Origin of the sequence: Niastella soli, assembly GCF_017742245.1 — a bacterium.
Taxonomy (GTDB): domain Bacteria; phylum Bacteroidota; class Bacteroidia; order Chitinophagales; family Chitinophagaceae; genus Niastella; species Niastella soli.
Genome location: NZ_JAGHKO010000001.1, coordinates 1,097,446 through 1,558,818, shown reverse-complemented (window position 1 = coordinate 1,558,818; position 461,373 = coordinate 1,097,446). Strand labels below are relative to the sequence as shown.

The window sequence follows — 461,373 nt, the reverse complement described above, 5'->3', positions numbered from 1 at the left end:
ATGTTGAAATATCAGTAGTTGAATTTAATCAACCTACTAGAACAGATAAAAACAAGTGAATACGAATACCCATACCAGGTCAACGAAGTGCCAGTACAAACCAGCTTTTTCGATCATCAGGTAGTGGCCTCTTCTGTCGAATACACCTCTCCAGGTCATGATGAACATGATAATGTTGATCACAACACCAGACAATACGTGGAAGCCGTGGAAACCAGTGATGGTGAAGAAGAAGTTGGTAAAGTTGGTAGAAGCCTGAGTGCCGTCTACATTAAGGAATGGGTTATGACCCCACCAGGCGCCTTCGTGATACAGATGTGTCCACTCCCAGGCCTGGCAGCTTAAGAAAGCGATACCACCCACGATAGTCCAGCCTAACCATTTCAATACTTCTTTTCTGTTCATTTCATGACCAGCGCCTACGGCCAGTACCATGGTTACAGAACTCATGATCAGGATGAAAGTCATCAAGCTCACGAACGCCAGCGGAATATGCATTTCGCCATAGATCGGAAAAGACCTGAACACGTGATTGGGGTCGGGCCATGAGTTAGTTGAAAACCGGATGGTTCCGTACGAAATCAAGAATGCGCCAAAAGTAAAAGCATCACTCATTAAGAAATACCACATCATTAACTTGCCATACTCCACTTTAAATGGGCTCTTTCCTCCTGACCACATGCCTTGATTAGCCGTTGCTACTTGTGCCATGTTACTATTTTAATATTAGTAGTTCTGCAATTATGATTTAAACAAAAAGAACACAAACAAATAAACCCATAACAGGTCTACAAAATGCCAGTAGGTGCTCATCACCTCTACCGGTACTGAATTATAATTCCTGATGCGCGCGCTGAATGCTTTAATAAACATCACTATCAATGCAATGATGCCACCTAACACGTGCACCGCGTGCAATCCGAATATAACGTATAAGAACTGTCCTGCGCCTGATGTACCCTTCAGCTGGGTGCCTGCTTTCCACAAATGCGAAAAGCCGGTGATCTGCATTACAATGAAGGTGATACCCAGTATCATGGTAACCGTTAATAAGCGGCGATATTGTTGCATACCGCGCTCTTTAAACGATTTCAGCGCCCATTGCATGGTAAAACTGCTGATCAACATCACTGCAGTTGAATAATAAAAGATCTGTGGCAAGGTTACCGAGCTAAAACCCGGCAGGCTGCCTTTTACAATATAGGCACTGGTTAAGCCGGCAAACATCATAATGATGCTGCCTATGCCTATCCACAAGGTGAACTTGTGGGGATGTATTTTTTTTCTTTGCGTACTCACTGCTTCTGCCATCACGGTTTTAAAGTTTTTATCTTTTATAATTTATCGGCCAGTAGAGCCAATAATACTATAGGCAAATAAATATAGCTGGTGAACATTACCCGTCGCGCTGCTTTCTTTTCCATTTCACGATAGAGCCTTACACTTTGCCACAGCATAAACAGGTTTGCCAGCAATACGATCCAGAAACTCGTCATGCCACTCATCCCAACCAGGTACGGCAATGTACCTACGGGAATCAAAACCAATGAGTAAATGATCGATTGTATCGCTGAATACTTGGTTGGTCCTTCCACGGAAGGCATCAACTTAAACCCGGCATTGGAATAGTCCTTGTGCGCTATCCAGGCAATGGCCCAGAAATGTGGGAATTGCCAGAAAAACTGGATTGCGAAAAGCACCCAACCGCCAACGCTTAATTCATCCTGACCTGCTGCCCAGCCAATTAAGCAGGGCAATGCTCCCGGTACGGCACCTAACAGTACCGATACGGCGCTTACTTTTTTTAATGGAGTGTACATGTAAGCATATACAAACCAGCTGAACAGGGCCAGCCCGGCTGATAACCAGTTAAAGAAGTACCCCAGGATGAATAAACCTGCCGTTACGGCAATGATGGCAAATGTCCATGCCTCTGCCGGCTGCATTCTTCCGGAAGCTACCGGCCGTTTGGCAGTACGGGCCATCATGGCGTCTGTATCCTTTTCCACTATCTGGTTTACAGTATTGGCACTGCCGGTCACCAGCAAGCCACCTATAAACAACAGGATAATGTGAAGCCAGTCGTATTCAACAACCTTTGGCGCCAGCAGGTAACTGATAACAGCACTAAACACAACCATGAAGCTGAGGCTGAACTTAATCAGCATCATATAATCCCTGACCTTACCGGCGATATTTAAAGAACTCTGTTGCTTCACGGTTACTTGCTCCATCAGTTTAAGAAATATTTTTTAAACGTGGTTGCCCACTTCATACACTCAATTAGTGTTTAGATTCATTCGCACCGATTGGCTCAGTTTGAGGAATGAAATCATGCCCATCCTTGCTGTAATCATAAGCCCAGCGATGAACTTCAGGAATTTCACCATCCCAGTTACCATGGCCTGGATTGATAGGTGTAGTCCATTCCAGGGTAGTTGCGCCCCATGGGTTCAGTGTAGTTACTTTTCTACCTTTAAATATAGAGTAGAAGAAGTTGAACACGAACAAAAGCTGTGTAGCGAATACAATGATAGCTACAGTTGAGATGAACTTGTTCAGGTCACCGAACTGGTTGAATGATGACCAGTTGCTGTAATCCAGGTAACGGCGGGGCATACCAGCCAAACCTTCGTAGTGCATTGGCCAGAAGATGAGGTAAGCGCCAACCAGGGTTACCCAGAAGTGAATGTAAGCCAGTGTATTGTTCATATAACGGCCATACATTTTGGGGAACCAGTGGTAAATACCGGCGAACATACCAAAGAAAGCAGACACACCCATTACAATGTGGAAGTGCGCAATTACGAAATAAGTATCATGCAGGTGAATATCCAGTGTAGAGTTACCCAGGAAGATACCAGTTAAACCACCAGAGATGAACAGGCTCACAAAACCTAAGGCGAACACCATACCGGGAGTAAATTTGATATTTGCTTTCCAAATGGTAGTTAACCAGTTGAACACTTTGATGGCCGAAGGAACGGCGATCAACAGGGTTAACAGTACGAATACTGAACCTAAGAACGGGTTCAAACCAGTTACGAACATGTGGTGCGCCCAAACCAGGAAGGCGAGGATGGTGATTGCGAACAGCGATCCCACCATGGCCATATAACCAAAGATTGGTTTGCGTGAATTAACTGAGAGGATCTCAGACGCCATACCCATCGCAGGCAACAGAATGATGTATACCTCGGGGTGACCCAGGAACCAGAACAAGTGCTGGTACAGGATAGCGCTACCACCCTCGTTTGGCAATGCTGATTTTCCAGCAATAAAAATATCTGACAGGTAGAAGCTGGTGCCGCCGTGACGATCGAACAGCAACAGGATGAAACCTGATAATAATACAGGGAAAGATAAGATACCTAATACCGCGGTGAAGAACAGGGCCCAGATGGTCAAAGGCAAACGGGTCATGCTCATACCTTTGGTACGCAGGTTCAATACAGTAGATACGTAGTTCAAACCACCTAATAAAGACGATACTACGAACATGGCCATAGCCGTGATCCACAGGTCCATACCGGTTTTAGAACCAGGCGACGCATCACCCAGGGCACTCAATGGTGGGTAAGCTGTCCAGCCACCGCTGAAAGGACCAGTTTGAATGAACAGAGAAGATAACATCACAATGCTACCGCCAAAGAAGAACCAGTATGACAACATGTTCATCATTGGAGAAGCCATATCGCGTGCCCCAACCTGTAAAGGAATGAGGAAGTTGGCGAAAGTTCCACTTAAACCACCGGTTAACACGAAGAATACCAGAATGGTACCGTGCATGGTTACCAATGCATAATAGTTCTCAGGGGTAATTTTACCGCCTTTTGCCCAATTACCCAGAATATCTTCCAACCAGGGGAAAGTTTGATCGGGGTAACCTAACTGCAAGCGGAACAACACTGACATCAAACCACCAATAATGGCCCATATCATACCAGTGATCAGGAATTGCTTCGCAATGATCTTGTGATCCTGGCTGAATACGTATTTTGATATAAACGACTGTTGGTGATGATGCGCGCCATGCTCATCGTGATGCACTTCATGCGATGTTAAAACTTCTGCGTGACCGTGGCTCATTGTATCTTGTTTTGAGGTCGTAATAATTCTGTTTAAAGTCTCTGGTTTTATTTAGCAGCCAATACCGTATTTGGTGTACCAGCAGCAGCAGTTTTTGCTGTGTCAGCTACCGGTGCGGGTGACGCAGCAGGCGCAGCTTCAGCAGGCTTGTAAGAAGGCTTTTGCTGTGCTAACCAGAATTTATATTCCTGTTCAGTTACCACTTTAATAAGTCCTTTCATTGAATAGTGACTGTTACCGCACATTTGGTCACAGGAAATCTCATATTCAAAATTGGGATTATTAGTGATCTTCTTCATCTCTTCAGTAGTGTACTTTGGCGTAAACCACATAGTAGTGGGTGTGCCAGGCACAGCATCCATTTTCATGCGGAAGTGTGGTAAACCAACGTCGTGAATAACATCACGGGAGTTGATGATCAACTTTACTGGTTTATCTTTTACCAGGTACATTGCCGTTGTTTCAATGATATCATCATAGCCGGTAGGATCAGCCTTCAGACTCTGAACACCATTTGGTGTTTTCATGGTAGAATCTTTCCAGAGCATACCAAGCATGTTGCCATTTTCATCATCGATCATGCGGAAATATTTCTTTCCGAAGGTATTGTCTTTACCTGGGTAGCGATAGATCCAGTTGAACTGACGGCCAGTGATCTCGATCCTCATAGAATTTTCGGGTGCTTCACCGGTAATTTTAAACCAGTAATACAAACCGAAACCAACCAGCAAACACAAAGTGATGGCGGGAACAGTTGTCCACAAAACTTCGAGTTTGTTGTTATGAGGATAATAGAATGCTCTTCTTTTGTCGTTGTACTGGTATTTATAGGCAAACCAGAATAATAAGATCTGGGTAATGAAAAACACAATGCCCGTAATAAGCAAGGTGATCTTCAACATGGTATCAATGTTCTCACCATGGTCAGAAGCTGATGGGTGAACCATCAACGTTTTGGGATATAATGCCTCATTGCAGAAATACACGCCTACAAGTCCCAAAACAAGGAACACTACCATCAGGAATCCGTTGATCCTGTTATTTTGCTCGAAAGACTTTTTTTCTCCCTTTAAAACGGATACATACTCACTCGCCTTGGCTATCTGAAATGTTATCAGAAACCCAAGCGCCAGGATGGCTAACAAAAATAATCCGGTAGTTGTCATGATCTTTCAATAATTTTTATACTATCGAAACAAAGTTCGCTGATTTATTAAGTATCACACCTGAATGAACACTATTAGGTATGATGGATAATACTTTCTTTTATTAACGGATGGTTTTTCGCAAGCAGTGGGTACTTCGCCATTGCTCTGCCGGTTGAATACATGATCAAACCAACAAATCCGGCTGCCACACCAAAATCAAACAGGTTCAGTTCTACATGCTCTGGGAACTTGCTCGCAAATACCATTTGATTGAAATCCAGCCAGTGACCGAAAATGATCACAATTGCCATAAATGTAACCGTGGTATAATTCCTTTTGGAACCGCGGCGCATTAATATCAAGATTGGTGCAATGAAGTTGATACAGAACATAAACCAGTACAGACCAGTGTATGCACCTTTACTATGATTGGTAGTTACACGTGATTTGAAATAAATAGTTTCTTCAGGAATGTTTGCATACCAGATCAGCATGTATTGTGCAAACCATAAGTATGTCCAGAAGATAGAGAAGGCAAACATGAACTTACCCAGGTCATGAATGTGCTCTTCGCTGGTGTACTCCAGGTAGCCCTGGTTTTTCATATACACCACAAAAATAGTGATGAGCGCCAGGCCGGCAACGAATGTACTGGCGAAAGTGTACCAGCTATACATGGTGCTGAACCAGTGTGCATCCAAACTCATCAACCACAACCATGGAGTAACTGACATGGCAGTTAAACCAAACCAAACGATGAAGATAGAAGCCCAAACAGAGTTTTTGAAGATATACTTACGACCGGCTTCTACATCAGGTAATGGGTTATTATCCAGCTCATGTGATAACTTACGCATTTTAGCACCCAGAACGATCCACAGACCAATGGTCAGGATGGTCCAGATGATATAAAATCCGCTGTTCAGGAACCCTTTTTTACCAAGCAGGAGCTTATCATTACCAGGATGTAACCATTCGTACATTTCCGGATCAACTACACAAAGGGCTATTAAAACGACAAGCGCAATGATACCTAAAGGAATTACAGCAACAGAAATGGCTTCTGATACACGGCGGAACGCCATCTGAAAACCTCCCATGGCCAGGGTAGTGGCGCAGACGAAAAACATTGCTGCGTTGGCGATCAGCAAAAAATAAGTACTGTTCTGCAACATGGTAGCCCAAAATCTTTTGCCATGTTCTTCACCGGTTCCATATAATATAAAACCGACGATAACAGATAAAACGCCGACTCCCATCAATGCCATTGACCATTTCTTGTACCGTGCGGGGATGTCGAAAAATTCTTTAATAGCCATTATCAGTAATTTATATGTTCTGTGTTCGTGTCAGTTATTTTTTCTTAGCTGTTGTATCAGCAGCTGGTTTTTTGGCTGCAGTAGCTGCGCCAGCGGCGGCTGGTTTTGCTGCTGCTGAATCAGTTGCAGGAGCTACTGCTGCTGCTTGTTTGCCACCACCCTGCTTGGATTTGATGTAATGAATCACCATCCAGCGTTGTGTAGTGCTCAACTGAGAAGCATAGCTACCCATTTGACCTTTACCGTAGGTAACAGAATAAAACATCTGTCCATCAGGCATGGTTACATATTTAGGCCCGGTTGCCAAATTTGCAGGTGCTGCAGAGAATGGACCTTCACCACCTTTATACAAAGGGCCATTGCCATCCAGCGCAGTACCATGGCAAATACCACAGTTTACGAGATACAGGCGTTCTGCCTCTTTCATTTGCACCGCATCTAATGCAGGCAACGGATTTGCTATATGGGTTGACTGCACATAATTGGCAGTATCACCAGTTTTATCTTTTGCCAGGGGGAAAGGCAGTAATTCACCGCGTTTAATAGTTCCGGCAACCGGCAGGCGGTTATAGTGAATACCCTGTTTTGCGAGTGTATCAATGGGTGCATATGTTTCAATTGCACGGCTATAAGCCATATCAGGCATATATACGTGACCAGGAGTTCTACGTACGTCTTCGTTGCAACTCCATGCTACCACAGCCAGCACTAAAACAGAAACAATTGATAATTTTTTCATCTTAAAGTATTCAGATATTATGCGGATACAGTTTCGCTTTGACCTTCAAACAATTTTTGCTCTTTATCATATCTACCTAACCACCAGCCGGTTTCGGCAACCTGAACATTTATTCCAGTAGCACCAACGCCACCCAGGAATGAACTTAATTCAGCTTCATTTGTCTTAGAAGTACACTCAATAACCATCGTAAACTGATCATCAGTTGAACGCAGGTTAAAGTGGTGTTTCTTTACAAAAGGTGCCAACTGACACAGGTAGCAAAAGGTTAATACCATGCCCACGCATGCACACAATACAGTGAACTCGAAGGTGATAGGTATCCAGGCTGGTAATGCAAAGTGCGGTTTACCACCAATGTTCCATGGCCAATCTGTAGTTAAACACCAGGTCATGAAAGACAACATGCTGGTTGTACCAAATATAGCATACAAAAATCCGGCTGTATGTATGCTGGTATCACGCAAACCCATGGCTTGATCTAAGCCGTGAATAGGCATGGGAGTGTATACCTCATGCAGTTTATAACCTGCTTTACGTACTTTCTTAACGGCTTCAAACAACGGTTCCTCCTCAGTAAAAACCCCAACAACAAATTTTTTAACAGCCATATAATGATTTTAAAAATTCTGACTTTTTATTCGTTCGTGTTTTGTTCCTGCCACTATTGATTAGTGGTGATTTGCATGTGTTTCGTGATAAAACTCATCCACACTAGTTTTCTCAATACGGTACATGTTCTTCTTATAATTATCACCTGATCTTTTCAGGATGTGCTTGATCTCAGCCACCGCAATTACAGGGAAGAATTTAGAGAACAGGAAGTAGCAGGTAAAGAACAAACCGAATGTTCCCAGGTAGAACCCAACCTCCCAGATAGAAGGACGATAGTAAGTAGCCCAGCTACTTGGTACATAGTCGCGGTAGATTGAGGTAACGATGATCACAAAACGCTCGAACCACATACCGATGTTTACGATAACCGACATGAAGAAGGTCACCACCAGGTTACGACGCAGTTTGCGGAACCAGAAGATCTGTGGAGAGATCACGTTACAGCCCATCATCAGCCAGTAGCTCCAACCATAAGGGCTGAACAGGTTCACACGGTTTTGTGCAAATGCCCATCCTTCGTTCGGGTTCTGACCATACCATGATATAAACAACTCGGTTAAGTAGGCGATACCTACAATTGAACCGGTCAATACAATTACCTTGTTCATTACCTCAATGTGCTCGAGGGTAATATAATCTTCCAGTTTCAGCACTTTACGGCTGATCAGCAACAGTGTTTGCACCATCGCAAAACCGGAGAAGATGGCACCCGCAACGAAGTATGGCGGGAAGATGGTAGTATGCCATCCGGGAATTACTGAGGTAGCGAAGTCAAAAGATACCACCGTGTGTACTGATAATACCAGCGGAGTACTCATACCGGCCAATACCAGTGATAAGCTTTCGTGGCGTTGCCAGTGTTTGGTAGAACCGGTCCAACCGAATGACAGCAAACCATACATATATTTACGCCATTTCAATTTAGCGCGGTCACGTACAGTAGCCAGGTCAGGTAACAAACCAGAGTACCAGAACAATAATGATACAGTGAAGTATGTAGAGATCGCGAATACGTCCCATAACAGTGGTGAGTTAAAGTTCACCCATAAAGGACCGCGGGTATTTGCATAAGGCAATACGAAGAAGGCCATCCAAACACGACCCATGTGCCAGATCGGGAACTGACCCGCGCAAATTACCGCAAAGATGGTCATCGCTTCTGCGGCGCGGTTTACCCCTGTTCTCCATCCCTGGCGGAACAGCAACAGGATCGCTGAGATCAGTGTACCGGCGTGACCGATACCCACCCACCATACGAAGTTGGTGATGTCCCAACCCCAACCGATAGTTTTACTCAGGTTCCATTGACCAATACCATAGGTCACCTCGCGGTATATGGAGTAAACACCAAAACACAACAACGCAACCGAGATCAGGAAGCCAGTCCACCAAAGGCGGCTGGGTGCAGCTTCAATAGGCCGCACAATATCTTCCGTAACCTGATGATAATCCTTGTTGTTATCTACCAGCGGAGGTCTTACTTGCGATTCGTATCTAATTAATGACATGTTATATACTTTTAGCTATTCATCCCGATGCCTCGGGAAAACGGTAGCTGGAAAATTTTTAATTACCTATTCAACTTATCCTTTGTGTTCTTCATGAGCAGCTGCTGCTGGTGCTTCTTCTGAATGACCACCGATGATGGTACCCAGTACACCTTCGTTGCTGATCTCGGCTGTATTTCTCACTTTAGCCAGGTAACTTACGTTAGGCATAGTGTGAATTTCTTCCAGTGAATGGTACAAACGAGAGTTGAATTGTTTACGCACCTGGCTCACTAAGCTGTTCTTATCGTGTGCATTACCAAACACGATGGCATCTGCCGAACAAGCCTGCTGACAAGCTGTTTTCACATCATCGTCTGCTAACAGACGGTTTTGTTTTTTAGCTTCCAGTTTACCAGCCTGCGTTCTTTGAACACAGAATGAACATTTTTCCATTACACCACGGCTACGTACTGTAACATCTGGGTTCAGTACCATGCGGGTAAGGTCATCATTCATCATCAGAATAACATCGTCCAGGTTACCCTCATCAACAAGCGGCTGCTGGTTGTTGGGGAAGCTGTCTGCGCCAGTATAATCGGCCCAGTTGAAACGACGTACTTTATAAGGACAGTTGTTAGCGCAATAACGGGTTCCAATACAACGGTTATAAGCCATCATATTTATACCTTCCTGGCTGTGGTGTGTTGCGGCAACCGGACAAACGTTTTCGCAAGGCGCGTTGTCGCAATGTTGACACAGCATTGGCTGGAACACGGTTTGGATGCTTTCTGCATCATTGGGGTTACCACTGAAGTAACGGTCGATACGCAACCAGTGCATATCATGGTAACGCGCTACCTCGTGTTTACCAACGATAGGAACGTTGTTCTCGATGTGACAGGCAACCACACAGGCGCCGCAACCAAAACAACTGTTCAGATCGATACTCATACCCCATTTGATACCAGGCTGGTCTTCACCAGGAAAATCAGGATATAATGTACCTTCTTTAGCGAAATCTTTAATGTCACCTTCCTTACCGTCTTTCTCAACGAAATGCTTAAGCTCATGCTTTCTTTCGTTGAAAATTGTGTTAGGCTCTTTCTTATATTCTTCAAAAGTTATTTCACGGATAACACCTTCACGGCCTTCGTAGCTGTTGTGTGTTTGTCCCTGAGCAATCTTGTAAAGCTTATCAGTTTTTTCCATTTCAGCCTTTCCATTCCACTCAATGGTAGAACCATTGAAGCTTAAGAATGGATAAGCATTTTTACCTAACACTCCACCATCTGAAGCACCAACTGAACGGCCAACAGCTTTATCGCGACCATAACCTACAGCTATGGCGATGGTGTTTTCCTGTGTACCAGGTATTACTATGATTGGAAGTTCAACTTCTTTACCGTGAACTTTTACTTTAATAACAGGCTTCATTACCTCTACCTCGTACCTATCGGCAGATCTTCTATCGTTCAGGTCGATGTCGAATTTCTTGGCCAGTGCGGGAGAAATAACGGCGTAGTTATCCCAGCTTACGCGGGTGATAGGATCGGGCAGCTCGAGCAACCAGGGGTTGTTCGCTTGTTTACCGCTACCTACCCCTACTTTTTGGTAGATCACTACTTCGTATTCACCACCACCTTGCTGCTTCATGGCATTAGCAGCAGCAGTTGCCTGGCCCACAGGAGCGGCGTTAAAGGCAGCAGCAACTTCAGCAGCAGGTGATTCAATTACACCATCCTGCAATGCTTTATCAAAAGTAGCCTGGCTGCCTAATTTGGCGATCCAGTAATTTTTGAGGTAAACATCCCATGCAGTAGCATTACCAGACCATCTCAGTAATGATTCTTCGAAAGGTCTTGTATTGAAGAGTGGGTTGATAGTAGGTTGGATCAGACTCACAAAACCTGCTTTAGGTTCTGCATCACCCCAGCTTTCGAGGAAGTGAGGAGCTGGCACAACGTATTTACACAATTGGGTTGTTTCATCTTTTCTGTCGTTGAAAGAAACAGATAGTTTTATTGATTTCAACCCTTTATTGAAACGCTCAGCGTCGAAATATTCGTAAGAAGGATTGGCGCCGTAGATCATCAGGGCTCCTACGCGGCCAGCTTCCATATCCTGAACCAGGGAAACCATTTCGCTATCAACACCCTGGTGCATCAGAATGGGGTTAGCCCAGCTGATGGTAGAACCGTAAGCACCGATGGCATCGTTGATGGCGTTTACAATGATCTGCACCTGTGCATTGTTGCTACCGCTAACAACCAGGGCTTTGCCTTTATTGGCAACCAGTTCTTTAGCAGCTTGTTCAATGCCGGTTTTTAATTTACCAGATACGCCTGTAGCACCCTGGCCATTTACAGCGCTTAATAACGCAGCTGCTACGATACCAGCTTCAGATGGGCGGTGAACAAAACGCTCGTCGGCAGAAGCACCGGTGGTGCTCATCATGCTTTCAAACTGGAAGTGTTTACTCATCTGAACATTCCCTTCATGCACTTTACGGTTTTTGCTGTAGCCATGTTGAAACTCAACAGGGCTTAACCAGGTACACAGGAAGTCAGCACCAAGGCTCACGATGGTTTGAGCATTGTTGAAATTGTATGAAGGGATAGCACGTTTTCCGAAAGTAGCTTCGTTGGCCAGTAACATGCCGGTGTAAGAAATGGCATCGAACTGTACGTGCTTGCTGTTGGGATATTTAGCTAAGAATTCTGCGATAACCTGTTTTGCAGAAGGCGATATAATGGTAGAAGTTAATAATACCAGTTGACCAGCGCCCAAACCTGCTAATGCACCTTTGATATCGCGATCAATTACATCGTAGCTGGCACCGTTACCATTAGCCATTGGCTGACGTAAACGGGCAGTATCATATAAATCAAGAACCGATGCCTGCATCCGGGCAGAAGAACCGCCTTTAGTGAATGTAGACAGGGTGTTACCTTCTAATTTAATGGGGCGTCCATCGCGTACTTTGGCTACAACCGGTATTGCTTCACCACCACTTACATAAGTAGTAGCATAGTAATCAGCAACACCAGGCACCATATCCTGTGGTTTGTTCACATATGGGATCGCCTTTCTAACTTTAGTTTCGCAACTGGCCGCAACGATTGCCGCTGCTGTACTAAAACCAAGATATTTCAAAAAGTCTCTACGGGAGGCAGGACTGACATCCAATCCTTTTTTATCTACACTTTCAAACGGTAACTCTTCTTTGAATTCGTTTGAAATCGACTTTTCATAGGCCTCACTGTTATTGAGCTCTCCGAAACTCTGCCAGTACTTTTTATTAGCCATTTATCTATTGATTTGAGAATTTGAGAATTTGAACACCTGCTTTTCGCAGGCGGATTTAGGATTCATTTGGCCCGCCTATGCTAAAGCTTCGACGGGGCAAAACACTAGTTCTAGTAGTGACACTTTTGGCACTCCAAACCACCAATATCAGCTACAGTTATACTGTCTCTTAAAGGTGCTACGATTACCGAATCTCCACCTAATGCACCTGGTGCTTTCTTATGAGATTTCAGGTCATCATGGAATTTCTCGTAAATGCTATAGAACTTGTTGCCTTCTTCGCCGCTTTTGCCACCAAAGTTAACTTTAGTAGTACGGTGACAGTTAATACACCAGCCCATGCTTAAGTCAGCAAATTGGTATACTTCATCCATTTTGGTGATTTCACCATGGCAGGTTTGACATTGTACTTTACCGGCATTCACGTGTTGAGCGTGGCTAAAGAATACGTGATCCGGCAGGTTGTGAATTTTAGTCCACTGAATTTCCTTGGTTTCACCTGTGTATGCTTTTTTAGTAGCATCCCAACCGGCAGCTGCATAGATCTTTTTGATCTCAGCAGTACCATCTACCTGTGTACCGTCTTCACGATACAGTTTGCCTGCAGACTCAGTGTACTCGTTGATGGTCATGTGACAGTTCATACAAATATTCACTGAAGGAATATTAGCTGCTTTGCCTTCCATTGCACCACCATGGCAGTACAAACAGTTGATCTGGTTTACACCAGCGTGTACTTTATGGGAGTAGAAAATAGGTTGCTCTGGTTGATAGTTCTGGCTGCGGCCTAAACCGATAGCACCTTTCACTATATAGAAACCGCCAATTACGAAAAGAACCAGGGTCAATAAAGTGATGTAAGATTTGTTGCGATAGAATGGGATGGTCTCATAAGCAGGAAGGCCATCTTTATCATCGGCCAGTTTTTTAAGGTTACTGTTCACCTGCAGCATAATAAAGGCTACTACTGCAAGGATCAGAGTCAACACACCATATAAAATGGAATTGTCTTTCTCATCAAGAACCTGTGCGCCACCAGCACCTGGTGTGCCTTGGCCAGGACCCGGTGTTGCAGGGCCTGCTTTAGCTGTTTTCTCTACGTAGTCGATGACGGCATCGATCTCTTTCTCTGATAAATTTTCAAAAGGACTCATCACAACGCCACCAAACTTTGCTTTCAGACCTTGAGTATACGGATCTGAAGCCATAAACTTGGCAGGATTATGAACCCACTCATACAATTTTTTATGGTCGGTCCAGGGGCCACGTGATGTTACACCTCCTAATGCAGGGCCGGTCAGGTCTTTGAATACAGAGTGACAGGAGGCACAATTATTTTGGAATATGGCCTTCCCATCCTGAGCTGATAACTTGTTTCCAACCGACAATAACAAAAAGAACAATGCACTAATGAGGATTCGCTTAACTGTTGCTCTATGATCAATCATATTGCTGGATATGATGAAATTATGTGGAAAAATTTCCCGAATTGGGTGCAAAAATAAGTCAGGAATTTAACAAAATCACAACCTGTTTAAAATTTTTTTAATGTAGGCTGGGCGTGGGTTTCAGCCGATTTTACCCCCTTCGCTAAAATGGTTCAGTCAGAAATGTCATGCTTTTGTCAAGTTGACAACTAAAGTTTCGCATCTCGTAACCTGATGATAAAATTGACTTTTCTTCACCCCAAAATTTTCCTGCACTTTTGCGTTCATGTTTCAACAATTGAAACTAGAATGACATGTCAATGCCACCCAGTTATTTTCAAACTGCGTGTCTTTACATTACCGGCAATGTTTGCAATGAATGAAACTGAACGGTAACAGATCGAAGGATTTTGTTAACTCTTAACCAAGTACCAAGAACTTAAACGTAGATATTAATATATGCAGACTATTAACGTTGCCATCTTTGCATCGGGGGCTGGGTCGAATGCGCAAAAGCTGATCGATCATTTCCGGAAGCATTCCCAAATTAAAATAGCTTTAATCGTTTGCAATAAACCAGGTGCTGGCGTATTAACTATTGCCCAAAATGAAAAAATTCCTTCTATATTAATAGAGAAAGAACAATTCTTTAGAGGCAATGCCTACGTCGAGGAACTTAAACAACATAATGTTGATTTTATTGTATTGGCGGGATTTTTATGGAAAGTTCCTGTTCAGTTAATTAAAGCATTTCCACAACGCATCATTAATATACATCCGGCACTGTTGCCAAATTATGGCGGAAAAGGTATGTATGGCAATTTTGTGCATGAAGCTGTAATAGCCGCCAAAGAAACCGAAAGCGGCATCAGCATCCACTATGTTGATGAATTATATGACCATGGCCAACTGATCTTTCAGGCCAGCTGTACTATTGAAGCCGGTGACACTCCCGATTCACTGGCACAAAAAATTCATGCATTAGAACACGAACACTACCCCCTCATTGTAGAAAAAGTGGCTGGCGAACTGCAAAATCGTGTTAAATAAACTGCCAGAATACATTTTTATCGTTTTCTTGCATAATATCACAATCTTAAACCCAGAAACTTGACTTTAAAGCGGTACATAATTTTATTCTTACTGGTTTTCGGATCCCTGACAGGCTTTAGCCAGCTGCAGGTTCAGGTTAAAGGTAAAGTGTTCGACATGACCCAACAGGTGCCCCTGGTTTCAGTAAGTGTAATTAGTACTGGCGGAACCGGTACCATGACCGACTCCCTGGGCCGATATACCATATATGTTAAGGAATCCGATTCTATCTCTTTTTCCTATTTGGGAAAAGGGACCCCTAAATATCCCGTTAGCGCCATTCCTAACCAACAGAACTTTGAGATCTCCCTCCACGTAAATGTTACGGAGTTAAAGCCTATTATGGTAAAACAACGTAATTACCATCTTGATTCTATCGCCAACCGGCAAGAATATGCCAAGGCTTTCAATTATAAAAAACCCGGGCTTGGCATCGTTCATCCCAATACACAAAATGCGGCAGTTGGTGTAGACCTCGATCAGCTTGTTGATGTTTTCAACTTCAAAAAAAACCGGCGAATGGCAGCTTTCCGCGACCGGTTAGTGGAAGAAGAAAAAGAGAAATATATTGATCATCGCTTTAGTCGTGCACTGGTTATCCGGCTCACCCAACTCCGGGGCGCCGAACTCGACACCTTTATGGTACGTTACAGACCTGATCTCGTACTTGTTGAAACCGCTACCGACTACGAATTGCAATCCTACATTAAGCAGTGTTATGAAAAATATATGAAATGGAAGGAAGTAATGGGGGAATTGCGGAAGCAGGACAATTGAGGTCGTGACTCGGCAATCGTGAATCGGCAGTATTGCCCTCGCCAAATTCGGATCGTACCCTCTATTAACTCTGTCAACCTGCCATTGGTTACCGACAATACTTCACTTTAATACCTGGTCAACTGGTTAACTGGTCAACTTTATGCAGTAACTTACTGCGTAAATATTCCACGCCTACCATGAAACAGATCGTTAGTGCACTCAGCCTGTTCCTGCTTGTTGCTACCGTTACTTTTTCCCAGAACGCCCATCCGGTACTTAGTATGGCGGCTACGCCTGAGGCTGGCGGTTTCTCAGCAAAACGGTTAACCCGTATCGATACCGTATTGAAAGAATATGTGGAGAAAGGTCGCATGAACGGGGCCGTAGCCATGATCATTCATGACGGCAAGATCGTATATTATAAAAATTTCGGTTATAACGATCTCGATACCAAAGCCCCCCTTCAAAAAGACGCCATCTTTCGCATAGCCTCCCAAACAAAAGCCATTACCAGCGTAGGTATAATGATGTTATACGAAGAAGGCAAATTCATGCTCGATGATCCCATCTCCAACTATATTCCCGAGTTCAAAAACCCTAAAGTGTTGGATAAGTATAATAAAGCAGATACTACTTATGCCACCATTCCGGCTAAAAGAGAGATCACCATTCGCGATCTGCTCACCCATACCAGTGGATTAGGATATGCACAAATTGGCTCCCCTGAGGCAAAAAACATTTATTATAAAGCAGGCGTTGTTGGTGGCATAGGCATACCTGAATTTAAACTGGCCGATAAGATGAAGATCCTCGGCGGGTTACCCCTGTTTCACCAGCCCGGTGAAAGATGGACATACGGCCTGAACGACGATGTACTAGGTTACCTGATTGAATTGGTATCGGGCATGAGCTTGAAAGATTTCTTTCAAAAACGCATTTTTGACCCTCTGGGCATGAAGGATACTTATTTTTATCTGCCCGATAATAAAAAGAACAGACTGGCCATGTTATTCACTGAAGACTCTTCTACCAAACTGCCGGTGAAAATGCCAGAGAAATTAAGTTTATATGGAGATATGTACCGCGATTATCCTAAAATGAATGGGACCTATTATTCAGGCGGGGCCGGTCTTTCTTCAACCATTTTTGATTATGCCATCTTCTTACAAATGTTGCTAAATGGCGGCGAATATAATGGCAAACGCCTGCTGAGCCATAACAGTGTGCGCATGATGACGATGAACCAGATCGGTGATCTCAGCCGTGGACCCAATAAATTCGGTCTGGGTTTTGGCATTACCACCGAAAAAGGCAGCGCCGTATTACCTACCCAGGAAGGTACCTTTGAATGGGGCGGCATGTTCAACACCACCTATTGGGTTGACCCCAAAGAAAAACTGATCGGATTAATATATCGCAATATCTGGCCCACCAGCTGGGGGAATCTGGGCAACCTGTACAAAATACTGGTTTACCAGGCCATGAATTATTAATTCACTGATCTTTATCCTTAACCAAAACTAACAAAGTCACATGAACCCACTGCACAACGAGTTGAAAAAGGAATTTCAACTCGAAAGAATGATCCTTTTTAGCGATGCCGTATTTGCTATCGCTATTACCTTATTAGCTATTGAATTAAAGGTACCGGTTTTAGTAACCGATGTTACGGACCATAAACTGGCAGAAAGCCTCAATGAAATGATCCCGAAATTCATTGGCTTTCTTATCAGCTTTTTGATCATTGGCCAGTACTGGACCACCCATCACCGCCTGTTTGGTTTTGTGGTGAATTACAACCTGCGATTAATGTGGTTGAACCTCTTCTTTCTGCTGGCAGTTATACTAATGCCATTTACCAGTGCCTTTTACAGCGAATACATTTCGTACTTCCTCATAACACCAGTAATATTATATATTTTAAACATTTGCTTTCTGGGCATTATGAACTTTTTGATGTGGCGTTATGTCGGCAATCCCAAACATGCTTTAAATGAAGGATTGGCAAGACCTGTTGCTAACTATTATTCCGTGCGGGCTATTACAGTACCCATTATCTTTTTATTGATGGTGCTGGTGTATATGATCTTTCCACATATTGCCATCTGGATGCCGGCGATCATTCCACTGGCAATAATGATGCTGAGCAGGATCTATAAAAAGAGAATAAATCTTTCTGTAAAAAAGTAATCCTTTGAAAAAATACCTTTCCTTTCTCACGGGCTGTTTATTCATTATTACAAACATGTACGCCCAGAGAACACCTGCGTTTATAACAGATAGCCTGGACATTTATGTTGAACGCGCATTAAAGGAATGGCAAATTCCCGGGATAGCCGTGTGTGTGGTAAAAGATGGGAAAGTAGTGGTGATGAAAGGGTATGGGGTTAAAGAAATGGGCGCCACCGACAGGATCGATGAGAATACACTGTTCATGATCGGTTCCAATACGAAAGCATTTACAGCAACCGCACTGGCCATGCTGGCTGTTGACAAAAAATTGTCGCTGGACGATGCCGTTATAAAATGGTTGCCCGATTTTAAAATGTATGATCCCTGGGTTACCAAAGAGGCCAATATCCGCGACCTGCTTAGCCACCGGCTGGGATTTGCAACCTTCCAGGGTGATTTCATGTATTGGGATTCAGACCTCACTCCGGCCGAAGTACGCGAGAAGTTTGGCCGGGTTAAACCATTGTACAGCTATCGCAGCCGTTGGGGTTATTCCAATGCAGCGTACCTGACTGCTGGTGAAATCATTCCCAAAGTAACCGGAAAATCCTGGGCAGCCTTTCTTAAAGACAGCTTGTTCATACCACTGGGAATGAACAATTCGCTGACCTTATCAAAAGACATAACCACCGCACCCAATAAAGCCATGGGCCATACTGTAGAACTGGGCATATTGAAAAAAACCCATTACGGCAGATTGGATAACCTGGCGCCGGCAACAAGCCTGTCTTCCAGCATACAGGACATGAGCCATTGGGTTATGGCCCAGTTGAATGATGGGAAATATAACGGCAAACAGGTAATACCTACAGAAGCAAGAATACAAACCTGGTCGTCTAATTCAATAATCAGCAATGTCAGCGCCCGGTTCAACAAAGCGCATTTTTTAACTTATGGACTTGGCTGGTTTTTGCACGATTACAATAGTAGAAAAATTGTATGGCATACCGGTGGCGCAAATGGTTTTGTATCCAGTGTAACTTTAGTGCCCGAAGAGAACCTGGGCATTATTGTATTGACGAATACCGACGCCAACAACTTTTATGAAAATTTAAGGGACGAGATCGTAGATGCCTACCTGGACCAGCCTTACCATAATTACAGCCAGGAAGGATCAACCACTTCTATAAATGATCAGAAAGAGGAGTTGCTTTGGTTGAAAGAAAAACGGGACACCATTGCGATGAAACTGCCTACCACTTTACCTATCGACTCCTATACAGGCAATTATAAGGATGATGTATATGGTAAAATGACCATTACATTGGAAAATGGGAAATTGACCGCCCGTTTTGAACATCACCAGGGTCGTTATGTAACCCTTGAACCATTGGGCGGAAATCGCTTTCTGGCCTTATTTAGCGAGCCGATGTATGGAATGAAGGTATGGCCATTTACCACTTCCAAAGGGAAGGTAAGTTCCGTAACCATGTCGGCTGATTATGTGGAGTACACGTCCTATGAATTCTATAAAAAATAGACCTTTCGTCTACATCCGATCAATTTTCAAACACGATTTGTAAATTGCAATATGGATCAACTCAATCTCGGCGTCGGCACACGTTTACAACACCGGCAACACGGCCCCGGTGTAATAGTAGGTATCAGGTACGCAACCTACCTGATCTCTTTTATACATCATGGCATTAAAGAGATAGACAAAAACGACAGCAGCCTCGAAGAGATCATTCCCGAAAATGTTACTGAAGAAATAGAAACAAATAGTGAAGTGGAAAGCTCACTGTTAAAAATACTGCGTCTGTGGGGTGGCTTTCAGGAGATTGTTCCCCTTGGCGACCGCTGGAAAAACGGACTTATGATCTTACAACCAGCCGATAAAACCCAGAAAGGGAAAGAAGTACCCATCGATGTGTTCTTTCACAAGATAGTGATGTTGAGAGATCGGCTGCGCGTATTGGAACAGCAGATCAATGCACACAAAACGTTGAGCGACGAAGACAAAGTGAACCTGCAGCAATACATTACCCGCATCTATGGTTCATTGACCACCTTCAATGTATTGTTCAGGAATAAAGAACAATGGTTTATAGGCGAAAAAGGTGCTACTACTGATTGATAGTGGTTAGACCTGTAAGGCTCGCCATAGCGTGTTGAACAATCAGTGAGTTAAAGCGATCCTGACAGGTCGTTAGTCTTATGGAAAATATTTTTTTAATGCTTCAGCTACTCCATCTTCATCATTGGAGCTGGTAACATCAAAGGCAATCTTTTTGATCTCCTGCTCTGCATTACCCATGGCAATACCATAGCCCACTGTTTGGATCATTTCCTTATCTCCTTCGCTATCACCAATTGCCATCATGTTTTCCAGCGGAATATTAAAATGTTGAGACATAAACTTTACTGACACTGCCTTTGAACATGAATTGTCAAATATTTCCAGGGTAGTATCTCTTGTTTTGAAAACATTTACCTCACCATGTGCTCTTAATTTCTCATCAATCACACTGATCTTTTCAGGCGTATCGCGCAACATGATCTTATGAATATTTCCCGGAGTATAATCCTTTATACTCATTCTGTCAGGTTCAACCTTTGTTCCCAGGATCTCTCTTTGTGTCCAGTAATTATCACTATTCACATACCAGCTGTCATAAGAGTAAAGTCCTACATATTCAATGTCGGCATCAGTTACTTCCTTTATAATCCTTGAACTTATGTCTGGTGTAATGTGAGATTCCCTTATAATTTTAGTGTCATCCATAATCAGCGCCCCGGTATAGGCTATCACAAGCTCATCCAATTTCAGTTGATTACCCACTGTGTTGATCCCCTGGGGCATACGGGCTGAAATGTAATACATGGGCGTTTTATAAACCTGCTGAACTCGCTGTATTTCAGTAATTACATTTTTGGATATTACTTTTTGTGTGGTGATCAGGGTTCCATCAATATCAAAAAAAATAGCCTTTATTGTCTGTTTCAAACTTTCCCTTTTTTTGGCAAAAATAAGCACATCGGGCAATAGATCAAATGCTGGCACAGGTTTTTAACTGATGTTCTCAAACAGTGTATTATGGATAAATTAGAAATTAAAGGCAACTGGAATAAGTGGAAAGGGAAGATCAAGCAGGCCTTTGGTGATTTAACTGACGATGACATAAAATATGAAGAAGGAAAAGATGACGAATGGATGGGCAGGATGCAGGAAAAAACAGGTAAAACCCGTGATGACCTGGTTAAATGGCTGAAGTCGCTTGGCTAAGACTTATTTCTATAAAAAAGAAGGGGCGTTACAATAGCTCCTTCTTTTTATACAGATCCTAAACCAACTATGAAGAAAATCCACTCATTAAAGAATTACTGTTGGTCGTATCAATATCCGGGTCTGTTTTGCGTATCCTTAGGTGTACTTGAATCTTTTACCCGGCTGCTATCCTGATTGCTGCCTGTTACCGGAGGCTGCGGATAGGCATTGGCGGGATCAACATGATTTACTGCATTCATGGAATCATTCTTATTTGAATCATATCCCTCCTGCCCCTTGTTTTCACCACCATTTCCACAATACACACATCCACAAAGTGCCACCCCTATTAGCAGCTGGTAGAAAATATTATTCTTTTCCATAAGAATATCATTTCTGATAACGTCTAAAATAATCATTCCAGCCTTACTCCTGTTGTGGAAATTTGGCAACAGCCCGCATAAAAACGCAGCCCAAAATGTAAAAAGGGTTCGTTAATTTTAAAACACTATGAGAAAATTTTTGACTGCCTCTATACTACTGGCCAGTGCAACCTGCCTTGCCCAAAACTCCTGCGATGTACTTATTAAAAATGGCCGTATTATCGATGGGGCCGGTAATTCCTGGTTTTATGGCGATGTAGCAGTGAAAGATGGGAAGATATTAGCCATAGGAAAACTTGCGGATTATGCCGCCCCACAGATCATCGATGCCCATAAAATGATCGTTGCCCCCGGATTTATTGATGTGCACGGACATGTAGAAGGCGCCATCTTTCAATGGCCTACCGCCGATAATTATATTTATGATGGAGTAACCACCGTTATAACCGGCAATTGTGGCGGCTCTTCCTCCAGCCTGAAAAACTTTTTCCATCGCCTTGATAGTTTACACCCTTCTATTAACATAGCTTCACTCGTAGGTCATAATACCGTTCGCGAACAGGTTATGCACCGGGATAACCGGCTGCCTACCCCAGCGGAACAACAACAAATGGAATCCCTGGTAGAAGAAGCCATGAAAGATGGTGCAGTTGGCATCAGCACCGGTCTTATATACATTCCCGGCACCTTTGCCAATACGGAAGAAGTGGTAGGCCTGGCAAAAATGGCATCCCGCTACAACGGTATATACGCCTCGCATATCCGAAATGAAGAAAGCAAGGCAATAGAAGCCATTACTGAAGCGATCGATATTGGAAAGGCAGCCAATATTCCGGTTGAGATCTCACACTTTAAAATAGGCGGCAAAGCCAATTGGGGCACCAGCAACATCACGTTGGGATTAGTACAACAAGCCCGACAGGAAGGTTGGGACGTAACCATTGACCAGTACCCTTACACCGCCAGCAGTACCAATTTGGGCGTTCGAATGCCCGACTGGGCTTTTGCCGGCGGTAACGATTCCTTAAAAATGCGTTTGCACGACCCGGCAATACGGTCACAGATCAAAAAAGAAATGCTGCAACAATTACAGAAATACAAATTCAAAAATTACAGTTATTGCGTGGTAGCCAGTTATGCAACGGATAGCAGTTTTAACGGAAAAAGCATTACCGACATCAATAAACTGCTGGGGCGCAAATCAAAAGCCACTGAAGAAGCAGAAACCATAATGGATATGGTAGAGAAAGGCGGCGCGCAGATGGTATACCACAGCATGAATGAGGACGACGTGAAATATATTATGAAATATCCCTTTTGCATGAGCGGTGCCGATGCCGGCGTTCCGGTACCAGGCAAAGGCATGCCGCATCCCCGCGGATATGGTACCAATGCACGGGTGTTAGGCAAATATGTGCGGGAAGAAAAAGTGATCACATTGGAAGAAGCCATTCGCCGAATGACCTCCCTTGCTGCGCAAAAGTTCCAGCTAAAAGACCGCGGATTACTCAAGGAAGGCATGGCTGCCGACATAGTAATTTTTGACGATAAAACCGTAAGCGATCATGCCACGTTTGAACAACCACACCAATACTCAACCGGTTTTTACTATGTCTTAGTGAATGGACAACTGGTGGTGAACAATGGTAAGCACACAGGAGTGCGTAGTGGTGTGTCTTTGTACGGACCGGCGAAGGTCAAGATGTAAGGGGTTATCCAATAAGTCAAAGAACTGCCGTATACGAATACAAAAATACCACATACTTGCATCCGATAACGCCATCATGTGACGGGCTTCGGAAAACGGTGGGACGATCTTCGAAAAACGGTGGGACGAATGGCAATTTCTCCTCGGAAATGTCCTTTTTTGTGTGACGGCGTAAGGATAATGGTGTGACGAAGGGTCGAAAACCGATGATGAATGTTATTTTCTCCTCATTGCCTCCTCTGGCCCCCCTCGATTCACCCACGGTTAACCTCGAATTCCGAGGACCCAAAGAGGACCCATTGAGGTACCATTGAGGTACCATTGAGGAGGACGATCGATTGAAGGGTTGATAGGTTAACCGGATGATCAGTTGACAAGTTAAAGGCCGCGAATAGGCTGAAGTGAGGCGTTTTCGAATGTAGCCAACCCTGTATTTGCTTGCAGCTTGAAGCTGTTTTAATAACTTTATACTATGAAACTCATCCTACTCTTCTTACTCCCATTGTCGTTAACCGCCCAAACCTTTACTAAGGAGGAAATTAACCGGTGGGAGCAACAGGCAAAACAGGTAACTATCATCCGCGATAATTGGGGCATCCCACATATCTATGGAAAAACAGATGCCGACTGCGTATTTGGGTTACTGTATGCCCAGTGTGAAGATGATTTCAAAAGAGTGGAAGCTAACTATATTGACATTTTAGGCAGAAGTGCGGAAATATCTGGTGAAAAAAACCTGTATAATGATTTGTATACACGTTTGCTGATAGACTCAGCCGGCGCCAAAAGCGACTATATAAACAGTGCTGCCTGGTTAAAAAAGCTACTGAATGCTTTTGCCGATGGCGTTAATTATTATCTCTACAAACACCCATCAGTAAAACCGGCATTGCTCACCCGTTTTGAACCCTGGTTCCAGCTTATGTGGACAGACGGCAGCATTGCCGCTATACAAAGCGGCGGGTTAACTATAGATGAATTAAAAAGATTTTATACCAACGATCCCACCACAACGGTCCGGGTTAAAAGAATAGAAGAAGAAGTGGCAACCGGTTCCAATGGATTTGCGCTGGCCCCTTCCCGTACAGCATCCGGCAATGCTATACTGTATATCAATCCGCATGTAACATTTTATTTCAGACCCGAAGTACATGTGATCAGCGAAGAGGGATTGAATGCCTATGGCGCCGTAACCTGGGGACAACTTTTCGTTTACCAGGGTTTCAATGAACATTGCGGGTGGATGCATACATCCGGTTATTCAGATGTTGCGGACCTGTATGCAGAAAAGATCAGCAAACAAGGGAGCCAATGGTTTTACCAGTACGAAAAAGAACAATTGCCTGTGAAGCAACGGCCCATTACGTTGAGTTACAAAGATGGCAACGAAATAAAAACAAAAACCATCAATACCTGGTATACGCACCATGGGCCGGTTATGGGCAGCAGGAATGGGAATTGGCTGAGTGTAAAAGCAAATAACCGCTCTATGACCTCTTTGATGCAATCATGGCAACGCACAAAGGCAAATGGATTCGATGCCTTCAAAAAAACGATGGAGTTATTATCAAACGCCTCTAACAACACCGTGTTTGCTGATGATAAGGGAAACATAGCTTACTGGCATGGCAATTATATCCCCCGCCGGGATACCGCTTATGAATGGAATCAGCCCGTTGATGGTACTACACGAGCTACTGAGTGGAAAGGCCAGCATACTTTGAATGAAACCATTCACTTATATAACCCGGCAAGCGGTTTTATCCAGAATTGCAATTCTACCCCGTTTACTGCATCGGGCAGCAGCAGTCCGAAAAAAGAACAGTATCCGGCTTATATGTCAACCGAGCCAGAGAATTTTCGTGGCATTACTGCAGCCCGCCTGATGGCGAAGGCGCAAAAATTCACTATCGATTCCATGATCGCAAACGGCTATAACACTACACTTTCTGCCTTTCAGGAGTTAATACCAGCTTTGATCAATAGGTATGAAATAGAGCTTTCAAAAAGCGATTCTGTCTACACAAAACTGGCCGAACCCATCAGTGTGTTAAAGAACTGGGACCTGAAGACCGGCGTTTCTTCCATTGCCACTACATTGGCTATTGAATGGATCCAGCGATTAGTGCCGCTGATGCCCCAGGTTCGAATAAATGGATTAGAGGTGGACCTGGTTACGCGGGTGCATACCTATGCCCAAACCGCCTCAGCTGACCAATTAGCCGGCACTTTGCTTACCGTTGTAAATGACTTAACCGGCAGATACGGCTCCTGGAAAACGCCCTGGGGAGATATAAACCGCTATCAACGACTGACCGGCAATTTGCAGGAAACGTATGACGATAACAAACCGAGCCTTCCGGTTGGCATGGCAGCCAGTACCTGGGGTTGCTTACCCTCATTTGTAAGCAGATATCAAAATGGCTCGATGAAAAGATATGGATACAATGGCAACAGTTTTATTTGCGCCGTGGAGTTTGGCAAAAAAGTAAAAGCAAAATCCTTACTGGCCGGCGGCGAAAGCGGTGACCCCAGTTCCAAATACTTCGGCGATCAGGCCGAGATGTATACCAAAGGAATATTTAAGGAGGTGCTGTTTTATAAGGAAGATGTGTTGAAACATGCCGAACGGACTTACCGGCCGGGGCAGTAAAACCTGAATTAAGAACCAGGAAGTAGGAGGTAAGAAATTTATAAGCTGCTTACCTCCTATTTTTTATTTACTATTTTCAGTCCACTTTAATTTATAGGTATCACAGTCCAGGTTGTTTAAAAGCGTACATAATATAATACCCCTGTCATATAATAAAAAAACACAACATCGATTAGAAAGAAGTTGATCTGGATTATGAATTTTGGGGAGTAATAAAATGTGTTGAAATAAAAGACCATCCGTCATAGACAGATGGTCAATGTTTTAAAATACTAATGGTGGTTACCCTATAATTACAGAAGAGTTTTTTTTTACTTGCTTTATCTTCATCTGCGCAATATATGGATGATCAGGATGGACAATTAATTCCTGTCGTTGAGGATGGATCAATACATCCATATCTTCCAGCGGAATAGCTCCAAGCAGCGGTTCAGTATCGTCTGGTAGAACCATAGCTCTACAAGTAGTTTGCCGGTTTTTAAATCGTATTTCAACAGGAGATACCACATCATATTCCACAATATGACCATTTGCCAATTGGGCTTTTCTTTTTTCAACTACTTGTAACTGTAATTGCGCCTGAATATTTTCATTGATACAAAGCATTATTGCACCGGTATCTACAAGTATATTAACGTGAATACGTTTTACCTCATCAATATCCAATAAGTTGCGACGTGCCATCTCCAAATCACCGCCATTAATTATTTCAACATCAGCGTATATAAGACCCATACTTTTCTATTTTATTATAAATTTAATTAAATTATCGGTTGTACATATTATTAATTAAACAATATTTTAATAGTACATAATTACACTCCTTCCAGTTAAACTGTATACTCTTCTTTAAACAAAAAAGCCCATAAGGCAATTCACCTTACAGGCTCTTTCAAACCAATTCTACTATTTACCCTTTATAATACGGCATATTTGCATCAGCAAATTTCTTCTGCGCAGCCTCCCAGGTAGTAATGGCTTGGGTGCGCTCTTTATTCACCGTATTGTTTGTTTTGTTGAAGTTATTAACAGCCTCGTTGTATTCACTCACCATTTTATTAAAAGCATCCACCTCTTCTTTGGTGCGACTGTTGGCAGATTTTGCATCAAATGCCTTCTTTGTTTTTGTGAAGTTCTCTTCCTTCAAATAAAAATCAGTGAGCTTGGGCACATCGGTCTCTGCCATTTTCTTATAGTACTTTAATACCTCCCGACAGGCATTGGCCAATGAGGGGTCACCGTTAAAGCTTTTCAGTGTGTCCAAACCTTTCATTCCATCAGTTGCAAAGCGCAATAAAGAGTTGCGTGATTGCTCCACATCATTCACCTTTTTGTTGTTCATGGCAGTCACGATCGTCATATCCTGCCAGTTGCATTTGAAGAAAATAAGAAATACCGTATTGGTATATTCATTCAGTTTACCAGCAAGGTCCAGTTTGTATTCTAATGGATCCCTTGAGCTATCTAATTTTACATTGTATTTGGCCGCAAAGTCCATAGTTGTTTTGTGCAGTTGGGCAGAGGCATCATTCAGTTTTTCATTTACTTTTTCCTGTAATAACAAATAGGCCGACATAGCATCAAATGATTGTTCGGCCAGTTCTTCCATGTCAACTATCTTTTTATAATCTTCATTAAAAACCCGGTAACAAAGGGTAATGTAATCAATAGTTCCCTGGCGAAGGGTGTTATCGCCCTTGTATTTCGGCAGATCAGTTGTTTTGTATTTGCTTTGATTGATCGTCTCCAGTACATCAGCGCGCAACTTTTCTACTTTACGGGCTCTGCGGCCATGTGCAGCTGCACTCAGGTATTGCATATACTTGGCATCCATGCCAAGGCGGGCATTATTAACGGCGGTCATGTATTCACCAGGATTTTCAATGGCCTGGCCCTGCGTTGACACTGCAATGCTTATGCACGCAACAAATAGTGCGATAAGGTTGAGTAGATTCTTTTTCATAGCAATTAGTTTGGCTATTATAAGGGTTGTTGATTACTGTTTCATGGTGCCTAATACGCGATAAGCGATCTTAACATACGCATCAGTTAACAGATTCTCCTTCCATTCTTCATCCATTTCAGTATCCTGCTCGCGTTGTTTTTGTGTGGATGGTTTTACTACTTTAAATATGGCCTTTTCCTCCTTCGGTTCTTTGATCGATTCTACCTGTTGTTCTTTTGCCTTCTTTCTTTGCCAGGCTTCTTCAATCAATAACGAAATGTCTTTCCTCACATTTGCTTGTTTAGCATACTCGATGTACCGTTGTACATAATTAAAGTAAGCCGATGCTGCCATTTCTTTTTTCGCCACTGTATCGGCTGCTGCTACTGGTAGTTGGGCCAACGGCTTATAATATTTATTAGGTTCAATGGTAGTTGCGGGCAATGCATATTTTTCATTCACTTCCCGTCCGGGAACAGCATCGGTTAGATCGGGCAAATTGATATCGGGTTGAACACCATGAGCCTGTGCGGTGGTGCCATTGATCCGGAACAACCTTGAAGTAGTTAATTTTATATAACTGGAAGCAACCGTTTTTCCGTTGTAGGTTTCCAGGTTAATGGTGGTATCCATTGGCAAAACAACCTGCGCAGTAGCCTTACCATATGTGGGTGAACCTACAATCAATGCGCGGTGATAATCCTGCATTACTGCCGCCACCATTTCTGAAGCAGAAGCACTGAATCCATTCACCAGTAATAACAAGGGACCATCGTAAATGGTGCCGCGCACAGCATCTTTCAATGTTTCTGGCTTGGGCGTCTCTTTATATTTTAGTTGTGCCACCGGACCGGCATCAATAAATATCCCCGATAATTCAATGGCTTCTTTCAAAGAACCACCACCGTTATAACGCAGATCGATCATCAGGCCTTCGATATTCTCCTTCTTCATTTTGATGATCTCTTTGGCAACATCATTGGCACAACCATTTATGCCCAGCGTACCCTCCCAATCTGAATAAAAAGCAGGTAATGAAATATATCCCACTTTACGATCACCCTGCAGAATAAAGCTCTTAACTTTATCCTCATCCTCCTCTTCCTGCTCCTCAATCCGTTCTTTATGTAGTGCTACCTGCCGCGTAGTACCATCGGCTTTTTTCACTGTGATATTAACAGTGTTTCCACCTGATGCGGCCAGCGTTCTTTCAATTTCCTCCACATCGGCATCGGCCACATCAATAGGTTCTTTCTTTTCCCATTGAATGGATTGCACCTTGTCACCTTTGTTTAACCGCCCGCTTTGATAAGCCGAGCTACCAGGTTTCAGGTAATCTATTTGCGCATGCCCATCTTCGTCTTTACTGAAGGTTAATCCATATTCCAGTGGCTTTTTTCCCAAATGGCTTTCAAAATCTTCTTTGGCGTCTGATGAAAAATACGCCGTGTGCGGGTCATAAGTTATAGCCAGCGCCTGGCAGTAGATATTACCAATGATGAATTCAATACCCTGCGGACTTTGCAGCATCCTTTTAACCGACCGCTTAAAGGTTACATTGGCTTTTTTCCTTAATGTAGGTTCCAGACTGTCTACAATCCTTTTTGTGGGCGATCTTGAAGGATAAGCAAGGTCATTATATTCCAATATACCTGCCATTACCGTTAACTTCAGCAGCTTGTACATTTTTGTGTGCATGGCTGTTATAGTTGCCGGATAGATGGTGTCTTCTGCTACCGTATATTTTTCTTTCAACAGGAAATTAAAAGGTGTTTTACATATATTGTCCAGCATGGTATCTGCCTGCAGCAGCCGCTGTTTGTAAGAAGAGATCAGTAGTTGAAGGAAGTCTGATTTTTTTCCCTTGATCTGGTCATCGAGTTGTAAGCGATAGGCCGACAGCTTTTTTACATCGTCCTGCGAAAAGAATATGCGCTGCTCATCTAACTGCTGCATCAACTCATTGAAGATGGCTGCTGATCGTTCATCGTCTAATGGGCGGGGTTGAATGTGGAACTTCTCTACCATGCGGCTCACCACATAGGCATCAGTAACGGCCTTTTGAATTGATTGGGCATCAGCTACGTTCCAGCCTGTTACAATAAGGATCAGAAATAGAAATATGCGCATATTGCTACCAAGGTTATTGTTTTCAGCACGTGTATAAAGATACACATTCAGCTTAGCGCATACAACCCCCTTGATATTAATATTTTAGCAACTTTACCACCGTTTCATGCAACCGGGATTTGGCCAGGAAGTTATTTTCCAACTCGGTATTAAACGGTACCGGTGTATCGAGGGAGGCGCACCGTAATACCGGTGCATCGAGTAATTCAAAACAATGCTCGCCTATCCAGGCGGCCACTTCACCTCCAATACCACCGGTCATGGTATCCTCGTGCAATACCAGCACCCGGCCGGTCCTTCTCACTGCTGCCTTAATAGCCTCATAATCGAGCGGCAAAAGGGTACGCAGGTCAAGAATATCGATCGAAACTTCCGGATGGTGTGCGGCATAGTCTTCAGCCCAAATAACGCCCTGCCCATAAGTTATAATACTAAGGTCCTCACCTGAACAAACGTGACGGGCCTTCCCGATCTCGGTTTCGTAATAGGCAATTGGCACCTGGCCATGTACGCTCCGGTACAGGGCCTTATGCTCAAAAAACAACACCGGATTCGGGTCATTGATCGCGGCAATAAGCAGTCCTTTTGCATCGGCTGGCGTACTGGGGTACACTACTTTCAGCCCGGGAGTATGCACAAACCACGCTTCATTGGTTTGGGAATGAAAAGGCCCGGCCCCTACCCCGGCGCCGCACGGCATGCGTATGACCACATTGGCCGATTGTCCCCAACGGTAATGGATCTTGGCCAGGTTGTTTACGATCTGCGTAAAACCCATGGTCACAAAATCGGCAAACTGCATTTCTATCATTGACCGGTAGCCCTGCAGGCTTAATCCCAGGGATGCACCCAGAATGGCGCTTTCGCACAGCGGGGTGTTCCGCACACGGTCTTTTCCAAATTCTTCAACAAATCCTTCTGTTATTTTAAATACACCACCATACTCGGCAATGTCCTGCCCCATTAATATAAGGTCAGCATGTTGCTGCATGCTCTGGTGCAATCCGTCTTTAATAGCGTCAATAAAACGTTGTTCTTTTATATCCTCCGCCAATGCACTTCCTGCTTCGTAATTCATGCCTATCACTTCCAGTTTCCTTTCTGCATAAACTTCCTGTAATTCCCGGTTTGTATCTACATGCATGGGCTTGGCATTAAAACCAATGCTGCATTCCACATCTATATATTCTTTCAGGTCAAGGTGAATGGCATTTACCTCTTCTTTTGAAAGGATCTGTTTTGACAGCAGGAACTGCTCAAAATTCTTAATGGGATCTTTCATTTCCCATACTTCAAATAAATAGGGGGGAACGTATTTGGTGCCGCTGGCCTCTTCATGGCCACGCATGCGAAAAGTAGCACATTCAACCAGATAGGGGCGTTGGTATTCGAGGCAATATTTCTTTACACCTTTGATGGTATCGTACACATTGAGGATATTATTCCCGTCTATTTTTACCCCATCAATGCCATAACCGCGGGCTTTTTCAACCAGCGCTTCACAGCGGTATTGCTCATGCACCGGGGTGCTCAGGGCATAGCCATTGTTCTCTATTACAAAGATCACAGGCAGGTCCCACACGGCGGCCACATTCACGGCTTCATGAAAATCGCCTTCGCTGGTACCGCCTTCGCCGGTAAATACCACCACTACCTTATCTTCTTTGCGAAGTTTATGGGCCAGGGCAATTCCATCTGCAATGCCTAGCTGTGGGCCTAAATGCGAGATCATACCACAAATATGGTGCTGGGCATTCCCGAAGTGAAAACTGCGTTCTCGCCCTTTACTATATCCACTCTGATTTCCCTGCCATTGCATCAACAATTTATGCAGCGGCATATGCCGGCCCGTAAACACACCCAGGTTCCTGTGCAGGGGCAAGATCCATTCGTCTTCCTCCAGGGCCTGGGTAACCCCAACGGCAATTGCTTCCTGCCCAATTCCACTAAACCACTTTGAGATTTTTCCCTGCCTTAACAACACCAACATTTTCTCTTCGATCATACGGGGCAATAACAGGTTCTTGTATAAATGAACCAGTTGGTCATAGGTTAAATCTTTGCTATCGAAGTGCATACAATAATAAAATAGTGTACCATGAAGTTAGGGCAAATCAAATATTCGTAGCAGTGGCGGCTATTCTTTTTCGTCGCTTTTTTCTTTATATAATACCGAAGTAACAATTGACAGTAATAAACTAAACAACAACGCCCACCAGAAGCCGTCTACCGCAAAGCCTTTTATGAAGTTGTCGGCCAGTATAATGATGAGGGCGTTGATCACAAATAAAAAAAGCCCTAATGTTACAATGGTTATGGGGAAGGTGATCAAAATAAGAATGGGTTTTACAATGGCATTTAATACTGCCAGTACAATGGCCAACACAATGGCTGTTGTGAACGTATTTATATGTACCCCACTTAAGATATACGATAAACCAAAGGCAATGATGGAGGTTACAATGATACGCATGATAAAGTTCATAACGATGTGGTTTTGATTATATATGTAGGTAAAACCCGGAAAAAGTAACAAGCCCGTACCGATATTGGAACGGGCCTGTTGTATATCGTGAAACGGCAGACGGCAGACGGCAGACGGCAGACGGTTCGCGACTATTGAGACTAATAACTCTCTTGCGCCGCCGATTGCCTCGCCCGCCGAATCCGCCGCAACGGAGTAGGCGGGCCGATCTAAATCACCACTAACTCATAGAACTCATCGGGAACAAGGTATTTCTTCGCCAGCTCCTGCAGCTCTTCGGCCGTTATGGTTTTAATGGTCTGCACACTTCGATCAAAATAATTTTCGTCTACATTGTTCAGGATCATGCTTTTCCAGCGACCTATAACCTGAAACGGACCATCCAGGTCGCCCAGGATGCTTCCGATCATGGAATTGCGCGTCATACTCAATTCTTCTTCATCGATCGGTTCATCGCGCATCTGCTCCATTTCATAATAAATTTCCTTAATCGTTTCGGCTGTAACATCGCGCCCTGCCTCGGTACTTACCATCCAGCCGCTGGTGCTGGTAAAGTTCAACAGGTAACTATAAATACCATACGTATAGCCTTTGTCTTCCCGGATGTTGCCCATTAAGCGCGAACCAAAAAAGCCGCCGAACACATTGTTCAACACCATCACCTTCTGAAAATCGGGGTGGTGCCGGTTGGGAAAGGGCCGGGCAATACGAATGGCCGACTGTACCCCATTGGGGTCATTCAGTATTTCGTACTTCTTTTGTGCGGCCGGTTGCAGCGGATGCTGAATAACTTCTGCGCCACCCATCCGTGGTTTTAAAGGCAGTTGACCAAAATACTTTTCCAGCGTGTCAATAATATCCGCAGGTAATTTCCCCGCTACAAAGATCACACAGCGGCCCTCTTTATAATATTCATTGTAAAAATTAACTACGTCTTCGCGTTTCAGAGCCGCATAATCTGCCAATTCATTGTATGTTCCATACGGGTGATTCTCGCCAAACAAATACGCATCGATCAACCGGCCGGCAACAAATTCCCCTTTTTGCAGATTTACTTTTAATCGTTGCTGCGAATTTTGAATATAAATATCCAGCTCTTCCTGGGGAAACACAGACTCCTGCACCAGCTCTGCCACCACGGGCAACAACTCATTGATGTGCTTGCTTAAAGTGTGCAGCGTTATGTCCGCAGTTTCGTTGTAACAGGCGCGGTTAAGGTAAGAACCATAGTACTCAAAATGTTCGTTTATATCAAACGCATTGCGTTTGCCGGTGCCATTCTTTAATAAAAAATTGGTGGCGGCGGCAACGCTTTTTTTATTTTCGAACCAGTTACCAGCCGAAAAAACCCAGTTCACCATTAAGGTATCTTCACTACCCATATCAAGCGCAAACACTTCAATACCGTTGGCCAATATATATTTTTTACAGGCCGGCAATTTTATCTCAAATTGAACCGGATCTATTATTTTAGGAGCAACTGTTCTGTTTAGCATATCTTCTTTTTAGTCGTCTTTTATTCTTAATTCTCACTATAGTATTTAAGCGTACTGCAATTATTCGGATTGAATATTTTCTGGCTGAATTGCAGAATATCGTCACCGGTTACGGAGAAATATTTATCCCTGTCGTGGTTAAACAGGTTTACATCGCCCAGCAATTCATAAAAGGCCAGGTTATTAGCCCGCGTAAGTACACTCATATCCTCAAATGCCAGGGTAGCTTCCGTTTTGTTCTTTATTTTGGTAAGCTCTTTTTCGCTGATGCCACCTTGTTTCAGTTTTTCCAGCTCTTCATTGATGGCCGCTTCGGCATCTTCCATTTTTACCCCTTTTACCAGTTTGCCTTCAATGGCCAGCAACCCCTTATCAACAGTTCCAAAATGATAACATTCTATCTGGCTGAATAATTTTTTCTCTTTTACCAGTTGTTGATATAAGCGGGAGGAACCGCCGCCGCCCAGCACTTCGGTAATAAGATCGGCCACATAATAGCCATGATCAAGGCGATTATCCATGTGAAATACTTTGTAAATAGCATCCAGTGGTACTTTGGCCTTAACTTCCATGGAGCGGGGTTCGGTTTGTGCTGGTTCAGCGGGGATCTGGCGAATGTATTTTTCACCGGCAGCGATATCCCCAAACCATTTTTCAGTCAGCTGGCGTACCTGTTCCACACTTACATTTCCGGCCACCACCAATATAGCATTCATGGGGGTGTAATGTTTGTAGAAGAAATTTTTAACATCCTGCAGGCTGGCATTTTCAATATGCGATAATTCCTTACCAATGGTCATCCACCGGTAGGGGTGTTTTTTGTAGGCCATTTCACGCAGCTTGAACCATACATCGCCATAGGGTTTGTTAATGTAATGCTCCTTAAATTCTTCAATAACCACTTTCCGTTGTACCTCCAGGCTTTTCTCGCTGAATGCCAGAGAAAGCATCCGGTCACTTTCGAGCCAGAATGCTGTTTCCAGGTTTTCGGCCGGTAACGTTATATAATAATTGGTTACATCGTTACTGGTATAGGCATTGTTTTCACCTCCGGCCATTTGTAGCGGGGTCTCAAAATCTTCAATATTGCGGGAACCGCCAAACATCAGGTGCTCAAACAGGTGAGCGAACCCGGTTTTATTGGGGTCCTCATCCCTGGCGCCCACATCGTACATCACATTCAATACCGCCATGGGGGTGGAATGATCTTCATGAACTATAACCCGTAAGCCATTCGAAAGCGTGAATTTTTCAAATTGTATCATATGCCGTTATTACTTTTAAATTAGCAGGTTTCCTTCTTTACGTGCAGAACACGTACCACAATCCTGCCTTGCCCATCGACGCCGAGGCTTTGCGGAGGCAGCAAGCCTTACTGCCGCTGTCCCTCCTTCCCTAAGGTTCCGAAGGGTAAAGCAAAGCTATGGCAGTCAAAGGGCAAAGATGGGGCGTAGAAGGAAGTAGCTACAAATTAACGACAAGTTGAGGTATTTGGTTGAAAGTGATTGATAAAAGACGTTTTAACGCCCGGTTAGGATATTTTTCACCTTCAAGGTAAGCACGTAAGGTCCCTCTTTTCGCAGCACTAAAACTTTGAGCCTTTCGCCCGGGGTTTGCATCAGATTTTTATAGGTTTGAATATTATTACTGAAATTATTCGCCACGGCCATGATTATATCACCCGGTTTAAAACCTGCCTGTTCGGCGGGTGATTCAGGCATAATATCCACCACCTGAATTTCCCCATCCACCACATACATGCCCAGCCCGGTATAAGAGTAATCGAACTGTTCTTTGTAATGGGAATTGGGGATCATATAAATGTCCTTACGCTCATAGTTTATGATGAGGTTGAAGCGGCGAAGCAGGTCATTCCCAATTAATCCGGCTAAAGCGGGATACTGGGTAACATTGTATTCATCATCGAAAATATAGGTAGGTACATTTTTAAATTTATACGGCCCAAGCTGTAACTGTTTTATAACCCCTTGTTTCATAGGGGCTTTTCCACCCAAACCCTCCGCCTGGGTAGCATACCATTTGCGCTTGGGTTTTACAAAATTGCTGTCGCTTACAAAATCGGCCGACAATAATAAACACATGCCGGCGCCAGTATCAAAATAAAACCGGGAGCTCAGCGGCCGGTTGTCTCTGATATTGGCATGCAAAACCGGAATGGTTTGTATGAGTGGTTTCAACAAAAATCCGCCACGGGGGTATTTGATAGAGCCTTTTGTAAAAACCGAAATGGTCAGGCTATCATAATCAACCTTTAATATATAGCGCGATAAAAAGCTTAAACCTATGATCCCATCTATCTTTTCCCCATACGCGCTGGTCAAAACATCATAATCATTAATATGAAAATCCAGGTTTTCAACCGGCAGATCGGGCAGGTGAAGGGTTTGTCCGTAGCTGAAATATACCTTGCGTATCCCGGCAATACCTCGGATGGTGCGGTCGCTCAGTTGGGTAGGTAGTTTTAACAAACTGGCCGTGGTTGAATCCAGCGAAATCCCGCCGCTGCCTGTATCAAGCACAAAATTGAGGGTATCAGGGTAATTGCCAAGCCGGGCTTTTACTGTAATAATGCCACCGGTAAGTAATTTGAATGGAAAACGCGTAATCTGTTTGGCAGGCGGGGGAATAAATTCTTCCTGTGCCTGTACATATGTTACAGAGAAAAGTACCAAAAGCATGGGTATGGTCAACAATCGCATGGGAGGAGGTTTAAATAGGTAGCTGGCCCAGGATATTAATAAGTAAGATAAAATATTTATCTGAAAATGCTAAACCATTGGTATAAAAACAACTAAATGACCGTTTATGGCACCTGAAATGCAGAAAATGGCGTACCAATTACCTATGTATTTCTATATATACGATTCGTTCTGAACCGTTCGTTTAGTACTTTTGTTGCTACAATAAATTTTTTATGCACTTGGATGAGCTATATGCGAAAGCCCTAAATTTTGATATGCTGACCATTGAGGAAGGAATGGCACTGTTTGAACAAGCCCCATTGACAGAACTTATGTTTGTAGCCAATGAGTTGCGTAAAAAACAGGTCCCGCATGGTAAAGTTACCTGGCAAATAGACCGGAATGTTAATACCACCAATGTATGTATTGCCAATTGTAAGTTTTGTAACTTCTTCCGCATACCGGGCCATGCCGATGCTTACATAACAGATATAGCTACCTATAAAAAGAAAATTGATGAAACCATCCGCTGGGGTGGCGATCAATTATTGCTGCAGGGTGGCCACCACCCCGAACTGGGATTACAGTTCTATGTTGACCTCTTCAAACAGTTGAAACAGCTGTACCCCACTATTAAATTGCACACCCTGGGGCCCCCTGAAATTGCGCACATCACCAAACTGGAAAAATCGACCCACCGGGAAGTATTGACCGCCCTGAAAGAGGCCGGTATGGACAGCCTCCCTGGCGCCGGTGCCGAAATTCTGGTAGATCGCGTTCGCCGCCTCATTTCAAAGGGTAAATGCGGCTCTCAGGAGTGGCTCGATATTATGCACGAAGCGCATAAACTGAACATTACCACCTCCGGCACTATGATGTTCGGCCATGTGGAAACCGTTCGCGAACGTTTTGAACACCTGGTGAAGATCAGGGAAGTACAAAGCAGAAAACCAGCCGAAGCCAAGGGCTTCCTCGCCTTTATTCCCTGGACCTTCCAGGATGTAGATACCTTATTGACGAAGATCCGCGGGGTGCATAACCTCACCACGCCCGATGAATATATTCGCATGATCGCCATCAGCCGCATCATGCTGCCCAATGTGAAGAACATCCAGGCTTCCTGGCTTACTGTAGGTAAGCAAACCGCCCAAATTTGCCTGAACGCCGGAGCGAACGATTTTGGCAGTATTATGCTGGAAGAAAACGTGGTTAGTGCCGCCGGTGCGCCGCACCGCTTTACGTATAAAAGTATTCAACAGGCCATTAAGGAGGCCGGCTTTGAACCGCAATTGCGTAACCAGCAGTACGAATGGCGCCAAATGCCACAAGTAATTGAAGAGCAGGTGATAGATTATTAGCTATAACGATAGGTGGGTCATCAGCCAGCTGGCGGATGGCTCACCTTTTGTCTTTGACAACTCACCACTCACCGCTCCGTATTCCCCTCTATGTTGTGATTTCCCACCGGATCCCTAAAAAACTGATGGAATACCCTTACTTATCATAAAAAAACAAGGGTCAATATTCAATACAAATGATGTATAATAAGTTATATATTGGGTAAGTATTGTATCCTGAAAAATAATGAACAGTCCCTTTCGTAAACTGGTAAGAATTGGTGTAGTACTGCTTGCGGCTGTGCTTTTATTCAACTTTTTCGGCTATTACATGATCCATCTGTCCAGCAAACAGAATGAGGAAATGGTAAAGCTGGTGAATATAAGCGGGCAGCAACAAACGCTGTGTCAGGTCATTACCAAGGACGTAATGTTGCTTACCAAGGGAAATCTGCCCGAAACCGAAACACAGGCCATCCGGGAGCAATTACACAACGCTACCGATTCTTTTATTACCGGCAACCAGTTTTTGCGCGACAAAATAAAGATCGTAAAGGACGAACCGGTTACCAATGACCTGCTTGAGATCACCCGCGATCTTACCAATGCACAAACCCACATTAAAGCCATTATTGCCGTTGCCCAGGAGGTATTCCAGGCCGATAGTCAGTTGCTGGCCATCAACGGCGCTTTATACAAACAACAGATCCTGTATAGCGAAAAAAAGTTCTATCCTCTTATGAATGAGGTGGTCCAACGGTATACTGGTGTGGTAACCGATAGAATGGAGGAATCTTCCAACATCAATACCGGCAAATTCATTTCGCTGATCATTGCCCTTATCTGTCTTATTTTCCTGGTTATAGATCCCCTGTTACGCACCAATAAACAGAACTACCGCGATCTGCAAAACAGTGAACAAAAGTTCCGTCTGTTGGCCGAACATGCGGAGGATATCATTTCGGTAAGCAGCCCCGATGGGGTTTTTCAGTATGTATCGCCCTCGGTAGAAAAAGCGCTGGGGTATTTGCGCGAAGAAATGGAAGGTCATTCCATCACTGAATTCGTTCACCCCGACGATGTACCTTTTTTTACCCTTCACCATAACAGCACTGTTTTAGGTAGAATTGATAACCTCACCCTGCGTTATCGCATCAGAACAAACAGGAATGAGTATATCTGGCTGGAAAGTATTTTAAAGCCGGTAAAAGAATATAACCAGGTGGTTAAGATCATTTCCACCACACGTAACATCACCGAACAAAAGAAAGCAGAGGTGGAACGGGAACAACTGCTGGTTGAAGTAAAGCAATCGGAAGAGCTGCTGCGTACCATTATTAACTCAACTCCCGACTGGATATTTATAAAAGATCCTTCCCACCGGTTCCTGCTTATCAACCAGGCCTGTGCCGATTCACTCCGCAAATCGCCTGGGGAGATCATTGGTAAAGACGACCTGGAAGTAGGCTTTCAGGCCGAATATGTTACTGGCGATCCTAGCCGCGGCATCCGTGGATTTTGGGCCGATGACGATGAAGTAGTGAAAACAGGTAATGTTATATATATACCCGAGGAGCCGAATTTTGCCAACGGTAAGTTACATACCATGAGTACGGTAAAAGTACCGTTGAAAGATCCGGAAGGCAATGTTTGGGGTGTTCTGGGCTTTGTGCATAACATTACTCCACTAAAAAAAGTGGAAGAAAACCTGCGTCGTAAGGACCAGTTACTACAGGCAGTATCCGAAGCGACCCACCTGTTGATCAGTAATAACAACCTTGACCAGGCCATTGGTGAAGCTATTCAATTGCTGGGCATGAAATTGCAGGTTGATAACCTGAATGTATACAAAAATGAATTTGTACTGGCCGAAGATAAATGGTACACCAGCCGGTTGTGGCAATGGGATAGTGCCAGCGATGATTTGCTCTATCGCCCCGCCGGCTGTCAGAATAACGAACTGAACAGTAAGTCTGCTCTTTTCCAAACCCTAATTAGGGAAGAGATCTTCTGCAGCCATGTTAAGAACATAAAGGACCCTGAATTGCGGGAATTTTATGCCGATCGTGGCATTAAAACTACTGCGGTCCTGCCCGTTTTTACCATGAACTATTTCTGGGGATTTGTAAGCTTTGGCGACAAAACACAGGAACGCGACTGGACCATCACCGAATTCAGCATTCTGCAATCCTTTGCTGCCACCCTGGCTGCCGCCATCGAGCGGAAACAAATGGAACAGGAGCTGGTGCAGGCAAAAGATATGGCCGAATCGGCCAACCAGGCAAAAAGTGAATTCATGGCCAATATGAGCCATGAATTACGTACGCCCATGAATGGCATCATTGGTTTTACCGATCTGGTGCTTACTACTAACTTACAGCACTCTCAGCGCGATTACCTGGAAAATGTAAAGAAATCGGCGTATGGGTTGCTGGATATTATCAACGATATTCTCGACTTTTCAAAACTGGAAGCAGGCAAACTGCAGATCGATAATACTTCTTTCAGGATCGATGAGCTGGTGGAAGAAGCCATAGATATTCTTTCAGTAAAAGCTTTTGAAAAAAAGCTGGAAATGGTTTGCCATATTGATCCGCTGCTACCTTCCCGGGTAAGCGGCGACCCGGTTCGTATACGCCAGGTATTTGTAAACCTGTTGGGCAATGCCATCAAGTTTACCCAAAAGGGTGAAATATTCGTGTCGCTGAAAAAGTCGGGCAATATGTATGCTAAAGAAGGTAAGAAGTGTATCGACATAGAACTGTCCGTGCGGGATACCGGTATTGGCATTGTTAAGGAAAAACTGATCAAAATATTTGACAGCTTTACCCAGGCTGACTCTTCCACTACACGCAAATACGGCGGTACAGGCCTGGGGCTCACCATATCAAAAAGCCTGGCCGAATTAATGGATGGCAGCTTACAGGTAGAAAGCGAAGCCGGTAGGGGCAGCACCTTTACCTTAAAGCTGCCGCTTGAAATTGTAAACATCGAACCGCAAATAACCGGCGTGTACCGGCCGCCATTACAAAAAGTACTGGTAGTCGACGACAATGCCAGCAACCGCTGGCTGATGCAGGAAATATTCCGCTATTTCAACATTCCCTGCGAAACTGCCCACAATGGCCGGGAAGCCCTGGCTATTTTACACAAAGCACATCATAACGGTGAATCGCTCGATCTCATTTTAACCGATCACCATATGCCCGAGATGGATGGCATGCAACTGGTGCAGGAAATGCGCAGGTCGTCACCCGGCTATCCGCAACCGGTTATTATGATGTTGTCATCGCTGGAAAAAAATATGTTCCAGCGACAGGCAGAAAAACTGGGCATCCACGGGTTTCTTTCCAAACCGATAAAATTGTACGAGCTGTACGCTACACTTTCAGCCATGTTCACTACCGGCAAACGGCAACCGGAGAAGGAAAATATCCCCGTAATTGAAAAGATCACCGATGCGGCTACCATTATGGTGGTGGAAGATGAGCCTATCAATATGCTGTTGATAACGGAAGTATTGAGCAAAATGGGGTTTGCAGTTATAAAAGCGACCAATGGTAAACAAGCCCTTGAATTGTTGCAACAACAAGACCCGCAGCTGATCTTTATGGATGTGAATATGCCTGAAATGGATGGGTTCACCACTACCCGCCTCATTCGCCAATTGCCAGAGCCTTACAGCCTCATTCCGGTAATTGCACTCACCGCCGATGCCATGCAGGGCGACAAGGAAAAATGTATAGAAGCCGGCATGAACGATTATATTTCAAAACCCTTTAAATTAGAAGAAATTGAAGCGGTGCTGAAAAAGAGGATGTTATTGGTGTAGCAACGTCGTTGGCTAAAATTTAACACCCCCGCTGTAATTTTTTGACAACTACTCCGACCTATTATTTGTCTTAAAAGAAGTAAATTCAGAAAATGATCAAACAGCAATCTTCGACCTCTTTGATATTTTGTATAGCCATGGACCTCATCGGTTATGCAACATACGCCATCCCCGGTTTCGGTGAGTTTGGCGATATCATTTGGGCGCCCATTTCTGCGCTCATTTTCTTTGTAACATTTGGTGGCTGGAAGGGTGCCCTGGGTGGCGCGTTCAACTTTGTAGAAGAAATTCTGCCCGGTACCGACTTTATTCCCAGCTTCACCATCATGTGGTTCCTTAAAAGATTGGGAAAGACGCAAAAACAAGAACCAATCAGAACAATTAAGATCGGTTAGATCATCCTGCAACAAAGCGGTATCCCACGCCTTTGATGGTAATTATTTCCAGCAGATCGTCTTCTTTTATATAACTCCGCAATTTGGTGATGTATACATCCAGGTTGCGGGAGTTAAAAAATGAATCATTGCCCCACAGCAGGTTTAGTATGTCTTTACGGTCTATGATCTTATCCCGGTTTTCGTACAACAATTTCAACAGCTCACTTTCCCGGAAGGATAGTTTTCTTTCTTCATTGTAACCCGTCAGCAATTGACGGGCAACATTGAAGTTGTATTTTCCAATTTGCAGGGTATCTATTCCATTGAGGGGTTTGGAACCCTGTTCTTTAAAACGCAATGCATTTTCAATACGCACAATCAATTCTTCCATGCTGAAGGGTTTGCGAATATAATCGTTACCACCCACTGAAAATCCCTTTACCAGATCGGTTGTTTGGGTTTTGGCCGTAAGGAATATGATGGGCACGCGGCTGTTTATTTCGCGTATTTCGCTGGCAAGGGTAAACCCATCTTTATTGGGTAACATAACATCGAGTACACAAACATCGGGTTGTGTATCTCTGAAAACAGACAACACATTAGTGCCGTCGCTTACCATCACCACTTCAAAATGGCGGCTTTCCAGGCTTTCCTTTACAATTTTGCCCAGGAACAATTCATCTTCTACGTATAGTATTTTGGTTTTGCTCATGAAATTGCAGGAAGTTTTATAATAAACCGGCTACCAATGCCTGGCTGGCTCTCTACTTCAATGGAACCATCGTGCCGCTGTATCACATAGGCCACATAGCTCAAGCCCAGGCCATACCCTTTTACATTATGGGTATCGCCTGAAGGCACCCGGAAAAATTTATCGAAGATCTTTTTATGGTATTCAGGGGCAATGCCTATCCCGTTATCAGTCACTAATAAGAAAATTTGTTCGGTCTCCTCTTTTAGTTCAACATGAATGGAAGGATTTTCCTTACTATACTTCAATGCATTATCCAGTAAATTAAACAACACACTGGTTATATGCAACCTGTCGGCGGAAATGGCAAACTGGTAACCCTGTAACTGCACATTTACCTTCGCCCGGTATTTTTCAAATTGCAATTTCATGGAGTTTACTACCTCCTTTACCAGTACGGCCAGGTCAACAGCTTCTTCTTTTAGTTCAACCTGGTGTTTTTCAAACATCGACAATTTCAACACTTTATCAACCAGGAACGATAACCGTTGCAATTCGTTACTGGAAATGGCCAGGTATTCCTTTGTTTTCTCCGGATCTTGCAGGGCATCAAAATTCCGTAAAGCTTCAATAGCTACACTAACCGTTGCTATAGGGGTTTTCAATTCATGGGTAATATTGCTTATGAAGTCGTTCTTGATCTTTGTTAGTTTACGTTGTTGAATCAAACTGCGAAACAACAATACAAACGAAAAGGCCGTAAGCCCTACCAATACCAGTGATAACAAAAACTGCGGCCACATTTTCTGCAACACAAAGGGGTTGGTGTTTGATATGGTAAGCCGGTAGGTCACCGGATGGTTAAAGCCGATGATCACTTCGTTCTCTTTCTCAAATGGAGGCGGCAGCAGTCCATCCTCCCTAAAAACAGTTTTTTGGCTGGTAATTGAAAAAGAAACAGCAACTTTTTGTTGCTTCAACATTTGAGCATATTTAACCGAAAGTTCCTGAATACTGATACTATCCTGCAGGGAGTCTACAGAACTCAATACCCTTACAATACCGGGACCCGGCCCTTCTTTAATAATATGAATTTCACCAGGTGAATCTGCCGGGATGTCTTCACGCAGATAAGCTACATCTTTCTGCGTTACAAATACGCGTAGCTTTTTATCACGATCCAGGGTATCCTGCACTCTTTTGTGAATGGCGTCTATCATACCCACTGCGCCATAACGGGCAGTCCTTAAATGAATATCAGGTTTAAAATTAGTATCCAGCTTTAATTTCTCTATCCGCAGGTGTTGTATAGCTTCTCTGAAAATTACATTGGTGCGAAAGGTGAGTTCATGTTTTTCTTCCCGGTAATTCTTTACAAGCCAGTAAACCTGAAAAGTTGCTATAGCTATTATTGCCAGCAACATTAAAATAACCGGTAAATACAAGCGGCGGCCGTTCATAACCTTACAAATGTAGCCGAATAATGGCGGCCAACTAATGTCATTAACCTTAATTAACATTAATCAAAGGTGCTTTAACCTGATACCGTTGGCCCCTGTCCTAGTTTTGAAACAAATAACAATGAATATGAAAACGATATACTTTATTGCCAGTTTGTTTGTAACCCTGCAGGCGTATACTCAACAGCAAAGCGGCCGGGTAGTATATGAGTTCACCCGGCAAATGATGGTCAGAACATCGGTTGCCGGCGAAGGCATGGAAGGACCGCCGCCGCCGCCACGTAAGTATATAATAAAACAGGAAGTGCTTTTCGGTAACAACCAAATGCTGCGTCGGATGCTGGAAGATGTGGTAAATGAAATTCCTGACAATGATAATGGAAACCAATTCCATTTTGCAATGGGTGACGATGACATAACCTGGTTCAATTTTGCCGATGGACGCAAAGTTGAACAAAGAGAGTTTGCCACCAAACAGTATTTGATTACCGATAGTGCTCACAAACTGAACTGGAAGCTTACCGGCGAAACCAGCAAGATACTGGGGTATACATGTCAGCAGGCTGTTGCTACCCGGCCCGGCAAACGCAGTATGATGTCGATTGAAAACGGTGAAATGACCCGTAAAGATATCCCCGATACCAGTCATATTACGGCCTGGTTTACCCCCGTCATACCTGTTCCGGCTGGCCCAGACCTGGAAGGGCAGTTACCAGGTTTAATTCTGCAGATCGATATAAACGGTAACACCATGTATAAAGCTCTTGAAGTATCCCAACAAGTAGACCTGGCTGCTATAAAAGAACCAAAGAAAGGAAAAAAGGTAACGGCTGAGGAATTTTCTAAAGAAAGAGATAAAACAATGGAGGATATTCAACGTAATGGCGGCAGAAGAGTAATGCGTATAAATAACTGATGCTATTCCCTTTTCGCATATAGTAATGCTTATAAAAAGCATTGCCACAATCATCAAAATAGGGTGATGGCCGTCATCAAAAAATGATACAATTCATTCTATTTTCATTGCAGGTTTTTCATAGGATATTGGATTAACACGGGCCCCGATTCTTCGGGGCCTTTTACTTTTTATACCCTGATCAGTCCAGTATGTTTTCGCTGCACTACCATAAAAAAATTAGCACTAATCAATAAATAAATAAACTTCTGCTTTCGATGATGATGGTCATAGTTTATGTGCTTTTTTGATATTAATTTCCTATCGGTTTTTCATAGGATATTGGATTAATACGGGGCTGGATGTCTATCCGGCCCTCTTTATTTTAGTCCCGTGAAAGGATCAATGCATTATAAGACCCCAGGTTTATGGAGATGCTATACTCCTGGCCATCCTGTTTGCTTTCAAACGTTTCAGCATCAAAAACCGGGGTATCAGTAAACGATTCATCATAGCCTTTCCAATCGCTGTTAAAACGCACCTTCCAAACCCCTTCTTCCGGTACTCCTATTACATACTCTTTATGTTCTTTATTGGTAAAGTTTAAAATAACAATAGTGCTGTCTTTTGGGCCGCCGTCCTGCCAGCGGTGAAAGGCAATTACTTTGTCATTATTATTTACATGAAAAATGCGGGTATGCTGTCCCGACAGCCCTTTGGTTAACCCGTCCATGTTACGACGCAGTCGAATACAATCGCGGTACAACCGGGCAATGCCTTTAAAGTCGGAGAACTTTGACCAGTCGAGCGGTGTAGTATCATCAAACCAACCACCTTCCACAAACTCCTGCCCCTGAAATATCATAGGTATGCCGGCAGCTGTAAAAATCAATACAGCGCCCAGCACCGATCTTTTCTTTGCAAACCAGCCCTGGGCATCGCCGGGCGCTATTTCTTCCGGCACCCGGGTTTTACCATTGGCTACATCGTCGTGCGATTCAGTATAGATCACCCGTTGAAAAGCATCGCCATTGAAATTATGCGTAAGGGCAAATTGTATTTTTTCCAGATCGCGGTGCTCATCTTCCGGCACCTTCAAAACATCCCTAACGCTAAAGGTGAAAGCCGGGTCCCACTGGGTATTAAATCCCTGCCCATTCTCGTCTGCTTTTTTGGTGATCCATGCATTGTCTTGCAGGTCTTCGGCAATCATGATCTTCCAGGGATAGCGTTTTTTCACTTCTTCATTTATCCATTTCATCATCGTCCAGCCTTCAGGCAGATCGGCTTCGGGCAGGTTTTTACCAAGCACATTCCTCACAAATAACAAGGCATCTGTACGCAGTCCATCCACATGGTAATCTTCCAGCCACATCAGCGCATTGTCCCGAAGGTATTGCCTGACTTCCGGACGCCCGTAATCGGGCCGGGTATGTCCCCACGGTGTTTCTGCCCGCCAGTCCTGGTAAAAATAAATGCCGCCGGCGCCATTCTCGCTCCAGCCATCAAATTGCCACAGGTCAAGGTCAGAAGGCCCGAAATGGTTATACACCACATCGAGGATCACCGCAATGCCCAATTCATGTGCTGCATTAATAAGCTCCTTAAACCCCAGTACACCCCCATAATCCGATTCAATGGCAAACGGGTGCGATAAGTTATACCCCCATGAAAAACCACCCGGGAATTCCGTGGCTGGCATTATTTCAATGGCATTCACTCCCAGCGCTTTTAAATACCCCAGCCGTTGCCGGGCTGTCTCAAAAGTTCCGGGCTTCCCATCTTCTTTTACATTGAACGTTCCTATGTGCATTTCATAGATCACCAGTTCATTCCAGGAGGGAGTTTGAAAATCATGGTCCGTCCACTCAAAATGCGGATCGGTAATAAGCGAATTACCAGCCGAATTGGTCAATTCTCTTGCATAGGGATCATTGCGGTACAACAAACCCATATCTGTTTGTAAAATGTATTTGTATTGATTGCCGACTGCCGCCTCAGGAATATTCACTCCCCAATACCCATTGCCTTCATGTGTCATCGGGTGTTTATTCTTTGACCACTCATTAAATTCCCCGGTAACAAATACCTTTTTTGCATGGGGGGCCCAAACTCTAAAGTATATACCATTATCATGGGGAATTGAACCCATGCCTTCTATGTGGGTTACAGGGGCTGCAACCGTTGTGCTTTTTCTTGACATGATAGTACTGTTTGTAGATTTCATTTCCTACAATGCAATTTTGCTACCATGGCTTATCCCTATAAATGCTATCTATTAATGATATGTACGCCATTGACAGCGCCTGGTGCGCTTAACCCGGTTTTAGTAAGGCTGTAGGTAAAGCTCAACAGAAAAAAACGTTGCAGGTTCTTTACCCGCTTGTCTTCAATATAATTCTGACTGGTATTACGGCTCACCCCTATGTTTTGTTTCAACAGGTCAAAAGCCGATAACTTTATTTCACCGCGGTTAAAGCGTAAGACCTGTTTACTGATAAATGCATTCCATAACGGCACTTTGGAGTTGAACCCGCTGGCCCGCTGGCTGTTGATAGCATAGGTAAACTCCGTATTAAAATAAATGCGGCTGGGCAACTGCCAGTTTATCTCCGTACTGTACTGCTGGTTTAAATACTCCGTATTTAAAGATTGCTGTAACCCATATCGCGTTTTGTAGTAATTAATACCTGCGGCTATCGACAGGTCCAGTTTGTCACTTGCATTTATTTCAACCCGTACATCCGGACCAACATTCAGGGAACTGATCATATTCTCCGCTCCATTTATGAACGTTCTGTTTTTTGTATAGGAACCATTGGCGCTGAAGTTTATGGTGCCTTTCCACAGGCGAACGGGTAACCCTACATTCACCGAACCTGAAATATCATAAGCGCCATTCACATTTACCGGACGGGTTATTTTTACACCTACCGAATCAATGGTATCGGCGTCAACGATCTTGTTATCCGTTCTGCGCACGTTAAAAAAGGCAAACAGGTTCTTGTTCATAAAGGGGTTCACTGAAAAGTAGTTCAGTTGTATGGCATGGGTCAATTCCTGCTTCAGGTCGGCATTGCCTGCCTTAATATTCAACGGGTCGCTGTTATCGGGCACTGGTTGTAATTGAGTAACTGTAGGTTGTTTGGTAGTGGTTGTATAATTCAATCTCAGATTACGGAATTTAGTAATATTGTATTGCAGCCGGGCATTGGGCAGCCAGTTATAAAAAGTTTTATTAAGGAGGGAATCTTTGCCCAAGACCATCGTTTTACCCTCCAATTCCGCCTGTTGCCAGTTCACACCAGCCCATGCATTGAATTTTCTCAATTGCAAACGCCAGCGTAACCCCGCAGTATTATACCCATAACTATTTTCATAATCGTTAGAATAGAGGTCGTTCAGTTTGTCGAATTTACCGCTGAGCATATTGTAGTCGTAGGTAGTTTTTTTCGCAGTACTCTTACTGTTGCTATTGGCCACACTGAATTCAAGCAGTGATCTTTTAAACAGCGGTTCGGTATATACCAGCCGCGCCGTATAACTGATTAAATCGTTGCTGTTATTATTGAGTTGTTTTATGGAATCTTCTTTTGTGACTACCCCCGTGGTATTACGATAGGTATTGTTGGAGTTAAGATTGCCATCCCCATCGCTTGCATTCCAGTTATTTTGCAAGCTTAATGACAAGGTGCGGCCAACCCGGTGAAATTTCTTCCGGAACAGGAGGTCGTTGCGGAAATTATAACCCTGGTTATTCACACTGTTTAAACTACGGCCACTGGTACCCGGCGTTTGCAGTAGTGACCGGGTGTTATAATCGCTTAAGGTAGTAGTGCTTGTTTGCTGATAGCCTAATGAAGGTGATATTTTTATAGAATGGAATGAATCTAGCTGAATATCCGCACTCCCGTTAAACTGATGACTGTTATTCACATTCTTTACAAATGAATTCTGGCTGTAGTAATACGAGGAATCAGGTAGAAAGTATTGCCGTTGTATATGGCTTTCTGTATTGGGATTATAGTGGTTATAAAAATAATTGCTGGTGAACTGGGTTTTGTTGCCAATAAGGTCGTTGTAATTAAAACCACCACCCCAGATATTCTTTATCCCATTACCGTTATCAGTTTGGTTAATGCCCCCCACCCCTTTAATGTCTATCTGAATACCACCACCGCCCCCTTGCATGCTGTTCATGTTGTTGTTAAAATTCAACATATCCATAAAGGAAAAGCCTTCTGCGTTCGTATTGTTTCCCATGCCTATTACAGAGAACTGGCGGCCTCCTTTAAAGGAGTTCAGGTTAAACCGGCCCTCATACCGATCGTTGGTGCCGCCACCTGCCATCACTTTCCCAAACATCCCTTTCTTTTTGTCTTTCTTTAGTTTCAGGTTGATGGTCTTTTCACTGTTGCCATCATCAAAACCGGTTAATTGTGCCTGATCGCTCATTTTATCATATACCTGTACTTTATCAACGGCATCGGCCGGAAGGTTGCGCGTGGCGATCTTGGGGTCCTTACCAAAAAACTCCTTGCCATCAACCAGGAATTTCTTTACTTCCTGGCCTTGTGCCTTAACAGTACCATCCTTTTCTATCTTAATGCCCGGCATCTTCTTAAGCAGTTGTTCAACAGTGGCATTGGGGATGGTCTTAAAAGAACCGGCATTATATTGTACCGTATCATCTATGAGGGTTACCGGCGGGGCTTCGGCAGTAACCACTACTTCACCCAGCATCCGGGTAACATCGTTCATAATGATATTACCCAGGTTCACCTGTTTATGTGTATCATCAATATAAAAAGGGGTGCTGGCACTATGGTAATTCACATGGGTTGTCAACAACCGGTATTCACCGTTGGGCAAACCGCTCATTTCAAACTGACCTTTACTATCTGTCATGGTAAACGATACCTGCGAAGAGTCTTTTTTATGTAACAGGGTAATAGTGGCCGATACTACCGGCTGCTTTAACAGGGTATCTACAGCAATGCCTTTCACCATTCCGCCCTTTTGTGCCCTGGTAATGGAAGATAAAAAACAGCAAACGATCAGCGGGTAAAGCTTTTTCATACCGGTAATATTTTCGTGTTTTTAAAGCCATCACGAAAATATCCTTACACGCCGGCAATGAAGGTTAAGCAGGGTTGGTTTATTGTTAATGAAGGTTAATGTTTAGGCCATCGTTTGCATATTACTTCTGGCAGCAGGAGCTTCGTCAAATACCTGCAGCATAATTTTCCAGGTGCCACCTTCTGATCTCAATTGAAGCTCTACATGCAGCTTTTGAATAAGGCCGGTATTGGGCAGAAAATGAAAATGAATAGTGGTTTGTTTTCTATTCTTATCCGGATCTTCATACTGGCCATTGAGAATGGAAGGTTTTTCCCCTGCCAGTTTTATGATAGTGTTATGTATTTCTTTATATAAACTACTGAACCGCTCTTTTGCGTTTTGAAAATCAGTTGTTGAGAACAGTTCACTTTTCCAGCTGTAAACAGCATTTGTTTTGGATTCAGTTAACATACAGTTTACCGAACCGGGGATAATGACCTTAGATTTATAGTTTATAGCAGGTTCAGGAGTGGCAATGGGATCGCCTTTTATATTGCTGAAGTGATTAGGATAGTCTTCGATCACCATTTTCAGGGCAGTGTTTGTTTCATTAACAAAAACGCCTTGTGCGCCAGCGCTAAGGCTTAATAATAAAGCCAGTAGCATGGGTGTTACTTTGCACATGTTAACAGGGTTTGGATTGGAAAAGTAAGGAAAACCAATTTGCTTTTTGGCAGGTTAATATTAAATTACTGAAAACACAATAAAAAAGTCACTTTAGCCGTTATAATAGACGGCTCCTTCTTATTATTTATAATCAATGCAATACCAATGAAAAAGAATACAATGTATTATGATGTGAACCGGGCAAAAATTCATAAGACCATCTACCGTCCATCTTCCAACGTAGTTCGATTTGTTAAAGCTTTGTTAGCGGTAGTTATGCTGGGCGACTCTCCTATCAGCACGCCATCAATTGCAAGAAAAAAATTCCACTAATAGACACCAAATAATTATAAAGAATAGCACTTACCTCTGAAACCACAATAGTATGTGCTAACCTCCCGACCCTGTCGGGAGGATTTTTATTTTATAAGGGTACCTAAAAAGAAAAGCCCCCTCCTTGCCTCCTTCGCCAGCAGGCGAAGAGGGTGGAGGGGGGCTTCATTATTGATTAACAATTATTGGTTGCGGTCCTGTGCAGGAGCAGGCACACCGGTTGCACCACCACCATTTATCTGACGCTCCATTTGGCGTTCTATGTTACGGGGCATACCAGGCGCACCACGGCGCTGTTGCTGAGCACCTGCTCTGTTAAGGTTATAAGTAAAGGTGAGCAAAAAGTAACGGCGCAACACATTTGCACGGGTATCTGTAATGGTACCATCGCTAATGGTACGGGAAATACTCTGGTTCTGATTCATGATGTCATTCACCGAAAACTTCAGTTCGCCATTCTTCTTTTTAAATAACTGATAAGCCAGGCTGCCGTTCCACAAAGGAATACTTTGGTTGAACCCACTGGCACGACCCGTATTTACGTAGTAATCAAAATCTGTGGACAACACAAACCTTTTCAGGAATTGATAGCTAACATCTGCTGAATAGGTTTGGGTATAATATTCATTGTTAAGGATCGATTGTTGTGAATACGATGCCTTGTTATAAGCCACGCTGCCATTCAAGCCAACGATCAACGCGTCTTTCACATTCACATTAATGCCAGCTGATTGGGTAACTATAAAAGTATTGGTTACGTTATTCTTTTGATACAGCGTATTGATATCCCGATTATAGGTAATGGAGTTGTTAAAGTTCAGGCTGCTTCCTTTCAGCTTTCCCTGTAAAGGAATACCATAGGTTACAAACGAAGAGGCGGTGTATGCCCCATTTACGTTTATCGGAATTGTATAAGTGGCGCCATGTGGAATAGTATTAGCGTCCAGTTTGTATTTATCCCTGATCTCAGTCACCAGGGTATCTACGCTGTTCACGATCTTGTTGTGCGTATTGCTTACATTGATGTTAATCGACAGGTATTTAAAGGTCTCGGCATTGAATGTGTTATAATTGATATTCAGGTTATGGGCAAACTCCTGTTTCAAAGAAGGATTACCGTTTGAAACTGCTAATACATTCGAGGCATCGGGCACCTCCTGCAACTGGCTAACCGACGGCTGGTTGGTCCTTCCCCGGTAAAAGAACCGCAGGGTCTTTGAGCGACTGGGTTGGTAGGTAAAGTTCGCTGTAGGGAACAGGTTGGTGTATGATTGTTTGATGGTGGTATCACCATACAATGCCCGTGAGTTAAAATTATTCAGTTCAGAATGTTCAACTGCGCCGCCAATTTGCCAGCTATACGTTTTGTTTTGAACGCGAAAATTGACGCCGGCCCGTTGGGCAATGAAGTCATTTTCCAGATAGTTGGTCTGGCTCTTGTAAACCGAATCATATTTTAATGAAACAGAATCATAAAAATAGGCATCCCGGTCACTGGTAGAATGCCGGTTGGTATACGCGTAATTAAACTCCAGGATCTTGTTGAGGCCAATTGGTTCAGTATAAGAAGCACTGAGCACGTTGTTCATCGACTTTGTCTTTTGTGTCGATCTAAAATCCTGGTTAATTACACCTGTCAGGTTTTCTAAAAAATCATACGTACGCAAAGGCGCGAATGTGAGGCCATTCCCATCACTATTATTGATGCTATTGTTCAACCCAATCGTTAAGGTACGGCCCAGTTTATGAAACTTGCGACGGTACAATAAGTTATTGTTCAGGTTAACACCATCGCGGGTGTTATTATTAATATTCTGACCCTGGTTGGCTAAAAACTCCGGATATTTTGCAGAGTGGGACCGGGTAAACAAAGTATCATACGAGTTGGTCTCAGAATGTTGTATTACCAGGTTGGGGGTATACAACAATGAGTTCATGGAGTCGATATAATATTCAAACCGCAGGTTGAACCGGTGATTCTGGTTCCTGTTGTTTGAATTCATGTTTTCAGTTTGTAAAGAGATAGAGTCTTCCACCGTACGCTGGGTAAGGCTTTCCTGTTCCTTGCGATTTTCAGAGTTGGAAAAGAAATAGCTCCCGGTCACATCGATCTTGCTGCCCCATTTATCGGTATAGTTAATCCCAACATTGGTAGCTTTTGTAATACCGGTATTGCTGCTTCCAAAATTGCTGAAACTCACATTTCCACCACCGCCGCCATTACCACGGCCACTGCCACCGCTACCACCGCTGAAGCCGCCACTACCTCCGCTGCCGCCACTGCGACCACCGCCACCACCTCCGCCGCCACCACGTGAACCAAAACCACCCATGGTGCTAACGATATCGTTAAAGGAAAAGCTCGATTTATTCAGGTTATTTGACCCGCCCAATACCGATATCCGGCGATCGTTATCGAAGCGGTTGAACATGCCGCTTACCGTGTAACGGTCATTATCGCCTATACCCGCCGCAAACCGGCCAAAATAGCCTTTGCGCTTATCTTTCTTCAGTTTAATGTTTATAGTTTTAGAACGGCTGCCGTCATCAATACGGGTGAACTTGGCCTGATCGCTCATATCATCAAACACCTGCACCGATTCAATCATATCGGCTGTGATATTCTTGGTAGCCATTTTAGGATCGGTGCCAAAAAACTCCTTTCCATCAACGTATACTTTTTGTACATCCTCGCCCTGTGCTTTTACATTCCCATCCTTATCTACCTGCACCCCAGGTAATTTTTTCAACAGGTCTTCGGCTGTAGAGTTGGGTTTTGTTTTAAAGGCATCTGCCCTGAATTCAACCGTATCTTTCTTTACACTGATGGGCGGCGCCTCTACAATCACTTCCTGCAGCATATTGTCCTTCTTGCTCATGTAAACAGTACCCAGCTGAATATTGGAAGAATCGGCTTTAATGGTGAATTTAATGTACTTGGGAGTATAACCCTGATAGCTAATCATTAAACGATAACTACCGGCGGCAATGTTTTTGATCTTGAATTCCCCCTTGGCATCGGCCAGGGTATAAGAGATAACACTTGTATCGGTTGCATGGAGAACGGTAACAGTAGCGTCTACCAGGTTATCAACAAAAAGACTATCGTACAACTTTCCCTGAATAGTGCCCGAAACAGTTTGGGCATATCCGGTGGCTGTCAATACGATCATTAAAAAGAACAGGGTAAAAAGCTTTTTCATGTATCGGTTTACTATTACTTAGATAAAGGTTTTGACGTCACTTTGCCGGCAAACTTGTGTGAACAAAGCTGGGGGCAAAAAGTTTTAGTCGTCTGGATAAGTACCTGGCGTATAAACGCAAAAAAAAATGCCACGATAACGCACTTCCATGTGTATATCGCGGCATTTTTTTATAATTCCGAAGAAAAATTGTCAAAACTACCTCATGAAAACCAGCTCTTTATTAACTGAACAGGTATTCCACATCTTCGCGGGTAAGCGATTTAACAAACCCTTCATCGTCTGTGATCAGGTCCTTGGCTAACATGCGTTTTTTATCCTGTAATTGCAGGATCTTATCCTCAATAGTGTCCTTACAGATCATGCGATAGGCAAAGATGTTTTTTGTTTGACCGATACGATGCGTACGGTCAATGGCTTGTTGTTCAACCGCCGGATTCCACCAGGGGTCAACTATGTATACATAGTCGGCAGCGGTAAGGTTCAAACCCACGCCACCTGCTTTCAACGAAATCAGGAACACGCGGCAGTTCTCATCGTTCTGGAAACGCTGAATAGCCCGTTCCCTGTCAATTGCCGACGTGCTACCGTCGAAATATTCAAAATCAACTTCCAGTTCTTTCAATTTTTCTTTAATAAGCGCCAGCATACCCAGGAACTGCGAAAACACCAGTGCTTTGTGATTACTTACACCTTCCGTGATCTCACGGCCTAACTCTTCCAGCTTTATGGAATGATTGGGGAATTTCTCCGCTTCATTCAAAATGGCTGGCGAGTCACAGATCTGCCGCAACTTCATCAGGCCCTGCAAGATGGTCAATTGTGACCTTTGTATACCCTGTTGTTCAATGGTTCCCATGATCTTATCGCGGAAATCGTTGCGATAAGCATCATAGATGGCCTGTTGCTCACTTTCCATTTCGCAAAACAGGATTGTCTCTATCTTGTCGGGCAGGTCTTTGGCCACCTGCTCTTTGGTACGACGTAAAATAAATGGATATAATAATTTACGTAAGTGGTCTTTCCGGTCGGCTTCGCCAAATTTGTCAATTGGAATAGCAAACTCCTGTCTGAAGAATTCCACACTTCCAAGCATACCCGGATTCAGGAAGTTCATCTGGGCAAAAATGTCGAACGTATTATTCTGCAAGGGCGTACCACTTAAACAGATCCTGTTTTTCGATTGTAACAAGCAGGCCGCTTTGGTAACCTTACTGCTTGGGTTCTTGATTGCCTGTGACTCATCGAGCACCACATAATCGAACGGAATTTCCACCAACAGTTTTATATCACTGCGCAAAGTACCATAGGTGGTAATGATGATCTCTGCACTCAGGAATTGATCTTTACCCCTTGTTCTTTCACCACCATGGTGAATATAATAAGTTAAGCTAGGCGTAAACTTCTTGATCTCATTCTCCCAGTTAAACATCAGCGTGGTTGGACAAACCACCAGCGCACGTAACTTACCCTGACTGGTGCGATAATAGTTCAGGTATGATAAAGCCTGTACGGTCTTACCCAAACCCATGTCGTCGGCCAAAATGCCACCCCAGCCTATTTCACTGAGATAATGTAACCAGTGATACCCGTGTTCCTGATAAGGACGCAGTATGCTCTTTAAATGTTCAGGAAGCGGTATCTCTTTTATTTTGTTGAAACCCTTTAATTGCTCGTATTTCTCTTCCAGGCGTAATACCAGTTCTTCCTCGCTGCGATTGTCGTACAGTTCGTCAATCACGCTCATATGGTATTTCGACAGGCGCAACTGGTTTTGTTTGCCTTCTCCAACCCGGAACAACAGGGAGTATTTCTTGATCCACTCTTCTGGTAAAATACCCAGCGTACCGTCGTTCAGCTGTACAAACTGCTGGCGGTTGGCCAGTGCCTTCTTCACATCGGCAATGGTTACCTTTTGGTCGCCAAATACAATGTCAACCCGGGCATCAAACCAATCGGTATTGCTGCTGATATGGATCTTTGTTTGCGGGCGCGCGGTATTGAAGCGGAAATTTTTAAGCGCATCAAAACCAAATACAGGGATCTTTAAATCCTTCATGGCATCTACAAACAGGAAGAACCAGTTGTTCTTCAGTACATCGCTGCCTTTCAATGCCAGCTGCTGACCGCCTTCAGGTCTTATAAAGCCCGAGTGAAGGGCTTCCAGCTTTTTTATAAACTGTTGTTCTTTTTCTTTGTTCCGGTGAACGATCACCACCCTTTCCGAATCGGGTATTACCAGTTCATCCTTACCACCGGGTTTTGTTTCAAATCCTTTGTATGAGAACAATGGTTGAAATACGAGGTAATCGCCTTTTTCCTGCAGCACCACTCTTTTTTCGGGATCGCCGTCTTTTACTTCACTCACCAGGCTGCCATCAAAATCAACATGGTACTCTTTGGTAAGGGGCAATACCATCTTCCGCAACTGCTCGGGCCAGTCGGCTTTTGAATACACCAGTTTTCCTTTTCCATGGAACTGGGTCACCAAACCCACATCTTCCGGTTTATCCCACAAAAACAAATTGTCGTTATAGAAGAAAAGCAAACTGCTGTCGATTCCATTCTCACTGATGTTCACCTGCTGTCCGTTCAGTTTTACCCAGCATTCAATTTCATAATTGTTTTTACCGGCAATTACTTTAAAGAATGGAGTAATAAAATCTGTAACTATACCCGCGGTATGCAGGTTTTCGGTTTTGAAAGGCTTTTTACCATTCAGAAAAAATACAAATGGGTTGGCTGCTACATCGGCAAACAGTTTTTTCAGTTTGGGATGCAGGTATTCCACCATCAGGGCCTTTGTTTCCTCGGGCAGGTCATCTTCTTCATGGTGAATAATGTTTTCCCAAATGCCGCTGAAAGGTGAGTTACGGTTAAGGTATTTGGTTACCTCAGCTTCCTGCATTTTGCGCAGCTGGGGCATCATTTGCCTGTCGTTCTCACTGTACACCTCCAGGTTAACAAATTTGGTGAGGTCCAGCTTTTCAACCTTGCCGGTAAATTGTGTGGCCGCTTCATTCATTTCACCGCTGATGGCGTCGATGGTGAATCCCGGATAGCTTTCGTGGTTAAAATTAAACACCACGCCTATACGATGTGTATACTGGGGCCCTTTTTCCGGTACATCCACTGTTACCGATTCATCTGGATCAGGTGCCACTGCCTCTACCGGCTTTGGTTTGCTGCGCGAAGCATCCTGTGGTGAAATACGTTTTATGGATGAATCCAGTACACGTAAAAAAGGTTTGCCGTCTTTATAGGTAAATTCAAACTTGCCTTCAAGGTTATCGCTTAACGTATAACCATAGGCTTCCAGCAATTTATTTTTTTCTTTATCCCAGTTGCGAATGGAGTCGAAATAGTAAGGACCATATGCATTCAGCAATTGAAGAAAAACGATCACCTTGGGTAAACAGAGGGGATGCAGGGCATCTTCATAATTACAACTGGTATCAAAATTTCTTTCTTCATTCTTTCTGATCACCACTTTCCAGGGCGTCCCGTCGATGGTCACCGTGGCTTTCACCACTTCATCCTGGGCGTACTCTATATCCGCACGCTGGGTACGCAGGTATTTTTCAGCTTCCGTATAGGCTTCAGGCGAACAAAGCAACCGTAGTGTTTTGAGATCGATGAATTTCATCTTCAAAACGGTATGCTTCTGATCGTAATCAACCTTTTCGGTCTTCAACATATTTTTATCCAGCATCTCCTGAAGCTGGATAAGGGCGGCCGCTTCGTGCCGGCAGATATCGCCTAAATTATAGGGACATGCACAACGTACCGAAAGGGTACGCGCATCCTTAAACTTCTGTATGTTAACTTTATAATAGGTGGAATAACTGTCGTCTTTCACCCTGAAGGTTACAGAATCAAGTAATTCATCATAGTCCACCAGTTCAACATATCCAATAGCGTGTATCTTCTTTCCCCTCCGGATCACTTCATCAGTTCCATTGGTATACACATACTTAATAAGATGAGGTAGTGCCATGCTTAAATTTAAATTTCCGTTGCCGCTGTACAAATCTTTTTTTCACCCCAATCAGGGGAACAACTCAAAAAAGGGCAATCTGCAAAAGTAAAGGAAAAAAGGTGAGCTTATAAAGAAAAAAACGATGTTAAACAAAATTAATATAGCAGTTTTGCAGTCGTTAATTTCCGAAATAACCGGTTAACAGCTATTTATAAACAGATAATAAAGTAATTTGTTTGCGTTTTATTTTGCAGCCGGTTAATCCCACCCTCCGAAATCCGTTAAAATAGTATTATTTCTAACATCCCGCTTGAGATTTGTGTTCACCAGAACGTTTTACAAGTGAGGAATTTTTGACAAACAATTATTGGTACAGGCTTTGTCTAATGTTAACTTTATTTGCACCTAAGCCTGAAAAATAAGTACAAATGAACGGGTACATGCGTTTACTTATCATTTTGTTGCTCTCCTCTTTTACTTCGGTTGGCCAGAAGTTAAAAAAAGCCGATAAAGTTATGATTACCAACCTGCAGGCACATATTATGTACCTGGCAGACGATAAGCTGGAAGGCAGAAGGGCCGGTACTAACGGAGAAAAACTGGCGTATGAATATATAAGGGGTCAATTTCAAAAAGCCGGTCTTGAACCCAAAGGAGAACAGGGCTGGTTACAGCCATTCGAAATAAATGATGGCAAACAGGTCAATGCGGCTACATTGTTGTTTATAAATGACCACGAGCTGAAATTGAACGATGAATATTTCCCTTTTGTATTTTGTCCCACTGCAAGCCTTGATGCGGCTGTATCGCCTGCAGTGAAAGAAAAAGGCGTTCCCTGGTTCGATGACCTGAAAGACATTATTGAAGACAACAAGGAGAACCCGCACTTCGATCTTTCCAATGCCATTAAGATCATTGCCCAAAAAGCCGCTGAAAAAGGCGCCACCGCCTTGTTTGTATATAACACCTCTGGCATAGCCGATAACCTGAAATTCGAAGGTAAAGACAATAGCAACCCATCGCCTCTTCCGGTTGTGTATTTAACAGCAAAAGCCTGCAAAGAATACCTGGCAGATGAATCTGCCACATTAGACATCCGGTTAAAAACGGTGATCAGCGATAAAAAAAGGACCGGTAACAATGTGATCGGTATCATTAATAACGGCGCTCCCAATACGATCATTTTTGGGGCGCATTACGATCACCTGGGTTATGGTGAAGATGGGAACTCAATGCTACGCACAGGCGAAAGACAGATACACAATGGCGCTGATGACAATGCCAGCGGAACTGCCGCTCTTATAGAACTGGCCCGTTCTCTAAAAGGATCTAAAGACAAGAATAACAATTATGTATTCATTGCTTTTTCAGGAGAAGAGCTGGGTCTGTTTGGTTCAAAATATTTTACCGAACACCCCACCATCGATCTGACCTCGGTAAACTTTATGGTGAATATGGATATGGTTGGCCGCCTCAACGATTCCAGCAAAACCATAACTGTAGGCGGTTACGGCACTTCGCCCACCTGGGGGCCCGTATTTACCTCCTTAAGCAAACAAAAGTATTTTACTATCAAATACGATAGCAGCGGCATTGGTCCCAGCGATCATACTTCATTTTATTTAAAGAACATTCCCGTATTGTTCTTTTTCACCGGTTTACACAGCGATTATCATAAACCCACTGATGATTATAACAAGATCAATTTCACCGGTGAGGCTTTTATAGTAAAATACATTGAAAGCCTCGTAGACCTTATCAATAGCAAGGGTAAACTGGCCTTTCAAAAAACACGTGAGCCGGCTATTGGCACCACCGCCCGTTTTAATGTTACCCTTGGCATAATGCCCGATTATACTTTTTCGGGCAGCGGTGTCCGGGTTGATGGTGTAACTGATGGACGGCCAGCCCAAAAAGCAGGTATTCAAACCGGGGATATAATTATACAATTGGGCAGCTTTAACACCAACTCGCTGGAAACATACATGCAGGCGCTTTCAAAGTTCAATAAAGGCGATAAAACCACGGTAAGGTATAAAAGAGGGGAAGAAATGAAAGAAGGCCCTGTTGAATTTTAAGTTTTATACCTTTATGCCAATATTATGGCATGAAACTTAAGCTCGACCTGGATGATCTGGCCAATGATTTTTTTGAAGACACCCGTTTGGCCGGTATTGTAGCACCCCTGAAAAGTTACCAGTTTTGCTGGAACCTTAATCATTTACTGCATTTTGACTTTCGCATAAACAACGATATTGAAATTCAACTTCAGAAAAAACAGCGTAGTTATTATTTCTCTGTTTTTGAATACCGCGAACCCGTAGGCAGTCTGGTACACTATTTATACAATAATCAGTACGATGGTGAATACCTGTTACCCGAATTCAGACATCTTGATTTTTTATGGCTGATGAAAGGTGATACCGTGCCCGATGCGTTCTTTCAGCAAATAATTGATTCTGTAAAAACCATCAATGGCGTTCAGTTAGTGATGGAGTTAACCAACGAGAAGATCAAGAATAAAGGGCATTTGATTTTTTAGCATTAAACTTAATCATATGTGGCAAGAACAAGACAACAAGCTCTATCAGAAGTTTGAGTTCAAGAACTTTTCAGAAGCATTTGCCTTTATGACACGGGTGGCACTGGAGGCCGAAAAAATGAATCACCATCCCTTGTGGACCAATGTATGGAATCAGGTAGAGGTTTGGTTAAGCACCCACGATGCGGGTAATGTTGTTACAGATAAGGACCGCCAACTGGCGAAAAAGATCGATGCTATTGTAAAGTAAGCGTCCCTGTTTCAGCTTCGTGCGAAGCTGCTATGGGCATGCTACGCAACCGAGTGCCGCTAACTTTAGCGGCAGGCCCGCCTGCCCCGTCAGCCGGCGGAAACGGGCTTCACGGAAAGTCTTGTTGTCGTTGTCTCTCCTTCGCTCTTCGACCGTTGTATCCGTCAGCTGGCGGAGACGGCGGCTAGGTTTCGGAGGGCAGAGCAAGACTATGGAAACCAAAGGGCGCAGGCAGGTTTAACCCTCCGAATCTTTGGCGTAGGCGGCCGAAGCCCCCTTCGCTAAGGCTTCCGCGGTCAAAGAAGGTTAAAGGCACCATATAAAAAAAGCCACCCGGTTTTAGCGGTGTGGCTTTTTGTTATGATGTGAGGCCGATGGTGTTCAGCCGTTCATGCTTGCTAAGAACTCGTGGTTGTCTTTTGTACCACGCATACGCTTCAGCAATTCGCTCATTGCTTCTTCCGTATTCATATCTGTAAGATATACACGTAACAGGTTCATCCGTTGCAATACATCGCGTTCCAACAACAGGTCATCACGACGGGTAGATGAAGCTACCAGGTCAATGGCCGGGAATACACGTCTGTTGGCCAGGCGGCGATCGAGCTGCAATTCCATGTTACCGGTACCTTTGAATTCTTCAAAGATCACCTCATCCATTTTAGAACCGGTATCTATCAGGGCTGTAGCCAATATAGTTAATGAACCGCCATTCTCAATTTTACGGGCGGCGCCAAAGAATTGTTTGGGTTTTTGCATGGCGTTTGCTTCCACACCCCCTGATAACACTTTACCAGATGCAGGCGCCACCGTGTTATGGGCACGGGCCAAACGGGTAATAGAGTCTAACAGGATCACCACATCATGACCGCACTCTACCAGGCGTTTCGCTTTTTGCAGGGCAATGGTAGATACTTTTACGTGCTTTTCAGCTGGTTCATCGAAAGTTGACGCTATTACTTCGGCACGTACACTGCGTTCCATATCGGTAACCTCCTCAGGACGCTCATCAACCAGTACTACCATCAGGTAACACTCTGGGTGATTGGCGGCAATGGCGTTGGCCACTTCTTTCAGCAGCACGGTTTTACCGGTTTTTGGCTGCGCCACGATCAATCCACGTTGTCCCTTACCAATGGGCGTAAATAGGTCCATGATACGGGTGCTGTATTGATTAGGAACAGTGAACAGGTTTAACTTTTCGAATGGGAACAGTGGTGTCAGGTAATCGAAAGGAACCCGGTCACGTACATCTTCCGGTTGTTTGCCATTGATGGTTTCTACTTTCAACAACGCAAAGTATTTCTCACCTTCTTTTGGCGGACGAACAGCACCGAAGATGGTGTCACCTGTTTTTAAGCCGAATAATTTTATTTGAGAAGGAGAAACATAAATATCGTCGGGAGAAGAAAGGTAGTTGTAATCTGAAGAGCGTAAGAAGCCATATCCATCGGGCATCATTTCCAAAACACCCTCTGCCATAATAACGCCGTCAAATTCAATGTTAAAGGCAGATTCGCGACGGTGAGGATATGATTTTTGTTGCTGTTCAACTGAGTGTTGTGGCTCTGCGATGCGTTCATTTTCCTGGGCAATCATGGTGCCGGTCTCTTCTTCATCACCTTCTTCATCTTCATCATCATGTGAAGGAATTTCATGCATTTCATCTTCCTCATGATCATCATCCATCAGTACCGGTAAAATGGGGGTTGCTTCTTCTTCTTCTTCTTCTGGCTCTGGTTTCTTGCGTCCCTTTTTTACAGGAGGTGCTGGTTTTTCAATCACTTTCTTCTTGGGTGGTTCCTTCTTCATTTCCTTACGCACTGGTTTATCATCACCACTTACCACATCAGCTTCTTCCGTAGCATTTGCAGTAGTAGTTTTTACTACTCTTTTACGTTTACCTTTATCATCGGCTGAACCATTCTTTACTGCACTAGCCATTACAGCCTGCTTATCAAGGATTTTATATACTAGTTCCTGTTTGTCTAATTTTTTTGCGTTGGGTATTTTTAACTGTTCAGCAATATCTAACAGTTCTGGAACGAGCATGTCGTTCAATTGCAAAATGTCATACATAAAATAACTTGTGAGTTAACACCTAATCAGACGAGCAAACTTTGTTCGTTGAAAATTCTGTTGAAAAAAAAAATTGAAATGAGTTTATATGCGTGGAAAAGAATAACTGATGAGCTTTGTGAGTATCGGGTATGACTTATCAGCCCTATTCCAAACACAATAATACGCCAAATTTACAAAAAGCAAAAATTTTTGGGTCCGATCCCGCTTTTCTGTCACTTTTTGGCCCCTATAGCGTACATTCAGGGCAAATGGGCTTCTTTTTCTGACGGCTCAGGTTCTGCTATTTTTCACATCTCTTTCGCTGCGGCACCTAATAATGAAATGATCTACAACCAGGCATTATGAAGAATATGCAAATTCAATTCCACCCCTAATCTGATTTGCAGCACAAATATTATAAAAAAATACTTACATATCGCCGGGTAAGCTGCTTTTAACTGCATTTTTTTATTAAAACGGGCATTATGTGTATAATTTAATGTCTAAAAACAATGAAGGTGGCCTATTTGTAAGGTGTTACTCTTACCTGCGGGCCCAATTTATACACAACGAAGTACAAAAATGCCTGTTTTTACCAAACCCTTACCAGAAGCCGGCTTTGTACGCAATTCGAATAACCCACATGGTTACGCTAAACCATTCCTCATCACCAAACAGGTATATACAGCCGCACTATTTTACCAGATAAGAATGTATCAATGCAGGAGTGTTATAAAAGAAGAATCCCTGTGCAAATAACGCACAGGGATTTGAAATAGTTTATTAAAGGAAAGCTAAAAATGCGTTGGTTTAATACTGGTCATTGTGTACCACCAGTTTGCCATCTTCATAAAACGGCAGCACATTAGCTAAATCGGGCGTAAGGCAATAGCGGATATCCTTTTCCAGTCCGAAATTGGTGAGCCGCTGAAAGTGAGTGGCATGTTTATCTTTAATAAACCCGTACATATCGCTTTTAGCATTGAGGTACAGGGTTTCTGCAATTCCTGAGCTGTCGCAATTGATATTGAAATGGTCTTTCACCTTATTTATTACGGCCCCGGCAAATAACATATCTTCCATATTCACCCGGTCTTTCCAGGCGGCACAACCCAGTAATACAGGCTGTTGTTGTTGAATGAGATAATCACATATCGCCGACAGGTTAGGGAATGAACCTGTTATGATATGACCTGCTCCCCGGTCCAATGCCATATGCAATAACTTGGTACCATTGGTGGTTGTAAGCACCAGCGTTTTACCACTGATAAATTCTTTTGAATATTCAAAAGGCGAATTGCCATACTCCAGGCCTTCGGCTATTTTACCATCGCGTTCACCGGCTGTAATAGCTTCAATTTTCTTACCCAGTTCAATACATTTGGCTACACTGTCAACCGGAATAATGCATTTTGCGCCATTGTACAATGCAGTAGCAATGGTTGATGTGGCGCGAAACACATCAATGATCACAACAATGGTATTATTAATATCGTATAAATCAAGTAACGCCGGAGATGGGGATGTGTATAGAGTCGGTTTGTTGTTTGACATAATTCTTATAAACCGCAAAAGTAGGTAAATCAGTTGGCAATCTTTCGACTTCACTTAAGCACAATGGGCCAAAAAATGCAAGTCTTACGCGCCCTGTTTATTGTCTAAAACATGTTTCCATTTATTGCCTTCCGCATATTCTTTTATCAGATCGTTGCGCTGTTCCAACAGTTTTTCCAGATAACCCGAAAGGTATAAGCTGCTGAAAAATCTTCCTAATCCACCAAAGGGCGCTTCAAATTTGAAAACATCTATCATCAGTGTTCCATTTTCAATTGCTTTGAAATGGTGCTCATGTTTCATGCTTTTAAAATCGCCCTTTTTCATTTCGTCGGTAAAAGAGAATGGTCTCTGCATGGCTGTGATCTGCACCTGCAATACCCGGGTTTTCATCAGGTGTTTGGCTTTCCAGGTAACTGACTCATTCAGGTTTATCAAGCCCATTACCGTTCCGGCTACGGCCTCTTCGCGGTAATCGGTCATTGACTTTTTGTGCAGGTCAATACTACGACTTAGATCAAAAACCCTTTCAATAGGCGCGGCAATAAAGGTAGTCAGGTGGATGGTGGGCATACAGGATTTTTTACATGCGTTGCCTTTGTAGCAATAAATAAGCCAAAGGCATTTGAAAAATCAGCGCTCAAGGTAAAGAAAAACAATGCAAAGGGTTCATATTTAATGCTTAGTAATATTAGACGCCTATATGCATAACTTTTTTAGGTACAAAAAAAACAAAGCACAAGGCTTCTATTTGAGGTGGCCTGTTACCAGCCTGATCAAAATTGAATCCTTGTGCCTTGACTCTTATTTCTTAAGCCTACAATTTAGCCGCTTATACAAACGGGAATTTGACAACCTTTGCCTTTAACAATTTGTCGCGTACGCCGATATAAATTTCAGCATCCAGCGCAGAATGGTCCATATTCACATAGCCAATGCCTATGGCCTTTTGCAAACTGGGCGCCTGGGTGCCCGATGTAACAAATCCTATTTTATTTCCAGCCGCATCTTTTATCTCGTAGTGGTGACGGGGAATACCTTTGTCAATCATTTCAAACCCAATCAGTTTACGGGTTACGCCGGTAGCTTTTTGCTTTTCCAATATGGGGCGGGCGGTAAAGTCTTTTGTGAATTTGGTGATCCAGCCCAGACCTGCTTCCAAGGGTGAAGTAGTATCGTCAATGTCATTTCCATACAGGCAGAAACCCATCTCCAACCGCAGGGTATCGCGGGCACCCAAACCAATTGGTTTCAGTCCTTGTGGAGCACCCAGGTTAAAAATGGCATCCCATACTTTTTCGCCGCTGCCATCTTTATCTTCAAAATATATTTCAATTCCGCCGGCGCCGGTATAACCAGTCGCGCTGATCACTACATTATCAACCCCGGCAAATTTGCCTTTGGCGAAGGTGTAATATTTTAAATTAAGAATATCTATATCGGTCAGGGGTTGCAACATTTTGGTGGCATTGGGCCCCTGAATGGCCAGTAGACAGGTTTTGTCGGAGATATTGTGCATCTCCACATTGTTGGTATTGAACTTTGAGATCCAGTTCCAGTCTTTTTCAATGTTTGAAGCATTTACCACCAGCATATATACTTTGTTCTCCTCGATACAATAAACCAGCAGGTCATCGACAATTCCGCCTTCCATATTGGGCAGACAGCTGTACTGGGCTTTACCAGCGGTTAATTTTGAAGCATCGTTCGAGGTGACCCGTTGAATAAGGTCAAGCGCATGCTCGCCTTTCAGAATAAACTCGCCCATGTGACTTACATCAAATACCCCGGCATTGGATCTCACAGCGGCGTGTTCGTCATTAATACCGCTATAGGAAATGGGCATATTATACCCGGCAAATTCCGCCATTTTGGCCCCCAGGGCAATATGTTTTTGTGTGAAAGGCGTGTTCTTCATACAGTATGTGTAGTTTTTGTTGCCGCAAAAATAAAGTTTTGCCGCAAAGACCACCAATTTTAAAAGTCGGCAATCGGTTATCAAGAATCGGCAGTCGGCAATCGGCAATTTTGGCCTCGCGAAATTTTAGACTCATGAAATCGTGAAACGTGAAAGGTGAAATCCCGACGAGTCGGGACAGGCTGTGAAATAAAACCAGGGCATCTCACTGCGTTCGATGCAACTGAGCCTTCGCTTCGCGACACGCGCAGCGTGGAGTATCCAATTGTATTCCATTGTTTGCTGTCTGCCGTCTGCCGTCTGCCGTCTGCCGTCTGCCATCTGCCGTCTGCCGTCTGCCGTCTTGTATTTCCCCATTGCCTATTGCCCATTGCCGATTACCCTTCACGAAAAAAGGGCCCTCAAAAGGGCCCCTGTTGTTCCAACTTCAACCCCGCCTGCTTCCGACACACGGTTAAGCAAAGCGGCGGGGAGGGATCAATCAAAACGTTTCATGCGGCTGTTAACTATTTACACTGGCAAACCTTACAGGAAAAAAGCTGATCGGTTGCTCTTCATTGTTATCATTTACACTGGCAGATGAAGTGTTCGCTTTTGCCGGTAATGTATCCGTTTTCTTTACCGGTGTTTGTTTATGGTAACGATAGCCACTGGTAGTATCTTTTTGTGCAGGCTCATCATTTTTGCGGTCCTGTTTGTTTTTGTGCTCCTCATTTTCATTGTCATCAGCCCGCTCCTTATATTCTCCTTTTCTTAATGCTACCGGATCAAGGTCCTTTACTTTTTTAGGCCCATCGGGTGTCATAATATATTCCTTATCTGTATCAACCCAGTAGGTATGCTCCCAGGTATCATCTATCTGAAAACCACCATGACGGTTATACCGCACATCGAACCAACTGTAGTTTGAAATAGACCTGTCTAAAAAGAACCTTTTACCTACAGGCACCTGTAATATCAATAAAACCTGCTGGCTACGGAACCGTTCATTTTTGCTGATCGAAAATCCCTTGGGCAGGTACAGTACACTATCTACCTGGTATGTTTGAAAATTGATCTTTTCGGCCAGGTTGCGTGCATGTAACGGATCAGACCCGCGACTAAACATCCGTTTGGTTACATGAAAAGCGCTGTCGGGACTTTTAACCACATCTATACGCACGGTATTGAGCATAAAAGAGTCGAGGTTTGCGCCAAACAAAGGCCAGTCTTCAGACCAATTGAACCAGTCATTGCTGAAGTAATGATAGTTGACATTACGGGTTGTTACATCCAGATACAGTTTGCCTTGGTTAGGATGAGCGACAGCAACATTTTCTTCTACAAAGGCCCCTGCTCTAAAACTGCGAAAGATAGATCCGGTAAGCAATGATGCGCATACGATACCAATAAACCATAAAGTACCAAATACGTAACCGAGATAATGGTTTTTAGAACGCACACCCATAATACGGCGGATCAACCAGGTGATCATGGCAATGACAGGAACACCCAGGAACAGAAACACGGTTGCCCAGGCCAGGAAACTCTGCCAGAAACCTTCCAGCAAAAACTCTTTGAACGTCATGACCGGCACACCGCCAAAAAGTAGGCCCATCAATGTGGCAAACAAGGCCAGCGCAATCATGCCTACAATAAACAGGAAGAAAGCCTTGAACAATACGCCAATGATGTGGGCAATGCCACTGCCGGCGCTGCGGGCAGTAGTAGTAGCTTCGTTCGTAAAGGTTTTCACCCGTTCGCTTTGACTGAACTGTTTGGCGCGGTCGCCAAATTGCTGCGCTGATTGTTTTACTTCATTTCCCCAGTTCTGTGCTTTAGATCTGAAACTCTCCAGGTCTTCCTTTACCGTATCGCGAATAGAGTTCAGATCAACGCGCTCCCCCCGCATTTCCAGTTTTTCAGCTGCGGTAACGGCAATGGGCACCGCAATCCACAAAACAATATAAGTTACAAACAGGGTGCTGCTTAAAGAACCAGTTACCACCCTGGGGCCGAACCAGAAATCCATATCATCAGTCCACCACCAGTTAAAAATTCCTGATAATAACGCGATGATCAATGGCAAAGCAAAAATGAGGCGGGGTACCCAGTTGTTGATGTTGAAATAGGCAGCCAAACCACCACAAACCCCTGCTATTACTTTATCTTCTGAACTGCGGTACAATCTTTTGGTGATATTCGATTGAACTGATTGCAATGGTACTGCTACCCATAAAATGACATAAACCAGAAACCCTGAACCACCGGTGAACAACAATACCGCAAATATTATTCGCATGATCACCGGATCAATGTGGAAGTAGTTGGCCAAACCACTACATACACCGGCAATAATTTTATCATCGGCATTGCGATACAACCGGCCACGGCCTACACCCGGACTGGTATATGAACCTGCGCCAGCACCGGTTGATTGTGACTGTTGTTGTGAAGAGGAGCTTTGTTGCTGACTGGCGCCTGCCCCGGCACTTGCTGCGTGGGTACCGCCATTTTCGTTGAGGACAGCCTCTGCTTCAAAATCTTCAGGGCGGCCCATACTGGCCATTACGGCCTGTACATCTGCATCAGTGATACAGGTAGCCCCCTTCTTTAATGTTTCAGAGAACAGTTCGGCAATACGGCTTTCGATGTCGTTGATGATCTCATCGCGGCCTTCTTCGTTTGCAAAATACCTTCGCAAACTCTCGATGTATTGCTTCAAAATTTCAAAAGCAGTTTCCTCTATAGGTATCACCCTGCCCTGAAAATTTATGTTGATTACCTTTTTCATGGTGAATAATATTTGTTGGTTGGTTGAAGTGTTAGTTGTTGGGTTGGGTTGTTTCGCTAGGATACGATGTATTGTCTGTTGAACTTGAATTGGCTGATGAAACCAGCGATTCGCGCTTGCTGGCCAGGGTATTCACTGCATTGGCCAGCTCGTTCCAGGTAGTTTCCAGCTCTTTAAAAAACTCTTCGCCCCTGGGTGTAAGCGAAAAGTACTTGCGGGGAGGGCCCGAGTTACTTTCAACCCATCTGTAGGTTAGCATTTCCGCATTCTTCAACCGGGTTAATAAGGGGTAAAGGGTACCCTCCAGGATCTGGAGATTTGCGCCTCTCATTTCATCCACAATATCACTGGGGTAAGCTTCCCCGCGGCGGATGATCGACAGAATGCAAAACTCCAGTATCCCTTTCCGCATCTGACTTTGGGTGTTCTCGATATTCATGGCTATTCTTTTGGTGACAGGGCAATTGCCTGTTTTATGTTGCTGTTAATAGAATTATTTATGGCAGTCATCGGTTCGTCTTTTATGATCTTATATAAACCTGAACACTGAAATATATTATCAAAAAATGCTGACTCCTGTTGTCCCTGGATAGTTATCGTATGGTCTTGTTGTTCGGGCGCCATCACTACTAAGGTGCGACTATCTTTTTTATTAACCCAGTTAACCTGTTTTCCTCCTATGATCACTACTTCGTCCGGGTTGCCCGCTTTTTTGTTTTTCATTGCTGCCCCCAGGGTAAACAGGGCTATTAACATGGCTATACTTATTGGGATTGGCATGACTTCTTGTGAGGCGGGGGTTTTATTCCCTTTCACAACACAAATATAGGGTGGATTTTAGTACTATGCAACACATAGTACCATTCTTTTTATGGTAATATTCAATAAACGCTAACTAGCTTAACCGATAAATATTGATTGTCAATAAGATGTGAACAATTGGTCCCTTAAGGAGCTTTTCCAGATTGTATGAATGGTTAAAAAACAGGACTGAACGGCGACATGCCGATTTTCTGTCATTTCTGGGGTTTTACAGGGATTAGGGTGGGTTTCAGCCGGACCTCACAAGGACCTCACAAGGACATAACAGGGACCTCACAGGGACCTGAAAGGGATATGGTCCCTGTGAGGTCCGGGCGAGCTCCCTGTAAGTTGTTGGTTATTCCATACCAAAAAAATAAGCGGATAAGCTTTTTTGAGGAAGCTTATCCGCCTATTTAATGGATTCCGATGACCTCTACCGTAGGGTACAAACATTCTGGACCTGCAAGCGGCCATTGCCTTCTACGGTGAGGCTAATGGGTTTGCTTTGCTGGTTTTGCCCTGTGAAGCTTATTTGTATGGTATTGGTACCCTGTTGAAGGGGTATGCGTGTATATAATATTGTATGTGGTAAACTCTGCCAGTTGCGGGTATCGGCCTTTTCAGTAACAAAGCTAAACACCTGGATGGCGGCGGCTATTGCCTCTTTTTCATCCTTGTTTTTATCGTTGCTTTTGGGCCGGGCAGCCATTTCAGCCAGTTTTTTAAATGCCAGTCGGCTCAGGGTTTTGGCCATATCCTTTAAGAACCGTTCTTTCAACGTAGCAAAGGCCAGGTCGTTGATGTTTTCGGCGCCTTCAAAATTGTACTTTGCATTGTTTGCAGAAACGGTGGCCTGGGTATAAAAAACAGGTTGTTCCTGGTATTTGGGAAACGCCACCCGCAGCGAACGAATATCTGCAGCTTTTAAACTATCCTTATTGATGAATTTATCGTCGAAAATAAAGGGTACGTTTACGGTACCTGTGGCATCGGTAAAAGTAAAATTGCCGAGGCCATCTTTGGTAAGTGCAAAAATGAAATTCTGCTCCTGTTTTACCGGCGCCAATCCATTTTCCCAAAATAGTACCAGTTCCCCGCCTGGTGTTTTGGAAGCAGGTTGTAACGTAGTGTTCAGTAATTCGGAGTAATGCCGCACTTCTTCAGCAAACCCATTGGCCGCGGCAGTGCGTAATACATCCTGCTTCAATTGTTCGGGCAGGCTAACACCATACCACCGGTTATTATTCTTTAAGAAAATATCCGCTGCATTTCTGTAAGAGATGAATGCATTGTTGATATCGCCGCTTTGTTCATAAATAATACCCTGCATCATTAGGGAAAAAGCATCATCAGAATATCGATGGTCTTTATTGCCGGTTTTGTCCTGTTGTGTATAACTGGTCAATGAAATACGGCGGGCTTCCACCATTGCTTCCTCACTTTGACCCAGGCTCAGGTAGTTCAGGGCCTTGTAATAATGCACCATGAACTTTTCAAAATCTTCGCCTTTGTAAGTTTCCATCATGGGGTTCAGCATGGTACCAAGCGCTATATCCCTTGCCGAAGTGCGGGTATCTTCAATGAACAGATCGGCCTCGTTAAAGTAAATATTGCTGCTATCGTATTGCTTCAGCAAATGGGCCATCTTTCCTTTTTCAAAAAGGTATAGTAGCCTGTTGCGTCTGCGCTGCAACAGTTTATTATGATCTATGGCCAGGTACGCCTTATCGAACTGGTTATTTACTACCTGTTCGTAATAACCACCAATGCGATTGTTGTACGTGGCGCAGGAGAATAACAAGAGCATCGGGCATGCAAACGCCAATGCTCTTGTCATATGTTTAAGAGGTAAAGCCATTCCTGTAAAATTGCAGTTAACCTGCTGGTGAGAATTCTTAGTTTTTCACGTATTTGGCAATCTTCTTGTCACCCAACCATACCACTTCATTGCTTTGAATGTTGGTTAACTCCAGGTTGATCTGGTAGTACACCACTTTTCTGCGTTTTTGAGAATCAACGATGGAGTTTATAGAACCTTGCAGAATATAGTCAGCGCCCTGCTCGAGGCCAAACTTTTTCATGCTGGAGGCAGAGGCGTTGGTTTGCTGATCGGCCTTTTCGGCACGCAGCTCATCTCTTTTTTTACCACCCTGAACCAGGCGAACTCTACCTGATCTTATAAAGGATTGCTCAACATCAGTAACAAAGGTTTCGGCTTCAATATGCTCATGGCTTTTATTGGTAACAAACCCAACGATCACCACGGGTCTTTGACCACCGTGTGCTTCCTGGTGTTCGCCTACCCATCTTTCTTTTAAAACCTGATCAATCAATTGTTCTGCTACGAGACGCGAGTCGGTGTTATTCCAACGGCCACTAAGGTCAACCTGCTCTTGCGGATCTATGCGGGTTACCTTATGCGAACAAGAGATACTAGTACCAGCTACAACCAGGGCCATAACAGCCAGATATACTTTTTTCATTTGCTTTATTTTGAAAGGGAATACAGTAAACATTTTGCCTGTTCCGGCCAGTATTGTCATCAACAACTGGTAAAACAGCAGCTATTTTTTCTTTTAGCGGGTCAACAAATAACCGATAGTGGCTGCGGTAGCTGCCAGCGGAACCAGGTCCCAGGCATTGTGGCGCCAATGGTAATTATTGCGGTAGTAATAATTCCGGGGGCGGTAATAATTGTGATAGGGATAATAATTGTAGTAATAATTACCGGAATAAGAGGGGTAATAATAACTGGGCGAGTAATAACTGTAGTCATTATAATACCAGCCATATTTAGCTCTTTCCAATCGCAATTCGCGGCGGAACGCACGGCGTGCGTCACGTCTTTCCTGTCTTTGCTCCATCCAGTCAATAGCCTTGTAAGTTTCCTGAGGAGTAGTACCGTGCAGGGCATTCAGGGAATCGGCCATTCCCAGGTATTTTACCTGGCTGATCATGTAATCAGGATTCTGGTCTTCTACCAGGGCTTGTGACATGCCCCCGACAGCTATCAGCATAGCCATGGGTAACAGTAACAGGGTATAGCGTACATTTCTTTTCATTTGATCCGGGTTTTACTTTTAAAAAGGTGCATTACAACTAACGATAAAACTTGTTCATTAATTATTCACGGCGCCAGTTGAATAACTAATTTTTTTGATAAGTCTAAATTAGTAAGCAATTCGTTAGCTAGGTGTTAAAAGAAAAAGTCCTGGCGTTACCGTCAGGACTTTTATTAATAATCAATGCTTTATTTCTTTAGACCGATCTCGCGTAACCGTTCATCGAGGTACTCACCGGCGGTTGCGTCAGGATATGCCTTGGGGTGACTGGCGTCTATGCAGCTTTGCAAACATGCTAAACTCATTTCTCCTTTTGGATGCAGGAAGAATGGGATCGAATAACGCGAAGTGCCCCACATCTCCCTTGGTGGATTTACTACCCGGTGCGTCGTAGATTTCAGTTTGTTATTTGTAAGACGTTGTAACATATCGCCTACGTTCACCACAATTTGTTCGGGCAAAGATGTAACCGGCACCCATTCGTTCTGTTTCGTCAGGATCTGTAATCCATCTGCCGATGCGCCAACTAACAGGGTGATCAGGTTGATATCCTCATGTTGTTCGGCTCGAATGGCTGATTTCGGTTCCTGCGAAATGGGCGGATAGTGAATAGCACGTAAAATAGAATTTCCATTGTGAATGTGCTCATCGAAATAATGTTCATCCAAACCCAGGTATAAAGCAATAGCCTGTAACAATGCCCGGCCCGACTTTTCAAACGCCCGGTATGCTTTTGTAAAGGTAGTATTAAATGAAGGCACATCATTTACCTGTACATTATCGGGGTATTCGCTTTTAATGGGATCGTTATCCTCAACGGTTTGTCCAAACTGGAAGAATTCTTTCAGGTCAGGGGCCTCGCTTCCTTTGGCATGTTCTTTACCGAAAGAAGTATAACCGCGCTGACCCGCCAAATCAGGTATTTCGAATTTTTCTTTTACATCCCGCGGCAATGCAAAAAACTGTTGTACGTACTTATACAGATCGGCTATGAGCTCATCGGGAATTCCGTGGTTCTTTACAGCAACAAACCCAACGTCTTCATACGCTTTACCCAGATGATTTACGAATGCTTGCTTCAGCTGCGGATCGCCAGATAAAAAATCGGCGAGATTAACTACCGGTATTGCCATAAAATTATTTTAAATCGGTTTATACATGTATTACCCGGACCTTTGTGGGGTATACAATTTACAAAACTATTGTAACGCCGACAAAATTTAAAAGCAATTTCCGGTAATTGGGCAACCGTTAGTAAATAACCCGGTTACTGTGCGGTTACACTTTTAGCAGCGGCCACATTCTTTTCTTCAGGTGTAATATCCAAAATAGCATATCGCTTTACATCATTGATCAGGGCTTCGTCCAGTGCATTTACCACGCTCTCGTAATTTGATTCGGGCGATGGTTTTATCATTAACATCAGCTCTTTTCTTTTACCAGGGCCCATTTTATCAAGCGCCGCCTGTTTATTCCTAACAATTTTGCCCAGGCCATCGCGCTCTGAAAAGGTGGTAATACCGCAGGATTTTGATTGTAATGCATCATTCAATTCGCCGTGATAATAAAATATTTTATTGTCGGCAAGCGGGATCACGGTCAATGCGGTGCTTTGGGCTACTGTCATGTCAATCTTGGGATTTGAATCATCAGGCATAAACAGTTTCATTGCCTTGGACTCTGACATGGTTGTGGTAAATATGAAAAAGGTAATTAACAAAAAGCCAAGGTCAACCATTGGGGTTAAGTCAACTTTTGTGCTTAACTTTTTACTTCTGCGGCCACCGGCTTTACCACCGGCTACATGGGAGGTATTAATTTCAGCCATAACTTATTGGTTTGATTATAAGATGCGGTGGCACAATTTTTCCATATACAATTTATCAGTCGTTCTGCTGACTGACATCATTTTAATTGCCAGATAACAGGCTTACTTTTATTCATCAAAAAATTATAAACATGAAAACACTGGTAGTTCCTACGGATTTCTCGTCTGTATCGGTCAATGCGATCAATTATGCCGTTGACATGGCGCAGGCAATTAATGCCGGTTTAATGTTACTGCACGTGTACAATGTACCGGTATCCTTTACGGAAGCCCCTGTTGCTCCTGTAACTACTATCTCTCTTGAAGAAGTGAAACGGTCGAGTGAAGAACGATTGGAGGAATTGAAGAAAAATCTGGTGATCCTCACATCAGGTAAAATACAAATTTATAGTGAATCGCGACTGGGCGACCCCATAGAGGAGCTTGAGCAAATTTGCAAATCGCTCGACCCAATGGCCGTAATTATGGGCAGCCATGGCACAACTGGTTTTGAACGAATGATCATGGGGAGTACCACCCTGACCGCCATCAAACACATAAAATGCCCGGTTATTGTAATTCCACCTGGTACTACTTATCATGGCATTAAAAAAATTGGACTGGCGTGTGATTTTAAAAATGTAGTACAGTCGACCCCGGTAGAATATATCAAAAACATAGTAAAGGAATTTGGCGCCGATCTGTATGTTTTAAATGTGCAGGATAAGGAGGATGCTGAAACGGATTGGGAAGAAACCCCAACAATGGACACCGTTTATCTGGACTCGATGCTGGAAGAGGTTAGACCTAATTATGTACAGTTAACCGGCAAAAATGTAGTGGATAGCATTACCAGTTTTGCTGAAAAAAATAACCTTGACCTGGTAATGATGATCCCCAAAAAACACCGGTTTATCGATAGCCTTTTCCACAAAAGTCAGAGCCGCGAGTTAATAACCCATGCACATATACCGATTGTTTCTATCCATGAATAGGAATTAAAAGCAAAAGGGTGGTCCCGGAATATTCCAGGACCACCCTTTTTTTATAGATGCCAAGGAAGTTAGAATTCTGCGTTCTTGGGCGTTCTTGGGAAGGCGATCACATCGCGAATGTTGGTCATGCCGGTTACAAACAACACCATACGTTCAAAACCCAGTCCAAAGCCGGCGTGCGGTACGGTACCATAACGACGGGTATCGAGGTACCACCACAATTCTTCAGCAGGGATGTGCATTTCCTTCATACGCTCGGTCAATTTATCCAGGCGTTCTTCCCTTTGTGAACCACCTACAATTTCACCAATACCGGGGGCCAGAATGTCCATAGCGGCAACGGTTTTACCATCATCGTTCTGGCGCATGTAAAACGCCTTGATCTCTTTGGGGTAACCGGTAACAATAACCGGCTTTTTGAAATGCTTTTCAACCAGGTAGCGCTCATGCTCACTTTGCATATCGATCCCCCATTTCACTTCGTACTGGAATTTCTTTTTCTTGTACGCGGGTGATTGCAACAGGATGTCGATCGCTTCGGTATAGGTAATACGTTCGAAATCGTTGTTGATCACAAACTCCAGTTTCTCAATAAGACCCATTTCGCTGCGCTTGTCCTGTGGCAGTTGTTTTTCTTCTTCCGCCAGGCGTTGCGAAAGGAACTCCAGGTCTTCGCGGTTATGCTCCATTACATGGCGAATGAGGTATTTGATAAACTCTTCAGCCAGGTTCTGGTTGTCTTCAATATCACAAAACGCCATTTCCGGCTCAATCATCCAGAACTCAGCCAGGTGACGGGCGGTGTTGGAGTTTTCAGCCCTGAAAGTAGGACCGAAAGTATAGATCTCGCTAAAAGCGGTGGCTGCGAGCTCACCTTCCAGCTGACCGCTCACCGTTAAGTTGGTACTGCGGCCAAAGAAATCTTCTTTAAAGTTGATGGTTCCATCCTCATTACGGGGCGGGTTATCGAAAGGCAGGGTTGTTACACGGAACATTTCACCGGCGCCTTCGGCATCGCTGGCTGTAACGATGGGCGTATGCATGTACACAAAACCTTTTTCATTAAAGAATTTGTGAACAGCAAATGCCAGTGCATGGCGTACCCGGAATACCGAACCAAAAGTGTTGGTACGGAAACGGAGGTGGGCAATTTCACGTAAAAACTCAAGGCTATGTTTTTTGGGTTGCAACGGGAATTTCTCCGCATCGCTGTCACCCAGTATTTCTAATGACGTAGCATTAATATCCATTTTTTGGCCCTTACCCAAAGAAGGAACGGCTTTACCGGTTACTTTCAACGAGGCGCCGGTGGTAATACGTTTAAGGGTATTTTCATCGAGCATCCCAAGTTCAACTACTATCTGCAGATTATTATTAGTGCTGCCATCGTTCAGCGCTATAAACTGGTTGTTACGAAAAGTACGCACCCAACCCATTACTGTTACTTCCTGACCGGTAGGCTCACTGGCCAGCAGATCTTTAACTTTTACCCGTTTGTTGAACATATCCAATAGATTTTTAAGATTTTCCGCTCCCAAAAGAACGAAAGGACGGCAAAGATAAGATTTGGTAGAAGTTTGGCAGGTGAAATAAAACACATAAAATATTTTTGTCAGCTAATGAATGTTAGCTAGTTTTGGCATGGTATGGTTATTTTCAGGGAATAACCCATCAATCATTAATTACCCATTCTAATTAATGATCATTTTTACTAGCTATTAGATAAAATGATTCTAGTAACCTGAATGGGGGGCTATTAACATTTTATTCTAATAAAATGAAAGGCAAGCTATTTACACTGGAGAAACCTCCATTTCTCACCATTGCATCCACCTCATTTTCATTAACCTTCAAGTATTTTGAAGACCTGCGCAAGGCGCTTCCCGGGAGCGAAGAATATAGTCATGCCTTTACCTTATTTATCATTTTCCTGGTAATAGGAACACTCGCTATTGGTTTGTATCTCGGTTTTACGGTTTCAGAAAAGAACGTGGCGAGAAATATGGAAAAGAATAAAAGGCCCAGGGCGAGGAAGCCAAAGTAAGTCTGCAACTGGCATTTCAAGGCTAACTTGCTTTACCAACAACCTCATCTTTCCGGTACATTTGTTACCATGAAAATCGCCTTCTTTTCTACCCAATCATACGATAAGGAATATTTCACCCGCTACAATACCCGGCATGAACTGGTATTTTTTGAAGCGCCCCTGAATGAAACAACGGTGGCCCTGGCTACCGGTTGTAACGCTGTTTGTGCTTTTGTGAATGACAAATTGAATGCAACCGTCATACAACAGCTGGCCGGTTTAGGCATTCAACTGATTGCCTTGCGTTGTGCCGGTTATAATAATGTAGACCTAAATGCGGCCCAAACGTATCAAATAAAAGTAGCACGGGTGCCGGCCTATTCCCCGCATGCCGTGGCCGAACATGCCGTGGCCCTTATTCTTGCTTTAAACCGCAAAACGCATAAAGCGTATAACCGGGTGCGCGAAGGTAATTTTTCACTGGATAAACTTATTGGCTTTGATCTGTATGGGAAAACCGTGGGTGTTATTGGTACCGGCAAAATAGGGGAAGTGTTTTGCGATATTATGAAGGGATTCGGTTGCCGGGTGCTGGCTTTTGACCTGGTGGCCAATAAACACCTGGAAGCAAAAGGAGTGGAATACCTGCCCTTGGTTACACTGCTGCCGCAGTGTGATATTATTTCCCTGCACTGCCCCCTTACCGAACAAACCAGGCATCTCATCAATACCGATACGATCAATTTAATGAAACAGGGTGTAATGCTCATAAACACCAGCCGGGGCGCCCTGATAGATACCAAGGCCACCATTCATGCTTTAAAGACCGGACAAATAGGCTACCTCGGTATAGATGTGTATGAACAGGAAGAGAAATTGTTTTTTTATAATCTGTCAGAAGAGATCATTCCTGACGATGATATTATGCGGTTAATGAGTTTTCCTAATGTACTGGTCACCAGCCACCAGGGTTTTTTTACTGATGAAGCGCTTACACAGATAGCTCAAACAACCCTGCTGAACATTGACGATTTTGAAAGTGGCAAACCATTGGTGAATAAAGTTATATAATAGGTGAAGCCTCCAATAAAATAATAATGTCAATAGAACATTTATTATTTTCCTTATTTTCGATCTGCTGAATAACCATTGTACACACTAACGTATTTGCCACATGAAAAAATTGGTTGCCTTGTGCATTACCATGCTGCTTGTATGCATTTCCTCTTTCGCCCAGTCTTCAGACGTTACTATTTTCAGTCCTGATAGATCAATACAGGTTACCTGTCACCTCGATTCGGAAGGTAAACCCTCCTACTCGGTTCAATATAAAAACAGTACAGTATTAGAAACTTCCCAGCTGGGGCTTGTTTTCCGCGATGGCGATTTTTCAAAAGGGCTTACGAAAACCATGGTTACGCCTGTTACTGTTGTAAAAGACAAATACAAACTGGTGACCGGTAAGCGCCAGAATAATATATATACAGCTAACCACCAGGTTATTCAATATAAAAATGCCACCGGCAGTTTACTTGACATTATCTGGCAGGTATCGAATGATGGGGTGGCCTTTCGCTATCATTTTACCGGTCCCTCCACAACAAGGCCCCAAACGATAAATACGGAAATTACTTCCTTTCATTTGCCCGCCACTACAAAAGCATGGCTGCAACCCATGAGTGTGGCTAAAACGGGCTGGGAACAAGTGAACCCTTGTTACGAAGAGTATTACGAAAAAGGTATTGCTGCCGGCACCCCTTCGCCATTAAAAGCTGGTTGGGTATACCCCGCCCTGTTTCAGACGGCCGGCCACTGGCTGTTGATCACCGAAGCCAATATGGACGGGCATTATTGTGGTACCAGGCTGGATAATGATTCTGCCAATACCAATTACCATATTGCTTTTCCAGATGCCCGGGAAATAATGCCCGGTGGTGGAGTAAACCCACTGCGTGTCTTTTCTTCCCCCTGGCGCATAATAACTATTGGCAGCCTGGCTACTATTATTGAGTCATCACTGGGCACAGATCTGGCCCAAAATGCGAACCCAGCTGTGGATTTTTCCTTTGCCAAAGCAGGCAAATCGGCCTGGAGCTGGGCGCTGTTGAAAGATGACTCCATTGTATATGATGTTCAAAAACGCTTCATTGATTATGCTGCCGATATGCACTGGCAATACAGTTTAATTGATGTGAACTGGGATACCAGGATCGGGTACGACAGCATGCAATTGCTGATCAATTATGCCAAACAAAAAAAGGTAGGCGTATGGTTATGGTATAATTCAGCCGGAAGCTGGAATACGACGCCCTATCACCCCCGCAATAAATTGCTTACCCATGAAGACCGGGTGAAGGAATTCAGGCGGTTGAAGAAAATGGGCGTGGCCGGTATCAAGATCGACTTTTTTGGAGGCGATGGCCAGTCGATGATCCAGTATTATATCGACATTTTAAACGATGCGGCGGAGCATCATTTAATGGTGAATTTTCATGGCGCCACCCTGCCCCGTGGTTGGCAGCGCACCTGGCCCAATTTAATGAGCGCAGAAGCTATAAAAGGTTTTGAATACATCACCTTTGGTCAGTCCGCAGCTGATGAAGAACCTGCCCATGCGGCCATGTTGCCTTTTACCCGTAATGCTTTTGACCCCATGGATTTTACCCCCATGTGTTTGTATAAGATTCCCAGGATCAACCGGCAAACCACCGCCGCCTTTGAGCTGGCGTTGTCGGTTTTGTTTTTATCGGGGGCCCAGCATTTTGCGGAAACACCGGTGGGTATGGCCCATATGCCAGGCTATGTAAAGGAATTTCTGCAGCAACTGCCCACTGCCTGGGACGATGTACGGTTTATTGATGGTTTTCCCGGTGAATTTGTGGTGCTGGCCCGTAAATCGGGCAACAAGTGGTATATCGCCGGCATAAACGGTTCTACCCAGGAAAAGACGGTATCGCTTGACCTGGCCGCTTACAAGGCCAAAAAGGCTGAATTGCTTTTAAACAGCAAGGGCGACAGGTATATTGACCAGCAGGCTGTTACCCTTCAAGCCAATAAAAAAGAAAATATAACCCTGGGCGCGCACGACGGGTTTGTGATGGTGCTGGAGCAGTAAGCTAACTTTCACGTTAATATTTACTTAGTTTTTACTTATCTCGTAAAGCCAGCCGTTGTTAAAGTGGTACTTTTGCAATCTTATTTCAACCCTTTTGCTTAGGTGAAAGGGTATTTTAGTAATGGCGAAGACGATACATATTGCATTAGTAGGAAATCCAAACAGCGGCAAGAGTTCCCTGTTCAATGTTTTAACCGGCCTGAATCAGCAAGTGGGCAACTTTCCGGGCGTTACGGTAGATAAAAAGGTAGGCACCTGTCAGTTGGCTGACGGGTTAAGCGCCTCCATTGTCGATCTGCCCGGAACTTATAGTTTGTACCCACGACGCGAAGATGAATGGGTGGCTTACCGCGTGTTAATGCGGCAGGACAAAGACGTGGAAGAGCCTGAAATGGTGGTGTTGATTGCCGATGCCAGCAATCTGAAACGCAATTTGCTTTTCGCTTCCCAGATCATTGACCTGAAAATTCCGGTTGTGGTGGGTTTGACCATGATGGACATTGCCCGCCATAAAGGCATTCAGATAGATGTGCCTGAGTTGGAAAGAGAACTCGGGGTGCCGGTAATTCCCATCAACCCCCGTAAAAACAAGGGCATTCAACCTTTAAAAAAGGCCATTGAGCAAACTGCCCTGGAATTATACAAAGCGCCTGTACGCGACTTTATTAATAATGAAGCCCTGGCCCCTGCTGCCATCGGCAGTGTTAAGGAGCTGTTCCCCGAACTGAGCGATTACAAAGCCATTCATTACCTCATCAATCACGAATCTTTTGCCCTCAACAACACGTTGCAGGATAAAATAGAATCGATTGAACGGGAGAATCATTTCAACCATACAAAAACGCAGGCGGAAGAGATCCTGCAGCGGTACCAACGCATTGGCGCCATTTTAAAACAATCGGTAACCGAGCCGTCGCCGCTGAAAAAAACCTTGTTTACCGAAAAGCTGGATAATATTTTCCTGCACAGGCGTTGGGGATACTTTATTCTGCTTTCTGTTTTGTTCCTGCTTTTTCAAAGCGTGTTCTGGCTGGCGGAGTACCCGATGAATTTGATTGACTGGAGTTTTACCGCGATCAGCAGCTGGCTGAGCAATGTATTGCCTGGTGGCTGGTTAACAGATCTGTTCATAAACGGTATTATGGCCGGGTTGGGGGGCATTCTGGTATTTGTGCCGCAGATCATGATCCTGTTTGGACTGGTGACCATCCTGGAAGATACCGGTTATATGGCCCGCATTAGTTTTTTAACCGATAAGCTGATGCGTAAAGTGGGCTTAAACGGGAAAAGCGTGATGCCTATGATCAGTGGGTTTGCCTGCGCAGTGCCCGCCATCATGAGTGCCCGTAATATCGAAAATAAAAAGGAAAGATTACTCACCATACTGGTTACTCCTTTAATGAGTTGCAGCGCCCGGCTGCCGGTATACACCATTCTGATAGGATTGGTTATTCCGAAAAAAATGTTCGTTGGCTTTCTGGGTTTGCAAGGGTTAGTGATGATGGGTTTGTACTTACTGGGCCCCATTATGTCGATGGCCGTTTCGTACGTCGCCCGCTTTTTTATTGATATCAAAGAGAAAAGCTTTTTCATACTGGAATTACCGGTTTACCGGGCACCACGTTGGAAGAACGTAATTGTAACCATGATCAACAAGGCAAAGATCTTTGTATTTGATGCCGGTAGGGTTATCATGGTCATCAGTCTTATTTTGTGGGCATTGAGCTCCTATGGTCCCAGTGAACGAATGAATGGGGTAAAGGCGCATTATGAGCAGCAACTGAAACTGCATCCGGAACAGGAAGCAGAACTGACCCGTATAAAAAACACCGAACTGTTACAAAATTCCTATGCCGGTTTGTTGGGTCATAGCATTGAACCCGTTATTAAACCGCTGGGATACGATTGGAAAATAGGCATTGCCCTGATCACATCGTTTGCAGCCCGTGAAGTATTTGTAGGCACCATGGCCACATTATACAGTGTTGAAGGGGGGGCTGATGCAGATGAAAGCACCCTGATGGAAAAAATGAATGCAGCGGTAAGACGGGACGGGACTAAAGTATATACACTGGCAACCGGTATTTCCCTCATGATATTTTATGCGTTCGCCATGCAATGTATGAGCACGCTGGCTATTGTTAAACGCGAAACCCGTAGCTGGAAGTGGCCGCTTATTCAATTGGTATATATGACCGGGCTGGCCTATCTCATGAGTTTAATAGCTTATCAATTGTTGAAATAATCCATCGGTCTTTCGACTCGCGCTCAGGACGATCTGTATTTCTATAAAAAAGAAAAGGGCTCGCGAAAAAGCCCCTTTGTGTTTTTGTCCAATCCATGAAAAATAAACCGTCCTATAATATCGTGCTGCTATATAAGCAATGACATTTATCGTTTGTAAGAGAATATACGTTCGGCTATCAAGCTGAGTTTGCTCCAAGACCTCCCTATTAACCAACTGCTAACAAACCAGGTTAATCAGCCCAAATGTATACTCGTATATATGACGCCTTTTGAAATAAAAGGTTTGTTATAGAAGGGTTAAAGCTTTTAATTCTTTAGAGTGGCCAAAGAGATGCGGGCTGCAGATAGATATGCGATGCAGATAAAGATATTTTTTCTCCCTTTAATGGGATTTTAATTTTTCAGCGCTTTCCTGTTTTATTGTCCTACGAATTTACTTCGCCTTTCAAGCATAACTGTTGTTCGCCATATTCCCTCGAGTTGGGCAATACGTTCGCGATAACCAATAAAACGAAAACCACATTGTTCATGCAAATGGATACTGGCCCTGTTCTCTTCATGTATCACGCTTAATAAAGACCATATGCCGTTTTGCTCACTGGCCTTGATAAGCGCTTCCAGCAAAGTTCTGCCAATACCTTTTCGTTGATGTTGCTGATGTACGTATACACTTACTTCAGCCACGCCATGGTAACAATCTCTTGCTGAAACAGGGGAAAGGGCAGCCCAGCCAACCGGTTCATTATCCTGGATGGCTATTATTCTTGAGTGTGGAAGATATTTTAGGTTGAAAGTATCCCAGTCAGGCACCTTTGTTTCGAAGGTGGACATACCCGACGCAATGCCATGGCCATATATTTCCAGTATGGCATTGGCATATTCCTGTTGCATTTGTATCAACGAGATCATACAGCTAATATAAAACACCAGCCGCTATTTTAAAAGAAGTTTCGGCCCTTTCGTCTCCCCACCTTCGCCAAGGCTTCGGTGGGCAATGCAGGTCCTTTTGGCCTTGTTTTTATACCCGGGCCAACCGCTCGGCAGCCAGGGCCAGGGTTTCTTCTTTTTTGCCAAAACAAAACCGGACCACTTTATTATCGGTACCGTCCTGGTAGAAGGCAGATACCGGTATAGCGGCCACCCCAAATTCTTTTGTAATGCGGATGGCAAAGTCCTTATCGCTTTCATCGCTGATACGATCGTACTGCGCACAAATAAAATAACTGCCCTTGCTATCCAGCATGGAGAACCGGGTGTTTTTCATGAGCTGCAGAAAGTAATCACGTTTTTGTTGCAGAAAGGAACTCAGTGTTAAATAAGAATCTCTATTACGAAGGAAAGTAGCCAATGCTACCTGTGAAGGTGTATGACAACTGAAGCAATTGAACTGGTGCACTTTGCGGAATTCGCGTGTAAATGCGTCCGGCGCTATGGCGTAACCCAGCTTCCAGCCAGTGCAATGATACACTTTGCCAAAGGAAAAACATACAAAGCTCCGTGCCGCCAGATCGGGATATCGTAAGATGGATTGATGTTTTACATTATCAAAAACAATATGCTCATATACTTCATCAGAAACAATAATGATATTGGTATCCTGTACCAGGCTACGCAGCTGTTGTATATCTTCCTCACGCAACACAGCGCCTGTGGGGTTGTGTGGTGAGTTCAGCATGATCATTCTTGTTTTTGGGGTAATGCGCAGGCGTACTTCAGCCCAGTTGATCTTATACTCGGGAAACTGCAGATCAATGCGCACTGGTATGGCGCCATTCACAATAATGTTGGGAATATAACTATCGTACCCGGGTTCAAAAACAATCACTTCATCGCCAGGTTGTAGTACGGTGGTCAATGCCGTATAAATAGCGTAGGTGCCACCGGGCGTAATAGTGACCTGTGTATCGGGATTGATCGTTGTATTATAAAGATATTCGACCTTTTCAGCAATGGCTTCACGCAATGGCATGTAACCAGGCATGGGCGCATATTGGTTATACCCGTTTTGCATGGCCTCCGTAACCAGCCCTGAGAGTTCTGCACTCATGGGGAAATCAGGAAATCCCTGTCCCAGGTTAACCGCTTTGTGTTCAGTAGCCAGGGCGCTCATTACCGTGAATATGGTTGTACCTACCTGGGGTAATTTGGATTGGATCTGTATATGGCTCAAGTTGAAAATTTGAAATCGGTGAAGAACAGCATTACTTTTTTCCTTTCAGCAACTCCCGCGCTTTTGCAGGCAGGCTTGCCACAATGAGGTTGTAGGAATCATTGATCCATTCATTCAATAGCCCATTGTTAACACTACCATCGACAACGATGGTATTCCAGTGTTTTTTGTTCATATGGTAACCGGGTTGCACACAGTCGTACCGCTCACGCAGCTCAATGGCTTTTTCGGGATCGCATTTAACGTTAAACTGGAATGAATCGGAATCTAAAGAGCAGATCAAAAATATTTTACCGCCCACTTTATACACCAGGGTATCGGGCCCAAAAGGGAAGGTCTCTTCAACCGCCGGTTTCGATAAGCAATAGTCGCGTAATGATTCAATATCCATACAACTCAACTTTATTGTTTGATCTCGATACTATCTGCATCTAACAATTCTTCACCCGTCATTCGCAAATATACCTGGGCTGCGGTTATCACATCTTTCTGGCAATAACAAACAATGCGTTCCAGGTCCCTGTCCTTCCAATATACTTCCCAAACCATACTGCCATCGATATCATCTTTTGGCGTAGGGATACCCAGGGTAGTGGCCAGCAGGTTCAATGAAGTAAAGTTTTTATAATCACCAAAACGCCAGAGTTCCATGGTATCGAGGTGGGTTATTTCCCAGGGTTTTTTACCCCGGGTATTAAGTATGCCAGGCAATGGAATATTATGGATGATCATTCGACGACAGAGAAAAGGAAAGTCGAACTCTTTTCCGTTATGAGCGCACAGGCATTTGTTGGCATCGGTTGCCCAGCGCTTCAACATGTCGGCAAACTGTAACAACACTTCTCTTTCATCATCGCCACAAAATGATTTTAACACAAGCTTTTTGGAAGGATGATATCCCTGAATTATTCCGCAGGTAATACATACCACTTTACCAAACTCAGCATATATACCAGCCCGGTTATAAATGGTTGCGGTGGTCTCTTCTTCCTTATTGCGAATTAAATAAGCCGCTTTCAGGTCCCAGAGGGCCTTCCATTCCGGCGACATTTTTTCGTAGCTATCGTGTTGCGGTACAGTTTCAATATCAAGAAATAGAATATTGTTGAGTGTGACCATACCTAAAGGTACTTATCTCCCTTATTTCTTTTTATTTCGGCAACGTATTCTTTAATATCCTGTTCTTTTTCTCTTTTGCAAATGAGCAGCACATCGTTGGTATCAACTACAATATAGTCTTCCATACCCTGTAATACAACGAGTTTGTCATTGGGGGTTTGTATCATGCACCGATGTGTGTCGAATACGATAACATTGCCGCCGCCGGAAGCATTGTGCATGTAATCTTTTTCCAGATTTTCCCAGGCACTGTTCCAGCTACCGAGGTCGCTCCAGCCAAAAGAAGAGGGGATCACGTACACATTATCGGCTTTTTCCATGATACCGAAATCGATGGAGATATTTGTACAAAGGGGATAAATTCGTTGTAATGCCGGCCATTCTTCGGTGGTATTGAAATGCGATTTTTCGGCTTCAAACACATCGTACATCTCGGGCAGGTATTTCTCAAATGCGGAGATCACGTTTTTAACCTGCCAAACAAATATCCCGGCGTTCCATAAAAATTCACCGGTAGCTATAAACATTTTGGCCTGTTCCAGGTTAGGCTTTTCAGTAAATGTTTTTACTTTATACACATTATCGCTTACCGTTTGTTGTTCATATTGTATATAACCATAACCGGTATTGGGGTAAGAGGGTTTTATCCCAAGCGTTATCAGCGCATTGTGTTCGCGAACAAAACCGAGCGCTTCCAAACACACTTTATTAAACGCAACCGGGTCCAGGATCAGGTGATCGGAAGGGGCAATGATCAGAGAAGCCTGGGGATCGAGCTGATACAGTTTGTAGGAGATGTAGGCAATACAGGGGGCCGTATTCTTACGTGAAGGCTCGCCCAGAATATTTTGCAATGGCAGTTGCGGCAATTGCTTTTTTACGATGTTTATATATTCGTTGGAGGTAACTACAAATATATTCTCAGCAGGGATAAATGCCGCAAACCGGTCGTAAGTAGCCTGTATAAGCGTCTTACCGGTATTTAAAATATCCAGGAATTGTTTGGGGTAATTAGTACGACTTGCAGGCCAGAACCGACTGCCAATTCCACCGGCCATAATTGCTACGTAAGTTTGTTTGTTCATTTTTTGTAAAGTTGTCCTACGGCTAAGCCAAAAATATTAATTGAGTTTATCATTAATGTGTAACTCCCTTCTAAACGAAAGATTGACAACATTATTAATAAAGTTACAATCTTGTTGAATTATAAACTTCACTAAATAAGCCCTTCCCTGATCAGATCGTGCAAGTGTATGAAACCAAGGTAAGTACCATCGCCCGAAACAACCACCAACTGGTTGATATCGAACTTTCGCAAACGATCAAGTGCTTCAACCGCCAGTGCATCGGCTGTAATGGTTTTCGGGTTCAGGGTCATGATCTCTTTTGCAATCACACTATCTAAAGGAATATTCTTTTCAAGCATCCGGCGCAGGTCACCATCGGTAATAATACCCAGCAATTGATTGTTTCCATCGGTAACAGCCGTTGTTCCCAGCCGTTTTTTTGAGATCTCAACAATCACTTCTTTTAAGGAAGACGTATCAGATACCCTGGGCTTTTCATTATTTATATACAGGTCAGTTACACGCAGGTATAACTTTTTACCCAACGTACCTCCGGGGTGGAACCGGGCAAAGTCTTCAGAAGTAAATCCTCGCAACTCCATCAGGCTTACCGCAATGGCATCACCCATCACCAGTTGGGCCGTAGTACTGGATGTAGGCGCCAGGTTGTTTGGGCAAGCCTCCTGTGACACAGTGGTGTTTAAAATGATGTTCGATTGCCTGGCCAGAAAGGAACTGGTATTGCCAACCATTCCAATTAAGGTATTGCCAAAGTTTTTAACCAACGGCACCAATACCTTTATTTCTGGGCTTTCGCCGCTTTTACTGATGATCATCACCACATCCTCCTGCTGGATCATGCCCAGATCGCCATGAATGGCATCGGCAGCATGTAAAAAGATCGCAGGGGAGCCGGTGGAATTTAAGGTAGCTACCAGCTTCTGGGCAATCAATGCACTCTTTCCAATACCACTTATAACCAGGCGGCCCTTTGTTTCATAAACAGCTTTTACAGCACGTTCAAAATCATCGTTCACCATGGCTTGTAACGATGCAATAGCCTCAGCTTCCAACCCTATGGTTCGAAGCGCAACAGATTTAATATCAATGGCAGACAAAGTTGACATATTAAGGCGCAAACTACTTGAAAATGTTAATTACAAAAAGTTTTATACCTGTCTTGTGGGTAACCAGGTGTTTTCAGAACAATACAGCAATAACAACCCTTCTCCTATTAAGTTAAAGAGTTTAACAGTATTCTGGCTATAGTATTGTATAAAACAATGTTTACTGCCTAAAAATCACTTAAGTAGGTTTTTAAATATGATTTATTGGGGATTAAAAGATTGGCATAACAACAAAAATGAATTAAATTCGCATCCCTTTACAAGATGCCTGTTACATCTTTATCCTAATGGCCTGATTTAAACCCATTCAAACTGAACTGACGATTTGCTAACTAAAGGGCAACTTTTATCATTTATTGTCGTTATAACACCCGGCAATAAACAGGCACGTAAATAAATATTGTCTGAAACAATCTGTGCGAAGGAAACAATTTGAGCAATGTCAACCACATCAAAAAAAACGCCGTCAAAAACGGCAAAACTTCAGAAAGACACTACAGTAGCAAAGAAAACAGCGTCAAACTCTTCTACTACTATTTCCAGCGCTTCTTTACATCAAGCACTCCAGGAACAATTTGGATTCGACTCATTTAAGGGCAACCAGGAAGCCATTATAAAAACTTTATTAGCAGGGAAAGATACGTTTGTAATTAAGCCAACCGGTGGTGGAAAAAGCTTGTGTTATCAGTTGCCGGCAATTATAAGCGAAGGCGTTGCTATAATCATTAGCCCGCTGATTGCGCTGATGAAAAACCAGGTTGACCTGGTTCGTAGTTATAGCAGCAAAGATGATGTAGCGCATTTTCTTAACTCCACTTTAACAAAGAAGGAAATACGCGAAGTGCATGATGACCTGCTTAGCGGTCGCACCAAAATGTTGTATGTAGCGCCTGAAACGCTGACCAAACAAGAAAACCTGGAATTCTTCTCTGATCTGAAACTTTCTTTTTTTGCAGTAGATGAAGCACACTGTATCTCTGAATGGGGACATGATTTCCGTCCTGAGTACAGAAGGCTGCGTGAAATGATGACGCAGATCAATCCCGACATTCCGGTTATTGCATTAACTGCCACTGCTACACCTAAAGTACAAAGCGATATTATAAAGAACCTGGGTTTGAAAGAACCAGACATCTTTATATCTTCTTTCAACCGCCCCAACCTGTATTACGAAATACAGCCCAAGATCAAGAAAGATCAAACGATCAAAAATATTGTGCGTTTCATTGTATCAATGAAAGGCAAGAGCGGTATCATTTATACTTTAAATCGTAAAACAACCGAAGAGCTGGCCGATATGCTGATGGCCAATGGCATTAAAGCCGTTGCCTACCATGCGGGTCTCGACAGCAAGCTGCGTGCAGAACGCCAGGACCTTTTCTTAAATGAAGATGTTCAGGTGATCGTTGCCACTATTGCCTTTGGTATGGGTATCGACAAACCGGATATCCGTTTTGTAATACACTACAATATTCCCAAGAGTATTGAAAACTACTACCAGGAAACAGGCCGTGCCGGTCGTGATGGACTGGAAGGAAAATGTATTCTGTATTATTCGCATAAAGATGTATCAAAGCTGGAGCATTTGATGCGTGACAAACCGCTGAGTGAACGTGAAGTGGGTGCTCAATTGATCAGTGAAACAGTAGCTTATTCTGAAAGTGGTGTATGCCGCCGTAAGATCCTGATGAGCTACTTTGGAGAAGAGTATACTGAGAAGAATTGCGGACAATGCGATAACTGTTTACATCCAAAAGAGCAGGTTGAAGCAAAAGATAATGTAGTGAAGGTGTTGAAAGCCATCAAAGCATTGGATGAACGCTTTGCATCTGACTACACAGTAAACATTATTATTGGGCGGTTAACCCCCAATATAACCATGTACCGCCACGAAGGTCTTGCCGAGTTCGGTATTGGTAACGATCATCCAGATCATTACTGGAACTCGCTGATAAGACAAATGTTGCTGGAAGGTTTGTTAAGCAAGGATATTGAAGATTATGGCGTATTGAAGATCACCAAGAATGGGGAAGCTTTCGCGAAAAAGCCAAAATCATTCAAGATCGTTCTGAACAACCTGTACGAAGAAGCCAATGCCGATGATGATGAAGGAGCAGAAGCTGCTACCGGCGCAGCAGCTGATGAAAAGCTGTTTGAAATGCTGAAGGAGCTTCGTCAGAAAGAAGCCAAGAGAAAATCACTGCCCCCGTTTGTGATCTTCCTTGAAACTTCATTGCAGGATATGGCTACCCTTTACCCCACTACCCTGGAAGAGCTGGAAAAATGCTCAGGCGTAAGTAAGGGTAAGGCCATCCGTTATGGCAAGCCATTTATTGAACTGGTAGCTCGTTATGTTGAAGAAAACAATATTGTTCGCCCCGATGATTTTGTAATGAAAAGCGTGGTGAACAAGAGTGGTAATAAAGTTTACATCATTCAACAGACAGATAAAAAGATACCCCTTGAGGTAATTGCCAAGAACAAAGGCTGGCGTATGGATGAAATGCTGGAAGAAATGGAAACCATTGCTGCCAGTGGCACCAAACTTAACCTCGATTACGCCATTGCCGAAATGCTGGATGATAATGAACAGGAAGAGATTATAGAATATTTTAAAGGGTGCGAAACATCTTCACTGCAGGTGGCCCTGGATGAATTGTCTGAATTTAACTTCAACTGGGAACAGCTAAAGATCATGCGTATCAAGTTCCTGGCGCTTTACGGCATGTAACTACTATACATAAATTACTCAACATGGAATGTATGCCCCGCTCGTCGGTGGCATACATTTTTTATTATATGCCAATCATGATTTGACCGGCATTCATCGAACAATAGAGACCTTTAATCGAAATAAGAGGCATATTTAGTTCCGGGTTAATACTTTAGATTTCATAATCCCGTTTAAGAGTAAGTAATAACTCCTAAACGCTAAAATTAAGATCCTAATGAAAACCATTGTATTGATGGGCGTTTCATGCCTTATTCTGGCAGGGGTATATGGCTTAATGAATAAGGAGAGCGAAGTCAGCAAGCTCTTATCTTTTAACCAGGCCAATGGCGCGGCATCGCCCATTGATAATGGCGATAAGGATAGAACAAACAACGGATTAACCACTGAGAATTCTGATAATAAAACAGCTGCTTCAAAAACCCTGGATGACAGTCATTGGATCGATGACCCGCTTTTTGAAAAAGCGGCCGGTCCTGAGCTGATCACAGATAAAGAAGTAGACGTTCCCACCATACCATCAGATCCGGAAACCATTAAACAGGGGGCTCCCCATCAGGAGACAACCACTTCACCCAAACCTGAAATAAAACAACTTATACTGGAATTGGATGCCGATACTGTTGGCCAAAAGAAGATTCCGGTAGAAGCGATCTAATAGCGACAATTTGATAGCATTTATATAAAGAAACTGCAATAAGGGCATGAATAATGAATAAGCCAATGAGCACCCCGAGCCGGGTGCTTTTTTATTAAAATTATTTGTAGATAATTATAATTCTTTTGAAACATTTTGCTTGTTTATTCAGAATAACTCCTATTTTTGCTGCCCGATTTAGCACGGTAGGTGAGAAATCGGGAAACTTGGCGGACAAAGCCAGATGGTGCGGTAGCTCAGTCGGTAGAGCAAAGGACTGAAAATCCTTGTGTCGGCGGTTCGATCCCGCCCCACACCACGAAAGGCCTCTGATACATATCAGAGGCCTTTTTATTTTATATCGCTCAGAGGCATTCATAGTGCGGTATCCGCCGCGGCGGAAAAGGACTGAGAATCCTTGTGTCGTCCCGATTTTAATCGGGGCCCACACCACAAATTTGTGCAACGTTTACTCTCAAAAACTAATCAACTCTTTTACAACCTTTATTATGAAAGCTTCCTTTATATTTATTCTTAGCCTGTCTCTACTCTTAAGTCTTTCCTGCAAGAAAGATCATCCCGGGAATGAAACTCCTGACGAACCAGAAATTGAAACTGGTTATTCGAAGCTTAAAAAGATCACAAGTACCAGTAGTTACAGGGGCAATGTAGGCTCCATTTCCTATGAAATAACTTCCGATTCCATTAACAATAAGATAATGATCAAATCCGCTTCAGCTGCTGATTCTGTATCCCGCACTTATAGTTATAATAGTAATAATCAATTGGTATTGTATGAAGTAAAAAGAAGTTCTAAAGATGTAGGAGTTTACTTAAGCCGGATGGAATTAAATCGCAATACCGAGGGTCAACTAACAAAGGTTTTATCTGAGTATACTGATGGGGGAAAAAGCGAAGGGGTTTGTCAATATGAAAAAAACCGGGACACCACCTTCATTACCTTCATTGATACAGCCAATAAAAGTAAATACTGGCAATATGAAAGATATACCGTCGGTTTGGTAAAAAATAGAATTGTTTCAACCATAGATTATGATAACTCTTTCAATGGCGTTGTTACCACTATTAAACAACATTTTACTTATGACGGCTCCAATAATCTTATCCAAATAACAAGTCAATATAACGACAACCCGACAGGAACTCAAACTTATGTAAGGGGAAATCAATCTGCTAAGGAATTACAAAAATTCTTTAATCGCCTGGGTGGTGATATTATGTGGTTCAAAAGATACAGCGACTACAGGTTTATGAATTTCCTGACTACAATAGCTGACGATTATTTTTTAATGGGAAATGTAGTGGAACAGGCAGGAAATTATATATATACTAATGAATTTGACAGCGTGGGCAATTTGAAGAAAATTTCTTTCAACGAATACTATAGGACAACCTATGAATTTGAATATTGGCCATAAAACAACCAGTAAAGGATTAAAATCTTTGTTGTGTCAATCGCACCTCCAACAGAAAGCCTCTGATGTACGTCAGAGGCTTTTTAATATCCTTTAATTCAGAGATAAAGCATACTCCCCCCTCCTACATCAACTCTTCAAACCCATACCTGGCCATGCTCCAAAAGGCATCCAGCGCAATGAGGCGCATTTTCAGGAACGAGATCATTGCCGGCCAATCTTCTTTGCGGTGAATATTTACTCCTGTTAATTCCTTTCTTACAGCACTAACCGTTTTTCCCCATTTATCAGTTACCTGCTGCTGCCATTGCCAGACCTCACCTCCCAATTCATTTTCTAACATGCCTTTTAATGCTGATAGTTTTTCGTAATGGCCGGAACGCAATACGTCATCTTTATGTGACAATACAACGGCTATACTCACCTGTTTATGATCTGCCTCCATTTTAAACTGAACACCGGGGATACCGGTTTTATAGTTCAACCAACCAACCGCCGTTCCTTCCGTGGACAATACCGGCTGCATATATTTGCCGAATGTTGTCCAAAATGCCTGCTTCTGACGCGAAACCTCCTCTTTTGTGTACATGGCATAAAGCTATGTCAAAGAACTAATGTACCGTACTGATAGCTCAAAGGTAAAGGAGGGTAATTTCTCCCCGGAAATTTCAATTTGGGGGTGACGATTTGGGGAAAAAGGTGTGATGGATGCCTGGATACCCGGATCCTTCTCTTTGGGTCCCCGGCGCCCAAAGAGGCCCCATTGCGAAGGAAGTGAGGTGTCATTCTGATACCAACTCCGTTTCAATGGTTGAACGCCAGCCAACTTTAGCCCATTCACGATAAACCAGTAAAAGCAGGCAAACTTAATTTGGAATCCGGTATGAAGAGGTCTAACTTAGTTTTAACCTGAGCTCTCCGTATTGCCACACTCACCCATCCATGCGCGTTTAGCTACGTAAAAAACCAATTGCATATCAACAACATCGTTAAACAGTAACAGATACGTTTACATTCAAGAAAAACCTGTTTATCCTATACAGTACTTACGTTGATTGACTCCTCAACCCACCGCATTCGTATCCATTCGGCCCGCACTCTATTTATTTAACTTCTACTTATTTATTCATCATAAAAATGAAGGATTATGTCATTCAACTTATTTGATTCCGTAAAAGGACTTCTGGGCAATGATGTCATTGACAATGCCAGTAATGTTTTAGGGGAGAATGAAAGTAATGTGCAGAAAGCAATGTCGGGAGCAATCCCTGCAGTGCTAACCGGCATTATGGACAAAGCAGGATCTGGAGACGCAGGAAACCTTTTAAGGATGGCAAAGGACACGTTTAACAGTGGCATGCTTTCCAATTTAGGCCGTATTTTCACCGATAATAGCTTACTTACAAGGGGGGCAGATATGCTGAAGTCAATCTTTGGCGAACGACTGAACAGTGTCACCAACACACTTGCCAGTTTTGCGGGCATCAGGCCTAATTCGGCAACAACCTTATTGAGTGCAGCAGCTCCCGCTGCCCTGGGCGTTATAGGCAGACAAGCCAATACAAACAATATGAATACGGCAGATTTCCTGACGTTTCTTAACAATCAAAAAGAGTCCATTCTCAGTGCCGTTCCTTCGGGCCTGCCGCTTGCCGGAGCATTGGGATTGAGCGGCCTGGGAAGTATCGGAAACAGGTTAAATAGTGCATTATCGGGCGTTGGCAGCTCTGTTAAAAATACTGCAGCCAGTTTGCAAAACACCAGGAAAAGAACTAACTGGTTTGTACCCGCCATATTGGCCATCGCCCTTATTGCGCTTATCTGGATGTTTAGCAATAAAAAAACAAACCGGACTGAAAACATGCCAAGTATTAATATGGGTCCCGATTCAGCAATTGCTTCCATTCCTCCGCCACCTGAAACTCGCCCCGACATTCCGGCATCAATAAAAGTTCAATTACCAAATGGTACAGAGATCAATGCTTATAAAGGTGGCATAGAAGATCGACTGGTTAAATTCTTAAACGACCCTTCACAAAAGGTTGATAAGACTACCTGGTTTGACTTTGACAATGTGAATTTTGAAACCGGCAGCGCCAATATAATGCCCGAAAGTATGACGCAATTACAAAACGTTGCTGCTATCATGAAAGCATTTCCTCATGCAGCAATAAAGATCGGTGGATATACCGATAAAACGGGGAATGAAAATGCCAATATGAAACTATCACAAGCAAGGGCAGAAGCCGTATCATCGGCCTTGAAAAATGAAGGAGTACCAGCCTCTCAACTGACCGGGGCCGAAGGCTATGGTTCACAATTTGCAAGGGTTGCAGCTACTGCACCTGATGAAGAAAGAAAAAAAGACAGAAGGATGGCAGTGAATGTGCGGCATAAATAATTAGTTAGTAATGGGCACTACCATTGGCAACATAGTTTGTTTAAAGAATAATTTACCTGTATGAGAAAAAAAAGTCGTCTTGCAGTTATGCATTTGCTTATCATCATTATTTCTCTTTCCATTTCCTCCTGCGGTCCAAAGGATAGCAATATTCAGGAAGCAGTAAATACCACTATCAGCAACAATCCAGCTACACCTGGTATAACCGCCAGTGTGCAGGATGGCGTTGTTACACTTTCGGGTGAATGTAAAGATGAAGCCAGTAAATCGGCAATTGAATCAGAAGTAGCTAAAGTAAAAGGGGTAAAGAAGGTAGTTAATAATTGTACAGTAACTCCGCCGCCAGCTCAGGCTGCACCCGTAACCATTAACCCCGATGAGACGTTGACCAATAGCGTAAACGATGCTATAAAGGATTATCCGGGTGTAAGCGCGACTGTTAAAGATGGCGTTATTACACTTACGGGAAATATCAAGCGCCCAGACCTTCAAAAACTGATGATGAGCCTGCATACACTTAAACCTAAAAAGATCGATAATAAGCTTACCATTAAGTAAAAGGAGGAACTATTTATGGCATTACAAGATAAATACCAGGAATTGCTGAGTACGGCAAAAACAGTTGGTGTTGCCAACTTACAGGTCCGCGAACAGGACAATGTTCTTTATATTGACGGAGAGGCCCCTACCGGTGCGGCAAAAGATAGCTTATGGAATGTTTATGGAAAATTGGATCCCGATTTTCGATCGGCTGATGTAGTGATGAATATAAATGTTACTTCAATGGCCCCAGGGGCCAAAGCAAAAGTAACAACCGAACAGTCGAACCTGAATATCAGAAAGGGGCCAGGCACCGATCAGCCGATCGTAGGAAAAGCCGCACACCATGAAATTGTTACGTTGGTTAGTAAAACAAATGATCAATGGTGGCTTATCAGAACGGATAAGGGCGAGGAAGGGTATGCTTCCGCACAATATTTATCACCACAGGGTTGAAGATTTCATATTTAGTTATAGCAAGAGGCTCGACCTTAGAAAGAAAAATGACAAATAGCTTAGAAAAACAATGCTGTCCGACGAATATCTTCTCACCTGAAAATCTTTCAAATAAAAAAGCCTTCAAATCAAACGACTTGAAGGCTTTTTTAATTTAAGTGGGGTGTGAGGGATTGCCTTCGGCGATCCCAGAGGGGGAGCGTCAAAACAAAACAAGTGCCGGCGCTAACGCGCCTGTCATTTTTCATTTGTCCGCATTGCCGAGCAAGCTCGGTATGCTTCCAAATGAAAAATGCCCCTTCGGGGCACTTGTTTTGTCTTGCGGGGCGTGAGGGATTCGAACCCCCTGCGTTTCTAATGTACCAGATTTACAGTCTGGTGTAACTCCTCCATCGTTACCGACGCCCCGGAAGTTATTCTTTCTAAAGTATCTACCCACCTTCTTCGCCCACTGACGGATACGGCGGGCGAAACTCGCCTTTGCCAAGACTTCGGCGAGCAAACCCGCCTTCGCCAAGGCTACGGCGGGCAATGGCGGAGAGCAAAGGAATCGAACCTTCATCCCGTGATTAAACGAGAAACATCTTAGCAGGATGTCACAGCAAACCAGTATCTGACTACTCTCCAGTTTATTTTCATATCAGGCGGACTTCGTCCGCCGAAGCTCGCCGTATTATGTGTGAAGCTTGTCTTCGCTAAAGTTCAACATAATAAGGATGAAACTCGCCTTCGCTAAGGCTACGGCGAGCGAACCCGCCTTCGCCAAGGCTACGGCGGGCAATGGCGGAAGGTACAGGACTCGAACCTGTAAACGCTGTTACACGTACGGCAGTTTTCAAGACTGCTGCATTACCAATTATGCTAACCTTCCAAAATAAAATGAGAGCAGGATGGGAATTAAACCCATATTGAATTGGTTTTGCAGACCAATCTCCATATCAGTATTGAGTACCTGCTCTTATGTAACCGCACCGGGATTCGAACCCGGACTGGACAGGGTTTAAGGCTGTTGTCTCCTTCCTGTTGGACTATGCGGTTATACATGACGGTGGCCCCTGTGAGATTCGAACTCACACTGTACTGTTCCTAAGACAGCAGCCTCTCCCGTTGGGCTAAGGGGCCAAAAACAAAAAACCCTCCAAGTGCTTGACCTGAAGGGTTTTAATGCATTTATAAAGTTTTATTTTAGCTCTCGACTTTATTCGCTTGCATATAACTGCCCTTCAGCTCGTTGCTATAACAACTGAGCGATAAAGACAGTAAATATGAATTAGTGCGAATCATGCTACAAAGCTAATGAAAGATTCTAAATAACAAAACAAGAATGGCAAATTATTTCTTATTGAATGCGCACCAACTGAAAATGCGTATGTACATCACCTACATAATCCCATTGCTTTATCAATGCGCCATTGCTTTGACTGGCCCCGGCCACATACATACAAAGCCCACTATGCCGGGCAATGATCTTATAATAACTACCACCCACAGGAATAAGCGCAAACTCATCATTATAAATACTGTCAGCCCCATAATTGTATTGTTTTACCAGCCCACCTACTGCCGTTGAAACACCCTGCACGTTCATTCCTAATCCACTATGTACATTGATGAACTTATAATAACCGGAAGTTCCAATTTGTGTCAGGTTCCATTCATCGTTAGGCAAGTTACCGGTACCAGAAGTATAATCCCATTGTACAATATCAGCACCTGCAGCAGTTGAAGCATTATACACGGTTAATACTTTTCCGCTGTGGCGGGCCACGATCTTGTACCTGCCATCAGGCACCTGTGCAGTAGGAGCTGGTCCAAACAACGGCTTGGTAAACTGGCTGCTCACATCTGTTTCATAACCGGTATTATTCCAGGGTGAAAATGTTTTTACCGTTACATCGTCATTGGTTACTGAAAATTTCATGACGCGTAAACGACCTGCTCCGCCTGTGGTAGCACGTCCCTGATAATCGCTAATGTAGGTCCGAATGGTTTGACCATTGTATGTATCTTCCCTGTATGCTTCGCCTTTTTGCAAATCAGGCAACGCAGCGTCGCCTGTAACATGCCCGCCGAGTATCATGAATACATTTCCACAACCTTTGAGCCTGTTCCAAATACGATACCCTTGCGTTCCCCATGCGCCAGTGGGTGCCTGCGCGGCATAATGCGTTACAATGATCGCCTTCCGCGAAGCATAAGTTGTACACAGGTTATACGCCCAGTCATTTAATAAGGTGCTTTGCTCGTTCAGGTGATCGTACTCCAGGTAAATAACTATAAAGTCAACCCCGCCAGCCGAGAAGAGATCATAATGGCTGTTGTTATTATTGCTGGCTGAACCGGCCAGGTTGCCGCCATAATAAGGCTTTGCAGTAAAGTGGTTCCGGCCAAAGTACTGATTGTATTTGGTGGTGGTAGCCGTAAGAATGGAGGAATTCACCGGCGTTTGTTCATGGTTGCCTACCCCCAATCCATAAGGTATGCCATCAGGCTCCAGCCGATAATACCCATTGGTTGCGGCTTCCGTCCATTCGCTGGCATAAGCAGGATCATCGCCATGTTCTACAATGTCTCCCACTCCTATTACATACGCAATGTTCATGGCTGTTCTATTGGCTTTGATCCAATCAATTTGCGCAGTGAACATGGGATAGGTAGCACCAAAATAACCCGACATATAATTCTGGGTATCCGGCATAACTATTATGGTGAAATCACCGGCAGCAAGGGCTTCCGTTTTGGCTTTTGATCCAGTAACGTCTGTTCCTTTTTCAGGCAGCGATTGGGTACTGCAGGAAAGGCCGAAACATAAGCCGGCTGTTATACCCAGTTTGTTAACTTTTTTCATAGTAAGCGTTTGGTTTTTGTATTTGATTAATCAATTAGTAAATGGCAATAGGATACCTTTCTTCCTTTCGAAAGAGTTAAATGGGGCCATAAATAGTCATGACAAAGAAATACCAGGTATTGATTACCCGGTATCTTGCAGTATTCAATTATTGGTAGCCTGGATTGTTGGGCGCCAAATTGGGGTTCTTTTGTATTTCAACTGCTGCAATCGGGTACAGGTTATGAAAGGGCTGAATATTCCCTGCTACATACGGGTCTTCCGTAGCAGCGGCCGTTTTTACCGCGCTGGTTAATTTTCCCCACCTGATAAGATCGAGGCGGCGCTGGCCTTCTCCATAAAATTCCACAGCACGCTCTTTGAATAAATAGCTGGTCATATCATCTTTTGAAAGCGCAGCGCTAAATACGCCAGTTGCGCCAAATGACCTTTTCCGTATTTCATTTACAGCCAACAAGGCAGTAGCAGGATCATTGTTTTCATTGGCAGCCTCTGCCAACATCAGCCATACATCTGCATAGCGGAATACATACATATCGAGGCCACCATCGGCATCAGCTGTTTGAGCCAATCGCCAGAATTTAGGGCCCGACCAGGCAGTGATCTGCTCAACTGGATCAACTTTGAAAGGTTGATTATTATAGCTGGTGGCTATAATAGAAGCCTTACGTTTATCATTAGCCTCTATATAATTCAGAAAAGCCGTATAAGGTATATACGTACCATACCAGCTGCGACCCGAAAAAGGAGAAACGCCTACCTGTTTCTCAGGCTCATACCAGGCCTGATGGTCCTGACCATTCAAGAGCGGTTCAAAATCTACTTCAAAGATTATTTCAGTACCTATCAGTTCATTGGCTTCGGTAAAAATATCAGCATAGTTTGCCTGCAGGGTATAGGTCTTTGAATTAATTATTTCCTGGGCTTTCTTTTGAGCATTATCCCACTGCTTAAGCCACATGTATGTTTTTACCAGCAGGGTTTGCGCAGCGCCCTTGGTGGCACGGCCTATATCGGCGCCAGTATATTTAGCCGGCAGGTATTGTTCCGCCTCTTTAAGGCTTTCCACCATTTTACTTCGAATTTCATCGGCGCCAATGCGTGGAAGCACCATCGTTTCTGCCAGTCCATAATTAGTTTCATCATAATAAACAGCATTTCCAAATAAACCGGTGAGGTAATAATAGTATAGCGACCGTAAAAATTTTGATTCGGCCACCACCCTGCTTTTGGTAGCATCACTAACACCAGCAGCTTTATTTACTTTATCTATTACCAGATTGGCATTGCTAATGCCTTTATACAGGTTGGTCCAGATGGCCAAAGTATAACCAGGACTGAATGAGGACATGGTATAATTTGGTTCAGGATCGGTGGGTCTTTTGCGCACCCTGATAACATCCGTTCCTTCATCAAGGGCACGCCACAGACTGCTTTTAAAACCACCGGAGGTACCCAGCCAGGAATAAACACCATTTACCCCAAGGATCGCTTCATTATCGCTGGCATAAAAATTATCTGTTGTGATCCTGTTTCGTGGACTTTCCTGCAGTTGTTTATCACATGCTGTAAACAAGGTGGCCAGGAGGATTATAAAGAATATCTTTTTCATCAGTATTTCGTGCTGATAGATTAATGAATGTTATAAGTCGATCTTCACACCGCCCACATAGGCGCGGTTTTGCGGATAGTTGGTAGCATCAAAGCCACGTACTGTGGCATCTTTACCGTATGCATTGCTTTCAGGGTCGTAGTACGGATAACTGGTGATCACAAACAGGTTCGATGCTGATACATACAGGTTAATGTTCTGGATCCATTTGGCCTTAAGCACCCGGCCTGGCAGGTTGTAGCCCAACGTCAATGATTTCATCCGCATGTAAGAACCGTCGTACACCCATCGCGTGTTTGGAATGTAACCATCCCTTGAGAAACGGGGTATTTCAGACGTAGGATTATCCGGCGACCATCGATTTACCATTGTCTTATATTGGTTCGACAACAGATCGCCTGAATTATAAAATGCATCGGCAATGTTCATGATCTGATTGCCACAGGAAAATGACATATAAAAATCGAAACTGAATCGGCCATAGGTAAATGAGTTGGAAAAACCGCCAAAGAAATCCGGGTTCGAATTCCCGATCACCCCATAATCATCCACGCTTAATACGCCGTCTTCTTTGCTATCAACATACAGCGCCTCGCCCAATTTTGGCGTGGCACTCACACCCACCGCCCCTTTTACCGGATCGAGGGTTTTGCGGGTGCCATAATAGGTAGCGCCCCAAAATGTTCCTACAGGACCGCCCAGTGTTAACCGGCTTACGTTACCGGCATAGCTGATATTCTTGGTAAGAATATAATCAACCCCACCCAGGTCAACCACTTTGTTCTTGTTGGCAGCAATGTTGAAAGAAGAACTCCACGAAAACCGTTTGTTCTTAATGTTCACTGAATTTACCAACAACTCAATCCCTTTGTTGCTAACGGCCCCAATATTGGTCAGCAGGCTTGAATAACCTGTTTGTTCTGGTAACTGTTGGTTGTTAAGCAGGTTATCGGTACGTTTTGAATAGATGTCTATTTCAAAATTCAACCGGTTCTTGAATAAGCCAATCTCAATACCCAGATCGTATTGTGAAGTAGTTTCCCATTTCAGATTGGGATTTTCATAATTGCCCTGAATATAACCAAGCGTATTATTATTGTTGGTACCGAGAATGTAACGCGACGTATTCAGCGTAGGCAACGACCCGTATGAAGGAATGGCCTGATTACCTACTTTACCATAACTGGCCCTTACTTTTAAATTGGAAAGAACAGTTATATTCCTGAGCCAGGGCTCTTCAATGGCCCGCCAGGCAAAGGCTACTGCCGGAAAGAAGGCATATTTGTTATTAACTGCAAAACGGGATGAACCGTCTACACGGCCTGTAACAGTAACCAGGTACTTGCTTTTAAAACCATAATTCATACGACCCAGGTACGATACAATGGAATATTCGGTATAATCAGACCCAATGGCATAAGTAGTTTGATCGGTAGCACTCAGGTTGTTGTAACTCATGCCATCCGTTGGATATTTAGATCCACTGGCATTCACTGCCTCTTTATAACCGTGCTGATAGGTCATACCTGCCAGCGCATTCAGGCTGTGTTCGCCCTTTTGTTTATTGTAAGACACCGTATTCTCCAATAAATACATTATTTCCTGACTGGAAGAGACCCTAGCTACCCCACCGTTATTATTGGCTTTAGCAACAGGCATTTGCCCGGATTCATACCGATTGTTTTTGATAAAATCTAACTGACTGCCAAATGAAGATTTTATGGTAAGACCAGCAACAGGTTTGAAGTTGAGGGTAATATTACCCAACACATTATTCCTTTTAATAGGGTTGGTTATATAAGTAGCCTGCGCAAGCGGGTGGTTGAGGTTTCCTGAACTATACTCTCTTTTCAAAAAAAAGGTGCCATCTGGCTTGTAAACGGGCATGCTGGGCGCTACGCCTAAGGCTGAAGAATAATAATCCAATCCACCCAATGATACGGGGTTATTGTCGGTACGCGAACTGGCCACATTCAGGGTTGAGCTTACTTCCAGCATTCGGTTAATAGTACGCGTAACGTTGCTGCGGAACTGGTATCTTTTATAACCGGAGTTCATGATGATCCCTTCCTGATCGCTGATGTTCGCCGAGAGAAGGTATGTAGACTTTTGATCGCCACCGGAAATTTGCGCCGACAAATTAGATTGACGGGCCTTTTTGGTGATCTCTTTTTGCCAATCGGTATTGGCTACCGTATCTAAATTGGTATAGAAAATGGCTTTCCCCTGCGAGATCAACTGGTCATTCACCAATTGGGCATACTCACGCCCATTCATCATTTCTATAAACCTGGGCAATTCCTGGTAACCGGTATAGGCATTCAGGGAGATCCTGTCTTTACCGCTTTTACCTCTTTTGGTGGTGATGAGTATTACCCCATTTGATCCGCGTGCACCGTAGATGGCTGTAGAGGATGCATCTTTCAGGATGTCGATGCTCAATACGTCTTCCGGGTTCAGGAGGTTGGGATTGAAATCGTCGCCGGCAATAATTCCATCTACTACATACAGCGGTTCATTACTGGCGCTGAGTGAATTGCCACCTCTGATGCGAATGGTGGTACCATCGCCAGGCTGGCCGCTGATGCTGCTTACCTGCAAACCCGGTGCTTTGCCCTGCAGCATTTGGTCAATGGTTACAATGGGTACATTTTCAAGCGCCTCTGATTTTATGGTTGATACGGAACCGGTAAGGTCCTTTTTGGCCACCTCGCCATAACCAACGATCACCACTTCGTTCATCGACTTGTCTTCAGTCGCCAGTTGCACATTGAGGGTTGCCTGGTTAGTAACAGGTATGGCTTGTGTAACAAAACCGATGTAGGAAAATTCCAGCACGCCGCTCCCATTGGGCACACCTATACTGAAGGTACCATCCGCTGCGGTAGTGGTAGCTGTGAGAGAACCTCTTACCCTTACCGTTACAGCTGTTAACGGATCGCCCTTTTTGTCTGTTACCTTTCCCTTAATTGTGCTGTCAGCCACCGCAGGTGCAGTAACCTCTTTTTCTGGCTTATTGTCTGGCTGCTTTTGCCTGATGATAACCGTTTTATCGGTAACCACATAGGTATATGGCTGATCTTTTAAAATAAGCGACAACACCTGATCAATAGAGGCCTTACTTACCGTGGCAGTAACTCTGATATTATTGATGGCATTTCCTTTATAAAAGAAATCAAAGCCGCTTTGTTGTTTTATGATATTGAACACCTTATTCAAAGGGGCGTTCTTTTCTGAAAAACTGATCTCCTGGGCATAGGCGCCGGCCGTTGCCAGCAAACCAGCTAATAGCAGCAGGAATTTTACGCTTCCAAACCTTTGTTGAAAGGGTATTTTCATTCCATAGCTTAAATACATACTTTTGCGAAGTTTAGGTGATGAGAGATAATTTGGTTAACGCTTTATTTTCTGATTGCCTAATTGCCGGGAGTGTTGGAGCACTTCCGGTTTTTATTTATGGCATGTAATCATGTTATCATGCAATCCTCCCTTGTTTTGGTTGTTAATATTATGTCTGGTCAATAACAGTTATTGCATAACTATCAGCTTGCGGCCGTTCTGTTTGAAATGGACTCCGCCCAGCTCCAGTATATGCAACAGTTTGGTGAGGTCTGCCGTTCGGCTAATGGACCCGAATACTACATCATCTTTTACCCCGGGTTCATATACAACCTCTATATCATACCAGCGGCTGATCTGCCGCATCAATGTGCGCAGATCAATACCATTGAATTTGAATAAGCCATTTTTCCAGGCTGTAACAATGGTTACATCTACCAGCTCATGTGTAAATGCCGATTTAGCGATATAGCCTTGCTGACCTGGTTCTAACAATAGGGAACCTACCGGTGCGGTGAGTTTTACAGATCCTTCCAACAGGGTAGTTCTGATGGTGTTCTCATCTTTATAGGCCATTATGTTGAAATGAGTACCCAACACCTCTACCTGTTGTCCGTTTACCGCTACTTTGAATGGACTGTTCTTATTATGCGCCACTTCAAAATAGGCTTCCCCATCCAGGTAAACGATGCGTTCGGTGGCAGAAAATTTGGTAGGAAAGCGCAATGATGTAGCAGCATTCAGCCAAACCTTTGTACCATCGGGCAAAGCCACCTGATACTGACCACCTCGCGGGGTTTCAATAGTATTGAACGTGATGGTCTCATTGGCACCACTTTCAGAAATAGTATAAAATAACTGTCCGTCGGCCTTTTTGGTAACGGTAATTCCTGCCTGGTCTGCAATGTGACCATTAGCGGCATCGGTAAGACTGATCCTGCGGCCATCGTTCAAAGTAAGAATGGCTTTATTGCTGCCAGGCATAATGGTATTGTCCGTTACGGGCTGGGTACCGGCAGAATGGGCTACAGGCTTGTTTATATATAAATAAAGTACAGTGGCGAACGTTATCAACAATACCGCTGCGGCTGCCAGTTGCAACCAGGGCATCCGACGGACCTTATTTTCATGTACGGGCAATGATTGCCATACCTCATTAAGGTGTTCATCCCGAATGTGAGGTGGTATTTCGGGAAAGTCACCTGCTTCATAAGTCTGGTACCAGCGTTCCAGCAATGCCTTTTCTGCTTCCGTGCAGGTGCCTTCTCTGTATTTCTTTAATAATTCCTGAATGTCTTTTGGATGCATATATGGTTTAATGAGTTATTTCTATATGCTAAGACAGGTGAGTAACAGGCCAACAGGTAGGCGATGGGAAAAAATAATTTTAACGCAACATAAGAAGGAGGAAAAATAAGGAACCGAGGCGTACGCGCAGGATGCGAAGTGCATTGGTTACCTGTTTCGCAACCGTTTGTTCTGAGATAGAGAGCTGACCGGCGATCTCCTGATGGGAGAGATTTTCTTTTCTACTTAACAGGAATACTTCCCGCATTTTAGGTGGCAGCTGGTCAATTTCTTTTTGTATAAGGTCAGCCAGTTCCTTTTCCCTGATAGCGAGGTCAGTGCTGTAATCTTCTTCCTGTGTAAACCGTTGAATAGAAGTGAGGTATTTATTTTCTACTTCTTTATGAGAAAGCAAATTCAGCACCCGGTTCCTGATGCCTGCATACAGATAGCCCGATAAATTCATGGCAACAGGTATATCGGTGCGCTTATTCCACAGGTTAGTGAACAGTTCCTGCAGCACATCTTTTACTTCTTCGGGATCGCCCAGCTTTTTGTATGCGTGGTTATACAATAGAACCTTATAGCGGTCATAAATTACCGTGTACGCGTCCTTATCACCCTGCTTTAGCAGCGTGAGCAAAGTTTGGTCGGTAAAACTTTGATAAGCGCGCATGTGGGACAAATATAAAAGAAATTGCAATTCTCCCTTTTATCTTAACCAAATGGTAATGTTATGTCATGATATACAAATACATAAAAATAAAACAAGGCCTCCCTATATGTTGGGAAGCCTTGCCTGACTGTGCTCCATAACCTGAAACTGTTCAACGTTAACCCTACATTATATAATAGAAAGCCCCCTGGCGTTTTTCTTCTGGTTCATCCTGATCGTGCAACAGTTGCCGCAGATCTTTTTCAATAGTATTGGCGATCGCAGTCATGGGCGTATCGGTTGGTTTGTTCTCAAATGGGTCCTGTAAATGAATGGCCATTTTTTCTATCAGCAAGAAACAAGCGCTGATGAATACTACTAATGGTACTTCCAAAAACCCAAAGTGTTCTATTACGCCAAATGGCAGCATACTTATAAACAATAACAGGGAGAAATGAATATATAAACTGTAAGTACTTGGGAATACCGTATTCTTGATGCGTTCACATTTACCCATAGCATCGCATAAGCGGGTAAGGGTTCGGTCCAGCTCCATTTGCTGATACCTGTTTATATAGCCTTCTTCCAGTGCGCGTTTTAAATCACGTGCCTGCTGATCTAGCATACCCACGGGCACGTTGTTAAAACGGGCCAGGCTTTCCAGCTCCCGGCGGCTGACGTATTTTTCAAGACCACCAACAGGGTTTAACCGGCGCAAGCTTTGCCCCAAGGCATAACACCAGCCAATTTGCCGGCGAACCATTCGTTGCCGCAATTGCGTTACTTCATCTTCTTCATACTGGCTCTCGGTAAAATTGATCACCTGTCTGGCCAGTGTACGCGAGTCGTTCACAATGGCACCCCACACCTGTCGCGCTTCCCACCAACGATCATAGGCCTGGTTACTCCTGAACCCTAACAGTAATGAGATCACTGTTCCCAATATGGTGGGTATCGACAATGGAATACTTATAGGCACCTCCAGAAAAAACTGATGGATCACTGCAATGGTTAAACTATACAGTAATATTATCAACAGTTCATACTTTACTTTTCCAAACACATAGCCAATGGGAATATTCTTTTTTAGTAGCATCGAGGTATTGTTTAACGTTCTGAAATGATCACCACAGCACTTAACTTTGTGCATTCAACAGCTTCAACAGTGCTACGGCTTCTTCTTCCACTGCTTTTATTTCCGGAATGGTCACTACCCGGCGTTTTGTTTTGAACTGACGTAATAAAGGGACCCGGCTTTTTTTGAACATACTGTCGGGGTTCACACTATCGGAGTGCACGGGAATAAATTCATATTGCTCGGGATAAACGATAAGGTCAATATCATTGGCATCAACAAAATGGCGGAATACGGCGGGTGTATTTCCATATAAATGGCGAAATACAATACTGTTCACCTGTTTAGGGAACAGTTGTTTTATTTGTTTGCAGTTATTTCTAAATCCATCTGTTAATAAGTCGTGGTAGGGCTGCCGCTGATTCCTGATGAGGTCGCTCACAAAAAATGGGATTTGAAAAGCGTGGAACAAAGTTATATTCACTACCTGCTCGCCCATTGTTTGTATGGCTTTTTCAACCAGGTCGAAAGAAGCTGTAGAAAAATCGGTGGGTATTAATACATTGCGCATACTGTAATCATTAAATTAATAAGGATGTTTACAGTAGCAAAGCTGGTATAATGGTATTAGAAGCCCTTAAGAGGCATTTAAGAATGTATTAAAAAAGAAATAAGAATGGGATTAGAAAATTAATGTTGGCCATTTAAAATGATCTCTACAGCGGTACCTCTCCCTTCTTCTGATCTTATCAACAATTCACCATTGTGCAGGCGGATAATATTTCGTGCCAGGGGTAATCCTACTCCATGCCCTTCAAATCTATCCGTATTGGAGGCGCGGTAAAACGGTTCAAACACATATTTAAGCTCTGGGGCCGGAATACCAATACCCTCGTCAACAATGCCGATCCTGATCTTTTGTTTTTCCACCTGCAGCGACAATTGCACCGGCCGGTCGTTGCTGTATTTGCAGGCATTCATTACAATATTGGTCAACGCCAGCTTTAATAAATGATAATTTCCTTCCAGGGTTAATTGTTGATCGTCAGGTGGCAGTTCGCCAAAATACAACTGCACTTTATTGGTGGGATGCAGTTCATCAACCGCATGTTTTACCTCCCACAACAATTCATCAATTCTAACCAGGCTGCGGCGTTGCTTCTTACCATCGAAACCACTTTGTGCCAGGGCCAACAGGCTGCTGGTTAAATGGTCCAACTTCACTGCTTCGTTTAATATTACCTGCAGGCTTTGGCGGTACTCTTCGTTGGTGCGGGCTTTTTTAAGGGCAATATCGGCTTCCCCCATAATGGTAGTAAGCGGTGTGCGCAGTTCATGGGAGGCATTGCTTACAAAATTATTCTGGGTTTCAAAAGCGGTTTGCAGCCGATCCAGCATCGTATTGAAGGTATGCGCCAATTCCGTCATTTCATCCTTACCTTTCTTGGGTTCCAGACGAAGGTGCAGATTATGCGCACTGATGTCCTGTACCTTGCTGATGAGCTGTCGTAATGGTTGAAAGGTTTTTCGGCTAAAGAATATACCCGCGGTGAATACCAATACCACGCCTACAATAAATATGATGACCTTTATGCGGAACAACGTACTTAACAATCGGTTCCCGTATTCATTGACGGCCGATTTTATGACAAGATAATTCTTCGCCTCATCCCGGTACAATATACCTGCATAGTGTACTTTGTCCTTTTCAATAAACACCGTTTTTCCTTCCCCGGCTATTATTTCGCGGTAATATGATTGGGGCAGGTTCGTTGCTACCTGGGGATGAATAACGTTGGTAAGAGAATCCCACGTAAGCAGGTATTCCTGCTCTTTGGGAAGTATTTCCAGGTATTGCCGGCGTAACTCCTGATAAGTGGCGGTGGATACTTTGTTCTGTTCAAAACGAAGTTTGGCAGCCACCCTTACACGTAATTCAAGGCGTTTCAAAAAATCGTTCGACGCAAACCGGGTTACCAGGTAATAGGTAGTAAAACTGATGAACAGGATCAGTAATGCTGTTAGCACGGTAAATAATAACGCGGTTTGTGTCTGGATCTTCAATGGTATTAGCTTTTTTTGTCTTCTTTCAGGATGTAGCCCATCCCAATCATGGTATGAATGAGTTTCTGGGTGGGGTTTGTATCCACCTTTTTTCGAAGGTAATTCACATATACATCCACCACATTGGTGCTCATGTTGAAATCAATTCCCCATACATTTTCCAACAGTTCCATGCGGCTCAACACGCGGCCGCGGTTATGCATCATGAATTCAAGCAGACGGTATTCCGTGGCGGTAAGGGTAATTGGTTCTCCATTCAAACTGGCTGCCCGTGTGCTGGTATTCAGGGTAAGGCCACCTATTTGCAACACTTCGGGTTGATTGTTATTTCCCGCCGATTTGCGCCGGGCCAGGGTCCTAAGGCGGGCTTCCAGTTCGGCAAAATGAAAGGGTTTAACCAGGTAATCATCGGCGCCGCTATCCAGTCCGGCCACAATATTTTCCGTGGTGCCGAGTGCTGTCAGCATCAGGATGGGCGTATCTATTTGTTGGCGGCGTAGCTGTTTACATAATTGAATACCATTCAGGCCCGGCAGCATTATATCCAGGATCATTACATCGAACTGGTTTTTTATAGCCATTTCATGACCAATAAGGCCATCGGGGGCTACTGTAACCTCGTACCCTGCCTCTTTCAGCCCCTTGTTCAGCATACTGGCCAGTGCTGCCTCGTCTTCCACTAAAAGGATCTTCATTGCTGAATGTGTTTAAGCAAAAATAACCACTAAAAAACAAATCCCCCTCCAATAGTGGAAGGGGAGTGCTTTTTGTTTGTCGGCTTATACTTAGTTACTAAATGCTGAGTTACTGGTACTCGTATTTCAATTGTGTTTCTCCATCGTCGGAGGTTAAAGGAAATCCGTTTCCATCATATGTATACTTAGTAGTAATGGTGTTATCGAGCTGCGTTCCGGGAAAATCATAAAAAGCGGTCAATACTTCGTTTTTCGCATAGAACTGCAGGGTGTACCCCAGGTCAAGCACCCATTTTGATACGGTTGGATAGCCTGGCTTTTTGGAGCCATAAGTAAACGCTACAGAAAATTCCTCATCGCCTTCTGCTGTTACTTTTTCCAGATTACCATTGCTGTTGTAGGTAAGTTTATACGTTTGTTCAATGTCGTACAGCTTCATGGTTTGTTTAATGCCGGTTACCCGGTTGTTTTCCACAGTATAGGAAATAACATCATCCTGGGTTGTTTCATCGGGTTCACCGGCAGTTTTATGTATTACCTTAACCATGCCAGTAACCGGAACACCATTGCTATATGCATATGTATAGGTGCTGTAATCGTTATGGTCCCGCACTTCCATTTTTACAATATTGCCAGAACCATCAAGTGTAACCGCGGTTGATTCCAGGTTATCGGTACTGGCGAATGAAGTGAATTTGTTCCCATCGTAACTCAGGTTATACACAGTAGTAATACCGTTCTCTGTCTTTGTTAATTTCTTTAACTGCTTTGAACTTCCTCCACCATTGTTATTCCCATCATTGTTGTTGGAGTCTTTGTCTTTCTTACATGATGTTATTACCAGCATGGCCAGTACACCAGCTAACAGAAAAATCTTTTTCATAACTGTAATTGTAGGTTGTTTGAATTATGGTTTTGCTTCACCGGTTCATGCGTTGGCTATACGTGGCTGCGGTAAAGCAGGACACAATATTAGCACGGGAACAGCCTGCCCGCTTCCAGGAGTAGTTTGAAATGTAGAATAGACAACATGAACTGTATAAATGGGAGAACTTATCAACATCAAAACAGGCATATCGTTAAATAATATCAACCAGTTTTACTTGTATGGTGAATGATTTTTAACGAATCTTCCACGATCATTTACATATTCAATTTTTGTATTAATGCTTGTTTAAGAAGGGACTATCCTTGCATTTAACAGTAACTTTGTATTTACAAATATTGCATATGGCTATTCGAATTTTCACTACGGGCGGCACTTTTGATAAGGAATATAACGAGCTGAATGGTGAGTTGTATTTTAAGGATACCCATATGGATGAACTGCTTACAGAGGGAAGAAGTCGACTGAAGGTGTATATCAAAACGCTCATGATGATCGATAGCCTTGAAATGACACCCGACCACCGCAACCTGATAGCAGTGGAATGCCAGCAATGTGAAGAAGAAAGAATAGTTATTACACATGGTACTGATACCATGGCAGAAACCGCCCGGGTACTGGCCAAGAGGGTTACCGGCAAAACTATTGTATTGACCGGCGCCATGATCCCCATAAAATTTGGTAGCTCCGATGGATTGTTCAACCTGGGTAGTGCACTTGCTTTTGTACAATCACTGCCTCCGGGTGTTTATGTAGCTATGAATGGCCGTTATTTCAATTGGGACAATGTGCGGAAAAACAGACAGACGGGTATTTTTGAAGAGTTACCGGTATCTGCGAGCGCAAAATAAAAAAGCTGATTTCTCAGCTTTATGGTTTCTTGGGAGGAAGACTAAAGGCTACGGCTTCATGTTCAAAGTGGCCTTTATGCGAACCATCACAAAATGGTTTGTTGTTCGACATTCCACAACGGCAAATTGAAATTACCTCACGACCACCCAAATCGTATACATTGCCATTTTTATCTACAATTTCAAAATCACCTTCTACGCGTAATGAGCCATTGCTGTTAACTGTAATCTTTGTTGTTGCCATTTTAATAAATTAGGGGCGCAAGATACAGGAAAGCGCTCCAAATAATAGCGGAACGCATCCTTAATAAATGGCTTCAATCACTGTTTCTTTTCCATTAAAAACAAATGATTCGCCCTTTTTTTTATTCTGTACCAATTTTGCCAGGGGCGCCTGTGGCGAAAGGTATATGATCAGTTTACCAGCTATTGTTTGTTTTCCCAGTCCCGCTGCAATAAAAAAGGTCCCGGCCGCACATTCAATGCAGGCGCCCATGGTAGCCACGTGGTAAACAATATCAGCTTTTACTTCGTGCAACAACGCCAGTTCTCTTATTTGCTGCGCCAGCTGCTTGGCGTGCATTTCTGTTTCCAGCTGGCCCATCGCCCGCGCCGTTTCATACTTATCCCCCACTGAACTCTTTTCTTCGCTGTTAGCCGCTTCCTGAGCATTATCGATCAAGGTTTTAGCAGCGGCAATCCGTTGCTCAATAAGCTGCTGGGCAGCCTGCTTCAGCTTGTTTTTGAAAGCTATTTTTTCTGTTTCTGTCACAGCCGCTAAAATACAATATCCGGCTTGCCCAGCCGTCATTCATAGAAATAGGTATTTTTTTATTTTAAAAGGAAACAACATGCACTACAACAAGTCATGCGCCGCAAAAGGCGAACAGTACGGAGGCAGTCACCGGCACCTGTCTTACCGGAGTATGCAACGGGCAGCCGTTAATGTGTACAAAACAACAACCAGTTATGAAATGCTGGTGTTTGCGCCGGGTCGGATCAAAGAGCATTTTTCTATCGACGTCAGCGGCAAGGAGCTCACTATTTCTTACACCCCACCCACTGATTTTCCCCGCTTTGAATGGGTTCAACGGGAATACAGCCGCGGTGGCTTTGTGAGAACTTTTTTACTGAATGAAAGCATGGACACTACCCGTATTACCGCCAAATATGTTGATGGCGTACTACAGGTCAGTTTGCCGCTGATTGAAGAAGAAAACATTCAAAAACAGGAAATTCCCATTAGCTGAGTTTTAAAGAACAGGTAAATACAAGGTGACGGTAAATACCCGTCACCTTTTTTGTTGCCATTTGTTAAAATACTCTAAAAGCGGGTTCTTATTAGGTATAACATTTATGTAATCAAAATCAGGGATGCATCCTATTACAAACAAAATTGTATGAACACCCTGTATAAACTACTTACCAGCTTTCTGCTTATAATGGGCGCAACCACCCTTATATATTCAAAGAAACCACCTGTTTCACAAAATACGCCTGGTCCTAATCGCCAAAAGAAAGTCCAGATTGCCGTGTTGCTGGATGTCAGCAATAGTATGGATGGCCTTATTGGCCAGGCCAAAGCCCAGCTTTGGAATATGGTAAGTGTTTTGGGCAAGGCCACCTGTAACGATGTAGCACCTTCTGTTGAAATTGCATTGTATGAATATGGCCGGCCTACCAATGGCGCCAGTGCTGGTTATGTAAAACAGATCAATTATTTCACCCGCGATCTGGATGAAGTGTCCCGCAACCTTTTCAGGCTCTCTACCAATGGAGGCGATGAATATTGCGGTCATGTTATTTACACTTCATTGACCAGTCTGGAATGGGATGCCAATCCTGATAATTATAAAGTGATTTTTATTGCCGGTAATGAAGATTTCTTACAGGGCGATATTTCTTACACGCAAGCCTGTGCTGAAGCCAAGAAAAAAGGCGTGACCATTAATACCATTTATTGTGGCGACAGAAACCAGGGCATTCGCGAACACTGGAACCTGGGCAGCGAATGCGGTTCCGGCAGCTTTACCAACATCAATCAAAATGCCCAGGTAATAGATATCCCCACTCCATATGACACCGTTTTGTTTCAACTGAATATTCAATTAAACGGTACTTATATTGGTTATGGAAGAGCGGGACAGGCAGCCATGTCGAAACAGGATGAGGTGGATAAAATGAATTACAGCATGAATAAAGCGGCGGCGGCGCAACGGGTATCGGTAAAAGGAAAGAAACAATTGTATAATAATTCAACATGGGACCTGGTTGATGCCAGCCAGGATGATGCTACTGTTTTAGACAAAGTAGACATGAACACCCTCCCCGATAATTTAAAAAATAAAAGCCGCAGCGAGTTAAAGCAAATAGTAACCACGAAAAGTACCCAACGCACTGCCATACAAAAAGAGATCTCAGCAGTATCGGTAAAAAGAGAAACTTACATTAATCAGGAAAAAGCCCGCCGTGCCAATAGAGGCAGTGAGCAAACCCTGGAAACGGAGATTGAAAAAATAATCAGACAACAGGCAAAGAAGTACAACCTGGTTATTCAATAACAGCCTGAGACGGTCCTATATATAAAAAAGCGGCGAGCGTTTATGGAACGTTCGCCGCTAATCTTTTAAAAAGCTTTTTGCTTAGAATGGGAGATCATCATCACCAGCTGCTGATGCTTCAAAACTGCCAGGCATGGTATTGAAGTTAGCATTATTGGCCGCTGGCGCACCAGCACCTCCGCCACCATTTTTGGGAACCATTTTCCAGGCTTTCACATCTGTGTACCAACGACCGTTGTATTCTCTGCTTTCCACATCAAAAGAAACATCCACAAGGTCGCCGGTTTTGAAACTGCCCATATCAATTTTATCGCCCCAAACAGCGATGCATACTTTTTTAGGATAGTTGTCGCCTGTTTCAAGAATAAATTCCTGCTTTTTCCAGGTACCGTTTTTTCCCTGGCCAGACTGAACCTGTAAGAACTGAATAATTTTTCCGCTGATATCCATAGTTAGTAGTTTCTTTTACCTCGTCAAAGGTATGTTTACCGTTCACATTTCGGGAAAATTGATCTCACAATTTTTTAACAGCCCTAAAAAGAAATCTTATCGGGGGTCAACATCCTCCAGGTCGTCATCATATTGATCTTTAAGGCCCAACTCTTTACAGGTACACCATTCATCAAACGGACAGGATGGCGGGTCATAGCTGCAGAATTCAATGGTTTCAAAACCATTTTCCACAATAGCCACTTTTTTTTCAAGAACACTGATCAGCAGGGTGTATTTCCTGGAAACAGGTAATTGCTCTGGCATTTCCACACCAATGTTCCAGGTAAATAACAATTTCTCAAATGCAAGGCTTACAGCTTCCATTTGTTCACTGGTTAATTGTTCCGGCGGTGGAAACTGTTCTATTTGTAATCCACTGTAATAACTAAAATCATATTCCGGTTCATTCTCCAACCAACGTTCTACCTCTTCAAAATATCGTTCTATGGCTTCCAGATCATTTTCTCCGGCAGCAGCAGAATAGGCTTCAGATGGTTGTTCCCGGCAGGCTTCGGCAATATCCGCAAGCAGGTGGTTAATATAGGACTGCATACAATAAACTTCAATTATGCAAGCATAATCGTATTTTATTATTATGAAATAACAACCGTTTTGGGGCGAAGGGTTTAATTTTTCGAATAAGCCTGGTAGCTTTACTGAATGGGTATTGTACAATAACCCATACCGTTATATACTGGCTTTATATATTACGCGGAAAGTTAATTAATTCTTACAATAAAAAAAGCACCGATTTGCAATCGATGCTTCATTTATAAGATTTACAAAAAAATGTATGATTAGGCTGCCATTCGGTGAGTTAACTGGTCGCCAATTGCTTCAGCAACATTGGGTGGTATATTACTCACGGCAGAACCTCTGTCGATGGCGGTTATTCGTTGTAATGCCGGGTGCCATCCAAAAATATAAACAGGACTTCCATTCACACTTACCCGGTATTGCGTTTCCATAGTGTAGGTTTGAAATGCGGTGGCTTTAACAAAAATTGGAGTATTATTAACCACCAGTTCAAACTCCTCTGTTCTCGTTGTATTCTTTCTGGTACTCATAAAAGAAACCTCCCTTTTAAAATTATATGAATACAGTAGTTTTTCAACAACTATGCCGGAAAAGCCCTACTGCGCCAGTTCCCTGAACTGTAATTCTTCACATATAGAGAGGAGATTCTACTATAAGCAGTTATGCATTTAAATGCACAACGATTGAGTAAATAAAACAACAATTTGTGGAAACAATTCTATTATGAACCACGCTGTGCACGTCCGGCTACCCGGGTTGATTTGGCGGCACCTTTCGTATTACTTTTTCCTTTAGTTGGAATAGGAGCTTTATTGCCCGTTGCAATGTTGCCTTTCTTCTTGTCTTTATTCTTGCCAGTATTAAACAGTGACATATATTCTTATTTAATGGGTAAAGTTACAAAAGCCTGTCAAAATAGAATGAGGCTAAAACAAGGGTTCAATATAACGAATAACTCATTACAAACGTATACCTCCTTGCCCGGCAGGCATAATTTGGGAAACTTTTATAATCGCAATTCATCTCCTGATTACACCATTTTTCCCTGTAATTGGCCCCTGCTAACCGGTAACTATAAAAAAAGCCACCCTGCAACAGATGACTTTTACTTTTTTCATGGCCAAACCCGTTACTGACACTTAAAACTTCAAAACCGAATACTTCAGCGGGTTGATCTTAACCTGTACTATACTTACTAACACCCGTTATTCTATAATCATTTGTAATTCAAACAATAACAACCCGTAGCCGACAAATATTCGGTAACACACTACAAATTTACAATAAATTTCTTAAAATATTCTTGTTGTCAGAATATTATTCAGAAATATCCTAATTTTACAGAAAATTCATCGGAATGGATGTTGTTTTAGACAATACTGATCTGCAAATCCTGGAGCGCATGCAGGCCAATGCCCGCATCTCAAATGCCGACCTGGCCCGCGAATTAAATATGGCGCCTTCGGCAGTACTGGAACGGGTAAAAAAGCTGGAACAGAAAAAAGTGATCCAGGGTTATTCTACCCAGATCAATCCGGCCTCGATACAACAAAAATTACTGGCGTTCATATTTATCCGCTCGTCTGAAGGTTTTACATGCAGCAGTAGCACCGCCCAGGCATTAGCGGCTATCCCTGAAGTGCAGGAAGTGCATCACATTGCCGGTGAAGATTGTTATCTTATAAAAATACGCACAACCGACTCATCAACACTGATGCAGTTAATGCGTAGTCAGCTGCAAAAGATCCCTAACATCGCAAGCACGAAAACAACCATCGTTCTGGAAACCGTGAAAGAACAACAACAATTGGTGATTCCTAAAATTTAACTGTATGAGTGATGTAAAAAAAAGCGCCTCTCCTTTAATGGTCGTAATTGCCTTTGCAACGGTGTACCTGGTGTGGGGCTCAACGTATTTTTTTATACAACGCGCTGTTGAGCATATTCCGCCATTTATATTAGGCGCTATCCGTTTTTTAATTGCTGGTAGCTTATTACTTGGCTGGTGTGCTATTAAGGGTGAAAAATTATTTAACTGGGATCATATTAAACCAGCGTTGGTGAGTGGTTTGCTGATGTTGTTTGTTGGGAACGGCGCTGTTATCTGGGCCGAACAATCTCTGGCCAGTTCGCTGGTAGCCGTACTGGTTTCATCGGCACCCATCTGGTTTGTGGTATTGGATAAACCCAAATGGAAAGATAACCTTACCAGTCGCCCCACTATAGCAGGATTGATCGTTGGATTCATTGGTGTAATTCTGCTGTTCAGCGAACAAACATCCAAAGCATTGGGTGCGGGCAATGGTTACCAGGTAATAGGATTGATCGTATTGATCATTGGCGCCATGAGCTGGGCCGGTGGTTCCTTATATTCCAAATACAATTCAAAATCTACTTCGGCAACAGTGAACACGGCCTGGCAAATGCTGGCCGCCGGTGTTGCTTTTGTACCTGGTAGTTTTATTAATAATGAATGGAGCAGTTTTCAGGTGGCCTCAGTAACAACCGGATCCTGGTTGTCGCTGTTCTACCTCATAACAATGGGTTCACTGGCAGGTTTCAGCGCTTATGTATGGTTGCTGCAGGTTCGGCCGGCCACACAGGTAAGCACCTATGCTTATGTAAACCCAGTAGTAGCCGTTCTGTTAGGGGTCCTTTTTGCTGGTGAACATATGACGGCCCTGCAAATAACCGGACTGGCAGTGATCCTGTTGAGTGTGCTGTTGATAAACCTCGCAAAATATCGCAACGAAAAAAAGTCGATTGCCAATGATTCGGCATCCTCGTCCATAAACGACAACATTGTAATTACGCCCAGGCAAAAGGCAGCAATTTAATATTGAATAAGTAATTGGGTTTTTAGGTTAAATAAGCCGGCCAGTGATGGCCGGTTTTATTTTTTCCGCCGCCCTGCCCTGATATTTTAAGATTTGTGTTAATTCCGGGCTCTAGCTTTCTGTTAATAATGGTTTATTGTACCTTGTGCCCGCCCCCTCCAAAAACTTAGAACAAAAAACTAAGAACTTTTGCTCCCTACCGTTGAAAATAATAGGGCTTATGCCTATTTTTATCGCTGTTCCAAATATTAGCTTTTTTAACATTCATCCAGTATTGTACCTATAATCTCTGATCTATGAAAAAGGGAATAAAAATCTTCTGGTGGCTTTTTTTTATCGGTATTACCTGCGGAGTACTGCTAATTGTTTCTGCCAGTATTGGTTTATTGGGCAAAATGCCATCCATTACAGAATTATCGAACCCAACGGCGCTCATCGCCAGCCAGGTGTATGCCGAAGATGGCAGCCTGATGGGTAAATACCTAATTGAAGACCGTATTGATGTAGAGTTTAAAGACATCAGCCCTCAGGTAATAAATGCCCTGGTTGCAACTGAAGACGAACGCTTTTATTCCCACAACGGCATCGACGGCCGTTCGCTAATGCGCTCCCTTTCGTCTTTTGGGACCAGTGGCGGCGCCAGCACCATTACCATGCAAACAGCCAAAAACCTGTTTACCGATGATTGGGCTACCAGCAGCCTTCCGGCGCGGCTTATTCAGAAAATAAAAGAAGCCATTATTGCTGTAAGGCTGGAACGTAATTTTTCAAAAGAAGAGATCATCACCCTTTATTTAAATACTGTTGCTTTTAGCGACAACGTATATGGGATCAGAAATGCCTCCAGTACCTTTTTTCAGAAAGAACCTTCAGAACTGAGCACTTCTGAGGCTGCCGTATTGGTAGGTATGTTAAAGGGGAACCAGCTGTATAACCCACGCAGATTTCCCGAAAGAGCCAAAGACAGAAGAAATGTGGTATTACATCAAATGGTTAGAAGTGGTTTTATTACTGAACCCCAGGCAACTGCTTTGGGTAAGGAACCAATAAAACTGAATTATAGAAAACTGAATGAGAATACAGGTCTTGCGCCTTACTTCCGAGCAGTATTGGGCGAAGAATTAAAAAAATGGTGTAAAGAGCATGAAAACCCCGCTACTGGCAAGCCATATAATATCTATAAAGATGGATTGAGGATCTATACTACCATCAACCCTGTATTACAGATGTATGCAGAGCAGGCAGTAGCCCGCCACATGCCCAACATGCAAAAAATACTGAATGGGCAAAAGAATATCAAAAACGGCGCAGTATGGAAAGAACATGAGAATATCCTCGAAAATGCCATGAAACAAAGCGATCGCTGGAAGAACATGAAGAAGGATGGCAAAAGCGAAGATGAGATCCGCAAAAGCTTCAAGGAAAAAACCAAAATGACGGTTTTTGCGTGGAACGATAAGCGGGAAATTGATACCCTGATGTCGCCATACGACAGTATCAAATATTGCCGTCAAATGTTACAGGCCGGCTTTATGGCCATGGACCCACAAACCGGCGCCATAAAAGCCTGGGTTGGAGGCGTTGATTTTAAAACATTCAAATTCGACCATGCCAATATTGGTACCAAACGGCAGGTAGGTAGTACCATTAAACCGTTGCTGTATGGACTGGCCATTAATGATGGTGGTTTTACCCCCGCCACACCAGTGGAAGATGTACAGCAAAATTTTGAAGGTTTTGGTCCTGTGCCCGCTACTAATGCTTCCTGCTCAAACCAAACTATGCCAATGGCCGAAGCGCTGGCTCAATCACGTAACTGCGCTACAGCCTATATAATGAAGAATATGGGTAACAAAGGCAATGATGCTGCCGTGCGGTTTGTTAAATTCTTAAAAACCTGTGGTGTAACAACTGATATTGACCCCGTACCCGCTATTTGCCTGGGTAGCGGTGAAATTTCATTATATGAAATGCTGCAAGCCTATAGTATGTTCCCCGCCGGCGGCTTCTCCGTTAAACCCATGTACATCACCCGTATTGAAGATAAAAATGGCAATCCTTTACAGGTATATACTTCAGAACGTAAAGAGGTGATCAGTGCATCAACCGCCTATAATGTTATTACTATGATGCAGGGCGTTATCAATCACGGTACCGGGGTACGAACTGCCAGCTATGGCATCAACATTGCTAACGTGGCTGGTAAAACCGGTACAACCAACGATAACAGTGATGCCTGGTTTATGGGTTATACCCCGCAATTATTGTGCGGCGTTTGGACGGGTTGCGACGATCGCTTTATCCGGTTCAGCAGTACTTCTGTTGGTCAGGGCGCTTCACTGGCCTTGCCGGTATGGGCATATTTTTATGCAAACTGTTTAAAAGACAAAAGCACCGGGCTGGATGCCAAACACCTTTTTGTAAAACCGCAGGGGATGGTGGCAGACACACTTCAAGACTGGTCTAAAAGACCTTCGGTTGGCAGTGGAGAAGATAATGGGGCAGTCCCGGTAGACAGCTCTACGAATAGTGGATATTAAAGTTTAAAATATTAAGTTATTAAGGGCCGACTAAAAGTTTTTAGTCGGCCCTTTTTCTTTTATATTGCTGATCGTTACATCAGAAAAACAATTACTCCTGCATGCGCCATTTATTATTGTCATTCACGCTTGTTTTATCTATCTCAGATTTTGCACAATCCCAATCGCTGTATGATCCGGCAGAAACATTTGCGCCGGGGTTTTATGCCAATAAAAGCAGCAGCATCCGATCGGCTAATGGCGCACCCGGTTTGGCATACTGGCAAAACCGGGCTGATTATACCTTGCAGGCTACTATCGATACTGCAAAACAACTGTTGACCGGTTATGCTGTTATCCATTACACCAATAACAGCCCCGATCCACTATCATCATTATGGTTGCAGCTCGATCAAAACACCTATCAAAAGGGTGCGCGCAGTAACTATTTAACTGATCAGCAACCGCAGGAGTTTACAACAGGCTATTCAATAGATGACGTTCAAATTCAGCAGAACGAAAAGATCACCCGTGCTAATTATATCATAACCGATACGCGCATGCAGGTAAGGTTGGGCAAAGCCCTGCCGGCAAAAAGCGGTACCATCACCATTCGTATAAAATACCATTACACTATTCCGGGTGCGTTTGGCGGCCGTACAGATTATGTAAAAACAAAGAACGGCACCATTTATGAAATCGCTCAATGGTATCCGCGCATGTGCGTATATGATGACCTCATTGGTTGGAACACCCAGCCCTTTTTAGGCAGCGGCGAATTTTATTGCGAATATGGCAATTTCGATTATAGTGTAACTGTGCCCTGGAATATGATCGTAGCAGGTGCCGGTGAATTACAAAATCCCACAGAAGTACTTACGCAAAAACAAATAGAACGGTTGACGGCGGCCCGCAACAGCGACAAAACGGTTATCATCAGGTCTGCCGCAGAAATTACCGACCCGCACAGCCGGCCGGTACAAAAGGGCAACCTGACCTGGCGTTTTAAGATGAACAATACCCGCGATGTGGCTTTTGGCGCTTCTGCTGCTTTTATTTGGGATGCGGCCCGGGTTAATTTACCCAGTGGTAAAAAATGCATGGCCATGTCCGTATTCCCGGTTGAAAGCGATGGTAATGACGCCTGGGGCCGTTCAACAGAATATTTGAAAGCATCTATTGAGCATTTTTCTGAGACCTGGTTTGAGTATCCTTACCCTACTGCAATTAATGAAGCCGGTATTGCAGGTGGCATGGAATACCCCGGCATTTTATTCGATGGAATCAATGATAAAGGGAAAGAATTATACTGGGTTACTGCCCATGAAATAGGCCACAACTGGTTCCCAATGATCGTTGGTTCTAACGAACGCAGCCATGCGTGGATGGATGAAGGCTTTAATACATTTATTGACCTGTATGCTTCAGACGCTTTTAACAAGGGGGAATATGCGCCCAAACGCGACAGTGAATATGCACCCGGTGGTGGTAACCCCGCCGATGAAATATTGCCTTATTTAAATGATCCCAAAGCACCTTCTATGATGATGGCTGCCGATGCCATTCCGGAAACCTATCGCCACCCCATCTCTTATTTTAAACCCGCTTTTGGTTTATACCTGTTGCGGGAATACATTCTGGGAAAAGACCGTTTTGACTATGCCTTTAAACGGTATGTTCACAACTGGGCATTCAAACACCCTTCGCCCGAAGACTTCTTCCATGCTATGGATAATGAAAGCGGTGAAGACCTTACCTGGTTTTGGCGCGAATGGTTTTGCAACAACTGGTCACTCGACCAGGCCATACAACAGGTAACCGTATCCGGTAATACGGCCAGGATCACTATAGCCAACCTTAATAAAATGGTTATGCCGGTAGCTATACAACTAACATTCAGCAATAGTACCACCCAACGCCTGCAATTGCCGGTTGAAACCTGGTTCCAGCACACAACTTATACACTTTTGGTACCAGTTACAACTACCTTAACCAATGTTACCATTGATCCTGACCAGCTATTACCCGATGCCAACCGCCAAAACAATGTGTGGAAAGCTCAATAAATTACCTTTGTATAAACATCATGAAGCATGACCCTGACAGAAAAGATACTGTTCCTTGCCTTTGGGTTTTTGATCATCATTTTTATTTCAGTGGGTTATCTGAATAAGACTGATGCACTAAAGCTCCTGAAAGATAAGTATGAAGCGGCCCTGGGCGGGAACGACAGGGAAGCCGCCATTGCTGCGGGTCAGGCTTATTACCGCTCCTTACGGGGTGGTGGCGAATTGTCTATTGAAGACGAACGGGCTATTCTTAGAGATGTAGCACATTTGCCAGAAATAGAAAACTCAGAAGAAGTGTAGCATTTGAATTGCTGATTTTGAGGTGTCGGGATGGAGAGATTTCATGTATGTTCGGACTGTTGATCTATTTTCAAATCCTGAAATCACTCAGGTAGTCCATTCAATTTTACGCCACACCCCATATAAGTAATTCCATTATACCTGGCTTCTACCTTGTATTCATACCAGTTATCGCTCATACCATCGCTGCAAAACTGAGGGGTGATAATTATTTGTATCCCACATGTAGTAGTGTCTGTATTATAAATGTACTGGCCGTTCTGTTGTATAGCTGCCACATAGGGAAATACAGTGGGGTGACTGCTATCTACCTGTAAAAAACTGATCTGTTTATCTTTATCTATTTCAATTAGCCAGAACGGTTCATTACCCAGGCCAAAAAAATCAATGCCAGCAGCTTTCTTTTCCATCCAGGCAATATTATCGGCGCCTATTATTTTACGACTTAGATAGGAATTTGAGTAAAGCGCATCAGGCGCGCCTGTTAAACTTACTTCTTTTAAGCCTTTATTAGAAACTGCAAAACGTTTGGTAAGGGTGTTGTTCACCAGTAATTGCAATTGGTCGTTAGTGGTTAACCACCGGCCTTCCGTTTCCTGCGGTGGCAGTTCCCTTCCGTTAAATTCATCTTTCAGGTGAAAGGTATGGTCGGATAATAATAAAACTTTTCTGGTGATATTGCTGCAATCAGTGCAGGGAATAATGCCAGTATAATAACCCGGCATAAAGGTAGTAGGCGTATCTGACTCCTCTGTGTCAAGATTACGTAGGGGAAATAGCGTATCAATTATAGTAGAATCCGATGGGGATGGTACAGGTACGGGTGAAGGATCATTGCAGGCTATAATAACCAGCATAAACAGGCCAAAACAGGATTTCATGTTTAATTATTTTCCAAAGGGATTTTTACCGGAAAGTAGAGGTTACCGTACAAAGAATGGGCCGTTATTAATTTAAGTGAAGAAAAAGAGGGTACGGATGTTGGTAATTTGCCCTTCAGTAAAGAGGACCCATCCTTAGCTTGCTTTGCCTTTGTGTTCCCAAAATTCTTTAACGATCCTGCCATCTGCCATTTGGCGAAGCCGTCGCGTAAAGCGTTCGCCTTTAATTTGTCCGGTGTTATCCTTGCGGCCCAGGACCAACACTATGGCATCACCTTCCCTATCGGTTTTAAATGACAGATCGTAGTGATTGCAATGCGTTTCGATACAAGAAGATGGTTGGTACTTCTTACGTAAGATTTTTAAAACAGGTTCTTCCAGCTCCATAGTTCTAAATTTTAAACATGACCAAATGTGTTTTTCATTTTCATAGTTAGTGAGGCCTTCTTTCATAACCATTAATGTTGTCAGCCCTATATAGGTTCAGACGGTAGAGGGGAGAATCGCTTATCTGTATTTAATTTAAGGAATGCTTGCCGGCCAGGTAATGCAACAGTAAAATAGACACGCAGTTTTCGTTTTTCTGATTGTTAAGCAATCGGTATAAAAAACTGAAATAATGATGCCAATATCCGTACCCCTATATGTGCAGGCTTTTTTAACCGCACATATACAAAAGCGTGGCATATGTTGTACAATTCAGGGTGGATTTGAATGAATAAGGTGGGTAAAATAATTAACAGGCACACGTTGCCTAAAATGAACTTTAAACATGGGGAGCACGGAAGGAAAGCTTTAAAAATTATAGCAGGTATACGTGAATTGGTAAAATTTTCAGGAAGGCACCATCTGTATTAGATGGCAATGATCATTCAGCTTTTTAAAGTTACAACTTTACAGTCTAAAAAAAACACTGGTATAGTAAGATTGGCCATAGCAGGCAACATTTTTCTATAAAATCGATTGGGTATTTGATAAGGGATTATTTACCAATACTATAATAAGCCAAATAGTCGTTCGTTATTTTCATTTTTTTAGTGCATACACATTAAAAATACGTACTTTAATAACTCATGGACTATCTAAAGAAGTATAAGAGCTTTTTATACAGTTATTACCTTAGCTCAGGCGTACGTATTACAGCAGGAGTGGTTTTACCCGCACTTATTTTTAGTTATTTCGACATGCTGTCACAAGGGGTGGCCGTATCGCTGGGCGCCATGTGTGTAAGCGGTACAGATAATCCTGGCCCTATTCACCACAGGCGCAACGGTATGCTTATCTGCCTGTTGTTTTTAGTGGTAGTAGCCTCCTTTACCAGCCTTTCAGCTGCCTATCCGGTGTTGCTGGGTATTCTCATCACCGTTTTTTGTTTTGTTTTATCCATGATTGGTGTGTATGGCGCCCGTGCCATTGCTATTGGGGTTAATGCTTTACTTATCATGGTTTTACAAATGTCGCACCCAAGCCAGGGAAATGAAGTGCTCATACAGGCCGCGTATATTTTACTGGGCGGTCTATGGTATACCGGTTTAAGTTTATTGCTTCATAAGTTTGCCCCCTACCGGTTAGGTCAGCAGGCATTAGGTGAATGTATGGCCGCCACTGCCAATTATATTCGTATTCGCGCTCAGTTTTATGATGTACATGCCGACTTCGATAAGATCTATCGCCAGATGATAGAACAACAGGCAATCGTTCACACAGAACAGGAACTGGTTCGGGAACTGTTTTATAAAAGTCGCGACATTGTAAAAGAAACAACCAATACCGGCCGCACCCTGTTGATGCTTTTCAGAAGCCTGGTTGATCTGTTTGAGCAGATCATGACTTCGTACCACGATGACTACAAAGACCTGCATGCTGCTTTTGAAGGTACCGAGCTTATGAACCGATACCGACAACTGATCATGCAACTGGCAGCCGAACTGGATGACATTAGCATAGCTGTAAAAAGCGGTCGCCGGTCGCGGGAAACCACTGCCCTGGCCAATGCCATTCAAGAAACCCGACGTTATTACATCGAACTACGGAATACGAAAAGGACCCCCGAAACGCTGGAGTACTATATTACCATGCGGAATATATTGAGCAATATTGAAGATATTGCCAACCGCATGCATACCCTGCATTTATACACCAGCTATCAACAGAATGTTGCCAATATTAACACCCCCGACGACTATGAAAAATTTGTGAACCGGCAGGATTTCAGCTTTAAAGTGTTGATCGATAACCTCAGCATGCAATCCAACTATTTCAGACATGCGTTACGGGTAAGTTTGGCCACGCTGGTTGGTTATATAGCCTCCCTGTTCCTGAATGTGGGACATAGTTACTGGATATTACTCACCATTATTGTAATATTAAAACCCCAGTACAGCCTTACAAAAAAACGGAATTTCGAAAGACTGTTTGGAACTATTGCAGGCGCCATCATTGGTTTGGGTATTCTGTATTTTATAAAGGACAGGACCGTTTTGTTCGGGATCATGCTGGTATTAATGCTGGGCACATACAGCCTGCTGCGTACTAATTATATGTTCGCCGTTATTTTTATGACGCCGTATGTTTTATTGATCTTTCAATTGCTTTACGATATCCCCTTAAAAAATGTACTTACAGACCGACTTATAGATACCACTATAGGCTCTATCATTGCCTTTATTGCTAATCTGCTGATCGTTCCGCTTTGGGAACGTGCACAGATCTCGAGCCTTATTGCTACGGCTATTGAAAAGAACACCGCCTGGTTTAAAACTGCCGTCACCAATTTTATGGGTAAACCGGTTACCCCCATCGAATACCGCATAAGCCGTAAAGAAGCCTTTGTTGCCCTGGGCAACTTATCCGATGCTTTTACCCGCATGCTAGGGGACCCTAAATGGCAGCAAAAAAATATCAATCTTATTCATCAGTTTGTGGTATATAACCACCTGCTTACCTCTCACATCGCCACGCTCTCTAATTTCGGACAGCAATTTGCGGTGGCTAACGTAACCAAAGATTTTATTCCGGTAACCAATTATATTGAAACTGAGCTTTGTGCGGCTACAGCTATTCTTAAGGGTGCACCAACCCAGGCCGAATCGGCCCGAACACCTCAATGGCAAATGATTGATAAACGGGTTACCAATTTAATGATGAACCGGCAAAAAGAACTGCATCAGGGTTTAACAGATACCGACACGCGCAAATTATTGCTGGAAGTAAAATCTGTAACCGATGAATTCAGGATCATTCATGATGTTACGACTGATATAAAGAAAACGAGTCTGCAACTGGCAGCAGCAGGTTGATTTAGCGGTTTTGGATCAGCCATCAATTCACGCACTCAATTTGTCATTTCACACATCTTATCCATCTGGGTGCTTATATAGCATGGTAGCTTTAGTATAAAAGCATATTACCATGAAAAATTTTGCAGTGGCTGCACTGTTTGCCACATTTCCATTTGTTGGCTCCGCCCAGCTGGGCGGACTTGTTAATAAAGTTAAAAACAAAGTAAACCAACGGATTGATCAAAAGGTTGATGCTGCCATTGATAAAGGGTTGGATAAGGCAGAAGGAAAATCCACCACAAAAACGGCATCTCCTGCCACAACGTCTTCGAGTAATACAACCGTAGCGGATGAACCGGTTTTAAAAAGCACCTCGAAATTTGATTTCATTGCCGGATCTACCATCTTCTATTACGAAAACTTCGAGCAGGAAGCCATGGGCGAACTGCCTACCGGTTGGAACACCAATGGCACCGGCGAAATAACCAGCCTTGATAAGTATCCCGGCAAATGGCTTCGCGTTCATCACCCTTTCACCTATCTTACCGCTAACAAAACAGCCTTCAGTGAAAACTATACTATCGAATTCGATATCATTCTGCAATTAAAAAACAATGGCTGGATGTATCCACAGGTTTCTTTTGGTCTTTTTTCATCAGGCACCGAAGCCACTACGGCAAATGACTTTTTAAAGGACTACGACAAATACGGTGCGGTAACTGCTTTGTTTACCCCGGGTGAGTTTAAAAGTTCAAAGGTTGTGCTGAAATCGTACGTGGATGGAAAAGGCTTTTTTACCGGTGAACCCAAAAGCATTCCTGAGCTGGAACAATGGTACGGCCGTCCCGTACACATTGCCATTCAGGTGCAGAAAGAACGGTACCGCATGTGGGCAAATGAGGTAAAAATATTTGATATCCCCAAAGGAGTACCGCTGAACTATGTAATGAATCAGCTGCAGATAAGGATTCACCACACTAATTATAACGACAGCCAGTACGGAATATATCTCAGCAATATAAAAATGGCCAAGGGTTTGCCCGACACCCGGCATAAACTAATTGATGAAGGAAAATTCAGCACCACTTCTATTTTATTTGATGTAAATGCCGCTACGCTTAAACCGGAATCGTATGGTACTATAAAAGAAATAGCAGGCATTTTAAATGACTATAAAGAAGTGCGGATAAAAATAACCGGTCATACCGATAGTGATGGCAACGATAAAGACAATCTGCTTTTATCGCAAAAACGCGCAGAAGCAGTAAAAACAGCCCTGGTAAATGAATATGGAATTGATGGTTCCAGACTTGAAACTGAAGGAAAAGGCGAAGCAGAACCGGTGGCAGATAATAAATTAAAAGAAGGGAAAGCAGCCAACAGAAGAATTGACATGAAGGTGATAAAATAAGTAAACAATAAACCCCGACTGTAACGTCGGGGTTCCCCTTTTCTCACATGTGACTGATAACTATCTTATATAACCACCAGTTGACTAGCCGATTTGTTGTTAGTCGGTTCATGCGAAGACGCCATAAATAATTATGACCCTGTAAATTTGATATAAAGAATGGCCCGTAGGTAGTAAAGCCTGTATGAGTTGCTATTGATTTTGTTTGAAATGTCGAAACTGGTTAAGCGCTCTTACAATCCATTCCGGTTTTTCTCCGGTTCAACCATCTTATCAACAATTCATCAGGCTAAATCCACATTTTACTTTGTCAAAAGTTTATATTTGATGATTCATTACCAATTGTGCAACGATCATTCTTATTTGTTCTCGCTTGTATTTACTCCCTGGTTTGCCTGTCGCAGGATGAAAGGCAATATGCCTTTGCCCATTACGGTACCGATAAAGGACTGGCAGGATACGATGTAAGGGCCGTTGTTCAGGATGAGGCTGGTTATATGTGGTTAGGGACCTCCACCGGCCTGCAGCGTTTCGATGGCACCCGATTCATTAGCTTTTATTATCGAAAGAACGATTCCACCAGCATTCCGGAAAACAGCATCCACCAGCTTTTCCGTTGTAAAAAGAATAAACTCTGGTTACTCACAGGCTCCGGGCAGGTAGGGGTTTTCGATACCAAATACTTCCGGTATACGCCCGTAGCTATTCAGCCCGTTAAAAAAAGCTCCCTGTTAGCCGATAAAAAGATCTTTACCGACAGCCATGGTAAGATCTATTTACTTTGCTTCAAGAGTGAGTTGTTGGTTTATAATGAAAAAGACAACCAGTTTGTTTCCGCAGCGAACCTGATGCCGCTTCCTCCCAAATGGGCGATCATTTCTTTTTGTGAAGATGTGACAACAGGTAAATATTATATTGGCACCGATTCTGGCATGGTGGTGTACAACCCACAAACGCACAAACAGAGTTATGCAGGTCACAATGTGGAAAACGAGTTGTTGATAACGCAATATGGACGCATTCCGTTTGTTGCACCTATGTTGCTGGATTCAAAACATCGGTTATGGTTTTTAACTTGGCCTCCTACCATTGGCGGACCTTACTTCTTTTGTTTTAACCTGCAAACCAGGACAACCATCTTAAAACAGTATAGCTTTTTCCCACTGGTAAAAGAGTACAACGAGCCGAATGCCATGATGGAACAAAAGAATGGTACGGTTTGGATAAAAGGGCTGAATATATTCGCCCGTTACCATGAGAAAGAGAATAAATTCCAGCTGGTACACAACGGGTATACCAACGATCAAAGCATTGCCTTTGAAAAAGTTTGCGACCTGCGCGAAGACCGGGAAGAAAACCTGTGGGTGGCAACAAATAACAATGGTCTATTCCGGTTCAACCCATCGAAAGAATATTTCCTAAATGTGCATCATTTTAACCGGGTAAAAAATGCACCTGGTGAAGGGTCTGCACTCAGCTTTATTGAAGATAATGGCACCGTTTTAATGGGCGCCTGGGGCAATGGTATTTACCGGTATGATTCTTCTTTTAACAACATACCGGTGGGCATAAAAGGTATCAGTGAAAATAATTCGGCGGTTGTGTGGCACATGTTGCAAGGGAATGACGGCCGAACTATCTGGATGGGTACCCAACCAGGTGGTCTATATAAATACGATCGCAAAACAAGGGCTGCCAAATATTTTGAAGTACCCGCTGTGGAAGGTTCTACCATTTGCCAGCTTGCAGAAGACAGGAATGGTAATTTATGGCTCGGCACCTATGCACGCGGGTTGTATAAATATACCAGAACAGGGCATGGAGATGATTTTACACAGCACGTTGAAAAAATAACCGCCGTAGAGGCAAACACTATCAATGCGCTTGGTATTGATAAAAGCGGTAACCTGATGGTGGCCACCAATACCAACGGCGTATATATACTTGATGTAAACAACAATCAGGTGCTGCATCATTTTTCAACGGAAGGGCCGGCTAATCAACAGCTTCCTGGTATAAATGCCACCGCTATATGTAATTATGACGATTCCACCATTTTCATTGGCTGCGGAGGTATTAATATTTACAATCCCATAAAGCAAACCATTCAACCCATTCGCCTGGGTAATACCAGACCCAATGATGTGGCTGCTATTCAAAAAGACAGGAACGGGTATATATGGGTCACCCAAAGTACCGGTCTGTTACGGATCAGCCTTTACAAAAAAAATATTGCCATTGTATTCGATAGAATAGATGGGATTATCAATGATCACTTTATGGTGGGGGCTTCTGCCTGCCTGTCTGATGGACGGCTATTATTTGGCAGCAGCAATCAGTTCATTGTATTCGATCCCAAGCATATTGACCTGGTTGATTCATTGCCCGATGTTACCATTTCCGGCTTCAAAGTGCAAAACAATTCGCTGTTAGTTGATTCATTGCGAAATTTGAAATTAATAGAACTGGAGCCCTATCAAAATAACATTACTATTGAGCTGTCATCGCTCATGTATAATTCCACTTCCATAATAAAATATAAACTTGATAAAATTGATAAAGACTGGATACGGGCCGATATCTCTAACCAGGCTGTATATCCTTTCCTGCCTCCAGGCACCTATACCTTTACTGCAGTAACAGAAGACAGCGAAGGAAAACCAGGAAGAAATACTACCACTCTTATCATAAAAGTAAAACCGATCTACTGGCAAACCTGGTGGTTTGTTGGGGTCATCCTTTTTGTTTGCCTTGGAATTTTCTTGTGGTTTGATAAATTAAGGATGCAAAAAATAAAGGCTACGGAAAGTGTGCGTAATCGTATTGCAACCAGTCTTACCGAAGACATGGGTAATTCCCTAAGCAGCATCAATATCACCAGCGAGCTGGCTAAGACCAAAATTGATACCGATACTGAACGCACCAAGGAGTATATAATTCAGATCAGCGACAGCAGCAACCGGATGGTACAGGCCATGTATGATATGGTGTGGAGCATTAACCCGGAAAACGATACGCTGCAACATACGTTAGACAGAATGAGAGATTACGCGGCTGAAATGGAGAGCATGTATACGCCATCCATTATTTTCCAGGTTGATGAGCAGGCAAAAGAGGTTCGCTTACGTATGGAAACCCGCTATGAAATGCTGAGCATCTTTAAAGAAGCGGTAAACAATGCCGCCCGTCATTCACAAGCCAAATTTATTGAGGTAAACCTGCGCTACAAAAGCCCATCCCTTATTTTATGTATACAGGATGATGGCAAAGGGTTCGATGTTGAATTGGTGGAATTGTCAAGAGGTCTTAGCGAAATGCGCCGCCGCGCTGCCACCATTAATGCTAAACTCACATTGAAGTCAGAGATCAATACCGGCACCGCAGTGAAACTGGTTATGAGTAGATAATTTTCGTGAATCGGCAGTCGGTAATCGGCAGTCGGCAATAGGTTCTAGAAGTTCGGGCCTCATGTAGTCGTGAAACGTCAAACGTGTAACGTGAAATAAACCAGCGCATCTCACCGCGTTCGCTGCAGTAGCGCCTTCGCTGCGCTCAGGCATAAGGTCAGACGATTGAGATTGATAACTATCTTGCACCGCCGACGCCGGCCATTGCCTCCCCTTACATGGCGCTCTGACGTGTCGGAGTGCCTTATAGTTAACTGGTCAACTTGCCACCTACTTCCCCATCCATTTCTTAAAATCGGTGACCTTTTCACGGCTTACAATGGCCTCTTTATCAACGGCGGGTTTTAGGTTAAGTAATAAGCGGTTGCCAAAATAATCATGAATTTGATCAATGCAGTTTACCGCTACATAAAACGCGCGGCTGATACGAAAGAATTGAATGGGATCCAGCATTTCTTCCAGATCATCCATCGTGTAATCAACTACAAACTTGCGGTTGTCGGTTGTTTTGAAAAAGTTCAACCGGCCATCGCTGTAGAAATAAGCGATCTCTTCTATATCAACGCTTACTAATTTCTGGGCATGTTTAACCAAAAAGCGTTTGCGGTATTCTTTAGGTTGTAGTTTTTGTTGCAGCTCTTTTACCAGGCTGTCTACATTGAGCGAGGGAGTGCTGGTGCTGTTTCCATAGAGTGATTTCAACCCTTTCAGTTTTTCCAGCGCAGCATGCAGGTCTTCTTTTTGAATGGGTTTTAACAGGTAATCCACACTGTTCACCTTAAATGCTTTTAAGGCATATTCGTCGTATGAGGTAGTGAAAATAACAGTGCTTTTCACTTCTACTTTATCGAAGATCTCGAAGCTTTGTCCATCGGCCAGTTCAATATCCATCAGAATGAGGTCGGGCGAAGGGTTTTGTTGTAACCAGCTAACTGAACTCCTGATACTATCGGCTACACCCACAACCTCTGCGGTTGCATCAACGCTAGCTAATGTTTTTTGCAGTTTTCTAACTGCCAGTTCTTCGTCTTCAATAATAAGTACTTTCATGTCCGTGGATTTTGTGGTATACCTGCAAATTACAAATAGCCAACTGCATTACCGGCGAGCCGGGCATGAATTGCCGAAACCGCGGATGAATTGTGTTTTTAAGGGCTGGAATGCCAGATCAGGGGTGAATAAGCGGAATGATCACGGCAAATTCCTTCCCATCGTCGCGAACGGTGATCTCTTCCTGCTTCATTAACCGGTACTTTTTAACAATGTTGCTCAACCCCACTTTGTTGGAAGTGACCATTCTGTCTTTGCGCTGCAGGTTATTACTTACTATTAGCCGGCCGCTGTTGGTGGTCAGGATCATGATCTGTAACGGCTTGTCTTTCAATATCATGTTATGCTTAACCGCATTTTCAACCAGCATTTGCAAGGTAAGTGATGGCAACTGCCAGGTGAGATAGCGCTCCTCTATAGTGATTTTCATATTAAGACCATCGCCATATCGGGTTTTGAGCAAATGGAAATACGAATAAATAAAATCCATTTCCGCTTGCAGGGTAGCTAAGCCGTCTTCGTTGGTACGCAACAGGTAACGGTAAACCTTGCTCATTTCATCAAGGAATTTCTCGGCCTTTTCAGGCTCATCACTGATGAGGGAAGAAAGCGAATTGAGACTATTGAACAGGAAGTGGGGATTTACCTGTCCTTTCAATCCCTCGAGCTGGCTTTGCAGGTTTTCTTTTTTTAACTGTTCTGCCTCATCAACCACTTCGCGCCAACGTTCAAAAAAAGCAGCCCCTTCATTCAGGCTGGTAGCCATGATATTACAAAAAGCGCCCACGATTATCGTCCAGATGTATTTATTCAGGTTTATCTGGTAGCCCATGAAGCCAATATAATCGTAGCCCCAGAAAATGATGCTTAGGGCTGCAATCATGATGGTGATGTAAATGCCCAGGCCAATGGCTATGCGCTTAAACGATTGACTGTATTTGGGAAAGCGGTTGCGTAACATGGTAGCCACCATGCCACAGCACACATAAACCAGGGTTATAACAGCCAGCGTTATTCCTGTTGGTACCAGAAAATTCCGGAGTGAGGAAAAATACAGGGTACCAAATAATACAAAGTTCAGTAAAACGGCAAAGGGTGGCATTAAGACCACTGCTATCACCCATTCCTTCCTAGAGTACGACAATGGTTTTATATCGTCGGCATATGCCTCCATTCCCATCAGTTTACAATTAAATTACAACTGTTTTATACCTGGTTTTTTGTTGTTTGGATCAATTGCCGGTTTTACCGATGAATTGTTCCAATGACCGGGCCAGCTGTGGATTGGCGGTACAAATTACTGAAGAAAAGGCAACAAGGGATCAAGGCAGAAAAAAGTTCAGGAGCTATAAAATCCCCGTGGGAACTTAATAACTCCTGAGCTGGTAGCTGATATTTGGCCAATGTTGATAACTCTCTAAATCACGAAAACTCAAAGTCACTCAATCTTTTCTACTCCTTCATTTTGCCCGATTTTTTCAGGTATCGAACAAACAAATAGACAAATCCCAGGAACGGTAAAATAATTGCCAGCAATAGGTTACGCAAACTGGTATCGTACTGAGTAAGTTCAGCATATTTGAAGAGCAAAATAAGGGTAATACCACTGAGCCAGATGTATTGGGTATTGTATTCTTTCAGTACCCAGCGCTTCCATTTGAACCGCATGCTATGGAAAGTTGCGGATATACCCTTCAGGCTGGGCACCCACCGGTTTACAGTGGCCGTATAGCCATTGTATTTATCACCGAATTTGTTGCGTAAAAAATTCTCTTCGGCCAGCACGATGGCCTGGTATACAAAAAGAAAGAATGGGATAAATATTGCTACGTACAACAGGGAATTCGATAATACCCCAACTCCGCACAACATTAAAATATTACCCACATACAATGGGTTACGGCAGTGATTAAAAATGCCACTGGTCACCAGTTCTTCGGCATACACTTTTCCTTCTTTACCGCCTCGAATAATATAAGCCAGGCCAATAGTAGCACCCCTTATCAATTGACCGCTAACAGTAATGATCAATCCAATAATAACGGGTAATAAATAATAGTTCGGACCAAAGTAGGGGGTCTGATTTCTTGGTTTCTTAATGATTTATAGTTGGACGGCAATCATAGCCGGGAATTGCTATTTTGTCAGAAATAATTATACCAGAAAAAAACGCTTCAAAACAGACATTAATGCAAATCGCCCTTTGTGGGGAATATCAATTTCCTCAATAACGGCTACATACCCTAATATAAAGGCCTTGCCTATCCCGGAAATAGACAAAATGGCAATTTGTGTAGATGAAACAAGATATTACAATGTGTAATTTGATAACCTTTGTTTGCAGATATTAATCACATTTTAAGATGAACTCACGGTTAAAGGCCCTCTTTTTTAGCGCTTATGCGCAGGGATCACTGTTAGTAAAGTAAGTGTTCTAAGAGTTTGCCACTAAACCAAAATAAGTTTAATACAAAGGCGGGCCAATTAATTAGTCAAATAGTTTGAAATAGCTTGTGGGCGTAGCATCTTTGTGTCGTTAACCGTTAACAGTATCCAATTTCCAGAAAAAACCTGATCGTATCCTATCTAAGTCCAATATGTGAAAAAACCGCTTTGTCCAGTCCTGTGAAGTCCATCCAATCCTGAAAGACCAATTGTTTACCAAGGATCCCTTTAAATTAATTAATTATCCTCCCGATGTCTTGTCGGGAGGTTTTTTTTGCTCACGCTACTACTATAGAACAGTCGGGATCAAGTTAAAATCCTGGGGGTGTTGGTAGTGCAGTCCGTTTTGGCCATCATTGAAAAATTTAGTATGTTAGATGACTACGGCTCATGTGCATATCCGCAAGAGGTGTTTCAAAAAAACTCTTCAAAAACGCTCTTTTACTGCCCCCTTATAGCGACCTTATAGCAATATGGTACCGCGCTATGCCTCCTCGTTGATACCTCTTTTCCTCCTCTGCGTTCGATGCATCGGCACCTTCGCTACGCTCAGGAATGGGCTCCCGACTGGTGAGATCAATAATTATCTTGCATCTTTGAATTCTTCCCTACTTCCTATATTTCTCGCGTGTCACCTCATCAACAGGTCAGCCGGTCAACTTCCTACATCTTACCTCTTACATCCTACTTCCTGTATTCCCCCTCGTCAATTGGTCAACTTTCCTTCAACCTTTCAATCGCCCCCCTTATCAATTCCGGCTCAAAGCCCTTTTGGAGCAGATAATCGGTTGTTTTTGACATTTTCACAAAACCATTCACGCCCTCGCCTTTTATAGTGCCCCATTTTTGTTCTGCCAGCTTGTGTAATGTTTTCTCATAGTCCTCGGCATCCAGCTCCTTCATGGCCCTGTTAATGCAATAGGTGCTTACCTGTTTCTGTTTCAGGGCGTGTTTTATTTTTACCCTTCCCCATTGTTTCATGCGGAATTTACCGCCGGCAAACTGAATGGCAAAACGTTCCTCATTCAGGTAATCTTCTTCGATCAACTGAGCAATTGATTCTTCCACCATTTGTTTGCGTAAGCCAAAAGAATAGAGTTTTTCTTTTACCTCCGCATGACAGCGTTCCTGGTAAGCACAATAATGCCGTAGCTTTTGTAACGCCTGTTCTTTACTGAGCTGCTGTTTTCTTTGAAACATGGTTACTCCTCAATTCTATCCAAACAACCAAATTCATTCTTCAACAGGTCGTCGTAATAGTCAGCCTTTTTAAACAGGTTGTCGAAAGTTTTTACACCGCCGTCTTGGGTGATATCCAGATCATACATGATACACGATAAAACAATGTTCTGGTTCTGGCAACTTAATACCAGGCTGTTGGTGCGGTAGTTTTCCTGTAGTAAGAATTGATACAGCGGTTTTATTTTCAGGGCATCTTGTGGCATCTGGCACAGGTACGCATCGCCAACCACAAAGTAGTTTTCGGCATTGTAAGTGATCTTTATTTTAGCGCTTCCTTCCCGTACTTCCCAACGGTTCACCCCATCGCGGGAGAGCTTGATGTCTTTACCCAGTTCTTTTAAAATATCTTCTATTATTTTGGCAACACCGGTAGGAACTGCTTCCTGTTCGGGCATTTTAGGCAGTTTTACTTCGGTGCCGCAGGCAGGACAATATTTTTCTGAATCTATGTTTTCAGGCAGCACCAGGTAATCGCAACTATGGCAACGGGTACTTGTAACGCCTTTATGCGGCGCATATAACTGGAGGGCCTGGCGCAGGTAATTTACCGGTAAGGCAAAACCCATATTATCGCCACCCTGTATCTTGAACGAATTCACGCCAATCACTTCTCCATTGGTATTCACCAGGGGGCCGCCGCTGTTGCCAGGATTGATGGCCGCATCGATCTGAATGAATTTTAAACCATCGCGAACGCGGTCAACTTTTGAAATAACGCCCTGGGTGGCAGAATAATTAAACCCGAAGGGGTGACCAATGGCCAATACCTCATCGCCATCTTTCAGTACATCGTACTGGCCCAGGCGAATTTCAGGGATCTCAATATTGGCGGGGCCCTGCAGAAACGCCAGATCGTGTTTGCGATCGGTATACCAAACGCGGGATAATGTTTTTTCAAAAGTTTTACCGGCAATTGTAACCTCTGCATTGTCATGGACCACATGATCATTGGTTACAATTAAATCAAATTCTTTTACATAAAAGCCCGTACCGGTTCCGGTTTGGGTGGCTATTTGTATGATGGCGGATTGAAACTGACCTATTATATCCTGAACCATTGATTGAATATTTTGCACCGACCAGGTGTTCACCGTAGCGGCAGACACCCGTTTGTTTAAAAAATTAGTTTGCGTCGAAATTTAAGGTAGTGATCTCTGTACAAAAGCTGCTGTTGAAGGCTACCAGATTTTGGAACTGCAGGCTTTCCACCTTAAACAGCAATTTGGGATACTTCGGTTGCCAGGCAGCTGTTATCTGGTTGATCCGTGCAATAATGAGCTCCTGGTCAAACTGACCTGATTGCGCGTCATAAAATGGGACCGTAAATCCCAGCGCCTCAAAATACGGACGATAATTTATCTGCATATACAACAGTACCAGATCACTGAGCGGTTTGGGTAAACTGTAAGAATACTGGCTGAACGTAAGTGCGTATTCCATTACGTTATTGGCAATAAGCGGGTAGCTGTTATCGCGGTACCATATTACATTTTGCGCCGCTGCATTAATGGCGTCCGCCACGGTTTGGTGATGTTGCGGCATCACAATAGCGAATGTATGTTTTGAGCGGAACAGGTAGGGGTATACTTCTTCTTTTGTTTTACCCAGCAGTTTTCTGTAGCCTTCTATCATACCCTGGTTGCGTTCTACCGTGTTCTTTTCGTCTTTACGGTAATAGATCTCCACAACCTTTTCCAGCTCGTTCAGCAGTTTACCATCGGGGCAGATCAGGAAATCGATGCGGAAGGCCAGCGCCAGCAGCAAATAGGCAATTCCACCCGCAAATTTATCAGAGTCCAGGGAAGCTGCATAGTCAAGCGTTTCCCCGATCCAGGTAAGCATGAAATTGTATTTCACGGCTTTTTCTGCTTCGGGAATACCAATGATATGTTCCGTATCTACGGTTTGCAGGGCGGCAAATTCCTGTACCAGCAGGTCGTCAAGTTTATCGGCTTTTATGGCCAGTTCTTTTAACCCGTAGTACAATTTGTTGGGATTGGCGGCCCTTATATCACTATCGAACCGCATGCACAGGCGATCATTATCCAGGGCATAACGGCTGTAATAGAGGTTGAAATTCATTTCAAGCAGGCGGCGCATAACGGGCACGCTGGCCTGTGGCATTTTAGCCAGGGTAATTTCGGCCTTCAGGCTTTCTTTGTCAAATTCGCCCCGCACGATCTTTGAACCCTGGTATAGCTGAAAGGTGCCGCTTTCGTTGTTTTGGTTCAGGATAACATTACCGGCTTTATCATCAGCCAGGTAATCAAAAAATGCTGCAATGCTGTCGAAATAGGATTGTTGTTTGAAAAGATTGTCGGCATCGGTCCAACGGCGCACTTTTTCAACTGTTTTATTATTATCGGAATAGCGGCCAAAAGGGATGTCGGGTTGAACCGCCTGAAGCGCCTGATCCGGGTTCTTTTTACCACGTCCGAAAAATTTGTCAAACATATAAGGTTATATTGTTTTTAAATGCAAGATCGGGATCCTATATAAACAGGATATGACTAATAAAATTGCTGTTTATGCTATTTTTAATCAACGGTTTTGAAAAATACCCAATACCGCTTACAGCTTAACGCTCAATGCATAACACCAAAATTTACGTTCAGCGAATGCTGCCCGTTAACGAAAACCCGCCTTATGATTTAATGTGGGAAAGCCCCCTTAACCAGGCCGGCCGTTTACCTCTTGAATGGCCCGTTTTGCAGTAAAACGGGGTAACGGCCTTCCGATCGTCGCTACGGTTTGGAATGTATTGAAATCGGCAGCCAGGACACATTTCAGGTGCCGGTTTTTCAATACCGCTGGCTGGCAAGTTAGCATATTTGTGGATTTCGTGTTTTAAAAAAAGCGGGTAAATTGTTCAGTCAGAACCCTATATTTGCTCAAATCTTAATCAGTTATATGAAGTTTATCGTTTCATCTTCGGCTTTATTGAAACAATTACAACAGATTAGCGGGGTGATAAATGCCAATACGGTATTGCCGATCCTGGAAGATTTTTTGTTTGACGTACAAAAGAATCAACTATCGGTGGTGGCAACCGATCTTGAAACGGTAATGAAAATACAGCTTGAGGTAGAAGCGAAAGATACAGGTCGCGTATGTATCCCGGCTAAGATCCTGATGGATTCTTTAAAGAACATTCCTGAGCAACCGCTTACATTTAATATCGACAAAAATTACGCGGTTGAAATAACCAGCGATAATGGTAAGTATAAAGTGATGGGTGAAAACCCCGATAACTTTCCCAAGGACCCCGTTGCCGATGAAACCAACTCTTTTACGGTTACCTCAGCGGCCCTGGTCACTGCCATTAACAAAACATTGTTCGCTGTTAGTAACGATGATCTGCGTCCGGCCATGACAGGGGTTTTCTTTGAAATGGATACAAAAGGATTGCAATTCGTTGCTACCGACGCACACCGCCTGGTTCGCTACAAACGCACAGATGTTAGCTGTCCTAAAACTGATTCCCTCATCGTTCCTAAAAAACCGCTTACGCTGTTAAAATCAGCTATGCCGTTGAATGAAGATGAGCTCACTGTCAGCTATAACAGCAACCACCTGTTTGTAACGCATGGTACTACGCAGTTAAGCTGCCGCCTCATTGACGCCCGTTTCCCCGATTATAAAGTGGTGATCCCTTCAGATAACCCTTATAAATTGACGGTAAACCGCACCGATTTCCAGGGCGCTTTACGTCGCGTTGGTATCTTCAGTAATAAAAGCACTAACCAGGTTGTTTTAAGCATTAGCGGCAGCCAGTTGCAATTAACAGCACAGGATATCGATTTCTCGTTCGAAGGTAATGAGCGCATGAAATGTCAGTACAATGGGGAAGACCTGCAAATTGCTTTCAACGCCAAATTCCTGATTGAAATGCTGGGCGCTACCGATACCGAAGATGTAACGGTGGAGTTATCAACATCAACCAAGGCTGGTATCATTCGCCCCGGCGACCAGGATGAAAATGAAGAACTGATGATGCTGGTAATGCCATTGATGTTGAACACATAATCGCTATTTAAATATCTTGCTATATAAACCTCCCGCTATACCGGGAGGTTTTTTTATTGTAAATTACTGCTACAAACGATTTGCTCCATGGATGCTTTTATGAACTTTTGGGAGAATATTGCCTCCTGGCAACGGATGGCCATTTTATTGGGAGGAATGGTCTTTTTCTGGCTGATAGAAGGCTATTATCCGCTTTTTACATTCTCCTGGAAACGGTATAAACACGCCGGTATAAACTTGATTTTCCTGACCACTACTGTTATCCTGAATATCCTGTTAGGGTCAATTACTATCCTCGCCTGTAAATGGGTCACGGATAATCATTTTGGCTTACTATATGTACTGAACCTGCCGCTATGGGCCAATATCATTATCGGTTTACTATTTATGGATTTCTTTGCACAGTATGCCCCGCATTATCTGATGCACAAAGTAAAGTTCATGTGGAAGTTCCATATGATCCATCACAGCGATACCAAAGTTGATGTTACTACCGGTACCCGGCACCACCCCGGTGAATGGATCTTCAGGGAATGTTTCACCATTATAGGAGTATATGTAATGGGGCTTTCCATTGGTATGTATTTCCTGTATCGGAGTGTGTCGGCTATTTTTACCCACTTCAATCATGCCAACATCCGCGTTCCCCTTTGGCTCGATAAACCCATTAGCTGGGTCTTCGTTTCTCCCAATATGCACAAAGTACATCATCATTATAAACGCCCCTTCACCGATACCAACTACGCCAACATCTTTTCTTTGTGGGACCGGCTTTTTGGCACTTTTGCCTATACCGATCCCAAACAATTACAATACGGACTGGATGTACTGGATGGACAAACAGATGAGAGTCTTTCTTATCAATTGAAGCTTCCGTTTAATAAAAATATCAAAACTGATTATTGAGTTTGAGGTTTGTTGTTCTCTTATTGCTGTTGCTGTATCATCTCCAGGTATCGTCTGTAAGAGTTTTCATCGCTCTTTTGTAGCCCGTTTGTATTCGGCTGTGCCGTTAATACCGTAGCATGATCGTCCTGCACATGGCCATCTTCATAACTTACCGATACGCCCACTTCCAGGCTGTGGTTGGAGGTGCCTTTGTATGTTCCCTTTACGGGTGAACAATCGCTGAAGCTGCGGCCTACTGCCAGGCGAACATGAAGGTCTTTTACAAAACAATTATTAGTGGGATCTAAACCCAGCCACCCATAATTGGGGATATAGGCCTCTACCCAGGCATGTGTGGCGCCTTCACCCCGCATACCGTTGTGGTTCGGACATATATATCCGCTTACATAGCGGGCTGGAATGCCTGTCATGCGTAGCATAACCAATAAAATATGGGCAAAATCCTGACAAACACCGGCTTTCAGCTTCCATATTTCATCTGGGGTAGTTTCTACGCTGGTAACCCCTTTTATATATTGAAATTCCTGGTAAACATACTCATTCAGTTTTTGGGCAGCTGTCAGCGGCGTAACCTTTAAGTATTGCCCCACCTGAGTATCCCGTTTTATTTCATCCACCACATCACAGGATTCCTGTTTCAAAAAATCTATAAACGGTACTTGGGACCTGATAGCCTGTAAACTATTCCATTGTTCTTCTTTTGGGACTGAATCGGTAGGCAATGGCCGCGGTTGGGTAACTACTTCAATTTTTGAGTCAATCTTCAGTTCGGTATGTGCATCGGCAAACATAAAGGAGCCCACTTCGTTACCATAATAATCTTTATATATATCCACGGCCGGCTCGCCGGTAATAGTAAGGTCCTGTTTAAGTACTGTCTGAAACTCATCTTTTACTGGGAATAAAATGATCTGGTTGGCACTATCGCGAACCGGAACCTCGTACGTATACCTTGTAACATGATGAATTTTGAATTGTGGCATGGTTGGTTAAAAATACAAAATCTGTACTTGATTTAAGAATATGCAAAACAGCATTGGTTCATTGCATTGGCAATGGCGTACAGATCATTTTTAATGTCAATTAAATACTGGTGAAGGTTTTGACTAATGATGGTTTCTGCTGTTGAATACCGCACCTTGCTCAACAGTTTTCCAATCATAAAATCGAGTTGTTGGTAGTTATTCACCTGACCTTCCTGCTTTAGGCGATCGAAATATCGTTGTAACCGGGTAATTGAATAAATAATTGATCGGGGAAAATGATTGTTCAACACAACCTGTTCAACCACATTACGGGCATCAAAACCGGAGCGATAGGTTTTCAGGTATAATTCGAACCCTGCTATGGATAATAATAAATACTTCCAGTATGGTGCATCGGCCACCGTATCGATATCATACTTGTTATCTATGAACCGCACGTTCAACAGATCAACCGATAGAATAGCACGTTCCAGAAACTTACCAATATTCATAAATGAATAACCCTCGCCGCGCGACATGGTAATATCGGCCGTACCATAGTACAATAATCCCTGTTTTATTAATACGTCTAGAATAGTAATGGGATCGTCTTTCTGTAACCACTTGGGTAACCAGTCTTCTTTGGTGGTATGATAATAATCATTCAAACATTGCCATAGTTCTTTGGTAATGTGGTCTTGCACACTGCGTGCATTTTCACGGGCACGGGTCACAATATTTACAATAGCGTTTGGGTTGCTCTTGTCGGTTACAATGAATTTCAAAATGGCGCGTGGGTTTGTTTCCAGCTGTTTGGTTTCCGGTTCCTCCAAATACGTGAACAGGCGCAACACCGGTTTCCAGGAAAATTCATTGACGCTATCCTGCGAATACATATAATTGACCTTTAGCATTCGCAAAATACCATCGCTACGTTCAATATAGCGGCTCATCCAGTATAAACTATCGGCTACTCTACTTAGCATCGATCTTGGTTTACATCCAGCCCACTTTTATAGCGCGGAATCCGGATTTATTATTTTAGTTACAAGTTGAAGGGTTCAGCGTTCCATTTATCTGTTTTCCAGCGCGATGAGGCACCTCTGCACAGGGCAATTCACCATTCACGCAGACAGCACCCATGTATCTTTACTTCCTCCACCTTGAGATGAATTCACAACCAGCGAGCCTTCACGCAAAGCCACCCGGGTTAAACCGCCCGGAACTATTTCGATACCATCAGGCCCGCATAATGCATATGGTCGTAAATCAACCCGGCGTGGTTGTAATTTTCCCTGCATATAGCAGGGTGCCGATGACAAACTGATAATAGGCTGAGCAATAAACTGGCGCGGATCTTTTTTTATAGCTGCACAGTATTCCCGTATTTCCTCATCACTGGTATTATTGCCCATTAACATTCCATAGCCGCCACTTTCATTGGTTTTCTTTACCACCATATTGGTAATGTTGTTGAAAACATATTCCCGGTGTTCGGGGTTATCTAACCTATAGGTGGGTACATTTTTTAATATTGGTTCTTCGTTAAGGTAATAACGGATCATATCAGGCACGTAACAATAAATAGCCTTGTCATCGGCCACCCCGTTTCCTACCGCATTTACGATAGCTACATTCCCCTTACGGTAGGCATTCATTATTCCTGAAACGCCAAGTACACTGTTGGGATTAAAAGTCAGCGGGTCAAGAAATTCATCATCGACCCGGCGGTAAATAACATCAACTTGTTGCAGCCCGAACGTGGTTTTCATATACACCCGGTGGTTATCCACAACCAGGTCGCGGCCTTCTACCAGTTCAACTCCCATTAACCGCGCCAAAGTAGTATGTTCAAAATAGGCAGAATTATAAATACCTGGCGTTAGTAATACAATGGTAGGATTGGCAATTTGACGGGGTGAAAGGGAAACCAGATTCTTATGTAAAATATTAGGATATTCTATTACACTTCGTACGTTGTTCTGTGGCAGCAGATCGGGGAAAATGCGCTTGGTGATCTCCCTGTTTTCCAGCATATAACTTACGCCGCTTGGCGTTCTCAGGTTATCTTCCAGAATGTAAAACGACCCGTCGTTATTGCGAATGAGATCGATGCCGGCAATATGCACATACAAATCGTAGGGGACCGGCAGGTTATACATTTCCCGCAAATAATGCGGACAACTGTATATCATTTCAATAGGCACTACCCCATCTTTTAATATAAACTGATTGTGATATACGTCTTTTAAAAAAAGGTTTAGGGCGCTGAGTCGTTGTTTGATGCCCTTTTCAATATGGTCCCATTCTGTAGCGGTAATAATGCGGGGAATAATATCAAATGGAAAGATCTTTTCTATACCCTCACCGCTGCTGTAAACGGTGAATGTAATCCCCTGGCTCATGAACAGTCGCTTGGCGAGTTCTTCTTTTTTATTCAGCTCTTCCAGATCGAGTTGCTGCATAAAAGCCACCACCCGCTGATATTGCTCTCGCACGGAAGAATCCCTGTACATTTCATCCCATGTATTGGTATCCACATAGTAATTCCTTAGCAATTCGGTAGCTTGCATACAGATTAGTTTTGGTATTCTTAAATGTTGGCAGGCAAATCGCTGAAGGGGAAAAACGGGATCTATCCAAATATAATGAAATGACAGCGTTTATCCCACATTCAAGGCGGCATTTCTTATCTTTATCCCGATGAAAAAAATTGCAATGATCCCGGCCCGCTATGCGGCAACCCGGTTTCCTGCCAAATTGATGCAGCTACTGGGAACCAAAACTGTTATTCGACATACCTATGATAATACCGTAGCCACAGGTTTATTTGACGAAGTATGGGTGGTAACAGATAGTGATATTATTTATAATGAGATCGTATCTAATGGCGGCAAAGCCTGTATGAGCCGTCAACAACATGAAAGTGGCAGCGACCGCATTGCCGAGGCGGTGGCCGATATAGAAACCGATATTGTAGTAAATGTACAGGGTGATGAACCCTTTGTGAAAAAAGAACCGTTACAGAAATTATTGCAGGTTTTTGAAGGTCAGGCCGGTGAAAAAGTGCAGGTAGCCTCCCTGATGCAGGTGTTGAAAGAGCCACAATTTATCACTGACCCTAATTATGTGAAAGTAGCGGTTGATAAAAATATGAACTCGCTCTTCTTTAGCAGAAGCATTATTCCCTATCCCCGCAATAACGAGGCGAAGATCACCTATTATGAACATATTGGTGTATATGCCTTTCGCAAAGACGCCCTCATGAGCTTTACCACCTGGCCTATGACCCCATTGGAAGCAGCTGAAAAAATTGAATGTCTCCGTTATCTCGAGAACGGCGTACCATTAAAAATGGTAGTAACGGAATACATGGGTGTTGAAATTGACACTCCGGAAGACCTGGAAAGAGCAGCCCGGCTTTTATAACGATCGCTTAAAACAACCATTACCATGACGCAACCACTCTGGGGTATCGATCTGGGAGGAACCAAAATAGAAGGTGTCATTGTGCCTTCATTAGATAATCCTCAACCTATTCTAAGAACGCGTATAGACACGGAAGGCTATAAAGGCTACGAACACATCATTGGCCAGATAGATAACCTGGTGCAACAGATGAAAAAGCAATCGGGCATGCAACCCACCCGCATTGGGCTGGGTACCCCCGGCGTGCTTGACCCCATATTGCAAACCATGAAAAATTGCAATAGCACGGCCCTGAATGGCCAGCCGTTGAAAAAAGACCTGGAAGAAAAACTGGGTATTCCCTGTGTACTGGCCAACGATGCCAACTGTTTTGCATTAGCTGAAACCCATTGGGGTGTGGTAAAAGAAAAAGCACCCAATGCGCAGGTAGTATTCGGGATAATTATGGGTACCGGTGTTGGCGGTGGTATTGTGATAAATGGTCATGTGTGGAATGGCAAACACGGCATTGCCGGCGAATGGGGCCATAATTTCCTCGATGAATCAGGTGGCTCCTGCTATTGTGGACAAACTGGTTGTGTGGAAACCGTTTTATCGGGACCCGGTTTGCAACGGTATTATAAAAGTATTACCGGCTCCATGCTTTCTTTAAAAGACATTCTGGCCCATGCCCTGCAGGGTAACGATCCCGCAGCCATTAAAACTATCGATCGGCTGAATCATTTCTTTGGAAAAGCCGTTTCCGTAATTACTAATCTCCTCGATCCCGATGTGATTGTGGTAGGTGGTGGCGTAGGCAATATCGACAGCATTTATACAGCCGGTATGGAATCACTGCACAAATTCATTTTTAATAACCGGGTTGATGTACAAATACTAAAACCCAGTCTGGGCGACAGTGCCGGCGTATTTGGCGCCGCAGCATTAGTTGCTTAGAACGAAAAATGCGAAAGGTGAGTCTAGCCTATTGGCGGAGGTTCACCTTTCACGTTTCACGTTTACCGTTTCACGATTATGCTAATACCGTTATTAACGACTTAATTATCGCTCCCAGTTTTACTCCTTCCAGGATGCGGCTTTCGCTGCCCCCATGTTGTAAAATGGATTGCTCGTGCGAGGTAATGCACATTTCACAACCATTGATCGATGAAATAACCAGACTCACCAGTTCAAAAAATTCTTTACCTAATACGGGGTTCATCATAATACTCATTTTTATACCGGCGGGCGTGTTGGTATAAAAATCTTTTTTCACATAATGACGGAACCGGTAAAAGATATTGTTCGCGTTCATCAGGGAAGTGCACGAAACTATTTCAGCCAGTTCGGCATCGGTAGCACCTGCTTCCTGCAATTGCTTATAGAAAGTATCTTTCAACAGATCGAACTTTTCATTCACCGCTACCGCATAGGCTAGTAACAACGCTTCCTTTTTATTCAGGTATTGCGTATTGTTCAGCACATTGCCCACATTGATCTTAAGATCTTTTATATATCTCGATTCTACCTGTATTAACTGTTGAGCGGTAGTAGAAGGTGTATAGTCAGGTATTTGCAGATCATTCAACATATTGTTGAATGTCTCATTTTGTATCAAAGTTCCCTGGCTCATGTTGTTTCATTTAGCTTTTAAAAAAACAGGACCGGCTTTGCCGGCCCTGAATAGTTATTCCAAAGAGTGAAAATTAATTCATGTTCAGTTGCTCAGTCAGAGTTTCCTGACCCTTTTGCCAGTTGCAAGGACACAGTTCGTCTGTTTGCAAGGCATCCAGTACGCGAACAACTTCCTGTACATTACGGCCAACATTCAGGTCGTATACACTTACCCAGCGAACAATACCCTGAGGGTCGATGATGAAAGTAGCCCGGAGAGCCACTTTTTCCTCCTGGTCCAGAATGCCCAGTTCCTCTGCCAGTGACTTGGAAGTGTCGGCCAGCATAGGGAATTTCAGATCGCGCAAATCGCTGTGATCTCTTCTCCAGGCCGCATGTACAAACTCTGAATCTGTTGAAGCACCGATCAATACGGCATCTCTATCAGTGAAATCACTGTGCTTTTTATTGAATTCTGCAATTTCTGTTGGACATACAAAGGTGAAATCTTTTGGCCACCAAAACATCACTGTCCATTTGCCTTTGGCAGCAGCGTAATCATTCGTGATTTCCATAAATTCCTTTCCTTTCTCGATAGATACAACTGCTTTCTTCTTAAACGCCGGGAACTGACTTCCAATAGACAAAACTCTATAACTCATATTTGGGTTTGATTTTTTACAAATTATGTCACGCAAAAAACAGCTTACACTACGCTACGATCACAAGGGTGATAGGCACTAGTGTTACGCATAAAGCGCTTAATGTTCATATATGGCAGGAAAACAATCGAAGTCCGCCAGCTTGCGGATGGCTTTGTTAGATGCACGCAAAGATGCTAAAAATCGATATAGATTTTTATAGGATTATTCTATAAAAGGATAGATTTTATCTATGAGAAAAGTGTTTACTTACTTTGGAGCTTTTTTATTACTTTTTCTATACGTACGCGTTTGGTTTCTTTTTCTATCTCCGGAAGCCGCGCCGTTAATGTCTTTATAAAAAGGACTTTGTTTTTGTTATTGATTACCGGAAGGGCACTTTCTGCATACATCGGTAACTGATTGGTAGAACTTATTTTCAACCGTTCAATCAACAGATCAAATGCATCTTCTGTAAACTTTTTAATCCCCGCCAGTTTTATTAAAATTCCCACACAGTGGTCATTGGTGATTACAGAACCTTTATCGGCCACCATAATTATGGTTGGGAGGGCCTTATATACTGCTTCGGGTTGTTCTGTAGTAATAGCATTCAATGCAGTCATGGCGCCCCACTGCAGCCGGTTGTTTTTACTACTCAGCAGTTCTATAAAACTGTTTATATGTATGGAAATCAGGGCAGGCTTGTCGGTGCCAATCTCGTATAAAACTTTTATGCAATCGCTTTGAATGTCTTTATTCTTGTTGCTGAGATTGTCAATCAGTTCGGCAATCGCCTTTTTATCGTTCTTACCCGCAATTTCGGCTGCCAGTTCCTTATTAGGGGCTTCATCTCTTCTGTTTAATGAGGACGCCAGTTTGCTGATAACACTCATAATTATTGTATTTGAGATCCGAAAAGCACATCGTATCGGCTAAAATAAGTAGATTTAGTTACCCTGGTCCATTCTGTATTCCAAAAAAACGATTGTTATGAAAGCGACGATGGTGCTATTAACAGGCCTGTTGCCTGTGTGCCTTTTTGCACAAACCAAACCAGCCTACAAAGAACCCTACCGTCCCCAATATCACTTCTCACCCCATCACAACTGGACAAACGATCCCAACGGTCTGGTATATTATAAAGGCGAGTACCATTTATTTTACCAATACAACCCTATGGGCAATACCTGGGGACACATGAGCTGGGCGCATGCCATTAGTAAAGACCTGGTACATTGGCAATCCCTGCCGCTGGCTATTCCGGAAGATGAAAAAAACATGATCTTCAGCGGTAGCTGTGTGGTTGATAAAAACAACAGCAGTGGCTTTGCCCAAAAACCGGGGCAAATACCCTTGGTGGCCGTTTATACGGCACACATTATTCCCGATAAATCAAAACCAGATGACTACCTGCAAAACCAGCATATTGCTTATAGCCTGGATGATGGGCGCACCTGGACAAAATATAGCGGAAACCCCGTGCTCGATCTGCATAAAAAAGATTTTCGCGACCCTAAAGTGTTCTGGTATGAACCCGGTAAAAAATGGATCATGGTTACCGTGTTACCAAATGAGCACATCGTGCAGTTTCATGGTTCAGCTGATTTGAAAACCTGGTCGCACCTCAGCGATTTTGGTCCGGCTGGTGATACCAATGGCATTTGGGAATGTCCCGATCTGTTGCAAGTACCTGTCATTGGCCAGGCGGGCAAAAACAAATGGGTACTCCTCAATTCCCAACAATTCACCATGCAATATTTTGTAGGAGAGTTTGACGGCACCGTTTTCCACAATGAAACCCCCAGCGATACCGTTTTGCGGCCTGACTACGGACCCGATTTTTATGCCGGCATTACTTATAACAACCTACCGTTCGGTCATGATCCGGTGCTGCTGGGCTGGGCAAATAACTGGAAATATGCGCAAAACATTCCTACCTCGCCCTGGCGAAGCGCCATGTCGCTGCCCCGTTCCCTGCGGTTGAAAAAAGACGGCAATACCTGGACACTATTGCAACAGCCAGTGAAATCGTTGCAAACGCTAAGAGGCGGCGCTCCAATAGTCTGGACAAACAAAACCATCACCGGCAGTCAGGATTTTCCTGCCAAAGGCCAGGTGATCGAGTTGGAGACAGCACTCTTTCCCGCAAAAGACGGGGTTTGCGGTATCAGGCTGGCAGCCGGTAAAGAACAGGCTATAATTATCAGCTACGATGCAGCCAGTCAAAAATTAACCGTTGACCGTTCAAAAGCAGGTAGTAATAGTTTCGATAACCAATTTGCCAATTTTTCGTCAGCAGCTGTACGGGTGCCATTACAGAACACCAAACTGCGGCTGCATGTATTTTTGGATAAAAGCATCCTGGAAGTATATGCCAATGATGGTGCAGTGGTTTTAACGACCCAGCTTTTCCCGGATGCCGGCCTCGATGGGATTGTATTTTTTAGCGAAAAAGGCGCCATGCGTATTTTATCGGCTACAGTATGGACCCTGCGGTCAGTGTGGTAAAAGGGTCTTGAGGGGTTGGAGGCTTTGGGGTTATTGGGTTCTTACGTTCGCAGCGTAAAATGTAACTTAAAAACCAACAAACTAAATAACTAACTAACTTATAAACAGCTCCTTTGGTCTCGTAAAATTCCGGGTTTCGATTTTAGCCGCTTCGGACATTTCTAGTACCTTCGCACCGCTAAATCACAGTATCTGTAAAAAATCATTTAGCGTAAGCATATGAAGTTCAGAAACTTTAAAATGGTCGATTATGTTGTATACGGCCACGGCAGTTTTAACCAGCTCGATGAAATTATAGCTCCACATAGAAAAGGCGATGCGCCTATGATCTTTCTTCTAGATCACTTTTTTGAAAACGGTGCCGTAACAGGCGATGGCAAGGCGCTTGTAAACCGCGTTCCTCTGCGTGGTAAAGACAAAGTGATCTTTGCCGATGTTACTTTCGAACCAAAAACTACCCAGGTCGATAAATTGGCCAAACAATTAAAAGATGAGTTTGGTACTGTAAGTGGAATTATAGGCATAGGCGGCGGTTCAACCCTCGACCTGGCCAAAGCGGTTTCTTTAATGATGACCAACCCTGGCTCTTCAGCTGATTACCAGGGCTGGGACCTGGTAAAAGTGCCCGGCGTTTACAAAGTGGGTATCCCTACGTTGAGCGGTACCGGAGCTGAAGTTTCCCGTACTACCGTTCTTACCGGTCCAACCCGCAAACTGGGTATGAATTCTGACTTCACCCCTTTCAGCCAGATCGTACTCGACCCCGAATTAATAGCCAACGCTCCCGTTAACCAGCGTTTTTATACTGGCATGGATTGCTATATCCATTGCATTGAAAGCCTTCAGGGTACTTACCTGAATGAGTTCAGTAAATCGTATGGTGAAAAAGCGTTACAATTATGCCAGCAGATCTTCCTGGAAAAAGACAGCTGGGATGCTGAGTGCGACGAAAAACTAATGATGGCATCTTTTGCCGGTGGTATGAGTATCGCTTATTCGCAGGTGGGTGTTGCCCATGCGGTGAGCTATGGCCTAAGCTATTTGCTGGGCACCAAACATGGTATTGGTAATTGTATTGTAATGAACCACCTGGAACCCTACTATCCGGCAGGCGTTGCTGAGTTTAAAAGAATGGTGGAAAAGAATAACATCGATATTCCTGTAGGCATTTGCAAAGGATTGACCGATGAGCAATTTGATACCATGATCAATGTATCACTGGGTATGAAACCACTGTGGGAAAACGCACTGGGCAAAGACTGGGAAAAAATCATGACCCGCGAAAAACTGCGGGCCCTATACGAAAAGTTGTAATATAACAATTATATAATCAGACCAGTAATGGTATTATAAAACGGAGTTGCAAATTGCAACTCCATTTTTGTTTTTTATAACCTTCGCCCAGGTATAAACGAGTAGCCTGCCAGCTGGCTGGTTTAAAGTTAAGCGCTCCCTGTTTTTTCCGTAAATTCACAAAAACCTGTTTTATATGAAAAAACTTATACTGGCAGCATGCCTGTTCGTTACAGTATCTTCTTTCGCTCAGGATAAATATTCACCTGCCATTAAACAAGGCACCAGGCTCAATTTTTCTGCCATGGTGAATGGGCAAACCTTCCCCTGCGTATTTTCCTTAGATTCATTGACCGCAGGCTATGTGAAAGTAGGCTGGACGGTTGAAGGTTTTGGCAGCGGCGGCTGGGTAATGAAAAGCAAATCGCTTGAAAGCGGCAACCGCGGCTTCTGGAACCAGCCCAACCCCGGCACCGTAGAAGATATGGCCGATGACCAGGTGGTAATGTTGTTCTCAAAAGCCCAGTGGGACATGCTTCAAAAGGACAACAAGATCAACTTCGATCAACAAACCTATACCGTTAAAACGCCCACAGAGCAACAACAACTAAAAATTTCTGGCAAGACTGTTGATGCATATTACCTGGAAAGCTCAAATGGGTCAACCCATATTTGGATCCTTAACAATGCCACTACCCCTATATTGTTGAAAATTGAAGGGAACACCCTGGGCGCCGACCTTACCTTAAATTCTGTAGAATAGGAATAGTGACCTCCTTTTGGCGGTTTTTTATTCTATGTGCTTATTAACCAGGCATTATCTAACTGCAGGAATTCATTTTCAGATTTTTTAGCCATTTTTGTTATATGAGTATGAGCCCTCAGAAATACCTGCGTTATTTAATGTTGCCGTCTTTGTTCGGGACTGCCCGAACCAAGGAAATATTGCAGGTTAATCCTACCATTCTGCCGCAACGCGAGGAAGCGAAGGAGGTAAAGATCTTCGTATATGAATACGATGCCCAATCCGTGCATGAATATGGGGCGGAAAGCGTGTCGGATTGCCTGCACTGCAAGGAAGGTAAATACATCAGCTGGATCAATATAGATGGGCTTCGCAAACACGACGTGGAAACCATATGTAGCGATTATGGTATTCACCCGCTGGTTATTGAAGACATTCTCAGCATTAACCAACGCCCCAAGTTCGATGAGGTAGAGGGCATTTTATTTTGCCTGCTGAACATGTTGTACTTCAACGAGCAGAAAAAATCCGTAGAAACCGAACAGATCAGTATAGTACTAGGCCCCAAATACGTGCTTTCTTTCCAGGAAGATTCCGAACGGGATGTATTCAACCCAATTAGAAACAGGCTCAAGATCAACAATGCCAAGATCAGGCAGCGTGGCGCCGATTACCTGTGTTACTCCCTGCTGGATATGATCGTTGATAATTACTTTATCGTAATGGAAAAAGTAAGCGAGCAGATAGAGATAGTAGAAGAAGAAGTGATCCGTAATGCCAATACCCGCTCACTGGCCCGCATTAACCAGCTGCGTAAAGAACTGATCGTGTTAAAACGGAACTTTGCCCCGGTACGCGATCTGCTGAACAATATTATTCGCAGCGAAAGTGACTTGCTCGAGGAGTCTACTACCAAGTATTTTAAGGACGTATATGACCACATTATACAGGCTTATGATCTCAGCGAAAACTACCGCGATATCATCAGCAGTATGCAGGACCTCTATTTAAATAATGTGAACCTGCGAATGAACGAAGTAATGAAGGTAATGGCTATAGTTACCTGCTTACTGGCCCCTGCAACCGTTATTGGTGGCATCTTTGGAATGAACTTCGAAGTAATTCCCTATCTCCATAACCGTTGGGGATTTTTTCTGGCCGTAGGTGCCATGCTGCTTATCCCGCTTTGGATGTTGCGGGTTTTTAGAAAAAAAGGGTGGTTTTGATCCGAAGGGAACATTCGGGCGGGCTGATGGTTGGTTAGTGCTAATTCCCGAACTTTATAAGGAACGATTGAATCAACTAACTAATCAACAAAACTTTTATTGCCATGCCCTCAAATCGCCGTCATTTTTTAAGACAACTGGGTGGATTGGCTGCCGGTTTTGGCGCTGTTTCCACTGGTTTAGCCTTTACCTCTCCTTCCCATTCAGCCATTCCAACAAATGCTGATCCGGCTGAAACAGATAGTACGTCCTCGTCTATGTTCTTTACCATTTCCCTGGCCCAATGGTCGCTGCATAAAAAGCTATTTGCAAAGGAAATGGATAACCTCGATTTTCCTGGCATAGCCAAAAACACCTATGGTATTAGCGTAGTAGAATATGTGAACCAGTTTTTCAAAGACAAGGCAAAGGACGAAAAATACCTTTCCGAGCTGTTGAAACGCTGTAAGGATAATGGGGTTAAAAATCACCTGATCATGATCGATGGTGAGGGCGACATGGGTTCACCGGACGCCAATGTAAGAAACCAGGCGGTGGACAATCACTATAAATGGGTAGATGCCGCCAAATACCTGGGATGCGCGACTATTAGAGTAAACGCCTTTGGACAGGGCAGTGCGGAAGAAGTGGCAAAAGCAGCTGCTGAGTCGCTGAGTAAACTGGGCGAATATGCCGCCAAAACCGGCATTAATGTAATAGTAGAGAACCACGGTGGTTATACTTCCAATGGCGAATGGCTTGCTGGTGTTATGAAAAAGGTAGGTCGAAAGAATGTGGGTACCTTACCCGACTTTGGAAATTTCTGCATTAAACGCGAAGGTGGCGCACTATGGGGCGCCAAGTGTATCGAAGAATACGATCGGTATAAAGGAGTAGCTGAAATGATGCCTTTTGCCAAAGGTGTAAGCGCCAAAACCCATGATTTTGACGAGCAGGGCAATTGCATTGAGACCGATTATTTGAAAATGCTAAAGGTGGTAAAAGCTGCCGGATTCAAAGGATATATGGGTATCGAATACGAAGGCGACAAATTAAGTGAAGAGGAAGGCATCAAAAAAACAAAGGCCCTGCTGGAACGCGTAGGTGCAATGATCAAATAATTTAATGATTTGCGATTGCGTGATGTTGAGATTTGAAATATAGCCGGGCCAGGCCGAATAAAAGAAATTTCAACATCACGCAATCCCTAAATCAGCAATTCTCTCTAATAACTTGTTTCATCCAGTTTTACTTTTCCTTTAAAAGTCCAGAACACGAAAGAAGTGTACGTGGCTACCAATGGCGTTCCTATTAATGCAATGATCAATAATATCTTCATGGTTTTGGGCGATGCGGCCGCGTTATGCACAGTGATACTATTGGCAGGATTACCCTTTGAATACAATAAATAAGGAAACACTTCCAACGCCACCATTATTAACAATAAAGCAATTGTTGCAGAGGAAAAAATAAACGCATACCGGTATTTACCCATTTTCAGTAACCGGGGAATATTGGCAATGGCCAGTACCATTAATATGGGAACAATAAAGGAAGAAGGATGTTCTCTAAAAAAATCACTGAGGTGTGGTACATATAATAAGGTGTATAACGTAGTGATCACAAAACTCATCACAAAAAAGATGATGAACTGGCGGGCAAGTAAATACAGTTTGGTGTATAAGCGGCTTTCAGTTTTCATAGTGAGGTAAATGGCACCATGCATCATAAATAAAGCAAGGGTAGTGATGGCTACCATAATTGAAAAGAAATTAAAGAACGATAACCAGTCGCCATCAAATTCCTTTCGCTCATTTAATGAAATGCCATAGGCTACATTTCCCAACATTAACCCGAGTGATAAAGAGATAATGATGGAAGCCACGCAATACACAATGTCCCAGGTTTTGCGCCATAATTTGCCGGGTTCTTTACTACGGAATTCTATAGCAACGCCTCTAAAGATCAATCCAACCAGGAACACCATAAACGGAACATAAAAAGCAGAAAAGATGGCCGCATAAGCCACCGGGAATCCGGCAAACAGGGCGCCGCCGCCAATAACCAGCCATACTTCATTTCCATCCCAAACGGGGCCGATCGCGTTGAGGGCAATTCGCCGGCTTTGTTCTTTTGTTAAAAACAGGTGCAAGGAGCCTGCGCCCAAATCAAATCCATCCAATATCGCATACCCACTGATCACAGCCCCAAAAACTAAAAACCACCAAAGATTATAATCAAGTCCTAAGAAAGTTTCCATTGTTTTACTAATTGTAGTGAGTAGTATGGTTAGTGTGCTGCAATTGGGGCTTGTCCGGTATGGTCCAATATCGGGTTATCACGTTTACTGCCCTCTTCAATATCTCCCTTGGTACCATAATCAACCGGGCCGTGTACAATTTTCTTATTCAACAAATACAGGAACAGTACCAATAACAACAGGTATACAACGGTGAACATAACTAATGAAAACACCACCTGGTTGGCCGTTACTGTTTTCGACAACGCATCAGAAGTTTTTAACAAACCATATACCACCCAGGGCTGGCGACCCATTTCAGCGGCAAACCAGCCGGTTTGGTTGGCGATCTGTGGTCCCAATACAGCCCACACAAAAATCCACATCAGCCAGCGTTTATCGAACAGCTTATTTCTATAACTCAACCACGATGCATACAGGGTCAATGCGATCATAAACATCCCAAGGCCTACCATAATATGATAGAACTGGAAAATAGTATTAACCTGGGTAGGTCTTTCTTCCGGTTTAAATGCATTCAAACCCTTAACCGGTTTCTTAAAATCGAATTGGGTGAGGAATGATAAACCACCGGGGATTTTTATACCGGTCACTTTTTGATTTTTTTGATCTACATAGCCCAATAAGAACATATCGGCTACAGCCATAGAATCATAATGCCCTTCGAGCGCAGCGAGTTTGGCAGGCTGATGTTTATAAACTACATCGGCACTACTATGCCCTGCTACCAGTTGTAACAGGGAAAAAGCGGTGGCAGCGATCAGGGCTATTTTAAAAGAGCGTTTTGCTATGTCGAGGTGTTTACCTTTTAAAATATACCAGGCGTTCACACTTAGTACTAAAAATATCCCGGCCAGAAAAGCGGCTATCCAAACATGTATCAATCGTTGTACGCTCGATGGATTGAATACCATCGCCCAGAAATCGGTGATCTCGGCACGGGCATCCATGCCGGTGCCTACAATATGAAAACCGGCCGGTGTTTGTTGCCATGAGTTAGCCACCACTATCCAGATGGCCGAGAACATGGAACCGAGAAATACCATGATCGTTGAAAAGAAGTGGACGCGTGAACTAACCCGGTTCCAGCCAAAAATGAGGATCCCCAAAAAGCCCGATTCCAACGCAAATGCAAAAATACCTTCCGCCGCAAGGGCACTACCGAAAATGTCACCCACATATTTTGAGTAGGTTGCCCAGTTAGTACCAAACTCAAACTCCATAATAATACCGGTGGCCACACCAATACCAAAGATGAGCGCAAAGATCTTGATCCAGAAACGGGTGACCTGCTCATACATTTTATTACCCGTTTTTAAATACAAACCTTCAAATACCACCAGTAATAAACCAAGTCCGATACTCAAAGGCGGGTAGATGTAATGAAAGGCAATGGTAAATGCAAATTGGATGCGAGCTAATATTTCAACGTCCATGATCTGGCAGTTTTAGTTCTGAGTAATTGTTCTACAATATGGACCCAGTAATCGTTGTGCCAGCTTTCTCCCGATACGTTGGGAGGGCCGGGGTAGGCAAAAAAAAGCCGACGCTTTGGCATCGGCTTCGTTAGTTATTTCTTTTTAAAGATAGGAACAGTACTGCAAGGTTCACCATACATTATGCTCTTGGCTACCGGCATCAATTTTTTCGTGATGGCCAGGTAGGCAAACTCTCCTATGGGTATATCCCCGCAACCTTTTACAACAATTCGCTTATCAACAAACGGAGTTGTATCTATAGCATCTATACGCTGTACAAACAATTGCTGACGGGCAGTATTTTCATCACCAAAAACAACATCCTTTGCAACCGGCTGCAGGTACGAACCTACCAGCATATACGCCCACATAGGTATAATGGCATCGGCGGTACAGGTAACGGCTACTACTTTATTCTGATAAATACTCCAATCATTGTTTTGTAAAGCGGCGCGGAATTCCTTTTCTTTAAGGATCAGCTCCATAAATAAATGGGGCTTCAGATCAAACACGGCAATTTCATCTGCAGGAAAATAGCTTTCCAGGTCAACCGTGACCAGCTGGCTTTGCGCGACTTTATTTACTATTTCTTCACTCATATTATTCAATTTCACTAAACTTTTACAAAGGTAATACGGAATCAGTTAACAAATTAACAAGTTGACAAGTTAACTGGTTCACTGCTTTAACTGATTGGTAATTAAAAAGAAACGGGGCCGACAGGTGTAAAACCCGCCGGCCCCGTTCAATAAGTATCTTATCAGTTAGAAGAACTTGATCCTATTATCTTTAATAGTAGCCGATTTCTTCATGATCTCCATAGCTCTGTAGCCAAACATAGCACCCATTTGTTGTTGAATGGCTTGCTGTTGCGCTTTGGCATCAAAGTTTGGATTAGGTGCTGCAGTGATGTTATCAACTTTGATAACAAATACGCCAATCTCACCTTTTATTGGAGCTGAAACTTTTGTCTGGTATTCTTTATTGAATGAAGCACCCAGTACTTTCATTTCGTTACCCACATTTGGAATGAAGGTGCTGTTGAAAGTAACGCTGTCAGCTCTCAATATTTGTTGACCAGAAGCTTGTGCTACAGCCTCGAGAGAGGTGGGAGCAGTGCCAATTTTCTTAATAATGCCCTCAGCCTTTTTCTCATTGCGCACTTTGTACTCAACCAATGGACGGGCTTTTTCAACCGACATGGTTCCTTTTTCAGAAACGCTTACAACTGCAGGCACTACGAATTTATCACCAACCTGGTAGGCATGGTCAGCAACAGTTCCTCTTTTAGCATCATTGAATGCCCAACGGATAATTTCACGAGATTCACCCAGACCCATGATCATGAAATCAGATTCTTTCACATCGGCCTGTAATTTATTCAGCTTTCTTTTGGCAGCGTTGTCATCGAATGATTTCAGGTCGCGGCTTTCACCGGCAAACTGAGAAGCCATACCGCTGGCGCCATTTATTGTTTCATCACTTGGTATAATAGCGTGAGAAACGTAAGCAATTTTAAATGCTGTCTCAAATTTCTTCTGGCTCAGTACTTCTATATAATGGTATCCACTATATGACTGGTTTTCCACTTTCACAATTTTCTTGTCACCAACATTGCCATAGAAGATCACTTCTGCAAATTCCTTGCTCAGGTTAGAAAATTGCATAGAAGTGAATTCGTATTCACCTTTTTTATCCTTGCTACCAGCATCGTCGCTGTATTTCACAACCATGCTGTCGAAGTTGGCACCACCTTTAAGAGCAGTTTCAATGCTATCGATTAATTTTTTAGCAGCACTGTCAGTTCTTGCCTGACCTTGTTGATCGCCTATCTTAATTAAGATGTGACGACATTTTACACTGTCGGGCATTTGGCGACGGCTTACCATTTTAGCCATGGTATAATTTGGACCATCCTGGTAGGGTCCGATGATTTGACCATCGGCCAGTCTGCGAAGTGTATCGGCATTGCTCATTTGCATTTTGCTGCTTAATACATAACCATCGAAGTATGGCGTTTCGCTTGAGGTGTTGGCCATCAGGTTTTGAATATCGCTAGTAGTATTGGCTGCTGCCAGTGCATCTTTTTGATTGGCTACACTATTATATACAGACAGGCTATCGGCGCTGTTGGGTGAAGCATCAAAAGAAACATATATCAGACCACGCTCATTTTCCTGTTTGTAAGCGTCTTTATGTTTATCAACATATTCCCGCACATCTTCATCACTTATTTTAATAGTAGAATCAGGAATAGTAGAATAAGGAACGTTTACATATGAAATAGAAGAACGCTGGCTGTTCTCGGCATTGGTTTTCTCCAACAACCATTTTGGAACATACATGCTCTTGCCAACCAGTGAGGTGAATTTCTCCCGCTGACGGCTTTTTTCCAACGCTGGAACAAATTCGCCCCAGAAGCTATTGTATTGAGCAGATCCTTTTTTCAGCGAACGAATGGCCTGGTAAGCCATGTTTGCATTATAAGTACCGGTTGAATCGGTAAATTGTTGTCTAAGCATTTGAGGTGGGTTAGCACCATATAATAGATCACCCACTTCTTTGTCAGATATTGTAATGCCCAACTTGGCATATTCGTCTGTCATTAACGCGTCCTCAACGAACTCGTTCCACAGGCTTTCACGGATCTGGCTACGCAGTTGATCATTCACAGGGTAATTCTGCGCACGATAGTTTTCTTCGGCCATTTTGTAGCGTTGCTCAAAATCGCGGACATCAATACTGGTACCATTAACTTTACCCAGCGTAGTCGAATTACCGCTGAACAAACCCCGTCCACCCCCTTGCAGGGCGTCCTGTACAATAAAGGCTATGAGGGCTAATGCAATCGCACCAATGATAATCCACGCTGCTTTGTCGCGGATAGATTGAATAACTGACATAAAATAAGTGTATACCTCTTTTTATAAGGATGGCAAAAATAGGGGAAAAAAGATTATGAACAAACTGTGGAAAACCACTCAAAACCAGCACCAAGTAAAGGTTTTACCACTCCCCAACCCTGTGAATAACGCCAAATTTTCTAATATATGCGAAGGGTGTGGAACAATGGCGTGAAAACAGTGCTAACATTAAAACTGGATAACCTCTAAAATATGTTGGTAACCCGGGTTTTCGCAATTCAGAAACGGTGGATAGTTGGCCAATAAGTTTCCCGGCCTACTTTCCGCTATCGGGCGGTGTACACAAACCCCAAGTTATTAGACCTCCATTAACAGACTTTCTTTGTGTTATTATCGTTAATTTTTTTCAGGCCTTTTTTATTCCACCGACGTGGAAAACTGACTAAAACCAGCACCAGTCCTTATTTGTTGAATGTGGAGAGAAAGTGGAAAACCGTGGATAACCAGGTTGTTGTAACTTTACCAAATTTCTGAATCGTTATTTTATCCACGAATTCACAGCCGTAATAATAATAGGTTATTTATAAAAAAATAGAATTAATATAAATACTATGGAAGATATCCACGTAGCTAACGCAAAAAAAAATGTGCCAACGAAAGGATTCCTCGATCTTGACATTGACCCGACACTTGATCTTTTTTCTGAAATTGAAAGATTGAAAAAAGAAAAAAATATGGTGCTGCTCGCGCACTATTACCAGGAGCCCGATATTCAGGACGTGGCCGATTACATTGGAGATAGTTTGGGTTTGGCGCAGCAAGCGGAAAAAACAAGCGCGGATATCATAGTTTTTGCCGGCGTTCATTTCATGGCCGAAACAGCGAAAATTCTAAATCCAGCCAAAAAAGTACTGCTGCCCGATCTGAATGCAGGTTGCTCACTGGCCGATAGCGCCCCGGCCGGCCCTTTCAAAAAGTTCAAAGAACAACACCCCGATCATATCGTGATCTCTTACGTCAATTGCTCAGCCGAGATCAAAGCACTGAGTGACATCATCGTTACTTCGAGCAATGCCGAGAAAATTGTGGAAAGTGTGCCGAAAGACCAAAAGATCATTTTCGCACCCGACAAAAACCTGGGCGCCTACCTGGTGAAGAAAACCGGTCGCGATATGGTTTTGTGGAATGGCGCCTGTATGGTGCATGAAATTTTCAGTCTGGAAAAGATCACAAAACTGAAAACCCGCCACCCCAATGCAAAATTCATTGCCCATCCCGAATGTGAAGAAGCGGTACTGCGGATTGCGGATTATATCGGTTCCACCACCGGTTTGTTGAAATACAGCCAGCAAAGCGAGGCCACTGAATTCATTGTTGCCACCGAAACCGGCATTTTGCACCAGATGCAAAAAGCTTCGCCTAACAAGACTTTTATCCCGGCGCCACCCAACAACAGCTGCGCTTGCAACGATTGTCCACACATGAAACTGAATACCCTGGAGAAGTTATACCTGTGCATGGAATACGAGACTCCCGAGATCACCATGGAGGAGGAATTACGCAAGGCAGCGAAGAAGCCAATTGATAGAATGCTGGAAATCAGCGCGAAGTATGGTTTATAACTGGGTAAAACCTGTGGATAACCTGGGAATAAGCCGCTATTTCGTAACAATCGCTGTTAAGGAAGGCGATTTCGATCTTTATCGTTTTGTGAAATAATCATTCAAACTATATTTGCTCCATGGCAGAAGACTTGAGCGTTGTGCACGGCACAAAAGAAGAAAAATATAAATCCGTAATTCCTCAAATAAAAGCGTTGATCGAAGGTGAACCCGATCTGGTGGCAAACCTGGCAAACATAGTGGCTGCGTTGATGGAACAATTCGGCTGGTTGTGGGTAGGGTTCTACCTGGTGAAAGAAAACCAGTTGGTGTTGGCCCCATTTCAGGGACCGGTTGCTTGTACCCGTATCAAAAAGGGTCGCGGCGTTTGTGGTACCAGCTGGGAAAAAGCACAAACCATTGTGGTTCCCGATGTAGAAAAATTCCCCGGACATATTGCCTGCAGCAGTAAGTCGAGATCGGAAATTGTTGTTCCCGTTATTCGCGACAACAAGGTGATGGGTGTGTTGGATGTGGACAGTGAACAATTGGCTGCATTTGATGAACTGGATAAACAATTCCTGGAAGAGATTGTCGATCTCATCATTTTCGAATAGCTAACAATTGCTTGTCATATGAAAAGAAGAAACTTTATCCAGCTGGCTGCAACTTCTACTTCCGCATTGGCTGCCGGAAACCTGAGTTTTGCCGCTGAAGAAAAAGCGGGTAAAAAAGAATTATTTGAGATCCGTGAATACGAGATTCATTTTGGTGGAAACCAGAATGCATTACACGCTTATCTCGAGAAAGCATTAATTCCTGCCTTCAATAAATTCGGTGTTAAGAACGTAGGTGTTTTCAAGGAGATTGGAAAATCTGAACCGGCCAAAGTATATGTGTTGATCGCTTATCCTTCAATGGAAGAATATGGGGATATCAATATGAAAGTAAAGTCAGATAATGACTTTAAGCAGAACAGCGCTGAGTGGGATAAAGTGCCAGCTGAAAAGCCGGTGTTCAATCGGTACAATTCATCACTGTTAGTCGCATTCGATAATTTGTCTTCGTTAAAAGTTCCGGCCAAAGAACCACGCATTTTTGAAATGCGTACATACGAAGGATACAATGAGGATGCCGTGAGAAGAAAAGTGAAAATGTTCAACGAAGAAGAATTCACCATTTTTAATAGAACTAAACTAACACCGGTATTTTTTGGGGATGCCATTGCCGGACCAAATCTTCCTTGCCTAACGTATATGATCACGTTTAAAAATATGGAAGAACGTGACAAAAACTGGGCAGCATTTGGTGCCGATGCAGATTGGAAAAAAGTTTCTAACGATCCGCAATATGCTAACACGGTTTCGAATATTAGAAGGGTGTTCCTGGAACCAACTCCATACTCTCAGGTTTAGTTAATTTCTCTGAGCGGAGTCGAAACTTACTCGAATTATAAAATACTTATATATAAGAAAGGCTCCCGATTTATCAGGAGCCTTTCTTATTGGAATTATTTATTATTCAATATTTCTATCGTCCCATATACACCATTAGTATCTGCACATCACTTGGATTTACTCCACTAATGCGACTCGCCTGTCCTAATGTACGCGGTTTTATTTTTTTGAATTTCTGCAATGCTTCATTCGATAAAGAAGTGATCTTATTATAATCAAAGTTTTCAGGGATCAATAGATCTTCGAGCTGGTTCATTCTTTTTACCAGTTCTTTTTCTTTTTCGATGTACACATTGTATTTGATCTGAATGTCGGCCTGTTCAATTATTTCATCGGTGAAGCCAGTAAGAGCTTGCTTTATTTTTGGTAAGCCGGTTATCATAGATTCCAGTGAAATATTCGGACGCAATAATATTTGAATTGCTTTTTGTTTTTGGGGTAATGGGGCTGAATTATTTTCAGCCAGAAAAACATCGGCTTCAGCTGGATCCAGAGAGATCTCTTTCAGAATGTCTTTTATTTTTTCTACACCTTCTCTTTTGCTGATCACTTTGTCCATTCTATCCTGAGATGCAAGACCGAGTTTGTAACTCAATTCAGTTAACCGAATGTCAGCATTATCCTGACGGAGGATGGTTCTGAATTCGGCGCGACTGGTGAACATGCGATAGGGTTCTTCAGTTCCTTTGCTGATAAGATCATCGATCAACACGCCGATGTAAGCATCGCTTCTTTTTAAAATAACCGGTTCTAATTCTTTTGCTTTTTGGTGTGCGTTGATCCCGGCCATCAATCCCTGACAAGCGGCTTCTTCATAACCGGTGGTGCCATTGATTTGTCCGGCAAAAAATAGATTGCTGATCAGTTTTGTTTCCAGTGAATGGTTTAACTGAGTTGGTGGAAAGTAATCGTATTCGATGGCATAACCAGGGCGGAAGATGCGCACATTTTCAAAACCAGGAACCTGACGCAAGGCGGCATATTGCACTTCTTCTGGAAGAGAAGTGGAGAAACCATTTACATAGATCTCAACTGTATTCCAACCTTCGGGTTCAACAAAAAGCTGGTGTCTTTCTCTTTCAGCAAAACGATTGATCTTATCTTCTATACTTGGGCAGTATCTTGGACCAACGCCCTCAATTCTACCTGCATACATAGGACTCCTGTCGAATCCTGTTTTTAAGATGTCGTGAACTTTCTGACTTGTATAGGTGATCCAGCAGCTTCTTTGTTCAGTAGGTTTTTTAGTATCGGTGTACGAAAAGCCGACGATCTCATCGTCGCCTTTTTGTTCTTCCATTTTACTATAGTCAAGGCTGCGGCCATCAATACGGGGAGGCGTACCTGTTTTCAGGCGATCGCTTTCGAAGCCGAATTCAACCAATTGTTCCGTGATTCCGGTTGCAGCTTTCTCAGCTACACGGCCGCCGCCGAATTGTTTTTCACCAATATGAATGATACCATTTAAAAAAGTACCGCTGGTTATAACTACAGATTTGGATGGGATCTCATGACCAAGACCAGTTACTACGCCACAAGCCCGACCATCTTTTATGATAAGCGAGCGAACCATATCCTGGTAGAAATCAACATTAGGAGTTTTTTCCAAAAGTTCCCGCCAGGTAGCGGCAAATAACATGCGGTCATTTTGTGCGCGGGGACTCCACATGGCGGGACCTTTTGAAAGGTTCAACATGCGAAACTGGATCATGCTCATGTCAGTGACAATACCGGAGTATCCACCCATGGCATCGATCTCTCGTACAATTTGACCTTTTGCAATACCACCCATGGCTGGGTTGCAGCTCATTTGAGCAATGGTTTGCATGTTCATAGTTACTAAAAGAACCTTTGAACCAAGGTTGGCGGCGGCAGCGGCTGCTTCACAACCGGCATGACCTGCCCCTACTACAATTACGTCGTATTCTGGAAACATGATGCAAAATTACAAGTTGCTGATCAAGGGGTAAAAAGAGAAAAATATTACTAAGGGAAAACAAGGACTTTAATGGTTTAGTTTAAGAAAGCTTTTTGGTTTTTATTCCGGAGGAGACGCAAGTTGGGAGGGTTGGGTAAATGATTTTCCATTCTAATTACAAGTAGCGGCGATGTCTAAAGGGTTCAGGTTTACTTAAGGATTGAAAAGGTCCATTTGTATTTTACTGAAGATGTTCTCTTGGGTGTTTGGCATTTTCCAGGTTTATGGGTGGTCCTTCTTTATTCCAGTGTTTGCCAGGCATTTCATTCTTCACTTTTCTATTACAGAAGTTTTCCTGGTAGACCTACCTCCTCTTTTTGTATTTCTGTTTAGATGTGGTGTTCCTGGGTCAGATCGTTACTTAATCTAATTGGTACTGAGGTTTGGGGGGTTTCTTTCTTAGGATATACCTGGTATACCCCTCTCTAATTTCAACCAGGTGCTACAGCTTTTATCTTCATTCTCCCAACTATGAGATCTGTAACCTTCCTTAAAATGGATGCTTCAATTTAGAAGTTCTGTCTTCCAGGTATTCCTCTCTTTAATAAACATCTTTATATAAGGGAAGCTGGCTGAAGCTATTGGTGTTTTTACTGTATGTCTCTATGTTGACTGGCAACCTGTGGATGGATCTATTAAGGTTACCTACTTGTTTTTTGCTGCTTGGTCAAATGGAGGATGCTTCGCTTGGTTTGGTTATGGGACTTTAAATGGTAATTATAACAGGAGAAGGGGCGTTTAATTTTGGTCTTTACTTCTCTCTCCTCTTTTACTATATGGGTAGTAAATATGCAGGTATTCCACCTTCTATAAATAATTGGATAGTTTGTCATTTCTCTTTTACCAGGAGTTACGCCCCTTGGTTCCCCTTTGAGTATCTTCATTTCCTTTCACCGTTTTCTGATAGTCATAGTATTGGGGTGCATATCGGCTCCCCGAATTTGGGCAAAGTGCGACCCATTTATGGGAGTCATTGTTTCTAAAACTGACATGTATGGGCTATCTGCTTTACTCTTCTTCCCCCCACCTTATTTGATTTACCCTCCTTACTCCTACTTTCCTTAAAGGGAATGTTCCTAAACATGTCATCTACCTTTTTTCCACGGTACTATGTTCCACGTGGAACCAAGATTTTCTTCCCTACCCTTCGAATAATTTAATGGTGACGTTGCATGATACTGGTTCACAAATACGTTTATCAATGTAGTCAGGTTTAATATAATCCCTATGACCAATACATCTAAACAAAGACCAAGGGGTCCTATTATTGAGAAGCAAGAAACCCCCTCGTCTATTTTGAGCAAACTGAAGGTTCCCAATATTGAATTCACCAGGTTTAAGTCGTACCAACACCGTACAAAAGAATGGAGTGATGGTGGGTATTCCGGCCGGGTTGCGGACAGTGGAAGAGTCCGTTTACATAAGAGAGGTAATGTGACCATTAAGGGTTTCCCTGCCTGGCGCTTTGGATTTAGGAATATGCATCAGTCCACGGTTGATATCCAGATGCACTTCAGTGTGTATGATAAATATGGTTTAGTGGAATCCTTTAGTGAAACCTATACCAATCTTCGACCGTCGGAACCTGCAGAGATCTTTGTGGTGCAGGGGAAAAAGAAGACCCGGCTAAAACTGGAAACTGTGGAAGTATATGGCAACTCCCAACTACTTTCCAGCACTGAGGTGGGAGCAGTTTTACCACCTAGAGGATTTATAAAGACCTTCTTGCTTCCTTTAATTATGTGCTTTTTTGCCATGGGAATAGTAGGTAGTCCAGCCTTCCCTGATGAGAAAGGACCTGCTGTTATTATAACCCTCTTGACTTTTTTGATAGCCTTTATTGAGTTATTCAATATTACTCCTGTCTTTTTTATGTTCTTCCTTATGTTAATGGTTCCTTTTTCTCTCCAGGATCCTACGGAAATAAGCGTCCTTTTAATCTTGGGCGCCTTGTATCTATGGATGGTTTGGAGGAAGCGATACTCCCTTAAGGATTTCCTCATAGGGGCATTCATAGCTTAACACCTTTGATTGCTACTTTACTTAAGTATAAAAGAAACCGCCACAAGGCGGTTTTTGTATTTAGTCTTGCCCCTAGTTGGCATTGATAACCAGTTTAGGTAGTCTCCCTTTTAAGAGGTTATATTTCCTTTTTGTTCTGGACTTACCTTTTTCATTGAAAGGTTAGCTTAGTTATAACGAGCAGAAGTTCCACGTGGAACATCCTTGTTTACATAGAAGGATGTTTCAAGGGTCTTCTTTGTTTAGAAGGGTATTTAGAGGTTGGCTTGATTACTAGGACTAATAGGATAGTGTTCTTTTAGATGCGAGGGCTAACTCTAAGTTAGCCCTCTAGACGGTAAAAAGGTAACAGACCTATTATGGAGGGAAGGTATTCCCTTCGATATTCTGATGAGTTAACAAGGTGAAACAAGGAAGGTGTTGTCTTGGCCTCATGTCCTGTTAAAGAAGGCAACATAGAATATCCCTGGTCACTTGGCTATATTGGTTTAAGGTCTTCTTCTTTACAAAGCATTCCGGTTGAACTTAATTGCTCGGTCTAAAGAGGGTTTTGTTATAAAGTACGTCTGTCTTGTAAAGATTGTTTTATGGCAGGTAACTATACTATTATGTGATTGAATCAAGGGAAGGCCTCTGCACTACCCTCAACTTTAGATACAGATGTTCCATATGGAGTTTCTCTGGTTATATGGGATCAGGGATTGGTACTTCTTATTTATAAGGTATTCGTGTTAGCATTATTCTGACTAAGCGGGCTATTTTTAGGAAGTAGGTCCCTGCCTTCTGAAGGTAGTTTTTTGGATTTTCTATCATGTGGTTCGAAGCAGGGGATGGTGTTGCCTTGATCTCATCTCTAAGTATAGAAGTTCCACGTGGAACATCCTTGGTTACACAGGTATATGGATTAAGGACTTCTTATTTATTGGGTTCACTTGAGGTAACCTTTATTACTCGGACTTACGAGGATCCTTTAAATAAGGAGGACTGTCTCGGGAAGGTTGTTTTATGGATGATAACTATTCTGTTACATGGTTCCGATCAAGGGAAGGTTTTGCCTTGACTTATCCCTATTAAGAAACAAGAGTTCCAGGTGGGGTATCCTTGTTTACATTGGCGTGTAAGTTTACGGTCTTCTGAGTTTGAAGGGTATGAAGGTTACATAATTAATCAGGACTATGGAGGGGCGCTTCTTTTGAAGGGAGGTCTATCTTGCGTAGGTTGTTTTATCGAGGGTAACTGTTTCATCATGGTTCGAGTGAAGAGGTTTTGCTTCGACCTGACCTTTAGAAATAGAATTTCCATGGAAATATTCTGGTTACACTGGGGTATAGTTATGGCCTTCTTATATTCCAAGCTATATCTATAGGTCACTTTAAATAACTCGGACTATGGAGGGGCGCTTGTTTTGGAGTGAGGTATATCTTGGGTAGGTTGTTTTATCGAGGGTAACTGTTTCATCATGGTTTTAGTGAAGGGGAGTTTTGCCTTGATCTCTCCTTTAGAAACAAAAGTTCCATGGGAACATCCTGGTTACACGGGGGTATAGTTATGGGCCTTCTTATATTCCAAGGTATATTTATAGGTCACTTTAAACAACTCGGACTAAGAAGGGAGCGCTTCTTTTAGGTAGTCTATCTTGTGAAGATCGTTTTAGGATGGGGTACCTGTTCCATCATGATTCGAAGGAAGAGTGGTTTACTTTGACCTCACCTTTAGAAATAGAATTTCCATGGCAACATTCTAATTACATAGGCATGTAGTTAAGGGGCCTTCTTGAATTAAGGTATAACTGTAGGTTACTTTAAATAACCCATAATAGGTAGGGGGCGCTTCTTTTAAAGGGAGTCTATCTTATTAAGGTTACTCTTCGAATGCTCTTAGATTAAAAGCTTTTGTACCCGGTAATTTGCATGGAGGTCAGGGTTCCCTTAGAAGCAGGAGTTACACGTAGAGTTCCTTGCACCGGGGTAAAGTGTAAGACTTCTGAATTGGAAACGTACTTGGTGGTCGCTTTAATAAACCCGGACTAAAGAGTGAGGATTCCTTTTTGAAGGGAAGTCTATTTTGATAAGCCCCTCCCGGATGATCTTAGAATAGAAGCTTTTTGGAACGTAAGTAACTAACCTTTTATAGAGGTCAACTACCCCTTAGATCTTACCGTAAATTAAAAAGATGAATCAAGGAAGATTTCACCTTGACTCACCTCTTTCAGGAAACAGCAATTCAACCTGGGATATCCTATTTCGTTTTTGACAAGTAGTATTTCAGGTATTTGTCTTCAGCCTTTCTCATCAATTGTTCTTCCTTGCTCGACTTGTCCTTATACCCACACAAATGTAAAGCGCCATGAAAGATCACCCGTAAGAGTTCATGCTTGAAAGAAACCTCATAATTCTGAGCATTGTCCCTTACCCTATCAACACTGATATAGATTTCACCAGTAACAGCTTTAGGATTTTCAGAAAGGTCGAAGGTGATAATGTCGGTATAATAGTTATGGTTCAGGTGTTCCTTATTGATCTGTAAAAGGTATTCATCCGAACAGAATATGTACCGCAGTTGTTCCAATTTAGTCTTCTCCTTTTTGAAAAGGTCACGGACCACCTCCTTCACCAGGGTTCGCTGGGTGAAAGATATGGTCTCTAGAAAATGAAAATGAATGGGGGGAGTTGAATTATTATTTGGCATTTTTCGAAATTCGTAACAGTCATTAATTAATACAAAGCTACATTTGTTGTCTATTGAATTATGAAACGATTATCAGAAATAGCTACAGGAACCGTTGCCCGGATACTTTCTTTTGAAAACAACGACCTGTTTCTAAAATTAATGGAAATGGGATGTGTGCCGGGTGAATTAGTAAAAGTAGAACAGATTGCGCCCCTGGGCGATCCCATCTCAATTATAGTAGCTGGTTACAATCTCAGCCTACGATTGAATGAAGCCGATAACATATTTGTTGAAGAATTAGGAATCGCTTAAGGCGGTTCCTTTTTTTTGCCACCCTCTTTATTTTACAAGTATTCTTCCTTTTATTGAGTACGGTTTATACCTGGCAATCTCTAGTTATATTCTATTGAATAACTACTGATATTCACTTGGTATTCATGTGAGATATATAGATATCCCGTAGATATCCCGTATTTGTTCCGTACATATCCCGTATATATGCCGTTCCTATATAGGTACGGGATATGTACGGAACAAACATGAATAATCAAGATGAAAATTCTAAATTATAAAGGAGATAGACTAGTATCTCGAGTAATAGTCAAGTGCCTTTTCAGTATGATATGCTACTATATCAAATGAGTAATGCAAGGCAAAAGAGTGGTAATCTTTTTTCATTAGAAACATTCTCTATTCATCATTGATCATACCTGACAATCTGTTTCTTTGCAAATAATTAAGGAACTTAAAAGCGGGAGTTACAAGCAATGAAAGTAGGATTATATTTCGGATCGTTCAATCCCATTCATCATGGCCATTTGATCATCGCCAATTATATGTTACAGAATTCAGATCTGGATCAAATATGGTTGGTGGTGTCGCCGCAAAATCCATTCAAACAATCGGCCAGTTTGTTGAATTCCTATAATCGCCTGAATCTGGTTCAACTCGCTATTGAAGGCGAAGCAAAATTAAAAGCCAGCGATATTGAATTTCGTTTACCTCAGCCATCATATACTGTAAATACCCTGGCGTATTTACAGGAAAAATATCCAACCCATCAGTTCGCAATTATCATGGGTAGCGACAGTTTTGAAAACCTGGCCAAATGGAAGAACTATGAATTTATTCTGCAGCACTGCCCTATTTATGTATACCGGCGACCGGGTCATGAGGTGATCAATAATTTCAAAAACGCCACTATTAATATTCTTGATGCACCGCTGTTGCAGATCTCTGCTACACATATTCGTAATAATATCCGGCGGGGGCAATCTATCCGTTATCTGGTTCCCGACAAAGTGCAGGAGGAGATAGAAAGAAATGGATACTATCGATAACGGATAATCGAAGTTGTTAAGCAGCATTAGAAGTTGATTAAAAGAAGCGGACAAACCAGTAATTCTTCAAATCTTTGCAACGCTGAATCCGGTTACCCATAATAACACATGAGGAAATTATTGAATATAATCATATTATGAAAAAATGTAGTGTAACCTTCTTCCTTCTTTTGATGGTCGGGTGCCTGTCTGCCCAAAAGATCGATCACCGGCTGGAGCAAGAAATTCAGGAAATGGTAAAAGGCCTGAATGGTGATATTGGGGTGTACGTAAAGAATCTGCACACCGGAAAAGTAGCCACCTTCAACGCCGATACTATTTTTCCCACAGCCAGTATGGTAAAGGTTACCATATTAATGGGCATTCAGGATAAAATTGAAAAAGGTGAACTTGATTATCATCAGCAACTTGAATACAAAGACTCATTATATTACGCCGGCGAAGATATTCTCGGGTCATTCAAAAATGGCGAGAAAATAGGATTGCACAAAGTTCTGATGTTGATGTTGACAACCAGTGATAACACGGCCAGTTTATGGTTGCAAAGTTTAGCTGGCAACGGTATCCGGATCAATCAGATTCTGGATTCATTGGGAATGGTGAATACCCGGGTCAATTCAAGAACACCGGGTCGCGAGGCCAACCGCCAGCAATATGGTTGGGCACAAACCACCCCACGTGAAATGGGAACACTTATGGAGAAAATTTACAACGGTGAAGTGATCAGCAAAAAAGCCGGCGAAAAAATGATCAGGTTGCTGGGAAGAAATTATAACGATGAACAAGCGATAGCGGAAATACCACCGTATATATTTGTAGCCTCAAAAAATGGATGTGTAAATGCATCGCGCAGTGAAATATTGTTAGTGATGGCGCCACACGGTCCGTATATATTTTCTGTGGAAACAAAAAATCTGAAGGACCAGAGTTGGGACAACTCAAATGAAGCCTGGATGTTGACCCGAAAACTTTCAGCGTTGTGCTGGAATTATTTTGAGCCTCGATCGCGCTGGAAACCATCACTATAAGACGTCGAAGTGTTGCACATTGCCTAACTTGTGTTTTTTTTGGATGATGAAAAATTGCGAATGATCCTACTGCGCCATATACCTTTTTTGAAAGCAGTCTTTATGCATAGTGTTTCTGCCTTTGGCGGACCGCAGGGTCATTTTGGGATGGTGATGAAAACTTTCGTTCATCGCCGGCACGATGTTACCGAACAGGAATTGCTTGAGTACAATTCATTTTGTCAACTGTTGCCGGGCGCTTCTTCCACCCAGGTGCTGACCCTGATTGGTTACAAACGCGGGGGTATTCCACTGGCCATTCTTACCCTGGCCATCTGGATTGCACCTGCCTGTATATTGATGGGTGCCTTTTCTTTTCTGCTTGAATTTTTCGACAGCAAAGAAATGAGCGAGGGTATTTTCAAATTCATTCAGCCCATGGCCGTGGGTTTTCTGGCCTTTGCCGCCATGCGGTCTTTCAGACTTGCCATCCATAATAATATTACCCGTGTAATAATGGTGGTAAGTAGCATAACCACTTACCTGCTTTTTAAATCGCCCTGGATATTTCCTATATTATTGGTAGTGGGTGGTTTTGTCACCAACCTGAGTGATAAGCGCATTCCCGAAAAAGCCCAACCCGTTAAAAAAATAAAATGGGGTAACATCTGGCTGTTTGCCATCATATTTTTAGTAGCCGGGGTTGTCAGTGAAATGGCCCGTAAGAATGACTGGCCCAATCGCCGCCCATTGAACCTGTTCGAAAATAACTATCGTTTCGGAAGTCTGGTGTTTGGCGGCGGACAGGTACTGATACCCATGATGTATGAGCAATACGTTGAACGCCCCAAGTCGCCGGTGGTTATTAGAAAGAACCTGAATAAAAAAGGAAATGTGATCAGCATCGAGCGCAACGATTTTTATACCGGCGCCGGTATGGTTCGCGCCATTCCCGGACCCGTATTTTCCATTGCTTCTTTTATGGGTGGAACGGCCATGAAAGACAAGGGCAATATGTGGCAAGTACTGGGATGTTTAATTGGTTCTATTGCTATTTTTTTACCAAGTGCATTATTGGTGCTTTTCTTCTTCCCCATCTGGCACAATCTGCAACGTTATGTAATTGTATACCGCGCACTCGAAGGTATCAATGCTGTTGTAGTAGGCATAATGGTAGCTGGTACTATCTACATGATGCGTGATGTATCGGTGATCGGCTTTCATACTGTTAGTATAGTGAACCTGGCCGTTATAGCCGGAACCTGGGCGTTGCTTTCTTTTACAAAACTCCCCTCCCCTGTTATTGTAATGATCTGTTTATTGCTCGGTTGGGTATTCCATTTATAAAGTAAAACATATATGGTTTTCTAAAATTTCAGCCCGAATTATAAAATTGGGGATGCGCGGCAATTTTTGTAAATTACAGTAGAGCTATTCTGCAGTTATTTGAATGTTATGAGGCGCTTTCTACTATATTGCTTCCTGCTTGTTTTTATATCCGGGCCTCTGTATGCACAAAAAGTTCTCTCGATAAAATTAGATGCAACTATAAATCCTGCCACTGCAGATTTTATTCATCGAGCCATTGAAGTAGCCCAAAAAGACAAAGCAACCTGTTTGATCATTCATCTCAATACTCCAGGCGGTTTGTTGCAAAGTACCCGCGTTATTGTAAGTGATATACTGGAATCGCCCGTGCCTGTTGTGGTATATGTTTCACCCGGCGGTGCGCATGCCGGATCAGCGGGCGTGTTTATTACTATGGCTGCGCATATTGCGGCCATGGCGCCAGGCACCAATATTGGCGCGGCTCATCCGGTAACAACACAAGGTGAAATGGATACTATCATGAGTGCTAAAGCTACCAATGATGCCATGGCATTTATAAGGTCCATTGCAAAAAAACGTGATCGAAATGCTGACTGGGGTGCACAGGCCGTAAGCAATAGCGTGTCACTAACTGAAACGGAAGCGTTGGAAAATAATGTCATCAATCTGATAGCATCCAATGAACAGGAATTGCTGAATAAGATAGATGGAAAAAGTGTAACCGTTAATTCGGGTACCGTAATCTTAAAAACAAAAAATGCAACGGAGCGGTCACTCGAAATGGGTTGGGGCGAAAAAATGCTTAATATTCTAAGTGATCCAAATGTAGCGTACATCCTGTTCCTGCTGGGTTTGTACGGACTCATTTTTGAACTCTACAGTCCCGGCGCTATTTTCCCTGGGATCATTGGTGGTATCTGTATGATACTTGCTTTGTACACCATGCATACTTTACCAGTGAACTATGCAGGGTTGGCATTGATAGTTTTTGGAATAATATTATTTCTGCTGGAAATAAAAATTGTGAGTCATGGCTTGCTGGCCATTGGTGGCGTTGTCTCTTTGTTACTTGGTTCCATGATGCTCATACGAACCGATGAAATGTCTTCAGTGGCTGGTCTTTCGTGGACGGTGATCATAACTGCGGTTGGAATTTCTGCGCTCTTTTTTCTGTTTGTAGTGGGTATGGGGTTGAAGGCACAACGCATAAAACCAGCCATGGGCCTGGAAGCCATGATGGGGGAAATTGGTCAATCATTAAGTGAATTGAATCCTGGCGGTACGGTGCGCATGCATGGAGAAATATGGAAAGCTATTTCAGCAGCCGGATTAATTCCAGAAGGGAAAAAAGTGATAGTGACAGGATTTTTGAATCTTACCCTGCAAGTAGAACCATATAACGAACCATCAGTATAAACTTGTTTTATATGAACACAGTTCCATTTTCAGCCTCGGCAATTGTTATTATCTTATTCCTGGTGTTTGTATTATCAAGCGCCATCCGTGTATTACGTGAATATGAACGCGGTGTGGTTTTTAGATTAGGGCGACTGATTGCTGTTCGCGGCCCTGGTCTTATTTTATTAATACCAGTGATTGATAAAATGGTAAAAGTTAGTTTGCGCACCGTTGTGATGGATGTGCCCCCGCAGGATATTATCACCGAAGATAACGTTTCGATAAAAGTAAACGCGGTTGTATACTTCCGCGTGTTGCAACCGCAGAAAGCTATTGTAGAAGTAGAGAATTATCTCATTGCAACTTCTCAATTCTCACAAACAACATTGCGCAGTGTATTGGGACAATCAGAGTTGGATGACCTGCTTTCACAACGCGAAAAGATAAATCAAAAGCTGCAACAGATAATAGATACCCATACAGAACCCTGGGGGATAAAAGTATCGAATGTAGAAGTAAAACAAATTGATCTGCCACAGGAAATGCAGCGGGCCATGGCCAAACAGGCAGAGGCAGAAAGAGAACGACGTTCAAAGGTGATTGCTGCAGAGGGTGAGTATCAGGCTTCGCAACGACTGGCCGATGCAGCCCGCATTCTAAGCGAGCAACCCAGTGCACTAACTTTGCGCTACCTGCAAACCCTGCGCGAAATTGCAACAGAAAATAATTCAACGACTATATTCCCTGTACCAATAGATCTGGTGAAGCCATTTTTGAACCTAGAGAAGAACACATAATATAAAATATAATTACGTACACGTTAGTACGAAGGAATGATTTAATTGTTTATATGTAGTGACTATTTGTAACTACCATTAAACAATTATCAGAATGTACCAGACTATTTATGAGTACAACGAGGTACATGCTTTCAGATATAAATTTATAAGTACAGGTAAGCGGGATATTGTTAAGGTAATTGAATTTACTCCTACCGCCACCTGCAATGTTTATAACCTGGCTTTTGGTGATCTGTTGACAAACGGTGAATTAGATGATTTGGCCAGGTCAAACAACGGGGATATCATCAAAATTTTTGCAACCATTATTGATGTTGTACGAACCTTTACAACGAAAAACCCATCATTTATAATTTATTTCAAAGGAAGCACACCTCAAAGAACATTGTTTTATAGCAGAATCTTAAAAACTTATTATCAATATTATTCTACAAAATTTGATGTGGTTGGCTATGTTGATACTAAAAATGGCCTTTTGGAGATTCCATTTGATCCTAATAGCAAGGATATGTATCTAGGTTTTTTAATTAAAAGAATTTAATTAAATTCGATATATGATCAGGAAAAAAACAGTTAAGAAGATATCTATAAAAAAAATTAAAAATAAGAGAACCATTATTGTGGAATCTATAGTGTCTGCAAAGGATACTTTATTTCCAGAAAAATTAAAGCAAGCAAACGAGTTTCTTGCGCAAATAAAGGATTCTCCATTTTTAAAATCTTCCCATAATCATTGATATGGAATAGGCATTGTAAGTGGGCACCCAGCACCCTTAAAAAAGGTTAATCTATGGAAAGGAGAAAAGCTATTAAGAAAATATCCATAAAAAAATTGGTAAGCAAGGACACTGTCATGGTAATCGAATCTATAGTGCCTTTAAAAGATACTTTATTTCCTGAAGAATTAAAGTCAGCAAACGAATTCCTAAAACAAATCGATCTGTCAGATTTTTTAAATTCTTCTAATAAGTGATCTTAGAATTTTGCATTCTAAGCGATCATCCCAATGCCTCCACCTATGCCCAGAAAAAAAAGATATAAGAGGATATCCATAAAGAAAGTGAGGAATCAAAGGACTGTTTTTGTGGAATCAATAGTGTCAGCAAAGGAAACTTTGTTCCCAGAAAAATTGAAACGGGCCAACGAAATACTTGCAAAAATCGATCTGACAGATTTTATTGATAATCCCCATAAGTATAGGTTTCCGAATACGAGTTCTGAGCAATCAGCCAAGAGCCCAGTTATGATCAGAAAGAAAAAAATTAAGAAAAGATCTGTAAAAGAGTTGGTTCCTAAGAATACTGTCATTGTAGTGAAATCTATTGTTCCTTCAGAGGATACCTTATTCCCTGAAAAATTAAAGAGAGCCAATGAAGTCCTGAAAAACCTCGACCTGAGCGATTTTTAAATTCTCCCCTTTAGTATTGATCTCTTGATAGGCAATTTCTACTATTTTCCTTTTATAAACAATTGCCTAATCTTTCATTAAATGCCTACTATACAGTAACTTCATAATGGTAATAAAGACCATTATCAATAATTGCGTACCGCCGGTCGCTTGCCAGTGTAATAATATTAAAAGTCAGAAGAAAACCGGACCATGAGTGCAGAACATCAACGACTTGCGGTTAACTCCACAAGGAAGATCCCTTTAGAACAATGGGGACCGTATTTAAGTGAAAGACAATGGGGAACTGTAAGGGAAGACTATAGTCCAAATAGCGATGCCTGGAATTATTTTACCCATGACCAGGCCCGTTTTCGCGCCTATCGCTGGGGCGAAGATGGGATTGCAGGTATTTCAGATTTCTTTCAAAACCTGTGTTTCGCCATTACTGTATGGAATGGAAAGGATTCCATTTTGAAAGAACGCCTGTTTGGGCTCGGTAACTACGAAGGTAACCATGGCGAGGATGTAAAAGAACTGTATTACCACCTCGACAATTTGCCTACGCACTACTACATGGAGTATTTATATAAATACCCACAACAGAAATTCCCTTATGACGACCTGCTGGCTGCAAACCGCCAACGCTCGCGTACAGAGCCGGAGTTCGAGCTTCTAGATACCGGGGTCTTTAATAATAATGAATATTTTGATGTAAATATAACCTACGCCAAACACAGCTCGAAGGATATAAGCATCAGGATCAATATTCATAACCATCATAACAAATCGGCAGAAATAACGCTGTTGCCTACCCTGTGGTTTTACAATCGCTGGAGCCACGATCCTTCGAAGAAAAAGCCAGCCATTTCATGGCGCGATAAGAACTCGGTAAAAGCGACCCATCACCGGCTCGGTACTTACTACTTATACTATCAAACGCCCAATAACATTCTCTTTACAGAGAATGAGACCAACTTTGAAAAGGTAAATGGCAAACCCAATTTGTCACCTTTTACCAAAGATGCATTTCATGATGCTATAATAAAAGGCGAGAACCTGGAGGCCTTGAAGCAAAAGAAATCGGGGACCAAGTTTGCACCGGTATATAAACTTCGTATACAGGGCGGTCGCTCAGAATCTATTTATTTGCGTCTTAGCAGTAAGCCCGTAGAAAATCCTTTTACTCCTGGTTTTGAAGAGATCTTTAGCCTGCGTAAACAGGAAGCCGATGAGTTTTATGCCAAGGTGCAGGGGAATGCACCCAATGCCGGACTGGCAAAAATTCAACGCCGGGCACTGGCCGGTTTATTATGGAGCAAACAATATTATCACTTCGATATAGAAAAATGGCTTACCAATGGTGACGGGCTTACTCCGCCGAGTCCTGGCCGCTTAACGGGCAGGAACAACGACTGGAAGCACCTTAAGAACCAGGATATTATTTGCATGCCAGATAAATGGGAATATCCCTGGTATGCGGCCTGGGACCTGGCTTTTCAGTGTATTCCCATGGCTATGGTTGATCCGGTTTTTGCCAAACACCAGCTTACGCTTATTATGCGCGAGTGGTATATGAAACCTGATGGGCAATTACCGGCCTACGAATGGAATTTCAGTGATGTGAACCCACCTGTACAGGCCTGGGCAGCGCTGGAAGTGTACCGTATTGAAAAAAAGCAAACCGGTAAAGGAGATATTCCTTTTCTGAAACGCATATTCCAAAAGCTTATCATCAATTTCACCTGGTGGATAAACCGTAAAGACTCCAATGGTAACAACATGTTCCAGGGTGGGTTCCTTGGGCTGGATAACATCGGAGTGTTTAACCGCAGTCACCTGGTGCATGGCGATATGGAACTGGAACAGGCCGATGGCACCAGTTGGATGGGGATGTATGCGTTGAATATGATGGATATGGCATTGGAGATTGCCATGCACGATACCTCGTTTGAAGATACGGCCACCAAATTCTTTGAACATTTTGTTTTGATTGCCGAAGCGCTGAATGAACAGGGTATGTGGAATCAGGAAGACAAATTCTTCTATGATACATTGTCTATTGCCGGTTCTGAACCACTGCATTTACGCATCTTCTCTATAGTAGGGCTCACTTCTCTTTTCGCCGTGTCGACCATTGAAAAGCGGATGCTTGATAAACTCGGTGATTTTAATAAACGCATCACCTGGTTCGAAGAGTACCGGAAGAAAAATAATAAGTACTGGCCCAATGAAGAAAAGCATGATGGTAAAAGTATTTTATTATCACTGGTACCAAAGGAAAGAGTCGTATTCTTATTACAACGGCTGTTAGATGAAACACAGTTCCTGGCACCATGGGGTATTCGTGCTTTGTCGAAGTATCATGAAACGCATCCCTTCTCGGTGAACATCCGGGGTATTGAATACAAGTTACAGTACGAACCGGGCGATTCCTCCTCTGATATGTTTGGTGGTAATTCTAACTGGCGCGGTCCGTTGTGGATGCCTATTAATTATATCATCATTCAATCTATTCGCCACTTTGGTGAATTTTATGGCGATGAACTGGTAGTAGAGTGCCCCATTGGTTCAGGCAAAAAAATGAACCTGGTACAGGTAGCCGAAGAATTAACACGCCGGTTGATCACATTGTTTCAACCCAACCAGCATGGCAAGCGGCCTGCACATGGCGCTTATAGCTGGTTCTATCAACGTTCTGAGAATGCGGATCTGGTTTTATTTTATGAATATTTTCATGGAGAAACCGGTGCTGGACTAGGCGCCAGTCACCAAACCGGTTGGACGGCCCTGGTAGCTGAGCTGGTAAATTCATTATCAACTGCAGTTCCGAAATAATACTCTTCAAATAAGACAAGGGCCCTCCCACACGACGGGAGGGCTTTTTTATGCATTCCCCACCCTGTTGCATGGCATAAACATTGCAAAACTGTTAGCGTACACGCACATATTATCTACATAAAAGGATGGCTATGAATAAATTATTTCTAGTGCCGGTTGTCCTTTTAGTATCTGCAACAGTTTTTGCTCAGAACGATTCTGCAAGCCTAACTCGCGATACGTTACCCAAAATACAGCCGGACAAAAAAGAAAGACCAAGAGAAGTATATAAGTTAAACCTGGGTGTTGATATACCGGTGACGGCTACCGGAACGGCATGGTCGTTATATGCATTTTCAAAAATCTATAGTAAAGACCCGTCAGATCCGGAAACAATTTCGGCGTTGAAGAAAAGCGATGTAAATGGTTTTGATCGCTGGGCCATACGACCCTACAACAAAAAAGTAGATCAGCTTAGTTATATACCATTCTATGCATCTATGCCTATGCCGGTGTTTTTTTTGTTCGATAACAAAATGAGAAAAGATTTTTTCAAATTGTCTTTTCTGTACCTGGAAGCAATGTCGATAACCGGCCTTCTTTATACAGGATCAACTTACTTTACTAACAGGTACCGCCCCTATGTGTATGCTGAAGAAACACCTATGGATTATCGTACGCGGGGTGGTGGTAAAAATTCATTTTATGCAGGGCACGTTGCCTTGGTGGCAACGTCAACATTCTTTTATGCACAGGTATATGCAGATTATCATCCTGATTCAAAAGCCAAGTGGGTATTTTATGGATTAGCTACTGCTGCTACCGGCTACACTGCCTATATGCGGCATCGCGGGGGATTGCATTTTCCTTCAGATATATTATTGGGGACTGTGCAAGGAACCCTGACCGGCTTGTTGGTGCCCCGCCTGCACAGAACAAAATGGATCAAAAATCCAAATCTCACTATTTTACCGTTTACCGGGCAGTCGCATGGATTAGCGGTATTGTATAAACTGTAAGTAAAATTCTACATAACAGAAAACTCGATTGGAAATTCTACAATCCCTGATACATTTTGCAATGCATTAGGGGTTAGTTCCAGCGCCATAAAAACTTCGGCTGGCACTTCAAAAGGCGGTCTGATGTTCCAACGGGTAGCGGGAAGAAACCCGAATTTTGGAAAATAGAATTCATGACCAAAAACAAACACAGCGGTGTAACCAAGAGCGGCTGCCTTTTGTAAACCGATAGTGATCAGTTTAGCACCAATTCCTTGTTTTTGGTAGCCTGGATGTACCACCATTGATGTTAAACCCAAACTTTGATAATGGTAGTCGCCATTGGTGATGGTGATCTCGGAAAATAAAATATATCCGATTAATTTATCATCTGAATAAGCCACTAGTGATAACTCAGGAATAAAATGTAATCCCTGGCGCACTTGATCAACCAGTCTGGCTTCATTCTCCTGCTCAAAAACTAATGTATTGAGTTCATATATCTCATCTATGTCGGCCGGTTGCTCAGGCCGTATTGAAATGTTCATTGTATTAGCATTACATAAGTTAATATACAAATTACGAACCACACTCTTTGTCTTGTCTGGTGCAATACAACAACGACTGCTACTATATAAGATAACGCAAAGCCGCGTTAAGTTGTATGTAAAGAATCAAGATTTTGTTAAGGGTTGATTAATGTATGTATACTTACGAGATGCAGACCTCTATAGATTTACATAGAGTAAACTACAACAATCATTTATACTTCCAAGGCAACTATTGATCTGGAGTAATCGTATTGTAAGTCCTCGTGCAGGTTGAGCAATGTTTTATTTATTTTCTCTAACTGGCTCTTGTATAAATTGGCAATGATGGTGTTTTTTTGAATAGGGATGCCTGCATCCTTTATGGATTGACAAAAATAAATAAGCAATTCAACCGTTGCCTGAGCAGAACCCGTATACCTGATGTGCTTGTTGATGATGCGTAGGATTTTACGCAGTGTTTTCTTTACGAAATACAGGTTGTTGTGGTTGATCTGTGCAAATTCCTGATCTACTTCTTTTTTAATTGATTGGATATAACCCGGTTCATCGTGCGCCTCAAATAACAGGTACGTTAATAACTCTTTATTTTCCTTTTTATATTTTGCCAGGCGCAAACATAATTCGGTTAATTCTGAAGCGGGCATATTCAGTAATTCCTGTTTCAGTTCATGAACGGTGGCGCTTTTCATAATTGCAAAAATATAGAATTTGGGGAGCTATAGTGTTTTTACAAACCCGGTCGACCGTGGTTCAAATCCCAGGTGTTTATAAAAGGCGTGGGCATCGATCCTTTCATTGCGGTTGCCGCTGTTTAAATAGATCTGTGTAATACCGTTTTCAACAGCCCAGTCGGTGGCTTTTTGTAATAGCGCTTTTCCCAAACCTATTTTACGGTATGCGTTATTAACCACCAGGGCGCCTACGCGGATGTACAATCCGTTTTTTTCAAAATAGATGTTCCGGACGAGGCCAATCATGCCGGCTACCTCGTTATTACAAATGGCCACCCAGGTAAGATAGTCGGTACTTGTTTGTAATAATGCAAACCGTTGCTCCATTTCTGCCACCGTAGTAGGATATCCCAGTTCGTTCATCAGGTTGGCCAGGGCGGGTACATCTTCTTTTGTTGCCAGGCGGGTGAAGGTTGAATTATCGTTCATGATGCTTAAATATACTCATAAAAAATACAATTACCTTTGCACTCTAATTGTAATCATGTCAACACTAACCATCACCACCATACAAAGCAATTTGCATTGGGAAGATAAAGCTGCCAACCTGCAACAATTTGAAGAAAAGATCAGGGCGTTGCAGCAGCGAACAGAAGTAGTAGTACTGCCCGAAATGTTCAGCACAGGGTTTAGTATGAATGCTGAAAAGCTGGCTGAAAAAATGGATGGCCCCTCAGTGGCGTGGATGAAAAAGCTGTCTGCAGAAAGAAAGATCATTCTTACTGGCAGTTTGATCATTGAAGAAGAGGGGAATTTTTACAACCGCCTGGTATGGATGTTGCCTAATGGACAATACGGCTATTACGATAAACGGCACTTGTTTGCCTATGGACAGGAAGACCAGCATTACTCACCTGGTCATAAGCGATTGATCGCTTCTGTAAAAGGCTGGAAGATCAATTTGCTGGTATGCTATGATCTGCGTTTCCCGGTATGGAGCAGGCAGAAACCTGCAGCCAGTTCCCTTGCCGATCTGGTAGCTTCGGAATTAGAAGCACGGGATTTGCCCATGCCACCACCTGAGGAGGCCGGCTCTTCTATAATTGACGCCACGCCCGAATATGATGTATTGATATATGTGGCCAACTGGCCTGAAAAACGGAACCACGCCTGGAAAACATTGTTGCAGGCAAGGGCCATAGAAAACCAGTGTTATGTAGTAGGCGTAAACCGCGTTGGTACAGATGGAATGGGTCATTACTATTGTGGGGATAGTATGGTGGTTGATGCTATGGGGGCTCCTGTATATACCAAATCGCATGACGAGGATGTTTTCACCATTACCCTGCAAAAAGAATCCCTTGAGGAGGTACGAAATAAATTACCATTTCTGAAAGATGCAGATCGATTTATATTAGCATAACGTTATCCATCACCCAACCAATTGAATTTATAACAATATGTCAGTAGCTTATACTAACGGGAAGTTATTCACAGGAGAAAAGATAGAAAGTAACAAAGCGGTTTTAACAGATAATGAAATTATAGTTGGTGTGGTGAATGCAAACGCCATTCCTTCACAATACAGGACCGAAGACCTGAAAGGGTTTACCCTGGCGCCAGCTTTTATTGACATGCAGATCTATGGCGGCAATGGCAAAATGTTCTCCCATGAATTATCGGTGGAATCATTAAAGGCTACTTATGAATATTGTTTAATGGGCGGTTGTGCACATTTTATGATCACCATGGCCACCAATACCATCGAAAAATTCCTGCAGGGGTTTGAAGTGGTTCGTGCTTACTGGCAGCAAGGAGGAAAAGGCTTACTCGGGTTACATTTGGAAGGACCTTATATAAACCCGGTAAAAAAAGGCGCACACCTGGAAGCCTGTGTTAAAAAACCAACCATTCCGGAAGTGACCATGTTACTGGAAAAAGGAAAGGATGTGTTTAAAATGATGACCCTTGCGCCCGAAGAATGTGAGGAAAGTATTATAAAACTATTACAGCAACACAATATCATTCTTTCCGTAGGACATTCCAATGCTACCTACAAACAGGCAATGGACGCGTTCAATAAAGGCATACCTGCCGCTACGCATTTATTCAATGCTATGTCGCCATTACAACACCGCGAGCCAGGTGTGGTGGGGGCTATTATGAATCACTCCAAAGCTATGAGCAGCATTGTTTGCGATGGAGTGCATGTGGATTATGCGGCCGTACATATTGCCAAAAAAGTATTGCAACAACGCCTTTTTTTTATTACCGACGCCGTAGCTGAAACCACCAGCGGCGAATACCAGCACCTGTTTCGTGGCGATCGTTTTGCATTGCCCGACGGTACTTTATCAGGTTCATCTTTGACCATGCTGCAATGTGTAAAGAACGCCGTTAACCATGTTGGTATTCCTTTAGAAGAGGCTTTACGCATGGCATCGGCATATCCGGCACAATTGATGGCCAATAGCATGCTGGGTAAAATGGAAGCCGGTTACCGGGCTGACTTTGTAGTATTTGATGATGCATTAGAACTGCAGCGGGTTTATTGCTGAGCCACGCCGATCTTATGCATGATAAGACGGCGAATGACAGCCGCTTTGGGGTCTATTCCCCGGCGAATGGTTTCCTGGGTGGGCGACACCTGAATATCAGGCATAATGCCCCGGCCTTCTTTTACAAGGTCTTTATCCATTACCAGTCTGAATTTGGGCAGTCTGAAACGAACTTTGGTGTTAGGGAGGGTAACATCGGGGATCATCCAGGCTGTATTACCATAGGCGCCCCCACCCGTTTCTTCCCCTATTACTTTTACATTCGACTGGCCCTGGAGGCTTTTTACAAACAAGGTAGTGGCTGAAAAAGAATTACCACCGGTAACGAGGTAGATATCCCCGTCGAAATGATGCTTTTTCTTTGGATGGAAAAAGTGGCGTTCAAAGTAGCCGAAGTGATAATTACCGTCTTTTTCTTTATGGGTTACAAACTGGGTGAGTGACCAGTAGTAAGGTTGCCAGGAAATATATTTATGATATTTACTGCTTCTTCGAACGGCATAAAGAGAATCAGCGAGTTTGAACTTCTTATCGGCCAGGTAGCGGGTTAAAAGCGTGGAAAGGCCTGCATCGCCACCACCATTGGTGCGTACATCCACCACCAGGTGTTGAATATGCCGGCGGTCCAGTTCACGAAAAGCTTTGTGCCAGAATGAGCGTAATTTATTCCCCCGTGCAAAGGTGTGCACCGTCATATATGCGGAAGACAAGGTAGTATCAATTTGAACATAACGGGAAGCGAACTGGAGCTGATTGTGACCACCTTCTTTTGGTGGTTTGGTAGCAGGCTTGTTAGTAAAAGTTCCTTTTTTTGTAGTGTCTTTCACCGAAGGGTCGAACACCGGCACACTAACCGTTTTTTCAGTCCCCGTGCTATCGACATAGGTAACAGCGACCTGGTCTTTCAAACCCATTACATTCCTATAGAGGCTACCAAAGGCGCCACTGTTGCTAAGGCTTTGATACTTACCGTTTATACTGTTGCCGTCGCCAGAAATATAATTCATGAAGGAATCGGTAAGCTGACGGGTTCTATATCCGTCGATGGCGGTAACCATGGTGCCGTATTTCAGGATAGAGTCTCTTCTGTTGATATTGGCAGTAATGACCATGGAATCGCTCCAAACTTTAAAACTCAGCGGGAACATCTTTATATTGGCGGTGTCGAGGTATTTGCCGTATTGTTTGGAATATTTTACCGCCGTATGCCCGCAATGGATCTTGCTTACCACATAGGAAAGAATATTACGGAACTGAACTTCGGTCATGGAGTCGTTGAGATGACGATATCCATCATCGAAATAGTAATCCATACTGTCTTTGGGGGTGAACCAATACAGGCTGGGGTGCGATTCTTCCAGCACCTTGCGAAAAACGGTATAGTCCTGCTGTAACTGTTTTTTCGGGTACTTATGTTGAGGATCAAAAGTTTGGCGTGATGCAGAGCAGCCAATAAGGCCTGAAATACATACAGCAAAACAAACGTAGGCTAACTTCTGCATCATGCTTTCCACTGGTTTATTTTTTAAAAGCGTTCCATCCCTGTGCAGTGATGGGATGAACCTGACCGCCTTTGGTATTGATTTTCACACCTTCACTGGCATCGGTCATATAGCCAATGACACTGATCTGTTCATTTAAAACGATCTTTTCATAATCAGATTGCTTCATAGTGAACAGTAATTCATAATCTTCGCCGCCACTTAATGCACAGGCAGTTGGGTCTATTTCAAATTTAAAGGCTGCTTTACGCATTTCTTCGGCTATGGGCAATTTTTCTTCATACAATACGCACCCAAGCTGGCTTTGTTCGCAAATGTGGAGTATTTCAGAACTGAGGCCGTCGCTAATATCCATCATAGACGTAGGCACAATGTTGTGTGTTTCAAGGAATTCTATAGTTTCTTTACGGGCTTCTGGCTTTAACAGGCGGCCAATTACATAGCTTTCGCCTTCCAGGTCGGGTTGTACCTGTGGATGTTCGAGGTAAATTTGTTTTTCGCGTTCCAGGAACAGCAGTCCTACATAGGCCGCGCCCAGGTCGCCACTGCAACAGATAAGATCGCCTTTTTGGGCGGTGTCCCTTCTAACATATTTACCGGGCGTTACTTCACCGATAGCTGTTACAGAGATCACAAACCCTTTTTGAGAAGAACTGGTGTCCCCACCCACGAGGTCGACCCCGTATTTTTCGCAAGCCGCGTAAATACCTTCGTAAAACTCGCTGAGGGCTTCCACGCTGAAACGGTTGCTGAAGGCAATACTTACAGTTATTTGGGTGGGCGTGGCGTTCATGGCGTATATATCGCTCAGGTTCACCACCACGCTTTTATAGCCCAGGTGTTTCAAGGGCGTGTACATGAGGTCGAAGTGAATGCCCTCAACCAGCAGATCGGTGGTAATAACGGTTTGTTTGCCAAAATGGTCAATAACGGCTGCATCGTCGCCTACTCCTACGATGGAGGACGCGTTCTGCAGTTCTATATTTCTGGTAAGATGTTCAATTAATCCAAATTCGCCCAGGGAACTTATTTCTGTTCTGCTTTCGCTCATGGTGCTGATGATGTTATCTTTTAAAATAAATAGCAATACTCTGCTTTCGCCTGGCGAAAGCAGAGCGGAAAAAGACCAATAAAGTTATCGAATTATTCGGCAGGTACCCGATTGAAGCCTTTTAAACCTTGTCGTTCACCCATTTTAACAGATCGTCGTGTATTTTACCATTGGTAGCGGCGATGTGCGGCTGATAGGGTGAATACGGATTACCTTCAAAATCAGTTACTTTACCACCAGCTTCTTCAACAATTAAATAACCGGCGGCGCTGTCCCAGGCATTTAATTTATGTTCATAAAACCCATCGAAACGGCCGGCTGCCACCCAGCAAAGGTCCATTGCGGCGGAACCGAGACGGCGAACAGGTACACCTGCCCTGATGAAGCGGGAAAATGCCTCCAGCGGACCATTCGGGACATTCACATATGTATAAGGGAAGCCGGTAACCAGGCATGATTTCATCACATCACTTTCCATGCTCACATGAATAGACTCCCCGTTGAGGGTAGCGCCTTTGCCTTTTTCGGCGAAATAATATTCTTTAATGAATGGGTTCAATACCGCGCCCATGATCATAGTGCCGTTGTGTTCCAAACCAATAGAAACGCAGCAAATGGGAATGCCATGGGCAAAGTTTACCGTACCGTCAATAGGGTCGATGATCCATTTGTATTCGCTGTCCATTTTTATTTCACCCGCTTCTTCGCTTAATATAAAGTGATCGGGGAACTGCGATTTAATGGTTTCAAAGATGGCTTTTTCAGAAGCGTGGTCGGCTTCAGTTACCAGGTTGTTGATACCTTCCTTATTGCTGATCAGCAGGCTTGTTGAGTTGAAGTAATGTTGCATTACTTTGGCGCCTGCTTCGGCGGCATTTATTAAAGTTTCTTTTAACATGGCGCAAAGATACGGTGTAACTGGTTGGACCGGTTACCCGGAAATACAATGGTTAATCAACTAGAAACTATTTAATTTCTGTCCTATTTTGCAGGTATATGCTGTTATCGGTTATAATTGTTAATTACAACGTGAAATACTTCCTGGAGCAGTGTTTATGCTCGGTACGCAAAGCTATTGGGCAAATGAGTGTGGCTACCGGGCAAAGCAATGTGGAAGTTTGGGTAGTAGACAACAACTCCAAGGATGGCAGCATTGAATACCTGCATAACCGTTTTCCCTTTGTACAGTTTATACAAAATACGGTTAATCAGGGGTTTTCAAAAGCCAATAACCAGGCACTGCAGAAGGCCAGGGGCAAATACATCCTGTTCCTGAACCCCGATACCATTTTACCGGAAGATGCTTTTACAAGTTGTGTGGCGTTTATGGAAACTACAGCCGATGCCGGCGCATTAGGGGTGAAAATGATAGATGGTACGGGGCAATACCTGAAAGAATCGAAACGCGGCTTTCCTTCTATGTGGGTATCGTTTTGTAAAATGAGCGGACTGACCCGCTGGTTCCCTTCTTCCAAATTATTTGCGCGGTATTACATGGGGCATTTGAACAACCAGGAAGTGAATAAAGTAGATATTCTATCCGGTGCTTTTATGTTGATACGGAAAAGTCTGCTCGATGAAACGGGTGGATTTGATGAGCAGTTCTTTATGTATGGGGAAGACATTGACCTTAGTTACCGCCTGCAACAGGCGGGGATGCAAAACTATTATTATCCCGATTGCACTATTATACATTTTAAGGGGGAAAGCACCCGTAAGGACAGCAAGTATATAAAATTGTTTTACAAGGCCATGGTGCAGTTTGTACAAAAGCATTTTCATGGGGAACTCGCCTGGTTATACACAGGCTTGCTGGAAGCGGTGATCTACTTACGGGCAGCAGTAACTTTTGTAAGCAGGGAACACAAAGAACTATCGATAAAATACGAAGGCACTCCCACATTTTATCTGGCCGGCGATGAAAAAAGCGCCAATGAAGTACGCTCGGTACTCGACTCCTTTCCTGAGTACTCCATTACGGAGAATAATGAAAAAGCCAGGGAATGGATCTTTTGCGAAGGCTCCACATTTTTATTCAGACAGGTGATTGAACAGTTAAAAACCTGTCCGCCTTATTTAAAACCATTTATTCACGCCAGTGGTACTTATACTATTGTGGGCAGCCATTCAAAAGACCAGCGTGGGTATGCGATTGTTATGGGGTGACAGCCAGTTTGTAAGCGCCTGGTGCTATTGTGCCTATTCCTACATTACCTACCTCATTAATAACCATTCTAAATGTGCTTTGTTTGGAAGGTATAATAGCTTCACGCGGTGTAAAGGTTGTCACTGTCCACCCTTTTGCTGATTATGTCATTGATTCAACGTATCAGTTAAGACCGCTTAACCAGGTGGAGCAATACATCAATAAAAATAAGCACCTGCCTGGCATCCCTTCTGCTGAGGAGGTTAAAAAACAAGGGGGGTAGAACTGGGTGATATGAATGGGAGGTTGCTGGAAAAAATTGAGGAGCTTACCTTATATATGATCGAGCTTAAAAAAGAGAATGAGCGAATACGAATGGAGATAAAGGAGTTGAAAGGAAAAAAATAGATGGAATTCGTTTATACACAATCTTTTTCTGGGATTAATTCCCAAAAGGAGAAATTTCAGAAACCCGTCCTAACAGCTGAGTTTTTTTCTTTTAACCCATGCAGCGAACCCTAATCTTTGCAAAATGTGCAATATATCAGGTTAAAAACCTTTAATTTTGATTCATGCCTGACCAAACGGGCAACTAATTAATGGCCCTAATTGATCTCTCTTTACCCCGGTCGGTTGCCCGAGCGTTGCGATTACCTGCTAAAAGTCCCAGACGGCAGCAGATCAGGGTGTTAAAGAAATTGCTGAAGAAAGCCCGGTTTACCGAATTCGGTCAAAAATACCGGTTCGATGAGATTCTGTTGAGCAAACATGCCGGGAAAAAATTCCAGCAACTGGTCCCTACCTATGATTACAATAAAATTTATGCTGAATGGTGGCATAAAACGCTCGAAGGGAAAAGGGACATTTGCTGGCCTGGAAAGATTAAATATTTTGCCCTCAGCTCTGGCACCTCCGAAGCTGCCAGTAAATATATACCCATCACCAATGATCTGATGCGCGGTAACCGCATCGTCATGATCAAACAATTACTTTCCTTACGCACCTATCACGATATTCCGGTAAAAAGCATTGGCAAAGGCTGGTTAATGCTGGGCGGTAGTACCGACCTTCAAAAAGGCCCTGGCTATTATGCTGGCGACCTGAGCGGTATCACTGCTAAAAAAGTGCCCTTCTGGTTTAGCCCCTTCTATAAACCCGGAAAAAAGATAGCCCGCACCAAGGACTGGAACAGTAAAATTGAAGCTATTGTTGAGGAAGCCCCCAACTGGGATATTGGCTTTGTGGTGGGTGTTCCGGCCTGGATCCAGATGTGTATGGAAAAGATCATCGAGCGGTACCAGCTCAATTCCATCCACGACATGTGGCCAAACCTGGCCTTTTTCGTTCACGGGGGCGTTTCTTTTGAACCCTATAAAAAAGGCTTTAATAAACTGGTGGCCAGACCGCTTACGTTTATTGAGACCTATCTTGCCTCAGAAGGGTTCATTGCCTACCAGGACCGCCAGGATTCCCATGGTATGAAACTGGCCCTGAACGATCATATCTTTTTTGAATTTGTGCCTTTTAATGGGGATAACTTCGATGCCGATGGCAACCTGGTTGAGAACCCCGAGGCATTGATGATACATCAGGTAGAGGAAGGCAAGGATTATGCGATCCTGCTTAGCACAACGGCCGGCGCCTGGCGCTATTTAATAGGCGACACAGTTCGGTTTGTTGATAAAGAACGTTGTGAAATAATTATTACAGGCCGCACAAAACACTTCCTGAGTCTCGTAGGTGAGCACCTGAGTGTTGACAACATGAATAAAGCCATTAAACTGGCCAGTGAGGAAATGAATGTAAACATTCCAGAATATACCGTAGCTGGTATACCTCATGGTTTGTTCTTTGCCCATCAATGGTGGATTGCCTGTGACGATGCGGTTGATAGGGAGTTGTTGCGTCAGAAAATAGACAATTGCCTGAAGGACATCAACGATGATTATGCGGTGGAAAGAAATAGTGCACTGAAGGATGTTTACCTGAACGTATTACCCGTTTCAAAATTCATGGAGTTTATGCACCTGAAGGGAAAAATCGGCGGACAGCATAAATTTCCACGTGTTATGAAGGGTAAGATGTTTGAGGACTGGCAAAAGTTTATTGAAACCGGTGGCCTTTAACAGCCTGAAATGTCTACGCGCTCGGAATCCCCGATATGATTTCCTACCTTGCGTACACGTATAATAAAATTGGAGTATCTATAAGGATATAAGCATGTGGCAAGCCATAATTAGTGGGTTAACGCTAGGATGTATTCTTGCGCTCTCTGTAGGACCCGTCATATTTACTATTATAAAGCAAAGTATAAACAACGGGCACACCGGTGGGTTAAGCTTTGTAGCGGGTGTATGGTTAAGTGATATTGTGCTGGTAGTTATAAGTAATGTTTTTTCGGCCCTGGTGGCCACTTTACTGGCAGAATATTCAAATGTAATTGGTTATTTAGGCAGTGCATTCCTGTTTGGAATGGGCGTATATTATTTGTTCTTTAAAAAGGTTACCCTGCGCACCGATGCCGATGGCAATGCTATAAAATTTCGCAAGCGGGATATATTCAAGATCATGTCGAGCGGTTTTTTTCTGAATACGCTCAACCCCAGTGTATTTATATTTTGGCTTACAACAGCCTCTGCCTTTCAAGGGGGTAGCTTAAGCCAGCGTCTGATCACCTTCTCCGTTTGTCTCGCGCTTAACATTGCTGCAGATATCTTAAAAGTAATGCTGGCCGGGAAACTACGCAGCAAGCTTACCCTGCATAACATTTCCATAATAAACAAGATCTCAGGTATTATCCTGGGCGGTTTTGGCATAGCGCTTTTTTACGCGTCTTTTTTCAAGATCATGAACCATTAATTGGGGTAACTGTTCTTGCTTTAGCCTTTAACAAATCATTAGTGAAATAACAAAAAGGCCCTGTGTAACTTGTTACCGCATGAAGCAAACTCTACTTATAATATTACTGGTATCTGTAGCAGAAGTTTCCTTTTCCCAAACCTCCGATTTTATTGTTTTAAAAAAGCGAAATAACCGAACGTTAAAAACGTATTATCCCGGCGCTTTTATTTCGGCAACTACATATAATGGATTTGCTATAAATGGTTTTGTTAAAGAGATCAGGCACGACTCGGTGATCTTTCTGCAACAGCAGCGTCAGTTGGTAGGAACCGAATTTGGTACTACACTCGATACGGTGTCATATACTGTAGGAGTAGATTATCGCGAGATAAAAACTTTTCATTATACCGGCGATTATACCTGGGGCCGGAAAAGAGGGTTTGCTGAAGTGACCATTCCCAAGTTGATGAAGATCGGTGGAATTGGGTTTATTGTACTGGAATTGGTGAATACCGCTTACAGAAAGGAATCTATTTCAGCCGATAATAAAATGGTGCCCCTGGCCATTGCTGCCGGCGTTGCTGCTACGGGGTTTGCCATCACTTATTTTCAGAATAAAGCCGATAAGGCCGGCGGAAAATATAAAGTAGTATATGTGAAAAATTCACGATAGGAAAATATAGTCACCCTATACAACGTTAAGGGAACAGCAATCAAAATTGTATCTTTGCAAGCCAAAGCAGTTCCTTACTCATGTCAACTAAAGTGAAAGAAAAAGCCCGTAAGATTTGGCGTATTATTAAATGGACTTTCCTCTTTCTTTTCATATTCCAGTTATTCTATATTCTCCTCCTAAGGTGGGTTGACCCGCCATTTACCCTTACTCAGTTGGGTAGCTTGTTCAGTGGCTATGGCCTGAAACGCGATTATGTTCCCATGAAAGATATGTCCTCGTATGCCCGCTTATCATTTATTGCGGCAGAAGACCAGTTGTTCCCTGATCACAATGGGTTCGACTGGAAAAGCATAAACAAGGCAATGGAGTACAATAAGAAAAAGCCTAATCGCGTAAAAGGCGCTTCTACCATCAGTCAGCAGGTAGCCAAAAATGTTTTCCTGTGGCAGGGCCGCAGCTGGTTCCGCAAAGGCATGGAAGTGTATTTTACATTTATGATCGAACTGATCTGGGGTAAGAGCCGCATCATGGAAATGTACCTCAACGTTTCTGAAATGGGACCTGGTATTTTTGGCATTGAAGCCGCTGCACAGAATTATTTTAAGAAACCAGCCAAGCGACTTACCCGGGCGGAAGCTGCCATGATTGCCTCCTGTATGCCCAACCCAAAGAAGTATACAGTTAAGCCATTGTCGCACTATGTAGCTAACCGTTACCCCTGGGTAATGCGTCAAATGGTTTTCCTGCAAAATGACCCCGATATTCAAAAATTACTCCAATAGTTATTGCATATTTAACTCAAACTCGGTGCTGTTGATGGTTGGAAAGCCTGGTATAACCGTACCGATGCAGAGACGGGCCGTGTATTCGCCTTTAGCTATATGATCAGGAATAGTAACCGGCAACGTAAGCTGGCTGCCCCTTAATTGTTTAACAAGGGTGCCCGTTTTGATAAAAGCATGCACATCGCCATCAACATACAACACTAACCAGATAGGCGTTTCACTATAAGCTGGTTGTTGAAACAAGGGCAGATAGTGTTCCGGGATAGTAATGTTTGTATGGATCTGAAGGGAATGGGGCTTTAATTCGGCACATTTGATTTTAGTAAACAATACCCTCGAAAAAGAATAGTAACCATTTTGTATACCGTCGTTAGGAAAAGGCCAGTCATGTGGTTTTGCCACCTGCTTAAAATAAGCATTGTTATCTGGCACATCCATATACACGGTTTTACCGATCAATGAATCTTCAATGGGCCACATATTAAAATTATTGCGGCGATAATGCGCTGAGTTCAGCGAGAAAGCAGGGATGCCTGTATAAAACCAATACTTTGATGCCCGTTGGTAAGTATCTATAAACACCACGGGCAAATTGCCCGCCCGCCTGTGCATCTCGGTTGTCCATTTCCTGTTACCATGAAATTCGGTGCGCTTTATCCACGAAACAGGGGGGAACCAGGCCATCAGATACAGTCGGATGGCTAAAACAAACAATAAGGAAACAGGGATACTTCTATAAATCCATTTTTGCCATTGATAATGCTGCACCAGGTATCTATGACTTAGAACAATTAAAGGAATGAATGCAGCTACGGTCCAATTGGCTTCTACCCTTCCTTTGTACGTGCTTATTAAAAAGGCAAGGTATATCCCCACTAATGAATATTTCATTGCCCGCTCCACTGCAGACAAAGGCCGGTATAGGAATGCTGCCCACAATAACAACCAGCCAATTACGGGTCCGGCAAAACCTATTTGCCCAAATATATATTCAGTAGTGAAAGCAAATTTGTAACTGGAGGCATTTCTTTCGAACAGGTGATATTGGACAGAGGGAAAATTATGAATGTACTGCCAGTACAGGTGAGGTGCAAATAAAACGAGGCAAATAGCTCCTGCCAAATAGGTATACTTGTTGGTCAGTAGTTTCAGGTTCGACAATAACACCAACCCAATCACCAACACGCCATGATATTTACTGTATAACAAACAGGCCATGCCCATGCCTAATAGCAGGGAGTTGGTAATATTGGTCTTTTGTAGAAAGCGTTGGTACAACCAAAAGTAGAGGACTACAAAAAACAGCAATGGTATATCAGGAACTGCCAGTATACCACCAATTTGTGCTACTGCTATAGAAAGGGTTACGGCATAAAACAACCGGTCGTCTTTTTTACAGGTTAGTTGATGTACAAAAAAAATGGTGGCAGTATTCAGTAGTAAAATAAAAATGCGAACCCCTAACTCATTTTGAAAAATTGCATAGCCTGCTTTTATCAATGCAGCGACCATGGGAGGATGATCAAAGTAACCCCAATCCATAAAGCGGGAATACACCCAGTAATAGGCCTCGTCATCGAATAGTTCTGTGGAAGCAGCCTGAACAATACTTATTAAAACCCACCCTACATAAAACAACAGTCGATGATGTTTTTGCAGCACGTTTCGCATACCTGCTACAACATAACAATTATTAAAAGAGTTTTACGCTATAAATAAATCATCAACCGCTTTGAGGGCTTTTTGGAACCGTTCATCATAATTGCCTGAGATCTCTACCCAGGGAACCGGTTGGTTAAGAAGGATATTCCGGTATATATTGTACAACTCTGTGCGGGGACCGGGGTCGGGGTATTCACGTAATACATCATAAGCCCATGGAAGATCTATGTTGCATAAAAGGTATAAGTCATATTTTCTTTTAGTAATCTGATCGAGTGTCCACTGATGACATTTCCCAAATACAAATTCACCCCATACTTGCATTACATACTGATCGGTGTCAATAAAAAGCAATTTTGCATCTTTCGCTTTTTCGATATAGCTTTCTTCCAGTGCTACCTGACCTTTGGCAATAGTGAGCAGGTCGTCATAGGTATAGTTCATCCCATGAACAGTGAGGTATTCCCGGGCATACTCAGGCACCCAACTGCTGTTATAATATTTGGCCAGCTGTTCACATAAAGTGCTTTTTCCTGTAGATTCAGGGCCTATGACAACTACCTTTTTCATTCTTATATATTAGCTTGCAAATTCCGGGCACGTTTCATCCATTCCAATAAACCAAATACCGCCATTACAAACAGGATAAAGTAAAAGACGCTGGTGAATACATACTGTTTAACGAAGTATAACGGTATGGAGGCAATGTTGGTAACTATCCACCAGAACCAGCTTTCCACCTTCTTTTTGGCCATCAGCCACATGCCGGTGAAGGCGGTGGAGGAGGCAAAGGCGTCTGCCCAGGGTATGGTAGCTGCATTGAATGCATTTTTTAACCAGGTTAAGGCACTGAAAATGGCGATGTAGAAAAACGCACAGAATAATAATTGTTGTACCCATTCACGCCTGCTTGAAAACTGTACGGTAACCACATAGTGTTGCTCCTTGTCTTTTTTCAACCACAGTGCCCACCCATACACGCTCATGATGGTATAATACAGGTTCACACTTGCTTCGCCAAAAAGGTGGCCCTGGATACTCAGGAAGATATAAATAATTGTGCTTATGAGTCCAACAGGATATACCCAAATGTTCTCAATTCTGGAAAACCATACACTTGCAATGCCCGAAAAAACGGCAATATATTCAAGCAATGTGGTGTTGCGAATTCCTTCCACAAATTGCTTTATGATTTCATCGTACGTCATGATATAAAAAATGCAAGATAATTCTATTGAAGATATAATGACCGGCGTCCAATTTCTTCGTTTTCAATTTCAAACCGGTTTCCCGATATTTGGCCAATAAATACTTACCCATTGAGCTATTTTACAAATAAGACCGTTTGGATCACCGGCGCCTCTTCAGGAATTGGGGAAGCGCTTACCTATGAACTGGTAAAACAAGGTGCTAAAGTTATTGTTTCAGCCCGGCGCGAGGAAGAATTGAAGCGTGTGCAACAACAGGCGGGTACCTCGAATGTGTATGTGCTTCCGCTCGATCTGGAAGCCCCGGCTACCTTTCCTGCAAAAGTACAGGAGGCTATTGGCGCCTTTGCACAAATAGATGTAATGATCCATAATGGCGGTATTAGTAACCGTGGTACGGCAAAAGACACGTTGTCCGCCGTGCAACGCAAGGTAATGGAGGTTGATTATTTCAGCTATATAGAACTGACCCGGTTGTTATTACCTCATATGTTGCAACGCAGATCAGGCCATATAGTGGCCATCAGCAGCGTGATGGGTAAAATAGGAACGCCTATGCGCTCAGCTTATGCGGCGGCCAAGCATGCCCTTCATGGCTATTTCGATTGCCTGCGGGCTGAGGTTTGGCAGGATAATATAAATGTGACCCTGATAATGCCGGGTTATATCCGCACGCAGGTCTCCTTAAATGCGGTTACGGCTTCTGGCGAGAAATTGAATGAGCTGGGTAAAAATATTGGAAATGGTTTTCCGCCCGATAAAACGGCACAACAGATATTGAAAGCGATACAAAAAGGGAAGTATGAAAAATATGTGGGCCGGCCTTTCTCCCAGGAATGGATGGCTATCCATTTAATGCGGTTGTTCCCAACAATGGCCATCAATGTATTTAAAAAGGCTGTACCACATTAAGGCAAGGCCTATCTTTCGCAGAGCTTTTTGAGGTTCTTAATTCCTTCGGTAAACTGGCGATTGAGGTTTTTGTGAAACATATAGCCCTTTAAACGACCCACGGGATAAGGCAATGCGCCAAAATTCTGCCAGGTTACTTTTGTTTCATCGATACCCCAGTCTTCAAAAAGCCAGTTATCGTGGGCGGTGGTCCTTACGGGTTTTATGAATTCAAGATCAAAGTGAAGATGACGTTCGTCTATATCCCGCAGGGTTAGGCTGCCTGCGCCCCGGGTGCTTCCTTTCCATGAATATTTGTGGCCGGGCCTTTTTGATAAACCGGTGATGTTGCTGTCATTTTTATCGCTTTTTTGCCCCCAGGGGTTCCATTGAATATAGTTATGGAAGTCGGCCACTTTATCCATAACAAATTCGCATGGCTTTTTAATGATGGCTGATTTCTCAATGAAGTACCCATCTGGTAAAAACAGGGCGATGATCAGCAGGAGCACTATCACCACCACTACTATGCCCAAAATATACAGAAAGGTCATAAACCTGCTGTTTTACTGAATATACTGCATTCTCTTAACACAACCAAGTTGTATGCCATTTACCGGTGAAATCGTTTATCCCTTCTTTATAGGGTAGTGTACGCGCAAAAAAAACCTTCCCCATTGGGGAAGGTCCACAAGCTTTTGAAATATTGTAAACGTAGTATTATTCTGCTTCTGCTACTACTTCTTTCACTTCAGGGATCATTCGCTTCATCATACCTTCAATACCTGCCTTTAAAGTGATCATGGATGAAGGGCAGCCACTACATGAACCTTGCAACATCAGGTTAACAATTCCATCATTGTAGCTTTTAAACTGAATAGCGCCACCATCCATTTCAACGGCTGGCTTTACATAGTTTTCCAGCAGCTCTTTAATGCGTTTTACCACATCGTCATCGTCTGCAGCCACTACATTGGTGCTTTCCTGTTTAACGGTAGCTATTTCATCTTCATTGATCACCACTTTTCCTTCTTCCAGATATTCTTTTAAAAACTGACGAATGGTTGGAATTACATCATTCCAATCGGTTTCAACAGTTTTTGTAAGGGTAACAAAGTTGCTGGCAATAAACACGGCCCTTATAAAGGGAAAACCGAACAATTCTGTAGCCAGAGGGGAAGGTTTGGCATTTTCCAAATCCGGAAAATCAATGCTTTTACCCGGATACAATAATTTGTTGGCAACAAACTTCATTGTTTCCGGATTAGGCGTCATTTCTGTATAAATACTAATGACAGGGCTTCCTGTTTTGATCATGATACTTCCTCTTTTAATAAGTTGAATACAAAAATAACAAATGCCTGCTGCAAATGTTTCTTATTTTGAAAATCTTTAGTACCGGAAGAAAGGAAGTACCCAGGCTGTGAAAGATATTTAGTGGTCACAATCGTCTTCATGAGCGTGGTTATGTACCCGGCAAGCCCTGAAATTTATTAAATGGGCCGTTACGATCAGTAATACGGCAAAAGGCAGGATCCATAGTTGGTATTGATGCCATATTTGCTTGGCAATCAAACCGGTAAAACCAATAGAGAACACAATTATGGGGAGGGTATTGTGGTGGTGTTTCTTATATCCATGGCGAAGGGAGTAAACGCCGATGCCAAAAGCCAGGAAGATCATGAAATACTCAAACGCCTCATTTTCAATGATATTTATGCCTAAAACAGGCAAACTGGTTAAAAGCAGTGGTAAAATTGCGCAGTGGATTGCGCAGGCAAGAGAAGCAGCCACACCCATCGCATCCCAGTTTACTCTAAAATTCATGGCTCGAAGATAAGAAGTAAATCAACTCGCATGCAACTCAGTTGCAAAAAGTTTCGTTATAAAATAAATACATTGGTTGGCGGAATGGGTAAACGTACCTTTGTGGACTGAAAAACATTTTTTTGTATGCGTCGGAAAGTGATCTTTTATATTGGCTTTTTTGTGGTTTTGGTTATTGCCTTTTACGTGGCTTTAACCCAGGTAATACCTGGTTATGGGGAGGTGAAGCTGCCAATAGTTAACAGGGTTCAACCTTTTAGTTTTACCAACCAGGACAGTCAACGGGTAACCCAGCAGAGTGTAGAAGGTAAGGTGTATGTGGCTGAATACTTTTTTACGACGTGTCCCAGCATTTGTCCCATGCTAAACACCAATATGAAAAAGGTGTATGATGCTTATAAGGATGAGCCTGGGTTCATGATCCTTTCGCACACCGTTGACCCCGATAATGATAACGTTGCCCGGTTAAAGTGGTACGCCGACTCCATGCACGTAAATACGCAGCGCTGGGTATTTTTAACGGGAAGAAAAGACAGCCTGTACCAAACAGCCCGCAACAGTTACCTGCTCGATGACCCCCAGAACAACCTGCAGAATATCAATGAGCAGTTTTTACATACCCAGTTTTTTGCCCTGGTTGACAGAAGTGGAAAGGTGCGCAAAATTTATGATGGCCTCAAAAAAGACGAGATCGAAGAATTGAAGAAGGACATAAAGCGGTTGTTGAAAGAACACAATCCCGGCGATCGTTTTTCAAATAATATGTTTGGCAGCTAACAATGCCTGTGTTTAATGATTTTAATAATGGAAGCGCAGATAGACGAAATACTTAAGAAAAATCAGTTGAGTGTAACCGGTAGCCGTAAAAGGATCCTGGAACTGTTCCTGATGAGCAATGGGGCCCTGGCGCATGGGGATATTGAAAAGAAGACCGGTGAAAAATTCGACCGGGTCACGGTATATCGCACCCTGCAAACCTTTTTGGAAAAAGGTATTATTCACTCCATCCCAACTCCTGATAACTCGGTGCTGTACGCCCTTTGTAAAGACGATTGTTCGGAAGGCCATCACCACGATAACCATGTTCATTTCATTTGCAACAAATGCGCTAAAACTATTTGCCTGGCCGATGTAACTGTGCCGGAAGTAAAGTTACCTACCGGGTTCCTGCCGCAGGAGTATCAAATGGTGGTAACCGGTTTGTGTGTCGAGTGTCGTCAAAAAACTTGATCATAATCAGTTAAATTTCTTCTCCGGTTAACCGGCAGCGGTGTATTTGTGGCTGGTCAAAATATTTCGGTATGCCACAACCGGATTGCAGAATATCTTCAGAATTAGTGATAATTAATATTAAACGCTGATAAAAATCTCAGCGAGTTACGAAATCGTAAAGCTATATCAATTTTGCTTAGATGAATGAAAGCCGCCAGTGCATTGGCTTTGCGGAGATTGTAATTAATACGCAAATCTTAGTGTATAAAAACAGAAAGCCCCGATGTAGAAACACCGGGACTTTTGGTTAAGGCTCTGATTAGTAGCTATTTTATGAAGAAGGTAGCAACGACTACCTGATCAAATTATTATTGTATTACAAATATAATAGATTGAACTAATATTATGCATACCATGAACTGGGTATTTTTTTTAGGCTAAGGATGAACGTTTAGTTTATCCATTTCTTCCTTAACAAACTGCATTAACTGTTTAATGTAGTCGGGCGAAAAATTAAATACCAGTCCGGCAGCGCTGTACAACTCAGGTAGTGTTTTGGTGCCACCTAATTGTAAAGACGTCATGTAGTTGTTTATTGCGGCTGCTTTATTTTTCCTGAACTGCATCCAAAGCCCAATGGCGCCTAATTGAGCAATACCATACTCAATGTAGTATAAAGGAACTTCAAACAAATGCAGCTGCCGTTGCCAGGCATAGGTGCGAAATTCAGCAAGGCCTTCCCAGTCAATTACATTGCTTGAAAATTCATTCAGGATCTCCATCCATTTTTTGGCTCTTTCTTCTACCGTATGATTTGGGTTTTCATATACCCAGTGTTGGAATTTGTCAATAGTGGCAATCCAGGGGAAGATGGTGATCACTCTTTCCAGTTGGTGTTCTTTGGCCCTTATAAGGTCTTCTTCTTTATCGAAGAAAACCTCCCAGGAGTCCATACTGAACAGTTCCATAGACATGCTGGCCACTTCGGCTATTTCCATTGGGTACTCCTTAAATGAAGTTAACTCTAATGGGTGGGCGAGGAAGGAATGAACTGCATGGCCGCCTTCGTGCACCATAGTAGTAACGTCACTCATTTGACCAGCCGCATTCATGAAAATAAAAGGAGCGCCTGTTTCGGCCAGGGGACAATTGTAGCCACCCGGTGCTTTGCCCTTGCGGCTGTCCAGATCGAGCCGTTTCATTTCGCTCATTTTACGCAAACAATCCGCAAAGAAGGGATGTACCTGGTCAAAACATTCAATACTTTTTTCCAGCAGCTCTCCACCGTTGCTAAACGGGTTCAATGGTGTAACACCTTCTGGTTCTGCTTCTGAATCCCAGGGGCGTAAAGAAGGAAGGTTTAGTTTTTTCTTTTTCCGTTCATTGATCACATTTACCAGCGGCAGAATGTGTTGTTTTACCGCTTCATGAAATTGAAAACAATCTTCCTTGGTATAATCAAAGCGGCCCAGTTCTTTGAATTTATAATCGCGGTAGTTATCGAACCCGGCGTTTTTAGCTACCTGGTGTCTTTTTTGAATTAATTGCGAGTACAGGTCGTTGAGGGCTTCTTTATCCTGTAAGCGACGTTCCTGAATTTTACGGTAAACCGATTCGCGCAAATTACGGTCGTGGCTTTCCAGGAACTTGGCAGCCTGTTGCAAGGTGTATTCCTTACCATTTACTTCGATGGTCATTTTACCGGCAATGGTACCAAACTGTTGTGCCAGCACGGCCAGTTCTGATTGCAGGGGGATATTCTCTTCGCGGAACAGCTCAATGCTTTTTCGAACACTACGCAGGTAGGTGAAATATTTTTTCTGGTCAAGCTCAGCGGTAAAGGGACTTTCTACCAGCTTTTTATTCAGCTTATCGGCATAGGGCTGCATTTTAGGTTGTATTTCTGTAACAAAGAAAACAAAGGCTTCTTCCAGTGTTTTGTTCTCTGTGTCGCAGGTCATCTTTATCTGGCGCCAGCAGGCATCTTCGCTTACTACGGCTTCCAGCTCACTCATATCATGCAACCATTTTTCCAGATCGGCTTTTGTATCGATAGTCCTGTCGAGCAGGTTCTTGAAATATGGCTCCAGGCTATCCCAGGTAGTTACTGTGAAATCTTCAGGAAGAAAATGCCGGGGCACCTTTTTTATATCTGCTGTAAAATTCATTGGATCACTGTTTTAAAATAAGAAAGCTACAAACTTCAGGTATTAAAACCAGAAGCCTGTAGCTTTAGTTTACTAAAGTTGTTAAAATTACTTTTTGGCTTCTTTTTTAGGAGCAGCTTTCTTTTTAGGAGCATCCGCTTCACCTTCCCCATCTTCTTTTTTAGCTTTAGGAGCAGCCTTTTTCTTAGGAGCCGCTTCTTTTTTCTCTTCTCCTTCGCCTTCAGCTTCTTCTTTCTTGGCTTTAGGAGCTGCTTTTTTCTTAGGAGCTGCTTCTTTCTTCTCTTCTGTGGCTTCTTCTTTTGGAGCTTTGGCAGCCTTTGTCTTTTCTTCCTTAGCAGGAGCTACTTCTTCCGCAACAGCTGTTTCTTCAGGTGCTTCTTCAGTAATTTCTCTTAATTTGATCTCAATATTATTCGATTTCAGCACGCCAAACCATTTTACCATCTTCTTCATATCGCTAGAGTATACGCGTTCGAAGTCGAGATCGGGGTATACTTTCTCGAAATATTTTTTAACGGCAGAATTATCTTTTTCATCGGGTGTTTTTTCACCGCTTTGGTCCATGGCAGTAAAAATATCCACCAGATTCACATTATCCCGAACTGTATATACTTCAATGCTTTCGAGATGAGAAAAATTATGTATCCTGCTCGAAACGAATTTTGTGCTGTTGTCATCCAGTGACTTTACGATTGCGCCATCTGATTTACTGCTTACCAATTCGAATAATCCTGGTAAACCCGTTACTGCGACAATTTTAGCGTATTCCATATCAATTCAAAATTTTTAAGGAGTTGCAAGATAATCTGATTTTGGCAAACGTTGTTCCAAAATAGTCTGAAAGATAGGGATAGGGCACCAACAGGACTGCCAACCCGGCATTTTTGACCCCCAAACCCATACTTTATTTTGACTTTTGGGCAATAATTTTTGGTTCTGCGCAGGTTTTTTGCCAAAGCGGCATCCAACTTTCATACACTTTACTTAAACTAAATCTCATAGCATGAAAAAAGCGATCTTATTGTTAGTTATTGCTATTTCAGGAGTATTAGCCGTACAGGCACAGGGTGGTGGCGGTGGTTTTCAACGCCGTACTCCCGAAGAAAGATTAAAAATGGTTAAAGAAAAGCTGGTTGACCTGAATCTGGACAAAGACCAGACTGCTAAAAGCGACAGCGCCTTTTTGGATTATTATAAAGCACAGGATAAGATTTTTGAAGAAATGCGGGCTGCAGGCGGTGCCCCCGACCGGGATGCTATCCGCGAAAAAATGATGAAACTGGCCGGCGAACGCGATGATAAGCTGAAAAAGATCTATACCGACGAACAGTTTAAGAAGTGGAAAGATACCATTGAGCCTACTACCCGTCCTCAACGCGGTGGTGGCGGCGGTGGCAATAACTAATGGCTTTGATGCACACGTTATAGGATGTACCCCGGTAGTTTTTTACCGGGGTTTTTTATTGCGCAATAGTGTATGGTATAAACCGGTGGTCGTGAAACGTGAGTCGTGAAATCCCGACGAGTCGGGACAGGCTGTGAAATAAAACCAGCGCATCTCACTTCGTTCGATGCGATAGTTACCGGCAACCTATTCCCCATTGCCTATTACTGCCCCATCCATTGCTTAAAAGCGGCGGCATTTTCCTGACTTATAATAATATCTTCTGTGACCAGCGGCACGATCTCGAGCATCAGCTTGCTTTTAGGGTATGCTTTGATCCGTTTGATAGCGCTCATATTTACCAGGTATTTTCGGTTAACGCGGTAAAAAACGGCAGGGTCAACCTGGGTTTCAATATCGGCCAGCGACTGGTCCATGATAAATTTCTGTCCGGCGCTATCTACCATGCACACCAGTTTGTGGGTGGCATAAAAATAAGCGACCTCTTCTATTTTAATACTGATGTAATCGGTGCCCCGTTTTACCAGAAACCGCTTCTTATACCCGCCTGTTTGGGATTGAGATTGGGTGACCGGCCAGCTGGTCAATGCACTATAACCGGTAAAATGCTGTTTTAACTTCTGGTATTTATTAAGGGCGGCCTCCAGCTTTTCCGGTTTTATGGGTTTCAGCAAATAATCAATGCTGTTATGTTCAAACGCTTCCTGCCAGTATTCATCATAGGCCGTAGTAAAAATAACCGGGCATTCCACGTTTATTTCTTCAAAAATTTTAAATGACAAGCCATCACTGAGCTCGATGTCCATAAATATTAATTCAGGCAGGGGATGCTCCTGTAACCAGCTGATGGCTTCTTTAACACTGCCCAATACCCCTTCAACATATACCTGTTGATTGCATAGCGCCAATAGGGAAAGTAATTTTTCAGCTGCTGGCTTTTCATCTTCTATTATTACACATTTCATCTGTAATTTTTTTATTTTTTCGGGGCCAGATGGAACTTCGTTTCATATCAGGCAATTTTTAAAATTGGTAATGAAACAGTGAAATCACTGGCCGATTCCAGGATACTTATTTCTTTACTGGTGGTTAATTTATAGCGTTCGCCCAGGTTGTGTAACCCAATACGCGAAGAGGTTTTTCGTAATATTTTCTTTCGAACCTGGTTGTGTATGATCAACTCGTCCTGCTGCATTTCAATAGTAATTACCAGGGGAATGAGATCTGAAAACTCATTGTGTTTGATGGCGTTCTCAACCAATATTTGCAAGGAGATCGGTGGAATAAGGTATTGATCGGGGGCAACAGGATCGATGTGTATTTGTAATTGTACCGCCTGTTCAAACCGGATCTTTAGCAAAGAAAAGTAATCGTTCAGAAATAGCAATTCTTCATGCAGCAAAACCAGTTCACGGGCTTTGTTTTGAAGAATATAACGATAAACATCTGCCAGGTTATCGTTGAACTGTTTGGCTTTGGCTGCATCCTTTTCAATAAGATGGGACAGGGTATTTAGCGAGTTAAATATAAAATGTGGATCTATCTGGTTCTTGAGTGCTTCCAGTTCCGCTTCTGCGCGGGCCCTTTCCAGTTGTTCCTTTTTTAGCTTTTCGCTTTCTGCTTCCCGCACCAGAAAAACCGTTTCATAAATATGAGTGATGAATAAAACACAAACCATTACTACGAGGGAGGTGGTTTTTATTTGGTTCCAGTTTACAACACCTCCATTAAACAGGTTATACCAGATCACCAGCAGCAGGGCAGTAATAGGAATGGTATAGAATGAAATAGCCAATACCAGCACCACTATTTTTCTCACCGGTTTATTGAACCAGTCGAAATAACTACGTAAGGTGAACAGCAGGTAGCGATTCCCTTCCCATATAAATAATGAAATGCCAATAGTGAATAGAAAACTGAGTTTGAATTCCCAGGAGCTTAATGGCAGGTGATTCATTAAACCGGAGATCAATGGAATGACCACGCCAAATGCCGGGATAAGTATTATCCTGAACCCGATATCATTTAACCGGTCTACGCCAGTTGCTTTTTTAATCGGCTTATTATTGATATTGATCGCCTGCTTTTCCAGCCTGATTCCCTTTAAGTTGATTGGGTAAAAATTAGGAAATAGATTTGAAATAACCATAAACCAGTTAGGGCAGGAGGGCCAATTATAAAAACTAATTTCTTATGACAATGAACATAAACTGGTGGGCGGTGCTGGTAGCCGGAATTTCCTCATTTGTAGTAGGCGGCATCTGGTATTCGCCCGGTATGTTTGGCAAAGCCTGGATGAAGGATAATAATTTTACTGAAGAACAAATAAGAAAAGGTGGCAACAAGGGAAAAATATTTGGTTTCACACTCATGTTCTCTTTATTGATGGCCGTTAATCTGGCTATGTTCCTGGCTACACCAGCTGATTGCCCGGCAAACTGTGCTCCCAAAGCCGATATTGCCTGGGGCGCTATGGCCGGTTTCCTTACCGGCATTTGGACTTTCTGTGCCATTGCCATTCATAGTTTATTTGAATTAAAATCCTGGCGGTTGATCTTTATAAATGGATTTTACAGTGTGCTAGCACTTATTTTGATGGGTGCTATAATTGGTGCGTGGAGATAATGAGGTATCATAATATTAAAAATGGCCTCCTATACACGGGAGGCCATTTTAAAAAAGCTTACGCCTATTAATTATTTAGCTCTGGTGAACAAAATTTCCATGGTCTTGAATTCCTGTCCATCCTGCGCCATAAACATTTCCAATTTTTGTGAGTTGTCGTTCATTACCGTAAAGATCTGTTTTATATCCATGTCCTTACCGGTGCCGGGATCAACTGTTTTGCCCTTGAGTGTTGCACTTTTAGAAGCGTCGTCCCAGGTGCCTTCCATGTACATAATGCCGGTCCCCATATTGTCTATCCAGGTACTAATAAGCATTTTACGGGCATTGTCCCAGGCAAGGGTGCCCTGGCCTTCAAAGGGCTTTCCCATCATAGTGCCACTATGCGTGCTTTGCTGGTAGCGGCCACCCATTACCATTTTATTTACACAGGTAGAGGTGCTTTTCATAGGGGCCGCCCCGGGTTGCATCCACATGGTTACATCTCCTTTCCATTTTCCGTCCCATTTGGCAATCATTTTATGAACATCACCTGGTGTCATATAATCTGTCCATGCTTTCATCTGGTCCTGGGTTTGCGCACCTGCAGAAAAACTGTTAATTAGAAACAGTACCACCAGTGCTGTAATGATGAGCTTTTTCATGCTGTTAGTTTTTATTGAAATTACTATATCAAAAAAAATACCAATGCGAAAACTGATTAATATCAATTAATCCCCGATGAAGCCGAAATGCAACCCGATGAAAAAGACAGCGGATCTGGAAAGCGGATACTCAATGCAGCGCTTTATACGATGAATGGAAGATGATAAATGATCAATCAGCCGGAAATGCGGTCTTATCGATGTTGGGAATAATGCGCAAGGCATTTTTGAAATATACTTTTTTCAAAATAGCATCAGGCAGGCCCATGCCATACATAGCCCAGAATGCATGGTATTTTTTGTGATAAGGAAAGTATTCATCTGCTGTTTCCAGTACCCTGAAATAGGTGGCATATTCTTCAGGCACCCAGCTGTCTTTACCAAATAGAATACGGTCCTGATATTTTTCAAAGAATTGACGGGCCATACGCGGCTGGCGGCCCAATTCGGCAATTACGGCGCCAAACTCCACCAAAACGTTCGGCATTTCATCTAATAGCTGACCAAGTTTACCCAGGTTATTGGGGTACCAGCCAAAATGCGCGGTTATAAAGGTGGTTTTAGGATGTTTTTTAAACATGCGATGCTGCTCTTCGATCAGTATCTCCCAGGGGGCAGGGTCATCATCACTTCTTTTGCGGCCTGGGTGCGAAGCGATCTCGAGCCAGCGTTCGTTGTGTTCATCTTCCGGGTCCCAAAAAGGTTTGGGATCGGCAGTATGTATCAGCACAGGTATTTTTAATTCTCCACATTTCTCCCAAATAGCATCTAGCCGCGGGTCATCAACTGGCACACGTTTGCCGGTATTGTCCTTTACTGAAAGACCAAGGTTTTTGAATATCTTCAATCCATTGGCGCCATACTTTACATCTTCTTCCAGTTGTGTTACTGCTTTTTCCGTCCAGCCGGGTTCGCCAATGCCACCAAAACTGATATTGGCAAATACAATAAATCGTTTGGGGCTGGTGGACCGGATATTGTCGATCTTTTCCTGAAGCCGGTTGCCATTATCCCCGCTTAAGTTCACCATCACTGCCATATTCAGCTTATCCATTTCCTTCACCAGTTCTTTGAGGCCCGACGGGGACATGTTGTACTGGTGGTTATGCACATCGATAAACGGATAGCGGGCGTGGGTTAATTTATGTTCCGGCACCACCAGCGTAGAGGTTGGGGTGTATTTTTCGAAATCCATGTGTGCCGAGGTTTGCGCGCAGGCAGTATGAAGTGTTAATAAAGCACCGGTAATGAGTGGCAGCTTCCGCATACAATGAGTTTTTACCAATTTAGGTGCATTTGGTAAAAAACTAAAACCGGTCGTATAAAAGGCAGAAGAGTTGACTGGTTGACCAGTTGACGAGGAATAAGTCACTCACAACTGAGAACTGCCATCTGCCGATTCACGACTCTTCTCTAGTTGCCGTTAAGTCGTGTAAGGCGCTTTCAATCCGCCCCCTTACTTCCTCATAGGTGGTATATCCCGATGCCAAAAGAATAAATTTCGACTCGTTGACCTGTAACATAACCTGTGGATATCCTTTTACCTGGAGTTGTTTACATATGTCAAATTCATCGTGTGCCTTTTCTTTATAAGCCTGATCTTTCAACAGGTTGTAAAACTCTTCAACTGGAATGGAATATTTTTCCAGCAAATGACGGTAAGCTTCATTATCATCGAGGTCGCGGCCTTCAAATTGTAAAGCATATTGCAGGTCGGCTGCAAAAGCTACCTGTTTATCGGGATGGTATTCTTTAAACACACACAGCGCGATAGCTGGTTTTTCAGAATTGGGGAACCAATCACTTAATTCAGGATTTTTGAGATGCCAGAGGAAGTCTTCGCCAAATACGGTGCCCGTATGTTCCGTTACAGCTTTACAATTGTTTAAAAAGTATTCCGCCATTACACTTATTGGCTTGGGTGTTTCAGGCAGGATCATGCCTCCGGAAAGCACTTCAAATTGTACCTGCTTGCTATACTCTTTAGCTATTCGTTGCATGATCGGGCTAAATGCAAAGCACCAATTGCAATATGCATCGTAGCAATAAAAGATTACTGGCTCCATATAATTTGTGAAATTACAGCTATCCTTTCAATCTTAATAAAAACGGCTATCTATGCAAAACACAGATAGCCGTTTACGATAGTAGTATGATATGATTTTTTATTTATTACTTCTTTCGTTTCCTGTATATAAGAATGGCTTCTTCGGTTGAATTGACACCGGTTTTTACCAGTCCTTTCAGGGTAAGTATATTTTCATCAACACCTATTACTACAAAAACCTTTGCGTCGTTGCCTGTAACATCATTTAATTTTAAAACAGTGGGGCGTCTTTCATCCACTACTCTTTTCCCTAATTCATATTTCACTTCTTTAACCAGTTCTTCTTTAAGGTTCCATCTGTATTGTTTCACTTCATTGGTACAGCCGCTTTTGGAAACGCCTAAATAGGTTTTAGCACTGTTATCGGGAAATAATTCTATTTGTTGGTCTTTACGGCATTCATCAAATTCCCAAAAGGCATCGGATGAACGATAACCATCCTTATTGAGATCAACCGGTTTTTTGAATTTAACAGACTGCAGTACCCACAAACCCGTAAACTGCGATGTGTCGTATTGGGCGTATAGTGTATAAATAAATAAAAAGCAAGGCACGCATGAAGCCAAAATTCGTTTCATAGTTTAAGATTAAGGGTATGTTCACAGAAACGAGTTTCTGTAAAAAGAAACGTCGAAAGATCAAAATTATTTCTGGAAATGTGAAATGTTTACTTAAAAAAACGTTTAGCAATCATTTACTAATCAACACTTCAAGTAACTTTTTAGTAGATGGCCATTCGGGTTGAATTATGCTGTACATAATTGTATTTCTAAATGTTCCATCATCATTTTTGCGATGGCATCTCAATAGTCCTTCTTTGACGCCGCCTATCTTTTCTATGGCTTTTTGCGATCGGATATTCGATTCTCTTGTTCTGAATTCAACCCGCATGATATTCAACCTTTCAAAACAACACGTCAATAATAGATATTTACTTTCTATGTTAATCTTTGTACCCCAAACAATTGGTGAAAGCCAGGTTGGGCCAATTTCTAATTGTTGATTACCGGTATCTATCTTAAGAAAACCAGTACTGCCACAAACCAGTCCTGTTATTTTGTTCCGGATCACATACGTTACCTGCTGATTGCTTAGATTTCTCGCCTGTAAGTCCTTTACAAAAACATCAAATGATGCTTTATCCTTAATATTATATGGAAGATTTTGCCAGATCTTTTCATTCATAGCTATTGATTCCAGTTCGGGGAAGTGGTCCTCGTGAAGCCTTTCCAAATCGATGAAGCGCCCTGATATAAGATGTTCAAATTGCATAATATACTACTGAAAGTATTACAGGAATTTATAACGGGTTAAAGGTGACTTAACTGGCGGGCAAAAAAAAGTCCTCCCACTAAAGGAAGGACTGCAATGTAAGTTATATGTGTTGATTCTACCAATGTCTGCCACCAACTGGCCGGCTACCGCCACCGTTACTACCGCCGCCTGAACCTGATGAGCCGCCACGGGGACTATAACTTCTTGGGCTACTGCCACCCCCCATGTTACCGCCGCCTCCCATGTTACCACCACTACGCGGAGAGGAAAAGCTGCCCTGAGGGAAAGACGGTCCGCCTGTTCTGGGTAGCTCTAAGCTGCGGCCGCCACCCCAACTATTTGACCTGCCCTGGTCGAGCGTGCGTTGCGGACGGCTTGGCTGATCAAAAGTCCTTTGTGTCGGTCTGCCTGGCGATTGAGAACCTGGCTGGTTATTGCCGTTGTTGAATGGGCGACCGCCAGTTGAAGGATAAGTTGTTCTGCCAGGGGAATTAGGGGCTGAAAAACCACTTGAATTACGTGGATTGGTCCAACCTCTGTCATTGCCAGGGGATGTCACTGTTCTACCACCAGGTACACCGCCCGTTCTACCGCCGGGATCATTACGGAAACCTCTGGTAAAGCCGCCGTTGTTGTTACCATTGTCTCTGGAGCCAAAGCGTCCCCCGTTGTTATAATCCCTTGAACCAAAACGTCCGCCATTATTTCCATATCCCGGCCGGCCATAACCAGAGTTTGAAGCATAGCGGCCACCTGTGTAGGGTCTGCCAGAGCCGCCTGAATAAGGCCTGGTTACCACCCCGCCTCTGTTGCGATAAATATTTGTGTTGGAGTAATAATTATTTATAACGGTTACATTGGTGTGGCTGCGATAGGAGTAGTAACTATTGTGACCGTAGTAACCGCCGCGATAATAATAAGAAGGCCCGTAATAGCAGGGACGATACACCCGAGGGCCCCACCAGCCACCACAACCCCAGTAACCCCAGGGATAAGCACTGCCATAACCAATGTTTACATTAAACCAGTCGTACCCAAAGCCGACACCGAAACCCCAACCAAACCAGGGATTGTAACGGATTCCGAATCCCCAGGTGTATGGGCGTGGATAGTAATAATTTCTGTACCAGGGGCGATAATAATAGCCGGTGCCATATACTACAGTTGGTCCGTACACATAGGCATTCAAATAACCGGGAGTATATCCCATATACACATAATCTGGTGTTACATCATAGATATACACATACTTCATGTAATAAACCGGGTAACGAGGGGGAATAAGTGCCACTGCGGTAGGACGGGTCACGGCAACTGACCAGGGACCAACGGCGTTGTACGATTCGAACCAAACTCCATCATCAACCGTGTAGTACCGATCGCGCCAGCGGATCACAGATCCGGGGGTGTTGGTAGCATAAGACATATCAGTACCATCGATCGTTTCAAATTCGGGATCACCATCATAATTGATATCTGCTTTTGCTTTGCTGCGTTCAACTTTGGCGGTTTGTGGTATTTGTGCATCAGCAACAGCATCATTTGCCTCTTCGGTACCGGCTATGCTCGCCAGCACATTGTCTTTGGGCGAACCCTTTGGGATCTTGGCAAATTCGGCGGGCAGTTTATCGGCGTCTACAAACTTCCAGTTACCACTAAGGGTTTTGGATGTGTACCAGCGACCTGAAAGCAGTACGTAGTATTGTTGTGAATTAATGTCCATGAAGATATCGTTCTCCGAATTGGACACATACAATAAACCGGTGTTTTGTACTGCTGCGAAATTCGCTTCTCCTTTTGATTGGATCAATTCAGCAGGCTCGGTAGTTACCACAACATTGTAAATGGTATTCTCGTCGGTTTCTTTGCCATCTTCCTGGTTGCTCTTCTTTTCAGATTCTTTGATCTGGGTTTCTATTTTTGCCAGGTTGGAAGGAATTTCGGTAATGATCTTATAAGGGCCGGTTGCAGCAGGAGCAGTGTACCAGTGTTTACCACCATACAGGTAATATTTGCTGTCGCGGTTTTTTACCAACACAAAAGGTGTATTCACTACGGCATCAACGCCCCAGTCTTTATTGGTCTGCAGCTTGGGATCACCATCAATTGAAACCAGAATGGATGGAACGTTTGTGTAAATAACTTTTGGCGGATTGTTGTTGATCTGACTGGCCAGGTTCGTTTGCTGTTTATTCAGGTCGAGTGAGGTTTGCAGATCGATTAGTGGAAAGGAGATCTCCCAGGAAGGGATTTTATCTTCCATGGTATTGGCAATGGTTTCCAGCTTATCGTCATTTGATTCACCAGGCAGTTTAATATTGGTGATGTAAATGCTTTTAACGTTTACCTGGGAACCTGCGGTTTCGGTTGTTGCCTTTATCCAGGCAACGCCAAAAACAGGTTCTGTTTTCCCATTTTCCAACACCGAAATAGGAGCATGCGCCTTTAACGTGTTGTCTTCAAATGACTCCGGTTGCCATTGATATAGCTTAATGATGGTCCCTTCAGAAGTAGTTGCTGTTTTGGGCCAGTTTTCCTGGGCCATAACAAGATGAGTGAACATGCTACCCACCAATACGGCCACAAGTGTAAAGATCTTCATACGGGAATTTTAGTTTTTATAAATATTACAGGGCAAATTCTTATGTTAATTTACTACCAATAGATGGTAGTTTTAGTTAGAGGTTTGTAAAGGGCCTCAGCTTTTGCAAAACATTAGACAAAACAAACGTTAAAGGAGTGTACTTTCGGTGCCCAAATTAATGACTTTTTAACAAGGTTACCAGTAACCGCTGTCATTTAGTCTTTTACGTGTACTTTTGAGCGAGTTATGAAACAGCGGAACAATCTTTTTATTGCCCTGGAAGGGATTGATGGCAGCGGAAAAAGCACGCAAACAAAATTGCTGACCGATCAATTGACCAGGCAGGGACACAAAGTATACAGCACGTTTGAACCTACTAACAATTATATTGGTAAACTTATCAGGGATATCCTGAAGGGAAATACCAAGGCCGACTATCGTATTATTGCTGGTTTGTTCGTGGCCGACCGGCTTGATCATTTACTGAACGAAGAATATGGTATTGTGAAAAAACTGGAAGAAGGTTTCACGGTGATCATGGACCGTTATTATTTTTCCTCTTACGCATACCAGGGCGCGCATATGGACATTGATTGGGTTATACAGGCCAATGCCATGAGTGCAAATATTCTGCGACCTGATGTGAATATCTTCATTGATGTTTCTCCTGAAATAAGTATGCAGCGTTTGCACGCCAACAGAGATACTATCGAATTGTTTGAAACGCTCGATAACCTAAAGCTGGTACGTTCAAAGTATCTGGAGGCTTTTGAAAAATTAAAAGCCGTTGAGCAGATATGTACCATTGATGGTGATCGAACCCCTGAGCTGATTGCCGGAGATATCTGGCAAAAAGTAGCATCGATGCTTACTTAGCAAATTTCATCGGGTATTTGGCTTTTACCAACCCTTTGGAGATCTTTTCCAGCTTACCCTGTAGCAATTTTCGTTTTAAAGGTTTCAGGTGATCGAGGTACAGCACTCTCTCGGTATGATCGTACTCGTGCTGTATCATACGGGCTGTAGTGCCGTAAAAGGTCTTTGTTTGTCGGATAAATTCCCGGTTAAAGTATTCCATTGTAATGCTCCAGGGACGTGTAATGGGTTCTGCCAGCGCAGGGATGCTCAGGCAGCCTTCCTCATCGGTCCATACCTCTTCTGATTCGTCGATAATAGCGGCATTGATGAAAGTTTCAATTATACCGGTATCATTTGCCGCAAAGTAGTCTTCCCGGCTTCTATCATCCATTTTATCGTAGGTTGTTTTACTATCTACCAAAAACAACCTGACTGGCACATTTACCTGGGGGGCGGCCAGGCCGCACCCATTGGCACCATACATGGTTTCCCACATATTTTCAATGAGTTTGGTCAATTCGGGATAACCGGAGTCAATATCATGGCATTGCTCCCGCAAAACGCTATGACCATAAGATAAGATAGGTAGTTGCATATTTTTCTTACTGTAAAAAAGAAACGCCGCTCAGCATTGCTGAGCGGCGTTGAAGAAGATTTAGTGCGCTTCCAGCCAGTTGATGCCTGATCCCAGTTCTGCTTCAACAGGGACTCCATTTGGTAATGGCAGTGCACTGCGCATACATTCAAGAATAATGGGTTTGATGGTCTCCACTTCTTCTTTCACGGCGTCAAACACCAATTCATCATGCACCTGCAGGATCATTCTTGATTCAAAATTATGTTTGCGGAATTCATGATAGATCTTCACCATCGCCAATTTGATCATATCAGCAGCAGTACCCTGAATAGGTGAGTTAATGGCGTTGCGTTCTGCAAAACCACGTACAGTAAAGTTGGACGAATTAATATCCCTCAACCAACGTTTACGACCCATGATGGTTTGCACAAAACCAGTTTCCTTGGCAAAGTTGATGGTGTCATCCATGTACTTCTGAATGCCGGCAAACTGTTTTTTATAATTATCTATTATTTCTTTGGCTTCTGTGCGGCTGATACCCAGGTTATCGGCCAACCCGAATGCGCCCTGTCCATAGATAATACCAAAGTTCACGCTCTTGGCTTTATAGCGTTGTTCCTTGGTTACAGCCGACTCTTCTACGCCATACACTTTTGCGGCGGTGGCAGTATGGATATCAACGCCTTTTTTGAATGCCTCGCACATAGCAGGATCGCCACTGATACCGGCCACAATACGCAATTCTATTTGCGAATAGTCAGCTGAGATCAATACCCGGTTGCTATCGCGCGGTACAAATGCTTTACGGATCTCCCGGCCCCTTTCGGTACGAACAGGAATGTTTTGCAGGTTCGGGTTGTTGCTGGAGAGGCGGCCCGTTACTGCAACAGCCTGTGCATAAGAGGTGTGTACCCTGCCGGTTTTGCGATTGATCAGCTCAGGCAGTGAATCTACGTAGGTCGATCTCAATTTGGTCAGTTCTCTGAACGCCAGAATGTCTTCAACGATCTTGTTCTGGTTTGCCAGTTTCAACAAAACATCTTCACCGGTAGCATATTGGCCAGTCTTTGTTTTTTTAGCCTTGGGGTCGAGTTTTAATTTTTCAAACAACACCTCACCCAATTGCCGGGGCGAAGCCAGGTTGAATTTAACGCCCGCCTGCTCATACACGCTGTCTTCAGCTTTGGCTGCTTCCCGCTCCAGCTCTTTTGAGTACTCGCGCAGAAAATCTACATCCACTTTAACGCCTTCATATTCCATTCCCATAAGCACTTTTGCCAGGGGATTTTCCACTTCGTTGAAAACCTTTTCTACTTCCTTGCTTTTGATAAGCGGCGATAGTACCTGTTTCAACTGTAAAGTAATATCGGCATCTTCCGCGGCGTAGTCGCTGATCTTATCAATGGCCACGTCACGCATGTTCAGCTGGTTCTTACCTCTCTTGCCAATCAGTTCCTCAATATGAACAGGTTCATACCCCAGGAATTGAGCGCTCAACATATCCATACTGCGTTTGCCATCGGGCTCAATTACATAGTGGGCCAGCATGGTATCAAAGGTTTCCCCTTTTAATTCGTAGCCGTACCACTTCAAAACCAGCATGTCGTATTTCAGGTTCTGACCAATCCATAAAACATCTTCTCTATTGAATACGGGTTCAAATTGTTTTAGAAGGGTGCGCGTAGCTTCCTGATCGGCCGGACAGGGAATATAATAGGCTTCGCCAGGCTTGGACGAAAAGCTTAAACCTACCAGCTCCACATCATTGGCGTCTATACCTGTAGTTTCGGTATCGAAGCAGATCTCTTTTTCCTCGAGTAATTCTTTTACAAGGCTGTTAATAGCGGCCTCTTCCTGTATAGTACGGTATTGGTGCGGGGTATTATGAATGTTTTTACCGGCGTGAACAATGTCTCCGTCTACGGCCCGGTCTGTATCTCCAACTGCTTCTGACTGGTCTGTTTTGGACGCTTTTGCCTCGGCCTTTGACTTTCCTGCTTCTATCGGCTGGCCAAACAGATCGGTTTGAACACCTTGAGGGACCGCGCCGGGAACAATAGAGATATCTTCTCCCAGAATACGCTTGGCCACGGTTTTAAACTCCAGCTCTACAAATACTTCTTTCAGCAGATCTTTATTCCATTCTTTTAATTTGAAATCTTCTTCATGGAATTCAATGGGCACATCGGTAATAATAGTGGCCAGTTTTTTAGACAGGATCGCTGCGTTTTTACCGTTACGTACTTTTTCACCCAGTGCCCCTTTTATTTTGTCGGCATTTTCCAGCACATTTTCTAACGTTCCATATTCGGCCAGCAACTTCGCTGCTGTTTTTTCACCCACACCGGCAATGCCCGGGATATTATCCACCGCATCCCCCATTAAGCCCAGGATGTCAATAACCTGGTGCACTTCTTTGATGTTCCATTTTTCACAAACTTCTTTGGCGCCGAGGATCTCTGCATCGCCACCCTGATAACCGGGTTTGTAAATTTTAATGTTACCATCTACCAACTGACCATAATCTTTATCGGGGGTTACCATGTATACCACATAACCGGCAGCAGCCCCTTTTTTACTCAAGGTGCCTATAACATCATCGGCTTCAAACCCATCCACTTCAAGCACCGGGATATTAAAACCGCGGATAATTCTTTTTATATCAGGAATGGCCGCCAGCAGGTCCTCAGGAGCTTCCTGACGGTTTGCCTTATAGTCGGAGAATTCAGTATGCCGTTCAGTGGGAGCCTGCGTATCAAAACAAACAGCCATATGCGTTGGCTTTTGGTTGTTGATCAGATCGAGCAGGGTATTAATGAACCCAAACTGGGCGTTGGTGTTCTTTCCCTTTGAGCTTATTCGAGGGTTGCGGATAAGGGCATAATAGGCACGAAAGATCAGTGCCAGGGCGTCGAGTAAAAAAACTTTCTTTTCAGTAGATTGATTCTCCATATGGTATCCTCCAATTAAAATTCACAATGCCCCGAAGTTAGCAACTATGATGCTAAAAAAATTGGTTAATTAGCCCATCGGCCCGATAGTTATACCGGTATATAACCCGATGGCTAATTAACCTAATATTGGAGTATTCCCCACCTGTTGTTAACCAGATGTATGGAGAATAATTAGATGTATCCCTGCTTGCTTTGTTAAATTAATGTGTCTTGCTAATAGAAGCGGTTGCACCATTTACCCCATGAACAGATTTCAAGGTGGTTGGATGTGGTGTAGGTTCCGGTTTTGAAAATTTGATCAGGCAAAGCGCAGATGCCAAACAGGCAAATGCAAATAAATTAAATAAGCGACGACGCATACGACGGGCTCTCATTGTGATAAAAATTGGATTTAGGGGGTTGGGTTTTGGACGCCTAAAAAACGGAAGGGTTTTGGAAATAGTATATAGCACACGGTAATTTTCCTGCAAATATTTCTATTATCTGCTAGCAAATTATCGACTCAGGGTTACTAGTCCGTATTTTAACTGGGGATTACCCTTTCATTTCCTGCAATTGTTTTTGCAGGGCAAACATCTCATCACGTAAGCGGGCTGCTTCCATAAAATCCAGGTCACGGGCCGCTTTTTCCATTTCCTTCTTTGTTTTTGTAATGGCTTTTTCCATTTGAGGAATGGTTTGATAAACCACCTGTTCTTCCGCCGCATATGTTACCAGGTCTTCACTTGGTGCAATTGCATGCGGGTTGTTAGGATCAAATCCTTTGATATCCAACACGGAGGTTTGTGCAAAAACCTGGTCGCGCGATTTTATTACTGTTTTGGGCGTAATACCATGTAAAGTGTTATGGGCGATCTGTTTTTCGCGACGGCGAGTGGTCTCATCTATAGTACGTTGCATACTTTCGGTCATGGTATCTGCATAAAAGATCACCAGACCATCAACGTTACGGGCCGCACGGCCGGCTGTTTGGGTAAGGGATTTTTCATTGCGCAGGAACCCTTCTTTATCGGCATCCAGAATGGCAACCAGGGATACCTCTGGCAGGTCAAGCCCCTCCCTTAACAGGTTCACCCCTACCAGTACATCAATTTCGCCGAGGCGTAACTGACGTAAGATCTCCACCCGTTCAAGGGTATCTACCTCACTATGAATGTATTTCGATTTAATATTAATGCGGTGCAGGTATTTGTCCATTTCCTCGGCCATGCGTTTGGTGAGGGTTGTCACCAGTACGCGGTCGCCCTTTTGAACACGCTTGTCAATTTCATCCAGCAGGTCATCGATCTGGTTCACGCTGGGGCGAATTTCAATTGGGGGATCAAGCAGTCCGGTTGGGCGCACAACCTGTTCTACCACCACCCCACCGGTTTTATCCAGTTCATAATCGCCAGGGGTGGCCGATACAAATATGGTTTGATCGAGCATGGACTCAAACTCATGAAAGTTCAGGGGCCGGTTATCCAATGCAGACGGCAGGCGGAATCCATAATCAACCAGTACCAGTTTACGGCTTCTGTCGCCCCCATACATACCACTTACCTGGGGTACGGTTTGGTGGCTTTCATCAATCACGCATAAAAAATCCTTTGGAAAGTAATCGATTAAACAGAAAGGCCGGGTACCGGGATAACGGCGGTCAAAGAACCGGGAATAGTTTTCTACTCCATTACAATAACCCAGTTCACGGATCATCTCTATATCGTAATTCACCCGTTCATTAAGTCGCTGGGCCTCAATAAACTTGCCTACACTTTTAAAATAAGCGACCTGGGCGGCAGATTCATCCTGAATTTCGGCCAGTATCTGCTGGATCATGTCTTTGGGTGCCAGGTACAGATTGGCCGGGAAGATGGCGGCGTTCTCCACCATTCCAATTCGCTTATTGGTCTTTATATCAATGCTTTCAATGGTCTCTATTTCATCACCAAAGAAAGTAACCCGATAGCCAAAATCTACGTAGGGCAAGTTGATGTCTACTGTATCGCCCTGCACCCTGAAGTTACCCCGGTTAAAATCTACAGTACTACGCATGTACAGGGAGTTCACCAGTGCATGTAAAAAGCCCTGGCGGGAAATTACCTGTCCCTGGTGAATGCGAATGATCCCGTTTTCAAATTCAGCGGGGTTACCAATACCATAAATACAGCTAACGGAGGCCACTACGATAATATCCCGGCGGCCGCTAAGCAGCTCGGTGGTAGCCTGAAGCCGCAGTTTATCCAGTTCTTCGTTGATACTCAGGTCTTTTTCAATATAAGTATCACTTACGGGCATGTAAGCCTCGGGCTGGTAGTAATCGTAGTAACTAACAAAATACCCTACGGCGTTTTCGGGGAAGAACTGTTTGAACTCGCCGTACAACTGTGCCACCAGAGTTTTGTTGTGGGTAAGTACGAGTGTAGGTTTTTGAACCTGCTGAATAACATTGGCAACGGTAAAGGTTTTACCAGAACCGGTTACTCCCAGCAGGGTTTGAAATTGTTCACCTTCGTTCAACCCGGTTACAAGCTGACGAATGGCTTCCGGTTGATCGCCGGATGGATGATATGGTGCGTGTAATTTAAAAGCCATAATGTTTAAGGATAGAATAAGACTCAATTGAGTTCTCAAATTTACCCCATAACCCCCTTCCAAAGTGTGTAAACTTTGGAAAGGGGGAGGTTTATTATAAACGATCCTGGCTTTTAAATGTTCGGGATGATTGCGCAACCCGGGCGGCGGGAGGCTATATTAAACGTTAAATTTTCCGGTTCAGGTAAGAAGTATAATCGGGGATGTTCACCATGTATTCTTCGCTCATCAATGGAGAGGTGAGTATAAAGTCGGCGGTAGCGCGGTCATTGGCAACAATCACATTCCAGGCAATGGCTACCCGTAATAATGCTTTTACATCGCTATCGTGCGGTTGTGCTTCCATGGGGTCCCAGAAAAAGATCAGCACGTCGAGATCGCCACTGGCAATAAGGGCACCAATTTGCTGATCGCCACCCAAGGGGCCGCTGAGTAATGCTTTTACCGGACGGTCAAGACTGTTCTCCAGTAATTTGCCGGTAGTTCCGGTGGCAATTAATTCATGCCGGGCCAGTACGGTCTTATTAAACTCTGCCCATTCAATTAAGTCTTTCTTCTTGTTATCGTGCGCAACTAACGCAATACGTTTACGGGCATTTAGTTTTCTTACTCTAAGCATAAACTATGTTCTTGGTTGTTTTATAAGCGGGAACAAGGTAATTGACTTTTGAAAAACTTTAACTGCCCAGCACGAATTTTATTAGCCCGTCAAACGTTTTCCACAATCGGGCATAGTAATTGTTAATAGTGAAGTTCTTGAGTTTTTGACCCATTAAATTCCATGAAGAAAGGCGTACTTGTATATTTTATATGCCTGCTTGTGCATGTATGTACAGCGCAGGAAGCACCATCGGCAATACCCGTGGGCAATACCGATTCTACAGATACATCTTCTTTTGTTACTGGTCTTAGTGTGAATATTCGTGAAAATTCAAAGGTTGTTTTAAACTGGAAACAGCCCGAGGATACTTCGTTTACATTTGCTTCCATAGAAAGAAGCAGCGGTGGCCGTGAGTTTGAGGTGGTGGCCGTGATAAAGCAATCAGATATTAAACCCGATAATGAATGGATAGACGATTCACCAACCAGAGGCCGTAGTTTGTACCGCGTACGTTTTTCCGGTAAGAGTGGTTTTCAACAGGCCTTCTCCAGATCAGTAGAGGCATTGGTGGCGGGTGATATTTCCTTTCGCTTTTATCCCAACCCGGTAGATAATATCCTGATCATCCGGTCTGAGGCTGTAGCCGATATCCAAATTGTTGATGCTACGGGTAAACAGCGGATGGGTTTAAATAACCTGCAGGGATTACAAACGCTTAATGTAAGCACGCTTGAAAAGGGCATCTATTTTTTGCGTATTAACAACCACAATACGGGATTACTCACCCAGGAAAAATTGTTAAAGAACTAAACCCGGGTGTTGCCGGGATATGCTCAACCGATACTAGCAAACGCAAAGGCCTTATATTTAAAAATGTCAATAACTTTCCTGACCTCTTACACTTTACTTCCAAACGGGCCTGTTTTATAATGTATAGTATTTTGATTTGCTTATAATTACGCAGTTAAATATTGTATGTATTTATACGCAGAAACAGCTATTGAATGTCCCAATTAGCTTGGTATTTTTACTATTACCACAAAATGGTATTGCAGATATCAGATTTCAACACTATTTTTACCTCGGTTTTTCATAGGATATTGGATTTTAAAAGCGGGGTTGAATTTCTATTCAGACCCCTTTTTTATTTTATAGAACTGTCGTACTAACCTACCCGATATAGATCCCTTACTAACGTATTTACAAAAAAAAAGTCCTCCCGAGATATCGAGAGGACTTTTTACTTACTAACCCATATAATTCAACTGAACCTGATCAGCAACTAAGCGTAATACCCGTTTATTTGAGGGAGGTATTACGGAGCTGATCGAATACCTATGAAGCTTGTTGTTGCATTTCTTTGATCTTTTCCCTGATCTTGGTCTCAATTTCATTCGCCAGCTCAGGATTGTCACCTAACAACGTTTTAACCGCATCACGTCCCTGGCCAAGTTTATCAGAGTTGTAGCTGAACCAGCTTCCGCTTTTGTTTACAATACCCAGTTCCACGCCCATATCGATTATTTCCCCGGTTTTTGAAATTCCTTCACCGAATACGATATCAAATTCTGCGGCACGGAAAGGAGGAGCTACTTTATTTTTTACCACTTTTACTTTAACCCGGTTACCGATGGCTTCGTCTCCGTCTTTGATCTGTGCGCTACGGCGAATATCCAAACGAACCGAAGCGTAGAATTTCAGGGCGTTACCACCGGTAGTGGTTTCGGGGTTACCGAACATAACGCCGATCTTTTCACGCAGCTGGTTAATAAAGATGCAAATGGTATTTGTCTTATTAATGGTTGCGGTGAGTTTACGCAGGGCCTGAGACATCAGACGGGCCTGTAAACCCATTTTGCTATCTCCCATTTCACCTTCCAACTCGCCTTTGGGCACCAGGGCGGCCACGGAGTCAATTACCACCACATCCAGGGCGCCTGATAAAATAAGGCGGTCTGCTATTTCGAGGGCCTGCTCTCCATAGTCGGGCTGAGAAATAAGCAGGTTATCCACATCAACACCCAGTTTTTTAGCGTAAAGGCTGTCAAAGGCATGTTCCGCATCTATGATGGCGCACATCCCACCTTTTTTCTGGGCTTCTGCAATCACATGTATTGCAATGGTTGTTTTACCGGAAGATTCAGGTCCGTAGATCTCAACGATACGGCCTTTTGGCAAGCCGCCGATACCCAACGCCACATCCAAACCAATGGAGCCGGTAGAGATTACCTCATGCGGTTCCGTTGACTTTTCGTTCATCATCATCACACTTCCCTTGCCAAAATCTTTCTCAATTTTATCTATAGTTAGTTTAAGCGCTTTTGCTTTTTCATTTTCTGCCATAATGGGTTGTTTTTAATGCTTTCAAATTTACCGATTGCCAAATGTAGAGAAAATTATATTATCTACACTAATTATTTTAGTATTGTAGCACTAATTATTTTGGTTGGAAAACAGCGGGCGCCAGGGCAGCACATATGGTAAGAAAAAGGAAGGAAGGGCAATAAAAAACCCTGCCAGCGCGACGTAGCAGGGTTACCCACATGAAATTTCTGAGAAAACTACTTCGGAAAAGGCAATGGCTGAAACCCCATGTGGGACAACAAAGTGACAATAATTAACAATATCAATCAATACCACTTAGTGGTATTTTTTAACCCCGCGTCGCCTTCATATAATTATTTATTGCATGCATTGTTCGTTTACAAGTGAGTATTTGTGACAATGTGACTAATATGATTGCTCCACAAAAATTTTTAAAGTAAGGGGCCTGGCATACATATTACTAACCAGTTTTATGGAAGTTGTACAAAGCTTGAATTCGGGTTGCCAATAAACTATATCTTTTGTGTAGATGTAGAAGTATTGCCGCTTAATAATCTACGTTAGTCGGCAGCTGCTTTAAAGAAAATGGGCTATGGCCAACATTACATGACTGTTCCCGCTTTTTGCTGGTTGCATAGGGTTATAAATTATTGATACATTTGTTTGTATAGCACCTATTAGCAGAAAAAATTTACTAAAACAAACTTAAATTAAGTATTTATCTCAGTTTGCAAAAGATGTTTATTGGTTTCATCAATAACTTTGCGGCTACCGGCACAATACTTGCGTACTGGGGCCAATAACCAGGAAGAGGATTTGGGGTAATAGATCAAACAATTAAAACAACATACTATATGAATTGTAAACAGGTTTTATTTACAGGGCTTTCTTCTCTGTTACTTTTTTCATGTGTTAGCTCAAAAAAATATAAAGGCGAAGTTGCAAAATACAATGAGCTTAGTGGTAATTATTCCAAACTCCAGGGCGATCTGAAAGGCTGTGAAGATGCTAAGGCCGAATATGCCCGTAACAAAGCCAGCCTCGAAGGCGAGATCGATAACCTGAAAAAGCAAAATGAATTCCTGAAAGAGAACAACACCCAGGCGTTGAAACAACTGCAGGACCTTTCAGTTATTTCTTCTTCACAAGCTGAAAGCATCAAAAAGTCACTGGAAAACATTGGTGCAAAAGACCTTTACATCCAGGACCTGCAAGCGTCTATGGCACGTAAAGATTCTTTGAACATGGCACTGGTGATGAACCTGAAAGGCGCTATTGGCAACATGGCCGATGAGGATATCAATATCAAGGTCGACAAAGGTGTAGTATATATCGACATCTCTGATAAACTGTTGTTCAACAGCGGTAGCTATGTAATTACTCCAAAAGCAAATGAAGTATTAGGTAAAGTGGCCAAGGTATTAACCGCCCAGCCCGATATCGAGTTCATGGTTGAAGGCCATACCGATAACCAGAAATTTGCCAAAGGCGTTCTGCTCGACAACTGGGACCTGAGTGTACACCGAGCTACTGCCGTTGTTCGTGTATTGCAAAACCAATATGGTTTAAACCCTGCACATATTGCAGCTGCTGGTCGCGGAGAATATTTACCTGTAGCACCAAACGATACACCTGCTGGCCGCGCTGCCAACCGCAGAACAAGGATCGTGATCTTACCACAGCTCGATCAGTTCTTCAAATTGCTTGAACCCAAGAAATAAACATAACCGATACCGGATTTTAAAAGGCCCCCCGCTAATCGGGGGGCTTTTTTATTTCTAATGCTATTCTAATATGCCCGAAGAAAACCGCAAACTGTGGCTGCAACATTGTTAATACGGCTATTGTTTTAAGTGATTCTACCCTAAAAAAGAAAGATTGGTATCTAATTTTAGTAGTAAACCCGCTATTATTTCTTCAATCCCCATATATGTGATAATTTGTCCGCCTTTCGATCATTTTTTCAGTGATGATTCGTTTGAATAACGTAACCTGCTGAAAATTGCCCTGACCGGTTGTTATGAAACATGCACATTGGATCATCCTCGTTACCCTATTTATAGGGGGCTGTTTGCCTGCCTGTCTGGCAAAAGATGATCCATTGGCTGCCGTTACAGCCCATCAGGGCGTGTTAGACCTTAGGGCGGTGGATCTGCAGCATCAATCTGCTTCTTTGGATGGCGAGTGGCAGTTTTACTGGCGCCGGTTATTGCAACCGGGCGATACCATTTCAACCCCCGCTGACTTTGTTACTTACCCCTCTCTTTGGAATAAGATCAGGTTGCATGGACAAACGCTCCCTGTTGAAGGGTATGCTACCTATTCACTCACCATATTGCTACCCCAAAAGCGGCCTCACCTGGCCCTGTTAATGACCGATGTGTACTGTTCGTATCGGTTGTTTATAAATGATTCCTTACTGTTAGCGAATGGGCGACCCGACACTTCTAAGCAAACTGCGGTTCCTTTCTGGTGTACACAAATGGTTAACCTGCCCAATACAGATACAGTACATTTATTACTGCAGGTTGCCAACTTCTGGCATACAAAGGGCGGCACTTACAAGCATCTATACATTGGGCAAAGTAATAAGATCACCTTAAATCTACGACGGGACAGGGCTTATGACGTGCTGCTGGCCGGTTGTTTGTTTATGGGCGGGTTGTTCTTTTTTGGTTTTTATGCATTTGGCAGTCGCGATAAAGCCATCCTTTATTTCTCTTTGTTCTGCATAGTATATAGTTACCGAACGGTGGGCACTAGCCTCTATATTTTACATGCGGTGTTTCCTAACCTAAGCTGGTTTGTGACCATCCGGCTGGAATATTTGAGTCTTACCCTGGGGGTTGCCCTGTTTTCCCGATATTTTCAGAGCGTTTATCCCAAGGATGCCAACCGGTATATAGTAAATGCTGTTGTTTGGATCTGTTTGCTGTATACAGGGTTGATCGTAACAACACCACCCCACATTTTTACCAAAGGCATTATGCCGTTTTTGGGGGTGATGTTCTTCTATATTGCCTTTGCCTTATTCATTTGTATAAGGGCTGTAAAATTCAAACGGATAGGCGCCGTGTTTGCGCTGATGAGCTGTGGCGTTATGTTGCTGGTGTTTTTGATCATCAACCTGAATTACTTCCAGGTGGTAGGAACGGAGAAATGGATCGTTTTTATTGGTTATGTTCTCTTCTTCTTTTTACAATCGCTGGTATTATCGCACCGGTTTGCCTATACACTCCGGAAGGCCGCTGATGAAGCCCAGCAGGGTCTAAAAACCAAAACAGAGTTTCTTTCAACCATGTCGCATGAAATAAGAACCCCGTTGAACGTGGTCATTGGCATGGCACACCTGATGTTGCGCAATACCCCGCGCAGGGATCAGGAGAAGAATCTGAACGTGTTATTGTTTTCGGCCAATAACCTGCTATCGATCGTAAACGATATTCTGGATTATAATAAAATAGAAGCCGGAAAGATCAATTTTGAAATGATCCCGATGGACATTGGTTCCATTGCCCAGTATATCACCGGCGGCCTGAGTAGTAAAGCAGTTGAAAAGGAAATCACTTTAAACACCACTGTCGATACCCGCCTTACCCGAAAAATAATCGGCGACCCTACCCGCACATCACAGGTAATTTTCAACCTGGTACAGAATGCCATCAAATTCACCGAGAAGGGCTCGGTTGAATTGGCGATACAGGTGGAGAAGCTCGCTGAAGACAAAGTAACCCTTGCCATAAAAGTCACTGATACGGGGATTGGTATTGAGCCCGAAAAGCAACAATTGATCTTTGATCGTTTTACACAAGCCGACTCTTCTACTTCGCGCAGTTATGGCGGAACCGGTCTTGGCCTGGCCATTACCAAGCGTATTTTGGATTTGCAGGGCGTGGTGTTGAATTTGAAAAGCGAGCCGGGGAAAGGATCGGTTTTCTTCTTCGCCCAAAATTTTGCCTTGAGTAATGAACAGGTGGCAACAGAAGACCAAAGCAATGCGCCCATTGTTTCAGATAAACTGCTACAGGACGTACATATTTTAGTGGTGGAAGACAATCCATTTAATATTATGGTGGCACAATCGTTGCTTGAACGCAGCGGGGCCATTGTAGAAGTGGCCACCAATGGGGAGGAAGCACTGGAAAAAATTGGCCCCGGTAAATATCATCTGATATTGATGGACCTGAACATGCCTGTTATGGACGGGTTTGAAGCCACCCGACGCTTACGTGCCCGGGGTATTACCCTGCCGGTCATTGCATTGACCGCCAGCCTGCCGGCCGAAGTAGAAAAGGATGTTCAAAGCGCCGGCCTTACCGATATAGTGGTAAAACCATTCAATCCCGATGAATTATTCCGGGTGTTGTTGAAACATTTGAAGTAATCCCCCTTCTCATTATTCTACCTATTTTTGTAGTAAATCATTTAATATGAAATGGGCTGGACGACGCGAAAGCAGCAATGTTGAAGACCGCCGAGGAATATCAGGCGGAGGATTGGCCGTTGGCGGCGGCATTGTTGGCGTAATTGTCATTTTATTGAAGGTGTTCCTGGGTGGAGATACGTCAAACCTGAACGAGGTATTACCGCAACAGGTGCCTGCCAAAGAAATGAGTGCCGAAGAACAAAAGCTGGATGAAGAACGGGCCAGTTTTGTAAAAGTGGTGTTGGCCGATACCGAAGATGTATGGGGCAAGCTGTTTTCAGAGGCCGGTAAAACCTATACCGACCCCACCCTGGTCCTTTTCAGAGAATCTGTACAAAGCGCCTGCGGCATGGCCGGTTCTGCTACCGGTCCCTTCTACTGTCCTGGCGATCAAAAGGTATACATTGACCTGTCGTTTTTTGAAGATATGCAAAACCAGTTACACGCCCCCGGCGATTTTGCCATGGCGTATGTGGTAGCGCATGAAGTGGGCCATCATATTCAAAAGCTGAATGGCACCAGCGATAAAATGAACCGGCTGCGTCAACAATTGAGCGAGGAAGAATACAATAAATACTCTGTTAAGCTGGAATTACAGGCCGATTTCCTGGCCGGGGTTTGGGCGCATCATGCGCAAAAAATGAAGCACATCCTGGAAGAAAATGATATTGAGGAAGCGCTGAATGCTGCCAATGCCATCGGCGATGACCGGTTACAAAAAGAAGCCCAGGGCCGGGTAGTACCGGAATCATTTACCCATGGAACTTCAGCACAACGCGTGTACTGGTTTAAAAAAGGGTTCGAAACCGGCGATGTAAGCAAAGGCAATACCTTTAATGATCCCTCTTTAAATTAACAAATTCTCTACATCCCTAGATCAGCAATTGCCTTCCTGTGTGGCATTATTTTTTAAGCTGGTATGGGATGAGACCGTTTACCTTTTTTATAAGCATTTGGGTGCTGTCTTGTAATGGTTCCCCTGGCAATAATTTACCCAAGCAAGACAGTTCCCAATCTGCCGGGAAAGATACACCTATGGCGCAGGCTCCTGCGCCTGAAAAAGATACCACTCAACTGGGCGGACAATGGTTTTTACAACCAGTGCTGGTTTCAGATACTGCTGCGGGGAAAATTCCCCGGTTGGTGCTTGATATAAATGCCAAAAAATTTACGGGCAATACGGGTTGTAATAATATGAGTGGGCAGTTTGACTTTACTGATTCAACCCTTCAGTTCAACCAGCGAATTATTACCACCAAAATGGCTTGTGTTGGTTATAATGAAAAGGAATTTTTGGAAACCCTGCTGCGCACCAATACTTATAAACTGCAAAGTGGCACGTTGATCCTGCTATTCGATCAAACTGAGTTATCACGCTGGACGCGCAAAGTGGCGCCAAAACCTGTGGTCAATAAGACCTAAGAAACCTGGATCTTCTTTAATCCTGCTGGTTGTATGCGATCAATTATATAGGAGCTGAGGAATAACCAGGTTGAGCCAATACAATAACCCGCCAGCACATCTGTAAAATAATGTACCCGTAAATAAATGCGGCTAAAGCCAATAGACAACAACAGCGCAATAACTAAAACCAGCAATGTCCATTTTAATACCGGGTGTGCTTTTTCTTCTTTCCAGATGATCATCATCAGCAAACCATAAAAGCAGACACTCATAAAAGCATGACCGCTGGGAAAACTAAGTCCTTTGGCGGGTGCCAGTAATGGGATCAGCGGGCGATGACGGTTAAACAATAATTTCAACCCAAACATAATAAGCACACTGCTAAGCGCAATAGCGCTCACTTTTATGGAATAACGCCCTCTTTTTTTAACCAGGAAATAAATACATAACAATACGTTGGCAGGGATCATAAAGTAATGGGAGCCAAAAAATGTAATGAACTCCATTATTTTGGTAGTGTTACTGCTAACCAGTGAATGCGCAATGGCGAAGGCCTTTTCATCGGCACCGGTGTTATCGAGGTAAAAAACGCGGTAGGCAATGAATAAAAAGCTGAAAAGGCTGATCGTAAATACAATTACGAGAATGATCAGTTCTTTTGACAGAATGACCACTTTATCGGCTACTTTCTTTTTCTCGGGCGACAGATCCATTTGTGCCATATGCTATTTTGTTAATGCCAGTTAATTGGCAGCTTTACTAACCTGTAACCACTCTCTATGGTATAAAACTGCCCTGATCTCACTATATGAAAAGGCATCCCCCAGTTTTTCTTTAATCGGCGTCGTAGTAACATTTTGCAAATTCAACTCGGCCACAGCCTGAAGAATAACGGTTATTTTATTTTCAGGAACGAGTTCCTTTATATCCAGTTCACCTGATCGTACAAATGATGCCAGGTGGGTTTCTATGGTTGAAGGGGCCAGTTCACGTATAGTTGCTATTTCGGCTATGTCTTTACCCTCTTTAAACAGTTGCAGGCTAATACGGTTCGAGTCACCTTTTTGTACTTTGTTGGTTTTTTTCTCAACCTCTTCAACTGTTTTTATATGGTCGGCCCTTTTCTGGTCTTCTACTAATTGTAACAGGTCTGTAGCGTTTGCGCCTTTAACCAGTCCTTCAGTTATTAAAACAGCCTGTTGTAAAAGTTCCTTCTTCCGTTGTGGCAATAAAAGAAGCTGTTGCAGGGTTGAAACGTACTTCTTTGCCTTGGGTTTGGGTTTTATTTCAGCTATATGGTTGGTAACGGCAGTTTCCATTTCCTCCATGGCCTTTAAAAAGTAAGTACTACCGGCCGATACCCGCTGGTGAAGGAACTGGTAGCCATCCTGCGTGGCATTGGGCAATAACTGCTCCAATTGCCGGGTAAACTTATCAGCCATTTCAGTTTGTTTTAAAACAGCTTCCAACAACTGCTTTGCCCAAACAATACAGGCGTTTTTATCAGGTATGGTGCGTTTTTCATAATCATCATAATGCATTTGCATGCCTTCTGCGAGCTTAAGCCAGTCGAATGTTTGAACCAGGGAGCGGGTTATAAATAACTGCTGTTCCTGCTGTAATTCCTGTGCCAGCTGGTCTTCTTCCTGTTCCAGCCGGGTAAATTCAATAACCCGCGTATCGGTATTAATACTGGTAGGGTGAATGCGGGAGTACAACACCAAACCGGCCAGGGAGGTTAACCGGCTAAGGGCCACATATACCTGTCCGGGCGCAAAGGAAGCGCCCGCATCGATGATGGCTTTTTCAAAAGTAAGCCCCTGGCTTTTATGGATGGTGATGGCCCAGGCCAGCCGCACCGGGTATTGTTTAAAAGAACCAACTTCTTCCTCTTCTATCTTATCTTCTTCGTTATTATACTGGTAGCGGATAGACCGCCAGGTTTCTTTTTCCAGCAGCATATCGTGTTCATCCCCTTCAAAGCGCACATACACCTCTTCGCCACTAATGCGGGAAATGGTAGCGATCTTACCATTAAAGAATCGTCGCGATTCACCTTTGTCATTCTTGATGAACATGATCTGTGAGCCTTCTTTTAATTGAAGTACCAGATCGGCCGGATAGGCGCGTTCATTAAAATCGCCGGTGATCTCCGCTTTGTATTCGCATAATTGGTTGGAAAGTTTGTCAAGCTGGTTTTGGTTAATGGTATCGGCCTTGGCATTATGTGTGGTAAGGGTAATATAGCTTTCGTTCTCGGAGCTCTCATATCCCGGCAGGTAATGCTGGTGCAACAGGTCAAGATCGGTAGCCGTAACTTTATTATTGCGAATATTATTAAGCACCCCAATGAACTCCTGTTCGTGCTGGCGGTAGATCTTTTTTAGTTCCAGGTACAGGGGCGGTTTTTGTTGCAAGGCCTGGGCATCAAAAAAGAAAGGACTGTTATACTGATGTTTCAACTGGTCCCATTCTTCATTTTTCACTACCGGGGGCAATTGAAAAAGATCGCCAATATACAACATCTGCACCCCACCAAAGGGCTCATACTGCTTTCTTCTAACATGGCGCAGGATGCAATCTATTTCATCCAGAATATCGGCGCGCAGCATACTTACCTCATCGATGATCAACAATTCCAGTTCCTGTAGTAATACCTTTTTATCGTTGGTAAGACGCAAGCCTGCTAGCAGGGTATGTGGGGTATTGAAGGCGCTATGGCTGTTCCAGCCACTGGGTTGCACTGGTAAAAATGACCCATGGGGCAGCTGAAAAAAGGAGTGCATGGTGACCCCGCCGGCATTAATGGCGGCTACCCCGGTGGGAGCCACGATTGCCAGTTTTTTGAAGGTATTTTCCCGGATGTATTTTAAAAAGGTGGTCTTACCGGTACCTGCCTTCCCTGTAAGAAAAATATGGCGGTTTGTTTGGTTCACAAACCGAACAGCCAGTTGAAACAAATGATTGGAGGTATCGGTAGAAAATGCCATGGTCACACTCACTTTGCGGCAAGATAAGTAATGACCCAGAAAGGGCAATTATAAAGTGATATTAAGCAAGTTTTTGAAAGTTAGCCGGTATAAAACGGCTAGTGGTTGTAAAATCCCTTACATAGATCTGGTTTCATTTGTTTTATATATACCATTAAATCTTAAAACTGCTTTTATGGATGAAAATGCTATACATCAGTTAATTCATGAAATTGAGGGTTATAAAGTGATGCTTGATTTTGACCTGGCGGAATTATACGACGTTTCTACCAAAGCGTTGAACCAGGCTATGAAACGTAATCTTGATCGTTTTCCTCCTGATTTTTGTTTTCAGCTGACAAAAGAACAATGGGATTCTCTAAGGTCACAAATTGTGACCTTAGAGAAAGAAGGCGGTAAGTCATCTGAAAATCAAAAAAGTTTGAGGTCACAATTTGTGACCTCAAAAAGGGGGGGTAGCAGATATTTGCCTTATGCTTTTACTGAACACGGCGTTACCAGCGGGGGAATGGTAGCTTAATGGTATATTACCCGCCCAGGATTGCTCTGGGTATTGCCTGGAATAGTACTGGGGATCCTGGTAGGTGCAAGACAATATCCAGACAACCCTTAGACAATACTTAGACAACTCCCAGACAACTCCACTACCACTAAACGACCATTCCTCTACCATCCCGGCTGGCAAACAGCCAGTCTTCACGCATTAGATATTTTTATATTCAGGAATGTCCGGCTGCTAAAAGGTTATTCTAGGGGAATTTTGTTGAAAATATTAAAAGAAGGCATGAGGAATGTCATATTCGAAGCGCTGGAAGAAGAAAAATCAATTTATTTTATATGATTTGCACAAGAAAAACAGGGGAAATTGTAGAAAGGACGTATATTAGCATTGGCTAAATGAAAAAAGCCACCTGTAGAAACAGCTGGCCTCTAACGATTGCTTGCCATATGAAAAAAGAGATAAATCTAATTTGTCTTTTTGAATACTGCATATTATCTTGCCGTATTCTTTTGAGCCTCTAATGATTGCTAATTCACTCTAACGATTGCTTCCCATAACCATTTTGCTCATTTGCTTATTCAAAAGTAGGATGTAAATTGGTATCTTTCAAAACAAGATAGTACCGGTTTAATTACGCCAAGAGTGTGAAAAAAATCCTAAAACCCTTGCCGGTATTGAGTTTCAGGCAAATTTCATAATTATGTCCAACCGATTTACAGATGCGTTGTTTCAATTGGTTCACTCGCTGGAGAAGTCGGAAAAAAGGCACTTTAAACTTTATATAAAAAGGAGTTCGGCTAACGAAGACTTGAAGATCATACGACTGTTCGACGCGTTGGATAAATTGCCAGAGTATGATGAAAAGTTGTTGCTTAAAAAGCTTCCAGATATTCAAAAGCCGCAGCTTGCCAACATAAAAACCCATTTATATAAACAGTTATTAGGCAGTCTTAGGCTGTTAAAAGCCACCGAAAACATTGATCTTCAACTTAGTGAACACCTTGACCATGCGCGGGTGCTTTACAATAAGGGATTAAAACTACAAAGCCTTAAGATCCTTGAAAGGGCTAAGGAGATCGCACGTGCCAACCAGAAATTCAATTTTCTGGCCCAGGTAATTTCCCTCGAAAAAAAGATCGAGACCCTCCACATTACCCGCAGTTCTACCGAAAAAACAGCTGTACTGGCTGAAGAAGCCCAGGAGATCAGCGGTCATATTGATCGGGTAACTCGTTTATCGAACCTGGCCCTGCTGCTGTACCGGTGGTTTGTATTAAACGGGCACGCCCGCAATCCTGAGGACGAGCAGGCCCTGAAAAAGTACCTGAAGGAATACCTGCCTACCGATCAAAATGTAGTAGATGGCTTTTATGAAAAGCTGTACCTATACCAAAGCTATAACTGGTATGCATTTATCAAGCAGGACTTTTTAATGTATTACCGCTATGGCCAGAAATGGATTGATCTGTACAATGAGCATCCTGAAATGAAGGAAGTGGAAACTGGTCACTACATCAAAGGCATGCACAATCTGTTGAATGCTCATTTTGACTTGCGTAATTTCAAGCAATTTGAAATTACGCTGAAACAGTTTGAGGAGTTCTCCAAAACTCCGATAGCTACCCACCACGACAATTTCCGTACACATACGTTCATTTATATCAATGGCGCCAAGATCAACCAGCACCTGATGCAGGGCACTTTCAAGGAAGGCCTGGCATTGGTCCCTGAAATTGAGGAAAAGCTGGAAGAATATGCGCTGTTTGTTGATCAGCATCGCATTCTGGTATTCAATTACAAAATTGCCACCCTGCATTTTGGGAACGGCGATTTTGAAAAAGCGATCGATTACACGCAACGCATTATCAATGGGCCGCTCGATATGCGGATTGATCTGCAATGTTATTCCCGGTTGTTACACATGCTGGCCCATTATGAATTAGGGAATTACGAGTTGATGGAGTCGCTTAGCAAATCGGTTTTCCGGTTTATGGCCCGAATGAAGAACATAACAGTGGTAGAAGAAGAAATGCTGAAGTTCCTTCGCCATTCGTTTGGTATCAGTCCGCGGGAATTAAAGCCTGAACTGGAAAAATTCCTGAATAAGATCAAACACCTGGAAAAGAACCCGTTTGAAACCCGGGCCTTTGCTTACCTGGACATTATTTCCTGGACGGAAAGCAAAGTATACCAGAAACCAATGCAGGAAGTTGTATATGGAAAATACCTGCAAAGTAAACACCGGCGTTAATTATAGTTTTATATAGAATAAGTAAGACCCCTGTCAGTACCGTCAGGGGTTTTGCTTTTTATGAGTGGCAGGGAAATAGCGGGCCGGGTTTGTATATTTATCTATAATTAAACGATGCGTATGTCGATAAAACGGTCATTGGTAATACTGGCACTGATTGGAAGCTTAGGGGCAAATGCTCAGGTAACCTTAAGCCTGCCCCGCAATTTGCCGGCAGCCTATGAAAAAGGCACCCGTACCGCCACCGGGGAGCCGGGCAGTAAGTACTGGCAGAATACAGCCACCTATAACCTCGAGATCAACTTTAATCCCGACACCCGGTTGCTCACCGGCAAGGTCGACATCGATTATGTTAATAACAGTCCCAATACCTTACAGCAGATCGTTTTTAAGCTGTATCCCAATATTTACAAAAAAGGAAGCATGCGCATGATGCAGGTAAAGCCGGCTGACATTACTAATGGCGTGCACATTTCATCGTTTCAGTTTAACAATACTACTATCGATAGTAACCGGTTACAGATCGATGGCACCAATATGAGTGTGCCGGTAACTACGCTGGCCCCGGGTGGCACTATGCATTTTAGTATTCAATATGTTTATACTCTTAATAAAACATCTCATATCCGTACCGGCGAAATAGAACCCGGTGCTGATTTTATTGCTTATTTCTTCCCCCGCATTGCAGTGTACGACGATATCGATGGCTGGAATATGGAACCGTATTTGGGACCCCAGGAATTCTATAATGATTTCGGCAATTTCAATGCAGCCATTACGGTACCAGGGAATTACGTGGTGTGGGCAACAGGCGACCTGGCCAATTGCAATGACGTGTTGAACGAAACGTACTGTCAACGATTACGCACCGCTGAACAGCAGGATGGCGTTGTAGACATTATTGATTCGGCCGACCTGAAACAAAAAAACATTACAAAGTCAAATGCATTTAATACCTGGAAATTCTCAGCCAATAATGTTACTGATTTTGCCTTTGCCGTAAGCGACCATTACCTGTGGAGATCTTCGAGTGTTGAAGTGGACGCGGCTACAAAAAGAAGAACACGGGTGGATGCGGTGTTTAATCCGGCACACAGGGATTATTATGAAGTAGTTGATTTTAACAGAAAAACCGTGTGGGCCATGAGCCATGTTTTTCCACACTGGCCATTTCCCTATTCGCATGAGACCATTTTCGATGGGCTCGATCAGATGGAATACCCCATGATGGTAAACGATAATCCGCTGGAAAGCCGTACTGAAACAATCGAGCTGGTTGACCATGAAGTATTTCATACCATGTTCCCCTTTTATATGGGCATTAATGAAACAAAATACGCCTGGATGGATGAAGGCTGGGCTACCATTGGGGAATGGATCATTTCTTCGATCATTGATACCAGTTTAAAGGACGATTATGGTGTTCATGGCTATGAACGAGCGGCTGGTACAGAAACAGATGCCTCCATTAGTACTTTATCAACCCAAATGAATGGAACTAACTATTTTATAAATTCCTATCCCAAACCCGGCCTCGGTTATTTATATGTGAAAGACATGCTGGGTGATACGCTGTTCACCAAAGCCTTGCATTATTATATTCAACAATGGCAGGGAAAACACCCGATTCCATTTGATTTTTTCAATTGCATGAACACGGGTTCGGGGAAAAATCTGAACTGGTTTTGGAAAAGATGGTTTATCGATGGTGGCGTTCCTGATCTGACATTAAAAGTAAAAAAACAGACCGGCTATAAAATTACAGTGGAATGCACCGGTCACAAACCTGTCCCGGTGGATGTCACACTGACATATGGGGATGGTTCAAAAGAAACCATTCACCGCTCTATTGGCATATGGGAAAAAGCCAATACAATTTCATTTGTAATTCCTGAGAAAAAGGTGCTAAAGTCTGTTTTGCTTGGAAGTACTTATGTTCCAGATGTTAACAGGAAGGATAATATGTGGAATAACAAGTAATGGTTTTTTTGTATGTAGCAGTGTTAATGCTTATTTCAGGATGTTAAAGTGGAAAAGCAGTTTAAGTTTTTTTTAAATTTCATTCGTTTTTGCAAATAAAATTAACATCTTTGCATTCGCTTGCTGCCATACAATTTAGTTAGTTATTTCCATAGTAAAACCGCATAGTATAATGTATACCCACATTTGGCTGAAATACCTGCCCATTATTAGGATTTTGATGAAGAAATCGGCTGCAGGTGATCAAGTGCTCAACCTCAATCGTCCAGATTTTGAAAAAGCCGGCGTTGCCCGCAAGGCTGGTTACAAATTCACCATTGAGTACACCAATGGTAAAGTGGCGAATGTGATCAGCACCTCACAGTTGGCCCTTGACCTGGCTGCTGTTATGCTTGAAGATGCAACCATGAAGACTTTGTTGGCTGCTAATAACTACACTATTAGCTTGAACACAAAGTTCCAGGTGAGCATTAAAAATGTAACACCTCAAGCTGAGGCATTGGCACTGGAAGAAACTACTGCGTAAGCACAGTTCTTTCGTTCAACCTTTTAACCCTTACATTTTCCTATACCGGAATAATGATTTATAAAGTCCTTCTCGATTTATTCGGGAAGGACTTTTATTTTTTCGCTACAAATAACAGACAGAGGCATTAACTTGCATTAATGCAAGATTACTTACAGGGATTGAACGCACAGCAACGCGAAGCTGTTATACATAGAGATGGTCCATTAATGATTGTGGCCGGTGCCGGTAGTGGTAAAACAAAAGTGCTTACCACCCGCATTGCACACTTAATGGCCACCGGTGTAGATGCATTTAACATTCTGGCACTCACCTTTACCAATAAGGCGGCCAAGGAAATGAAAGAGCGTATTGAAAAAGTGCTCGGTAACAATGACGCCCGGAATTTATACATTGGTACTTTTCACAGTGTGTTTGCCCGCATTTTACGCGGTGAAGCTCATAATATTGGTTATCCCAACAATTTTACCATATACGATACCGATGATACAAAGAGCGTTATAAAAACAGTGGTGAATGAGCTGAACCTTGATGACAAGCATTACAAACCTGCGGCTGTTTATAATCGCATTTCCGGTGCAAAGAACGCATTGGTTGGTCCGGCAGAATATGCCAACGACTATGCCCTTCAACAGGAAGATCTGCGTGCTAACCGCCCGGCCATTGCACAGATCTATGATGCGTATGTGAAACGTTGTTTCAAAAATGGCGCTATGGACTTTGACGATCTGTTGTTGAAGTTTTACGAACTGCTAAGAAATGTACCCGAATCACTGAGCAAATACCAACGCAAGTTCAAATACATTCTGGTTGATGAGTACCAGGATACCAACCCTGCCCAGTACGAAGTAATAAAACTGCTGGGTGCCATGCATGAGAATGTGTGCGTGGTGGGTGACGATGCACAAAGTATCTATAGCTTCCGCGGCGCCACCATTGAAAACATCCTGCAGTTCCAGAAAGATTATGAAGATGCCAAAGTGGTAAAACTGGAACAAAACTACCGCAGCTCCAAAAGCATTTTGGATGTTGCCAACGAGGTTATCAAAAATAACAAAGGACAAATTCCTAAAAACCTTTGGACTGATAAAGGTGAGGGCGAGAAAATTAAGCTGGTGCGTTTGATGACTGATAACGATGAAGGTAAATTTGTAGCCGACACCATTCAGGAGCAAAAACTGCGCAACCATTATAACAACCGCGACTTTGCCATTTTATACCGCACCAATGCACAAAGCCGGGCGTTTGAAGAAAGCCTGCGCCGCATGGCTATTCCTTATACCATGTTTGGTGGTCTCAGCTTCTACTCACGTAAGGAGATCAAGGACTATGTGGCCTATCTGCGCGTTATTGTTAACCCCCGCGACGAAGAGGCATTAAAACGTATTATCAATTACCCCGTACGCGGCATTGGTAAAACCACCATTGATAAAACGGTTTTATTGGCCAATCAACATAATATTTCCATGTGGGAAGTGTTGGAGCGGGCCAATCAAGCCGGTTTTAAAGCAGGTACGCTGGAAGCGATCGAGAACTTTGTGGTAATGATCAAAAGCTTCGCCAGCATGCTACAAAGTAAGAATGCGTATGATGTAGCGGTACATGTGGGTAAACAAACCAATTTTGTAAAAGAGTTATTCAACGATAAAAGTACGGAAGGCGTTCAACGCTATGAGAACGTACAGGAGTTGTTGAACAGTATTAAAGAATGGACCGAAAGCCCCGATACAGAAGAAGGAGAAGTAACTGACAAAGGATTGGGTGCTTATCTGCAACAGATCACCCTGTTAACAGATGCCGATGAAAAAGATCCCAACGCCGACACCGTAAAACTGATGTCGATCCACGCTGCCAAAGGCTTGGAGTTTGGATGTGTATTTGCTGCTGGTTTGGAAGAAATGCTGTTCCCCAATGCGCTGGCCATCAATACCCGGGAAGAACTGGAAGAAGAGCGCCGCCTGTTTTATGTGGTAATTACAAGAGCGAAAGAAAGACTTTGGATCTCTTACGCCAATACACGGTACCGCTTTGGTAACCTGGTTCAAAATGAACCCAGCCGTTTCCTTGATGAACTGCCTGAGCAATATGTTGACAGAAGTTTTGCCGGTGGCGGTATACGCAACCAGATAAACAACCGCAGCGCTTATGACAGAATGAACGGCGGTGGCTGGGGTGGTGGTAATTCGGCAAAAGAAGCGGAAAAGCGTTATGGCGCACCGCCTTCAAAAAAGCCATCGTCCACGCCAAGTACGCCTTCCTATATAGCGCCCAAACAACAACCCAAAACGGTAGAGCACGTGCCTTCACCCGATTTTGTGGCCAGTGATATTTCTAACTTACAGGTAGGCCAGCGGGTTGAACACCAGAAGTTTGGTTTTGGTGAAGTAATAAAAATGGAAGGAAGCGCACACAACCCCATTGCTACGGTGAAGTTTGATACGAATGGAGAGAAAAAGATCATGCTTAACTATGCACGATTAAGAATATTATAACTCGCTAAATAAATAGCCCCGATGGTACCGTCGGGGCTATTTATTTCTACGGGGTGAATACTTTCAATACGCCATTCCGGAACAATTTACCAATGGGGATATCGGTTTTGTCAATTTCCACCAGCTCGTTGGTAAACGATTTTATTTTGTTGATGGAAACGATGAACGACCGGTGCGTGCGAACAAATAATTTTGCGGGGAGCATGGCTTCTACCGAACTGATCGATTGTTTGGTGATGATAACACCCTGCACGGTATGCACTTTGATGTAATCCTTCATACTTTCGATATAGAATATATCATCCAGCATCACCTTTACCATTTTACGATCGGCACGGAAATACACAAAACTCTCGTTTTTCTTTTCCTCCGGTACAAGAGGCGCCACCGTTTTCAGAACAGGCGCTGCATTATTCAGTGGGAATGCTTTATTAACGGCCTTCAAAAAGCGATCGAAGCGAATGGGTTTCATAAGGTAGTCCACCACATCCAGCTCATAGCCTTCCAATGCATATTCAGAAAACGCAGTAGTAAAAATAACCTTGGGCGGATGCTGCAATGTTTTTATAAAATCGGTACCGTTTAGTTGCGGCATGCGAATATCGAGGAACAGGAGATCAATGGGTTGCTGCTGTAAAATGGTGAGCACCTGAATAGCGTTGGCGCACTCGCCCATCAGTTGCAGTGTAGGTATTTCCTGAACATACCGGCGAATGATCTCACGTGCGGGCGGCTCATCATCCACGATCAGGCATCGTATGGTTTGGGTTTCATTCATGATAGGTAAGTTTGAATGCGCCGCTTTCTTTTTTGGTCAGCGGCATTTTCTCCAATTGTATCCTAAGGTTCACTACAAACACTTCCTCTTCGTCGGTGATCAGGAGTTCATGTTTGCCAGGGTATAAAAAACTCAGGCGTTTACGCACGTTCAAAATACCGATGCCTGTATGACTGCTTTTAGCCACCTCATTGACCTTGCCATTCATCAGCTTTACATACATGTTGTTGTTTTCCAGGGTCACCTGCATGTTTAACCAGGGTTGCTCGATCATATGGCTGGTGCCGTGTTTAAAACAATTTTCTACCAGTGGCAAAAGCAGCAAGGGCGCAATAGACAGGTTATCGGTACTGGCTGGCAGGTCCACATGTACATCCAGTTGATCGTCGTAACGTATTTGTTCCAGGGAAATATAATCCTGGATCATTTTTAATTCTTTTGATAGAGGCACCTGTGGCTGGTTACACTCATACAACATAAACCGCAACATGTCTGACAAACCCATCACCAGTTGCGAGGCCACCGGCGCTGTATTTTGCGTATGAGAGTAAATGTTATTAAGCGTATTGAATAGGAAGTGCGGATGTACCTGGGCTTTCAACAGCTGCAGTTGCGCTTCCACATTTTCTTTTTGTAATTGCAGATTGCGTTGTTCTTTCACATACCAGTGTTTCATCAATTTAATGGAAGCGGCAATGCCCCCAATGGTAATACCACCGCGTAAACCGGCCATTAATGACAGGTGTATCCGGGCTGTTGCCCGCAATCGCAAAGAGTTCTGACTGGCAGGATTATGGAGGAAATATTCCTCTATTTCTGGAATAATAGTGGCCGATAAGATGGTTGATATTACAGCAGCGCCAAGGAAGCAGATCAGTACCCATATGGCCGTGAGCCAGTATTTCTGTTTAAGCAGGTAGCGCGGGATCACAAAATACATGAGGGCATATGCCAGGCCAATATGGGCCACCATGTAAAAAAGTGATTCTGTGATGGAATTCGCCAGGCGCACAGGATAGCCCGGTTCGCCCGAATAGCCAATTACCGAATACAGCACTCCCTGCGTTATCCACCAAAACGTCCAAAACGCCAAATGACGCCTAATGCGGTATTTGCGTTCATCAGAAAAAATAAAGGGATATTTTTCCGTGGGTTGCATATCCTAAAATTACATTTCGTTGGGCTTAGTTAGGGGCCAAAGGGTGTTAATATCGCTGTACTGCTTTTTTTCGTCGACAAAAGTGACTGGGGAGTGATGAACGGGGGATATTAGAAGCTCCTGGATAAAATTGAACCTTTGTTATAATTAAGGGTCCGAGGTAAGATGTAAGAAGTAGGAGGAAACCCCAAAAAGCTGAATTTCCTTACTTCCTACTTCAGTATTTCAAAAACCAGCCTGTTTATCTTTTCTTCAATTGATTAGCCACCAGTTCCTGATCTTCCAGAAGCTTATGTTGTTGCTCCCAGGTAACCACGGCCGATTCCAGTACCTGTTGTAATTGTATACGAGTAGTTTTACGCGAAGGGTTGATGCGAATGCCATCGATCTTTTCTTTATAAACCATTACCCCATCATTGTTATAAAAGTAAACGATGTTCTTTTTAGGTGTGTGAATATTGCTTTCGATCACCCACCATCCTTTTTCCGAGACGCCTTCGGGCGAACCCTTCGACTTGTTTTGAGCAAATATGCTGGCCTGAATTAGCAAACCGGCCAACAGTGTTACCATTAGTTGTTTTTTCATGACTAAGTGCTTTACAATATTTTATTTTTTACTGAACCCTGTAAATCTATAGCGCCTTTAGACCAGGCAAATTGTAAAGTGGCTGATATGATGGTGGGCTATGCTGGAATGCTGATAACCGTAGACAAAAAGATTAAAAAGGGATTAGAGGGTTTGGTCGACGAAGTACGTACGGGCTCGACAAGTACGAGATGTAACGCTAACACGCGGCGGCAGGGTGAAAAACCGATTTTTATGGGGGATAAGTCATTGAATTGGAATAGATAATAGTTGATCCGTATCAAAATAAAATTAATTTCTTACAAAGAGCTTACACTTGAGTGAATAAATGCAAAAACTTTACTACCTTATATGAATGTACGAAAAACCCCCACCCTTCGGCTCTTATTATGTAACCTTAAGTGTGTCTGGCTGGATAGACGTTTTCACCTGCCACGCTTATTGTGAAATTTTAATTGACAACCTAAACCATTGTATTGACAATAAAAACCTGCATGTATATGAATACGTGTTAATGCCCAGCTACATAACGCTGATTGCCTCTTCCAAGAAAAAGCACATCTCCACTATTTTAAGGGAGTTCAAAAACGGCACTGCTAAACAGGTGTTGAAATCAATTGCAGAAAATCCAGATGAAAGACGCAAAGAATGGATGATGCGATTGTTTCATTATTACAGTAACAGGTATCAGCAGGATGCGGAACATCACTTCTGGCAATTTGGTAACCACCCCGTTGTTTTGGACAGCAACGAGTTGTTCACACACCATGTTTCAACGGTGGTGAACTTACCAGTTACCACCAGGTTGGTAGATGATCCGCAACACTACTTTTACAGTAGTGCACATCCCCAGCAACGGGTAAAGCTGGCACCCTGGCAATAGCAATTCCGTAAGAACTCCGTTCACCCGATTGCCTGCAAAGGACACCGGCCAATTTAATTGATATAAATTGGCGGAGTATGCTTCTTTTATGCTTTTCATAAAGTAAATGCCATTATGTTCACGCGATATCGTTAAAGCGTTTGTTAATAAATCAAAATCATTAATAAACTATTATTATTGCTCAACCCCCATTAACATTGGGCGGTTTTATACGCAACATTTTGTATATTACATTTCCTTGTCTCTACAATACATTTCGGTCTGATTGTTAGCTTTCCGCGCCCGGAACCAATTCAACAGCATGGTTTTGATTATCCACTAACGTATTTATTAATGAACATTGATAAATCAATGCGCCTATGATCAATAAAAACAAAAACCAGGGTCTGAATGAGCAGGATTGTTCCTACCTGACCTTTAATGTAGTAGATTGGATAGATGTGTTTATAAGACCTACTTATAAGCAGATCATTGTTGATGCTTTAAACTTTTGTGTTGAAACAAAGAAGTTTACGATATATGCCTGGGTTTTAATGACCAATCACATGCATCTACTGGCAAGGGCCCAGGATGGTTCGGGCCTGGCGATGATAGAAAAGGAATTTAAGAGATATACTACTACCAAAATACTGGAAGCTATAGATATTGAGCCCGACCTGCGTCGGTCATGGATGTTGCAACGATTTGAGAACAGCAGCCTCACGCTTAAAAAAATTGAAAAGTTCCAGTTGTGGCAAACCTGCACCAATCCATCCTACATTGATTTCAAGCAGGTATATAAACTGCAGGAACGGGTATTATACATTCACGAAAACCCCATCCGAGATGGAATAGTGGATAGCCCTGAACATTATACTTATAGTTCGGCTATTGATTATACCGGCAAACCGGGCTTGGTTAAAGTGCATGTAATAAACTTTGAGTCCCTGCGGATGTCGTTATTGAAGAACGGTTCAGCCTAATGCTTTCTTGAGCGCTTCGATGTTTTTCTTCTCACTGCCTACAAAGGTCTGGTCGTTCACAAAAACTACCGGTCTTTTAAGGAAGGTGTATTCCTCTAGAATTAACTGACGATAATCGTTTTCTGTAAGGGCTTTATCTTTCAGGCCCATTTCTTTGTATTTCATTGCACGGCGGCTGAACAGTGATTCATAGCTGCCGGTCCTGCTTTTCATTTCATCGAGCTGGGCAGCAGTAATTTTATCAGTTTTAATGTCCTGCATCTCGAAGCCTTTTTTATCAATGCCGGTCTCTTTAATGATAGCCTGACAGGTGGTACAGGTGCCCAGGTGGTAAATTTTCTTCATAAATGCTTATAATCAATTGATAAGGATGCGAAGATAGGATGTTGATGGCACCGCCTTTCACATTTTATTTGCAGAAATATGCTGTTATAACTGTAATTTTTTAGGTATTTCGCCGACCAATTTGGTATCTTTTCGCTAAAACCAACCCAGTTGCAGGCAAAACTTGACCAGAATGAGTTTGTGGCATTGGTGCATGAACACCGCGCTATGTTGTATAAGGTGTGCAATTTGTATTGTACAACTGAATACGATAAACAGGACCTATTCCAGGAGATCGTAATACAGTTATGGGGTGCTTATCCACGGTTCAGGGGTGATTCCAAATTCAGCACCTGGCTGTACCGTATTGCATTGAACACGGCTATTTCAGACCTGCGCAAACAAAAGAAGTATATCAAGAGCGTAGAACCCGATTTATTACCAACTGAGATACAGGACATCCAATACAGTAACGAAAAGGAAGAGCGGTTGCAGCAACTTTATAAGGCAATTAACCATCTAACCGAAATAGAACGGGCTATTGTAATGCTGTACCTCGAAGACAAGAGTTACGAAGAAATGGAAGATATTTTGGGTATCAATCAGAATAACCTACGCGTGAAAATGAACCGGATCAAAGAAAAATTACGTAAACTCACAAAATCAGTAGAACATGGAGTTAGATAGCCTGAAAGATATTTGGAAAAACCTGGATGAAGAAGATCTTCAACCGGCAAGGGAAGTGCCTATTTTGTCCATGTTACAAAAGCGGTCGCAAAGCACTATTGCCCGCCTAAAACGCAATCTTAACCGCGAACTCATTGCGGTAGTGGTTATATACTCACTAACCATTTGGTATATTGTTACCTACCAGCAGTTGTACAGCGAACTGGCTGTGTTGCTGGCATTGGTGGGCGGCGCATTCCTCTTTTATTATTATCGCAAGAACAAGCTGCTGAAACAAATGCAGTGTGTGGCCTGTGAAGTTCGTTCCAACCTGAAACAACAGTTGTTTACCCTGGAGAAATACGTGCGCTTTTATTTTGTAGCGGGTACCATACTTACTCCTCTTGCTTATTTTGCCGCTGGTGTTATTATCTTATTCAACGCACATGATTTTAACGGCTCACTCGAGAATGTGCCGGTTGAAGCCCAAACATCTGTTTCGCAAATGCCTATTGTTACACACATCAGCAATCATCGCTTTTTTGTATTATTTGTTTCAATAGGGGCCATTCTTACCGTTAGCAGTTACTTTATTAATCGCTGGCTTATCAATAAAATGTATGGACAGCATATTACTAAATTGAAAGAACTGCTGTACCAAATGGAAGAAGAAGGCTAGCATTGCGATACAGTTTGCCAGGTAACATTTAGCCCCAATCCTATTAGTCCTATGCGTATCCGTATCCTTTTGCTCATTTCTCTTTTTTTGGCCAGCCATGTATTGCTGGCGCAACGCTACCGTTCAGCCATAAAAGACAGGCCAAGATGGGCCCGGCCAGTCAACGACTACGGTAATTTACTTTCCTGGGGACAAATAAACAAACTGGAAAGTGAAGTAAATTCTTATCGCAAAAGAACGGGGAAAGCGATTGTGATCATCACCCTGTCTTCATTACCATATTCCATAAAGGAAACCTCTATACAGTATTTTAATAAATGGGGCATAGGCAGCTGGCTCAGGAACAATGGCGTATTGATATTGGTTAGCCGGTACCCCCGCCGGGTTAGAATAACAACCGGTAGCGGAATAGATCATATCTTAACAGACTACGATTGTCAACGCATCGTTGACGAAACAATAGTTCCTTACTTTCAATCCTATAACTTCTTTGGGGGGCTGATGGGTGGCGTGAACGATATCGAAGCTGTTCTTGGCGATAGGCGCCCGTATGCAGTGGAGCGCCCGGCCCCTGTAGTTGCAGCGCCCCAAGCCCAAACACCCCCACCGCAACCGGAACAGATCGCTTATGATGGACCCGATGATAGCAAGAGCTTAATATCAGAAGCAGGGCCCTGGTTTTTCAGGGGTATACTTTTGTTTGTCCTGATAATTTGGTTACGGATCAGATATCTTAGAAGGAGAGTGGATGCAAAAACCTTTAACGCGGAGGGTTTTGGTGCTGAAACAGATGACACTAAAAAAACCTTCCTGGGATACCTTGTTGCTATAGGCATGGTGCTTTTTTGGGTGATAAAATATACCCTGTTGTTGCCTGTTGTTATTTTTGGTTTTATTTTCAAGTTGTTTCGTGGCAGTTCCGGAGGTAGAAGCTTTAGAGGCGGACGCACTTCGGGCGGCGGCGCCAGTGGCAGCTGGTAGCCATGTTTATCCCGGTATGGCGCTAATGGCAGCTGGTTAGAAATATTTAATTATCATAATAACTTCTATAACCGGTAGCTGGTTTCGGTAACCAGTAACCGGTTTTTTTTATGTGTCGCCGGCAGGGCCTGAACAAGCTATGCAACCCCCAGCCAGGGGCTGGCATCTTTTAGCTGGCATCTTCCTGTTATTCTGCCTGGAGGCCGATTGGGGGTGTCTGATTTTTAAGTAATTTCAAGAACCTAAAACGATTTGTTATGCCAACCCGTCGGGATTTCCTCAGGCAGTCATCACTGCTTACTGCCAGTTTATTTGTCAGCAAAAATGAATGGTTTTTTGAGTCTCAGAAAATAGGGCTGCAGTTATACACTCTCCGCAATGAAATGGGCAAAGATGCTAAAGGTACTTTGGCCAAAGTGGCCGCCCAGGGCTATAAAACTGTTGAAACGTTTGGTTATGGCAATGGAAAATGGTTTGGGATGAATGCTGCCGAACTGCGTGCGGAATTAAAGTCACACGGATTAACGACTCCCAGTGGACACACCTTTCCCGCCAGTGTATTCCTGCAAAGCGGGTGGGAGGAAAAATGGAAACCTGCTGTAGCAGATGCAAAAGCCGTTGGCCAGGACTTTATTGTTATTCCCTGGATGGAAGAACAATACCGCACCGACATCAACAACTTTAAAAAACTGGCTGCCACCCTTAACAAGGCTGCAGAAATTTGTAAACAAACTGGGATCAAGCTTGCCTATCACAACCATGATTTTGAATTTGCTCCTCTCGCCGGTACCAATGGGTACGACGTACTATTGAAAGAGACCGATCCGAAATTGGTGTTTTTTGAAATGGATATATATTGGGTTTCCAAAGCTGGCAAAGATCCATTGGCATTTTTCTCCAAACACCCGGGCCGCTTTGCCATGTGGCATGTAAAGGATATGGACAATACCCCTCAAAAGAATTTCACCGAAGTAGGCAGCGGCGTTATCAACTATAAAAAGATATTTACCTATGCGAAGCAAAGCGGGCTGAAATACTTCTTTGTTGAGCAGGACCAATGTCCCGGTGCGCCATTGGACAGTACCGCCAAAAGCATAGCGTATCTTAAAAAGAACATTGTAAAATAAACTTGTTATCCTATTATAATACCATTTTATACCATTTTCATATGATACAACGTAGGAGGTTCCTGCAACAGGCAGGCACATTACTCGCCGGCGGAACCGTATTATCGGCATTTGATAATAACGCATTTGCCATATTTAAGAACAAGATAGCGCCCAGCGATCAACTGCGGATAGGCGGCATTGGCATCAACGGCATGGGTTGGGCCAATGTAGTGTCTGCCCTGAAGGTACCAGGGGTTAGCCTGGCTGCTTTATGCGATGTTGATAAAAATGTACTGGAAAAAAGAATGGCCGAACTGGCGAAAGCGAATATCGACACCTCAAAAGTGAAGGTCTATAGTGATTACCGTAGCATGCTCGAGCAAAAAGATATTGACATTGTCATTGTAGGTACGCCCGATCACTGGCATGCCTTACAAATGATACATGCCTGCGAAGCGGGTAAGGATGTATATGTAGAAAAACCTGTGGGCAATTCCATAATAGAATGCCGGACCATGGCGGCTGCCGCTAAACGGTACAACAAGATTGTGCAGGCCGGCCAGTGGCAACGCAGCCAGCAGCATTTTAAAGATGCCGTAGATTATGTACAAAGCGGTAAACTGGGAATGATACGCACCGTAAAGGTTTGGTGTTACCAGGGCTGGATGCGTCCGGCGCCGATAGTACCTGATAGTAATCCACCGGCAGGTGTTGATTTTGCCTCCTGGCTGGGGCCCGCACCCAAGCGATCATTTAATGCGAGCCGGTTCCATTTTAATTTCAGGTGGTTTTGGGATTACGCCGGGGGCTTAATGACCGATTGGGGTGTGCATTTGCTTGATTATGCCCTGTTGGGAATGAAAGCAGATGTACCGAGATCAATTTCTGCATTGGGGGGCAAATTTGCCTATCCCGATCTGAGCGAAGAAACACCCGATACATTGACCACTTTATATGAATTTGATACCTTCAACCTGGTATGGGATTCGGCCATGGGAATAGACAACGGTTCGTATGGCATGAACCATGGCATAGCTTTCATTGGGAATAATGGGACCCTTGTTCTTTCCCGCGGCGGCTGGGAAGTGATAGAAGAGCCAAAGGCTACCCAAAAAGCCACGAAGGCGTTTGCCAAGAGTATGGATAGTGGGCTTGACCTGCATTGGGTGAATTTCATCGATGCCGTGAAATCGAGAAAAACGGGAGACCTGCATTGTTCCATCGAAGATGGAGCGCATGTAGCCACCGTTGCACAAATGGGGAATATTGCTTTTAGAAGTGGATTAAAGCTGATGTGGGATAAAGACAAAGAAAAATTTACAGACGATAAGATCAACAGCCAGTACCTGATGAAGGAATATAACAATGGTTACAAGCTGCCTAAAGTATAAGAAATTGAAAGTAAAATGATCTGTAAGGTTCGCCATTTGATCTTGAATTATCAGAGAAATGCAGGTCCCTACCGGCACCCAGTGTAGGCGGGGCGCCATTAAAGGGAAAGCTCATTTAAAAGAACAAGACCTGTAAGGACCGCTTCACATCTTAGCCCGGCGAGCTAATGAGGCGGATCTTACAGGTCTTTTATTTTAAATTATAAGACGTTATAATTTTTTGATCTTGATATTCCGGTACCATACAGAGTTGCCATGATCCTGAAGGGCAATGTGGCCGTTTTTGAAGGTCCCAAAGCCAGGCCATTGTTTGAATTTGCTGGCGGCGAGCATCTTTGTCCAGGCGTCATCCCACAACGTGGTGGTGAGAACTTTAGTTCCATTCAGATGAAATTCCAGTGCGCCTTTGTTGCTAATGATCTCAGCATGGTTCCATTCGCCGGCAGGCTTAACTGTTTCGGGCGAACTGGTGATGAGATCGTACAGGTCACCGGCACGGTGCTTGATGATCTTGGCATCAGGATGCGCTGCATTATCCAATACCTGCATTTCAGGACCGGTATGATAGGTTTCGCCGAATTTAGGTCCTTCCTGTACATAGAAAAGGATACCGCTGTTGCCACCCGGGGCGATCTTCCAGTCCAGCTTCAAATCGAAATTGTCGTATTCGTCATTGGTAACCAGGTCGCCGCCCCCCGTTATCTTACCATCTTTTTTGTTGGTGGTGTCCAGGTGTATAGCGCCATCAGCAACCTGCCAGGCTGTCCCGTCTGATTTCTTATTAAAGACATGGAAATTACTTTTCGAATTGCCGTCGAATAATAATTGCCAGCCGGCATTTTTTTCATCAGCTGTAAGAGCATTATCCATTATTTCAACAGGGGTTGAATTGGACATGGTATCTGTTGTTTTAGTAGTGTCGGTTTCCGATTGTTGAGAGCCGGAATTTCCGCCCTGGCAACCGGCAATAGCGCCGGCAAGGATCAGACAAGCAAAAGTTGTGCGCATATGATAGTGATTTTAGTGAAAAGACGAATTATAACCGTTTGATCTGAATATTTCTAAATGCTACGCCATTACCATGGTCCTGTAAAGCGATACGGCCTTTCTGGAACATCCCAAAACCAACCCAGGATTTAAACTTGCTGTTAGCGATCAATTGTTTCCAGTTGTCGTTCCACATAGTAGTAGAAACCACTTTGGCACCGTTTTGAAACAGATCGAGTTGACCTTTATTAATAATGATCTCGATCTGGTTCCATTGACCCAGCGGATGTACATTTTCAGGAGCACTGGCAATGAGATCGTACAGGTCGCCAGCGCGGTGTTTATTGATCTTTGCATCGCGGTGGCCGTTGTTGTCAATGATCTGCATTTCCGGGCCGGTTAAATAAGATTGGGCATATTTGGGATCTTCCTGTGTAAGAAAAATGATCCCACTGTTGCCAGCTGAGTCAATTTTCCATTCCAGCTTCAGATCAAAGTTTTCAAATTCCTCATTGGTGACCAGGTCGCCACCACCGGCGCCGTTTTTCCTGGCTTCAGGGTCCAGGTACAAAACGCCATCGTTCAACACTTTCCAGGCTGCGCCATCTGATTTACTATTATAAATGTGCCAGCTTTCTTTTGAGGTGCCATTAAAGAGCGACTGCCAGCCATCCTTTTGTTTTGAGGTATTGGATGTTTTGCTTTCATTGGTGGCCTTATTTGCGGTATGGCAGGCCAGCAACGCAACAGGGAATAAGGCGATAATAAACTTCTTCATGAATTATATCAGAATAAATGGTACACGTAAACAGGTAAGCGATACATTAAAAAGAGACCCCCGCTTCCGGGAAGCAGGGGCTATTAAGATTTATTTATTTCGCGTTCTTTAAGTTGAGGATGTAGCGAACCATTTCCTTGGCACTGTCTACACTTAATGTAGGGTGCGGTGTCATTGGTACAGAGCCCCAGTTACCAGAGCCGCCTTTGATCACCTTTTGGGCCAGCGTTTCAATATTGGCATCGGTGGTCTCATATTTTTTTGCTACGTCTGTATAAGCAGGGCCGATATTTTTTTCAGAGATCTTGTGACAGGTCGTGCAATCCAGTGAAGCGATCATGTCAAGACCTTTGTCATCGGCGGGTGCAGAAGTGCTGGCGCTTTCAGCTGGTTTTTCTTCTGTGCCTTTGTTGGTGTCATTAGAACCGCAGGCTACCATTGCAGTACATAAAGCAGCAAAAACAACTAATTTCTTCATCGAAACAAAATTTAAGTTCTGAATTGTGCAAGTTAATAGTTTAGCAAATTACATTATTTTAATCCTAATACGGCTCTGTTAAATTTTTCATCGCTGCCGGTACCCGCAAAATCGTCAAAGGCTTTTTCTGTAACGCGGATGATATGGTCTTTAATAAATGGTGCTCCTTCTCTGGCGCCATCTTCGGGATGTTTAATGCAACACTCCCATTCCAGCACAGCCCAGCCTGCATAATCATAAGCTGCCAGTTTGCTGAAGATCGATTTAAAATCAACCTGGCCATCGCCCAGTGAACGGAAGCGGCCGGCTCTGTCGATCCAGTTTTGATAACCACCATATACGCCCTGTTTACCGGTGGGGTTGAACTCGGCATCTTTTACATGGAACATACGAATGCGTTCATGATAGTTGTCGATGTATTCCAGGTAATTGAGGCATTGCAATACAAAGTGAGATGGGTCGAACAGCAGGCAGGCGCGCGGGTGGTTGTTGGTATGTTGTAAGAACATTTCATAAGAAATACCATCGTGCAGGTCTTCACCGGGATGTATTTCATAACAAAGATCTACCCCATGCTCATCAAAATGGTTGAGAATGGGCAGCCAGCGATTGGCCAGTTCTTTGAAACCTGTTTCTACCAGTCCGGCCGGCCGTTGAGGCCAGGGGTATACCGTAGGCCATAACAGGGCGCCGCTGAAAGTAGCATGTGCGTTCAACCCCAGATTTTGCGAAGCCTGGGCGGCATAACGTAGTTGTTGCACGGCCCATTCGGTGCGTGCTTTGGGGTTGTTGCGGTATTGTTCGGGTGCAAAGCCATCGAACAGGGTATCGTAAGCTGGATGAACAGCAACCAGCTGTCCCTGCAGGTGGGTGCTGAGTTCGGTGATCTCCAATCCACACTCGTTTACAAGGCCTTTCAGCTCATCAGCATAGGTTTTACTTTCTGCGGCTTTTTGCAGGTCGATAAGGCGGCTATCCCAGGTAGGGATCTGCACACCGACAAAACCCAGGCTTTTTGCCCACTGGCATATTGATTTAAGCGAATTGAATGGTGGTTGATCGCCCATGAACTGGGCGAGGAATAATCCGGGTCCTTTTAACGTCTTCATTAAATGGCGCTTTGAGATGAATGTTTTTGAATTTGATTACACTTCAAATGGTGTCCACTTTTCTTTGCTGGTGCTGCTCTTTACCACATTGTCGATAAACGCCATGCCGCGAACGCCTTCGTCTACACGCGGAAAGTCGAGCATTTCTTTGGTGGGTTGAACACCATCTATGTGAGCAGACAAGGTCAATGCAAAGTTGCGGTAGATATTGCCGAATGCTTCCAGGTACCCTTCAGGGTGACCACCCGGTGTGCGGCAATTATGAGTAGCAAAAGAAGACAATACATTGGTATAGTTACCACCGGCACGCAATACCTGCATAGGTTGATCGAGCCATTTTACAAGGAGCGTGTTAGGTTCCTGTTGTGCCCATTCAATGCCACCCAATTCACCGTATATCCGAATTTTTAAAGCGTTCTCTTCACCGGCTGCAATTTGTGATGCTATTAGCACACCAGCGGCGCCATTGTCGAATTTCAGCAATACGTTGCCATCATCATCGAGGTGACGGCCTTCGACCATGATGTTGAGGTCGGCGCAAAGCTGTGTTATTTTTAATCCGGTAATATATTCTGTAAGGTGGGCTGCATGCGTACCTATATCGCCCATAGCGCCGGCTTTGCCCGATCTTTTGGGATCGGTTCTCCAGGCGGCCTGAGCATTGCCTTCGCGTTCGCTGAGGCGGCTTAACCAGCCTTGTGGATATTCAACAATTACTTTTCTGATCTTGCCCAACACATTTCCCTGTACCATGGCGCGGGCCTGCTTTACCATCGGGTAGCCCGAATAGGTATGCGTAAGGCACAACTGCAAACCGGTCTCTTCAACTTTCTTTTGCAATTGTTTAGCTTCATCGAGTGTGAAGGTCATTGGTTTTTCAATCACCACATGAAAGCCATGGTCAAGCGCCATCATAGCAGGAGCAAAGTGTGCGAAGTTGGGTGTTACGATAGTCACAAAATCCATACGCTTATCCGCTGGTAATTTGCTTTCTGCCTTGATCATATCTTCATAATTGGTATATATGCGGTCATCGGGCAGAAATAACATTTTTCCAGAATCGATAGCTGTTTCGGGATTAACACTTAGAGCGCCGCAGGCAAGCTCAATCAGTCCATCCATATTAGCAGCAATGCGGTGAACAGCGCCGATAAAGGCATCTTTGCCTCCACCTACCATTCCCATTCTTAATTTTCTGTTCATGAAATAGAAATTAGAAAATGTGAAAAAGGATTTGTTTTAAAATAAAAAATTACATTTACATGCATTTCGAATCTAACGAATTTACAATTGCGTTCGATAAAGTTACGGTGGTTCGGTATAAAGTTTAAAAATTATCAATTGCCAACCATATAAAAAACTAAACGATTCTCGCCATGCAACAACCAACAATTCATCGCGGCCAGCTTTTTATGGCCAGTTGTTTAGCACTTTTAGTTACCTCATTGTCATTCGGTATCCGTGCCGGTATCTTAAACCAGTTAGGGGAGAATTTTCATCTTAATGCCTCGCAACTCGGTACCATTGCAGCCACTGCATTCTGGGGTTTTCCCTTAGCCGTGATCATTGGCGGTATGGTCGTTGATATCATAGGCATGAAAAAATTATTACTGCTTGCCTGTGTGTTTCACCTGGTGGGCATTTTGCTAACGGTATTTGCAAGCGGCTACTGGACATTATTTCTCTCCACCTTATTAATAGGAATAGCTAACGGCACAGTTGAGGCCGCCTGTAATCCGCTGGTGGCAGCTATTTTCCCTGATAATAAAACTACCAAATTAAATCACTTTCATCTCTGGTTCCCCGGTGGCATTGTTATTGGCACCCTGATCGTGTTTTTGTACAACAAGGCAGGTATAGGATCAATAGCAGGTATGGAACCCTGGCAGATACAGGTGGCTGTCATGTTGATCCCCACATTAATTTATGGTTATCTGATAACCCGCTTGAAATTCCCGGTTACTGAACGGGTGGCGGCAGGCATATCAACCGGCGATATGTACAAATCGTTATTGAATCCGTTGTTCGTATTTATGATCGTTTGCATGTTTGGCACCGCGATCACAGAATTGTTTACGGGTCAATGGATAGATGTACTGTTGAAAAATGTTACTGACAATGCCCTTCTGATACTTACCCTGGAAACCGGTGTGATGGTGATTGGCCGTGGACTGGCAGAACCCGTGGTTCACAGATTATCACCACAGGGTGTCCTGTTGATTTCCTCCATTTTATCAGCATTGGGAATATATCTGTTAGGCCATACTACCGGAAATATGGTTTTCGTAGGGGCCCTGGTCTTTGGAATGGGTGTATGTTATTTCTGGCCCACCATGCTGGGTTTTGTTTCGGAAAACCTACCCAAAACCGGTGCAGTAGGATTGAATTTAATGGGTGGCGCAGGTATGTTTGCCGTGTCGGTTTATATGATGTTCATGGGAAGCCATTACGATAAACTGCTGGGCGATAAATTACCAGCCGGCGCCGATTTGAAAACATATTCGGATGCCCCGGGCGGATCAGAAATGGCAAATGCACTGGCAGAAGCTAAAAAAGCTGCCGGCCCGCAAATTCTTGATACCACTTTAATTATACCGATTGTACTTGTATTGGCATTTACCGGATTGGTGGTTTACATGCGTGGTAGAAAGAAGACGGAATTGTTAACACCTGTTAGCGCATAATAGTACTATCTTAACCTTTTGTAATATTTTAACGCTAACGGTTTTACATTTAATCGTTTTTGTGAGAACAATTTGTAAATTTCAACCTTAACAATTTTAAACATGGCCAATCAATCGAGAAGAGTTGCCATCAAGAACCTGGTAGCGGGCACTGCTGCGCTGGGAACGGCCAACATGCTTTCGTCTTTTACCACACCCGAGGAAATTAAATCAACTGCTTTGAAAGGAAATATCAACCACTCCGTTTGTCGTTGGTGCTATGGGTCCATCCCCCTGGAAGATCTTTGTGTTGCAGTAAAAAAAATAGGTTTTAGTGCGATTGATCTCGTTGGTCCCAAAGACTGGCCCACCCTGCAGAAACACGGCATCTTTTCTTCCATGTGTAATGGCGCTGAACTGAACCTGGTAGATGGCTGGAACGATAAAAAATTCCACCCGCAACTGATCAAGAATTATTCTGAAATGATCCCCCTCGTTGCTAAAGCCGGTTATAAACAACTCATTTGCTTTAGCGGCAGCCGGCGGGGCATAGACGATGAAACAGGCTGGAACAATTGCGCCGAAGGATTGAAACAGATCATGGGCCTGGCTGAAAAAAATAAGGTAGTGATCGTAATGGAACTGTTGAACAGCAAGGTAAACCATAAAGACTATCAGTGTGACAGAACCCCCTGGGGCGTAGAACTGTGTAAACGCGTAGGATCAGAAAACTTCAAATTGTTATACGACATCTATCACATGCAGATAGATGAAGGCGATGTAATAAGAACTATCAAAGACAATCACCAGTATATTTCCCATTACCATACTGGTGGCGTTCCCGGAAGAAATGAAATTGATGAAACGCAGGAGTTGTATTATCCTGCCATTATGAAGGCCATCGTTGATCTCGGTTTTAAAGGGTATGTAGCGCAGGAATTTATTCCAACTCCAAAAACCAACGAAGAAAAGCTGGTCTCTCTAGAAAAAGGAATTAAGATCTGTGATGTATAAAACCGATTTCAAAATTCTTACGTCTTCATTATAATTAAAACCGATTGAACTATGCCAGATAATGTATATGATGCTATTGTCGTAGGGTCAGGAATTAGCGGTGGTTGGGCAGCAAAAGAATTAACCGAAAAAGGATTGAAAGTCTTATTGCTTGAAAGGGGTGAAAATATTGAGCACGTTAAAGACTATAAAAGCGCCACTAAGAATCCCTGGGATTTTCCTCATCGCGGTGGTAAAACCACAGAAATGTCAAAAGAGTATCCTGTGTTAGACAGGGATTACCCTTTAAATGAAATGAACCTCAATTACTGGACAAACGAAAAGGATTGTCCGTACACCGAAACAAAACGTTTCGACTGGTTTCGGGGGTATCATGTAGGGGGGCGCTCGTTGATGTGGGGTCGCCAAAGCTACCGCTGGAGCGATCTCGATTTTGAAGCCAATTCAAAAGATGGCCATGGCGTTGACTGGCCGATCCGTTATAAAGACATTGCACCCTGGTACGATCACGTTGAAAAATTTGCCGGTATCAGTGGAAGTAAAGAAGGCTTGCCATTTTTACCCGATGGACAGTTTCAACCAGGAATGGAATTGAACTGCGTTGAGAAAGATGTAGCAGCCCGGCTTAAACAACAATATAAAGGCGAGCGTCATTTATTCATAGGGCGTGTAGCCAATATCACCCAGCCATTACCTGGCAGAACCAATTGTCAGTACCGTAACAAATGCTGGCTGGGTTGTCCGTTCGGTGGGTATTTCAGCACCCAGTCATCAACGCTGCCGGCTGCAGTGGCCACTGGCAATCTGACGCTGCGTCCCTTCTCCCTCGCAACAAAAGTTTTATACGATAAAGACAAGAAAAAAGCAACCGGTGTAGAAGTGCTGGATACACAGGATAATAAAACCTACGAGTTTAAAGCGAAAGTAGTATTCCTGTGCGCCTCAGCCTTTAACAGTACCTGGGTATTGTTCAATTCTGCTACCGATGTATGGCCTGGCGGATTGGGCAGCAGTAGCGGCGAGTTGGGCCATAATGTAATGGACCACCACTTCCGCGTAGGTGCAGAAGGCATTGCCGAAGGATATGAAGACAAATATTATTTCGGTCGTCGCCCAACCGGTTTTTATATACCTCGTTTCCGCAATACGGGCAGCGACAAAAGAGACTATGTTCGGAGTTTCGGTTACCAGGGTGGCGCCAGCCGTCAGGGCTGGAATCGCGAGATCGCCGAACTGGGTATTGGCGCCGATCTGAAAAACGCCTTATCAGAACCAGGTCCCTGGTCGCTCGGTATGACCGCCTTTGGTGAAATACTGCCTTATCACGAGAACACTATTTCGCTCGACAAATCGAAAAAAGATAAATGGGGCTTACCAGTGCTGGCTATGGATTGCGAGTTGAAGGACAATGAGAAGAAGATGCGTGTTGATATGAAGAATGATGCCATGGAAATGCTGCAAGCCGCCGGTTTAAAGGATGTGAAGGCATATGAAAGCGACTATTTCATGGGTATGGGTATTCATGAAATGGGAACCGCCCGTATGGGTAAAGATCCTAAAACTTCTGTGCTGAATGCGCACAACCAGGTATGGGATGCCACGAATGTTTACGTAACCGACGGCGCTTGTATGGCTTCTGCAGCGTGCGTTAACCCCTCACTTACCTACATGGCTTTAACAGCTCGCGCTGTAGACCATGCAGTAAGTGAATTGAAAAAAGGAAATATTTAATCCTGATTTCATCGGGACAAATAGTGCAAGTGTACAAATTCGAAAATTTCAAAATGTGCAACGGGCCTAAGGTAAAAATGGCAAAAAGACATTTAATTTAATTTAAATTGTGCCTTTGCCACCTTTATTTGATGGAAGCCATCTAAAAGGGGTAGGTTTTATTTTACCCGTCTTCTTCGCCAGCTGGCGGACCCGGACGGGTAAACATTTTCGAATTTTCATATTTTCAAATTGTAATTCATGCCAGGAGATTCTCTAAACGTACACCTAAACACAAAAGCAACCGCACAAAACACCTATGATGCTATAGTAGTAGGATCGGGAATAAGTGGAGGCTGGGCCGCCAAAGAATTATGCGAAAAAGGATTGAAGACGCTGGTATTGGAACGCGGCAGAAATGTAGAACACATTAAAGATTACGCCGGAACTGAAAAGGATATCTGGGATTTGACCCATCGCAATAAGTTAACGGCAGAAGATAAAAAAAACAGCCCCATCCAAAGCAAATGTTACGCTTTTGATGAGGTCTCTAAAAAGTTCTTTGTAAACGATCTGGAGAATCCATACACCCAGGTAAAACGCTTTGACTGGGTACGTGGTAACCATGTAGGAGGCCGCTCACTGATGTGGGGCCGCCAAAGCTACCGCTGGAGTGATCTGGACTTTGGCGCCAATGCCAAAGACGGCCATGGCGTTGACTGGCCTATACGCTATAATGACCTGGCAAGCTGGTACAGCTATGTAGAGAAGTTCGCTGGTATAAATGGAAACCGCGATGGCTTGCCGCAACTGCCAGATGGGGAGTTTTTGCCTGCAATGGAAATGAACTGCCTGGAGAAACATGTAGCGGCTCGCATCAAAGAGAGCTTTAACGACCGCGTAATGATCATTGGCCGTTCAGCTAACCACACCAAACAAGTGGGTGATCGCGGTCCCTGCCAGTACCGCAACAAATGCCACCAGGGCTGTCCGTTTGGTGGGTATTTCAGCAGCAACTCGGCAACACTGCCTGCAGCAAAGGCTACCGGGAACTTAACCTTGCGGCCATTCTCAATAGTGCTGGATGTGTTGTACGATAAAGATAAAAAGCGCGCTACCGGTGTTCGCATTCTTGATTCTGAAACAATGAAGACAGAAGAGTACTATGCGAAAGTGGTTTTCCTGAATGCTTCTACCCTGGGTACTGCCCACATTCTGTTAAACTCTGTTTCGGATGCATTCCCTAACGGATTTGGTAACAGCAGTGAGCAGGTAGGCCATAACCTGATGGACCACCATTATGGAATTGGCGCCCGTGCCGAATATGATGGATTTACAGATCAGTATTTTTATGGCAGAAGACCGAATGGTATTTATGTGCCCCGGTTCAGGAATATCAACGACAAATCCAAACGCAGCGATTATGTACGCGGTTTTGGATACCAGGGCGGTGCCCGTCGCGACCGGAATGATGGTGGAGATGGAATAGGTATTGAACTGAAAGAGAGATTAACTGAACCCGGCAACTGGACAATGCAGTTAGGCGCCTGGGGTGAACACCTGCCTTACTACGAGAACAAGGCGACCTTAAATAAGGATAAGAAAGATAAATGGGGATTACCAACACTCGATATCGACTGTGAATTCAAGGAGAATGAAAAGATCATGCGGAAAGATATGGCGGAAAGCGCAGTTGAAATGTTGGAAAAGGCCGGATTGAAAAACGTGAAAACTTTCGACAATGATCCGGCGCCTGGTTTTTGTATTCATGAAATGGGAACTGCCCGCATGGGAAGAGACCCCAAAACATCGGTACTGAATGGCAATAACCAGATGCATGATGTAAAGAATGTGTATATAACCGATGGTGCTTGTATGGCTTCATCAGCCTGTCAAAACCCATCGCTGACGTATATGGCGCTTACTGCCCGCGCTGCTGAACATGCGGTGAATGAACTGAAAAAAGGCAATCTTTAAAAATCCTGAATTGATTCATACTTCAAACTAATAATTATGAACAGAAGAGACGCTTTATCCCGTGTTGCCTTATTATTGGGCGGAACCGTGATAGGAGGTGAACTTTTTCTGAGCGGTTGCACCAGCGCAGATAAAAAAATCGGCCAGTCTGTAGAGTTTACTGCCGACGATCTTGCTTACCTGGATGAAATAGCAGAAACGATCATTCCTGCTACCGACACACCAGGCGCCAAAGAGGCTAAAGTAGGCCAGTTCATGGGCGTTATGGTAAAGGATTGCTATAAAGAAAGCGATCAGAAAGTGTTCCTGGAAGGAATGAACAAACTGAATGATGCCAGCAAGAAAAAATTCAGCGGTAACGGGTTTATGAAAATTACACCCGAACAACGCAAAGAATTGTTGAACGAGTTGGATAAAGAGCAAAAGGATTACGCCAAGAATAAAAAGAAGGATGACCCTTCGCATTATTTTACCCTGATGAAACAGTTGACCCTGTTGGGTTACTTTACCTCAGAACCAGGTGCTACCAAAGCATTAAGATATGTGCCGGTTCCTGGTAAATTCGAAGCCTGCATGCCTTATAAAAAAGGCGACAAGGCCTGGGCTCTGTAACAATATTGAATTCCGACTGGCGTCGGCGTGTTAAATTAAGTATTGAATACTGAATGTTGAAGTAAATTCACTTCTTCATTCAGTATTTGATTTTAAAAATATCAATCAACCATATGTACAACAGAAGAAATTTTCTCAAAGCAACTGGAACATTGGCGTCTGGATTAATTATTTCAAGATCGGCTTTCTCTATGGGTGAAAATTTTGCACCTAATGCCTCCATAAAGAAATTTGGTTTGCAGTTGTGGTCGGTACGGGACGATCTGGGAAAGGACCCCAAAGGAACTTTAAAACAGTTAGCTGGGTATGGTTATAAACAGATTGAAGGCTTTGAAGGCAAACAGGGCCTTTTCTGGGGTATGACTAACAAGGAATTCAAAAAATACATGGATGAATTGGGTCTCTCCTTCATTTCTTCCCATTGCGATATCAACAAAGATTTTGAAACAAAGGCGGCACAGGCTGGTGAAATTGGAATGAAATATTTGATCTGCCCCAGCTTAGGCGCTCCCAAAACGCTTGATGACTTTAAGAAAGCAGCAGAGAAATTCAATGCCTGTGGGGATATCTGCAAAAAGAATGGATTGCGTTTTGCTTATCACAACCATGGTTATAGCTTCACTGCAATAGATGGTCAAATGCCCCAGGATATAATGATGCAGGGCACCAATAAAGATACCGTTGATTTTGAAATGGATATTTACTGGGTGGTTACAGCCGGTGCTGATCCCATTGCCTGGTTGAACAAATACCCTGGCCGCTTTAAACTGTGTCATGTAAAAGACCGGAAAAAAGATGCCGATCCAAAAGAGCATGATGCGTCTGTTGATCTGGGTAGCGGTAGTATCGATTTTAAAAAGATCTTAAAAGCCGGTTCAACAAAAGGACTGGAATATTATATCGTTGAGCAGGAGCATTGGGATAACAGTACGCCCCTGAAAAGCGCTGAAGCAGATGCGGCATATATGAAGAAGTTTAAGATGTAATTTTTATAATAGGGTTATTCCTTAAAAGCCTGGAAGAATTTCGGTTCTTTCAGGCTTTTGTTTGTCAGTTATTAAGTTATTGAGTTCTTTAGTTTTGGATTGTAACCTAATAACTCAATAACTAACTTAATAACTATCTATCTTTAAACAAACACTACATATTATGAGAAATCTACTTTTCTTCTTCCTGGCATTTTTTCTGACCAAACATGCCCTGGCGCAGGATAAGGATGAACAAACCATTCGTAAAATACTAAGTGACCAAACCGTTGCCTGGAACAAGGGCAACATAGAAGATTTTATGAAAGGGTATTGGAATAACGACTCCCTGATGTTTATTGGGAAGAGCGGTGTAACATATGGTTACCAGAACACACTAATGAATTATAAAAAGAATTACAACAGTGCTGACGCTATGGGAACCCTGTCGTTCGATCTTATTAAAGTACAGCGCCTGTCGCCCGAATATTATTTCGTGGTAGGCAAGTGGCATTTAGTAAGGAAGATCGGCGATGTGGGTGGCCACTATAACTTACTCTTTCGCAAAGTGAAAGGTGCCTGGGTAATTGTAGCTGACCATAGTAGTTAATAAGCTATTCCCATCAGGTAGCTACGTTGATTGTTTGAAATCGAAATACCAGCATAAATAGAGGCATCCCGAATGAAAGAACTACAAACAATAAACCATTAACTTATATGGCGCTCATTATTATTGGGGTTATCATAATTCTTATTGGCCTGGCGATAACCCGCAGCAACGATGGTAACTTCAGGCGTTTTGCTTCACCCGTTCGCATTATTGGCGGCATCCTTGTTTTAATTGGCATTCTTACTTCCTGTGTTATTCAAATTGAAGCCGGTGAAATTGGCGTAAAGAAATTGTTTGGTAAGGTGCAGAACGACGTGCTTCATAGTGGCTTGCACTTTATTAATCCCCTGCTCGATGTAGAGAAAATGGATGTAAAGACCCAGAACTACACCATGAGCGGCGTGCATGATGAAGGTCCAAAAAGAGGTGATGACGCCATCCGCGCCCTTACCAATGATGGGCTGGAAGTAGTGATTGACCTTACAGTGCTGTATAAAGTATTACCAGCCGATGCGCCCCGTATTGTGCGGGAAACCGGTCTTGATTTTACCGACAAAATTGTTCGGCCCGTTACCCGTACCAAGATCCGCGACAACGCGGTATACTATGATGCGGTGGCTTTATATTCTGTAAAACGCGATGAATTTCAGGCCCGCATATTTAAGAGTATTGAATACGATTTTAAAAAGCGGGGACTGCAGCTGGAACAATTACTGGTACGCAATATAACCTTGCCGGCCATGGTTAAAACCGCAATTGAACAAAAGATCACTGCCGAGCAGGACGCCCAGAAAATGCAGTTCGTTCTACAAAAAGAAAAACAGGAAGCGGAACGTAAACGGGTAGAGGCCCAGGGGATCTCCGACTACCAGCGCATCATCAATGAGAGCCTTACCGACCGCCAGTTGCAATATGAACAAATAAAGGCCATGAAAGAGCTTGCCGGTTCAGCCAATGCCAAAATGGTGATCATGGGTAAGGGTAATACGCCGGTTATATTGGATGGGAAGCAGTAGGTAAACGTGAGAGGGCTCAGGATGTTCGAGCCTCACTTCGGCAATCGGCAGCCCCCGACAAATCGGGGCAGGCTAGCAGTCGGCAATGAAATACAGCAGGATGCTCCACGCAACGCGTGTCGCTCAGAAGGCAGAAGGCGGTGTAATAATTTACTAATCAAACCGTTTAAAGGTGTCGACCAAGCCGTAGTTTTGCGGCCGACGAATACATCCTAATTGAATATCAATGAGAATCATTACCACTCTTTTATGTTGCCTACCCCTGGCAGCTGCCGCCCAGAACTTTCATTTTGCAGCTCGTTTGGGCGTTGCCAATTACCAGGGCGATCTGCAGGCAAAGAATATTACTTTAAAACAGGCCAAATTTATGGGGTCGCTGGGGGCCATGTACGATCTTTCGGAACATTTTACCGCCCGTACCTATTTCACACTCACTTCTTTACAGGGGGACGATAAAAAAGGGACTACCGCCATGAAAGCGCGTAACCTGAATTTTCAAACCAAATTATGGGATATAGAATTAGGTGCCCAATACAATATATTAAGCCTGAATAACTCCTGGTGGACGCCTTATATTTTTGCCGGTATTGGCCTCTACCATTTTAATCCATACACCCGCACCACAGAAGGTGAAAAAGCCTTTCTGCAACCATTGGCTACCGAAGGCCAGGGAATTGAATCGGGTAAAAAAGGCTACAAACTTACTCAACTTAATATACCCCTTGGTATTGGCGGTACTTACGCAATAAGCGAAGATGTCAGAGTGGGGCTGGAGTTTGGTTATCGCAAATTGTTTACGGACTATCTGGACGATGTGAGCACTACTTATACCGATCAGGCTACTTTGCTGGCAGCAAAAGGCCAAACTGCGGTTGACCTGGCTTACCGGGGCGATGAAGTGGGGGCCGGTGGATATCCTGCTGCCAAAACAACCCGCGGCGGTTCAAATGTGAAAGATGGATATTATTATATGGCTTTAACCGTTACCGTGCGTTCGTTCATTGACCAATATAAACGCATCGCCGGTTTACCTGCCTATAATCGCGATAAAAAAGTAGGTTGTCCAGCTACGCGATTCTAATAATCAATCGATTTATTAAATCTTTGATCGGGTCCTCTGAAAATGGGGGCCCGGTCGCTTTTTAGGGAATTATTCATCCATGTGGGAATTTCTTACTCCAAATGCGGATATATAAATAAACAAGCGCTGACAGGCTACCTACCCCCCAGATATAAAAAATGATATTGCTGACCCGGAGCCCATGTTCAGGAACCAGCAAGCCGTTGTAGGCGCCAATACCCACAGTAATGGTAAGCCATAAAAATCCTGAAGAAACAGTCCAGACGATCCGCTTCAGAAAATCTTTTACATCATCTTCCATTAAACCCATACAAAAAGCTTATTTCAGCAACAAAAATGAAGCATTTATTCAATTAAACCGGTCTTTATACCCTTAATTGATCAGCAAATTCTTAAACTCGGTGGAGTCACCGCTAAAGGCATTGAAGTCGACCCGGCAAAAGATCCCATTTACATGCCCCTGTTCGCTGTATTGCCAAAAATGCCAGTTGCGGTAAATACGGGGTTTTTCTTTTTGCAGGTAATGGGCTACCCATAATGGGTATTCGTCAAATTCGTCTTTTAGCACTTGTTGGTAAAAATCCACATTGGCATATATAATGGGTCGAACTCCGTAATAGTTTTCAACAGTGACCAGCCATTCTTTCACCCGCTCGCGTACTTTTTTATAAGGCACGCCATAAGTGGCTTCCACATCCAGCACGGGTGGCATGTCTCCTGGCGCCAGCTCTACCGTTTTTATAAAATGTTCCGCCTGGGCTTTGCCGTTTTTGGTGGCAATAAAAAAGTGATAGGCGCCGCGGGCCATACCGGCCTCTTTGGCTCTTTTCCAGTTGCGTTTATAATAGCGGTCCTCATTTATCAACCCCTCGGTAGCCTTAATAAAAGTAAAACCAAGTTTCAACCCTTCCACGTTCATGGCTTTGACACTTTCCCAGTCAATGGTTTCCTGGTAGCGTGACACGTCAATACCGTGAATTGTATATCGGGTGGGAACTTCTATGCCAAATGCCTCGTATCGGGCAAAATGTGCCCGCCGCTCCTGCCACCATTCATATACGCGAAATAGCAGCATAACTACAGTAGCAGCTACGATCAGGCCTAGTGCAATTCTCCAGAAAATGGCTGCCTTTTTATTTTTTGCCATAAGGGTACACAAATATATTAGAGCGCTTAAACAAAGCGATGATATAATCTGTTGAAGTGGAAAAATTTAACTCTTTTAAACGTTGGGGTACATAAAACATTGTCTTTAAGCCAACGAACCCTAATTTTACACTTCTATGCCCGCAATTAACTGGCACGATAGTTTCAATTTATTATCGAGGTTAACACCCCGCAGGGTCTGGAATGCAGGTAAGGTATTAAGCAGTTATTATATAAGTAAAATAACCGGCAAACCAGTACAGTGGGGGTATCCGATCTCAATTTCGTTTGAGCCTACCACCTCTTGCAACCTGCGATGTCCCGAATGCCCCAGTGGCTTACGGGCATTTACCCGTCCTACGGGAATGTTACAAAAAGATTTTTTTAGCCAGACAATTGACCAGCTATCGAAAGAGCTGTTGTACCTGGTCTTTTATTTTCAGGGTGAACCTTATCTGAACCCGGCGTTCCTGGATATGGTGAAATATGCTGCCGGAAAGGGCATTTATACCGCCACATCTACGAATGCGCATTATTTGACCGATGAAAATGCCCGTAAAACGGTAGAGAGCGGGCTCGACAGGCTGATCATTTCACTGGATGGTACTACGCAGGAGGTGTATCAACAATACCGGGTGGGCGGAAAATTGCATAAGGTACTGGAGGGGGCCCGTAATATTGTAAAGTGGAAAAAAGAACTAAAAAGTAAAACGCCGTTTGTGTTCTTCCAGTTCCTGGTGGTAAAGCCAAACGAGCATCAGATAGAAGAAGTAAAACGCCTGGCTAAAGAGATAGGGGTAGATGAAGTACGGTTTAAAACAGCCCAGGTGTACGATTATGAGAATGATCCCAATAATTTAATCCCTACCATTGGAAAATACAGCCGGTACCGTAAAAATCAGGAAGGGCAGATGGAATTTAAAAATGCCCTGAACAACCATTGTTGGCGGTTATGGCATGCCACGGTTATCAGTTGGGATGGTTTGGTAGTACCCTGCTGTTTTGATAAAGATGCCCAACACCCTTTGGGCGACCTGAAGGGTAAAAGCTTTAAAGAGGTGTGGCATAACGATAAGTATAAGCGATTTCGTGAACAGGTGTTGATGGGAAGAAAAAATATTGATATTTGTGCCAATTGCAGTGAGGGTACAAGAGTCTGGGGAGATTAATGATAACAGGAAATATTTATAACAGAGAGAATGAATATATGGTGATGCCTGGCAGGTGGAATGAAAAATGAGGAATAAAGATTGAATATGTACTGAATGGAGAAAGAAATAATGTAATTTCGACGAACAAAATAGGTTTAGCGCACTATACATAAGGTCACAAAGTTTACACGACCACCCCCTATAACAGCCCAGAGCTAAACGCTAAGATCCGGAACCGGAAAAGCGAACCTCATCCTCCCCCAACCTGGCCGCAGAACAAGTTTAAATTTGTAGTATGTCCTTGACTGCATCTGTTTGTAGCCGATTGCAACATCAGCATGAAACCATTTACGAATTATTGCGTGGGTTTTCAGAAGAGCAATTGCGACAACGTTTACAACCCGATAAATGGAGTGCATTTGAGCAGTTAGCCCATCTGGTTTCTTACCAACCCGTTTTCATGCAACGGTTGCAAAAAATACATCAAGAAAATGAACCGTCATTTGACCGGTATGTGGCCGATAATGACCCTGCATTTATTGCATGTTGTAAAAGATCGTTACCCGGTTTACTGAACGATCTGAACGCTCAAAGAGCGGGAATCACCAATTATCTTATGACATTAACCGAACCGGCAGAAAGAAGGACCGGCCGTCACCCCAAATATGGATCATTGACAATTTTGGAGTGGACGGAGTTTTTCCTGCTGCATGAAGCACATCATATATTCAGCATTTTTATGCTAACACGATCGGCCCAAGCCGGGTAATTCCTGTTTGATTCACTAATTAAATCATAAAGTCTTGAGCAGCGCCATGAGTATTGAAAAAGACATTCAACAGTCGAAATTCCGGAATGAGTATCACAAAACAGTGGTCAACCTTATTTTTACTTACAACTGGATCACAGAAAAGACCAAACAGTTTTTTGATAAAGGCGACATTACCTCACAACAGTATAATATCCTGCGCATTTTACGGGGCGCGGGAAAGCCTTTATCAACCTTACAGATCCGCCAGCGGATGTTGGATAAAATGAGCGATACCAGCCGTATTGTAGACAGGCTGGTAAAAAAGGAACTGGTACAGAAAGTAATTTGCAAAACTGACCGGCGTCTGGTAGATGTTACCATCACTGAAATGGGTTTGCAATTACTGGATAAGCTGGACAGCTACAACGAGCAAATGGATGCCATGCTTGCAAACCTTACCGAAGAAGATGCAAAAATGTTAAATCATTTACTCGATAAAATTAGAAGCTCAGAATAATGTACATTACAACATCCGTTAATCTTTTAATCCGAACATGAAAAAAGCTATATGCCTGATGGCAGGGGTATGTTTGTTGGTATTACATGTTATAGCGCAACCCAAGTATGAGTTCAGGGCAGCGTGGATAGCTACAGTCGAAAACATTGACTGGCCAACAAGAGGGAATTATAATACAGAGAGCCAGAAAGCAGAATACATAAATCTGCTTGAAATGCATAAACGGAACGGACTGAATGCCGTTATTGTGCAGGTGCGCCCCTGTGCCGATGCTTTTTACCCTTCTCAATATGAACCCTGGAGCCAATGGCTTACAGGTAAACAGGGAAAGGCGCCTACCCCTTATTACGATCCCCTGGCATTTATGATCGAAGAAGCCCATAAACGGGGTATGGAGTTTCACGCCTGGTGTAACCCATACCGGGCGGAGTTTTCAATCGGAAAATCATCCGTGTCGTCCAATCATATTACCAAAATGCACCCCGAGTGGTTTGTGAGTTATGCCGGCACCCGCTACTTCGATCCCGGCAATAAAGAAGCCCAGCTATATGTGGTGAATATAATCCGCGATATTGTTAGCCGCTATGATGTAGACGCTATTCACTTCGATGATTATTTTTATCCTTACCCGGAAGGGAAGGATTTTCCCGATACCGAAAGCTACAAGAAATATGGCAACGGCTTGAGCCTGGGCGACTGGCGACGCAGTAATACCGATTCCATCATTTTGAAGATCAGCAGTGCCATAAAAGAAGAGAACAGGTTATGCCGCTTTGGTGTTTCGCCTTTTGCCATTTGGAAGAACCGCAGCCAGGACCCCGACGGCAGCGCAACCGCCGCACTTACAAATTATGGTGATCTGTATGCCGACATCGTGCTTTGGTTAAAAAACGGCTGGATAGACTATGTAGCCCCCCAATTATATTTTGAATTTGGTCATCCCCGGGCTGATTATGCCGTATTGCTCGACTGGTGGTCTAAACACTCTTATGGCAGGCATTGCTATATTGGACTGGGTATTTTTAAAGCTGGCACAAATGCCGCCTGGCGCGATAAGACCCAGATTCCCCGCCAAATACAGGCTATGCGTAAATACCCTGAAATCCAGGGCGCTATTTACTTCAGTACCCAGTCGTTTGTAAGAAATCCATTGGGTTGGAATGATAGCCTTCGCTATAATTATTATAAAGAACCGGCAATGATACCGCCAATGCCCTGGATCGATTCTTTGAGACCAGCCAACCCTGAAGTGGTATCAATAAAACCGGTTGACACCACCCTCAGGATAGAAGTGGTAAAAACAGCTTCGGAAACAAAGAAGATCAAGTGTTACCGCCTGTATGCCTGCTATAATGAGGAATACAATAACAACAATTTCTATAATTCCCAACTAATAGGCTGCCGTTTCGATTCGGCCGATAGCTGCGTCTTTTACGCGCCACTGCGTAATGATAAAAAGTTTGTACGGTTTTACGTAACCTGTATGGATGATGAAAACAACGAAAGCAAACCCTACCCCAACTGGCCTATTAAGCTGGAGGCAGTAAAAATGGACCGGCTGGGTTGGACCACCACTAAAGAATCGGCAACTGCTTCCATGAAGTAGGTTCCAGAAAAAGAAAAAGAGATTAAAGATATGGCGGCTTCCTACAAGGAAGCCGCTTTTTTATTGCAAGATCCTGAGCGGAGTCGATCCGACTTGTCGGGAGTTCCCGTTTTACGAAAACAAGTCAACTGGTTAACGCTCAACCGGATGATCCATTTTACACAAACTGGACCAACACAATCCACCGAAATCTATACCTTTGCCCTCACCACAATAAACATTAACAATAAACAAAATTCAATATGCCTGGCTTTGAACTTTTTGGCGCCGATGAACGCAAACATGTAAACGATGTAATGGAAACCGGTATTCTGATGCGATTTGGTTTTGATGGTGCCCGTAAAGGGATCTGGAAAGCAAAGGAACTGGAAGCTGCTATCAGCAAAAAATTTGGTTGTCAGTATACCCACCTCGTATCCAGTGGAACAACCGCCCTTACTACCGTAATGAGTGCATTGGGAATAGGTTACGGTGATGAAGTGATCATGCCCACTTTTACGTTTGTGGCCAGCTTTGAATGCATCATCAGCGTAGGTGCTGTTCCGGTACTGGTTGACGTAGATGACACGCTCACCCTGAACCCTGATGCGGTTCGCAAGGCCATTACGCCCAAAACAAAATGTATAATGCCGGTGCATATGTGCGGCGCATCGGCTGATTTGGATGCCCTGAAACAGATCTGTAAAGAGCATAACCTGTTATTACTTGAAGATGCCTGCCAAAGCTTTGGCGCTACTTATAAAGGAAAATACCTGGGTACCATTGGCGATGCCGGTACCTTTTCTTTCGATTTTGTAAAAACAGTGACCTGCGGCGAAGGCGGTGCCATTGTAACCAATCGGGAAGATATTTACATTGGTAGTGATGGGTTCAGCGATCATGGTCACGACCACAAAGGTGTTGACCGCGGCGCCGATCTGCACCCTTTTTTGGGTTATAATTTCCGCATTTCTGAATTGCATGCTGCCGTGGGGTTGGCCCAGTTCAATCGGTTGGAAGAATTTTTGACCAAACAACGTGCAGGCCATGCCCAGTTAAAAGCTGTTTTGTCACAGGTACCTGAGATCAGTTTCCGCCGCCTGCCTGATGAAGCTGGTGACAGCTGCACTTTCCTGAGCTGGTTCCTGCCAACAACAGAACTTACCCAGGCAGTGGTAGCAGAAATGAAGGCCCAGAATATCTGGGGCGGTAATTTTTACTGGTTCGATCACAACTGGCATTATATCCGCAAATGGGAGCACCTGAAAAAAGGGGTAACCCTCAACGCGCTGCACCCTGAGTACAAAGCAGCCATTATGCAGCAGGCCAATAAAGATTTTTCAGCCAGTGATGCGGTAATGAGCCGGAGTATCACCACCCAGATCTCGTTGATGCCTACAGAACAACAGATGAAAGAAAAAGGAGAGAAAATTGTAAGTGTAGTTAAAAAAGTACTGGCTGCACAAAAGATATCTGCCTGATAATAATTTTAAAATCGGGCTTGCGTTAAGAAGGTGATTTCCGGATAGGAGTCACCTTCTAAATTTTACAAAACCGGCGAAATTGACAATGGAAAGAAAACCGCTCACTATAAAAACCAGCCTCTTCCTGGGCCTGGTTGTATTAATAGTACTGGCCAGTTGTAAAAGTCAGGATTCCACGGCTGACATCAACAATGTGAGTGATTCTGCCAGAAAAGTGCAGGACCGGGTTGATAGCCTTAGAAAGACCCACTATTTGAATAACGACCTCTCCATTATTTTCCTGGATGTTACCTCCTGGATCATGAATACCCAAATGGCACTTACCAGGGCTGAAATGGCAGGGAATAAAAAAGAAATGGTAGACAGCCTGGTTATTAACAGCCCTCAGGGCGATACCCTGTATTTAACCCTGCGCAGAATGTATGAAGCAGGGGCCGTATTTGCCGAATCCTATGCACAAAAGGACCAATACCGGGCCATGCGGGAGCCTGATAGCTCTAAGTTATGGCTGCAGAAATATTTCAAAGGAAGTACGCCTACGGAGGCGCTGGGTAAGTTGCAGCAATTTCAACATGATGCAACTGTAATTAATAAGATAGTTCGGAAGTAAGTTGATAGAGTTGATGGGCCTACTTCCCCTCCAAACAATCTACATAGTCCAATGACCCCAATCGAAACCGAAGCGGGACTTTAGTCGCTTTTTCAAACAGCAACTCCTTTCTGCAAAAAAAGCCAAACCGTTCCGTATAACAATTGTTACTTATAGTGTTAACAGCCGATGGCCTCTTAAATACAGGCTGATCAACCGTTTTGGGACGGGTTAGGTCATGAAAACCAATTGTTAGTAACTTTTTCGGCAAATTATACATAGAAACCGGTGCTACTTTAGCGGGAGAAAATAACTGCCTGTCAAATGTTATATTTACCTGATTTTGAGCCGAAATCGTTCCTGCCTGAAAACAAAAAGCTGCAAAGACAATAATTTTATAAAATCGTTTCACAACGTTGATTACATTTGTCTGTAAATTTACGGCCTGATTTTTGTGGTTGCCGCGAATTTTTGTTAAATTTTCAGGCGACTAATTGAAATAAAATATTGACGCACAATGGCATTGAGTCAAAGTTTACAGCAAAAGCTATTACAAAAACTTTCTCCACAGCAGATTCAATTGATGAAGCTGTTGCAGGTGCCTACGGCTAATTTGGAAGAGCGGATCAAAGAAGAACTGGAAGAAAATCCGGCTTTAGAGGTGTCTGAAGAGGCTCATGATGAATATGATAATGAGACGAAGGATGAATTCGACAGCAGCGAAGAAGAGGATTTTGATGTAGATGGGAGTGAAGATGAGTATGACAACATTGATATTAGCGAATACGTAGGCGATGAAGATGGCGAAATAGCTGATTACAAATTGCGGGATGATAACTATCCTGAAATGGATGACAAGAAAGTTGTTCCATACCGCATTGAAACGTCTTTTCATGAACACCTGTTGAACCAGCTGGGCATGATGAAGATGACCGATAATGAACGCAAGATTGCAGAACAGATAGTAGGTAGCATTGATGATGATGGTTATCTGCGTCGTGAAACGGCGGCCATTGTTGATGACCTCGCTTTCCGCCAGAATATTGAGACCAATGAGCAGGAAGTTGAGAAGGTGATCAGGATGGTACAACAGTTTGATCCGCCAGGCGTGTGCGCACGCGATCTGCAGGAATGTTTGTTATTGCAGTTAGCCCGGCAGCAACGCGAAGGCAAAAACGTAGACAGGGCCATCGATGTGCTTACTGATTACTTTGATGAGTTCACTAAAAAGCACTACGATAAAATTCAGCGTGGATTGAACCTAGACGATGAAGGACTAAAAGATGTGATTGGCCAGATCATCAAACTTACCCCGAAGCCCGGCGGTAACCATGGTGATATCAACAAGGCGGAAAGCTACGTAGTGCCCGACTTCTTCGTATTTAACAATGGCGGCAAACTGGAACTTACCCTAAACTCTAAAAACGCACCCGACCTGCGGATCAGCGAAGGGTATCGCGATATGCTGCGGGAATACGATAAAGGGAGCAAGAAAGATAAGCGGCAAAAAGAAGCGGTATTATTCATTAAACAAAAGATCGATGCGGCCAAATGGTTCATTGATGCCATTAAGCAGCGCCAGCATACGCTGAGCAGTGTAATGGAAACCATCATGAGCTATCAGCGGGACTTTTTCCTTACCGGGGATGAAACTACCATGAGGCCCATGATCCTGAAAGATATTGCTGAGCGTACCGGGCTCGACATCTCTACCGTGAGCCGGGTGGCCAACAGCAAATTTGTACAAACTGAGTTCGGGACTTACCGGTTGAAATTCTTCTTTAGCGAATCGCTCAGTACTGATAGCGGGGAAGAAGTATCTACCCGCGAAGTAAAGAAGATCCTCAGCGACCTTATAGAAGGCGAAAGCAAAAAGAAACCGTTGAGCGACGAAAAACTCACTGAGCTATTGCAGGAAAAAGGTTATAATATTGCACGCCGAACCGTTGCCAAGTACCGTGAACAATTAAATATTCCGGTGGCCCGGTTACGGAAAGAACTGTAATAGCAAACTTTTTTATGTCAACAACACCGGTTACTGCTGTAGCACCCAAGGAACCAGCGCCTGTAAGAGTAATGGCGCATTTCTTTTCATATGTATTTCATCCGTTGTTTATACCAGCGTATGTAACTGCCTATTTGTTGTTTATTGATCCCTATTCGTTTGCCGGGGTCAATTATAAATACAAATTGTTCCGGCTTATCTCTGTATTTTTCAATACAGCCCTCATTCCGGGGTTTGCCGTGTTTTTAATGTGGCGGCTGAAGCTGATACAATCCATGCAATTGCGCACTCAAAAAGAAAGGATCATCCCTTATGCTGCTGCCATGATCTTTTACTTTTGGGCCTGGTACGTGTTCCATAACCAGAAAGACAATCCACAACCATTCCTGAATTTTCTGTTGGGGTCCTTTTTAGGTGTTTGTGCCGCCTGGTTTTTGAATATTATTGCTAAAGTGAGCATGCATGCTATTGGCGTTGGCGGACTGGCGGTATTTTTCCTTATGCAAGCCTTTAGTCAGCAGGATGTTACCGGGATATATTTTTCCTTTGCTATACTTATAACCGGAATTGTTTGTACCTCCCGCCTTATAGTGTCAGATCATACACAAAAAGAGATCTACCTGGGTTTAGTCGCCGGCGCCTTATGCCAGATATTGGCCGTATGGTTTCAATAGGAAGTAGAACTACAATTGATTTAAAATAGAAAAGCTCAATATAGGACCTCCCTAAATTGAGCTTTTTTTATTTCTTCAAACACAGAAGCGCTACCTAACTAACTATTCAATACTCGTGACTTCTGGATATAACTTTTTGTAGGATGATAAATAAACAGGCAGCTACCATCCTTTATTGTTTCAATTATTTTATCGGTTTCATCAGCAGGAAGAGCGGGGCATCCATAGCTGCGGCCATTCATAGCTGCGCGGCTTAAATAATCTTCACCAACATAGTTTGAGCCATGAATAACAATATTCCGTTTGTCGGCTTTATCGTTGATGTTTTTTTCCAGTCCTTCAATTTTTAAAGACAGCCCGTGGCTACCGTAATAAGTATTACTGGTTACATAAAAACCGAGGCTGCTTTTGTGCGATTCGGGACTATTTGAGAAAGACCGGGCAAATTCGCCACCTGAATTACGGCCATGTGCTACCCATGTATTGATCAGCACTTTCTTTTCGGCCATGTCAATTACGTAGAATCTTTTCTTGCGGGAAGACTGACTGAAATCGCAAATGGAAAGCACTTCATTCTTCATGACCTTACCCTGTTCCACCAGGTATTTATACCCTTTAAGGGCATATTCAAACGCTGACACCGACATCCCATAGCTACCCAGGTCCATCTGATTGTACAGGCCTATGGCTTCTTCAGCCAACTTTTGGGCTGCCGATTTTGCAACCACCTTCACCGATGTAAACACGGGGACCGGATTGGTTGAATTTACTGTTAAAGGTTCCTTTGTTTCTGCTGCCCCGGATTTTATTACCGGTGATACTGTCAGAAAGCACACCAACACACTCAATGACATTTTTTTATATGTCCGCTTCATAAGGAAATTGAACTTCTAAAACGATTAACGACTATTGTTTTACACTATTTACGCCCTTTAACGAAGGTTTCCGTAAAATGTTTCGTCGATTTAGGTGAAATTTCCGTGTTTTCCGAATTATTCTAAATCGTATGCAGAATGGCGTATCTACTACTACGTAAAATCCCTTAGTAATAAGTAGGTGCGTAGATCACAGCTGCTTGGGGCCGGCTTGATCTCTCCTTTCAATATTGAACTCGTTAGCGTAGATTTTGATCAGTACCAGGAAGAGTGATATTAGAATTGGCCCGAATATAAGGCCGATAAATCCAAAAAGGCCTACTCCAATAATAACGCCGAATCCGGTGATCAGCGGGTGCACATCACCAATGCGTTTCAGTATCACAAAACGGAACAGGTTGTCAACCGTTCCAATAACGCCAAAGCCATATAAAAGCATAATGACTCCCTTGGTGGTATGCCCACCGGCAAAAAACAACAGACCCACCGGAACATAAGCAATAGCGGCACCCAGAATAGGCAGCATGCTGGTAATGCAGGTGATCACAAACCAGAACCAGGGTTCATCAACGCCCAGTATGAGATAACCGATCAACCCAACTATCCCCTGCAGGATGGCGATGAGCGGAATACCGATGGCATTCGAATATACCATGGTGTTAAGTTCCCTGCGCAGCAACAACGTGTTCTCATCTTTCACGGGCACCCAGTCGTAAAAGTTCGATTCCATTTTACGGCCTTCCACCAGCATGAAGTATAAAATAAAATACATGATCACAATGCTGGTGAGGGTATCGAAGGCCCCGCCAAGGATCTTCGGTACTGTTTCTCCGGTCCAGGTGGTTATTTTCTGCAGATTGGTATCGGTGAGAATGTTGATATTATATTTCCCTTCCAGCTTTTCAATATAGGTCTTCAGGCTTGTTAATACCTCCTGAGAATGTTGCATGGCAAACGCAATCTTGGTAGTGAGCATATTTACCACCAGAAATATGGGCAGCAGAATGATCAGGAAAGATAGCAGCATGAGTAAGGACGCGGACAGACTTTTTTTCCATTTATAGCGGCCCTCCAAAACGAACATCCATTTACGCAGTAATACATATAACGTATAGGCCCCCAAAAAAGCGGGGATCAGGCTTTTCAACTGGTTAAACAGTACTAAGCCAAGGATGATGATGGTAGCTAATATAAGAACCTGCCTGATGGCATTGTTGGGTATTTGCTGCTTCATGCTGGTTGTAACTTAAGGAATTAACCAGTAACTGCAAAAGCTATTCCGCCAAAAATGAAAAGCCTCCCCTCGGCTCAGCCGAGGGGAGGCTTTATAATAAAGGAAGTCGTTATATTTTGACTTTCTTCCATTTGCCTTTTTTGAAAATAATGATACTGGCAATGGCATTACAGGTCTCTGCTGCTACAATAGCAATGAAAACGCCTTTTGGGCCCAGCTTAAATACGAGTGCCAGCACAAATGCCAGCGGCACCTGGAACAGCCAGAATCCAAAGATATTGATCAGCGTGGGGGTGCGGGTATCACCGGCGCCATTAAAGGCGTTGGTAACTACCATCCCTACACCATAGAAAATATAACCCAGGCTAATAATACGTAGCGCCATTGTTGCGTAGGATTCAACGGCAACGTCCCGGTTCATGAAATTTACAATAGGCTGGGCAAATAACAGGAAAACCAGGGTTACGAATATCATAAAGATGGCATTATACCTGGCGGTGCTCCAAACCGACTGTTCGGCCCTTTGCGGTTGTTGCGCGCCCAGGTTTTGGCCAACCAGGGTTGTAGCAGCATTACTCATTCCCCAGGCAGGCAATAAAAAGAACATGATCAATCGAATGGCTACGCCATAACCAGCAACCGCGGTATCTCCAAACTCCGCCATAATACGGTTCAGCACTATCCAGCTGCCAGAAGGAATTAAGAATTGCACAACACCCGTCCAGGCAATATTCGAAATAGATTTAATAACAGGCCAGTCGGGAATAAAGTCCTGCTTTTTCACCTTGATCACCCGTTTGCCGCTGAATAAATGAAAGAGTTGATAAAGAACGCCAATACCGCGGCCTATAGTGGTGGCCATGGCGGCGCCCGTAATACCAAAACCAGGAATGGGCCCTACCCCGTAGATTAATAGCGGGCATAGAATGATATTACAGATATTGGCGATCCATAAAGAACGCATAGCCATAGACGCATCACCGGCCCCTCTGAAAATGCCATTGATCAGAAACAACAACATTATTACCACACTGCCGCCATAAATGATACGGGTATAATTGGAGCCAATACGAATGGCTTCAGAGGAACCGCCCATCAGTTTAAGGATCTCCGGTGCATAAATTAAACCGGTGGCGCTTATTATGACAGTTATAACAAATGCGATCAACAGCGATTGCATCCCGGCTTTGGAGGCAGCTTCGGGGTTTTTCTCACCAATACGTCGGGCAACCATCGCAGTTGCAGCCATGCTTAAACCAATGGCCAGCGAATAAACTACGGTAAGCACCGATTCGGTGAGCACCACGGTAGAAACAGCCTCGCTTTTACCAAGACGGCCCACAAAGAAAATATCTACTAAAGCAAAAATTGATTCCATGACCATCTCAAGGATCATAGGTACAGCCAGTAAAAAAATAGCCCGGCGAATACTACCCTGGGTATAATCCTGCTCCTTGTCAGACAAGGCCAGTTTAAATAAAGAAAAAACTGATCTGATACGCATAGTACCTATGTTGGGGGTTTGGTCCGACATATAAATGCATGTTTACAAGTAATACAATAAAAGAAAACGGAAGCGCTGACTGCGCATTCAAAAAGGTAAAGAGGAATTAGATATGCCCAAAGAACATATCTGACACTGCAGCAAGAAGCTTTTTAAAATTTCATATGCTAAAAGTTGAAGAGGTAGCAAAGGTAGAGAATGCGGGTAACAACCAAAACTTTTTTTGCCGGCAACATGCCATGATGCAAATAATGAACGATGAAGCCGGAATTTCCCCGGTTGAATTTATAAGGGATTATTTGTTTTGAAAATTAGACCGATCGGTTTATTTTTGTGTAGTGTCAAAAGCAGAAAAAACAAAAGAGTTCATTATTGCGAAGGCAGCTCCCCTGTTCAATAAGAAAGGATATGCCGGCACCTCTATGAGCGATATTATGAAGGCCACTGGCCTGGCAAAAGGTGGATTGTATGGTAATTTTGAAAGCAAAGATGAGATTGCGGCCCTGGCATTTGAATACTCTTATAACCTGTTAAAAGAGGATATCGGTAATAAAGTGCGGCTTAAAAAAACAGGTGTTGAAAAGCTACAAACCATTTTTCAGTATTATAAAAATTACACCGTTGCACCATCAATTGAAGGTGGTTGCCCACTCCTGAATACTGCTGTTGATGCCGATGATGCCTATCCTTTTTTGAAAAAGAAAGCCCGGGCTGCCCTGCAGGAAATGCTGGGTTCCCTACAACATATTTTAAAAAGAGGTATAGAAGAGGGCTCTTTTAGAAATGATTTAAATGTGAAGAAAGAAGCCGAATTGATCTTTGCGCAAATCGAAGGCGGTATCATGATGGCCAAGGTGCTCGATGAAGTAACGGTATTGAACAGGTTACTCGACAGTCTTAAGCATCGCATGGAAACAGAGTATATGAACCAACCATAAACAGTACTATGCAATTAAAAACATTTTACACAGTTCGTTTTAGCGACTGTGATCCGCTGGGACATTTAAACAATGCCCGGTACATCGACTATTTTTTGAATGCACGTGAAGATCATCTGAAACAGTATTACAACATAACGCTTTCTGAGTACCATAAACAGGGTTTGGCCTGGGTTACCCATAGCCATAATATCCGGTACCTGCGGCCGGTATTTTACAATGAGATCGTATGTATTGAATCCCGGCTTATTGAATTAGGCGAATCTCATGTACTGGTGGAATTATTGATGTTCGATGAAAAACAGGAAAACCTGAAGGCCATTATGTGGACGAACTTTACCAGCATTGATGTAAAAACAGGTCGCAGAAAAGATCATCCGGCTTTCTTTATGGACTTTGCAGCCACAATGAAAGTAGCCGATGTGAATGTACACGCAGGACTGAGTGAACGAATAAAGCTATTGAGGAACCCAGTTCAATAAATAAGCCAGGTAATATTAATATAGAACGTCCGGAAACGGAAAGCAATAAGCTTTCCGTTTCCGGACGTTTCGTTTAACCCCCATCTGTTAAGGAATTACTAATACCATCCTGCTCCTGCCTATAAGGGAGTAATACCGCTTTCTTCTTAGCATTTCTTTAATAAACTTCAAGCCTTCTTCGCCATCTATTACTACATAAAAGCAAAGCGCTTATAACAAGTAATAAAAAAAATCACCTTAAAAACATTTAATATGAAAACGTTTTTTACCCTCACTACCATCGTTCTGATAGTAACTGCCAGTTTAGTAAGTTTTGTATTATTTAAACATGGACATTATACTTTCTCTGCCCTGTTAGTACTTACCAGTTATTTATCTGCTGCATTGTGGATATATGTATTGCAAAGCAAGAAAGTGGTATTGAGTTAAAACAAAGAGCTTCTTTCAGTCATAACATAAGGGTATAGGGAACTGGTGTTTACCGGTTCCTTTTTTTATGCGTTATACTTCAGGGATCTCAGGCCACTCAATAGGCACCTGTGTAATGTTGTGCAGGTAATTAGTAAGGGTTTTAGCGGTAATGGTCAGTAGGGCGTCAATCATATTGGCCTCAGTAAACCCAGCGTCAAAAAAATTATCGATAACAGCTTCGTCAGGTCTTCCTTTTTGCAGAACAGTGGCTTTTGCAAAATGCCCTAATGCATTTAACCGATCGTTGAATGTGATAGCTGCTTTTCTGATCTCAATAATTTCATCAGCAGTAAATCCAGCTGCTTTGGCGGCAATGGTATGTCCCCGCAAACAATATTTACAACCATTTACCTGGCTTACTACCAGGTTGATCACTTCTTTTTCTTTTTGTGACAGGGAACTTTTTCTACCTGCGAATGAAAGGTAATCGCCCAGGGCAGTTTCGCTATAGGCAAATACGGCAAACAGATTGGGTATAAGCCCGTAATTCTTTTGTAAAGTATCGAAAATAGCCTGGTTATCAGGTGTGACCTGGTCACGACCCGGTACAGTAAATGAATGCATGTACAGTATTTAAAAATGAATAATAAGAGCCGCCTGCTTTATGAGGTGGTATGACTGATCACTATTTTCCCGAAATAATTGCCAGCCTGTAAATAAGCAAAGGCGTCAATGGAATCCTTAAAGTGAAATACCCGGTCGATAACCGGTTGCAGGTGATTCACAGCAATGGCTTTGTTCATGGCAATAAACTGAGACCGGTTACCAACTGCAATGGGTCTGATGTGCGCGCCCGACATGAAAAGCATACCCAATTGAACCGGTTTCAGATCGCCACCCATGCGGCCAATGAAATTTACCTGTCCACCGGCAGCAGTGGCTAAAATTGATTGTTCCAGCGAGGTTCCAGCTACTTCAAGCACCTGGTCAACACCATGGCCATTGGTCAATTGCCGCACCGTCGTATGCCAATCGGGTGTTTTGCGATAGTTAATTACTTCATGCGCTCCTAACGCTTTTAACCGGAGTGCTTTTTCATCATTTGAAGTGGTAGCAATAACCCGCGCGCCAAAAAGGCGGGCAAATTGTATGGCAAATAAGGACACACTGCCTGAGCCCAGGGTAAGAACTGTTTCGCCGGCTTTTAAAGGTTTACTGCCTGTCAAAGCATTCCAGGCTGTTAGTGCAGCACAGGGTAATGTGGCGGCCTGTTCAAATGAAAGGTGATCGGGTATGGCAACAACGGCATCCTGATGTACAACCGCATATTCTGTCAGCAGGCCATTCAATGAACCGCCAATTTGCGGTGAATACTCCCAGGCAAAAGGGCCATCGATCCACAAAGGGAACATATTCACCGCAACCCGCTCACCCAGTTTAGTGCGGGTTACAGCGCTACCGGTTTCAACCACTTCACCGGCGCCATCAGATACAGCAATAACATCGGGCATAACGGGCAGCAGGTAATTGCCTTGTAAAATACTTACATCGCGAAAGCTAAGGCTGTTAGCCCTGATGCGAATGAGCACTTCATAAGCACCAGGTTTGGGAATAGCATGTTCCTTTGCCTGTAAGCCTGCCAGTCCCCCGCCATATTGAACATGAAAGCTTTTCATCGATGTTCTTTTATGGATAAGTGCAGGTATTTCTTCAACTGCTTGCATAAAAAAGATTTAGGAAACAAATCTAGGGTGCTTGGTATATTTGAGTCAAGTATGCACCATTTGGTAGCCTACGCACCAGTTGTATACTATTGTTGATTATCAGCCATAAAAATTTGTAAAATGACTAAAATAAAACAGGATACTTTGGCTAAATGCCCTGTTGATTATGCATTTCAACGCATTGGCGGTAAATACAAAGCGCGGGTCTTATGGTTTTTGCGGGAGGAGGTAAAACGATATGGCGAGCTTCGCCGGTTTGTGACCGGTATAACTCCCAAAATGCTAACCCAGGTTTTGCGGGAGCTGGAGGAAGATCAATTAATAATAAGGACTGTTTATTTTGAAGTGCCGCCCCGGGTTGAGTATAGCTTAACCGACAGCGCACGAGAGTTGATGCCTGCTATTATAATGATCAGTACGTGGGGACAGGAACAAATGCAACAACAAGGCATGCCGGTAATGCAGGAAACCCAAGGTGAAAAAATGTAATTATCTTCCTGCTTTATGTTCTACCTCATTACCCAATTCAGGTTCTGCAGTAATAAACCAGCGTGGTAATTCCTGTTCATGTAATTTCCAGTGATTTTTTTCATCCCGTGCAAGTGTTGCAGTGATCAGCCGCCCACTGCTATCGATAACAGAAATATGGAAGTAGATAGCCACTGAGTTAATACGGGCAAAATGAAACTCCCGTTCTTGCCCGTCGGTGCATAAAATAGTAGTTGAAAAGTCTTTTTCCATAATCAACTGTTTAAACCCACTACAAAGGTGCACAATAATCTTTCCATTATAGCGGGAAAACGGGTTAAAAAGTGACAGGAATATCCCATGTAGTTGTAAGTTAATTGTTTATTCAGTTCTTTTAAGTTGTATATTTTTCCCACACCCACCCCACTTGCTGATCTTTACTGTTAAACCGTAGCAAAATTTCTACCTAAAAAATCGTAAATTGATACAGCTGTACATATTGTAGAATCTCTTTACAAACCATCGTGTCCCTTTCTTTATTTTATTATAATCACTTTTTGCCAAAGCATGAAGAAATCTGTTGTTGGCTGCCTGCTGCTGCTTGTGCAGATATTTATCGCCCGTGCCGATCACATCACAGGCGGTGAAATGCATTATACATTTACCGGCATCACCAATGGCATGTACAACTACCAGGTTACCGCTAAGCTATTTATGGATTGTTATAGCAACCGCCGTTTGCCCGATCCTGCCTACTTTGGTATTTTTAATAAAGGCACCGGGGCACTGATCACGAATATATCCATACCCATGGCCCATCAGGACCGGCTGACCTTAAGCAATCCTGGTCCCTGCATCACCAACCCGCCCTCGGTTTGTTACGATATTGGCTTTTATGATTTCACTGTATCATTGCCACCGGTAGCAGAAGGATATGTTATAGTAATACAGGTGGTTTATCGCGTGCAGGGCATCAGCAATCTGGTAAATGGATATGGCAATATTGGTGCTACGTATACCGGTGAAATTCCGGGAAATGGAGCCGTAGCATCGGGACCAGAAAACAACAGTGCCCGCTTTAACAGCGATGATATGGTGGTGATCTGCGCTAATAATTCTTTCTCTTACAGTTTTGCAGCAGTTGATAAGGACAATGACCAGCTGCGTTATTCCTTTACAAATGCCTATGTAGGCGGTGCAGGTGGCGGTGGCGTGAATTTTCCTCCGTCAGCGCCCCCTTATATTCCAGTACCCTACGGTTCAAATTATGGGCCTGGTGCGCCATTGGGTGGAAACGTAAAGATCAATTCCAGCACCGGAGTGATAACTGGCATAGCCCCCGGAGAAGGCATTTATGTAGTAACAGTGCAGGTAGAGGAGATCAGGAATGGCGTTGTAATTGCTACCCAGCGAAAAGACCTGCAGATACGCATCACCACCTGTACCGTTGCATCGGCATCCATGCCGCCCGATTATATGCTTTGCAAGAATTCGCAAACCATAGAGCTTGCCAATTTGAGTACCAGTCCGCTTATTACCTCTACTACCTGGGAATTGATCAACAACAAAGGAGTTACCGTATTCAACTCCAATAGCCCTGTTACCAGCTATACGTTTTCCGATACAGGCGTGTATACAGTGAAACTGGTGATCAATCGCAATCAGCAATGCTCTGACTCAACCATTTCGCAGGCTTATGTATTCCCCGGGTTCAAACCCGATTTTAATGTCAATGGCATTTGCTTTAAAAAGCCCACCCAGTTCTTTGATGCAACTGTAACCAGTTATGGTTCTGTAAATTCGTGGGACTGGAATTTTGACGACGGAACAGGTAATGATTTCTCCCTTCAACCCTCGCCCACTTATACCTATCAATCTATGGGTATTAAAAATGTGCGGTTAATTGCCACCAACACCAAGGGCTGCCGCGATACCACCTATAAAAATATTTCCATAGTTGATAAACCGCCATTGTCGCTGGCCTTTCGCGATACGCTCATTTGTATACCAGATGCGCTTCAGCTGCAGGCAATGGGCAATGGCGTTTTTAGCTGGACACCTGGCACCGCCATAGTGAACGGGAATACGGCTACCCCAACCGTAAACCCTGCGACGACCACTACTTATACGGTTCAACTCGATGACAATGGCTGCCTTAATCGCGACTCTGTGCAAGTGCGTGTAGTGGACCATGTGACCCTGTTGGTAATGAATGATACCACTATTTGCCAGGGAGATACGGCACATCTGCATGTTCAGTCAGACGGATTGCGGTATAACTGGACGCCGGCCAACCAGGTGTTGAATGCTACGGTTGCCAACCCCGACGTAGTAACGCGGGTCAATACAATTTATCAGGTCACTGCCAGTATAGGCAGTTGCATAGCCACCGAACAGGTACAGGTCATAACAGTGCCTTACCCCGTTGCAATTGCAGGCAGCGACACTACAATTTGCTTTGATACAAGAGCACAGCTGCAAGGCAATACCGAAGCTAACAGGTGGGTTTGGTTGCCATCACCCACATTAAGCAATAGAAACGTGCTGGATCCTGTTGCCTCACCAAAAGAAGCTACTGCTTATGTGCTTTCTGTGTATGATAACAAAGGTTGCCCCAAACCCGGTTTTGATACCATAGTGGTGAGCGTATTGCCCGATATAAAACCTTTTGCCGGAAAGGATACGGCTGTAGTGGTAAATCAGTTATTGCAGTTACAGGCGAGCGGTGGCAAAACCTATCAGTGGGTACCGGCTATCAACTTATCGAACCCCACTATTGCCAATCCCACAGCAATGTATGCGGCGCCATCTGCGGGTATTATCTATAAAGTGTTGGTGTATAACGAGGCCGGTTGTGTTGATTCAGCTTATATAAAAGTAAAAGTATTTCAAACTGTGCCCACTGTTTTTGTGCCCAATGCCTTTACACCCAATGGGGATGGAAAGAACGATCTGCTGCGTCCAATAGCGGTAGGGATAGCGCACATAGATTATTTTGAGGTCTTTAATCGATGGGGACAGTTGGTGTTCAGGACATCCACCAATGAACACGGCTGGGATGGCACCATAGCAGGCAAATTACAGCCTTCAGGCACTTATGTGTGGATGGTAAAAGCCGTGGATTATACTGGTGCACCGTATGTCCAGCGCGGAACACTGGTTTTGGTAAGATGAACTATCCTGCTACCTGATTCCAGTCCATAGAGAACACACTGGTGAGGCAGTTGCACAATTCGCTGATGCGGGTGGGCTTGGTTAAAAAATAATGCGCACCCAGCTTCATTATCTCCTGTTTGTCTTTGTGATTGGAACTGGTAGTGTAAATAATGAGCGGAACTGATGAATACCGTGGAAGCTTTTTAATTTCAATCAAACATTCCTTGCCATTTAATTTTGGCATATTCAGATCGAGAAAAATAAAATCTGGCAATGGCACAACCTCGTTTTTTAACTGTTGTAATGCCACTTCCCCATTATTAGCATAGAAGCATTCAAAAGGAATATTCAGGTCCTTCATGGCCTCATTAATGAATAACTGATCATCTTCATCATCGTCAATTATGAAAAGGGTCTTAGCTTTGTCCATCAGGTTTCCTAATAATCATTAAAAGTACCAATTTAAATGAGTATTTCCCCTTGGAAAATAGATTTTAATCTGATACTAAGACTGCTATTTTACCAATACATATGCCGGATAGTACCCATACGCAACTGCTCCTGTTTGTACCAGTAATAGCGGGAGGAATTTTCCGGGCCGAAAATAAATTGTCGTTGAAATAGTAACTTCAGCCCTTCGATATTGTATACAAACGATTGTCTTTACCTGACCGGATAAATCAATGCTTCTATCTGATGAAAAAAATTACAAAAGCCCTGTTTATTGTATCCTTGTTAGTGCCTGTAGTGATACACGCACAAACCGATAAAGCGACTGGAAATGGCGCTATGCACCGCGATTACTTTGTAAGCTCCCTTATTCGTATTGCCGATCCGCTTTTAACAGCGCTGAGCAAAAATGAATTGAAGAAGAAAATGCCGGTAGAAGCCAAAACAAACGACCGGCAGAACTTTACCTATCTGGAAGCATTTGGCCGTTTACTGGCGGGCATGGCGCCCTGGCTGGAACTGGGGCCGGATAGTTCCACAGAAGGAAAATTGAGAAAAAAATATATTGAACTTTCCATTAGCTGCATTCGCAACGCCACCGACCCTGCGGTGCCTGATTATATGAATTTTTATAAAGGTGGTCAGGCCCTGGTAGATGCGGCGTTTTTATCGCAGGCACTGTTGCGTGCGCCCAACCAGTTATGGGGCCGCCTCGATGCCAAAACAAAAAAAAATGTATTGGAAGCGCTTAAGTCGTCGCGGGTAATAACGCCTGGTCATAGTAATTGGCTTTTTTTCAGTGCCATGGTTGAAGCCGCCCTGTTACAATTTGAAGGCAGCTGCGATAAAATGCGGGTAGACTATGCCGTATCCCAGCATTTGCAATGGTATAAGGGCGATGGTGCATATGGAGATGGTGCCAGTTTTCATTGGGATTATTATAATAGCTTTGTTATTCAACCTATGTTTCTCGAAGTGTTGCAAACGTTGATCACCAGTGGCCAGAATGAGAATAAGACCTATGAGCTTGAATTAAACCGCGCCCGTCGCTATGCAGCCGTACAGGAACGCCTGATCTCCCCGGAAGGCACTTATCCACCTATTGGCCGTTCGCTGGCCTACCGGTTTGGCGCTTTTCAATTATTGTCAAAAATGGCCCTGATGCACCAATTGCCCAATGAAATATTGCCCCAACAGGTTAGGTGCGCTTTGTTTGAAGTAGTGAAGAGACAGCTGGAGACGCCCGGTACGTTTGATAAAGAGGGCTGGTTGACCATTGGATTAGTGGGGCATCAACCTGGCGTGGGGGAACCCTATATTTCAACCGGCAGCCTGTACTTGTGTTCCCAGGTGTTTCTGGTATTGGGATTGCCGGCCACCGATCCGTACTGGCAAAATGCCGATGCCGACTGGACCGCCAAAAAAGCCTGGAAGGGGGAACCCATTCCAATTGATCATGCTATTGAAAATTAAAGAACCGTATCGTATGAATAGAAAGATAAAGATCCTGGCCGTGTCAGGAAGTTTGCGGGCTACCTCTACTAATTCATTATTAGTAAAAGAAGTTCAAAAATGGGCGCCATCGAATGTTGAAATTACCATTTACCAGGGACTGGCCACCCTGCCTGCATTTGATGACCAGGAACCTACAGAAGCTGTTATAAGCTGGCGTCAGCAACTGGCGGACGCCGATGGGATTTTGATCTGTTCGCCCGAATATGCTTTTGGGGTGCCCGGTACTTTGAAAAATGCCATCGAATGGACGGTAAGGTCCGGCGAATTGGTAAACAAACCTTTAGCATTAATAACTGCCGCCTCAAGCGGTGATAAGGCCCATGCCGCCTGGTTGCAGATCTTTTCAGCCTTATCAAGCGACATTCCGGCAGGTGGTGCTTTATTGATCCCGTTTATTCGCACAAAATTCAATGAAAACGGAGAGGTGTCGGATGCAGCTACAAAAGAAGCTATTCTCAATACGCTGCAGGCGCTCATACAAACCATTGATCAAAAGGCGTCTGCGGTTGACCAGTAAACCGGCAGGTGTTAATATATTATTTCATGCATGGAGTGACCATTTAACTGTGAACCATGATTGTCTTGGCGCGTTATTTGAATTTGAAATCAGATTTGAAAAATTAAAAAGGTGTTAAAGCGATCACCTGCACTTATCCCAATATTTAAAAAACCGTAAATATTACCCGGAGGCCCATATAAATGCAGACAAAAACATTAACCACCACATTAGTTACAGGTTTAATATTGCTGGCAGCTTGCCGTAAAAATATAAGCTCCGATTCCGGAAGCGACAATAACTCCGACACTAGTGTGTGTCCCCAAAGTACTGATAACGGAAGCATAATTCCTGATCAATATATAGTTGCTTACAGGGAGTCAACCGCAACCGATGCCGGTTTAACTTCATCTACCCGTATTGCTTCTTTTACCAATACCTTATTGCAACGGAACAAGATCAACCTGAGCGCCATGAAAAATAGCTTTTTTAGCGGCGCCAGAGGATTTGTTGCTCATTTATCCCAGCTTGAGTTAGCACGGTTGCGACAGGATTCTACCATCAGTAGAATTGAAAATGACCGCATTATTGCCTATGGTTCCTGTTTTAAGGTGGTTGAACCAAAAACAATTACCTGGAATGTGGAACGCATAGGATATGGCGACGGCACAGGTAAAACCGCATGGATCATCGACTCCGGTATTGATTTTTCGCATCCTGATCTGAACGCAGACTCTGCCCGCAGTAAATCCTTTATTAATGGCGTAACATCTGCTCGCGATGACAATGGTCATGGTACCCACATTGCGGGTATCATTGGCGCAAAGAACAATTCAGTTGGCGTGTTGGGGGTTGCTTCAAATGCCAATCTGGTAGCTCTGAAAGTATTTGATAAGGATGGTAAAGGTACCCTGGGTTCTATTATCCAGGCTTTGTCTTATGTAAATGCCAATGCAAAAGCAGGTGATGTAGTGAATATGAGTCTTGGTGAAGATACCATATCTAATATTTTAGATCAGGCGGTTATAAACACGGCAGCCAAGGGTATCTATATTGCCATTGCGGCAGGTAATGATGGCAAACCAGCTAACCAGTATTCCCCAGGCCGGGTGAACGCTAAGAATGTATACACCGTTTCAGCAGTAGATAGTCTCGATAATTTTGCTTCCTTTTCAAATTATGGAAATGATGTGGTTGATTTAGCCGCGCCAGGCGTATCAATTACTTCCACTTATTTAAATGGTAAGTATGCGATCTTTAGTGGTACTTCCATGGCAACACCGCACGTAGCTGGTTTATTACTGCTGAAAGGAAGCGCTATAAGCTCTTCCGGTGTCGCTAAAAACGACCCAGACGGCACTCCCGATCCCATTGCCCATAAATAGTTATGCATAGCGAGATTAGTATTCATATTGGGGAATTAGTTGCCCAATGAATGCTGGTTTTAAATTTCGATGGATTATGATCCATGAGTTTAAAACAGAAACAGCCTCGCAGATACATTTTTACCGGAAAGCTGGACGCCTTCTTTACAGATGTTTATGCTTTTGGTCAGTTTATCTCGCGCTTTTTCGGAAGCTTATTCTTACCTCCCTACGAGTTTAAAGAAATAGTGAGGCAGAGTTATTCAATAGGGGTAAAAAGTTTACCCCTGATAACTTTGACCGGGTTCATTACAGGCATCGTATTTACCAAACAAAGCCGGCCCTCCTTATCAGATTTTGGCGCTACTTCCTGGTTGCCATCGCTGGTAACAATTGCCATTGTCAGGGCGCTGGCCCCATTAGTAACTGGTTTGATCACCGCGGGCAAAGTAGGTTCAAATATAGGCGCCGAACTGGGCTCCATGAAAGTAACGGAGCAAATAGATGCCATGGAAGTTTCTGCCACCAATCCCTTTAAATTTTTAGTGGTTACCCGTGTATTGGCTACCACCTTTATGGTGCCGTTGCTGATGTTGTATATGGCCTTACTGGCCATGCTGGGCGCATTTGTAAATGTGCATAGCAACGAACAAACCAGTTTTGTTTCTTTTATAGAGAATGGTTTTCACAGCATTAGTTTCCTGGACATTTACTCTTCGTTTATAAAATCAATATTATTTGGATTTACTATCGGCATTGTGGGTTGTTACCAGGGATATAACACTACCCAGGGAACACAGGGGGTTGGCCGTGCTGCCAATACCTCAGTGGTGATGGCCATGTTCCTGATATTTATTGAAGAAATTATTGTAGTACAGATCATCAATTGGTTCAGAATGCCCTAATGGAAAAAAAGAATAAACATATCGATAGAACAAAAAAGGTTATTTCCATACACGATCTATATAAATCGTTTGGAACAAATCATGTGCTGCGTGGCATTGATCTGGATCTTTATCAGGGGGAGAATGTAGTGGTGTTGGGTAGGTCGGGAACCGGTAAATCTGTATTGATAAAGATCATTGCCGGATTATTAAAGCCAGATAAGGGTGTAGTGAATGTGCTGGGAAACGATGTCGCAAAGATCAGCTACCGCGAGCTGGAACAATTACGCTTACGCATTGGGTTTTCTTTTCAGAGCAGTGCTTTGTACGATAGTATGACGGTGCGTGAGAACCTGGAGTTCCCGCTGTTACGTAATTCAAAACAATTAAGTCAGGGCCAGTTAACGCAGGCGGTAGAAACAGCACTTGAAGCGGTGGGGCTATCCCAAACCATTGATCAATGGCCCGCTGAATTATCGGGTGGTCAGCGCAAACGCATAGGCATTGCACGAACACTGATCATGCAACCGGCTATCATGTTGTACGATGAACCCACTGCCGGTCTTGACCCTATTACCAGTATGGAAATAAATGACCTCATAAATGAAGTACAGGAGAGGTTCAACACTAGTTCCATTATCATTACGCATGACCTTACCTGTGCCAAAGCAACCGGGGACCGGTTAGCGGTTTTGCTGGATGGTCGATTTGTAAGGGAAGGGACGTTTGAAGAAGTGTTTGCCAGTGATGATGAGCGGTTAAAAAGTTTTTACGATTACAATTTTATAACCTGATTAATACCACTAAAAATATTTTCTGATGAGCACGGAAAAAAACAAACGAGCAGTGATCGTTGGTCTGTTTGTAACAGTAGGCCTGCTGATCTTTTTGGTTGGGATTTTTACATTAGGCGGCCAGAAGAAATCATTTGTGCCTTCTATAAAGGTGGAAGCAGTTTTTGATAATGTGAATGGCTTACAAAAGGGTGATAACGTTTGGTTTTCGGGTGTTAAAGTGGGTACAGTAAAAGCGGTTGACTTTAATGGCAGCTCGCGGATAAAAGTGATCATGCAAATTGAGAAAAAAGCACAGGAGTTCATCCGTAAGGATGCAAAAGCGAAAGTAGGGGCCGAAGGGTTTATCGGCAATAAACTGATAGTTATTTATGGCGGGTCTCCGCAGGCCGATGCTATTGAAGGAGGCGAACACTTGCAGGTAGAGAATACGTTGAGCACCGACGATATGATGGCCACCTTGCAAAAGAACAATGAGAACCTGGTTGCCATAACCACCGATTTTAAAACTGTAAGCAACCGGCTGGTAAAAGGAGAAGGTACTGCTGGAGCACTGCTCACCGATGCAACGTTATATAAGAGCCTGGCTAATACAGCCACTAACCTGCAACAGGCTGCACACAACAGCGAATTGCTGAGCAGTCGCATTGCTGAATACACGGCCCAGTTTAATAAACCGGGTAGCCTGGCAAATGGGCTGGTGCATGATACTTTGATCATGGCAAACTTACAGGCTGCAGTAAAACAAATAAATGATGCTGCCGATGCTGCCCATTCATTTACTGCTAATTTAAAAACGGTTAGTGATCAACTGCATACAACCGATAATACCTTAGGGTTATTATTAAACGATAAACAGTCGGCCGAACAGGTGAGAGTGATAATAGAGAACCTAAGCGTTGGAAGTGAGAAGTTAGATGATGACCTGGAGGCCATACAACACAATTTTTTATTCCGTGGGTATTTTAAAAAGAAAGCAAAACAGGAAGAAAAGGAACGCAAGGAAGCGGCCAAAAATAAGCAATAAAATAGCTTTTTTAAGCCACACAACATTGATTCAGTTAACTGTTAAAATTTACTTAACGCACTCATTTGGCAAACCACTTTCGCCACTATATGTTAGTATAGGGTAAGCTGATTTTTATTAATAGCATTAGTCAAAACCAAATGAATGGCAAAATCCAACTATCCCAAATTCAAGGCATTTATCTTCATTCCGCTGTTACTACTGGTAGTAGTATGTTTTATGTATGCAGCACCTGCATCAGATTTCCTAAACAACAAAAAAGCCAATACAGCTATCCTTGTAAAGGATTCGACCATGAGTGAAAGCCATGTAAGTGAGGCTTTTAGACGGTTGAGTAGTTTGTATGGTCAAATAAAATTAGACAGCCTTGGGCTTACCCAGACCGCATTTGACTATGCGTTACAAGGCTATATCGATCTTGTTTCAAATGGCGCAATAAAGAACGATCATATTCTTTCCATTGTAGATTTTAGTTTGCCTTCAACAAAAAGGAGATTGTTCGTGATCGATGTAACTACAGGAAAATTGTTGTTCAATACCTATGTTTCGCATGGTAGAAATTCAGGCAAGGAAATGGCCACTGAATTTTCGAATGACGCCAATAGCTTTAAGAGTAGTTTGGGTTTTTACGTAACAGGAACTACTTACTCAGGCGAACATGGTTTTTCATTACGGCTCGATGGAAAAGAACCGGGCATCAATGACAACGCTTACAGCAGAAGTATTGTAATGCATGCCGCCAATTATGTAAATGAAAACATTATAAAAGCAAAGGGTGTTCTGGGCCGTAGTCTGGGATGTCCTGCTGTGCCACCTTCACTGCACAAGGCTATCATCAATACTATAAAGGACGGGAGTTGTTTATTTTTATATAGCCCCGATTCGTTTTACGTTTCTCATAGCAAAATGATCAATCAACAGGTATTAACACAGCAACCTGTAATTACGGGATAATAATAGTGTGAATATCCTCACCAATAAAAAAAGATTGACATGAAAGGTCAATCTTTTTTGGTTTTTCAAAAAGTGAACGATTTATTCACCAATATATTTCTTTATCAATAGCGCATAACCGGACAATCCAGGGAGGTCTTTTTACCAAACGTATATATTAAGCCGATTGAATAGTTCGAGTAGTGATCGTTTTTGTTGGGGTTTGATGATTGACTGAACCCATCGATATAATCGGTAAATGTAAAACGATACGAAGCTTCAGCCATAAGCGAAAGGTTGTTTGAAATGGGGTACCTGATACCAAGGCCAACGGGTATAACTGCAATAGTACCGGGCAGGGAATGAACGCTGTCGGCTGCCAGTCCGTTCAATAAAACAGAATCGGATGCAAAATAATCGTAGTTAAAATTTTCCCAGCCGCGGTTAATGCGTAAGGACGCCAGTCCTGCACCCGCAAAAATATACGGCGAGATGATCTTTCTTTCACTATAGTTATTTCCTAAAATATTCCACACCAATAGTTCGGAGATCTCCGTATTTCGGGCATTGAACCAGAAGTTGCGTTGTTTACGCCATTCAGGACTATCATAATTGGCTTCATCGGCCCACAGTTTACCATGAGCAAGATTTGTTCTTAATGAAAATGACCGTGAAAGCAGCCGGTTGTAAAAAAGATTAAAAGCAAAACCGGGTGTTTTAAAAGCGCCCGCCGTTTCAGGTGTTAGGTCTCCCTGGTAAATAAACATGCCTATGCTAAATCCTATTTCATGTTTAGGGATCGTAACGCCCGTTTGCGCATACGCGCGGGTAAAAAAACTACATACTATAAGAGAAAACACCAGCAATTTTCCGGAAATCACTTTCATGTATTGGATGTTTAGTAGGGTAAAAATGGGCCATCAACAAATAAGTTTGTTACTGGATGGTAGTAAGTAATGAATTAAAAGTAGAGGTAGGGGTCTATAGCGCTATTTTTTTTACGTAAAAGGAGTTGCGGATAGTTAAATAAGAATGATAAATAGTCACTTCTATTTATTTAGGAAGGAGGTTATAAGTTCCGGTCGTGAATTTATTAGCAAAAGTCAGGCCATCTATATAAACTTATTTTAATTTTTACTTGTTTATACTTAGCGCCATAGGGCAATAAAAAAAAGCCCTGTGGAAACAGAGCTTTGCACTTTAAAAGTAACACCCATGAAAAACTAGTTGCTAGAATTTCACGTATTTATTTGACGTCGTAATGCGATTATCATTGTGCTTTGACTGATATTCTTTTTGCTTTTTAATACCGCTTTAATTATTGGGGGCACCGCCATCAATCCAACAGGTAATAATGGCTTTTTGGGCTGCTGTAAAACTGGCATCCCGCGGCATTGATCCATTAGCTACCGCTACCCTGATCTTCACTCTTGCGTTAAAGATCTGGTTGTAGGAGATAAGGGCGCCCGGTCCGTTGGTGCTTCCATTGTTGTGACAATCTGATTTTGCACAACTCGTGCTCATTAAAGCGCTTACATTGCCAGAAAAACTGGTAGTAATAGTACCACAATCAACAGTGCCCGAACCAGGGTCCTGATTCTCTTCGCTGTCTTTTTTGCAGGCATTCGCAAGTATAACAATCAATACGATAAATACTGCCAGAGTAGTCGATTTCTTCATACAAGAGGTTTTATTGGAAAAAAACGGAAATACGTTCACTTTTACGATACAACGGAAAAATAGGTTGCCCGATACGTGAAGTCAACATATAACCTCCATGTATAAACAAAAATTGCTCTGGGGCCTGAAATTAGGGTCGATATTATTATTTGCAGTAATGTTATAGACGAAACCGGTAAATGTATCGGGGAAATGGCCTTTTTTAGGCTAGCTTTTTTTCCAGTTATTAATAAATTGAACATAACTATCGCTGATAGGCAGCTCCACTCCTGTGGATAGTTGTACTTTCCGGTTTTGAATGGATTTAACCCTGGAAACAGCTACAATATAACTGCGATGAATTCTTTGGAACTTATCCGCCGGTAATTTTTCCAGCACTTTCTTCATCGATAGAAGGGTTAGCACTGGCTTCGTCCCGGTAATATGAATTTTTATATAATCCTCCAGGCTCTCGATGTATTCAATCTCATTCAACGGGATTTTTACCAGCTTGTATTCTGAATGCACAAATAAACTGTCGTTCTCCTCTTGCGCTGGGGTGCTCTTATATTTAAAGTAATCGATCGCTTTATTTACGGCCCTGGTAAACCGGTCGAAATTGATGGGCTTTAGCAGATAATCGACAGCGTCCAGCTCAAACCCCTCAATGGCAAATTGTTTATGGGCTGTGGTGAAAATGACGATTGGCTTTTCGTGCAAAGAACGTACCAGATCAATACCTGTAATATCGGGCATATTGATGTCGATAAACAGCAGATCAACCCTGGTATTACGTAATAATTCCACGGCAGAAATAGCATCATCGAATGTATGTACCAGTTTTAACTGGGGAAATCGGGAGATATATTCCTGTAAAAGCTCCAGAGCCAGCGGCTCATCATCAATTGCTATACACTTCAATTGCATAACGAAACAGTTTAAGCCAGTAAGATTAACTCTACGGAAAAGAAACCGTTTTCGTTGGTAATATTCAGTAGATGTTTATTGGGGTACAAATGTTCCAGCCGTTTTTTTGCATTGCCAATACCAATGCCTGTACGTATTGGGGCGCCGGCGGGTATGAAGATCTTATTGTGGCAGTAAAATGTAATGCTTCGTTCGCTGGCAGTTAATTGAATGGTGATCGTGGCATTTTCATGGTTGCTGATGCCATATTTAAATACATTCTCCACAAATGTGATCAACAACAAAGGTACGATGGCTTTATTTTCCAGTTCGCCTTTTACACTAAAATCAACCTGCACCTTTTTACTCAAACGCAACCGCTGTAGTTCAATAAAATCATGAATGCAATCCACCTCCAGTTGCAAGGGTACAAAATGCTTCGATACATCATCTGTTACATATCGCATGATGTTCGACAGCTTCATAATGCTGTCGGCTGTTTTATCGTTTTTGGTAATGGCCAGCGAGTAAATATTGTTAAGCGTATTGAATAAGAAATGCGGGTTGATCTGGGCCTTTAAAAAGGAGAGTTCTGCCTGCGCCCTGTCTGCTTCTGCACGTGAAATTTGTTGCAGCGAATTGCGCCACTGGCGGGTAACCTGTATAGCCATACCCAAAGCTATGGTCATGATGTATAAAAATATACTTACGATATCAATTCGCATCGACCGCGGCCTGCCTGGTCCTGGTGGTGGTCCGCCACCAGGTTGATGGGGTATACCCTGCCCCGGATTGAATACTCGGGTGGGTGGTGGCTTTAGATGTCGTTGATGTTGCAGCAAATGTTCAAAGGGCCTGCCATAAGAAACCACTACAAACATTAGTAGAATAGTAGCAACATAGATCAGGTACTTCTTTTGGAAATAAAGCGAAGGGATCAGCCAGTAGGAGTTCAGGTAAAAGATCCCAATATAGGTGAGGCCGAATATCCAATAACCCAAAGAAAATACAATGGGTAATATGCCCTCATTCCCCGTATGTCCGCTCATAAAAAGCAGGGGCAGGGTTAAAAAAGCCAGCCCGGCACATACATGAATGAAAATATCTGAGATCCTTAAAGAAGGCATATTTGCAAAGTAATTAATCTCAAATTACATATAATTGATTGTATCGGTAGGCTGTTGGTATGTATAGACAGAGAAGCGGAAGTAAGAACTTATAAATAGGATGTTGGAGGTTAAAAGTAAGAAGACCAGACTGTGAGATGGCGAAGTTATTAAGGAAAAAGCTCTTCAGGCCCCTGCCTAATGTGTTGAATCTGTATGTTTTATAGAAGCAGTCTATCGGCTATCTAAATATTCTATAACCTTTTGCGCAAATTTTATAAATCTCATTCCGGAAAATCCTGCTACTTTTATGCCGTAATGAAAAAGCTCCTGGTATTCATAGTAGCCGTTTTTTACCTGGGCACCTCAATTGGGGCCACGGTAAACCTGCATTATTGCATGGGCCGGCTTACCAACTGGGACCTTTCCATAAAAGAAACACATACCTGCGACAATTGCGGCATGGTTAAGTCCATCTCAAAAAAAGGTGGTTGCTGTGAAGATAAACACCACCGGTTGCAGGTGGAAAAAGACCAAAAGGCAGAGAGCCGGTATCAACCGGAAACTCCCCTGGCAATAGCGGTAGTTACAACGTATCCCGATCTTATAACGCCGGTTCTTACATCCATCAGTGAAGAACATCCCGTTTCCAATGCGCCGCCGCGAAGTACGGTACCGCTGCATATACGTTATTGTATTTTCCGTATCTGATTTACTTTCTTTTCTAAAGCCTGACAATCTGTTGGGCTAGTGGCATTATCTACATAAATGCCATCTATCCGCGTATTATAGTTCACCATAAAATTTATAGCAAATGAAAAAGATCCTATTGCTGGCAATGGCTTGCCTTACCATGTTTGTTGCTTTCTCCCAAGACAAAAAATCTAATATGCCTAAAAGCAAATCAGATACAGGTGTAGTAAAGACGTATACCTGTCCCATGCATCCAAATGTATTAAGCAATAAACCGGGTAAATGCCCTCAGTGCGGTATGGCGCTCATTGAAAAAATAATGTACGTATGCCCTATGCATCCTGAAGTGGTGTCTGATAAACCCGGTAAGTGCCCCAAATGCGGCATGCAACTGAAAATAATGTCCGATACGCCAAAACATAAGCACACAGATAGCACCCATAGTAAACATTCCGGTTAAAAATCCTGAACACCAAAAATTATTCAAATGAAAAAGATTGTATTTGGGTTGTTGACAACCTTAACAGTGATCACTTATTCCTGCAACAATAACGCTTCTAACAAACAAACAGCAGAACAAACACCTACTACGCAGCTAGCTGAGGACAACACGGAGGTAAAAATGGTAAAAGCATCATTTACCAATGTTGATGCTGGTGTAGCCACCTACATGAAACAATTAACAGACAATTACCTGCAGATCAAGAATGCGCTGGTTGGCGGAAAAGCTGAAGAAGCAGGCAATGCAGCAAAAAAATTGTCAGCAGCTATAAAGGGGTTCGACAAATCATTACTGGCGGCTGATCAGAAAAAAGTATACGATCAATATGAAGCCGGCTTAAAAGAAAATGCCGAACACATTGCCCAAAGTTCCAATAACCTTGAACACCAGCGCGAGCGTTTTGCCGATATGAGCGAAGGTCTGTATGCTGTTGTGAAAGCTTTTGGAGGTGGTAAAACCCTGTACCACGATCATTGCCCCATGGCAAAAAATGGCAATGGCGCCATGTGGTTAAGTGAAACAAAAGAAATAAAGAACCCCTACTTCGGTGAAAAAATGATGGAGTGCGGCGAGGTGGAAGAAGAGATCCAATAAAAATATCACCCCCCACTTCAACATTCAACATTTCAAAATGATTTCATCATTAATAACCTGGTCGCTAAAGAACCGGTACATCGTTTTGGCCATGGCAGTGGCCTTACTGATCTGGGGCTTCATCAATGTGCAAAAGAATCCTATTGATGCCATTCCTGACCTGTCGGAAAACCAGGTGATCGTTTTTACCGAATGGATGGGACGCAGTCCGCAGATCATAGAAGATCAGGTAACCTACCCATTGGTAAGCAATCTGCAGGGCATCCCCAATGTAAAGAACGTTCGCGCTACCTCCATGTTCGGGATGAGTTTTGTGTATGTGATTTTCGAAGATAATACCGACATCTACTGGGCGCGCACCCGCGTACTGGAACGCCTGAATTATGCACAACGGCTGTTGCCCGAAGGCATAACGCCAACATTAGGACCTGATGGCACGGGCGTTGGTCACGTATTCTGGTATACCCTCGATGCCAAACAAATGGACCTGGGTGAGCAACGCGCCTTGCAGGACTGGTATATAAAACTCGCTCTACAAACCGTGCCCGGCGTAGCCGAGGTTTCTTCCTTTGGTGGGTTTGAGAAACAATATCAACTGGTGCTGGACCCTGTTAAACTGCAGTTCTATAACGTATCGCTTATGGATGTTATGAACAAAGTAAAAGCAGCTAATAATGATGTAGGCGGTCGCAAGTTTGAAATGACCGACATGGCCTATATCATTCGCGGACTGGGTTACATTAAAAGCAAGGAAGACCTGGAAAGCACTGCCGTGGGCAATTACAATGGCATTCCTGTTCGCGTAAAAGATATAGGGACCGTGCAAATGGGCGGCGACCTGCGGCTGGGCATCTTTGATGAAAATGGACAGGGTGAAGTAGTAGGCGGTATTGTTGTAATGCGTTATGGCGAAAATGCCGATAAAGTGATCACCGCCATTAAAGCAAAAATGAAAGACCTGGAGAAAGGCCTGCCCAACGGCGTAACGTTTAAGACCGGTTACGACCGCAGCGAACTGATAGAAGCTGCCATCGGTAATGTGAAAAACAAGCTCATTGAAGAGATGGTCGTTGTAGCCCTGATAGTGATCATTTTCCTGTTCCATTGGCGCAGCGCTTTAAGTATCATCATACAAATACCTATCACCATTGCGGTAAGTTTTATTCTGCTTAATGCCATCGGGCTATCATCGAATATTATGTCGTTAACCGGTATTGCCCTGGCTATTGGGGTAATTGTGGACAATGGCATTATTATGAGTGAGAACGCCTATCGCCACCTGGCCGAATACCAGCAACAGCAAAGCCAACAATCATGACGAAACTATTTAATAAGATAAGCAGAAAGGATAAGTACCGCATTCCTGAACTAATGCGGATACAGATCATCGAGAAAGCCTGTCGGCAGGTATCGAGAGGGGTGTTCTTTTCAACCATTATCATCATCACTTCATTTTTACCGGTATTTCTGCTAACTGGTCAGGAAGGGAAATTGTTCCACCCACTGGCATATACCAAAACATTTATAATGGTGGTAGATGCCTTGCTGGTGGTAACATTGGCGCCGGTACTGATCTCCTTTTTTATGAAGGGCCGCTTCAGACCAGAAACAGCTAACCCCGTGAACCGGTTGTTAGAACGGATCTATGAACCAGTGATAAAAGCCTGTATCAAATGGCGTAAAACTACCATTGCAATAAATATAATCGCATTGGCTATCAGCATTCCCTTATTGACAAGCCTTGGCCGGGAGTTTATGCCGCCGCTTGATGAAGGATCGCTGCTGTTTATGCCGGTTACCTTACCCGATGTATCGAACAGTGAAGTAAAACGCATTTTACAGGTACAGGACAAGATCATTAAAACAGTGCCTGAAGTAAAGAATGTATTGGGAAAGGCCGGGCGTGCCAATACCGCTACCGACAACTCCCCCATCAGCATGATCGAAACAATTATCTTGTTGAAACCGCAGGCAGAATGGCGGGCCGGTATTACCAAGAACGATATCATCAATGAGCTGAATAATAAATTACAAATTCCTGGTGTTACCAATGGCTGGACGCAACCCATCATCAACCGGATCAACATGTTGAGCACGGGTATTCGTACAGATGTGGGTGTAAAAGTGTACGGACAAAACCTCGATACCATTTATGGATTTGCACAAACCATCAAAAAACAGCTGGAAGGCATTGACGGGGTGAAGGACCTGTATGTAGAACCCATCACGGGTGGCAAATACATCGATATCCACATTAAGCGTGATGAAATAAGCCGGTATGCATTGAGTGTAGATGATGTAAACCGCGTTATTGAAATTGCGCTGGGTGGAATGAAGCTTACGACTACTGTAGAAGGGCGGCAACGCTTTTCAGTAAATGCACGGTTTGGTCAGGACTTCCGCAACAACCTCACTGCCTTAAAACGCCTGCAGGTGCAAACCATGAACTATGGCCCCGTTCCATTGGAAGCAGTGGCCGATGTAGTCATTGCCGAAGGGCCGCCCATGATCAATTCAGAGAATGCCATGTTACGGGGAACAGTGCTGTTCAATGTACGCGAAAGGGATCTGGGGAGCACGGTAAATGAAGCCCGCGAAAGGTTGAATACCATGATCAACAAGTTACCCAAAGGGTATTACCTCGAATGGAGCGGTCAGTACGAAAACCTGATACGCAGTGAACATACCTTAAAACTGATCCTGCCTGTAGTGTTACTGGTGATCTTCATTTCCATGTATTTCGCTTTTCATTCAGCCCGCGAAGCATTTCTCAGTTTGATAACCATACCCTTTGCACTGATCGGTGGCGCATATATGATCTGGTTTTGGGGGGTGAATTTATCGGTGGCGGTGGCTGTTGGTTTCATTGCCTTGTTTGGCCTGGCTGTAGAAACGGGTATTGTTATGGTGATCTACCTGAATGACGCCATGCAACAATTGGTGGCCCGTAAAGGAAATTCCCGCGAAACCATTACTTCACAGGATTTGCGCGAGTATGTGATTGCCGGCGCTGCCAAAAGACTGCGGCCCAAAATAATGACAGTATGTGTATCGCTTTTTGCGCTGGTACCTATACTATGGAGCCATGGCGTTGGCAGTGATGTTATGAAACCGATCGTATTACCAATGGTTGGTGGCGTGTTCACTTCCGCTACCCATATTTTGCTGGTAACGCCGTTGATATTTTTAATGGCTAAGGAATATGAATTACGTAAACATGGGAAGATTGAAGTGTTGGAGACTAAGCATTAGTAAGTTGATGAGGTTGATAGGGGTGATAAAGGAAGGCTGTAGGCTGAAGGCAGGTTGACAGGGCTGACAGGGGTGAGATGTTGACGGGGAGGCTATAGGCCGCGTCAAGACCTGTAAGGTTCGCCTTTTGAGCTTGCTAATTTAGTGGGTTTAAGCGATCCTGACAGGTCTGGTTTTAGAAGGTAGAAAAATCGGAATCTCAACCGTCGGGCCTTTTTCCTGAGCCAGCGAAGGACCTGCATCGAACGCAGTGAGATGCCCTGGTTTTATTTCACAGCCTGTCCCGACTCGTCGGGATTTCACGTTTCCCGTTTCACGACAACGAGAGTCTCGAATATCGCGAGGCCAAAATTTCCGATTGCCGACTCGTCCACCGAAGCCTTGGCGAAGGTGGATTCACGTTTCACGCTAACTAGATACAGTTATGTTAAAAAAGTTATTATTTACCATTATAGCATTTAAAGCCGCAGTGGCTTCACAAGGTCAAATGACATTGCCCGAGATGCTGACCACGGTTGAGAAAAGCAACCCCGGCCTAAAAATGTATGAAGCAGAAGCCCGCGCCTTTAATGAAGAAGCAAAAGGCGCCTACAGTTGGATGGCGCCCGAAGCGGGTGCGGGATTGTTTATGACCCCTTATAAGACCAGCGAAATAAAAGCCGATCCGTCCATGATGAAAGAAGGCATGGGCTTTTTCATGATCTCTGCACAGCAGATGTTTCCCAACCGGAAAAAGCAAAATGCCGAAGCAGCGTGGATGCGTTCTATGTCAACAGTTGAAACAGAAAAGAGGAAAATTGCCTGGAATGAATTGGCCTATACGGTTAAGAAAAGCTATTATGAATGGGTAGTGCTGATGAAAAAGCAGTCGGTGTTGGAAGAGGGCAGCCTACTCCTTGACTTTATGATCAAAAGCGCTGAGATACGCTATAAGAACGGATTGGGAAAGATCAGTGCTTATTATAAGGCCAAGGCGGCTCTGGCGAATATCGACAATATGAAGCTGATGCTCGAAAACGAGATGCAACAAAAGCGCATTATGCTCAATAGCCTGATGTACCGGCAGGTAGATACGGAGCTTACTATCGATACTTTGTATACCTGGAAAGAGTTCCCCGTTACCATATTCGACTCCGCTTACCTCACCAGCCGGCGAAGTGATATTCAGGCATTACAGCGCAGTATGGAAGTGAATAACCTGCAACGTTCAGCTGAGCTGGCCAAGTTAAAACCGGAGTTTGGTGTGCGCTACGATCATATGATCGGGCTTAGCACCCAGCCCGCACAGTTCACCATCATGGGAATGGTAAAATTTCCCCTGGCCAAGTGGTCATCAAAAATGAACAAGGCAAAAGCAGAAAGCCTTATTTGGCAAAATGAGTCGTTGAAAAGCCAGCAGCAAATGATCTTGAATGAAGCGAGAGGGATGGCTGGTTCGGCCCGGGCAGAACTGGAAACAAAAAAGAAACAAATGCGATTGTATGAAACGCAAATAGTGCCTTCATTGCGTAAGAATTTTCAAACCATGCAATTGGGATATGAACAAAATACCGAGCAGTTGTTTGAATTGTTCGATGCCTGGGAGGCTTTAAACATGACGCAGTTAGAATACCTGGACCAGTTAAAAGCAGCGCTGCTGTTACAGGCAGAATTAGAAAAAGTGCTTGAGATAAAATGAAACTAAGTATGCAAAAAGATAGATCAGCCAGCAATCGGCAATCCCTGTCCGACCGGGTCATCCGGGCGGGGGCAATCAGCAAAATCTTCCGAATTTTTCTGCCTTCTGCCTTCTGCCTTCTGTCCTTCCTTGCCTGTAAGGAAGCGAAAAAAGAACAACCTGCACAACAGGCTTCAACTAAAGAAACATACACCTGCCCAATGCATCCACAAATAATAAAAGACAAACCGGGTAGTTGTCCTATTTGTGGTATGGACCTGGTAAAGAAAACGGCCGGTGAAAAGGTAACGGATGTTTCGTTGAACGATCTGTTGCGCCCTTCAAACCAGTATGTGTTATCGGGTATCCCAACCGTGCACATTCAACAGCGCGATGAACCGGTAGAGATCACCACCTATGGCTTTATTACTTATGATACCCGGCAGGAAGGCACGGTTTCTTCCAATGTGACCGGACGGATTGAAAAGCTCTATATAAAACACCGGTATCAACAGGTGAACAAGGGGCAAAAGATCATGGATATCTATAGTCCTGAGTTGTTGACGGCACAGCAAAACCTGTTGTTCCTGTTGCAGCACGATGCCGATAACCAGGTGCTTATTTCAGCCGCCCGTCAGAAGCTGTTATTGTTGGGCATGAGCAATCAGCAATTGGACCAGGTAATAAAAACGGGTAAGCCTGTTTTTACCGTTTCCATTTTTAGCGGGTACAGTGGCCATATTCACGAAAGCAGTCCTGAGGCCATGCAACAACAGGCAGCAACCGGTATGAAGGATGTATCGTTGATCACTGAGGAATTGCAGTTAAAGGAAGGGATGTATGTGACAAAGGGCCAGAATTTGTTTGTGATCTACAATCCGTCAAAGGCCTGGGCCGTGTTGAATATATTTTCAGGTCAGGCGGGGATGGTGAAAGTAGGCGATAAAGTGCGTATTGTGCCTGAAACGGCTCCCGAAAAAGACTTCAGGGCCTCCATCAATTTTATGGAACCGTTTTACCGGCCAGATAGTAAAACAGCCACGGCCAGGGTTTATTTCAATAACCCGAATATGGGGATCCCCATAGGCAGCCAGGTGAAGGCGGTGATCTTCGCTGGCGCGCGCTCAGCCCGATGGCTACCCGAAGAAGCGGTGCTTACGCTGGGACTCGATAAAGTGGTCTTTATAAAAAAGGATGATGCTTTTATTGCACATAAGATAGAAGTGGGTATTGTGAATAATCACCTGATCCAGGTATTGAACGGACTGGAGGAAACCGATGAGGTGGCCGCCAATGCCCAATACCTGGTAGACAGCGAGAGTTTTATTAAAGTGAAACAATAGCAAAAAGTTATGCTACAGAATATTATTTATTATGGTGCGGGTAGCAGGAATACTACTCAGCTTCCGTTGCGCGTGTCCCGCCAATCGGCGCATCGCACGCTTGTACGTTTGTTTCTCTACTCAGCATTATTGTTATTAACAGCAGCCTGCAAAAACAAAAAACAGGTGGCGGCCGCAAAGACTGAGATTTATTACACCTGTTCCATGCACCCGCAAATTGTGCAGGAGAAACCGGGTACCTGTCCCATTTGTCATATGGACCTGATACCGGTTAACAGATCGGACGAAACAAAAGATGAAATTATGCTCAGTGATGAGCAGGTCCAGCTTGGCAATATACAAACCGATACTCTGGGCAAAGCCTTAATGGGCGATAAGGTGGTATTAACAGCCACCCTGAACTTCGATGAAATGAAAGTGAATACCGTAAGTGCGCGCATTACGGGTCGTATAGACAGATTGTATTTTAAAAACACCGGCGACTTTGTAAAAAAAGGCGAGCATCTGTTCGATCTGTACAGCGAAGAATTGAATACTGCCAAACAGGAATACCTGGCAGCACTGGAACGGCAGCAAACACTGGGCAATTCCATTATAGACTTTAAGCAACTGTTGCAAAGTGCCAAAAACAAATTGCTTTTGTGGGGTGTCAGTGAAGCGCAAATAGATGCCCTGGCAAAAACAAAACAATTCTCCCCGCAAACGGCCTTTTACAGCACTGCTACAGGGTATGTTACTGAGTTACCCGTAAAGGAAGGACAGTATGTAATGGAAGGCGGTGTAGTGGTAAAATTGGCCGATCTATCGACCCTTTGGGCCGAAGCCCAGGTGTATGCATCGCAATTGGCGTCGGTAGATTACCAGGGCGTGGCTACCGTACAATTGCCTGATATGCCGGGAGCCGCAATAACAGGTAAGGTAACATTCGCCAATCCTGAAATAAGCACCGATACCCGCATTAATCTGTTACGCATTTCCATCCCAAATAGCAGCAACCAATTAAAACCAGGCATGCCGGCTTATGTAGTACTGAAAAGCAGGGTGGGCGATGCCCTTACATTGCCCATAGATGCCGTACTACGTAATGGGCAAATGGCTATGGTATGGGTACAAGCCGCCAACAATACCTATAAAAGAAAAATGGTGGAAACCGGTTTGGAAAGTGGCGACCGGATTGAAATAAGATCCGGGTTACAGAACGGCGATGTGGTGGTCGTAAGCGGGGCTTATTTACTGAACAGTGAATATGTGTTCAAAAAGGGCTCAGCAACCATGGAAGGGCATAAACACTGAGCCATCTTCGGGATCAGTCTGCATATATCCCCTGCCGAACCCTAAAATGGGGGTGAGAAAGCTGCTAAGTATATTGATTAACAGCCAACTAAGCAAAACAAAAGCCAAACAAGATCAGGGGGAGACTGGGAGCTGACCCAAAAAATAGCGGGTCGGATCATGGCCGTGATTGTGCCGGTATCACGCCGGGTTTTCTTCGGACTTTGTTCGGATTTCCCTCGGGTACATCCGAACATCCCCAGGGAGAGTCCGAACAACTTCCGAACATTGTGCACAATAATACAGGCACAATATCGGCGCCATCCCAAACAATTGCCGGCTTTCCCTATAACCAGGCAAGACACTTGTAGACGCTTGTAGACACTTGTAGACACAAATGGGGATACATAATCCATTATAGACTCGGATAGACATGCCTGTTATTGCCGGGCCAAATACCTGTTGTACCTTTGTATGGTATTGCAACTGCTCCTGCGCAAAGCAGCTGTAATACACGTCTACAGCTCTTTGACATAGATTATAATTTCTGTTTCACACCATCAGCTACAGGGACCTGATCACCTACTCCTACCTGGTAGGCCAATGTATTGTCATCACCGATGTTGGCGGCCTTATGGTTGTTCAAACTAATATAAAAAAAAGCGTCCCGGTTTATCGGGACGCTCTCTTGAAAAAGCTATTTAATTGTTGAATGTCTGGCTGCTTATTTTACTTTGTTTACCACAGTTTCTTCAACATAGCTATGACTTCTGTTGATTGAGTAAACTTCAGTAGAATTGTTGATCTTAGATTTTACCACCACATGCAGGGCAGAATCACCAAAATCTTCAGACTTCAACATGAATTTTTTAGTTAAAGTAGCGCCTTTGAATTTCTCAGTGTACAGAATGTTACCATACTCATCACGGAAGGTAACTGTGAACTCATCCTCAATTGCAGAGGTCAGGTTCAATTCAAATACAGGTTGATTTTCTTTATTGCCGATGAACTTTAATTCAGTTACGTGTTTATTTGGACCTTCGTTGTTAGCCAGGGTAGTGTTAGAAAATGCTAAGGTAAAAGCTACTAATACGATTGCGATAATACTGTAATTCTTCATGATTCTTATTTTATATATTTCTATTTCTTTTTAATGTTTGCTATGGAAGCAAATTGGCTGGCAGGCTAATCGTACGTCTTTTCGAAGAGAAGGCAACTTTTCTTTCTTTGTTACACCCCTTGGTGTTTGTTGCGTTTCGTGATACAAACTTATGACGCGATCGGGCGTTGTAAAAATCAACTCTACCGTATTTATAGGATGCTAAAGCACCGTATGAAATGTTAAAACCCGCTACAGGCGCGGGTTTTGCTGTTATAGCACCATGATGCCCAACCCGTTTTAAGGCCCTTCAAAAGGGCATTCGTTATTAATTCTTTAACGCATTTTAACACTAAAAGACAGTTTGTGGGCTTTTTCGCGCCTTAAAAAGCCCTTTTATTACCTCATTTATTGCTAACGATTGTTAGCATTAATGACAATAATAACTATCTTTGGACCCACTAAAACGTATTGCCATGTCGGTGCAGGAATTAGAAAAGATCTTTCTGGATAAAATTGAACAGGAGATAAAAATTGAACCTAAAGATTGGATGCCAGATGCTTATAGAAAAACGCTGGTGCGTCAGATCTCGCAACACGCGCATAGTGAAATTGTGGGCATGCTGCCTGAAGGCAATTGGATCAGCCGGGCCCCCAGTTTGAAACGGAAAGCCATTTTGCTGGCCAAAGTGCAGGATGAAGCCGGTCATGGCCTGTATCTGTATTCAGCTACTGAAACGCTGGGCACCACCCGCGAGCAAACCATAGTTGACCTGCATAGCGGTAAAGCCAAATATTCTTCCATTTTCAATTATCCAACCCTTACCTGGGCCGACATTGGCGCTATTGGCTGGCTGGTAGATGGCGCTGCGATCTTAAACCAGGTAATGTTGTGCCGCACATCTTACGGGCCCTACGCTCGCGCTATGGTACGCATTTGTAAAGAAGAAAGTTTTCACCAACGGCAGGGTTTTGATATCCTGATGGCATTGTCAAAAGGCACCCCAGAACAACGTGACATGTGCCAGGACGCCATCAACCGGTGGTGGTGGCCTTCGCTGATGATGTTTGGTCCGCACGACAGCGAATCAACAAACAGTGAGCAAAGCACCAAATGGAAAATAAAGCGCATGAGCAATGATGAACTGCGTCAGAAGTTTGTTGACATGATTGCCGAACAGGTAAAAGTGTTGAACATGACCCTCCCTGATCCCAATCTGAAATGGAATGAACAAACCAGTCATTACGATTTTGGTGAAATAAACTGGGCGGAATTCTGGAATGTGGTAAAAGGCAATGGCCCGTGCAATAAACAGCGGCTCGATGCTCGGCGCAAAGCCTGGGACGAAGGCGCCTGGGTGCGCGAAGCAGCCAGTGTATACGCGGCAAAAAGAAAAGCCCGCGAAGAAAAGAAAGAAGAAAAACAAATAGCCTAAGAAACTTTAAAAAAGATTGTAATGGAAATTCGGCTTACAAAATATTATTACGGCGATATTCCCGAGGACAAAGGCGGTGGTTCAATCAGCATTAAAAAAACATTCCCCTCCACCGGGGAAGGTCGCGAAGGGGCTGGTGCAGACTGGCCTTTATGGGAAGTATTCATCCGCAGTAAACAGGGCATCGATCATAAACATGTAGGCAGTTTACATGCTGCCGATGCGCAAATGGCCATTGAGAATGCCCGCGACGTATATACGCGCCGCATGGAAGGTATAAGCATTTGGGTAGTGGAAAGCAAATACATTCATGCTTCCAACCCCGATGAAGCGGCTTCCCTGTATGAGCCGGCAAACGATAAAGTATACCGGCACCCAACGTTTTACGATTTGCCCGATGAATTAACGCACATGTAATTAGCAATGACAAAGGATACATTATATAACTATACCCTGCATTTAGCCGACAATGCCCTTATTCTGGCACAACGTAACAGTGAGTGGTGCGGGCATGGTCCGGTGCTGGAGCAGGATATTGCCATCACCAATATTTCACTAGACCTGATCGGCCAGGCAAGAAGCCTGTATCAATACGCCGCTGAAGTGTTCAATAAAAAAGAAGGCAGGGAAGCTACTGAAGATAGTTTGGCTTACCTACGCGATGTTCGCGAATTCAAAAATTGCTTACTGGTTGAACAGCCCAATGGCGATTGGGCGCAAACCATTTTACGCCAGTTCTTTTTTAGTACCTATCAATACGGCTTATACCAGCAGTTGCAACAATCAACCGATGCTACCCTGGCTGCCATTGCAGAAAAATCCCTGAAAGAGGTGACCTACCATGTTCGCTGGAGCAGTGAATGGGTGATCCGCCTGGGTGATGGTACTGCTGAAAGCCACGACCGACTGGAAAACGCCCTGGATGAATTATGGATGTTCACCGGCGAACTCTTTACTCCGGCGGGGTATGAGCTGGACGCGCTAAAAGCCGGTTTTGGCGTTGAGCTTACCGCTTTGAAGGCCGCCTGGGAACAAAAAGTAAATGAGATCTTTGCAGAAGCTACGCTTCCCGATGCTGCCAGTCGCGCAGGTGTTTGGATGCAAACAGGTGGCAAAGAAGGCGTGCATTCAGAACAACTTGGGTTTATACTGGCAGAATTGCAATATATGCAACGGGCTTATCCCGGTGCGGAATGGTAGTTGGAAACGGCAGACGGCAGACGGCCCCCTACGGCGGCAATGCAGAAGTAAAGACTTATAACGTGAAATTGAAGGAGTGAATACAGTAACAAACATATCGGTCCAAAAAATATGGTCCATACTCGAGGAAGTATGTGACCCGGAAGTGCCTGTGTTATCGGTCATTGACCTGGGAGTAGTAAGAGAAGTAAAAGTAGCATCGGTCAGTGAAGAAGATGACGTGGAAGTGGTGATCACCCCTACCTATTCGGGGTGCCCGGCCATGGATGTAATACGTATGAACATCCATATGGTGCTGTTGCTGCATGGGTATAAAAATGTGCAGATCACTACTGTGTTATCACCAGCCTGGACAACTGATTGGATGACGGAGGCTGGTAAACATAAATTGAAAGCATATGGTATTGCCCCACCAAACCCCAAACAACAGGTTTGCAATACCCATTTATTTGCAGAAGACGAGGCCGTGCAATGTCCGCATTGTAATTCTTACAATACCCGCCGTATAAGTGAGTTTGGTTCTACTGCCTGCAAATCGTTGTATCAATGTAACGATTGCCAGGAACCGTTCGACTATTTTAAATGCCATTAATAAACACCCTGAGTGCCTATCCGCCTTTGGCGGTAAGCCGAAGGGGCTGATCAAAAAATTGCTCTGCTTAAATAACTGAACTATGCAGCCTGTTCTTTTTACCATTGAAGGTGGTATTGCCACCATTACCCTGAACCGCCCCGACAAATTGAATTCTTTTAACCGCGAAATGGCTTTGTTACTACAGCAAAAGCTGGATGAATGTGCTTCCCTGCATACCATTCGCTGTGTATACATTACCGGTGCAGGAAAAGGTTTTTGTGCCGGTCAGGACCTCGCCGAAGTGGTTGACCCGCAAGGGCCCGGCATGCAACGCATCCTGAGCGAGCATTACAATCCCATAGTTACCCGCATTCGCAATTTGCCCAAACCCGTTGTTGCGGCCGTTAATGGCGTAGCGGCCGGCGCCGGCGCCAACATTGCCCTGGCTTGTGATATAGTGGTGGCCGCACAATCGGCCTCATTCATTCAGGCGTTTTCAAAACTGGGGTTGATTCCCGATAGCGGCGGTACGTTTATGCTGCCCCGATTGATAGGCTGGCAAAAAGCAAGCGCCATCATGATGCTGGGCGATAAAATACCTGCCACCCAGGCCGAACAATGGGGCATGATCTATAAAGTGTTTCCTGATGAAGACTTTGTGAACGAAAGCAAAAAAATAGCGCTCACCTTATCACAAATGCCTACAAAAGGATTGGCTTATACCAAACAGGCCCTTACCTATTCCATGACCAACAGCCTGGAACAGCAACTGTTGCTGGAAGATGAATTTCAGCAAAAAGCTGCCAATACCCATGACTTTAAAGAAGGGATACAGTCCTTTCTGGAAAAACGCGCCCCGCAGTTCAAAGGAGAATAATTTCAAACAAAGCGTATGTCAAACAGCAAACCAACACCGACTGCCATCATCGATGCCATGATGAACAAGGATTATTTCAGCCAGTGGCTGGGTATTGAAAGACTGGAGGAAAGAGATGGGTTCTGTAAGCTACAAATGATGGTGCGCCGGGAAATGTGCAATGGGTTTGAGATCGCTCATGGCGGTATCAGTTATTCTTTTGCCGATAGTGCACTGGCCTTTGCTTCGAACAGTCATGGCCGACAGGCGGTTTCAATTGAAACCTCCATCTCACATATAAAACCGCTGAAAGCAGGTGATATAATTACTGCTACCGCAGAAGAAAAAAGCCGCAGTAATAAAATTGCTATTTACGATGTACGGGTGGAGAAAGAGAATGGAGAACTGGTAGCCTTGTTTAAAGGCACGGTATTCAGAAAAGAAACCGAATGGAACGTTTGAGGTCCCATTCGGTTAGAATTTTTATTGATGATCGATCAGCTTTAATGCGCCATCGCCATAACGCTGTCCTACATTAGGATGCCTGTTAATTACCGCTTCAATATTCTGCAATTCCCCTTTACTTAAAGTAATCTCCACTGCGGCAGCATTCTCTTCCAGGTACTTTCTTTTTTTCGTTCCGGGAATAGGGATCACGTCTTTTCCCTGCGCCAGTACCCAGGCCAACGCCAGTTGCGCAGGCGTACAACCTTTTTGACCGGCCAGCTCGGCAAATTCGGCTATTAATTGCTGGTTGTTCTGCCAGTACTCGCCTTCAAACCGGGGCAGCGTTCTGCGAAAATCATCACTGGGTAAACTTTCTTTATCCTGTACAGTGGCGGTCACCAACCCTCTTGCCAACGGACTATAAGGTACAAGCGTAATGCCCAACTCCCGGCAGGTAGAAAGGATCTCGCCTTCCACATCGCGGGTAAGCAGGGAATATTCACTTTGTAAAGCGGTGATGGGATGTACGGCATGCGCTTTACGCAGAGTGTTGGCGGAAGCCTCCGATAGACCCAGGTACTTAACTTTACCTTCCTTAACAAGTTCTGCCATGGCCCCCACCATTTCTTCAACAGGAACGCCAGGATCAATGCGGTGCGCATAGTACAGATCGATGGTCTCGATCTTCAACCGTTGCAGGCTTTTTTCAACGGCTGTTTTCAGATAAGCAGGTGAACCATCGAAATAGGTAGCGGGTACACCGCTGGCACTGGTTGAGCCCTCCTGTTTTTGCCGGAACCCGAATTTGGTTGCAATAAAAACCTTGCTCCTGTTAGGGACCAGTACTTTTGAGATCAGCTCTTCATTATGACCAGCGCCATACATATCAGCCGTATCCCAGAAATTAATGCCAAGCTCCAACGCCCTGTTCAACGTAGCGATCGACTCCTCATCGTTGCGTGGACCGTATGCGAAGCTCATTCCCATACACCCCAGCCCGATAGCCGATAGCTGAACACCGGTGTTGCCAAGATTCCTGTATTTCATAAAATTGTGTTTAGGAAACAAAATTACTTTAAACAAATGCTGTCTCATTTGTCGTATTCAAACCAAAACTTGCAAAATTCAAACCATGGTAAAATAATACTTAATGGGTCCTTAACGCGCGCTTCAATTACTGGTAACAAAACTATCTTTGAAAAAAGCAGGCGAATATGATCTATTCATTCAAAGGGTTTATTCCCGTTGTTCATCCCTCTTCATTTATTCATCCGCAGGCAGCGGTAACAGGCAATGTGATCATTGGAAAAAATGTGTATGTGGGTCCTGGTGCTGCTATCCGGGGCGATTGGGGGGGCGTTGTGATAGAGGATGGCTGCAATGTGCAGGAAAACTGTACCATACATATGTTTCCCGGTGTTACGGTGTTGTTGAAAGAGGGGGCGCACATTGGTCATGGAGCCGTGATCCATGGCGCTACTATTGGTCGCAATTGCCTGGTTGGTATGAACTGTGTGATCATGGACAATGTAGACCTGGGCGATGAATGCATTGTTGGCGCGCTTAGTTTTATCAGGGCCGATGAAAAGATCCCGGCCCGCAGTTTACTGGTTGGCAATCCCGCAAAGATCATAAAGCCCGTTTCCGACGAAATGATTGGGTGGAAGTCAGCGGGGACGCGGTTGTATCAATTGTTGCCTGGGGAAATGGCCAGTGAATGGGCCCCTTGCGAAGCGTTGACTGAGATACCTGTTGATAGACCGGAGCAGGGGTCACTTTATAAGACATGGGATGAGGTGAAGAAAAGTTGATCAGTTGACCAGTTGATCAGGCAGGTTGAATACGGGGGGATCAGTTGGCATGAGTTAACCTGTTGACCAGTTTATAAGATAACAGAAAGGACTAAGTGATTTAGAGTAGAAAATTGACAAGCGATAAGTTATATGGGAAAGATTATAAATTATTGATAATAGTTATACCTTTTGTGTAAGTGAAGTGTATGCTAGAGACAGGGTATCAAAATTTTGAGGCATTGAAAGTGTGGCAAAAGAGCCGAGAACTAAAAAACGAGATCTTCCAGCTGGTTAAAAGTTTTCCGCAAGAAGAGAAATTTCGACTTATCGATCAGGTGATAAGAAGTTCCAGGTCAATAAATATCCAGATTGCAGAGGGCTATGGAAAACGTAGCAATAAGGACAAAATAAAATATTGTATGCAAGCCAGGGGATCTTTGAGTGAAACGTTAAACCACCTTATTGACGCAGCTGATTGTTCCTATATAAATGCTGAACAACTTCGATGCTATCGGAGCAAATTAGATGAGCTGGAAAGAATTTTAAATGGGTATATCAAATACCTGAAAAGCCTCCCCATAGAGGGTTAAGTTTGAGGTTATTACTGCCTTTTACAGGTCAACTGATCAACTCTACCCCATTTATGCCCAAAGTAACTTAATATCAATAAGGGGCTAATTAACAATTAGTTACCCAATTAACGTATCAACCTGTCAACCTGTTAACCCATCAACTCTGCCCCCCAAACCTTATCTTTGCCGGTCAATTATCTAAAAGGAAGTGGAAAAATCAAACTTTGTCGACCAAATACGGATCTTCTGCCGTAGCGGTCATGGTGGAGCAGGCAGCAAGCATTTTATGCGTACCAAATTCAACCCACAGGCCGGTCCTGATGGTGGTGATGGCGGCCGTGGCGGACATATTATCCTGCGCGGGAATAAGAACCTGTGGACCTTACTGCACCTTCGTTATTATAAGAACGTACTGGCCGAAGACGGTCAGGGTGGTAATAAGAACAATATGACCGGTCGCGATGGTAAAGACATTATCATTGAGGTGCCCCTGGGCACTGTTACCCGCGATGAAGAGACTGAGGTACAGGAAGCCGAGATCCTGGAACATGGTCAGGAAATTGTTTGGGTAAAAGGCGGCCGCGGCGGTCTGGGTAATGCGCAGTTTGCGACCCCTACTAACCAGGCGCCTGAATATGCACAACCTGGTGAACCGGGTGAGGAAGGCTGGAAAGTGGTGGAATTGAAAGTGCTGGCCGATGTAGGATTGGTGGGTTTCCCCAATGCCGGTAAATCGACCCTGCTATCGGTGATCACTGCCGCCAAACCCAAAATTGCGGACTACGCATTTACGACCATAAATCCCAATTTAGGCATTGTGGCCTATCGCGATGGCAAAAGCTTTTGTGTAGCCGATCTGCCCGGAATTATTGAAGGAGCTGCTGAAGGCAGAGGGCTGGGTCACCGGTTCCTCCGTCACATTGAACGCAACTCAGTATTGTTATTTGTTATCCCTGCCGATAGCAATGACCATAAAAAGGAATTCAACATCCTGCTAAATGAGCTGGAAGAGTACAATCCAGAACTGCTGCATAAGCAATTCCTCATTGCGATCAGTAAGAGCGAAATGCTCGATGATGAATTGAAAGCCGCTATTGAAAAGGAGTTGCCAACAAACGTCCCCCATATATTTATTTCTGCCTTTACCCAGCAAGGGTTGAACGACCTGAAGGATATACTGTGGAAAGCATTGAATGAAGACCCGGAGGCACAGAACAGTTAGTAGGCACCTATTGTGACAAAACAATAAGCCGGTTACACTAACAGGGTATTGGAAATGCCGCCGATATAGTTAACTTAGGATTCCCTAAATACTGTTTACTATGGCGGTTATAACCGGTATCTTAAAACGCCTGGCTACCCTGGTGCGCAATCTCTTACGTGCACTATGGGTTTTCTTCCCCGGCATTCTATTTCTTGTATTAACCCTGGTGTGCTTCTGGAACCTTGCACAAGGTAAAGACCTGATGGTGCTGGCTACTGAACACCGGGGCTTTTTCCTGTTATTTCAATCGTTATTAAGTTTTTTGGTGCTGGTGAGCTGGTATGCCGCCCGCACCGTTGCCAATGCCAAAAAGCAAAGTGTGCATACGGCACCGGATTATTTGCAGGAAGGGTACTATAAACACATGCCCCGCTTTATAGGATTTACTCTGTTCACCATTATTATGCTGGCCTTTATTCAAACACCTTTGTTTGGCAGCGGCATTGAAGAGGATACCAAATTGTACTACGGACTTTTACTGGCTTCGATCCCCTATTACTTTTGGATGAACAAAGTGTTTGAACGGAATTTCAAGCGCCTCCGGTTCAATAAATTGTTTTATGGAACGATGGTGGTCCTAATTACCGGGTCTGCCTTAATTACAATGAACATCAGCCGTTATAGCTGGCTGGTAGTGATCATGCTGTTGGTGTTACAAGCCTGCTTTATGGTATTGGTAGTTACCCGGCGGGAAATATTGGAAAAAGAAAAAAGGACAGGTCTGAAGGCGGCATCAATGACCGGCAAGAGTTACCGGCTGGCCAGTTTCCTGGGCATACCAACCGAAGAAGTTCGTTTTCATATGGTCTTTTTAATGATCAGCCTGGTAGCGATGGCCGTTTACCTGGCCTGTACCCTCAATGTGGCATTTGCTGTAGGAATGGGTTCCTTTCCTTTTGTATTGCTGGCCTTCTCTGTATTTATGGGCTTTGGATTTATATTGTCGTTCTTCTCCATTCGTATTGGCATAAACATCCATGTTATTTTCCTGATCCTTATTTTCATTTTTGGCCAGTGGACGGAACGCCACTATGCAGCCCTGGCTAAAAGGAAAAGCACCATCAAAGAAACCTTTGCCGATAAAGCCAGCGTAAGGGATTATTTTATTCAATGGGTAAAAGACCGCGATACGCTGATCAGAAAATCGAAAGAGTTCCCGGTCTACTTTGTGTTGTCTGATGGCGGTGCCTCCCGCTCGGGTTACTGGGTGGCTTCTGTATTGGGAAAGTTAGAGGATACCTCGCAACATGATTTTTCAAGACACCTGTTTTGTCTGTCAGGTGCTTCGGGTGGCAGTGTAGGAAATGCGGCTTTTTATACGCTATTAAAAGATGCTGCCGATCGTCCTGATAAAAACCTACCCAATAATCAGCTTTTTTACAATGCGGGTAAGGAATACCTGCGCAGTGACTTTCTTACGTATACTCTCAGCCGTATGCTGGGGCATGATTTCTTTGTGCCAATGATCCCCTTCAATACCAATGGCGACAGGGCAAAAGCATTGACCGATGCCCTGGAGCAGGCGCCAAAAGACAGTGTGTTGTTAAAGAACCAACTGCAAGTGCCTTTTTCGGAGCTGGCGATTTATAAGAACCGGGTGAACACAAAACTGCCCATTCTTTGTGTAAACACTACTCGTATGCAGGATGGAGCCCCATCAGTGATCAGTACCATTGCAATTGATCCGCTCACATTTAATAATCGGGTCGATGTACTGGCGAGGCTTACCGATAGCAATGACATGAAGTTGAGTACGGCAGTAGTATTAGGCGCAAGCTTTCCGTATGTTAGTCCGGCCGGCCGTGTACAGGGTTTAAAGTTCCTGAAAAAAGGACCAACAGAATTTCCATTCTATTTTGTGGATGGCGGCTATGTGGACAATTCCGGCGCGGGGGTAGTGCATGAAATGATCATTAAATTGAATTCCCTGCGTGATTCCATCTGCCGCTCGAATAACGATACGGTGTTGAGAAGCAATTGCCAGAAGATCTCTTTCTATGTAATGCACATCAGTAACGGTCCGGAGGGAGATGTATTATTAAAAAAGATAAACCCATTTGTGAATGACCTGGCGGCCCCCCTTAAAACATTGATGGGTGCCTATGGTGTGCAAACAAGTATCAACGATAGCCGCCTGAAGAATTACCTGTCGGGTATGTATGGTAATAACCTGCATTACAAACCTATAAACCTTTACCGGCCTCAGGAGCCATTGAAATATTCGATGAACTGGGTCATTTCGGGCCGAACATTGGATAGTATGGACCAGCGGCTATATTCCAGCGATGTGCGGGCGTATATGGTGAAGATATTACAGGAGCTAAAGCAATAAAGGTTTGGCGGTGCCGCCGAACCGTCGTTCGGGCGGGCAAATCCATTGCTGGCTGGCCATTTAATGAAATTTTTCAATAGGTTTGCCACCACAAAAGCTATCAATTATATGAAGAAAATTCTTTTAACGGTTGTGTTAGCCGTTACTATGGTGCGCACCTTTGCCGATGAAGGCATGTGGCTGCCACTATTGCTTGGACAACAAGTGTATAACGACATGGTGAAGCGCGGTTTAAAGCTTACCAAAGAACAGTTGTACAGCGTAAACAAGGCCTCGCTTAAAGACGCGATCATCATTTTCGGTGGATTTTGCACCGGTGAAATTGTAAGTAATGAAGGCCTTATTTTTACCAACCACCACTGCGGTTATGATGCCACAGCCAATGCCAGTACGGTAGAACACAACTACCTCAAAAACGGTTTCTGGTCAAAAAGCAAACAGGAAGAAATCCCATCTCCCGGCTTATATGCTGAGTTCCTGACAGAAATTAAAGATGTTACTGCCGAAATAGTTGATTCAGCAAAAGGATTGAGTGGCCTGGACCGGGTGAGAAAAGTATCAGACGTTATGGCCGCCATCAACAAACGTAACAGTGATGAAGCAACCCAAACCATTGCACGGGTAAGCCCAATGTTCAAAGGCAACCAGTACCTGATGTTTGTATACAAGCGTTATTCAGATATTCGCCTGGCTGGTGTTCCACCTGAAAGCATTGGTAAATATGGTGGCGATACCGACAACTGGGAGTGGCCCCGTCATACCGGCGACTTTTCTATCTTCCGCGTATACATGAGCAAAGATGGAAAACCTGCTGACTACTCACCCGAGAATGTGCCATTGAAACCCAAACACTTTCTGCCTGTATCTATCAAAGGCATTAAAGATGGTGATTATGCCATGATCTATGGTTATCCGGGCAGCACCAACCGTTACGAAACATCATACGGTATCAAACAAAAAATTGATATCGACAATCCAACAACGGTGAAGCTGCGCGATATGAGGTTGAAATTTATGTTTGATCAAATGAAGAACGATGCGGCAGTTAAACTGCAGCTGGCCAGTGATTATGCTTCTATAGCCAACTACTGGAAGTTCTTTGATGGGGAAAGCAAACAACTGGTCAAATACGATGTGTATGATCAAAAGAAAGCCGCCGAATCAAAATTCCAAACATGGGCCAATGGTAAACCAGAGTTTGAGAACATTTTCAAAGACTGGGGCACTGCATACGACCAATGGCGTCCTTATTCAAAACACCGGGTGTATATCAATGAAGGCATATTTGGATCTCCCTTGTTAGCTTTTGCCGCCTCTTTACAACAGGTGGAAAACGCCATTGCGAAAAAAGGCGGTTCAGCCGATATTAAAAAAGCAGTGGAAGCAGCAAAAGAAGCAAGAGCTGAATTGTTGAAGGGGGAGAATAAACCATCTGACCAGAATATTGTGGCGACTGTATTAATGATGTATTACAAGGATATTGATAAGGCGCAGCACCCCATCGGCTTCTATGATAATTTAAAATCAAACTTTGGCGACCTGAACGACGAAGCCACATACAAAAAATATGCGGCCAGTATCTTCGCAAACACCATGATACTGGACAATGCCAAATGGGATGCTTTCGTGAGTAATCCCGATGCTACGGTTTTACAGGCTGATCCTGCATATGCCGTTTCAAGTGCTTTTTTAAAGAACTGGCAGGGAAAGTATTATCAATATTACCAACAGTTCACAACAAAGAACAACGATTTTGGACGCCTTTATCTGAAAGGAGTGATGTTAATGGATACGGTAAAAGCCAAAAAAATGTATCCCGACGCTACTTTCACTATGCGGGTAAGCTTTGGGAATGTAAAAAGCTATGCTCCCCGTGATGCCGTTAAGTATGATTACGTAACTACCATGAAAGGTATTCTGGAAAAATACAAACCCGGGGATTATGAGTTCGATCTGCCGGAAAAGTTACTGGAGCTGGCTAAGAAAAGGGATTATGGACAATACATCGACAAACAGCGAAATGACCTGGTAGTGGGCTTTATTACTACCAACGACATTACCGGCGGAAATTCCGGCTCACCGGTGATCGATGGGATGGGGAACCTGATTGGACTGGCATTTGATGGCAATTATGAAGCATTGAGCCACAAGATCTCATTCGATCCGGTTTATAACCGTACTATTTGTGTAGATGTTCGCTATGTCTTATGGTGCATCGACAAACTGGGAGGTGCTACCAACCTGATAAATGAGTTGAAACTGGTTAAACAGTAATCAATTAACATACAATTAAAAGAGTGGTCCCGCTGTAAGCGGGGGCACTCTTTTTTCTTTTTAAAAATGCTGTACTATTTTTGCAAAAAATTCCAATATCGATGGAGCAACAAGATCAGGTTGATTTATTACAGGATGTAAATGAAGAGGCGAATTACATGGACCCGGCTCCCCGGGGTTTGCGCCTTGTGAACCACATTGTAGACCAGGTGGTTATAGGTGTTGCCATCAATGGCGTTAAAAGTATTATAGCTTTTAGCAGCAAAACAGAAGCATATAAAAATTCATTATTCTTCCGCGAAGACCTGGCGGGACTTCAATTCTCACTCCTGGTCTCATTGGGCACTTTACTACTTTATTATACTGTTTTTGAAGCGACTACAAATGGTAGAACAATTGGTAAGATGTTAACGGGTACCACTGCTATTACGCAGGATGGGAGTCCGTTTACCTTTAAACATGCATTTTTGCGTACCTTATGCCGCTTTATTCCCTTGGAACCGTTCAGTACGTTTGGTTACCTGCCCTGGCATGATAGCATTACAAAAACGGCGGTGGTCAAAAAAACCTGGTAAGGGACACAAGGTTTAAAAGACAGAGATAAGGTTAAAGTTCAAAAAATTAGTTCCGACTATAAAAAACGGGCTTCACGCATTTGCGTGAAGCCCGTTTTACTTATCAGGTAGGTAACTTATCAACTTGTAAACTTCTCATATTCCTTCTGCACATCTTCTTTTCTGGGGCGTATAATAAGGCGCAAAGTGGGGTCATTGGTTACAAACGACCAGAACCAGCTAAAAGCCAGTTTTACTTTGTTACGGAAACCAATTAATGGAATAATGTGAATGAACAGCCAAACCAGCCAGGCGCCAAAGCCTTTAAAGAAGAATTTAGGAAGGTCACCTACGGCCTTGTACTTTGAAATAATGGCCATGCTGCCCTTGTCGTTATATGCAAAGGGCTCCATGGGTTTGTTGTCTGTAACTCTGGATAAATTTTTTGCCAGCAGAATACCCTGTTGAATGGCCACTTGGGCTAATTGAGGGTGCCCCCCGGGATAGTTTTTATCGGTTGTTTGCAAACAAAGATCACCCAGGGCAAATATGTTTTGTGTGCCTTGCACTTTATTATTGGCATCAACCATAATTCTTCTTCCCCGGCCAACAACGGACGCTGGCAGTCCCGGTACTTCTCGACCTGTTACCCCTGAGGCCCAGATCAGCACCTTGGTGGGAATGGTTCTGCCGTCAGAAAGGTAAACCGTATCATTGTTATAATCTTTTACGGCAGTATTGTTGATCACATGCACGCCAAGTTTTTTTAGTACCCTGGTAGCCTCCTGCTGGGATTTTTGGCTCATGGGCCCCAGCAATGCCTTTCCTGCATCTATGAGGTAAAGGTGCGAGCGCAAGTCTTTTATTTCAGGGTATTCTTTTGCGGCTATGTTACGTCCCAGTTCAGCCAGCATACCGGCCAGTTCAACACCGGTAGGCCCGCCGCCACAGATCACGATATTCAGGTGTTTTTCTTTTTCTTTCGGGTCTTCGGCATGTACTGCTTCTTCCATGTTCAACAGTAAATGATTGCGCAGGTTTAGAGCGTCATCGATGCTTTTCATCGGCAGCGAATTGGCTTTCACGCGCTCCATGCCAAAATAATTACTTTCAGTACCCATAGACAATACCAGGTAGTCATATTCTACCACACCGGTGTCTGTTTCAATATTATTCTGCTCAGGGTTTACCTTTTGCAGGGAACCCATATGAAACCGCAGGTTGGTCTTCTCCTGAAATAATCTGCGAAATGGATAACTGATATTGGAGGGTTCTATAAAAGCGGTTGCTACCTGGTATAACAGCGGAGGAAAAAAATGGTAATTATTCTTGTCTACCAGGGTAATGAGAAAGCGGCTGTCTTTGCAAAGATGTTTAATCAGGTTAATGCCGGCAAATCCGCCACCGACAATAACGACTTTTTTTAATGGTTGTTCCATAACTCGTTCTTCTTATTAACATTAATGAACAATTGTGCCCCCGGTTTGTATAATGGGGCATCTAGCGCCGTACTAACTTTTCAGGTTATGGCAAGTGTTAAGTAAGCAGGGATGGAGATAGATAGATGGAACAAAGTTCGTTACTATTATTGAAATAGCATAAAATTCCTAAAAAGATAGTTGTTGTACCATCAGTTTTAACCATTTGTTAGTCTGGAAATAAGGCAAGTTGTTGCCGAATGTAGCTGGGTTTATTAACAATGAAGTTCTGAATAGTCGGTCATGATCATGGGTATCACTTTATCCATGATCGTCCTTAAAGCAATGATATGTTTTTTAAGCGCCGGGAGTTCCGGATCTACCCAAACACCCGTTTCGATTTTTTCGGCAAGGGTGGCAGCTGAAGATATGTTTAGGTTATTTAGTGATGACTTCATACGATGGGCCAGGAACTGTACCTGTTTAATGTCTTTTTGTTCAAAAGCCGTTTCCATGTTTTTGATCCCGATGGTGGTTTCGCTGATAAACAGCTGTAGCATTTTAAGGATGAACTTTTTATCGCCACGGGTGATTTGTTTCAATTTACACAGATCGTATAATGGAGTTTCGTCGATGGCTGTTATTTTGACCGGGCCAAAATGTGTTTCACGCCCGAGCCATTTGGCAATAAGACGAACAAGGTCTTCTTCTTCAAAAGGCTTGCTTAAATAATCGTTCATCCCTGCCTGTATGCACTTTTCCATTTCTCCTTTTACGGCATTGGCGGTAAGCGCAATTATAGGGATATTAGAGGCCAGGTCCTGTCTGATGTGGTGGGTGGCTTCCAGTCCATCCATTACCGGCATTTGAATATCCATCAGAACAATATCAAAATGGTTATTACGAAGGGCCTCCAACGCTTCCATCCCGTTTACCGCTTCAGAAATGGCAGCACCATATTGGTTCAGGATGGTTTCTGCAACCACCCGGTTCATTTCATTATCCTCTACCAGTAATATTTTTTTATCGGCCAGAATATGAGCCTCTACATGACTGTTATCTTTTTTGGGGAGATCGTTTTCGACCCCTTTGGCAAATTCCAATAGGATGGTAACGATAGTGCCTTCGCCTTTTCTACTCTGTACCTCAATGGTGCCATTCATCAATTCAACCAACTGTTTTACGATGCTCATGCCGAGCCCGGTACCGCCATAGCTGCGGGCTATACTTTCATCTTCCTGGCTGAATTTATTAAAAAGGTTTTTCAAATAGCCTTCGTCCATCCCTTTGCCGGTATCGCTGATAACGATCACCAGTTCCTGCGAATAGAGGTGGTTATTATTGAGCAGGCATTGTAACGTTACATTACCCCGCTTGGTGAATTTTATTGAATTACTGAGCAGGTTCATTAAAACCTGGTTTATGCGGTACGGGTCGCCTTTTAAAACTTTGTCAACCTCGGGGGCCACCGACACTTTAAATTGCAGTCCTTTTTCCTCTGCTTTTAGTTTCAGTACCCGGCTGGTATTGGTTACCAGGTCGTGCATATTGAAGCCGATCTCCTCAAGCGTAACCTTGCCTGCTTCCAGTTTTGAAAAGTCGAGAATATCGTTGATGATCACCAGCAGGTTTTCTGCCGCTGTGCCAATGATCTCCAGGAATGACTGCTGTTGTTGATTGAGAATGGTTTTTTGTAATTGTTTGCTCATGCCCAGGATGGCATTCATGGGCGTTCTTATTTCATGGCTCATGTTGGCCAGGAACAGATCTTTGGCATGCACTGATTTTTCGGCAATCTTTTTGGCTTCTTCCAGTTGCCGTTGCAGCATTTTTTGCTCGGTTATATCAAGGTGGATGCCTATAGAACCGATGAGTTGTTGTTTATCGTTATATAATGGTGCGCCGGAAACCAGCCACCAATTCGCATCACTGTTTTTTGTATTAACGTTCATTTCATAGGCATCGGACAACCCCAACAGGCGAGAACTGTTCTTGTTCCTGATCATTTCCTTGTTCTCCTCCTTTACAAAAAGGTCAGATGCGTTCTTGCCGATCAATTCATATTCTTCATACCCGCACAGCAGGCAAAAGCTTTGGTTTACATAGCGGATGTTTTCGTCAAGGTCAACCTCTATAAGGCCCAGGTTCATATTGGCGATAATGCTTCTGTATTTTTCTTCCTGTCTTTTAAGTTTTATCTCCGATCTTTTTCTTTCTGTAATATCGGTGTACGTCCAAAGGTGGCCACGGTAAACATCATCGATAAATAGTGGGATATAGTTTCTTTCCAGCAAGCGGCCATCGGCCATTTTTAACTCCTCGTTATTTACGGGTTGGCGATTTTTTAAATACTGGGCCGTATTGGTCAGGAATTCAATTGGATATTTAAATAAGGCCGTACTGCTTTCGTACAGGTCGGTGCATTGAATGCCAACCAGTGTTTCGGTAGAGCCGGGATAAGCAAAGAAATCTGTGAATTTTTTATTGGTCAGTACCACCGTTCCATTCTCATCCTCCAGCAATACCCCGGTTTGCAGATTGATGAGCAGGTGGCTCAGCCGGTTGGCGGTTGCCGTCAATTCGGCCTGAATGTTTTTATAATTTTGAATATCAGTGAGCGTACCGATGAGTGTAATGGGCCTTCCATTTTTTGACCTGCTGATCACGCCGCCGCGGTTGAGTACCCATCTTATTGAACCATCTTTCAATTTCACCCGGTATTCAGCACAATGTTTGGAAATTTCGCCGGTCATATACTTTTGGAAAATTTCCACAGCTATGGGGCGGTCTTCCTCCACAATGGTTTGCCACCACACCAGGTTTTCATTTCCTTCATAAACAGTGCCGTCGAGCTCAAGGATTGATCTTTCATTAACGGCAAAGGTCATGGTACGGGTAGGGAAATGATATTCCCAAACGTTGTCATCGATGGTTTGAAGCGCAAGACGCAATCGTTTTTCAGATTGTTGCAGCAGGGCATCTGCTTTTTTCTTTTCCTGCAATTCATGCTCCAGGTAATTGATAATATCTGTGAGGTCGTCGGTTTCGCTATACGCAAGGGTATCACTACCCTTGAATTTATTAATGGTTTCTTTTAAGTGCTGAATGGAGGCATGTTTGAGCAGGGCCTCTTTTTTTAATTGTTCGTTTATTTGAATGTATTCTTTTTCGCTGATGGCGAATGCATGATTGAACAGTTTCCGGTCACGTTCATATTCTTCATAAGAATCGTGCACGGCCTGAATAAAACGGTTCAGGTGCTCCTGCAAATAATAATCTTCAGGAAGGTATTTTTTGATCTGCCGTTCAAGAAGTTTATTGAAACTCATATCACAGTTATATCTCGTCAAAGGTTGTTATGGTCATTGTTTGGTTATGTAATTCGCATTTTGCGTGGTCATTAAAGGGCGAGATCTCACCATAAGAGTAAAAGCCAGTGAGCAAGGTTTGGTTGCCAAATGTGTCGGCAACAGCCTCTACTTCTTCTTCGGTGCGTTTACCCAAAATGATCTTACGGCCAACACAACTGATCAATAAGGCCAGCTGGGGGGCACTCGGTAATTTTTTAAAAGCCTTGCTGGCGGCATTGGTGGCCGCATCAACCAGTTTATCGAAATTCGCTTTCATAAACCGTACTTTTGACCCATTTGGAACGTCACCGGCAAATACCATGCTGCCGGTTTCCTGGTCAATGGAAAGAATAGTGCGTACAATGGGTACATCCTCTTCGTGTACTTTAACGCCCAGCGGGAACAACAAGGCCGATCCGGGTAATTCTTCCGCATAAGGACCGAGATATGTTTTATACAGGTCTAGCGCCTTTTGGCCTTCTATTTCAAACAGCTGATTAGCAACCGATTTGGTAACCGTGCGTTCGGGGCCAAAAATTTCCCAGCCTCCCATAGAGGCATGAGAAACTATAAAGTGTTTACCATAAAATGGAATGGCCACAATATTACCACAGGATGGTTTTTTATTTAGTCCTACAACGGTTGATTTAAAATTGTTGCCATCGCCCGCCAAACCGCCGGTAACCGGCACGCGGTCATCCACCAGTTCGTTAATGCCACGCACCAGTTCGCTGCCATTCACATTACTGCCATCAGAAATGACCAGGATGTAAGCAAGATCAGTGAAGTTGATCAGCCGGATCAGGGCCTTGCCAGCTTCATAACTGTTTTCAAAATCGCGAATGTTTACCATAACAGGTTGAATGGAAGTTTTTTCCAGTTCAATAGCTGCAATGGAAACAGAATTGTCGTTTACCCGGTTGTTGATGATCTCACCCGCTGTGGAGCAAAGAACAATGTGTGCATTGGGGAAGGTAATTTTCAGTTCTTCAAACACTGGCTGCGTACAAATGACATCTTTACCGCCAAACCCCAGTACAAGCTGTGATTTAGCAAGATTGGCCAAAGAGGTTTCGTTTTGTGGTTGAAGCTTATTCTCGGTGTACTGTAATAGGGTTGTATGCATATGGAAAACGTTTAAGGTTAATACGGGGTCATACGATTTCTTTGGTTAATGAATATGTATATGCATGGGCAATGGAAATTGCCCGTTCAATAAAAACGAAACATGCGACATTTTATTCACTGATAAATGCCAGGGGTAGCGGATAACTCTTATTTAATTTAGCCTTAATTTTTAAAACAGCAACTTAGTTATACTACTAAATTATCCTGAAATAGCGGTATAGCGGTGATTCTATCATATAACCGTTAGTTTATTGACCACGGTCAATATTAGAGCTATGAAAAATGATCGAAAATATTATCTGAAGGAATAAAGGCTGTAGGGGCGGCTAAGGGTTTTGTTGTAGGAGGCTTAAAAGTTTGGTTTTCTGTTTTAGCGCAGCGTTGTAGCCAGCTTCATAGATCTGGTCGGCCTTATTTACATCGAACATCCCAAATTCATGCAGGTCGGGTTCCAGGAAGAGATCGAGTCGGTCAGTCTTACTGTAAACAACGGGAGCAATGGCCATGTGAAAGCACTTTTCAATCATGTTCATTTTACCAATACGTTTACCATTACCGAGACCTTTGGGAATATTGTTTACATAACAGCCAATAAGAACGTCGCAGTTTGTTTCGAGCGGTTCAACCGGAAAGTTGTTTAACAGGCCACCGTCAACCAGTACATGATCATCAATTTTCACTGGTTCAAAAATAACCGGCACCGAGGCGGAGGCAATAACTGTTTCAATGAGTTTGCCCTTTGAGAACGTAACTGCTTTGTTGTTGGCAAAATCGGTAGCGGTGATGTACAACTTTTTGTTCAGGCTTTCAAAGGAGTTATCGGGAATGAGGGTTTGTAAAACCTTTCGTAGCACTTTCATGGAAAAAAGGCCGTCTTTATTCAGTAAAAAGCTCGACCAGCCGAAGTAGGAGTTCTTTTTAAGCAGGTCACGGATTTTTTGGGGGGAATGGCCGGCTGCGTAAAGCGCTCCCACAATGGCGCCGGCGCTTACGCCGGAAATGGCATAGGGTTGAATTTGTAATTCTTCCAGCACCTGTAACAAACCTAAATGAGCGAATCCTCTAACACCGCCCCCGCTTAAAACAACACCTGTTTTTACCATTTATTATGTGAATTTTCAGGCATACAATGTAGATGCTTTTATCAGGAAATGCAAGCCCACCCCCTGGGATTATTTTTAACATTTCACTGCTTTTTATTCCCTTGCTGAAAGAAATATAACGGGGTTATTTCCGTTAGCTGGGAATAATGCTTATTACTATGAAGAAGACCCTTATTATCCCTGCCATCTTTTTTGGACTGCTGGTTAGCTGCCGGCCGGAGGAGAATCCTGAGCAGCTAAAGGCGATTAACCAGAGTTTGGAGTATGCGAATGGGGTTATGCAGGAGGCGAATAATAGGGTTTATTATGAATTTATGGAAAAGAAAAAAGAGCTTAGTACTGGGGTGTATGCAGCGGTATGGGAGCCTAGGGCAATCCAAATAGGAAGATATTCCGATAGCATCAGGCACTTTATAAATATTATAAAAGACGAGTTAATAAAGAAGTCGGATCGTTTAAAAATTGACTATGTTGAGGTGACAAAGCAATTGCACAACCCTGAAGGAATTGGCGGGCAATTGGTGAATAAACTAATTGCATTCAAAGACAGCATTCAGGCTTTATTCATTTCGGATAATAGGATGGCTCGCCCCTATATGCAAGATCTTTTAAAAACAATTCCCTTATTGCCAACATACCGGGATAGCTTACCTGAGGACAAGAAAAGAGAATACAAAAAGAATTGGTTAGAGAAAAGTTTCGGTAAAACCTCTGCATTAATGGGTATGATCATGTTGAATAAAATAGAGAGCGATGTGTTAGCAATGGAGAATGCATTAATTACGTATTGCATAAGCCAAATTTCAAACGGGTGTAATTTATTAAAATTTAAATATTCGGCAGTTATCATCTTAAGCAGTAGTTATATAAAACCAGGGCAATCAATACAGGTGTCAGCGGGATTAGGTGAGTTAAGTTCGGCTGCGGACCCAATTATAACCATAAATGGTAATCGGGTGCCCTTAAGTGATGACGCTATGGCCCAATACAGTTTTAAACCAACGGGCAAATCAGGAAAGCATCATATGCCGGTGACAATCGAATTTATAAAACCAGATGGAACAAAAGAGACTGTAACAAAGAGCCTGGAATATATAATCGCTGAAAATTAATCCCTTTAACAATGAACAGAAACCTCCTACCCCTTGCGGTTGCAGTTTTATTACTGGCTGCCTGCCGGCAACAGGAAAATGAAAGTCAGCTGAAAGAGATCAGTGCGGGTTTTGAAAAAGCCAACGATGCAATTAGTGATAAGAATAGATTAGGGTACGAATCAATGAGAGAAAAACTTAAGGACCCTCCAACACAAGACATGGCGCTTGTTTGGTTGCCCAGGGCTGAAGTGGTATCCCGGCAAGTCAACCAAACAAAATTGTGTATTGAAGAGCTTAAAGAAGCGCTAATAATACGTTCAGATAGTTTTACCAAAAGCGACAACAACATTGTTCGGGATTTACTGGAGAATAGTGGAAAAGGTGATGAATTGTTTAAAAAGCTGGCCTCATTTATTGATAGTCTAAGCACTGTGTTTAATTCGGACGAGTTTATAAGCAATCAATTTATGATGGCTGTTTTAAAGAATGATAGCATTGGATTTCATAAACATGTTCCTTTATTATCACATCAATATATTTCAGTGAGGCTTAACGATAACCAAAATTCTAAAGAGTGGGTGAAAAATAAATTTGCCAATAGCTCCCCTTTGTTGGCTTTAGCCATGTTAAATAAAATAGAATCGGATGTGGTGCTGACTGAAGATTTTCTCATTAATTATTGCAATTCGAAGGTAGCATATAATTTTTGCGGGTATGTAAAACTTTGGGTAATTGGTTCATTAAGCAGTAGTTGTGTAAAGTCAGGAGATACAGTAGAAGTTACAGCGGGCGTAGGGAAATTCGATGATATGATGCGTCCGCGCATTACTATTGATGGAATTTCTCAGCGATTAAATAACAAAAAGGTAGCGGTACATGCGTTTATCGCAAATGGAAAGCCGGGAAAACATTCTGTGCCGATAAAAATTGAATATATTGATGTGAATGGAAGACGCGAGACGGCTACAAAAGAATTGAGCTACTATATCATGGATCCAAAGTAAATAACCGGCCGGCGATAGAACCCAATTTATTTCCGTGTAGATAGCGTTGAGTAAACATAAAACCAAAGAATACACACAATTAACATTGCTGATGTGTATTTCTTTACCGCTTTTGAAGAAACTTCGCTTGAACTTTTTACAATCGCATAATTATAGCCAATTAAAAAGCAGCCGAATTTTATCCACCAATTTCTCATGATTTAAAAGTTTAGAGTTTTCTTTTTAATATAGAGTGATGTGATATGGCCGCGATGGTAGAAGCAGCTTATTTTCTATGAAGGCTAACTTCTTTAACTATTTATGCCTTTTGAAGCTGCTAATCAAATTATTAGAATTGATTTCCTGATGTAGAGCCACGCTTTAAATGTCACTTTTATTTGAAAAAAGGTGACATTTGTTGCTTTAATATGCCGGTCTTTGCAATGACTTCAATCTTTATGATTATTTAATAAAGCACAGGCAGTGGTATCATAGAATTTCGTGGGTAAATTATCAAAGCCTGGAACGGACCTCTTTATCATTCATTCCTCCCACTGAGGTACTTGATGTTTATAGACAGGATTATAAACTTATGCAGGAACAAATGATCTATGGAGATACCATGTCTTTTGATGAGCTAATTGATCAATTAAAACATTTACAGAGTGAATTCCGGAGAAACATCAAAGCCATCTCCAAATAATCCCCTAAAACTTAATCTTCAATCCATACTTACTCTTCAACGTCAACAGCGCTTCTGCATTTCCTTTGGCATCATCAACCGGGTGATGCGTATGTTTTGTTTTACGCAGGTGTTTGAAGTTCTGAAAGGTGTCTTTTACCAGTCCCTTATACAAACTGCCCAGGTTCTGCGAACTAAAGCCAAACGGATTGGCCTGCGTAAAATGATGAAAATACCAACAGATAAACATCCAGTCGAAACCGTTATTGTCACTAATAAAAACTGGCCGGTCTTTAGCCACATTTTTGATCCAGGCAGCAAAGTTCACCATTACGGTTTGGGGATCATCAAATAACAATGTTTCCTCCCTGGTAAACCCGGAAACAGCCAGGGCTTCCGGTATGAATTTATCGGAGATGGGTTTTAATTGCCCGTAAAAAGTTTTATCCAGTTGTTCATCAACCAGCACTGCGCCAAAGGAGATCATGGAGTAATCACCAGGTATGGGGCCATCCGTTTCAACATCTACCATTATGTAGGCCATATGATCATTTGTTTTAATCTTCTATTCGCCGCCAAAATAATAAAAATTGAGCCATATTACTAATTGCCTGTTTCGTTAATTTGCTATATCATAAATCAACACCCATGACCTGTTTAAAAACGATTGCTGCTCTTTTGCTGTTCACCTGCCTGACAACAATAACCGCCGCACAGAACAACCAGCCCTGGAAAGGAAAGAAATGTGCCGTGGTATTAACTTATGACGATGGATTGGATATAGATATTGTCAACGTGCTTCCAGCATTGGATTCCCTGGGCCTGAAAGGCACTTTTTATATAGCCAATTACCAGGGGCGCCTGCAATCGCAGCTACCGGCCTGGCGTAAGGCTGCAGCCAATGGGCATGAACTGGGTAACCATACCCTGTTCCATCCCTGTGAAGGTGGCCGGGCCGGACGAGAGTTTGTAACTGCCGATTACGACCTCAACAATTACTCCATGCGCCGTATCACCAATGAAATAAAGGCCATGAATGCTGTATTGTCGGCCATTGATGGCAAAACCAACCGCACCTTTGCCTTTCCGTGTGGCGATAATAAAGTACATGATACCGCCTATATCGATTCTTTACGAAATGATTTTACGGGCGCCCGCGGCGTGGTAGGCACTATTCCTGCTATTGATAAGATTGATTTATATAACCTGCCCGGTTATGGGGCGGTGAATAACTCCGGCGAATCCATGATAGAATGGGTGAAGGAAGCCCAGGCAAAACAAGGACTGCTGGTGATCATCTTTCATGGCGTAGGTGGCGGGCATGATTTGAATGTTTCCCTGTCTGCTCACAGCCAGTTACTGCACTATCTTAAACAACATGAAAAAGACATTTGGATAGCGCCAATGGTGGATGTGGCTTCGTTCGTCAGAGATAATCAGAAAAAGAGACCATGATCAGTCTCTTTTTCTGAGCTGTTTATTATCCATTGGTTATCCTGCTTATCAATACAAGCCCCAATATACCAATGGCTATAATGGCAGTGATAATAGAAACAATAAACGCATTTCTTTTTATGAGCTCCGCTTTTTTATCGGGTGTGGGTTCCATAGATACGATCTCCTTTAAATTTTTTATGCTATTGCATATCAAATGAGATACCTCTTTCTTACATAAAGCCCTTTAGTTGTAATTAATTGATATAAACCTGTTTATGTCATGCTGAAACCGATGATCGAAATTGTATTTAAAAAGGACCCTTTCATTTTGGAAGGGTCTTTTTTAAAATGATATAATATTTTCTGCTCCTGTAGTTTGCGTTTAGTGCAACAATTTTTCTCAAACGCGTGCCTGGCTTGTGTTCTACTAATTTACGCTTTTAGTTCCTCTTCAACCGGTATGTTTTTGGCACCCTGAGCTCCCCAGAGAAGCTGCTGTATGAAGTACAAAAACTACATGATTATGAAAACTTACCGGTTATTATTACCCGCATCATTGGTTGCGATGGCTACATTGGGTCATTTGTCCGCATCCGCTCAACACAACAGGGTCTATCATAAGGAGCAATTCCAGGTAGTAGACACCACGGCGTTTTATTTATATTATCAAAACAAGAACGTAGTGCCGGTGGGCGGCAAAGGAATGTACAGAGCCAACCTGTATTTTTTCAGTACTGCTGCAGACAGCCCCATCATTCCACTGACAATTGAAAATTTAAAGAAAGCTTACCCGGCCAGCACTGCGTTTCACTATGCATTGGATGCTTATTTTAATTCAGACAGGCAATTGATGTCATACGATGAATATGCTAAAATGTACAAGCTGAAATACCTGTTCCTTCAAACACTTGTAGCAGTTAACAACCCAACGAGTGATCGTACAACTTCCTATAATAATTTCTAATGACTAAAATTTACAGAATGAAAAAATTAGTAATGGTGGGCCTGCTGGTACAGGGCATTACAACTCACCTTACGGCGCAGGATTCAACAAGTCCCAAAATTCCGTTCAGTGATATTGAGACCAACTGGCAGAATGGGAGCGACCGGCGCGATTCATCCGTTTTTCACGGCGTATACTTTGTGCCCAGTGTTATGGTAGATGTGAATTATACGCATTCGTTCAATAAACCAATCGATAATACAGTGGTAGGGTCCACCGCCCTTGCCCGCAATAATGAAGTACAACTTTCGCATTTAAGTGTAGGTGGTGACTTTACTTATCAAAATGCAAGAGCAAGATTAATGATGCAGTTTGGAACAAGATCTATTGTAGTGCCCAGAAACGATGTTAGCCCATACAGGGGGCAATATCAATTGGCCAATGTATATCGCTATTTGAGTGAAGCATACGTAGGTTACCATTTTAATAAATGGTATGGTATTAATGTAGATGCTGGTTTGTTCATGTCGTACATAGGCCTGAATTCATATTACCAGGTAGAGAACTGGGAGTACCAGGCTTCCTATACGTCTGATAATACCCCCTGGTTCTTTAATGGGATCCGTTTGCAGATATTTCCTACAAAGCACCTCAAAATTGAACCCTGGCTTATCAATGGCTGGCAAAGTTATGGCCGGTTCAATAAGCAACCTGGGTTGGGTGCCAATATTACCTGGAACCCTACCAGCAATTTCAAGATACTTACCAATGATTACTACGGGGCCGATGCGGGTGGCCTTCCCGGTAGAAAAAGATTTCATTCAGACAATAGCTTGTTATTAAGATACTATAATAATCCAAAATCCAAAGGTATTAGCAGAATGGCCCTTTCCCTTACCGGTGATATTGGCTTTGAAAAAGGCGATGGCGTAAATGGGTTCAAAAGCAATGATAAAAAGGGCCCTGCTCAATACTTTATGAGTTCCATGATCTATAACCGTATTTGGTTCGCCCAAAACAAACTCGCCTGGACCATAGGCGGCGGCATTATGAATAACCCTGGCCGTTACCTCGTACTGTACCCTACAGGTCAGGCCAGCCCATTACCCGACCCAAACAATCCTACGCAAACCGAAGGAAAATATCCCTTCAGCGCCAATCCTGGCGACCAGTTCAAAGCGTGGGATTGTTCAACCAATTTGGACTTTATGCCTAATCAGAGCCTGCTCTTCCGCGTAGAGTATGTTCACCGGCATGCCAACGTACCATATTTTGCGGGTAAAGGTGGTGTTACATCACCCAATGGGTATACTACTACTCCATTACCGGATGACTGGCGGCCCGACCTGGTAAAATCTGAAGACCGGATCATTTTTGCCTTGTTATTCCGCTTATAATTTTTGCACCATTTTCCGTTGTTTAGACAGGCCCTTTTCATTCTTGAAGAGGGCCTTATTAAATCACCTGAAAAAATTAAAATATGATCTCTCAATATGAAGTTCCAGCCCTGTTAAATGAGGAATTGCCCTCATTGGAAAACAGTACCTGCCCCATTCATTTGTCAGTGAGTGTATACAAAACCATTCATGATTTTACCGAGTATACAAAGACCGCCGTACAAAAACATCACCTGCCATTGGCAAAAAAGTGTTTTAAACTGGCAGAGAAACTATACCGTGAGGGAGATAAGATAGTACGCATGTGCATTGAAAATATTTTTATCTATTCGTTTACCTCGCTGATGCCAGAAGACCGCGTTGAAAGAATTATACTACAATCTTATATTCCTGACTCGCTGAATACTGTTTATATAAAACAGGTTTCAGCCTGTAATTGCTAATTAAAAAACTAATAAAATGGAACCAGATAGTTATGAGGTCATTGTTCGAATAGCCAATTCCAATGACGCTCAATATGCCCTTGCCATTATCCATGAAATGGAATCATCCGCCAAAATAAGAGGCACTGGGATCTCTAAACGAACAACCGAATATATTCAGGAAAAAATGCTGCAGGGGAATGCGGTGATAGCAGTGGCCGCCAATGGAGAATGGGTTGGCTTTTCCTATTTAGAGATTTGGAGTAATGGAGCGTTCGTATCCAACTCAGGACTAATTGTAAGTCCAGCCTGGCGTGAAAAAGGGGTGGCCTCGTTTATAAAAGAAAAAATATTTAACCTGTCGCGACACAAGTTTCCCCAGGCAAAGATCTTCAGCATAACCACCGGTATGGCCATTATGAAATTAAATTCCCGCCTGGGTTTTGAGCCGGTTATTTATGAGGAGCTTCCGCATGATGAAGAGTTCTGGCAGGGTTGTAAAAGCTGTGTGAATTATGGCATATTGCAAAGTAAGGGCTGTAAAAACTGCTTATGTACAGCCATGTTATTCGACCCCAATATGGCAGTGAGTCACGGATAGATATATGTCAGGCCAGGCCAGGCAGACCGAAGTTCCATCACTAAAAACAAAGTCCTGGCCTGTATTTAAACTCCTCTCTATTTATCTTGCTGCTTGCTATCACCTGCCTGCATTTTAGAATGATAATATTGTTTACTAAAATGACAATTCCCCAAAAAACAACGGTTTAAATCGGCGGTAGCTTTATTGTACAAACCTTACATGATCAATTTTTGAATCACCTTATTAATTAACGCCGGCACTTTCTTTAGCAGGAAGCGGCCGTGGCCAATTATTGCCTTTATGAAAAAAAAATTTGATTGCGGTGTGAAACCCTCCGGCCGTTTTATTTTTTCACTTCTTCTATGTTTTACATTTTTTCACTGTTCATTTTCCGGTTCAGCCTATGCACAATCGTTGGCGGTAAGTGGTACTGTAAAAGACGATAAGGGCACTTTGCTGGAAGGTGCCGTGGTAAGTGTAAAGGGTTCTGACAAGTCGGTAGTTGCTGATAACAGGGGCAGGTATACAATCTCTGTGTCTGGCCCTGAGGCAGTGCTGGTATTTTCTTTTACAGGTTATAAAGGGGCGGAAGAAACGGTTGGGCAGCGCAGACAAATTGATGTTACTATGGAGTCAACCGGTGGCAGGCTCGACGACGTAGTGGTGGTTGGATATGGCACCCAAAAGAAGAAAGACCTTACCGGCGCCATTGCTACAGTGGGCAGTGCCGAATTAAACAAACGGGTTGCTACCGACCCCACTCAATTATTACAGGGGAAATTGCCTGGTCTTTCTTTAACCCAGGCATCAGGTGAAGCAGGGAATGAGAATTTTGTATTACGCATACGGGGATTGGGAACAAACAGTTCTGCAGGTAGCAGCCCCCTGATCATTGTAGACGGTTTGCCTGGAAGCCTTACGAACCTGGATCCTCAGAATATTGAATCCATTACCTTGTTAAAAGATGCTGCATCAGCTGCCATTTATGGAACCAGGGCCGCCAATGGCGTAATCCTGGTTACTACCAAGCAAGGTAGTAATGGAAAGTTTCAGTTGAGTTATGACCTTAATGTCGGTATTACCAAACCTACATCACTGCCCGATAACCTGATCTATAATTCCGCCACCTACATGGAGCTTTGGAATGAGGCCGCTATCAATTCCGGTTACCCCAACCGGTTTAGCCAGGCACAGATTGATGCGTATAAGAATCCATCGAATCCAGATCTGTATCCTAACGTAAACTGGCTCGATATCGTGATGCGAACTGTGACCACGCAAACGCATCATATAGGAATGACGGGTGGCCGCAATGGCACCACTTATAATATTGGACTGGGGTACGTGGATCAGCCTGATATCATGATCGGGTTCTCTTATAAAAAGTATAATCTGCAGTTCAACCTCAATTCAAAAATAAACGACTGGGCTACGGTTGGTGGAAGTATGACCTTCAACTACGGAAGAAGAGTGTATCCATCCCGAGGCAGTCAGGACCAGTTCTTATCAGCTTTATCGCAGTCACCTATGTATGGGCCCAAATTGCCAGATGGCAGTGGCCGGTATGTGAATTCAGTGTATCCCAGTGTGCAAACACCTAACAAAAATCCGGTTGCTATTGCTGAAAACGCATTGGTGAACAACAGCGATTATTATTTTCAGAATAACCTGTACATAAATATCCGCCTGTTGAAAGGATTGGAATGGCGGACCAGCGGTGGCTTTAACTTCGATTATCAAAAAACAAACGACTTTAAACCTGTTATTAATCAATACAATTGGTTTGCTGGCCCCAATGACGCGCCAGAACGTACCCTCGATGTAAACGGACAGGGCATGGTAGTTACAGACAATAATTATATTTACCCGGTTGGTTATACGCAGTTGACCTACAGTAAGGAGATCGGCAATCATAATTTCAAAGCGTTGGCCGGAACCCAGGCCGAATATAATAAAACCCAGGTACTGTCGGGCAGCCGCAATACTCCCTATTCAACCAATACGTTGGAAGAATTGAATGCCGGTCCAACTGGTTCGCAATTGGCTTCAGGCACTTCCTCGGAATGGTCGTTGCGTTCTTACTATGGCCGCCTGAATTATGATTATAATGGCAAATATTTGTTCGAAGCCAACGCCCGTTACGATGCCTCTTCCCGCTTTCCACCGGAAAATAAATGGGCTTTGTTCCCCTCCTTCTCCGCCGGCTGGGTGATGAGCCACGAAAAATTCATGGAAGGAATATCTTGGCTGAATACATTAAAGCTGCGTGGATCCTGGGGGCGGTTAGGTAATCAGAATATCTCAAATTATCCTTATCAACTGGTGTATTCAAACCTGAATGCTTATAACAACAATATTCAATATGCTTATTCCTTTTCGGGTAATTCTTTGAATGCCGGTGCTGAATTGAATGCGTTAACAGATAGAAATATTCATTGGGAAAACACACGCGTGGTGGATGTTGGCCTGGATGTAACAGTATTCAGATCATTGAATGTTACCGTTGACTGGTACAACAAATTTACATACGATATATTAGCACAACCAGCCATCCCTGCGTACGTAGGACTTACCGCACCTACCCTCAATAACGGGCAAATGCGGAACACGGGCATTGAAGCATCCGCGCAATATTCAGGCAAGGTGGGTGATTTGAATTACTCGGTGGGCGGTACCATACAGGCTAATAAAAATACGCTGGTTAAATATGGTGCGCCGCAGATCAATACTGGTAATAACACTATTAATATTGAAGGACAACCTTATGGCAGCTTTTATATGTATAAATATGCCGGTATTTTTCAAAGCGATGACGAAGTAGCCAAATCGCCCAAACAACAGTTCAGTCCCAAACCAGGGTATTTAAAGTTTGAAGATGTTATTGAAGACAATGTTATAGATGCAAAGGACCGGGCAATTGTTCCTGGCGTATTTCCAAAATTCGAATACTCCTTCAATGCCAGTGCTTCCTGGAAGAACTTCGATATGACCATTTTTCTTTACGGTTCGCAAGGACAGAAAATATATGCCAATGGCTGGGGCGTACAACCCTTTAACCAGGGTTCGCCGCCATCCTCAGACTGGTTAAATGCCTGGACGCCTGCCAACCCAAGTACCACTATGCCGTTGATCTATATTACCGGTCAGGGCAATGCCAACAGCAATATTGGTACTGCATCTACTTTTTATTTAAAGGACGGTTCGTTTTTACGCATCAAGAACCTTCAGCTGGGATATATGTTACCGGCTAACCTTACAAAAAAGGCAGCTATGAGCAGTTTGCGCGTGTTTGTTTCCGGCGACAACCTGGCAACCTTTACCAAATTTAAAGGCCTGGATCCAGAAAGAGTGCCGAGCAGCAGCAATACACGATACGTAGTGCATCCACAAAACCAGGTTTTTTCTTTTGGCGTAAAAGCTGTTTTTTAAAAATTTAAAAATTGCCGTAAATGAACTACTTCATTCGATATAACACTATACTTTTAGGAGTATTAATGCTTACAGTAAGTTGTAAAAAAGATTTTTTAGTACGAAACCCTACAGACCAGATCCCCAGTGAAAATTTCTGGAAAACACAAGCTGATGCAGATATTGCGCTTACTGCTATTTACAGCTATCTAATACAGGGATATAATTACACGAATGCAAACAATACGGGGCAGGGTTGGGGTTCGGGTACACCTTATTGGGAAACACTTACTGATAATGCCTATAGCAGCGCCTTTTCAAACGTTGCCAATGGGGCAATAGAAGCCACAACTGGCACCATACAATCAGATGCTTACAACACTGCCTACAAAGCAATACAGGCTTGTAACGTTTTTCTGGCCAATATAGGAAATGTACCATTGCAACCTGCAGCCATGAACCAGTATATTGGTGAAGTCCGTTTTATGCGGGCATACTACTATTTTTTGCTGGCCCAGTTATATGGCGATGTAGTATATTATTCACGACCTATAGGCAATGCAACAGCTGATCCTGAAAGTTACCAGTTAGGAAGGACGCCGAAAGCGCAGGTGATGGATTCAGTAATAAGCGATCTCACCACAGCCGTTAATAATTTACCCGATATTCTCTACACTGGCCATGTGGTAAAGAGCACTGCCCTGGGATACCTGGCAAAAGTATATTTAGCACAGGGTAACTGGCAAATGGCGGCAACCGCGTCAAAAACGATTATCAACAGTAATAAGTTCAGCCTGTATAATGGCGGGTACCGGGGTTTGTTTTTGAAATCTTCACAGATCAACAATCCTGAGATCTTGTTATCTGGCCGATATCAGGTGCCCAATGCTTATAGTCCAGCTGATTATTTGTATACCTACAGCGCAAGTTTTCAACCATTGAGATCTCTGGTTGATGACTATGAATGCATTGATGGTTTACCAATTACCTCTTCTCTTTTATATGATAAGAATGCACCCTATAATAACCGGGACCCGCGATTGCTGGCTACTATATTAACGCCCGGAGTATTTTATAAGGGCGGTATTCCATTTGTTCCTGCTCAAATCGGAGCCTCATCAGGCTTTCTAAATAAAAAAGGAGTGGATTCTACGCGTGCCACAGTGATCGGCACACAAAGTGATCAGGATTGGGTGTACTTACGCTATGCTGAAGTATTGTTGATGTATGCTGAAGCACAAAATGAGGTGAGTGGACCCGATGCCTCAGTATACAATGCAATTAATGCAATTCGTACACGTCCCAGTGTAAACATGCCGCCGCTGCCGGCCGGCTTATCACAAAGTCAAATGCGTGATCGTATTCGCCATGAAAGAAGGATTGAATTAGCATTTGAAGGTCAGCGATATTTTGACCTGAAACGATGGAAGCTGGATCGGGTCATAATTCCAACGGTGAAAGACCCAAGCGGGGCTGTCAGAACATTCCCCTTACGCGATACCTTGTGGCCTGTACCGCAATCGGAGATGGATGTGGCCATCACTTACGGGAACACGAATTTTAAACAAACACCTGGTTGGCAATAAAAGGAAAAATCCCGCCTCACAGCGGGATTTTTCCTTTTATTAATCTATTTCCGTGTGAAAATTCAGCAGAAAATTAACAAGGTTTACTTCCGGTTGAATGCCTAGTTTTTTCCGTAACCGGTGACGACCCAGTTCAACCCCTTTAATAGTAATGTTCATGATCTGCGCTATTTCCTTGCTGGTAAGGTTCAGTCGTAAATAAGCACATAACTTCAGATCGCTGGCGGTGAGGTAAGGATATATGCTTTTTAAGGATACCAGGAAGTTGCTATGTACCTTATCGAAGTGCATCGCAAATTGTTCCCAGTTCTTTTTCATTTTATCATCACCCAGCATGCGCAGGATCTTTTTATAGTCATCGGTCTCCTTATCTATTTCGCTCGATTTCTTCATGCGCACAAATTCTTCTTTAACCTTCATCAACATCTCTCCCTTCTGCACGAGGTTAAAGGTGGTGGAAGCCAGCTCTGTATTCTTCACTTGTATTTCCGATTGCAGTTTTTCATTTTGTAAGCGGATAATTTCTTTTTCGTTCCGCTCCAGTTCCAGCTGGTGTAAATATGTCAATTGCTTTTGTTCTTCCTGATGTTTTTCTATTTCCAACTGATGCAGGTACGCCATGCGTTTTCGTTCTTCATCATGCCGCTGTTGTTGAACAATAAATTTTTTCTTCTGCCATTTATAAAGGGCGTACACAAATACAATGGCCAGCAACGTATAGATAATTTTAGCCCAGGGCGTGCGGTACCAGGGCGCTAATATGGTGAACCGGTACGATGCAACGATAGATTCCCGACCCTTATGTGTTCTTGCTTTAACCTTGAAGGTGTATGTGCCAGGTGAGAGATAGGTATAATCTTTTTCGTTTTTCTTTGTCCAGACCGACCAGCCATTATCAAAATCTTCGAGGTAATAAGCAAACTCAATGCTCGATTGCTTGCCATACAAGGGCGATGAATAATCAAAATGAATGGAGTTCCAGGCATAATCTATTTTAGGAACTACTTCATTCAGTAAATGTTGTTGTTCGCTTTCCTTAAAAAAATAACCACCAAAAATGGTACTGTCTCGTTTGTTTACGATTCGCACATCACTGATCTGAATAGGGATTTCTTCCCTGAATTGTTTATACTGATCGAAATTTATTAAATAGAAGCCCTCTTCAGCAGCAATGAAAATATTGTTGTTATCGTAGGGATAAACATATTCGAGCCCGTTGCCGGTGATCTTATTATCCAGTTCGGGGAAATAAATGATCTGAGGTTGCCTGCCACTCAGGTCTGCAACGCCCAGGTGACGATCGTGAACAAACCAGATATTGCCATTATTATCTTCGTGCAAATACCGGATGGGTACTTTGGGTAATATATTTTGCAGGAATGTGGAAGGTTCAAAGTCACCGGTCCTGCCATTGTACTCAAAAATTCCTTTATCATTGGTAAGTACAACGCGGCTTTTTATTTTAAAGATATGGTTGTTGTTGCTGGATAAAATGCCTTTGGTGTCTTTATAAACCTCGACAGGCGGTTTTTTATCGGTGCTATTAAGTGTTATCTTATATAAACCTTTATAAGGATGGGCTGCCCAGGCAATGTCATTATCCACTGCCACAAAACGGGCCGATTCAAAATGGGAATGCACTTCGTGGTTGGTGAATTTGCCATTTGCGAAATTATAAAAGTTCAACCCGTTATAGGTGCCCGCCATTACTATTGGTGAGGGCGTAACATTGCTTAATGGTAAAAAGGTCCAGAAGCCTGAACTGCTGTCTATCTTTCTAGAAGTTTTGTTCTCAATAACAAAGAAGCCATCATTATGGCCCATCACCAACTGGCCGTTTAATTCGCACAGGTTCCATACCTGGCCTTTAGGGCCTGGGATCAACTCAAATTTACTTTTAATGAAACCCATGTCTTTTTGATCGGCAAGGGAGGCTGCATACACCCCGTTTGAAGTACCTATGTATAGATTATTCCTGAAAATGACCGCTGCCTTTCCTGAGCTGTGTTCCTGGTAATCGGGATAAATATGTTTTATGGCATTGTTATAGGCGATGAAGTCGATGCCATTGTCGAGCCCCAGCCAGATGTTTTTCTTGCCATCAACAAAAACGCTGAGGATGTTATTGCTTTGCAATCCATCGAGGTTGGAAAGCCGCTGGATCAGTTCTCCTTTATTATTGATGATAAAACAGCCGGCGAGATTGGTGACAATGGCTATCTGGTTTTGATTGATAACGGCGGCGCTGTAAGGGTTCTTCTCATTGATCAACCGCAGATCAGGGGTTTCAAATGGTATGATGTCGTCGCCCTGCAAAATATAGGACCCATGATGTTTGGTCAGCAATAATGAGCTATCACCTTCCAGTGGAACAATAGCGGTGATCTCGGCCTTCTCTGGAAAAAAGTTTGATTTGGAAAAAGGCACCCAGGTGCCGTTTTGAAATTGCAGCAGTCCTTTTTGCCAGGCTTTGCTGATCAGTTTGTTTTGATGAAAGCCCAGAAAGGTCCAGGCAGGGTTGCCAAAAACCGTGATCTTATCATTCTGTAGCTGAAAGATCTTCCGGTATGAACGGAAAAAGACTTCATTTCCAACCGGCACTACATCCCAGATATCGGTAAAATCTTTTTCATTTTCTGGAATAAGGTCGTTCATCGATCTGTATTGAAGCCTGCCATCTTTTCCGGGTTCGAAATATCCGATCTCTCCCTGTGAGCCGATATAAATGCGTCCATCATTTCCAACTGCCAGTGAGCGAACCCCTTTGCCACCCGGTAAAGTATATTTCTTCCAGAAACTTCCATCGAAACTTAACAGGCCTTCATCATTAGCCGCGTACATGATCCCCCTTTTATCTTGGGCAATTTTCCAGTTTTGGGTACCGGCATTGTAGCTCTGTTTGGGATAGTTAATGATCTCAGGCAGGCCAATGGTATTTTGGGTATACCCAATAAAAAAATGAAAGCAGGATATGGCAAGCAGTAACTTTCTCATCGTGACAGCAATTGAGGGCTATGAATACGTTAGGATACTAAGGTAAGTAAATGCTTAATACAAAAAAGGGGGTAGATGTGGCGTTGAAGTGGTAAAGTAGTTGTGTTTTAGCAACTTAAATACTTTTTGATGTGGTAATGATGTGGTGCCAAAACGAAGATTTACTAAGTAGAATTATAATTTAGCCATAAACCGACCGTACCTGCTGACAGGTAACTCAAAAGTCAAAACAATCCTTATGGCACATCTTAGACTTACATCTTTGATTTTACTCCTTATTATAATGGCATGCTCGCAAACCAGGGCCCAGGGTTTTCTACACGCCAGCGGTAAACAGATCGTGAACGGGAAAGGGCAAAATGTTTTACTGCGTGGTGTTGGTTTGGGTGGCTGGATGTTGCAGGAAGGATATATGCTTCAGGTAAACGGTCAGGGCATGCAACATTCAATAAAAGCGCGCATTGACAACCTGATTGGCGAAGACAGCACTCAGGCTTTCTACGATACGTGGCTGGCAAACCACACCCGCCGAATTGACATAGATTCTATGAAGGCCTGGGGTTTCAATTCAGTTCGATTGCCCATGCATTTCAACCTGTATACCTTGCCCATTGACGAAGAACCTGAACCCGGCAAACAAACCTGGCTCGACAAAGGCTTTCGCATTACCGACAGCCTGCTCACCTGGTGCAAGGCCAATCAGATGTACCTCATTCTTGACCTGCATGCGGCGCCAGGTGGTCAGGGGAATGATCTGAATATTTCCGACCGCGACCCATCAAAACCTTCGCTTTGGGATAGTGAAGCCAATCGCCGGAAAACGATCGCCCTGTGGAAAAAACTGGCGGAACGCTATGCCAACGAACCCTTTATTGGCGGTTACGATATTTTGAATGAACCGAACTGGGGCTTTCAGGACCTGGCGAATGATAAGAATGGTCTGAAGGAAACCGGCAACGCACCATTGAAACAGTTGATGATAGATATAACCAACGCTATTCGTGAAATAGACAAAAACCACCTTATTATTATCGAAGGCAATGGCTGGGGTAATAATTATAATGGTATACTGCCCACCTGGGATAATAATATGGTGCTGAGTTTTCACAAATACTGGAACTTTAATACCACCGGCAGCATTCAACACATACTGGATACAAGAGATAAGTATAATGTGCCGGTATGGCTGGGCGAAACCGGCGAAAATTCAAATGTTTGGTTTACCGAAGCCGTACAGTTACTGGAGGCAAATAACATTGGCTGGGCATGGTGGCCGCTGAAAAAACTGGGAAATAACAATCCCATGCAGGTGCATTCAAACAAAGACTACGACAAAATACTGGCTTTCTGGTCAAACAAGGGACCCCGTCCCACCGCAGCTGAAGCCTATAATGGTGTAATGCAACTGGCTACAGCTTTAAAACTGGAAAATACAACCATCAAACGCGATGTATTGGACGCCTTGTTCAGGCAGCCATTTTCACAAACGACAATTCCCTTCAAAGCAAATGTGATCAAAAGCGGTGCAATTATAAAAGCAGTTGATTATGACCTGGGTAGAAATGGGGTTGCCTATTTTGACAAGGATACGGCCGACTACCATGTTTCAAACGGTAATAGAGGGGGGAACCAGGGCCGCACTTACCGGAATGATGGGGTAGATATATCTGCAGACCCTACAACAAATAGTTATTACGTGAACCATACAGAGGCAGGTGAATGGCTTCAATACACCTTTGAGGTGGCGAAGACCGGACATTACCTTATTAAATTGAATTGTAATCCGGTGAAAGCAGATGCCAAATTATCTGTTCGGATAAATAACAAGGGTACTAAAGAGATAGCTTTCCCAAAAGCAGCCGGTTGGCAGGCACTCGAAATAAAGGATATTGAATTAAAAAAAGGACCGAATAACCTACGCATTTATATTGATGCCGGCGATATGAGTTTAGGTGATATGCAATTCACAGAAGTGAAATAATAAGTTTAATGAATGGTATCGAAACAATCCTGAGTGGAGCTGAAGGATGATGTGGTAAAGAGGGGGCAAAAAACCGCATCCCGGGCGCATACCCCCTCCATTGATGGGGTATAGATGGGGTGCCTTTTTAGGCCAGGGGTCGTCAACGGCCTACTTTAGATTTTCGATTTGTTCATTATTAACTAACAACTGACTTGCATATGAAAATTCTGCGCTTTGTCATTGCAGTGCTAGTATTACAGGCTGTCTTCCTGCCTGTGCTGGCACAGGATATTTTAGTGACCGGTAAGATAAATGCTAAAACCGGAGAGCCCCTGATGGGGGCAACAGTAGCTATTAAGGGGTCCAATATGGCTACTACAACCGATGTTGGAGGTAACTTCTCCATTCATGTTCCCAACCGAAAAGTTTTATTGGTAGTTTCTTATGTTGGCATGAACAATAAGGAGGTATCCATTCCCGAAAGCGGGGCCATTACAGTACAACTGGAAGATGTAGGGGCACTGAGCCTCGATGAAGTAGTGGTAATTGGATATGGTACCCAAAGTAAAAAAGTGGTTACGGGCGCCATCTCTCAGATAAAAGCCAAAGAGCTGGAGGATGTTCCCAGTAACAGGATAGAACAGGCCCTGCAGGGAAGGGTGTCTGGTGTATCCATTATGCAAAACAATGGTCAGCCTGGTTCTGCCTCTACTATCAGGGTGCGTGGGGTTACTACCTTTAATAATCCCCGTAACAGCCCTCCTGATGCCGGTAACAATCCACTGTGGGTAGTTGATGGCGTAGTAGTTGACCAGGGCGGTATTGGCTACGTGAACCAAAGCGACATTGAATCAATAGAAGTATTGAAAGATGCTGCTTCTGCTGCCATTTATGGGACCCGGGCGGCTTCAGGCGTAATTCTGATCACTACCAAAAAAGGTAAAAACGGTAAGTTAACAATCAACTACAACGGATTTTACGGCACGTCACGAGCGGCCAAAAAACTGGACCTGCTGAATGCCAGCCAGTATGCTACTATCATAAACGAAAAAGCAGTTAACGGTGGTGGCGCAAAAGTCTATGCCGATCCCAACTCACTGGGAACCGGTACCGATTGGCAGGATGCCATATTTAATGATCATGCCAACCGCTTTTCGCATGAATTAAGTATGAGCGGTGGAACCGACAGATCTACTTTTTATGTATCATTCGGTTACCAGGACCAGGAAGGTATCGTTGCGGGACCGATCTCAAATTATACCCGGAAAAATCTGCGGATCAACTCAACACATAAATTGATGAGTTTCCTAACCTTTGGTGAAAACTTAGGGTATTCACATCAAAAAAGTGTTGGCCTGGGCAATACCAACAGTGAATTTGGCGGACCGTTGTCCTCAGCCATCAACCTGGATCCCGTAACCCCATTGGTAATTACTGATCCGGCCATTGCTAACAATAATCCATACAGTAACAACCCGGTAATGAGGGATGCCAATGGAAATCCATATGGCATCTCAAGCATTGTTGGCCAGGAAATGACGAACCCTGCTGCATACATTCAAACCAAGCTGGGCCAATTTGGCTGGTCAGATGATTTTGTGGGTAATGCCTACCTCGAAGCAGCGCTGGGCAATCATATTAAAGTAAGATCAACACTGGGTGGCAAGTTATCTTATTGGGGGAATGAGGCTTTCACGCCTTTGTATTACATGAGTGCAACGTCAAAGACCTCACAGAACAGTTATAATAAATCCAATAACAACGCCCTTAACTGGAATATTGAGAATACAGTAACGTATAACAACAGGGTAGATAAGCATAATTTCACTGTGTTACTGGGTCAGGGCGCTTACGTAGAAAATATAGGCGGTAACTCAAGTGTAACCTTATTCAATTTACCAATCACCAGTTACAAAGACGCTTCATTTCACTTTGATATTCAACAGGCAAACAGGATCTCTACATCCGACGACTTTATTCAGCACAAATTATATTCATATTTTGGCCGGGTGACCTATGACTATGATGAAAAGTATTTGTTCACTGGTATAATAAGAAGGGATGCTTCCTCCAGATTTGGACCAAATAAAAAGTATGGTACATTCCCGTCTTTCTCGGTAGGTTGGAATGCTTCTAATGAAGAGTTCTGGCCAACTAATAATGTGGTGGACCGGTTGAAGATCAGAGGCGGCTATGGTGTGGTAGCTAATGACGCCATCAGCAACTTTGGGTATGTGTCTATTGTAAGCGGTGGTTATAACTATACGCTCGGTACGGGAGATAATATTACTACCGGATATGCCCCGTTATCGCTCGATAATAAAAACCTGCATTGGGAGCAAACCGCTCAAACCAATATTGGTTTTGAGATGCAGTTGATCAAGTCGCTTACGTTGAATGTAGATTACTTCCTCAAAAAAACCAGTGGTATCTTACGTGAGATTGTGATCCCCGGCTATGTAGGGGTATCAAACTCACCGGTAGCCAATTTGGCTGATATGGAAAACCGTGGTATCGATATTGAGTTGGGATATCGTAAAAAATTTGGCGATTTCAACCTGGGCCTAAATACCAATTTTTCTTATCTGAAAAATAAAGTGACTTATTTACAGCGGGATGCTGATTTTGCTACAGGTGATGCCAGTTTTCAGACCATGGGCGCTATAACCCGTATACAGGTGGGCCAGCCATATAATACCTTCTTTGGTTTTCAATCGGCAGGTATTTTCCAAAACCAGGCTGAGATCGATGCCTATAAAAATAAGAACGGTGATCTAATACAACCCAATGCGAAGCCGGGTGATTTCAAATGGGTAGACATCAGCGGTGATGGCAAGATCACCGATGATAATCTTGATAAGACCTTCCTTGGTACCAGCATTCCTAAATACACTTATGGGTTTACCGCAAATGCCAGTTACAAAGCTTTTGATTTGATGATGTTCTTTCAGGGCGCGGGAGGCAACAAAATATTTCAGGGACTTCGCAGGCTTGATATTGGCACAGCCAATTATCAAACAAAAGTATTGGGTCGTTGGACCGGTGAAGGTTCTACGAGTTCTTTCCCAAGGTTGACAACCAATGATGCCAATGGCAACTTTACTAAAATGTCAAGTTTCTACCTGGAAAAAGGAGATTACCTCAGGTTTAAGTTGGTTCAACTCGGTTATACTTTGCCAGAAAGACTGGTTAAAAAGATCACTGCTAGCAGATTGCGGGTTTATTTAACAGCAGAGAACCTGTTCACCATTACTGGATATACAGGCTATGATCCTGAAATAGGCGGTACTGTGTTGGGCGTTGATAGAGGCGTTTATCCACAGGCCCGTTCATTTATTGGTGGTGTTCAGCTGCAATTTTAATTATTCACCCAACTAATTACAGGTTATGCGATCTATAAAAATAAACTACTTACTTATAGCGGCAATTGTTATCAATGCCTTAGGCGCGTGTAAAAAAAGCTTTGTCACCTTGGAACCTAAGGGCCAGTTTCTCACCGATAATTATTATAAAGACAAGGACCAGGCGTATGCTGCGCTGGTTTCTGTATATGATCCCCTGAGAAAAAATTCAGGCGGCTTTGAAAATATGCTTGCCCTTATGAATTCAGGATCAGATGATCATGTTGCTGGTGGTGGCGGCGCAACCGACGGTACCCAATTGCAGGCCTTCTCCAATTATACCATGACGGCCAATTTAATGGCAGCCAGCTACTGGAATGATCCTTATCAGGGTATTTTCAGGGCCAATGTGCTGTTGCAAAAGATTGACAAAGTTCCGATGGACGATAATTTAAAGGCAAGATTTAGCGCAGAATCAAAAGCGTTACGGGCATTTTATTATTTCAATCTGGTGCGTATGTTTAAAAACGTTCCATTGGTCCTGGAGCCTTTAAATACCGACAATCTTTATGATGTAGAACAGGCAAAATCTGAAGACGTATATACGCAAATAGAGAAAGATCTTAACGAAGCAATTGCAGTATTGCCGGCAACCCTTCCTGATAAGAACACCGAAGCTGGACGTTTAACTAAAGGAGCAGCTAAGGCACTATTGGGAAAAGTATATCTCTATGAAAAAAAGAACACCCTGGCTGCACAGCAACTGGCCGAAGTAAATGGCCCCACACCCGGCGGTACCAGTACATTTGGGTATAAACTGCTTTCCAATTTCAGTGATCTATGGGCGCCTTCAAACAAGTTTAACAGTGAGTCTATTCTGGAAGAAACACACAGTGCCGCTGGTAACTCAGATTGGGGCTTTTGGGGTAGTGGCAAGGATGAAGGAAATACAGCGAATGTAATGGTAGGACCAAGAAGCTATGAAAGATTAGATGCTTCGGCGCCAGACCTTCCATCGGGTTGGAGCTTTATGGTGTTTACCCAGAATTTTTATGATTTCATAAAAAATGATCCCCGAAAAGACGCAACGTTACTTGACCTGAATGTGTTGCAAACGGCAGGTAAAATAAAATACATTGCCGGCTACATGAACTCCGGTTACTTCCTGAATAAGTTCCTGCCCCGGAAAGTAGATGTTTCAAAAGGTGGCGGTGCCACTGACTTGAACTATCGCCAGAATACTTACATTATCCGTTTGGCCGATACCTATTTAATGGAAGCAGAAGCATTGGGTGGCACTGGCCCCAGGGCAGAGGCATTGCTCAATGCAGTAAGGGCACGGGTTGGACTGCCAGCAATAGTAGCAACCCTGGACGCTATTAAAAACGAACGCCGGGCTGAACTCGCTGGTGAAGGACATCGCTGGTTCGACCTGGTAAGATGGGGTGATGCGCCTACTGTTTTAGGAAGCAGAGGATTTGTAAAAGGGAAACACGAAATATTCCCCATCCCTTTCAGGGAAACCCAGGGAACGAAAATTCAACAAAACCCTCTTTATAACTAGCAAGGATCCGTGCCACGGTTCCAAACCGTGGCACGGAATTCAAAACTTGTCCTATGGTATCATTTAATAGAAAATACCCTAAAATTATGTTCAACCCTGTTGTATTGTTGTTTTGTATGATGCTGGGCGGCAACTGTAAGAAAAGTAATGTGAAAGAAAATCCACCGCCAACGCCCGATCCTCCGGTTGCAAGCGATATGCTTTTCTACCTGACAAGTGGCGATCGCGATGTATTATTTAACAGGCAGAACGTACGGCTGATATTTTCTACTACTGGTAGCGCAGCCAATACCATAGAAATAGATACCACACAAATATTTCAATCCATCGATGGTTTTGGGTATACATTGACAGGAGGAAGCGCCTCCCTCCTGAATTCTTTGCCCGCTGCTACCCTTGACCCATTATTAAAGGAGCTTTTTTTGTGGGATAGTACCAATATCGGAGTTAGTTATCTACGTATTAGTATTGGTGCCTCCGATCTCAGTGCTTCCACTTTTACTTATGATGATATGCCTGCGGGGCAAACGGATATCAACCTTACGAATTTCAGCATTGATAAAGAAAAGCAGGACCTGTTACCCATTCTGAAAAAGATCGTTGCATTAAATCCTTCCATTAAGATCTTAGGGTCACCCTGGTCGGCTCCGGTATGGATGAAGACCAACGGCAGTTTTATGGGTGGTAGCCTGAAGCCGGAATATTATACAGCTTATGCCAATTACTTTGTGAAGTACATACAGGCAATGAAAGCAGAAGGCATTCCTATTGATGCCATTACGCCACAAAATGAACCCTTGCATGGTGGCAACAATCCGAGCATGGTAATGCAGGCCACTGAGCAGGCGACGTTCATCAAAAATAATTTGGGGCCTGCATTTGTTGCTGCAGGCATCAATACCAAGATCATTGCATACGATCATAATGCCGACCGGCCCGATTACCCGCTCACTGTTTTGAACGATGCAGCTGCAAAACCTTATGTAAATGGCTCTGCATTTCATTTGTATGGCGGCAGCATTACCGCGCTTACCCAAGTGCATGATGCGCATCCCGATAAAGACGTTTATTTCACAGAACAATGGGTAGGCGGCCCTGGTAATTTTCCCGGTGATCTGAAATGGCATGTTGAGAACCTGATCATTGGTGCTACCCGTAACTGGAGCCGGAATGTATTGGAATGGAATCTGGCGGCAGACCCCGCCTATAACCCACATACACCCGGCGGCTGCACCACTTGTTTAGGCGCATTGACAATCAGTACAACCGTTTCAAGGAATGTATCCTATTATATTATCGCGCATGCATCCAAATTTGTTCGTCCCGGTTCGGTAAGAATAGGTTCAAAAGACGCTGGTCCTATAGTAACAGTAGCGTTTAAAACTCCGGAAGGCAAAAAGGTTTTGATAGCGTTGAACAAGGGAACCAATACAGAGTCCTTCAATATAAAATTCAATGGCAAAATGGTAACCTCCAGTCTGAATGGCGGCGCCGTAGGAACATATGTATGGTAAACTGTAAAATTGATATAAAGATGAATAAATTTTCTGTCCCGTTTTTAATTTTCCTTACCCCCGTTTTTAACGTCCAGGCTCAGAAAACAGCCACCAAGGCTTATCCGAAACCATCCTATAAAACTATTACGGTTTATACCACGGCAGAGAAGACCGATTACCGGCTTTCTAAAACTGCCACCCTGACCCTTGCCCCATTTGGCCAGCCATTGGAAACACAACCTTGCGTGTTTATTGACGATGCAAAAAAGTTTCAAACCATTACAGGTATAGGTGGCGCTATTACCGATGCCAGTGCCGAAACATTAGCCAAATTACCCGCAGCTGCCCAGGAAGAGTTAATAAATGCTTATTATAACCCGGAGAAAGGAATTGGGTATTCTCTCATAAGAACGAATATGAACAGTTGCGATTTTTCGAGCGACACCTACACCTATGTGGCCGACAATGATGCCGCGCTTAAATCATTTAATATAGCCCACGATGAAAAGTTTCGCATTCCTATGATAAAACGGGCCATGGCAGCAGCTGGCGGTACGCTGCCATTATTCATTAGTCCCTGGAGCCCACCAGCCTGGATGAAAGACAATAACGACATGTTGCATGGCGGTAAGTTGAAAGAAGAGTTCAAGCAAAGCTGGGCCAACTACTACGTAAAGTATATTAAAACCTACGAAAGCAAAGGCATTCCCGTATGGGGCCTTACGGTTCAAAACGAACCGATGGCAAAACAAAGATGGGAGTCGTGCATTTTTTCAGCCGAGGAAGAGAGAGATTTTATAAAGAAGTATTTAGGGCCCACCCTGCAACAACAGGGACTGAGCAGTAAAAAGCTGATTGCCTGGGACCACAACCGCGATCTGTTATTCCAGCGTGCCACTACTATTTTGAATGATCCTGCAGCTGCTAAATATGTTTGGGGACTTGGTTTTCACTGGTACGAAACCTGGACCGGCAGCGCCATGCAATTTGACAACCTGAGAAGAGTGCATGAATCATTTCCCGACAAGAACCTGGTTTTTACCGAAGGCTGTGTAGAGAAGTTTGATCTGGGCCGTATAGAATCCTGGTCAATTGGTGAGCGATATGGGTTCTCTATGGTGAATGATTTTAACAGTGGTACCTGTGCCTGGACAGACTGGAATGTTTTGCTTGATGAAACCGGTGGTCCTAACCACGTTGGCAACTTTTGTTTTGCGCCAGTACATGCCGATACCAAGGCGGGCAAGTTGATCTACACGAATGCTTATTATTACCTGGGACACTTCTCGAAGTTTGTAAAAGCCGGGGCCCGTAGAATAGGCACTGCCAGCAGCCGCGATAAACTGACTACAACTGCATTTATAAATCCAGATGGTAAAATGGTGGTGGTAGTTTTGAACCTGTCGAACGATGAAGTAGCATACAAATTATGGTTACAGGGTAATGCCGCAGACGCGACCAGTTTGCCACATTCAATTACAACATTAGTGATAGAGTAATAACTTTTTTTCTATACAGTAAATACAAATACAAGAGTCCCGCCTTTGCGGGACTCGCGTTTTGTAGATACGTTCTTTGGAAAGGGTAATGAGCAAGAGCGATTTTTTCAAAGTTGGAACGGTAGTCTTATGCTGCCTGCACGTTTATTGGCAAAAACAACACACTTATTGCCAAAACTGCACGGTTATTGGAAAATTGAACTGATATAAAAAATAATTTCCATCTTGTAGCGGTCAATTGCATCGTCGTCTTTTCCTTTTAAAAAAAAATGTAGTTTTTTTTGAGCTGCTGTTTCTATTCAGAATTTATCAGAATAGCGAACGGCAGTTCTTTTGTTTATTTATAGTAAATATTGAACTGCCCATAATCATGCTATCGATGTCTGGGGCATGTTTATAGATCACCGCGCTAAAAGTACCTTCCAGTCTTTTATTTGTTTTGTCCAGGGTAGTAAGTGTAAGCGTTGCATGTCCGTCCCGGAAGGTGGCTTAAATTTAATAAGTATGCATTTTTAAGGGATGATCGTGTCGATCAGGCCGATAGGTGTGAACATCTAATGTGGTAAAAAGCGAACAGTGGCTGTATCGATACCGAACATGTATACGCTTTAGTGTTTTATAAATCATTGGTTTAGTACATCGTAACAGGCTGGCATACTTTCAGTTGATAAAAAATATGATCAAAAACTATTTCAAAACGGCTATCCGCAATCTGTTTAAGAATGGATTGTTTTCTTTTATCAGTATATCCGGTTTGGCCTTGGGAATGGCCGGTGCGGGATTATTGTTATTGAATATCCAGTACAAGTATAGTATTGATCAGTTTCATGAAAAGAAAGACCGGGTTTTTAAAGTGTATGGTAAAACAATGGCAGGCGGCGGAGTGCAAACTGGTGATGTTAATTCGGCGCCGCTGGGACCGGCCTTGCTGAAGGAATATCCGCTGATCAAACAAATGACAAGAGTGGTGCCCACTGGTAAAATGTTCGATTATAATGACAAAAAAATACAGGTTGATGGGTGTTATGCTGATGCTGCCTTTCTGGATATGTTCAGTTTCCCATTGATAACCGGGAATAAACGCACCGCTTTAAAAGACCCGCAGAGCATAGTTATTACAGAAAGTCTTGCCAAAAAGATCTTCGGCACAGAGAATCCGGTAAATAAGAACCTTCGACTGGATAGCACGCAAAATTTTACGGTTACTGGTGTGCTGAAAGACATTCCCGCTAACAGCTCCTTTCAATTTGAATATTTATTACCCTGGGTAGAGAACAATGCAAAATGGGATAACAATTTTGCCAAAACCTATGTTGAATTAAAAAATCCGGACGATGTAAAAACCGTTAATAAGCAGATTGCCAATATAATTAGTGAACACAGCAAAAATGAGGAAGGGAAGCAGGTGTTTTTACATGCAGTCAGTAAAATGAATTTGCAACGTCATTTCGATGCAAATGGAAATCCGGAAACAGATGGTGAACTTATTTTTCTTTACCTGCTGGCAGCAGTGATGCTCCTGATCGGGTGTATAAATTTTATGAACCTCACCACTGCCCGGAGTGAGAAAAGAGCAAAAGAAGTGGGAGTAAGAAAAGTGATGGGCGCAGCAAGAAAGTCGTTGGTTATTCAGTTTATTACGGAATCAACATTACTGGCTATTTTCTCCGGCTGTATTGCTATATGTATGGTTCAACTGATCTGGCCTTCTTTTAGCAGGCTGGCAAAAGTTCCGGTAAATATTCCCTGGGAATCGCCTGCTTTCTGGTTATCAGCCTCCACCTTTATATTTTTAACAGGCTTATTGGCGGGTAGCTATCCTGCTTTTTATTTATCCTCGTTTATGCCGGTTAAGGTATTAAAGGGAGTATTCAACAATAAAACAGTATTGATCACCCCGCGCCGTATACTTGTTGTAAGTCAGTTTGTAATAGCCATATTCCTGATCAATTTTACCATCATTTTCCGTAAACAGGTTAATTATACCGAGAACAGAGATCCTGGTTTTGTAAAAGAGGAACTGGTATATCATCCATTGACCAGGGATCTCAAACGGCAATATGAAGTAGTTAAACAGGAGCTGATGAATACCGGTATGGTAGCGGCCATATGTAAAAGTAATACGCCTGTAACAAGACCCGCTGGCTGGCTAAATGGGCTGGAATGGGCAGGTGGAGAGAAAAGCAAGAATACCTATTTCAGTCTGATCACAAGCCCCGGTAATTTTGTAAAAACAAACGGACTCGCACTAACGGCAGGAAGAGATCTGGATTATGAGACCTATCATACAGATACAGCATCTGTTGTTATTAATGAAAGTGCAGCACAGGTATTAGGCTTCGCCAACCCTATCGGACAACTCATAAAAGACGGCAATGTTAACTGGACAATAGTGGGTGTAGTAAAAGATTTTTACCAGGGTTCCCCAAATGAGATCGCCAGACCCGCCATGATCAGGTTTGAGAAAAGGGCAGGCATTTTAAATATCAGATTAAAAGCAGGGTTTACCACACTACAAAATATTACAACCATTGAGGAAATACTGAAAAAGTACAATCCTGGTTATATTACCGAGCTGCAATTTGCCGAAACAGACGTTGCCAATTCTTTCAAGCAACGTAAAAATGTATTGATGCTGATAAATTCATTTGCGATAATAGCAATTTTTATTGCCTGTATGGGACTCTTAGGGCTTACCACCTACATGGGTGAGTTAAGGAAGCGGGAGATCGGTATTCGGAAGGTGCTGGGCGCAAGCGTAACAAGGGTTACCACGTTATTGACAAAGGATTTTATTTGGTTGGTTGTTATTGCAGTATTGATCGCCTCTCCTTTGGCCTTGTTGTTTATAAATTACTTTTTGCAACATTTTAGTTACAGAACGGAAGCCAGTTGGTGGATTGTGCCGCTTTCCGGGGTCATAGCTATATTTATTGCTGCTTTAACCATCAGTTTTAACGCTATACGAACCGCGATGGCAAACCCGGTTAACTCATTACGAAGTGAATAAGCATTATATTGTAGCATGGAATTAAGGCTACTCGTTATAAGATCATCAGAGATCGCCAGGCTGGCAGACTTTTATACGTTATTAGGATTGACATTCGAATATCATAAACATGGGAAGTCTCCATATCATTATTCCGCGTCTATCGGGCATACTACTCTGGAGATTTACCCCCTGGCAAAAGGGCAAACCGAAGCTGATAAAGAACTAAGGCTAGGTTTTGCCCTTGATGATTTTGATAATGCTGTTATTACCTTAAAAGACAGGGGTGTGGAATTTGTATCGGAACCCATGCAAACTGATTATGGTTTTATGGCAATCATTAAAGATCCTGATGGAAGAAGGGTTGAGTTGTATAAGAAATAGAATATGTACACAAAAATTTATTGGGTCTATCAATTTGATAATGGAGCAGCATTGGGCATTATGCCCAGGCCACGGGGCGACGACTGGTTGGAAGAGGAGATCATCAAACTCAAAAAGCAACATGTTGGAGTTTGGGTTTCTTTATTGGAACCGCATGAAGTAAGTGAATTGGGATTGAAAAATCAGGCATCATTTTGTAGCAAGCATTCGCTTGACCTTATTAATTTCCCAATTGTTGACCGGAACATTCCTGATAAGGGCAGTAAAGTTGATCAGCTTATCGGTCAACTTGCTCAAAAGATTCAGGCAGGAGTCAAGGTTGTTATACATTGTCGCATGGGTATAGGCCGCTCTTCAATAATTGCCGCCAGTATTTTGCTAAAGTATGGTTTCAAAACCGATCAGATCCTCCAAAAGATAACTTCAGCCAGAGGACTCAAAGTGCCTGACACAGAGCAACAGGTGCAATGGCTTAGAAGCAGGGAGAAATCGGTTTAAACTTCAATCACTAAAAAATTCCCCTGATAATAGCCAGATCGTCCATTGGTTTAAGTCCCCATTCTTTCTCAATATCAATACGTTTGCGGTCCAGCATATTGGCTGATTCGCAACCTGCCTTATCAATTAACAGCAGATCAGCTACGTTGCCCGATTGTTGATATAATTGATTATTATGCCTGCTAAAAGTAAAAATGCCATCGGTTACCAGACTGAAGTCCCGGATACTTTGAGCGGAAATCCTTTGTTTTTGATTGGAAAGCCAGCTGTCGAAATCCTCCTGTAAATGATAGCCCAGGTAGTCTGGTTTGTTGTTTTGTTCAAATTCAAAAAACTCTCCATTAATGCAAATTAGTCCATCACCAATACAAAGGAATTCGCCGGTGGCATTACTGACATCAACAACAGCAATCAGTAATGTATTTAGAACCTCGTCCCAGTTAAGTTGAAGTGAGTTTTTCAAAACATGCAATTCCCAAAAAAGCTGCCTGATAATTCCCTCCAGCGTCTGTTGTAAATTGTCTGATTTCTTAGAAATGAATTCTTTATAACTATATTCATTGGCAAATTTTCTAAGCAGCTTTCCGGTTAAAGTAGCTGCAAAATAGCTGTCAGTGCCCATTGAACATCCGTCCATTACGGCGCAAAGGATTTTCTCTTTACCAATTTCGGCTGTAATTAAATAGTCTTCACAATGATTGGTATGGTGTTCGCCGATGGTAAGTGTGGTATATATTCTCATGAAGGAATAGTGCAAAATTAATACCCTATTTGAAATTTATAAGGTTTTTCTATCTTTGCACTACCGATAATATCGGCTGCTGACATCTCTGTAAGGGGCAGATGTTCCTACCAACGCCCCGCGATCTAATCTTTTTTATTCCAAATTAAAGAACATGCAACCTATTGGGTTCTATTGTGATGCCAATAGCATTGAAGAGAATGCTATGGATCAATTGCAGCAGTATGCGCAGAAGCCATTTGTAAACAACATTTGTGCTTTTACCGATATTCATTACTGCAGTGAAAAGGCTTTGCCTGTGGGCGTAGCCTTTGAAACGTCAGATTATTGCTACCCCCTGATCACCGGAAAAGATATCGGGTGTGGCGTAATGTATCTTAAAATAGACAAGGGGTATTGGCTAAGGCCATTCGATAAAGCAGCTCATTACAGAGCTTTAAATTTCGCCCATCATAAAATGACGGATGATGGACTTGGCGGCGGCAATCACTTTCTTTCCATTGAAGAAGACGCGAATGCGATTTATATTTTTTGCCATACGGGCACCAGAGATCGGGGAATTGCCTTGTATCAACAATGTATTCAGTTAACCAGGGATTTCTCCCTTCAATATGGGCAGGAGGTTGATTTTGTACATAGGGATTTTTTAAAAGCCGATTTTCTGAAGTATTATAACGAGACCTTGCAATTTGGTTATGAAAGGAGAAAGAATTTCTGTTTTAAAACACTGGTCTTTTTACAGAATGCCAATTACATTCAATGTACTAAAGCATCAATTGACAGAAATTACCTGCAGGCCAATTTTAAAGAAAAAGATCACAAAGGAGCTTTGAATGGAACGCCTTATTTATTGGAAGATTCCATTCATAATCATTTGCGGTTTAATGAGCAGGGTATAATACACCGGAAAGGAAGTACGGAACTGGAGAAAGGTAAAACTGTGGTGATCCCGCTCTCCATGTCAAGGGGAAGTTTATTGGTACAGCCAGGCAATTTATCAGATGCCGGAGCAGCATTGTTTTCCTGTGCGCACGGGGCCGGACGAAAGTTGTCGCGCTTTGATGCCATGAAGTACTGGAAAACCGTTTTGAAGGAAAAGCAGCGCAGGGCCTATAAGGAGCGATTTCCTGAGTTGTTGGACAGGTCAGGCAATTTCCCTCAGGGATATATTCAGGAGTTTGATTTTGCCTATAAGGATTCGGTAGACATATTCAAACATCAGCCATATCTAAAAAAGGTAACGCACACCAATCCTGTGGTAACAATTAAGTATTCAGAAATTTAGCTCAACTGCAAAGAGGGGTATCAAAAGTAAACGGCCCGGGGAAAGGCATCAGCCGAATTCCCAAGGAGCTGGCAGGGAGCTCACCCGGACCTAACAGGGACTTTATCCCTGTTAGGTCCTTGTTAGGTCCTTGTTAGGTCCCTGTTAAGTCATCAAAATTCCGGGTGCAATTGGGGCGAAAATGCAAAAAGGTTGTCCAAAAAGTTACCTGAAGGCGGAGAAGATCTTCTAAACAAGCGAGCTGTTCGATATGGAGATCGATCACCGGGCCATTGGTGTGGTGTACCACCCCAAGCGGGAAAAATATGGTAATTATGTCCCGACCATTATGAGCGAACGTTATGACGCTTTTATGTTTTTTGATACCACTCAGGCATTGCACCCGTTGCATTTGCCAACAGGAAATGAAATGCCTGAAACCTATCCATTCGGAGTTTGAGCCTGTTATTGCCCCATCTTTTGTTTAAGCATGGCCAGCTCGGCTTCAATATTTACCAGGCGTTTATAAATTTCACCGGGTCCGGGTAATTGTCTTGTCCAGCGTTCTACTACATACCAGATCTCTGCTACCTCCTCCACATCCAATACAATAGTGGGGAATTCGCCTGTTTGATTATTATCGCTTTTTACAATGATCTTTCCCTCATGATACCGGTTGATCAGGCGTTTGATCAGTACGCCCTGAAAGCGGGTAACCAGTACATAAACCCGGTCATCCCGAACTTCAGAAATATCGGCCCAGCGTGCAATTACGCGATCAGCATCCTGTAAAGTAGGGAACATGGAATGTCCTTCCACTTCAAATATGCGGTAGGTGCCATTCGTATACCCCGGCAACCGGTAAGCCGATAAGGATTGAATAAACAATGCATCCCCATAACCCGACATATATCCCGCCCTGGCTTTTACCGGCACATAAATGATATTTTCTTCCCCCTGGCTATCGACAGTGATAATTTTTGGGGCTTGAAACCGGCGGTACGGAAAGAGGGTGTTGCCCACTACAGAAACGGGCATATCCTCTTCAACCGGAGGTAACAATTGATTTTTGTCACTCGTAACAATGTGACTATCATTTACTAAGTTTTCGGTGTTTTCATCTTCTTTATACGCCACCAGGCCTCCTTTCGACAGATCCACGCTCACCAGCTCATCTATTGAAATGTCGAAAAATGAGGCAATTTTTTCCAATGTACCCAAATCTGGTTCTGAATGGGTTGTTTCGTAATTCGAGAATGTATTACGCTTTAAACCCAATGCAGTAGCCACTTCCGCCTGAGTCAGCCCTTTTTTCTTCCTTAAGTAGGAAAGATTGTTTGCAAAAAAAGTTGACATAAATTAAAAATTTGTGCCCCAAAAATTAGAATTGTCGAAAAATGAGGCATATATTTGCTGTATCGAATTGCGATACAAATATGCAGAGAGCTAAAAGTATGCAAAAAAACAACGAAACCGTACTATGGAACAACACACAACCGCCCTGGTAGCCAGAATCCATGCGGATACCACGGGTCAAAAGTCACTACCTAAAACATGAAAACTGAAATTGCCTGAAAAATTGACATCTTCTCCCGGGCTCTATTTCAAAACCACCTCTTGTGCAGATTGGTTCCTTCCATGCAGGATTTCATTGTTTAACCGATTTATTAACTGTATAAAAACCGACAGATTATGACACATATGCTTTTACAACAGAACACAACCTACAAAAACGGAAGTACTATGAATGTGCATACGAGGAGAGAATTATCGATCGTAAGTCATGTAATAACACGAGCGCAATACGAGATTCAGCAGCAGGCGGGCATTGAGGTAATATTAATACCCCGGTATTCAAATAAAATGGTGGAAGAAGATGTGAAGCAGTTGTTTGAAGCAATGTGTGATTGCTGGAACGTACAACTTTCCTGGGTGAGTGATAAAAGCAGGGCGAACGACCGGCCAACCATGCGAAAACTGTTGTGGATGGTAGGAAAGAAAAAATTCCCACACATTCCTTATAGCTTGTTAGCCAATCTTACAGGTGCAACTGATCATGCAGGCGTTATTAAAGGTATAAGAAGCGGCTATAACTGGCTGAATGTGCAGGATGAAAAATTTATGAAATATTATGAACCGGTAAAAGGTTATTTTGATGAGTTACAGCCAGCGCAAGTATAAGTTTGAAATGAAACGGCAATTGGCAGAAACCTTAAAACAGAGAATAGAAACAATCCTTGATAGCGATCCGGCCGATGATGACGATAAACTGCATTATGCGGTTCTGGCTGAAATAAGAGAGCGGTTATATGTAAAGCTGATCAAAAACCAAACAGATTACACCATTAGTTTCACGCCTGCACAGGCATTTGCATTACGCATACTGTATACCGACTATATCAATAATCCGACCTGTTATTTGGGTAATAAGCTGCACGTATTGGCAGTAGAAGTGCATAAACAGTTTAATTAAGAAACACATAAGGATTTTCTATGTAAACGGTTTTCAAAAAGGCCGTAAGGGGCATCTTTTGTCGAAACAATTTATCTAATTATTAAACCATAAAATCTTACAACTATGTTCCGCGAAAAAAAGAAACTGATCATCAATGTCAATTATGATGAAGCCCAGGAGGCGTCTGCCAAATACGCTGAAGTGTCTGCACGGCTTGGTGTTATAGAAGCGCAACTGAACGATCGCATAAACAGAATAAGAGACCAGTTCCAGCATGAGATCATTCAGCTCAATATGGAAAAAGAAAAACAAATGGAAGTATTGGAGACATACGCGAAAGAGCAGAAATGCAATTGGGGCAAACGCAAAAGTGTTGAATTATTGCACAGTGTGATCGGTTTTCGCACAGGAACACCCAAGGTTACCAAAGACAGGAAATTTAGTTGGGAAGATGTGCTTGATATGGTAAAAGAAAAATTTCCTTCTTTGGTACGGGTAAAATGTGAGCTCGACAAAGAAGCCATTATCGCAATGCGTGAAGAACAGCAGTTCCAGGATCTTCAAAAGACCTGTTTTGTAGACGTGGTGCAGGATGAAACATTTTTCGTAGAAGCCAAATTACAAACATTGCTCCGCGTTGCATAATGGTCCTAAAAAGAAATGTTTAAGGCTCTGATTAAAATTTTTCTTGTACCATAGCTAGTAAGTAGAGCCGTTCTGTTTCTACAGAGCGGCATTTATTTCTTTTTTTCTCCGTCGAAATAATTGGTAAAATGTCGAATATGTCGCAGCCATTTCAATTGCTGTTGAAAACTGTCCATATCGCAAATCAGTTCCTTCCGGCTTAATTGTTTTAAACCTTCAAATGAAGGAACGCCTGCCGTAACCTGTCGCAGCTGCCCCAGCGACATCCATCCCATGGCGTGCAGAGAATGAATAATAATGGCAAAAGTTTGTTTGGCTTTTACGGAATATGGCAATTGCCATATTCTTTGATTAATAGTGCTCGTTTCATTTAGGAACAATTGCTGTAACTGCTCGAAATTCCGGTACAGATTTGGAAGCGTATAAACCCCTTTATGCACATCTTTCCAAACATCAAAAGCATCGTTGGTCAGTTGCATAAGGCCGGCAGCAGGATAAAGTATCTCCAGCATTTTCTGATCAGGATAATGGTCCAGCACCGCGCAAAAGATGAGCACGGCAAAATAACTTTTTTTGTAAGTGATCTCCTGCAGTGCTGCTTCTGAGATATTACTATTTAATTGTTTAAGCGATTCCTGTTGCCAGTGAGCAACTGTTTGCAAATGTTCAATGAACTGTTGTTGACGAGGCATTCTACGCAACAATTCAAGGTATATCGCTGCCGCCAGCCGGTCGGTTTTGTTTTGCGCTACATATGTTTCAGGGTTCGATACCAGCGAAGTGATCTGCTCGTAATTCAGGATGTTATCATCAAATAGATCGTCGAATAAAGGCCCGAAAACGCTCAGCAGGATAATGCGTTTGTTTTCTTCCTCACTTAATTGCCGACCGGTTAATTTATATATGTTGTCGCAAACTAAATTCAGGGCTAGTTGCCAGTATTTGGTGATTCTTTTAATGTCCTTGTCAGAAAATGACTGCTGATAATCTGGCACAACAGCACCCAGCAGGTTGGGAAGATAATTTTTAAGATATCGTTCCTGTTTTTTAACCCGCCAGTAGATCATCAGCATAGTGCTAAGGATACGGTAGTTGCTAACTGTAGGGCGATTGTTTTTGTGCATTAGTGGGGTATTATTTTCCAATCACCGTCCAGTCGTGGTTGCCAAATCCTTTTTTGATGAACTCATCCATAAGTGCAGCGATAGCCGGCATTAAAACCAGTTGGTTACCTGCTTGTTGAGTGGCATCCAGAAATAGCTGGGTGTCTTTACGTGCCATATTCAACTCCCATGATGGTTTACTGTGATCTGCACCTGTCATGCGTTGCAAGCGGCCTGATATAAGCGTGCCGGGGTTCCACATACTGAAAAGCGTAAGTAGTTCATCAAGGGACACATCCAATGAATTGGAGAGGGTAAGCGTGTCTTTTAGGGAGGCGGTCAGGCAAACCAGAAATGCATTGCCAACAAGTTTCATCGCGGCGGCCTTACCAACTTCTGGCCCAAAGTTGATCAGCTTGCCGGTTATTTTAGACAAAGAAGGCGTTAGCGTAGCAATAACAGCCTCATCACCGGATATCAACATATAACCAGTGCTCTCCAACGCGTTTACAGGGCCCATAAACACGGGAGCGTGCTGATAAGTAAACCCTTTCTCCTTCCATGCCCTGGTCCTGTTAATAGCCCCTTCTTTTGACGTGGTAGTATGATCGATGATCATAGCGCCAGGTGTAAGGCCAGGTTCGGCGGCTTTCAGCACTTCATCAACGGCTGCATCGTCTTTTAAGGCAAGATGGATCTCAGTAGCACCCTTTACCGCATCAGCCGCATGTACAAATGCTTTAGCGCCTTCCTTTTCCAGCTCCTGTGCTTTTGAAACGGTACGGTTCCAAACCTGTACTTTTTCTCCCTGTTTTATCATGGCTCGCACAAAATTGGAGCCCAATAAACCCATACCTAAAAATGCTTTCATGACAATGTTTTTGCAAAGATTGGGGATTTTAGGAAATATGGGCTGGAGGATTCTTTTAAAATCAGGGAAATCACCGGAGTTTACTATGATGGGAATGAAATAAAAGACGGATCATACTTAATAAAGTCAATAAATGACATAAAAAAGATACGAAACGTACTTTCTATAGTCATTATGTGACAGATTTGGCGCATATAGCTCTATTTCCCCATATTATTGTGAAATGGCGAAGGATCCCCGCTATAATACATTATACAAACTAATCACAAGCGGCCAGTTAAATAGTCTGGCCGAGTTAATAGAGATTCTTCCTAAAACTGTATTGGCCCACGACCTGGGTATGCATCATATTACCTTTAATAAACTCATTGAACAACCGGGGCAATTCAGGTTGGATGATATTTATATGATAGCCTCATTGGTGGGAGTCGAAAATAAGATGATGCTGCAAGTGTTTTATAACGAAACAGGGGAAAAGAAAACCAGGCGTAAGAAATAGGGTCTTCCAATAAATACCTGAAAAAAGTACGATACACACAAAGAAAAATCAGGTCTGTTCCGGTTAATGCGGAGTGGGCCTTTTTTTATGCTTACTTCATAAACTTTTTTATGATCCTGTTTTGGCCAACTACAAAAGCGGCTTCAAAAAGAAAGGGCATGCGGGCCATTGTTTTCAACACCTTTGTTTTTCTACGCATATCGGCACCGGCTTTTTTATACAGCAACTGCTCGTAGCTTTTTACAAATGCTTCACTAAAGTTGTTGGTTGCAAAACATTGTTTCACCTGTTCTGCTGCCAGTTTACCACTGAGAACCGCATTGCCTATACCATCTCCACTCACCGGGTCAATCAGCGAGGCGGCATCTCCCACTAATAAAAAATGATCTCCACTCATAGTTACCCAACGTGACCCCATGGGAAGCCCGCAACCTTGTAATGATCCTACTAAACTGGCATCTTTGAACTTTTCTTTTAATACGGGTGACCGTTCAATAAAATCATAAAAGGCGTTTTTGACGTTGATCTTGTTTCGAACAACCATGTCAGATAAAATGCCCATGCCTGCATTCACCATGCCGCCTTTGATAGGGAATACCCAAAAATATCCGGGCAGGTATTTTTTGTCGAAATACACTTCTGTGCAGGTATCTTCCATCCCCGAAACGCCGCTGTAATAGGCCCGCACGCCCGCAACATGATGTTTTCTATCCATCTCGCGGTTGGTAAGTTTTTTAGCCGTAACGCCGTTAATGCCATCGGCGCCAATCAGCATCGTGCATTCGTAGCGTTTGTTGCTGTCCTTTGTTATCACAGTATATCCATTGGCAGACCTTACAATATCGCTTACCACAATGCCTTCCAGCGTATGGATCTCAGGGCTGTTTTTGAGCGCATCAAAAAGAAAATTATCGAAGTGCTCCCGGGTAACGGTATAAGCCTCTAATGTCCAGGTAAAATCAAGCTTCTTATTGTTATAATAACAAAGCGTACTACGGGTGGGTAGTTTTTCAGAAAAAGCCGCTAACCTTGCTGCAAACTTCGGATCTATTTCATGAAGTAATTTAATGGCCCGGCCCGGAATGGCATCCCCACACACTTTATCCCGTGGGAACTGATGTTTGTCTATGAGGGCTACCCGCAGTCCTGAATTTTTGAGCGCCATAGCACAGGCGCAGCCTGCCGGCCCTGCGCCCACGATAATTACATCGTAATGGTCACTATTGTGAGAATTTACTATTGCGCCCATTTGTATTGAATTGAACTCGTAAATTTATACATATTACGTTCTTTAAACTCCTTTTTCCCATCTTTTGCTCTTGTCACTTCATTAAAATACTAAAACATGACGCTGAAAGAAACACTCGCAAAGCTAAAGTCGCTAGGAAACGACAAGATGCGAATGCAAAATAAAAAACGTGGCGCCGATGATAACCAGTTTGGGGTAAAAATGGGCGACATAAGAACAGTGGCCAATACAATAAAAGCCGATCACCAATTGGCGATGGATTTGTGGGAAACCGGGAATGTGGATGCACGATTGCTGGCTACACTGATCATTGACCCCAAGCAATTATCGGTAAAGGAAATGGAGGAGAAGGTATTATCAGTCAATTTTGTTCAGCTGGCCGACTGGTTGAATTCGAATGTGGTTAAAGTACATCCCCATAATGAAGAGCTTCGAGTTAAATGGATGCAGGCCAAAAATCATATGTGTGCGCGTGCCGGTTGGAGCCTGACAGCTGGACGGGTAACTAGAAATCCCGATGGACTTGACCTTTCTGCCCTGCTTGACCGTATTGAGAAAGAAATGGCGACTGCGCCATCGGAGGTTCAATGGACAATGAACACAACGCTGGCGCAAATTGGCATTTGTTTTCCAGAGCATCGTAAGCGGGCCCTGGCTATAGGAGAAAAGCTCGGCATCTATCGGGATTACCCTGTTTCAAAAGGTTGTACATCTCCCTTTGCGCCTATTTGGATCAATGAGATGGTACGCAGACAGGGTTAATTATTTTGCAGCCAGTGCCTGTCCTTCAAAAGCGATCCCAGGCCAGCCATGTGCCATAAACTGCCTGATGTTTTGGTGATCTGTTCCGTTAGGGGTATTTAATACAGCCTGATAATGTTCTGCAAATAAATAAAGCGTGTCTTCCTTGCTCAGGTTATTTAATTGTGCAAATGAAAAAACCTTGGCGCTACCCTGATTTTGAGTGGCCTCATTATTTGCATCCCCATTTTTAAAGGCGGTGGGTTGATGTTGGTAGTAAGTTTCTATAAACTCTATTACTTCTTTGAATGTAACAGAATTGTTCTTTAATTTTTCGATCAGGATAGTTATTTGTTCTTTCATTCCGCAAATGTAAGCTCAACTATTTAAATGCTTTTTTTCTTTTTTCAGCCAGGTAAAAGGTGGCATCTTTGCAATAAATAATCGAATTAATCATGGTTAATTTTAAAGACATTTCGCCCGCTGGCTATTCTAAATATGTTGAAGTTGATTTAGGAGTTTCCAAAATGATAATTCTTTCTGGCCAGGTGGCTTTCGATGCTGACGGCAATACGGTTGGAAAAGATAATTTTGAGCAACAGGCCGAACACATTTTCTCTGGCATTAAGCAAATTGTGGAAAAGGCTGGCGGTAACATGAATAATGTTGTCAAATTGACTAATTATTTGACTGACGTATCTAATCTTCCTGTATTCAAGAAGGTGAGAGACAAGTATATTAATCTCGCTACACCCCCTGCATCTACAACGCTTGAAGTAAGCAGGTTTGTTAAAGATGAACTGTTGCTGGAAGTAGAAGCGATAGCAATAATTAATAAATAGGTATAAAACAAAAGCGCAAATCCTAAGTATAGGGTTGCGCTTTTGCTTGGTAAATTGATTAACTATTTAGGTAAGTGAATACCATCCGTATCATCGAGTCTTGCAATGATTCCCCAGCCATAAAAATAGTTGGCCAGTCCTATCAGGATCTCATTCCTGCCCTTCTTCAACGGTAATTTCACCTGGGTGTTTTCAATTGTACACCGCCCGGCTGGAAATTTCTGACCAGGAGATCCGAAATGGTTTTTGTCGGTATATAATATCTGTCCATTTACAAATAACCATATTTCATCGCTGAAGCCCAGATGGAGTATACGCTCCTGCTCTTTATCTGATTCAATCGTTGTTTTCAACCAGACCAGCCGGCGATTGTTGTTTTTTACCCCTCCAAAAATCCTGGTCAGATTCACCAGGTCGCGAACCTCAGCTGCTATGGGTGTCCATTTTGTGGTGCTATCTGGTAAAGTAGCGCGTGCCCTGGTTCCACCCATATATGGCAGGGTGGGAAGAATTTCTTTTCCATATGCAAAATCACTGGTCTCGCTCACTTGCCAATGCCGGAGGTAGCGGGTATCGTTGTAAGTAGGAATATAACCGGGACCAGGGGCCAGGTCCTCGACGACATCAGGTTTTATTACCAGGTTGGCAATAGTAACCTCTCCGCCGGAAAAAGAAATGCCCCCTTTTTCAATGTTGCCCTCCAGATAAGGAACTAACATCGCCGGGCGGTCCATGTTATTGACAAATGCTTTCATTTGTTTTCCCGATACAACCAGTTTCACATGGTTCCAACCAGGGATATTGAGTGTAGTACCAGCCTGGTATTCATCGGTCATGTCCCACATGCTCATGCCGTCGATAATTGCCGCATATTGAAGGGTAGTCCTGCTTTCCGGTGAAGTGGTCCCAAAGTACCGCAGGTAAAACTGATCTCCTTTTTTCCCGTCTTCCGACTGATGAAAGGTAATGCCGGGAAAACCATAACCCAGCTCTACATCGTATTCAATGGTGCCATTTGAAAATTGCAAATTTTTGGGCACCAACGGCGATGGACCTTTTATATGGATGGCCTTGACATTTCTATTCATGATAAAATCAATCCCTGACGAGTCATACTGCCAATAGGCAGGCTCCATTGGTATGGTCAATTCCTGGGTGGCGGCTTTCTTTTTTTGAGCCATAGCTACAGTAACAAAGGGCAGCAACAGGAGGATGAGGAAGATCTTTTTGAATGTTGGGTTCATAACTGTCTGTTTTTTAACTTTATGTATTAGCACAGACAAGTTACATTCACAGGTGACCAGTCGCGTGTGCAAGTGCTTGCCAAACCGGTGCAAATGGGCGTCAATCAAATCTTATCAGGAAAATGGACAAAAACAACGAGCAATATTACCTGTCCCGGGTACTCGAACAGATAGAAACCATATTTAACCGGGGGGCTAGTGATAAATGGACGACCTACGATTTTGAAAAGCTTTCAGAAGCGATTTATGAGGGTACACAGGTACGCCTGAGTGTGACTACCCTCAAGCGGATCTGGGGGCGGCTGAAGTATGAAAGCGCGCCTACCCTAACCACTTTGAATACCCTGGCACAATTTGCCGGTTTTGTTGACTGGCTGAACTTCAAACAAAATGAGGACCGCCCCACGGAAGGGCCCAACGTTCAACCTGTGTCGCCTCGTCCTCAGCGAAAGTTAAAGCATGCGGGGGAGATGGTGGCTGGGGTTGCGATCCTTATTGCGGGGGCCTATTTTTTATTCCTTGCTGCCCGGCATAAACAAAATCGATATGATCCCAGTCAATTCGAATTCAGCACCAACAAAATGATAAGCGAAGGAGTACCCAATTCCGTGATCTTTCGCTACACCGCGAAAGTAAAACCAGACTCTTTATTTATAGTACAAACCTGGGATATTTCCCGCAAAACGCTTGTGTCGGCCGATAAGAATGAACATTCAGCCATTTACTATTATCCCGGCTTTTTCAGGACCAAACTAATTGCCGATGGGCAGGTTATGAAGAAACACGATGTCTGGATCACCTCAAACGGATGGCTGTGTCTTCTTGAAGAAGAACCAATACCTATATACTTCAAAAAAGAGCAATACCAGAAAGATAGTATTATTGAAGTTAATGACACCCTGTTGGCGCCATACCGCCATACATCAACGGCGCCGCGCGTTCGTTTTTTCAATCAGCGTGATATGGGCGATTTAATGAACGACAATTTTACTTTTGAAACCAAGGTAAAAAACAACTTTGATGACGGTACCAACGCCTGTCATTACGCCCAGGTGCTTATTCAGTGTAAGAATGATATCATCATTATTCCACTGGCGGCAAAATCCTGTGTAGGCGACCTGAAACTTTATTTCTGTGGCACAGGTGCGGAGAGCAAGTCGGCCGACCTGTCGGGTTTTGGTTGTGACCTTACCCAATGGACATTGCTTCGGGTAGAAACGGTTAATAAGACGGCAACTATTTATGTAAACAACAAAAAGGCCTATACAATAACGTTTCCAAATGAGCCTACGGGCATTGTTGGGGTGCAATACAGGTTTAATGGGGCTGCAGCAGTAAAGGATACGAGATTTAGAGCGAGGGGAAAGGTGTATGAGATGGAGTGAAAAGAATAAATATGAAAGCAGTTATAGCATAAGCCATAACTGCTTTTCTTTCGAGTAACTAAGTTATCTCAAATAGGAATTTTGCTAGCATATTTTTTAAGCCATTGCTCAAAATTCATAAGTTCTGGGTTAAGTTGTCGGGACCTGTCGACATCCCTTGTCGTATTTAATTCTTTTTCGAACTCATCATAAAACTGGAACATATTTCCAAGATCATCGGCGCCAGGGAATCCAAAGCCTCTGTAAGTCTCCGCGGAAACTTTATTGTAAACGACCTGCTCTCCCAAAGCTGAGCTCAATTCTTTGGCCATTTCGTTTCCCGTTAATTGCTCACCTGCTATTCCAATTCTTTTGCCCACCATTTCTGTTCCTTTTTTGAAAATGCCATACGCACATTTGCCAATGTCTTCAGATGCTATGCCCGCCATCTTTGCATCGCCTATTGGAAGTGTAAGTGCCAGCTTACCATCCTCGCCTCGTTTTGGTCCTGCGCCAAAATAGATGAAATTATCCCAGTAAAAAGACGCGAGCATAAATGTGGTGGGTATGCCGGCTGCAATAAACAATTTATCTGATTCCCCTTTGCCATCGAAATGAGGCACCTTATATTTACCATGCAGGGTTGGCATTCGTTGATCGTTGAGTGGAACGTATTCACGGGTATCTTCCAACGTAGACCAGATGACATGTTTCAAGTCAGCTTTCTTTGCGGCCTCGACAAATATGGCAGCTTCCTCCTTTTCTTTTTCTGCTGAAAAATGTGCCCAGAAGAAAGTAACGAAATAGGCGCCATAGGCACCCTCAAGGGCATTTTCGACAGACTGTGGGTCGTCGATATTTGCGACAACCAATTCAGCACCGAGGTTGGCTAATTCTTTTGCTTTGTCAGAATTGATGTCACGGGTTACGGCCCTGACTGCGAAGGAGCTATTTTTATCTTGAAGAATAGCATGGGCTAACCCGCCGCCCTGTGCGCCGGTGGCGCCGAATATGGTGATTGTTGGTTTTGATGGCATATAATTTATTATTATCTGAAATTTACTGTAAAAGCACTGTTTTCCCGGCAATAGCTGATGAGAATCAATAGTGCGTATCTTCCTTTTATGAAACTTACATTGTTAGCAGTGATGCTCTTTCTTTCCTTGACCGCTGGCGCTCAAAAGGTTTTACTTAAAAATGAAAGTGAAATATTTTCATTTGACACCCAAAGCGGTAAGCATGTCGTATTGGCTAAGGATAAAGACAATGCTTACATTGTTTACAGGTTTGGAGCTAAAGATTCTGTTGAGTTTGAGTGCCCGGAAAAGAACAGAGACAGCTGGAAAAAATTCAAGTATTCTTTTTATCTCAGGGGGGGTGGCGTTCAAAATGAAGGAATGGACTTAAATAATGTGTATTTTATTAATAATGGGTATAAGTATAGTATATACGATAACTATTACTCAGTTGGTAACAAATCGCAAGTAGGCATTAGAGTCACCAACTTAAAAACGAATAGGATTGTAAATATTAAAGGAATAGGAAAGACCCGGAAAGGAACAATGATAGATTTCAGGGTTAATAAACTTTTAGAGATCGAGGAGCTTGATGAGTAGCTATTGAAAACAGAAGCGCCACACCTTAAAAGTGTGGCGCTTCTGTTTTTATTGTAACCATTCATTTATTAGCGATGCATCAAACTGGGCTAAAGCCATTGGAAGAAGGTGATTATTATTTATGTTTCCATCTTTATCGATCAAAAAGGTCCGAGGCAGGGGATCTGCCTGATAGTCTTTACATATTTTGAGGTTGGGCCATCCCCGTGCTATTACATTAGTGCCGTCGATCTGTAGTTCTTCTACCCTTTTTTTCCATTTAGTAGCATCTTCTTCAAAACATATGTTCAGGAAGACGATGTTTTTGTCTTTATATTTTTCTTTGATGATGGGACCGTACTTCATAAAATCATTGATACTGACTCCGGAGGTCGTAGACCAGAAGTTCAGATACACCCATTTGCCCTTAAAGTCGGAAAGGGAAACATTGTTGCCGTTCAGGTCTTCCAGCGTGAAACCAGGAGCCGGGTTGCCGTTTTTAAGTCTGGCAAAATCCAGGTCCATATTCTTAATCCTTTCCTTGATTGCGGCATTCTGGCAAAGAGGCTTGTAGTCATCAGATAAACGGAGGGCGTCTGCATAAGAACCGCCCCGGTATATATTTTTAATATAGTTCATAATTAACCAGTCTTTGATCACTGGTTTTTGAGCATCGCCAATGATTGCCTGGTATTGTGCCTGGTAATTCTGATTGGTACTGTCTGATTTTACAGCTGTATTCTTGAAATTTAATAGAAAGGTGCGGTAATAGTCTGACGCGTAAAACAGCGATTCGTTCGGGGTAAGATATTCCTGATCTGCAGGGATCAGGGAAGCGAATTTAGCATAGAGCTCTTTTCCGATTATTTTTTCATTCGGCTTTAGCGCGCAAACCGGATTAAATGAAAGCCAATATGTCAGATGCCTGTAGTAGATCTCGTGAATTGATTCTTTGGTACTGAGAGAGGGCTGTTGAATTCTATGCAGGTAGTCTTTCAGTTGCTGGTTGTAAATAGTATTCAGTAAACTGTCTGATCTTTTTTCTGCAGCAGCATTAATTTCTTCAATCCGGCCTTCGAAAAGGGCGGTATTGTCAATTACCGCTGTAATTTCTCTTTTTCGGATGGGATTGCTAGCGGTCAGGTTATAGGTTAACAGCGATTCATCCAATGTTAGATCTACGCTGTCTCCTGGCGATACTGGGAAACGCAGGTCCTGGTTTGCATAAGTTATAGTTACGTAGTTTCCCGTTTTTAGGTTGATTTCCTGTTTAAAGTAGCCGGAATCGCTCACAAGAACAGAGTCTTTCCTGTTTTCCATGAAACCGTCTACTGAAACAATTATGAAATCATTTACGGGGTGAAGGACTGTGCCTTTAATAACAGTGTTGGTTTGGGCTAATCCAGAAAGCGTAAACAGTAGCAAGCAGCCAATTAGCATATGGCCTTTGGTCTTAAACATTTCAATCAATTTTAGGGGCGTACGAATTACAAATCCGATAAATATCTAAAAAAATTGTGTATTCACATAGAAAATAATCGTTTTTAAAACACTTAAAGGAAAAATGGTACTCGGGAGCGCTAAAAGTCCTGCTAATAGGCAGGAAATTATGGAATTATGTAGGTAATTACGTCTTCAATAGATCTATTTCACAACCTAATATGCGGGGGAGATGCCCAAGTAAACCTGCAGGATCTTAATAGTGATATAGGTTAAAATTATATCTATCTTCTGGTAGAAAAAACAGGTATACTTGTATATCAAAAACCAAAAGCCTAAATCTTCTTTATGAAAAAGTTTTTTCTGGCATTAGCCATGTGCCAGGTATTAATTTCCTGTGGGAAAAAAAATGACCCACCCGACGATTTGACCAACGATGCCCCTAACAATGAACCCTATTTACATTTCTACCAAACAACCGTTTCAATACCACCCTTTGTTACTGGATCGGCAGATCTCGTAATAGAGTCAAATATCGACTGGCAGATTTCGGTCACTTCTGGTGCTGATTGGTTACAAGTGAACAAAAGTTCGGGACATGGAAAAGACACCATTCATGCCTCAATAATCAATGAGAACGTTGGCAGCCAGGCGCGAACAGCTATCATTGCAGCAACAGTTACAAATCCCTCATTAAATCTGCAGGCACAGCTAACCGTTGAGCAAAAGCCCTATAAGCTGCAAGTGCTTTCAGAAAAAAGAATTACGGGATATCCACTCATTTATGGTCATGGCATGACGCCTGCTTTTGATGGCGGGTGTTTATTGATAGGGACGGGAAATTGGGGTGATATGTGGGCACACGATGCATGGATGGCCAGATTAAACCGCAATGGAGATACAGTATGGACCCGCCAAATGGGGGACGCCAACATTGTTGAAGATGCTATAGCCGCTATTGCCACGTTTGATGGTGGTTTTATAATAGCCGCACAGGCCTATCGCAGTACTGGTAATTTGTGGTTAATAAAATTGAAAAGTAATGGCGACACCGCCTGGACACGATCGGCGGATATCACTGAATTTGTCAACACCATAGCGGCTACTGCTGATGGTGGTTTTGTAGTGGCAGGTGCCACCGGAAGTGACATGGCAATTGCAAAATTCAGCAGTAGTGGAATCCCGGAATGGCAAAAAAGATTTGGCGGATCAGGGAGTGAACAAGCAAATGCTGTATCTGTAGCCATTGATGGCTCTATATACGTAACAGGCAATTCAACAAGTAATAATAGTGGCGATGTGGGAAAAAATCATGGGTCCAAAGATTATTGGGTAGTAAAATTAAATAGCAATGGGGACATGATTTGGAGTAAGCTATTTGGAGGAGATAACTCTGATGAGTCTTTTTCCATAAAAAGCACTGTCGATGGCGGCTGCATTGTTGCTGGTGTTAGTTATAGCAGTGAAAATGGCGATGTAACAGGCAAAAATCAGGGCAACGGTGATATGTGGGTGCTAAAATTGGATGCCAATGGCAATATAACTTGGAACAACCTGCTGGGGGGAACATACCTTGAGACAATTAAAGCAAATACTAGTATTGCCCTTACTCCCGATGGCGGATACATACTTGCCGGAATTACTACTTCAAATGATGGTGATGTAGGTGAAGGCCAAGGATCAGGTGATTCCTGGGTGTTTAAATTGAATAAAAAGGGCCAAAAGGTTTGGAGTGAAACTTTGGGAGGGCATATGCAAGAGAATACCATTGACATTGTAATGAATATCGATGGCAGCTTTTGGCTTGCTGGTTGGACCAATCCTAATGGATCTACTTATCCGCCATTTGTAGGTACCTGGTTCCTAAAACTTAAAGATTACTAAGAATCGGTAGTATCTATTTCCTAATTAATGAGCCGTTTCGGAATAGTTTCGAAACGGCTTGTTTAATTGAAAATGGAGTATTAAGGACAAGAAAACGTCCTCTTCGACCCGAATGTTTGAAAATTTGCCATAAAACACAAAAGCCACCCGAAGGTGGCTTTGTAAGCTATTGTGTTTGAGCACTCCCCCTTCAGGACTTGAACCTGAGACCCTCTGATTAACAGCGGCGATCAGCCGCCAATCTGGCTTAATCGGGGTTGACTGAATCTTGCTTAACTGTTTATTTTTCAATCACTTAATTTTTTGTTAGAAATTTGATGTATGCCTTCCAAAATGGGGTTTAACCCTGTTTTACTGGCAAATTACTGGCAAATTTTAGGCGAAGGATTTTGTGAAATCGAAAAATTAATAGGTATGTCAGCATCATTAAAAATCATTTTGGACACCTGGAGAATTAAAAAGAAGAAAGGAACCTATCCTGTTAAGCTACTGGTAACCTTTAACAGCGAACCAAAGCGTTACCAAACGGTTTATGATCTTACCCAGGAAGAGTTCAATTCGGTAACAGACCGAAAGGCCCGAAACATCTCAGAAAAATTGAAAGAAATCCGCACCAGTCTAAAACTGATCGAGCGGAATGCTGAGGATAAAGCCCGTTTATTACAGCCTTTCACCTATGATGAGTTTGAAAAGGATTTTATATTAAATAATCCCTTTTTTCACCAGCGAAAATTTATTAAGGCAAACCAGGTCCCGGTAGCCTACGAGTTTAATTTAGCTGAGTATGAAAACCGGTTCCCCATTTTCAGGCTGCCATCCCCGGAATATGGAACAATACTGGCCACCTTTCTATATTATATTAAAAAGCTCCTTTCCGAACACCGTATCCGGACCGCCGCCAATTATCAGACAACTTATACCACTATTTCCCGTTTTCGGGGGAATGTCCGGTTTACTGAAATTGACGTGGCTTTCTTAAAGCAGTTGGAAGCCTGGATGATGGACCAGGAATATTCCAAAACGACAGTAGGTATTTATACCCGTTGTTTACGCACGATGTTTAATGAAGCCATATTCCAGGGTATTATTAATAGAGACAAATGTTACCCTTTCGGTAGGCGTAAATATCAACCACCCACATCCAGGAATATAAAAAAGGCGTTAACCCTGGAAGACGTTGGCAAAATCTATTATTATGAGCCGGTTTGCCTGGAAGAACGTAAAGCCAAAGATTTCTGGCTTTTTTCCTACTTCGCCAATGGCATCAATCCCACAGACATTGCCCATTTGAAATATAAGAATATCGAAGGCGAATACCTTGTCTTTGAAAGGGCTAAGACTGAAAACTCGACCCGATCCTCTCCCCGGCCAATAACTGTTTACATAACAGAAGATATGCAGCAGGTTATTGATTTCTGGAGCACCAAGGATAAGCGCCTAGGTAATTATATATTCCCTGTCCTGCAGTACGACATAACGCCATTGCGCCAGGTTGAACTAATAGAGCTGTTTGTCCAGGCTCTAAATGACTGGATGCGAAAGATCAGAAAGAAACTGGGCATAGAAAAGGCCGTAACCACTTACGTTGCCCGGCATACATTCTCGACTATAATGAAACGGTCAGGGGTAAGTACGGAGTTTATTCAAGAATCATTAGGTCATACGAGCATTAAAACCACTGAGAACTACCTGGACAGTTTTGAAAAGACGGTGAAGAAGGAGTATTCGCAGAAGTTGGTGGCTTTTAAGAAGGATGTAACAGAAAGTGTCCAATCTCATGAGCAGTAGTGAACCGATTTTTAGGAACCTAGATTATATGTAAATGCATATAATTCAGCTATTTTCTATGAAACTATATGCAATTGCATATAGTTGGCTGAAGGGCTGTGTTTTATAAATGACCGATATTTCAGTCATTTTTGCTAATTTTGACTGAAATATCGGTCAAATTAGTGAAAAGTAAGAAAACAATATTATTACCTACCGCCGAAAAAGTATTGAACGAATTGGGTGAAAATATCAAACTAGCCCGTAAACGTCGCCGGTTAACAACCACACAAGTTGCGGAGCGGGCAGGTATTGCCCGGTCAACACTTCAATTGATTGAAAAGGGCACGCCAGGAGTTGCGATGAGTGCATATCTGCAAGTGTTGTTTGTGCTCGGTCTGGAAAAAGACTTGTTGTTGGTAGCGGCTAATGATCCTTTAGGAAGAAAGTTACAGGATGCTGGATTGCTTTCGGGCGGTGGAAAATCTTAAATAATGTCAAAATCAACACACCAAAATCAACAAATACTAGTATACGCTGACTGGATTGATCTGGGCGGTATTATTTTAATGGGAACCTTGCAAGCCGAACAGGTGCGGGGCAAGGAAGTCTTTTCTTTTTCTTATACCAAAGAATGGTTAGAAAAAGGGTCGGCTTTGATAATTGATCCTGATCTGGGCCTATATTCTGGCCCTCAATATAGCCGAGACGATAAACCCAATTTTGGCCTATTCATGGATTCTTCCCCTGACCGTTGGGGTAGAGTTTTAATGGAACGTAGGGAAGCGTTTGCAGCCAGACAGGAAAAAGGCAGGCCAAAGCCGCTAATGGAAAGTGATTTTTTATTAGGGGTATTTGATCAATACAGAATGGGCGGTCTTAGATTCAAATTAAAGGAGGATGGGCCGTTTCTCGATGCCAATGAAGCTATGGCGGCACCTCCCATGACATCGCTCCGTACGCTTGAAGAGGCAAGTCTTCAATTGGAAAAAGACGATGCCATGGAAGACCCATCATATGCTAAATGGCTGAACCTGTTAATTTCTCCCGGTTCTTCTTTGGGTGGTGCAAGACCAAAGGCTAGTGTGATTGACCCGAATGGAGAGCTTTGGATTGCCAAATTTCCAAGCCGAAAAGATGATCGTGATATCGGAGGTTGGGAAACAGTAGTCAACGAGCTTGCAATAAAATCCGGATTGTCGGTAGCGGAAGGAAAAGCGCGGAGGTTCACCCAGGACTACCATACTTTCCTGACTAAACGGTTTGACCGTGTCGGTAACGGCCGTATTCATTTTGCTTCGGCTATGACTTTACTTGGACATACCGATGGTGCGGATGGCGCAGCCGGTGTATCATATCTTCACCTGGCGGAGTATATTATGCGTTATGGTGCACAACCGAATACTGATTTGGAAGAACTATGGAGACGGATTGTATTCAATATCTGTGTAAGCAATAGTGATGACCACCTCAGAAATCATGGATTTTTATTAACACCGCAAGGATGGATGCTATCGCCTGCGTTTGATATAAATCCTATTCCGTTGTCAACCGGCCTAAGTCTGAATATATCTGAACACAGTAATGAGTTGGATCTTGATCTTGCCAGGGAAGTAGGCGAGAAATTTCGTTTGGATAAGGTGAAAAGGGAGGAAATCATTAATAGGGTTACCAAAACTGTTAGTCACTGGAAAGAAGTGGCCGGGAGGATAGGGATATCAAGGGGGGAAATGATTTCTTTGGAATCAGCATTTATTCATTAGCAATTTATAAAGGTGTGAAAGTAATTGGTAAATTTAAAATAAATGATAGTTTTAGAATTACAGGACGAGGCCTTGTTGTCATTGGTGATCTTATTGAAGGAAGGGTAAAAATTGGAAGTGTTGTAACATTTAATACCGGATCTGAGAACGCCACCCTTAAAGTAAGTGGTGTTGAAATGGGGGATAATAGATCAACAGGAGAATATTTTGTGGGCCTAACATTCGTTTATAATGATGAGATTGAGCGCAGAAAGTACGAATCTTTGAAACTAAAAGAACAGATTATTGAAGTAATGGCTGAAGAGATATAAATTACTATGGCAATAACACAATCTATAGAGCAATTAGAAAATGACTATTGGGAAGGAACGGACTTTCCAACGGGGCTTGTCGAGCGATGTTTTCTTTATAGAAAAATACCAATCGGAAGACTAACGCCTGAGCAACTAAGAACATTGATTAGTCAACAAATTGGGCTAAGATATTTGATCCCAGTAGCGGTGAAAATTTTAAAGCAAAACATACTAACCGAAGCTGATCTATATGAAGGAGATTTGTTAGCATCGGTTTTAGAGGTAGGAGGCACGTTCTGGCAGCAACATCCCGCTATTAGGTTTCAAGTACGACAACTGAGTATAGATAAAAAGGACTTTATTGAGCAATGCAATGATCGCAATCAATTTCGTCAACTTTTAAAAAAGATGGATGCCTTTGCTTCAGAGGGTTGACTATATTGAACCCTCGTTCTCCAAGGTTTTGTTGTCTTTCTTATCTTTCATAACAAGGGGCTTCATCTGAATCCAATTCTTTCACTCCAATTGACACCCAAAGTGAATATCCTTTTTACTATCTGTAAAATCGATCTTTTAGCTGAGCAGTAAAGCTGATTGAAGTCGAGAAAATGATCTCAATTAACCGTGCTACTTCTCGGGTATTTACGGAACAAAAGAAAGAAAGCCATGCATTGAAGCTGAACTTGTTTGATATCTATGCTGTGGTATCTTCTTTGTCATGCAGATCTTCCACCCAGTCTTTGTAATATGCTTCACTATCGCTATAATATGGCTCTCTGACATTGAACGGCCCATGTTTGAATTTTTTGTCTTTAGCAAAACCTTCATAGACTTTTCCTCCGGTATATCCCAATGCTCTGCCCCCATTTTTAATTGCTTTATCTTGACGTCTGCCGGATTTATAAAAGAAGAATATGAGAATGTAAACGGTAATAATCACATGGTAACCCAAGGCATCCCAGCGCACGGAATCCCATCCGTCGGAATGAAAATGGCAAGATTTAATCCAGGCGAATGCCCAGGAAATGGTGACGATATCCCAGGTCAGAATGGTAAGTTTTGAAACAGAAAACCGGCGCGCTTGTACAAACCAATTTTCATTCTTTGCCAGAATGCCTGCGTCTAAATAATATCTTTCCGTCCCGTTAAACTTTTTTGTTAATGTTACATCGATGCCTAAAGCGGCCTCTGCGTTTTTTGTTTTGTTTTCCCATCTTTCCTGCCAATACTTACTTCCCCTATTCATTAGGGCCTGAAATAGGGAAACCCAGAATCCCAAAAATGCTAGGTAGATACAATACTCTGGGTTGTCAGTGAGTAATTTAAAGAAACCAGTAGCAATAAAAACGATAAGAGCCCCAAAGAACCAGCCCCTTGACCAAAAATTACTGATTTCAAACCTTCGTTGTTCAAGGCTTTTTTCAAACTCCAGTTTCTCCCGTTCAGGTAATAGTGAAGCCGACCTGGCTTCAAATGTTTTTTCCATAAGGTGTTCGGTTCGGGGTTATTTGATGATAATAGAGTTATAAGGGTATAAGTATAGCGTTAATATTAATGTATGCTCCTTATCCAACATATTCCGATATTAATTCTATTTTTTGCTCTATATAATTGTCAGCAACGCCTGGCTTTAATTCTTTAGGTTTGAAACCGTAAATATCTTGTTGACAACCACTGCAATCATTATCAATGTCATTTGTTTTTCCACATTCACAAGTCCAGACTTCTTTTTCTTTGGATGATAATAGTTGCTTTTTCATTGAACGTTTGCCCCGCTCAACAAAAATATCTTTAAGTAAGGTCCTTATTGTTTGTAAATCTTGTTTGTCATGCATGCTATAAAATGGCCTGTCGTATGTTGCAATACGTACACCTCTTTTTTGAATTTGGAAATTGTCACTTTTTAACATTTCCGCAATCCTATTGAACTCAAATAAGTTCAACTCTTTTATTATTTGGGATAGCTTAAATGCGATTTGATCATTTTCTTCGAGTTTGATTCCATTATACAAAAGGTCTAGTTTGTTTTTTTCTGGAAGTCCGTCAATATATCCAATCAATTGCCTATAAAATTTTTCTGAAATTCCTGGATCCGTTTGATCATATGAAATAGCTTCAGAGAATTTTTTCATAAGATATGGAAATACCTCGTCTACTTGATTGGTAGTGATGAAACTCCAAGTATCATCATTTATTTCCAAAATGCTTGACTTTGCTTTTTCGATAATTGCCCTTTTGTTTCTTAACATATTAATTCTATCCACTCCAACATTTTCAAGCTTTTCGTCAGATTTAAGCATAGTTGCTTTTTCTGCTTCTCCTTTTTCTAGAATGACAGCAGTGCCAACAGCGGTCAGCATAAACATAGATTTACCTTTTCCTGAAATTTCATCCATATCAATGTTTAATCCGACAATACAGTTTGAGCCTATCTCATAGGCTGCATACTTTATTCTTTCAATTGCTTCATTATATAATGAAGTCAATTGCTTTTGATAAGTATGTGAACGACCACCGAAGACGTCAGTTAGCCCTCCAAGAAAATCACTAAATAGATTTGTTCCTGCAACAATATGAGCCGATACTGGCTTTAGGTATCTTTTTATTTTGAGACCTTCAGCTGATGAAGTTGTAATAACTAATACATCTTTAGGGTTTGCCATTTGAGTTATGATTTAAAGTTTAGTGCATTGGGATTTTTGTAATTCAAAATATTAAATGGGCAATAGTAAACGGCAGTAACAACTTCTTCCCAATTCCAATTTTTGTCTAGTATACGAAAGATGATATCCCAGAATAAGTTATCCTGGTGGCCATAATACTGTTTGGTATGTAATGAGGTTATTCCAGGCATGGTTCCAAATATCAATACTTTACAGTTTTTGTCTGAAATAGCTTCAAAGGAGTTTATTGTCATGCCTGTTGAAATGGGGTTGGATCCACTGATATATTTGATCGAAGAACTCTAATTTAAATCTAAATATGCATATTTTAAATGGATTTTGTCTTGAAAATCAACAATGTATTCATCTTTGCTTTTTATTGATCTTTGTCAATAAAATTTTGTCGTTCCAGTTCGTTCGGCGTTAGTTGACTTTTTCCTAATTTTCAGTACACCATTAACCGATTACCTATAGATATGAATGTGAGAAAGTTTTTGTATTCGAATATGTTTTATCGGAATATGATTTCGGATTTATTTGGCAGGTCGAGCGGCAGTGAAACACCTGGATTATTTACTCCCTACTTTCAATATTCTATTGGCCCCTATCAATCCGACTTTTCCCTCTACTTCCCAAAAGAACCCTATGGTCGCCGTTATAAAAACGAGATTTTTAATAAACTAAATGGGTATAACGGTGCCGATATCGCTGATTACTTGGAGTTTCATTTTACCCGCTACCCGGATAAGCAAGCCTTCCTAAAATTTCTTGAGTACGAGACTTACAGCAGGTTAGACCAAAGAGTCAGCGCCACTCGAAAACAGAAACTGCGATTTACAAAAGAATGGGTACAAGAGAAGAGACAGGAAATACGTGTTCAGCAACAAGTGGAAATGAGGCAGAATATTGAACAAGGCATCCGGGAGGTTTTACCTCTTAATAATAACGTAAACCAGGCAAACCTTGATGAATCTATAATGGAATTTACGCAAAAGCTTGCCTTCCGAATAGATCAAATAGTGGCGGGAACTGAAGAGCGCATGCAGTCCATAACCGATTCCTTTGTTACCGGTAATATTGAACTAAACAATCAAAACCATCAAGATAAACTTATAAAGTTATTTAGGTTATTGAAAAATGTGCAGGCTCCCACAGAGATTGCTAAGGGCGAACAGCTGTTTAAGAGATTTTCGGATACGGACGTAGCGGCAATTCTAAGATTGCATTTTGAAACTTTTAAATCCAAGCAGCCGAATACTATTCAGGTTGCCATAAAAAGGGCGGATGAGAGTATCCGGGACACCCATCCTAAAGTAAAGAATTTGGAAAAAGCCCTCCAAGAATATTTCTATTAATATTACCGGATAACCTGAAATGCCTTTATTTATTATTAAGCCAATCCTTCCACCTGTCTACTTGAGGCCCGGCATCCATCAATTCCATTTTTTCATGGTCATAAAAGGGTTCAAATTGCCAGTCTTCGGTTCCTACACATCCTAAATTTGACCATTTGGTAATGAAATCGATAAAGTTTTTTGCCAGACGCTTACCATGGAAATCAGATCCGTCATGGCTTAGATAAATTATAGGACTTTCAATCGTGCTTTCAGATGTATCAAATGCTATTACATCTCCATTTGCTACATCTATAAAAGGCACTTTATTATGCCATATTTTATCATAAGAGTCCTCAGGATTGGAAAAGCACTTTGTAACCCATCCAGTATAATTATCAAAATCTTTCCTAAGAAAGGAGAAATCCCATAAACATCCCCGGCCCCCTCCACTAAATACTTCCTTCAATTCATTTTTGGGTTCTTCACCCTCAATACACCATTTAAGATATACACCTGACGAATAATTAGTTAAAACATATTTGAATTCCTGGGGATACCGTATTCCAATGTTTTCTTCCAGAAGTATTATTTCTGTAATGTCGACAGGTGGTTTTATTTCAATTGGTCGGATATACCAATTTCTTTTTTGGGCGGTTGTCATAATCCAACGCCAGTCACTAACCCATCTTTCCCAAAGGGCTTTTTCCATCATGTAGAAGCGTTTATTGCCTGCTAATATATGCGAAAATTGGAGTTAAGGCAATCTTATTCTTTCCGAAACCAACCCTAACACATTCTTATTCAATCCTTAAAAATCCATGACTAATCCATCATTGACTTTCCTTGTTTCTTAACCCAAATTACGTTCATAAAACAAATTTTTATGGACACTTTATTTATTCCGAATGAAAATGATTTTCGGCGGTGGATCAGAGAGGCAGTGAAGGAATGCCTGGAAAACACGCCCATAAAAACGACTCCTTCAACAAATAAACTTGAAGAGGAACCGCTAATTACGCGTAAGGAAGTAGCCTATATGTTCCGCATTTCCCTGGTCACTCTGCATGAATGGATGAAACAGGGCCTACCCTTCCATAAACAGGGTGGAAGGGTTTATTTCCTGCGTTCTGAGGTTATGGACTACCTGAAACAGAAACGCCGACATCCGTTTATTGATCCTGAAACCGACCGAGTAACCGAAAAGTAGTTTTTCTTTTCACCCGCCCTATGCTTCGCATTTAGCTTTTAACAGTTATTGATTAACAAATTAAAAATCAACCTTATGGCTGAATTTAAAAGACAAACTTTCCAGTTAAGCACAGGAAAGCAGATCAAATTGCACGGCAATAGCTTTTTTATTAGCAAGTCGCTCGAGATTGGAGAAGGTTTTGTTCCCAACATTTACGCTCTGTTTGAAGAACAGTCTGATGGAAAAGCCTCTACTACCGTTTCCAACCCACATAAATTAACAGCGGACGAATTGCAGGAACTAGCCGATTATAACATTCGGCTGTGGCTCGATCTAAAGGACAGTATTCGCAACAATGGATTGAATAATCCCAGGGTTTTTGGGCGAGATCCTGTACGAAATGAAGACGGTGCAGACGAAAAACCTCCAAGATTTAAGCGGGAAAAAATTAGTCATTCTAAAGAATCTGAAAAACGTGATGTATGAAAAGTTTATCGTGTGAGGATGCAAAACAGGTCGATCTGGTAGAATACTTGGCTTATTTAGACCACCATCCGCAGAAGGTGCATAACGAGAATTTTTGGTATCTCTCACCATTGAGGGAGGAAAAAACAGCATCCTTTAAAGTGAACCGGCAAAAAAATGTATGGTACGACCATGCGGTGGGCAAGGGCGGTGATCTGATTGATTTCGGGACTCTTTATCATAATTGTTCCGTTAGTGAGTTGCTTGGTCGTTTGTCTGTGTACCAGGCTCGCCCAGTTCTTTCTTTTCACCCGCCTACTATTTCGGACAATCTTTCCGGTGCCAATTCCCGCTTTGCTGGTGAAAAGAAGGAGGCCGAAGGCTGCAAAATTGTTGTACTGGATTCCCGCCCGTTGGCAGCAAAAGAGCTGTTGAACTATCTGGAAAAAAGGTGCATCCCGCTGGAAATTGCCAACCGATTTTGCAAAGAAGTGGATTTCCTTTTGTACAATAAAAAGCACACAGTAATCGGATTTCAAAACAATTCTGGCGGATATGAGCTGCGAAGCGAAAATTTCAAGGGCAGCAGTTCCCCTAAGGATATAACTTTTGTTGACAAACGAACTGATGATGTTGCGGTGTTTGAAGGCTTTTTCAGTTTCCTTTCTTTTTGCACCGTAAATAAAAATCTAACTGCCCCACTGTCAAATTGCCTGGTACTAAACTCACTTTCATTTTTCGAGAAAAGCCGCTCCCTGATGGAACAATACAACCAGGTTCATTTGATTTTAGACAGGGACAGTGCCGGTATGAATCGTACCAAACAGGCGTTGCAATGGGACCGTGATAAGTACATAGATCGCAGTGATTTTTATAAGCATCATAAGGACTTAAACGACTGGCTTATTCATCACCAGCAAAGCCAAAAGCAAAGCCAAAGACAAGGCAGGAGACTTTGAATTTCGGGTAGCCAGCTATGTTTTGGTAATACCAAAACGCTGGCCGTTCATGCTATCGCATTCACGGGATCCGCCTATCGGCGGATAGGAAACAAGGAGGCAAGATATGGAACAGGTTAAAAAACAAACAAAAAACAAGGGTGGCCGCCATAAAAAGGCCGTGAAGAAAGATCGGCTAATATCAGTTAAGTGTAGCTCGTATGAGAGATCTGTTATAGTAGGAAAGGCCAAAATTGCAAAAGTATCCACATCGGAGTTTATGAGAGAAGTTGCAATGACGGGTAAAATTGACAGGCGAGAAAAGGCATTAGCACCGGAGGTTTTACAATTAACTGCAATGCTTAATCACATCGCTGCAAATCTCAATCAGATTGCTAAAAAGCGAAATGGATTCGAGGAATTAACAGTCCTGGAAAGGGCTAATTTAAAAGTTCAATCAGCCGAGTTGAAACAATTAGCCACTAAAATAAAATCACATTTACAATGATCGGGTATGTGGGAACCGGCGCTTCTTTTTATGAATCCATACGGTATTGTTTGGAAGATAAAATCGGTTTAAGTGAAAACCAGAAGGTTTTAAAAGCGCTGAAAGATCAATTGCAACACAAAGACAGGGCTGAGGTTTTGGAATTCAATAAATGTTTTGGTGACCTGGGCGAACTGACCAGCCAGTTTTTAGATGTTGCCAAATTGAGTAAAAGAGTTGAAAAGCCGGTGTTTCATTTTTCCCTTCGGCCTGCACCAGGTGATAAGGTTTCCCGGGAACAACTTATAGAAATGGGCAAAGAGTGCGCAAAACAGTTCGGGGTTGCAGACAATCAATACCTCATTATTCTGCATAAAGACACTGCCGAGCCGCACATACACATCGTTGCAAACAGGGTGGGTCTTGATGGGAAGGTGGCAAAGGATAATCACAGTTACAGGAGGATGGATAGCCTGTGCAGGCAACTTGAAAAGCAGTTCCAATTAAGAGAAGTATTAAGTGCCCGCCGGTTCTTATCAGAAGAACTCCGGAACCTTCCCAGGCTAGATAATAGAAAGGAAAAACTAAAAACCGATATCCGAAACACTTTAGTGCAGGTTAAAACCTTACAACAGCTTGAGGAAAAAATGAAATCGCTAGGCTATAAGGTATTAATAGGCCGAGGCATTTCTTTCATCGATGATAAAAAAGTAAAGATAAAAGGCAGTGAAGTTGGCTTTTCGCTTTCAAAGATTGAAAGGATTCTAGATCTGAAACAGGAATTAGCAATTAAACAGGAGAAACAACAGCAGCGGGAAATAGCAATTCAAAGGGATATAGATAAGGCATATACTCCGGTTCAGAAACTATTAATCAAAACTGCTCATTCGTCGCGGAAAGAAGATTTTGAAGCGTCAGAGCTAGTAAAACAGCTTGATAATTTGTTAGGCGATCTGCTGAAACCGGAGTACGTAGATCAGTCAGTTAATCCTGAATTATTAAAGGAAGCCAAGCGTAAAAGGAAAAGACAAAGGCCAAGATTGTAAACATTTATTCACTTAAAATTTTCAAATATGGAACTAAAAAATACTGAAAATGTGGAAGCTAGTAGCTTGGAAATCGTATTGAATGAATTTTCGGAGGAACAAAAATCACTCGCAAAATCCATAGGCGACTTGGTTATAGCCGTAAATGGCTTAACCGGGAAGCTTACACAATTTGAAGAAAAATTGGACAATCTTAAAGTCACTTCTCCTCCTCTAAATACTACACCAATTCAGAATGTTATATCCCAAAGTATGGATGGAATAAAAAAGATTGTTAATGAACAACCAAAAAGCATTGTTCAGGAAAAGAGATTTTTGCTTTTCCCAGAACATAACGCAAGGGAATATTACTCGGTGGTACTTCGCTGGTTATTATATATAATTATGGCCACTTATGGCTACTTTTTACTAAAGCATATTGTGGATCATTGGCGGTTGTAGGATGGACGAATAAGAAACAAAGCCCTGATGTAGAAACATCGGGGCTTCTGATTAATGGCTCTGATTAGTAATCTTATTAAAACAATGGAATTATTGTTGTGGACTAAATTGTATTGGTAATAGATTCTTCCAAAATTTCACTGTCTGGTAAACCGGTCAATTCCCTTATTACCTGCATCGCAGTAGCTTTAGTAAGGTTATCACTATTCTTTTGAATATACCGGGCAATAGTAAATTCTGTACAACCCAACACATCCATTAATCGGCGGCGAGTAGCCGGATTGTTTATTGCTTTGAGTGCTTTTTGACTAAGTTTCATAATGGATAAGTTTTGATTAGAATTTAGTTATTGAGGCTCCAATTTTGAAAATTGCCATTATTTTGTCCAGGCTTCTTTCAATTGGCGGATATCTTAGCTGGTCAGGATTATCGGATTCCAATCGTAAAATGTTTTCTTTTTCACTTTGGCAAACACGTCTGACATACCCCATATAGTTTGAATCTATCAGGTAATAGTAATATCCCCAATTAAGGGCCTGGAAATCATTTAGACGGGTAATTGTTACCCAGCAACCGTTACTAAATGTCGGTTCCATACCATTACCGGTAACCTGAATGGCTCCTTCAAAAACGCCTAGAAATGGAGCATCAATTCGATCAACTATTAACTCTGGTGTTAGTCCGGTAAAAATTATTGTCCCGCTGGCTGATTTACCATCAACTTGTGGTTTAGCTGGTCTATTATTTTTTAAAGGAAGTATTAACGTAGCCGGAGTAATCATGCTAATATCACCTGCACTTTGTTTGCTTTCCATCTCTTCCAGGTAAGCATTCAGCTTATTGAAAGCCTCTATGTTGTTTGGCCTGATTCCCTTTTCCCATTTATATAACTTTGCTTTTGCAATGCCAGTTGATTTTTCAACCATATGCATTTTAGTGCCTGACCGCATTCTAAACACCTTTAATCGAAAACCGATGTCTGTCATGCCTCACTATTTAAAAGGGATGAGTAGTCTGATGAATTCTGATCTCCTGTAAGCCGATGTGTTTTTAAAACAAATGCAGCTTCAATAAGCTCTTCTATTTTTTCATAAAAGTAGATATGGTTGCTGCGCTCAAGCGGCTCATTAGAAATGCTTCCAGGGCTTGAAATAATCGCCGTAAGCCATTGCCATAATATTTCCCGGGTTTCATTTAGATGATAACACTGGAAAAAGTCATCAAAAACAAGAGGGGGATTGTTTAAATGCTCTTCAGAAAGGCGCAAGGGTTGGTTGTGCCACAGGGGATGTTTGTTGTGGGATTTGCCGTGAAAGAATATCCCAGGACGGGAATTGGTTAATGGCTCATTCATGTTAAAAATATTTTAGGTTACATGATATGGTTAATGAGCCCCTGGGAGGTAGGCTTTGGGCACGAATAAAACGGGCCAAAGACTTAATATATTAAAAAAGGGTTGACGCCTACCGCCCCTACAACACGGGCTCTGACAAAGCCCACCACTTTCGTGGTTAACCGCGAAGGAGCAAATAGGCCCAACCCTATAGTGTAAATATAAAGATTGGGCTTCACTTACTCTCGCGGTTACAAAAATTGTCAGATTCGTGTTGCGAGACTCGTGAGAATGCAATACTTGTTTAAGTTGTATTGCCCAGTTTATAATTTCACTACGAATGTAAATCAGAAATATTAAAAATGTGCTTATAACCCCATTTTATTTTATCAACATACTCCCACTTTGCGAGTTCAACTCTTAACATGGAAACTTCAGATTTCACATTGGAACTTGAAAAGCTTGGAAAACGCATTAAACAGGTAAGAAAACATAAGAACTTGACATTACTTGAATTGGAAACTATTTCAGGTATAAATGATAGTGATCTTAGCCGTTATGAACAAGGTAAAGAAAACCTTGAGTTTTTTACGATATATAAGATAGCAAAAGCATTAGGCGTGGAAGTTCATGTTTTAACTAACTACGATGGTGCTTTACCTGGAATCAAATCTAAGTAACTGGCAGAAATGACTTAGATATTATAGATTTAATGCACTGATCGGGCTAGGTAAAGATGCTATCAGTGTTATTCCGCCAACTCACATTGCTGCGAAAGGTATTTTAAATACTGTGGATGCGTCAAATAATACATGGGGAAATATAATTGCAAATCAGGTGGAGAGTGAAATGAACAAAATAAACAAATAAGAACAGTATGAAACGAAGGGAAAAGGCAGCATGGTATTTTGCGGTATTTATAATTGGCGCTTTTATTATTACTTATTATTATTCAGAGAAAAAAGCAGGGGAGCTTAATGCCAATAAGGCGATAGGGACAGGATTTATAACAGGCATGGATATGGTGTTTAAAGGCAGGGGAATTTTCGTTAAGTATGTTTTTGAAGTAAAAGGAGATTTTGTAAAGGATCATACAATTATTCCTATAGAAAGTGATCAGTTAGAATTATTGTCAAAGAATTTAATAGGGGGGCAGTATCCTGTCATTTATAATGCTTTAGATAAATCAAATAGTAAGATATTACTTTTTAAAGAAGAATTTATGAAATATGGATTAGATGTTCCAGATAGTCTTCATTATATCTTTCACTTGCTCGACAGTTTGACATACAAGAAAAATTGAGGTTTTTTGATTCATAAGCATATAGCTTATGATGTGAATTGGGTTAAAAAATTGATTGAGTAATAAAGACAATAAATGAAAATTTCTGAAAAAAATATTTCAGCAAAATAGCATAAATCAAATATGAAAGGATTTTTGAAATCAGGCTTAAAAATGACAAATATGAGTTGTCCAGAAAAACATCACCAATCTAAATGGATTTATCCTCAATAAACTCATGGAATCAACAAATTTAGGATTTGGGTTATCATTTTGATTGTATGGAGGATGGAATGGTATATAAAAGCTCATAGTAAATAATTTATCGAGTAGCTACTGAATTACGGGTATTAAACAGATTATTAGAACTAATCAAGCAAGATGCAGAAAATTATCTGGAAGGTGCAATGAGAAGGATATAATTAGCCCTGAGTGCATAAAGAATAAAGTATTAATAACAAGATATTCTCAGTATGAAATTTCAAAATTTATGGACTAAGCTGTTTACCTCAAAAAGTGAAAAGGAAGCTATTGCACTCCATGTTGCCGGTGCAACGGTTCGACACAGAAACCCTTTTGAGAATCTTGAAGTGCCAAGAAATGAGGAAGACCTGTCCGACGAGTATATAGAAAAGTGGGTTGTACCATTTTATATGACTCATCTTGCCAATGCGGACGAAACAACAATTAAAGCTTTCTCAGAGGCGGCTAAAGAAATAAATATTGATATTGTAAAGGCATTGCTAGGTGATTTTAACTGGCGGACAAGAATTTCTGGTGCCTTCTTCGCTGCTATTAACAATTATCATGAGTTGGAGGATATTATCGGTAAGCATTTGTTAAAGAGTGAAGTGTGTTATGCTGGTTCTGGTTATTGTCTGGCACTGGCTACCTTTGCCACTGATAAAGCGAAAGACTATTTGATCACTTATCTTGATTATTACCTTGATAGAAAAGATTTATGGTTTGATCAGTCAACTACTTATTGCGCCCTGGAATACCTCGACAAAAATGCCACAGCTCGGCTAACCACTAAATTGAACTCATTTATTATAGACAAAACGAATTGGGATTTAGAAAAATACAGGAGTTCTTTTATCGATTGCATGACAACGCTTGATAAAATAAGGCGAGTAAAAAGCGAAATCTAAACCAGTTAAAAGGGCGGTAATCGGCTAAACTTTTTTCAGCGATAGAAAAAGCATAAATTTATAGAATAACAGCTCTTTTAAACCACTTCGCCCACTTGCTGGCAAATTACTGGCAAAAATGCAAAAAGGCCGCCGAAGCGACCTTTTAAGTGATTGTTTTTCAGCTCCCCCTTCAGGACTTGAACCTGAGACCCTCTGATTAACAGTCAGATGCTCTAACCAACTGAGCTAAGGAGGAATATATTTTCCATTTCAGAACTGATTGAAAAACCGGTAGTTATTTGCTACCTCTCTTCCGAAATGGGCAGCAAAAATAAGGAATTAATTGGTTCGAAAACAAATGAAAATTGAAAAATTAGCCCTGTTTTAAAAGATTTTTTTTTGACCCCTATATCCACCCAAATAAACCGCCGTCTGGTAATCCCACAAAGAGGGCTTCACCTCGCATTTCAACCGGATAAATTTTTAAATAATATCCCTCTCCACTTGTATTACGCCCATTCTTTAAACTGAATTTATACCGGTGAACCGGACAAACCACATTGCCTACTGCGTCGATATATCCTTCCGCCATAATTCCACTGGCGTGCGGACATTTATAAGCAAACCCAAACCATTCCTCTCCAACGCTGGTTATACAGATCTTTTTACCTTTTACTTCAACCACCGCAATGCCCTGCCCATTAAAGTTGAGTTCAGTTGGGTGCCCGGCTATTTGGTGGTACTGGTATTTTTTCTCGGTCATGCAGTATTAAAAACCTGTTTTATATGGATACCGGATCGTATATAGTTCCTTCACCTTATTTAATATGGTCGACCGTAATTCGTCGATGTTCCTTCTTTCAGTAGCTGAAATAAAAACACAATTGCCCTGCAGCTGATTTTCCCAGCGTTCTTTAAGATCTTTCAGCATTTCGGTGCGAACTTCCTCTTCCAGCCAGGGATCGAATGTATTTTTTTCATACTGGTCCATTTTATTAAAAATGGTGATCACTGGTTTGTCTATTACATTCAGTTCCTGCAGGGTTTTGTTTACTACGCCAATCTGGTCTTCGTACTGCGGGTGCGCCGTGTCGGCCACATGTAATAATATGTCCGCTTCGCGCACCTCATCGAGGGTGCTTTTAAAGCTTTCCACGAGGTGGTGCGGTAATTTGCGAATAAATCCAACGGTATCGCTTAATAAAAATGGCGTGGTCTCAAAAACTACTTTGCGGGTAGTGGTATCGAGCGTTGCGAATAATTTATTTTCAGCAAACACATCGCTTTTCGATAGCAGGTTCATGATAGTGCTTTTACCCACGTTGGTATACCCTACCAGGGCCACCCGAATAAATTCACCCCTGTCTTTACGTTGCGTGAAAGCCTGTTTGTCAATTTCGCTCAGGCGTTTACGCAACAAGGCTATTTTTTCACGAACGATCCGTCGGTCAGTTTCAATTTCCGTTTCACCCGGACCTCTCGTTCCAATACCACCCCCTAATCTTTCCAGGTGTTTCCACATCCCACGCAGGCGCGGCATCAAATATTGATACTGGGCCAGTTCAACCTGGGTTTTTGCTTGAGCGGTTTTGGCGCGGCGGGCAAAAATATCCAGGATCAGGTCACTGCGATCGATGGTTTTTACATCGAGCACTTTTTCAATATTGCCGATTTGCGACCCGCTCAGTTCATCGTCGAAAATAACGATGTTGATATCCCGCCCCTCGATGTAGTTTTTAATTTCTTCCAGTTTGCCTTTACCAACAAAGGTGCGGCTATCAGGATGCGGCAGCTTTTGTACAAATCGTTTAACGGATTTGGCACCGGCCGTTTCGGCCAGAAATGCCAGTTCGTTCAGGTATTCTGTTACCTGCTCTTCGGTTTGTAATTTATGTACCAGTCCTACCAGTACAGCTTTCTCTTCGTTTTGAATGATATTCTTCTTATCTAACAAGTCCTTCGATTTTCCGTGCAAAAGTAAGCTGAAAAACCGGAAACTGGGGTACATAGCGCTGAAAGGAAAAGAAACGGTAAAAGGTGGGGGCTTTTCTAGTGGGGCAAAAATGGGTGGAAACATGCTGTCTTCTCACTGTTACCCTGATAGGATAACCCACCTCTTTGGTACCTCTTTGTTACCTCAATGGTACCTCTTTGGGTCCTCGGAATTCGAGGTCTTTCAGGGTAGAATCGAGGAGGAGTCGAGAAGGCAAAGAGGAGAAAATAACAACCATCACTGGTTTTCGACCATTCGTCACACCTTTTTCCTCCAACCGTCACCCAAAAAGGACATTTCCGAGGAGAAATTACCATTCGTCCCACCGTTCTCCTCGAACCGTCACAGCGGTTTCCGAAGCCCGTCACATGATGGCATGAAGGCATTGGGTACTTTTGTATACCGACAAGACTGAACCAGTTGGCATGCACAGGTTGAACCCCGTCAACTTACGGAAGTTCTTTGAATTATTGGGGAGGTTAAAATTTTCTCGGGATAGTTTTTCTACCTGGATTAGCACCATTTTGCAATAATTGAAACAAATTGGTAATAAGAAAAAGGGGAATAAGCTAGAGGCAAAGAAATTTGATCAATATCAGGTGTCTGAAATAAAAAAATCCGGAAGGATACCGCTTTTGCGAATCTCCTTCCGGATTGTATGGTAAGTATTACTAGTTGCTTTTTACAAACCGCTGATCACCAAACCTATCGTGAACGGTCGTATATCTACCAGCGGCGACCCGGCCCCGGCGGCGCCATCTTTTATAAACTGGTTGATCTGATATGATCCGAAGACGCCAAACACTCCTTTGCTTACGCGACCGGTTACGGCCAGGCGTGTACTATTAAAATACCTCTTTGATTTGATTTTTTCTGTATAGGAGTTTACGGTTCCACTTTTTGACTGCAGGTTCTTACCTTTTGTCATTGCGCTTAGCATGGTTCCAACCTTTCCGCCTATGGCTACCTTCCAGCTTTTATTGGTGTTATCGGGATCGGCGGCAAAGCGAAGCTCGACCGGCAATTCCAGGTAAGTGGTGGCTATCTTGTATTTTTTGAAGTAACCGGAGTCTACGCTTTTAAAGGCGAGGGTGTTACTTGATCTGCCTGCAATATCAACGGTCATTTTATCGAGATAGAAATTGTCAGTTCCAATACCAGCACCAACACCTACGCTAAAGCGGGGGCTGGTTTTGAAAGGGAAGTCGAACATGAAATACATATTAAAACTGCGGGGGATACCTTTAGTATTAATGGTATCAGGTTTAGAGGCCCAGCCATTATACCCCAATTGTATCATGAAATGGTCGTTAGCCCGGTTGGGGTTATACTTCCACACCTTTTTTTTGGCTGGAGTTGCAGATGCGGGGGCAGGCGCTGCAGTCTTGGTAGAATCCTGTGCAAACAAGGGAAATACAAATGCCAATGCGAGGGAAAGCGTAATCAATTTTTTCATACTGTTCTCAAATGATTGTCAAAAGTATCTTTCACAGGGTTAATGAAAGGTTAAGGTTACAAAAAAGCCCATAGCACTGCCATGGGCATAATGAGGTAATGGTTGACTTTGTTAAGAACCGTTCCGGTCTCTATCGGGGAACGATACGTCAAACAAGGAATTTAACCCTACAGAGCCCCTGTTTTAATCGACCAGGATACTGGCCGGCTTGTGTTAGGGATACTCTAACCCTCCCGATAATTAATTTGGAGTGAAAGCCAACGCTGAAATAAGAACTGAGTGGACCCTGCTGGGATCGAACCAGCGACCCTCTGATTATGAGTCAGATGCTCTAACCGTCTGAGCTAAGGGTCCGTTCGCGACTTTCGTCGGAACAAATATCTTGAAAATAAAGAGCTTTTCGTTTCAAAGAGCAGCAAAATTAGAAAAATTCATTCAGTACATAGCAGAAATCTCATTTAATTTTTTAAATAATCTTAGAGCAGCTTTCCGGCGACCTCGTTGGTCTTTTTTTTTGAACGATTAGCAGTTTTTTATTATGCTTGCCAGCACTAACATCCAGGAGCTGCAACAGCGTATTTCGCTGTACGATGACCAGTCTGCCTATAAGGAACTGTTTGCCCACTTTTATAAGTCCCTACAGCAATTTGCCGCCTCGTTTGTCCGTTCCCCCGAAGTGGCGGAAGAAGTCGTTTCTGACATATTTATAAAAGTGTGGAAAAAAAGAGCTGGCCTTAACCGCATCCATAACCTCAAACTATACCTTTTTATCAGTACCAAGAACGGAGCCCTCAACTACCTCCGTACCCGGAAAAAGGTTATGCTGCAACCCGAACAATACTTTGTGCAGCTGCAAAGCATTTATTTCAACCCCGAAAAACTGATGCTAACTGCCGAAATGATGAACCGTGTGCAAAGCGCTATTAATGACCTGCCTACTCGCTGCCAACTCATTTTTAAACTGGTAAAAGACGATGGTCTCAAATACCGGGAGGTGGCCGAACTATTGCATATTTCTTTAAAAACGGTTGAAAACCAAATGGCTATTGCTATACGAAAAATAGGTATGGCCATTCATTTCGACATTCGTACCACATTGTCTTTTTAAAAAAACCGGTCGGGCAATACCCGGCCGCTACCTATGTAAAAAAATATCTTCTGCTGGCTTGGGGGTATGCTTTTTATAGTAGTGTCCTTAAGTGTATATCTATTGTACACATGAGTAAGGACAGAACCTGGTTTTTAATTGGAAAAAAACTGGCTGGTGAGGCAAGTGGGGAAGAATTGAGCGAATTGGAGGGACTGTTGCGTAGCGATCCTGACATGCATTATGCTCTTCAAAACATAACTGACTTATGGAGTTTGCCCATGCCTATAAACAATGATGCAGAGGAGGCGTTCAATCGTCATGTCAATAGATTAAAAGAAGCCACAAAAGATTGGGACCACCGCGAAAGTCCCGAAGATCGACCCGACAATACAACTACTCAAAATCGCTCCCGGAAAAAATTACTGATCGTAAGTATGGCAGTTGCCGTATTGATGATAGCTACCATTTATTGGTATTATGCTGTAACAAAGCGGGAAACCACTACCCGCCCTTCTCTGGCCGCTCAAACTGTAGAAAAAAATGAAGTAAGTACCCACAATGGTTCCAAAACAACGATCAACCTGCCCGATGGTTCAAAAGTTTGGCTGAATGCCGGAAGCGTACTTACCTATGACAAGAACTTTGGCGGCGACATAAGAGAAGTAGCGCTTAGCGGAGAAGCTTATTTTGAAGTGATACCCGCCATTACGCCGGGAACAACACAAAAGGTGCCCTTTGTAATCCATACTCAACAAATTGATATCCGGGTACTGGGCACAGCCTTTAATGTAAAGGCCTACCCTGGCGATAAACAAACAGAAACCAGTCTGATACATGGTAAGGTGGAAGTATTGCTCCATGACCGCCCCGAGAAAAAGTTTACGTTACGACCCAACGAAAAACTGGTTGTAGTAAATGACGTTTCGAGTGCTGCCGCTATCAATAAAAGTACAACGAACAATCAACCCTTTGTTTCAATAAGCAAATTAACCTATGCGCCTGCCGATAGCCTGGTGATAGAAACTGCCTGGGTGCAAAACAAACTGGTTTTTGATGATGAATCGTTCCTTGAGATAGCTGAAAAAATGGAGCGCTGGTACAATGTGGAGATCGTGTTTAAAGATGTAAAAAAACAAACACTGCATTTCTCCGGCAGCTTTACCAATGAAACCATACAACAGGCGCTGGATGGTTTAAGTGTGTCGGCCCCTTTTCATTATAGCATGCAGGGAAATAAAATAACTATAGGACGATGATCTTTAAATCAAAACTTATTGCAAATGATGAATAACAATAGTTCATAAATCTTAAATAAAAGCGGAACCTCATTGCAGTGAGATCCCGCAAGGTAAATACAGGCTGAAATGAGCTTTCCTGTTTAGGCACAGGAAACACCTATTATTTAACCTTCCAATTAACAAAGTATGAAAAAAAACGGAATTCTGCTGAGTTTCGGCAGGGACCCGCTTTTCCTAAAGTTTGTCCGGATTATGAAGCTTTCGTTCGCTATAATACTGCTTACATGTCTTCATGTTTCTGCCGGTGGTTTTGGACAGAACCGGATCAGTGTTGACTTTCAATCAACACAATTAAAAAAAGCATTATCATTTATTGAAAGGAAAAGCGATTTCAGGTTTCTATATAATGAGAACCTGGTTACCAATGCACCGCGTATTACACTCACCATGGTAAATGCAGAAGTAACGGAGGTGCTGAACCGGCTGCTTAACAATACCGGGCTATCCTATCAGTTAATGGCCAATAACCTGGTTATTCTTAAAACAAGTGTAGCCGTTGTGCGGAATATAAAGGTATCGGGTAGGGTTACCAGTACTACTGGCGAACCGGTTACAGGTGTGTCGGTTGTTGTGAAGGGTACTACCATTGGCACCACCACCGATGGGGCAGGAAATTATTCATTAACGGTGCCCGATAGCGCCATTCTCGTTTTCTCTTCACTGGGTTTTGAAACACAGGAAATAACCGTGAATGGCCGGGCTACCATCGACGTTTCTTTAAAAGCCGCGGATGCTTCTTCTCTGCAACAGGTTGTAGTTGTTGGGTATGGTACCAGTACCAAAAAAGACCTCACGGCGCCGGTAGCGGTGGTGAACACTGAAGAGCTGAACAAACGAACAACGGCCAGCCCCATGCAAGCATTACAGGGTAATGTAACAGGTGTACAGGTGGTTACCACCGGTGCGCCCGGCGGTTCACCTACTGTACGGATAAGAGGCGTGGGTTCATTCAATAATACCTCACCCCTGTATGTAGTGGACGGAATGTTCGTTGATAATATTGACTTTTTAAACACCAACGATATTGGTGAAATGTCGATTTTAAAAGACGCCTCTGCTGCTGCCATTTATGGGGTGCGGGCTGCAAACGGTGTAGTGATCATTACCACTAAAAAAGGGAAATATAACCAGAAGACCCGGATAACCTATAACGGTTACTTTGGCATACAAAAACCTACGGGTAATTATAAACTGGCCAATGGATCACAATATTCCGCCATGCAGCTGGCCAAGCAAACGTCTGCGGATTCAATTCGGGTTACCAATTCAGTTGCCAAATTTGGCGGCAGTGGTGTAAACCCTACTACCAATACTGATTGGTACGATCAATTATTAGATAACTCCGCCCTCATGCATAATCATAGCCTCGACCTGTCGGGCGGTTCTCCTAAAGTGAATTACACGATGGGTTTAAATTACCTGTACCAGGATGGTATTACCGAAACCGAAAGCAGCTATAAAAGATATAATGGGCGTTTTCAACTAGAAGCCAAACCCTATGACTGGTTAAAGATGGGCATTACGGCACACTTCACCAATTTCACTCAGCGGAATCCTAATTCAGCTGCCTTTTCTCTGGCTTATATGGCATCGCCATTATATCCGGTATTCGATGCTAACAATACGTTGGCTACACCGGAGAAGTACGCTACTTCTACCTCGCTTGGTTTTGACAATGGCGTTTTTAATAACCCTGTTGCTGCTGCCAATTACTGGTACGATAAAACAAAAGGGTTCCAGATACTTCCCTCTGCATACCTGGAAGCAGACATCTTAAAAAATAAATTGTCTGTTCGCACGCAGTTAAGTCAGCGTTACGGGTCCAATCTGAATCAGAATTATATTCCTGAATATTATGTGGATGATAATCAAAAGGGCCGGTTATCTGTGCTCACTACCACAGAGGACAGAACGGAGAATTACATCCTCGATAATCTGATAACTTATAAAGGTAACAAAGACAAACACCATTGGACGGTGCTTTTAGGTCAATCGGCCCGTAAGGAACAATATAGATCATCACAGATGATCACTGATAGTATACCTCAGGACCAGATCTACTGGTATGCCGACCAGGGCGCCCAGCGGTCAAACGGCTATACTGAAACAGGTTTCAAAAATACCTCCCTCTCTTATTTTGGCAGACTGGAATATAATTATGCCGGCAAGTATTTATTAACGGCCACTTTCCGCGCAGATGGAACTTCTAAATACCAGGATAAATGGGGTTATTTCCCTTCGGTGGGATTAGGTTGGGTGATCTCGGACGAAGACTTTATGAAAGACAACAAGATCTTTGATCTGTTGAAACTTCGTGGATCATGGGGGAAACTGGGTAACGACAATGTGCCACCTAGCACCGGGTATGCTGTTGTATATAGCGGCATCAATTATTCCGGAATTTACGGAAGCACCGCAGTTGCGCCGGGTACGCCGGTGACCGGTTATCGTATAGATCCGGTTTTTGGTACGGTGACATGGGAAATTGTGACCGAATGGGATGCCGGTATAGACTTTTCGGCGTTGAATAAACGGTTGAAAGGAACGGTAGATTACTATCACCGCCAAACCAAAGACCTGGCATTTGAAAGAAATATTCCTTTTATCAGTAGCATTAAGCAGTATGGTAACTGGGGTACAGTTAATAACAGTGGTATAGAAGTAACGCTTGACTGGAACGATAAACTGGGCGAATTAGGGTATCATATAGGCGGTAATCTTACCACTGTGAAAAATGAAGTTACCGACCTGAAAGGTTTGAAAAACCTCCCCGGCGGTGTAGCTGAATTTCCAACCTTGTCACAGGTGGGTGATCCATTTAATTTTTATTACGGGTACCAGGTTGTAGGCATTTACCAGAATCAGGCAGAGGTGGACGCCGATCCAATTGCAGTTGCCAATAATGTTAAACCCGGGTACTTTAAGTATCAAGATGTAAATGGTGATAAAGTGCAGGATGAAAATGATCGCGTAAACCTGGGTAGTTATATCCCAAAGATCAACTATGGGTTTAATCTGGGACTGGATTATAAAAATTTTGACCTGAGCGTTTTCTTCCAGGGTGTGGGCGAGGCATCGATATTGAATAATAACCGCGCCGCCCGGCAAAAATTCACCGATATGAATGGGGATGAAAAATTTGTAACCAGCTTATGGACAAAGGAAGGTTCTTCCAATAAATATCCTTCAGCGATTGCAACCACGCAATCATGGAATAACTACGCCAGTTCATTTTATGTAGAGAATGGTTCTTACCTGCGTTTGCAGAATATTCAAGTGGGATACAATTTTAAATTGGGTGATGCAAATGGCACTTCGTTCAGGGTATATGCCACTGCCGATCGGCCGGTTATCTGGACGCGGTATTCGGGTGTTACTCCGGAAATTGCCGCACCGGCGCAATTGCCGAAAGACCGGGCTGCGGGGCCATCGAATACAGTGCCTACCCAGATCTCATCGTTCGGATACGACAATAATGTATATCCCACTACCGCGGTGTATTCCATTGGCGTAAGAATTACTTATTAACCTTAATTACCAAGGATCATGAACACAATTAAATATATCATATTTCTACTGCTGCTGCTGGAAATAACAGCCTGTAAGAAATATCTGGATCATGATGTGGAAGACAAGCCCCGTGGCACATCAATTAATTATAGCAACCTGGGGGCTATGTATTCCCCGGTGTCGGGTGTTTACCGGACTGCCTGTGGTGAAAACCCGGGTTTTGTACACTGGATGGATTGTAGCGTACGGGTAGTGAGGGGCGATGATGTGGCAAAAGGGTCAGCCCCAAATGATCAGGGAACGCTTACTGATATTAAAAACTTTCAAAATTCAAACCCGGGCGTGGTTACTTTCTGGGGCAACAATAACTACTGGAACGATCATTACGGGGTGGTAATGTATTGCAACGAAGCTATGGACGACCTCGACAAATACCGGGCAAACATAGGGGCAGGCGATGCTGCCAACCTGGCTTTATACAATCAGTATAGATCAGAAGTGCGGGTGATCCGTGCCTGGGCACATATGCAGATCTCACGCGTTTTTGGCGATGTACCTATTTTAACAGATAACGATACGTTGACTACAAGAACAAAAAGTACGGTATTGGAAATACGGCAGTGGATCATGAGTGAAATGGATTCTGCTATTGGCTTTTTGGAAGATGCCCGGCCTAACCAGTCGGCTCACCAGGGCGCCGTAACAAAATATACAGCCCTTTTACTGAAAGCCAAAGCCGCGGCAGATGCAGCTGGTAATGATAATGGCAGCCCTTATTGGGACGTGGTTCTATCAGCCACAAACGATATTATCAACAGCAATAAATTTTCATTGTTTCCTGACTACTATCAGCTCTGGAAGATACCAGGCAAGTTGTCGAATGAATCCTTGTTGGAATGGCAATTTACAGACGGCGGTTCCAGTACGGGTACTCAAATTTTACCTGGCGTATTTTATATTTTTCAGGGACCCAGTGGTGATCAGAAGGGCAGTCCGGTTTCAGGTTGGGGATTTTTGTCACCCACCCAGGATATTACCGACTTTTTCAATAGCCGGAACGATTCGGTTCGTCTGAAAACTACCATCCTGTTTGCAGGCGCCAATGAAACAAGTTTTGTTACCTCCCCTTCTGGTGATAATGTATATGGTAACTCAAACCGGCAAACTCGTTTTATGGGTAAAGCTTATTTGCCCAAAAATCAAACAACGTCGGGGAGAACCGATTATGGTACTAATAACAACATCCGCGTGTTACGCTATGCAGATGTGTTATTGCTGAATGCTGAGGCAAAAGTGCGTAAAGGACAGAATGGCGATGTACCCTTCAACCTGGTACATCAACGAGCAAAGCTAAACCCGGTAACAGGGGTAACGTTACAGCAGGTATTGGATGAACGCCGGGCTGAATTTGCCTGTGAGTGGTGGGGTGAAAGATATAATGACCTGATACGCACCGGACAGGCTGCCACCGTGTTGGCGCCGCAGGGCTTTACACCAGATAAGGCGTATGTGCCGATACCGCAGGCGCAAAAGGACCTGGACGCAAACTTGTAGTGAGCTGCTGATCGTACCCGCACAAGTATTGAAACTAAACGACACGCCGCAATGATACGCTCGAGACTAATCGTAGTAACGATTGCTATTTCCTTTTTATTGATCCGTTGCTCGAATACGCAAAAACCTGTAAATGGGGAAGCGAAATTTAATCCTGAAGACGAGGAACTTTTTACCCAGGTGCAACAACAAACATTTGAATACTTTTATGAAGGGGCCGAACCAAACAGTGGCATGGCCCGGGAACGGATCCATGTTGATAACGTATATCCCCAAAATGATAAAGACGTTGTAACCAGTGGCGGCAGCGGTTTTGGGGTAATGGCTTTATTAGTTGGTATTCACCGGGGGTTTATTACCCGTGACCAGGGCCGGGAACAACTGGAAAAAATTGTTCATTTTCTTCAAACAGCCGATCGCTTTCATGGCGCCTGGCCGCATTGGTTTTACGGAGAAACCGGTAAGGTAAAACCTTTTGGCCGAAAGGATAATGGCGGCGACCTGGTTGAAACTTCTTTCTTGTTGGAGGGATTGCTTTGTGCACGCCAATTTTTTTTAAAAGGTGATTCCACCGAGCAGATACTGGCCAACCGGATAGATACACTTTGGCGCGAAGTAGAGTTTAACTGGTATACTCATGGTCAAAATGTGTTGTACTGGCACTGGAGCCCGCAATACAATTGGGAAATGAACTTTCCGGTACATGGGTATAATGAATGTATGATCATGTATATTCTGGCTGCTTCTTCACCAACACACGCCGTACCACCGGAAGTATATCATGAAGGCTGGGCGCAGAATGGTCAAATTGTGTCGCCCTGTCCGGTGTTTGGTTATTCATTACAATTGTATCATCAGGGTGATTCGCCCTATGGCGGGCCTTTGTTCTGGGCGCATTATTCCTGGCTGGGTCTCGATCCACATGGATTAAAAGACCGCTATGCCGATTATTGGGAGGAAAATAAAAATCAAACCCTGATCAATTATGCCTGGTGCGTAAAGAACCCCAAATATTTTAAATGCTATGGACCGGATAGCTGGGGGCTTACGGCCAGTTATTCTGTCCAGGGATATGCCGCACATGCTCCGGGAAAAAATACCGATCTGGGGGTTATATCACCAACTGCCGCATTATCCTCTTTTCCCTATACCCCACAACAGAGTATGCAAGCCATGCGGCATTGGTATAACGATGGTAAAGATAAATTATGGGGGCCATATGGTTTTTATGATGCCTTTAGCCAAACGGCCAATTGGTATCCGCAACGGTACCTGGCAATTGATCAGGGTCCCATTGTAATAATGATGGAAAACTATCGCAGCGGTTTATTATGGAATTTGTTTATGAGCTGCCCGGAAATAAAAACAGGTTTAAAAAAACTGGGCTTTACCAGTCCGCATTTTAGATAGACAGACCCTGAGGTCGAAGGGGGGATCGTCGGACTGAGTGCTTCGTTCACCGAAGCTTTAGCGAAGAGGGGCGAAGACGGTAGTTGAGTCCAGATTAAACACCCTTAAAATGATTACAAGATTCATTTATACAGTGTTTCTAATTGCGGCTCTTGTCCCGCATGTATTTCCTCAAAGCAATGCGAAGATAGATCCTGTGCATGCAGAAAAGGTGGGCCTTTCCCAAACCGGAGGAAAGCCCACCTTTAATATTCGAACGTATTGCAATCCAATTAACATCGATTACGGTTATACGCCTATTCCCAATTTTACCGAATGGGGCAAACACCGGGCTACCGCCGACCCCGTTATTGTATTATACAAAGGCGATTATTATTTATTCAGCACCAACCAGTGGGGGTATTGGTGGAGCAGCGATATGAGCAACTGGCATTTTGTTTCCCGCTTATTTTTAAAACCGTATCATAAGGTCTATGACGAGCTTTGTGCCCCGGCTGTTTGGGTACAGGGCGACACCTTACTGGTATTTGGTTCAACTTATTCCTCCAACTTTCCCATATGGATGAGCACCAACCCCAAGGCAAATGAATGGAAAGAAGCGATAGACTCATTTGAAATAGGTGGCTGGGACCCCGATTTTTTCCTCGATGATGATGGCAAACTGTATATGTATAATGGGAGCAGCAACCGGTATCCGTTATATGGTATTGAAATAGACCGTAAAACATTTGCTCCCCAAGGCACCCGCAAGGAAATGTACCTGCTGGAACCCTGGCGTTACGGATGGCAGCGTTTTGGCGAATACCTCGATAATACCTTTCTTGACCCCTTTATTGAAGGCGCCTGGATGACCAAACATAACGGCAAATATTACCTGCAATACGGTGCCCCCGGTACCGAGTTCAGCGGTTATGCCGATGGTGTGGTAGTTGGGGACCATCCGCTGGGGCCGTTTATTCCACAGTCGCTTCCTTTTAGTTACAAACCTGGCGGTTTTGCCCGGGGAGCTGGTCATGGTGCTACCTTCAAAGACCCATTCAATAACTGGTGGCATGTATCGACCATAGTTATTTCAGTGAAAAATAATTTTGAACGGCGCATTGGCATCTGGCCTGCCGGTTTTGATAAAGATGATGTTATGTATATGGATGCGGCCTTTGGCGACTATCCACATAGCCTTCCTTCTGCTTCGGGTGGCGGTTTCACGGGTTGGATGCTTCTCAATTACAACAAACCCGTCACAGTTTCCTCTACACTTGCCAGTTATTATGCTAATTTTGCCGTGGACGAAAATATTAAAACATACTGGAGTGCAACTACCGGTAACAAAGGCGAATGGATAGCAACCGATCTGGGTAGTACCTGTACTGTACGGGCCATTCAACTCAATTATGCCGACCAGGATGTAGATTTCCTGGGCAAACAACAGGGCACATATCATCAGTATAAAATATATCAAAGTACGGATGGCAAGAGTTGGAAAATGCTGATTGATAAAAGCAACAACAATACCGATGTGCCGCATGATTATATTGAATTGGAAAACCCGGTCCAAACCCGTTATATAAAACTCGAGAACATTCATATGCCCGGTGGCAAATTCGCCATTAGTGGGTTACGCGTATTTGGTAATGGAAATGGTAATAAGCCTGGTGAGGTAAAGCAGTTTATTGTTTTGCGCACCGAGAAGGACAAACGCAATGCCTGGTTAAAATGGCAGCCGGTTGACAATGCGTATGCTTACAATATTTATATGGGACTGGCGCCCGATAAATTATATAATTGTGTAATGGTATACAGCAGCAACGAATACTATTGTAAGGCCATGGATAAGGAAAAGCCCTATTACTTTACTATAGAAGCCATCAATGAAAATGGGGTTTCGGCTAAAAGCAAAGTGATAAAAGCAGACTAATAAAAAACAACATATGCGTAGGATATTATTAACGATTGTCACCTTATCCTTTTTATTACAGGTAACCGCACAAACATCCGACGACAGGATGAAGGCGTATGTGGCCAACCTCATGAGTAAAATGACCCTGGACGAAAAGATCGGTCAGTTAAACCTGGTAACACCGGGCTGGGGGGTGCCCACCGGTTCAGTAGTAAGCAAAGGTGTGGAAGATAATATTCGCAAAGGACGGGTGGGTGGCCTGTTCGGGATCTTTGGTCCCGATAAAATACGCCAGGCCCAAACACTGGCTGTAAAAGAAAGCCGCCTGCACATTCCATTGATCTTTGGACTCGATGTGATCCATGGGCACAAAACTATATTTCCCATTCCACTTGGGCTCTCCTGCTCCTGGGATACAGCCCTGATAGAACGTACAGCCCGCATTGCTGCCATTGAAGCCACGGCCGATGGATTGTGCTGGGTGTATTCTCCCATGGTTGATATTGCCCGCGATCCCCGCTGGGGCCGAATTGCAGAAGGTTCGGGCGAAGATCCCTACCTGGGGTCAAAAATTGCCCGGGCCATGATCAAGGGCTATCAGGGCACCGATCTGTCGAAGGACAATACCGTAATGGCCTGTGTTAAACATTTCGCCCTGTATGGGGCTGCAGAAGCCGGCCGAGATTACAATACCACCGACATGAGCCGCATCAGAATGTTCAATGAATACCTGCCGCCTTACAAGGCCGCAGTGGACGCCGGTGTAGGCAGTGTAATGAGTTCCTTTAATGAAATTGATGGTATTCCCGCCACGGGCAATCATTGGCTATTGACCGACTTGTTACGGAACCAATGGGGGTTTAAAGGTTTTGTGGTATCAGATTATACTTCGGTCAATGAAATGATGGCGCATGGCATGGGCGATCTGGCCACTGTATCGACCCTTGCGCTGAAGGCCGGTCTCGATATGGACATGGTAGGCGAAGGGTTTTTGACCACTTTACAAAATTCCCTGAAAGCAGGCGCTGTAACGCAGCAGCAGATCAATGCTGCCTGTCAGCGGGTGCTGGAAGCAAAGTATAAGCTGGGGCTGTTTGACGATCCCTATCGGTATATAAACGAGTCAAAGCCCGAAAAAGACATCCTTACTGCGCAGAACCGGCAGGCAGCCCGGGAAACCGCGGCCCGCTCTATGGTGCTATTAAAAAATGAGCACCAGGTACTGCCCTTAAAAAAATCAGGCACCATTGCCCTGATAGGTCCCCTGGCCGATAACCATGCCGAAATGCTAGGCACCTGGGCCGTATCGGGCGATAAAACAAAAAGTGTAAGCATACAGGAAGGAATTAAAAATGTAGCCGGCAACGGGGTACAGGTGCTGTCTGCAAAAGGTGCCAACATAACCGATGATACGGCCTTTGCCAAACGTATAAGTCCGTTTGATAAACCTACAGAAATAGATCCCCGAACACCTGAGATCATGATACAGGAGGCCGTTGAAGTAGCCGGTAAAGCCGATGTGGTAGTGGCCGTAGTGGGAGAAGCCGCGGAAATGTCGGGCGAATCATCCAGCCGCACCAGCCTCGATCTACCCGGCAGCCAGCGGAAACTGATAGAAGCCCTGGTAAAAACGGGCAAGCCATTGGTGGTAGTATTATTGAACGGCCGCCCGCTCACCATTTCCTGGCTCGATGAACAGGCACCTGCCATTCTGGAAGCCTGGTTTGCCGGAACCGAAGCAGGAAATGCCATTGCCGATGTGTTGTTTGGGAATTACAACCCTGCGGGCAAACTCACTACCTCCTTTCCACGTAATGTTGGCCAGATCCCCATTTATTATAATCACAAAAATACCGGCCGGCCTTATGAAGGCGGCAATCCCAAATTCAAATCAGATTACCTGGATGTAGATAATTCGCCCCTGTATCCTTTTGGTTACGGACTTAGCTATACCAACTTTACGTATGATACTATTCAGCTCAGTCAGAGCACAATCCGACCCGGGCAGCAGATAACTGCTTCCATTCTGATTAAGAATACCGGAAATGTGGCCGGGGAAGAAACTGTGCAGTTGTACATCCGCGACCTGGCAGGTTCAGTTACGCGCCCGGTAAAAGAATTAAAAGGTTTTCAGAAAATAACCCTGAATGCCGGTGAAATGAAGAAAGTGCAATTTACGATCACGGAGAATGACCTGAAATTTTATAACAGCGCGCTGAAATATGTATCCGAGCCCGGTGATTTTAAATTATTCATTGGCACCAATAGCCGCGATGTAAAGGAAGCCAGCTTTAGGTTGGTGAAATAGTTTTGCGGTGTAACTTGCGCCCAAATTATAAATGGATGGCACCTGTGAAAAACATCATTTTTGATTTGGGCGGAGTTTTACTCAACCTGGATGTGGCTAAAACCAGTGAAGCATTTAAAGAACTGGGGCTTACGCAAATAGATGAACTGTTCCGTATTGGGCATGCAGCTTCTTTTTTCAGGGACTATGAAATGGGCACCATTTCAGATGAGTTGTTTGTAGAAAAGGCACAGCAGCTGGCGGCTCCCGGTACCACCAAAGAGCAGGTAATTGCTGCCTGGAATATCATGTTGCTCGATTTTCCGGCAGAACGGGTAGAATTCCTAAAAAAGCTAAAAAGCAAATACCGGCTTTATTTATTCAGCAATACCAATCACATACACCTGTTGCACTTCCATAAAGAATACCGCGAAGTGTATGGCACTGAAATGGACCACCTGTTTGAAAAGGCGTACTATTCCCACCTCATTAAACATCGCAAACCGGATGTGACGGCTTATGAGTATGTAATTAACGACAGCGGGGTACATGCGGCAGAAACCCTGTTTATTGACGATGCGTTGGTAAACGTAGAAGGAGCCCGGGAAGCCGGTTTACAGGCGTTGCACCTCACAGGTGGAAAAACAATTCTGGATCTGGGTCTTTAATATCGATTACTCCTTTACTTCCTCGAAATCAATGTAGTCGCCTGCTTTTGGTTTAGTGGCGGCTTCATTACTGGCCGAGGATGGCCGGTTGTTATTAGTTGTAGAAGTTTGCTGCAGTGGGTCCTGTTGCTGCTGGTGCTGGCGTTGAAACTCCTTTATCTGGCTACGCACCCGCCAGGACATTTTGATCAACGGCACCAGGAAACCAAATACAAACTTGTAAATGAAGATGGCGAGGAATATGTATAACAGTACACGAAATATGCTCATATTACAAAAACTAAAGGTACAAATACACCACCTAACAAACTGTTAAGGTGCTTTCAAATACATTTCAGCTGCTGCAAAAAACAGGCCCCTGACCAGGTATTGGTGGAACTTGGCAAAGCTATATCAAATCAACAAGCCTGGTATTCTGAATGTTCATAATGGGTAGATTTTAGGCATTCTTTCTTTAAACAGGTGGCCATCATCCGTTTAAATTTTCGATTATTCAAAATTTACAAGAGGGTTTTTGGAAGTAATAATCTAATTACCTTACCTTTGCCAAGGAAAAGATGATTAGAAAGGGAACGGAATCGTTCCCTTCTTTATTTCCCATAAGCGCATGGAAACACCAGTACAGGTAATTGAAAAAATGATGCAGGATATGCTGGCCAATGACCCGGCTTATTTCCTGGTTGAGATCAAAGTAAAACCTACCAATAACGTAAAGCTATATTTGGATGGTGATCAGGGAGTGACCATTGAGAAGTGTATCTCCTGGAACCGAGCTTTATATAAAAAGATTGAAGAGGATAATCTATTCCCTAATGGAGACTTTTCGCTTGAAGTATCTTCTCCCGGCGTTGACGAACCCTTAAAACTGTTACGGCAATACAAGAAAAACCTTGGACGGTCTGTTGAGGTGATCCTCAAAGACGGTATTAAAGTTGCCGGTAAAATGACTGAAGTGGGCGACGACACTATTACTGTGGAGGAAACGAGAGGAAAAAATAAAAAGAAAGAGGTGATAACGCACCAGTTTCAATTAGATCAGATTAAATCAACAACAATTCAAACTGTATTTTAATAAGATCCTGACACGCGGGTGTTGGGAAAAAAAATGTAGTATATGGCAAGCATAAACTTGATAGAGGCCTTCGCAGACTTTAAGGACGCGGAAAATATAGATCGTCCTACCATGATGAAAGTGGTGGAGGATGTTTTCAAAACCCTTCTGCGTAAAAAATATGGCAGTGACGAGAATTTTGACGTAATTGTGAATGCAGAGAAGGGTGACCTGGAAATTATGCGCCGCCGTACTATAGTTGAGGACGGAGCTGTGATGGACCCGCTGGCAGAGATAGCTTATAGCGATGCCGTTAAAATAGAGCCTGACTTTGAAGTTGGGGAAGAATTATATGAGGAAATTAATATCCTCGATTTCGGCCGCCGGGCAATTCTGGCCGCCAAACAAACCCTGGCCAGCCGTATCAGTGACCTGAAAAAGAACGTACTGGTTAAAAAATATGGGGATAGAATTGGTGAAATTATCAGTGCTGAGGTGTACCAGGTTTGGAAAAAAGAAATTTTATTGCTCGATGAAGAGGGGAATGAGTTAATATTGCCTAAATCTGAGCAAATTCCGCAAGACTATTTCAAGAAAGGTGAAAATATCCGCGCCGTTGTTAAAAAAGTAGAATTAAAAAACAATTCTCCGGTCATTATTTTATCCCGTACCTCTCCCTCTTTCCTTGCGAAACTGCTTGAAATTGAGGTGCCTGAAATATTTGATGGTTTAATTGTTATTAAAAAGATAGTTCGTGAACCCGGTGAAAGGGCTAAAGTAGCAGTAGAGTCGTACGACGATCGCATTGATCCCGTAGGCGCCTGCGTAGGTATGAAGGGGAGCCGTATCCATGGAATCGTACGGGAATTGAAGAACGAGAACATCGATGTTATAAACTGGACCAATAATATTCAACTGCTGATCCAACGCTCGCTTACACCGGCCAAGATCACTACTCAGGATCTTGACAATGATAAAAAACAGGCGAATGTTTATCTGAAACCTGATCAGGTGTCGCTGGCAATTGGTAAAAAAGGCGTGAATATTAAGCTGGCACAGGAATTAACGGGATATAGTATCGACGTTTATCGCGATACGGAAGGCGAACCACAGGAATTCGATATCGATCTTCAAGAATTCAGCGATGAAATTGAAACCTGGATACTTGATGAGCTCAAACGCGTTGGTTGTGATACCGCTCGCAGTGTGCTGGATCTCACCGCCGAGGAGCTTGAAAGAAGAACCGATCTCGAAAGAGAGACCATCAATGAAGTTCGTCGTATTCTGAATGAAGAATTTGAAAAAGGATAGGCAGAAAGGTCAGATTGATTATTAAATACACATGACATAATTGACAAATGTGATCAATTTGACTTTTTCCAAGTAATTTGCTTATCCAAACAGCGAACAAAACAAAAAATTGTCTTACAATAACGAATGGCAGAAACAACAACAATAAGATTAATGGCCGCAGCCAAAGAGTTTAACATCGGCAAGGAAACGCTGGTAGACTTTTTGGTAGGAAAGGGATTTAACAATGACGATCTCAAACCCACGTCAAAACTGACGGAGGAGATGTATCGTGCTTTGCAGCAGGAATTCCAGAGTGATAAAGTGGCCAAGTTAAAAAGCGATCAGATTGATCTGCCGAAGGGAAGTCTGGAAGCTAAGAAGAAGAAGGAAGAAGATGCGGCTGTTAAGAAAGAGGTGGTTAAAAAACAGGAACCAACTCCGGTTGTGGAAGAGACGAGAGAAGAGAAAGTAGAAAAGGTAGAAAAAGTAGAGAAGGTAGAAAAGGTTGAGAAGGTAGAGGTAGTAGAAAAAGAAGAGAAAGAGGAAAAAGTAGATAAAGTTGAGAAGGTAGAAGAAGTTGTGCCGGTAGTTGAAAAACAACCTGTTGTTGAGCAGCCAGTTGTAGTAGCTCCGCCTGTAGTGGAAGAGAAGAAGGAGAAAGAAGAAGAAAAAGAGCAGGAGCCTGCAAAAGAAAAAGAAGTTGTAGTAGAGCAAAAAGCTGAGGATAAGCAGCCTGAAATTACCAAGGTGGAAGCACCTGGAATTGAGGGGCCTAAAATTTTGGATAAAATTGACCTTTCGGCAATTGATTCGTCCACAAGACCGAAGAAAACGCCGATAGTAGTTAAGAAAAAGGACGAAGAGCCGCCAGTAAAGGCGAAGGAAGAAGCGCCGCCGGTGAAGGAAGAAAAACCGAAAACGGTTGCCAAAGAAGCACCCGTTGCGGAGGCGCCTAAAGAAGAAGCTCCAAAGGCTACTACGCCTGTGGTCGAGGAAAAACCTAAAAAGGAAGTTGCCAAACAGCCACAACAACCTGCAAAACAGGTAGTAGTTGAAAAGAAAAAGCAACAGGAACCGGTTAAGGAAGTGCAAAAAGAAGAGCCGAAGGAAGAAGCCCAACCACCTGTTATTGAAAATATTAAAGCAGATAAACTTACGGGACCGAAAATTCTGGGCAAAATAGAATTACCGGTTGGCGACGAAGCCCGCACCAAACCGAAGCCCAACGAGGAAAAGAGGAAGCGTAAACGCATTCCCATTGAAAAGAAGGATCAACAGCAGTCGCAGCAATCGGCGCAGGAGCGGGCACAACATCTTTTCAAGAAAAGAGAACCAGGTCAGCAAGGCGGACAAGGCGGTCATCATGGCGGCGGTGGTCATCATGGTGGTCAGGGTCAGGGCGGTCAACACCGTCCGGGCGGCCAACACCAGGGCGGCGGCTTCAGAGGCGGTCCAAACCGTCCAGGCCAGAACCGTGGTCCAGGAGGTGGAAATCGTCATGTGTCCCGCGAGCCTAAAGAGATCAACGAAAAAGAGATCCAGGATAAAATACGCGAAACACAGGCTAAACTGTCTGGTGGTAAAGGTCAAAAGGGTATAAAAGCAAAACGCCGTCACGAAAAACGCCAGAACATGGCGGAACGTGAAGGTGTTGAAGGACAGGATAACAAACTGCAGGTTACAGAGTTTATCAGTGTAAGCGAACTGGCTAATCTGATGGATGTAAGCTTTGCAGAAGTGATCAGCAAGTGTATGAGCCTTGGTCTCATGGTGTCTATCAACCAGCGTTTGGATGCCGAGGTAATTGAACTGGTGGCCGGTGAATTTGGATATGAAGCCGAGTTCATCGATATGGAAAAGCAGCTTGAACTGGAAGAAGAAGAAGAAGCGGATAATGCAGAAGACCTGCAACATCGCGCTCCCATCGTTACCATCATGGGTCACGTTGACCACGGTAAAACATCCCTGCTCGACTATATCCGCAGTGCGAATGTGGTAGCTGGTGAGGCGGGTGGTATCACCCAGCACATTGGTGCCTACGAAGTAACACTGGCCAATGGTAAAAAGATCTCCTTCCTTGATACTCCTGGTCACGAAGCGTTTACCGCCATGCGTGCCCGCGGTGCCAAGGTAACCGATATCGCAGTAATTGTGGTGGCAGCAGACGATGCGGTGATGCCGCAAACCAAGGAAGCCATCAGCCACGCACAAGCTGCCGGTGTTCCAATGATCTTTGCTATCAACAAAATTGATAAAGACGGTGCAAACCCGCAGAAAATATACGAACAACTCGCAGGTATGAACCTGTTGGTTGAAGAATGGGGTGGTAAATACCAAAGCCAGCAACTGAGCGCTAAGCAAGGTTTGAATGTAGACAGCCTGCTGGAAAAGATCCTGCTCGAAGCAGAGTTGCTTGACCTGAAAGCCAACCCCGACCGCGAGGCTACTGGTACCATCATTGAGGCTACCCTCGATAAAGGACGTGGCTATGTAGCAACCGTTCTGGTTCAAAACGGTACCTTGAAACATGGCGACCTGGTAGTATCTGGTCAGTTCTTTGGCCGGGTAAAAGCGATGTTCAACGAACGTAACAAACGCGTTGACGAAGCGCCACCATCAACCCCGGTATTGATCCTGGGCTTGAACGGTGCCCCTCAGGCTGGTGAGAAATTCAAAGTATATACAGATGAAGCAGAAGCCAAAGAAGTAGCAAACCGTCGTGCACAGATCTTACGCGAACAAGGTATACGTACCAAGAAACATATCACACTCGATGAAATTGGCCGTCGTTTGGCATTAGGAAACTTCAAACAGTTGAACCTGATCCTGAAAGGCGACGTGGATGGTTCGGTAGAAGCGTTGAGTGATTCACTGCAAAAACTGTCAACCGAAGAGATCGTTGTATCGGTGGTACATAAAGCAGTGGGTGCCATCAGCGAAAGCGATGTAATGCTGGCTACTGCATCCGATGCCATCGTTGTTGGTTTCAACGTGCGTCCTTCTACCCAGGCTAACCGTCTGGCAGAATCAGAAGGTGTGGAAATCAAACTTTACTCTATCATCTACAACGCTATTGAAGAGGTGAAGAGTGCGATGGAAGGGATGTTGGAACCTAAAGTCACTGAAAAGATCATCGCCAACGTGGAAGTTCGCAACGTATTCAAATTCGATAAAGCCACAGTTGCAGGTTGTTATGTACTCGATGGTAAGATCCTGCGTAACTCGAAGATCCGTGTTATACGCGATGGTATCGTAGAGTATCCTAGAGGTGAAGGCCAAAGCGGCGAACTGCAATCTTTGAAACGCTTTAAAGATGACGTGAAGGAAGTTCCTTCGGGTATGGAGTGCGGTATAACTGTTAAGGGCTTTACCGATATTAAAGTAGGTGATATAATCGAAGCGTTTGAACTGGAAGAAGTAAAACGCACATTATAAAAGATTTAGGCATCAAGGAACAAGGCACAAGAAGGAAACCCCGACTTGTGCCTTTATTTCTTGGTTTTGGCCTTAAATTTTGCGCCCTGGTCCCTGTACTTTGAGCCTATTACTCGAAACTTTTGTTAAATAACATCATTGCCAATCTGGTAACCAGTAAATTTGGCCCTGTCCCTTTCAAAAATATTCAGATGAAGTCTGTTTTTACCTTTATTACCGCTTTGCTTTTAGTGACCATTGCGGTGGCCCAGGTTCCCCGTAAAGTTGTTGCCGATAAAATTGTAGGCATTGTGGGCGATAAGATCATCTTAAAATCTGATGTGTACAACGATATCCTCGACCGTCAGCGTCGTGGAGAGCCAGTACCTGAAAATGCCAACTGTGCCATTATGGAGCAGATCCTCACCCTGAAAGCCTTGGTGCTTCAGGCTGAAAAGGATTCAATACAGGTAGGTGATGATGAAATTGACGCCCTGCTCGATAACCAGATCCGTGGCTTTGTTCAGATGTACGGATCAAAAGAAGCGCTGGAAGAAATTGCCGGCCGTACCGTTTACCAGATAAAGGAAGATTTTCGCCAAACCTTTAAAGAAAGGAAGCTCGCTGAGCGGATGCGCGATAAGATCGTGGAGAATATTAAGATCACTCCGCAGGAAGTAAAGGAATACTTCCTGAAGAAAGATCAAAAAAACCTGCCTTATTATGAATCGCAGGTAGTGATCGGTCAAATTGTGGTAAACCCCAAACCCAGCCGCGACCTGGAAAAACTGACCATTGATGAGTTAAACGATTTTAAAAAACAGGTAGAATCTGGGCAGCAGAAATTTGAGACCCTCGCCAAATTATATACACAAGACCCGGGAAGTAAAGAAAATGGTGGTCAATATTCAGTGAACCGTACAGAAAAACAATGGGACCCAGCCTGGTTAAACAACGCATTCCGGCTTAAGGAAGGACAGGTTTCTCCGGTGTTTAAATCAAAATTCGGTTACCACATCATACAAATGGTGAGCCGTGCCGGTGACGACGCTATTGTTCGTCATATTTTACGTGTTCCTTCTATCACGGATGATGAAATCAACGAAGCTATTAATAAACTTGATTCAGTACGTGCTAAACTGATTGCCGGGACCATAACATTTGGTGAAGCAGTTAACAGATACAGTGACGATGATAACTCCAAGTACACCGGTGGCTATTTACAAAACCAAAACGGTTCCACTTTCCTGGAATTAAGCCAGCTTGATAAAGACATGGTTGAAATGCTCGGAAAAACCGGAATTAAACCGGGTGAATATTCAAAGCCTACCCCATATACGGATGAAAGAGGTAAAAAAGGCGTACGCATTATTTACCTGAAAACACGAACCGAGCCGCACGTGGAGAACCTGAAAGATGATTATGACCGCCTGGCTAAAGATGCGCTGGAAGTAAAAAAACAGAAGGCGTTGGAAGGCTGGTTTGCTGCAAAGATCCCTGCCTATTACATTATGATCGATGAGGAATTCAAAGGTTGCAGCACCCTGTCGAACTGGATGCAGTATGCGGCTGCCGGCAATAAATAAAAATTACCGACTAACAACGTATAAGCCCCCCCGATACATCGGGGGGGCTTCTTTTTTTGTAGAGGTGTTTGGGTAGGAAACCTAACGGCTCGTTAGTTATACGCTTTTGTAATAATGTGTTATTCATTGTAATAAATGATCATTTAATAATAAGGGGAAACACTTAAATGACCTAGAAACGCCTTCCCGGTTCTTGGCATAAACAAGCTTTTAAGTATTTTGTATAAGTATTTACATGTAAATATTAAATCAAAATTTATCATGTGGATGCTGCAATACGCTGTATGTTAAAACAGTCTAAGAAATCCATTCCTGAAGTAACTTATGATTATACTGCCCTTAGCCTGCAAACAGACAAGGCGGGTATCATTTTATCAGCTTCAGCTGACCTGCTTTCTTTTACTGGTAAGCATCAGGAAGCATTAATTGGCAACTCCTTCAAAAAAATTATCGACTCTGCCGACAAGCCCAAACTACAGGCAATATTAAATACCGGTGCGGGTATAGATACCGGTCTCCACATACAATTAGCAGTAAAGGGAAAATCTGGCGTACGCCATATTGGGTTCAGGGCAATATACCAGCAAAGCAATCATAAACCGAATGATGTAATAAACTGGAATGCCATAGCGGAAGTGGATGAACAAACTGAGAGTTTATCGGCACAGCTGGAAGCCGCCCGGCGCGAATTAAAAGAAGTTACCGAACGCTATAAAGTTATTGTACAGCAAAGCTCAGAGATCATCTGGCGCTGCGAACTACAAACACCGGTGAACATTAATGACCCGCTGGAGAAACAGCTGGAACAATTGTTTGAGGGCTGTTTGGCTGAGTGTAATGATCAGATGGCGCATTTTTATGGGTTTGAAAACGTAAGCGATGTTATAGGTAAAAAGGTATCGGTTTTCTTTGATCCCAATGAACCTGTCACTTATCAGGTTGCCACAGAATTTATACAGCAAGATTATAAAATATACCGCCGGCTCTCAATGCATTTCGATCACCAGGGAAACAAACGTTATTTTTTGAATAACCTGGTGGGGGTGGTTGAAAATGAAAGGTTGTTACGTATTTGGACCACGCAGAATGAAATTACTCAGTTGCGCATGGCTGAAAAGGCCAATCGTTATCAGGCCACAGTGCTGGAGAATGTGTTTGATGCGGTTATGTCGTCTGATGAAAATTATATAACGAAAAGCTTTAACCAGGCAGCAGAAAAGTTGTTTGGGATAAAAGCTGCCGACATTATGGGGCAGCCCATCCATGAGCTGATTGATTTTCATTTTCACGATACCACCCGCGAACAGCTGTTGGAAGATCTGTTTACCAAGGGTGCATGGACGGGTGAAATTTCTTTTATAAGAGCCTCAGACGAAAAAAGAATTGTTTTCTGGTCAACGATTTCTGTAGTAAGGAATAAAAAAGGTCAGATAACTGATATCATTTCTATAAACAAAGACCTCACCGAACGAAAACAGGCTGAACAGGTGGCTGAATTGGAATTAAAACGCAGCCAGCAACAACTTACTGAATATAGCGAACGCATTACAAATATCCTCGCCAGTATAACAGATGGGTTTATTGCTGTAGACAAGAATCTGAATATTTTCTTATGGAACCATGCCGTAGAGCATTTAACCGGTCTGGAGGCAAAACATGTGATCGGTTCAGGCGTTGAAAAGATCTTCCCGGGTTTAATTGATACTGCTGAGTTTAAGCAATATGTAGCCGCTATCAATAAGGACAGCTCCTCAAACTTTGAACATTTTCTGCCAACGTTTAACCGGTGGCTCGAAACAAGCGTTTATCCTTTTTCACAAGGCGCTTTTATATACTTCCGCGATATTACCGATCGTAAAAACCAGGAAAGGTTACTGGAACTGGAGAAGCAGGTGTTGGAAATAAATGCACAACCTGCGGCTTCCCTCAAAGCAACCATCGATTACTTCCTTGATGGGCTGGAGAAAATCTTTGCCGATGTGATATGCTCTGTGATCATGTTGAATGATGACAAGCAAACCATCATGCATTTGTCGGGACCCAGCCTTTCCGATGAATTTTCACGAGCTACTAATGGAATAAAGATAGGGCCCTATGTGGCTTCCTGCGGCACCGCTATATATAGAAAGGAGCGGGTAATTACCGTTGATATTGATACCGATCCTTTATGGGAGGATTACAAGGCCTTTGCGTTGAAATTCGGACTACGGTCCTGTTGGTCGTTCCCTATTTTAAATGCCAGCAATGATGTGCTGGCTTCTATTGCCATTTACCATCGCTATCCGGCAACACCAACCGAAGCTGAGTTGAGTTTATTAGAGCGTGTGGTCAGTTTATTACGGATAATAATTGAGAACAAAAATGCGGAACTGAAGATAAGGTTGAGTAACGAACGGTACTTACTGGTTACCAAGGCCACAAACGATGCCATTTGGGACTGGGATGTAAACACCAATACCCTGTATTGGGGCGAAGGCATTTATACGCTCTTTGGTTTTAAACCCGGTTATGTAGATAACTCTTCTAATTTCTGGGAAAGCTGTATTCATCCTGATGACCGCGACCGGGTGGTGAATGGGTTAAATAAATTTATTACAGACAGTACTTCCAAAATTTGGGAAGATGAATATCGGTTCATAAAACCCAATGGCCAGCACGCGCTGGTGTTTGATCGTGGTTTTTTAATTTATGACCATTCCGGTAAAATTGCCCGTATGGTGGGGTCCATGCAGGATATTACCGATAAAAAGGAACTGGAAAAGAAATTATTAAAACAGCAGGTAGACAAACAAAAGCTGATAGCCCAGGCGGTAGTGAATGCCCAGGAAAAAGAAAGGGCTGAAATTGGCAAGGAGTTGCATGATAATGTTAACCAGATACTGTCAACCGCAAAATTATACCTTGAACTGGCACTAACAGATGATGGTAGCCGGCTTGAGCTGATCAGTCGCAGTACCAATAATATTTCTGATGCTATTAATGAGATCAGGACTATTTCCCGTTCACTGGTGCCGCCGAGTATTGGCGATCTGGGGTTGATTGACTCGGTGCAGGACCTGGTTGAAAATATAAAAGCCACCAAACGTTTGCATGTTGAATTCTATTATTCGGGAAACATTGATGATATTTTGGATGAAAAAAGAAAGCTGATGCTTTTTCGCATAATCCAGGAACAGGTGAATAATGTATTGAAGCATGCAGCTGCCAAGAACCTGGTTATTGAACTGATTGCAGATAGCGAAGGTTTTGCCGTTGATCTTACGATCAGCGATGACGGTAAAGGTTTTGAATTGGATAAAGTACGCTCGAAAAAAGGAGTTGGCCTTTCGAATATAGCCAGCCGTGCACAGTTATTCAATGGCAGTGTGCATATTGTGACCGCCCCGGGCGATGGGTGTAAATTGAAGATTAATGTCCCTATTTCAAATATCTAAACCCCCTTATTGAGTATGGAAAAAATAAGTGTTTTAATTGCAGATGACCACAAGCTGATACGGGAAACCTGGAGTTTCATTTTGAATAATGATCCCCGTTTCACTGTGGTGGCCGAATGCGGCGACTCGGAGCAGGCTGTTGAAATGGCCAAGAACAAGAAACCCCAGATTGTGTTGATGGATATAAACATGCTGCCTATTTCGGGGTTCGAAGCCACTGAAAAGATCAGAAAGGTCTCGCCCGCTTCCCGCATTATAGGTATTTCCATGCACTCGCAACCCGCTTACGCCAAAAAGATGTTGCAGATTGGCGCTCGTGGCTATGTTACCAAGAATTCTTCCAAGGAAGAAATGATAAACGCCATTATGGAAGTGCATAGCGGTAATAAATACATCTGTGATGAAATAAAGAATAATATTTCTGAACTCGTTTTGGAGGAAAATAAGGACGTGCCGAATGTGAATGCCCTCACCGAACGCGAAATTCAGATCATCAACCTTATTAAAGAGGGACAGTCTTCAAAAGAGATTGCCATGAGCCTGAATATTTCTTTAAAAACAGTTGAGGTGCACCGGCATAATATTCTGAAAAAGCTGAAACTTAAAAACTCTGCCTCACTGGTGAACTTTATAAATAATGTGGCCACCAGTATGTAATTGTGTACAACGTACTATTATATATAGGGTACCATTAATATTTAGTGTTCAGAGTGTAAGGGACAATTAATTGCCAATTTGGGGGATTTGCATTAATCATCTAGGGGTAAACATTTATATCCGGCTGAAAAAATTCATTAAGTGTTTAAAAGACATTGATAATTTTATGAATTCTTTCAGAAAATTTAAGAAGTTTGTGCTACCAATATCTATAGTAAAACAATCAAAATCCAACGTCCGTAGTCCAGATCCTAGTGAAAGCCGAACCGTCCAATGCCCGTTTAAATTAAAAAACAAACCGGCGCAGATATTGATCCAATGTCCTGATGAGGAACAACCCCCATACCTATGAAGACTGGGGGTTTTTTTCATTTTCTCTAACACTTCTCATCCCGCTCACATTTCTTCTTTTCCTTAATTAACTGTAGCTTTGCGCTTTCTTTTTATAATCGGGAGTAATACATGAGTGATGCAATAAAGCATGAATGCGGATTGGCATTCATCCGTTTAAGAAAGCCGTTCTCCTACTATTTACAACAATACGGTACAGTAATGTGGGGCCTTAATAAGCTGTACCTGCTCATGGAAAAACAACACAACCGAGGCCAGGATGGCGCAGGTTTGGCCGCAGTGAAGTTGAATGTAGAGCCGGGTTACCCTTTTCTTTCTCGTGTTAGAAGCGCTGCAAATCAACCAATCGCAGATATTTTTAGCAAGGTAAGTGCTGAAGTGAAAGAGCTGGAAAAATACCAGCCCGATGTTATGAAACACCCCGGATTAATGAAGGGGCATATTTCATTTCTCGGTGAATTATTGTTGGGGCACCTGCGTTATGGTACCCAGGGAAAGAACAATGCAGAATTCTGTCATCCATTTATAAAACGCAACACCATACCAGCCCGTAACCTGGCGCTGGCAGGTAATTTTAATCTGGTTAATACCGACGAGCTGTTTAACCTGATCAATATAGAGCCTGGTGAGTTTCAAAAACAAAGCGATCTGGCCGCTATGATGGAAGTGATCCATCATTTTCTGGTAAAAGGTGATGAACAATCACCTGGTGAGATGGATGTACTGGGTGTATTGCGTAAAGCAGTACCGCTGTTCGATGGCGGTTTTACCGTAGGTGGCTTATTAGGGAATGGCGATTCATTTGTATTCAGAGATGCACATGGTATCCGCCCTGCCTATTATTATATAGACGAAGATGTTATTGTTGCCGCTTCTGAGCGGTCGGCTATACGTACCGTGTTCAATGTTGGTGAAAATGAAGTAAAGGAACTGATGCCTGGTTTGGGATTGGTGGTTAAAGCCAACGGCGAATTCACCATCGACAAAGTAGTAGAGCCTAAAGAACGCAAGGCCTGTAGCTTTGAGCGCATTTATTTTTCACGCGGCAGTGATGAAAAGATCTACCGCGAACGGAATGCCCTCGGCTATAATTTAACTCCCCAGATCCTGGAGTCAGTTAATAACGACCTTAAGCATACCATTTTTTCATTTATTCCCAATACGGCCGAAGTAGCCTTTTACGGGTTATGGAAAGGCCTTGATGATTATTTAAAGAAGGTAAAAATTGAGCGCATTTTATCGTGGGGGAAGAATTTTACCGAGGAAGAGTTGTCTGAAATGATCAACCGTAAAGTACGGATTGAAAAGGTGGCCATTAAAGACGTTAAGATGCGTACGTTCATTACAGAAGATGTAAGTCGTAATGAAATGGTGCAACACGTTTATGATGTTACCTATGGTACGGTGGAAAAGGGTGTTGATACGCTGGTAGTAATAGACGATTCTATTGTTAGGGGTACTACCCTTAAAGAGAGCATCGTTCGAATGCTGGCCAGGCTGGAGCCGAAAAAGATCGTTATTGTTTCTTCGGCACCACAGATCCGCTACCCCGATTGTTATGGTATTGATATGAGTAAGCTGGGTGATTTTATTGCGTTTAAGGCAGCTACGGAATTAATGAAAGAACAAGGCAAGGAAGATTGCCTGAAAGAAGTATACGAAAGGTGTAAAGAATTGCAACGTTTAGACCAGCTACATACGGAAAACGTTGTTCAGAACGTTTATAAACCATTCACAACCGAACAGATCTCAAATAAAGTTGCTGAATTAATTACTCCTAAAGGGCTCAAAATCCCTGTTGAGGTAATTTTTCAGACGATTGAATCCCTTCACCAAGCGTGTCCAACCAATACAGGCGACTGGTATTTTACCGGTAATTACCCGACCCCTGGAGGCAACCGGGTAGTTAATAAGGCATTTATTAACTACATGGAGGGTAAAAATGTAAGAGGGTATTAAAAAATCTAGTTGATTGAAAGTTATACTGTTATTAATGCATATTTAGTATGGTATTTGCGTATATCAGAAAAAATGCTTAATATCAGGTAATGGATTATATGTAACCTCTTCGAAACCCCAAGAAAACAACGGTATAAGCTCATCCATTAGTAGTTGTACAAAAGGTCCTGATGAAACAGTCCTGGTGCCTGTTTTGCGTGCCGTTGTGCAGTTTATTAGCTCATTCACACACTACTGAAAAAAAATTAGTATGAGTAAAATTACCATCATGATTGTTGATGATCACACCTTGATCCGCGAAACCTGGTCGTATTTGTTAGGACGGAACGAAGAACTGGAAGTTATTGCTGAATTAGGGGATGGTCAACGGGCCATTGAAATTGCAAGGGATAAACGTCCCAACATTGTGCTTCTTGACATTAATATGTCTCCACTGAATGGCTTCGACATTTTAAAAATGATCCGTAAGCTATCACCTGGTTCAAAAGTTATTGCTGTTTCCATGCACTCACAGCCTGCGTACGCGAAAAAAATGCTGCGTCTGGGTGCCCGTGGATACGTAACAAAGAACTCTCCCCGAAAGGAAATGCTGGATGCCATTCACGAGGTAACTGCAGGTAATGTGTATATATGCCAGGAAGTGAAAAACATTCTATCTGAGCAAATGATGAGTGAAGAGGAAGGAGGAGATGGATTGAATCAACTTTCTGAACGCGAAATAGAAGTGATAAACCTTATTCGCAATGGATTATCATCAAAAGAAATTGCAGATAAGTTAGCGATATCTATAAAGACCGTAGAGGTGCATCGCCACAATATTTTAAAGAAATTAAAGGTAAAAAATACAGCATCGCTGATTAATTATATCAATTCAAGCGGACTGTAATTCTCCTCGTTTTTTATTGGTTCATTATACGCCTGGTAAATCGTATTTTTCCCCACTGATAAATGCGTTTGGCAAAGTATTTGCGGCAATGCACTTGCCGACCGTTTAGCTTCCTATGGGGAACCAATTTTAATAACAGGAACCTGTTAAATTTCTGATTCCTTTGATCGAACTCATTATTTTTAGGGGGATTAATCCCCCTATTATTTTTTTATGAAGACAGTAATAATCATAAGGCACGCAAAGAGCAGTTGGGATCAACCGGGTGTTGAAGATTTTGATCGCCCATTAAATGAAAGAGGTAAGGAAGATGCGCCCAGGATGGCCGGCCGGTTACTGGAACGCAAAGTGAAGATAGACGCCTTTATCTCCAGCTCCGCTAAAAGAGCGCGTAAAACAGCCTCGCTGTTCATTAAAGAATATGGTGGCGAAAAAGAAGACATTATCCTCATGCCGGAGTTATACCTCGCTGGTCCCGAAGCATTTTATGATGTCATTGCAAAAGCGCCCGCATCGGCAAATACCATTGCCCTCTTTGCGCATAACCCCGGAATTACAGAATTTGCCAATGAATTAACCGATGTGCGTATAGACGATATGCCCACCTGCGCCATCTTTGCCATTAAAGTAGATATTAAAGACTGGACTGATTTTAAAGAAGCGCAGAAAGAGTATTGGTTCTTTGATTATCCGAAGGCTGTCTGAAACGGGATTTATGGGATTAATTGGATGAGCTGGGATAATAGATGGACTGGGATGGTGGAATTTATGGGATGGATGAGATGATTGGGATGATGGGATGTGACCTTATGGTTTATTTGATTTGTTCAAGCAGGCCTTTGATCGCTTTTTTATAATCTTCCATTGGCCAGGCATTCAACTTATAACGGAATTTTCCGGCTGCTTCCAGTGCTTTTTGTAAGTTGAACTGAGACTGTGGAACGGTATAGGCCAGTTGCTCTTTGAGCAGGTGGGTGGCCACATATTCCTGTTCTGCCTGCCCGGGCGTAGGCACCAAAATACTTTTTTTACCAAGCTTCAACAAGTCCATTACGGTAGTATAGCCAGAACGGCTGATCACTAATTCTGCATTGCACATCAGGTTATTCAACAAACCGGCCGGAAGGTGATTGTATATTATCAGATCGTTTTTTACCTGCACCTCATCCCCCTCGCCTGGCAATCCCCTTACCAATATGGTTTTTCCCGGTTGTTGTTCCAACTGCCGCCTTAAAAGGTTTTCAAAAATGGTACGTTGTGGTTCAGGCCCCGAAAGTATGACCAATAATTTTACTGAATTGGTTATGGCGGAACAAGGATTTAACCGGCTCAGTCCGCCAATGTATTGCACTGGTATTGCGGGTAATGCGAGCGGGTGCGATAACTGGCCGGCCAGGGTTTTTGATCCCTTGCCGTCAGGCACCCAACAGGTGGAAAACCGGTTTATACGACGATAGTTTAACCATTGAACCAGCTTGTCAGTCAACTTTCCAAGTCCGGTTTTTATATTTAACTGATGGGTGATGAAAATGGAAGGAATTTTGCGTGTATATAAACCGAACCGGTTGTCAGAAATGATACAATCAACGGGTTGCGATTTAAGGAAAATATTTAACCAGTTTTTTTCGTTATTGATTTTGATCAATATTTTTGGAATCTGGAGGATGATCCGGACCATAGTACCCCACCTCTTTTTGCCGTATTTCAAATTATAGCCTGCCAAATGCACGTATGTTAGCTGGGGAAATTCCCGGATCAACAACATTTTTTGTGTTGAATTACAGGCTATAATAACTGTACAACCCTGATACTGTAATTCGTGAATGATAGGAATACAGCGGGTTGTATGGCCTAATCCCCAGTCGAGGGGGGATAATAGTACGATAGGCTTTTTCGATTGGGTGTTAAAATTGTTGATTTCGGCCAATATGAAGTACTAATTTGTTCGTAAAATAGCTTAATTTAGTAAGAACCAAGTATATGAAGAAAGTATGTTTTTCCGTAATCATTTTGTTAATTGTTAGCCTGGTTATGGCCAGTTGCAGTTCGGGAAATAGGATCGCTGGTGGCGGTTCATCCAAAAAATGCGGCTGCGGTTTAAACAGGGGATTTGTAGGTTATTAAAGCCGATGGAAATGAAAAACTCTAATCGCGATTTGCTTGTCTTGGTAAAAGATGCTTTTACAAACCAGGAAGCCATGCAATATGAGCTTCAACAGTTGAATACGCTCTTAGGGGATTTTGAAACGCTGGAGAGTTTTTGCCAGGCGCATGAAGTATTCGATCTGCAGAAATATCGCGTCCTTACAAAAAAGGCCCAGTTACAAAAGATAATTGAAAAGGATATTTTAAAGCCTTTTGTATTTATCTGCAATAAGAATTAGTCTAAATATAAAGCGTGGCACGGTTTCAAACCGTGCCACGCTTCTTTTATAGGCATCTAACTAAGTTGCTTCAAAGCACTCCTCAACTGACTGATCATTTCACCGATCTCTTCTTTTTTACAGGTACCCACGCTTAACCGGTACCAGGGCGAGGAACGGTCGGCACCAAACGCATAAAAAGGCACCACGGCCAGTTTAGCTTCGTTCAACAAATAAGCGGTAACATCGCTTTGTTGTAATAGCTGGTTGCCACTTTTTGTTTTTTTACCAACCAGGTCAATTTTTATAGTAAGGTATATAGCCGCCTGCGGTGCAATGGCATCAACGGAAAAGCCTTCTTTTTTCAGTTCCTGCAAACCATTATAGATATCCCGCAAACGAACTTCCACCTCCCCTTTGAAATGCTTCAGGTAATTGTCGATGGCGTCATTATTGTACAGGAAACGGGCGCAGGCTTTTTGTTCGGCCATGGGAGCCCAGGCCCCAAGATGGCTTAAAATGGCATTCATTTTATCGCGAATTACCTGGGGCCCAAAGGCCCAGCCTACACGAACACCGGTAGCAGCAAAACACTTACTGATGGCATCAATAAAGATCGTATAAGCTTGCATGGCCGGCCTAAGTGAAACGGGGTTGTAATGCTCAATATCACCAAACGTAAGCTGCCAGTACATTTGATCGTACATCACATACAACTTCTTCTCATTATCACCCCGGCGGCTGTTTTCTTCCAACACCATGTCACAGATGGCTTCCAGGTCGTGTTTGGTAAAAGTGGTACCCGTGGGATTTTGGGGCGAGCACAGGGCCAGTAAAGTGGCGCCTTTTAAATGTGGTTTAATGTCTTTGGCAATGGGCATAAAGTTATTTTCAGCCCGGGCTTCAATTACCACATGCTCTGCCCCTATAAAATGCGTATAATGGTTATTGTTCCAGGAAGGTACTGCATAGATCACTTTATCTTCCTTATCGCAAACGGCGCGGTATAAAGAATAAATAAGCGGCCGGCCACCAGAGGCCACCAGGATCTCAGCAGGTTTATAGGTAAGCTGCTCCCGTTCTTTCAGGAAGTGAGCGATGGCCTCCCGCAGATCGAGATTTCCATCTCCTGCGGGGTAATTGGTAAAATGCTCCCGGTAGGCCTTAATGATCTCTTCTTCCAGTTCTTTGGGTATAGGGAAAATGGATGGGTCAAAATCACCAACCGTAAAGTTATAGATCCTTTCACCCGCACGGATTTTATCGCGTATTTCTCCGCCCAGTTTTACAATTTCCGAACCGATCAAAGTTTCGGCAAGATGGCTTAGTTTCATCAGTAAATATTATAATGCAAAAATAGACCATCGAAATCAAATAGGGGTATAATAAGGTTATCCGGCCTGTAATAGGTAACTTTTCAACTATGTTAACATGTATATCCCATTACCTTTGCAAGGAATTAACAACTTAAGCGTTTTTATTTTCAATAAATCAGGTATTTTTCTGTTATTGCAACACTATGAAAAGACTTTTATCGCTCGCTATCCTGTTGATAAGCTGTACATTAGCTGAAGCACAGTCGGGTTATAATATTCCTATTACATTAAAGCCTTATAAGAATACCTACATATATCTGGGTTATTATTATGGCAGGCTAAAGGCCCTGGCCGACTCCACCCTACTGGATGAGAATGGCAAAGGCAAGTTTTCTGGAAAAGAACCGCTGCCAGGTGGTATTTACTTTATTGTTTCACCCCATAAGGAGATCCTGTTCGAACTGCTGATTGATAAGCAACAACAGTTTTCCATAGCTGCCGATTCGGCAACGTTGCCCAATAATGTAGTTTTTACCGGTTCGCAGGAAAACAACCTGTTCCATTTGTATACCCGGTTCACAAGCCAAATAGGGAACGAGATCAATAATACCAGCACTGATTTAAAAAAGGTAAAGAATAGCAAGGATTCAACAAGGTTGAAAGCCCGGTTAAAACAGCTTACGGATAGAATGCAGGTATACCGGGATAGCATGATCGCTAAAAATTCCAATTCATTTCTTGCTACCCTGTTCCAGGCAATGAAAGAACCTGTAATTCCGCCAGGAGCAAAACACCCCGGCGGAAAGTACGACTCCCTTTACGCGTACCGGTATTTTAAATCGCATTATTGGGATGGCATTTCCTTCAGTGATGGAAGACTGGTGCGTACTCCCTTTTTTGAATCAAAGCTTGAAAAATATTATAAAGAACTGGTAGCGCCGGCCCCCGATTCAATAATACAGGAAGTTGACCATATGTTGTTGTATTCAAGAAGCAATACAGAGATGTTCAAATTCCTGATGGTGCATTTTGTACAGAAATATATCAATCCTGAATATATGGGCCAGGATGCGGTATTTGTTCACCTGTTTGAAAAATACATCAATGCCGGTCAGGCCGACTTCTTTACACAACAGTATAAAGATTTTATGTTCAAAAGGGCTTACAGCATGATGGCTAACCAGATTGGGCAACCAGCCGCCCCACTGAACCTGGTAGATACCCTCGACAAACCGGCTCCTTTGCATAACATAAACAGCAATTTTGTTGTGATCTGTTTCTGGGACCCCACCTGCAGCCATTGTAAAGAAACAGTGCCTAAAGTTGATTCTATATATAAAGCAAAATGGAAAAATGAAGGCGTTGCTTTATACGGGGTAATGGTAGATGGCGGCATGGATAACTGGAAAAAATTCATCAACGATAATAAGCTCACCGGCTGGACGCATGTTTACCAGTTACCTGCTCAGCAAAAAGAGGAAGAAGCTGCAGGCAAACCTAATTATCGTCAGTTGTACGATGTGTACCAGACCCCTATTCTGTATTTGCTGGATAAAGACAAGAATATCATAGCAAAAAAGCTCAGCTACCAGCAACTGGATGAAGTGATTGATCTTAAACTTAAAAATAAAAAAATTAACTAGCATTATGACTGTAATCAGTAAAGCGGCTCTTGCTACATCACTGATCTTCATGACTGCCGCCGCAAACGCCCAGGTATTGTTTACCTATGGCGGTAAATCGGTTACAAAGAATGAATTTCTGAAGGCCTACAACAAGAATAATTCTGATACCAGGCCTACCGATCAAACCTATCGCGATTACCTGGAATTGTACATTCGCTTCAAGCTGAAAGTACAGGCGGCCCTTGATAAAAAAATGGACACGCTGGCTAACCAGCAGGCAGAGTGGAACAGCTTCCGCAACCAGATAATTGATGGTTACGTACGCGACGAAGCCAGTATTAATGAGCTTACTACCGAAGCCATTGTTCGCGGTAAAAAAGATATTCATCTTGCCCACATCTTCGTAGCTGCCGGAAAAAATGCTACTTTAGAAGACATCAAAAAGGCTCAGGATAAAATCAATGCCGCCTGGGACCAGCTTCAAAAGGGCCAGGATTTTGCAAAGATAGCAGCACAGTATTCTGAAGATGCCACCGTTTCAGAAAACAAAGGCGATGTTGGCTATATTACTTCACTGGTACTGCCCTACGAACTGGAAAATGCTGTATACAGCACAGCAGTTAATAAATACTCAGCACCCGTTCGCAGCAAAGCCGGATTTCATATTTTCAAAAACCTGGGCGAAAGAGAAGCGCTGGGCAGAATGAAAGTGGCTCAAATTTTACTCTCATTCCCACCTGACGCCAGCGATGCACAAAAAGAAGTAATTAAAAAAAGAGCCGATTCAATTTATAACGTGTTGAACACCGGCAGTGATTTTAAAGTACTGGTAACACGATACAGCAACGATAATATTTCCTGGCAGGCTGGCGGTGAAATGATGGAGTTTGGAGTTGGACAATATGAACTGCCCTTTGAGAACGCCGCCTTTGCACTTAAAAAAGATGGAGAAATAAGCAGACCTGTATTAAGCAGTTTTGGTTATCATCTTATAAAACGGTTGAGTTACAAACCGGCAACCGGCGATATCACCAATACACCACTGCGCGACGATATGAAGCAACGCATTGTACAAACCGACAGATTGGAGGTTTCGCAAAAAATGTTGCTGAAGAAAATACTACAGGTTACTGGTTTTAAAAAGAATAAAGTAAACGAACAGCACCTTTTTATATTTGCCGATAGTGTTTTAGACAATAAACGCACACCGGTTTTTGTAGATGTTACCGCTAAAACACCCCTGTTCTCTTTTACAAAGAAAACAGTTGCCGTAAAAGATTTTGAGACCTATCTGGAAACCCTGCGTAACTATGACAACATGAAAGCCGGAAAGACCAGGGCGCAAATGTTGCAGGAATTCACTGAAGTAAGCGCATTCGATTATTACCGCCAGCACCTGGAAGAGTTTAATAAAGATTTCAAGTACCAGTTGAACGAGTTTAAAGAAGGAAACCTGTTGTTCGAGATCATGCAACGCAACATCTGGGACCCTGCTTCCACCGATTCGGCCGGATTGAAGAATTATTATAACGCCCATAAAGATAAATACTGGTGGGAAAGCAGTGCAGATGCGATCATCCTGACTGCTATAAGCGCGCAAGCAGAAGAATTCAGAACAAAAATGAAGGAAAACTATAAAGACTGGCAAAAATATGTCAATGCCAGCGGGGGGCAATTAAATGCCGATTCAGGCCGTTTTGAATTGAACCAGATCCCAGTAGTAGGAAGGACCAACTTTACAGAAGGTCTGATCACTGCCAATGTGAAAAATGAATCAGATAATTCAGTGGCATTTGCCTACATAGTTAAGCTTTATCCAAATCGCGAAATGCGTGGGTTTAATGATGCCCGTGGTTTTGTGATCAACGATTACCAGGTATTCCTCGAAGAAAAATGGATAACAGATCTTAAGAAAAAATATCCAGTGAAAATAAATGAGGCAGAACTGAAAAACCTGCCCAAATAGTCAGGGAATACCACCGCTACAATTATTCAACCTCATACACATAGAATGCTACTGTTGACAGTAGCATTTTCTTTTTTATATGCAGAAAGGGATAAGCAGATAGCTCCGTTTTTGAAAGCAGAAATCGGATGTTGAACTGTTTCAGGGATTGATACTGCATATCTGTCCAGGTATTATAATTACGGCATTGCAAATAATAGCAAAGCTGCGTTGCTTCCACCAGCGAGTTACGTGTTACAGCAATGGATTGATCTTTTAAAAATGAGAGCTGCGGCACTTGCTGGTAAAAACCTTTATAGTATTGGTATTCACTGGAGGCCTGGGTTAGCTTTCGATGGCCTATTTTAATAAAGGGTACAATGCTCAAAAGTAGTAGCATGGAAATAACCGGGAGAAATATCTTTTTATTTATCTGGCCCCAGGCTTGTTGAGCAACGAAAAAAAGAAGCAGGTGAAAAAGGATTATGTCCGTTAAGATGTAACGGTCCAGAATAAACAAAGGCAGATACAGCAATGGATAGCATGCAAAGAACCAGGTTATATTGTGAATGCTGCGATCATAGATGATCTCCTTCCTTTTATTCCGGGTTATTGCCAGTATTAACAGGGACGCGAAAAGTACCAGCCATTTAGCGCCGGTATTGTCCAGGTTCCAGATCAAATCGCTGAAGGAACCCTTTATAAGGGTTAACTGATGGTGAAAGTTGCGTTCATCACTGAAGGGGGACCAGTCATATGCATCCAGCAAATGAGTGGGGTCAGTATGAATGCTGTAGGCTGTTGGGAAAGGCGGGGCAGATAAATTTTCATTGGTAGGAAAGTCCTTGCCATAGTCAGGATTTACCAAATTGTGGTTAAGCCGGCCCGAGGTGGCAAAACAGAGCTTGTTTTCATGAATGCTTAAAACGGTGATCCAAATTGCAGAAAGAATAATAAAAACGCCATAGGTTTTTAGGATCGGAATAAGGTGTTTTAATTTGTCAGCCGTGTTTTTGAATATCACCAGTAGTGCCAACAACCCCAAAAACAAATGGATGGGTACAAAATTATAAGCTTTTGAGAAATATGCACAGGCTCCGGCCAGGCCTGCCAGTAACGGGAATTGTTTATTGTGTGAAAAGCGGTTATCAGTTATCAGTAAAAGGAACCCTAAACATAAAACTGTTGCCATCAGGTCTGGCGTAAGTGTTGACATGGCATAATACAACATCAACAACAGGGCGTAGCCGCTAAAGGCAAAATAAAACAGCGCTTGCTTTAAGTAGCGGTAAGCGAACTTGCATAATATGTATAAACCACTGCCAGCGAAAATAAAATTTATAACATAACAACATGGCAACAGAGGCAGATGGACCAGTTTACAGCAACACAACAGCCATGAGTACATAGGCGACCAGTAACCATTAATGGCATGTTCCCAGTCCCCGGCTGCATATCTTTCAGCCAGGTTAATGTAACTCAGGGTGTCGTTATTTAAAAACTTATGAAAGGCAAACTGAAAATATAAGCCAACCAGTGCCCCGATAATAAACAGGCCTGCAATAATTTTATTAAAGCCTGCCTGTTGCATTATTATCTTATTTCCTTAACTACATTATAGATCACCTTAGGTTTGCCTAGTGTATAATAGTGCAGCACTGGTACACCGGCTTTTTTCAACTCTTTCGATTGCAACAACAGCCATTCTGTTCCCACTTTTTCAACATCAATATCCGATTTGCAATTCATGATCTCATTGCTGAGCTCATCAGGAATATCAACATGGAAGGTGCGGGGAATAACCGATAATTGCTTTTTGCTGGTAATGGGTTTTAAACCGGGGATAATGGGTATGGTGATACCGTTTTCACGGCAACGTTTAACAAACTCAAAGTACTTCTGGTTATCAAAGAACATTTGCGTTACTACATATTCGGCACCCGCAGCCACTTTTGCTTTCAGGAAAGCCAGGTCGGTTTGTAAATTAGGTGCTTCAAAGTGCTTCTCAGGATAACCGGCTACACCGCAACAGAAATTGGTTTTAAAGCCATCGCGAATATCTTCTTCCAGGTAAATACCGGTGTTCAGGTTTTGCACCTGTTTCAACAGGTCAATGGCAAAGCTGTTGCCTCCTTTTTCCGGTTCAAAAACAGTTTCATTTTTAGCCGCATCGCCGCGAAGCACCAGAACATTGTCAACTCCAATAAAGTTTAGATCGATCAGCGCATCTTCTGTTTCCCGTTTGTTAAAACCGCCACAAATAAGGTGAGGTACCGCATCGACCTTGTAATGGTTCATCAGGGCTGCGCAAATGCCAACGGTGCCGGGTCGTTTACGCACTTCCACTTTTTCAAAAGTACCATCGGCCTTCTTTTTAAACACATGCTCGCTTCTATGATAGGTAACATTTATAAAGGAGGGCTTGAACTCCATCAGTGGGTCCAGGTGCTCGTAAATCGAATTGATGGTTTTGCCTTTTAAGGGGGGTAATATTTCAAACGAAATAAGCGAATCCTTCGCCTGACGGATGTGATCGATAACTTTCATGTAAATAAAATCAGTTTTTCAAAGGCTCACCAGCGAACAGGTCCTGAAACAGGACCGGTGCCCCCTTGCTTGTCTACTATTGTTAAAATGAAATAAGTAAATTTTGAACTATTTGAAAATAAGCAGATTAGTAAAATGCCTGTTTTCTGCCATATTTCCAGTCTGCAAACATAACGTATGAAATCCGGATGGCAAATACCTGTTAAATTACCGTGTTGGCGTTATTCAATTTGAATTAGTTCTGGTATTTTTGCCGGAAACCTTAAGTACAATTGATCAGCGAGATTCATACACAGGAATTAGTAAAAATTTACCGTAACCGTACCGTGGTAAATCATGTTTCGGTGAACGTTAAACAAGGTGAAATAGTAGGGTTGCTGGGGCCTAATGGCGCCGGTAAAACCACTTCATTCTACATGGTGGTTGGTTTAATAAAACCCGATGAAGGAAAGGTTTTCCTCGACCAGCAGGAGATCACCCAACTCCCTATGTATAAACGGGCCCAAATGGGTATTGGCTACCTGCCTCAGGAAGCCTCTGTATTTCGTAAGCTAAGTGTGGAAGATAATATTAAGGCGGTGCTTGAAATGACGAAGCTTACCAGAGCCCAGCAGCGCCAGAAGCTGGAAAGCCTGCTCGATGAATTCAGGCTGCATCACGTACGAAAGAATAATGGCGACTCCCTGAGCGGTGGTGAACGCCGAAGGACCGAGATAGCCAGGGCCCTGGCCGTTGACCCGAAGTTTATTTTATTAGATGAACCTTTTGCCGGTGTTGACCCTATTGCCGTTGAGGATATTCAGGCGGTGGTAGCCCGGTTGAAATATAAGAACATTGGTATTTTGATCACGGACCACAACGTGAACGAAACGCTTTCAATTTGTGACCGCGCCTATTTGTTGATTGATGGAAAGATCTTTCAACATGGAACAGCTGAAGAACTGGCTGATAATGAACAGGTGCGTCGGTTGTACCTGGGTCGCAATTTTGAATTAAGACGTAAGGACTACTTACATGAAGAAGCCCTCAAGGCCATGGACATTTCTTCAAAGAAATAATTAATTTTTACCCGCTGGCCTATTTATTGCAGTTTAAGGGACAGCGTGTCAATTAGTTATTAGATATTTTGAACATATAACAGCCCGTTTACAGTATATTTAGGCTGACTGATAACTCGCATCTATTTATTCCCTCAAATTCTTTATTTTGCCACTAGTGAAACATCAATAGTGAGACTATTATCGCCTGCCATATCATCATTGGCCCGCATGCGTTTGTGGCGCATAGACGGGTGGAAGAATAATCCTGTGGATGCCCAACGTGAGGTGCTGCAGGACCTGGTCACTTCTGCCCAATACACAGAGTTTGGCAGAAAGTATAATTTCTCCGCCCTGTTCAATGTAAAGAACTTCAAGCAAACGGTGCCCATTCATGAGTATGAAGACCTTCAGCCATACATTCAGCGTATAATGAAGGGCGAGCAAAACCTGTTATGGAATACGCCGGTATACTGGTTTGCCAAAAGCAGCGGTACCACCAGCGATAAAAGTAAATTCATTCCGGTAACAGATGAAAGCCTTGAAGACTGTCACTACAAGGCTGCCAAAGATGTGTTGACGATGTATTATCAGTTTTATCCCGAATCAGATCTGTTAACCGGCAAAGGATTGGTAATTGGCGGAAGCCATACCATTAACCCGCTGAACTCAGATGCGCAATATGGTGACCTTAGTGCGGTGTTGTTACAAAATTCACCCTTTTGGGGTCATTGGTTACGGGTGCCCGATCTCAGTATTGCCCTGATGGATGAATGGGAAAGCAAGATCGAAAAGCTGGCTTACAGTACCATAAAAGAGAACGTTACTTCCATTTCAGGAGTGCCTACCTGGACGCTGGTATTGTTCCGCCGAATATTGGAATTGACTGGTAAAAGCACCATGGCCGAGGTATGGCCTCATTTGGAATTATACATGCATGGCGGCGTATCCTTTACCCCTTATAAAGAACAATTCCAGAAACTAATTGGCAAGCCTATACATTACCTGGAAATGTATAATGCCAGTGAAGGTTTTTTTGCTGCCCAGGATATTCCGGGTGAAGATGGGATGCTGTTATTTACCGATCATGGCATTTTTATGGAGTTTATGCCGCTTGAAGAGTATGGTAAAAAACATCCCGAAACCATCGGTTTACAGGAAGTGGAACTGGGTAAGAATTATGCCATGGTAGTGAGCACCAATGGGGGTTTGTGGCGATACTTATTGGGTGATACCGTGCAATTCACGTCATTACATCCTTTCAGAATAAAAGTCAGCGGCCGGGTTAAACATTTCATCAATGCCTTTGGCGAAGAAGTGATCGTTGATAATACCGATAAAGCCATTGCGGTGGCCAGCGAAAAAACAGGCGCCATTGTAAATGACTATACTGCCGCCCCTGTTTACTTTAGCGACAGTGGCAATGGCGGTCATGAATGGTTGATAGAATTTGAAAAAGAACCCATTGACCTGGGCCATTTTGCCCATGAGTTGGATAGCGCCCTTAAAAGCGTAAACAGCGATTACGAGGCCAAGCGCCACAAAAATATAGCCCTGCGCGAACCATTGGTAAGGTCCCTCTCCAAAGGGGTATTCACTACCTGGTTAAAAAGTAAGGGCAAGCTGGGTGGGCAGCATAAAGTGCCCAGGCTAAGCAATGACAGAAAATATATTGAAGAAATTCTCTCGCTATAGAAGCCGTGAGCGTCCTGAGCGAAGTCAAAGGATCGAAGGGTCAGGCATTGAGCGTTGAGCATCCTGAGCGCGTGTCCGCCTTTGGCGGATAGCCGAAGGATCGAAACGCGTATCCTCCAAATTCCTCAAATTATCCATTGCATTGGCATTTCCTGTACTTTTGCTCACCCAAATACGATACTATGAAATTATTAGAAGGAAGAATTGCTATTGTAACCGGTGCAGCCCGTGGCATTGGTGAAGCTATTGCGTATAAACTGGCTGAACATGGCGCACACGTAGCATTTACCTACGTTAGCGACAGCAGTGCCGAAAAGGCCGCTCAGTTGGAACAAAAAATAAAAGCACTGGGCGTAAAATCCAAAGCGTATAAAAGCAATGCCGGTAACTTCGCAGAATGCGAAACCTTTGTAAACGATGTGGTAAAAGAATTCGGAACCGTTGATATTTGCGTAAACAATGCCGGTATTTCAAAAGATAACTTATTACTGCGCCTTACACCCGATCAATGGGATGAGGTAATGGATATAAACCTGAAGAGTGTTTTCAACATGACCAAACAGGTTATTCGCCCTATGATGAAAGCAAAGAAAGGCTCCATCATAAACATGAGTTCTATTGTAGGGGTACGTGGTAATGCCGGCCAGTCAAGCTATGCCGCCAGTAAAGCCGGTATTATTGGTTTTACCAAATCGGTAGCGTTGGAACTGGGAAGCCGCAATGTACGTTGCAACGCCATTGCTCCCGGTTTTGTTGAAACTGATATGACCCACTACCTGAAAGATGGAGATGGTGCAAAAGCGTTCCTGGAAAAAATTCCTTTAGGCCGCTTTGGCAGTGCCGGAGAAATAGCCGATACCACCTTGTTCCTGGCTTCTGATATGAGCTCCTATATAACCGGACAGGTTATAAGCACCTGCGGCGGATTGAATATCTAATGGCAGTTTTGTAACTTTAACTATATAGTGCCTTCTTTAGAGAAGGCATTTCTTTTATAAGCAAGGTCATGATGGTTACAGCAATACTTATTATTTTTTTATTGGGGTATATGGCTATCGCCATGGAGCATGTTATCAGGTTAAATAAGGCGGCTTCGGCACTTATTACCGGGGTATTGTGCTGGCTGGTGTATATGGTCAGTACTCCAGATAAACAGGCGGTAAATGAACAGCTCAGCACCCACCTGGGCGAAATAGCGAGCATCCTGTTCTTTCTGCTCGGCGCTATGACCATTGTAGAACTGATCGATTCGTACGATGGCTTCGAGGTGATCACCAACCGTATTAAAACCACCAAAAAGGTAAACCTGTTGTGGTTAATGGGTGGGTTGTCGTTTGCACTTTCGGCTGTATTGGATAATCTTACTGCCACCATTGTAATGGTTTCATTGGTCCGAAAGCTGATCCGTAATAAACAGGCGCGATTACTCTTTTGTGGGGTGGTGGTGATTGCGGCCAATGCCGGCGGTGCCTGGTCGCCCATTGGAGATGTTACCACTACCATGTTATGGATCGGCGGTCAAATTACCAGTGCGAAAATTATAGCCAATGTATTTTTACCCAGTATAGCCTGCGCGGCAGTACCCATGTTAATACTTAGTTTTCGGATGCGGGGTGCTGTTGAAGTGGGTGGCACCGAAGAAGCCAGAACGCTTAAACCGCAAACTCCTGTTCGCGAAAGGAATATTGTATTTGCCTCAGGCATCCTGATCTTGTTGCTGGTGCCGGTTTTTAAAACCGTTACGCACCTGCCGCCATTTATGGGCATGTTAATGGGCCTGGGTATTATGTGGGTGATCACAGAGATCTTACATCACAAAAAGGATACGCAGGACAAACATTTTCTATCGGTGTTATATGCTTTGCGTAAGATCGATACGCCGAGTATCCTTTTCTTCCTGGGAATATTAATAAGCGTAGCTGCCTTGCAATCAATCGGCGCGTTGTTGAACGTGGCCGCACACCTGAATGAACGGATCAGCAATCCATCCCTCCTTGTAATAATAATCGGGGTATTATCCTCAATTGTAGATAATGTACCATTAGTGGCCGCTTCAATTGGCATGTATAGCCTCGACCAATACCCTGCCGATCATTTCTTCTGGCATTTCCTGGCTTATTGTGCCGGTACCGGTGGCAGCCTTCTGATCATTGGTTCTGCAGCGGGTATAGCCGCGATGGGTATTGAAAAAATAGAATTCTTCTGGTATTTGAAAAAGATTGCCTGGCTGGCGTTGATGGGGTATGCAGCAGGAATAATTGTTTTTTTATTGCAACAACAGTTATTTTAAGCTATAGGTTACAGGGGGCTTGCAACCCCACTGTAGCGGCGCTACAACTACTCAATATTTAATGTTCCTTGTTTTTATATAATGATGCCACAACAAGTAAGCGGCAATCCCTCTATAAGGCCGCCAGGGTTCGGCCAGCAAAAGGAGGTCTTCTTTTGATGTTTTCGCCGGTAACTGTTTTATTTCTTTCAAAGCATTTACCATAGCCAGGTCACCTACAGGAAATATATCGGTTCGTTGCAATGCAAACAACAGGTAAACATCAGCAGTCCAGTCGCCAATGCCTTTTACCTGTTTTAAAATACCCCGCACAACATCGTCGTGCGAGGTAGTTAATTTATTCAGTTGAATTTTTTTCGAAATAAATGCTTCGGCCAGGTGCCGGGCGTATACTGTTTTTTGCCGGCTGAAGTAGCAGGCTCTCAATTCTTCATCAGATAACTGCAGCAATTTGGCCGGGGTAATTTGCCCGAGCTTTTCTTTTAACTTATTAAATGCAGCCCTTGCCGACGCCAGTGAAACCTGTTGCTCTAATACTATATGTATGAGGGTAGCAAAACTGGCCGGGCGTGTCCACATGGGTGGATAGCTGTGTTGCTGCAGAATGTTTTTAAAGATAGGCTCCCGTTCAGCCAATTCATTGCAAAAGGGCTGAAAGTTATCATTGTTGAATTGTAACATGCTATAGAAACCAGGATGGTACTATTTTACTTTTGCTTTGAATTTTTCAATAGCCGAGCGGGTATGCTGGCTTAATACCAGTCTGCCGCTGATAACAGCGCGTTGATGTAATAAAGTGTCCCAGTTTTCAGTGCCTTTCCAGAACATTTTTTTCATTTCTGCCATCGCATGTGGATTGCTGTGCGCCAGGTTATAGGATAATCTTTGTATTGATTCATCCATTTCATCAATTGACGCATGCAATTCTGAGAACAACCCTTTCTTTTTGGCCCACTCTGCATTCCGCCACATGGTAGCATCGATGGCCAGGCTTTCAAACCCGGCGAGCCCTATTTTTCGTTCAACGGCAGGGCCAACTACAAAAGGTCCAATGCCAACAGCCAGTTCACTTAATTTAACATCGGCGCCTTCCACTGCAATAGCGTAGTCGGAAGCGGCAGCAATACCAACACCACCGCCCACACATTTGCCCTGAATGCGGCTTATAATAAATTGCGGGCAGGTGCGCATGGCGTTCAGCACATGAGCAAAGCCGCTGAAGAATTGTGTACCTTCTTCCTGGGTTTTAATGGCCACCAGTTCATCGAAAGAAGCGCCGGCACAAAATGCTTTTTCACCAGCCGAGCGAAGCACAATTACTTTGGTATCTTCATCATTACCGGCTCCGTGTATGGTTTGCGCCAGGTCTTCAAGCAGTCTGGCTGGCAGGGAATTACTTTGTGGATGAAAGAATTCAATGGTATTTACGCCATTGTGATCAATATGCGATTTTACATATCCTGCTGACATAAAATAATTTTATTTAGAAAAGCAAATGAAAGCTAGCAGTCCGATCCCCGAAGAGCTGCTCTATAAAGTTATTAAATACCTCAATAAAAAAGACCCCGACGGTACCGTCGGGGTCCTTAATTAAATGTTATTGTGATTTTTTGGCAACCATGGTAAGAATAGTGGCAACGGCAACGGGTTCACCCGTTTCGTCTGACACCTCTACCAGCCATTTTACAATACCCTTGGCAATGTCGTTCTCGTCTTTTTTCTCCTGCTCAATTTTTTCTTTGCAGGTAAGCTGCACGCCAATGGTAGCCCCGGCGTATACCGGTTTTACAAACCGGCATTCTTCCAGTCCGTAATTTAATAATACCGGACCTTTTTTGGCATCAACGAATAAGCCGGCAGCGGCGCTTAAGATAAAGTAGCCATGAGCAACCGGTTTTTCAAATATGGTGCCTTGTAAAGAAGTGTGATCGGTGTGTGCATAAAAATGGTCCCAGCTTACATTGGCAAAGTTCACAATATCGGCTTCGGTAACGGTTCGCTTGTGGGTAATAAGGGTATCGCCGATCTGCAGTTCTTCAAAGTATTTTCTAAAAGGATGCTTTTCGTCTTCACGGGTTTGCGCACCGGTTTGGTATACATTGGTGATAGCAGTAATAGCGGTAGGTGATCCCTGCAGGGCTACCCGTTGCATATAATGCTTAACGCCTCTGGCGCCACCCATTTCTTCTCCGCCACCGGCACGTCCGGGACCGCCATGTACCAGCAGGGGTAACGGGGAGCCATGTCCGGTGCTTTCTTTGGCGCATTCATTGTTCAGCACCAGTATTCTGCCATGATAAGTAGCGGCGCCTAAAACATAGTCGCGTGCGATCTTATTATTGGCAGTAACAATAGAGCAAACCAGGGAGCCTTTTCCCTTTTTGGCCAATGCAATGGCTTCATCGGTAGAAGTGTATGGCATAATGGTGCTAACGGGGCCAAATGCTTCTACACTATGAACGGCTTCAGTATCAAACGGTTTTTCGTTCTTTAATAACAAGGGGCTCATAAAGGCGCCTTTTTTTGCATTGGCATCAACTACCTGTACACTATCAAGCGAGCCATAAACGATTTGAGAAGAAGCCAGCAGTTTTTGCACCTGTGCCATTACTTCTTCGCGCTGGCTTTGTCCGGCCAGGGAACCCATGCGTACTTTGTCATTTTCGGGATTCCCAATGGTTGTTTGGCTAAGCGCTTTTCCCAGTGCCAGCCATACATCCTCCATTTTATTTTGCGGAACAAAGATGCGGCGGATGGCCGTACATTTTTGTCCGGCCTTGGTGGTCATTTCACGGCGAACTTCTTTTATAAAAATGTCCCATTCAGGCATTTCAGGTGATACATCGTTGCCCAGCACAATGCAGTTGAGGGAATCAGCTTCCATGGTAAAGGGAACGTTTTCGGCCAGTATGCGGGGGTTTGATTTCAATTGCAAGCCAGTGGAGGCAGAACCGGTGAAGGTAATTACATCTTGTGCCGTAACGTGATCGAGCAGGTCGCCGGCAGACCCGCATAATAGTTGTAACGAGCCTTCGGGTAAAATACCGGAAGCAATAATTTCCTGTACCACGGCTTCGGTAAGGTAAGAGGTGATGGTCGCTGGTTTTACAACGGCCGGTACGCCTGCCAGCAGGTTCACGGCAATTTTTTCCAGCATTCCCCATACCGGAAAGTTGAATGCGTTGATGTGTACAGCCACCCCTTCTTTAGGCACCAGTATATGCTGACCCATAAAAGTTCCGCCTTTGCCCAGTGGAATGGCTTCGCCATCCACACAATAGGGCTCGTTAGGAAATTTGCGGCGTAAGGAAGCATAAGAGAACAGGTTGCCAATGCCACCTTCAATATCAACCCAGCTGTCGGCCTTGGTAGCGCCTGTTTTATAACTGATGGAATAGAATTTTTCGAGATGGTTGCGGAGGTGTAAAGCCAGTGCTTTCAGCATAAGGCCACGTTCGTGAAAAGTGAGCTTACGCAAGGCAGGATTGCCGGTTTTTCTTGCATAATCAAGGATGGCATTGAAATCGAGGCCGCGGGTAGAAGCAAAGCCAATCGTTTCGCCATTTACCGCATTGTACAAAGCCTGGCCCTCTCCGTCACCAGTTATCCACCGGCCGGTTACATAGTTACCCAATTTTTTCATTCATGTAGTTTTTGTTTTTCTTCAATGGTCCCGTTGTTATCGGGAGAATCGTTGATCGTCAATCATTCATCATGAATCGACTTTCGGCAACCCACAATCCGCAGTCGGCAGTCGGCAGTCGGTCTCGGCTGAGCCGAGAGCAGTCGGCAGAAAATTCCGGCGGCGCAAGATCAGTTATTAATTTAATTGATCGAGCGCCATTGCCGATTCAGGATTCACGACTATCTGATGATGATCGCAACCGCTAATGTAGCATATCCCCGGCTAATACCATCATACTGAAAGCCGGTATAGGACAGTTGGACGTTGAGGCGGTTGGTTTTCTGAGGCAGGTTAATGCCACCGGCAGCGCCATAACCTATAGTGGGGCGGGCCTTTGGCATATTGTTCAGGAGAAAATAAATGGCACCCGTTCGTAGCGAGGCATACACATTAGAAATGGGGTAGTATTTTATCCCGGCGAGCACCGGAATGGTATAAGACTTATTTTTCGAATCTGAATAAATGGCGTTATCGCCGGTGAAGTAATTATAAGAGGCCTCGGTTTCGGCAGCGAAGTATTTGGAAATCATTTTTTCAGCGCCCACAATGCCACCAATACCAACATGGTTGTTGGCAAGATTGGATAACCCAAACGATACAGTAGCGCCCAGTCTGAAAATGGGCCCCGGTTTTATTTGAGCAGTACCGGTTTGTGCAAACACGATGATTGCTAAAAAGGTAAGCCGGAAACAGTTAGCCATTACTCTGCAGGATTAATGGTGCGAAAATAGGTAAACCCGATTATTAAACGGATTTAAAACCCGCTAGCGTATAAAAGCCGTTAACTTTGAACAGATTTTTTAAATCTCTAAATCTAACATATTTATGTCGCGGTTTATTATTGCATTGGTAACTATTGGCCTGTTTGTTGGCGCCTGTAATGATGCTTCTCAAGGTGAACCGGCCACACACAAAAACGGATATGCGCCTGTTTTAAAAACCAGGGAAGATTCTTTGTTCCATGAAGTAATGAAAGGGCACGATGCCGGTATGGCAAAAGTAGGTAAGCTGCGGAAGAACATAGCCGAAACTACTCACCAGCTCGATAGTCTTGGTAAACTGCCGGTTAAAAAGATAGATGCTGCTTACAAAGAGGCGCTGGTCAATTTGCAAACCAACCTGAAGAAAGCGGATGACGAAATGGATAACTGGATGCAACAATTTAAACTCGACTCCCTCGCCGATAATAAAGAGTTGCGTGTTAAATACCTGGAAGGCGAAAAAGAGAAAGTAGCTGCGGTAAAGGAACATATCTTTTCTGCCCTGCAACAGGCTGATTCTTTGTTAAAAAGGTAGAAGGCAATGGGCAATGGGCAATGGGCAATGGATTTTTGGCGGCGCCAATTCACAATTGCCGTCCCCTATCTCCTCATGTCATCCTGACACAAAATACTTCTGGTAAATAATTTGCCGGAAGTACACCATGCAAACGATAGATACTCCTCCTCAATTCATACAACATACCGATCATGAGTTGTTGGATGCTTATTCCAAAACCATTACCGGTGTTGTAGGTGGTATAGCAGAATCCGTTGTTCATATTGAGGTCGCCAAAAAAATAGCAGACCGGCGTACGCGTCAGGAGCGCGTAACGCAAGGCAGTGGTTCTGGCTTTATTATTTCTTCTGATGGATTTATTGTTACCAATCATCACGTTATAGAAGGCGCAGGCGATATAAAAGTATCCCTGGCCGATGGTCGAAAGGTAACTGCCGAATTAAAAGGCAGCGACCGAAGCACTGATATTGCAGTTCTTAAAATATATGAGAACAGCCTGAAAGCATTGTCATTTGCAAACAGCGACCAGTTACAGGTAGGGCAAATTGCCATCGCCATTGGTAATCCGCTGGGTTTACAACATACCGTTACGGCAGGTGTGGTAAGCGCACTGGGTAGAACGCTGCGCGCTTCCGATGGCCGGCTGATCGATGATGTCATTCAAACAGATGCTTCTTTAAATCCCGGTAATTCTGGCGGACCGCTGGTAAACTCGGTTGGGCAGGTCATTGGCGTAAATACGGCCATGATACCAACCGCCCATGGAATTTGTTTCGCGGTATCAGGCAATATAGCTGCGTATGTGACCGGTAAACTCATTATGCAGGGAAGGGTAAAACGGGGCTACCTGGGACTGGCAGGACAACTGGTTAATTTAACAGAACGCATGATTGCCGCCAACCGGTTGGAAAAACGTACCGGCGTGTATATTTCAGAAATTGAAGCTGATATTCCGGCTTATAACACGGAATTGCATACCGGTGATATTATTGTTGGGTTTAATGACCATCCAATTGGTTCTGTTGATGACCTGCATAAACAGTTGAATGAACAAACGATCGGACATAGGGTGGCTGTTCAGGTATTGCGCGGCGGTCATAAAACAACCATCACCGTTATTCCGGGAGAAATGAGGTAGGTTGGGGTTGACCAGTTGACAGAGTTGATAAAGGGGGAAGTTGACAAGGTTGACACGTTAACACGTTGACAGGTTGATTTGGAGTTGAGCAGTTGATCAGTTGACGAGGAAAGGCCCTCCTACGCCAAGGCTCCGGCGGGCGAGGCCAAAATTGCCGACTGCCATCCGCCGTCTGCCGATATTTGATTATCTTATGTACCCAAACAAGTTACATGAGAAAACTAGTCTGCTGCATTTTGCTCCTTTATTCAACAACAGGCATTTGCCAACAAGCCATTCTGGTAAATTTTTCAGCTAAACAAAGCACGCAGCCGCTCGATGGGCGGCTGTTATTGCTTTTATCAAATAACAATCGCCAGGAACCACGGTTCCAGATAAACGATGATGCCGGCACCCAACAGGCATTTGGCCTCGATGTGGAGAACTGGCAACCTGCAGAATCAAAACGGTTCACCGCCAAAGAGTGGGGATATCCCATTCAAAGCCTGCAACAGCTTCCGCCTGGTGATTACTATGTACAGGCATTACTCCACCGCTATGAAACCTTTCATCGTAAAGACGGGCATGTGGTAAAGCTTCCGATGGACAGGGGCGAAGGCCAGCAATGGAACCTGGCGCCGGGTAACCTGTATTCAAAACCAGTTAAAGTGCACATTGATGCCCGGTTAAAAAATATCATTCAGATCGATCTAAGCGAGGTGATCCCGCCCATAAAAGAACCGGTTGATACCAAATACATAAAACACATAAAGGTCCAAAGCAAACTGTTGACAGCATTCTGGGGCCGGCCCATGTACCTGGGCGCTCATATATTATTGCCCGAAGGCTGGGATACACATCCGGATGTTAAGTACCCGCTGGCTATTTTTCATGGTCACTTTCCTGATGATCTTAGTGGGTTTCGGACCACCCCGCCCGATACAGCACTACAACCCGATTACAATCCCCGGTTTAATTTAAAAGGTTATAACAGGATTGTGCAACAGGAGGCTTATAACTTTTATAAACAATGGACAGGGCCCAATTTTCCACGGGTAATTGCCATTGAAATTCAACATGCCAACCCGTATTACGATGACTCTTATGCTGTGAATAGTGAAAACCTGGGCCCTTATGGCGATGCCATTACCTACGAACTGATACCAGAGATAGAAAAACGCTTTCGCGGAATAGGCCAGGGCTGGGCACGTTTTATGTATGGTGGTAGTACCGGCGGCTGGGAAGTGCTGGCGGCGCAGGTCTTCTACCCAACGGAATACAATGGTTGTTATGCGGCCTGTCCCGACCCAATTGATTTCAGGGCCTATACCGTGTTTGATCTGTATAAAGACAAGAACGCCTACTTCGAGGAAGGCGATTTCAAAAAAACGCCCCGGCCGGGGCATCGTAATTACCTCGGTCAGGTGAGCGCCACCATTCAGCAAATGAATTACCGCGAGCTTACACTAGGCACCAAAACCCGTAGCGGCCAACAGTGGGATATTTGGGAAGCGGTCTTTTCACCTGTTGACAAAGACGGATACCCCAAACGCATTTTTGATAAGCAAACCGGTGTTATTGATAGCACAGTAGCTGCCTATTGGAAAGAGCATTACGACCTGTCGTGGATCATGAAAAGGGACTGGTCAAAGATCGGCAAACAATTAACCGGAAAGGTGCACATCTATTGTGGCGATATGGATAACTATTACCTGAATAACGCCGTGTATTTTACTGAGGAAATGCTGAAAGGGTTACAGGACCCCGCCTACAATGGCGAAGTAGATTATGGCGACCGGGCGGAACATTGCTGGAATGGCGATCATACCCAACCCAACTATATTTCGCGATTGCGCTACCACCAAATGTTTATAAGTAAATGGGCCGAAGAAGTGAAGAAGCGGGCACCTGCTGGCGCAGACCTGAATAGCTGGAGATATTAAAAAAGAAAGGCATCCGGTAATAAACAGATGCCTTTCAATATTATGCAGGCTAACCTAATAGCTTGAGGTTGCGGTAAAATAGGAGGTTTTAATATTTATAAAACCACAAACTACGTACCCCGCCCGAATATACCCTTCGGTACGGGCGGGCACAAACTCCAAACCCGTTAAGCCGGTTGTCTGGCTTCTATTTGTTCACGCAGTGACTGGAAGATCTCTTCAATGCTGCCTTCGCCTTTTACTTTAGCCACTTTGTCGAATTTGGTATAGTGGTCAGCAACAGCGGCTGTTTTGGTAGCATATTCCGTCAGGCGTTTGCGAATTACAGATTCATCGCGATCATCGCTGCGGGAAGACGTTTTACCTCTGTTCAGCAGACGGGCCACCAGTTCTTCTTCACCAACTTCCAGCGCCAGCACCAGGGTTATTTCACTGGTTTTGCTGGTCAGTAAAGTATCCAGGGCTTCTGCCTGGGCTGTTGTTCTGGGGAAACCATCAAACAAAAAGCCTTTGGCTGTAGGATTGGCATCCAAAGCAGAGCCGATCATGCCAATAACCACTTCATCAGGCACCAGTTGGCCTTTATCCATAAAAGCTTTTGCTTCTAACCCTAATTGGGTTTCATTAGCAATTTCCCTACGCAACAAATCACCGGTGGAAAGGTGGATCCAACCAAATCTTTCAATTAATTTCTCTGATTGAGTTCCTTTTCCGCTGCCGGGAGGTCCAAATAATATAAGATTAAACATGTTTAGTTAGTCCCTTTATGAGTCGGCAAATATAACTCAACAACAGAAATAAACCCTTTAGAATATGGGCTTTCCGATTAAAAATTATTTAATGAGAACCCCCTTTTTTTGCTGCTTATTACACAATTACCGGGGTTCGCGTGATTTTATTAATATATGGGCGGGTATAAATGACGGCAGCGCTAAAACCATAGCCTAAACAAAATGTTAAGCTCTAATAAGGTGTCGGTTATCAGACATCCAAACCGTACTCTGGCTACGTACATTTGGGAAACATAATCAAATTTTTATGAAGCGCGTTCTACAGAGCCTGACACTATTGATGCTGGCCGTTGTTTTTCAACAATGCTCTTATTCTCAATCAAATACACCGAAAAAAGCAAATATGGATACATCAAAGAAAAACACAGTTTATTCCCGCACCGATTCGTCGAAGGTGAATATCAGTGATGATGAATGGAGAAAGCTGCTGCCTGCCGACGTATACGCCATTGCCCGGGAAAAAGGGACCGAAAGGCCCTGGACCAGCAAATTTGAAGATTTTAAAGAAATAGGCACCTATTACTGCGCAGCTTGTGGTAACCCGCTGTTTAAAAGCGATACCAAATTTGAAAGTGGTTGCGGCTGGCCCAGCTTTTATCAACCTATTACTAAGGGCAGCATAATTTATGCAGCCGATAATACACATGGAATGAACCGCACCGAAGTGATGTGTGGCCGTTGCAAGGCACACCTGGGACACGTTTTTGACGATGGTCCGCCACCAACCGGGTTGCGCTATTGCATAAATGGGGTGGTGCTGGATTTTGAAAAAGCACAGGCCGCAGAAAAAAAGTACAATGAAGGAGAACAGAAAAAGGGGAATAATTAAAAGGTAATAGGCAGCCAATGTCGTTTAGTTAATGCTTGTTCTAAAGAATCCTCCCGCAAAGCGGGAGGTTAGGGGTGGGTCAATGGTCAATCGGCTATTGCCAATGCTACAAGATATCTATGCTTAACGCTGTTATACGTTAAGCATTTGATTTTTAACAAGGTTCCCATTGCGCCCGCCTACTTCCCATTGCCTTTTAGGGACATGTTTATTGAACGCTAAGGGTAAATATTAAATAAAAAGCAAAAATCATGATAACAGAAACTTTATCGCGTGGCTTGATGTTATTTAGATAACGACTGTGGTTGTTTAACCACGGGTCTATTTTTGCTTGTAATAATAGCGTGAAGGTGGCAGCCCTGTTCAACAGGGCTGCCTTTTTGTTTTACAACCCCCGCCGGGTACCTGAGTTCCAAAATTCTGCCTGCGGAATTTTATCAGGGATCCGGAATAAAGGTATTTCCTACTTCTTATCTCCTACTTCCTACTTCATATTATCTTTGCGCCATGAATAAAAAGAAGAAGCCGTTGTTACAACAGGTTGCGGTTGAAGATTATGCAGCAGAAGGCAAAGCGTTGAGTAAAATTGACGGCAAAGTGATCTTTATCGAAGGCGCCGTACCTGGCGATGTAGTAGACGTACAGCTCTCAAAAAGCAAAAAAGAATGGGGTGAAGGAAAAGCCATTCATTTTCATTCATTCAGCCCAGACAGGGTTACCCCCTTCTGTGAGCATTTTGGCGTTTGTGGCGGCTGTAAATGGCAAATGCTGCCCTATGAGAAGCAATTACAATACAAACAAAACGAGGTGGTGCAAAACCTGAAGCGGATCGGTAAGGTTCAATTGCCCCCCATTCAGCCCATAATAGGCTGTACAGAAACAGCCCGCTACCGCAACAAACTGGAGTTCACTTTTAGCAACCGCCGGTATTTATTGCCAAATGAGATTGCGGCGGCAAAAGAGGCCCCCATCGATCAGGAAAATGCCCTCGGTTTCCATGTGCCCCGCCTGTTCGATAAAGTGATTGACATAAACACCTGCCATTTAATGGCCGAGCCGGTAAATGCCGTCAAGAATACGATTCGCAATTATGCCAAAGAGCACAACCTTACTTTTTACGACATCCGTTTTCATCACGGCTGGCTCCGTACGCTCATTGTTCGGGTAGCCACTACCGGCGAGGTAATGGTAAATGTATGTTTTGGGTACGACGATGAAAAGGAAAGAGTGCGCCTGTTCGACCATCTGCTGAAACAGGTGCCGGGAATTACTACCCTGCTGTACACCATCAATCCCAAAAAGAACGATACCATTTACGACCTGGAGCCCAAAGCATACTTTGGCAAAGGGTACATCATTGAAACGCTGTCTGTAACACCAGGTGGCGAAAAACTGAAATTCAAGATAGGGCCCAAGTCATTCTTTCAAACCAATACCCGCCAGGGCGAACGTTTGTACCAGGTAACCCGCGAACTGGCCTGTCTTACCGGTCAGGAAACGGTGTATGATCTGTATTGTGGTACAGGAAGTATTGGATTGTTTGTAAGCGACAAAGCCAAAAAAATAATTGGGGTTGAAACGGTGCAGGAAGCAATTTCCGATGCCTGGGAAAATGCGGCCCTCAACAATATAGAACATGCGAAATTCTTCGCTGGCGATGTAATAGACGTGTGTACCAGTGAATTTTTTCAGGAACATGGTAAGCCCGATGTAATAATTACTGACCCGCCGCGGGCCGGGATGCACGAAAAACTGGTGCGTAAAATACTGGAAACGTCGGCGCCGCTGGTGGTGTATGTAAGCTGCAACCCGGCTACCCAGGCCAGAGACCTGAATTTGCTCGACGAAAAATATGAAGTGACGCATGTGCAACCGGTAGATATGTTCCCGCACACGCATCATATAGAAAATGTAGTTCAATTGAAACTGAGGTAGGTGTAAAAATAGAAAGGGCAGTAAGGGCTAAAAATAACAATCTCACTGCCTTATTTGTAACAAAACATACCGAAATTCACGTACTAAACTTTGTAGAATGGCAGATTTAAGACCGCGCGGTTTTCAGTCAATTCCTCCGGTAATTAAGAACCTGATTATAGTAAATGTATTATTCTGGATAGCTGAATTAACTTTTGGCGACCGATTTATAGATCTACTGGCCCTCCATCATTATGAAAACCCCAAGTTCGGAATATGGCAGGTGGTGACTTACATGTTTTTGCATAGCAAGGAGTTTTTTCATATCCTCATAAATATGTTTGTGCTTTGGATGTTTGGTTCAACGCTCGAAGATATCTGGGGCAGCAAAAGGTTCCTTATTTTTTATTTGATCTGTGGCGTTGGCGCAGCCCTGGTACAACTGGGTGTTTTGGGTTTCAGTATGGAGATGCTGACTAACAAATTAAACAGTGGCGCAATTTCTCTGGACGAATTTAAGATGCGTGGGGGAGCTGTGTACTGGACCTCTGTGGTAGGTGCTTCGGGTGCCATCAATGGAGTAATGGCTGCCTTTGCCTACACTTTCCCTAATGCGCCTTTATATATTTACGGTTTGTTTCCGGTTAAAGCTAAATATTTGGTAATAGCTTACTTCCTGCTCGATCTGTTTGGCGGTATTAACCCAAGTGGTGGTGACAATGTAGCTCATTTTGCCCATGTGGGCGGTGCAATTGTTGGTCTGATTCTGGTAATGACAATGAATAGGTCAAACAGACGCACCTTTTATTGAGCTATGCGCAACTTTAACTACCCTTTGGCTGTTAAATTAGCGAACGTGCCGCGCCTTTGGCGGACTGCGAAAAGTTAAAAAGGGTCTGCCCTGTGTACCCTTCCGCTTTTGGTGAACGTACCCTGTTTGGGGAGTCCCTCGTCAGCGGGAGTCAGGAGAAGGATTAAAGGATTTTGTAATTTCACTAAAAATCATTCCGTGCTAAGCGAAGATCGGTATAAGAAAAAAATAGGGCTGGGCCAGGATGGGAACAACCTGGTGTTGCTGATTGGCATTTTGGCCATCGTGTTCTGTATTTTTAAATTCATTTGGCTGGTATATAATATTGCTGATAAAGACATGGCGGCATACGACCAGAACATCTTCAACTGGTTGGTAGTACCCGGTGATTTTGAAAAAATGATGACCCGCCCCTGGACGCTGATCTCCTTCATGTTCATGCACAGCGACCCCTGGAATGTACTGGGAAATATCCTGTGGCTTTGGGCATTTGGCTATATTTTCCAGGACCTTACCGGTAATAATAAACTCATTCCCGTTTTCATATATGGCAGTGTAGGTGCCGCTTTGTTTTTTGTAGCCTGCTACAACCTGGTTCCCAAACTGGTGCCTGCCGGGCCAGCAGTTACCCTGGTAGGGGCATCGGCCGGTATTATGGCCATTGCCGTAGCCGCTACAACACTGGCACCTGACTATCGCATTTTCCCCATGATAAATGGAGGTATCCCCTTGTGGATCCTGACTGTACTGTACCTCATCATCGACTTTTCACTGATGGCAGCACAAAAGACCACGCCTGGTCATTTTGCCCATATTGCTGGCGCCGGTGTAGGATTTCTATTTGTTTATCAAATGCGGCGGGGGCACGACTGGAGTACCTGGATGAATAACTTTTTTGACTGGTTCGGGAATTTGTTCAACCCCGACCGGCAAAGCTGGAAGAAGACCGCAAAAACTGATCTGCATTACAATACAAGAGGTACCCAACCATTCAAAAAGATTCCCAATATTACCCAGAAAAGGATTGACGAAATACTGGATAAGATCAATCAGCAAGGCTATCGTTTTCTCACCGATGAAGAAAAAGACATTCTGAAACGGGCTGCAGAAGACGAAGAGTTGTAATTTTAAAATATGGCCCGGTTTGTTAGAAATTTTACAAAGCGGTTGTGCATTATATTGAACGTGGTTATCGTGGGTCTTTTCCTGATAGCCTGCGCCAATGCGTGGCTGCATCCCTCTAAATGGTGGTTTTTTTCATTACTGGGGCTGGGTTTTCCAGTGCTGCTGATCTTTTTATTCCTCTTCCTTGTTTTCTGGCTCATCTTTCGTTCAAAATGGGCCCTGTTGCCAGCTTTAACACTTCTTTTAGGCCTTGGGAATATCCGCGTTTTCCTGGGAATGCATTTCGCTACTGCTGACTTTAAACTTCAGAAACAAAAAGATGCCTTGCGCATAATGACCTGGAACGTGCATTGGTTCGATGATCATAACAAAAAGATCAAAGAGCATAAGGACTACCGGAAAAAAATGATTGATTTTATAAAAGAGCAGGATGCGGATGTACTGTGCTTTCAGGAATTTTTTGAGCTGGGAAAATCTTTTGCCAACAGCAATACCAACGCTATTGTACAGTTGAATTATCCCTACTATTACCGGGTTATCGACTACGGCAAGGCCAGTGGCCGTTTCCAGGCCGGAGTGGCTATTTTTTCGCGTTTCCCCATTGTTGATACCCAGCGGGTATTATATCCCGATCCTGCCAACTTACGGGCCGCCGAAAGCCTGATCAGTGCTGACCTGCTGGTGAATGGAAAAAAGATCCGGATCTACACCACGCACCTGCAATCGGTACTTTTTCAGAAAAACGACTACCGAAGCATCGAGATCATAAAATCGGCTGATGACAGCATGGTAATGGCCTCTCGTTCTATTCTGAAAAAACTACGGCTGGGTTATGCCTTCCGCGGATTTCAGGCCGATCTGGTGCGCAATAAACTGGATAGCTGCCCTTATCCGGAGATCATCTGTGGCGATTTTAACGATGTGCCCAATTCATATACGTATTTTCATATAAAAGGCAACCGCCAGGATGTCTTTGTAAAAAAAGGCAAAGGCATTGGCCGCAGTTTTACCGCCGTATCACCTACCCTGCGAATTGACTATATCCTGGCTGATAAAAAATTCGACGTATTGCAGTACAACCGATTCCTGGTACCCTGGTCAGATCATTATCCCGTGATCACCGATCTGAAGCTGGGTGAAGAGTAAAAATGGTGCTGGTTGAATAAGCGTGATCTTCTTACCGCTGACCTCTTATTTCAGCCCGTTAATTTAGCTAAAACACCTATATTTGAAATATGACCCATTTCATTTTCTCTTCCTGTTGTTTCTGCTGTTTCTGATTCGCCGTTCTGGCGGGATACATTTATTTTTGCAAGTACCGGCTTTATTAAACTATCATTAGACTGATTTAATGAATTTTTATGAGTGAACTGAAAGTCCTGAATTCATATACAAGGCAAAAAGAAGTTTTTACGCCTATTACGCCCGGTCATGTGGGATTGTACGTGTGCGGGCCTACCGTAAGTGGTGAAAGCCATCTGGGGCATGCACGCCCGTATGTTACATTCGATGTAATATTCCGTTATCTTATGCACCTTGGTTATAAGGTACGATATGTACGTAATATTACCGATGCTGGTCATTTTGAGGAAGAAGGAAGAGAAGCCGAAGACAAGATCGCCAAAAAAGCAACGTTGGAAAAACTGGAACCCATGGAACTGGTTACCAAATATACCAACCTCTTTCACTGGGGTATGAAACAGTTGAACAACCTTGATCCAAGCATTGAGCCTACTGCCACCGGTCATATTGTAGAACAGATAGAAATGATCAAAAAGATCATGGAAGAAGGCTATGCCTATGAAATGAATGGCAGCGTATATTTTGATGTAAAAAAATATGCAGAACATTATCCATACGGCAAGCTGAGCGGTCGTGTTATGGAAGACCTGTTAGAAACCACCCGCGATCTGGAAGGCCAGGACGAGAAACGGAACAAGCAGGATTTTGCATTATGGAAAGCTGCCCCAACCGAACACATCATGCGTTGGGTAAGTCCCTGGGGCGAAGGTTTCCCTGGCTGGCACATCGAGTGCTCGGCCATGAGCAGTAAATACCTGGGCACTGAATTCGATATTCATGGTGGTGGTATGGACCTCCAGTTCCCGCATCATGAAAGTGAAATTGCGCAAAGCACTATCTGCAATAAACACGTGCCGGCCCGTTACTGGTTGCATAATAACATGATCACCATTAATGGCCGTAAAATGGGTAAGAGCTATAACAATGTGATCAAGTTAACGGAGCTGTTCAGTGGCGAACACCCATTGCTTGAAAAAGCGTATAGCGGACAGACTGTTCGCTTCTTTATTCTGCAAACACATTATCGAAGCACGCTCGATTTTAGTAACGAGGCATTACAAGCCGCAGAAAAAGGTTTAAAACGGCTGTGGGAAGCATACGAGGTATTGCAAAAGCTGGAAGTAACCGGGTTGAAACCAACAGCCGGCAATGCCGACCTGGATGCAAAAGTGAAAACGCTGTTGCTGGAACTGGATGAATTCATGAGCGATGATTTCAACACCGCCAAAGTGCTGGCCAATATTTTTGAGCTGGTGCCGGTGATCAACTCCATAAAGGATAAACACATTGCCGCCGACGCATTGAGTGCAGACACCATGCAGTTGTTACGGCAATATTTTAAATTATACCTGGAAGAGATACTCGGCCTGAAAGGTGATGAAGAAAAAGAAGATGGCAAGCTGGAAGGTGTAATAGGATTATTGATTGAAATACGTAAAGAAGCCAAGGCAAGAAAAGACTACGCTACATCCGATAAAATTCGCCAGCAATTGACCCAGTTGGGAATTTTGTTGAAAGATGAAAAAGATGGTGGAGTAAGTTATTCGTTCTCATAGCATACGGCAAAAAGCCTACAACGAAATAATCAGGTGCGTCCTTTTAAAATGGCGCACCTTTTCTTTTGTATTTCGCAATTATTGTACACCTACACCAGGTCTTTTTCTTTCAACCTGCTTCCTCTGAGCATTTCCCGCTTACCAATGGGCCCGGGTACTTTTTCAACCTGAAAACCAGCCGCCAGCATAGCCCTTCGCACCTCGCCCTTGCTGCAATAGGTTACCAGTATCCCATCGGGAGACAGCATGGCCAATAACTTTTCAAACACCTCCTGCGTCCATAATTCAGGCTGGGCTGCCGGCGCAAAAGCATCGTAATAAATGATATCAACGGGTTCACTGGGCGCATAATCGGCTAACAGGATCCTTTCTTTTTTGAAAGAAAAGAAGGTGGTAATATGCTGCAGGCTATTCCATTCACAAGTATGCAATGAATGGAATACCGGTTGCCAGAAGGATTCTTCCAACGCATAACAATAGTTCAATTTTTCAACGATCTCCATCTCCAGCGGAAATGCCTCCACTGTTTCGTACAGCACCTTGTGCTGGCGACGTCTTGCCTCCAGGGTAGTGAGCAATGCATTCAAACCAGTACCAAACCCCATTTCAAATATTACGCACTGGCTGGCGTTCTCATTCAGGTTCCACCAATGCCTGAAGCCAGCTTCAATAAATACGTGCAACGATTCCTGTACAGCGCCATATACCGAGTGATAAGAGACCTCCCACTCAGGGATGGCTACCGTATGCGAACCATCTTTTGTAACAATCAAATTTCGTTGCATAGGAACAAAATTAACAGGTAAATTGCAAAGAAGCCAGTAAACGAGGCCTTGTCTTCAAGAAGACTCCTTCCGCCAGCCGGCGGAGAAGCCGGAAGGGGCCCGCCTGGTTTTCCAGTAAACCTGTATTACCATGGAATATACCTTACACCTTTCCAAAGACAAAAAAATAAAAAAGCTCATCGATCACCACGGGACATTCACCCTGAAGAAACAAAAAAATATCTGTACTTACCTCTGTGCATCGATCATGAGCCAGCAATTATCGACTAAAGTGGCTGACGTCATCTATCAACGGTTCTTGAACCTGTATGACGGACATGAGCCAACTGCCGAACAGGTGGTTGCCACTGCCCCCGAAACGTTGCGGGCTATTGGATTATCGAATGCCAAAGTAAGTTATGTACAGAACGTGGCCCGCTTTGCCATAGAACAGGGTATGGAACACGCTACCCTGCATAAAATGAATGATGAAGAAGTGATCACCTACCTGACCCAGATAAAAGGCGTTGGCCGCTGGACCGTAGAAATGCTGTTGATGTTTGCCCTGAAAAGAGAAGATGTGTTTGCCATTGACGACCTGGGTGTTCAGAACGCTATGATAGCACTCTATAAACTCGATCGCGCCGATAAAAAGAAATTCCGCGAAGACATGTTGCGGATCTCTAAAAAATGGAGCCCTTACCGCACCTATGCCTGTATGTATCTCTGGCGCTGGAAAGATAATCCGCCTCCTTTGAAGAATTTATGATCTGGTGATTTAGAGATTTGTTTATTGTCGGTCCTCGCGAACGTTTTCCAAATCCCGAAATCCCGAAATTTTCAATGCGTAAAGCTAAAATTCTATACTATGTCAAAGAGCTGTAAGTGTACTACAGCCGCTTTGCGCAGGAGCAGGTGCAATACCATACAAAGGTAAAACTGATTTTTTGCTCCGCAATCACAGGCATGTCTAACCGTGTCTATAGGAGCTTATGTTGCCTGTTTTTTGTCTATAATGGTCTATAAGTGTCTTGAATGAGTATGGGGAAAACCGGAAATTTTTTGGGCTGGCGCCGGTATTGTGCCGGTATTGCTGTGGACAATGTTCGGAAGTTGTTCGGACTCTCCCTGGGGATGTTCGGATGTACCCGGGGGAAATCCGAACAAAGTCCGAACAAAGATGGGGTCAAACCCAGCTCAAAAGCGAAGCGATCCCCAACAGGGAACACTGGCTTACACTACATTCCACCAGGGTTTGTCGTCGTCTTTTTTAGGTTCGTTGGAATTATTTTGAGCAGGTGGCGTTTGAGTATTCTTTGGTGTGGTTGTTATACTTACCGGGTATTGCAATCTGTTTGTTTGCAACAGGGCCACGATCTGTTGTTGAAAAGCAGCGCCTTGCGCCGGTTTAACCATTTTTACAAAATTGGCATAACCGGTTACTGCACTCGTAAGGTTGCCATTGCCCCATTTTAAAGCACTGGCATCTTTTGATTTTAACTGATGCAACACGGCCCTGAACTGGCGTAATTTTTTACGGGGGATGCCTGCTTTCTCATTCACTACAATACCCGTTACTTCCTGGTGGGCGCCCTTGCGCATAATACGGATCTTGTCGGGGTGAACGGTAAAGCCTTCATCCTGCAATACTTTTTTAATCCGCCAAACCAGTTGTTGCGCATTGGTTCCAACGTTATCAAAAGAGAAAGTGATATCATCGGCATAGCGGGTAAAACTGCATTGGCTTTTATTGGCCAACCCTTGCAGGCGTTTATCCAGCTTGTAACATAAGATGTTGGTAATGGCCGGACTGGTAGGAGCGCCCTGCGGCAATACGCGATTTCCTTTTTGAACAAAATAATTTTGTCCGTCAATGGTCACTTCTTCAGTAACGGCCTCGGTACACAACAAGGCGAGAATGACCGCTATTTTTTCAGAATAACCTAATTGTTGTAATAAGCCTTTTACTCTTTTATAATGAACAGAAGGGAAGAAATCTTTTACATCAATATTTACTACCACTGCTTTACCAATATGCGGCTGGGCATTGCTGATAATGGAACGTTGTAAAGCAAACCCGTGCACGGCCGGGTGAATGGTTACCTTATTGAAGATATTTTCCAGGATCCAGTACTGAACATTTTTTAACCGGGGCATGGGGGCTGAGATCAATCTTTTGCCACCCGATTTTTTAGGAATGTAAAATTTGCGGTAATGCGATACCGTAGATACTTTCCTGGTAAACGATAAAAAACGCAGTTCTTTTAAGGGGATACCTAAAGCCTGAGCCAGCTCATTTTCATTATTAAAAACCGGCAGGTTGTATTTTTGTAAGGCTGTTACATTGTTCTCAATGTTATTTAACCCTACAGAAACACCTTCACCCAGGTAAATTATTTCGGTTTCTTTTTGCTTTTTCCAGGCTTCGGCTTTTTCAAGACGTTGGAGTTCTTTTTTCTTTTTGTTTTCTTCGCGCTTCAACCGGGCATCAGCCATCCGTTTCAGCCGCATATCTCTTAATACGGCTTCTTTGTTCTGGTACTTCCGTTTCTCTTCATACAACTTATTGAGCTCCTTATTCAGCTCCACTTCTTTGTTTATCAACAGTTCGGGAATGGTTGGGCCATTTTCGTTTTTAGCCCAGAAGCCCATGCGCTTCATTTCTTCCAGGACCACACTGTCTTTTGAAGATTCGCGAATTCGGTCGTATAACTCCTGACGGACGTTTCTGTTATCTGCCATGTTAGGTGAAGAAAAGAGATCATGTCTCGACAGGGGGAAGCATGCTGCCTTCGTGCGTACCGGTGACCAGATTAATCAACGCAAGGCACCCCGGTACTAGTGTGATATTATGGCACGCAGTGCCGGTACTGAAAATATTACACTAGTACCGGGGTGCCATAGTAAAGATTACATTTGGTGATGCATGAAATATTCATGTTGCATGAGCGACGAAACATCGCTCTTTCCTTTCGGAAGCAAGGTGCATGAGTTTATTTCCCCTCTGTCAAAGAACACGAAATGCGGTTAACAAATATAGTTTCCTATTTTTTAATTTCTAAATAATTCAGTGGATCTTTTTTTATTTCTTGGTCACGTTTAACACTACCTGAATCCCTGTGTTACTCTTGTTTTATTGAACGCCTGGCGAAGTGCCAGCATATGTTCACAAGGACCTTTGTATAATTTATTTTCTTTATAGAAACTGCAATCACAACCGGCCGATCTTATTTTTTCATCGGCATCGATCAACAATTGTGTATTATACGTTTTACGGCCTCCTTTAACAGTGCCCGTTAATTGGATACTGCCATCGGCCTGCTGTTGCGGGATGAATTTTATTTCTCCATTCAGCAGTTCGGCAGCCATTTCCTCCCGTGGGTTATCAAAACGAAGTTTATCAAAGGGCAATGGTTCCCGGCTTAGTTCGCGCAGGCGATAAACATTTCTGTTCAGGTCATAGATCACGCGGCCAGCTTGTGTATATGCGCTTAATGCACCTGATACCTGTGCTGTATCTATATTCAATTTTTGCGCAAAATGTTGTGCGGTGCCAAACCAGTCCTGCTGAATAGCTGTGAATACCTGTGCTTTAATAGCATTGTCTACTTCTAACCGCGGTGCTAACAGATCAAAGTTGCCCGCATGGCTCCAGTCGTTGGTCGTCCAGCCGCTAAGACCCAGCGTGAAATTCATATCACCCAGGTCGGCGATATAAAAAGAAGGTAAGCCGGTACCCAACAAATGAACAGTGAACTTTTTGGCAACAGGGATCAGTCGTTCCAGGATCAATAATCTTCTTCTGCCCCATGTTCTTACTTCCTGTTTGGTTGGTCCCGGGTAAATACTGCGTGCGCAGATGATCTCTTTGCCCCAGGGTTCCAAAATGATCTTTACCGGTGCGCCAGGTTCCAGCACATACCGTAAAGAACGCGGTCCGCGTTTCTCTTTAAACCGGCGCAACAGCAAACAGATATTGTAAATATCCATCGGGTGCAGATCGAATTGAATGGTAGGCAGGGTCATGGCGCTGCTTACCTGTAAAAAACCGCGCACCCAGCTATCGGGCAGGTCTATCTTTACTTCTTTATATAACTCCTCCTGCGTGGTTTGCACGGCAAAACCGCTGGGGTCAACTTTTAATTCTGTTTCTTTATAATCGCGTACTTTCTGAAACTCTTCATACAGGGCGCTTGAATAATCGACGTTGGTGGTGCCGCATTTATAGTCGTCAATTTCCTTGAACACATTGTAATTGCAACCCAGTTTACCATAAGTAGATTCATCCTGACTGAAGCATTCAAAGAACAGTTCATCTGGATGAATGGTGATCACGGGGTCCAGCACGATCCAGGCTTCCTTGTTCTTCTCATATAAATAATTAAAGTAACGCTGGCGGGCTTTCAAAAAGGGCGATAGTAAAGCATCCTTTTTAGAACGAACTTCTGCGAGTTCAGCTTTTAATTGCTCAATGCGGCTATTGGCAGCATTGGCATCATAACCAGCCATAAATTCAGCCAGGAACAGGGCCTCGTTTTGTGCTACCCATTCTTTATAAGCTGTTTTATCTTTTGGTTTGAACCGCAGGTCACTGATAACAACATCGTGCAGGGCGGAGATGGCTTCGCGGAAGGCCAGCTTTTTGTGCAGCTTGCCAACAAACCAGGCGCTTTCACGCAGGGTGTCGGGTGCAAATGACAAACCCGTCTTGTGCATGGTACTGGTCACCGTACTGTTTCCTGCGAAACGATAATTGAATAACATGAATGACTATTTATTAATAAGTGCTTTTGTTTTAATTGTGCGTCAATCCGCCTTCGCTAAGGCTTCGGCAGACGGCAGACGGCAGACGGCAGACGGCAGACGGCAAAAAAAATCGGGCGGCGCAAGATCGCTTTTTGATTTCAAAACTCGCGAGCCCACTCACCACTCACATTCAGCCCCTCGTTTCTACCTCTTTCACTTTTAAAGGTGTTTCCACTTCATATAACGACCTCAGCTGCAACAACACGTCAATACATTTTGCCTTGTCGCCAATGGCTGCAATGGCCGATACATCTGATAAAATAGCGCCGATCAGTTTAGCCGCAGCTTCTGATTTACGGCCTTCGGTTAATAGAAAATGATAGATCCTGTTTTTGGCAATCCGGCTTTTATTTACCCGCGTTAATACCGAGCGGAAATAAAACTCCAATGATTGTATTCGCTCCACATCATCGGCTGCAAAGCGTTCCAGGTAATTAGTGGCGAACAATTGCATGCTTTCACTTGGGTGCTGGGTTAGTTTCAGCAGGTAAGTGGTGCCATGCTCGGTAGTAAAGAATTTGGTGATCAGTTCGCGGCCATAGGCTTCAATATCAGGTTTCACAGAGTCGGCCAGCGCTATCAGGGCCTCGGGGGTCCAGTCGTTTTCAGTGAACTGCTCGCGGAAGAACTGCATGGCAAACTGCCGGGTGTCTGCCCACTTGCTATCGAGTAATTTAACAGCGGCGTCTTTTTCGAATATTATGCGAGACACTTGTGTTTTATAAAAGTTCCAGCACCAGGAACGCACATTCTGGTTTTCGTGACCACCCAGTGCGATCACCTGGGGAATGGTCAGTTGCGAAGGATCGGTATATTTTTCCAGGATCACTATGCCCACATTTTGTGCAGCAGCATAGTTGCCGTATAATAAGTTTAAGGCTAATTCTTTATTGGCATTCTGTAAGTAATTGCTCAATTCATTGCAT

Annotated in this window: 397 protein-coding genes and 8 tRNA genes (1 of these 405 only partly in view); 221 read left to right on the top strand and 184 right to left on the bottom strand. The window is 43.3% G+C overall.

Annotated elements, in window-relative coordinates; genetic code table 11:
* Positions 1-36: 36 nt before the first annotated feature.
* The 11 genes from J7I42_RS06315 to J7I42_RS06265 form a co-directional block, all read right to left on the bottom strand.
* The gene (locus J7I42_RS06315; RefSeq protein WP_209137923.1) at positions 37-711 is read right to left on the bottom strand and encodes a cytochrome c oxidase subunit 3; all 675 of its coding nucleotides are present in this window, start codon (positions 709-711) and stop codon (positions 37-39) included.
* A 30-nt stretch (positions 712-741) separates the two neighbouring features.
* Entirely contained in the window at positions 742-1,311 is a 570-nt protein-coding gene (locus tag J7I42_RS06310) for a cytochrome c oxidase subunit 3 (RefSeq protein WP_209137922.1), read from the bottom strand.
* Positions 1,312-1,334: 23 nt separating this feature from the next.
* Positions 1,335-2,234 (bottom strand): heme o synthase, encoded by a 900-nt coding sequence (gene cyoE, locus J7I42_RS06305; protein ID WP_209137921.1) that lies wholly within the window; start codon positions 2,232-2,234, stop codon positions 1,335-1,337.
* Between the two features lie 49 nt (positions 2,235-2,283).
* The gene (locus J7I42_RS06300) at positions 2,284-4,089 is read right to left on the bottom strand and encodes a cytochrome c oxidase subunit I (protein WP_209137920.1); all 1,806 of its coding nucleotides are present in this window, start codon (positions 4,087-4,089) and stop codon (positions 2,284-2,286) included.
* Positions 4,090-4,136: 47 nt separating this feature from the next.
* Positions 4,137-5,255: a cytochrome c oxidase subunit II gene (locus tag J7I42_RS06295; protein ID WP_209137919.1), complete on the bottom strand. Its 1,119-nt coding sequence runs from the start codon at positions 5,253-5,255 to the stop codon at positions 4,137-4,139.
* Between the two features lie 74 nt (positions 5,256-5,329).
* Positions 5,330-6,556: a hypothetical protein gene (locus tag J7I42_RS06290; RefSeq protein ID WP_209137918.1), complete on the bottom strand. Its 1,227-nt coding sequence runs from the start codon at positions 6,554-6,556 to the stop codon at positions 5,330-5,332.
* A 34-nt stretch (positions 6,557-6,590) separates the two neighbouring features.
* Positions 6,591-7,295 (bottom strand): c-type cytochrome, encoded by a 705-nt coding sequence (locus tag J7I42_RS06285; RefSeq protein ID WP_209137917.1) that lies wholly within the window; start codon positions 7,293-7,295, stop codon positions 6,591-6,593.
* 17 nt (positions 7,296-7,312) lie between these two features.
* The gene (locus J7I42_RS06280; RefSeq protein WP_209137916.1) at positions 7,313-7,906 is read right to left on the bottom strand and encodes a DUF3341 domain-containing protein; all 594 of its coding nucleotides are present in this window, start codon (positions 7,904-7,906) and stop codon (positions 7,313-7,315) included.
* A 60-nt stretch (positions 7,907-7,966) separates the two neighbouring features.
* Entirely contained in the window at positions 7,967-9,418 is a 1,452-nt protein-coding gene (gene nrfD, locus J7I42_RS06275; RefSeq protein ID WP_209137915.1) for an NrfD/PsrC family molybdoenzyme membrane anchor subunit, read from the bottom strand.
* Positions 9,419-9,493: 75 nt separating this feature from the next.
* Positions 9,494-12,706 carry a TAT-variant-translocated molybdopterin oxidoreductase gene (locus tag J7I42_RS06270; protein ID WP_209137914.1) on the bottom strand — a complete coding sequence of 1,071 codons (3,213 nt, stop codon included), beginning with the start codon at positions 12,704-12,706 and terminating at the stop codon, positions 9,494-9,496.
* Positions 12,707-12,816: 110 nt separating this feature from the next.
* On the bottom strand, positions 12,817-14,154 hold the full coding sequence (locus J7I42_RS06265) for a c-type cytochrome (RefSeq protein WP_209137913.1): 1,338 nt from the start codon (positions 14,152-14,154) through the stop codon (positions 12,817-12,819).
* Between the two features lie 438 nt (positions 14,155-14,592).
* Here J7I42_RS06265 and purN point away from each other — a divergent pair, with 438 nt between their 5' ends.
* The 6 genes from purN to J7I42_RS06235 all read left to right on the top strand — a co-directional run bounded on the left by purN (position 14,593) and on the right by J7I42_RS06235 (position 20,293).
* Positions 14,593-15,183: a phosphoribosylglycinamide formyltransferase gene (purN, locus tag J7I42_RS06260; protein WP_209137912.1), complete on the top strand. Its 591-nt coding sequence runs from the start codon at positions 14,593-14,595 to the stop codon at positions 15,181-15,183.
* Between the two features lie 150 nt (positions 15,184-15,333).
* On the top strand, positions 15,334-16,002 hold the full coding sequence (locus J7I42_RS06255) for a hypothetical protein (RefSeq protein ID WP_317196240.1): 669 nt from the start codon (positions 15,334-15,336) through the stop codon (positions 16,000-16,002).
* Positions 16,003-16,181: 179 nt separating this feature from the next.
* Entirely contained in the window at positions 16,182-17,477 is a 1,296-nt protein-coding gene (locus tag J7I42_RS06250; protein WP_209137910.1) for a serine hydrolase domain-containing protein, read from the top strand.
* Between the two features lie 40 nt (positions 17,478-17,517).
* Positions 17,518-18,174, top strand: coding sequence for a TMEM175 family protein (locus J7I42_RS06245; RefSeq protein ID WP_209137909.1), 657 nt, complete (start codon positions 17,518-17,520; stop codon positions 18,172-18,174).
* Positions 18,175-18,178: 4 nt separating this feature from the next.
* Positions 18,179-19,696, top strand: a complete 1,518-nt coding sequence (locus tag J7I42_RS06240) for a serine hydrolase (RefSeq protein WP_209137908.1) — start codon at positions 18,179-18,181, stop codon at positions 19,694-19,696.
* A gap of 51 nt (positions 19,697-19,747) precedes the next feature.
* Complete coding sequence (locus tag J7I42_RS06235; protein ID WP_209137907.1) at positions 19,748-20,293, top strand: hypothetical protein; 546 nt, start codon at positions 19,748-19,750, stop codon at positions 20,291-20,293.
* A gap of 78 nt (positions 20,294-20,371) precedes the next feature.
* On the opposite strand, the gene J7I42_RS06230 is transcribed toward J7I42_RS06235, so the two are convergent.
* Positions 20,372-21,163 (bottom strand): Cof-type HAD-IIB family hydrolase, encoded by a 792-nt coding sequence (locus tag J7I42_RS06230; protein ID WP_209137906.1) that lies wholly within the window; start codon positions 21,161-21,163, stop codon positions 20,372-20,374.
* A gap of 90 nt (positions 21,164-21,253) precedes the next feature.
* Here J7I42_RS06230 and J7I42_RS06225 point away from each other — a divergent pair, with 90 nt between their 5' ends.
* Positions 21,254-21,442, top strand: coding sequence for a CsbD family protein (locus J7I42_RS06225; RefSeq protein ID WP_209137905.1), 189 nt, complete (start codon positions 21,254-21,256; stop codon positions 21,440-21,442).
* A 110-nt stretch (positions 21,443-21,552) separates the two neighbouring features.
* Here the strand turns inward: J7I42_RS06225 and J7I42_RS06220 are convergent, their stop codons facing one another.
* Positions 21,553-21,807 (bottom strand): hypothetical protein, encoded by a 255-nt coding sequence (locus tag J7I42_RS06220; protein WP_209137904.1) that lies wholly within the window; start codon positions 21,805-21,807, stop codon positions 21,553-21,555.
* Between the two features lie 127 nt (positions 21,808-21,934).
* On the opposite strand from J7I42_RS06220, the gene J7I42_RS06215 reads away from it, so the two are divergent.
* Together J7I42_RS06215 and J7I42_RS06210 are read left to right on the top strand one after the other, a co-directional pair.
* On the top strand, positions 21,935-23,515 hold the full coding sequence (locus J7I42_RS06215) for an N-acyl-D-amino-acid deacylase family protein (RefSeq protein ID WP_209137903.1): 1,581 nt from the start codon (positions 21,935-21,937) through the stop codon (positions 23,513-23,515).
* Between the two features lie 472 nt (positions 23,516-23,987).
* A complete protein-coding gene (locus J7I42_RS06210) occupies positions 23,988-26,168 on the top strand; it encodes a penicillin acylase family protein (RefSeq protein ID WP_209137902.1) in 2,181 nt (726 codons plus the stop codon).
* 282 nt (positions 26,169-26,450) lie between these two features.
* On the opposite strand, the gene J7I42_RS06205 is transcribed toward J7I42_RS06210, so the two are convergent.
* The 8 genes from J7I42_RS06205 to J7I42_RS06170 all read right to left on the bottom strand — a co-directional run bounded on the left by J7I42_RS06205 (position 26,451) and on the right by J7I42_RS06170 (position 36,944).
* Positions 26,451-26,903 (bottom strand): clan AA aspartic protease, encoded by a 453-nt coding sequence (locus tag J7I42_RS06205; protein ID WP_209137901.1) that lies wholly within the window; start codon positions 26,901-26,903, stop codon positions 26,451-26,453.
* Positions 26,904-27,078: 175 nt separating this feature from the next.
* Entirely contained in the window at positions 27,079-28,131 is a 1,053-nt protein-coding gene (locus J7I42_RS06200) for an LIC11966 family surface protein (RefSeq protein WP_209137900.1), read from the bottom strand.
* 33 nt (positions 28,132-28,164) lie between these two features.
* Positions 28,165-30,243, bottom strand: a complete 2,079-nt coding sequence (locus J7I42_RS06195) for a carboxy terminal-processing peptidase (RefSeq protein ID WP_209137899.1) — start codon at positions 30,241-30,243, stop codon at positions 28,165-28,167.
* Between the two features lie 76 nt (positions 30,244-30,319).
* On the bottom strand, positions 30,320-32,320 hold the full coding sequence (locus tag J7I42_RS06190; RefSeq protein WP_209137898.1) for an alpha-ketoacid dehydrogenase subunit alpha/beta: 2,001 nt from the start codon (positions 32,318-32,320) through the stop codon (positions 30,320-30,322).
* A gap of 60 nt (positions 32,321-32,380) precedes the next feature.
* Positions 32,381-32,728 (bottom strand): phage holin family protein, encoded by a 348-nt coding sequence (locus J7I42_RS06185; protein WP_209137897.1) that lies wholly within the window; start codon positions 32,726-32,728, stop codon positions 32,381-32,383.
* A gap of 209 nt (positions 32,729-32,937) precedes the next feature.
* Complete coding sequence (locus J7I42_RS06180; RefSeq protein ID WP_209137896.1) at positions 32,938-34,224, bottom strand: M16 family metallopeptidase; 1,287 nt, start codon at positions 34,222-34,224, stop codon at positions 32,938-32,940.
* A 26-nt stretch (positions 34,225-34,250) separates the two neighbouring features.
* Positions 34,251-35,489: a M16 family metallopeptidase gene (locus tag J7I42_RS06175; protein WP_209137895.1), complete on the bottom strand. Its 1,239-nt coding sequence runs from the start codon at positions 35,487-35,489 to the stop codon at positions 34,251-34,253.
* A 255-nt stretch (positions 35,490-35,744) separates the two neighbouring features.
* Positions 35,745-36,944 (bottom strand): aspartyl protease family protein, encoded by a 1,200-nt coding sequence (locus tag J7I42_RS06170; RefSeq protein ID WP_209137894.1) that lies wholly within the window; start codon positions 36,942-36,944, stop codon positions 35,745-35,747.
* Between the two features lie 257 nt (positions 36,945-37,201).
* Here J7I42_RS06170 and mqnC point away from each other — a divergent pair, with 257 nt between their 5' ends.
* From mqnC to J7I42_RS06155, 3 genes are all read left to right on the top strand, one after another.
* Positions 37,202-38,284 (top strand): cyclic dehypoxanthinyl futalosine synthase, encoded by a 1,083-nt coding sequence (gene mqnC, locus J7I42_RS06165; protein WP_209137893.1) that lies wholly within the window; start codon positions 37,202-37,204, stop codon positions 38,282-38,284.
* 226 nt (positions 38,285-38,510) lie between these two features.
* Complete coding sequence (locus tag J7I42_RS06160) at positions 38,511-42,095, top strand: response regulator (RefSeq protein ID WP_209137892.1); 3,585 nt, start codon at positions 38,511-38,513, stop codon at positions 42,093-42,095.
* A gap of 92 nt (positions 42,096-42,187) precedes the next feature.
* Positions 42,188-42,490 (top strand): hypothetical protein, encoded by a 303-nt coding sequence (locus tag J7I42_RS06155; protein WP_209137891.1) that lies wholly within the window; start codon positions 42,188-42,190, stop codon positions 42,488-42,490.
* A gap of 1 nt (position 42,491) precedes the next feature.
* Here the strand turns inward: J7I42_RS06155 and J7I42_RS06150 are convergent, their stop codons facing one another.
* Positions 42,492-43,184 (bottom strand): response regulator transcription factor, encoded by a 693-nt coding sequence (locus J7I42_RS06150; RefSeq protein ID WP_209137890.1) that lies wholly within the window; start codon positions 43,182-43,184, stop codon positions 42,492-42,494.
* Entirely contained in the window at positions 43,181-44,623 is a 1,443-nt protein-coding gene (locus J7I42_RS06145) for a sensor histidine kinase (RefSeq protein ID WP_209137889.1), read from the bottom strand. Before J7I42_RS06145 ends, J7I42_RS06150 begins: the two co-directional genes overlap by 4 nt.
* Before the next feature lie 127 nt (positions 44,624-44,750).
* Between J7I42_RS06145 and J7I42_RS06140 the strand changes: the two genes are divergently transcribed.
* Entirely contained in the window at positions 44,751-45,539 is a 789-nt protein-coding gene (locus tag J7I42_RS06140) for a GLPGLI family protein (protein WP_209137888.1), read from the top strand.
* Between the two features lie 364 nt (positions 45,540-45,903).
* On the opposite strand, the gene J7I42_RS06135 is transcribed toward J7I42_RS06140, so the two are convergent.
* The 3 genes from J7I42_RS06135 to J7I42_RS06125 all read right to left on the bottom strand — a co-directional run bounded on the left by J7I42_RS06135 (position 45,904) and on the right by J7I42_RS06125 (position 51,263).
* On the bottom strand, positions 45,904-47,721 hold the full coding sequence (locus tag J7I42_RS06135; RefSeq protein WP_209137887.1) for an alpha-amylase family glycosyl hydrolase: 1,818 nt from the start codon (positions 47,719-47,721) through the stop codon (positions 45,904-45,906).
* Positions 47,722-47,789: 68 nt separating this feature from the next.
* Positions 47,790-50,597: an outer membrane beta-barrel protein gene (locus tag J7I42_RS06130; RefSeq protein WP_209137886.1), complete on the bottom strand. Its 2,808-nt coding sequence runs from the start codon at positions 50,595-50,597 to the stop codon at positions 47,790-47,792.
* 102 nt (positions 50,598-50,699) lie between these two features.
* A complete protein-coding gene (locus J7I42_RS06125; RefSeq protein ID WP_209137885.1) occupies positions 50,700-51,263 on the bottom strand; it encodes a hypothetical protein in 564 nt (187 codons plus the stop codon).
* A 147-nt stretch (positions 51,264-51,410) separates the two neighbouring features.
* Between J7I42_RS06125 and J7I42_RS06120 the strand changes: the two genes are divergently transcribed.
* Positions 51,411-51,578: a hypothetical protein gene (locus J7I42_RS06120; RefSeq protein ID WP_209137884.1), complete on the top strand. Its 168-nt coding sequence runs from the start codon at positions 51,411-51,413 to the stop codon at positions 51,576-51,578.
* 182 nt (positions 51,579-51,760) lie between these two features.
* Here the strand turns inward: J7I42_RS06120 and J7I42_RS06115 are convergent, their stop codons facing one another.
* Positions 51,761-54,781 (bottom strand): outer membrane beta-barrel protein, encoded by a 3,021-nt coding sequence (locus J7I42_RS06115; RefSeq protein ID WP_209137883.1) that lies wholly within the window; start codon positions 54,779-54,781, stop codon positions 51,761-51,763.
* 223 nt (positions 54,782-55,004) lie between these two features.
* Positions 55,005-58,778 (bottom strand): DEAD/DEAH box helicase, encoded by a 3,774-nt coding sequence (locus J7I42_RS06110; protein ID WP_209137882.1) that lies wholly within the window; start codon positions 58,776-58,778, stop codon positions 55,005-55,007.
* Between the two features lie 422 nt (positions 58,779-59,200).
* Between J7I42_RS06110 and J7I42_RS06105 the strand changes: the two genes are divergently transcribed.
* From J7I42_RS06105 to J7I42_RS06095, 3 genes are read left to right on the top strand one after another with little or no spacing between them, the layout of a single operon-like run.
* Positions 59,201-60,838 (top strand): M20/M25/M40 family metallo-hydrolase, encoded by a 1,638-nt coding sequence (locus J7I42_RS06105; RefSeq protein ID WP_209137881.1) that lies wholly within the window; start codon positions 59,201-59,203, stop codon positions 60,836-60,838.
* 29 nt (positions 60,839-60,867) lie between these two features.
* Complete coding sequence (locus J7I42_RS06100) at positions 60,868-61,302, top strand: IPExxxVDY family protein (RefSeq protein WP_209137880.1); 435 nt, start codon at positions 60,868-60,870, stop codon at positions 61,300-61,302.
* Between the two features lie 16 nt (positions 61,303-61,318).
* Positions 61,319-61,552 (top strand): 4a-hydroxytetrahydrobiopterin dehydratase, encoded by a 234-nt coding sequence (locus tag J7I42_RS06095; protein WP_209137879.1) that lies wholly within the window; start codon positions 61,319-61,321, stop codon positions 61,550-61,552.
* A gap of 381 nt (positions 61,553-61,933) precedes the next feature.
* On the opposite strand, the gene rho is transcribed toward J7I42_RS06095, so the two are convergent.
* The 12 genes from rho to J7I42_RS06035 all read right to left on the bottom strand — a co-directional run bounded on the left by rho (position 61,934) and on the right by J7I42_RS06035 (position 75,552).
* Entirely contained in the window at positions 61,934-63,631 is a 1,698-nt protein-coding gene (rho, locus tag J7I42_RS06090; protein WP_209137878.1) for a transcription termination factor Rho, read from the bottom strand.
* A 792-nt stretch (positions 63,632-64,423) separates the two neighbouring features.
* Complete coding sequence (locus tag J7I42_RS06085; protein ID WP_209137877.1) at positions 64,424-65,167, bottom strand: 2-phosphosulfolactate phosphatase; 744 nt, start codon at positions 65,165-65,167, stop codon at positions 64,424-64,426.
* Between the two features lie 84 nt (positions 65,168-65,251).
* Positions 65,252-65,740: an SRPBCC family protein gene (locus J7I42_RS06080; protein WP_209137876.1), complete on the bottom strand. Its 489-nt coding sequence runs from the start codon at positions 65,738-65,740 to the stop codon at positions 65,252-65,254.
* Positions 65,741-65,999: 259 nt separating this feature from the next.
* Positions 66,000-67,085, bottom strand: a complete 1,086-nt coding sequence (gcvT, locus tag J7I42_RS06075) for a glycine cleavage system aminomethyltransferase GcvT (RefSeq protein ID WP_209137875.1) — start codon at positions 67,083-67,085, stop codon at positions 66,000-66,002.
* A 502-nt stretch (positions 67,086-67,587) separates the two neighbouring features.
* Positions 67,588-69,858, bottom strand: a complete 2,271-nt coding sequence (locus J7I42_RS06070) for a PspC domain-containing protein (RefSeq protein WP_236065395.1) — start codon at positions 69,856-69,858, stop codon at positions 67,588-67,590.
* A gap of 31 nt (positions 69,859-69,889) precedes the next feature.
* Positions 69,890-70,297 carry a PadR family transcriptional regulator gene (locus J7I42_RS06065; RefSeq protein WP_209137874.1) on the bottom strand — a complete coding sequence of 136 codons (408 nt, stop codon included), beginning with the start codon at positions 70,295-70,297 and terminating at the stop codon, positions 69,890-69,892.
* 2 nt (positions 70,298-70,299) lie between these two features.
* On the bottom strand, positions 70,300-70,638 hold the full coding sequence (locus tag J7I42_RS06060; protein WP_209137873.1) for a hypothetical protein: 339 nt from the start codon (positions 70,636-70,638) through the stop codon (positions 70,300-70,302).
* A gap of 457 nt (positions 70,639-71,095) precedes the next feature.
* Entirely contained in the window at positions 71,096-72,499 is a 1,404-nt protein-coding gene (locus J7I42_RS06055; RefSeq protein ID WP_209137872.1) for a COG3014 family protein, read from the bottom strand.
* Between the two features lie 58 nt (positions 72,500-72,557).
* Positions 72,558-73,145, bottom strand: a complete 588-nt coding sequence (locus J7I42_RS06050) for a penicillin-binding protein activator LpoB (RefSeq protein WP_209137871.1) — start codon at positions 73,143-73,145, stop codon at positions 72,558-72,560.
* Between the two features lie 93 nt (positions 73,146-73,238).
* Entirely contained in the window at positions 73,239-73,724 is a 486-nt protein-coding gene (locus J7I42_RS06045; RefSeq protein WP_209137870.1) for a hypothetical protein, read from the bottom strand.
* A gap of 188 nt (positions 73,725-73,912) precedes the next feature.
* Positions 73,913-74,857, bottom strand: coding sequence for an isopenicillin N synthase family dioxygenase (locus J7I42_RS06040; RefSeq protein WP_209137869.1), 945 nt, complete (start codon positions 74,855-74,857; stop codon positions 73,913-73,915).
* 134 nt (positions 74,858-74,991) lie between these two features.
* Positions 74,992-75,552 (bottom strand): ExbD/TolR family protein, encoded by a 561-nt coding sequence (locus J7I42_RS06035; RefSeq protein WP_209137868.1) that lies wholly within the window; start codon positions 75,550-75,552, stop codon positions 74,992-74,994.
* Between the two features lie 131 nt (positions 75,553-75,683).
* On the opposite strand from J7I42_RS06035, the gene J7I42_RS06030 reads away from it, so the two are divergent.
* Positions 75,684-76,526, top strand: a complete 843-nt coding sequence (locus J7I42_RS06030) for a universal stress protein (RefSeq protein WP_209137867.1) — start codon at positions 75,684-75,686, stop codon at positions 76,524-76,526.
* 68 nt (positions 76,527-76,594) lie between these two features.
* Here J7I42_RS06030 and asnS read toward each other — a convergent pair whose 3' ends face one another.
* Positions 76,595-78,031, bottom strand: coding sequence for an asparagine--tRNA ligase (gene asnS, locus J7I42_RS06025; protein ID WP_209137866.1), 1,437 nt, complete (start codon positions 78,029-78,031; stop codon positions 76,595-76,597).
* A gap of 272 nt (positions 78,032-78,303) precedes the next feature.
* Between asnS and J7I42_RS06020 the strand changes: the two genes are divergently transcribed.
* From J7I42_RS06020 to feoB, 4 genes are all read left to right on the top strand, one after another.
* Positions 78,304-78,570 carry a hypothetical protein gene (locus J7I42_RS06020; protein ID WP_209137865.1) on the top strand — a complete coding sequence of 89 codons (267 nt, stop codon included), beginning with the start codon at positions 78,304-78,306 and terminating at the stop codon, positions 78,568-78,570.
* 69 nt (positions 78,571-78,639) lie between these two features.
* Positions 78,640-79,623, top strand: a complete 984-nt coding sequence (locus tag J7I42_RS06015) for a 2-hydroxyacid dehydrogenase (RefSeq protein WP_209137864.1) — start codon at positions 78,640-78,642, stop codon at positions 79,621-79,623.
* Positions 79,624-79,726: 103 nt separating this feature from the next.
* Positions 79,727-81,667, top strand: coding sequence for a glycoside hydrolase family 97 protein (locus J7I42_RS06010; protein WP_209137863.1), 1,941 nt, complete (start codon positions 79,727-79,729; stop codon positions 81,665-81,667).
* A gap of 121 nt (positions 81,668-81,788) precedes the next feature.
* Positions 81,789-83,912, top strand: coding sequence for a ferrous iron transport protein B (gene feoB / locus J7I42_RS06005; RefSeq protein ID WP_209137862.1), 2,124 nt, complete (start codon positions 81,789-81,791; stop codon positions 83,910-83,912).
* A 419-nt stretch (positions 83,913-84,331) separates the two neighbouring features.
* On the opposite strand, the gene J7I42_RS06000 is transcribed toward feoB, so the two are convergent.
* From J7I42_RS06000 to J7I42_RS05975, 6 genes are all read right to left on the bottom strand, one after another.
* On the bottom strand, positions 84,332-84,823 hold the full coding sequence (locus tag J7I42_RS06000; RefSeq protein WP_209137861.1) for a GNAT family N-acetyltransferase: 492 nt from the start codon (positions 84,821-84,823) through the stop codon (positions 84,332-84,334).
* Between the two features lie 109 nt (positions 84,824-84,932).
* Positions 84,933-86,084, bottom strand: coding sequence for a methionine aminotransferase (locus J7I42_RS05995; RefSeq protein ID WP_209137860.1), 1,152 nt, complete (start codon positions 86,082-86,084; stop codon positions 84,933-84,935).
* A gap of 31 nt (positions 86,085-86,115) precedes the next feature.
* Entirely contained in the window at positions 86,116-86,475 is a 360-nt protein-coding gene (locus J7I42_RS05990) for an MmcQ/YjbR family DNA-binding protein (protein ID WP_209137859.1), read from the bottom strand.
* 11 nt (positions 86,476-86,486) lie between these two features.
* On the bottom strand, positions 86,487-87,203 hold the full coding sequence (locus tag J7I42_RS05985; protein WP_209137858.1) for a 3'-5' exonuclease: 717 nt from the start codon (positions 87,201-87,203) through the stop codon (positions 86,487-86,489).
* 2 nt (positions 87,204-87,205) lie between these two features.
* Positions 87,206-88,288 carry a mannose-1-phosphate guanylyltransferase gene (locus J7I42_RS05980; RefSeq protein WP_209137857.1) on the bottom strand — a complete coding sequence of 361 codons (1,083 nt, stop codon included), beginning with the start codon at positions 88,286-88,288 and terminating at the stop codon, positions 87,206-87,208.
* A gap of 131 nt (positions 88,289-88,419) precedes the next feature.
* A complete protein-coding gene (locus tag J7I42_RS05975; protein WP_209137856.1) occupies positions 88,420-89,397 on the bottom strand; it encodes a KpsF/GutQ family sugar-phosphate isomerase in 978 nt (325 codons plus the stop codon).
* Positions 89,398-89,836: 439 nt separating this feature from the next.
* Here J7I42_RS05975 and recQ point away from each other — a divergent pair, with 439 nt between their 5' ends.
* From recQ to J7I42_RS05955, 4 genes are all read left to right on the top strand, one after another.
* The gene (gene recQ, locus J7I42_RS05970) at positions 89,837-92,128 is read left to right on the top strand and encodes a DNA helicase RecQ (protein ID WP_209137855.1); all 2,292 of its coding nucleotides are present in this window, start codon (positions 89,837-89,839) and stop codon (positions 92,126-92,128) included.
* Positions 92,129-92,345: 217 nt separating this feature from the next.
* The gene (locus J7I42_RS05965; protein WP_209137854.1) at positions 92,346-92,786 is read left to right on the top strand and encodes a hypothetical protein; all 441 of its coding nucleotides are present in this window, start codon (positions 92,346-92,348) and stop codon (positions 92,784-92,786) included.
* 225 nt (positions 92,787-93,011) lie between these two features.
* Positions 93,012-93,084 (top strand) — tRNA-Phe (locus J7I42_RS05960).
* Positions 93,085-93,274: 190 nt separating this feature from the next.
* The gene (locus J7I42_RS05955) at positions 93,275-94,204 is read left to right on the top strand and encodes a hypothetical protein (RefSeq protein WP_209137853.1); all 930 of its coding nucleotides are present in this window, start codon (positions 93,275-93,277) and stop codon (positions 94,202-94,204) included.
* Between the two features lie 121 nt (positions 94,205-94,325).
* Here J7I42_RS05955 and J7I42_RS05950 read toward each other — a convergent pair whose 3' ends face one another.
* Positions 94,326-94,790: a DUF4268 domain-containing protein gene (locus tag J7I42_RS05950; RefSeq protein WP_209137852.1), complete on the bottom strand. Its 465-nt coding sequence runs from the start codon at positions 94,788-94,790 to the stop codon at positions 94,326-94,328.
* Between the two features lie 558 nt (positions 94,791-95,348).
* Here J7I42_RS05950 and J7I42_RS05945 point away from each other — a divergent pair.
* Genes J7I42_RS05945 through J7I42_RS05935 form a run of 3 tightly spaced genes read left to right on the top strand, consistent with a single transcriptional unit; the run spans position 95,349 to position 97,598 of the window.
* Positions 95,349-96,602, top strand: a complete 1,254-nt coding sequence (locus J7I42_RS05945) for an OmpA family protein (RefSeq protein WP_209137851.1) — start codon at positions 95,349-95,351, stop codon at positions 96,600-96,602.
* Positions 96,603-96,662: 60 nt separating this feature from the next.
* Complete coding sequence (locus J7I42_RS05940) at positions 96,663-97,160, top strand: BON domain-containing protein (protein ID WP_209137850.1); 498 nt, start codon at positions 96,663-96,665, stop codon at positions 97,158-97,160.
* A gap of 15 nt (positions 97,161-97,175) precedes the next feature.
* Positions 97,176-97,598 (top strand): SH3 domain-containing protein, encoded by a 423-nt coding sequence (locus tag J7I42_RS05935; RefSeq protein ID WP_209137849.1) that lies wholly within the window; start codon positions 97,176-97,178, stop codon positions 97,596-97,598.
* A 322-nt stretch (positions 97,599-97,920) separates the two neighbouring features.
* Here the strand turns inward: J7I42_RS05935 and J7I42_RS05930 are convergent.
* The 15 genes from J7I42_RS05930 to J7I42_RS05860 all read right to left on the bottom strand — a co-directional run bounded on the left by J7I42_RS05930 (position 97,921) and on the right by J7I42_RS05860 (position 112,056).
* Positions 97,921-98,006: transfer RNA gene (locus J7I42_RS05930), tRNA-Tyr, on the bottom strand.
* 124 nt (positions 98,007-98,130) lie between these two features.
* Positions 98,131-98,224 (bottom strand) — tRNA-Ser (locus J7I42_RS05925).
* A gap of 155 nt (positions 98,225-98,379) precedes the next feature.
* Positions 98,380-98,469 (bottom strand) — tRNA-Ser (locus tag J7I42_RS05920).
* Positions 98,470-98,561: 92 nt separating this feature from the next.
* Positions 98,562-98,636 (bottom strand) — tRNA-Leu (locus J7I42_RS05915).
* Between the two features lie 11 nt (positions 98,637-98,647).
* Positions 98,648-98,720: transfer RNA gene (locus J7I42_RS05910), tRNA-Leu, on the bottom strand.
* Between the two features lie 217 nt (positions 98,721-98,937).
* Positions 98,938-100,446: an RICIN domain-containing protein gene (locus tag J7I42_RS05905; protein WP_209137848.1), complete on the bottom strand. Its 1,509-nt coding sequence runs from the start codon at positions 100,444-100,446 to the stop codon at positions 98,938-98,940.
* A gap of 148 nt (positions 100,447-100,594) precedes the next feature.
* Positions 100,595-102,058, bottom strand: coding sequence for a RagB/SusD family nutrient uptake outer membrane protein (locus J7I42_RS05900; RefSeq protein ID WP_209137847.1), 1,464 nt, complete (start codon positions 102,056-102,058; stop codon positions 100,595-100,597).
* Between the two features lie 30 nt (positions 102,059-102,088).
* A complete protein-coding gene (locus J7I42_RS05895; RefSeq protein ID WP_209137846.1) occupies positions 102,089-105,415 on the bottom strand; it encodes a SusC/RagA family TonB-linked outer membrane protein in 3,327 nt (1,108 codons plus the stop codon).
* Positions 105,416-105,586: 171 nt separating this feature from the next.
* Positions 105,587-106,705 (bottom strand): FecR family protein, encoded by a 1,119-nt coding sequence (locus J7I42_RS05890; protein WP_209137845.1) that lies wholly within the window; start codon positions 106,703-106,705, stop codon positions 105,587-105,589.
* 79 nt (positions 106,706-106,784) lie between these two features.
* A complete protein-coding gene (locus tag J7I42_RS05885) occupies positions 106,785-107,360 on the bottom strand; it encodes an RNA polymerase sigma-70 factor (protein ID WP_209137844.1) in 576 nt (191 codons plus the stop codon).
* Positions 107,361-107,523: 163 nt separating this feature from the next.
* Positions 107,524-108,435: a bestrophin family protein gene (locus J7I42_RS05880; protein WP_209137843.1), complete on the bottom strand. Its 912-nt coding sequence runs from the start codon at positions 108,433-108,435 to the stop codon at positions 107,524-107,526.
* Positions 108,436-108,475: 40 nt separating this feature from the next.
* A complete protein-coding gene (locus J7I42_RS05875; RefSeq protein WP_209137842.1) occupies positions 108,476-108,985 on the bottom strand; it encodes a universal stress protein in 510 nt (169 codons plus the stop codon).
* Between the two features lie 119 nt (positions 108,986-109,104).
* Complete coding sequence (locus J7I42_RS05870; RefSeq protein WP_209137841.1) at positions 109,105-110,478, bottom strand: HAMP domain-containing sensor histidine kinase; 1,374 nt, start codon at positions 110,476-110,478, stop codon at positions 109,105-109,107.
* Positions 110,479-110,483: 5 nt separating this feature from the next.
* On the bottom strand, positions 110,484-111,173 hold the full coding sequence (locus tag J7I42_RS05865; protein WP_209137840.1) for a response regulator transcription factor: 690 nt from the start codon (positions 111,171-111,173) through the stop codon (positions 110,484-110,486).
* 109 nt (positions 111,174-111,282) lie between these two features.
* The gene (locus tag J7I42_RS05860; protein WP_209137839.1) at positions 111,283-112,056 is read right to left on the bottom strand and encodes a hypothetical protein; all 774 of its coding nucleotides are present in this window, start codon (positions 112,054-112,056) and stop codon (positions 111,283-111,285) included.
* A 347-nt stretch (positions 112,057-112,403) separates the two neighbouring features.
* Here J7I42_RS05860 and J7I42_RS05855 point away from each other — a divergent pair, with 347 nt between their 5' ends.
* Entirely contained in the window at positions 112,404-112,910 is a 507-nt protein-coding gene (locus J7I42_RS05855; RefSeq protein WP_209137838.1) for an asparaginase domain-containing protein, read from the top strand.
* A gap of 19 nt (positions 112,911-112,929) precedes the next feature.
* On the opposite strand, the gene J7I42_RS05850 is transcribed toward J7I42_RS05855, so the two are convergent.
* Positions 112,930-113,154, bottom strand: a complete 225-nt coding sequence (locus J7I42_RS05850; RefSeq protein ID WP_209137837.1) for a CDGSH iron-sulfur domain-containing protein — start codon at positions 113,152-113,154, stop codon at positions 112,930-112,932.
* Between the two features lie 60 nt (positions 113,155-113,214).
* The gene (locus J7I42_RS05845) at positions 113,215-113,721 is read right to left on the bottom strand and encodes a hypothetical protein (protein WP_209137836.1); all 507 of its coding nucleotides are present in this window, start codon (positions 113,719-113,721) and stop codon (positions 113,215-113,217) included.
* A 40-nt stretch (positions 113,722-113,761) separates the two neighbouring features.
* Here J7I42_RS05845 and J7I42_RS05840 point away from each other — a divergent pair, with 40 nt between their 5' ends.
* Together J7I42_RS05840 and J7I42_RS05835 are read left to right on the top strand one after the other, a co-directional pair.
* Entirely contained in the window at positions 113,762-114,160 is a 399-nt protein-coding gene (locus J7I42_RS05840) for an Hsp20/alpha crystallin family protein (RefSeq protein WP_209137835.1), read from the top strand.
* A 150-nt stretch (positions 114,161-114,310) separates the two neighbouring features.
* Positions 114,311-115,471, top strand: a complete 1,161-nt coding sequence (locus J7I42_RS05835) for a VWA domain-containing protein (RefSeq protein ID WP_209137834.1) — start codon at positions 114,311-114,313, stop codon at positions 115,469-115,471.
* Positions 115,472-115,552: 81 nt separating this feature from the next.
* On the opposite strand, the gene J7I42_RS05830 is transcribed toward J7I42_RS05835, so the two are convergent.
* From J7I42_RS05830 to J7I42_RS05815, 4 genes are all read right to left on the bottom strand, one after another.
* A complete protein-coding gene (locus tag J7I42_RS05830) occupies positions 115,553-115,921 on the bottom strand; it encodes a DUF3127 domain-containing protein (protein WP_209137833.1) in 369 nt (122 codons plus the stop codon).
* 96 nt (positions 115,922-116,017) lie between these two features.
* A complete protein-coding gene (locus J7I42_RS05825) occupies positions 116,018-116,515 on the bottom strand; it encodes a hypothetical protein (protein ID WP_209137832.1) in 498 nt (165 codons plus the stop codon).
* Between the two features lie 245 nt (positions 116,516-116,760).
* A complete protein-coding gene (locus J7I42_RS05820; protein WP_209137831.1) occupies positions 116,761-117,030 on the bottom strand; it encodes a hypothetical protein in 270 nt (89 codons plus the stop codon).
* 191 nt (positions 117,031-117,221) lie between these two features.
* Positions 117,222-117,374 carry a hypothetical protein gene (locus tag J7I42_RS05815; RefSeq protein ID WP_209137830.1) on the bottom strand — a complete coding sequence of 51 codons (153 nt, stop codon included), beginning with the start codon at positions 117,372-117,374 and terminating at the stop codon, positions 117,222-117,224.
* A 483-nt stretch (positions 117,375-117,857) separates the two neighbouring features.
* Here J7I42_RS05815 and J7I42_RS05810 point away from each other — a divergent pair, with 483 nt between their 5' ends.
* The 5 genes from J7I42_RS05810 to J7I42_RS05790 all read left to right on the top strand — a co-directional run bounded on the left by J7I42_RS05810 (position 117,858) and on the right by J7I42_RS05790 (position 124,225).
* Positions 117,858-118,328: an Lrp/AsnC family transcriptional regulator gene (locus tag J7I42_RS05810; protein WP_209137829.1), complete on the top strand. Its 471-nt coding sequence runs from the start codon at positions 117,858-117,860 to the stop codon at positions 118,326-118,328.
* A 4-nt stretch (positions 118,329-118,332) separates the two neighbouring features.
* A complete protein-coding gene (locus tag J7I42_RS05805; RefSeq protein ID WP_209137828.1) occupies positions 118,333-119,337 on the top strand; it encodes an EamA family transporter in 1,005 nt (334 codons plus the stop codon).
* 296 nt (positions 119,338-119,633) lie between these two features.
* Positions 119,634-121,877, top strand: coding sequence for a penicillin-binding protein 1A (locus J7I42_RS05800; RefSeq protein WP_209137827.1), 2,244 nt, complete (start codon positions 119,634-119,636; stop codon positions 121,875-121,877).
* Between the two features lie 101 nt (positions 121,878-121,978).
* Complete coding sequence (locus J7I42_RS05795; RefSeq protein ID WP_209137826.1) at positions 121,979-123,922, top strand: M1 family metallopeptidase; 1,944 nt, start codon at positions 121,979-121,981, stop codon at positions 123,920-123,922.
* Positions 123,923-123,949: 27 nt separating this feature from the next.
* A complete protein-coding gene (locus J7I42_RS05790) occupies positions 123,950-124,225 on the top strand; it encodes a hypothetical protein (protein ID WP_209137825.1) in 276 nt (91 codons plus the stop codon).
* A gap of 83 nt (positions 124,226-124,308) precedes the next feature.
* On the opposite strand, the gene J7I42_RS05785 is transcribed toward J7I42_RS05790, so the two are convergent.
* Complete coding sequence (locus tag J7I42_RS05785; protein ID WP_209137824.1) at positions 124,309-125,106, bottom strand: copper resistance protein NlpE N-terminal domain-containing protein; 798 nt, start codon at positions 125,104-125,106, stop codon at positions 124,309-124,311.
* 135 nt (positions 125,107-125,241) lie between these two features.
* Positions 125,242-125,559 (bottom strand): hypothetical protein, encoded by a 318-nt coding sequence (locus J7I42_RS05780; RefSeq protein WP_209137823.1) that lies wholly within the window; start codon positions 125,557-125,559, stop codon positions 125,242-125,244.
* 620 nt (positions 125,560-126,179) lie between these two features.
* Between J7I42_RS05780 and J7I42_RS05775 the strand changes: the two genes are divergently transcribed.
* The 3 genes from J7I42_RS05775 (at position 126,180) to J7I42_RS35520 (ending at position 133,205) form a co-directional block, all read left to right on the top strand.
* Entirely contained in the window at positions 126,180-128,405 is a 2,226-nt protein-coding gene (locus tag J7I42_RS05775; protein WP_209137822.1) for an FUSC family protein, read from the top strand.
* Between the two features lie 112 nt (positions 128,406-128,517).
* Positions 128,518-129,798, top strand: coding sequence for an OmpA family protein (locus tag J7I42_RS05770; protein WP_209137821.1), 1,281 nt, complete (start codon positions 128,518-128,520; stop codon positions 129,796-129,798).
* Positions 129,799-130,142: 344 nt separating this feature from the next.
* Positions 130,143-133,205, top strand: a complete 3,063-nt coding sequence (locus J7I42_RS35520) for a ligand-binding sensor domain-containing protein (RefSeq protein ID WP_209137820.1) — start codon at positions 130,143-130,145, stop codon at positions 133,203-133,205.
* Between the two features lie 270 nt (positions 133,206-133,475).
* Here J7I42_RS35520 and J7I42_RS05760 read toward each other — a convergent pair whose 3' ends face one another.
* From J7I42_RS05760 to J7I42_RS05735, 6 genes are all read right to left on the bottom strand, one after another.
* Positions 133,476-134,255 (bottom strand): LytR/AlgR family response regulator transcription factor, encoded by a 780-nt coding sequence (locus tag J7I42_RS05760; protein ID WP_209137819.1) that lies wholly within the window; start codon positions 134,253-134,255, stop codon positions 133,476-133,478.
* Between the two features lie 118 nt (positions 134,256-134,373).
* Positions 134,374-135,429, bottom strand: coding sequence for a sensor histidine kinase (locus J7I42_RS05755; protein ID WP_209137818.1), 1,056 nt, complete (start codon positions 135,427-135,429; stop codon positions 134,374-134,376).
* Positions 135,430-135,707: 278 nt separating this feature from the next.
* Entirely contained in the window at positions 135,708-136,286 is a 579-nt protein-coding gene (locus J7I42_RS05750; protein WP_209137817.1) for a methyltransferase family protein, read from the bottom strand.
* Between the two features lie 1,128 nt (positions 136,287-137,414).
* The gene (locus J7I42_RS05745; RefSeq protein WP_209137816.1) at positions 137,415-137,900 is read right to left on the bottom strand and encodes a regulatory protein RecX; all 486 of its coding nucleotides are present in this window, start codon (positions 137,898-137,900) and stop codon (positions 137,415-137,417) included.
* Between the two features lie 2 nt (positions 137,901-137,902).
* Positions 137,903-139,000, bottom strand: a complete 1,098-nt coding sequence (locus tag J7I42_RS05740; RefSeq protein ID WP_209137815.1) for a trypsin-like peptidase domain-containing protein — start codon at positions 138,998-139,000, stop codon at positions 137,903-137,905.
* A 64-nt stretch (positions 139,001-139,064) separates the two neighbouring features.
* The gene (locus tag J7I42_RS05735) at positions 139,065-140,396 is read right to left on the bottom strand and encodes a type III secretion system chaperone family protein (RefSeq protein ID WP_209137814.1); all 1,332 of its coding nucleotides are present in this window, start codon (positions 140,394-140,396) and stop codon (positions 139,065-139,067) included.
* Positions 140,397-140,852: 456 nt separating this feature from the next.
* Between J7I42_RS05735 and dnaN the strand changes: the two genes are divergently transcribed.
* Both dnaN and J7I42_RS05725 read left to right on the top strand, forming a co-directional pair.
* Positions 140,853-141,968, top strand: coding sequence for a DNA polymerase III subunit beta (gene dnaN / locus J7I42_RS05730; protein WP_209137813.1), 1,116 nt, complete (start codon positions 140,853-140,855; stop codon positions 141,966-141,968).
* Positions 141,969-142,055: 87 nt separating this feature from the next.
* Positions 142,056-142,874 (top strand): sterol desaturase family protein, encoded by an 819-nt coding sequence (locus J7I42_RS05725; RefSeq protein WP_209137812.1) that lies wholly within the window; start codon positions 142,056-142,058, stop codon positions 142,872-142,874.
* Positions 142,875-142,894: 20 nt separating this feature from the next.
* Here the strand turns inward: J7I42_RS05725 and J7I42_RS05720 are convergent, their stop codons facing one another.
* The 3 genes from J7I42_RS05720 to J7I42_RS05710 form a co-directional block, all read right to left on the bottom strand.
* Positions 142,895-143,860, bottom strand: coding sequence for a transglutaminase family protein (locus J7I42_RS05720; protein ID WP_209137811.1), 966 nt, complete (start codon positions 143,858-143,860; stop codon positions 142,895-142,897).
* Between the two features lie 32 nt (positions 143,861-143,892).
* Complete coding sequence (locus J7I42_RS05715) at positions 143,893-144,828, bottom strand: alpha-E domain-containing protein (protein ID WP_209137810.1); 936 nt, start codon at positions 144,826-144,828, stop codon at positions 143,893-143,895.
* A gap of 138 nt (positions 144,829-144,966) precedes the next feature.
* A complete protein-coding gene (locus tag J7I42_RS05710; RefSeq protein ID WP_209137809.1) occupies positions 144,967-146,415 on the bottom strand; it encodes a circularly permuted type 2 ATP-grasp protein in 1,449 nt (482 codons plus the stop codon).
* Positions 146,416-146,545: 130 nt separating this feature from the next.
* Between J7I42_RS05710 and kdsB the strand changes: the two genes are divergently transcribed.
* Positions 146,546-147,271 carry a 3-deoxy-manno-octulosonate cytidylyltransferase gene (gene kdsB / locus J7I42_RS05705; protein WP_209137808.1) on the top strand — a complete coding sequence of 242 codons (726 nt, stop codon included), beginning with the start codon at positions 146,546-146,548 and terminating at the stop codon, positions 147,269-147,271.
* A 24-nt stretch (positions 147,272-147,295) separates the two neighbouring features.
* Positions 147,296-148,207, top strand: coding sequence for an ROK family protein (locus tag J7I42_RS05700; protein WP_209137807.1), 912 nt, complete (start codon positions 147,296-147,298; stop codon positions 148,205-148,207).
* A gap of 76 nt (positions 148,208-148,283) precedes the next feature.
* On the opposite strand, the gene J7I42_RS05695 is transcribed toward J7I42_RS05700, so the two are convergent.
* The 3 genes from J7I42_RS05695 to J7I42_RS05685 form a co-directional block, all read right to left on the bottom strand.
* Positions 148,284-148,883: a carboxymuconolactone decarboxylase family protein gene (locus tag J7I42_RS05695; RefSeq protein WP_209137806.1), complete on the bottom strand. Its 600-nt coding sequence runs from the start codon at positions 148,881-148,883 to the stop codon at positions 148,284-148,286.
* Between the two features lie 73 nt (positions 148,884-148,956).
* Entirely contained in the window at positions 148,957-149,526 is a 570-nt protein-coding gene (locus tag J7I42_RS05690) for a peroxiredoxin (RefSeq protein WP_209137805.1), read from the bottom strand.
* Between the two features lie 245 nt (positions 149,527-149,771).
* Positions 149,772-150,401 (bottom strand): hypothetical protein, encoded by a 630-nt coding sequence (locus tag J7I42_RS05685; protein WP_209137804.1) that lies wholly within the window; start codon positions 150,399-150,401, stop codon positions 149,772-149,774.
* Positions 150,402-150,498: 97 nt separating this feature from the next.
* On the opposite strand from J7I42_RS05685, the gene J7I42_RS05680 reads away from it, so the two are divergent.
* Both J7I42_RS05680 and J7I42_RS05675 read left to right on the top strand, forming a co-directional pair.
* Positions 150,499-152,016, top strand: a complete 1,518-nt coding sequence (locus J7I42_RS05680) for a glycoside hydrolase family 32 protein (RefSeq protein WP_209137803.1) — start codon at positions 150,499-150,501, stop codon at positions 152,014-152,016.
* Between the two features lie 219 nt (positions 152,017-152,235).
* Positions 152,236-153,330 (top strand): iron-containing alcohol dehydrogenase family protein, encoded by a 1,095-nt coding sequence (locus tag J7I42_RS05675; protein ID WP_209137802.1) that lies wholly within the window; start codon positions 152,236-152,238, stop codon positions 153,328-153,330.
* A gap of 16 nt (positions 153,331-153,346) precedes the next feature.
* On the opposite strand, the gene J7I42_RS05670 is transcribed toward J7I42_RS05675, so the two are convergent.
* Positions 153,347-153,490 carry a hypothetical protein gene (locus J7I42_RS05670; protein ID WP_209137801.1) on the bottom strand — a complete coding sequence of 48 codons (144 nt, stop codon included), beginning with the start codon at positions 153,488-153,490 and terminating at the stop codon, positions 153,347-153,349.
* 15 nt (positions 153,491-153,505) lie between these two features.
* Between J7I42_RS05670 and J7I42_RS05665 the strand changes: the two genes are divergently transcribed.
* The 3 genes from J7I42_RS05665 to J7I42_RS05655 all read left to right on the top strand — a co-directional run bounded on the left by J7I42_RS05665 (position 153,506) and on the right by J7I42_RS05655 (position 156,380).
* Positions 153,506-154,072: a hypothetical protein gene (locus J7I42_RS05665; RefSeq protein ID WP_209137800.1), complete on the top strand. Its 567-nt coding sequence runs from the start codon at positions 153,506-153,508 to the stop codon at positions 154,070-154,072.
* Between the two features lie 104 nt (positions 154,073-154,176).
* Positions 154,177-155,280: a magnesium/cobalt transporter CorA gene (gene corA, locus J7I42_RS05660; protein ID WP_209137799.1), complete on the top strand. Its 1,104-nt coding sequence runs from the start codon at positions 154,177-154,179 to the stop codon at positions 155,278-155,280.
* A gap of 104 nt (positions 155,281-155,384) precedes the next feature.
* Positions 155,385-156,380, top strand: coding sequence for a sugar phosphate isomerase/epimerase family protein (locus J7I42_RS05655; RefSeq protein ID WP_209137798.1), 996 nt, complete (start codon positions 155,385-155,387; stop codon positions 156,378-156,380).
* Between the two features lie 104 nt (positions 156,381-156,484).
* On the opposite strand, the gene cydB is transcribed toward J7I42_RS05655, so the two are convergent.
* The 4 genes from cydB to J7I42_RS05635 all read right to left on the bottom strand — a co-directional run bounded on the left by cydB (position 156,485) and on the right by J7I42_RS05635 (position 161,900).
* Positions 156,485-157,519: a cytochrome d ubiquinol oxidase subunit II gene (gene cydB / locus J7I42_RS05650; RefSeq protein WP_209137797.1), complete on the bottom strand. Its 1,035-nt coding sequence runs from the start codon at positions 157,517-157,519 to the stop codon at positions 156,485-156,487.
* A gap of 29 nt (positions 157,520-157,548) precedes the next feature.
* On the bottom strand, positions 157,549-158,955 hold the full coding sequence (locus J7I42_RS05645) for a cytochrome ubiquinol oxidase subunit I (RefSeq protein ID WP_209137796.1): 1,407 nt from the start codon (positions 158,953-158,955) through the stop codon (positions 157,549-157,551).
* Between the two features lie 134 nt (positions 158,956-159,089).
* On the bottom strand, positions 159,090-159,596 hold the full coding sequence (locus J7I42_RS05640) for a DUF2480 family protein (RefSeq protein ID WP_209137795.1): 507 nt from the start codon (positions 159,594-159,596) through the stop codon (positions 159,090-159,092).
* A gap of 165 nt (positions 159,597-159,761) precedes the next feature.
* A complete protein-coding gene (locus J7I42_RS05635; protein ID WP_209137794.1) occupies positions 159,762-161,900 on the bottom strand; it encodes a peptidylprolyl isomerase in 2,139 nt (712 codons plus the stop codon).
* A gap of 572 nt (positions 161,901-162,472) precedes the next feature.
* Here J7I42_RS05635 and nadA point away from each other — a divergent pair.
* The 3 genes from nadA to J7I42_RS05620 all read left to right on the top strand — a co-directional run bounded on the left by nadA (position 162,473) and on the right by J7I42_RS05620 (position 164,877).
* Complete coding sequence (gene nadA, locus J7I42_RS05630; protein WP_209137793.1) at positions 162,473-163,483, top strand: quinolinate synthase NadA; 1,011 nt, start codon at positions 162,473-162,475, stop codon at positions 163,481-163,483.
* 119 nt (positions 163,484-163,602) lie between these two features.
* Entirely contained in the window at positions 163,603-164,079 is a 477-nt protein-coding gene (locus tag J7I42_RS05625) for a GAF domain-containing protein (RefSeq protein ID WP_209137792.1), read from the top strand.
* 18 nt (positions 164,080-164,097) lie between these two features.
* Positions 164,098-164,877 (top strand): NIPSNAP family protein, encoded by a 780-nt coding sequence (locus J7I42_RS05620; RefSeq protein ID WP_209137791.1) that lies wholly within the window; start codon positions 164,098-164,100, stop codon positions 164,875-164,877.
* A gap of 115 nt (positions 164,878-164,992) precedes the next feature.
* Here J7I42_RS05620 and mnmG read toward each other — a convergent pair whose 3' ends face one another.
* Positions 164,993-166,855, bottom strand: a complete 1,863-nt coding sequence (gene mnmG / locus J7I42_RS05615; protein WP_209137790.1) for a tRNA uridine-5-carboxymethylaminomethyl(34) synthesis enzyme MnmG — start codon at positions 166,853-166,855, stop codon at positions 164,993-164,995.
* 1,269 nt (positions 166,856-168,124) lie between these two features.
* Here mnmG and J7I42_RS05610 point away from each other — a divergent pair.
* Positions 168,125-168,919 carry a hypothetical protein gene (locus J7I42_RS05610; protein WP_209137789.1) on the top strand — a complete coding sequence of 265 codons (795 nt, stop codon included), beginning with the start codon at positions 168,125-168,127 and terminating at the stop codon, positions 168,917-168,919.
* A 2,238-nt stretch (positions 168,920-171,157) separates the two neighbouring features.
* Here the strand turns inward: J7I42_RS05610 and ybeY are convergent.
* Complete coding sequence (ybeY, locus tag J7I42_RS05605; RefSeq protein WP_209137788.1) at positions 171,158-171,607, bottom strand: rRNA maturation RNase YbeY; 450 nt, start codon at positions 171,605-171,607, stop codon at positions 171,158-171,160.
* Between the two features lie 60 nt (positions 171,608-171,667).
* On the opposite strand from ybeY, the gene J7I42_RS05600 reads away from it, so the two are divergent.
* The 11 genes from J7I42_RS05600 to J7I42_RS05550 all read left to right on the top strand — a co-directional run bounded on the left by J7I42_RS05600 (position 171,668) and on the right by J7I42_RS05550 (position 182,689).
* On the top strand, positions 171,668-171,901 hold the full coding sequence (locus J7I42_RS05600; protein WP_209137787.1) for a FeoA family protein: 234 nt from the start codon (positions 171,668-171,670) through the stop codon (positions 171,899-171,901).
* A 455-nt stretch (positions 171,902-172,356) separates the two neighbouring features.
* Positions 172,357-172,929 (top strand): nicotinate (nicotinamide) nucleotide adenylyltransferase, encoded by a 573-nt coding sequence (gene nadD / locus J7I42_RS05595; RefSeq protein ID WP_209137786.1) that lies wholly within the window; start codon positions 172,357-172,359, stop codon positions 172,927-172,929.
* A gap of 137 nt (positions 172,930-173,066) precedes the next feature.
* Positions 173,067-173,957 (top strand): serine hydrolase, encoded by an 891-nt coding sequence (locus tag J7I42_RS05590; protein WP_209137785.1) that lies wholly within the window; start codon positions 173,067-173,069, stop codon positions 173,955-173,957.
* A 102-nt stretch (positions 173,958-174,059) separates the two neighbouring features.
* A complete protein-coding gene (locus tag J7I42_RS05585; RefSeq protein ID WP_209137784.1) occupies positions 174,060-175,283 on the top strand; it encodes a chromate transporter in 1,224 nt (407 codons plus the stop codon).
* Between the two features lie 108 nt (positions 175,284-175,391).
* Positions 175,392-176,681, top strand: a complete 1,290-nt coding sequence (locus J7I42_RS05580; RefSeq protein WP_209137783.1) for an NfeD family protein — start codon at positions 175,392-175,394, stop codon at positions 176,679-176,681.
* Positions 176,682-176,692: 11 nt separating this feature from the next.
* Complete coding sequence (locus J7I42_RS05575; protein ID WP_209137782.1) at positions 176,693-177,460, top strand: slipin family protein; 768 nt, start codon at positions 176,693-176,695, stop codon at positions 177,458-177,460.
* A gap of 94 nt (positions 177,461-177,554) precedes the next feature.
* A complete protein-coding gene (locus J7I42_RS05570; RefSeq protein ID WP_209137781.1) occupies positions 177,555-178,004 on the top strand; it encodes a DUF6934 family protein in 450 nt (149 codons plus the stop codon).
* Between the two features lie 13 nt (positions 178,005-178,017).
* Entirely contained in the window at positions 178,018-178,200 is a 183-nt protein-coding gene (locus J7I42_RS05565) for a hypothetical protein (RefSeq protein WP_209137780.1), read from the top strand.
* A 281-nt stretch (positions 178,201-178,481) separates the two neighbouring features.
* Entirely contained in the window at positions 178,482-178,871 is a 390-nt protein-coding gene (locus J7I42_RS05560) for a hypothetical protein (protein ID WP_209137779.1), read from the top strand.
* Between the two features lie 192 nt (positions 178,872-179,063).
* Positions 179,064-181,688 (top strand): MGH1-like glycoside hydrolase domain-containing protein, encoded by a 2,625-nt coding sequence (locus J7I42_RS05555; RefSeq protein WP_209137778.1) that lies wholly within the window; start codon positions 179,064-179,066, stop codon positions 181,686-181,688.
* 134 nt (positions 181,689-181,822) lie between these two features.
* Positions 181,823-182,689, top strand: a complete 867-nt coding sequence (locus tag J7I42_RS05550; RefSeq protein WP_209137777.1) for a phosphatase PAP2 family protein — start codon at positions 181,823-181,825, stop codon at positions 182,687-182,689.
* Between the two features lie 8 nt (positions 182,690-182,697).
* On the opposite strand, the gene J7I42_RS05545 is transcribed toward J7I42_RS05550, so the two are convergent.
* From J7I42_RS05545 to J7I42_RS05535, 3 genes are all read right to left on the bottom strand, one after another.
* Positions 182,698-183,216 carry a GNAT family N-acetyltransferase gene (locus tag J7I42_RS05545; protein ID WP_209137776.1) on the bottom strand — a complete coding sequence of 173 codons (519 nt, stop codon included), beginning with the start codon at positions 183,214-183,216 and terminating at the stop codon, positions 182,698-182,700.
* Positions 183,217-183,431: 215 nt separating this feature from the next.
* The gene (locus J7I42_RS05540) at positions 183,432-183,908 is read right to left on the bottom strand and encodes a hypothetical protein (protein ID WP_209137775.1); all 477 of its coding nucleotides are present in this window, start codon (positions 183,906-183,908) and stop codon (positions 183,432-183,434) included.
* Between the two features lie 27 nt (positions 183,909-183,935).
* Positions 183,936-184,379 carry a GNAT family N-acetyltransferase gene (locus J7I42_RS05535; RefSeq protein WP_209137774.1) on the bottom strand — a complete coding sequence of 148 codons (444 nt, stop codon included), beginning with the start codon at positions 184,377-184,379 and terminating at the stop codon, positions 183,936-183,938.
* A 55-nt stretch (positions 184,380-184,434) separates the two neighbouring features.
* Between J7I42_RS05535 and J7I42_RS05530 the strand changes: the two genes are divergently transcribed.
* Positions 184,435-185,313, top strand: a complete 879-nt coding sequence (locus J7I42_RS05530) for a nitrilase family protein (RefSeq protein WP_209137773.1) — start codon at positions 184,435-184,437, stop codon at positions 185,311-185,313.
* Positions 185,314-185,350: 37 nt separating this feature from the next.
* On the top strand, positions 185,351-186,448 hold the full coding sequence (gene nagA / locus J7I42_RS05525) for an N-acetylglucosamine-6-phosphate deacetylase (RefSeq protein ID WP_209137772.1): 1,098 nt from the start codon (positions 185,351-185,353) through the stop codon (positions 186,446-186,448).
* Here nagA and J7I42_RS05520 read toward each other — a convergent pair.
* From J7I42_RS05520 to J7I42_RS05510, 3 genes are all read right to left on the bottom strand, one after another.
* Positions 186,439-187,953 carry a S41 family peptidase gene (locus J7I42_RS05520; RefSeq protein WP_209137771.1) on the bottom strand — a complete coding sequence of 505 codons (1,515 nt, stop codon included), beginning with the start codon at positions 187,951-187,953 and terminating at the stop codon, positions 186,439-186,441. The genes nagA and J7I42_RS05520 overlap by 10 nt on opposite strands.
* Positions 187,954-187,966: 13 nt before the next feature.
* Positions 187,967-189,037, bottom strand: a complete 1,071-nt coding sequence (thiL, locus tag J7I42_RS05515; protein WP_209137770.1) for a thiamine-phosphate kinase — start codon at positions 189,035-189,037, stop codon at positions 187,967-187,969.
* 85 nt (positions 189,038-189,122) lie between these two features.
* Entirely contained in the window at positions 189,123-189,899 is a 777-nt protein-coding gene (locus J7I42_RS05510) for an inositol monophosphatase family protein (RefSeq protein ID WP_209137769.1), read from the bottom strand.
* A 98-nt stretch (positions 189,900-189,997) separates the two neighbouring features.
* Between J7I42_RS05510 and J7I42_RS05505 the strand changes: the two genes are divergently transcribed.
* The 5 genes from J7I42_RS05505 (at position 189,998) to mtgA (ending at position 195,446) form a co-directional block, all read left to right on the top strand.
* Complete coding sequence (locus J7I42_RS05505; protein ID WP_209137768.1) at positions 189,998-191,167, top strand: glycosyltransferase family 2 protein; 1,170 nt, start codon at positions 189,998-190,000, stop codon at positions 191,165-191,167.
* Between the two features lie 579 nt (positions 191,168-191,746).
* On the top strand, positions 191,747-193,273 hold the full coding sequence (locus J7I42_RS05500; RefSeq protein ID WP_209137767.1) for a GH3 family domain-containing protein: 1,527 nt from the start codon (positions 191,747-191,749) through the stop codon (positions 193,271-193,273).
* A gap of 94 nt (positions 193,274-193,367) precedes the next feature.
* Complete coding sequence (locus tag J7I42_RS05495) at positions 193,368-194,006, top strand: LysE family translocator (protein WP_209137766.1); 639 nt, start codon at positions 193,368-193,370, stop codon at positions 194,004-194,006.
* A gap of 79 nt (positions 194,007-194,085) precedes the next feature.
* Positions 194,086-194,661 carry a hypothetical protein gene (locus J7I42_RS05490; protein WP_209137765.1) on the top strand — a complete coding sequence of 192 codons (576 nt, stop codon included), beginning with the start codon at positions 194,086-194,088 and terminating at the stop codon, positions 194,659-194,661.
* A gap of 80 nt (positions 194,662-194,741) precedes the next feature.
* Positions 194,742-195,446, top strand: a complete 705-nt coding sequence (gene mtgA / locus J7I42_RS05485; RefSeq protein WP_209137764.1) for a monofunctional biosynthetic peptidoglycan transglycosylase — start codon at positions 194,742-194,744, stop codon at positions 195,444-195,446.
* Here the strand turns inward: mtgA and J7I42_RS05480 are convergent, their stop codons facing one another.
* The 3 genes from J7I42_RS05480 to pnuC are packed head-to-tail and all read right to left on the bottom strand — an operon-like array spanning position 195,447 to position 198,319.
* Complete coding sequence (locus J7I42_RS05480; protein ID WP_209137763.1) at positions 195,447-197,120, bottom strand: ArnT family glycosyltransferase; 1,674 nt, start codon at positions 197,118-197,120, stop codon at positions 195,447-195,449. It abuts the gene before it with no gap.
* A gap of 33 nt (positions 197,121-197,153) precedes the next feature.
* Complete coding sequence (locus J7I42_RS05475; RefSeq protein ID WP_209137762.1) at positions 197,154-197,681, bottom strand: AAA family ATPase; 528 nt, start codon at positions 197,679-197,681, stop codon at positions 197,154-197,156.
* A gap of 2 nt (positions 197,682-197,683) precedes the next feature.
* Positions 197,684-198,319, bottom strand: a complete 636-nt coding sequence (gene pnuC, locus J7I42_RS05470) for a nicotinamide riboside transporter PnuC (protein WP_209137761.1) — start codon at positions 198,317-198,319, stop codon at positions 197,684-197,686.
* 111 nt (positions 198,320-198,430) lie between these two features.
* On the opposite strand from pnuC, the gene J7I42_RS05465 reads away from it, so the two are divergent.
* Positions 198,431-199,231 carry an SDR family NAD(P)-dependent oxidoreductase gene (locus J7I42_RS05465; protein WP_209137760.1) on the top strand — a complete coding sequence of 267 codons (801 nt, stop codon included), beginning with the start codon at positions 198,431-198,433 and terminating at the stop codon, positions 199,229-199,231.
* 8 nt (positions 199,232-199,239) lie between these two features.
* Here J7I42_RS05465 and J7I42_RS05460 read toward each other — a convergent pair whose 3' ends face one another.
* From J7I42_RS05460 to J7I42_RS05450, 3 genes are all read right to left on the bottom strand, one after another.
* A complete protein-coding gene (locus J7I42_RS05460; protein ID WP_209137759.1) occupies positions 199,240-199,764 on the bottom strand; it encodes an SRPBCC family protein in 525 nt (174 codons plus the stop codon).
* Between the two features lie 166 nt (positions 199,765-199,930).
* Positions 199,931-200,527 carry a NifU family protein gene (locus J7I42_RS05455; RefSeq protein ID WP_014222441.1) on the bottom strand — a complete coding sequence of 199 codons (597 nt, stop codon included), beginning with the start codon at positions 200,525-200,527 and terminating at the stop codon, positions 199,931-199,933.
* Between the two features lie 117 nt (positions 200,528-200,644).
* Positions 200,645-201,037: a MerC domain-containing protein gene (locus tag J7I42_RS05450; protein ID WP_209137758.1), complete on the bottom strand. Its 393-nt coding sequence runs from the start codon at positions 201,035-201,037 to the stop codon at positions 200,645-200,647.
* 126 nt (positions 201,038-201,163) lie between these two features.
* On the opposite strand from J7I42_RS05450, the gene J7I42_RS05445 reads away from it, so the two are divergent.
* Entirely contained in the window at positions 201,164-201,814 is a 651-nt protein-coding gene (locus J7I42_RS05445) for an SCO family protein (RefSeq protein ID WP_209137757.1), read from the top strand.
* Positions 201,815-201,841: 27 nt separating this feature from the next.
* The gene (locus J7I42_RS05440; RefSeq protein ID WP_209137756.1) at positions 201,842-202,267 is read left to right on the top strand and encodes a Fur family transcriptional regulator; all 426 of its coding nucleotides are present in this window, start codon (positions 201,842-201,844) and stop codon (positions 202,265-202,267) included.
* A gap of 419 nt (positions 202,268-202,686) precedes the next feature.
* Here J7I42_RS05440 and J7I42_RS05435 read toward each other — a convergent pair whose 3' ends face one another.
* Complete coding sequence (locus tag J7I42_RS05435; protein ID WP_209137755.1) at positions 202,687-204,417, bottom strand: M3 family oligoendopeptidase; 1,731 nt, start codon at positions 204,415-204,417, stop codon at positions 202,687-202,689.
* A gap of 87 nt (positions 204,418-204,504) precedes the next feature.
* On the bottom strand, positions 204,505-205,188 hold the full coding sequence (locus J7I42_RS05430; protein WP_209137754.1) for a DUF5606 family protein: 684 nt from the start codon (positions 205,186-205,188) through the stop codon (positions 204,505-204,507).
* A gap of 232 nt (positions 205,189-205,420) precedes the next feature.
* Between J7I42_RS05430 and J7I42_RS05425 the strand changes: the two genes are divergently transcribed.
* Positions 205,421-205,822, top strand: coding sequence for a hypothetical protein (locus J7I42_RS05425; protein ID WP_209137753.1), 402 nt, complete (start codon positions 205,421-205,423; stop codon positions 205,820-205,822).
* A gap of 203 nt (positions 205,823-206,025) precedes the next feature.
* Here the strand turns inward: J7I42_RS05425 and J7I42_RS05420 are convergent, their stop codons facing one another.
* Both J7I42_RS05420 and J7I42_RS05415 read right to left on the bottom strand, forming a co-directional pair.
* Entirely contained in the window at positions 206,026-206,787 is a 762-nt protein-coding gene (locus J7I42_RS05420; RefSeq protein WP_209137752.1) for a LytR/AlgR family response regulator transcription factor, read from the bottom strand.
* A gap of 47 nt (positions 206,788-206,834) precedes the next feature.
* Positions 206,835-207,971 carry a sensor histidine kinase gene (locus J7I42_RS05415; protein ID WP_209137751.1) on the bottom strand — a complete coding sequence of 379 codons (1,137 nt, stop codon included), beginning with the start codon at positions 207,969-207,971 and terminating at the stop codon, positions 206,835-206,837.
* A 44-nt stretch (positions 207,972-208,015) separates the two neighbouring features.
* Between J7I42_RS05415 and J7I42_RS05410 the strand changes: the two genes are divergently transcribed.
* Complete coding sequence (locus tag J7I42_RS05410) at positions 208,016-208,447, top strand: DUF1761 domain-containing protein (RefSeq protein WP_209137750.1); 432 nt, start codon at positions 208,016-208,018, stop codon at positions 208,445-208,447.
* 71 nt (positions 208,448-208,518) lie between these two features.
* On the opposite strand, the gene J7I42_RS05405 is transcribed toward J7I42_RS05410, so the two are convergent.
* From J7I42_RS05405 to J7I42_RS05380, 6 genes are all read right to left on the bottom strand, one after another.
* On the bottom strand, positions 208,519-209,091 hold the full coding sequence (locus J7I42_RS05405) for a DUF1579 domain-containing protein (RefSeq protein WP_209137749.1): 573 nt from the start codon (positions 209,089-209,091) through the stop codon (positions 208,519-208,521).
* Between the two features lie 172 nt (positions 209,092-209,263).
* Positions 209,264-210,358 carry an amidohydrolase family protein gene (locus tag J7I42_RS05400; protein ID WP_209137748.1) on the bottom strand — a complete coding sequence of 365 codons (1,095 nt, stop codon included), beginning with the start codon at positions 210,356-210,358 and terminating at the stop codon, positions 209,264-209,266.
* 133 nt (positions 210,359-210,491) lie between these two features.
* Positions 210,492-211,157, bottom strand: coding sequence for a DsbA family protein (locus tag J7I42_RS05395; protein WP_209137747.1), 666 nt, complete (start codon positions 211,155-211,157; stop codon positions 210,492-210,494).
* Between the two features lie 106 nt (positions 211,158-211,263).
* Positions 211,264-211,776, bottom strand: coding sequence for a hypothetical protein (locus J7I42_RS05390; protein ID WP_209137746.1), 513 nt, complete (start codon positions 211,774-211,776; stop codon positions 211,264-211,266).
* 112 nt (positions 211,777-211,888) lie between these two features.
* Entirely contained in the window at positions 211,889-212,470 is a 582-nt protein-coding gene (locus J7I42_RS05385; RefSeq protein ID WP_209137745.1) for a GNAT family N-acetyltransferase, read from the bottom strand.
* A gap of 118 nt (positions 212,471-212,588) precedes the next feature.
* Positions 212,589-215,075 carry a hypothetical protein gene (locus J7I42_RS05380; RefSeq protein ID WP_209137744.1) on the bottom strand — a complete coding sequence of 829 codons (2,487 nt, stop codon included), beginning with the start codon at positions 215,073-215,075 and terminating at the stop codon, positions 212,589-212,591.
* 228 nt (positions 215,076-215,303) lie between these two features.
* Here J7I42_RS05380 and tmk point away from each other — a divergent pair, with 228 nt between their 5' ends.
* Complete coding sequence (gene tmk / locus J7I42_RS05375) at positions 215,304-215,933, top strand: dTMP kinase (RefSeq protein WP_209137743.1); 630 nt, start codon at positions 215,304-215,306, stop codon at positions 215,931-215,933.
* On the opposite strand, the gene def is transcribed toward tmk, so the two are convergent.
* The 4 genes from def to J7I42_RS05355 form a co-directional block, all read right to left on the bottom strand.
* Positions 215,926-216,510 (bottom strand): peptide deformylase, encoded by a 585-nt coding sequence (def, locus tag J7I42_RS05370; protein WP_209137742.1) that lies wholly within the window; start codon positions 216,508-216,510, stop codon positions 215,926-215,928. The two genes, tmk and def, sit on opposite strands and share 8 nt — an antisense overlap.
* A gap of 60 nt (positions 216,511-216,570) precedes the next feature.
* A complete protein-coding gene (gene polA / locus J7I42_RS05365) occupies positions 216,571-219,444 on the bottom strand; it encodes a DNA polymerase I (protein ID WP_209137741.1) in 2,874 nt (957 codons plus the stop codon).
* Positions 219,445-219,980: 536 nt separating this feature from the next.
* The gene (gene uvrB, locus J7I42_RS05360; RefSeq protein ID WP_209137740.1) at positions 219,981-222,020 is read right to left on the bottom strand and encodes an excinuclease ABC subunit UvrB; all 2,040 of its coding nucleotides are present in this window, start codon (positions 222,018-222,020) and stop codon (positions 219,981-219,983) included.
* Between the two features lie 166 nt (positions 222,021-222,186).
* Positions 222,187-222,639, bottom strand: coding sequence for a methylglyoxal synthase (locus J7I42_RS05355; RefSeq protein WP_209137739.1), 453 nt, complete (start codon positions 222,637-222,639; stop codon positions 222,187-222,189).
* Between the two features lie 162 nt (positions 222,640-222,801).
* On the opposite strand from J7I42_RS05355, the gene J7I42_RS05350 reads away from it, so the two are divergent.
* On the top strand, positions 222,802-223,431 hold the full coding sequence (locus J7I42_RS05350) for a T9SS type A sorting domain-containing protein (RefSeq protein WP_209137738.1): 630 nt from the start codon (positions 222,802-222,804) through the stop codon (positions 223,429-223,431).
* A gap of 525 nt (positions 223,432-223,956) precedes the next feature.
* Here J7I42_RS05350 and recA read toward each other — a convergent pair.
* Positions 223,957-224,964 carry a recombinase RecA gene (recA, locus tag J7I42_RS05345; RefSeq protein WP_209137737.1) on the bottom strand — a complete coding sequence of 336 codons (1,008 nt, stop codon included), beginning with the start codon at positions 224,962-224,964 and terminating at the stop codon, positions 223,957-223,959.
* Between the two features lie 836 nt (positions 224,965-225,800).
* On the opposite strand from recA, the gene J7I42_RS05340 reads away from it, so the two are divergent.
* The 4 genes from J7I42_RS05340 to J7I42_RS05325 all read left to right on the top strand — a co-directional run bounded on the left by J7I42_RS05340 (position 225,801) and on the right by J7I42_RS05325 (position 230,794).
* On the top strand, positions 225,801-226,667 hold the full coding sequence (locus J7I42_RS05340) for an OmpA/MotB family protein (RefSeq protein ID WP_209137736.1): 867 nt from the start codon (positions 225,801-225,803) through the stop codon (positions 226,665-226,667).
* A 299-nt stretch (positions 226,668-226,966) separates the two neighbouring features.
* Positions 226,967-229,330 carry a response regulator gene (locus J7I42_RS05335; RefSeq protein WP_209137735.1) on the top strand — a complete coding sequence of 788 codons (2,364 nt, stop codon included), beginning with the start codon at positions 226,967-226,969 and terminating at the stop codon, positions 229,328-229,330.
* Positions 229,331-229,376: 46 nt separating this feature from the next.
* Positions 229,377-230,228, top strand: a complete 852-nt coding sequence (gene ypfJ / locus J7I42_RS05330; RefSeq protein ID WP_209137734.1) for a KPN_02809 family neutral zinc metallopeptidase — start codon at positions 229,377-229,379, stop codon at positions 230,226-230,228.
* 68 nt (positions 230,229-230,296) lie between these two features.
* The gene (locus tag J7I42_RS05325; RefSeq protein ID WP_209137733.1) at positions 230,297-230,794 is read left to right on the top strand and encodes an META domain-containing protein; all 498 of its coding nucleotides are present in this window, start codon (positions 230,297-230,299) and stop codon (positions 230,792-230,794) included.
* On the opposite strand, the gene J7I42_RS05320 is transcribed toward J7I42_RS05325, so the two are convergent.
* Together J7I42_RS05320 and J7I42_RS35515 are read right to left on the bottom strand one after the other, a co-directional pair.
* Entirely contained in the window at positions 230,791-231,498 is a 708-nt protein-coding gene (locus J7I42_RS05320; protein ID WP_209137732.1) for a phosphatase PAP2 family protein, read from the bottom strand. The genes J7I42_RS05325 and J7I42_RS05320 overlap by 4 nt on opposite strands.
* A gap of 21 nt (positions 231,499-231,519) precedes the next feature.
* Entirely contained in the window at positions 231,520-233,766 is a 2,247-nt protein-coding gene (locus tag J7I42_RS35515) for a helix-turn-helix domain-containing protein (RefSeq protein WP_209137731.1), read from the bottom strand.
* 175 nt (positions 233,767-233,941) lie between these two features.
* Here J7I42_RS35515 and J7I42_RS05310 point away from each other — a divergent pair, with 175 nt between their 5' ends.
* The 5 genes from J7I42_RS05310 to J7I42_RS05290 all read left to right on the top strand — a co-directional run bounded on the left by J7I42_RS05310 (position 233,942) and on the right by J7I42_RS05290 (position 241,517).
* Entirely contained in the window at positions 233,942-234,286 is a 345-nt protein-coding gene (locus J7I42_RS05310; RefSeq protein WP_209137730.1) for an ORF6N domain-containing protein, read from the top strand.
* 682 nt (positions 234,287-234,968) lie between these two features.
* A complete protein-coding gene (locus tag J7I42_RS05305) occupies positions 234,969-236,519 on the top strand; it encodes a hypothetical protein (RefSeq protein ID WP_209137729.1) in 1,551 nt (516 codons plus the stop codon).
* 120 nt (positions 236,520-236,639) lie between these two features.
* Complete coding sequence (locus J7I42_RS05300) at positions 236,640-238,499, top strand: M1 family metallopeptidase (RefSeq protein ID WP_209137728.1); 1,860 nt, start codon at positions 236,640-236,642, stop codon at positions 238,497-238,499.
* 172 nt (positions 238,500-238,671) lie between these two features.
* A complete protein-coding gene (locus tag J7I42_RS05295) occupies positions 238,672-239,025 on the top strand; it encodes a hypothetical protein (RefSeq protein ID WP_014222410.1) in 354 nt (117 codons plus the stop codon).
* Between the two features lie 140 nt (positions 239,026-239,165).
* Positions 239,166-241,517 (top strand): ATP-dependent helicase, encoded by a 2,352-nt coding sequence (locus J7I42_RS05290; protein WP_209137727.1) that lies wholly within the window; start codon positions 239,166-239,168, stop codon positions 241,515-241,517.
* Between the two features lie 46 nt (positions 241,518-241,563).
* On the opposite strand, the gene J7I42_RS05285 is transcribed toward J7I42_RS05290, so the two are convergent.
* The 3 genes from J7I42_RS05285 to J7I42_RS05275 form a co-directional block, all read right to left on the bottom strand.
* Positions 241,564-242,295 carry a LytR/AlgR family response regulator transcription factor gene (locus J7I42_RS05285; protein WP_209137726.1) on the bottom strand — a complete coding sequence of 244 codons (732 nt, stop codon included), beginning with the start codon at positions 242,293-242,295 and terminating at the stop codon, positions 241,564-241,566.
* Positions 242,288-243,454, bottom strand: coding sequence for a sensor histidine kinase (locus J7I42_RS05280; RefSeq protein WP_209137725.1), 1,167 nt, complete (start codon positions 243,452-243,454; stop codon positions 242,288-242,290). The genes J7I42_RS05285 and J7I42_RS05280 overlap by 8 nt, the downstream gene beginning before the upstream one ends.
* Before the next feature lie 241 nt (positions 243,455-243,695).
* On the bottom strand, positions 243,696-244,040 hold the full coding sequence (locus J7I42_RS05275) for a hypothetical protein (RefSeq protein WP_209137724.1): 345 nt from the start codon (positions 244,038-244,040) through the stop codon (positions 243,696-243,698).
* Positions 244,041-244,395: 355 nt separating this feature from the next.
* Here J7I42_RS05275 and J7I42_RS05270 point away from each other — a divergent pair, with 355 nt between their 5' ends.
* Together J7I42_RS05270 and J7I42_RS05265 are read left to right on the top strand one after the other, a co-directional pair.
* A complete protein-coding gene (locus J7I42_RS05270; RefSeq protein ID WP_209137723.1) occupies positions 244,396-244,923 on the top strand; it encodes a hypothetical protein in 528 nt (175 codons plus the stop codon).
* 359 nt (positions 244,924-245,282) lie between these two features.
* Positions 245,283-245,885, top strand: coding sequence for a transposase (locus J7I42_RS05265; RefSeq protein WP_209137722.1), 603 nt, complete (start codon positions 245,283-245,285; stop codon positions 245,883-245,885).
* On the opposite strand, the gene J7I42_RS05260 is transcribed toward J7I42_RS05265, so the two are convergent.
* On the bottom strand, positions 245,877-246,230 hold the full coding sequence (locus J7I42_RS05260; RefSeq protein ID WP_209137721.1) for an arsenate reductase family protein: 354 nt from the start codon (positions 246,228-246,230) through the stop codon (positions 245,877-245,879). The two genes, J7I42_RS05265 and J7I42_RS05260, sit on opposite strands and share 9 nt — an antisense overlap.
* A gap of 150 nt (positions 246,231-246,380) precedes the next feature.
* Between J7I42_RS05260 and J7I42_RS05255 the strand changes: the two genes are divergently transcribed.
* The 5 genes from J7I42_RS05255 to J7I42_RS05235 all read left to right on the top strand — a co-directional run bounded on the left by J7I42_RS05255 (position 246,381) and on the right by J7I42_RS05235 (position 251,035).
* Positions 246,381-246,896 carry an RNA polymerase sigma factor gene (locus J7I42_RS05255; protein WP_209137720.1) on the top strand — a complete coding sequence of 172 codons (516 nt, stop codon included), beginning with the start codon at positions 246,381-246,383 and terminating at the stop codon, positions 246,894-246,896.
* Complete coding sequence (locus J7I42_RS05250) at positions 246,883-247,554, top strand: hypothetical protein (RefSeq protein ID WP_209137719.1); 672 nt, start codon at positions 246,883-246,885, stop codon at positions 247,552-247,554. Before J7I42_RS05255 ends, J7I42_RS05250 begins: the two co-directional genes overlap by 14 nt.
* Before the next feature lie 51 nt (positions 247,555-247,605).
* Complete coding sequence (locus J7I42_RS05245) at positions 247,606-248,535, top strand: TPM domain-containing protein (RefSeq protein ID WP_209137718.1); 930 nt, start codon at positions 247,606-247,608, stop codon at positions 248,533-248,535.
* A gap of 257 nt (positions 248,536-248,792) precedes the next feature.
* On the top strand, positions 248,793-249,662 hold the full coding sequence (locus tag J7I42_RS05240; RefSeq protein ID WP_209137717.1) for a sugar phosphate isomerase/epimerase family protein: 870 nt from the start codon (positions 248,793-248,795) through the stop codon (positions 249,660-249,662).
* A 41-nt stretch (positions 249,663-249,703) separates the two neighbouring features.
* Positions 249,704-251,035, top strand: coding sequence for a Gfo/Idh/MocA family protein (locus J7I42_RS05235; RefSeq protein WP_209137716.1), 1,332 nt, complete (start codon positions 249,704-249,706; stop codon positions 251,033-251,035).
* Between the two features lie 210 nt (positions 251,036-251,245).
* Here the strand turns inward: J7I42_RS05235 and J7I42_RS05230 are convergent, their stop codons facing one another.
* From J7I42_RS05230 to J7I42_RS05210, 5 genes are all read right to left on the bottom strand, one after another.
* Positions 251,246-252,043, bottom strand: a complete 798-nt coding sequence (locus tag J7I42_RS05230; protein ID WP_209137715.1) for a 3-keto-disaccharide hydrolase — start codon at positions 252,041-252,043, stop codon at positions 251,246-251,248.
* A gap of 28 nt (positions 252,044-252,071) precedes the next feature.
* Positions 252,072-252,800 carry a 3-keto-disaccharide hydrolase gene (locus tag J7I42_RS05225; protein WP_209137714.1) on the bottom strand — a complete coding sequence of 243 codons (729 nt, stop codon included), beginning with the start codon at positions 252,798-252,800 and terminating at the stop codon, positions 252,072-252,074.
* A gap of 94 nt (positions 252,801-252,894) precedes the next feature.
* Complete coding sequence (locus tag J7I42_RS05220) at positions 252,895-253,278, bottom strand: c-type cytochrome (protein ID WP_209137713.1); 384 nt, start codon at positions 253,276-253,278, stop codon at positions 252,895-252,897.
* 53 nt (positions 253,279-253,331) lie between these two features.
* The gene (locus J7I42_RS05215; protein WP_209137712.1) at positions 253,332-254,387 is read right to left on the bottom strand and encodes a sugar phosphate isomerase/epimerase family protein; all 1,056 of its coding nucleotides are present in this window, start codon (positions 254,385-254,387) and stop codon (positions 253,332-253,334) included.
* Between the two features lie 36 nt (positions 254,388-254,423).
* Positions 254,424-255,590, bottom strand: coding sequence for a Gfo/Idh/MocA family protein (locus tag J7I42_RS05210; RefSeq protein WP_209137711.1), 1,167 nt, complete (start codon positions 255,588-255,590; stop codon positions 254,424-254,426).
* Between the two features lie 173 nt (positions 255,591-255,763).
* Between J7I42_RS05210 and J7I42_RS05205 the strand changes: the two genes are divergently transcribed.
* The 9 genes from J7I42_RS05205 to J7I42_RS05165 all read left to right on the top strand — a co-directional run bounded on the left by J7I42_RS05205 (position 255,764) and on the right by J7I42_RS05165 (position 266,035).
* Positions 255,764-257,071 (top strand): MFS transporter, encoded by a 1,308-nt coding sequence (locus J7I42_RS05205; protein ID WP_209137710.1) that lies wholly within the window; start codon positions 255,764-255,766, stop codon positions 257,069-257,071.
* A 102-nt stretch (positions 257,072-257,173) separates the two neighbouring features.
* Complete coding sequence (locus J7I42_RS05200) at positions 257,174-258,064, top strand: hydroxypyruvate isomerase family protein (protein WP_209137709.1); 891 nt, start codon at positions 257,174-257,176, stop codon at positions 258,062-258,064.
* A 51-nt stretch (positions 258,065-258,115) separates the two neighbouring features.
* A complete protein-coding gene (locus J7I42_RS05195) occupies positions 258,116-259,795 on the top strand; it encodes a GMC oxidoreductase (RefSeq protein WP_209137708.1) in 1,680 nt (559 codons plus the stop codon).
* Positions 259,796-260,035: 240 nt separating this feature from the next.
* Positions 260,036-261,751, top strand: a complete 1,716-nt coding sequence (locus J7I42_RS05190; RefSeq protein WP_209137707.1) for a GMC oxidoreductase — start codon at positions 260,036-260,038, stop codon at positions 261,749-261,751.
* Positions 261,752-261,787: 36 nt separating this feature from the next.
* Positions 261,788-262,363 carry a gluconate 2-dehydrogenase subunit 3 family protein gene (locus tag J7I42_RS05185; RefSeq protein ID WP_209137706.1) on the top strand — a complete coding sequence of 192 codons (576 nt, stop codon included), beginning with the start codon at positions 261,788-261,790 and terminating at the stop codon, positions 262,361-262,363.
* A gap of 113 nt (positions 262,364-262,476) precedes the next feature.
* Complete coding sequence (locus J7I42_RS05180) at positions 262,477-263,349, top strand: sugar phosphate isomerase/epimerase family protein (RefSeq protein ID WP_209137705.1); 873 nt, start codon at positions 262,477-262,479, stop codon at positions 263,347-263,349.
* A 163-nt stretch (positions 263,350-263,512) separates the two neighbouring features.
* Positions 263,513-263,938, top strand: coding sequence for a YybH family protein (locus J7I42_RS05175; protein WP_209137704.1), 426 nt, complete (start codon positions 263,513-263,515; stop codon positions 263,936-263,938).
* Between the two features lie 107 nt (positions 263,939-264,045).
* Positions 264,046-264,954 carry a prohibitin family protein gene (locus tag J7I42_RS05170; RefSeq protein ID WP_209137703.1) on the top strand — a complete coding sequence of 303 codons (909 nt, stop codon included), beginning with the start codon at positions 264,046-264,048 and terminating at the stop codon, positions 264,952-264,954.
* Positions 264,955-265,180: 226 nt separating this feature from the next.
* The gene (locus J7I42_RS05165) at positions 265,181-266,035 is read left to right on the top strand and encodes a DUF6089 family protein (RefSeq protein WP_209137702.1); all 855 of its coding nucleotides are present in this window, start codon (positions 265,181-265,183) and stop codon (positions 266,033-266,035) included.
* 73 nt (positions 266,036-266,108) lie between these two features.
* Here the strand turns inward: J7I42_RS05165 and J7I42_RS05160 are convergent, their stop codons facing one another.
* Entirely contained in the window at positions 266,109-266,345 is a 237-nt protein-coding gene (locus J7I42_RS05160; protein WP_209137701.1) for a hypothetical protein, read from the bottom strand.
* Between the two features lie 63 nt (positions 266,346-266,408).
* Positions 266,409-267,182 (bottom strand): glycoside hydrolase family 25 protein, encoded by a 774-nt coding sequence (locus tag J7I42_RS05155; protein WP_209137700.1) that lies wholly within the window; start codon positions 267,180-267,182, stop codon positions 266,409-266,411.
* A gap of 136 nt (positions 267,183-267,318) precedes the next feature.
* Between J7I42_RS05155 and J7I42_RS05150 the strand changes: the two genes are divergently transcribed.
* The 8 genes from J7I42_RS05150 to J7I42_RS05115 all read left to right on the top strand — a co-directional run bounded on the left by J7I42_RS05150 (position 267,319) and on the right by J7I42_RS05115 (position 275,937).
* On the top strand, positions 267,319-268,350 hold the full coding sequence (locus J7I42_RS05150) for a radical SAM/SPASM domain-containing protein (protein WP_209137699.1): 1,032 nt from the start codon (positions 267,319-267,321) through the stop codon (positions 268,348-268,350).
* Positions 268,351-268,627: 277 nt separating this feature from the next.
* Entirely contained in the window at positions 268,628-269,101 is a 474-nt protein-coding gene (locus J7I42_RS05145; protein WP_209137698.1) for a DinB family protein, read from the top strand.
* Positions 269,102-269,135: 34 nt separating this feature from the next.
* The gene (locus J7I42_RS05140) at positions 269,136-269,600 is read left to right on the top strand and encodes a MarR family winged helix-turn-helix transcriptional regulator (protein WP_209137697.1); all 465 of its coding nucleotides are present in this window, start codon (positions 269,136-269,138) and stop codon (positions 269,598-269,600) included.
* Between the two features lie 37 nt (positions 269,601-269,637).
* Positions 269,638-271,206, top strand: a complete 1,569-nt coding sequence (locus J7I42_RS05135) for a glycoside hydrolase family 10 protein (protein ID WP_209137696.1) — start codon at positions 269,638-269,640, stop codon at positions 271,204-271,206.
* A 242-nt stretch (positions 271,207-271,448) separates the two neighbouring features.
* Positions 271,449-272,666, top strand: coding sequence for a DegT/DnrJ/EryC1/StrS family aminotransferase (locus tag J7I42_RS05130; protein ID WP_209137695.1), 1,218 nt, complete (start codon positions 271,449-271,451; stop codon positions 272,664-272,666).
* An 88-nt stretch (positions 272,667-272,754) separates the two neighbouring features.
* Positions 272,755-273,279 (top strand): hypothetical protein, encoded by a 525-nt coding sequence (locus tag J7I42_RS05125; protein WP_209137694.1) that lies wholly within the window; start codon positions 272,755-272,757, stop codon positions 273,277-273,279.
* 496 nt (positions 273,280-273,775) lie between these two features.
* Positions 273,776-275,263, top strand: a complete 1,488-nt coding sequence (gene rpoN / locus J7I42_RS05120; RefSeq protein WP_209137693.1) for an RNA polymerase factor sigma-54 — start codon at positions 273,776-273,778, stop codon at positions 275,261-275,263.
* Between the two features lie 14 nt (positions 275,264-275,277).
* A complete protein-coding gene (locus J7I42_RS05115; RefSeq protein ID WP_209137692.1) occupies positions 275,278-275,937 on the top strand; it encodes a hypothetical protein in 660 nt (219 codons plus the stop codon).
* Positions 275,938-276,035: 98 nt separating this feature from the next.
* Here J7I42_RS05115 and J7I42_RS05110 read toward each other — a convergent pair whose 3' ends face one another.
* The 3 genes from J7I42_RS05110 to J7I42_RS05100 form a co-directional block, all read right to left on the bottom strand.
* The gene (locus J7I42_RS05110) at positions 276,036-276,812 is read right to left on the bottom strand and encodes a murein L,D-transpeptidase catalytic domain family protein (protein ID WP_209137691.1); all 777 of its coding nucleotides are present in this window, start codon (positions 276,810-276,812) and stop codon (positions 276,036-276,038) included.
* A 190-nt stretch (positions 276,813-277,002) separates the two neighbouring features.
* Entirely contained in the window at positions 277,003-278,046 is a 1,044-nt protein-coding gene (locus J7I42_RS05105) for an AI-2E family transporter (RefSeq protein ID WP_209137690.1), read from the bottom strand.
* A 109-nt stretch (positions 278,047-278,155) separates the two neighbouring features.
* The gene (locus J7I42_RS05100) at positions 278,156-279,580 is read right to left on the bottom strand and encodes an MATE family efflux transporter (RefSeq protein ID WP_209137689.1); all 1,425 of its coding nucleotides are present in this window, start codon (positions 279,578-279,580) and stop codon (positions 278,156-278,158) included.
* Between the two features lie 134 nt (positions 279,581-279,714).
* On the opposite strand from J7I42_RS05100, the gene J7I42_RS05095 reads away from it, so the two are divergent.
* The 4 genes from J7I42_RS05095 to J7I42_RS05080 all read left to right on the top strand — a co-directional run bounded on the left by J7I42_RS05095 (position 279,715) and on the right by J7I42_RS05080 (position 281,399).
* Positions 279,715-279,858 carry a hypothetical protein gene (locus J7I42_RS05095; RefSeq protein ID WP_209137688.1) on the top strand — a complete coding sequence of 48 codons (144 nt, stop codon included), beginning with the start codon at positions 279,715-279,717 and terminating at the stop codon, positions 279,856-279,858.
* A 30-nt stretch (positions 279,859-279,888) separates the two neighbouring features.
* Complete coding sequence (locus J7I42_RS05090) at positions 279,889-280,488, top strand: TetR/AcrR family transcriptional regulator (RefSeq protein ID WP_209137687.1); 600 nt, start codon at positions 279,889-279,891, stop codon at positions 280,486-280,488.
* A gap of 8 nt (positions 280,489-280,496) precedes the next feature.
* The gene (locus J7I42_RS05085) at positions 280,497-280,970 is read left to right on the top strand and encodes an acyl-CoA thioesterase (RefSeq protein WP_209137686.1); all 474 of its coding nucleotides are present in this window, start codon (positions 280,497-280,499) and stop codon (positions 280,968-280,970) included.
* 252 nt (positions 280,971-281,222) lie between these two features.
* Complete coding sequence (locus J7I42_RS05080; RefSeq protein WP_209137685.1) at positions 281,223-281,399, top strand: hypothetical protein; 177 nt, start codon at positions 281,223-281,225, stop codon at positions 281,397-281,399.
* A gap of 72 nt (positions 281,400-281,471) precedes the next feature.
* On the opposite strand, the gene J7I42_RS05075 is transcribed toward J7I42_RS05080, so the two are convergent.
* Positions 281,472-282,005 (bottom strand): carboxymuconolactone decarboxylase family protein, encoded by a 534-nt coding sequence (locus J7I42_RS05075; RefSeq protein ID WP_209137684.1) that lies wholly within the window; start codon positions 282,003-282,005, stop codon positions 281,472-281,474.
* Positions 282,006-282,043: 38 nt separating this feature from the next.
* Positions 282,044-283,105 carry a zinc-dependent alcohol dehydrogenase family protein gene (locus tag J7I42_RS05070; RefSeq protein ID WP_209137683.1) on the bottom strand — a complete coding sequence of 354 codons (1,062 nt, stop codon included), beginning with the start codon at positions 283,103-283,105 and terminating at the stop codon, positions 282,044-282,046.
* A 120-nt stretch (positions 283,106-283,225) separates the two neighbouring features.
* Between J7I42_RS05070 and J7I42_RS05065 the strand changes: the two genes are divergently transcribed.
* Complete coding sequence (locus tag J7I42_RS05065; protein WP_209137682.1) at positions 283,226-283,594, top strand: winged helix-turn-helix transcriptional regulator; 369 nt, start codon at positions 283,226-283,228, stop codon at positions 283,592-283,594.
* Here the strand turns inward: J7I42_RS05065 and J7I42_RS05060 are convergent, their stop codons facing one another.
* Positions 283,595-283,846 (bottom strand): hypothetical protein, encoded by a 252-nt coding sequence (locus J7I42_RS05060; protein ID WP_209137681.1) that lies wholly within the window; start codon positions 283,844-283,846, stop codon positions 283,595-283,597. It abuts the gene before it with no gap.
* 294 nt (positions 283,847-284,140) lie between these two features.
* Here J7I42_RS05060 and J7I42_RS05055 point away from each other — a divergent pair, with 294 nt between their 5' ends.
* On the top strand, positions 284,141-286,747 hold the full coding sequence (locus tag J7I42_RS05055) for a T9SS type B sorting domain-containing protein (protein ID WP_209137680.1): 2,607 nt from the start codon (positions 284,141-284,143) through the stop codon (positions 286,745-286,747).
* A 1-nt stretch (position 286,748) separates the two neighbouring features.
* On the opposite strand, the gene J7I42_RS05050 is transcribed toward J7I42_RS05055, so the two are convergent.
* Positions 286,749-287,159 (bottom strand): response regulator, encoded by a 411-nt coding sequence (locus tag J7I42_RS05050; RefSeq protein WP_209137679.1) that lies wholly within the window; start codon positions 287,157-287,159, stop codon positions 286,749-286,751.
* Between the two features lie 266 nt (positions 287,160-287,425).
* On the opposite strand from J7I42_RS05050, the gene J7I42_RS05045 reads away from it, so the two are divergent.
* The 7 genes from J7I42_RS05045 to J7I42_RS05015 all read left to right on the top strand — a co-directional run bounded on the left by J7I42_RS05045 (position 287,426) and on the right by J7I42_RS05015 (position 294,213).
* Positions 287,426-288,652, top strand: coding sequence for a DUF2264 domain-containing protein (locus tag J7I42_RS05045; protein WP_236065393.1), 1,227 nt, complete (start codon positions 287,426-287,428; stop codon positions 288,650-288,652).
* A gap of 13 nt (positions 288,653-288,665) precedes the next feature.
* Complete coding sequence (locus J7I42_RS05040; RefSeq protein ID WP_209137678.1) at positions 288,666-289,211, top strand: NADPH-dependent FMN reductase; 546 nt, start codon at positions 288,666-288,668, stop codon at positions 289,209-289,211.
* Positions 289,212-289,393: 182 nt separating this feature from the next.
* The gene (locus tag J7I42_RS05035; RefSeq protein ID WP_209137677.1) at positions 289,394-290,575 is read left to right on the top strand and encodes a S8 family serine peptidase; all 1,182 of its coding nucleotides are present in this window, start codon (positions 289,394-289,396) and stop codon (positions 290,573-290,575) included.
* Positions 290,576-290,658: 83 nt separating this feature from the next.
* Entirely contained in the window at positions 290,659-291,459 is an 801-nt protein-coding gene (locus J7I42_RS05030; protein WP_209137676.1) for an MlaE family ABC transporter permease, read from the top strand.
* Complete coding sequence (locus J7I42_RS05025) at positions 291,459-292,232, top strand: ABC transporter ATP-binding protein (protein ID WP_209137675.1); 774 nt, start codon at positions 291,459-291,461, stop codon at positions 292,230-292,232. Before J7I42_RS05030 ends, J7I42_RS05025 begins: the two co-directional genes overlap by 1 nt.
* Positions 292,233-292,257: 25 nt before the next feature.
* Positions 292,258-293,259, top strand: coding sequence for an MlaD family protein (locus J7I42_RS05020; RefSeq protein WP_209137674.1), 1,002 nt, complete (start codon positions 292,258-292,260; stop codon positions 293,257-293,259).
* Between the two features lie 144 nt (positions 293,260-293,403).
* Positions 293,404-294,213: a murein L,D-transpeptidase catalytic domain family protein gene (locus tag J7I42_RS05015; protein ID WP_209137673.1), complete on the top strand. Its 810-nt coding sequence runs from the start codon at positions 293,404-293,406 to the stop codon at positions 294,211-294,213.
* A 104-nt stretch (positions 294,214-294,317) separates the two neighbouring features.
* On the opposite strand, the gene J7I42_RS05010 is transcribed toward J7I42_RS05015, so the two are convergent.
* From J7I42_RS05010 to J7I42_RS04995, 4 genes are all read right to left on the bottom strand, one after another.
* Positions 294,318-295,079, bottom strand: a complete 762-nt coding sequence (locus tag J7I42_RS05010) for a DUF6089 family protein (protein WP_209137672.1) — start codon at positions 295,077-295,079, stop codon at positions 294,318-294,320.
* 427 nt (positions 295,080-295,506) lie between these two features.
* Positions 295,507-295,872 carry a hypothetical protein gene (locus tag J7I42_RS05005; protein ID WP_209137671.1) on the bottom strand — a complete coding sequence of 122 codons (366 nt, stop codon included), beginning with the start codon at positions 295,870-295,872 and terminating at the stop codon, positions 295,507-295,509.
* A 207-nt stretch (positions 295,873-296,079) separates the two neighbouring features.
* Complete coding sequence (locus J7I42_RS05000; RefSeq protein ID WP_209137670.1) at positions 296,080-296,778, bottom strand: LytR/AlgR family response regulator transcription factor; 699 nt, start codon at positions 296,776-296,778, stop codon at positions 296,080-296,082.
* 11 nt (positions 296,779-296,789) lie between these two features.
* Positions 296,790-297,884: a sensor histidine kinase gene (locus J7I42_RS04995; protein WP_209137669.1), complete on the bottom strand. Its 1,095-nt coding sequence runs from the start codon at positions 297,882-297,884 to the stop codon at positions 296,790-296,792.
* Positions 297,885-298,181: 297 nt separating this feature from the next.
* Between J7I42_RS04995 and J7I42_RS04990 the strand changes: the two genes are divergently transcribed.
* The 8 genes from J7I42_RS04990 (at position 298,182) to J7I42_RS04955 (ending at position 307,197) form a co-directional block, all read left to right on the top strand.
* A complete protein-coding gene (locus J7I42_RS04990) occupies positions 298,182-298,574 on the top strand; it encodes an HYC_CC_PP family protein (protein ID WP_209137668.1) in 393 nt (130 codons plus the stop codon).
* A 103-nt stretch (positions 298,575-298,677) separates the two neighbouring features.
* The gene (locus J7I42_RS04985) at positions 298,678-299,016 is read left to right on the top strand and encodes a heavy metal-binding domain-containing protein (RefSeq protein WP_209137667.1); all 339 of its coding nucleotides are present in this window, start codon (positions 298,678-298,680) and stop codon (positions 299,014-299,016) included.
* A 27-nt stretch (positions 299,017-299,043) separates the two neighbouring features.
* Positions 299,044-299,652 carry a DUF3347 domain-containing protein gene (locus J7I42_RS04980; RefSeq protein WP_209137666.1) on the top strand — a complete coding sequence of 203 codons (609 nt, stop codon included), beginning with the start codon at positions 299,044-299,046 and terminating at the stop codon, positions 299,650-299,652.
* 37 nt (positions 299,653-299,689) lie between these two features.
* On the top strand, positions 299,690-300,970 hold the full coding sequence (locus tag J7I42_RS04975; protein WP_209137665.1) for an efflux RND transporter permease subunit: 1,281 nt from the start codon (positions 299,690-299,692) through the stop codon (positions 300,968-300,970).
* Entirely contained in the window at positions 300,967-302,904 is a 1,938-nt protein-coding gene (locus J7I42_RS04970; RefSeq protein ID WP_209137664.1) for an efflux RND transporter permease subunit, read from the top strand. The genes J7I42_RS04975 and J7I42_RS04970 overlap by 4 nt, the downstream gene beginning before the upstream one ends.
* Positions 302,905-303,328: 424 nt before the next feature.
* Complete coding sequence (locus tag J7I42_RS04965) at positions 303,329-304,582, top strand: TolC family protein (RefSeq protein WP_209137663.1); 1,254 nt, start codon at positions 303,329-303,331, stop codon at positions 304,580-304,582.
* A gap of 200 nt (positions 304,583-304,782) precedes the next feature.
* The gene (locus tag J7I42_RS04960; RefSeq protein WP_209137662.1) at positions 304,783-305,904 is read left to right on the top strand and encodes an efflux RND transporter periplasmic adaptor subunit; all 1,122 of its coding nucleotides are present in this window, start codon (positions 304,783-304,785) and stop codon (positions 305,902-305,904) included.
* A gap of 9 nt (positions 305,905-305,913) precedes the next feature.
* Positions 305,914-307,197, top strand: coding sequence for an efflux RND transporter periplasmic adaptor subunit (locus tag J7I42_RS04955; RefSeq protein ID WP_209137661.1), 1,284 nt, complete (start codon positions 305,914-305,916; stop codon positions 307,195-307,197).
* 703 nt (positions 307,198-307,900) lie between these two features.
* Here J7I42_RS04955 and J7I42_RS04950 read toward each other — a convergent pair.
* Complete coding sequence (locus J7I42_RS04950; RefSeq protein WP_209137660.1) at positions 307,901-308,296, bottom strand: hypothetical protein; 396 nt, start codon at positions 308,294-308,296, stop codon at positions 307,901-307,903.
* A gap of 431 nt (positions 308,297-308,727) precedes the next feature.
* Here J7I42_RS04950 and paaA point away from each other — a divergent pair, with 431 nt between their 5' ends.
* The 6 genes from paaA to paaI all read left to right on the top strand — a co-directional run bounded on the left by paaA (position 308,728) and on the right by paaI (position 312,803).
* The gene (gene paaA / locus J7I42_RS04945) at positions 308,728-309,711 is read left to right on the top strand and encodes a 1,2-phenylacetyl-CoA epoxidase subunit PaaA (RefSeq protein ID WP_236065392.1); all 984 of its coding nucleotides are present in this window, start codon (positions 308,728-308,730) and stop codon (positions 309,709-309,711) included.
* A gap of 21 nt (positions 309,712-309,732) precedes the next feature.
* Positions 309,733-310,128 (top strand): 1,2-phenylacetyl-CoA epoxidase subunit PaaB, encoded by a 396-nt coding sequence (paaB, locus tag J7I42_RS04940; RefSeq protein WP_209137659.1) that lies wholly within the window; start codon positions 309,733-309,735, stop codon positions 310,126-310,128.
* A 6-nt stretch (positions 310,129-310,134) separates the two neighbouring features.
* Positions 310,135-310,911 carry a 1,2-phenylacetyl-CoA epoxidase subunit PaaC gene (paaC, locus tag J7I42_RS04935; protein ID WP_209137658.1) on the top strand — a complete coding sequence of 259 codons (777 nt, stop codon included), beginning with the start codon at positions 310,135-310,137 and terminating at the stop codon, positions 310,909-310,911.
* A gap of 76 nt (positions 310,912-310,987) precedes the next feature.
* On the top strand, positions 310,988-311,503 hold the full coding sequence (gene paaD, locus J7I42_RS04930) for a 1,2-phenylacetyl-CoA epoxidase subunit PaaD (protein ID WP_317196229.1): 516 nt from the start codon (positions 310,988-310,990) through the stop codon (positions 311,501-311,503).
* Positions 311,504-311,585: 82 nt separating this feature from the next.
* Positions 311,586-312,362, top strand: a complete 777-nt coding sequence (locus J7I42_RS04925) for an enoyl-CoA hydratase-related protein (protein ID WP_209137657.1) — start codon at positions 311,586-311,588, stop codon at positions 312,360-312,362.
* Positions 312,363-312,377: 15 nt separating this feature from the next.
* Positions 312,378-312,803, top strand: coding sequence for a hydroxyphenylacetyl-CoA thioesterase PaaI (paaI, locus tag J7I42_RS04920; RefSeq protein WP_209137656.1), 426 nt, complete (start codon positions 312,378-312,380; stop codon positions 312,801-312,803).
* Positions 312,804-312,824: 21 nt separating this feature from the next.
* Here paaI and J7I42_RS04915 read toward each other — a convergent pair whose 3' ends face one another.
* Positions 312,825-313,835 carry an aldo/keto reductase gene (locus J7I42_RS04915; protein WP_209137655.1) on the bottom strand — a complete coding sequence of 337 codons (1,011 nt, stop codon included), beginning with the start codon at positions 313,833-313,835 and terminating at the stop codon, positions 312,825-312,827.
* 167 nt (positions 313,836-314,002) lie between these two features.
* Between J7I42_RS04915 and J7I42_RS04910 the strand changes: the two genes are divergently transcribed.
* The 6 genes from J7I42_RS04910 to J7I42_RS04885 all read left to right on the top strand — a co-directional run bounded on the left by J7I42_RS04910 (position 314,003) and on the right by J7I42_RS04885 (position 321,598).
* Positions 314,003-314,599 (top strand): acyltransferase, encoded by a 597-nt coding sequence (locus J7I42_RS04910; RefSeq protein ID WP_209137654.1) that lies wholly within the window; start codon positions 314,003-314,005, stop codon positions 314,597-314,599.
* Between the two features lie 188 nt (positions 314,600-314,787).
* Positions 314,788-315,171, top strand: a complete 384-nt coding sequence (locus J7I42_RS04905; protein WP_236065391.1) for a four helix bundle protein — start codon at positions 314,788-314,790, stop codon at positions 315,169-315,171.
* Between the two features lie 190 nt (positions 315,172-315,361).
* Entirely contained in the window at positions 315,362-316,375 is a 1,014-nt protein-coding gene (gene obgE / locus J7I42_RS04900; RefSeq protein ID WP_209137652.1) for a GTPase ObgE, read from the top strand.
* A gap of 100 nt (positions 316,376-316,475) precedes the next feature.
* Entirely contained in the window at positions 316,476-318,749 is a 2,274-nt protein-coding gene (locus J7I42_RS04895; RefSeq protein WP_209137651.1) for a patatin-like phospholipase family protein, read from the top strand.
* 108 nt (positions 318,750-318,857) lie between these two features.
* Positions 318,858-321,023, top strand: a complete 2,166-nt coding sequence (locus J7I42_RS04890) for a S46 family peptidase (protein WP_209137650.1) — start codon at positions 318,858-318,860, stop codon at positions 321,021-321,023.
* A gap of 101 nt (positions 321,024-321,124) precedes the next feature.
* The gene (locus J7I42_RS04885) at positions 321,125-321,598 is read left to right on the top strand and encodes an RDD family protein (protein WP_209137649.1); all 474 of its coding nucleotides are present in this window, start codon (positions 321,125-321,127) and stop codon (positions 321,596-321,598) included.
* A 119-nt stretch (positions 321,599-321,717) separates the two neighbouring features.
* On the opposite strand, the gene J7I42_RS04880 is transcribed toward J7I42_RS04885, so the two are convergent.
* From J7I42_RS04880 to J7I42_RS04865, 4 genes are all read right to left on the bottom strand, one after another.
* Positions 321,718-323,016, bottom strand: a complete 1,299-nt coding sequence (locus J7I42_RS04880; protein WP_209137648.1) for an NAD(P)/FAD-dependent oxidoreductase — start codon at positions 323,014-323,016, stop codon at positions 321,718-321,720.
* Between the two features lie 254 nt (positions 323,017-323,270).
* Positions 323,271-326,324 (bottom strand): PAS domain S-box protein, encoded by a 3,054-nt coding sequence (locus J7I42_RS04875; protein ID WP_209137647.1) that lies wholly within the window; start codon positions 326,322-326,324, stop codon positions 323,271-323,273.
* Between the two features lie 7 nt (positions 326,325-326,331).
* A complete protein-coding gene (locus J7I42_RS04870) occupies positions 326,332-327,471 on the bottom strand; it encodes an FIST signal transduction protein (protein ID WP_209137646.1) in 1,140 nt (379 codons plus the stop codon).
* A 328-nt stretch (positions 327,472-327,799) separates the two neighbouring features.
* Positions 327,800-328,576: a patatin-like phospholipase family protein gene (locus J7I42_RS04865; RefSeq protein ID WP_209137645.1), complete on the bottom strand. Its 777-nt coding sequence runs from the start codon at positions 328,574-328,576 to the stop codon at positions 327,800-327,802.
* 158 nt (positions 328,577-328,734) lie between these two features.
* Here J7I42_RS04865 and J7I42_RS04860 point away from each other — a divergent pair, with 158 nt between their 5' ends.
* Both J7I42_RS04860 and J7I42_RS04855 read left to right on the top strand, forming a co-directional pair.
* On the top strand, positions 328,735-329,688 hold the full coding sequence (locus J7I42_RS04860; protein WP_209137644.1) for a hypothetical protein: 954 nt from the start codon (positions 328,735-328,737) through the stop codon (positions 329,686-329,688).
* An 11-nt stretch (positions 329,689-329,699) separates the two neighbouring features.
* A complete protein-coding gene (locus tag J7I42_RS04855) occupies positions 329,700-330,674 on the top strand; it encodes a hypothetical protein (RefSeq protein ID WP_209137643.1) in 975 nt (324 codons plus the stop codon).
* A 686-nt stretch (positions 330,675-331,360) separates the two neighbouring features.
* Here the strand turns inward: J7I42_RS04855 and J7I42_RS04850 are convergent.
* The gene (locus J7I42_RS04850; RefSeq protein ID WP_209137642.1) at positions 331,361-331,879 is read right to left on the bottom strand and encodes a 3'-5' exoribonuclease domain-containing protein; all 519 of its coding nucleotides are present in this window, start codon (positions 331,877-331,879) and stop codon (positions 331,361-331,363) included.
* A gap of 104 nt (positions 331,880-331,983) precedes the next feature.
* Between J7I42_RS04850 and J7I42_RS04845 the strand changes: the two genes are divergently transcribed.
* Positions 331,984-332,790: a polysaccharide deacetylase family protein gene (locus tag J7I42_RS04845; protein ID WP_209137641.1), complete on the top strand. Its 807-nt coding sequence runs from the start codon at positions 331,984-331,986 to the stop codon at positions 332,788-332,790.
* Between the two features lie 25 nt (positions 332,791-332,815).
* Here J7I42_RS04845 and J7I42_RS35290 read toward each other — a convergent pair whose 3' ends face one another.
* Positions 332,816-332,944 carry a hypothetical protein gene (locus J7I42_RS35290; protein WP_262898099.1) on the bottom strand — a complete coding sequence of 43 codons (129 nt, stop codon included), beginning with the start codon at positions 332,942-332,944 and terminating at the stop codon, positions 332,816-332,818.
* 351 nt (positions 332,945-333,295) lie between these two features.
* Here J7I42_RS35290 and J7I42_RS04840 point away from each other — a divergent pair, with 351 nt between their 5' ends.
* From J7I42_RS04840 to J7I42_RS04815, 6 genes are all read left to right on the top strand, one after another.
* Positions 333,296-333,736: a hypothetical protein gene (locus J7I42_RS04840; protein ID WP_209137640.1), complete on the top strand. Its 441-nt coding sequence runs from the start codon at positions 333,296-333,298 to the stop codon at positions 333,734-333,736.
* A 17-nt stretch (positions 333,737-333,753) separates the two neighbouring features.
* The gene (locus tag J7I42_RS04835) at positions 333,754-335,112 is read left to right on the top strand and encodes a porin (protein ID WP_209137639.1); all 1,359 of its coding nucleotides are present in this window, start codon (positions 333,754-333,756) and stop codon (positions 335,110-335,112) included.
* Between the two features lie 83 nt (positions 335,113-335,195).
* A complete protein-coding gene (locus J7I42_RS04830) occupies positions 335,196-335,555 on the top strand; it encodes a DUF7674 family protein (protein ID WP_209137638.1) in 360 nt (119 codons plus the stop codon).
* Between the two features lie 16 nt (positions 335,556-335,571).
* Positions 335,572-336,135 carry a GNAT family N-acetyltransferase gene (locus J7I42_RS04825; RefSeq protein ID WP_209137637.1) on the top strand — a complete coding sequence of 188 codons (564 nt, stop codon included), beginning with the start codon at positions 335,572-335,574 and terminating at the stop codon, positions 336,133-336,135.
* A gap of 282 nt (positions 336,136-336,417) precedes the next feature.
* Entirely contained in the window at positions 336,418-339,546 is a 3,129-nt protein-coding gene (locus tag J7I42_RS04820; protein WP_209137636.1) for a SusC/RagA family TonB-linked outer membrane protein, read from the top strand.
* A gap of 20 nt (positions 339,547-339,566) precedes the next feature.
* Complete coding sequence (locus J7I42_RS04815; RefSeq protein WP_209137635.1) at positions 339,567-341,111, top strand: RagB/SusD family nutrient uptake outer membrane protein; 1,545 nt, start codon at positions 339,567-339,569, stop codon at positions 341,109-341,111.
* Positions 341,112-341,150: 39 nt separating this feature from the next.
* Here J7I42_RS04815 and J7I42_RS04810 read toward each other — a convergent pair whose 3' ends face one another.
* Entirely contained in the window at positions 341,151-344,105 is a 2,955-nt protein-coding gene (locus J7I42_RS04810) for a triple tyrosine motif-containing protein (protein WP_209137634.1), read from the bottom strand.
* 238 nt (positions 344,106-344,343) lie between these two features.
* Between J7I42_RS04810 and J7I42_RS04805 the strand changes: the two genes are divergently transcribed.
* The 8 genes from J7I42_RS04805 (at position 344,344) to J7I42_RS04770 (ending at position 357,839) form a co-directional block, all read left to right on the top strand.
* Positions 344,344-346,086: a cellulase family glycosylhydrolase gene (locus J7I42_RS04805; protein WP_209137633.1), complete on the top strand. Its 1,743-nt coding sequence runs from the start codon at positions 344,344-344,346 to the stop codon at positions 346,084-346,086.
* Between the two features lie 200 nt (positions 346,087-346,286).
* Positions 346,287-349,430, top strand: coding sequence for a SusC/RagA family TonB-linked outer membrane protein (locus J7I42_RS04800; RefSeq protein ID WP_209137632.1), 3,144 nt, complete (start codon positions 346,287-346,289; stop codon positions 349,428-349,430).
* 25 nt (positions 349,431-349,455) lie between these two features.
* Positions 349,456-350,973 carry a RagB/SusD family nutrient uptake outer membrane protein gene (locus tag J7I42_RS04795; protein WP_209137631.1) on the top strand — a complete coding sequence of 506 codons (1,518 nt, stop codon included), beginning with the start codon at positions 349,456-349,458 and terminating at the stop codon, positions 350,971-350,973.
* 53 nt (positions 350,974-351,026) lie between these two features.
* The gene (locus J7I42_RS04790; protein WP_209137630.1) at positions 351,027-352,487 is read left to right on the top strand and encodes a glycoside hydrolase family 30 protein; all 1,461 of its coding nucleotides are present in this window, start codon (positions 351,027-351,029) and stop codon (positions 352,485-352,487) included.
* Positions 352,488-352,507: 20 nt separating this feature from the next.
* Positions 352,508-353,968 (top strand): glycoside hydrolase family 30 protein, encoded by a 1,461-nt coding sequence (locus J7I42_RS04785; RefSeq protein WP_209137629.1) that lies wholly within the window; start codon positions 352,508-352,510, stop codon positions 353,966-353,968.
* Positions 353,969-354,644: 676 nt separating this feature from the next.
* The gene (locus J7I42_RS04780; RefSeq protein ID WP_209137628.1) at positions 354,645-356,978 is read left to right on the top strand and encodes an ABC transporter permease; all 2,334 of its coding nucleotides are present in this window, start codon (positions 354,645-354,647) and stop codon (positions 356,976-356,978) included.
* Positions 356,979-356,993: 15 nt separating this feature from the next.
* A complete protein-coding gene (locus J7I42_RS04775) occupies positions 356,994-357,341 on the top strand; it encodes a VOC family protein (protein WP_209137627.1) in 348 nt (115 codons plus the stop codon).
* Positions 357,342-357,344: 3 nt separating this feature from the next.
* Positions 357,345-357,839 (top strand): phosphatase domain-containing putative toxin, encoded by a 495-nt coding sequence (locus tag J7I42_RS04770; protein WP_209137626.1) that lies wholly within the window; start codon positions 357,345-357,347, stop codon positions 357,837-357,839.
* Positions 357,840-357,849: 10 nt separating this feature from the next.
* Here the strand turns inward: J7I42_RS04770 and J7I42_RS04765 are convergent, their stop codons facing one another.
* Entirely contained in the window at positions 357,850-358,581 is a 732-nt protein-coding gene (locus J7I42_RS04765) for a protein phosphatase 2C domain-containing protein (protein WP_209137625.1), read from the bottom strand.
* A 154-nt stretch (positions 358,582-358,735) separates the two neighbouring features.
* On the opposite strand from J7I42_RS04765, the gene J7I42_RS04760 reads away from it, so the two are divergent.
* Positions 358,736-359,866 (top strand): RtcB family protein, encoded by a 1,131-nt coding sequence (locus J7I42_RS04760; RefSeq protein ID WP_209137624.1) that lies wholly within the window; start codon positions 358,736-358,738, stop codon positions 359,864-359,866.
* Positions 359,867-360,116: 250 nt separating this feature from the next.
* Positions 360,117-360,305, top strand: coding sequence for an erythromycin esterase family protein (locus tag J7I42_RS04755; RefSeq protein ID WP_209137623.1), 189 nt, complete (start codon positions 360,117-360,119; stop codon positions 360,303-360,305).
* Between the two features lie 5 nt (positions 360,306-360,310).
* On the opposite strand, the gene J7I42_RS04750 is transcribed toward J7I42_RS04755, so the two are convergent.
* On the bottom strand, positions 360,311-361,201 hold the full coding sequence (locus J7I42_RS04750; RefSeq protein ID WP_209137622.1) for an XRE family transcriptional regulator: 891 nt from the start codon (positions 361,199-361,201) through the stop codon (positions 360,311-360,313).
* Positions 361,202-361,537: 336 nt separating this feature from the next.
* Between J7I42_RS04750 and J7I42_RS04745 the strand changes: the two genes are divergently transcribed.
* The 3 genes from J7I42_RS04745 (at position 361,538) to J7I42_RS04735 (ending at position 362,945) form a co-directional block, all read left to right on the top strand.
* Entirely contained in the window at positions 361,538-362,026 is a 489-nt protein-coding gene (locus tag J7I42_RS04745) for a hypothetical protein (RefSeq protein WP_209137621.1), read from the top strand.
* Positions 362,001-362,318: a hypothetical protein gene (locus tag J7I42_RS04740; protein WP_209137620.1), complete on the top strand. Its 318-nt coding sequence runs from the start codon at positions 362,001-362,003 to the stop codon at positions 362,316-362,318. The genes J7I42_RS04745 and J7I42_RS04740 overlap by 26 nt, the downstream gene beginning before the upstream one ends.
* A gap of 105 nt (positions 362,319-362,423) precedes the next feature.
* Entirely contained in the window at positions 362,424-362,945 is a 522-nt protein-coding gene (locus J7I42_RS04735; protein WP_209137619.1) for a host-nuclease inhibitor Gam family protein, read from the top strand.
* A gap of 92 nt (positions 362,946-363,037) precedes the next feature.
* Here J7I42_RS04735 and J7I42_RS04730 read toward each other — a convergent pair whose 3' ends face one another.
* The gene (locus J7I42_RS04730) at positions 363,038-364,069 is read right to left on the bottom strand and encodes a class 1 isoprenoid biosynthesis enzyme (RefSeq protein WP_209137618.1); all 1,032 of its coding nucleotides are present in this window, start codon (positions 364,067-364,069) and stop codon (positions 363,038-363,040) included.
* Positions 364,070-364,079: 10 nt separating this feature from the next.
* On the bottom strand, positions 364,080-364,919 hold the full coding sequence (locus J7I42_RS04725; RefSeq protein ID WP_209137617.1) for an NAD(P)-dependent oxidoreductase: 840 nt from the start codon (positions 364,917-364,919) through the stop codon (positions 364,080-364,082).
* A gap of 223 nt (positions 364,920-365,142) precedes the next feature.
* On the opposite strand from J7I42_RS04725, the gene J7I42_RS04720 reads away from it, so the two are divergent.
* A complete protein-coding gene (locus tag J7I42_RS04720) occupies positions 365,143-365,418 on the top strand; it encodes a hypothetical protein (protein ID WP_209137616.1) in 276 nt (91 codons plus the stop codon).
* Positions 365,419-365,509: 91 nt separating this feature from the next.
* Here J7I42_RS04720 and J7I42_RS04715 read toward each other — a convergent pair whose 3' ends face one another.
* Positions 365,510-366,667 (bottom strand): geranylgeranyl reductase family protein, encoded by a 1,158-nt coding sequence (locus J7I42_RS04715; RefSeq protein ID WP_209137615.1) that lies wholly within the window; start codon positions 366,665-366,667, stop codon positions 365,510-365,512.
* Positions 366,668-366,763: 96 nt separating this feature from the next.
* Between J7I42_RS04715 and J7I42_RS04710 the strand changes: the two genes are divergently transcribed.
* On the top strand, positions 366,764-367,429 hold the full coding sequence (locus J7I42_RS04710) for a DNA alkylation repair protein (RefSeq protein ID WP_209137614.1): 666 nt from the start codon (positions 366,764-366,766) through the stop codon (positions 367,427-367,429).
* Here J7I42_RS04710 and J7I42_RS04705 read toward each other — a convergent pair whose 3' ends face one another.
* Complete coding sequence (locus J7I42_RS04705; RefSeq protein WP_209137613.1) at positions 367,430-367,771, bottom strand: HopJ type III effector protein; 342 nt, start codon at positions 367,769-367,771, stop codon at positions 367,430-367,432.
* 92 nt (positions 367,772-367,863) lie between these two features.
* On the opposite strand from J7I42_RS04705, the gene J7I42_RS04700 reads away from it, so the two are divergent.
* Positions 367,864-368,250 carry a RidA family protein gene (locus J7I42_RS04700; RefSeq protein ID WP_209137612.1) on the top strand — a complete coding sequence of 129 codons (387 nt, stop codon included), beginning with the start codon at positions 367,864-367,866 and terminating at the stop codon, positions 368,248-368,250.
* Positions 368,251-368,312: 62 nt separating this feature from the next.
* Here the strand turns inward: J7I42_RS04700 and J7I42_RS04695 are convergent, their stop codons facing one another.
* On the bottom strand, positions 368,313-369,494 hold the full coding sequence (locus tag J7I42_RS04695) for a hypothetical protein (RefSeq protein ID WP_209137611.1): 1,182 nt from the start codon (positions 369,492-369,494) through the stop codon (positions 368,313-368,315).
* Between the two features lie 122 nt (positions 369,495-369,616).
* Between J7I42_RS04695 and J7I42_RS04690 the strand changes: the two genes are divergently transcribed.
* Complete coding sequence (locus J7I42_RS04690; protein ID WP_209137610.1) at positions 369,617-370,879, top strand: hypothetical protein; 1,263 nt, start codon at positions 369,617-369,619, stop codon at positions 370,877-370,879.
* A 68-nt stretch (positions 370,880-370,947) separates the two neighbouring features.
* Here J7I42_RS04690 and J7I42_RS04685 read toward each other — a convergent pair whose 3' ends face one another.
* Complete coding sequence (locus J7I42_RS04685; RefSeq protein WP_209137609.1) at positions 370,948-371,895, bottom strand: NmrA/HSCARG family protein; 948 nt, start codon at positions 371,893-371,895, stop codon at positions 370,948-370,950.
* A gap of 87 nt (positions 371,896-371,982) precedes the next feature.
* Here J7I42_RS04685 and J7I42_RS04680 point away from each other — a divergent pair, with 87 nt between their 5' ends.
* Positions 371,983-372,474 carry a hypothetical protein gene (locus J7I42_RS04680; RefSeq protein WP_209137608.1) on the top strand — a complete coding sequence of 164 codons (492 nt, stop codon included), beginning with the start codon at positions 371,983-371,985 and terminating at the stop codon, positions 372,472-372,474.
* A 48-nt stretch (positions 372,475-372,522) separates the two neighbouring features.
* On the opposite strand, the gene J7I42_RS04675 is transcribed toward J7I42_RS04680, so the two are convergent.
* Positions 372,523-373,914 (bottom strand): peroxiredoxin family protein, encoded by a 1,392-nt coding sequence (locus J7I42_RS04675; RefSeq protein WP_209137607.1) that lies wholly within the window; start codon positions 373,912-373,914, stop codon positions 372,523-372,525.
* A gap of 327 nt (positions 373,915-374,241) precedes the next feature.
* Here J7I42_RS04675 and J7I42_RS04670 point away from each other — a divergent pair, with 327 nt between their 5' ends.
* From J7I42_RS04670 to J7I42_RS04645, 6 genes are all read left to right on the top strand, one after another.
* Positions 374,242-375,777: a BACON domain-containing protein gene (locus J7I42_RS04670; RefSeq protein ID WP_209137606.1), complete on the top strand. Its 1,536-nt coding sequence runs from the start codon at positions 374,242-374,244 to the stop codon at positions 375,775-375,777.
* Positions 375,778-376,191: 414 nt separating this feature from the next.
* A complete protein-coding gene (locus J7I42_RS04665) occupies positions 376,192-377,565 on the top strand; it encodes a tyrosine-type recombinase/integrase (protein ID WP_209137605.1) in 1,374 nt (457 codons plus the stop codon).
* A gap of 140 nt (positions 377,566-377,705) precedes the next feature.
* On the top strand, positions 377,706-378,035 hold the full coding sequence (locus J7I42_RS04660) for a helix-turn-helix domain-containing protein (protein WP_209137604.1): 330 nt from the start codon (positions 377,706-377,708) through the stop codon (positions 378,033-378,035).
* 3 nt (positions 378,036-378,038) lie between these two features.
* A complete protein-coding gene (locus tag J7I42_RS04655) occupies positions 378,039-379,307 on the top strand; it encodes a type II toxin-antitoxin system HipA family toxin (protein ID WP_209137603.1) in 1,269 nt (422 codons plus the stop codon).
* Between the two features lie 14 nt (positions 379,308-379,321).
* Positions 379,322-379,618 (top strand): hypothetical protein, encoded by a 297-nt coding sequence (locus J7I42_RS04650; RefSeq protein ID WP_209137602.1) that lies wholly within the window; start codon positions 379,322-379,324, stop codon positions 379,616-379,618.
* Between the two features lie 6 nt (positions 379,619-379,624).
* Positions 379,625-380,035 (top strand): contact-dependent growth inhibition system immunity protein, encoded by a 411-nt coding sequence (locus J7I42_RS04645; RefSeq protein ID WP_209137601.1) that lies wholly within the window; start codon positions 379,625-379,627, stop codon positions 380,033-380,035.
* Between the two features lie 259 nt (positions 380,036-380,294).
* On the opposite strand, the gene J7I42_RS04640 is transcribed toward J7I42_RS04645, so the two are convergent.
* Both J7I42_RS04640 and J7I42_RS04635 read right to left on the bottom strand, forming a co-directional pair.
* Entirely contained in the window at positions 380,295-381,086 is a 792-nt protein-coding gene (locus J7I42_RS04640) for a RipA family octameric membrane protein (RefSeq protein ID WP_209137600.1), read from the bottom strand.
* A 79-nt stretch (positions 381,087-381,165) separates the two neighbouring features.
* The gene (locus J7I42_RS04635; protein ID WP_209137599.1) at positions 381,166-382,263 is read right to left on the bottom strand and encodes a YbjQ family protein; all 1,098 of its coding nucleotides are present in this window, start codon (positions 382,261-382,263) and stop codon (positions 381,166-381,168) included.
* 482 nt (positions 382,264-382,745) lie between these two features.
* Between J7I42_RS04635 and J7I42_RS04630 the strand changes: the two genes are divergently transcribed.
* The gene (locus tag J7I42_RS04630; RefSeq protein ID WP_209137598.1) at positions 382,746-383,618 is read left to right on the top strand and encodes a hypothetical protein; all 873 of its coding nucleotides are present in this window, start codon (positions 382,746-382,748) and stop codon (positions 383,616-383,618) included.
* 25 nt (positions 383,619-383,643) lie between these two features.
* Here the strand turns inward: J7I42_RS04630 and J7I42_RS04625 are convergent, their stop codons facing one another.
* Positions 383,644-384,312, bottom strand: a complete 669-nt coding sequence (locus J7I42_RS04625; protein ID WP_209137597.1) for an SMI1/KNR4 family protein — start codon at positions 384,310-384,312, stop codon at positions 383,644-383,646.
* Positions 384,313-384,483: 171 nt separating this feature from the next.
* Here J7I42_RS04625 and J7I42_RS04620 point away from each other — a divergent pair, with 171 nt between their 5' ends.
* The 6 genes from J7I42_RS04620 to J7I42_RS04595 all read left to right on the top strand — a co-directional run bounded on the left by J7I42_RS04620 (position 384,484) and on the right by J7I42_RS04595 (position 388,166).
* Positions 384,484-384,807 carry a helix-turn-helix domain-containing protein gene (locus J7I42_RS04620; protein ID WP_209137596.1) on the top strand — a complete coding sequence of 108 codons (324 nt, stop codon included), beginning with the start codon at positions 384,484-384,486 and terminating at the stop codon, positions 384,805-384,807.
* 75 nt (positions 384,808-384,882) lie between these two features.
* On the top strand, positions 384,883-385,275 hold the full coding sequence (locus J7I42_RS04615; RefSeq protein ID WP_209137595.1) for a hypothetical protein: 393 nt from the start codon (positions 384,883-384,885) through the stop codon (positions 385,273-385,275).
* Positions 385,272-386,213: a toprim domain-containing protein gene (locus J7I42_RS04610; protein ID WP_209137594.1), complete on the top strand. Its 942-nt coding sequence runs from the start codon at positions 385,272-385,274 to the stop codon at positions 386,211-386,213. The genes J7I42_RS04615 and J7I42_RS04610 overlap by 4 nt, the downstream gene beginning before the upstream one ends.
* Positions 386,214-386,319: 106 nt before the next feature.
* Positions 386,320-386,700: a plasmid mobilization protein gene (locus tag J7I42_RS04605; protein ID WP_209137593.1), complete on the top strand. Its 381-nt coding sequence runs from the start codon at positions 386,320-386,322 to the stop codon at positions 386,698-386,700.
* A 50-nt stretch (positions 386,701-386,750) separates the two neighbouring features.
* Complete coding sequence (locus J7I42_RS04600) at positions 386,751-387,725, top strand: relaxase/mobilization nuclease domain-containing protein (RefSeq protein WP_209137592.1); 975 nt, start codon at positions 386,751-386,753, stop codon at positions 387,723-387,725.
* A 27-nt stretch (positions 387,726-387,752) separates the two neighbouring features.
* Positions 387,753-388,166 carry a hypothetical protein gene (locus tag J7I42_RS04595; protein ID WP_209137591.1) on the top strand — a complete coding sequence of 138 codons (414 nt, stop codon included), beginning with the start codon at positions 387,753-387,755 and terminating at the stop codon, positions 388,164-388,166.
* A gap of 103 nt (positions 388,167-388,269) precedes the next feature.
* On the opposite strand, the gene J7I42_RS04590 is transcribed toward J7I42_RS04595, so the two are convergent.
* Genes J7I42_RS04590 through J7I42_RS04580 form a run of 3 tightly spaced genes read right to left on the bottom strand, consistent with a single transcriptional unit; the run spans position 388,270 to position 389,520 of the window.
* Positions 388,270-388,485 (bottom strand): hypothetical protein, encoded by a 216-nt coding sequence (locus J7I42_RS04590; RefSeq protein WP_209137590.1) that lies wholly within the window; start codon positions 388,483-388,485, stop codon positions 388,270-388,272.
* Positions 388,486-388,501: 16 nt separating this feature from the next.
* Positions 388,502-389,152, bottom strand: coding sequence for a S24 family peptidase (locus J7I42_RS04585; RefSeq protein WP_209137589.1), 651 nt, complete (start codon positions 389,150-389,152; stop codon positions 388,502-388,504).
* Positions 389,149-389,520, bottom strand: a complete 372-nt coding sequence (locus tag J7I42_RS04580; RefSeq protein WP_209137588.1) for a hypothetical protein — start codon at positions 389,518-389,520, stop codon at positions 389,149-389,151. The genes J7I42_RS04585 and J7I42_RS04580 overlap by 4 nt, the downstream gene beginning before the upstream one ends.
* 404 nt (positions 389,521-389,924) lie before the next feature.
* Between J7I42_RS04580 and J7I42_RS04575 the strand changes: the two genes are divergently transcribed.
* From J7I42_RS04575 to J7I42_RS04565, 3 genes are all read left to right on the top strand, one after another.
* Positions 389,925-390,179 (top strand): helix-turn-helix domain-containing protein, encoded by a 255-nt coding sequence (locus tag J7I42_RS04575; protein ID WP_209137587.1) that lies wholly within the window; start codon positions 389,925-389,927, stop codon positions 390,177-390,179.
* Positions 390,180-390,376: 197 nt separating this feature from the next.
* Positions 390,377-390,802 carry a hypothetical protein gene (locus J7I42_RS04570; RefSeq protein WP_209137586.1) on the top strand — a complete coding sequence of 142 codons (426 nt, stop codon included), beginning with the start codon at positions 390,377-390,379 and terminating at the stop codon, positions 390,800-390,802.
* Between the two features lie 452 nt (positions 390,803-391,254).
* Positions 391,255-391,932 carry a DUF6000 family protein gene (locus J7I42_RS04565; RefSeq protein WP_209137585.1) on the top strand — a complete coding sequence of 226 codons (678 nt, stop codon included), beginning with the start codon at positions 391,255-391,257 and terminating at the stop codon, positions 391,930-391,932.
* Between the two features lie 164 nt (positions 391,933-392,096).
* Here the strand turns inward: J7I42_RS04565 and J7I42_RS04560 are convergent.
* From J7I42_RS04560 to J7I42_RS04540, 5 genes are all read right to left on the bottom strand, one after another.
* Positions 392,097-392,170, bottom strand: a tRNA-Asn gene (locus J7I42_RS04560).
* A gap of 150 nt (positions 392,171-392,320) precedes the next feature.
* Complete coding sequence (locus J7I42_RS04555) at positions 392,321-392,677, bottom strand: Rieske (2Fe-2S) protein (protein ID WP_209137584.1); 357 nt, start codon at positions 392,675-392,677, stop codon at positions 392,321-392,323.
* A 6-nt stretch (positions 392,678-392,683) separates the two neighbouring features.
* On the bottom strand, positions 392,684-393,868 hold the full coding sequence (gene hflX / locus J7I42_RS04550) for a GTPase HflX (RefSeq protein WP_209137583.1): 1,185 nt from the start codon (positions 393,866-393,868) through the stop codon (positions 392,684-392,686).
* A 721-nt stretch (positions 393,869-394,589) separates the two neighbouring features.
* Positions 394,590-395,363 carry an outer membrane beta-barrel protein gene (locus J7I42_RS04545; protein ID WP_209137582.1) on the bottom strand — a complete coding sequence of 258 codons (774 nt, stop codon included), beginning with the start codon at positions 395,361-395,363 and terminating at the stop codon, positions 394,590-394,592.
* A 280-nt stretch (positions 395,364-395,643) separates the two neighbouring features.
* Positions 395,644-395,717, bottom strand: a tRNA-Ile gene (locus tag J7I42_RS04540).
* A 184-nt stretch (positions 395,718-395,901) separates the two neighbouring features.
* Between J7I42_RS04540 and J7I42_RS04535 the strand changes: the two genes are divergently transcribed.
* From J7I42_RS04535 to J7I42_RS04500, 8 genes are all read left to right on the top strand, one after another.
* Positions 395,902-396,471: an RNA polymerase sigma-70 factor gene (locus J7I42_RS04535; RefSeq protein ID WP_209137581.1), complete on the top strand. Its 570-nt coding sequence runs from the start codon at positions 395,902-395,904 to the stop codon at positions 396,469-396,471.
* A 110-nt stretch (positions 396,472-396,581) separates the two neighbouring features.
* Positions 396,582-397,709 carry a FecR family protein gene (locus J7I42_RS04530; RefSeq protein WP_209137580.1) on the top strand — a complete coding sequence of 376 codons (1,128 nt, stop codon included), beginning with the start codon at positions 396,582-396,584 and terminating at the stop codon, positions 397,707-397,709.
* Between the two features lie 234 nt (positions 397,710-397,943).
* Positions 397,944-401,279, top strand: a complete 3,336-nt coding sequence (locus J7I42_RS04525) for a TonB-dependent receptor (RefSeq protein WP_209137579.1) — start codon at positions 397,944-397,946, stop codon at positions 401,277-401,279.
* A gap of 18 nt (positions 401,280-401,297) precedes the next feature.
* On the top strand, positions 401,298-402,815 hold the full coding sequence (locus J7I42_RS04520; protein ID WP_209137578.1) for a RagB/SusD family nutrient uptake outer membrane protein: 1,518 nt from the start codon (positions 401,298-401,300) through the stop codon (positions 402,813-402,815).
* A gap of 51 nt (positions 402,816-402,866) precedes the next feature.
* Positions 402,867-404,225, top strand: a complete 1,359-nt coding sequence (locus tag J7I42_RS04515) for a glucoamylase family protein (protein ID WP_209137577.1) — start codon at positions 402,867-402,869, stop codon at positions 404,223-404,225.
* Positions 404,226-404,334: 109 nt separating this feature from the next.
* Positions 404,335-406,140: a family 43 glycosylhydrolase gene (locus J7I42_RS04510; RefSeq protein WP_209137576.1), complete on the top strand. Its 1,806-nt coding sequence runs from the start codon at positions 404,335-404,337 to the stop codon at positions 406,138-406,140.
* A gap of 13 nt (positions 406,141-406,153) precedes the next feature.
* Positions 406,154-408,430 carry a beta-glucosidase BglX gene (bglX, locus tag J7I42_RS04505; protein ID WP_209137575.1) on the top strand — a complete coding sequence of 759 codons (2,277 nt, stop codon included), beginning with the start codon at positions 406,154-406,156 and terminating at the stop codon, positions 408,428-408,430.
* 35 nt (positions 408,431-408,465) lie between these two features.
* A complete protein-coding gene (locus J7I42_RS04500; RefSeq protein ID WP_209137574.1) occupies positions 408,466-409,077 on the top strand; it encodes an HAD family hydrolase in 612 nt (203 codons plus the stop codon).
* Between the two features lie 6 nt (positions 409,078-409,083).
* Here the strand turns inward: J7I42_RS04500 and J7I42_RS04495 are convergent, their stop codons facing one another.
* Positions 409,084-409,347, bottom strand: a complete 264-nt coding sequence (locus J7I42_RS04495) for a DUF4834 family protein (protein ID WP_209137573.1) — start codon at positions 409,345-409,347, stop codon at positions 409,084-409,086.
* A gap of 337 nt (positions 409,348-409,684) precedes the next feature.
* Between J7I42_RS04495 and J7I42_RS04490 the strand changes: the two genes are divergently transcribed.
* The 9 genes from J7I42_RS04490 (at position 409,685) to J7I42_RS04450 (ending at position 424,413) form a co-directional block, all read left to right on the top strand.
* A complete protein-coding gene (locus J7I42_RS04490; protein ID WP_209137572.1) occupies positions 409,685-410,149 on the top strand; it encodes an LSm family protein in 465 nt (154 codons plus the stop codon).
* A 42-nt stretch (positions 410,150-410,191) separates the two neighbouring features.
* Positions 410,192-411,439, top strand: a complete 1,248-nt coding sequence (nusA, locus tag J7I42_RS04485; RefSeq protein ID WP_209137571.1) for a transcription termination factor NusA — start codon at positions 410,192-410,194, stop codon at positions 411,437-411,439.
* 126 nt (positions 411,440-411,565) lie between these two features.
* Positions 411,566-414,856 (top strand): translation initiation factor IF-2, encoded by a 3,291-nt coding sequence (gene infB / locus J7I42_RS04480; protein ID WP_209137570.1) that lies wholly within the window; start codon positions 411,566-411,568, stop codon positions 414,854-414,856.
* Between the two features lie 191 nt (positions 414,857-415,047).
* Positions 415,048-416,421 carry a peptidylprolyl isomerase gene (locus tag J7I42_RS04475; protein WP_209137569.1) on the top strand — a complete coding sequence of 458 codons (1,374 nt, stop codon included), beginning with the start codon at positions 415,048-415,050 and terminating at the stop codon, positions 416,419-416,421.
* A gap of 284 nt (positions 416,422-416,705) precedes the next feature.
* Positions 416,706-419,855, top strand: a complete 3,150-nt coding sequence (locus J7I42_RS04470) for a PAS domain-containing sensor histidine kinase (protein WP_209137568.1) — start codon at positions 416,706-416,708, stop codon at positions 419,853-419,855.
* Positions 419,856-419,870: 15 nt separating this feature from the next.
* A complete protein-coding gene (locus J7I42_RS04465) occupies positions 419,871-420,512 on the top strand; it encodes a response regulator (RefSeq protein WP_081200392.1) in 642 nt (213 codons plus the stop codon).
* A gap of 462 nt (positions 420,513-420,974) precedes the next feature.
* Positions 420,975-422,822: a hypothetical protein gene (locus J7I42_RS04460; RefSeq protein ID WP_209137567.1), complete on the top strand. Its 1,848-nt coding sequence runs from the start codon at positions 420,975-420,977 to the stop codon at positions 422,820-422,822.
* Positions 422,823-423,072: 250 nt separating this feature from the next.
* Positions 423,073-423,708, top strand: coding sequence for a response regulator (locus tag J7I42_RS04455; protein ID WP_209137566.1), 636 nt, complete (start codon positions 423,073-423,075; stop codon positions 423,706-423,708).
* A 213-nt stretch (positions 423,709-423,921) separates the two neighbouring features.
* Entirely contained in the window at positions 423,922-424,413 is a 492-nt protein-coding gene (locus tag J7I42_RS04450; RefSeq protein WP_209137565.1) for a SixA phosphatase family protein, read from the top strand.
* A gap of 109 nt (positions 424,414-424,522) precedes the next feature.
* Here J7I42_RS04450 and J7I42_RS04445 read toward each other — a convergent pair whose 3' ends face one another.
* Positions 424,523-425,635, bottom strand: coding sequence for a glycosyltransferase (locus J7I42_RS04445; RefSeq protein WP_209137564.1), 1,113 nt, complete (start codon positions 425,633-425,635; stop codon positions 424,523-424,525).
* 208 nt (positions 425,636-425,843) lie between these two features.
* Here J7I42_RS04445 and J7I42_RS04440 point away from each other — a divergent pair, with 208 nt between their 5' ends.
* On the top strand, positions 425,844-426,092 hold the full coding sequence (locus J7I42_RS04440) for a hypothetical protein (protein ID WP_209137563.1): 249 nt from the start codon (positions 425,844-425,846) through the stop codon (positions 426,090-426,092).
* 56 nt (positions 426,093-426,148) lie between these two features.
* Here the strand turns inward: J7I42_RS04440 and J7I42_RS04435 are convergent, their stop codons facing one another.
* Positions 426,149-427,405: a pyridoxal phosphate-dependent aminotransferase gene (locus J7I42_RS04435; protein ID WP_209137562.1), complete on the bottom strand. Its 1,257-nt coding sequence runs from the start codon at positions 427,403-427,405 to the stop codon at positions 426,149-426,151.
* A gap of 185 nt (positions 427,406-427,590) precedes the next feature.
* On the opposite strand from J7I42_RS04435, the gene J7I42_RS04430 reads away from it, so the two are divergent.
* Together J7I42_RS04430 and J7I42_RS04425 are read left to right on the top strand one after the other, a co-directional pair.
* Positions 427,591-429,030 carry a redoxin domain-containing protein gene (locus J7I42_RS04430; RefSeq protein ID WP_209137561.1) on the top strand — a complete coding sequence of 480 codons (1,440 nt, stop codon included), beginning with the start codon at positions 427,591-427,593 and terminating at the stop codon, positions 429,028-429,030.
* 4 nt (positions 429,031-429,034) lie between these two features.
* Positions 429,035-430,978, top strand: coding sequence for a peptidylprolyl isomerase (locus tag J7I42_RS04425; protein ID WP_209137560.1), 1,944 nt, complete (start codon positions 429,035-429,037; stop codon positions 430,976-430,978).
* Positions 430,979-431,000: 22 nt separating this feature from the next.
* Here J7I42_RS04425 and J7I42_RS04420 read toward each other — a convergent pair whose 3' ends face one another.
* Positions 431,001-432,548: a hypothetical protein gene (locus J7I42_RS04420; protein WP_209137559.1), complete on the bottom strand. Its 1,548-nt coding sequence runs from the start codon at positions 432,546-432,548 to the stop codon at positions 431,001-431,003.
* Between the two features lie 2 nt (positions 432,549-432,550).
* On the bottom strand, positions 432,551-433,504 hold the full coding sequence (locus J7I42_RS04415) for a methylenetetrahydrofolate reductase (protein WP_209137558.1): 954 nt from the start codon (positions 433,502-433,504) through the stop codon (positions 432,551-432,553).
* A 272-nt stretch (positions 433,505-433,776) separates the two neighbouring features.
* On the opposite strand from J7I42_RS04415, the gene lptB reads away from it, so the two are divergent.
* The 4 genes from lptB (at position 433,777) to nhaD (ending at position 438,526) form a co-directional block, all read left to right on the top strand.
* Positions 433,777-434,562 carry an LPS export ABC transporter ATP-binding protein gene (gene lptB, locus J7I42_RS04410; protein WP_209137557.1) on the top strand — a complete coding sequence of 262 codons (786 nt, stop codon included), beginning with the start codon at positions 433,777-433,779 and terminating at the stop codon, positions 434,560-434,562.
* Between the two features lie 171 nt (positions 434,563-434,733).
* Positions 434,734-436,236 carry a GH3 auxin-responsive promoter family protein gene (locus J7I42_RS04405; protein ID WP_209137556.1) on the top strand — a complete coding sequence of 501 codons (1,503 nt, stop codon included), beginning with the start codon at positions 434,734-434,736 and terminating at the stop codon, positions 436,234-436,236.
* Positions 436,237-436,418: 182 nt separating this feature from the next.
* Positions 436,419-437,174, top strand: coding sequence for a 3-oxoacyl-[acyl-carrier-protein] reductase (gene fabG / locus J7I42_RS04400; protein ID WP_209137555.1), 756 nt, complete (start codon positions 436,419-436,421; stop codon positions 437,172-437,174).
* Between the two features lie 68 nt (positions 437,175-437,242).
* The gene (gene nhaD, locus J7I42_RS04395; protein WP_209137554.1) at positions 437,243-438,526 is read left to right on the top strand and encodes a sodium:proton antiporter NhaD; all 1,284 of its coding nucleotides are present in this window, start codon (positions 437,243-437,245) and stop codon (positions 438,524-438,526) included.
* 51 nt (positions 438,527-438,577) lie between these two features.
* On the opposite strand, the gene J7I42_RS04390 is transcribed toward nhaD, so the two are convergent.
* The 4 genes from J7I42_RS04390 to J7I42_RS04375 all read right to left on the bottom strand — a co-directional run bounded on the left by J7I42_RS04390 (position 438,578) and on the right by J7I42_RS04375 (position 442,912).
* Positions 438,578-439,207: a DNA-3-methyladenine glycosylase family protein gene (locus J7I42_RS04390; protein ID WP_209137553.1), complete on the bottom strand. Its 630-nt coding sequence runs from the start codon at positions 439,205-439,207 to the stop codon at positions 438,578-438,580.
* 21 nt (positions 439,208-439,228) lie between these two features.
* The gene (locus J7I42_RS04385; RefSeq protein WP_209137552.1) at positions 439,229-439,996 is read right to left on the bottom strand and encodes an enoyl-CoA hydratase/isomerase family protein; all 768 of its coding nucleotides are present in this window, start codon (positions 439,994-439,996) and stop codon (positions 439,229-439,231) included.
* Between the two features lie 127 nt (positions 439,997-440,123).
* Positions 440,124-442,169 carry a phenylacetic acid degradation bifunctional protein PaaZ gene (paaZ, locus tag J7I42_RS04380; RefSeq protein WP_209137551.1) on the bottom strand — a complete coding sequence of 682 codons (2,046 nt, stop codon included), beginning with the start codon at positions 442,167-442,169 and terminating at the stop codon, positions 440,124-440,126.
* A 221-nt stretch (positions 442,170-442,390) separates the two neighbouring features.
* Positions 442,391-442,912, bottom strand: coding sequence for a hypothetical protein (locus tag J7I42_RS04375; protein WP_209137550.1), 522 nt, complete (start codon positions 442,910-442,912; stop codon positions 442,391-442,393).
* Between the two features lie 124 nt (positions 442,913-443,036).
* Between J7I42_RS04375 and J7I42_RS04370 the strand changes: the two genes are divergently transcribed.
* From J7I42_RS04370 to J7I42_RS04360, 3 genes are all read left to right on the top strand, one after another.
* Positions 443,037-443,507, top strand: a complete 471-nt coding sequence (locus tag J7I42_RS04370) for a hypothetical protein (RefSeq protein WP_209137549.1) — start codon at positions 443,037-443,039, stop codon at positions 443,505-443,507.
* Between the two features lie 127 nt (positions 443,508-443,634).
* The gene (locus tag J7I42_RS04365; protein ID WP_209137548.1) at positions 443,635-444,627 is read left to right on the top strand and encodes a S1C family serine protease; all 993 of its coding nucleotides are present in this window, start codon (positions 443,635-443,637) and stop codon (positions 444,625-444,627) included.
* A gap of 212 nt (positions 444,628-444,839) precedes the next feature.
* Entirely contained in the window at positions 444,840-446,549 is a 1,710-nt protein-coding gene (locus J7I42_RS04360; protein ID WP_209137547.1) for a hypothetical protein, read from the top strand.
* Positions 446,550-446,716: 167 nt separating this feature from the next.
* On the opposite strand, the gene J7I42_RS04355 is transcribed toward J7I42_RS04360, so the two are convergent.
* Positions 446,717-447,298, bottom strand: coding sequence for an adenylate kinase (locus tag J7I42_RS04355; RefSeq protein WP_209137546.1), 582 nt, complete (start codon positions 447,296-447,298; stop codon positions 446,717-446,719).
* Between the two features lie 289 nt (positions 447,299-447,587).
* Between J7I42_RS04355 and msrB the strand changes: the two genes are divergently transcribed.
* The 6 genes from msrB (at position 447,588) to cysS (ending at position 454,877) form a co-directional block, all read left to right on the top strand.
* A complete protein-coding gene (gene msrB / locus J7I42_RS04350) occupies positions 447,588-448,169 on the top strand; it encodes a peptide-methionine (R)-S-oxide reductase MsrB (protein WP_236065390.1) in 582 nt (193 codons plus the stop codon).
* A 507-nt stretch (positions 448,170-448,676) separates the two neighbouring features.
* Positions 448,677-450,104 carry a 23S rRNA (uracil(1939)-C(5))-methyltransferase RlmD gene (gene rlmD / locus J7I42_RS04345; protein ID WP_209137545.1) on the top strand — a complete coding sequence of 476 codons (1,428 nt, stop codon included), beginning with the start codon at positions 448,677-448,679 and terminating at the stop codon, positions 450,102-450,104.
* A 97-nt stretch (positions 450,105-450,201) separates the two neighbouring features.
* Positions 450,202-450,894: a rhomboid family intramembrane serine protease gene (locus J7I42_RS04340; protein WP_209137544.1), complete on the top strand. Its 693-nt coding sequence runs from the start codon at positions 450,202-450,204 to the stop codon at positions 450,892-450,894.
* Positions 450,895-451,092: 198 nt separating this feature from the next.
* Complete coding sequence (locus tag J7I42_RS04335; RefSeq protein WP_209137543.1) at positions 451,093-452,019, top strand: rhomboid family intramembrane serine protease; 927 nt, start codon at positions 451,093-451,095, stop codon at positions 452,017-452,019.
* A gap of 9 nt (positions 452,020-452,028) precedes the next feature.
* On the top strand, positions 452,029-453,165 hold the full coding sequence (locus tag J7I42_RS04330; RefSeq protein ID WP_209137542.1) for an endonuclease/exonuclease/phosphatase family protein: 1,137 nt from the start codon (positions 452,029-452,031) through the stop codon (positions 453,163-453,165).
* Positions 453,166-453,380: 215 nt separating this feature from the next.
* On the top strand, positions 453,381-454,877 hold the full coding sequence (gene cysS, locus J7I42_RS04325) for a cysteine--tRNA ligase (protein ID WP_209137541.1): 1,497 nt from the start codon (positions 453,381-453,383) through the stop codon (positions 454,875-454,877).
* A gap of 89 nt (positions 454,878-454,966) precedes the next feature.
* On the opposite strand, the gene mnmD is transcribed toward cysS, so the two are convergent.
* The gene (gene mnmD / locus J7I42_RS04320) at positions 454,967-455,662 is read right to left on the bottom strand and encodes a tRNA (5-methylaminomethyl-2-thiouridine)(34)-methyltransferase MnmD (RefSeq protein ID WP_209137540.1); all 696 of its coding nucleotides are present in this window, start codon (positions 455,660-455,662) and stop codon (positions 454,967-454,969) included.
* Between the two features lie 130 nt (positions 455,663-455,792).
* Between mnmD and J7I42_RS04315 the strand changes: the two genes are divergently transcribed.
* Positions 455,793-456,410 (top strand): DNA-3-methyladenine glycosylase family protein, encoded by a 618-nt coding sequence (locus J7I42_RS04315; protein ID WP_209137539.1) that lies wholly within the window; start codon positions 455,793-455,795, stop codon positions 456,408-456,410.
* A gap of 464 nt (positions 456,411-456,874) precedes the next feature.
* Here J7I42_RS04315 and J7I42_RS04310 read toward each other — a convergent pair whose 3' ends face one another.
* The 3 genes from J7I42_RS04310 to J7I42_RS04300 all read right to left on the bottom strand — a co-directional run.
* Positions 456,875-458,383, bottom strand: coding sequence for a reverse transcriptase family protein (locus J7I42_RS04310; RefSeq protein WP_209137538.1), 1,509 nt, complete (start codon positions 458,381-458,383; stop codon positions 456,875-456,877).
* A gap of 363 nt (positions 458,384-458,746) precedes the next feature.
* Positions 458,747-460,405, bottom strand: a complete 1,659-nt coding sequence (locus tag J7I42_RS04305) for a hypothetical protein (protein ID WP_209137537.1) — start codon at positions 460,403-460,405, stop codon at positions 458,747-458,749.
* A gap of 172 nt (positions 460,406-460,577) precedes the next feature.
* A protein-coding gene (locus J7I42_RS04300) for a hypothetical protein (protein WP_209137536.1) crosses the window boundary here: on the bottom strand, positions 460,578-461,373 show its 3' end. 2,513 nt of this gene lie beyond the right edge of the window; only the last 796 of its 3,309 coding nucleotides appear in the window; its start codon lies off the right edge, out of view; it ends in the stop codon at positions 460,578-460,580.

Bases quoted from the DNA above. Each gene is read 5' to 3' on its own strand.
- nadA (WP_209137793.1), top strand. From the start codon at position 162,473: ATGGAAGATATCCACGTAGCTAACGCAAAAAAAAATGTGCCAACGAAA.
- J7I42_RS05030 (WP_209137676.1), top strand. From the start codon at position 290,659: ATGAGTTTAAAACAGAAACAGCCTCGCAGATACATTTTTACCGGAAAG.
- J7I42_RS04440 (WP_209137563.1), top strand. From the start codon at position 425,844: ATGAAAAACTCTAATCGCGATTTGCTTGTCTTGGTAAAAGATGCTTTT.
- J7I42_RS05195 (WP_209137708.1), top strand. From the start codon at position 258,116: ATGCCAGATAATGTATATGATGCTATTGTCGTAGGGTCAGGAATTAGC.
- J7I42_RS05185 (WP_209137706.1), top strand. From the start codon at position 261,788: ATGAACAGAAGAGACGCTTTATCCCGTGTTGCCTTATTATTGGGCGGA.
- J7I42_RS04610 (WP_209137594.1), top strand. From the start codon at position 385,272: ATGAAAAGTTTATCGTGTGAGGATGCAAAACAGGTCGATCTGGTAGAA.
- J7I42_RS05825 (WP_209137832.1), bottom strand. From the start codon at position 116,515: ATGCAGTCCTATATTAACCACCTGCTTGCGGATATTGCCGAAGCCTGC.
- J7I42_RS04800 (WP_209137632.1), top strand. From the start codon at position 346,287: ATGAAAATTCTGCGCTTTGTCATTGCAGTGCTAGTATTACAGGCTGTC.
- J7I42_RS06070 (WP_236065395.1), bottom strand. From the start codon at position 69,858: ATGAAAAAGGTAATCAACATAAATTTTCAGGGCAGGGTGATACCTATA.
- J7I42_RS04475 (WP_209137569.1), top strand. From the start codon at position 415,048: ATGAAGTCTGTTTTTACCTTTATTACCGCTTTGCTTTTAGTGACCATT.
- J7I42_RS05380 (WP_209137744.1), bottom strand. From the start codon at position 215,075: ATGAAGATCTTTACACTTGTGGCCGTATTGGTGGGTAGCATGTTCACT.
- J7I42_RS04455 (WP_209137566.1), top strand. From the start codon at position 423,073: ATGAGTAAAATTACCATCATGATTGTTGATGATCACACCTTGATCCGC.
- J7I42_RS04760 (WP_209137624.1), top strand. From the start codon at position 358,736: ATGCAACCTATTGGGTTCTATTGTGATGCCAATAGCATTGAAGAGAAT.
- J7I42_RS04585 (WP_209137589.1), bottom strand. From the start codon at position 389,152: ATGACAGACATCGGTTTTCGATTAAAGGTGTTTAGAATGCGGTCAGGC.
- J7I42_RS06250 (WP_209137910.1), top strand. From the start codon at position 16,182: ATGAAACAGATCGTTAGTGCACTCAGCCTGTTCCTGCTTGTTGCTACC.
- J7I42_RS05350 (WP_209137738.1), top strand. From the start codon at position 222,802: ATGAAGAAAGGCGTACTTGTATATTTTATATGCCTGCTTGTGCATGTA.
- J7I42_RS06265 (WP_209137913.1), bottom strand. From the start codon at position 14,154: ATGATTGATCATAGAGCAACAGTTAAGCGAATCCTCATTAGTGCATTG.
- J7I42_RS05635 (WP_209137794.1), bottom strand. From the start codon at position 161,900: ATGTCAGTTATTCAATCTATCCGCGACAAAGCAGCGTGGATTATCATT.
- J7I42_RS04910 (WP_209137654.1), top strand. From the start codon at position 314,003: ATGATCTATTCATTCAAAGGGTTTATTCCCGTTGTTCATCCCTCTTCA.
- J7I42_RS05785 (WP_209137824.1), bottom strand. From the start codon at position 125,106: ATGAAATCCTGTTTTGGCCTGTTTATGCTGGTTATTATAGCCTGCAAT.
- J7I42_RS06130 (WP_209137886.1), bottom strand. From the start codon at position 50,597: ATGAAAAAGCTTTACCCGCTGATCGTTTGCTGTTTTTTATCTTCCATT.
- J7I42_RS04700 (WP_209137612.1), top strand. From the start codon at position 367,864: ATGGTTAATTTTAAAGACATTTCGCCCGCTGGCTATTCTAAATATGTT.
- J7I42_RS05235 (WP_209137716.1), top strand. From the start codon at position 249,704: ATGATACAACGTAGGAGGTTCCTGCAACAGGCAGGCACATTACTCGCC.
- J7I42_RS05210 (WP_209137711.1), bottom strand. From the start codon at position 255,590: ATGAACAGAAAATTAAGAATGGGAATGGTAGGTGGAGGCAAAGATGCC.
- J7I42_RS05690 (WP_209137805.1), bottom strand. From the start codon at position 149,526: ATGAGTTATAGAGTTTTGTCTATTGGAAGTCAGTTCCCGGCGTTTAAG.
- J7I42_RS05105 (WP_209137690.1), bottom strand. From the start codon at position 278,046: ATGAAGCAGCAAATACCCAACAATGCCATCAGGCAGGTTCTTATATTA.
- J7I42_RS04665 (WP_209137605.1), top strand. From the start codon at position 376,192: ATGTCAGCATCATTAAAAATCATTTTGGACACCTGGAGAATTAAAAAG.
- J7I42_RS05020 (WP_209137674.1), top strand. From the start codon at position 292,258: ATGAGCACGGAAAAAAACAAACGAGCAGTGATCGTTGGTCTGTTTGTA.
- J7I42_RS05060 (WP_209137681.1), bottom strand. From the start codon at position 283,846: ATGGAAAAAGACTTTTCAACTACTATTTTATGCACCGACGGGCAAGAA.
- J7I42_RS06185 (WP_209137897.1), bottom strand. From the start codon at position 32,728: ATGAACTTTATCATGCGTATCATTGTAACCTCCATCATTGCCTTTGGT.
- J7I42_RS06080 (WP_209137876.1), bottom strand. From the start codon at position 65,740: ATGCCCACCATCCACCTGACTACCTTTATTGCCGCGCCTATTGAAAGG.
- feoB (WP_209137862.1), top strand. From the start codon at position 81,789: ATGGCGAAGACGATACATATTGCATTAGTAGGAAATCCAAACAGCGGC.
- J7I42_RS04780 (WP_209137628.1), top strand. From the start codon at position 354,645: ATGATCAAAAACTATTTCAAAACGGCTATCCGCAATCTGTTTAAGAAT.
- J7I42_RS06015 (WP_209137864.1), top strand. From the start codon at position 78,640: ATGAAAATCGCCTTCTTTTCTACCCAATCATACGATAAGGAATATTTC.
- J7I42_RS04495 (WP_209137573.1), bottom strand. From the start codon at position 409,347: ATGAGCATATTTCGTGTACTGTTATACATATTCCTCGCCATCTTCATT.
- J7I42_RS06180 (WP_209137896.1), bottom strand. From the start codon at position 34,224: ATGCTAAACAGAACAGTTGCTCCTAAAATAATAGATCCGGTTCAATTT.
- J7I42_RS05455 (WP_014222441.1), bottom strand. From the start codon at position 200,527: ATGATCAAAACAGGAAGCCCTGTCATTAGTATTTATACAGAAATGACG.
- J7I42_RS05200 (WP_209137709.1), top strand. From the start codon at position 257,174: ATGGCCAATCAATCGAGAAGAGTTGCCATCAAGAACCTGGTAGCGGGC.
- J7I42_RS05975 (WP_209137856.1), bottom strand. From the start codon at position 89,397: ATGTCAACTTTGTCTGCCATTGATATTAAATCTGTTGCGCTTCGAACC.
- J7I42_RS06065 (WP_209137874.1), bottom strand. From the start codon at position 70,297: ATGAATATCGAGAACACCCAAAGTCAGATGCGGAAAGGGATACTGGAG.
- paaZ (WP_209137551.1), bottom strand. From the start codon at position 442,169: ATGAAAAAATTGGGTAACTATGTAACCGGCCGGTGGATAACTGGTGAC.
- J7I42_RS05820 (WP_209137831.1), bottom strand. From the start codon at position 117,030: ATGAGTACCAGAAAGAATACAACGAGAACAGAGGAGTTTGAACTGGTG.
- J7I42_RS04575 (WP_209137587.1), top strand. From the start codon at position 389,925: ATGGAAACTTCAGATTTCACATTGGAACTTGAAAAGCTTGGAAAACGC.
- J7I42_RS06085 (WP_209137877.1), bottom strand. From the start codon at position 65,167: ATGTCAAACAACAAACCGACTCTATACACATCCCCATCTCCGGCGTTA.
- J7I42_RS04725 (WP_209137617.1), bottom strand. From the start codon at position 364,919: ATGAAAGCATTTTTAGGTATGGGTTTATTGGGCTCCAATTTTGTGCGA.
- J7I42_RS05055 (WP_209137680.1), top strand. From the start codon at position 284,141: ATGAAGAAATCTGTTGTTGGCTGCCTGCTGCTGCTTGTGCAGATATTT.
- J7I42_RS04950 (WP_209137660.1), bottom strand. From the start codon at position 308,296: ATGAAGAATTACAGTATTATCGCAATCGTATTAGTAGCTTTTACCTTA.
- J7I42_RS05955 (WP_209137853.1), top strand. From the start codon at position 93,275: ATGAAAGCTTCCTTTATATTTATTCTTAGCCTGTCTCTACTCTTAAGT.
- J7I42_RS04370 (WP_209137549.1), top strand. From the start codon at position 443,037: ATGTCGCGGTTTATTATTGCATTGGTAACTATTGGCCTGTTTGTTGGC.
- J7I42_RS05460 (WP_209137759.1), bottom strand. From the start codon at position 199,764: ATGACCTTTCTGTATATTTTGGGCATAGTAGTGGTGGTGATAGTGCTC.
- J7I42_RS05150 (WP_209137699.1), top strand. From the start codon at position 267,319: ATGCCCGCAATTAACTGGCACGATAGTTTCAATTTATTATCGAGGTTA.
- J7I42_RS04895 (WP_209137651.1), top strand. From the start codon at position 316,476: ATGGCGGTTATAACCGGTATCTTAAAACGCCTGGCTACCCTGGTGCGC.
- J7I42_RS04880 (WP_209137648.1), bottom strand. From the start codon at position 323,016: ATGGAACAACCATTAAAAAAAGTCGTTATTGTCGGTGGCGGATTTGCC.
- J7I42_RS04520 (WP_209137578.1), top strand. From the start codon at position 401,298: ATGAACACAATTAAATATATCATATTTCTACTGCTGCTGCTGGAAATA.
- mnmD (WP_209137540.1), bottom strand. From the start codon at position 455,662: ATGCAACGAAATTTGATTGTTACAAAAGATGGTTCGCATACGGTAGCC.
- J7I42_RS04820 (WP_209137636.1), top strand. From the start codon at position 336,418: ATGAAAAAAAAATTTGATTGCGGTGTGAAACCCTCCGGCCGTTTTATT.
- J7I42_RS06110 (WP_209137882.1), bottom strand. From the start codon at position 58,778: ATGGCACTACCTCATCTTATTAAGTATGTGTATACCAATGGAACTGAT.
- J7I42_RS05135 (WP_209137696.1), top strand. From the start codon at position 269,638: ATGAAAAAAGCTATATGCCTGATGGCAGGGGTATGTTTGTTGGTATTA.
- nadD (WP_209137786.1), top strand. From the start codon at position 172,357: ATGAAAGTAGGATTATATTTCGGATCGTTCAATCCCATTCATCATGGC.
- J7I42_RS05310 (WP_209137730.1), top strand. From the start codon at position 233,942: ATGGATGAAAATGCTATACATCAGTTAATTCATGAAATTGAGGGTTAT.
- J7I42_RS04580 (WP_209137588.1), bottom strand. From the start codon at position 389,520: ATGAATGAGCCATTAACCAATTCCCGTCCTGGGATATTCTTTCACGGC.
- J7I42_RS04360 (WP_209137547.1), top strand. From the start codon at position 444,840: ATGAGAAAACTAGTCTGCTGCATTTTGCTCCTTTATTCAACAACAGGC.
- J7I42_RS05740 (WP_209137815.1), bottom strand. From the start codon at position 139,000: ATGGTTCAGGATATAATAGGTCAGTTTCAATCCGCCATCATACAAATA.
- J7I42_RS06020 (WP_209137865.1), top strand. From the start codon at position 78,304: ATGAAAGGCAAGCTATTTACACTGGAGAAACCTCCATTTCTCACCATT.
- J7I42_RS05230 (WP_209137715.1), bottom strand. From the start codon at position 252,043: ATGCGCACAACTTTTGCTTGTCTGATCCTTGCCGGCGCTATTGCCGGT.
- J7I42_RS05215 (WP_209137712.1), bottom strand. From the start codon at position 254,387: ATGAAGACGTTAAAAGGACCCGGATTATTCCTCGCCCAGTTCATGGGC.
- J7I42_RS04710 (WP_209137614.1), top strand. From the start codon at position 366,764: ATGACGCTGAAAGAAACACTCGCAAAGCTAAAGTCGCTAGGAAACGAC.
- J7I42_RS05265 (WP_209137722.1), top strand. From the start codon at position 245,283: ATGATCAATAAAAACAAAAACCAGGGTCTGAATGAGCAGGATTGTTCC.
- J7I42_RS04375 (WP_209137550.1), bottom strand. From the start codon at position 442,912: ATGGCTAACTGTTTCCGGCTTACCTTTTTAGCAATCATCGTGTTTGCA.
- J7I42_RS04770 (WP_209137626.1), top strand. From the start codon at position 357,345: ATGTACACAAAAATTTATTGGGTCTATCAATTTGATAATGGAGCAGCA.
- J7I42_RS05510 (WP_209137769.1), bottom strand. From the start codon at position 189,899: ATGTTAAAAGAAACTTTAATAAATGCCGCCGAAGCAGGCGCCAAAGTA.
- J7I42_RS04595 (WP_209137591.1), top strand. From the start codon at position 387,753: ATGGAACTAAAAAATACTGAAAATGTGGAAGCTAGTAGCTTGGAAATC.
- J7I42_RS04500 (WP_209137574.1), top strand. From the start codon at position 408,466: ATGGCACCTGTGAAAAACATCATTTTTGATTTGGGCGGAGTTTTACTC.
- J7I42_RS04555 (WP_209137584.1), bottom strand. From the start codon at position 392,677: ATGACCGAGAAAAAATACCAGTACCACCAAATAGCCGGGCACCCAACT.
- J7I42_RS04720 (WP_209137616.1), top strand. From the start codon at position 365,143: ATGGCGAAGGATCCCCGCTATAATACATTATACAAACTAATCACAAGC.
- J7I42_RS05875 (WP_209137842.1), bottom strand. From the start codon at position 108,985: ATGCGCAATGTATTAATACCCACCGATTTTTCTACAGCTTCTTTCGAC.
- J7I42_RS05965 (WP_209137854.1), top strand. From the start codon at position 92,346: ATGAAAACCATTGTATTGATGGGCGTTTCATGCCTTATTCTGGCAGGG.
- J7I42_RS05760 (WP_209137819.1), bottom strand. From the start codon at position 134,255: ATGAAAGTACTTATTATTGAAGACGAAGAACTGGCAGTTAGAAAACTG.
- J7I42_RS05725 (WP_209137812.1), top strand. From the start codon at position 142,056: ATGGATGCTTTTATGAACTTTTGGGAGAATATTGCCTCCTGGCAACGG.
- J7I42_RS06295 (WP_209137919.1), bottom strand. From the start codon at position 5,255: ATGACAACTACCGGATTATTTTTGTTAGCCATCCTGGCGCTTGGGTTT.
- J7I42_RS04855 (WP_209137643.1), top strand. From the start codon at position 329,700: ATGAACAGAAACCTCCTACCCCTTGCGGTTGCAGTTTTATTACTGGCT.
- mnmG (WP_209137790.1), bottom strand. From the start codon at position 166,855: ATGTTTCCAGAATACGACGTAATTGTAGTAGGGGCAGGTCATGCCGGT.
- J7I42_RS05250 (WP_209137719.1), top strand. From the start codon at position 246,883: ATGGAGTTAGATAGCCTGAAAGATATTTGGAAAAACCTGGATGAAGAA.
- J7I42_RS04985 (WP_209137667.1), top strand. From the start codon at position 298,678: ATGAAAAAGATCCTATTGCTGGCAATGGCTTGCCTTACCATGTTTGTT.
- J7I42_RS04995 (WP_209137669.1), bottom strand. From the start codon at position 297,884: ATGCCTTCTTTAAGGATCTCAGATATTTTCATTCATGTATGTGCCGGG.
- J7I42_RS05580 (WP_209137783.1), top strand. From the start codon at position 175,392: ATGAGGCGCTTTCTACTATATTGCTTCCTGCTTGTTTTTATATCCGGG.
- J7I42_RS05645 (WP_209137796.1), bottom strand. From the start codon at position 158,955: ATGGACGTTGAAATATTAGCTCGCATCCAATTTGCATTTACCATTGCC.
- J7I42_RS04425 (WP_209137560.1), top strand. From the start codon at position 429,035: ATGACTGTAATCAGTAAAGCGGCTCTTGCTACATCACTGATCTTCATG.
- paaC (WP_209137658.1), top strand. From the start codon at position 310,135: ATGACAAAGGATACATTATATAACTATACCCTGCATTTAGCCGACAAT.
- J7I42_RS04875 (WP_209137647.1), bottom strand. From the start codon at position 326,324: ATGAGTTTCAATAAACTTCTTGAACGGCAGATCAAAAAATACCTTCCT.
- J7I42_RS04390 (WP_209137553.1), bottom strand. From the start codon at position 439,207: ATGTTACAATTCAACAATGATAACTTTCAGCCCTTTTGCAATGAATTG.
- J7I42_RS05990 (WP_209137859.1), bottom strand. From the start codon at position 86,475: ATGGATATTGAATCATTACGCGACTATTGCTTATCGAAACCGGCGGTT.
- J7I42_RS04685 (WP_209137609.1), bottom strand. From the start codon at position 371,895: ATGCCATCAAAACCAACAATCACCATATTCGGCGCCACCGGCGCACAG.
- J7I42_RS04565 (WP_209137585.1), top strand. From the start codon at position 391,255: ATGAAATTTCAAAATTTATGGACTAAGCTGTTTACCTCAAAAAGTGAA.
- J7I42_RS05050 (WP_209137679.1), bottom strand. From the start codon at position 287,159: ATGGACAAAGCTAAGACCCTTTTCATAATTGACGATGATGAAGATGAT.
- J7I42_RS04305 (WP_209137537.1), bottom strand. From the start codon at position 460,405: ATGTTATTCAATTATCGTTTCGCAGGAAACAGTACGGTGACCAGTACC.
- J7I42_RS06190 (WP_209137898.1), bottom strand. From the start codon at position 32,320: ATGCACTTCGATAGCAAAGATTTAACCTATGACCAACTGGTTCATTTA.
- J7I42_RS06035 (WP_209137868.1), bottom strand. From the start codon at position 75,552: ATGGCTGAAATTAATACCTCCCATGTAGCCGGTGGTAAAGCCGGTGGC.
- cysS (WP_209137541.1), top strand. From the start codon at position 453,381: ATGAGTGAACTGAAAGTCCTGAATTCATATACAAGGCAAAAAGAAGTT.
- J7I42_RS05245 (WP_209137718.1), top strand. From the start codon at position 247,606: ATGCGTATCCGTATCCTTTTGCTCATTTCTCTTTTTTTGGCCAGCCAT.
- J7I42_RS04975 (WP_209137665.1), top strand. From the start codon at position 299,690: ATGATTTCATCATTAATAACCTGGTCGCTAAAGAACCGGTACATCGTT.
- J7I42_RS05900 (WP_209137847.1), bottom strand. From the start codon at position 102,058: ATGAAAAAGATATTCTTTATAATCCTCCTGGCCACCTTGTTTACAGCA.
- J7I42_RS05490 (WP_209137765.1), top strand. From the start codon at position 194,086: ATGAAGCAAACTCTACTTATAATATTACTGGTATCTGTAGCAGAAGTT.
- J7I42_RS04870 (WP_209137646.1), bottom strand. From the start codon at position 327,471: ATGCATACAACCCTATTACAGTACACCGAGAATAAGCTTCAACCACAA.
- nusA (WP_209137571.1), top strand. From the start codon at position 410,192: ATGGCAAGCATAAACTTGATAGAGGCCTTCGCAGACTTTAAGGACGCG.
- J7I42_RS04815 (WP_209137635.1), top strand. From the start codon at position 339,567: ATGAACTACTTCATTCGATATAACACTATACTTTTAGGAGTATTAATG.
- J7I42_RS04330 (WP_209137542.1), top strand. From the start codon at position 452,029: ATGGCCCGGTTTGTTAGAAATTTTACAAAGCGGTTGTGCATTATATTG.
- recQ (WP_209137855.1), top strand. From the start codon at position 89,837: ATGTCAACCACATCAAAAAAAACGCCGTCAAAAACGGCAAAACTTCAG.
- J7I42_RS06050 (WP_209137871.1), bottom strand. From the start codon at position 73,145: ATGAAAAAAGTATATCTGGCTGTTATGGCCCTGGTTGTAGCTGGTACT.
- J7I42_RS05095 (WP_209137688.1), top strand. From the start codon at position 279,715: ATGCTAAAAGTTGAAGAGGTAGCAAAGGTAGAGAATGCGGGTAACAAC.
- J7I42_RS05005 (WP_209137671.1), bottom strand. From the start codon at position 295,872: ATGAAGAAATCGACTACTCTGGCAGTATTTATCGTATTGATTGTTATA.
- nrfD (WP_209137915.1), bottom strand. From the start codon at position 9,418: ATGTCATTAATTAGATACGAATCGCAAGTAAGACCTCCGCTGGTAGAT.
- J7I42_RS05420 (WP_209137752.1), bottom strand. From the start codon at position 206,787: ATGAAATGTGTAATAATAGAAGATGAAAAGCCAGCAGCTGAAAAATTA.
- J7I42_RS04825 (WP_209137637.1), top strand. From the start codon at position 335,572: ATGGAACCAGATAGTTATGAGGTCATTGTTCGAATAGCCAATTCCAAT.
- J7I42_RS04365 (WP_209137548.1), top strand. From the start codon at position 443,635: ATGCAAACGATAGATACTCCTCCTCAATTCATACAACATACCGATCAT.
- J7I42_RS04830 (WP_209137638.1), top strand. From the start codon at position 335,196: ATGATCTCTCAATATGAAGTTCCAGCCCTGTTAAATGAGGAATTGCCC.
- J7I42_RS05190 (WP_209137707.1), top strand. From the start codon at position 260,036: ATGCCAGGAGATTCTCTAAACGTACACCTAAACACAAAAGCAACCGCA.
- J7I42_RS05275 (WP_209137724.1), bottom strand. From the start codon at position 244,040: ATGAAAAAACAACTAATGGTAACACTGTTGGCCGGTTTGCTAATTCAG.
- J7I42_RS04730 (WP_209137618.1), bottom strand. From the start codon at position 364,069: ATGCACAAAAACAATCGCCCTACAGTTAGCAACTACCGTATCCTTAGC.
- J7I42_RS05655 (WP_209137798.1), top strand. From the start codon at position 155,385: ATGCCCTCAAATCGCCGTCATTTTTTAAGACAACTGGGTGGATTGGCT.
- J7I42_RS05905 (WP_209137848.1), bottom strand. From the start codon at position 100,446: ATGAAAAAAGTTAACAAACTGGGTATAACAGCCGGCTTATGTTTCGGC.
- J7I42_RS04385 (WP_209137552.1), bottom strand. From the start codon at position 439,996: ATGTCAGCAGGATATGTAAAATCGCATATTGATCACAATGGCGTAAAT.
- J7I42_RS04805 (WP_209137633.1), top strand. From the start codon at position 344,344: ATGGCACATCTTAGACTTACATCTTTGATTTTACTCCTTATTATAATG.
- recA (WP_209137737.1), bottom strand. From the start codon at position 224,964: ATGGCAGAAAATGAAAAAGCAAAAGCGCTTAAACTAACTATAGATAAA.
- J7I42_RS05755 (WP_209137818.1), bottom strand. From the start codon at position 135,429: ATGGAGGCATATGCCGACGATATAAAACCATTGTCGTACTCTAGGAAG.
- J7I42_RS05855 (WP_209137838.1), top strand. From the start codon at position 112,404: ATGGCTATTCGAATTTTCACTACGGGCGGCACTTTTGATAAGGAATAT.
- J7I42_RS05320 (WP_209137732.1), bottom strand. From the start codon at position 231,498: ATGGCACAAATGGATCTGTCGCCCGAGAAAAAGAAAGTAGCCGATAAA.
- J7I42_RS05735 (WP_209137814.1), bottom strand. From the start codon at position 140,396: ATGTTTGACAAATTTTTCGGACGTGGTAAAAAGAACCCGGATCAGGCG.
- J7I42_RS04490 (WP_209137572.1), top strand. From the start codon at position 409,685: ATGGAAACACCAGTACAGGTAATTGAAAAAATGATGCAGGATATGCTG.
- J7I42_RS04340 (WP_209137544.1), top strand. From the start codon at position 450,202: ATGGCAGATTTAAGACCGCGCGGTTTTCAGTCAATTCCTCCGGTAATT.
- J7I42_RS05290 (WP_209137727.1), top strand. From the start codon at position 239,166: ATGCAAGATTACTTACAGGGATTGAACGCACAGCAACGCGAAGCTGTT.
- J7I42_RS06030 (WP_209137867.1), top strand. From the start codon at position 75,684: ATGAAAACACTGGTAGTTCCTACGGATTTCTCGTCTGTATCGGTCAAT.
- J7I42_RS05450 (WP_209137758.1), bottom strand. From the start codon at position 201,037: ATGAATTTTAGAGTAAACTGGGATGCGATGGGTGTGGCTGCTTCTCTT.
- J7I42_RS04810 (WP_209137634.1), bottom strand. From the start codon at position 344,105: ATGAGAAAGTTACTGCTTGCCATATCCTGCTTTCATTTTTTTATTGGG.
- J7I42_RS05640 (WP_209137795.1), bottom strand. From the start codon at position 159,596: ATGAGTGAAGAAATAGTAAATAAAGTCGCGCAAAGCCAGCTGGTCACG.
- corA (WP_209137799.1), top strand. From the start codon at position 154,177: ATGAGTATGAGCCCTCAGAAATACCTGCGTTATTTAATGTTGCCGTCT.
- J7I42_RS05280 (WP_209137725.1), bottom strand. From the start codon at position 243,454: ATGCAACCCACGGAAAAATATCCCTTTATTTTTTCTGATGAACGCAAA.
- J7I42_RS06135 (WP_209137887.1), bottom strand. From the start codon at position 47,721: ATGTCAAGAAAAAGCACAACGGTTGCAGCCCCTGTAACCCACATAGAA.
- J7I42_RS04750 (WP_209137622.1), bottom strand. From the start codon at position 361,201: ATGTCAACTTTTTTTGCAAACAATCTTTCCTACTTAAGGAAGAAAAAA.
- J7I42_RS05285 (WP_209137726.1), bottom strand. From the start codon at position 242,295: ATGAATGAAACCCAAACCATACGATGCCTGATCGTGGATGATGAGCCG.
- J7I42_RS05845 (WP_209137836.1), bottom strand. From the start codon at position 113,721: ATGACGGCTGGGCAAGCCGGATATTGTATTTTAGCGGCTGTGACAGAA.
- J7I42_RS05080 (WP_209137685.1), top strand. From the start codon at position 281,223: ATGAAAACGTTTTTTACCCTCACTACCATCGTTCTGATAGTAACTGCC.
- J7I42_RS04645 (WP_209137601.1), top strand. From the start codon at position 379,625: ATGGCAATAACACAATCTATAGAGCAATTAGAAAATGACTATTGGGAA.
- J7I42_RS06270 (WP_209137914.1), bottom strand. From the start codon at position 12,706: ATGGCTAATAAAAAGTACTGGCAGAGTTTCGGAGAGCTCAATAACAGT.
- J7I42_RS05505 (WP_209137768.1), top strand. From the start codon at position 189,998: ATGCTGTTATCGGTTATAATTGTTAATTACAACGTGAAATACTTCCTG.
- J7I42_RS04310 (WP_209137538.1), bottom strand. From the start codon at position 458,383: ATGGCAGATAACAGAAACGTCCGTCAGGAGTTATACGACCGAATTCGC.
- J7I42_RS05000 (WP_209137670.1), bottom strand. From the start codon at position 296,778: ATGCAATTGAAGTGTATAGCAATTGATGATGAGCCGCTGGCTCTGGAG.
- J7I42_RS04740 (WP_209137620.1), top strand. From the start codon at position 362,001: ATGAGTTACAGCCAGCGCAAGTATAAGTTTGAAATGAAACGGCAATTG.
- J7I42_RS04625 (WP_209137597.1), bottom strand. From the start codon at position 384,312: ATGATGGAAAAAGCCCTTTGGGAAAGATGGGTTAGTGACTGGCGTTGG.
- J7I42_RS05715 (WP_209137810.1), bottom strand. From the start codon at position 144,828: ATGCTAAGTAGAGTAGCCGATAGTTTATACTGGATGAGCCGCTATATT.
- J7I42_RS05395 (WP_209137747.1), bottom strand. From the start codon at position 211,157: ATGGAGCCAGTAATCTTTTATTGCTACGATGCATATTGCAATTGGTGC.
- mtgA (WP_209137764.1), top strand. From the start codon at position 194,742: ATGTCAACTAAAGTGAAAGAAAAAGCCCGTAAGATTTGGCGTATTATT.
- J7I42_RS04675 (WP_209137607.1), bottom strand. From the start codon at position 373,914: ATGTTTAAGACCAAAGGCCATATGCTAATTGGCTGCTTGCTACTGTTT.
- J7I42_RS04670 (WP_209137606.1), top strand. From the start codon at position 374,242: ATGAAAAAGTTTTTTCTGGCATTAGCCATGTGCCAGGTATTAATTTCC.
- nhaD (WP_209137554.1), top strand. From the start codon at position 437,243: ATGATGGTTACAGCAATACTTATTATTTTTTTATTGGGGTATATGGCT.
- J7I42_RS04435 (WP_209137562.1), bottom strand. From the start codon at position 427,405: ATGAAACTAAGCCATCTTGCCGAAACTTTGATCGGTTCGGAAATTGTA.
- J7I42_RS05010 (WP_209137672.1), bottom strand. From the start codon at position 295,079: ATGAAAGTGATTTCCGGAAAATTGCTGGTGTTTTCTCTTATAGTATGT.
- J7I42_RS35290 (WP_262898099.1), bottom strand. From the start codon at position 332,944: ATGGAACCCACACCCGATAAAAAAGCGGAGCTCATAAAAAGAAATGCG.
- J7I42_RS05270 (WP_209137723.1), top strand. From the start codon at position 244,396: ATGTACGAAAAACCCCCACCCTTCGGCTCTTATTATGTAACCTTAAGT.
- J7I42_RS05800 (WP_209137827.1), top strand. From the start codon at position 119,634: ATGAAAAAGGGAATAAAAATCTTCTGGTGGCTTTTTTTTATCGGTATT.
- J7I42_RS05665 (WP_209137800.1), top strand. From the start codon at position 153,506: ATGAAAAAACTTATACTGGCAGCATGCCTGTTCGTTACAGTATCTTCT.
- J7I42_RS05610 (WP_209137789.1), top strand. From the start codon at position 168,125: ATGACCAATACATCTAAACAAAGACCAAGGGGTCCTATTATTGAGAAG.
- J7I42_RS04960 (WP_209137662.1), top strand. From the start codon at position 304,783: ATGCATCCACAAATAATAAAAGACAAACCGGGTAGTTGTCCTATTTGT.
- J7I42_RS06100 (WP_209137880.1), top strand. From the start codon at position 60,868: ATGAAACTTAAGCTCGACCTGGATGATCTGGCCAATGATTTTTTTGAA.
- polA (WP_209137741.1), bottom strand. From the start codon at position 219,444: ATGGAGAATCAATCTACTGAAAAGAAAGTTTTTTTACTCGACGCCCTG.
- J7I42_RS05300 (WP_209137728.1), top strand. From the start codon at position 236,640: ATGTCGATAAAACGGTCATTGGTAATACTGGCACTGATTGGAAGCTTA.
- J7I42_RS06235 (WP_209137907.1), top strand. From the start codon at position 19,748: ATGGATCAACTCAATCTCGGCGTCGGCACACGTTTACAACACCGGCAA.
- J7I42_RS05780 (WP_209137823.1), bottom strand. From the start codon at position 125,559: ATGAAAGAAGGCCTCACTAACTATGAAAATGAAAAACACATTTGGTCA.
- J7I42_RS05895 (WP_209137846.1), bottom strand. From the start codon at position 105,415: ATGTATTTAAGCTATGGAATGAAAATACCCTTTCAACAAAGGTTTGGA.
- J7I42_RS05680 (WP_209137803.1), top strand. From the start codon at position 150,499: ATGAAAGCGACGATGGTGCTATTAACAGGCCTGTTGCCTGTGTGCCTT.
- gcvT (WP_209137875.1), bottom strand. From the start codon at position 67,085: ATGAAGAACACGCCTTTCACACAAAAACATATTGCCCTGGGGGCCAAA.
- J7I42_RS04460 (WP_209137567.1), top strand. From the start codon at position 420,975: ATGAGTGATGCAATAAAGCATGAATGCGGATTGGCATTCATCCGTTTA.
- J7I42_RS05890 (WP_209137845.1), bottom strand. From the start codon at position 106,705: ATGCATCCAAAAGACATTCAGGAATTATTAAAGAAATACAGAGAAGGC.
- J7I42_RS04615 (WP_209137595.1), top strand. From the start codon at position 384,883: ATGGCTGAATTTAAAAGACAAACTTTCCAGTTAAGCACAGGAAAGCAG.
- J7I42_RS05860 (WP_209137839.1), bottom strand. From the start codon at position 112,056: ATGAAAAAGATTTTTCTGTTAGCTGGTGTACTGGCCATGCTGGTAATA.
- J7I42_RS05160 (WP_209137701.1), bottom strand. From the start codon at position 266,345: ATGGGTTTAATGGAAGATGATGTAAAAGATTTTCTGAAGCGGATCGTC.
- J7I42_RS05045 (WP_236065393.1), top strand. From the start codon at position 287,426: ATGAAAAAAATTACAAAAGCCCTGTTTATTGTATCCTTGTTAGTGCCT.
- J7I42_RS06150 (WP_209137890.1), bottom strand. From the start codon at position 43,184: ATGAGCAAAACCAAAATACTATACGTAGAAGATGAATTGTTCCTGGGC.
- J7I42_RS05145 (WP_209137698.1), top strand. From the start codon at position 268,628: ATGTCCTTGACTGCATCTGTTTGTAGCCGATTGCAACATCAGCATGAA.
- J7I42_RS06310 (WP_209137922.1), bottom strand. From the start codon at position 1,311: ATGGCAGAAGCAGTGAGTACGCAAAGAAAAAAAATACATCCCCACAAG.
- J7I42_RS06200 (WP_209137900.1), bottom strand. From the start codon at position 28,131: ATGAAAAAGAATCTACTCAACCTTATCGCACTATTTGTTGCGTGCATA.
- J7I42_RS06000 (WP_209137861.1), bottom strand. From the start codon at position 84,823: ATGATCTCGTTGATACAAATGCAACAGGAATATGCCAATGCCATACTG.
- J7I42_RS06300 (WP_209137920.1), bottom strand. From the start codon at position 4,089: ATGAGCCACGGTCACGCAGAAGTTTTAACATCGCATGAAGTGCATCAC.
- infB (WP_209137570.1), top strand. From the start codon at position 411,566: ATGGCAGAAACAACAACAATAAGATTAATGGCCGCAGCCAAAGAGTTT.
- J7I42_RS06125 (WP_209137885.1), bottom strand. From the start codon at position 51,263: ATGTGCAAAGTAACACCCATGCTACTGGCTTTATTATTAAGCCTTAGC.
- ybeY (WP_209137788.1), bottom strand. From the start codon at position 171,607: ATGCCAAATAATAATTCAACTCCCCCCATTCATTTTCATTTTCTAGAG.
- J7I42_RS05770 (WP_209137821.1), top strand. From the start codon at position 128,518: ATGAAAAATTTTGCAGTGGCTGCACTGTTTGCCACATTTCCATTTGTT.
- J7I42_RS04745 (WP_209137621.1), top strand. From the start codon at position 361,538: ATGACACATATGCTTTTACAACAGAACACAACCTACAAAAACGGAAGT.
- J7I42_RS05040 (WP_209137678.1), top strand. From the start codon at position 288,666: ATGAATAGAAAGATAAAGATCCTGGCCGTGTCAGGAAGTTTGCGGGCT.
- rlmD (WP_209137545.1), top strand. From the start codon at position 448,677: ATGAATAAAAAGAAGAAGCCGTTGTTACAACAGGTTGCGGTTGAAGAT.
- J7I42_RS04415 (WP_209137558.1), bottom strand. From the start codon at position 433,504: ATGAAAGTTATCGATCACATCCGTCAGGCGAAGGATTCGCTTATTTCG.
- J7I42_RS05545 (WP_209137776.1), bottom strand. From the start codon at position 183,216: ATGAACATTTCAATACGGCCTGAGCAACCGGCCGACATAGATGAGATA.
- J7I42_RS04965 (WP_209137663.1), top strand. From the start codon at position 303,329: ATGTTAAAAAAGTTATTATTTACCATTATAGCATTTAAAGCCGCAGTG.
- J7I42_RS05065 (WP_209137682.1), top strand. From the start codon at position 283,226: ATGACTAAAATAAAACAGGATACTTTGGCTAAATGCCCTGTTGATTAT.
- J7I42_RS06115 (WP_209137883.1), bottom strand. From the start codon at position 54,781: ATGAAAAAGCTTTTTACCCTGTTCTTTTTAATGATCGTATTGACAGCC.
- J7I42_RS06140 (WP_209137888.1), top strand. From the start codon at position 44,751: ATGAAAACGATATACTTTATTGCCAGTTTGTTTGTAACCCTGCAGGCG.
- J7I42_RS05070 (WP_209137683.1), bottom strand. From the start codon at position 283,105: ATGCAAGCAGTTGAAGAAATACCTGCACTTATCCATAAAAGAACATCG.
- J7I42_RS05405 (WP_209137749.1), bottom strand. From the start codon at position 209,091: ATGAAAAAGCTCATCATTACAGCACTGGTGGTACTGTTTCTAATTAAC.
- J7I42_RS04465 (WP_081200392.1), top strand. From the start codon at position 419,871: ATGGAAAAAATAAGTGTTTTAATTGCAGATGACCACAAGCTGATACGG.
- J7I42_RS05710 (WP_209137809.1), bottom strand. From the start codon at position 146,415: ATGCAAGCTACCGAATTGCTAAGGAATTACTATGTGGATACCAATACA.
- paaB (WP_209137659.1), top strand. From the start codon at position 309,733: ATGGAAATTCGGCTTACAAAATATTATTACGGCGATATTCCCGAGGAC.
- J7I42_RS05025 (WP_209137675.1), top strand. From the start codon at position 291,459: ATGGAAAAAAAGAATAAACATATCGATAGAACAAAAAAGGTTATTTCC.
- J7I42_RS06290 (WP_209137918.1), bottom strand. From the start codon at position 6,556: ATGGCTATTAAAGAATTTTTCGACATCCCCGCACGGTACAAGAAATGG.
- J7I42_RS05550 (WP_209137777.1), top strand. From the start codon at position 181,823: ATGAATAAATTATTTCTAGTGCCGGTTGTCCTTTTAGTATCTGCAACA.
- J7I42_RS05100 (WP_209137689.1), bottom strand. From the start codon at position 279,580: ATGTCGGACCAAACCCCCAACATAGGTACTATGCGTATCAGATCAGTT.
- J7I42_RS05835 (WP_209137834.1), top strand. From the start codon at position 114,311: ATGAACACCCTGTATAAACTACTTACCAGCTTTCTGCTTATAATGGGC.
- bglX (WP_209137575.1), top strand. From the start codon at position 406,154: ATGCGTAGGATATTATTAACGATTGTCACCTTATCCTTTTTATTACAG.
- J7I42_RS05700 (WP_209137807.1), top strand. From the start codon at position 147,296: ATGACGCAACCACTCTGGGGTATCGATCTGGGAGGAACCAAAATAGAA.
- J7I42_RS05685 (WP_209137804.1), bottom strand. From the start codon at position 150,401: ATGAGTGTTATCAGCAAACTGGCGTCCTCATTAAACAGAAGAGATGAA.
- J7I42_RS04690 (WP_209137610.1), top strand. From the start codon at position 369,617: ATGGACAAAAACAACGAGCAATATTACCTGTCCCGGGTACTCGAACAG.
- J7I42_RS05745 (WP_209137816.1), bottom strand. From the start codon at position 137,900: ATGTTTCAAAGAAAACAGCAGCTCAGTAAAGAACAGGCGTTACAAAAG.
- J7I42_RS05205 (WP_209137710.1), top strand. From the start codon at position 255,764: ATGCAACAACCAACAATTCATCGCGGCCAGCTTTTTATGGCCAGTTGT.
- J7I42_RS04705 (WP_209137613.1), bottom strand. From the start codon at position 367,771: ATGAAAGAACAAATAACTATCCTGATCGAAAAATTAAAGAACAATTCT.
- J7I42_RS06210 (WP_209137902.1), top strand. From the start codon at position 23,988: ATGAAACTCATCCTACTCTTCTTACTCCCATTGTCGTTAACCGCCCAA.
- J7I42_RS04510 (WP_209137576.1), top strand. From the start codon at position 404,335: ATGATTACAAGATTCATTTATACAGTGTTTCTAATTGCGGCTCTTGTC.
- J7I42_RS04835 (WP_209137639.1), top strand. From the start codon at position 333,754: ATGAAAAAATTAGTAATGGTGGGCCTGCTGGTACAGGGCATTACAACT.
- J7I42_RS05170 (WP_209137703.1), top strand. From the start codon at position 264,046: ATGGCGCTCATTATTATTGGGGTTATCATAATTCTTATTGGCCTGGCG.
- J7I42_RS04755 (WP_209137623.1), top strand. From the start codon at position 360,117: ATGGAGATCGATCACCGGGCCATTGGTGTGGTGTACCACCCCAAGCGG.
- J7I42_RS05325 (WP_209137733.1), top strand. From the start codon at position 230,297: ATGAGACCGTTTACCTTTTTTATAAGCATTTGGGTGCTGTCTTGTAAT.
- nagA (WP_209137772.1), top strand. From the start codon at position 185,351: ATGTCAGTAGCTTATACTAACGGGAAGTTATTCACAGGAGAAAAGATA.
- J7I42_RS04715 (WP_209137615.1), bottom strand. From the start codon at position 366,667: ATGGGCGCAATAGTAAATTCTCACAATAGTGACCATTACGATGTAATT.
- J7I42_RS05950 (WP_209137852.1), bottom strand. From the start codon at position 94,790: ATGTACACAAAAGAGGAGGTTTCGCGTCAGAAGCAGGCATTTTGGACA.
- J7I42_RS05495 (WP_209137766.1), top strand. From the start codon at position 193,368: ATGTGGCAAGCCATAATTAGTGGGTTAACGCTAGGATGTATTCTTGCG.
- J7I42_RS04605 (WP_209137593.1), top strand. From the start codon at position 386,320: ATGGAACAGGTTAAAAAACAAACAAAAAACAAGGGTGGCCGCCATAAA.
- J7I42_RS05840 (WP_209137835.1), top strand. From the start codon at position 113,762: ATGCACTACAACAAGTCATGCGCCGCAAAAGGCGAACAGTACGGAGGC.
- J7I42_RS05110 (WP_209137691.1), bottom strand. From the start codon at position 276,812: ATGAAGCGGACATATAAAAAAATGTCATTGAGTGTGTTGGTGTGCTTT.
- J7I42_RS04795 (WP_209137631.1), top strand. From the start codon at position 349,456: ATGCGATCTATAAAAATAAACTACTTACTTATAGCGGCAATTGTTATC.
- J7I42_RS05790 (WP_209137825.1), top strand. From the start codon at position 123,950: ATGACCCTGACAGAAAAGATACTGTTCCTTGCCTTTGGGTTTTTGATC.
- J7I42_RS05940 (WP_209137850.1), top strand. From the start codon at position 96,663: ATGAGAAAAAAAAGTCGTCTTGCAGTTATGCATTTGCTTATCATCATT.
- pnuC (WP_209137761.1), bottom strand. From the start codon at position 198,319: ATGACGTACGATGAAATCATAAAGCAATTTGTGGAAGGAATTCGCAAC.
- J7I42_RS04570 (WP_209137586.1), top strand. From the start codon at position 390,377: ATGAAACGAAGGGAAAAGGCAGCATGGTATTTTGCGGTATTTATAATT.
- J7I42_RS04470 (WP_209137568.1), top strand. From the start codon at position 416,706: ATGTTAAAACAGTCTAAGAAATCCATTCCTGAAGTAACTTATGATTAT.
- J7I42_RS04890 (WP_209137650.1), top strand. From the start codon at position 318,858: ATGAAGAAAATTCTTTTAACGGTTGTGTTAGCCGTTACTATGGTGCGC.
- J7I42_RS06055 (WP_209137872.1), bottom strand. From the start codon at position 72,499: ATGACAAGAGCATTGGCGTTTGCATGCCCGATGCTCTTGTTATTCTCC.
- J7I42_RS05590 (WP_209137785.1), top strand. From the start codon at position 173,067: ATGAAAAAATGTAGTGTAACCTTCTTCCTTCTTTTGATGGTCGGGTGC.
- J7I42_RS04515 (WP_209137577.1), top strand. From the start codon at position 402,867: ATGATACGCTCGAGACTAATCGTAGTAACGATTGCTATTTCCTTTTTA.
- J7I42_RS05240 (WP_209137717.1), top strand. From the start codon at position 248,793: ATGCCAACCCGTCGGGATTTCCTCAGGCAGTCATCACTGCTTACTGCC.
- J7I42_RS04840 (WP_209137640.1), top strand. From the start codon at position 333,296: ATGAAAACTTACCGGTTATTATTACCCGCATCATTGGTTGCGATGGCT.
- kdsB (WP_209137808.1), top strand. From the start codon at position 146,546: ATGAAAAAAATTGCAATGATCCCGGCCCGCTATGCGGCAACCCGGTTT.
- J7I42_RS05880 (WP_209137843.1), bottom strand. From the start codon at position 108,435: ATGCTACTAAAAAAGAATATTCCCATTGGCTATGTGTTTGGAAAAGTA.
- J7I42_RS04355 (WP_209137546.1), bottom strand. From the start codon at position 447,298: ATGTTTAATCTTATATTATTTGGACCTCCCGGCAGCGGAAAAGGAACT.
- J7I42_RS04450 (WP_209137565.1), top strand. From the start codon at position 423,922: ATGAAGACAGTAATAATCATAAGGCACGCAAAGAGCAGTTGGGATCAA.
- J7I42_RS05815 (WP_209137830.1), bottom strand. From the start codon at position 117,374: ATGTCACTGTTTAATACTGGCAAGAATAAAGACAAGAAGAAAGGCAAC.
- J7I42_RS06010 (WP_209137863.1), top strand. From the start codon at position 79,727: ATGAAAAAATTGGTTGCCTTGTGCATTACCATGCTGCTTGTATGCATT.
- paaI (WP_209137656.1), top strand. From the start codon at position 312,378: ATGTCAAACAGCAAACCAACACCGACTGCCATCATCGATGCCATGATG.
- J7I42_RS05075 (WP_209137684.1), bottom strand. From the start codon at position 282,005: ATGCATTCATTTACTGTACCGGGTCGTGACCAGGTCACACCTGATAAC.
- J7I42_RS04915 (WP_209137655.1), bottom strand. From the start codon at position 313,835: ATGAAATACAGGAATCTTGGCAACACCGGTGTTCAGCTATCGGCTATC.
- J7I42_RS05430 (WP_209137754.1), bottom strand. From the start codon at position 205,188: ATGGAATACGCTAAAATTGTCGCAGTAACGGGTTTACCAGGATTATTC.
- dnaN (WP_209137813.1), top strand. From the start codon at position 140,853: ATGAAGTTTATCGTTTCATCTTCGGCTTTATTGAAACAATTACAACAG.
- J7I42_RS05115 (WP_209137692.1), top strand. From the start codon at position 275,278: ATGTCAACAACACCGGTTACTGCTGTAGCACCCAAGGAACCAGCGCCT.
- J7I42_RS05945 (WP_209137851.1), top strand. From the start codon at position 95,349: ATGTCATTCAACTTATTTGATTCCGTAAAAGGACTTCTGGGCAATGAT.
- J7I42_RS04990 (WP_209137668.1), top strand. From the start codon at position 298,182: ATGAAAAAGCTCCTGGTATTCATAGTAGCCGTTTTTTACCTGGGCACC.
- J7I42_RS04530 (WP_209137580.1), top strand. From the start codon at position 396,582: ATGAGTAAGGACAGAACCTGGTTTTTAATTGGAAAAAAACTGGCTGGT.
- J7I42_RS04430 (WP_209137561.1), top strand. From the start codon at position 427,591: ATGAAAAGACTTTTATCGCTCGCTATCCTGTTGATAAGCTGTACATTA.
- J7I42_RS05130 (WP_209137695.1), top strand. From the start codon at position 271,449: ATGCCTGGCTTTGAACTTTTTGGCGCCGATGAACGCAAACATGTAAAC.
- tmk (WP_209137743.1), top strand. From the start codon at position 215,304: ATGAAACAGCGGAACAATCTTTTTATTGCCCTGGAAGGGATTGATGGC.
- J7I42_RS04885 (WP_209137649.1), top strand. From the start codon at position 321,125: ATGGAGCAACAAGATCAGGTTGATTTATTACAGGATGTAAATGAAGAG.
- J7I42_RS05695 (WP_209137806.1), bottom strand. From the start codon at position 148,883: ATGAGCCAGGGAACTTTGATACAAAATGAGACATTCAACAATATGTTG.
- J7I42_RS06105 (WP_209137881.1), top strand. From the start codon at position 59,201: ATGCGTTTACTTATCATTTTGTTGCTCTCCTCTTTTACTTCGGTTGGC.
- J7I42_RS04905 (WP_236065391.1), top strand. From the start codon at position 314,788: ATGCTAGAGACAGGGTATCAAAATTTTGAGGCATTGAAAGTGTGGCAA.
- ypfJ (WP_209137734.1), top strand. From the start codon at position 229,377: ATGAAATGGGCTGGACGACGCGAAAGCAGCAATGTTGAAGACCGCCGA.
- J7I42_RS04865 (WP_209137645.1), bottom strand. From the start codon at position 328,576: ATGGTAAAAACAGGTGTTGTTTTAAGCGGGGGCGGTGTTAGAGGATTC.
- J7I42_RS05520 (WP_209137771.1), bottom strand. From the start codon at position 187,953: ATGATGCAGAAGTTAGCCTACGTTTGTTTTGCTGTATGTATTTCAGGC.
- J7I42_RS04765 (WP_209137625.1), bottom strand. From the start codon at position 358,581: ATGAGAATATATACCACACTTACCATCGGCGAACACCATACCAATCAT.
- J7I42_RS04970 (WP_209137664.1), top strand. From the start codon at position 300,967: ATGACGAAACTATTTAATAAGATAAGCAGAAAGGATAAGTACCGCATT.
- J7I42_RS04420 (WP_209137559.1), bottom strand. From the start codon at position 432,548: ATGCAACAGGCAGGCTTTAATAAAATTATTGCAGGCCTGTTTATTATC.
- J7I42_RS05410 (WP_209137750.1), top strand. From the start codon at position 208,016: ATGACAATGAACATAAACTGGTGGGCGGTGCTGGTAGCCGGAATTTCC.
- J7I42_RS06060 (WP_209137873.1), bottom strand. From the start codon at position 70,638: ATGCCAATCCCAATAAGTATAGCCATGTTAATAGCCCTGTTTACCCTG.
- J7I42_RS04640 (WP_209137600.1), bottom strand. From the start codon at position 381,086: ATGGAAAAAACATTTGAAGCCAGGTCGGCTTCACTATTACCTGAACGG.
- J7I42_RS05335 (WP_209137735.1), top strand. From the start codon at position 226,967: ATGAAACATGCACATTGGATCATCCTCGTTACCCTATTTATAGGGGGC.
- J7I42_RS05570 (WP_209137781.1), top strand. From the start codon at position 177,555: ATGTACCAGACTATTTATGAGTACAACGAGGTACATGCTTTCAGATAT.
- J7I42_RS04590 (WP_209137590.1), bottom strand. From the start codon at position 388,485: ATGAAACTTAGTCAAAAAGCACTCAAAGCAATAAACAATCCGGCTACT.
- rpoN (WP_209137693.1), top strand. From the start codon at position 273,776: ATGGCATTGAGTCAAAGTTTACAGCAAAAGCTATTACAAAAACTTTCT.
- J7I42_RS05830 (WP_209137833.1), bottom strand. From the start codon at position 115,921: ATGGATATCAGCGGAAAAATTATTCAGTTCTTACAGGTTCAGTCTGGC.
- J7I42_RS05720 (WP_209137811.1), bottom strand. From the start codon at position 143,860: ATGCCACAATTCAAAATTCATCATGTTACAAGGTATACGTACGAGGTT.
- J7I42_RS05435 (WP_209137755.1), bottom strand. From the start codon at position 204,417: ATGAATTTTACAGCAGATATAAAAAAGGTGCCCCGGCATTTTCTTCCT.
- J7I42_RS05015 (WP_209137673.1), top strand. From the start codon at position 293,404: ATGGCAAAATCCAACTATCCCAAATTCAAGGCATTTATCTTCATTCCG.
- J7I42_RS06045 (WP_209137870.1), bottom strand. From the start codon at position 73,724: ATGAAAAGAAATGTACGCTATACCCTGTTACTGTTACCCATGGCTATG.
- J7I42_RS04785 (WP_209137629.1), top strand. From the start codon at position 352,508: ATGAATAAATTTTCTGTCCCGTTTTTAATTTTCCTTACCCCCGTTTTT.
- J7I42_RS05355 (WP_209137739.1), bottom strand. From the start codon at position 222,639: ATGCTTAGAGTAAGAAAACTAAATGCCCGTAAACGTATTGCGTTAGTT.
- J7I42_RS05575 (WP_209137782.1), top strand. From the start codon at position 176,693: ATGAACACAGTTCCATTTTCAGCCTCGGCAATTGTTATTATCTTATTC.
- J7I42_RS06280 (WP_209137916.1), bottom strand. From the start codon at position 7,906: ATGGCTGTTAAAAAATTTGTTGTTGGGGTTTTTACTGAGGAGGAACCG.
- J7I42_RS05775 (WP_209137822.1), top strand. From the start codon at position 126,180: ATGGACTATCTAAAGAAGTATAAGAGCTTTTTATACAGTTATTACCTT.
- J7I42_RS05180 (WP_209137705.1), top strand. From the start codon at position 262,477: ATGTACAACAGAAGAAATTTTCTCAAAGCAACTGGAACATTGGCGTCT.
- J7I42_RS05385 (WP_209137745.1), bottom strand. From the start codon at position 212,470: ATGCAATTTGAACATCTTATATCAGGGCGCTTCATCGATTTGGAAAGG.
- J7I42_RS05155 (WP_209137700.1), bottom strand. From the start codon at position 267,182: ATGGCAAAAAATAAAAAGGCAGCCATTTTCTGGAGAATTGCACTAGGC.
- J7I42_RS05985 (WP_209137858.1), bottom strand. From the start codon at position 87,203: ATGGTCACACTCAACAATATTCTATTTCTTGATATTGAAACTGTACCG.
- J7I42_RS05560 (WP_209137779.1), top strand. From the start codon at position 178,482: ATGCCCAGAAAAAAAAGATATAAGAGGATATCCATAAAGAAAGTGAGG.
- J7I42_RS06160 (WP_209137892.1), top strand. From the start codon at position 38,511: ATGAACAGTCCCTTTCGTAAACTGGTAAGAATTGGTGTAGTACTGCTT.
- J7I42_RS05225 (WP_209137714.1), bottom strand. From the start codon at position 252,800: ATGAAGAAGTTTATTATCGCCTTATTCCCTGTTGCGTTGCTGGCCTGC.
- J7I42_RS05390 (WP_209137746.1), bottom strand. From the start codon at position 211,776: ATGAAACGAATTTTGGCTTCATGCGTGCCTTGCTTTTTATTTATTTAT.
- J7I42_RS05980 (WP_209137857.1), bottom strand. From the start codon at position 88,288: ATGAACAAACAAACTTACGTAGCAATTATGGCCGGTGGAATTGGCAGT.
- J7I42_RS05585 (WP_209137784.1), top strand. From the start codon at position 174,060: ATGCATAGTGTTTCTGCCTTTGGCGGACCGCAGGGTCATTTTGGGATG.
- J7I42_RS05555 (WP_209137778.1), top strand. From the start codon at position 179,064: ATGAGTGCAGAACATCAACGACTTGCGGTTAACTCCACAAGGAAGATC.
- J7I42_RS05675 (WP_209137802.1), top strand. From the start codon at position 152,236: ATGAAGTTCAGAAACTTTAAAATGGTCGATTATGTTGTATACGGCCAC.
- cydB (WP_209137797.1), bottom strand. From the start codon at position 157,519: ATGGAAACTTTCTTAGGACTTGATTATAATCTTTGGTGGTTTTTAGTT.
- J7I42_RS05445 (WP_209137757.1), top strand. From the start codon at position 201,164: ATGCGTCGGAAAGTGATCTTTTATATTGGCTTTTTTGTGGTTTTGGTT.
- J7I42_RS04850 (WP_209137642.1), bottom strand. From the start codon at position 331,879: ATGGCCTACATAATGGTAGATGTTGAAACGGATGGCCCCATACCTGGT.
- J7I42_RS06170 (WP_209137894.1), bottom strand. From the start codon at position 36,944: ATGCGATTGTTGACCATACCCATGCTTTTGGTACTTTTCTCTGTAACA.
- J7I42_RS05305 (WP_209137729.1), top strand. From the start codon at position 234,969: ATGTCCAACCGATTTACAGATGCGTTGTTTCAATTGGTTCACTCGCTG.
- J7I42_RS04620 (WP_209137596.1), top strand. From the start codon at position 384,484: ATGGACACTTTATTTATTCCGAATGAAAATGATTTTCGGCGGTGGATC.
- J7I42_RS05795 (WP_209137826.1), top strand. From the start codon at position 121,979: ATGCGCCATTTATTATTGTCATTCACGCTTGTTTTATCTATCTCAGAT.
- J7I42_RS05850 (WP_209137837.1), bottom strand. From the start codon at position 113,154: ATGGCAACAACAAAGATTACAGTTAACAGCAATGGCTCATTACGCGTA.
- J7I42_RS05535 (WP_209137774.1), bottom strand. From the start codon at position 184,379: ATGAACGATAATTCAACCTTCACCCGCCTGGCAACAAAAGAAGATGTA.
- J7I42_RS05035 (WP_209137677.1), top strand. From the start codon at position 289,394: ATGCAGACAAAAACATTAACCACCACATTAGTTACAGGTTTAATATTG.
- J7I42_RS05540 (WP_209137775.1), bottom strand. From the start codon at position 183,908: ATGAAAAGCGCCACCGTTCATGAACTGAAACAGGAATTACTGAATATG.
- J7I42_RS04680 (WP_209137608.1), top strand. From the start codon at position 371,983: ATGAAACTTACATTGTTAGCAGTGATGCTCTTTCTTTCCTTGACCGCT.
- J7I42_RS05260 (WP_209137721.1), bottom strand. From the start codon at position 246,230: ATGAAGAAAATTTACCACCTGGGCACCTGTACCACCTGTCAGGCTATC.
- J7I42_RS06205 (WP_209137901.1), bottom strand. From the start codon at position 26,903: ATGGGTCTTATATACGCTGATGTTGAAATAATTAATGGCGGTGATTTG.
- J7I42_RS06040 (WP_209137869.1), bottom strand. From the start codon at position 74,857: ATGGCAATACCGGTAGTTAATCTCGCCGATTTTTTATCTGGCGATCCG.
- cyoE (WP_209137921.1), bottom strand. From the start codon at position 2,234: ATGGAGCAAGTAACCGTGAAGCAACAGAGTTCTTTAAATATCGCCGGT.
- J7I42_RS05625 (WP_209137792.1), top strand. From the start codon at position 163,603: ATGGCAGAAGACTTGAGCGTTGTGCACGGCACAAAAGAAGAAAAATAT.
- J7I42_RS05805 (WP_209137828.1), top strand. From the start codon at position 118,333: ATGAGTGATGTAAAAAAAAGCGCCTCTCCTTTAATGGTCGTAATTGCC.
- J7I42_RS06220 (WP_209137904.1), bottom strand. From the start codon at position 21,807: ATGGAAAAGAATAATATTTTCTACCAGCTGCTAATAGGGGTGGCACTT.
- J7I42_RS05935 (WP_209137849.1), top strand. From the start codon at position 97,176: ATGGCATTACAAGATAAATACCAGGAATTGCTGAGTACGGCAAAAACA.
- J7I42_RS05175 (WP_209137704.1), top strand. From the start codon at position 263,513: ATGAGAAATCTACTTTTCTTCTTCCTGGCATTTTTTCTGACCAAACAT.
- J7I42_RS05440 (WP_209137756.1), top strand. From the start codon at position 201,842: ATGGAAGCGCAGATAGACGAAATACTTAAGAAAAATCAGTTGAGTGTA.
- J7I42_RS05415 (WP_209137751.1), bottom strand. From the start codon at position 207,971: ATGGTTATTTCAAATCTATTTCCTAATTTTTACCCAATCAACTTAAAG.
- J7I42_RS06155 (WP_209137891.1), top strand. From the start codon at position 42,188: ATGATCAAACAGCAATCTTCGACCTCTTTGATATTTTGTATAGCCATG.
- J7I42_RS05475 (WP_209137762.1), bottom strand. From the start codon at position 197,681: ATGAAAAAGGTAGTTGTCATAGGCCCTGAATCTACAGGAAAAAGCACT.
- msrB (WP_236065390.1), top strand. From the start codon at position 447,588: ATGAAGCGCGTTCTACAGAGCCTGACACTATTGATGCTGGCCGTTGTT.
- J7I42_RS06285 (WP_209137917.1), bottom strand. From the start codon at position 7,295: ATGAAAAAATTATCAATTGTTTCTGTTTTAGTGCTGGCTGTGGTAGCA.
- J7I42_RS06175 (WP_209137895.1), bottom strand. From the start codon at position 35,489: ATGATACAATTTGAAAAATTCACGCTTTCGAATGGCTTACGGGTTATA.
- J7I42_RS05220 (WP_209137713.1), bottom strand. From the start codon at position 253,278: ATGAAGAAATTAGTTGTTTTTGCTGCTTTATGTACTGCAATGGTAGCC.
- J7I42_RS04955 (WP_209137661.1), top strand. From the start codon at position 305,914: ATGCTACAGAATATTATTTATTATGGTGCGGGTAGCAGGAATACTACT.
- J7I42_RS04735 (WP_209137619.1), top strand. From the start codon at position 362,424: ATGTTCCGCGAAAAAAAGAAACTGATCATCAATGTCAATTATGATGAA.
- J7I42_RS05865 (WP_209137840.1), bottom strand. From the start codon at position 111,173: ATGAAGATCCTTTTAGTGGAAGACGAGGCAGCACTGGCCAGTATGCTG.
- J7I42_RS05810 (WP_209137829.1), top strand. From the start codon at position 117,858: ATGGATGTTGTTTTAGACAATACTGATCTGCAAATCCTGGAGCGCATG.
- J7I42_RS06245 (WP_209137909.1), top strand. From the start codon at position 17,518: ATGAACCCACTGCACAACGAGTTGAAAAAGGAATTTCAACTCGAAAGA.
- J7I42_RS05295 (WP_014222410.1), top strand. From the start codon at position 238,672: ATGTATACCCACATTTGGCTGAAATACCTGCCCATTATTAGGATTTTG.
- J7I42_RS04525 (WP_209137579.1), top strand. From the start codon at position 397,944: ATGAAGCTTTCGTTCGCTATAATACTGCTTACATGTCTTCATGTTTCT.
- def (WP_209137742.1), bottom strand. From the start codon at position 216,510: ATGCAACTACCTATCTTATCTTATGGTCATAGCGTTTTGCGGGAGCAA.
- J7I42_RS05165 (WP_209137702.1), top strand. From the start codon at position 265,181: ATGAGAATCATTACCACTCTTTTATGTTGCCTACCCCTGGCAGCTGCC.
- J7I42_RS04925 (WP_209137657.1), top strand. From the start codon at position 311,586: ATGCAGCCTGTTCTTTTTACCATTGAAGGTGGTATTGCCACCATTACC.
- J7I42_RS04315 (WP_209137539.1), top strand. From the start codon at position 455,793: ATGGAATATACCTTACACCTTTCCAAAGACAAAAAAATAAAAAAGCTC.
- J7I42_RS05340 (WP_209137736.1), top strand. From the start codon at position 225,801: ATGAATTGTAAACAGGTTTTATTTACAGGGCTTTCTTCTCTGTTACTT.
- J7I42_RS05400 (WP_209137748.1), bottom strand. From the start codon at position 210,358: ATGCGGAAGCTGCCACTCATTACCGGTGCTTTATTAACACTTCATACT.
- J7I42_RS04860 (WP_209137644.1), top strand. From the start codon at position 328,735: ATGAAGAAGACCCTTATTATCCCTGCCATCTTTTTTGGACTGCTGGTT.
- J7I42_RS04790 (WP_209137630.1), top strand. From the start codon at position 351,027: ATGGTATCATTTAATAGAAAATACCCTAAAATTATGTTCAACCCTGTT.
- J7I42_RS04980 (WP_209137666.1), top strand. From the start codon at position 299,044: ATGAAAAAGATTGTATTTGGGTTGTTGACAACCTTAACAGTGATCACT.
- purN (WP_209137912.1), top strand. From the start codon at position 14,593: ATGCAGACTATTAACGTTGCCATCTTTGCATCGGGGGCTGGGTCGAAT.
- J7I42_RS06145 (WP_209137889.1), bottom strand. From the start codon at position 44,623: ATGAACGGCCGCCGCTTGTATTTACCGGTTATTTTAATGTTGCTGGCA.
- J7I42_RS35515 (WP_209137731.1), bottom strand. From the start codon at position 233,766: ATGGCATTTTCTACCGATACCTCCAATCATTTGTTTCAACTGGCTGTT.
- J7I42_RS04695 (WP_209137611.1), bottom strand. From the start codon at position 369,494: ATGAACCCAACATTCAAAAAGATCTTCCTCATCCTCCTGTTGCTGCCC.
- J7I42_RS04775 (WP_209137627.1), top strand. From the start codon at position 356,994: ATGGAATTAAGGCTACTCGTTATAAGATCATCAGAGATCGCCAGGCTG.
- J7I42_RS05085 (WP_209137686.1), top strand. From the start codon at position 280,497: ATGCAATTAAAAACATTTTACACAGTTCGTTTTAGCGACTGTGATCCG.
- rho (WP_209137878.1), bottom strand. From the start codon at position 63,631: ATGTATGACATTTTGCAATTGAACGACATGCTCGTTCCAGAACTGTTA.
- J7I42_RS06225 (WP_209137905.1), top strand. From the start codon at position 21,254: ATGGATAAATTAGAAATTAAAGGCAACTGGAATAAGTGGAAAGGGAAG.
- J7I42_RS06095 (WP_209137879.1), top strand. From the start codon at position 61,319: ATGTGGCAAGAACAAGACAACAAGCTCTATCAGAAGTTTGAGTTCAAG.
- J7I42_RS05885 (WP_209137844.1), bottom strand. From the start codon at position 107,360: ATGCGCGCTTATCAAAGTTTTACCGACCAAACTTTGCTCACGCTGCTA.
- J7I42_RS05600 (WP_209137787.1), top strand. From the start codon at position 171,668: ATGAAACGATTATCAGAAATAGCTACAGGAACCGTTGCCCGGATACTT.
- J7I42_RS05425 (WP_209137753.1), top strand. From the start codon at position 205,421: ATGAAAAAAGCGATCTTATTGTTAGTTATTGCTATTTCAGGAGTATTA.
- J7I42_RS05530 (WP_209137773.1), top strand. From the start codon at position 184,435: ATGTCAACACTAACCATCACCACCATACAAAGCAATTTGCATTGGGAA.
- J7I42_RS05125 (WP_209137694.1), top strand. From the start codon at position 272,755: ATGGAAAGAAAACCGCTCACTATAAAAACCAGCCTCTTCCTGGGCCTG.
- J7I42_RS04655 (WP_209137603.1), top strand. From the start codon at position 378,039: ATGTCAAAATCAACACACCAAAATCAACAAATACTAGTATACGCTGAC.
- J7I42_RS06120 (WP_209137884.1), top strand. From the start codon at position 51,411: ATGAAAAAGAATACAATGTATTATGATGTGAACCGGGCAAAAATTCAT.
- J7I42_RS04635 (WP_209137599.1), bottom strand. From the start codon at position 382,263: ATGGCAAACCCTAAAGATGTATTAGTTATTACAACTTCATCAGCTGAA.
- J7I42_RS06315 (WP_209137923.1), bottom strand. From the start codon at position 711: ATGGCACAAGTAGCAACGGCTAATCAAGGCATGTGGTCAGGAGGAAAG.
- J7I42_RS06195 (WP_209137899.1), bottom strand. From the start codon at position 30,243: ATGCGCATATTTCTATTTCTGATCCTTATTGTAACAGGCTGGAACGTA.
- uvrB (WP_209137740.1), bottom strand. From the start codon at position 222,020: ATGGCTTTTAAATTACACGCACCATATCATCCATCCGGCGATCAACCG.
- fabG (WP_209137555.1), top strand. From the start codon at position 436,419: ATGAAATTATTAGAAGGAAGAATTGCTATTGTAACCGGTGCAGCCCGT.
- J7I42_RS04535 (WP_209137581.1), top strand. From the start codon at position 395,902: ATGCTTGCCAGCACTAACATCCAGGAGCTGCAACAGCGTATTTCGCTG.
- J7I42_RS06215 (WP_209137903.1), top strand. From the start codon at position 21,935: ATGAGAAAATTTTTGACTGCCTCTATACTACTGGCCAGTGCAACCTGC.
- mqnC (WP_209137893.1), top strand. From the start codon at position 37,202: ATGCTGACCATTGAGGAAGGAATGGCACTGTTTGAACAAGCCCCATTG.
- asnS (WP_209137866.1), bottom strand. From the start codon at position 78,031: ATGTTCAACAAACGGGTAAAAGTTAAAGATCTGCTGGCCAGTGAGCCT.
- J7I42_RS05620 (WP_209137791.1), top strand. From the start codon at position 164,098: ATGAAAAGAAGAAACTTTATCCAGCTGGCTGCAACTTCTACTTCCGCA.
- J7I42_RS05500 (WP_209137767.1), top strand. From the start codon at position 191,747: ATGGCCCTAATTGATCTCTCTTTACCCCGGTCGGTTGCCCGAGCGTTG.
- J7I42_RS05480 (WP_209137763.1), bottom strand. From the start codon at position 197,120: ATGCGAAACGTGCTGCAAAAACATCATCGACTGTTGTTTTATGTAGGG.
- J7I42_RS05565 (WP_209137780.1), top strand. From the start codon at position 178,018: ATGATCAGGAAAAAAACAGTTAAGAAGATATCTATAAAAAAAATTAAA.
- J7I42_RS04845 (WP_209137641.1), top strand. From the start codon at position 331,984: ATGACCTGTTTAAAAACGATTGCTGCTCTTTTGCTGTTCACCTGCCTG.
- J7I42_RS04545 (WP_209137582.1), bottom strand. From the start codon at position 395,363: ATGAAAAAATTGATTACGCTTTCCCTCGCATTGGCATTTGTATTTCCC.